This window comes from Mucilaginibacter sp. SMC90, assembly GCF_022811725.1.
GTDB lineage: Bacteria > Bacteroidota > Bacteroidia > Sphingobacteriales > Sphingobacteriaceae > Mucilaginibacter.
Genome location: NZ_CP094527.1, coordinates 4,379,058 through 4,840,430 on the forward strand (window position 1 = coordinate 4,379,058; position 461,373 = coordinate 4,840,430).

The following is a 461,373-nucleotide window of genomic DNA, read 5'->3' on the forward strand; positions in this document are numbered from 1 at the left end:
TGCAGCTGCCAGGGTCACTAAAACAGATTCGGTTAAAAACTGAGCTATCAGGTATTTACGTGGGGAGCCTAATACCTTACGTACTCCTACCTCACGGGCCCTGTTTGCCGAACGGGCTGTAGAAAGGTTCATGAAGTTGATGCCTGCTATAAGCAGTATAAATATGGCAATGGCCGAGAATATATAAACATACTGTACCGAACTATTGCTGCCTAACTCGCCGGTGCGGTTTGAGTGCAGGTGGATATCGGTTAAAGGACTAAGGTTAAGCCTGAAATAACTACCGCTTTTTTCAAAATCGGCAATATTAACGTGTAAGGCCATTTGCATTTGCCCTTCACTATACTTTTTCAAAAGAGCGGCCAATTTTTTCTCAAACACTTTGTAATCAGTACCGGGCTTCAATACTACATAAGTGTTATAATCGCTTCTTAACCATTCAGCAGAGCGGCTATCAGGCCAGCTAACCATCGACATAAAAAAATCAAAATGAAAGTGCGATTGCTTTGGTATATCCCTGATCACCCCCGTAACTTTCAATAATTGGTTATTATCAATAGCAAGGGTTTTCCCGACAACATTGGTGCTGTTGAAGTACTTTTTAGCCATGCTTTCGGTAATAACCACTGTATTAGGCTCCTTTAAAGCTGTAGCAGCATTACCATTGATCATGGGTAATGTAAACACGTTAAATACCGATGGATCTGCATAAACGGTACCGTACTCCAAAATACTTTCATTACCTTTTTTAGCATGAAAACCACCTGCGGCTTTAAGCCGGGTTGCTTCTTCAACTTCCGGTAAATCTGTTTTTAAAGCTTGTGCCAACGGAGGCATAGCTACGGCATATAATACGTTATTGTTGCCAAATTTCAGGTCTTCATTGACACGGTACGTGCGGTTAGCTTTTTCATTAAAGCGGTCATAGCTTAACTCATCGGCCACATAAAGTACAATCATCAGGCAGGTAGCCAGCCCAAGTGCCAGTCCTAATATATTTATAACCGTAAACCCTACGTTTTTACGCAGGGTACGAAATGCTGTTTTCAGGTAATTTCTAAACATAGTTCATTGGTTCAACTGTTCATTAGTTCATTGGTTCAATTGGTATCACACCGCACAACTGCTAACTGCAAATTGCCTACTCGCTTTTTAAGCTCTTTGCCGGATTAGCGTTTGCGGCCCTTACCGACTGGATACTTACGGTTACAAAAGCGATTATTACAGCAAGAATGCCAGCTACTGCAAAAACCCACCAGTTAATGTCAACCCTGTAAGCAAAGCTTTGTAACCATTTGCTCATACCATACCAGGCCAGCGGCGTAGCTACCAGTGTAGCTATCACCACCAGTTTCATCAAATCTTTTGACAACAGCGTAACTATAGAGGTTACACTTGCGCCCAAAACTTTTCTGATGCCAATTTCTTTTACTCGTTGTTCGGCGGTAAAGGTTACCAGGCCAAAAAGGCCGAGGCAGGCTATGCTGATAGCCAGCACAGTGAATATGAGTAGAATATTACCCTGCTTTTGTTCTGATTGATACTGATTGGCAAAATTCTGATCGAGGAAATGGAACTCTACTTTATTTTCGATATCAAACCGGCTGTAAACCTTGCTGATATAATCGAGGGTGGCCGGAATATTATTTTCGCCAATGCGGATATACATATTATCCTCGTCGTTAGGCGTAAACGGCAAATACATAATCATTGGCGCTACCTTATGCTGCAGCGAATAAGTATTAAAATCCTTAACTACACCTATGATTTTCCGGTTGATCACATTGCCATTATTATCTAAACCTACCCTTACCGAACGACCAACTGCATCCTTCCAGCCCATTTCGTTAACCAAAGTTTGGTTTACGATAACAGATTCCTGCCGGTCGGTACTCATTGATGACGAGAAATTGCGCCCTTTGGTAAGCTTAACCTGCAGTGTAGGAATAAAATCTTCATCAATAATAAGGTTCTCCACAATTTTCGATTCGGAGTTAGCCTTTCCATCTGTACCGATATTGAAATAATCTGAGCCTATATCATTATTACCTATCGGGTTACCGGCAATCCCCACAGCTTCAACAGCAGGATTTTGCAGCAACTGACTTTTAATGGCAGCTATTTTTGTCCGTGCCGATTTATCATTGATATGAAAAGTAAGTGTTTGCTTTTTGTTAAAGCCAAGGTCTTTGTTCATTACATAATGAAGCTGCCTGTAAATGATGCATGACCCGGCAATCATAACAATGGTAATTACAAACTGAAAAACCACCAAGGATTTTCTGAACATAACTGTAGCCGCCTGGCTCCCCATTTGCCCTTTCATAGCAGCAATAGTGCGGAAGCCTGATAAAAACAAGGCCGGGTACAAGCCATTCAAAATACCTGTAGCAAAAGCAAATAAGATAAACATGATAACAGTTTTACCAAGGCCAAACTGCATCAGCACCAGGCTTTTTCCGGATAGCTGATTAAAATAAGGCAATAAAAATTGCACCATAACCGCCGCAATGATAGCCGCTATCAGGGTAAACAAAACCGATTCGGCAAAAAACATGACGATCAGTTGCTTCTTGCTTGAACCTATCACTTTACGAACGCCAATTTCCTTTATCCTGATGGATGAACGCGCTGTGGTAAGGTTAACATAATTGATAACAGCTATGGCTAATATCAGCAATGCTACCATTCCGAATACATAAACATAAGTGATATTGCCATTACTGCCCAATTCATAATCAAGATTTGAGTTGAGGTGAATAGATGTAAGCGGCTGCAGTTCCATACTGTATTGCATAGCACCAAATGCACCTTTCAGATATTTATTAAAAAAAACATCAGAACCAGCCTGGATCTTTTTAAAATCGTCATGATTTTTCAGCAGTACATAGGTATAGATGTGCGAATTGGCCCAGGTATCCGTATAACCGTCAGGTAATGACCGCAACGCCCTGAAAGTAAATTGTGAATTTGCGGGCACATCATCAATAACCCCGGTAACTGTACTCGGACTATTTTCAATAAGTACCGTTTTATCCTGCGCATCTGCCGCATTGCCAAAAAGCTTTTCGGCGAGGGTTTTAGTCAAAACAATACTTTGCGGCCTGGTTAAAGCAGTATTTGGATCGCCAGATAAAAAGTGATGGGTAAACAGGTTAAAGAAACCTTTATCAGTAAATAACATGCCTCCCTCGTTGATCTGCTTTTCGCCGTAAGTGATCTTCCCGCCTCCTTCAGCATCAATGCGGATAGCGTCTTCCACTTCGGCATAATCATTTTTTAATGCAGGTGCATAAGGCGGCGAGGTAACTGCAAGGTTGAATTTTCCACCGTTCCAGGTACCGTGCTGCACAACGCGAAAAACACGGTTGGCTTTAATATTGTAACGATCGTAACTCCATTCATCAACCACATAAAGGCTTATAAGCCAGAACGCGGCAATACCTGTGGCTAAGCCAAAAATATTGATAAACGAAAAAACCTTGTGTTTGATAAGGTTTCTCCAGGCTATTTTGATGTAATTACGTAACATAGGTAAATGGTTTATAACTCTAAAATAGTAAAACCCATACCAATTATTTAAACAATTAAAAATCAAACACTTAAATAAAAACCATAAAATAAAAACCGTTCGGTTATGGAACACTTGTAGTGCGGATACGAACGTTTGTTTTAAGCAGAAAGTCTCAGGTAAAAGCACGAAAAACACGCTTTACCTGAGACTTGCCATCATTAGGTCGATATTGTTTAAGCTATTAACAGCCCACCAATTTAGGGTTTACTCATTTTTAAGGCTTTTAACCGGATTACTCAAAGCGGCTTTAATGGCTTGCCAACTTACGGTGAGCAAACAAACTACCATGCTTATACCAATGGTAGCTATAAACACCCATGCACTTATGCCTGTACGATACGTATAATGCTGCAGCCATTTATCCATATTATACCAACTCAATGCCGAACCGATAATAAATGAGATAACTACAAGAACTAAAAACTCTTTCGATAAATTGAACCACAAACTGCTGATACTTGCACCCAATACCTTGCGGATACTAATTTCCTTTTTGCGTTGCTCGGCCGAAAATGAAGCTAATCCAAACAGACCTAAGCAGGATATGATGATAGCCAGTACGGTAAATGAGCTTGACAGTGTGCCTAACAGTTTTTCATTTTCAAATTTGCCGCTAAAGTTTTCGTCAACAAACTTGTATTCAAACGGGTACTCGGGGTTGTATTTTTTATAAATATTACCAATTGTGGCAAGGCTTTTTGAAATAGGGGCTTTAGGGTTTAAACGAATACCTACCTGGCCTGCCCATCCTTTATCAAAACCTATGATAGCCGGTTTTACAGGTTCATAAGGTGAACCCCAAACAAAATCTTTAACAATGCCCACTACAGTACAGTTACGGCCCTGCCATTTCACTATTTGTCCAAGCGGATCTTTTAAGCGCATAAGCTTAACGGCCGATTCATTCATAATAAGTGATAGCGAGTCGGCCATGCGGCCTGGTATATAGTCGCGTCCTTTTATTAATTCAAGTTTATAAGTTGAAATGAAGTGAAACGAGGTAACAATCTGGTCGATAGGTATTTTATCTTCACCAGGCAATTGTCCGGGCCAGTTGATGCCCCAGCTGCTACTGCCGTTATTGGCTATGCTACCTGACGTTTCGGCGGCGTCAACAGCTGCGCCAGAATTGACGATATCTCGTCTGAAGTTTTCAAACTCCTTATATAAATTACCATCTAATGAAATTTCCATAAGCCCGTTTTGTGAATACCCCACCGGACGATCTTTAATGTAGTTTATCTGTTTATAGATCAGGATACTTGAAAGTATAAGGCAGGTGGCAAAAACAAATTGTACAATAACCAATACCTGTCTTGAATGAAGCGTTCTTTTACCGGCTTTATTTGCCCCCTTCAAAACCTTTACCGGCTTAAATGATGAAAGGAACAAAGCCGGGTAACTGCCCGCAAGCAAACCCGTTATCAGGGTTACCAATATGGCAGCGCCCCACGCCCACGCATTATCGTAAGGGATGGTAAGCTGCTTGTGTATGATCTCGTTAAAATAGCTAAGCGTAGCTACCATTAATATAAATGCAACAATTAATGAAATAATAGCAGTAAGGATTGATTCGCCTAAAAACTGCTGAATAATTGCCATTCGCCGTGCTCCTACAACTTTGCGAATCCCGACCTCACGCGAGCGGCGTTCGGAACGGGCGGTAGAAAGGTTCATGAAATTAATACAGGCAATGAGCAGGATCCCAATAGCCAGGAACAGGAACAAACGTACATATTCAATGGCCCCACCCGTGTTTATACCATTTTTAAATTCGCTGTGTAGGTGCCATTTGCTAAATGGAAAAAGGAACAGCTGATTTTCTTTATTATGATCGTCATAACGTCCAATAAGCTTTTTAATATCTGCGTTAAGTTTATTAACATCGGCCCCTGGCTTGAGCATTACATAAGTAAGGAAGGAATAATTACCCCAACCAGATGTTTTTACCCATTGATTATCTGCTTCATAAAGCTTCCATGACATCAACGCCTTAAACCTGAAAGTAGAATTTCTGGGGAGGTCCTTGTATACAGCGCTCACTTTCACGAGGCGCGAACCATTTAATTTTACCGTTTTACCGATAGGATCAGCATCTCCAAAAACAGCCTTAACTGCCGATTCAGACATGATGATTGACGAAAGGTCTTTAAAGGCGTCATTTTTGCTTCCTTTTACAAAATCGAGCGTAAACATATTCAGGAAAGTTTCGTCGGCGGCCATAGTATTTATTTTCAGCGGTTTGTTGTTGTAATTAAACAGCTGGTCATAAGGCCAATTTGCCCGGGCGGCATACTCAATTTCAGGGTAGTCTTTTTGGAGGGCCCCGGCTACCTGTACGGGAGTAGCATCGCCGGTTTTTATCTCTTCGTTTGACGGTTGGGTACGCATTACTTTGTAAAGCCGGTCTTTATTTTCATGAAACCCATCATAAGTAAACTCGTTGTAAACATACAACAGCAGCATGAAGCTCACTGCCATACCAACCCCTAAACCACCAATATTAATGGCCGAGTAAAGCTTGTTTTTTATTAAGCTCCGCCACGCTATTTTTAAATAATTCTTAAACATACTTTTTATATTAAGTTATTGGGGCATTAAGTCATTGCCTGTCGTGTTCATAATCAGTCATTCAAAATAACTTAATGACCTGCAGTTATTGACTTAATGGTAATTATTCAGACCTCAAACTTTTTACCGGGTTCATTAACGCCGCTTTAATAGCCTGGAAACTTACTGTTGTAAACGCTATAACAAGCGCCAGTACACCTGCAAAAACAAAGATCCACCAACTGATACTTATCCGGTAAGCAAAATCCTGGAGCCAGCTGTGCATGGTTAGCCACGCTACCGGGAAGGCGATAAGCGACGAAATGAGCACCAATATCAAAAACTCTTTAGATAGCATATTGACAATGCCCGATACCGATGCACCTAATACTTTCCGGATCCCGATTTCGCGCGTGCGTTGAATAGTACTATATGATGCAAGGCCGAGTAAACCAAGACATGAAATAAATATGGCCAATACCGCAAAATTCAGGAACAGGTTGCCGAAAGTTACTTCAGAGGCATATTGTTTATTAAATGTTTCATCCACAAAAACATAATTAAAGGGTCTTTCCGGAGCTAAAGCTTTCCATCTGCTTTGAATAGTTGAAATAGTAGCAGGTATATTAATAGCCGCTATTTTTAAGGTAAAAGCTCCTGTACCTCGGGTGTTGATACGCATATTCAATGGCTTAACCGTTTCCTGTAGCGATTGAAAGTGAAAATCTTTTAATACGCCGATGATCTTACCCGTGCGTCCCCATTGCGAATAGTTTCTGCCAACCGCATCGGCAGCGTTACGATAGCCGAGGCTTTTAGCGGTAGCTTCATTTATGACTATCGCCTGCGTAGTATCTGTGCCGAAAGCCTTAGAGAATATGCGCCCTGCAGCAAGTTTCATTTCAAACTGAGGGATAAAATCATAGTCTATATCATACATGTTCATATTCATTGGCTGCATAGCACCTGCCTGATTTTGAATTTCAGAATATGCTACACTATTACCAAAGCCGGGAATAGCGCCCGATGCCGTAGCACCTAAAACATTCGGAATTTTCTTTAATTCATTTTTAATGATCTCCTGCCTGCTCTGTATAGCCGAATCGCCGCTAAAATCAATAGTAAGCATCTGGTTTTTCTGAAACCCGAGCGATTGATTACGCATGAAGCTCAATTGGTTATAAACCACTATAGTACCAATAATAAGCACTATGGATATGGTAAATTGAGCAACCACCAAACCTTTGCGCAATAAAATCCCTTTAGTTGATTTGCTGAACCTACCCTTCAATATAGTAACAGGTTTAAAGTTTGATAACACCAGGGCGGGATATAAACCGGCACACAAACCAATAACACAGGCTATCAAAAACAGCTGAAATAGGTAACCATTATGAAAAATGCTATCACTAATCACTTTGCCGGCCAACTGGTTAAATAACGATAACAGCAAAAAGCTGAACAGGGCCGAAAACAGGAACGAAATCAGACAAAGGATGACCGACTCGCTCAGGAACTGGATAGTAAGCTGCTGCTTCATGGCACCTATCACCTTGCGAATCCCAACCTCTTTTGCCCTTTCGGTAGCCCGGGCAGTAGTCAGGTTTATGAAATTGATACAGGCAATCAGCAAAATAAATACAGCGATGATAGAGAAGATGCGAACGTTGTACAAGTTACCCGATTCCGGCGCTCCGCGTTTGGATACCATGTAAACATCTTTCAATGGCTCAACAAAAAACGAGTAGTCCATACCCTGCTTTTTATCGGCTTCGGTATAGTGCCTGTTTACAAACGCTTTCATGCGCGATTGCAATTTATTGGCATCATAACCTTTTGGCAGCAAGATATAGGTAAAATTGCCGAAGTTGCCCCACTGGTTTAGTCTGTCTTTGCTTTGCTTGGCTATAGTGGCTATAGACACCAGCATATCAAACTTAAAATGTGAATTTGAAGGAACATCTTTAACTACAGCTACAACATTTGCCGGGTTTTTACCATCAAGAATCAATGACTTGCCGATTGGATCATCGGTACCAAAATATTTTTTTGCTGCTTTTTCGGTAAGCACGATGGTATATGGAAGGGAAAACGCCTTATCTACATCACCTTTTATCACAGGGAACGTAAACATTTTAAAAAGCGATGGTTCGGCAAACAACGCGTTATTTTCCTGGAGTTTTAAATCGCCACGCTGAACAAGAAAACCAGCTCCAAAAATGCGGGTATTACCTTTAATCTCCGGATAATCCTGTTGCAAAGCCGGACCGATAGGCGCTATAGAGGATGACCAGTTTAAAGTTTCGGTAGGTGTTTTGATATCTGATACTACACGAAAGATCTGATCAGATTTTTTGTTAAAATTATCATAACTCAACTCAAACTTTACATACATAAAGATCAGGAATGCAGCCGTCATCCCTACAGCTAATCCAATAATGTTGATCAGCGAAAAACCCTTATGCCGCCAAAGGTTCCTGAATGCAATTTTGATGTAGTTCTTTATCATGATAGTAGTTCATTGGTTCAATTGTTCATTAGTTTATTAGTACTTACAGCTAATCTTTTTAAGATATTATTCGCTTCTTAAACTCTTTACCGGATTTGCCAATGCTGCCTTCATGGCTTGGAAGGCCACAGTAGCAAAGGCTATTACAATCGCCATGGCTCCAGCCAATGCAAAAATCCACCAGTTTATCGCTATGCGATACGCGAAATCCTGTAGCCATTTGTTCATAATGAACCACGCTAACGGAAAAGCTATCAGTGCTGATAGAACTACCAGTTTCAAAAACTCGGCAGACAGCATATTAACAATTCCTGTTACAGAAGCGCCGAATACTTTACGGATGCCAATTTCACGAGTACGCTGAATAGTGCTGTATGATGCCAAACCGAATAAGCCCATACATGAAATAAGTATAGCCAATACAGCAAAATACATGAACAGGTTACCGAAATTCACTTGTGCCGCATATTGCGCGTTAAAAGTTTCATCAACAAACGCGTAATTGAACGGACGTTCTGGCACGAGGGATTTCCATTTCTTTTGAATGGCAGCAATGGTAGCTGGAATGTTTTTGGTTCCTATTTTAACTGTTAGGACTTTCATGAAATCAGGATCAACGCTAATACTCAAAGGTCTTACGGGCTCCTGCAATGATTGAAAATGAAAATCTTTCAAAACTCCGATAATTTTTCCGGTTCGCCCCCATTGCAAAAGCTTACGTCCTACCGCTTCAGAAGGGCTGTTATAACCAAGGCTTTTCGCGGCCGCTTCATTAATCATAAAAGCCTTTGAGGTATCAGTACCAAATGACTTTGAAAATATGCGACCTGCGGCCAGTTTCATTTCAAACTGCGGGATAAAATCATAATCGACATAGTATGCATCAATAAGTATTTGCTGCATAACACCAGCTTTATTCTCGATCTCCGAATCGCTATTCCCATTACCAAAACCAGGTAAACTCCTTGAAGCCGTTACTGAAACTACATTGGGGATTTTTTTCAACTCGTTCTTTATAAACTCAACGCGGTGTTGCACAGCTGTATCTGAGGAAAAATTAATGGCAAGCATTTGATCTTTTTTGAAACCGAGCGGCTGGCTGCGCATATAATTTAATTGGGTATAAACAACGATGGTGCCAACGATAAGAACTATTGATATAGTGAACTGAGCCACTACCAGGGTTCTGCGCAATAATATACTACCTGATTTGCTAAACTTTCCTCTTAAAGTGGTTACAGGTTTAAAACCAGAAAGCACGAAAGCGGGATATAAACCTGCACCAATACCAATGCAACAAGATACTATAAACAGATGAAACACATAGTTATGCGTGAAAATAGTTGTGTTTGTAACTTTACCTGATATTTGATTGTAAATCGGTAATAACGAATTGCTGAATATAACGGCCAATAAAAAAGCTATTAAACACAAAACAACCGATTCACTTAAAAACTGGATAATCAATTGCTTTCTTGCGGCCCCTATGACTTTGCGAACCCCTACTTCTTTTGCACGCTCGGTAGCCCTTGCCGTTGTTAAGTTTATAAAATTAATACATGCTATCAATAATATAAATACCGCAATGGCTGAAAAAATATGGATGTTGTGCAGATCACCTACCTGCGGTCCGCCTCTTATGGTATCCATGTAAATATCTTTCAAAGGCACAAAGTGATAGCCATAATCTACGCCTTCTTTTTTATCAGCCTGGGTATAATGCCTGCTTGCAAATGCCGGCAGCTGACTTTCCAGTTTATGAAAATTATATCCTTTTGGCAATACGATATAGGTAAACCCATGAATACTGGCCCAGTTTTGCAATACATCTGGATTGAGTTTTTCAAAAGTTGCACAAGAAACTGCCATATCAAATTTAAAATGGGAGTTTGCGGGCACGTCCTTTATCACGGCAGTAACCAATGCCGGATACTTACTATCAAGCGTTATGGATTTTCCGATAGGATCGGCATTGCCAAAATATTTGCGGGCCATTGTCTGTGTCATTACAACCTTAAAGGGTGCTTCAAACCCTTTTTTAACATCGCCTTTTATAACGGGTAAAGTAAACACATTAAATAAAGAAGGATCAGTGTATATTATGTCATCCTCCTGGAACTTAGAGTTACCATATTGTACTAAAAACCTCGCGCCAAGCACCCTGACATTTGCCTCTACCTCCGGGTAGTCCTGTTGTAGGGATGGGCCCATTTGAACAAACGAAGCCGGTGTTGTAATAACAGGGGCATTGGGATGTCTTACATCAACTGCGACACGATAGATCTGATCAAACTTTTCATTAAAAGTATCGTAGCTCAGTTCAAATTTTATATTGATGTAGATAAGAAAGCAAGCCGTTAAACCTATGGCAAGGCCAATAATATTAATGAACGAAAAACCCTTGTGTCGCCAAAGGCTTCTAAATGCTATCTTAATGTAGTTCCTTATCATTTCTTTGTTTCATTAAGTCATTTTAGCTCGTGTCATTAAGTCATTGGTCAACTGTATATTCCTGGCACCATTAAATCATCTAAACACTTTGCAATTAATGACTTAATGACGCGAAGCCAATGAATTAATGACTATCCTATTCGTCCCTCAAACTCTTAATCGGGTTTATCGTAGCTGCTTTAATAGCCTGGTATGATATCGTAACCGCAGCTATAATAAATGATGATGCTATTGCAATTATGAATATGCCCGGACCTATGTTGATATGATAAGCAAAATTTTGCAGCCAGTTATGCATTACATAATAGCCCAGCGGGGCCGCTACTACAAAAGCTATCGCTATCAGGTAAATAAACTCCATTGTAAATAACGCTACTATACTTGATACCGGCGCTCCTAATACTTTACGGATGCCTACCTCTTTTGTGCGCTGCGATGCTGCAAAGGCTATTAAACCATACAGTCCTAAACAACCTATAAATATGGCTATGTACGAGAACAGCTGAAAGGCCACGTATACCTTTTGTTCCTGCTTATAAAAATTGGCAATGTGCTCATCAACAAACTGAAACTGGAAAACACTTTCGGGATAAAGAGCCGACCATTTTTTATTGATATAGCTGATGGTTTGACTCATATTGGCAGGCTGTATTTTTATACTCGCCATAAAAAACCTGTTCGGGTTATATTCCAGTACGCATGAGCGGCGCTTTTTATGTTTTGATTCGCTTTGAAAATCCTTTACTACACCTACTATTGTAGCGTTTTGATCACCATTTAAAGTTACATGCTTGTTTAAAGCCAACTGGGGGTTTTGGATACCCAGTTTTTGCATCATCGTTTCGTTGATAACTACTTTAGGTATGGTGTCCTTATCGTTCTTCTTCCAGATCTTTTGCCCGGCCAGCATTTGCAGTCCGAACATATCTGTAAATTTTTCATCGATAGCTTTATACTCGGTAACATCATCCTTAGGCACGCCCAGTTCCACTGAAGAGAAACTGGTAAAATTGCTATTAAAGCCAGGGGCACCTGATGAAAAACTGATTTCTTTAATGCCGGGATAGTTGGCTACTTGTTGGTTGAATACATCCCGTTTTTTCATATCGGGTAAGCCTACAGACACCACAGCTTCCTTATCAAATCCAAGGTCCTGATTTTTGAAAAAGTCCATTTGGCGGGCTACTATAAGTGTACCGACGATCATGATCTGCGATATGGCAAATTGCCCTATCACCAACCCTTTACGTAAAGTAAGTTTTCCGCTGCCGGCAGCATTTTTATTTTTAAAACTGTCAACCGGCTGAAATGCCGACTGTACAAATGAAGGGTATAAACCTGCAAGCAAGATCACTGCTAATGTGATCGCCCCTATCCAACCTATTACAGCAGGCTGCGTCAATTGTGAAGCATCAACGTTGATGGACATCCATGCTGCCGCTTTTGACAGGAATAACGCACACAAACCAACACCCAGCAAAACCGAAAATAAAACAAGTACGGTGGTCTCGCCCAAAAACTGCTTAATAAGCTGCGGGCGACTTGCACCCAGTACTTTACGCATGCCTACTTCCTTTGCACGCTTGATAGCCTGGGCTGTGGCAAGATTGATAAAATTGATACATGCTGTAATGATGATGAGCAAAGCCACACCAATTAATGCATAATATGTATCTTTTGAAGTTGGCGTAATGATGTTATTGATATAACGCTGATCAAAGTGGATATCCTTTAAAGGTTGAAAAGGTAACACAGCGGCTTTTTCAACATCAGCCCCCCAGTTCTTTTTAATAAAAGCTGGCATTTTTTTATCCAACTGTTGGATGGAATAGTTTTTTGGCAAAACGATGTAAGCATAACTTCCGCCCATTATGGCCCAAAAGTTGCCCATGGCCCCTTTTAAGTTTTTTTCGATACTGTTTAACGAGATCAGAAACGAGAACGGCAAGCTGGTATTCGCGGGCTGATCTTTAATGATGCCTGTTACTTTTACATCCAGCTGGTTTTCAAAATTCATCAGCTTACCTATAGCATTACCATTACCGAAATACTTTTTGGCAACACTTTCGGTAAGTACCACGCTGTTGGGTTCCTTGAGGGCTGTGTTAGGGTCGCCGGCAAGCCATTGGTAATCAAACACCTTGTTAATTTGACTATCACCAAAGGCAACGTTATGTTCGTTATACCGGTTTTCACCAATCCTGATCATGGCGTCGCCCTGGTAAAAAACCTGTGTAGTTTGTTCCAGTTCAGGAAAATCAAGCCGCATGGCGGGTATAACCGCCATTGATACGTTAGCATTAAAATCAAGTGCGTGCAAGGTTACGCGATAGGTGCGGTCGGCTTTAGTATTGTAACCATCATACCCAAGCTCATTCCTTACTACCAGAAAAATAATCAGGCAAGCAGCCACTCCCAGCGTAAGTCCGAAAATATTCAGGAATGCGTAACTCAAGTTACGACGGATATTTCTGAATGCAATAACTACATAACTTTTTAACATAACGATTTATTTAAATCCTGATTACTAACACAATCGATCTAATCTCTGATCTCCAACCTCCAATCACTCTGATCTTAAACTTTTAACCGGATTAGCAAGCGCCGCTTTAATCGATTGGAAACTAATTGTTATAAAAGCAATAAGAATGGCTGCTCCACCTGCCCCGGCAATAACCCACCACTGTATGTTTATCCTGTAGGCAAATCCCTGCAGCCACTTATCCATAAAATAATAAGCTACCGGTGATGCAATTACAAAGGCGATAAATACCAGTATTAAAAACTCTTTTGATAATAAAGCGGTAATATTGGAAACCGAAGCACCAAGCACTTTACGGATTCCGATCTCCTTTTTGCGCCTCAATACAACAAAAGCAGCGAGGCTCAACAAACCAAGGCACGAAATAAGCATAGCCAGCCCGCCAATGATGGCAATCATGCTCCCGGCCTGTCTTTCGGAATGATATACTTCATTAAAATGATCATCAATAAACTGGTAATCAAACTTGCCGTCACCACCTATAGCATTAATCACTTCCTGTATACCCTTTAATGTTTGGCTAACATTGGTACCAGAAACTTTGATGTATAAATTGGTTTGCCAATAAGGTATATAATCCATGTTACCAATAATAAGTGGCTCGATGGTTTTATGTAAACTACTGTAATTGAAATCTTTTACAACGCCAACGATCCTGCCGGGAGGTAATGATGTTATGTTGATAGGCTTACCAACAGGATCAGTGTAACCTATTTGTTTGGCCAGGGTTTGATTGATAATATACTCATTTTGCTGATCCTTACTAAAGGCACGGCCGGCTATCATTTTCATGTCGAAAAAACTGATATAATTTATACCAGCATTCTCCATGTTTACAGTGATCTTTTTGGCTTCGCCGTTTGGTGCAATAAAGTCGATGCCAAATATTGAACCATTGCCGCCCATTTCCATAAAACCATTGGTGATGTCTTTAACACCTTTTACTTTAGCAATCTCTGCTTTAAGTACCGGCATTTTTTTTGCCAGCTGCAAATCCATTGGCAATTTTAAAACCTGACTATAAGAATAGCCAAGATTACGTTGCTGCATATATCTTAGCTGCTTAAGTATCACCATTAAGCTAATCATGAATATAACGGCTATAGCAAACTGACCGGTAACCAGGATATTACGTAACGATGATTTTGAACCACCCAATAACACATTTGTTTTTAAAGCTTCACCGGTATTTGCTCTTGAGATAAACCAGGCCGGATAAATACCAGCCAGTAATGTAGTTCCTATCAGTATACCTGCAAAAACAACAACCATAGCGCCATGATAAATACTTGCTGAAGTAAGTTCTCTGTCAAGTAGTTTATTTAACAATGGCAAAAAGATGGTAATAAGCAACAGCGCTGATATCAGCGATAATAGTACCGAAAAAAAGGTTTCGATAAGTACCTGAAAAACTACATGAAAACGCCTTGCGCCTACAATTTTTTTAATGGCCACTTCTTTACCACGATAGCCTGCAATAGCTGTAGTAAGATTAACAAAATTTACACAGGCAATTAAAAAAACAGCAATAGCTATTACTATAAATATATTCAGGTATTTACCATCTATCTTTTTATAGTTGAGCTCATCGTAGCTGATATTAACAGAGCCCGTATGGATACGGTTTAAAGGTTGTAAGGTAAAATCAATAAATTTACTCTTGGCATGAATAGTTTTTGTCAACCTGCTTTCAAGTAAACTTATATTTTTATTATCGGATATCCTGAAGTACGTTGCCCCCATTAAAACATTATAGTTTGTACCTAAAAAGCTATTTAAAAACTCTTTCGGGAAGGGCACCATTGCCTCAATCTGCAAATGGGAGTTTTTAGGCATATCGGCAATTACGTTGCTTACAGTAAAACTCGTTACCGTGGTATCAGCGGTGCGTAATTGAATCATTTTATTCAATGCAGGGCTGTTACCAAAAAGCTTACGCGCGAGGCTTGCTGTAAGTACAATAGTATTTTGATCGCGGGTAAATTTATTTCTTTCGCCCTCAATTATAACCGGGTTAAACATACTGGCAAAGGAGGTATCAGTACAAGCCAGCTTTTCCGCTTTTATCTTTTTACCCAGGTACTCCATAGTCACCGATGGATAAACAAGCGGTACTGCGGGAAAAACACGGGTATAGCTATCTATTTCATTATTATTAGCCTTCAAAAAAGGCGCAACAGGCGGGCCAACAATTGCAGCTGTTGATGGTGCCGTACCATCGTAATGCATATATTCATTAAGACGATAAACCTTATCCGCATTCGGTACAAAGTTATCAAAGCTTCTTTCGTTGCTAACAAATAAACCAATGAGCACACAGGCAGCAATACCAACAGCAAGGCCCAAAATGTTTACAAAAGCGTAGACTTTGTTTTTGAGTAAAGTTCGATAAGCCGTTTTTAAATAAATTTTAAGCATCCTGGGTTACTGATTAACTGGTATAAACTTCTTCCTGCTGTTGCTACATCTCTATCAATAATTATTCTGATCTTAAACTCTTCACCGGATTAGCCAGCGCCGCTTTAATCGACTGGAAACTGATTGTTATAAACGCAATAAGAATGGCTGCCCCACCGGCCACGGCTATCAGCCACCAATGAAGCTCGGCGCGGTAAGCATAGTCCATCAGCCACTTATTCATGACGTACCAGGCTATGGGCGATGCTATAACGATAGCTATCAGCACAAGTATCAAAAAGTCACGCGATAGCACGGCAGTAATATTGGTTACACTGGCACCCAATACTTTACGGATCCCTATTTCTTTATTTTTAACCTGAGCAGTGTAAGTAGCAAGCCCAAATAAACCTAAGCATGAGATAAATACGGCTATACCTGCAAATATGTTGAACAATGTAGAAGTATGCTGCTCTGTTTTATACATATCGTTATAGGTATCCTCCAGAAAGTTATAATCATATGGGAAGGCCGAATTGTACTGTTTCCAGTATTTTTCAACCAGCTTAACAGCTGCAGGGGCATCCTTGCCGGTTGTCTTAATATACATTTGCCACGAACTTGGCCTGTAAGCAAATATGGCCGGCTCAATGGTTTGTTTTAATGAAGCGAAGTGAAAATCTTTAACAACGCCAATAATAGTACCGTTAAGATCATGCAGTTTAAAGCGCTTGCCGATAGGATCTTTAATCCCTGCCAATTTTACGGCTGTCTCGTTAAGGATAAAATGTGCTGTATCTGATTTTGAACCGGTGAATCCTGTTCCGGCTGCAAATTTCAGTTTAAACATACCTGCAAAATCCTTATCAATATCAAAAGGATGGATGATCATGCTTACATCTGGTGCTTTACCGTCCCAATCGGTATCACCTGTGCTGCTGCCGCTACTAACTACGCTATTATCACCACTGCTTACTTCTTTTATTTCGGTATGGCTTAGCAGATCGGCTTTAATGGCTTCATAATGATCCTGCATGGCTCGCATAGGCAAGCTAAAAACGTGCTCTTTATCGTACCCTAATTGTACCGAGTGAATGTATTGCAATTGACGGTTGATGATAAGCGTACCGATGATCAATCCGATAGAAAAAGCAAACTGGCATACTACCAGCACTTTCCTTAATGTTCCTTTACCGGCACCTGATATTTTACCTTTAAGCGCGTTGACAGGCTTAAATGATGAAAGCAGCATGGCCGGGTATATACTTGATGCAACAAGCGTTGCAATAATAGTTAAAACGATAACCTGCCATACGCTGGCGTTAAACAGGTCGAAGTGCATTTGCTTGCCGGCAACACTGTTGTATACAGGCATTACAGCGTAAATAAGCGCGAAGGCCAGCACCAGGGCAATCGCGAAGCATAAAACGGTTTCAACAATAAACTGTATAAAAAGCTGACTTCTTTCGGCACCAATAATTTTGCGTACGCTTACTTCTTTCGAGCGCAGCATAGCACGGGCAGTTGAAAGGTTGATATAGTTGATGCAGGCAATGAGCAAGATCAATATTGCGACAATTGAAAAAACTCTCACAATTTGGATCCCCGCTGATGAGCCATCGGGATTATACAAATGAATATCGCTCAAAGGTTGCAGTTGAAAAACACCATCGGAAGGTTTAATTCCTGCCTGGTTTTTCATATGGATCTGCGTAAGTTTATCGCCGATGGCTTTTATTGAAGCATCGGGCCTTACCTGTAAAAAGGTTGTTGTATAATAGTTGCCCCAATCCGCATCCATCGCTTTCCAGTAACCATTACCATCGTACTGGTTCCTTTTCACATTCATGGAAAATAAAATATCCGCGTTAATGCTGGAATTAGCCGGAAAATCGGCCAGTATACCTGATACGGTATATGGGACTTTGCTATCGCCCATAATGGTTTTACCAATAGGATCTTCATCACCAAAATATCTTTTGGCAGTACTTTCGGTTATAATAACCGATTGATCATTAGGGAAAGGAGTCTTGGCATTTCCCTTTAATAACTTATAATCAAACAGCGTAAAAAAAGCGTCATCAACAAATGATAGTTTGCCATACTCTTCCTTAAGTAATTTGTCTTTGTATTTAAAAACGGAATAATCATAAGCAGTTATCACCCTAACGGCGTTCACTACTCCCGGCACTTCCTTCAACGCAAATGCAGCAACCGGAGCCGGTACGCCCCCCCAAACCTGTTTAGTTGCACCTGTACCAATGGAGGCATTAACCTTGTAAATCTGGTCGGCTTTGGTATTGAAGCCGTCGTAACTTAATTCGTCCTGCACCCAAATTAAAATAAGCATACCAACAGCCAGGCCAATGGTGAGGCCCACAATGTTTAAAGCGCTGTAAAACTTGGTGTTAATTAAGTTTCTCCATGCGGTTTTCAGGTAGTTTTTAAACATAACAGTAGGAATTTAATAACAAAACACTCCAAATGCCCTTCTCCACATTTGCAGAGAAGGGCAGCAGAGGCACTTTATTAACTTATTTATAAACTGATCTCGGGGCGGTGGTCTAAGTCCGATGTCTTTAGTATTAAGTAAATAGCCAGATCATTAATATTAACGATGACTTTGAACTTAAGACTATTGACTTAATAAACTACACCATGATATTTTCCATAACGGTTTGTCCGTCAAGCAGGCGTATAATGCGATGACTGTAACGGGCGTCATGTTCAGAGTGAGTAACCATGATAATGGTAGTTCCCTGTTCGTTCAAATCGGTAAGCAGTTCCATAACATCGTTACCGTTGCTGCTGTCAAGGTTACCGGTGGGCTCATCCGCAAGGATCAGTTTAGGCTTGTTAACAACCGCACGGGCAATGGCCACACGCTGTTGCTGACCACCTGATAACTGTTGCGGATAGTGATTACGACGGTGCATGATCTGCATTTTGTCTAAAACCTCTTCTACCCTTTTTACGCGTTCTGAAGCAGCTACACCAGTGTAGATCAATGGTAACTCAACGTTTTCAAAAACAGTAAGTTCATCAATAAGGTTAAAGCTCTGGAACACAAAACCGATATTGTGCTTGCGCAGATCGGCACGTTTGCGCTCGTTAAAGTGAGCCACTTCAATTTCGTTAAAAACATAACTGCCCGCATCCGGATCATCAAGCATGCCTAAAATGTTAAGCAAGGTTGATTTGCCACAGCCTGATGGGCCCATGATGGCCACAAATTCGCCTGTAGCTACTTCCATCGACAGCTTGTTTAATGCAATGGTTTCTACCTCTTCGGTGCGGTAGAATTTCTCAAGATTGGAAATTTTTATCATTGGTGCCTCCGTTATTCATTCCGCCTTTATGGCGGGCTGATCTGATTTTTTGTTTATTTAAATTTATTAATTAGTTCGGTTTAATATTATAATGACGCTTAAACAGTGGCTGGCGTTGCAGCCGGATTAAGTTATTTTTTTAGCACAAGTTCCTGAATATCACCATAAGTTTCATAACTCGAGGTTATAACCTTATCACCAGGGTTTAAACCTTCGGTTACTACGAAATAATCAGGGCTCTGGCGTCCGAGCTGGATGTTCACTTTATAAGCTTTTGTACCGTCTTCACTTACTTTGAAGATCCAGTTACCGCCTGTTTGCTGAAAGAACCCACCTTTAGGAACCAATACCGCCTGCATCTGATCGCTCAATGCCAACCTTACCTGCAGCGTTTGCCCTTTACGGATCCCTGTTGGTACCTTCCCAACAAATTGCATATCAACCTGGAAACTTCCGGTTGCTTTAACCTGGGTGTATACCTTTTTGATAACCAGGTTATATGTTTGATCGGCAAACTGAAAATCACCTTTCAGGCCGGTATAAATGCGTGACAGGTAATGCTCGTCAATATCAACCCTAACTTTAAAACCCGACTGTACGTCTATCTGCCCCAGGTGCTCACCTTTATTCTTGCTCTGCCCTACTTCTGCATCCATTGATGTTAACTGACCATCGGTAGGTGCCACCAGCACTAAGCCGGCCACTTTTTTACGCATCAGTTCAAGTGTGGTTTTCATGTGGGCATATTGCTCCTGCGATTGTGAAGCCTGTTGCTTAACCAGCGAAGTATCCTGCGATAAGATCTGTTTGGCTAATTTGTAACGGTTTACCTGGTAATCATAAGTATTTTTTGCTGATTGATATTCCTGTAATCCTATAGCTTTTTGATCATAAAGATGTTTATCAAGTTTGTAGATCCTTTCGGCCTCCTTAAAAGCATTCTCCACATCAGCCATGGTGTTCAATTTGCTGATAGTGTTTTGCTGAGCGTTGTTACGAGAGATCTGCATTTGGGTTTGTTCGGCATAAACAGCGGTTTCCTGGTTGGCCAATGTAAGCTCCAGATCGGTGTTTGACATTCTCAGGATCGGGTCGCCTTTTTTAAGGTTGGCACCGTCTTCAACATATTTTTCTTCAATAACACCGCCTTCTGATGCATCAAGAAATATGGTGGTCAGTGGCATAACCACACCGTTAACCGGTATAAACTCCTGGAAAGGGCCTTTAGTAATAGTACTTATAGTTAAGCGTTCAGTATCAACATCGAGCTTGCTTTTACCTGATGTAAGATAAATACTGCCGCCAATTAGTAAAATAATGCCTGTAATACCTGCAATGATAAGTATCTTCTTGCTGTTCCAGGTCTTTTTCTCAATTTTTCTGTCCACTGTATTTTTATAATATTTTGAAATGTTATAACAAAAAGATATGCCACAAATTAAAATACTGTTTTTCAATCAATTAAACACAAAACACAGTATTTAAGCGTACGCTTCTGTTACATCAGGTGTACGGTATTGATACAGTGTTTTTTTAAGCATTAATAGCTTGTTGTATACAGATACAGGTTAGCGCTTCATTGTGAAGCTTTTATATAATACATGCTATAAAAAGTGCACATTTAGCATAAAAATTGTAACAGATGGTACCAACAGTGAGTCTTTTATTTATAGTTCATGTTAGATGGTTTATTAGCGTATAGTTCATGGTTTATGGCAATAATGCTAAAAGTTTATTTAGGCAGCTTCGATAAAGAGATACAATTTAATTTAAATTTATAACTTTTATTAAATTGACAACCTCAATAATCTATATGTTATTATTTTGAGGCACTGCAAACAAACATCTGCGAACTATTAACCGAAAATAAATGATACTTAAAAAAGCCACCGTTTTAATTGTTGACGACGATCCGGACGTACTTACCGCGGTTAAACTTTTGCTAAAGCCCGAAGCCCGGGAAATTATCACCGAAAAGAACCCCGAAAACCTTAACTGGCTGCTGCAACGCAACGAAGTTGATTTGATTTTGCTTGATATGAACTTTAACAGTGCCATTAACACTGGTAACGAGGGCTTGTATTGGCTGCGAAAAGTAAAGGAGTGGAAACCGGATGTATGTGTAATCATGATAACGGCTTACGGCGATATTGACCTGGCTGTACGTTCGCTTAAAGAAGGTGCTCAGGATTTCGTGGTAAAACCATGGCATAACGAAAAGCTGATAACTACGATAAAAGACCTGCTCGATAAAAAAGAAGGCGGAGGCACCAAAACAAAAGCTCCGGTTAAAAGCACAGCGGGCGATACCTCGATCCTCGGCGAATCGGACGTGATGCAGGACATTTTTTACAAGGTGAACAAAATAGCCCCTACCGATGCCAATATCCTGATATTGGGGGAAAACGGTACGGGTAAAGATTTAATGGCGAAAGCTATTCACGAACGTTCGCTCCGTGCTGATAAGCCTTTTATAAAGGTAGATGTTGGCGCATTGACAGATACCTTATTTGAAAGTGAGCTTTTCGGTCATAAAAAAGGGGCTTTTACTGATGCCCGTGAAGACCGCATGGGCCGCTTTGAAGAAGCACAGGGCGGTACTCTATTTTTAGATGAGATTGGTAATATCAGCCTGCAGCAACAGGCAAAGCTCCTTACCATTCTACAAAACCGCCAGGTAACCCGCCTGGGAACCAACAAACCGGTTGATGTAGACATCAGGCTGATCTGTGCTACGAACGTGGCTTTAAGCGAACTGGCTAACGAAAACAAGTTCCGTAAGGATTTGATCTATCGCATCAACACCGTTGAGATCAATATGCCGCCGCTGCGACGCAGAAATGAGGACATTGTGATCTTAGCCCGCCATTTCGCGAAGCTGTACGCAAGCAAATACCTTAAACCATCCATGGATTTTGATGCGGCGGCTGTTACTAAACTTAAATCATACAATTTCCCCGGCAACGTTCGGGAACTGCAATACACCATTGAACGTGCCGTAATTATGGCCGACGATAGTACGCTAAGGCCCGACGACCTGATTTTTTCGATACTGGAAACATCAACAGAAAGTGTGGCTGATGCCGATAATATACCGTTAAGTGCCCTGGAGAAAAACGCGATACTGCGGGTTATTGAAAAGCACAACGGCAACATTACCCGTGCAGCCAAAGAACTTGGCCTTACCCGTACCGCCTTATACCGAAGATTAAGCAAATATGATATTTAACCGTTACGAATGGCGGCTGTTGCTGCGTGTGTTTTTATTGCTGCTTGTACTTATCGTTACGGCCTTTGTTATCGTAAGCCTTGGTCAGCTTTTATACCTCGTGATCCTGCTGCCGCTGGTTGCTTATTCGGTGGTTGATATGATCCGTTTCCAGAAAAAAGCGCAGGATGAAGTAAACCAATTTGTTGAGTCGATCCATTACCGCGATTTTTCCCGTCATTTTGATGTACGTAAAGCACCTAACGAGCTTAAGCCACTACGTAAAGGTTTTAACGATATTAATACCACATTTAAGCTCATCAGCCGCGAACGCGAAACGCAATATCATTATCTGCAAAAGATCCTTGAACTGGTTGACACCGGCATTTTATCATATGAAGAAGAAACCGGCGAAACCGGCTGGATCAACGAGGCCTTTAAAAGTATCATCGGTGTACCTTACTTAAAAACAATCCATTCGCTTGAAAAACGCGAGCCGTTATTATATGCAGATCTTGTGAAACTTAAGCCAGGTGACAGCAAGATCATTACTGTTACACGTAATCAGCAACAGGTTAAGATCCTTGTAAATGCCAGCCTGATGCGCAGCGATGATAAATTATACAAACTCATCGCTTTTCAAAACGTGAATGAAGCGTTGGATGAAACAGAATCAAAGGCATGGTCAAAGCTGCTTAATGTAATGACGCACGAGATCATGAACTCCGTAGCGCCTATTTCGTCGCTGGCAGATACACTCAAAAATCGGTTGCAAAGCCCCGATATTGCCGAAAACCTGCCGCATAGCGACCTGGAAGATATCGAGCTTGGTATCGATACCATCAAACGCCGCAGTGAAGGTTTACTCAAGTTCACAGAAAGCTACCGCAGCCTCAATAAGATCACCAAGCTTGATCTGAACAAGATCATGGTGCGTAACATATTTGAGAACCTGAACAGTTTGATGACCCCTACGCTGGAGAAAAAGAAGATCGAACTGGAGATCATCCTTCGCGACCCGACGCTTGCTATTGAGGCCGATATCAACCTAATTGAGCAGGTAATGATCAACCTGCTGGTTAATGCTATTGAAGCGGTAAAAGACCGCGAAGAACCACGTATCACACTCACAGCTGAAATTCAGGGTGGCAAAACCTTTGTAAAAGTTATTGATAACGGATTAGGCATGCCACCTGAACTGCTGGATAAGATCTTTATACCTTTCTTTAGTACCCGTAAAACAGGTAGTGGCATTGGCTTAAGCCTGTGTAAACAGATCATGCTGCTGCACAAAGGCAATATCCAGGTGCAATCAACAGAGGGTAAAGGGTCGGCGTTTATCTTGTCTTTTGTATAGTTTGCGCCGGCTCCCTTGGCCTGCTTTATATGACATTCGGAAAACTTACGAAGTTTTAAAAACTTCGTAAGTTTGGTTCAGCAACATCTATTTCATGAATGATAAAAGCAGCATCCTTGCCATTTCCGGTAGCCTGAGATCAGGCTCGTCCAATCATCATATTTTGAAGTTTTTAGGCGGATTAACTCCCGCTGATATCAATTACTCTATCTATGATAGATTAGCTGATATCCCGCCCTTTGATCCGGGACTTGATCATGAATCCCCGCCGGAAGCTGTTTCAGAATTACGAAGTTTCATGAAGAATGCTGCAGGCATCGTGATCTGCACTCCCGAATATGCATTCGGGGTTCCCGGTCAGCTTAAAAACATGTTGGATTGGATGGTTTCGAGCAGTTCGCTGGTTGATAAGCCGGTGGCTTTGATTACTGCATCCTCGGTTGGGACTCATGCACATGCGGCTTTACTGTTAACGCTCGGCGCACTTTCTGCAAAAATAACTAATGAAGCTACTTTGCTTATTCCTTTCATCAGGAGTAAGATTGATGCTGATGGGAATATTGTAGATACGGAAACGGAAAGGGCCTTGCGCGGGGTAATGAAAGTGTTTTTAGGAGAGATATCTTAAAGATTCAACTACTTAACTCACCAAACAAAATCTTCTTCATAATCATCATCCCGCCTAAAATCCTTTACCTTCTTCTTTTGTAGGGTATACACATCAAGCAACCAAATAGCTCCATGCGCAGACCAGGGATCAATCAAAAGTTCCGCTTCCGTGTTAGATACCTGCCGTGCCTTTACTACCCAGGAAAGTTCGGGCTCATCTATTTCGCTTACACCGGCAAGCTTCTTCCATAAATATAACCAACTACCTCCTGCTAAGCACCAGTCATTATTCTTGCTTATTAAGCCAAAAGCAGGGTCACCATAAGTGCCCCCTAATGCCAATCTTTTATTACTTCTTTTATCTATCAGATAAACATATTCATACTCATGACCAAGCAACAGATTGTTAGTTTCATCAAGAACGCGCAGATTTAGTTTTGACCCGGTCATATAGACTACTCCACTCCTAATTCCCTCATCAACCTGCCTACTGTTTCTTTCAATTCAGCAATTTCCTGTTCTGCTTTGACCAAACGGGCTTCCAAGGCCGATGAAGACGAACGACCAACAGGTTCATCTGCAAAATCATCGTCGTTAATTTCGGGTGTTCCGCCTAATAAATGGGCGTATCTGACCTCTTTTTGGCCGGGCCGTTTGGGTAACTGTACTATATAAGGCGTTTCTCCTCCGGCCAGTTTATCTAATATTTCCTGTACCTCTTCTATCGAATCAAACTCATACATGCGACCGCTGTTGGTATTTAACTCACCGGGGGTTTGAGGTCCACGAAGGATCAGGAGGCAGATCAGAGCCACTTCCGACGGTATCACCGGGAATACAATAGCAAAATTGTGTTTGTATTTAATGTTACGGATAGAGCCTCCGGTAGCCGTTGACATCAACCCGCGCCTTTTCAACGAGTTAAGGGCGTTGATAACGGTATCGTCATCATAATTAACAACCGGCTTGCGCGATGTTTTCTGGTTACAGGCTGCCACCAGTCCGTTAAGGGTCATGGGATAATAATCGGGCGTGGTTTTGGCTTTTTCCATTAAAGTACCAAGTACGCGTAGTTCTTCTGCATCAAGTACGGGCAAAATTTGCGGTGAATCCATGGCTAAATATAAGCAGGTTTTTATAGCGTCAAAAAAAATTGCTAATTTTCTGAATGCTAAAATCATTAGGATTGAAATAATAGCATCAAAATAGTTTACTTTGCATTTCAATGTCTTTATTCATTACATCATTAAATTCGGGAAGTAACGGCAATTGCTATTACGTGGGGAACGATCAGGAGGCTATATTGGTTGATGTAGGTATTTCATGCCGCGAAACTGAAAAACGCATGGCCCGACTGGGTTTATCCATGCAAAAGGTAAAAGCTATTTTTGTATCGCATGAACATTCAGATCATATCCGCGGCATCCCCGTGTTAGCTAAAAAATACCAGCTGCCGGTTTATATCACTCCGGGAACATTGATGCACCTTAGTGGGGTTGATCATTCAAAAGTTCATCATCTCAGCGCATTTCAAACTGTACTTATCGGCGACCTGGAAATAACTTCTTTCCCAAAAGTACATGACGCATCCGAGCCGCATAGTTTTATAGTAAGCTGCCGTGATGTTAAGGTTGGGGTATTTACGGATCTGGGGATAGTATGCGATCAACTGATCCGCTACTTCAGCCAGTGCCATGCCGCTTTTTTGGAAGCCAATTATGATGATGATATGCTGGATAAAGGCGGCTATCCGTATTACTTAAAACAGCGCATCCGTGGCGGCAAAGGGCATTTATCAAACAAACAGGCGCTGAGTTTATTCATGACGCACCGCCCGCCGCACATGACCCACCTCCTGCTTTCACATCTGTCCAAAAACAACAATGACCCTAAACTGGTAGAAGACCTGTTTACCAATTGTGCCGATGGTATCAATATCATTGTGGCTTCAAGACACCAGGAAACCCCCGTTTATTATATCAGCAGTACGATTGTTCAACACGAACCATTGGGGCAGCTTGGTTTGAGCTTTTAATCAGGCAATATCGTTATCAGCCAGGTCCTGCGAAAACATATTACTAAGCATCTCATAAAGCTCGGGATGTTTATGCTTTAGTTCGGTAGGCTTTTGGAAAAAATATTCGGAAACAACGGCTAAAAATTCAGCCTCATTAGTTATAGCATATGGATTGATATCGGAACGTCCGGCTTCAATTTTATGAATCTCCTGGTGAATCATTTTTAGCCATGGCATCACATATTCATGAGCGAGCAGGTTTTCGGGCACACCATCCGTAGCTCCGTCAGATTTATCAAGCAAGTGCACAAATTCATGAATGGCCGTGTTTTCCTTCCCTGCCGATTTACTGAAACCTTTCGTTAAAGCCGCCCTCGACAGGATCATTTGTCCGTTCATATATCCCGAGCCTACCATTCCTAAAATGCTCCTGTTTTCGCCTTCAAACTGAAACTCATTGTCGAATGTATCCGGGTAAAGGATCACATTGGTTAGGTTGCGGTATTTCCAATCTGCAAAGCCAAATATCGGGATCACCGCGCTTGCCGCTATCATTACTTTATCGGCATCACTCACCTTCGTACCAACACCTTCAATAGTGATATCCGCTAAAAATGCAGCTACCCTTTGCTCAAATAGTAGTTTCCGGTCACTGTCGAGATGCTGATAATAAGGAATATTTTGCTCCAAAAGCAATTTATAATTCAATGAGGCCGCAGGAACTTCATTTACTACTTTCTTTTTATTGAGGAAAAAGAAGACCGCCAGTACGATAACTATCAAAACTATAACAGGAACCATTTTTTATTACAGATAAAATTATAAAACAAAGTAAAACAACAACATAAACAGTGAAGCTATCAGGGTATTCAAAAAATTCACGGTATTGTTACCGATTATCCCTTTACGCTCAAACACAGCACCTAAAATAGAATCTGTTAAATTGCCGAGCGTACCGGCAACTACAATCCAGATGATATTTATAGTCCAGCCTAAACCTATAGTATAAACAATAGCTATAATAACAGAGCCGGCAATTCCAATTAAAGTACCTTCCAAACTGATCACACCATCAAGTCCACGCGCATCCGGCTTTAGCGTAATAATGTTAAAGAAACGTTTACCATAAACCATTCCCAACTCCGACGAAAGCGTATCTGCCGTGGCAGAAGCAAAACTGGCCGCCATCATCAATTGTAAAACATGCGCATGCACCGGTAATAGCAGGATCAAAATTCCGCATAAAGCGGCGGTACCCGCGTTGGCTAAAACCTGCGCTGAAGTCCTCCCTCCTTTTTGATCAGCATTTAGATTCTTCTTGGTGTTGCTTTGCACCGAGGTAGCCGCTGATCCCAAAATGAAAAAAATGGTCATCATGGCTAAACCTGTAAAACCGGCACCTGCAAACACTAAAACAGCGACGGCTGCGCCGGTTAAAGCAGCTATAACAGTTAGTTTACGGGCCGCTGTGCTATACGCCACACCTGCGATCAGAATAAACACCAATAAACCATAACTTAACCACATAGCTAACCAAAGGGATTTATTGCCGCTAAATTAAACTTTCAATTCATACTTTTGGGCACATGAAAGATATACTGGGCCAGGCCATACATGATCATTACCATAAATCAGCTAACCATAAACTATGGATCAATAATCAATACGGGCCAAAAGAAGAAATGCCTGTTGATATTTATTTCAGGGATGAGGACGATATGCCCGATATTGAATGGCTGGCCATGAACGAATGCCGCGGGACGGTATTAGATATTGGCGCTGGCGCAGGCAGCCATGCGTTGGTATTACAGCAGCGCGGCTTTGATTGCACGGCACTGGATATCTCACCGTTGGCTTGTGATGTAATGAAAGAACGAGGTGTGAACAAAGTGCTTAAAGGCGATATCTTTGTTTATGCTGACCAAAAATATGACACCCTGCTCCTGCTCATGAACGGTATTGGCCTTGCCGGGACGCTTGAAAACCTCAAAGTATTTTTACAACATATTAAACTCCTGCTCAACCCCGGCGGACAGATCCTGTTTGATTCATCGGACATCGCTTACTTATATGAAGATGGCCTACCGGAGAGAGGCTATTACGGCGAGTTGCTTTATCAATACCAATACAGCCGTCAAAAAACCGACTGGTTTCATTGGCTCTATGTTGATGAAAAAACATTGGAGCCTATTGTAAACGAAGCAGGTTTTGATATGGAAGTTTTGTTGGAAGACGAGTTTAAGCAATATTTGGTAAGGTTAACATTAAAGTAAATAAGCCCCCCGAAAGGCACAGCAGTCAACTGAAGCAATTAATTGTGCAACAGATTTTAAAAATCCCCGCTTGAGAGGGGGTGCGGAGGAAAGAGCAGTAGCAGGGGTGTGTTTCTGCAATCGATAAGCAAAGCGTAGGAACACACCCCTCCGCCTCTCTCAAGAGGGGAATCGCACATCCCCGCTTTTTTCCTTAAGTTGACGGCTACCCACCGGAAGAGAGGGTTAAAAAAACAAGTAAAAGATGTCCCCGGAGAGATTTAGAGGCACAAAATCAGATCAATAAACTATTTTTACTTAAAGCAATTCAACCAATGAAAAAAGCCATCACCCATATCCTTGCCGGCCGTGAAAAGAAGATCACTGCCGAAGAAACTGTGCGGCAGCCTCTGCCTCACAAGGATTTTCGCTTTGCAAATCCATTTATTGTATTGCATCACATGGGGCCCGAAGTGATAGAACCCGGTCAAACTTTACGGATCCATCCGCACCCTCATCGCGGTTTTAGTCCTTATACCATTATGTTACAGGGCGAAGGTTATCACAAGGACAACGCCGGTAACGACGAGGTGATTAAAGCCGGGGATGTGCAATGGATGTTTGCGGGCAAAGGTATTATGCACAGCGAAGGCCCGACCGCCGAATTACTGCAGCAAGGTGGTGTTCAGGAACTTATTCAGCTTTGGATCAATGCACCTAAAAGTAAAAAGTGGGATGAGCCCTTTTATCAATCAGCCAAAGCAAATCAATTACCTAAAGTACTTATCGGCGAAGGCCTTGACTTTAGCCTGGCAAGCGGCGATTATAAGGGCAAAATCGGGCCTATCAAAAACTTCACCCCGGTTATTTCTATTGTGGGGAAAATAGCGGCAAACAAAGAAGCAAATTTCAAAGCCACACCAGGCTACTGGACATTACTTTATGTTATAAAAGGCAGCATTAATGTAAACGAACAATCCATCAGCCAATATAATCTCCTTGTGTTTGAAAAGGAGAATGAGGATATTTTGGTGTTAGCTGAGGAAGATTCGCAGGTATTATTCCTCTCTGCCGAACCTATTGACGAACCGGTAGCAGCTAAAGATAACTTTGTAATGAATACATCAGAAGAGATTGAACAGGCTCTTACTGATTATAAAAATGGAGTATTTGGAACATTAAACTATTAAATACATAATAACTTTTAGTTATCAAAGATTGCATTTTATGATAAAAAACCGGCGATAAATTCAAACACCTTTGTATCATTAAAACAAAGGAAAAATGAATACCCCACATCAATTAAACAATACAGGCGGCCTGTTACTAAACATCAATGAAAACGCCCGCAAGGTTATCTTCGCAATATGTATCGTACTATGCTTGATGCCTTTTATGAGCCCGGCAGTAGCTTTATTTTTAGGCTTAGTGGTAGCACAATGCTCCGGTCACCCCTATTTACATCTTAATCATAAAGCCACTCACATTTTACTACAGGTATCGGTGGTTGGTTTAGGCTTTGGGATGAATGTACACAGCGCCCTGCAAGCCGGCAAGGAAGGCATCTTATTTACCATCGCGTCCATAACCGGAACTTTATTATTCGGTACCTTAATGGGTAGATGGTTAAACATCGAAAAAAAGACCTCTTTTCTGATCTCATCAGGTACAGCTATTTGCGGCGGCAGCGCCATTGCGGCCATCTCACCGGTTATCAAAGCCGAAGAAAAACAGATCTCCGTAGTTTTGGGTTGTGTTTTTATCCTCAACTCCATAGCCTTGTTTACTTTCCCGCTGATTGGTCATTATCTTAATTTATCACAAACCCAGTTTGGTTTATGGTGCGCCATTGCCATTCACGATACCAGTTCGGTAGTTGGGGCAGCAAGTAAATATGGTACACATGCATTGGAAGTAGCAACTACGGTTAAACTGGCAAGGGCTTTATGGATCATCCCGGTAGCATTTTTATCTACCTTCCTGTTCAAGAACAAATCAAAAAAAGTAAGTATCCCTTATTTTATAGGCCTGTTCATATTGGCTATGATAGCTAACACTTATTTACCAATTGTAAGGTTGATGAGCCCATATGTGATCAATATAGCAAAGGCAGGGTTAACGCTTACCTTATTCCTGATAGGTGCAGGTCTTTCACGCAAAGTATTGGCATCGGTTGGCTTGAAACCGCTTTTGCAGGGAGTAGCACTTTGGGTTGCCATATCTGGTGCTGCGCTTTACGCGGTGATGCAATTGGCGAAATAAAATCAGGTTACAACTATTGTAATTGTGATTGGTAAATAAGTATTTTAGAGTACTATAAACCTTACACAATGAACAAACCAGGATCTATTTTCATCACCCTGTTATTAACGGTATTTAGTTTTACCGTTTTGGCACAAACTGATAAAGAAACAGCCCTGCAAAAAGGCAAACAAGCCGTATCTCTTGAAGATGAAGGAAAATTTGATGAAGCCCTTGCTTTACTTACAGATGCTCAAAAGCTCGACCCGTCAAATCTCACCTACCCTTATGAAATGACCTATTGCTATTACAGCAGGAAAGAGTATCAAAAAACGATTGATGTTTTAGAAAACATAAAGGATAAACCAGGATCATTTGACCGCATATATCAGTTATTAGGCAACAGCTATGATATGCTGGGGCAAAGCGACAAAGCAATAAATACATATGAATCGGGATTAAAAAAATTCCCAAAAGCGGGTTGCCTCTACCTTGAACGTGGGGTTATCCCACTCGCAGCGAAGGACTATAACAAAGCCATCATCTATTTTGAGAAAGGTATTGAGGCCGAGCCATCGTTTCCATCAAATTATTATTGGGCTGCTAAACTTTACCTTGGCTCTGAAGAAAAATTATGGGGTATGATTTATGGCGAACTTTTCATGAACCTTGAGCGCAACAGTAAACGCACAGAAGAAATCAGCAAACTGCTTTACAATGGCTACCAAAGCGGAATAAAATATACAGAACCGGGAAAGACAGCCATCAGCTTTAGTAAAACAAGCACTATTTCTACCAGTTCGATTGCGACTGGCGGGCAATTAAAGCTACCATTCAGCATGATATATGAACCTACTATGGGCATTGCAGCCGTTACCGAAAAAACTATCGACTTAAATTCGCTCGACAGGATCAGGCAAAATTTCCTGAAATCTTACTTACAAAGAGAGTTTGATAAAAAATACCCGAATGCCTTATTTGCTTACCAGGATTTAGTAAATAAATCCGGCAACATGGAGGCTTATAATCATTGGATATTAATGCAGGGAGATCCGGATGCATTCAACACATGGGAAAGCAGCAACAAAACAAAATGGGATAATTTTCTGAAATGGTTTAATGGCAACTCAATAGCGCTGGACGATAACAATCATTTTATACGCTGGCAATACGACTAACAGCAGTTAAAACTTTATTGAAGACAGGTCATCTTTCTTCATAATAAATGGTAAAGGTAGCTTAGCTGTTTATATTTGCATAGAGCATACTGCCATGAGACAAACCACCCTCGACGCCAAGACCATTGATACCCTGCGTGATCTGCCGGATATGATCCCGGTATTGCGTGAGTCTTTCGAGAACTGGACCATCAAGGTCTTCGATCGTAAGCATCACGAATGTCGCAACTACCTATCGCCCAACAGGCGGGATTTTTATAAGGTACTGATGATAACCGAAGGTGCGGGAGTGTTTACTATGGGACTTAATACTTATTATATTGAGGAGCCCACCATTCTTTTCATCCATCCCAATGATATCATATCATGGAAAAACCTTTCAGACAGATCGGGTGGTTATTATGTACTTTTTAAAAGGAGTTTCATTAATGATCATCCCCAGCTAAAAACCACTATTGACAAATATGGATTGTTTGCCGAAAAGGAGAAAAGTGTCATCCGGTTAAAAAACTCCGACCTGGTTATACTTAATGGCCTGTTTGAGCGCATGGCCCAAGAAGAATTATCTAACAACCATTTAAAAGAGGACGCACTACAGGCCTATCTTCAATTGTTGATGGTTGAAAGTATGAGGGTAGCCCAATTTCCCAAACCTGATAATGTATCTGATGAATACCATTACATCCACCAGTTTTTTCATTTGCTGGAGAGGGAAACATCGGGTATTAATTATAAATCGCCCATAAAAATAAAAACGGCCAAAGAGTTTGCGGCCAATCTTTCAGTTCATCCCAATCATTTAAACGCCGTTTTAAAAAAATACACCGGGCAAAATGTAAGTACCCATATCCGCAATCGCCTGCTCGAGGAAACCAAAGCTCTGTTGGTACAAACCGATTGGACATTACAGGACATCGGTTATAGTGTGGGTTTTGCCGAGCAACCTAATTTCAGCTTGTTTTTCAAGAAAAACACCGGTGTTACCCCGGCAGAATTCAGAAGATCATACCAGGCTACGACATAATTTACGCGCTTCTTTGATTTTCATAATAACAGCTTTGTTTTTGCTATAAGCCCCGCCTGCTTTTGTTGCCAACTTTGTAGTGTAAACAAAAACAAATAAAAGCAACATAAAATGAAAACTCAAAAAGTATGGTTTATAACCGGAGCCTCAAGAGGTTTTGGTTTAGAAATATCAAAAGCTGTATTAGCATCAGGCGATAAATTAGTAGCAACCGTTCGCAAAGATCCTGAAACATTGGCTGCGCAATTTGATAATGACCCTAATCTCTTTGTTGTACCACTGGATGTTACCAATGAAGATCAGGCAAAAGATGCTGCAGCAAAAGCTATTGAGCATTTCGGCCGCATTGATGTGCTGATAAACAACGCAGGCTTCGGTTTACTATCGGCAGTTGAAGAAGCTACTTCCCAGGAAGTAAAAAAACTACGAAACCAATGTATTTGGTTTATTAAACGTAACCCGCGCCGTTTTACCTTACATGCGTAAAGAACGTAAGGGTCACGTAATAAATATATCATCAGTTGGCGGTTTGGCAGCTTATTTTGGCTGGGGCGTTTACGGGTCGACTAAATTTGCAGTGGAGGGCCTTACCGAAGCTATGGCGCTTGAACTTGCCCCGCTTGGCATCTATGCAACCGTAGTTGCCCCTGGCTTTTTCCGCACTAACTTCCTCGACGAAAGTTCCCTTACCCGTACCTCAAATGAAATTGGCGATTACCATGAAACCGTAGGCAATATGCGCGCATTTGCAACCGAAGTTAACTACAAACAGCCCGGCGATCCTGAAAAACTGGCACAAGCCTTCATCAAACTTGCCGCCGCCGAAAAACCTCCGGTACATTTACCATTGGGCAGTGACACTTTACAACGCTTCCGCGAAAAAACCGCAGCATTTGAAAAAGAGATTGAAGAATGGTACGATGTAGTGGTTGGTACAGATCATGACGATGTGAAACATTCAAAATAATTGATAACAACAAAGTCGAAAAGAAGGATGGCCTGGCAGCCATCCTTCTTTTTTTTTGTCTGAGTATTCGAAATTTGTTTACTATATATCCTTATGATGTATAGTAATATTAGCAAATATTATCTATTTTTAGACCGTATTTAGTATAAATACAAAACATTGAACTTTTAACCTTATCATCAATTACCCCTCTGTTTCTATGAAGAAACTGTATCCCCTGTTAATTTTACTATTTGTAATTACTTCCGTTAATAATTTATTGGGCCAAACAGTTACAAAGCCTGCGGCACCTGTAATAAGTTACGGCAGCGGTCTTCATACCTATGAAATCGGCAAACCAATACAACCATTAAAGGTAACCAATACCGGCGGTGCAGTTCCTTTAACCAGCTTGTTTTCTCAAACAAGTACCATAGGTGGAAATCATTTATATGGCTATGTAGATGGAGATAAGAAAAATGCCCGGTTAGGCAATCCGCTTAGTTCGGCAAGAGATGCTGCCGGTAATATTTATATAGCCGATGCCAACAACAACGCTATCAGGAAATTGACACCAGACGGAGCAATAACTACATTTGCCGGCAGCGGCGTTCAGGGTACCAAAGATGGTAAAGGCCAGAATGCTACTTTTAACTATCCTACCGGTGTTGTAGTTGCTGCTTCCGGAAATATATATGTTGCCGATTACGGGAACCACCTGATCAGAAAAATAACCCCTGATGGAACAGTTACTACACTGGCAGGAACAGGTTCTCCCGGACACGATAACGGAATTGGGAAATTAGCCTCGTTTAACTTGCCCTATGGCTTAACTGTTGACAAAACAGAAAATGTTTACGTTGCTGATTCATACAACAATCTGATCAGAAAAATCACACCTGCCGGCGTAGTTTCAACCATAGCCGGTGTTCTTAACGGTGGTAATATAGATGGGCCGGGGACAATTGCTGCCTTCCGCGTTCCATACGGTATCGCGATCGATTCAAAAGGAAATTTATTTATTGCAGACAAGTTTAACGGCAGTGTTAGAAAAATAACACCAGATAACACGGTATCAACATTTGCAACCGGCTCATTATTTCTGCCTAACAGCGTTGCTGTGGATAGCCTCAACAATGTGTATGCTTGCGGACAGATATCGTTTGTAAGCAAATTTCTTCCATCAGGCGCACGAAGCAGCAATATCCCACTTTCAGGCTTTTTGCAGAAAGGATATGAAGAGGGTATAGATACACTTGCCAAATATTCAGATAATTTAGGCGTATCTTATGATGGTGCGGGAAACTTACTTGTATCCGACGGAAAAAATTTCGTATTACGAAAAGTGAACCTTTACGGCTACCAGGTTGAAGACCTACTGCCTCAAGGGCTTTCTTTAGACAGCACCGGGACAATAACAGGCACCCCAAAGACACTACAAGGCATAAAGCTTCATCGAATTGCGGCCTACAATGCAGGTGGAAAGGGCGAAAATGTTGCAACCATTCAAATAGTTAAAGGCAACCAGGTAATAACCTTTCCTTCTTTTCCCCGGGTAACTTATGGTGATAAAGCATTGGCATTAAAAGTTACAAGTACCAATACAACAATCCCTTTAACCTATACAATCAGTGATCCTGCGATAGCCAAAATAGATAAGGATAGTATCTACTTTATCAAACCAGGCAACGTTACAATCACTGTTACCCAGCCGGGCAATGATCTATACCTGGACGCGGCACCAGTTTCACAGACAGTCACCGTTCAAAAAGCACCATTAACCATTGCTGCTATTGATACAGTAAGGTTATATGACACTAACAACCCGCCGTTCAGAATTAGTTACAAAGGATTTGTAAACAAAGAGACTGAAAAAGACTTAATTACGCTTCCTTCCATAGTAACTGTAGCGTCTAAATCGTCGGCTGCAGGTGACTACCCCATTACATTAAGCGGCGCAAAGTCCGACAACTACGCCATCAGCTATGTGCCTGGCACGTTAAGTATCATTAATCTGCCAACCATTACAGCTAATGGGTCGACCACATTTTTTGATGGCGGTTCGGTAACACTTTCAACAAATACGGCTGCTGGTTATACTTATCAATGGTATAAAGATGGTGTGGCTATAAAAACTGCCACCGCCTCAACCTTAAAAGCAACAGACGGAGGCCAATACACTGTAGCTGTCACGTTAAAATCCTACACCGCAACTTCTGCTGTCACTACGGTATACACTCAGTTTAATTTGCCTGCTAATAACTTTAAACTAACGCTAAATAGTACCACCTGCAAAGGCAGTGCAAACGGTTCCGTTAATATCCAGGCTGTTCAAAAATTAAATTATACGGCTTCATTTACTTCTAACGGCACAACAACAACGTATCCCTTTACAAATCAGCTCACCATTGATAAGCTGGCCGCCGGTAATTACAGTTTATGTATAACTGTTGAGGGTAAAATTTACCAGCAATGCTTTAACGTTGTGATCACCGAGCCTGCAGACCTATCGGTTTACTCTGCAGTAAACAACACACTTAATACTGTAAATCTGCAATTAAATGGCGGAACGAGTTACAATGTTAACCTTAATGATGTTGTTTACACTACCACCGATAGTCAGATTACCCTGCCTTTGATAGCAGGTGCCAATAAACTATCTGTCACTACCGACAAATTGTGCCAGGGTATATTTGAAAAAATAATAAACCTGGATGAGCGGATGCTCCCCTATCCTAATCCGTTCCAAAGTGCTCTTAACATTAATACGGGTACCACGAATATCAATAAACTATCGGTTACAATATACAATGTGGTTGATGGTAAAACTGTTTATACCAATCAATATGTCAATCAGGCAGGTAAGCTGCAGATGGATCTTTCAGCCTTGCCAAGCGGTGTTTACTCAATTAACTTAATAATGGACGGAAAAGGCAAGTCTTTTAAAATTTTGAAAAAATGAGAACCTGGATCTATAGTTTATTAATAATATTAGCGTTTGCAGGCTGCGGTAAGAAATCTCCACCGCCGGATGTTACACCTGTTGCAACAAGCCTGCTATCGCCGTTGAAAGACCAGCCCTGCACTACAGGAACAATCATATCATCCGATAAAAGTACCATCACTTTTACCTGGCAGGCTGCCGATAAAGCGGACGGCTATATCCTTGCTATAAAAAACCTGCTTACCAAAGTTGAAACCAAACAAAATGTCACATCAACGCAGGCCACGGCCGATTTGCTTCGTAATACTCCATACTCCTGGTATGTGATATCTACCTCGTCAAAAACGAAAACTACTGCACAAAGCGACACCTGGAAATTCTACAATGCCGGAGCCGGCACTATAAGCTATCCACCCTATCCGGCTGAAATAACAGCGCCTCTTTTTGGCGATAATGTAACGGCTTCGGCTGGCAATGTTACGCTTAAATGGACAGGCAGTACGCTTGGAGCCGCAATAAAGGGATATGATATTTACTTTGGGGACAATAACTCCCCGGCCCTCGTCAAATCAAATGTTTCCGATACCCAATACCAGGTTGCGGTAAAGCCAGGCACAACCTATTTCTGGCGTGTAGTTACAATAGATATTGCGGGGAACTATACCGATTCTGGAATTTATCAATTTTCGGTTAAGTAAAGGTTTCGAAAGCATTTAAAGCACCTCCCTGATAGTCTCCGGGAGGTGTTTTTATTTCATGCCAATAAAATAAATCATTCCAGATCCGGGCCATATCTAAATTTCGCCCTACTTTACCACTACTTTTTATACCGCTGTACTTCAAATAAAAAGTTTGATCTATCATTGTCGCCAAATGCTGATAATCTAAATCTTAACACAAATATCGGTTTGGCGTCGCCCTGCCTGATCAACATCATAATAAACATGAATAAAGTAGTTTGTTTAGTTTCTATTTACGTATTGCTTATACTTAACGGCATTGCTAATGCCCAGCAAAATACAAAGCCTCGTTTCAAAGCTATTGCCCTTGCAGAAAAAGGAGGTGGTCACGCGTTGTTTGACGCTGCCGCCAAACCCTGGCTTGATAAGCTTGCTGCCGACAGCAATTTTACAATTGACTATATCAGCGATACCAAAAAGATCAATAAAGATTTCCTGAAACAATACCAGCTATTTATCCAGTTGGATTACCCGCCTTATCCATGGGAGAAAGAAGCCCAGGAAGCCTTTACCGACTATATCGAAAATGCACGCGGCGGTTGGATCGGCTTTCACCATCCTACCCTCTTAGGCGTTTTTGACGGCTATCCAATGTGGCAATGGTATTCGGCATTTATGGGTGGCATACAATTTAAACTACATATTCCCGGCGGCGCGGCGGCTATGCTTCATGTGGAAGATAACAAACATCCGATTATGAAAGGTGTTCCATCAGCTTTTATAACTGAAGATGAGTGGTATATCTACGACAAAAGCCCCCGCCCTAATGTACACGTACTGGCCAGTATTGATGAGGCAACTTATTTACCCGGTAAGGATGTAAAAATGGGAGACCACCCCGTAATCTGGACTAATGAGCACTTTAAAGCGCGAAACGTTTATATAGCTATGGGACATTTTCCGCAGCTTTTTGATGACACGGCTTTTACAAGCCTGTTCCGCAATGCCATATTTTGGTCTGCTGCCAAATAATTATTCTATTGGGTCCCTAATTTAGGCCCGATAACTGTAATTTTAACAATATTCAAAAAACCACTACAATACCACTACAGCTACCCATTTCCGGTTTAAAACATTCACGGTTTGAGCCGCTTTACCATATTTGAGTACATTTAGCTGTGTAGTATATTAAAATGTTGATTAAATTACGGCTCTTAATCAGCCGGCCTTAACCATGCCGGGCTGTATTATTAACTGAGTTTTACTCAATCTCCACATTAATCCGTTAATGAAGAAGTGCATCCTGATTACCATTGTTCTGCGTGTATTTATATGCACATCTTTTGCTCAAACCACACTTGGTACACCTGCTATTAAAAACTATGCCCATAGCGAGTATAACGCCGGAAACGAAATATGGGATGTTAAGCAGGATAAAAACGGCATCCTTTATTTCGCTAATGACGAGGGCTTGCTTACATTCGACGGAAGTTATTGGAAAACATATCCCCTGCCCAATAAAAGTGCCATAAAATCTGTAGCTATTGATCCTAAAGGCCGCATTTATGTAGGGGGACAGGATGAAGTTGGCTACTTTTTCCCAAACAATTCGGGTATTCTTAAGTATCATTCGCTTAAACAATTGCTTCCCCGTAAAGCCAGGCAATTTGCCGACATCTGGGATATTGTTATCCATCATGACGAAGTTTTCTTTCGCACCATAGAATGTATTTTTGAGCTGAATAATAACACCATGCGCACATTTGACGCCCCCGGTGGCTGGATGTTGTTAAGCCAGGCAGGCGGCAGGCTGTTTGCTCATGACAAAGATATAGGCCTGGTTGTTTTTAAAGATTCGCGCTGGCAATCCTGCGTACAGCAGCCTACTACAAATTTAAGGATCACTGGTATCACTGAATTTAATAACGATACTTTATTGGTAACCACCCGTAAAAATGGCCTTTTCATAATGTCAGGAACCTCGTTGATGAAAAAGGTTAGCTCTGTTGACGGGGCTTTACTAACTGATCTTGTAAACTTCGTTCAAAAAATTGGCGATGATAGATATGCCATTGGTACATCAGCAAAAGGCTTAATTATTATTGACGGCAAAGGCAAACTGGTAGAGCAATTTTCCAATAGTCAAGGGTTACAAAACAACAATGTTCATAGTGTATTGCTGGACAGGGACCACAATTTATGGCTTGGGCTTGAAAATGGGCTCGACTTCATCAACTATAATACCTCCGTTAAAAACATTTATCCCAACCGCGAAAATCAGATAAAAAGCAATTCGGTAAGCATTTTTGGCGATAAGCTGTATATCGGAACATCAAACGGGTTATACGCTGCGCCAATAGGCAACCGGCAAAAGGACATTAGTATGGTCGCCAGTACCTTTACGGAGGTAGCAAATACCAAGGGCCAGGTTTTAAGTCTTGTGCAGATCAACGGGCATTTATTGGCAGGTCACCAGGATGGTGTGTTGCAGATAGACAATAACCAGGCTAAATTGATAACTCCGGGCCCTGGTGCCTGGATGATGAAATCTTTTCCTGCTTCGCAAGATGTGATTGCGGGAACTTATACGGGCTTTCAGCTGTTAAAATACAATGGTACCGGATTTAGCTTTGACGGACGAATAGATGGCATTTATGAATCATTAGGGAATCTGGCGGTTGATAAAAGCAACTTTGTGTGGGCAACGCACCCCTACCGCGGAATTTTTAAAGCACAGCTATCTGCCGATAGGAAAAAGATAGTTGGTTATACACAATATACCGAAAAAAGCGGTTTACCATCGGCATTGAATAATCATGTTTATTTCATTAAAAACAAATTAATAGCAGCCACCGAAAAAGGCGTTTATGAGTATAATGTAGCCGAAGGAGACTTCGCAAGATCTGTTTTTTATAAGCCAATATTTGATAAAGCAAAAGTTGAGTTCCTTACCGAAGATGGCAAAGGCAATATCTGGTTTATCAGTAATCAGCGAGTTGGAGTAATTGATTTTAGTAAAAGATCTGCTAATTTGCCTTATAAAGTAATCTACTTTCCTGAACTGGCCGGGCAAACAGTAAAAGGTGCCGAATATATCTATCCTCACGATATGGAAAATATCTTTATCGGTTCAAATAATGGCGTGTTTCACTTAAATTATCGTCAGTACGTATCTTCCGACAATAAACTCAACGTATTACTAACCACAGTAAAAGCCATAGCCGAAAAAGACAGCGTTATTTTTGGAGGATATTTTATTAAAAACAACAGGATCGTACCGGCACAAAACAACCAACAAATTGCTTCACTATCTAATCATTGGAACTCTTTTCATTTTGAATACACCTCCACCCTGTTCGCTCAAAAAAGTAACGAAGAATTTAGCTATAAACTTATTGGTTTTGACAAGGATTGGTCGCAATGGTCAGTTAAAACGGAGAAGGATTACACCAATCTTCCTTATGGTAAATACACATTTTCGGTAAAGGCACGTAATAATTTAGGTGCTGCTTCGGCACCGGTAAACTATACATTTATTGTCGAGCCGGCCTGGTATCAAACCATTTGGGCTTACTTTGTTTATTTTCTGACGGTGGCCTACCTTATCTACCTGGGTATAAAAGCACAACAAAAACGCTTTGCATTACATCAGCAACGCCATGAAGAAGAACAAAAAAAGTTAAGCTATCTGCATAGCCTTGAGCTCGACCGAAATGATAAAGAAATTATGGCCCTTAAAAACGAAAAGCTCGAGGCCGAACTAACTTATAAAAACAAAGAGCTGGCAACGCTGACCATGCAAATGGTTGACCGCGGAAAACTTCTGCTTAACATTAAGGATGAACTTATGGTGCTGATCAAAAAGCTCAATATCCCCGATGCCTCGTACCAGTTCAGGAGCGTATTTAAGCTGCTAAGCGATACCGAAAAAAGCGACGATGACTGGGATAACTTCGCTATGTATTTTGACCAGGTGCATAATAATTTTTTAACCACCATGAAGGCCAAGTTCCCCAATTTAAGCTCAACTGATTTGAAACTGTGCGCCTACCTTCGCTTAAACCTGTCATCAAAGGAGATAGCGCAGTTACTAAATATCTCTTTGAAAGGCGTCGAGATCAGTCGTTACAGGGTACGTAAAAAACTACAGCTATCCACCGAAACAAACCTTTATGATTTCTTGATAGAGGTTACCAAATAATGGTAAAAGCCATGTTATTTTGCTAAAACATGGCTTTTTAGCATTGCAAACGATTGGCCGGTTTATTTCTTTTTACCTGCTACCTGCTAACCATAATAAAGCATCCTCAAACATCTGGTTTTGTTCGGGCGATGTAAATATCTGGTCGCCATGGCCCATGTTCATATACAACATTTTATATTTGGTATTCGTCCACACTACGGGGATATCTCCCTCGCGGATAATATCCTTTTTGCCCAGCGGATAGTTAGCCGGATCAAGCGTTACCAATACTTTGATATCTTTATTATCTCTGGGATTAGGTTTCCAGCCGTACCATTCATTTATTGGAGCAACATAGCTTTTACCAAGACTTTTGGTGGCGGGGTGCGTATTGTCATCAACAATCATTTTGGCCGGTAATGGCGGCCAGTTGTTGTTATAAAACGTAGCACCTAAAAAATCAACAAACCACGGCCATTTGGTGTATTTGTCATTATAGCCCGACACGTGGAAACCCAGCCAGGCACCACCGTTGATCATGAACTTTTCAAAAGCACTTCGCTGCACCTGGTTGTGCGGAAATTCATTAAGCCAAACAACCACCTGGTAATTCTTTAATTTATCGTCGTTCAGGTTTTCCCAGCTGCTTGTAGTGTCAAATACAAAGCCTTTTGCTTTGGCCATGTTACTATAAAATTTTATAGCGTCCATAGCAAAATCAACGTGATCACTTTCAACATTGGTTGAGTATAATGCCAATACTTTAAATTGAGGTTGCTGAGCAAGGGTGATCTTGCAGGCAAAAAACATCAGCAGAAAAAGAGTTGTAGTATATACCAGTTTCTTCATTTCAATCACTTTAACAAAATTAGTTATTCACTTTATTATCAATTGAATGAAGCACGCTATCTATAGCGTTACTTATCCCCCTGAACAACGGATCATCATCTGCCGACCAGGGCTTGCCCCGCCTAAAATCCCACCAGCGGTATTCGATTTTTGAATACTCATTTGAGATACCTTTTTCTATAGGCTTTTCATAAACATCAAAAACCTTAACCTCATAGGTGGCGTCATAAACTATCACATCAACCGCAAATCTTACAAAATAGTAGTTACCCGTATTGCCTATGTTGATACGGGTAATATAGGAGCCCATTACTTCACCTTTTTTTTCGTTGGCTACAGTTATGTTTGCTATTTTCTCGTCTCCTTTAAACCATTCTAAAGTTTTAGCAAACAGAACGTCTCTCTTAAAGCCAGGGTTAAGGGCATAAACATTATCAAAATACACTTTACCATTACGCATTTGCAATAAGATGGACGAAGTATTAATCTGCGCCCTGCAAATGAATGGAGATAGCAGCAGAGCCACCAACAATAGTTTTCTTATCATCATTGTAATCAGATTAGTTTTTAACTTATTTTCCGGCAGCCCAAAAAATAGCATTGCTAAAAAGCGTGGTATAATCCTTACTGTCAAAAAGCAATGGAGAGTGCCCCATAAAAATATAAACGTTGCGGGCTTTTTTTGCGGGGTTAGTCCACACTACGGGATGGTCGCCCATTGTAATGCCATCTTTAGGTTCATAAGTTGATTCGTCTACAGATGCCAGCACATGTACGTTAGGACGCGGATCTTTGTCATAAGTGTACCATTCTTCCTTCTGAACCAGGAAAGACGGCGACACGCCTTTCATTACCGGATGTTTTTTATCCTCCACATTAACCGTTCCTTTAGCAAAGGTTGCTATGTAACTTTTAAAACGAATCTCTCCCATATAATTCCAAAACCAATTCCACATGGGGTAACCATCAAACTCGCCCAACAGGGTTGCATGGTGAAAACCTATCCAGCCGCCTTTACCTTCATCAATATACTTTTCAAATGCTTTTACTGCTTTTTCTTTCCATGCATAAGGCGGGTAGTCCAACTGAATAAACAACTGATAATTAGATAAAAAAGCACTGTCAATTAAATCAGTAGTTTGAATATAATCTATAGAAAAATTATTATTCGCTGCCAGCTTATCCAGCCACACTTTAGCTGCTTTTGAATAATCAATATGATGACCGCCGTTTTCATACAGGGCTATCACCTTAAAACGCGGTACCTTTTGGGCCCATGCGCTTACAATTGTTAACAGGCAAAAACTTAAGATAAATGCTATTCTTTTCATATAAATTGTTTACAGGTTGATGATTTATTTTGATCCCGCCCAAAGAATCGCATCCCTGAGCAGCTTTATATAACTTGGGTTGGCAAATACCGAGGGATCATGTCCAACACCGATATAGATCATGCGGCGGTATTTTTCATTAGTCCAGATGATGGGATGATCGCCCATTGGCTTATTTTGCTTATAGCTTGATTCATCGGCGGTAGCAAGTACGCGAACATTGGGCCGTGGACTTTTATTGAATTCGTACCATTCGTCGGAGATTTCAAATTGAGCAGGTAAGTTTTTAGTGGCCGGATGTTTCCTATCTTCAACTACAACCGTTCCTTTTTGATAAGCAGGATGCGGTGAATATATCACTCCCCCCATAAAATCTTCAAACCATTGCCAGTATTTGGTGTCTTTAGCTAAGAACTCCCTCCCTGTTAACCCTGCGCCATGGATGCCAACCCAGCCCTTCCCCTGCTCTGCAAACTTCTGTAAAGCAGCCTGCTGACGGTATGAGATATCAAAGGGAGCTAATTGCAACATCACAAAAACCTCATATTTCTTAAGATTTTCATCATTGATCTTGCTTGAATCATCGGTGTAATCAACTTCAAAATGATTATCCCTTCCCAGTTTTTCGAAAAACGGCTTAGCGGCAGTCATCATTTTGATATGATCGTCTGACCGGGAAATCACAACTAATGCCCTGAATTTGTATTGCTGGGCAAAGGCGCTATTTACCAATAGCAAGGTAATCGAGGTAACAACAAGATATCTCAGCTTATTCACCAGCATTGCTTATTTATAGATCCTGCCCATCATTGGATTATTCCAGATCACCTTTTTAACTTCTTCAATGTCAATGGCCCCCTGATGGCTGTACACTACCTTCCCATCAGGATCAACCAGCATGGTATAAGGCAAAGCACCATCCCACTTAGGGTCAACGACCTCTATCATTTTGTATTTATCATCACCTGTGTAGATGTAGTTAGTACCTGATGATTGCTTTCGCTGAAGAAACTTCAGCGCTTTATCCTTATTAGCCGGATCATCGGCGCTGATACTTACAAATTCAAGCCCCCTGTCGCGATACAACCTGTTCAGTGTAACAAGGTCGTCAAATTCGGCAACACAAGGGCCACACCAGGTTGCCCAAAGATTGATCATCCTTAACCTGTCCGAATGATTTTTTACTACGGTTGCAATTCCGGCAGCACTGATGGTATCCAGCTTCACCGGCTCTTTAGCCCATTGAACTTGCGCTTTATCTATCCAATCTTTTTTCTCAGCCCATTTAACCGAGCAGCCAAAGGTTTTGGTAACAGGCACAGTTATTTCTTTGCCTGCCAGCACCGCGTCAATAGCATTACGCGCATCCTGCGATTTTGGAGTTTTGGCAGGATTTTCCATATCATCAATCCGGCCATTATACCGCAGTTTCCTGTCTTTATCAAAAACAAAAATATGAGGCGTAGCAACGGGACCATATTTAATAGAAGCTACTTCCGTTTCGCCGTCATACAGGTACGGAAAATTAAATCCTTTGTCTTTAGCACGTGTTTTCATTTCTTCAAATGAATCACCTAAATCACTGTATCCCAATTCATCATAACGTAAGGAAGCAGGATTATTGGGATTAATAGCAACAACGCCAACGCCCTTAGCTGCGTAATCGCTGGTCAGCTTGATCACCCTGTCCTCATAGGCCTGCGATGTGGGGCAATGGTTACACATAAAAACCACAACCAACACTTTGGCATTTTTAAAAGATTGCAGCGTATAAGTTTTACCATCGATGCCCGGCAGACTAAACTCGGGTGCCTGTGCCCCTGTTGCCAGCGTTTTATGCTCATCGGCAGCAAAGCAAAATACCGGGCCGCACAACAATAGCGCAAGAATTAAACTTATGTTGATCTTCAACTTATTCATAACAGGTATAATGGTTTATAATTAATCGCTTGTTGAAACCGCTAACAGGTACCAGGCTGTATGCGGCAGCCACTGTTCGGCCCAGCGCCAATCCGAATCTTTACCTGATACTGCGTAGGGAATATTAAAATCAATATCATCCTCGTTATCAAAACCGGATGTAATACCATTTACAATACCACCCGGCGCGTTGGTATATTCGAATGTGCCAAAAAAGCCATAAACCGGATTATTATGACCTGTACCCTGCAACATGCTTGCATCAAATGGGTTCAGCCCTAAAATCCAGTTTAACTGATCTATCGCGAAGCCGGAAAGCTGATCATGAAAAGCTTTATCGTCCTTAAACAAGTTTGCGGCCATCCGCGCGGCCGTAGCTACCGAACCAAGCCTCGCGTTCTCTCCCTGCCACCATGGCGAAGCATCGCTGCCGTGAGGGAAAAAGAAAGCACTGTGGCGATTACCCAATGTGTCCTGCACCAGCTCGCGGCTGTAACCAAAGGGATTGTTTACCTCATGTGTAATAGCCAACTCAAACTCCATTGATTTCCTTACAGCTGATTTGATCTTAGTTTGCAAATTGGCAGAAGCATAAGGATAATAATACAGCAGGCTAACAACCGGCAAACCTCCGTCCGAAGGATGAAAAAAAGGCCGGTCCTTATCATCGGCACGCCAAAAGTTTTGATATGTTTTCCAAGAGGTTAGGCGGTTTAACAGGTTATTAGCTCGTCTTTCGGCCGCCGTTTTATAAGCTTCTTTATGAGTAACCTTGTACAATTCGTTGGCAGCACTTAAGGCACAATAATCATCAAGGATATTTTCCTTTTTGTCATAATCCATTTGCGGGTTTTCCTTCTCTAAAAAAGCAAAAGCGTTTTCAGCGGCTTTGAGGTAATCAGCATTACTGAATTCGCCTGAAGTTTGAAAGGCCGAAGCCATGGCCAATGCAGCAATGGAAATGCCTGCGCCTGAACGATAGCTGGCCTGGTAGCTGCGCCAGTTTTTACCGGTGGTGGTTTTGGTAAAAGATTGGTCTTTGGTTTGCTTTATCCGGTAATTACCTTCATCGGCCTGGATCACCCTGTCTTTGGGTAATTTACCGGGCCCTGGTGACGAAACCGACCGATAAAAGGAGCCATTTTTTGCCTGCATCCTTACTAGGTAATCAGCACCGTACATAGCCTCGTCCAAAATCCGCCGGTTAAACTGCCTGAAATCAGTTCCTGAACGGGCACTTAACAGTTCATAAGTTTTAAACAGGCTGAAAGCTGTTAACGAGATCTGTTGCGGATTAAAATAATTGGAGAATGATAGGTGCGAAAGGTGCTTACCATAATCGCCGGTTGCATCGTACCAACCGCCGTGCGCGTCAACCGTATCTGTTGTACCCGATAATACCAAATGATGATCGGCTTTATCTAACAGACCAGAACTTCGTTGTCCTTTAAAGTAATAAACCACATCGGATATAGTTGCTTTTTCAAGCACATTTTTGCCTATGATAAAAGGATAAGATGAAATGATACCTTTTAAAGAGTTGAATTGAACCTTATAAGTGCCCGGCTTTGTAAACTCAGTAAAATCAAGTGTCCAGAACTCAAAATGTTTCCACTTATTTACCGGGCCGCTGTAGGTAATTTGCCCGGTAAATACCGTATTGCCATTATCAGCATCAATAAGGTTGAAAGAAGTTAAAGCAAGATGGTTATCTGCTATTACGACAGCGCGTTTAGCCTTGCTATCCTCATAACCAACATGGTTGGTCACTACTTTAATACTTTGTGCCTGTGCAATAAATGGCAGCCCGGCTAAAAGCAGGCAGCATTTTTTGCATGTAGCCAAAAGAATATCGATATACTTTTTCAGGTTCATATATAAAGTTAAGGAATTATAAAATGGCTGTAAGGAAAGCGCTTTGCATCCTGATCCAAATCTAAACGATAAAATCCCTGATGGTTATTTTTGTGCCACTACATTAACACTACCATTGGTAAAGCCCTCAATTTGTTACAGATAACCAAGTCAAAGGCGTTAAACCGGTAGCCGCAAATCATTTTTCTTCAGTTTCTAAACTTATGGCCCGGGGTTAAAGACTCAGCATCAATTTATCAATACTACAATAGTAGTGGTGTTGTAGTGCCTTCAAAATAGCAATTGAATAAAGTTTGACCGATAATTGCAAAAGATTAATTTTCATACATTATATAAACCAGTTATGAAATGCCGCGCCTCCAAACGCGGATAAAAAACCTTACTTACTGATGGAGAATACCGGAGGCACAAGAAAATTTTTGATAGCAACGCATGGCAAACTTGCCGGCGGTATAAAATCGTCGCTTGGTATAATTACCGGCGCAACAGATAGCATTTTTTTGATCGAAGCTTATGTTGACGATAACCGCTCTTTAGAACATGATATCAGGGGCATACTTGATCAAATTAGTGATAATGACGAATTGATTGTTTTTTCGGACATCATGGGAGGCAGCGTTACCAATCAAATATTGCAATACGCACTACAGCCCAATGTGCATGTGGTTTCGGGCTTTAATCTTCCCCTGGTAATAGAAATTATATTAGCAGATGCCGGCACCCCGGCAGAAGAGGTGATCGCCGAAGCTATTGAAAATGCTAAACAACAAATGGTATACGTAAATAAACTTCTGACCGCTCAAAACCAGGACGAGGAAAATGATTAAACTAACCCGCATAGATGACAGGCTTGTACACGGGCAAGTAGCCTTTACATGGACGCCTGCGCTTGGCGTTGATTGCCTCTTAATTGCCAACGACAAAGTAGCTAAGGACGAATTTATGAAGATGACCCTTAGCCTCGCGAAACCTGCCGGCACCAAACTCCTGATCAAAGCAGTAAAAGAAGCGGCAGCTTTTTTGAACGATGAAAAAAGTAAAAACGCCAGGGTTTTGGTGTTGATCAACAACGTAAAGGATGCGGCTGCGCTGGCGGCCGAAGTAGCGGAGATAAAAACTATAAACTTTGGCGGCTTACGCTCAAAGGAAGGTTCAAAGCTGATATCTAAGGCTGTCGCTGTTAACGATGACGACGTCGTCATCATTCGCGATATGCTGGCCAAAGGCATTGAGCTCGAGGTACGGCAGGTACCCACAGATAATAAACAACTTATTGAAAGCCTGATTTAAATAAACAGGGCTAATACACTTACAAACAACAACTTAATTAACTTGTCAGTATCATACTTACTCATCGCGCTGATAGCGATGTTTGGACATTCGGAAGATTTCTTGGGCACTACCCTGTTCAGCCGTCCTCTTGTGCTCGGGCCGCTGGTTGGGCTGGTGCTTGGCGACGTAACCCAGGGTGTAATTATCGGTGCTACGCTTGAGCTCATATTTATGGGCAATATCAAAGTTGGTGCAGCCATTCCTCCGGATGTCATCACGGGTGGTGTATTGGGTACCGCCTTCGCTATCATCTCGGGCAAAGGGCCTGCAATTGCGCTGGCCATTGCTGTGCCGGTTTCTATACTGGCCGAAATGGCCATCAGCGGTTTGTTTGTATTGCGGGCCATGCTTAATAAGAAGTTTAACCAATATGCCGAAGATGGTGATTTTAAAGGCATTCAGCGCCTGCATATTGTTTCTGGGTTATTAAGGCCTGTGCTGATGGGCATTATCATTATGCTGGCGCTACAATTAGGCGCAGGCACCATGAAATCATTTTTGGATATGATACCGGCATGGGTACAAACGGGCCTGCAGGTTGCAGGCAATATGCTCCCGGCATTAGGTTTTGCCCTGCTCATGAACCTGATGTTCAACAAAAACATGGCACCATATTTTTTCCTGGGCTTTATGCTGGCGGCTTACCTGAAATTACCGGTAATAGCTATTGGCGGCCTGGGTGTTATTATTGCATTATTGGTAACCCAGGTAGCCCCTAAACCAGTTACCGACGACGAAGACTTTGGCGCAGACGATGAACCCGCCGAGCCGGTAAAAGTCAATTCAGAGCTAAGTAAACGAGATATCCGTTTGCTATTTTTTCGTTCACTGGCGTTGGAGGCTAATTTCAATTTTGAAACCTGGCAAAATACCGGGTTCGCTTTTTCTATTATCCCTGTTTTGAAAAAACTTTACCATACCAAAGAGAAAATGGCTGCCGCGTTAAAAAGACATTTACAGTTTTTTAATACCAGCCCTTATGGCTCAACATTGGTAATGGGAATCACAGCTGCCATGGAAGAACAAAACAGCAATGACGAGGATTTCGACGAAGAATCTATCAACTCGGTAAAACTGGGACTGATGGGTCCGCTGGCCGGTGTATTTGATTCGCTTTTTTGGGGAACCTTTAAAGTGATCGCTGCCGGTGTTGGAACTTCTCTGGCTATAAAAGGCAATATCCTGGGGCCATTATTATTCCTGCTGATATTCAATGTACCGCACCTGCTGCTACGTTATAAACTAACTTTTGTTGGTTATAATGCCGGCACACGCTTTCTGCAAAATCTTGCAAAAAACAATGTGATGGACAGGCTAACAAAAGGTGCCTCTATTTTAGGGTTAATGGTTGTCGGCGCTATGCCTGCAACGCTTATGAGTATCACTACGCCTCTTCAAATTGGCACAGAAAAATCGGCGGTAAGCGTTCAAAGCGTTTTGGACCAGGTAGTTCCGGCTATGATACCGCTGGGTCTTACCTTTTTAGTGTATTATTTTGTTAAAAAGAATATTAAAACCACATACCTGTTATTAGGCCTGCTGTTGCTTGGTTTTGCAGGAAGTATTATCCATCTGTTTGCATAAAGAAAGATATAAATGAAGGGAATTGGAGTTTCACCGGGCATTGCTATAGGCAGGGCATTTGTTATAAAAAAGAATGCACCCGCCACTAACGGCATTGTTTTAAAAAACCAGGTGGAGATAGTAGCAGAAATAGAACGCTTTGACATTTCGGTTGTTAATGCGCTTGCCGAGATAGATGCCATCAAGAACAGCTCGCAACTGATGTTAAATGATGATGACATTGCCATACTGGAAACTCAGGTAGAGCTTATCAACGACCCGCAGATACGTGAGGACGTAATAGCAAAGATTGAAGCCGAGAGAAAAACAGCCAATGACGCCATGATAGAAGTTACGGCTAGCATTGTTACCCTGTTTGAAAGTATGGACGATGAGTACATGCGTGCGCGCTCAGCAGATTTTCAGGATATAGGTAACCGCATCCTCAAATATATTAATCGTACAGGCGATACCAGCAACCGCTCGTTTGAACCGGATACCATTGTTATTGCGGATGACCTCACCCCTTCTGATACGATCACATTAGATCTTAACCTTGTCACCGGATTTGCAACACAGGCGGGCAGCCGTACTTCGCATGCGGCTATTATAGCCAAATCAAAAGGGCTGCCTGCCGTTGTAGCCTGCGGCGATGAGTTAATGACTATCAATCATAACGATTTTATCATTTTAGACGGCCTCAGCGGCTCGGTTTATGTTAACCCCGGCGAGGATATTATCAGCCGTTACTCCGATAAATCTGCTTTCTTCAGGCAGCAAGCCGAGGTATTAAAAATGGTAAAGGATAAGCCAGCTATTACTGCCGATGGTAAACAGGTGAAACTGTTGGCCAATATTTCTGGTGCCGACGATCTGACCATGGTACATGACAACGGAGGCGAAGGTATTGGCCTTTTCCGCACCGAAATGTTGTTTATGGACCGCGATACTTTCCCGGATGAAGAGGAACAATTTGAGTTTTATAAAAAAGCAGTATTACAGGCAAAAGGAAAGCCGGTAATTATACGAACGATTGACATAGGAGGAGATAAACACCTGTCATACTTTAACTTACCAACCGAACTTAATCCTTTTCTTGGCTATCGTGCAATCCGCATCTCGCTCGACCAAGAAGGGTTATTTATGGTTCAGCTGAAAGCAATTTTAAGGGCATCCATCTTCGGAACGGTGAGCATCATGTTCCCTATGATCTCGAACGTAAAAGAGATCCGCGATGCAAAGCTTATACTCAATAAAGCAAAAAAAGCGTTGCTTGAAGCCGGTGTTGCTTTTAGCAATGATGTAAAGATCGGGATCATGGTCGAGATTCCATCAGCCGCCGTTACAGCAGATATCCTGGCTAAGGAAGTGGATTTTTTTAGTATCGGAACAAACGACCTTTGCCAGTATACCCTGGCTGTAGACAGAATGAATGAAAAAATCACCCACCTGTATGACCCATTTAATCCAGGTGTATTACGCCTCATCCTCAACGTTATTGAGCAAGGCCGGGCGCATAACGTTCACGTTGGCATGTGCGGCGAAATAGCGTCCGATCCATTAGCCACCTTATTGCTGTTAGGCATGGGACTGGAAGAGTTTTCCATGAGTGCAGCCTCTATCCCTGCAATAAAAAGCATTATCATTAATAACAGCGAAGCAAAAGCTAAAGAAATATGCCAGCAAGTAATGGCTATGGATAGCTCAGAAAATATTATTGCCTATTTAAAAACAATACCCCAATGATAACCAAAGATTATATCATCACATCAGCCCAAGGAATGCATGCCCGGCCGGCAACGCAGCTTGTAAAACTGGTAAAAGGCTTCAAATCGGCCACAAGCTTAAAAAAAGGCGACAAAACCGTTAAACTGAACAGCTTGTTAAACATCCTTTCGCTAAGTATCAAGGGCGGCGAAACCATTTCGGTAATTATGGATGGCGAGGATGAGGTAACTGCTGCAGTTGTTATCGATGATTTTTTCACCAAACAGCTTAAAGAATTATAAAACGCATACATGAAAGTAACTATAACCAAAAGCGAACAGGAATTCGATATAACAGCGGCATGGCGCATTATAGCGCAGATGCTTGAAAAAAAGACATCTGTAATTGGCCTTTCAACCGGGCAAACTACCATTGGCATGCACCGCATCGTTTCGGAAATTTATGCTAAATACCCGTTTGATGTATCCAATATAACTTTATTCAACGTAGATGAGCTTACCAATCTGGAACGTGAATATGCCGGCAGCTGTTATACCATGATCCTGAACCAGATTGCCGGTCCGCTTGGCATCCCCGAAGAAAACTTTATTATGCCGCCTACCCTGTCTGATGATTTTGTGGCAGAGAGCATCCTGTTTGAAAAACGCCTTGCCGAACGCGGCGGGGCCGACCTGCAAATGCTGGGTATAGGAAGCAACGGACATATTGGTATCAATCAGCCCGGGACCCCTTTTGAAAGTGAAACGTGGGTATCGCCAATGGACCCTGATTTTGAAGCTCGTGTACGAAGAGAAACTCAGGTTCCGCCCGAAGTTGAACTCGGTGGTTTAACTCGCGGCGTTAAAAACATCATGCATACCCGCAAACTGATCCTGATTGCAAAAGGTAGTCACAAAGCCGAAATTGTTAAACAAGCCATCCTTGGCCCTGTAACCACTGATATCCCGGCATCGGTAGTACAACTGCATCCCAACTGCGAAGTTTTGCTGGATGCTGATGCCGGAGCACTCATAGCAGATTACGCTAAACAACGCGGCTATACCTGGTAATTTATTATAACCTAAACTTACAGAAACAGGCCGTCTGATTACCAGGCGGCCTGTTCTGTTATTATTTTAATGCATGTTTAATTTAAATGACTGTTGGCGGCATCAAGCAGATATTCTTTTTTGTCATCAACGTATTCCCAGAACATTACCCCAGCCATGCCATTCTTTTTCACATACTGGCATTTCTTTTTAATTGACCATTCGTCGTCGAATGATAGAAATTGGCGGGTAGTGGAGTTATATAAATACGGTGCTTTAGCACTCCTGTCGCGGTAATACTTAAAAGCTTTATTGGTAAGCAGGCTGTCTTTTATAAATGTATACCCTCCGCCCTTCATCCTTTCCAGGTTGCGTGAACCCAATCCGGTTTTAGTACTGTCAGATACCCTTGTTGAGCGGCTGTAAAAGCCCATGCCTAAAACAAGCTTATTGCGGGGTACACCGGCTTCAATAAACACCCGTGTTCCATTATCTGAGTTGTTTTCCGTTTTCAGATATTTCGATGCATAAAGGCCGGTATGATGCACAGCCACTTCGGCACCATAATCATAGGTCATGAGGTTGATATAATCAAGACATGCGCCAACCTTATCCATTTCTGTATTCTGTACAAAATGCCTGAAAGCTCCCACTGCGGCGGTGAGCAGCAACTTTTTCCCGGTTTCTTTTTCAAGGCTATTTAACTGGCCTCTCAACTCTGTGAACAGGCGGGTATAGTTTTCCTTATCCTCCGGGCGATGGATATTACCTGCACCCGTTTCATTGGGATATTCCCAGTCTATGTCAATACCATCCATTTTGAATTTACGCACCAATTCGACAGCGCTGGCAGCAAAAGCTTTGCGCGAAGTATCGGTAAGCGCCATGTCCGAAAAGTTTTTGCTCCAAAGCCAGCCGCCTATCGAGATTAAAACTTTCAGGTCCGGTTTCTTCTTTTTTAACCCCACCAGGTACCTGAAGTTGATGGTATCTGTTCGGGGATGAGTTAAAAAAGCCCTGTTGCCAATTACATTCACGAATGCATAATTGATGTGCGTAAGCTTATCGGGATGAACCATATTGGTATCTATCAAACCGCGAAAACCGCTTACATACCCTATTATAACATGCTTTTTAGCCCTGTTTTTCTGAGCATGAACAGGAAAAGCAAAAAGTATCAGACAAAGAAGGGCCATCAGCCTGGCTTTGTATTGCCCTGGCTGCAATAAGGATAGTATTGTTGTCATTAGAATTTAGGTATGTATAATATTTAAATTTTCAGGCGTAATCTTTTCTTTTCAAGTACTCCAACAAATAAAATGATGATGATTGCTGTCAGGAATGAACGGAGCAGTCCGGGAAATCCATTATTGATGATCCTTGGGTAATTAATGTGAAGCAACTCCAGCAAAAATACCTGAAAGTATGGGATCAGGTAACAGGTCAGCGTACTGGTGCCTGCAGGTTTGATCCAGTTGAAGATGCTTATTTTGCCCTTTACGTCAACCACATATATCAGCAATAAAAACGCCAATGTAGTAATGCCCGAACAAATGAGCACCCACGCCGGTGTTGAACGAATTTTGGAAATACCTTCGGTATAAGGCCTTAAAGCAAAACCTGCTACCAGCAACAAAACACCAATGATGGCCAATGTGGCCCAAATGCGTTGCGTTTTACCCTGCTGTACCAACTTGGCGTAGATTCCCGATATCACTACCCCGCCCATGGTTAAAGTCATGGTTGATGCATCGTGAATTACCCATAACGGTTTCAGAAAGATAATTGCGTTACCCAACGAACTGCCGGTAACATCGTCTCCGGCAATGGATACCATCGCTTCATCGCGCATTATTTTTATCTTAAATACAGAATGAGCTATTATATTAATAACAACCAGTACTACCCAAGCAACAATAAGGCTGTTCAGCTTGCCTTTAACCACGAAAAATATCAGGGCGCAAACTAAGTAGGCCCAGCCTATCAATCCCAATATTCCCCACCATGATGGCTCCATTCCTCTTACTTCACCATCTTCGCCACCTTTATAAACTATAGCCATGGCTGCCAGCATAGCAATTCCCAATATCTGCAACAGATATTTTCTGGCCTTTGCCATTGTTTCGGGATAATCAAGCCAGATGAGAAAAAATGCCGTCGTAATTACGATGGCCCATACAGCCCTCGGAAGTATCGCTGCCGATGAATTATATTCTTCAAGGTTTACATGATAAAAGCCCATAATGAGCAATGCAACGCTCCGTATCAGAATGTAAAATAGAACCTGCTTTGCGCTATCGCCTTTTTTGATCCGATTATTGATGGCGAATGGCAACGACAGCCCAACAATGAATAAAAATGCCGGAAAAATAGTATCGGCAAAACCCATCCTGTCCTCAAAACCTTTTGCATGGTCTATCCATTCGGGAATGTGCTTTACACCGCTGGCATCATTCACAAATATCATCAGCAGCATGGTAATGGCACGCAATACATCAATAGATAACAGGCGCCTAGGCAATTGTTGCATATATTTTTGTTTAGGGGTATTTTATCTGACTTTTACGGAAAACAATGAGTTATGGCTTGTAATATATAAAGTATTATTATCAGCGCCACCAAAGGCTAATCCAGTTGGCCGTTCGGGCACTTTGATCATATTGATCTGCTTACCGGTACTGTCATAAACATAAATTTGTCCATCGGCTATAAAAACGTTTCCTTTATCATCTGTAGCGGAAGCAAATTCTCCCCTTTCGGCAAAATACTTTAAATCAGAAAGATAACCATCTTTACTTACAGTTGTGCTCACGGTACGCTTATCATATTCATCGCTGGTGTACAAAGGCTTGCCAGGGTATGCAGCCGCCAATGCAGTTGACCGTGCCAGATCATACACCACCGGAATAATGGTAACTCCATCCAGCGCCACAAAACATTCCGTAGGCTTATTTACGGTGACTGTATTGAAATCATGATAATCGCGCCAGCGATGCGCCGGATACAACGCTTTATAAACCGGGTTCACCTGCCCCATCGGTATACTTTTCAGTTTCTGTATAGTTTCATCCGGGTTTTTAGGGTCAACACTGTAGGCCCAGCTCGCAAAACCCGAATTACCCCATCCGCTAAAAGATGTGCCGGCAGCATCAGCTGGGTTGTCAAACTTTTCGGGCTTACCATTTACAAGATGTCCTGGCTTCGGTACATATTTAAAAACAACCAGCAAGTTATCGTTTTTATCGTAGGCCAGCGATAATGGCTCCCACGGGTAATCTGCCAGTAAACTGATCTGCTTGTCGGTAGCCGACCACTTATAAATCCGTTTCATCCGTTGCTCACTGAAATAAATATTGCCCTTGCTATCGGCACACACAGCCGATGCAAATTCAAAACCCGTAGCCAGTTTATTAATCGTACCTGCTTGTTGTTCAACCACGTTGGTTTTATCGTCAATAAAAAGTCGTGCAAATTCCCATGGCCTTATTTCAGTAGCAGTATTAATGTCATATAGCGGCAAATTTGTGGTATATTTTATCTGGCTGTAATTATGAACATTCAGCAACTCAATATTTTTACCGCCCCATTTCCTGATAGAATAGGGCGCCGGTTTATTAACCCTGATCACCCTGAACATATAAAGGTTTGCAAAAACCATATCGCTTGAATTTTCCAGCTCCATCGGCTGGCATTCAGTACTTTCACGGCTTTCTTCTTCTAATTGCAAAGCATATACCTTCCAATTGGCAACATTGTTAAAACGTACCTCGTTGCGCACATGGTGCTCTATCGACATAGCATAAATACGACCGGGAGTTGTTGTATTGGAAATATAAGTACCGGCCGTAGCATAAGTGTTGGCACTCCAGATATCCTTAAATGTACCGCCACCGCCATCTGTTATCCAAAGGCTCCAATACTGTGTATCCCATGATGGATCTATACCATTTTGCGCCCGGTTATAAGCACCACCCCCTGCCGTATTTTTGGGAGTTCCAACTCGTTGCATACCGCCGTGACCGCCAACAAATTTCACGTCATTCATATATGAACCGGTCCCGGCCATCCACTTACAGGCCACAGCCCGCGGATTATCGGCATTGGTACTAAGACCAATACCGCTTAAAATATTATTACCACCTTTTGATGATTCCAATAAAGGTACCGGGCTACCGAAACCACCAAAGGCAGGCGTATTATCAGCAATTAAAAATTGGGTAGCTATAGGGTTTAACCCGATCAACTTAGTGGATGGCTTCAGTTTAACTGTTTGACTAACCAGGTACCACCCCTGCGGCACGTATATGGTTTCGTACTTATCAATAGCAGCTTGTATTGCCTGGGTATCATCTGTAGTGCCATCACCTTTTGCGCCAAGAGCTTTAAGATTAGCCCAGGTATTGATAGCCGGAAAATCCGGAATATCTTTTTTGGCAGCCGCGGGCATTACAGCTAAAGGCTCCTGTACGTTAGTGGTTTTATATTGCGGATCGGCGTTAAGGCCATCCATTTGAAGACCATAAGTGAAGTTTTTTACACGGTATATATTTCCCGCTCCCGGTGTTGTTTTACCACTGCGGCGATAACTGGCCAACACAGGCACATTTCGGCAAACCACGTTGCGAAGATTGATCTGGTTAAAAGCATTATCCTCGTTGCTGATAATAATGGCCGGGCCGCTTATGCCGTCAAAACGGCAATCTTCCATAAATAATTTTTCGTGATAGTTGGGATTGATGCTGATTACGGTAGGCACGTTCTTAACGTTCATCCGCACAATGGTTAGTCCAGCCTCCTGGGTACGGATAGCGGCTTCACGTTGCCCTTCAAAATAGGTATCAACCATCATAAATTGCCAGCCAGGTGATGGCTTGGTTGTATAAATACCATATTGGCCCCCAAAAAAGCGCACATCTTCCATTTCATTCCCTACATCAAACATACCGGCCAAACCCTTGCCTATATTTACGTCAACATGGGCTATAAAACTATGCTGGGCAAAATGTGTGCGCATGGCTACGGCGTAAGGATTACCATCCTCTATTTTGAGATTAATATTTGATATCGAGCTGTAAAAAGTTGATGCTCCCGCATCGTGTACCTCATCGCCGGGTTTGGAAAGGTTACTTACAAACCAAAACATGTATTTGGCGTGTCCTTTATCATTTTCATCAGCAATTTGAAAACCGGGCGAGTTTTTAGCCAGGATAATTTGCGGTCTGTTTTTACCGTAACCTATTAATCTTACGGCAGTAGGTACAAATATGGTTTTTGAGATAAGATACTTTCCTTCGGGAATAAAAAGTACGCCGAAATTATGTTCAGTTTTTACTTTGGCAATAGCAGCTTGCAACTCGTCAGATACATCGGTTTTACCATCTGTCTTGATGTTAAAATTTTCGGGGGTAAAATAAACAGCATCCGAATCCTGCAAACGGGCCTGATATACAGACTTCCCTCCACCATCGTTCTTCACTGAAATACTACTGCCGAAACAGAAAGTTTGGATAAAAATAAATGTGGTAATTAAAAGAATTCCTTTTTTCACTTTAGGTATTAATAATAGTTTAAATATTGCCAGTATCAAATCCGGTGTATAATACATCACGATACACATAACAGATCATGTTGTATTGCAGACAGGAATACGCCGGACTGCCAATGCACAAATCTATTTGATAGTGCTGTTTGATACTATTATTACGGCACTACATCACCACTACCATGTGTAACATTGCAGTTAAATCATTCAACGAGATACTACACACTTATAATTTAAACTATATATAGCTATAATCCCAAACCGTTTTTTAAACTCGTGGCAGGCATTTGAGAATGGCCCTTTTCCAAATGCTTACTGCCTCCTGCATCTCTTTTTCGTTTAAAGAGGCAAAACCTATTCGCACAAAGCTGTGCTTAAAAGATTTGTCATGATAATAGTCAAGTCCGGCTCCGATGGATAAACCCAGTTCATTGGCTTTTTCTGAAACTATGGTTGTATCTAATCCATGAATATATTTAACCCATATGGCAAAACCACCGCTGGGTATTTTAAATGAAATATACTCTCCTAATTGCTCCTGCAATAACCGGCAAAGGATATCCCGCCTTTCGTGATACAACTTATTAGCTTTTTTTAAATGCCTGCCGATATCTCCGTTCTTCAGCAGGCTTGCCATGGCTTCTTCAAGCAAGTGCTCGCCCTGTCGGTCAATCAGTCGGCGTAAGCGGGTAGCCTGTACCAGGAAATTTTGAGGGGCAACCATAAAACCAATGCGGATACCCGGAGCAATGGTTTTGCAAAATGAACCCACATATATCACGTTGCCATAATAATCGGCACTGGCCAGCGGTAATATAGGGCCACTGGTATAGTGAAAGTCAAAGTCGTAGTCATCTTCAATTATGGCAAACTGGTATTTAGCCGCCAGTTCCAATAAATGCATGCGTCGTTCTGAACTTAGTGTTACTGTAGTTGGCTGGTGATGATGTGGCACAACGTACAACATCCTAACCTTTTTTTGTTTGCAAATGGCTTCAACGGCGCTAATATCAATACCGTGCTCATCTACAGGTACAAAAGCCAGCTGGGCCCCGGCTTGTTCAAATACCTCGTTGGCACCGGCATAACCCGGATCTCCTACAACTACAACATCATTTTTATTAATAAGCACCTGCGCGCACAGGTAAAGCGCCATTTGAACACCCTTGGTTATCAAAATATCGCCCGGACTTACATGCAAGCCGCGGGTTTCACCTAAAAAACGGGCGAGCTCGTTTCTTAAATTTTCGGAGCCCTGCTCCGGCCCGTACATCAGGTATTTATGGGTAAAATGATAACTTGCCATTCGCCTGTATTCACGCACCATCAAATCCACGGGGGCAATTCGGGTATCAGGGAAACCTTCCGTAAAAGTGATGTTACCACTGGGCATGGCTACAAACATACGTTGAGGGTTGATCCTGTCCTCATCAACTTTAAACAAAGTTTTGGCGGCGAGGCTATGTTTCAGAACAGCTTTTTCGATTGGCCGGGGTGCTACATCGGGCAGGTTTTTAGCTATATAGATGCCTTTACGCGGAATTACATCAACCCAGCTTTGAGCATAAAGTTCGTCATATGCCGCCACCACAGTTTTACGGTGAACGTTTAAAGATGCAGAAAGTGCGCGGCTGGCCGGAAGCGCTGATCCCGGCTTTAAAGTACCTTGCCTGATATAAGCTATAATACCATTACTAATTTGCAGGTAAACAGGTACCTGGCTGCTTTTATCTACAATTAACAAACTTTCTATGAGCATCATATTTGGACTATCTTTAATCTATTTTCTGGACTACAAGTATAGTCCAAAAGCAGGGTATTTTTGATCATCAAAAAATAAAACCTATGCATATCAATCAAAAACTTTCGTCCGTATATTTAAGATTAGCCATCGGCATAAGCTATCTTTGGGAAGTAGCCGACCGTCTTGGTTTGTTTGGGCCTAACGGCCACCCTCACGTTGGCTGGGGCGACTGGAAACATTTTGTAACCTATGCCAAACAGGTAATGAGCTTTCTTCCCGAAGGCATCGCAAATTTGCTGGCAATTATCGCGACAATTGGCGAAGGAGGGTTTGGACTGCTATTGATCCTTGGTTTGTTTACCCGGGTGGCTGCTATTGGCAGCGGCCTGCTCAGTTTATGTTTTGCTGTAGCAATGGCAATCTCTTTTGGTATTGAATCCCCCCTGGGCTATTCTGTATTTACGCTGAGTGCAGCAAGCTTTCTGCTGGCATCATTAACTCAATATTCTTGGAGTTTAGATAAATGGTTCAACGTACGTCTTGTTAACAAAAAGCTGGCAGTTTATCAATCATTGCAAAACAAGTCAGAAACCGAGCTATATGATTCACAAAACGCCACGTCTTATATAAAAGAAATTAAGGCTTTGGCCAAAATAGCGTATCGTATATAAAACCACTTCTTAAAATAAAGCCTTTATAACATCATGAACAAAACCATCGTGCACAGTATGCGCGGAAACCAGCTTTTGGCCGAACCGGAATAAGGATAGTTATGAGTTATACCGGAGGATGGTGATCTTTAATCTTAACTATGATCGTATCTACGGATATGTCTTTACTCCGGTAAATGATTTGAATCTTATTTTTGCCAGCCTTTTTAACCAGTCCGTTAAAATTTTTCAGTTCATTCAGTAGCCGTTGATTTGCAGTATCTGCATTTGTGATTTTGCCTTGATTGATATCCAAAAGGCCGTTTTGACTCCCGAACCGCGGCAATTCTGGCAGTTGCCATTCCCATATCGGAAACCAGTACAGCATATTCCATTTGCCATTCTTGTAGGTCATGATGGTACAGACATTAAGGTTCGACCAATCCGCTTTATTAGTTACGCAGGATATTTCATCGCCTCCATCACCATTCAAATCGCCTTCGTTTTTAAGGTAAAGTAGTCCCAAATTGCAATGTGGCGCAATATCCAACTGCCGGATTGATTTATCGTTACACGCTATAAATGAATACGTTTTGTTGGCATCTCAACGTCGTAATCATAATCGGCTTTATAAAATTGGTTAGTTTCTTTACCGGTACCCCTGCTAAAATAATGCTCTGTAAGGGAATCTTTTTTTCCATCCCCATTAAAATCGCCGGTAATAGCAAAGCGATAACCCCAAACAGGTGTAGGTTTCTTAGCGCCGCGTCCCCCCGACCTAATTTGCCGTTTTGTTTGACCAAGCACATTCCCGTTATCTACATCAACCGGTGTATAATTACAGGAGCAAAAAAGCAGAATTAGTATGTTGAAAAAATACAGGCTGCGAAACATGATTATTGAATTAATGATTTAAATTTAGGTGTTTCAAGGCTGATAAAACCGGCAAACGACATCATTTGATAGATTTTTATCAGCATTCAAATCCGAAGTAAAAAATCTGATATAAATTATTTTTACATAACCCATTGTGTTATATTTACACAATAGCATCAATAATTATCCATATCAGGAAACTATTGATTGTTATTCTTCTTTTTTCGTGATCTCTCGATTGTGCAGGGGTCAATTGATTTAAACCAATTTAACCAAATACAATTATGAAAAAAAACAGTACCCTCATGCTGCTTTTACTTGTTTGTTTTTTACCCGTAACGGCTTTTTGCCAAAACAATAACGAACCAGTTGTTGCCGGGAACGATGTAGCTGTAACATCAACCGAAAGCGGAAAAGTAAAAGGTTATTTGCACAATGGCATTTTTACGTTTAAAGGTATACCCTACGCCAAGGCCGACCGTTTTATGGCTCCGGAAAAACCAACCCCGTGGACGGATGTACGCAGTTCAAAAACTTACGGCCCGGTATGCCCTACCGATCCAACCACAACCGTTAATGATGAATTTGAATTTGCCTTTCAGCATGATCTCGGTTACTCCAATGAACATTGCCAATCGCTTAATGTATGGACACAGAAACTGAACGATGGCAAAAAACGCCCGGTAATGGTATGGCTGCATGGTGGCGGTTTCACCGCAGGCTCATCTATTGAGCTTCCGTCATATGATGGCGAAAACCTGGCTAAAAAGGGAGATGTAGTGTTGGTATCTGTAAATCATCGTTTAAATATTCTCGGCTTTCTTGACCTATCGGCCTATGGCGATAAATATAAAGGTTCGGCCAACGCAGGTCTGCTTGATTTGAAACTCGCCTTAGAGTGGGTTAAACAAAACATTGCTCAGTTTGGCGGTGATCCTGATAATGTGACCATCTTTGGCCAATCGGGCGGCGGCGGTAAGGTTACCTGTTTGATGAACGCGCCATCAGCAAAAGGTTTGTTTAAAAACGCCATTGTTGAAAGCGGCAGCTATATTACCAATTTCAACGAAAAAGCAGTTACCCAAAAAGTCGCCGCTGCTTTGCTCGAAGAACTTCACCTGCAAGCATCACAAGTTGATTCGCTTCAAAAACTGCCGTACGATGTGCTAAACGAGGCTGGAAAAAAAGCCATGCGCAAAGTGTCGGCCGAATTAAAGAAAGAAGGCAAAAACATGAATGGCTGGGGCCCCGCTTTAGACGGCGATTTCCTTCCATATCAACCTACAGATGCCGCCGCTAAAGAATTATCCAAAAATGTTCCGCTGTTGGTAGGCACAACCAAAAACGAATTTGCTCCCTTTGCTCCCGGCCCTAAAAACCAAACAATGGACGAGTTAAAGGCCAGCCTGCAAAAAAAATATGGCGATAAAACCGACGCATATATCGCTGCTGCTCAAAAAACATATCCAACTATTTCAAAACCATCTGATTATACCGATATCGAATTCAATTTCCGTTCGCTGGCCATTAAGCAGGCTGATGAAAAAGCTGTAAATGGGGCAGCCCCGGTTTATATGTACCTATTTACCTGGCAATCGCCTGTAAATGGCGGCATGTATAAGGCAATGCACTGCATGGATATCGCATTTCAGTTTAATAACATATCCCGTTGCCAGGAAATGACCGGGGGTGGCAAGGAAGCTTATGTGCTTGCTGATAAAATAAGCAGTGCCTGGATCAATTTTGCCAAAACCGGTAACCCAAATACATCATCGCTACCTAAATGGCCTGCTTATACTGCCAGCAATGGAGCAACAATGATATTGGATAACCAATGTGCAGTTAAAAACCACCCGGATGATGAATTATTGAAAATAGTAGCAGCTGCCCCTAAACCGTAAGTAAATGAAGAAAATAGCTTTAGTATTTACGCTGCTCATTTGCAGCGTATCGGTATTTGCCGCCAGGGTGGATACAGTGCTGATTCCTAGCGCTGCTATGAACAAAACTTATAAAGCGGCTATTGCCTTCCCAAAGGCTTATGCAAAAAGCAAAGCCAATTTCCCGGTACTGTACCTGCTGCACGGGGGGTATGGGCATTTTGACGACTGGCTGCTTAAAACACCTGATAAATCGCTGGTAAAAGATCTTGCCGATCAATACAATATAATTATTGTAATGCCCGAAGGTGAAACTTTCAGTTACTATGTTGACAGCCCTGTTGATCCTAACAGTAAGTTTGAAACCTATATCATAAAAGAGGTGATCCCCTTCATCGACGCTACGTACCGCACCGTCAGCGATAAAAAAGGCAGGCTTATTACAGGTCTGTCCATGGGAGGCTTTGGCTCTTTGTACCTCTCAACCAGGCACCCTGAACTGTTTGCAGGTGCCGGAAGCATGAGCGGCGCACTTGACCCCAACATGACTACCTGGAAATTACCTCCCGACAGATTTGAGATGCTTACCAAAATGCTTGATAAAATCTGGGGGCCAATGACACCGGATACTTACCTGCCATATTCTGTGGTGAATATGGCCGATCAGATCAGGAGAAACGGCTTGCCATTAGTGATTAATATTGGCGTTGATGACTTTTTGCTTGAACCAAACCGCGAGTTACACAGAAGATTGGTTTATAACCATACCCCGCATGACTACAGCGAACAACCGGGAGGCCACACCTGGGAGTTTTGGCAAAATGCACTACCCGGGCATCTGTTATTTTTCAGCAAAATTTTGAAAGCAAACGGCACATATGTTTTATAAAAGTTAATAAAAAAGGGAAGGCTGTAAACCTTCCCTTTTTTCATTTTACACCAACTTTAACAAGGGAAAATCAATGCAGGTAAGTGAGCATGCTCCTCCGCCTCCATATTTTCCCAGTCCCAAAGGCCGTTTAATTGCGAACTGCGGTTACTCAGTACAAAAAAATCTACCTGCATAATGTTAGCAAGTACATCTACGGTTTTCATGATATCCCGCTCCCTGATATTTACAAGATTAAGTCCTGAATTGGAAAACAGTTGTCTGAACACAGTTTCCGCATAGCTGTTATCCATATGCGGTAATCCCGATTCTGTTATATTAAACAGGGAAGCCTTTACATCTATTGCTTCACTCATCTTGCTTAAAAAGCTTACAATATCTTTTTTGGCGTAACGTAAGTCGGCAAGGTACCCCATATTAGTAATGTTAAACGAGGCGTTTTCAGGAACCGCAAGCAACGGACATCCCGAATGGTTTAAAACCGGCGTAAGCTGTTCGTTAATTTCTTTTGCAGTACCGCTAACCCCTTTAATTATTAAGCCTATATCGTATTTAGCTGTAATAGCATGAAGGGACATCCCCACAATATCAAGATAACTAAGGAAAACTATATTATCGTTGCCTTTATATTGTTCTTTGATATTTAAATCGTCGTTATCAAATAAATCAAACATTGAGGCATCAGATAATTGAATACTTCTGGCCTCGGGTACCGTATAGGCTACTATTACTTTAACTTTAAGTTTTTCGCCTAAATTATTGGCGTAATTGAGTGCATAGTTACTTTCTTTTTTTAGATTGTGGACAACTAAGATCGCTTTCATAGTTAATGATATAAGATGAGATGTATAAGGTAAACAAGCGGTACTGCAAGTGGTTTTTTAATTTCTAATTAAAAAAGTCATAAAAACGTCAGTTTGAGAAGGTCAGTTTGATACTGGTAAATCATAACCTTTAACCTTTAACTAAAATCTAATATTATTTACCACCTGTAGCAATAATCGGTTATGTTAATTAATCTTTTAAATAACTTTGTTTTAATTTACCTGGATGTTAAAAAACGCATGCTTTTGATGTACAGTTAAAGAAAGACAGACCGATTTAAACAAAGATGAGCGCTGATACAGAATATTTAATTACTGCCGACGATTCCATATTATGGGATTTGTTCAGGGCTGGTGATGAAGTAGCTTATACCCGCTTAATGAAAAAATACTCCAGGCCATTATTCAACTATGGCTTCCGGATCTGCCAGGATAAGGACTTTTTAAAAGATTGCATCCAGGACGTGTTTCTTGAACTTTGGAACCGCCGCCTGAAAATCAGCGCCACACCTGCTGTAAAATATTATCTGTTTAAGGCAGTGAGGTTAAGGATCTTCAGAGAGCAATCAAAATGGAACCGCGGCGAATCTCTCGACGAAAACTATGAATTTGTAGTGGAGTTCAATATCGAATCAAAAATGATCACCGATTTAGAAACCCTTGAGCTATCAACCCGGATAAAACAAGTATTAAACACCCTACCTACCCGTCAGCGCGAGATCATGTACCTGCGCTTTTACGAAAACCTTGATTTCGACAATATTTCGCAAATCATGGAGATTAGCAAACAATCTGTACATAACCTGCTGCAAAAGGCGTATAAAAGCTTCCGCTCGGAATGGCTTATCCTGATTACATTATTCTCAAATCACCTCATTTAAATTATCACACTGAATATCAGCAACTTGAAATATAATTAAAAAATATTTTCATTTAGAGGGGTAATTTTTTGCTGGTTTGGAATATATACTATTACAAACCAATTGAATCCGTTTCCGTGACTAACTATAGCAATTACGAAGTCGAAGACTTTTTACACGACGATTTTTTTATCAACTGGGTTTTAAATAACAGCAGCGAGCACCAGGCCTTTTGGGACAAGTGGCTTTTGGACAACCCGGGTAGAAAGAAAATTGTAGAAAGCGCACGTCAAATCATTTTATCCATCAATGTTAAAACACTTGATAATGGCTTGAATGATGCTGAAATAGATGCCATAGTAGCAACTGTGCAAAATCATTTTCATGATAACAGCCCGGAGCCGGCTGAGAAAGTATTTAAATTATATCAAACGCAATGGTTCAGGATAGCAGCTGTTTTATTGGTGTTCATTAGCGTGGGGCTTATATTCCTTAAAACGCGCACAAGTTCATCAACAAACCCACCTATAGCAGAGCAAGCTGACGGATATATCAACATTACCAATAATACAACCGAATCAAAACTTGTGAGAATGGATGATGGCAGTTTGGCGGTTTTGAAACCAGGTTCGGGCATAAAATATCCCAAATCATTTAAAGCAGCAAGGGAGGCATACTTAACCGGCGAGGCTTTTTTTGAGATCCACAAAAACCCGGCTATGCCTTTTATAGTCCATAGCCACGATATGGCCGTACGGGTAATGGGAACCAGTTTTACTGTACGGTCATTCAGTATAAACCAGGAGTTCAAGGTAACGGTAAACACCGGTAAAGTATTGGTTTACAACCAAAAAGAAGCACCCAAGAGTGAACTACCCAAAGCGATAGTTACGCTTTTACCCAATCAGCAGGTTACTTATACATCAAAATTGACCCTTGTTAAAAAGGAAACATTACCAGTACCCCTTACCCTGTCAACGCCTGTGGCACAAAAAGAATTTACGTTTGACGGTGCTCCATTGTCAGAGATCATTGATAAAATTGACAAATCATACGATGTAAATATTGAATATGATAAAGCTGCTCTTGGCCATATCAACCTTTCGGCATCTTTATCAGACCGCCCTCTCGACGAAAAAGTAAAACTTATATGCAAAGCGATAAACGCCTCCTGCCAGTTTATCGACGGCCGCATAATCATATCCAACCCTGGCCTTAACCATACCACAACCAATTAATTAATTGACCCATTAACCAAATTATGATGCAAATGAAAAAAATGATTACATAAACCTCCTCTAAAAAAGAAACCGGCAATATTTGCGGTACTGCCGGTCCAAAAGTTTAGCCCCAAAATGTTTGATACCCATTTTTACTGTAACCTATTGCAAAGGTTGAGCAGGGGCTTTTTTGTCAAGTTATTAACGAATTATTAACTCTAACCAAATTTATGAAATATAAACCTATACTCGTAAAAATAATGAAGATCACGTTTTTACAGTTAACATTAAGTCTCTCATTGTTAGGCAGCGCCATTGCTAAAAATTCAGAAGCACAGGCCATACTTGATACCAAAATATCAGTAAACGAAAGCAACACCGCCTTAAAATCAGTGATCAAAAAGCTTGAACAACAGTACCATATTAATTTTGTATATAGCCCCGAGCTCATAAACGGCAATCAAAAAGTTAACGCCAGCTATGACCAGAAATCGCTGGGTAGTGTACTTAACGATTTATTTGCTCCATTAAACCTTGCTTTTGAGGTTTCGGGCGATGTAATTGTGATCAGAAATACTAATCCCGGCCTCCCTTCCCTTAGCAAACGCAATGACTTGGACATGACCCTGGCCCCTGTTTCGGGCAAGATAGTTGATGAAAAAGGATTGCCGGTGCCGGGAGTATCTGTTACCATAAAAGGCACTAAAACGGGCACGGTAACCGACGCAAATGGTAGCTTTAGTTTAAATGTTGCACCTGGAACTATCCTTGTTATATCGGCCGTAGGTTTTGATACACAAGAAGTGCCGGCTAAAGACGGTGCCATGAATATTTCATTGGTACCAGCTAATAACAACCTTACCGAAGTTGTTGTTGTTGGTGCGGTTATTAAAAAGGGCGACCTTACAGGATCGGTAGGCAGCGTGAGCGAAAAAACGCTGAAGGAAATACCGGCTACCAACATAAACCAGGCAATTCAGGGCCGTGTTGCCGGTGTATTGATCCAGAACAATGATCCGCGCCCCGGTGGTACGGTGTCCATCAAAGTACGCGGTAACAACTCTATAAATTACGGTTCAAACCCTATTTATGTAGTTGATGGTTTGGTGATTGAAGATGGATTCAATTCCATCAACCCTGATGACGTTGCCAGCGTAGACATTTTGAAAGATGCTTCGGCTACCGCATTATATGGTGCGCGTGGTGCAAATGGCGTAGTTTTAATCACTACCAAAAAAGGCAAAAGCGGAGAAGGCCGAATAGATTATAACGCATGGGTTGGCTTTCAATCTTTCACTCACAACTTAAACTATCTTAATGCGCAGCAAATTGTTGATTTAAGGGTTGATGCCTATGCTAATAAATACATGGATGAAAATCCGAATGCCGACAGGGCTGCATATGTCAAAACTCTTTTATCGCCAGGTTCACCCGCTTTTGGTGCCGACGAGTTAAAAACCTATAACGCAGGTCAAAGTTACAATTGGCTTAATAGAATCAAGCAAAACGGTGTTCAGCAAAATCACACCATCAGCTTTTCGAAAAGTACAGCCGATGGATCATCCGTGTACGTAAGTTTTAACTATACCGACCAAAAAGGTTTGCTAAAAACCTCCGACTATAAGCGCTATGGTGGCAAGATCAACCTCGATCAAAAAATTAAGCCATGGTTAAAAATTGGTACCAATACCACGTTTGCCCGCACCGAAGAATCATATATTGATGGCGGTGTGTTTAATATAGCAGCTAATGCAAACCCATTGTTGCCTATAAATGATACTGCCGCTTACTTAAGCTGGAAGGGAATTACAAGTCCGGATCTGTATAATCCTATCCGGAGTTTAAGAATTGATGGTAAAGGCAACCAAAACCGCTTGTTAACCACCAACTATGTGGTTGTAAATCCTATTGAGGGTTTAAATATCCGAAGCGGCTTCTCTGTCGATGTACGGAATCAAAACTATTTCAACTACGTTCCGAGGGATTTAGGGCAGTCAATACGAAACTCAACGAGTGGCAGTGCTACCCAAAAGAAAGATAACTGGTTGAACTGGCAATGGGACAACTCGGTATCATATGATAAAAGCATCGGAAAAAATAATTTCTCGGCCTTGGTTAGCTTTGGCTTAACTAAAAACAACCATGATTACAATCAGGTTGATGCACAGGGATTTGCTACAGATGACTTCTCGTTCAAGTATCTTGGCGGTGCATATCTGAAAGATAAATTCCAGCTTCAATCTGATTTCACCACCAATTCATTGGTAAGCTACATTGGCAGGATAAACTATAACTACGATAATAAGTACTTTGCTACGTTAACCAGCCGCTATGATGGTTCATCAAGATTTGGCAATGGCAACAAATGGGGATTATTCCCGTCGCTTGCATTAGCATGGAATGTAGCCCGCGAGGATTTCATGAAGGACGCCAATATTGATAATCTTAAACTCCGTGCAGGCTACGGTATTGCCGGGAACCAAAACATACCGGATTTCGCTTATCGTTCACTGTACAGACCAGTATTTACAAGTGGTTCGGTTACCTATGTATCTGATGGTCGCTTAGGAAACCCCAGCCTTCGTTGGGAAAAGCAAAAACAATTGAATGTTGGTGTTGACCTTGGCATCCTGAAAAACAGGCTTAATATTACTGCGGATTACTTTATCATCCACAACAACGACCTGTTAATGCAGCGTACCCTTTCTACAACTACAGGATTCAACAATACAATTGACAACGTAGGTGCATTATTGAACAAAGGATTTGAGTTGAATGTAAATGCACATATCCTTAACAATAAGGACTTTCAGTGGGATTTTAGCGCCAACATTTCGTCATACCGTAATAAGATCACCAAACTTTATGGCAGTGTTGATGCTATTTACAACTATGGTGGTTTTACGGGCGTTGATATTCAGCGAGAAGGCAACCTGTTTCTGGGTAAATCATTGAACTCCATTTATACTTATAAGTTTGAAAAAATTGCCCAGCAGTCTGACATGGACCGCATAAAAGATGTCGACTATGGTGGCCGGACTATTCGCCCGGGTGATATCATACCTGTTGATGTTAACGGAGATAAGAAGATCGATGATGCTGACCGTATTGTTGTTGGTAATACCGATCCTAAATTTTATGGAGGGTTTTCAACTAATTTCACTTATAAAAACATATCCCTTAATGGTGTATTTACCTATAATGTAGGGGGTAAAAAGATAAGTGGTTTGTATGAAGGATTATTAAATGGATCAGGCGAATACGCAGGTATTGACGACGAGCTCAACCGCTGGACCCCAACCAATACCAATAGTAACATTCCAAGAGCTTACCAGGGCACTGGCCGCTACGGAGTAGGTGAAACCGACTACGCCGTCCAGAATTCATCGTACCTGAGGTTATCTGCATTAACACTGGCATACAGTTTTAATCAGCCTTTCATGAAAAAAGCAAGGTTGAGCAATTTCAGGGTGTATGTAACTGGCAGCAACCTGTTCACTATAACCAAATATAAAGGTTATGACCCTGAAGGAGGCGATGGTTATCCAATGCAAAAAATGATTGTAGCAGGTGTTAATGTTGGATTTTAATACGATTTAATCATACTGAAAATGAAAAGAAAATATATTTTGATATTGCTTGCCTTTATCGTGGTAATATCAGGCTCATGTAAGAAATTTGTGGTGCAGGAGCCGCAAACTGCTTTAACTGAGGAACAGGTTTTTTCAAAGCTTGACAATATCGAGCCTCTGGTATTAGGTTTATATACCAGCTGGCGAAACGTTAAAAAAGACCGCGGAGGCTTTATGTTCACCCTCGGCAGCGACGAAGCACAACAAGGAGCTTACCAGGTTAAAACAGATGACAGGCAAGCGGGTATTGACCGATACAATGGCTTTTTAGCACCAAGCAACACCGCACTGGCCGAGCAATGGAATAGCCGCTGGCCGGTAATTTCGGCAGCGGCAAAAGCTGTGTACGCGCTGGGCCTGAACAAAGAAGAGGGTACCAGGAAAAATACGCTTTTAGGCGAATCAAGCTTTATCCGCGCAGCTTTAACATTTGAGATCTCTCAATACTGGGGTGAGATCCCTATTATTGATCAGGCAAAATTTCAGGAATATGGCACTAAACGTCAGCCATTGCCTTTAGTGTACCAGTTTATTATTACCGACCTTGAAAATGCGGTAAAATACCTACCTGAAACACAAACAGATAAGAGACGCGCCACAAAAGGTGCAGCATTGGCATTATTAGGTAAGGTGTACCTATATGCACCTGCAGGGGCAAACGTACGCGATTATGCTAAAGCCAAATCATACTTTGAGCAGGTAGTAAACAGCGGTAAATACTCATTGGTGCCAAACTACGCCGATTTATGGAAACCAACCAACGCAAATAGCACCGAGTCGATTTACGAGTTTCAGTTCAATAACGTTTATCCAGACAACAACCAATGTCAGTGGCAAATGGGTTCAAGGTCATTAGCTGATATTGACCAGTACTGCTACTTTGGTGGATATGACCTTATGGTACCTACAACCTACTGTTACTCGGATGTGAGCAAAGGCGGCCTATGGGAAGATGGCGATATCCGTAAAGGCGAAAGCATCCGCTATGATTTCGTTTACAAAGGCAAAACACCGGTACTTAACCCAACCTTTGGAGGAGATGAGCTCGATCCGCATGTTAAAAAGTTCGAGGACACCCGCACCGATGGTACTTTAAGCTTTTGGTATTCAGGTAAAGATATCTTCTTTTTACGCTATGCTGATATCCTGCTGTGCTACGCTGAAACGCTTAATGAAACTGGCAATACTACTCAAGGAGTTGATATTGTAAATAACCAGATTCGTAAAAGGGCCTGGGGTGGTACTTTACCGGCCGATAAACGCTGGAACAATGGCATGTCGCCTGATGAGTTCCGTACCAAAATGCTTGACGAACGTATGCGCGAGTTATGCTTTGAAGGTTGGAGAAGAATGGACCTGATCCGTTCGGGCAAACTTGTTGATCTGGTTAAAGCCCGCAACAAATGGACTGCACAATCAGGAACCATACAGCAATATCACAACCGCTACCCTATCCCACTGCAGGAAATAAAGCAGAATGATGATATTAACGACAGTGATCAAAACCCTGGTTACACTAACAATTAATTAAAGTTAGCCCATCACACAATCAAAAGAGGCCGCCTTATTGGGCGGCCTCTTACTTTTATATCGTATTAAAGAAATCCTGTTAATATAACGTAAACTCAACCCTGCGGTTAGCCTGACGGCCTGCAGCTGTTTTGTTAGTAGCAATTGGCTGGGTTTGTCCATAACCTGTTGCCTCAATACGTGAAGGATTTGCGCCTTTGCTTGCCAGGTATGATTTTACCGACTCGGCACGCTCTTTTGATAAACGCATATTCAAATCAGCCGAACCTGTGTTATCAGTATGACCGGCAAGTTTCAAACTAAAGTTTTTATCAACCAGTAACTGCGCTACCTTATCTAAACTTGGGTATGAATGTGCACGAATAGTTGCTTTGCCTAAATCAAACTCAAGATTTTTGATAGCATCTTTAACTACTTTTTTATCTTCTTCGGTTACATATACTACCGGTTTAGCTAAAGGACAGCCTGAGCCATCTACTTTTTGTCCGGCAGGTGTGTTTGGACATTTATCATTTACATCCACAACACCGTCACCATCGCTATCTGTAGTTAACTTAGCCAAATTAGCATTGGTTGTAGCAAGGTCGCTGGCCAACTGAGCATTTTTAGCTTTTTCAGCATCAATTTGTTGCTGCAATTCGGTACGCGTACGTTGATTTTCCCATTGATACTCTGTACGCATTGATGATACCGGGTTATGAACAGCCATTTGTGGTTTTTTCCTGCTTCCTAACGCAAACTCTAAACCAACATGAGCGTATGAAAACCTGTCATCGCTGTTTCCAAAATTATAACCGTCAAAGTTATCTGATTGAACAAAGTTAACCTGGTAACCCAGATCAAGGTTAATACCCGGAGCCAGATTAAATTTCAAGCCTGCACCAATCGGGATAAATACTTCATTAATGTGGCCATTATCGGTTTTCTTGAAATTTTCCTGCTGCCCACCGGCTGGTGTTATCCTCGGCGTATAGTTCATATAGCCGGCACCTGCTGTTAAATAGGGCTGAATGAATGGCCTGTCATGTCGCCAGTTAATGTTTGCCAATGTAAAGTTGGCACTTAAGGCAGCCGACCAATTTAGTTTTGTAGAGTAAGAATCATAAGTAGATGTACCTGCTGTGGTTACGTGGCTATTTGATGATGACACCTGGCCACGAAGGAAATCGGCTTGTAAGCCAAATGATGGTAATATTTGTTTTTTGATGTAAGCACCATATCCGAATTGTTCGGTTGGGCTTGTAAAATCTTGCCTGTTGTTACGGCCAAAAACAGTAAAGGGGGTTAATAAACCACCATGTACACCAATAGACCATGTACGTAATTCGCCACCGCCTGAAAATGGTTTTACATAATCTTTTGCTGTAGCTGAGGTATCTGCCGACTGGGCGAATAATTTACTGCCTATCATAACTCCGGTGAGGAGTAGCGAGGCTTTTTTTAGATTTGTTTTCATATTTCTAAGTTTAATACTCCGTTTAACATTCAAGAAAAACGTACACCGGTTAATTCAACATTGATGCCATCAATATTTACGACCCCGAAAACCTACTGCAAAAAGCCCCGAAAAACAATCGAAAAATAATAACAGAAATTTAATATAAAGCGCTGATTAACTAAGTGAAACAGTTGTGTTTTTATAACACATTTCAGGTAAGCTTTAAAAGCTGATCAACAACTCATTTTCGACTTTTTGTACCAAATGGTTAATGAGTTAAAAAGAATACAGTTTTGTACAGATAAGGAGTAATTAAACAAAATAATTGTTAAGCCATTACAGCAACCATATTAAACAGATTTTCGCCCAGGTTAATATTTCCGCTGATTTTGGATGCATCCAATGCAGTTTGCGGATTAATGCCTTTGGTAAATACCTTCCAGGCAACATCAGGAGATAAAGTAACTATTGTATCTGGCGCGGCACCGCTATTTTTAGTTAGGGCCCAGCTGTCGGTTGTTTTTAGGAGATACCAGTTCCCCCCTGCCTCGCCGGTTATTGTTATTTGAATAAGGGCACCGGTATTGGCAATAACCGTGCGATATGCATGCGGCAGTCCCCGCATAAAAGTATCAATGCATGGATAAAATAATCCGGCAGTAAGTATCCCCTGCTTACCAACAGCGTCGCGGATCTGTTGCTGATGATGAAACTTTTCGGTGTATTCACGGGCTATATGAAACCAATTAACAGATTCGTCCTCTCCTGCCCAGGCTACTGAAAATGGTGCGGGAGCAAACAAATCAGCCCCGGCCATTATTCCGGAATATTGCTTACCTGTTGTTTCCAGCAGTTCAATAATCATTTGCGGACTCACACGCCTCATGGCTTTTACCCAGGCAGCATTTAATCCATTCAAATAATCCACTAAATCGTTGTAGCTATTGATGGGCATGGACGGAGCATCGCCTGCAAACTGATGTGCCATAGCAATCGCCCGCATATTACCGTCAAGCAAATGGGCGGCAATATCTTTAACCGTCCAAAGTTTTGCTAATGTCGGTCTGTCCCATTCTTCGGCCGACAGAGACTTAAGCAGCTCAATCAGCTTTTGATCTAAAAGGGGGAACAGGTGAACTGTTTTAATTGGTACTTCCTGTTCCGCCATTTGACATATTTTATGCTAATAACTTATTATTTGGCGGGGTGTAAAATCACCTTCCATTTAATTTCAGCACCGGCTTTTGAAAGTGTAGCTGCAACTGAGCAATATTTATTAATAGATAATTCGGCAGCGCGTACTGCTTTATCTTCATCAACATCACCATAAATATGAAACTCAATATCTACATCTTCCCATAGTGAAGGTTCTTTTCCGGCCTCACGTTCGCCATTAACTACCATTTTATAGTCGGTTACTTCCTGACGTTGCTTTTTTAGGATACTGATAACGTCAATTGCCGAGCAACCGGCAAGTCCCATTAAAAGCATTTGCATTGGGCGGATCCCAAAGTCCTGGCCGCCACTTTCCGGACTGCTGTCCATTTTTACGGTGTGCCCATTGGCGTCAACAGCTTCAAAGCCAAAATCGCCATGCACACGTTTTAATTCAATCTGAGCCATATTATCGGGTATTATTGTGCTAAGTTATGCAATTAAGCGCTTATGCTAAAACGCACTACCGTTGTTTAACCGCTTTTAATTAAAAATGACCTATACCATATATTTTCTGTCTTTAACAGGTATCACCAGCTTCAAACCCGACCAAATCTCATCAACCGCACAAACTTTGATATCAACCAGGCCAATTTGCAGTGCAAAATTCCGGATCAGGTCTTCAGTAATATCAGTAACTACTTTAGATGATTTTTTAGGCCACGAAACCCAGATCACACCATTCTGCTTTATTTGTTTCATTAGTTCAGGAAGTTTAAACCTATATTCATCAGCACTTTTGCTAAAGAAATGGATCACATCATTTTCAAGTGAAACATTGTCGGTAAAATAAACATCGGGTGGCAGATCGGTAAACAGGTCAAGATAATGATCCGGCGCATTGATCAGCATAACTTTAGCCCCTGCCTTTATGCCGAGCTTTTTTGCTAATGATGTATCTGAATAACCTGTCATTATAATATACCTTTCAGGTGATGTGACATATGGTCAACATAATCGGCTGCAAGCCATTCAACCGTTTGCAGGTTGGGTTCCTGTTTACTATTATCGCAACGCGCACCTAATCTATCTGGAGGATAGCTTGTTAAAACCCTTACAATTTGCAGGTTCAATAGCGCCCAAAGCTCAATCAGTTCATTGATATCAGCATCCTGATAATGCGCAGCTGCAACCCATTCAACCTGTTCATAAGTAAGCCTGAAGTTTTCTTCATAAGTACAGCGTACAAAACGCTGTAAGTTAATCTGTGCGCTGTCAATTAAATGTCCGATCACCTCTTTCTTTGACCATTTGGAGGGATGGGCTTTATAAGCCCAGTCAATATCAAGTCCTTTCAGTTCCCTTACATTATCTATAATTCCGGTGAGTTTGTTGGTTACCTCGTTCATTTATTAGTAGTATAAAAATATCAGCATTTCATATTAAACAGCAAAAGCACTAACTTCAAAGCCTTAAACATTACTATGGCGCTTAACTATATCTGGATAGCTTTTTTTGTAATTGCATTTGTAGTTTCACTCATAAAATTAGTTTTTTTAGGCGATACAGAAGCTTTCAAATTATTGGTTGAGGGATTATTTAATTCGTCAAAGTCATCGGTAATGGATATCGCTTTACCATTAGCTGGGAACATGGCTTTTTGGCTCGGTATTTTAAATATTGGTGAAAAAGCCGGAGCCATTAACTTTTTATCGCGGATAGTAGGGCCATTCTTCAGTCGCTTGTTTCCAGGTGTTCCTAAAGACCACCCAGCTACCGGGCAGATGATGATGAATTTTTCGGCCAATTTAATGGGGCTTGATAACGCAGCGACACCACTTGGCTTAAAAGCCATGGATAGTTTGCAGGAGCTTAATCCTGATAAAGAAACCGCATCAAATGCCCAGATCATGTTCCTGGTGCTGCATACATCCGGCTTACAATTATTACCGGTTACCATTATAGCGCAAAGGGCCATTCTCAACTCAAAAGATCCTGCCGAGGTATTTTTACCCTGCATTATCGCCACATATGTAGCTACTGTAGTGGGGCTTATAGCAGTTGCCATCAAGCAAAAGATCAACCTTTTTGACAGGGTTATTATTGGCTGGCTTGGCGGTGTTACAGCTTTCATTACATTGGTGGTATGGTACTTCACAACCCAATTAACCAAAGAACAGATCAGCACGGTATCATCCGTTATCAGCAATGTGATGCTGTTTACCATTCCGGTAATATTTATAGTTGGCGGACTTATAAAAAAGGTAAATGTATTTGAAGTTTTTGTAGAAGGTGCAAAAGGAGGCTTTGAAACCTCTGTAAAAATAATCCCTTACCTGGTGGCAATGCTGGTTGGGATCAGCGTGTTCAGGAGTTGCGGCGCGCTTGACTATATGAACGAAGGATTGCGCTGGATCTGCGCTCAATTTAGTTTAGATACCCGTTTTGTTGATGCAATGCCGGTAGCCTACCTTAAGCCCCTTAGTGGCTCAGGCTCTAAAGCTATGATGATAAGCGTGATGCAAACTTTTGGTGTTGATAAATTTGCCGGGCGGCTTGCAGGGATCTTTAACGGTTCGGCAGACACCACTTTTTATATTGTGGCTTTATATTTCGGCTCGGTTGGCATTAAAAAATCCCGCTATGCAATTCCGGCAGGGCTCATTGCCGATTTGGCCGGTGTTGTTGCCGCTATATTCATCGCATATTTGTTTTTTGGCCATCAACCGTAAAAACCTCAAAAAGGGAGCGGCTTTCATTCATCAATTTAATTAGTATTTTTATTGCACCCTTTTTAAACCAATGACACAAACTTATCTTAAGGAAAAGCAGCACAAAAAAAAGCGCGCCATGACAGGCGTGTACATAATTATTGCTATTGGTGTGATATTTGTTTTTATCATGACAAAATTTGCTACATCCGGTGGCGTTTCTGAGATATTGTCTTTCAGTAAAATGCCCAATGCCGATGATGCCTATAAAATTGCAACAGAATTTGTAACGCCAACTATCCGCACCGGCAATATCTCCTTCCCAGATGATAAATACCAATTTGGTAAAAAGGCAGATTCTGTTTTTATCATTAAATCGTACGCACTTTCAACAGGCAGCAAAGGAGAAACAAACCGTACCAATTTTGAGGTGATCCTGAAATACAATGGCGGCCCTAAATACCTGAAAAAAAACTGGGCACTGGTAGATATTAACGAAACTTCTGAATAACTAAGTCAGGAAGTATTGAGCCGGAAGCCAAAAGTCGGGTTTCTCGCCTTTCTGAGCTTAGCACTTATGACTTTAGACTAAAGACTGATAACACTACACTATAGGCCTTATGGAACAAACAAACATTGAGTTGATAGAAAGCGCTACTGCACTTATAGGGCGCACCCAATATCAAACGGTAGTTAACAGCGGCGGGCACGGTATCATAACAGACGAACCACTAAAAGCCGATGGCAGCAACACCGGTATGAACCCTTTCAGTTTGTTACTGGCAAGCCTTGCAAGCTGCACAGTTATCACCCTGCGCATGTACATCGATCGTAAAATGTGGCCCATTGAAGATGTTAAAGCCGACGTGGAGATGTTTAAGACCTTAAACGGCACGCGCATTGAAACCAGGCTTAGTTTTAAAGGAGAAGTAAATGATGAACAACGGGACAGGTTATTGAAAATAGCGAATGCTTGCCCGGTCCACAAAATATTAATAGGGAACATTGATATTAACACCAATATCAGTGCGTAAAAAAGCCCGCGCGGCAAAAAGCTGCGCAGGCTAAATCACTCTAAAACAATCACCTCTTAAAAAAGAAGTATTTATAAATAACTTAAACAGGGAAGATAATTACCTGGTTATTAAATTACTTACAAATACAAATGTACCCATAAATAACAGCCACAGTACTCAATAGTCCATTCATTTGACGGCTAACTGACAGTAACGCCTATTTATACCTTCAGATGACTTTAGGCCATTAATCCTTTGATAAAAATATCAAGCAGGAGTAGTTTTTTGGTGTGGATTTCTTCCAGGTGTTCCTTGCGCGGAAAATTGGTTTTCTTTTGTGATATAGCCCCCACCCTAATGCCGTGTAATGCATCCATTAACACATCAACTACTTCTTCGGGGTTTTGTACGGGCTTTATAGCACCTTTCTCGGCCTCTGTTTTAATAGCATTGCTAAGCAGGCTTAACTCGGCACTATGCACTTCACCAACTATTTGCCAAATAGTTTCAGGAAGGTTTTGCTCGTTAAGCCTGAAAAAATCAAAAAAATTATAGTTATTAACGATGAACTCGTGGTGGGTATTCACCTGAAATGTAAAAGCCTCTTTCAAGTTGGTAAAAGTGTTTAACCGGCTTTCAAGCGTTTTTAGATAATCGGTAGCAAGCTTACGCATCACAGCTATGTATAGCTGACTTTTATCAGGGAAGTAATAATATAGTAAGGCCTTTGACATAGAGAGGTCGCCGGCTATTTCGTTCATGGTAGTTTTAGAATAACCGTAATGTAAAAAGCGCTGGTGCGAGGCCTCTAAAATTTTCTCTCTTTTAATATCCTGCGGGTCATTCGCTGCTGCCATGTGAAAAATTTTACTTAAAACAGGTAAATAAATAAGTCAATACAATCGATTTCCTGACTTTTTTAACAAAACTATCAAAAATTCATTAAATAAGTGTAGCAACACCGTTCTACAGGGCATTTGCTAAAACAATTTTACATTCCAACTATTTTATAGGTGACACCATTTTTTTGATTATGGATATTGGAAACAGATTACCGCCCGATTTACTTGAGTTTTCGCAACAGATCCCATCCTTTGCGTGGAACCTGATCGTTATCGCCTCGGCAATACTCATAGGCCTCCTTACAAAATTTATTATTACCAAACTGTTCAGGATCTACGCCCAACGTAAAGACACAGCCTATTCTATACTAAGATCAATAATCGTAAACATGGGGCCTGCGGTGGCTTATTTTATACCGCTGTTCCTGTTCAACCTGTTATCGCCCTTAATGCGAATGAATAAGATCTATTATCAACCGCTTGATAAAACCATTGAGATTTTACTCACCATATCATTTGCAGGCCTTCTTGTGCGCTCGGTGCGCATTCTTGAGGATTATATTTATCATACCTATGATCTTAATAAGGTAGACAACCTGAAGGAGCGAAAGGTGCGAACGCAGATTCAGTTTATCCGTAAGATCATTGTGGTAACCATCATATTTTTAACTATTGCCATCATCCTGCTCAGTTTTGAGAGTATGCGTAAAATAGGCACAGGCTTACTTACAGGCGTTGGTATAGGCGGTATCATTGTAGGTTTCGCAGCTCAAAGTTCATTAGGTAATTTGTTAGCGGGTTTTCAAATAGCGTTTACGCAACCCATCCGTATCGACGATGTTTTGGTTGTAGAGGGCGAATGGGGCCGCGTGGAAGAAATTACTTTAACCTATGTGGTGCTAAAGATCTGGGACGAACGGCGCCTGATACTACCCATTAATTACTTTATTCAAAAACCCTTTCAAAACTGGACGCGTACTTCGGCAGATATATTAGGCACTGTATTTTTGTATATGGACCATACGGTGCCTGTTGATGCCATACGTGAAGAATTTGAGCGGTTGATAGTAAAATCCAATCTATGGGACAAACGGGTTAAAGTAGTACAGGTAACCGACGTACGGGAACATACAATTGAGATCAGGGTGCTGATGAGTGCCAGCACATCGTCAAACGCTTTCGACCTGCGTTGCTATATCCGCGAAAACCTGATCACCTTCATTCAAAAGAATTTCCCGGGCAGCCTTCCCCGTTCACGTAACGAGCTGAGCAATTTGGGCGAACTTGAAAAATACCTTCAACCGGCTGCCGGGGCTTAAACCAGCTTAGTTAATCCAAAACCTGCGCCAATTACCAACGCATCCTCAGCAGCACCTATTAGTGGGTCGGCTATGTGGTTTGCTTTAACTATGTTTTTGCGCAAATAATAGCTTCCGTATGTTGCAGCGATAGCCGTTGCCCCTCCTATCAGTGCCCCGGTTAAGGATTTACCTCCAACCGCCTTGTAAATACTGGCTCCGGCCAAAGCGCCCGACAAGCATCTGCCGGCCACACCTCCGGGTTCTATCCGGTTTGGGGTTGAGGGCAATTTATCTGCAATAAGCTCGGTAACAGATAAAACGTTCAAAACAGCAGCCACCGTTGTTGACTGCATGAATCGTAACGGTGATTTCTGCAATTTTTTTGAAGGATTATTACTTAACATGTGAGTTGCTATAACTGGGGCTGATAAAGTACGCATCCCGGCTAATGTACCGAGACCTATCACCTGCCAAACTGGATTTAATGGTTTAAGTTCCATGCTGTTTTAAAACTATTGATTTAACAACCCAAAATGCCCGGTTATGTTTCCTATAAAATCCGCAAATACAAAAAAGGCCGTACTTTACATAGCACGGCCTTTTTCATAAACATTGTCGCGTCCTGAAATAAGTTGACACTCAAGTTGACTTATATGGAAAAACGAACAAAGAATGTAAGTAGGCGCAGTCAGCGCGATTACAGCCTTGCCTTTAAGTTGCAGGTCGTGCAGCAGGTTGAAAAAGGCGAACTGACCTATAAAAAGGCTCAAAAACATTACGGGATCCAGGGAAGGAGTACGGTATTGGTTTGGTTAAGGAAACATGGTACCTTAGATTGGACATTACCCAAACAGTACACCTTGGAAAACGATCGGGAACTTAGTCCGGAACAGCGGATCAAACAATTAGAAGCAGCATTAAAAGATGAACAGGACAAGAACCTGATCTACAAGACCATGTTCGATATCCTGCAGCAAGAGCACGGTGTTGCATTGCCAAAAAAGTCTTTGCCCAAGCAATCCAAAGGCTCAAAGCCAAAGGAATAGTGAGCCTGTCAAAGGCTTGCAGGTTGTTTGGGATCAGCCGTCAGGGCTATTATCAAAAGCAGCAGCGCATAGAAAAGCGTTTAAAAGAACTTAGCCAGGTAAAAGCGGATGTGATTAAAGAACGAATCCATTTGCCCAGGTTGGGTACGCGTAAGCTTTATCATCGTTTAGGTAAACAGATCAGAAGCAAGGGAATAAAGATAGGCAGAGATGCTTTATTCGATTTTCTGCGTTCGGAACATATGCTGATCAAACCAAAGCACTCTTATCATAAAACGACGAACTCCAAGCACTGGTTACATAAGTATCCTAACTTACTTAAACACAGGAAAGCGGCAACGAGGCCTAACGAAGTATGGGTAAGCGATATTACTTATATCGACACTAAAGCAGAGACCGCATATCTTAGCTTGATCACTGATGCTTATTCAAGAAAGATCGTAGGATATCATCTGCATCATAGCTTGCACACAGATGGTGTGGCTGCTGCCATGCAAATGGCTGTCAGACATGAGCAGATCAAAGCGCCATTGATACATCATTCGGATAGAGGTTTGCAATATTGCTCAGCACAATATCAGCAGTTGTTGGCCAAACATCAGATTACCCCATCTATGACGGATGGATATGATTGCTATCAGAATGCTTTGGCAGAACGCATCAACGGCATTATTAAAAACGAGTTCCTGGTGGTTAAACCAGCAGATATACAGCAGGCAAGGGTAATGATTGCAGAAGCTATTAAACTTTATAACTGTCGAAGGCCTCATTTGGCTTTAAATTATCAAACACCACAATTTGTACATCAACAAAAAATCCTTGCTGGTATCGACCAACAAGGACTATCTTTAAATCATTAATTTCTGTCAACCTATTTTAGGACGACTCACATTGGCTTTATTTTAAACTGCTTCTGTTTCCAATAACTCAGTATGTTTAGCTTCAACCGTTTTTTTGCCGAACAGCTTTGCTTTAAGGTTATAGCGGATCAGGTATAAACATGGTACAAGGATCAGGGTAATAATGGTAGCGAACCCTAAACCGAAGATCATTGTCCAGGCCAAAGGACCCCAGAAGGCTACGTTATCACCACCAAAGTGAATATGCGGTTCAAAATGGGTAAACAAGCCTACGAAATCGATATTGAAACCAACGGCCAGTGGTATCAGCCCCAAAATAGCTGCTGTAGCAGTAAGCAATACAGGTGTCATACGGGTATGGCCGGCTTCAACTACCGCATCATGAATGCTCACGCCTTGTTCAAGCAGCATATCGGTAAACTCAACCAATAAAATTCCGTTACGAACAACAACACCGGCAAGCGCAATGATACCAATACCAGTCATTACTATAGACATGGTCATACCGAATATGGTAACGCCCAGCAGCACACCAATGATACTAAAGAGGATCTCGCTGATAATAATAAGCGTTTTGCCAATTGAGTTAAACTGGATCATCAAAATAATGAGAATAAGCCCGAATGACACACCAAGCGCAGAAAGCAGGAAGGTCATCGCTTCCATTTGGTCTTCCTGGCCACCGCCCTGCCTTATGATCACATTATCTGGTTTTTTAAAGTTGTTTATCGCTTTCAGTATATTAGCATTAACCTCATTGGGGTTATTGGGTTTAATAACGTTTGAGCCCAGTGTTAATACTCTCCGCTGTTGTTTACGCTTAATGTTGCTGTAAGTATTGGTATAGCGAACATCGGTAAAGGCCGAAATTGGCACCTGGCGTATAGCGCCACCAGTGGCAAGGTCACGATAAGTGATCTTCATGTTTTTGAGCTCATCAATATTACTGCGCTGATTTTCCTGTGCCCTCACCATGATCTTGTAGTCATCCTCACGGGTATTCCGGAAATCTGCAGCTTTCCAGCCAAATATTGCGGTGAACAGGTTTTGTGTTACCTGCCCCGACGAAATACCTTCGCGGTTGGCTCGTTCACGGTCAATATCGAAAACGATCTCAGGCTTATCACTTTGAACGTCGGCAATAAGGTTTTCGATACCTGCAATATTTTGCTTAGCAAGGTAACTCTTAAGCCGGTTACCCGTGGCTACAAGCGTATCAATATTATCACCGGCAATTTCAATACTAATATCCTTTTGTACCGGCGGACCGCTATTTTCCTGCGCCACAGCTATTTTTGCACCAGGAATTCCCTGTACTGCAGCGCGGATATTAGCCAATACCTTTTTGGTATCCTTACCATTACGTTTGCCAAATTCAACAAACGCCACAGTAACTTTACCTTTATTTTCATAGTCGCCCTGGTCTTCATCAGTCGGGTCGGTTACACCTTTGGTTACGTTTGAGATTACCGACGATACGATATCTTTATCCGGTTCAACAACCTGGGCAACACGTTTTTCTATCTGCCGGGTAACTTCATTAGTATACCCCTGATCGGTACCTATTGGCAGGGTAATATATACATAAGCAAAGTTAGGGTCGCCGGATGGGAAAAACTCCGGCGTTTTGCCGCGTACAGCCATAAAGAAGATAGCAAAAACGAACAAGCCAACGGTTCCCAGTAAAACTACAACCGGACGGTGTACCGCGCGCTCAAGCCATTTTGCATACCAGTTTTGAAATTTAGGCCATGCATTTTTCTGAAACCTGTCAATAACCCGCAACAGGAAGAAGTGATTGATCAGGTATAACACCATGATAAGCACAACCAGGTTACCCACACCAACGTTCATCAGGTAACCGATAACTGCAGCTATCGCCAAAAATATCATAGCCCTTTTTGTTGGCCTGTCAAACTTAGGGTTATCATGCTCACCGTCATGGTGAGGCCTCATAAAATCAACAGCAAATACCGGGTTAAAGATATAGGCCACCACCAATGATGCCAGTAAGGTAATGATCAGCGTTATAGGCAGGAAGAACATGAAATGGCCTATCAAACTATTCCAGAATGCCAAAGGTATAAAGGGGGCCAAAGTGGTCATCGTACCTGAAAACACAGGTAAAAACACTTCGCCGGCAGCCATTTTTGCTGCTTCCTTGATCGGAACCTTGCCGTTTGCAAAAATACGGTGGGTATTTTCAATAACCACAATTGCATCATCTACCACAATACCCAGTGCCAGCAGGAACGAGAACAATACGATCATATTTAAGGTGAAGCCGATTGCAGGCATCACCAAAAAGGCTATAAAACATGATAACGGTACCGACAAGGCCACGAAAATAGCGTTGGTTGTACCCATGAAAAACATCAGAATTACGGTAACCAATAAGAAACCGATAACGATGGTATTGATGAGGTCATTAAGCGTAGTGCGCGTTTTGTCTGATTGATCGCCGGTTACAACAATATCCAGGCCTTTAGGGAAAACTGTTTTCTGTTTCAGTTTGATCAACTCGTTGATCTTATCCGATGCCTCGATAAGATTCTCCCCTGCCCTTTTACTTACGTTAAGCGTAATTACATTTTTGAAGTTTGGATTATCATTGGTTTTTAACCTCGCGTAACTTTCCTGCTCCAGGAACGAATCTTTTACTTCGGCAATGTCCCTTAAATAAACAGCCTGGCCTTTAGGGTTACGGATAGCCATAGCAGCTACCTCGTCGGCATTTTTAAAGTCCTGCTTAATGTCTATTGCCCTGCGAACACCATCGGTTTTTACAGTACCTGCAGAAGAAAGAATGTTCTCATTACCAATGGCATTGGTGATATCAGTAAAACTGATCTGAGCAGCTGTCATCTTATTCAGGTCAACATTCACCTGGATCTCAGGAGTTAAGGCACCTACTTCATCTACCTTTGAAATTTCACGATATCCCTCAATTTCATCCTTCAAAATATCAGCGTATTCCTTCAGTTTTTTAAGGTCATAATTACCAGAAATATTGATATATAAAATAGGTAAATCGGCAACGTTAATATCTGATATAACAGGCTCTTTAAGGTTGTTATCATTTTGAGGCAAATCCTGTTTAGCTTTATCAACAGCATCCTTTACGTCAATTTTGGCATCCTTGATCTTCACATCAGCCTGAAATTCGGCAGTGATGATGGATACGTTTTGTACCGAATTTGAAGTAACCTTTTTAAGCCCCTTTAAGGATTTAAGCTGCTTTTCTATCTGACGCGTTACCAGGTTCTCAATATTTTGAGGCGACTGCCCGGCATAGGTTGTAGTTATAAAAACCTTCGATTGCGCTATATCCGGGAAGTTTTCTTTAGGCAGGTTATTATAGCTAACAAGGCCAAGCGCAGTGATCAAAAACATGAGCACATAAATGGCCGTTTTGTTATCAATGGCCCAGCTTGAAGGGCCAAATTCTTTTTTTACATCTTTCATAATGAACAGATCATTTGATTAATAACTAATTGGCCGACTGAACAACTTTGATCTTATCGCCATCCTCTATCTCTGTAGCACCTTCAACAACCAGCTGGTCGCCGGCCTTTAAGCCTGATAATATCTCTGTTTGGCCGCCATACGTAACACCTGATTTTACATTTACCTGTTTGGCTATACCGTTTTGGTTAACAAAAACATGGTCACCATTCTCTGATTTCTGTATAGCTTTAACTGGTACAGCTATCGTATGGCTTTTTGAGTAATCGGCTATTTTTAAAATAGCGGTCATATTAGGGCGAAGTGTGCTGCGTACCGGCAGTTTGATCTCTACACCAAAACTGCGCGATGTAGGGTCAATAGCTTTGGCTGCAAAAGTCACCTTGGTAACTAATGAATCTTTAGCATCCGGAATTAATATTTGAACGTTGTTACCGGTATTTACGCTGCTTGCATATGATTCAGGAACATCGGCCTTAACCTTTAAAATATCGGCATTAACTATACGGATGCCTGTTTGGCCCGGCGCGGCAACTTGCCCAAGCTTCAGGTCCATTTGATCGATAGTTCCGTTTATAGGCGAAACGATACGGAAAAAAGCTGATTGCTTTTTCAAAGCATCTAAAGCTTTTTTGCTGCTTTGCAATGCGGTTTGAGCCTGCAGATATTGTACTTCAGTACCAATTTTCTGATCCCACAGGTTTTTCTGGCGATCAAATAACTGTTGATTTAAACTTACCTGCGATTCGCTTTGCGCTATGTTTTGCTGCATAACGCTGTTATCAAGCTGTACCAATACCTGCCCTTTGCTTACATGCTGACCAGCCTTAACATAAATAGCAGTAATAGTGGCCTGCGTTTGCGGATAAGCGGTAACGTTGTCCTGCGCATCTATTTTACCCTGAATTTGTACATAGTTGGTAAAATTTCCGGTTTTTACTTCAGTGACACTTACATCAGTGCTTTTGGCCGAATCTGTAGTCCCCATTTCTGACTGCAGCTTATCAATTTTTGTATTCAGATCCGATTGCTGCTTTTTAAGGTCGGCCAGCTCTGTCTTTTTATCTTTAGGTTTACTTGAGCAGGCTGCCAGTAAAACCAGGAATGGTATGTATATAAATTTTTTCATTTTCATTGTTATATAGTGAGTTTAGCGTTGTTGTTATTATTTAATTCGTCCGTAAGCTTTATCAAGGTCAACTTTACTAACCAGGGCGTCATAAAGGCCTTGTATATATTTGTTATCTGCATCCTCAAGTGATGTTTGCGCCTGGGTAACTTCAATACTTGAGCCTACTCCCTGCTGATATTTTATTTTTGAAACACGTAATACTTCCTGTGCAAGTGTTTGGTTACGCTTTTGATTATTAAGCGATTGCAGGCCGTTTACAAATGTAATATGAGCCTGGTTGGCCTGCAGTTTTAATCCATTTTTTGCATTCGCCAAATCATTTTGTGATTTCAGTACAGCTATCTTGGATTGCCTGATCTGGTTTACACGCTGAAGGCCGCTAAATATTGGTACGTTTAAAGTTAGCCCAACGTAACTTGAAGGAAAATTCATTTTATACAGGCTGCTAAAATTATTGTTCTGGTATGACGAGGTATAAGCTGCATTGGCTTTAAGCGATGGCAGAGAAAGCGATTTTTGACGTTTTAAGTCCAGTTGCCTGAGATCTACAGCTGTTTCGGCTAAATTGTATTCGATGCGGTTATGGTAAAATGAGGTATCGGCAGCAAGATCGGCTGTATTATCATCCAGTTTAATGTCTTCAAGTTTATCTTTCAGACTAAGCGCATATTCAATTGGCATACCCATCTGAAATTTAAGTACCTGGTAATTTAAGGCCAGTAAACGAACTGTATTTTCACGGGTGGTAACTAAATTATTGTACTGAACAGTGATCCTGTCTACATCAATTTTTTCGACAAAGCCCTGCTTGTTTTGCTGAACTGTTTCATCCATCTGCTGCTTTAATTGGGCAATATTGGCATTCAACAATCTCAATTGCTCATTACTTACCAAAACCTGGTAATAAGCCTTAGTAACATTAACATTGGCCTCAATTTTTGAGCGGATATGACTGCGGATAGAAAGTTCTTTATACGTTTTTGATGCCTTTAAACCAACAAGGTAGCTGCCATCAAACAAAATCTGATCAGCATTTACACCAACGCTCGATTGATATTTAACACCAAACTGAACGGGAATAAAAGTACCAGCTGGCTGTCCGAAGATTTCTCCGGGCAATAACGTTGTCGGAATTTTCAGGTAATCCTGAAACGTTGCTGTTCCGTTTACCTGCGGTAAACCAATCCCGGTAGTTTCCTTAACTTTATATTCAGCACTCTTGATATCAAGTTTTGCGTTAATTACCGAATCCTGGTGTTCGTATGCATAATTGATACAGTCCTGAACCGTAAAACTGTAAGTTTGTGCGTTTGGCGCTGCCTCCTGCGCGTAGCTTTTAAAAGCTAAGGCGCAAAACACAGTTGCCGTAAAAAGTAAATATTTCATTATATATATTGTGGTTGAGTGATTTATTTAAACTGATACAAATTCATAACAGCTAATGACAACTATATGTCAGCAGCATGTTGTTCATTATTAATATTTTTATATTCGTTTAGCAACTTGTAACCCTCAATGGTACAAATGCCATAGTTAAAGTGATCTAAAAACTGAACCTGCACCTGCCAGGGGCTAAACTCCCTTACCGGGAATATAGATGTATTAAAGCCCAGTTCAACCTGGTTAACCCGCATCCGGGCTATAATACGTACATCAATATCTTTGCGGATGTACCCCTGCCCCATTCCCTTAATCAGTAGTTCTTCCATCTTCTGGATCAATATTTCGGCTTTAAACTTTTGAAAATCGTTCCAGGCTTCAGGATGATATTTTTGAAGATCGTGAATTACTATAGGGTTGATCCTTGAAAATATCTCTTCCGAACATTTGGTCATATTGATCATCTCTTCAATTACATTAGCTGATTTGCTGATGATATCATTCATCTGGTCCTCATCGTCCTTTAGCTTCTGTTTTGTAAGGGCTACAACCAGTTCATTTTTGTCCTTAAAAAATTGATAGATGGTTTTTTTTGACATACCAAGATGCCTGGCAATATCATCCATGGTGATACTCTTGATACCTGCAGTTAAAAACAGGTCTTCGGCTCCCTTTATAATTCTTTCAGTTTGACTCATTGACTTTCCGGGTCAAAACTAAGGAAACATTTTTTGAATAAAAAGTTTCCATTCATTTTTACTTTTTCATTACAAATACTTGTTCATTTTTAAAATCCGTTTAATTAATGCTTATTATTCAGGGGTTTATTTGCGAAGCTTTTAATCTGCCAACGGCACATCAAAAATGATTACCTTTGCAAAAATTTATTACCCACTCTCTTTTTAAAATATGACGCTTACTTCACTTTCAGCGATCTCGCCTATTGATGGCCGTTATAGAAACACCACAGCCGAACTTGCCGCATACTTTTCAGAATATGCACTTATCAAGTACCGTGTATTTGTTGAGATAGAATATTTCATTGCACTTGCCGAATACCCACTACCTCAGTTACAAGCATTTGATAAAAATCTATCAGAAAAGTTACGCGACATTTACAGAAATTTTTCGGAAGATGACGCTGAAGATGTTAAAGTGATTGAAAAAACGACAAACCACGACGTTAAAGCGGTTGAATATTTTATTAAAAAAGAGTTTGATAAATTAGGCCTGGAAGCATTCAAAGAATTTATCCATTTTGGCCTTACCTCGCAGGATATTAACAACACAGCCATTCCATATACTTTTAAACTGGCTTTAAATAACAGTTATTACCCCGCTATCAATAACCTGGTTAGTATACTTAAAACATTTGCTGCCGATTGGGAAAATATCCCATTGTTAGCGCACACCCATGGTCAGCCGGCTTCACCAACCCGTTTAGGTAAGGAGATCCTGGTTTTCGTGGAACGTTTGGAAGCACAACTGGAACTGCTGAAACCTATTCCAAACTCGGCTAAGTTTGGTGGTGCTACAGGTAATTTTAATGCCCATAATATTGCCTACCCAACTATCGACTGGAAAGCATTCGGCAATAATTTTGTGAATAATATTTTAGGTCTTAAACGCTCGCAATTCACTACCCAGATTGAGCACTACGACAACTTTGCGGCTCAATGCGATGCTTTAAAACGCATCAATAATATCCTGATCGATCTTGATCGTGATATGTGGACTTACATATCGATGAACTACTTCAAGCAAAAGATCAAAGCAGGCGAAGTTGGTTCATCGGCCATGCCGCACAAAGTTAACCCTATCGACTTTGAAAACTCTGAAGGTAACCTGGGCATCGCTAATGCTTTATTTGAGCACCTTGCGGCCAAATTACCGATATCAAGACTGCAGCGCGACCTTACCGACTCTACCGTTTTAAGGAATATCGGTGTGCCGTTTGCGCATACGCTTATCGCTATAAAATCAACTGTTAGAGGTTTAAACAAGCTTTTATTGAATACCGACGCCATCAATGCCGATCTGGAAGCTAACTGGCCGGTTGTTGCCGAAGCTATCCAAACCGTATTAAGGCGCGAAGCTTATCCTAACCCTTACGAGGCCCTGAAAGACCTTACCCGTACCAATCAGCAAATCAACGCCAACACAATAGCGGAGTTTGTTGATACTTTAAATGTAAGTGATGCTATTAAAGAGGAAATCAAAAAGATAACACCTTTAAACTATACAGGGATATAGATGTGCGGATGAGTAGATTTCAGATGTGCAAATTGATGAACAATTAAAGCATTAATAAATTTAAAATATCATTTGCATATCTGCACATTTGAAATCTGCACATCAAACCCGCACATCAAAGAAATGTCATAACAAAGTTTAGGGTCGTTTTTAATAAAAAAGGTAGCTAAATTTGTTAAATTAGATTGAATAAAAACACGAAACGATGAACATCAACGTATATACCGAATTAACGCCTAACCCGGCAACTATGAAATTCATAGTTAACAAACTGCTTATTAATGGCAGCGTTGACTTCCCTACTAAGGAAAGTGCCGAAAAATCACCCTTTGCAAAGGAGCTTTATAAGTTTTCATTTGTGAACGGCGTTTTCTTTGCCAGCAATTTTGTTACCATCACCAAAACCGAAGGCAGCGAGTGGGCAGATGTTGAGCCTATAATGAAAGAATTTGTTAAAGGCGCTATCGAATCAGAATTAAAGATCCAGTTAGAGGAAGAAGCTGAAGTTGGCAATTTTGAAGGTTCTGAAACTGAAGTTAAAATTCAACAGATCCTGCATGATTACGTTCGCCCGGCTGTTGAGCAGGATGGCGGCGCTATCTCTTATCGTTCATTTAACGAAGGTGTGGTAACTGTTGAGCTTCGCGGTTCATGCAGTGGCTGCCCTTCATCTACCGTAACCCTCAAAGCCGGTATCGAAAACCTCCTTAAACGTATGGTGCCTGAAGTTACCGAAGTGGTTTCTGAAGCGTTATAATATTATTGACAAGGTCGCCCCTATAGCTTCCTAAAAAGCCTCTCATGAAAATGGGGGGCTTTTGATTTAGTAGATAATTTTGATAAAAATTAAAAATAAATGATCCCTAATAGATATTTCCCTTATTTGTTTACGAAAACAGGATTACTCTAATTAAATCGATAAACAAAAGATTACAGAAAGAATTAAAGACATAATGCCTTATCAGGAAAAACGATACACATTTATAAATCTTAATAATTAAATCGAGCGACGAAATGGTGATGCGAAATAGATGTTGGTTTTCTTTCTTTGCGGTATTACGTTGAAAAATTCAAACTCAATATAAAAACATCATCTCCGTATTTTAATAAATAATCATTCCTTGATCCATTCTCAAATTTAAGCTCAAAAACGTCAAAAGATCGTACTCCCCAAATAGACCATATCGAAAATAAAATTCTGTTTCTCATAATCCCTAACCATTCTTTATCAACATCCGGCTTCACGCGTTCAAGAGGTGATCCTATTTGTTCCAGTAATCCTTTCAATATATCAAACCCCTCTTGTTCGGTGGAAAGTAATACCTTTTTATAGTACTGAGGGGCGCCATTAACAGATAAATAATATGGCAAAGTTCCACGACTCTTAAATGAACCAAATTCATATTCCCAACTTATATAATCCTCACACAAAGTATCATACTCAGAAGCAATTTTCAAGTAATTATTTATTTGATTAACCTTGTAGTTAACATCATAAGCCGCTTTAAACCGGTTGGGAATAAAAGATAAATTAAACTTTTCAAACCCCTTCATAAACTGGGTGGAAAACCATATTTCGTCCCATTCCAAATACGGTTCTCCATGCAAGCTAAAAAAATTTTTCCAAAGCCACTCTTCGGGAGCAAGTTGCCCATTCTCTTCTACCCAAAAATCCGGGATTGAGTAATCGCTGATCTCAAACATATCTTTTGAAAGTACTCCTACCTCATTTGATTCGTCGAGAAAACAATATTGATTATTGTCAATTCCTAATACCAAATATTCCTGATCGGGGCGAGAACTATAGGGAAATCCATACCCATCAGACATCGGAAAAGTTTTGAATTTAATCTTCATTTGGGAGCGGAATTTAGGATACGCCTAAAAATGATATAAGTGTCAGAAAGCTTAAAAACGAATCCAATCAACTTTAAGATGATTTTGAATAAATGCCTATTTAAAAATACTTCCCTATCACCTGCAGCATCTCCCCTGTTATCTTTCCATTAGTAGCCAATAATTCACGGGTATCCAACACTTCAGAGCCACCTTTAAAGTTCACTACCTCACCTCCGGCTTGTTTTACAATTACGATACCGGCGGCAACATCCCATGCATTAAGGTTATACTCATAAAAAGCATCAAAACGACCACAAGCGGTATAAGCGAGATCGACAGCGGCCGAGCCTAAACGACGCAGACCGTGGCTGCTACGCATCAGTTCGGTAAATAACTCGATATAAGCGGCTTGTTTGGTAAAATCATAATACGGGAAACCAGTTGCCAGTAAGCTGGTGCCTACTGTGTTATTTTTACTTACGCTGATCTCTTTGCCGTTCAGGTATGCGGGCGCATCCTTCCAGGCGTAAAAGCATTCATCAAGGTTTATTTCATATACCACGCCGGCAATCAGTTCATCATATTCTTTTAAAGCGATACTTACCGAAAAAGCGGGCACACCATGGATAAAATTGGTAGTACCATCAAGCGGGTCGATGATCCAGTTGTAACGCTCGCCTATTTTGGTGGTTGTTTTTTCTTCGGTGATGAAACCGGCTTCGGGTAAAATTTTGCTCAGGCCTTTTACAATAGTTTCTTCGGCGGTTTTATCAACGTACGATACCATATCGTTGAGGCCTTTATATTCTATCCTGTCAGGATCAAATGCTTTACGCTCCTGCCTGATGAAATCACCTGCCTGTTTTGAAACTTCAATTAACTGGTTTATGATGTTCGCTGTTTGCATGGTTCCGTTTTAATGATAGGCTGAATGAAAAAACTTTATGGATAAAAAAGCTCGCAAAAAACAGGCTCAACGCTGCTGAGATCCGTGCTACCGTAGGGTTAAAGCTGCAAGCCTGGATCAATATTTTTACTACAGATAGATTGGCAAAAAAACCGATAATGGCCACCGTTACAAAACGAAAAAACTGCTTGCGCGGTGCCGACTTAGATTCATTGAACACCATGTACCGGGTAATTAAAAAATTAACCAAAACCCCCATAAAAAACGACAACGCCAACGAAACGGTATAATTACGAACAGTAAGCCCGAAAATGTGGTAAGTGTGCTGGGTAAGCAGGTTGTGATAAAAGAGATAAAATGCCGAAACATCTACTAAAAAACCTGCACCGGCCGAAAGCACAAATCTGAATACCTGGTTATTGATTAATTTGCCTTTTGATTTGTTATCAGCCATTTGTAGTGCCCAGCGCTTTCTTTTCTTTGTTTAGTCCGGTTACGATCAATGCAGCGCCCCCCAAAACCATGATTATTGAAATCAGCTCGGCCTGGGTAAATGAAACACCTGCAACAACATACTTGGTATTAACCCTGATGAGCTCGATAAAGAAACGCTCAAAGCCTGCTAATATCATATACACACCAAACAAAACGCCCGGAGCTTTAAAATTGTGCCTTATTTTCCATAATACAAAGAACAGTAATAAACAAATTACACTCTCGTAAAATGAAGTCGGATAAACCGGGTACTGCAATTCATGGCAAAATTTGCCCATACAATTCACCATCTGTACCCCCTCATCATTCACATTATGCGGAAATTTAAAACTCCACATCCAATCAGGTGCCCAGCTTAACCAATGTGGCTTGGGTGCAAGATTAACAATACCCCAATCACCATCACCACTCATTTGACAGCCTATACGGCCTAAGGCATAAGCCAGCATCATACCGGGGCCGCCAATGTCAAGCATATTCAGCGGTTTAATGCCGTGTTTGTTGGCAATATAAAGTACAGCTGCGCCACCGCATATCAGGCCACCATAAAAGGTTAAGCCGCTAAACCCTATTAGCATTCCAACAGGGTCTTTCATAAAATCGCCCCAGTTTTCCAGCGCATTGAACAGCTTTGCACCGGCAAAGCCAAATACTGCAGCCCATAATAATATGCTTCCTAACAACTCGTCGGGGTGTGCATCAACATCTTTTATTTCGGGTTTATCACGACGTTGTTTTTGAGCTTCATGCCACGCCCAGTATGCAAAAGCACCTGCACCGAGTATACCGCCTATCCAATTACCTCGTAAGGATAATAAAAAATCCTGAGGACTATCTATAAGAGCCTGATAATTAAGGATACAATCAATTACCTTGTAGCCTAAAACAAAACCGAAAACACCGTTGCCTATAAGTTCGGTATTTGAGGCGGGTAACCCTATGGTAATTCGCTTTTTAAAAGTATGAATAACGCCCAACGCTTCCTTACGTTTAAATTCCTGGCCAAAAGCCCAGTAGCCGCCCACAAAAGCTATCGCCACAAAAAAGCCAAAAGTTTGGATAGGCAAAGGAAGATTAAAACCAAAAAGATATTTTAATAACGATGTGAGCGTTGGAAACATAGGTTATATTTTAGGGCGAATATAGAATTTAATGCACTAATATTTCTTCGCCTTCTGTTATTTCAACATCACCGTCAGGTGAAATATTTGTTAGATGTACCGTTTTTAATTCGTTAACCAGCACAGGATCATACTTGGTGCGTACCTTTACATAGTTACGCGTAAAGCCGTGCATAAAGCCGTCTTTTATATCCCCCTCAAATAAAACCTCTTCATTTTTACCAAGTTGACTTTCGTAAAAAGCACGGCGCTTTTTGTCGGACAGGATGTGCAGCATTTTGCTCCGCTCACCGCGTGCCGAGCCGGGAACAGCGCCCGTCATCTGAGCGGCCAGGGTATTTTCCCTTTCCGAATAGGTGAATACGTGCAGGTATGATATATTAAGTTCGTTCAGGAAATTATAAGTATCAATAAAATCTTCCCTTGTTTCGCCGGGGAACCCAACAATGACATCCACACCGATACAGCAATCGGGCATCAGTTCTTTTATTTTGGTAACGCGGTCAACATAAAGATCGCGTTTGTACCGGCGGCGCATCAACCCGAGGATCTTGTCCGAACCTGATTGCAGCGGGATATGAAAATGCGGTACAAAACGTTTTGAGGCAGCTACAAAAGCAATGATCTCGTCGGTGAGCAAGTTTGGCTCGATAGAAGAGATCCTGAAACGATCAATACCTTCCACCTCATCCAGCGCTTTAACCAAATCGAAAAACTTATCCTCGCGTTTGCCGTTACGGATCCCGAAATCGCCAAGGTTTACACCGGTAAGTACAATTTCTTTTACGCCTGATTCTGCAATTTGCTTAGCCTGCGCTACCACATTTTCGATGGTATCGCTCCTGCTTGCGCCGCGGGCCAGCGGAATTGTACAAAAGGTACATAAATAATCGCAGCCATCCTGTACTTTCAGGAAAGTACGGGTACGATCACCAAAGGAATATGCAGGGACAAACTCATTAGCTTCAGACACCGGCTGATTAAGTACCAGCGCCTTTGGCCTTTTGGTTAAGTCGGTAATATGATCAATGATCTGGAATTTCTCGGCAGCGCCAAGCACCATGTCAACACCGGGGATTTCGGCAATCTCCTGTGGTTTTAGCTGTGCATAGCAACCAACTATGGTTACGTAGGCATTGGGTGAAATTTTAAGCGCCTCTTTAACTATCTTCTTACACTTTTTATCGGCATTATCAGTTACCGAGCAGGTATTGATCACAAAAACATCCGGTGTTTCGGTAAAATTCACCGTATCATAACCGGCCTGGTTAAACAGCCGACCAATGGATGAGGTCTCTGAATAATTCAGCTTGCAGCCTAAAGTGTAAAAAGCGACTTTCTTGTTCATTTCAATCGGCAAAGATAGTGTTTTTTAAAGAAATGCCTATTTCTGTAATTTACTACCGCGGTAAAACAATTGTAAAATTGTGGGCGTTTCAAAATCTTGGATTTTTATAATATTGGTAATTTGCCTACTTTCATTGCGGATAAAACTTAAATCCTAAACCAGCAATATCATGATTGTATACGGTATCAAAGCCAAACTCCTAAAGGCTGAAATAACAAGCGACAACTGCCCAAACTGCAATGCGGCCAACAATATACAGATGAATGTATTTCAACGCTGGGCGCATATTTTCTGGATCCCGTTTTTCCCGATTGGCAAAACCGGCGTTTCGCAGTGCCTGAATTGTAAGCAGGTGTTAAAAGTTAAGGAAATGCCGGCGTCGCTTAAATTAAGCTATGATAACGTAAAAGCCCAAACCACCATCCCCATCTGGACATTTGCCGGCTGCTTTTTGATCGTTATTGGTTCGATATTTTTTTATATCAGCGAAAAGCAGAAGACTAAAAAAGTAAACCAATGGGTTTTATCACCACAGAAAAACGATATTTTTCACATCAAACTTAAAAACGATCACTATACCCTTTACAGGGTAAATAAGGTATCAGGCGATTCGGTTTACCTGGCCATGAATAAATACGAGGTTGACCGCGAAGACGGGCTTGACGATATTGCAGCCAAGGGAGATACAGCCTATGATAATGCACAGGAAGGCATAGCCAAACCATTCCTTGTAGAAATGGCGAAAGAGGGAACTATTCTGGATATTGAACGGAAGTAAAAAGCTATGACTGCCACACCCCGCTCCTATTGGTTTACCAAGTTTTTTGAATGTCTGTATCTGGTTGTGGCTATTTTTGATAGCTTAACGATGGTGTTGGGCCCATTATTTTACAAGCTGTTTAATTCCTTTGGTGATATTTCCTTCGCCATGTTTTTTACCTGGGGTATTATCGGGATGTGCATCCTGTCGGTGTCATATTCCACTTATTGGCATCAAAAAAGTAAAAATGAAGGCCTTAATTCCGGAATAAGGCACGCTTTTTTGCGGGGCGCTATGCGATATTTTCTTGCCTATGAAGTGTCAGCCTATGGTTTTGCCAAAATCCTTAAAACACAGTTTGCGCACGTTTACATGAGGGATAATACCCCTGTGGGCAAATTAAGCGGCTTCGACCTTACCTGGAACTATTTTGGCCACTCTTATACTTTCGCCGTTTTACTTGGTTTACTTCAGATTATTGGCGGCGTTATGTTTTTGTTCAGGCGTACCACTTTGCTGGGCACCTGCATATTATTACCCGTAATGTTAAACATTGTACTGATCAATGTATTTTATGATATAGACACGGGGGCATTTATAAACTCAATTATCATAACCACCGGTCTGTTGTACCTTTTACTACTACGATGGCCTGATATTAAACCTGTTTTATTAAAAAAGGTAGAAACACCACTTATAAGGTTAAGTTTTGTAAAACCGGTTTTAAAACTTCTGATGATCGGCCTTGCCTTTTATAGCATTTACGGCTATGTAGTTGCCATGCCACCATCAACCTATACAGGAAAATGGAAAATCCAGGAATTTATTCGAAACGGCAAAATCGTTGGCGAAAATGATTGGATGAACGGTGCGCAAAACTGGTGCTATATTTATATAGAAGACGGCGGACGAATTGCATTATGTGCCAACCCATATATTTTTGAGCCTAACCGAGCCTGGTTCGGTAAATACATGTATCTCCCAGACAAAAAAACATTCAACATAGTTTTTGATGGCGGCACAAACAACGATACCACAAGGGTGAAGGTAAGCAACTACAATGGCAAGCAAATGCAATGGGATACCAAAGTGTATGATGACACCTTAAAGTTGAAACTGATTAAGGAATAAATAATTATCAGATGATCAGTCGTGTTGCTGATCTCAATCAAAGTATAACCCAAAGCAACCGCTTGTTTATTAACTGCGTAATGCCAACATATGCCGATTATAACTGAAAACGGCCGCATGTATGTTTATAGCAAACCTTTTCCGCGTTAAAAATAATACTGAACGAATTTACGGATTAGATATACTTAGAGCCGTTGCTATACTTTTCGTTTTAAACGTACATAGCGCCCTGTTTTTCAATAAAAACTCATTGGCCTACAGGTTATTAACTTCATTCAACCTTGATGGGGTTACTTTGTTTTTTGTATTGAGCGGCTTCCTGATTGGAGGCTTATTAATCAGGCAGTTCAATATGCCCAATATTACATTTTATACACTTCTCAGTTTTTGGCTGCGCCGATGGTTTCGCACCTTACCTGCCTATTTTCTTGTATTGCTTATTTTGCTAATTTTAGGTTTCTGCACAAAACAACTACTTCCCGAAACCAGCGTTAAAGGATATTTCTTTTTCCTTGCAAATTTCAACAAGCCCATGCCCAATTACCTGTTTCCCGAATCATGGTCACTGGCGGTTGAAGAGTGGTTTTATATACTTGTGCCCGCTGCTGTTTTCATTTCGATAACTGTTTTTAAAATCAACGTACGCTATGTTGTTTTCATTTTGGCCTTCACACTAATATTGGGTATTACAGCTTTCAGATATTATCGCTTTACCTGCTGGCCGGCGCACCTGCTAAATGGAGAGGTAATTGATCTGTTTTTCAGAAAGCAGGTAAGTACGAGGTTGGATTGTATTATGTATGGTGTACTCGGATCTTATATCGCTTACTATCACACTAATGCCTGGAAACGTTATCCTAATACGTTATTTATTATAGGTGTTTGCTTACTGTACCTGCATTATGTCCAATACATTTTCGGCTACTTTGGCCTGCTATATTCGTGTGTATTTGCCTACAGCGTTCCGCCTTTAGGAGTATTATGCCTTTTACCCAGGCTTACACTTATCAAAACCGGAAAAGGCATGTTATATAAATCGATAACTTTAATAAGTATAATTTCCTATTCGCTTTACCTGCTTAATTATTCTCTTGTCAGAGAATACCTCATTGAGGATCTTCTTAATCCTCATCTTAGTACCTTACTTACTGTCAGGGCGCTCAAAATAACAGATTACACAATCTTTTGGATCTTTACCGTTGCCGGGGGAATACTGTTTTATAAATATTTTGAACAGCCAATGACGCTATTAAGAGAGCGGGGTACACCCTTGCATAAAACTTCAATCGTTAAAAAATAAATTATTTTATTGATCACACATTCCCCCAGCCCAAAGCCAATACATCGGCAATATGCATGGTTTGGATAGGAAGATTATTTTTGTCGATATACCCCTGCATGTGCATTAAACATGATGAATCGGTAGATATAATATATTCGGCACCTGCATCAAGGGCGTTGTTCACTTTTTGCTGGGCCATTGCAGTTGAGATGCCATCAAACTTAACAGCAAAAGTGCCGCCAAAACCACAGCAGGTTTCGCCGTCTTTCAGATCAAGCAATTCAAGACCGAGTACTTTGGAGAGCAATTGGCGAGGCTCTTCTTTTATTTTGCATTCGCGCAAACCGGCACAGCTATCGTGATAAACCGCTTTGCCATCAAGCTCGGCACCGAAATAGTCAAACTCCAGGATATTTACCAGAAAGTCTGATAGCTCATAAATATTTCCTTGTATAGCCCGGCATTTATTGTGCACTGCTGTGTTGGTAAACAGATCGTTGTAATAATTTTTCACCATTCCGGTACAAGATGCCGAGGGTGAAACAATAACGCTATCTTCCGAAAAATCGCTTAAAAATTTACTCCCAACTTCTTTGGCATCATCCCAAAAACCGGCATTAAAAGCCGGCTGGCCGCAACAGGTTTGCGCCGGGTTGTAACTAACCTTGCAGCCAGCTTTCTCCAGCAGCTTTACTGTATTAAAAGCTGTCGCAGGAAACAACTGATCTATAAAACAGGGTATGAACAACTCAACCTTCATCGGCACAAAATAGTTAACGGTTGCTAAAATCCGAATTTTTATTAATGTTTTGTTCAGTCTTCAGCAAAGAAAACAATAAAATCAAGCCGACAATAAAGAATACGCCCAATACTAAAACCGAATTTCGCGGGCTGCCGGTTATCTCTTCAAAAAAACCAAAGCTAAATACCCCACCTACTATGGCCAACTTTTCGGTAACATCATAAAAGCTGAAAAAAGATGCCGTATCAGGAATATTTTCGGGCAGATATTTAGAATAGGTTGAGCGCGACATAGATTGAATACCGCCCATAACTAACCCTACAACCACTGCTATAATATAAAATTGTGTTTGTGTATAGGTAAAATATGCAGCAACACAAACCGCTATCCAAAGGATCACCACTGCTATCAAAACCCGCACGTTACCATATTTTCCCGAAAGGCGCGACATCAAAGTTGCCCCCAAAATAGCCACCAATTGTATAATTAAAATAATAGTGATCAGCTGCGGGGTTTCCATTTTCAACTCCTTTGCTGCAAAACCTGTGGCCACCAACATAATGGTTTGTACACCCATTGAATAGAAAAAGAACGATGGCAAAAACCTTTTTAGCAACGGCATTTCCTTAACCTTTTTCCAAACGTGGCCCAACTCAACAAAACCACCTTTTATAATATTGTGGTTGTGGCTTTGTGCGTTGGGGCTGCCTTTAGGCAATACACTGAACGGAATTATAGCGAAACCTATCCACCATAAACCCACCAGCAAAAACGATAAGCGGGGTGCAAAAGTTTTATCAACAATGCCAAACCACTCCCCCTTCAGCACAAATAAAAAGCAAATAAGTTGTAACAGTACGCTGCCAATATAGCCATAGGTAAAGCCTTTGGCACTCACATTGTCCTGCATATCAACCGTGGCAATTTCGGGCAGGTATGAATTGTAAAAAACAAAGCCGCCGCTATAGCCAATAGCTGCCAGTGCAAAGCAGATGATCCCCATCTCCAGGTGGTCTTTATCAAAATTGAACAGTGCACAACATGCCGCAGACCCAAGCAGCGTAAAAAACATCATGAAGATCTTTTTATTGCCTTTGTAATCGGCTATAGACGATAATATGGGCAACAGCAGTACCATCACGAGGTAAGCTGCTGATAAAGCGTAATCTGAAAGTGCTGTATTTACAAAGCTTTTCCCGAAAAAGTTTACCCTGTCACCATTAGCATGATTGGTAGTTATGGCAACATAGTAGGCCGGAAAAATAGTTGAAGTGATAACCAGGTTATACGCAGAATTGGCCCAATCAAAGAAAGCCCAGGCCCTAATGGTTTTTTTGTTGTTTTTGTTTTCCATTTGCTCACTAAATGTATGCAAATTTTAGAAACTCCAAAAAATGTCTGTAAACAAGCAGATTGAAAAAACGAAGGATGAGATATTTTCACACAAACTTTTACGTATTAATGAAATGATATGCTTCTGGTGGAAAACAATCCAGCTTCCAGCATCATAAAAAAGGCTTCCCATTTCGGAAAGCCTTTGGTTGCTTTTATAGTAGATTTAACTTCTGTCATAAAATGCTGGCGGTTCAATTCCTAAAGAACGGAGATAAACATAAGCCTGGCCACGGTGATGAATTTCATTATCGATAATATATTGGATAATGCTATTGGCAACGCCTTCGTATTGCCCAAAGGCCAGCACTGTTTCCTGAAAACGTTTGGCCGGAATCTGTGCCCAATAGGTGGTGATGGCTTCAGTAGCATCGTCCCATAACCTTAAAAGATCATTTTTGGAGTGCGCCTCAATTTTCCCGGTATGATGGTCAAGTCCTGCTATTGGCGTCCAATCGTTACTTACAAGTCCTTTAACGCCCGGGCTGCTCATGCTGATGATCTCTTTCACCATTTCAGAAAATGGACGCATCCCGCCTATCGAATAGTTAAAAAGTGCTTCCTGCGGGAAAGCCTCAATGAGCCTGCGTGTTACACGGCGCTGACCAAGCCAGCTTTGTAAAAATTGATCGGGTGTATAAACAGACGCTGCTGTAGTTGCTGTTGGCTGTTGAATTGTGTTGGTTTCCATTGTATTGCAGTTTTGTTTTTGATTACAATACAAAGTAACCACCGGCTAATGACAGCCCTATGTCAGCAGGAAAAATAAAAAATTAACTATTCGTGTTTTGGATAAATTCAACTACCTGTTGCTGCTCATAATGTGAAAGTGAGCCTTCCGAATAGTGCCATTTCGAAGTAATTTCGCCCTCAAACCTGATCTGTCCTAAATAGTCGGGATTTTTCTTATCATCAAGTAATGGCTTGCTTTCGCCAATTTCAGGAGCTATTTCCTGGATCTCAAAAAGAACAGCTTCACCATCATTGCCACCCTTGTAAAGCTTGTACAAACCGGTAGCATTTAACTGATGATCTGTTGATTGATGAAGTACCGGCTCAATAATAATATTTCGTTGAGTGCCGTTGTCGCCGGTTACATTGTGGTTTACTGTGTGGATCATGGCTTATGCTTTTATTATTGATATTACAAGTATGCCGTGAAATTGTTTATACCGAAACAGTAGCAGTCTGTTTCACAACTTTATTTTCTGCAACCAATAAAACTATCAGCAAAATCAGGCCTACAGCAAAAAAACAATCTAACGCCAGGGCCGAATCACGCATTTCATGGGTCATAGATTCAACAAAGCCAAAACAGAATAAACCAACTACGATGGATAATTTTTCTGTAACATCATAAAAGCTAAAGTACGATGCAGTATCGGGAATATTTTCGGGCAGGTACTTGGAGTAAGTTGAACGGGATAACGATTGCACCCCTCCCATTACAACGCCAACAACAACGGCAGCTATTGCAAATTGCCATTCATTGGTTACAAAATACACGCTGCAACAAACCATTGTCCAAACGGCCACCAGGCCAACCAGCGCTTTAGTGTTACCATATTTTGCTGATGCCTTGGATGCTATTACTGCGCCTAATACAGCAACAACCTGTATTATCAGGATAATGGTGATCAGATCATCGTCAGGCATGTGAAGCTCCTTCGCAGCAAAGTTGGCGGCTACCAGCATAATGGTTTGCACCCCTACCGAATAGAAAAAGAAAGCTGAAAGAAAACGTTTTAACAAGGGCATCTTTTTGATTTTACCAAATACCTTTGCCAGTTCCTTAAAACCACCCGTTAACACATTATAATTATGAGAGCCCGCATTTGGCGTACCTTTGGGTAAAATGCGGAAAGCAATAAAGCTAAACCCTATCCACCAAAAAAACACGATCAGGAAAGAGATCCGCGCAGGCAGGTAATTAACTTCCTTAATGCCAAAGTATTCGGGTTTTAATACCACTAAAAAGCAAATTAACTGAACTACAATACTGCCTACATAGCCGTAAATAAATCCTTTGGCGCTTACGGCGTCCTGCTGATCAACGGTTGCTATCTGGGGCAGGTACGAATTGTAAAACACAAACCCTCCGCAATACCCTATAGAGGCCAAACCAAAACAGATCATCGGTATTTCGAGCGGGCTCTCCTGCCTGAAAAAATACAGGCCGGCACAAGCCAAACTTCCAAGCCATGTAAATAATTGCAGATAAAGGCGCTTGTTTCCCCGGTAATCGGCAATGGAAGTAAGTATGGGCAGCAGCACCGCTACAATCAGGTATGATAAACCAAGTATATAATTGGACAATACTGTATTAACATACTTATGGCCGAAAAAGCTGACGATATCTGTCTTTTGCGGATTGTTAGTAGTTACGTAAACAAAATAAGCAGGAAATATGGTTGAAGTAATTACCATATTATATGATTGATTGGCCCAGTCGAACATGCACCAGGCCCAAATGGTTTTCTTGTTATTTTTTGCTTCCATTGCGGGTTTAAAAGTATGGAAATTTAGGGGAAGCCTGATTTACAGCAAAAAAATAAATTACATCATGCTATCAGCGACCTGAATTTATCCTCGGGTGAGCCATGTCATACTTTAGCCTGTAGTAAATAAAAACAAAAGTCACTATCAACGTAAGAATTATAATAAAAACACTCTTGTTAAACTGTTTTTCTTTTTCCGGAGTATCTACCGAAATTTTGTATTCCCATTCAATCCCATATTTAACATTCAACCGGCTTGCAATATATTCAACCAGCTTATAACATTCCGTTTTACGTAAGTCGTTTATTTCTTCAAATGCACTAAAACTGCAAAATAAAGTGATTTCATTTTCATTTTTAATAAAGATTTCCGAGAATGTATTTAAACCGCGGGAGCTCCCCTGATCGACGGTAATTAACACCTTACTATTTTCATCAATTACAATAGTTCTGGAAATCTTTTTATCGGCGTACGAGATATCCCTGACATTAAATTGTAGTTTCTTTTCAAAATCAAGCGATGAATAATAAGGAGTGATAAATAAAATATCTGGCACTTCTTCTCTTAAATATATCCCCGCAAACCTTGTGATCATGCGGCTAAAGTAAAAAACATAGTTTAGCTTTATTTTGATTTATTGTAGTTTTATTGATCCGTTAATCACTTCACCATGTTCAACTACCTTCATTTTACAAACCAATTCGGCTCCTATATATATGATGATAATTTCCAGGCTTTTTTAGCAGATACATTTACCGATCTCAGTCCCTACGATATTTTGAAAAGCGATTATATGCGATCTGAATTATTGCATGTTGATTTGGGCTTCAGCAACGATGATGCGGTTATTGATGAAGATGAACTCATAGTTTTAGAGCCAGGTCAGCCGATATTCTCCCATATGAATATTTATCCTAACCCGGGTATGCAATATGTGCTGCCCTTTGAGATTGCATTTACTGATACCCGTAATGAAGTTTTTAAAAAAGCAGGTGAACCTACGCAAACTAAACATGGCGATTCGCCGGTATTGGATAAACCTTTCCTGATTGACCATTACAAAATAGATAATCTTGTATTAAGTATTGATTACGATCCGCAGGACGAACATATTAATTTTATACAGATCAGGGATAATAACCTTGTGGCACATTTGAAATTGTAAAGCTCCACACTAATTCTTCTAATTAATTCGAATTACACGAATTTGATTGGGAAATAAATTCGTGTAATTCGATTCAATTGTGTTGAATTTGCAAAGTATTCATGGAATAACTCAATCGAATATCTCCGGCAGATGCTTATAGTTGCCTTTCACAGTCGCCAAAACCTCATCAAACTTACCACCAAGCATCATTTTAGTCATGGAAACGGCCATACCTTTAACCATTTTAAGTTCGATATGCGGCGGCATGGCGAGGGCGGTTCCATCGGTGTAAACATTCACCAAAACGGGGCCAGCATGTGCAAAGGCTTCAGCGATGCCCTGTTCAAGGTCCTGCGGATCATTAATGGTGATCCCCTTTATCCCCATTGATTCGGCAACCATGGTAAAATCGGGATTGTGCATATCAACTTCAAAATCGGGCAACCCCATTACTTCCATTTCCAGCTTTACCATGCCAAGGGCCCTGTTGTTAAATACAATGATCTTTATTGGCAGGTTATATTGCTTGATGGTTGCCAGATCGCCCAGCAACATAGAGATTCCGCCATCGCCGCACATAGCCACTACCTGCCTTTCGGGGCAAGCCAACGCAGCGCCTATAGCATGCGGCATAGCATTGGCCATGGACCCGTGAACAAATGAGCCAATCATGGAACGCCGGCCATTGGCACTAATGTGCCGGGCACTCCAAACATTACACATCCCGGTATCACAGGTAAAAATAGCATCATCCGACGCATTTTCATTTACGATAGCAGCTAAAGCCTCTGGATGGATAGCATCATGCTTGCCATAATCTTTTATATAAGCTTGCTGCTGCTCTTTAACTTTGGCATGTACATGCAGTTGTGCGTCTAAAAAGCTCCTGTCGGTTTTTTCCTTTAGTAAAGGGATCAAAGCTTTTAAGGTAGATTTAATATCGCCATAAAGCCCCATTTTCAGTTTCGCCCGCCGACCAAGATTTTCAGGCTTGATATCAATCTGTACTATTTTTTTATCCTGCGGATAAAAAGGGGTATAAGGAAAATCAGTACCCAGAAGAATAACCAGGTCACTTTCGTGCATGCTATGATAAGCGGCAGGCAAACCGAGCAAGCCGGTCATGCCAACCTCATAAGGGTTATCATGCTCCAAAAACATTTTACCCCTAAACGAATAACCGACCGGAGCTTTGATCAATGCTGCCAGCTCAACTACCTCATCGTGGGCATCGGCACAACCAATGCCCCCAAAAATGCAAACCTTAGGGTAACGATTGATCAAATCGGCCAGCTTCACCAATTCTTCCCATACCGGGGTAATATTAGCCTTGCAAAAAAAGTTATTTACCGACGAATCGATTTCAATAGCATCCTCCCCTGCCACATCACCCGGCAAACCTAACACACCAACTCCCTTGCGCTGAATAGCGGTTTGTATTGCTGCCTGCGTCATCCGGGGCACTTGTTTGCTATTAGCTGCAACCTGGTTATAGTAACTACAGTCGTCAAAAAGCTTAATAACATTGGTTTCCTGGAAATAGTTACTGCCAAACTCCTTTGTAGCGCAAGTAGATGCTATTGCTAAAACCGGTGCGCCGGAACGATGAGCATCGTAAAGACCGTTCACCAGGTGCACGTGCCCCGGGCCACTGCTGCCAGCACAGCAAGCAAGTCCGCTTAATTGTGCATCGGCAGAGGCCGCAAAAGCACCGGCTTCTTCGTTACGCACATGGATCCATTTTAATTCGGGGGTTCTGCGCACCGCATCATTAAGTTCATTCAAACTATCGCCGGTAATGGCGTAAATGCGTTTTATGCCCGACTGTATCAGCATTTCTACAAGCTGCTCGGCTACTTTTTTTGACATGTTTATTTATTTAGGGTTAGTGATGTTGTGTTTTATAGTGATAACACCAAACACATGCCATTTGTTAAGAAATTAACAGTCAAATATTTGCAATAACAAAATTTTCAAAGCTTTTGATATTTCGTGATTTCCGCACTAAAAATTTGATATATCAAGAGTTTTGGGGCACGAACGCAACTGGTAACCTGGCTTAAACATTAAATCAGAAGCACAGGATTTAATAATAACCAATAAAAGTTCCGTCCTTTATTGCCTGCTTAAACTAATTACTGATAAACCAGCGGGCGGCAGCCTTTTGAAGTTCGTCAAAATCAGTATCAGTGTCAGAAGCCCATGCGACAATACCATCAGGGCGTATCAGTAAAGTGTTTAAACCAAATTGTTCGTTTGCTTTGCCCGAAACATATTTCAGTTGATCACGATATTGTGCTGTCAAAGTTTCAACGGCTGCATTCGTGCCAAAGTCAAGCAATATCCCACAGCCATCGCGCATTAATTCGTTCATCCTCGTGCCGTCTTCGAACTCAAAATCCGGAACGCTGCGGCCTGTTAAAGGATGGCCGCCGCCGATGTTGTAATGAGTATTAACACCCCATACCCTACCAGCAATATAAGTGGCTCCATCACGTGTATTTAAAAGGTCATGTACGATGGCATAAAGTGCCTGGGAATGCGGATCTGGTTTCATGATCAAAGCCTGCGCCCGCGACCAATTCAAAACCTGCTCGCCAATTGGATGTCGTTCGGCATAATAGCTTTCCAGCAATCCATGCGGAGCGTTGTTTTGGATGGTTGCCGCAAGTTTCCAACCCAGGTTCATGGCATCACCCAGCCCAAGATTAAGTCCCTGCCCGCCCAGCGGGGCATGAATATGCGCGGCATCGCCAGCTAAAAGCACCCGCCCCTTGCGATAGGTTGTGGCTTGCCGGGCCCTGTCTGTCCAGGTAGTTGCGATATGCAGGGCATTGATTGTAACGTCGGTATCCGAGATTCTGCGCAGTACCTCCTGCACATGTTCAAGTGTAACCGGCTTTCCCAAACTATGGAATGCCCCACCGTCAAAATCCTGTATTGCAAGGTAACCTGGCTGCGATTGCAGATACATGCCCCGTGGTGTCACATTGCGGCCGGGCTCAAGCTTCTCTGGGTCTGCTATCTCAACCTTGGCAGAGTAACCGGTAAATTCAGGTTCGGTACCGGCAAATTCAAAACCGCCAGCCTTACGCACCACACTGCGGCTACCATCGCAACCAACAAGCCATTTACACTGAAAAAAAAGATCGCCAGCCTCAACAGTCACTTCATTGTCTGTTTGATGAAAACCGGTAATTGCCAACCCGCGCCTGATCTCAACACCCAGTGATTCGGCGCGGCGGGTCAGAATTGTTTCAAGCTCGCCCATTTCAGAAATCAAACTGGTATCGGCTGAACCAGGCAATCGATATTTCCACTGTGAAGTATCAACATTACCTTCCAGAAATGGAATGCCAGCGAAATGCCCAACCTGGCGCTGCGGCCCTTGCTTAGCATTTTGATGAGGGTTTTTTATACGTTTATGGATTTCGAGTTCACTTAATAAGCCACGGCGATCAAGTGCTTCGATGCTTGGTGCCGATAATCCGCGTACTCCGAAAGGCATCTGTTTTAAGATAGAATGCGGATCTTCTGCCTTTTCCAATATCAGGACCTTGCATTTGGCCCGGGCCAGTTCTGTAGCAAGAAACAGACCGACTGGCCCTGCCCCGGAAATAATCACATCGTAAAAAGGATGATTTAATGCAGATTTATTGTTTTTGAATGTTGGTTTCATATAAATTATTTTGAAACACAAAATTCTGCAATGCCCGTACATCAGGCTTGTACAAATGCGACAAAATCGTTATTCAACGCCTGCTTACCTTTTTTAGCTTTTCGTGCAAATGCAGCCGGCGTGGTACCGCTGTATCGTTTAAATTCCCTGCTCAGGTGCGATTGATCTGTGTAGCCAAGTTCATGTGCTAAGCCGGCGAGACTTGTATCAGGGTAATGCCATAACCTGTTTCTTACCTGTTCAAAGCGCATCAGGCCCGACACATCTTTGACTGTATACCCGGAAGACTGCTTGAAATTTCTTTCCAGCGTGCGAACCGTGGCATGAGCCGCTGCTGCCACCTCGCTTACCTGAATGGCCCCATTTGCTTCCCGCATAGCGGTTCCGGCTTTAAATAACATGCTATTAACCGCAATACCCGATCTTGCATTAAGAAAATACTGTTTTACCTCGGCCAGTACTTCATCTATCTTGCCATTACTAATATATTTATTCAAAACTGACTGAAGCCGGGCAATCGGATGTTCAAATGTGTGCACTTCTGCTTTGCCAGACTGCAGCCCAAGCAAATCAAATACAGTCCAGGGAAAGCATCTTATGCCGATGATCTCCAAACAGCCCTGCGAATAAAAAACAACCGGCTTATTAAGCAGCCCCATCATAAAAGGCGACGGCAAAGGCTGCAAAACTCCATTGTGTAAAATATTGATGGCGCTCCCGAAATGGAAAATAATTTCAGCATAACCATCGGGCTGTACCACAAAACTTGATTGTAGCTCATCTGCATTCCTGATGTTATACCAAAAGCATTTTATAATGTCCCGTAACTCTGCGGGAGCTTCAAATTCCTGGTGCTGCATTTTGAAAGATAATATATTATAGGTTCATTATCAATAAAAGCGTTACGTTGAAGCCGTCCTTGCATCTCGTTACTACCAATTATACTTACTTATTGCCCGGTATTTGCCCGGTCGTCGACACATAATCACTCCTCGTCTACTCCATTTGTGGTTATGCCTGATAAACATTTGCTTTGGCATGTTTTGCATTCTGCTATCAGGTACACTACTAAGTAAAACATGAAAAAAATCATCTTAACATCCGCAATTTTCCTGGCAATTTTAGCCACCAGCCGCCCAGCAAGCGCACAGATCAGTATCAATGTTAATATCGGCTCGCAACCAGCATGGGGACCTACCGGCTACGACCACGTAGATTATTATTACATCCCGGCCATAGATGCTTATTATTACGTTCCCTCAGCCCAGTATGTTTACCTGGTTAACAGCAAATGGATCTGGAGCGTGTCACTACCGTCACGCTATTCGGGATTTGATTTATATGGCGCCTATAAAGTGGTGATGAACACCCCTAAACCATACCTGCAGCACCAATCGCATATCACTAAGTATAGCAAATACAAAACCTATACTGCTAAACAGCCAGTGATCAGGGATAGCCATGATACTAAATATACTCAGGCACGGAACAATGAAGGCCGTAACCAGCCGCAAAGACAACAAAGCACAAAACAACGTGCTAACAATAAACCCGAAAACAAAAAAGACGACCAGCATCGGGCCCCGTCACAGAAAAACGACGGCAGGGAAAATAAAGGCAGCGATAAAAACCGCCCCAATAGTCATTAATAATAAGCAGCCTAAGTTCAACAAGCTCATCTTTATAGATTTGTTGAACTTAGGCTATTTTAACTCCTCTATTTAATGGCGGCCAACAGGCCGGTTTAACCGGGACAACCTATTAGACAAACTTACGCCTTTAAACCAAGGCGCTGCTCAATGGCCATCATAAGCCCGCTGCAAGGTTGCAACATCAACTTTTGTCATGGTCATAAAGGCTTCGGTAATTCGCGCAATTTGCTCAGGGCTACCGTTTTTCAATGCATCAAACATCACTGTTGATGCTACCTGCCATGAAACGCCATATTTATCTTTAAGCCAACCGCATTGTCCCGGCTCGCCATCGGCAGAAAGTGCCGACCAGTAGTGATCAATTTCTTCCTGTGTTTCGCAGGGGATCAACAGTGATACCGCCTCGTTAAAACCAAAATTGTGAGCATGCGCGCTATCCATAGCGGCCAGCCAGGTTTGATCAATATAAAAATCTGCAAACATCAGGGTACCGGCTTTGTCAGGTCCCATATCTTCCGGGCGTGGTGCAGTAGTACCGCGTTTACTATCTTTAAATGCCGAACAATAAAAATCAATGGCTTCATTTGCTTTGCCCGCAACCTGGCCGGTATATAACAGTGACGGAACAATCACCGGCCTTTCTTCGCCAGCCGGGTTGGTGAGTATAAGCTGCCATGACACACCGTATTTATCGCTCACCCAGCCATAACGTTCGCTGAACGGATAACGGTCAAGCGGCATCATTACTTCTCCATTTTCGGATAGCTTGCTCCAAACCTCGTCAATGCGGGCGGCAGCATCAGGGTTGCGCGAGGGATCAAAATTAATCATAAATGAAATGGACGGGCTGATCTTCATGCTATGGCCTGCGCTGATGCCAAAGAAAGGCTGGCCGGCCAGCGTAAATTCTACTACTTTGCATTCGCCTCCCGACATCGGGAAATGATTATCATAACTTATCGACGAATCGGGCAGCAAGCTGGTATAAAACTCTGCAGCTTCCCGGGCTTTGTACTGGTCAAACCAGATGTGTGGTTTCATTGGTAACATAGGTAAATAAATTTGGTATTATGATTGAAATTCGTGAGCATTCATTATTTCACAAATGGCAGCCTGTTATAATCTATCTCAAAGTTAAATGCTTTCTGATTGCAGGTTCAGGGGGCGTTAATGCCATTTTAGGGGCTTATTGTGACAATACCCAAAAGGAGCAAACTGTGTGTTTATTACATCCCAGCGGGCTTCAACGGCTATTGCTGTGATTTGCTTTAAAAGCCGATTATCAGTAATACCGACAAGGCAATTACTCCGCAAATCATTAATCCTCCAAATGCAACTAACAGGCCTGTAACCAGCAAACGGGGATTGTGGCAGGAATACTTTTCTTCATTAATTTGTGACATGGCAACCTGTTAAAAAATGAACTAAACATTAATAAGGCAATTAACCGTTTCTTGCTATTTAACAAACATATGTCCAACTTGACCGGGCAATAAGCACAACAATAATTACCTGGCGATAAGTTATTATTAATACAGGAAAACTTATCAAAAGTTTCAACAAAAATAACGGTCCCAATTCAGCTATCAGCCTGGTATCAACCAAAGTAACCGCATGGCCAGGTACAGCATTAACAAAAACCAAATTGGCCCGACGAAGGCCCTGATCAATTTAGTATAAAAGCAGGTTAACATAACGCTGCCTCACAGGCACAATTTTGGTTTTGACCATCGCCTAACACTTGTAACATTGTTAATACATGTAATTTTATAACTAAACCTAACGTATAAATATAGTCAAAGTATCCGAGACAGTTAGCTTTTTAATTATAACCTTTACCATGAAAAAAACCTTAACCTTACTTTTCCTGATCGCCATGATCGCGGCTTGCAAAAAAGAAAAAACTTCAATTTCACCATCTGCAGATTTTACATTCGGCAGCCAAACTTCAGATGGTTACCGGCTTGTGGCCAACGACACCGTAACCCTTAACAACTCAGTAAAAAATGCCGCCAGTATAAGCTGGGACCTGGGCGATGGCCGTAAATCAACGGAGAACAAACCTGTATTATCCTATCCAAAAGCAGGCGTGTACACAGTTACTCTCACAGCTACCTCAAAAGACGGACAAAAAGTAACAGCTTCAAAAAAAGTGACCATACTCAACCTGGTATTAAAAAGCATTGTTATCAATAACGTTTTCTGGAATAATACTGACAATCAGTATGCAGATGCAGGGTGGCCATTAACAAATTCGGCCGATATTTATGTTAAGATACAAAAACTGCAGGGAAACGATGTGTTTTTAAACGGCTTTGTGCCTAATGCTCCGGTTATTTACAGCAGCCCACTTCAAAAAGACGTATCTAAAGTAACTAATGACCCTAAGACGATTAATGTCTCATCAAAAGTTATACTTGACAAAGCTGCGTTAGTTAAAGGCAATTATGTGATCAGCCTTATCGCAAAAAACACTACAGGAGAATATGTACTGTTTTCCAATTTGTACAGCGGTTCGGAGTTATTGGTTAAAAGTGATGACTTATCAAAAAACACATTTAGGCTTACCACATCTTTTTTTAGTTCTGTTGATCTCAACTGCGACTTTGAATAAGAAGATATTAACACTGCCGTAATAAATAAAATCAGCCGGATATCCCCAAAGACTCAGGAGTAGTAAACCCAAAATAGCTTTTTGACCATAGAAGCGGTTATGATAGCTTTAAATACAAAATGCACCGGCAAAAGCCGGTGCATTTTTATAGTTTAGCTTTAAAAGCTTTTCCTGATTGTAAGCATCGCATTTCGCGGATCGCCATACAAGCCGTAGTAGCTTGACGGGATCCTGGCATAATAAACCTTATCAAACAAATTGTTAACGGTGACGCTTGCCGACCACTGACGGGCGAAAGTATAACCAGCCTGCGCATTTACCAGGGCATATCCCTTCTGTTCCTGAGCACCGCGGTTGGCACTGCTTACCGCCCTGCCGCCTAAACCAAATCTCAGGTTTTTCAACAAGCCTTCCTGCAGGGTGTAGGTAGCCCAAAGTTTGAAAGTATTCTTAGGTATTTCTGCATTAAATATATCACCTTGATTGGTTGGGTCGGTTATATATTTTGTTTCGAGGTAAGTGTAACCAGTAACCACATTAAGCCCACGGGCAATGGTGCCCGAAACCTCGGCTTCAATACCACGGCTGCGTACCTTTCCGTTTGCTACATAAAAAGTAGGCGCTGCGGGGTCTTGTATAGCCCTGTTTTCATCGTGAATAAGGAAACCTGCGATTGAAGCGTTTAACTGCCCGTTAAAGAAAGCACCTTTTACGCCGCCTTCAAACTGGTTGCCTTTTTCGGGAGTCAGCGATGCACCGCTTTGTGTGGCTTGTGCCTGGGCCGCAAAAACGTTAGAATAGCTGGTATGTAATGATACCTGCTGCGTAACGGCATAAACCAAACCAGCGTAAGGTGTAAACTGTCCTTTTACTTTTGGATCAGCCTGCCAGTCGCCTGTTGTTGGAATTACAGTTTGGTTCTTGTTTTCGTAATTGCCAACACGGCCACCAAGCACTACGGTAAGGGGTTCAAGTACCTTGACGCGGGTTTGCGCGTATATACCATATTGTTTGCTGTTGTTTTTAGCACCATAATCAAATGTTAATTGCTCAAACGGTACATTAATATCGTAAACATTAACTCCGCTATAGCCCTTATATGAACTTTCGTTCAACTGTTCGCGGGCAGCATAATTAATGCCGGCCACCAATTGCTGTTTACGGCCAAATAAGTTATAGCTGCCGGTAACATTAGCGTCAATACCAGCCCATCGCACTGTAAAATGCTGCCCTTGTGCGGCATAATCCGCAGTATTGTCCAGGTTAACGAGGTAATCTACGTAGCCATAATTGCCGTCTGTTTTAACGTTACGATAATCAAAAGTGATTTTCGCCTGCCAATCGCCGCCCAATTGGCGTTTGGCTTCTGCATACAATTCTTTTGTAGTTGTATTACTGGTGCTCCAGTCTGTACCAAAAAAGGTATTACGCGGCGCATTCAGGAATTGTCCGTTGGTGTACACGCCAGCACCATAATCAAACGGGGCCATTTTTTCTCCTTGAAGGGTACCTGATATTGTGAAACTTGTTTTGCTATCTGGCTGATACTCCAATATGGCATACCCAAGGCCATGTTTTGAGTGCGTTTTATCAATAAAATAATCGCGGTCATCGCCCGACAAAACAAAGCGGCCTTTTAATTTTCCTGCTTTATCAAAAGGTGTGGAAAAATCCAGATTTGCCCTGAAATTGTTCCAGGAACCCGCTGATACCGAACCGGCAATACCTAAACTATCCAACGGGCGCTTACGCACCAGGTTAATTACCCCCGCAGCGCTGCTTGATCCCTGCAGCAAACCACTGGGGCCGCGCAATACTTCAACACGATCATACATATTCAGATCAAACTGCGGCAGGTATTGAACACCGTTATTGGTTGGTAAACCATCATATTGGATATCTGACGAATAACCTCTCGACTGAAAATAGGATGTTCCGTCGCCGTACGGGGTAGCCGTAATACCGGTAGTCTGATTCAAAGCATCAGTAAGGGTATTCATATTGGCATCGTCCATCAGTTGGCGGGTAATCACCGATACTGAGTTAGGAATATCTTTTAAGGCAACCGGAAATTTACTGCCAATAGCCGAAAGTGGTACCGTATAGCCGCGTTTTGATTTATTGCTTTTTATTACAACTTCCTGCAGTGTCTGCCTGTCTTCCTGCAAATTGAAGTTCAATGAGGTTTCGCCATCATTTTTAACTTCTACCTGTGCTGTTTGCGGTATCAGGCCAATAAAACTGGCAGTAACAGTTTGTGAACCGGCGGGAATATTTCTGAGTACGAAGTGCCCGTTTTTGTCTACCGCTGCGGCAGAGATGCCCTTTACAGTCACGGTTACATATTCGGCCGGCTGACCGTCGCTCGTTTTCACGGTACCTTTTACGGTTCCCCTTGCAGCGCCCGACTGGATAAACACCTGGTTGCCGCTTACCTGCAACCGGATATCATTGCCAAGCAGCCTGTGCAGTATCTCTTTTACAGTTAATTGTTTAAAATCGGCATTAAGTGGCTTACTTACATTCAGCTGGGTGTTGCTGTACGAAAAAGTACAACCAGCAGATTTGCCAAGCGTAGTTAGTGCCTCGTCAATACTGGCATTATTCACCCGCAGATCGATCTTTTTATCGAGTAAGGATGCTTGTTGGGCGAAGGAAAGACCGGGCAATATAAAAAACAGCAGCCCGATAAGAAATTTTGAAATAACAGACGAATTAAAATAAGGCAAGCTATGCCTGATAAAGGAGTGTTTCATACCTTTGAGATAGAGTTTATTTGTTCTTTGTAATGGAATGAATTAACTGCCCGGTGTGAAAGTTTGGCGACCCTATCACCGGGCTTTTTATTATATTGATTTGTTTAGTGATTGCACATAGCTATTTATTGGGTAAAATTTGAACGGTTTGTTGTTGAATAGTGTAATGAAATTTGAAAACGAAGCTCATCCTGTCAAGTAAAAAGGAGATAGAAGGATTGTTAAAATCCCCTGTAAATTTTTGTTTAAGCAAGGCCTTATCCCCCACCTTTATATTTACATTATACCAGCGCTGCAAAACAGGGATGATCAGGGCCAGGGGTTCGTCTTTGAATATCAGATGGCCATCTTTCCAGGGAGCCACGACTTTGGTTTGAGGTATCGTTTTTATCAACTGGCCATTTGGGCTGAAATCTCCATATTGTCCGCGGGTAAATAGCTGATGAAAGCGGGGAGAATTTACAGCACCGAAGCGCACCCGGCCCTCCTCTACAGCAAGCGATGTAACCTCTCCGGGATAGGCTTTTAAATCGAAAACGGTTCCCAAAACCTGGGTCTTTGTTTTAGCGGTAAGGATGGAGAAAGGCCGCTTATGATCTTTTGCCACCTGGAAATAAGCCTCGCCGGTTAGGTAAACTAACCGGGATGTATCGGTAAAATGTGCCGGATAACGCAGGGTGCTCTCGCTGTTAAGCATCACCCTCGTGCCATCTTCCAGTTGCACCAGCGTTTTTTCTGATCTATGTGTACTGATGATTTGATAAGCTATGGTCTTGTTGTTATTTACAGCAGGCTGTTTTTTTAATAGCAAGACACCTGCAATTGACACTAATAGGCCGATAGCGGCTGCGGTGCCGTATACCCGCTTCCAATTTACGCGGAGAGACTTTGTTTTGATTAAAGGTGGAGTATCTTCCTGCTCAAAATGAAGCGATTGCTGCAAATGCTGCCATATTTCGGTTTCCAACGAAGCACGCTCCGCATCGTCAAGCTGCCCCGGAATATCCTCTGCGCTAACCTGCCAGGCTTCTACAGCGGCCTGCTCTTCAGGCGTACAAAGGCCCTGGTAATATTTTTTCAGCAGTTCGGCGTCTATCTCCATATAGTATAGCAAGGTGTTTATCCCTCCTATTAATGAAGTAGCGGAACCCCGGATGAATCCCTAAACAAATTTTAACTTTTTTTATTTTTAGCTCCGGAACACAAAGAGCTTGCTTTTAAGCAACGATTTGGCTTTGTGCAAATGATATTCCACCGCCTTTTCTGAAATCAGCAATGCCGATGCAACCTCCTTATTTGATAAGCCCTGTTGCTGGCTTAGCTGGTATACCTTACGGCACTGGCATGAAAGTGTATCTACCAATATATTTACATGTTCATCCAGCTCGTGATAAGCTATTTCATTTTCGGTACAATGATCAGCATCGCAATATTCGGTTTTAATAATTTCCAGGTGCCGCTGCGCAGTTACACTGTTACGAATATATTCGCACACTTTAAGTTTAGCGGCGCGAATAAGGTAGTATTCAATAGATTGTTGTATGCGTATCCGATCGCGGCCTTCCCATAATGATTTGAAGATATCCTGAACCATCTCCTTTGACAGCTCACGATCTTTGGTGTTGTTAAAGCAAACCGCATACATTTTTTGCCAATACGCCAAATAAAGCTCCTTAAACGAAGCTTCATTAATTAAAAAGGAGACAGGCGCAAGTAAATTCTCTTCTTTGGGCACGGCGTAAATTAATGCGCCAAAGATACACTATTTAGACTAATTAAAAACAAGAACGTTCATTTGTGCAGGATTTAAATAAGACAGTAATTCGGGATATGTAGCCGTTTTAACAGCAGTGATTGTGCTGAACTAAGTATTTACCTAAACAACAGTTACCTATCCCCCAATCCTCAAAATATATTATTGTATCTTTAATGGCAAATCTATCCAGGCCAGTGCAATGTCTCTTCTCATATGGCTTATGCTGTTTCCGCCGGCTGCATCGTAAAGTAAGGCCAGTTTTTTACCTGTCTTTATAACTGTAGGCATTCCTATTGCACCTTTTGCCCAGCTGCAGTTTTTGTTATCGATAACAACTGCCTTATTTTTGTTATCCCACTTCTCCAGATCTTTTGACCAGTAAACCCAAATAGCATCAGTATACTCGGTGCCTTTAGCATCAATGCCAATATGGTTGGTAAATAAATACCAGGTTTTAGTTACCGTATCAAAAAACAATGATGAGTTTTCAACCTGTTCCGTTATCGGAAATAGCGGCGTATCAGATACAGCCCATGAAGCATTCAAATTTTTAGTTTTTGCCAGGCCCAACGTTCTTTTGGTTCCACCTTTGCTATCTTGTGTAGATGCACTGAAGAATTGCAGATAATAGCCTTTATATTTTACAATATAACCGGGGCTTGACGTTACAGTATAATAACTACCTTTTTTTTCGGGAAAGGGAACAACACCATACTGCTTTTCCCAGGGGCCTTCTATCGATTTTGATTTGGCTTTCATAGTAAGATATGGAAATGCAGGTATTCTGTCGGGAGCGGGTGTGGTATTTGGAGTGCCCAGATAAAACATGTGCCATTCCCCCCTATCTTTAATAACCCATGGCGATGAAGCACTTTTTGAATCGGCTTTTGTATTGTCGCCCAGGGTTAAAGCAGCACCTTTTTTTGTCCAGTTTTTTAAATCCTTGCTATCTGCCAGGCATGCCAGCCAACCGGTTTTACCAGCTCCATCATAAAAAAGATAATAAGTGTCCCCTACCTTATTTACGATAGCCTCCCTTGCACCATACGTGTCGCAGCTATCTGCACCATCGCCGTGCCTTAATACTACACCCTGGTCTGTACAGCCCTGTAGCCTGAATTTTGCGGCAGGCCGTCCGTCTAAATATTGGTTATCCTGAGCCTTTAAGGTGCTGTGCATAACCGTTAAAGCGGCCGCAACAGTTATCAGGGCATAACGTTTTGTTCTTATATTCATATCCAAACAGATAAAAAAATTAAGGCCGGCGTTTTAGCCGGCCTTAATTGATTAAAATAAAAAATATTAATAACCTGGGTTTTGAGTAAGCTTGCTGTTTATTTGCAACTCGCGGAACGGAATTGCATAGATCAGCCTGTCCTGGGTTACATTAAAAGTACTTGGAAGCAGCCAGCCATACAAAGCTTTCATGGTTACACCTTTTGCGTTAAGAACGTCAATAGCCATACCGTTACGTACAAGATCTGTCCAACGGTGATTTTCAAAAGCGAGTTCATGCCTCATTTCATTAGCTACATTTTGTTTTGTAGCAGTTGTTAAATTGGCAAGCCCTGCACGTTGCCTTACCTGGTTAATGTAAGGCAGCGCTTCGGCAGCTTTACCTTCGGCTACGAGGCATTCGGCAAGTAACAGCAACGCTCCGGAATAGCGAAATACAGGCCAGTTATCGTCTGTGTTGTATTCAACCTGGTATGGCGGATGCAAATATTTTTTAATAAAGTAGTTGTATCCCACGCCTGCGGTTGGCTTATAATCAACGGGGCTTTTAACCCCTGTTATGGTCATTACTTCATTGTTAATATTACCTTCGGCTACCGCGATAGAGGCTGGTAACCTGAGATCACCTTTTTCGTACGAGTCAACCATTTCCTGTGTAGGCACGTTCCAGCCGCCACTGGCCAAACCACCACGGGCGTTGGTACCCCTTAAACCAAGTATAAATTCAGAGTTTGTTGTTCTGGGTATAAAACGCCAGATAAAATCACTCTGCTGGCCATCATTACCCATTTTGTATTGTACCTCAAAAATAGATTCCTTACTGTTTTTATTAGTAAGATCATATACCGAGGCATAATCGCTCAGCAAGCCATAGTTCATTTTAGTTATATCAAGTAATGCTGCTTCAGCTTTGGCATACTCTTTTGTTGGCTTTGACATATAGCAATAAGCAAGCAGCATTTTCGCAGCGCCCTGGGTTGCCCTGCCTGTTTGCGGAAACGTTTTGGCAACAGGCAACACCGGAATAGCAGCATTTAAATCGGTGATGATCTGGCTGTAAACCTCATCTGCCGAACTGCGCGGCAAAAACGCACCGGCCACGTCAGTAACCTCCGTCAATTGTAATGGTACGCCGCCGTAGTGCTGAACAAGGTCATAATAGTAAAATGCCCTTAAAAACAAGGCCTCGCCAGAAATCTGATCTTTGTCGGCCTGGGCCAGCGTTGATTTTTCGAGCCTTGATATGATGGTGTTTACTTTAGAGATACCAGAATAATCATTACCGTACCTGTTACCTGGATTATTAGGCTCCTGGCTCGAAATGTTATTATCGATAAACTCGGCCATTGCCTCGGCGCTGGTTGATGTCCCTCTATCGGCCGAGTAAATGGTGAAGAACGTATTGTCTGACCGCATTTCATCCATGTAAATACCTATAAAAGCTACTGTACGAAGATTGGTATAAGCGCCAGTTAGCGCCTGGTTATACTGTGCCGCGTCTTTATAGAAAGATGCTGAGCTCAGGCTTGTTTGCGGAACAAGGTTAAGCATCTCCTTTTTACAGGATACAATGCTTAATGCCCCTAATATAATGATTGCTAATTTTTTCATTTTGTGTATTTGCTAAAATATTCGATACTAAAAACTTGCGTTTAAGCCTGCAGATATGGTTCGCGGAATTGGATAGCCCGTAAAATCGCGGCCCTGGTTCAGACCGTTCAACCCAGCTAAACCTGCTTCGGGGTTCATGCCCGGGTACTTGGTGAAAATAAATGCGTTTTGCGCACTCAGCGTTATCCGGAAGCTTTTAAAATACTTATTGTTTTTAACCGGTACTGTATAGCCTAAGGTTATATTTTTTGCAGCTATATAATCGGCTTTAAACACCTGTCTGCTTGTAAAATTCCTGAAATCAGCCGTGGTTCCTGCCCTGGTTCTTGGGTAAATACCATCACCGGGATCTTGTTCTGATCTCCAGCGATTGGCCACACCTTTTCGCACGTTAAATACGCCATCCAGATTTTCGGTAGACTGGAATGCATCATCAGCAATATCATTCCCTACCGAACCGGCCAGCACAACGCTCAGATCAAAGTTTTTGTACGAGAAGCTATTGGTTATACCATAAACAAAGGTTGGGTTGGGGTTACCGATAAAAGTCCTGTCGTAGCTGTCAATTTTACCATCGGGAGTACCGTTGGGGCCACTAACATCTTTAAAACGGGCGGTACCTACCATAGCAGTTGCATCATGCGGCTGGGTATCAAATTCCTGTTGGGTCATGTAAACACCGGTGTTGATGTAGCCATAAAATAAGCCTATTGGGTGCCCTACTGCCGTTCTGTTATCATCCCAGTACTCGCTGTAGCCGCCAATTGGCGCATTGTTAGTACCTAAGCTTTTTACGAGGTTACGATCAAAAGAAATGTTGAAATTGGTATTCCATTTAAATGCACCGGTGAGGTTTTTTGAACCAATGGTAAACTCATGGCCCCAAAAATCAAACCGGCCAACGTTTGATGTGATACTTGAATAACCGGATTGAACAGGAATGTCAATACCATACAGTAAACCATCTGTTTTTTTCCAATAATAATCGTAAGTAAACGATATGCGGCTGTTAAACAATTCAAGGTCTAAACCCAAATCATAACCTGTTGTGGTTTCCCATGTAAGGCTGTTGTTACCGATGCCACTTAATGCTTTACCCGGAACTACCTGGTTGCTGAACACATAGTTGCTGGTATTAACCGAAGCAAGGTAGCTGTAATCGCCAATGTTATTGTTACCTACCTTACCCCAGTTTGCCCTTATTTTAAGGAAACTGATAGGCTTAATATTTTTCACAAACGCCTCGTCAGAAGCAACCCAGCCTGCAGATACCGATGGGAAGTTTCCGTACTTATTGTTTGGACCGAATTTAGACGAACCATCGCGGCTTAAGGCAAATTCAACAAGATACTTTGAATCGTAGTTATATTTAAAACGGCCTATATAACGTATAAGAGACCATTGTGTAGCACCTACATCGCCTAATTTAGTAGTGGCAGCACTTATCCATTGTACATTATCATCCGGAAATTGAGTACCGTTGATATTGCTGTTCTCATATGAATATTTTTGCGCCGTATAACCGGCAAGCACATCAAAGTTATGCTTACCTCCCAACGTTTTTTGATAGTTTAATGTATTTTCACTCAGCCAGGTAACAAAACTGCTGGTGTTATAGCTGCCTGTAGCAGGCTGAGGCGGCGCGCTTCCTAATCCGCCCTGAGCCGTAGATGGCGTAAATTGACGGTTAATGCTGTTATCGGTATTTACGTTTATAGTTGTTTTGAACTTAAGCCCATCAATGATCTTAAATTCGGCAAAGCCATTTGCAAGTACCCTTGCGGCCTTGGTTTTATTCACCTGTTGTGTAACAACGAGATAATAATTGGGGTTAGGGAACATACCTGGCTGTGAAAATGATACCGGGTAAGAGCCATCCGCATTTTTATAATTCAGCGTAGGGTCCATCAAGTAGGCATTCTCTATAATATTACGCCCGTTATCCAAACCAGGAACAACCTGGTTGTTACCATAGCTAAGCTCAAGGTTAACACCAAGCGTTAGCCTGTCTGATGCGGTGTAAATATTATTGGTCCTGGCAGTAAACCTTTCATCCTGTGAATTCAATACCACACCCTGCTGTTTGTTGTAGTTTAAATTAACAGTGGTTTTGATATCCTTAGTGCCTGAACTATAAGCCAGGTTATAATTTTGCGTTACAGCATTGCGCAGCAAAATATCAAACCAGTTGGTACCCGTTTGCCCCGCATATTGACTTGGGTTTTGATACACTTGCGGCACACCGCCGGTATAGCCTTCATATTTTGCGGCATCTTCATACCATTCTTTTTTATATTGTGCAAATTCCTGGGCGTTCATCAAGTCGGGCTTGCCACGGTCAGGTACCGACTGTACACCTGTGTAAGAACTGAAATCCAAGCTCTTTTGGCCATTTTTTGCCTGCTTTGTGGTAACCAGGATAACACCATTAGCAGCGCGCGAACCGTAAAGCGAAGCAGACGAAGCGTCCTTTAATACAGAGATTGATTCAATTTCATCAGGGCTCAAGCTTTGCAGGCCGCTTACAGATGGAAAACCGTCAATAACAATAAGCGGATTATTACCGGCATTAATTGAGGCCGCTCCGCGGATCCTGAAAGTCATTTCGGAACCTGGTGTACCAGAATTTTGATTGATTTGAACACCGGCGAGCTTGCCCTGCAATTTTTGCCCTATATTGGCAACCGGCATGTCTTTTACCTCGCTGGCTTTTATCGAGCTAATGGCACCTGTAACTTCACGCCTGTTTTGCGTTCCGTAACTTACTACAACTACCTCTTTAAGGTTTTGCGACAGCGACGCCAGGCGAATATCAATTGCCCCGGCATTTTGAACGGTAACCGATTGCTCTTTGTAACCGATATACCTGAACACCAACACGCCCCCAACCGGTGCGTTGATCTTAAATTTTCCGTTAACATCTGTTTGGGTTCCAATCGTAGTACCTTTTAATGATACCGAAACACCAACTATCGATTCGGAATTTACTGAATCTTTTACTGACCCGGTTACAGCTATCTGCGCCCGGGAGAGCTGCGGGATACAAAACAGCCCTAAAACTATAAGGGCGATGCATCTCCATGGTTTAAAAAGTAAACATTTTTTTTTCATAATTTTCAATTTGATTTTTGTACTATATTGGTTAAAATAAAGGCATAGAAAAGCCGGGCCACATTATGATGGCTTTTAAAAACAAGTGATTTCAATAAAAAACAATGAGCTATCTCCTGACGAAATAATTAAAATGACATTGCAGGAGAATGGCTAATGTGATGCATCACGGACTATTTGACTTATCCTCTTTAGGAAAAGTCATCAACCCGAAACATACTTTTACCCAATGCAATTTCGCAGGTAAAACGTTTTTGTAAGCAGGCATAATGTTTATCATAGTAAAAAGGTTAACAGCCTGTTGGCTATTTAAAATTTAATCGAATTGCCTGAAGCAGGCAATGGTATATAATTGTTATTTCAAAACTATACCAACAAGGGAGGCTTTCAAATGCCCAATTTGCACTTTAGTTTGTACTTTTTGGCAATTCTGCTACGGTAACATGTATTAATGCGGGCATTAAATGATAAATAATGCCGGGATTTCATGAAAAAAACGGCTTTTCAGGCACTCAACTGTTATTTTGTATAACAATTGGGAGTAAAAGACCTTCCGGGGTAAAAATCAGATTTGCCAGAAAGTACAAAAAAAACCAAATTCTGTATTAAACCGACTATTTCAATTTGCGATAATTTTGAAATCGTAAACCAAAAGACACTAAATCCATATGAGAAATGAATTATCGCAGCAAGACATTGCACAATACCGCCGTGACGGCTTTTTAGTTATTGAGAATTTTTTATCGGCAGAGGAACTGGATTTCTGGAGGGGTGCCCTTGATGAAGCCGTTGCTAAAAGAAACGGAAATAAAATGCCCGACCGTAAGGAGGTATACGGCAAAGGCGACGATGCCGATAAATCATATTATGACAACGTTTTTGACCAGTTGATTAACTTATGGCAGGATAATGAGAAAATTAAACAGGTTATGCTTGATGAGCGCTTGGGCAAAATGGCAGCTCAGCTTTCGGGCTGCGACGGGATAAGAATCTGGCATGACCAGGCTTTGATCAAGAAACCATGGGCCAACCCAACCTCCTGGCATCTTGATACCCCATACTGGTCGTTCAGTGATCGCCGGGCATTATCTATCTGGGTTGCACTTGATGACGCTACTTACGAAAACGGCTGCTTGTTTTTTATCCCCGGCTCCTATCACCAAACAACTTTTGAAAACCCTGGTATAGGCAAAAATATGGGTGCTATATTTACTACCTACCCCGAATTTAAAGCAAGCAAATCTGTTGCGGCACCAATGAAAGCGGGTAGCTGCTCTTTTCACAACGGACTAACCATTCATGGAGCTCATGCTAATATGACACCTGGGTTTAGACGTGCAATGACCTGCGCTTACATGCCCGACGGGAATGTTTTTAACGGCACCCAAAACATCTTGTCAGATGAGGTGGCGGGCCAGCTTAAAATTGGCGATTTGCTGAATAATAACACAATCAACCCACTTATTTACAGCGAAATACAAAAATAAAATACCAAGTTTTATTTACCAAAACCATTCAACCATATGTCCCGATTAATTTCTATCGTTTTGATTTTGTTCCTGTTGCCGATCGTTTCGTTTGCAAATACCGGCACCGGCTTAACGCATAATCTTGCTGCTAAAACCATCACTATTACCGTGCCCGACAAGAAACTATCTATTACGATAGATTACTCGGCAGGATGCATGATTAAGCGATTAGACATAAATGGCCATAATACCCTATCTGCCAATGGTATTCAAACCGGCATTCAAACTAAAAACGGCGAGTATTTATCAGTACGCAGCAAAGCTGTTTTAACGGTTACTGAAGGCGCAGGCCACTTCATTATCAAAGGCATCACTTATGGCGATGATGTTGTTAAAATTGCAGAAACCTGGGATTTTGAGTTAAAGAATGGCAAAATACTTTGGAGTATTACCCGCGATTACAGCAATTCTGCCGTTTTAGAAGATATGGCATTCCCGAAATGGAATTTTGCCGATCTATCTGTATGGAAAGGCGGCATTTTGGATAATGGCGGTATGGTGTGGTGTAAATATCTCAAGCAAATAAACGACACTTATGGCGTACACACGGGCGGGGTAACGTTCTGGAATGCCCAATCAGGAGACGGTTTACGCATAACGCCAACGTCGAAAGCCGGAAATTCCGTTGCGTCCAAATATTCGCACAGTAATAAAAACGAATTTACCTGCGCACAAATAATAAGTGATAGCACATTGGGGCAACGTTATAATCTAAGCCGCTTCGTATCAAAAAAAGCAGATGTGTTTGCCCCGGTTGAAATTAAAAAAGGCAAAGTATCAGTACAGTATGAGCTGCAATATGTGGACTATTTTGCAAAGTACTCCAGGGGAACGCTCAATGGTATCGATGCCCTATCTGTAAGGGAACTGCTTAATACTACAGGGAGGTATGGCGTAGTGGATAATAACATTGTTGGCGGTAATGGATGGCTAACCAACTGGAAATGTATGCATGAGCCGTTTTTTGCCCAAATAGGAATGGCATTGAATGATAAAAACTATACCCGAAATTTTTCGGCAACGCTTGATCAGGAACGCGACCAGGCCATGCTGCCTGATGGGCGGGTTTTATCGCGCTGGCACAATGTACCGGGAGATGAAATACCTGGCACTTACAATACCCAAACAGGGTATTACGAAGCTATGTGGGGTTACACAGTTGATTCACAAACAGGCTATGTAATTAATGCCAGCGAACAATTTGACCTTAACGGAGATATAAAATGGCTAAAATCGCACCAGGAAAGCTGCGAACGGGCCCTGGCGTGGCTTATCAAACGAGACTCGAACAATAACGGCATTTTTGAGATGGTAAATAATAATGTTGCCGAGAAAAAAGCCAGCGATTGGCTCGATATTGTTTGGGCAAGCTATGAAAACGCATTTGTAAATGCTCAAATGTACGAAGCCTTAAAGCTTTGGGCCGATTGTGAAAAAACGCTGAACAATCCGGAAAAATCCGCCTATTATCATTCAGTTGCGGAGCGCCTTAAGGCAGCTTTTAATAAACCTGTTGAGCAGGGCGGCTTTTGGTCGGCAGATAAAAAGCAATACGTTTACTGGCGCGATAATGATGGATCAGTTCATGGCGACAACCTTGTAACGCCCGTTAATTTTGCTGCTATAGCTTTCGGGTTGTGTGACGACAAAACGCGAATTGCACAAATCCTCGGTCAGATTGAACAGCGTACAACAAATGAGCATTTGTTTCATTGGCCGCTTTGTTTTGATTCGTTCAAAAGAGAGGAAGTATCAGACGGAAACTGGCCTTTTCCCAAATATGAAAACGGCGATATATTTCCAACCTGGGGTTATCTTGGCGTACGTGCATACACGGCCTACAATAAAGACATCGCCCTCAAATACGTCCGCAATATCCTGGCCCAATATCAAAAAGACGGACTTTCGTCGCAGCGGTACAGCAGGGTAACCCAACATGGCCTCGGCGAAGATATCTTAGCGGGGATCTGCACAACAATTACAGGCCTATACCGCGACATTTACGGTATCCGCCCTAAGTGGAACAGAATGGGACTTGAACCCAACATGACCGAGGCGCTTAACGGCACGCAGTTTTCTTATACATTACGTGATATTGTGTATCAGCTTAAGTTAAATGTAAACGATTATACCATTCATACCAATACTTTTTCGGTAAACAGCAAAGAAAGCTTTGGCGTATCCGGCGGCAGGCACAAACTAACTTATTATCATAATAACCAGGATACTGCCAGCTTGCAAATACAGTCGGCATCGGCCAAACCTGTAAAAATTAATGTTAACTCATGGAATTATGATGCGATATCGTGGACAATGCTGTCAAAGGATACTTACAACTTTACCATCACTGGTTTGGATGCCGGTTCTGTTTACCAACTATTGATAAATAATACCATTCAGCATATAAAAGCAGATAGTGATGGACGCGTCACCTTGAAGAAAGCATGTAATGGTACACTGAATTTCCAGGTTAAAAAAAGTGTGTAGTCATTTCCAAATCAATGAAGATCAAAATACTTAGTCCTCAATGGGGGCATGAACACCTTCCTATCCACCAGTTTCTTGATAAGATCAGGACTAACGGTTACGATGGCGTAGATACATGGATCCCACAAAATCAGGATGATAAGCGGATATTGTTTGATTATCTGCAAAAGTACGAAATGCACATAGTAAGCCATCAGCATCGGGCAGCGGGCAACACTTTCAAAGAATTTAAAGCGTCATTTATCGAAAACCTCCAGGAATGTGCAGAGCCTGGGCCGCTGCTCATCAATTCGCATACCGGGCGCGACTATTTTTCATTTGCGCAAAACCTTGAACTGGTAGATGCAGCCCAGGAATTCTCGGCAAAAACAGGCATCAGGGTTGTTCATGAAACACACCGGGGGCGATTAGGCTATTCGCCTCAAATGACAAGTGAGTTTTTTGCTGCCCGGCCGGATTTCAGAATAACCGCTGATTTTTCGCATTGGGTATGTGTAACCGAAAGCATGCTTGAAAACTTTACGGCCATACTTAATGAGGCCATTACCCGCAGTAGTTATATCCACGCACGAGTGGGTTTTGAACAGGGACCGCAGGTGGCAGACCCTCGTGCACCGGAGTGGGCATATGCGCTTAACAAGTTCTTAAGCTGGTGGGATCAAATCGTTTCGGAAAATGCTCAAAAAGGTTTTGACATATTGCCGGTAACTACCGAATTTGGCCCTGAACCCTACATGCCTAAAGTACCTTTCAGCGATAGGCCAATGGTAAACCAATTTGAAATAAACTGTTATATGAAGGATTTACTCATCAATCGCTACCATCATTTTCGATGAAAGCCTCCTCATTATCCCTGTAATGCTTAGGAGATACACCATTCTTTTTTTTAAACAGTTTAGAAAAATAAAACACCGACTCAAACCCGGTTTGCTCGGCAACTTCATTGATATTTAAAATTGTGGTGGCAAGCAGGCTTTTGGCCCTTTCCAAACGAAGATTAAGGTGATATTGATTAGGAGATTCGCCCGTTATGCGTTTGAAAGATTTACGAAAGGATGAGTAGCCCATAGGCAGCTGTTTTGCCAGTTTCTCCATATCCAGGTTATCTTCAAATGATTCCTGGATAATAAATTTGGCTTTTGCTATCAGCTTGCCAATAGGATCGTTCACATATTCATGATGCTGAACTACATTGCTGATCAGGCCCAGGATTTGCATAGTTATACCGGCAATTTGCTGCGGGTAACCAGGTAACGATGCTTGTACAGTTTCAATCAACTGTCTGAAAAAAATCAGGATGTCTTTATTAAGGCCTAAAAAAACAAACGGGTTCTCCCTGTCAAAAATCCCCTGATCCATCAGCTTTTCTACAAAGCAGCCGTTGAACCCAACCCAGTATTCTTCCCATCCTATATTAGGATCGGGTTTGTAACGATGCAAAACGCCGGGGTATAGAAAAAAGCATGTCCCGGCTAAAACTTCCGACGGCTCTGTAAGATCGGAAGCGTAAACACCTTTACCTTTTGAAATAAAGATGATATAAAAATCATTGAGTATACGCCCTCTGTTCCAGGTTAACTCGTGGCTTTGAGGGTGTTGCTGATTGGGGTAATTATCATTGGGATCAACCTTAGAATACCCTACCGTTGTAACATACATCCCCCAGCGTTCTTCAAACGGGCCTGTGTTTAAATATTTAAAATAACTTTTCTGCAATTTAATTAAATTTTAAAACGAAGCTATTTGTATACGCCAGTCGCCTGCATTAAATTCATTAATGAGATTTCTTTAGGCGTACCGAAAGCTCCAGTTACCAACAGATAAATGACACCGGTAAAAAAGTTCATTATTGGTTACAAACAAGCATACTTAATAAAAGTGTTTCAGCTATCCCCATCTGTCTTTAAAATCAAATTTTAAAGATTCGGCAATGCTTTCTAAATAACGTAAAAGCCTGCAAAACAAAGATGCCTGCAGGCTTACTACAATTCATAAAGTCACCCAATTCACTTCGATAGGTCGAGGTTTCAACCTCGCCTCGCTGTTTTAGGCAAGAAGTGTACCGGTACATTTACTGCAAATGATAAGGCCTAATCCATCAGTTGGAATTTTTCAAGCGAGTCAGCAAAGCGGGGCGTGCGCATTTGAGCAACGGCGGTATTAAGCAGCGCTTTTGCATACATTAGCTGGCCCTCATATACCGCCAATGATATTTTACCGGAGCCCATTAAAGCACCGAAAGCTTTCATATCAACTCCGTCCATTTCCTGGCTATGCTTGTAACCGGTTGGTTTACAGTTAACAGCCAACTGAAACATAAGCATCGAATAAATGATACGGCAGATTTGACGCATTGTGTAAAAACAGGCCTTCTGATAATCATCAGCTTCATGACCAAAATACGCGCATAGAAAAACCGATTCCAGATCTTCGGTATGCACAAAAAAGTTAGCGGCATTTGCAAGGTCAATATATCTGTCGTTCAACGCGGCAGCATCCCAGTCAATGATCCACAACTTTTCATCAGCACACAAAATATTGCCTGGATTGAGATCGTTATGGCTAAATACCTTATCGGCAGTTGTTCGGGGATATACATCCTTCAGCATTTCATAGTTCAGAAAACATTCTTCAAATACCGGCCCGGATATCATATTACTTTTTTTGAACTGGTGGATCAGGCCGTCAACAGTTTCAAATAAATCAGTGCCTTTAGTATCAAATGGTATGGCGTGAATGCCTTTGATAGTTGCTGCAAGTTCTGTCACCAATTTATCAGGTGTAAAAAAGCTGTGTACAGGTTTGCTATCGATAAAATCACTTATCGCAACACCTTGTTGCCGGTCATTATAATACAGTTTCGGGGCAACGCCTGCAGCGGCCGCAAGTTCAAGAGGGACGGCGGATTTAGCTTCAGTGTTCTCCGGATTCAGCTTTAATGTATAAGCACGGTTGTTCACAACAATTTTGTAAACCGAAGAACCAGATAACCCACCGGATAATAACGAAACATCGGTAACGTTGGCAGAATTAAAGGCCCTTAATAATGCCGCTTCAACGGCCGGCCTTCTTTCAGCTGGAATAACAGAAAAATGATTCAATGGCATAGATGTAGATTTTAATGCGCGCTAAATTTAAGGGATAATTTGATGTTTTGTCTACCCGGTAGAAAACCAGTTTAATGGCTGACATTTCTGAAAGAGTCAACTATTACTAAAAACCAGGCATTGTCTTGAAGTTATTGCATCGCTGTTTCTATCTACAAATTTAACCTATGAGGTTTTCGAAGCCGGCCCTGCAATGGCTTGTCGGTCTAATCAATACCCAACCAGTTTAGATTGGTAAAACACAAAACTGGATCAGGGTGGCGTTAAGACTCCTGGCTATGTTTGTTCTGACAATAAGTTTATCAAATTAACTTTTCAAAAATGACAAAATCAATTTTCTATCATGCCGGATGCCCGGTATGTGTAAGTGCAGAACAAGACATCATCAGCCTTATCGGCGAATCAAATGTAGAAGTAGTAAACATTGGTGAAGACAGAGGCCGTATCGCCGAAGCAGAACAAGCCGGCATTAAGTCGGTGCCTGCCCTTGTAACACCTAACGGCAACGTATTACACATTAACTTCGGTGCTTCGTTAGCAGACGTTAAAGGATAAACTATCTATCCACAAAGGCTGTATCAAAATCAAATGATACAGCCTCTTTGTTATAATCATAATTGGGGCCACTGAAATTATTGACCTCTTCAATAGCTATTACGCCGTAACCTTTGTGCCCTGAAGAATCTTGCCCAGTTCTTCCGTTTCCGTAAGACTAAGCGCCCGAAGCGGACTTCTTAGCTCCCCTCCTTTTCCGCCAAGCAATTCCAGTCCGGCTTTAATCGCTCTCGGCAGGCCTTTCGCAACAATAAATTTCAGCAGGTCTATCTGCTCCAGAAATATTTGCTGCGCTCCGGTCAGATCATTCAATTTAATTTTTTCATATAAACCCAAATTGAGTTCGGGTATAAGGTTAGGTGCGGCTGTGCACCATCCTGTTGCACCGGCAGCAAATGCCGCCAATGCCAAAGGGTTTGAACCGTTGTAAAATGCTACATCTTCGCCCAACTCACGTTTCAGGTAATGCATACGCTGTACATCGCCGGTGCTTTCTTTGATCATAGTTACGTTGGGGATCTCTAATAAACGTTTCAATAAAGCCGGAGACATGTCTACGCCTCCTGTTGCCGGGTTGTTGTATGCCATGATAGGTACATTGATCTTTGATGCTACCGCATCATAGTGTTTCACTATCTCGTCATCAGTTAGTTTCCAATAACTCATTGGTATGATCATTACCGCTGTTGCGCCCGCCTTTTCGGCAAATTGCGCGTGATACACCGTTCTTTCAGTAGTTAGGTTTGATACACCAACCAATGTAGGTACACGGCCATTTACTTGCTGGATGGTCGCTTCAGTGATCGCCTCTTTTTCTGCGTCAGTAAGATAGGGAAGCACACCTGTACTGCCCAGGGGTGCAATACCATGTGAGCCTGAGATAACCAGGCGTTCTACCAGTGTTTTAAACAACTGGATATCAACTCGTTCATTTTGATCAAATGGAGTAATGGGATAAGCAATAATCCCTTTAAATGGAACATTTTTCATGTGCTATATATTTTTTGCCACTTAAAAAAAGGGCGCGTGAGTAAATTGATTAAAGGTCCCGGCCTTCTTCTTCGCGCAGCGCGACACCGAGATTTTGCAGTTGTGGTGCATTTTCGCAAGCAATGTATCTGGCCGGCTCGGTATCACTCAGGTTCTGGTGCCTGTGCCAGGCCCACGAAGGAATGTATACTGCATCCCCTTTTTGCCATTCTACCTTTTCATCTTCAATTTCGGTGTAACCTTTTCCCTCCAGCACGTAAAGTACAGTCTCGTAAGTATGACGGTGTCTGTTAGTAAGCTGCCCCGGCAGCAAACCGCCAATAGTCATACTCACGTTTTTACTCGGCAGGTCAACGAAAAACACGGGGTGTTTGCGTTCTGTAGAGAACTGGTTGTGCTCACCGGCATTCTCCACATTGCGGTGAACCAAATAAGGAGGTTTTACAAACAACGGCCTTGCGAAAGTTTTATGAAAATCTTTTGAACTAAATTGTTTTTGTTCGTCATGAACTGCCGTTCTGAATTCAGTCTCGGTGGCATTGAATTTTGTGTTTGACATCTTAAAAAAATTAAGTGTTGTTGCATTATTGCACTACAAAAATGCTGTACATTTGGACTGTGTTAATGATACAGATTTTATAATATATGGTAGTCCAGACATGTTAAGACCCTGGGATCTTCAGATCAACATCAATGTGAACTGCGAAAGAGCGGTATATATTCAGATAGCAGATTCGATTATCAGTGCAATTAAAACCGGGAAATTGCAAAGCGGCGCGCCCTTGCCCGGCAGTCGTCAGCTTGCAATTCAATTAAAACTGAACCGAAATACGGTGATCGATGCATTAAATGTGTTGCTGGCAGAAGGCTGGTTAATATCTGAAGAACGAAAGGGCACGTTTGTGGCAAAAAAACTACCGGCATTTAAGGAGACTAAACCGGAAAATCCCGCATCGGCGATACAAACAGTTACAAAAATACCCGAGATCATCTTTAATGATGGCGTGCCCGATAGCCGTATCGCACCCATTCCCGAACTGGCAGGCGCTTACCGCCAGATCTTCAACCGTAAAGGCAGGTGGCAAATGATGGGCTATACCGATAGTGCAGGTGACTTTGATTTTCGGAATGCCATCACGTTAATGCTTAATTATAAACGCGGTATGCGGCTCACCCCGGAAGAGATATTAGTGACCCGTGGCAGCCAAATGGCAATGTACCTGACAGCACATTGCATCCTAAAGCAAGGCGATGTAGTGGCCGTTGAGAACCCCGGCTATAAACCCGCCTGGCTTGCATTTGAGCATGCCGGCGCCACGCTGTTGCCAATTAATGTTGATGTTAATGGTATTATTGTAGATGAGCTTAAAGCCCATCTGCAAACAGGAAAACCTGTTAAAGCCATTTACATCACCCCGCATCATCAATTTCCTACCACGGTTACGCTAAGCCTGAACCGCCGTCTGGAACTCATCGAACTATCCAATCATTACGGGTTTACTATCATTGAAGATGACTATGATCATGAATTTCACTTCGGGCAACGCCCGATATTGCCTGTTAGCAGTATTGAAAATATTGAGCACTTCGTATATATCGGATCGATGAGCAAGATCGTGGCACCTGCATTGCGCATAGGTTATTTGGCATCATCAAAAGAACTGATCGGCAAGGTGGGGCAATTACGCAGGATAATTGACACCCAGGGAGACAATATGATGGAGCAAGCCGTTTTGCAGTTGATCAATGAAGGGCACATTAAACGGCATTTGCGCCGCGCAACACTTCTGTACAAGAATAAACGCGATATTTTTGAGAAGATCATCAAAGAACATTTAGGCGAAAAAGTCGATTTCCGAAAACCCGAAGGCGGCCTGGCCTTTTGGCTGGTACCCAAAAAGCAAACCGATATGATCAATTTACATAAAAGGCTTTTGGAAAAAGGAGTACAAATCATGCTGCCTGAAAGCTTCAGTTATGGAGAACCCGTAAACGGTTTGCGTTTGGGCTACGCTTCGTTAAGTATAAACCAATTGGAAGAGGGGGTAAAAAAAATTGCTAAACTTTTATAAAAGCTAAAGAGATTTTAGCGGAATATGCCCTGAATTGCCGAGCTGCAAAGAGCCATCGAAAACCGGCTGTCAAAAGCGGGTAAAATAGCTATCACGCTTCATTTCATAACAACTGAATATAGAGCCCCGATATTTAAGATTATCGGAGCTCTGTATTTTAAGATGGAGCATCGAATCCGTTATGCTGCTATACCACTTTAGTACTCATAAATGAGTTATATTTTTCGGTATATAAAGTATAAACCTCCTGTAGTTTATCCCAATCTTCGGTTTCCAGGATATTTTTAGGAAAGAGGTGGCTGCCTATTCCAACAGCCTTTGCCCCTGCAGCCAGATAGCTGGTAAAATTTTCAAGATTTATGCCTCCAGTTGGAACCAGACCAATATGATTTAGTGGCCCCAGCACTTCCCGGATATATCCCGGGCCCAATGTAGTTGCTGGGAAAACCTTTACCATTGTTGCACCCAGGCTCCACGCCTTATATACTTCTGTTGGCGTGTAGGCACCCGGAAAAACAGGTATTTTTTGAGTTGCACAAGCACTGATAACATCTTCATTTACAATTGGAGTAACAATAAATTGAGCACCGGCATTTAATGCCTTCTCCAGGTCGTTAATGGTGCAAACCGTTCCGGCTCCAATATTTAATTTATCGCCATGTGTATTAACTAACGAAGAAATGGTATCCTCGGCACCGGCAGAATTCATAGTAACTTCAAGGCAGGTTAACCCCGACTGATGGTAAACATGGGCGATGTTTTCTGTATATTCCGGCCTAATATTCCTCATAATCCCGATGATGGGCATCCGGTTAAAAAGCTCCCATGAAAATTTGTTGTTCATTGTATTACTGTTTTATAAATTTTATACTGCCCGCGTATAACCGCTTCATCAGTCCAGGTTACATTAATTTCGCGCATTCTTGATAACAGCCCCAGCTCTTTTAGCGCGCACTTATAATATTCACCTAAATGTGAACCGCCAACGAGGGTAATTTTTTTCACCAAAGAGGTTTTCAACTCCTTTAGTTCGGTTCCTATTAACAAACCGCTCAGGTAATTGTAGTTTTCTTCCTTTGATAGTTTATTAAGCAGGTTGTTTGTTCTTACTTTAAACGCAACATTTAATAAATTGGCAGCAATTGCATCATTTACACCCAACTTAAAGCTATTTGATGTTTGCGTATTATCTTCAGCGTAATTATTTTCGACACTTAACCTCAATACACTTTTTTGCGACAGCAATTCAAAAAATTCGCCGGTCATGTAGGTTTTGATGCCTGTTATCTGGTTATTAGAAACAGAAATATGTTTGGAATGCGTACCTGGAAAAATAAATAATTCATCATCAACTTGTCCATTTAACCAATCGATGCAGCCAATCAGCTGAGTTTCTTCGCCCCTGACAACATCATCATCAGACCGCATGCCAGAAATAACCATCACATCGTGTTCGAAATGCCTGTTTGCGGGAATAGAATGAGTACCGATATTTGTGCCGTTTATGCCAACAGGCAGTTCGCTGTAAGGAATATCAACAAAGCCCATTGTTGAGGATGCCATTCCCGAAATAATAACCTGCATACCGCTTAAGGACCTGCCTGTTTTACTTTCTATCTTTACGATGTATTTATTTATAATGTCCAGATAAAATGGAATACGTTCATCTTCTGGCCTATCACTTTGCTTCCACAAAGCAAAAGTAACAGCAATGCCATTACTGTCTGTTTCTTCGGCCAATATTTGAAACCCGCTTACATTAACCAAGCGCAGCCTGAAGCTGGAAGTGCCCCAATCGCAGCTAAGAAACTCCTTCATTATGTTGTAATTTATTTTTTTCATGATCGGGGCTGCCGACATCTCCCACTAAAAAAACATATGATAAAACTCCGGCAAAAGCCAATATTCCGATAAAAAGGATTGATGATGTAAAACTTCCGTTTTTAGCCAAATAACCTATAACAAGCGGAACTATGATTGACGATAAGCCCCCCATAAAATTAAACACACCGCCGGTAAGGCCAATCAGGTTCTTAGGCGAAAGTAAAGACACAAACACCCAGGCAATTGATGCTAACCCATTTCCAAAAAAAGCAATTGCCATAAATAAAATCACAAATGAGGTATTGTTAACAAAGTTGGCACCTATGATAAAGGTTGACAATAATAGCCCAACTATTACCGGTGTTTTACGGGCCTTATTGAGCGAGATGCCTTTTTTAATTAAACCATCAGAAATTAAACCCGATAACAGCACCCCGGCAAACGCTGCTAAGAATGGTATTGAAGATAAAAAACCTGATTTTAAAAAATCAAACCCACGATACTTAACCAGGTAAGTTGGAAACCAGGTTAAAAAAAACCATAAGGTTGATGTAACTGCAAACTGCCCCAAATAAATACCCCATAATTTACGATTGGTTAATACCTGCTTAAATTCTGCCGCTGTGATTTTTTTTGAAGGAATGTTAGTTGCTTTACTTTCTGCACCGCGCAATGCATCATCTGTTACTGGATTACGATAAAAGCAATACCAAACCACGCTCCAGGCTATGCCAACTAAGCCTGTGCTGATAAATAAACCACGCCATCCCCAGTAATTTTGGATTACAGCTAAAAGAGGTGTTAAAAAAGCGAGCCCGATAAATTGCCCCGAGGTATAGACAGCTATAGCCGATGCCCTTTCGTTTTCAGGAAACCATTGAGTTACAACCCGGTTATTTATGGGATATGAAGGTGCCTCAAACATGCCTGTGGCCATCCGCAAACCCAATAAAAAGTAAAACCCGCGCACAACACCTTGCAACAAGGTTACAACCGACCAACTGCATAAACTTATAGCGTATAATACACGCGGACTAAAACGATCAATAATAATGCCGCCTGGAATTTGGAAGGCAACGTATGTCCAGCCAAATGCCGAAAAGATCAGCCCTATCTCTACCGTACTTAATTTCAGGTCTGTACTAATTGCTGTTGCTGCTACCGAAATATTGCTACGGTCCATATAGTTGATAATGACATTTATAAACAAAAAAGCCAAAACCCGGAACCTGGCTTTGTTGCTTTTATTGCTATCATTTGTCATTACCATTCTGCCACACTCCCATCCTCATGCCTCCATAACGGATTAGTCCAGTTGTGCCCTATAGCCGCCATTTTGCGCACATGCTCTTCATTAATTTCAATACCCAAACCAGCGCCTTCCGGTATGTCAACAAACCCGTTTTCATACTTAAACACATCCTTATTTGTTATATAATCCAGGATATCGCTTCCTTTATTGTAATGTATACCCAGGCTTTGTTCCTGTATAAATGCATTATGGCAGGTGGCGTCTACCTGTAAACAAGCCGCCAGTGCAATAGGGCCAAGCGGGCAATGCGGTGCTGCGGTCACATCAAATGCCTCGGCCATTGATATGATCTTTTTGCATTCAGTTATCCCGCCGGCATGCGATAAATCGGGCTGAATAATATCTACATAGCCATCTTTTAAAAGGGTTTTAAATTGCCATTTAGAAAACATACGTTCACCGCAAGCTATCGGAATTGCAGTATGCAATGCAATTTCACGCATTACTTCATTATTTTCGGGCAGGGCCGGTTCTTCAATAAACATTGGGCGAAATGCTTCCAATTCTTTAGCCAGGATTTTAGCCATGGGTTTGTGCACGCGGCCATGAAAATCAATGCCTATACCCACATAGTTCCCAACAGCCTCACGTACAGCAGCTATCCGGCTAATGGCCTGATCAATTTTTTCATATGAATCCACATATTGCAACTCTTCGGTGGCGTTCATTTTCACAGCACCAAACCCGGCTTTAACCATTTCTTTTGCCGCGTTTCCCACGTCGGCAGGCCTGTCGCCGCCTATCCAGGAGTAAACTTTCATTTTATCCCTTGCCTTTCCGCCAAGCAATTGGTGTACAGGAGCGTTGTAATATTTTCCTTTAATATCCCAAAGGGCCTGGTCAATACCGGCAATAGCGCTCATCAAAATCGGGCCTCCCCTATAAAAACCGCCCCTGTACATTACATTCCAATGATCTTCTATATTCATTGGGTTTTTACCAATAATATAGCTCATCAGTTCTTCAACGGCGGTTTTAACCGTCGCTGCTTTACCCTCAATAACAGGTTCGCCCCACCCGGTTATACCTTCGTCGGTTTCTATTTTAAGAAATAACCACCGCGGTGGCACAGTAAATAATTCAAAGCTTTTTATTTTCACTATAAATGATGTTTATTTGGGTAAATCAGTTTAAAACAGGCAGCACTTTTGCAAAGATTGCGTAAGGGCAATATCGATATATTTTTTTTACAATTTTGAAATAAACCAACTGGAATCAACTTGTTCCAGGCAATCTATCGGTGATTTTACATTAACTTAGATAACACTTTAAACCAAAATGCACTAATGATAAAATGGAATAGATTTTTGCCGGCTACACTGGGTATTTTAATAAGCGGATTTACTGCGTGTTATGCCCAAACTGCAAAACCCCTGATGACAACCGAGCAGTTGGATCCGCAGTTTAGCTCTTTAGTAAGCAAAACAGCAAAAGCCGAGATTTTAGCCGATGGTTTTATTTGGTCAGAAGGCCCCCTATGGGTTGAGCAACATAAAATGTTCCTTTTCTCGGATGTTAAAAAGAACGTCATTTATAAGTGGACCAAAGAAAAAGGCAAGGAAATTTACCTGTCTCCTTCTGGTTATACAGGCAAAATACCGCGCGGGGGCGAATTGGGGTCAAATGGTTTGGGGTTAAATATAAAAGGACAATTGGTTATATGCCAGGACGGCGACAGGGTAGTATCTGTAATGGACGCTCCTTTAAACAAGCCTAAAGCCAAATTCATCAAACTGGCAGCCGGTTACCGGGGTAAAAAATTTGATAGCCCCAATGATCTCGCTTTTTTAAGCAACGGCGATATCTACTTTACCGACCCTCCTTACGGCCTTGAGAAAAACGTAGACGATCCGCTAAAAGAAGCCAAATACCAGGGCGTTTATAAAATTTCGGCAAAAGGCAAAATCACCCTGCTTACAGATACACTTACAAGACCAAATGGGATCGCCTTTTTTCCCGGGGGCAAAACTATATTGATCGCCAATTCAGACCAGGGAAAAGCCTACTGGTACGCTTATGATTTGGATAAAAATGGCTTATTTACAAACGGCCGGATATTTTACAGTGCAAACGCAGCCACCCAAAAAGCCGCAGGTATGCCCGACGGAATGAAAATTGATAAAAAAGGTAATGTATTTGCCTCAGGGCCCGGAGGCTTATGGATATTTAACAGAACGGGTAAATTGCTCGGGAAAATGATATTTAATGATGTGGTATCTAACTGCAGTTTCTCCAACGATGAAAAAACGGTTTATTTAACATCCAATCATCGCGTTTTAAAGGTTACTTTAAGGTAGATTAAAAACTCCTTTAAATCGTAAACTATAAGTTGTTGGATAAAAAAGCCGGAGTAAAAACAAATTTTCGTTATTACTCCGGCAAAGTGCCTTTTAACCTTTATAATTAAGATGACACAACTACATCATTGGTTATCCGCACAGCTTTCCTGTTTATGGTAAAAGCATAATCAGCTTATTCTTTTTGTCATTATCTACCGATTTTAACGAATTTATTTCTTGAGGAATAAGTTTATAGGAAGCATTAAACTGAGCTATGAATTTCAGGAACTGATCAGGATGATAACTCAGTAAGCGATTAGTTTCCTCGGCATTACCAAGATGTTCAGGAATGTACATGCCATCATTTCCATTATCGCCGCTTTTGAGTGCATCCGTTATCATAGATAACCGTTTAAATTTTTCAACAAGTCCGTTTGTTATCTCAGGTACACGCGCCGGGCTGTAGCTTACATTTATTTGCTGTTTAACACGGCAGTTTTGATCCGGAAGCGAAATATTTAAACACAGATTTGCTCCATCATAGCTCCAGCCGGTTTCTTTGCCATCTGCATTAAATAGTAATGGTTTTCCATTCAATAACACTTTTAACGGGGGCTGTGTCCCAAACAGTTTTACCGTGAGTTTTCTATGCTGCGGCATATCCTGATATTTACCTTCGGCAGGGGAAATGTTTACAAGTTGTTCGTTGCCGATAATTTGTGTTGTTATATTCGTGGTGGCAAATTCACTTTCGTAATTTTTATCATTCCCATTATCCTCGTAAAGCTTAAACTTACCCGTGCCGCCCGGAAAAATCCCCAATGTTATATCGTGTGGATTTTTGTCCAGGTTTTGTATCTGATCATTATACATCGGTATCACTGAGCCTGCTTTCACATAAATCGGGTACTCATTAATCGAAAATAAACGCTCAACTACCTGTCCCCCTTTTAATAAGGTTCCGGTAGACCATTCATACCAATCGTTTCCCAATGGAAGCCAAACCTTAACACTGGCAAAACCATCTTTAGCAGGCGCTGTTACAGGTTTGATCAGCATATCATCGCCAAACATGTATTCTTCTTTATAAACAAAAGATTGGGGTTGCCTGGCGTAATCGTAGTACAGCGGCCGGCAAAGCCCAATACCCGTTTCAAAAGTCTTTCTGGACATTGTGTAGATATACGGGACAAGTGCATATCGAAGCCTGATTGCATCATGCTGGGCTTTAGCATACTCAGGGCCAAAATTCCAGATCTCTTTTTTTATAGCCGCATTTTTTGTAGAATGAGTGCGCATGATAGGGCTAAAAGCACCATACTGAAGCCAGCGCGTGTATAGTTCCGGTTCTACAAACTTTTCATTTTGCTTAAGGATATGACCGCCAATATCATGGCTCCAATAAGTATACAATACATTTGAAGCGGTACTTGTAAAATAAGGTTCATAAGCCAGCGATTCCCATGACATAAAAGTATCTCCCGAGAAGCCGATCTGATAGCGGTGATTGCCCAAACCTCCCCAGCGGTGGTACAGCAACGGGCGTGTTTGACGGTGCATAGCCATATCGGTAAAGAAAGTGTAATTGAGCCACCAGGTGTTGCTCAACTGCGGAATTTTCTTGTCATTGGGCCATTGCTGCCAGTCCAACCACCAGAAGTCGACACCTGCTTTTTCAATCGGTCTTAACACGATATCAAATAAGCCACGCATATACGCCTTATCAGAAGCTTCAAACGGAACCGGCTTCTTTTGAGCAGTGTCTGCCTTCATGTAGGCGGCGAAGTTGCGATATTCATCTTCTGTTGATGGTACGCCATCTGCCGGGTGCAGGTTCAGGGTGGTTTTTAAATGGTTTTCCTTTGTCCATTTCAAAAACTTTGCGGGATCAGGGAAAAGGTTTTTATTCCAGGTGTAGCCTGTCCAACCCTTGGTGTGCCAATCCATATCAATTACCAAAACATCTGTAGGAACATCAAATCTTTTGAGGTTTTGAACCAACTCCCGAAGCTCATTGTCTGAATAACTCCAGTACCGCGACCACCAGTAGCCAAAAACATATCGGGGCAGCATAGGCACATGCCCTGCTATTTTGCTAAAATCAAATAAGGCAGATTTATAGTCGTCGCCATATCCGAGAAAGTACCAGTCCAGTTTCGGCGTACCGGCGGCAGTTACCCATGGCCAATCAGAATTATCTAACCGAAGAGACCTGGAATCATCAAGAAAAAACCATCCATCCCTTGAAAGTATCCCGTCTTCCAGTTGTATTTTTTGCCTGCTATACAAATTTAATTCACCGTCCTGCCCGTCGAGGGTGCGGTAAGTCCCCTTTAAATTGAACCGCTGTTTTTGTCCTGGTTTCCAGGAAATGGTATCGGTATTCAAAATCCGAATTTTTAAATTAGTACTATCAAAAACACCTGAATTGATTTTGTAGGCGAGTTCTATCTTATTTGTTTTCAGATAAAACCAATCACGATCTGTTCGTGTGGTGAATGAGGGCACAGGCAACTTACGGTTAACCACAACAAGCGAGGCCCTGTTATCATAATTTGCTGGCTCTCCCCATTGTAACCTAACCATTTTATCGGTCAATACAGTAAAACGGGCATTGCCCAGCTGAACTATGGCTTTAGCATCAGGCGTTAGCTGATTCCCGCTCTGGGCGTAAGCGCAGGTAGTAAATAAAGTGAGCAAGCAGGTTACTACCTTGAAAAGCATCATTATTTTTTGTTTGTAGGTAATGAACATATAAAATAGTATTAAATGGTAATTGAGAAATACATTGACCGGGGTAAAAGGCATGCGGAGCCCATACCGGCTAAATCAGTGATTTACCGGTAAAGGTCATCCGTGCCGAACTATAAAATCCGGGATTATTAATTACTCAAGCTATTTAGTGTACGGCGATTTAAGCCCCGCAAAGGAAACATCGGCAACACATAAAAATGGATTAAAAAGCGGCTGTTAAAAAAATCCAGGCAACTATAAAAATGACTCACTGGTAATCAACCACATAACAAGCCACACAGGCCAAAAAATCAGAGGCTAATACACCAGGGCAAATTCACATTGTGGTTTCAGTCAACAAATCAAGCGATGAAAAGCGGTTGCCCGGATCAGGGCAACCGTTTTCTTTATCGCGAAAGCAGTAATTTATACTAACGTTACCATCCGTAATTTTGCACTAATCCGGGATCGATATTGATCTCTGTTTGCGGAATAGGCATCAGGTAATGCCTGTCGGCGAAAACGCGCGTCTGGTCAACAACAGTTTTGTAAAACACTGCTACACCGGCTGCTTCGCTGTTAGGGTCAACCCCGGTAGAATTAAGTTCTTCGGGAGTAGGCCTGGCGTTCATACCATGCATATTTCCGTTATCAACAGTTTTAGCTATCAGCCAGCGGCGCACGTCCCAAAACCGCTGATTTTCAAAGGCAAATTCCACGCGTTTCTCGTTTTGTATTCTTTTCCGCATACCTTCTTTGGTATTGTCAGATGCGATGATAGGCAGGCCCGGCATCGATACACGGCTTCGTACACTATTTATTGCGCTATAAACATCACTATTAGGGGCCGGCAAATATTCATTCATCGCCTCAGCATAGATCAAATAAATTTCGGCAAGACGAATCAACGGGAAATTTCTGTTGGCGTTACCGTTCCCCTTTAAATTAACCGCCGGATCGGCCCACTTTCTCCAGTTGTAACCAGTTTCGCAATTAGTACCCGGCTTAGGCCAACCGTCGCAGCCGCCGCCGTTATTCCCAAACCAGGCAAATTTGAGCGGTCTTGCATTATTGGTATAGTTCCAAACATCATATTGAAAAAATATAGTAGCATAAAAACGGGGGTCCCTGTTTTTATACATGTTTGAAATATTGGAAACGGCCGTATTTTTCACCCCATCCCACATTTGGCCACTCCAAAAGCCTGTAGTTTGATAGCCCGATTGAGGATCTGTTATAGGCCGCCCGTTGTTCATTTCATAAGCATCAACCAGCTCCTGAAACACACTCATCTTTCCGTTTCCGTTAACAGCATTCGCATCCCTGCCGTTAGGCAAGTAATTACCCTCAAAATCACGGTTACCGGTATTGATCAGCGGCAGTATGATCTCGTTATAGTTTCTTGTAAAAAATAACTGGGCATAGTTATCAACCGGGTTTGAGGGGTTGGGGTTGGACAATGAATAGGCATTCAGATCCAATACCGCTTTAGCTGCGTTTGCAGCCAGCAGCCATTTATTGTTATCATAAGTTTGCGGAAATAACGGGGTACCATCTGCATTTTTGATGCCGGCATACATTGCATTGCCATTAAATAAAGGGCTGGCAGCATAAAGTAATGTCCTTGCTTTTAGTGCTAACGCAGCGCCTTTGGTGATACGTCCGTAATCACTTGAGCCGCTGGCATATGATACCGGTAAAATATCGGCAATGGCATCGCATTCCGTAGTAATAAACTTCACCACTTCATCAACAGAATTGCGTGCCGTTGTAGTAGCGGCCGGATCAGTTGTAGCTAAAACCTTATTAACTAAAGGCACAGCGCCATACCTTCTAAACAATTCAAAATACTGGTTTGCGCGCAGAAAACGGGCCTCAGCTTTATAAAGCGGTATCCGCGGAGTATAATAATCGCTCCTGGAGGCAGGGATAGGTGTTTGATCAATACTTGCCAGAAAAATATTGGCCGACCGGATATACTGGTAAGCACTACTCCAGATGTCAAGTGAATTATTTGTTGCATTCCAGGCACCCGAATTGAAAGGCAGTTCGGGTACGTTCTCCCAATGGTTTTTGCATTCATCCGTACACGCACCCAACGCAGTTCCGCCGCCATGTATGAACTGTACATCGTTATTGTTCAGGGATGAATATAAGTGTGCCCATGCACTTTCCGCATTTGTGATATTATCAAAAACCGCGTCCTGGGTAACGAGCTCCGTGGGTACTACATTAAGATATTTTTTACAGGAAACTATGCAAATGCTGGCAATGAATATCAGGTATATGAATTTGTTGCTTTTCATGTGGAATATTTTTAAAATGTAAATCTGAGGCCGGCGTTAATCACTTTTTGCTGTGGATAGGTACCGGTGCTGTTGTTACTAATCTCCGGGTCAAAATTGAAATCTTTGAGCTTACTCCATGTAAACAGATTAATGCCATTTACAAAAATGCGGGCATTATCTATACCTATGCGTTTCATCCATGTTGCAGGCAAGGTATAACCCAGCTCAACGGTTTTTAACCGTAAATAATTTGATGAATAGATCCAGAAAGTTGACGCCTGCTGATTGTTTACGTTATCGGCAGATGAAATACGCGGAAACATATAGTTGCCGTCGGGGTTTGAGGCTACCCAGTGGTTGTTAACCACTTGCGTTAATGCAGTGGCAAACCTTGAAAACGGGTACACACCCGATCCTGATAACAGGGTAGACCCTCCCAGGCCGCCCTGAAATAATACGCTTATGTCGAAATTAGCGTAATGGTAGCCCAATGCCACGCCAAATTGAGATGTTGGATTGGCAACTTTTCCGGGAAGATAACCGGCATCAAGGCTGTTGATAACACCGTCGCCATTTAAATCCTTATATTTGATATCACCCGGCTTGGTAACCCCCAGGCTTGACTGAGAAGGGCTGTTGTCTATATCCTCCTGATTTTTAAATAGTCCGACTGCCGTATAACCATATATTTCGTTAATACTTGTACCTTTTAGGGCCTGCCATTCACGTCCGGGATAATCAGGCTGGGCATAAAACAGGATCTTGTTGTGCGCATACGCATAATTGATGGTAATGCTATACCCCTGCTTTTTGCCAAATTCATTTCGGTGAGTAAGTGAAATTTCATAGCCCCTGTTATCTGTTATGCCAGCATTAACTGCCGGTATTTGCGGCAAACCAATAAACCCCGGAATAAGTTGCGATGTAGCAAGGATATTGTTACGGCGCTCTTTAAACACATCTGCCGACAACGCAAGCGCCCCCTTCCAAAAACTCAGGTCAAGCCCCAGGTTTAATTTCTTGGATCTCTCCCAAGTAAGCAACGTATTACCGGCCTGCCCTTCCAGGTAGCCCTTATTGTCAAATCTATTATTGTCACCATTAATACCAAATATGTAGCCGCTGCCCTGCACCCATGTACTTAAATAAAGAAACCTGCTTAAGCCAATCTTGTCATTACCTACAAGTCCGTACGAACCCCGCAACTTAATTTGATCAATAAAACTAAGGGAAGAGTTATCTTTAATAAAATGCTCATTTGACATTATCCAGCCTGCCGAAACAGCTGGAAAAAAACCGAAGCGATGGCCTGGTGCAAAATTCTCCGAGCCGTTATAACCAAAATTAAATTCGGCAAGATACCTGTCGTCATAAGCATAGGCAGCACGCCCTAAAATACCCTGATATTTATATGGCAAGCCGTTTATTGCATTTGTTACGCCGCCACCTATGGCATCAAAAAAGCTCGACTGGTTATAGATTGCCATGGCCTTAACCGAATGTTTACCAAAATCCCGGTCGTAATTCAGATAAGCTTCCAGTACGGTACGCCGGGACCCGTTAGCATTAACCTGGTAATCAAGTGTGTTGGTACCATTATTTACAATTACGTAGTGCCCGTTTGTTTCCAGATCTGTTTCCGTATCGGAAACGCCGGGATTAAGCAAATACTGATAGGTAACATTAGATAGCGGCCTGTTGACGTTCCGGTAATTATCATTATCAAAAGACAACCGCACACGGGTGCTCAGTCCTTTTGTTAGCCAGCCTAAATCCCACCTAAAACCGGCGGTAGACTGCAGCTCAGTTTCAAAATTCCGTTGATACCCTGATTGGGTAAGGTCAACATAAGGCGATTGATTGGTATTTGGCGCGCCGCCAGGTGAGCCATCCGGGTTGGTAATCGGGTAATACCAGGCAGGCGTTTGCTTAATATCGTTAAAAATTTGCGACGCGTTAACACCCGGATAATTCCTGTCATATACAATGGCACCCAGGTTAAGTTCCAGCGTTAGATTTTTGGTAAGGTTTAGGTCAATATTTGAACGGAAATTGTATTTATTGGTAATAGCCTGAATATCATACTGGCTTACCGATTCTTCATAATTATACAAACCATTTTGCTGAAGATAAGATAAAGAGATAAAGTACCTTGCTTTTTCTGTACCTCCTGAAACATTCAGGTTGCCCTGCCGTAAATAAGAAAACGGCTTCAGCATGGTTTTTGTCCAATCAACATTGGGGTATAAATACTGGTAGGCCGGAGATGACCTATCACGATACTTATTTAATAAAACATCTGAATAGGCGCTGGTATCTGCAAAGAGGCCATCATTAACAAGACCTTCTTTGTAAAGTTTCCGCCCGGTGTATGAATCCACATATTGTGGCAAAGAGGTTGGCGACTGCCATCCGTTTTGCGCCGTGGCGGATATGCGGGATGCTCCTATCTTACCTCTTTTGGTAGTAACCAATACCACACCGTTGGCACCTTGTATACCATATATCGCTGTCGAAGCGGCATCTTTCAGAATACTCACACTTTCCACCTCATTGGCATCCAGACCGCTAAAATCCCTTTGGATACCATCAACAAGTATCAGAGGTGCAGAATTATTGGTCGTACCAAAACCCCTGATATTCAGGTTAGCGCCATCTGCTCCCGGCTCACCGCTGTTTTGAACGGTTAATAGTCCGGGCAAACGGCCGGCCAGTGCATTGCTTAAATTGGCAACCGGGCTTTGCTGAAGTTCTTTTGTGCCCACCGATACTATTGCACCTGTAACACGTTCTTTGCGTTGTGTACCATACCCCACAACAACAATTTCCTGCAAGCCTGTACCCGGACTAAGTGCTATGATGCCAAGATCTTTGGTTACCGGAACTTCTTTGGTTACATAACCTATAAAAGAAATGACAAGCGTACTATTTTCCGAAATATTCTTAAAAGCAAATTCGCCTTTTTCATTCGTGGTCATCCCCTGCCCGGTTCCTTTTATTTTTACAGAAGCCCCGGGCAATGGCTTGCCTGTTTCGTCAACAACTATCCCCTTAACTTCAATGTTGGCCGCCAGTTGTTTGTTTTTGTCAGCATCAGGGCCATTAACTTCATCGCTGGCTTTGATCACAACTGTTTTTTCAGCAAAACTATATGACAGCGACTGCCCTTTCAACAGTTGGTCAAGCACTTCCCTGATATCAGCATCTTTTACGTTAATGGATATTGGGAGAGAATTTTGCAGCAACTTATTCTTATAAAAGAACGTGTACCCGCTTTGCTTATTAATATCCTTCAATATTTTCTCAAGTGATGCCCCGTTTTCTGACAAGGTGATCTTTTGAGCGAAGACATCTGCTTTAACTTGAAAAGTAAAAGCAATTGTTAACAGAATAATTAGCTTCATCAGTAAAAATATTCTTCGACATAAAAACAGAAATTCGCAGTTTTTTAAACTACGTTGATTAATTTTCATAGTTTCGTTAGGTTTTTGGTTTGGATAAAATTGAACTATCTCGGTTTTCTATAATCTCAAGTCCAGAAACTTCCGCGCAAGCGGACTCAGCCGGTTGTGTTGGCCCACTACCGGCATTTTTTTTGATTGAGATTTTTTGGGGATTTTTTTAAGTATCTTTTTTCTTCATCGTAAATTGGCTTTTTAGGTTAATAATTATTTATTGGTTTTATAATTAATTGGGGAAAGACACAAACTGTTATTGAGAAACGATCAGTTTTCGGCCGCTTACTTTTACGTTGATATCATCAAGCTTGAGGATTTTAAGCACTTCAGAGAAAGCTGCATTCCGAGATATTTCCCCGCTGTAGGTGTCTTTACTCATTTGACCCTGGTAAACTACCTCAACATCATACCACCTGGAAATTTTACGCATTACATCATGGATGTCGGCATCCCTGAACAGGATCACCCCTCTTTTCCAGGCAACAAACTCTTCTGCATCAACAGCAACTTTAAAAAATTGATCACCTTTAAAAACAGCCTGCTCATTAGGTTTTATAATAAGTGCAGAAGCAACGGCAGATGACGGCTGGTCTTTTCCATAAACTTTAACCCGGCCTTGCAGCAAAGTTGTTTTAACTACCCCGTTATCAGCATAAGCATTGATATTGAAATGCGTTCCCAATACCTGTACAACCTGGCCCGCACTGGTTACCTTAAAAGGCCTGCTTGCATCGTGGGCAACTTCAAAGTATGCTTCACCAGATAGCTCAACTACCCTATCACCATTCCTGAAATCAATCGGAAACCTGATGGTAGTGCCTGCATTTAGCCAAACCTTAGTCCCGTCTGCCAATATCAACTGATATTTTCCACCCTGAGGCGTTGATATGATATTATAAACCTGTGGCGAACGGGTAATTGCTGACGTATTTTTTTTGTAGATTATACTGCTATCTACATCATTATCGGCAGTAACATTGTTAAGTGTGAACAATCTGCCCTTTCTTGAACTATCCAGCTTTATTTGCTTTCCGTCGGCAAGTGTCAATACAGCTTTATTGCTGCCTGGTTTAATTTCATTTTGGTTTCCGGACAATTCATAAGGCGTAGTGCCCTTTACTTTGAAGTATTTATTGGCAACAAATAATCCTGCCAGTGCGAAAACAAGAATTGCAGCCGCCGCCGGCCAATATATTGAACGGAGCTTTTTGATTTTGTTTTTTGAAAGCCTGCTATGCAAATCATTCTTAAGAAGTTTCTCAATTTCTGCCTTATCTCCGAAAACAGGAAGCCACGGTGTATCAGATAAATCGAAATTATCCCGATATTCTTCAAATATTTTTTGTTCTTCCGGCGTGCAGTTACCCGACGTGCAACGCTCATGCAATTTCTTAAAATCTTCGTAAGACATGTTCATAACGGTTATTACTATAGACAACTTTGCCGGTAACAACTCACACACTTTTTATTTTTTTTTAGATTTTCTTTAAACAATCTATAATGGACGGGCAGCAAACCGCCAACAATAAAAGTTTGTTATTAAATTGCGCGGTTCAAGCTTAGATTTGAATTCAATTTTAAATGAACCAACCCCTACAATCAGACGAAGATTTATTTGGAGCAGTAAAACGCAATGATAAAAAAGCGTTTAACTTGCTTTATGATCGTTATTGGGAGCTGGTTTATAAAAAAACCTTTTCTTACCTGCATGATACAGAAACCTGCATGGGCATCGTTAACGACATATTCGTTAACATTTGGGAAAAGAGGGACGCTCTGAATATTATCACTTTCAAAAACTACGTTACTTCTGCCGCCCGTTACCGGGTATACAATGTTATTAAGGCAAATAACACATCTCCATTAACTTATATTGAAGATTATCAAAAGCTGGATGGCTTAAACGTAGTTTATAATAATGCAGAAAGCAATATCCAAACTAATGAATTAACTACCGATCTTGACCTTTTGTTAGATAAGCTGCCGGCAAGGTGCAAAGAAATATTTCTTTTGAGCCGGGTAAGCCATCTTACAAATGCAGAAATTGCCGAGAGATTGTCTATTTCAAAAAGAGCTGTTGAAAACCAGATTTCGTTAGCAGTTAAACACCTGAAACCACATTTTAAACACTACCCTACCGTATTACTTATAGCAAAGTTGATTTTATTACATAACAAGCTTGGGTTATAAGTATATCGTTTTTCTCGATATGCTAAAGCAATAAAGGCTGGCGTTAAAAATGCCGGCCTTTATCATTCATAACTAAAAGTATTTTCTTGTTATATGAAATTACATTTGCACCGAGACGCCATCTTTTAAATTACCGCTGCCGCTATAACTTTTGCCATTTTGCAGAATAACTACTTTCAAATGGGCTATCTCGTTATCAATCGGGTAACGTCCCTCACGCGCTACCACACGGATGATAGTTTTGTCGCCGTTTTTAGTGGCCTGGAATTTTAACTTGCTGTAGTTACCTTTATTAAACTCCCAGCCCTCACCGCGGTCCCAGTAAAGCTCACCATCTGCCCTCCCCCGGCTATCGGGATTGATAAAAAGTGTCAAAGTTTCCAACGAGCTTTCTCCTGTGTTTTGAATAACCTGCCCCGCAGGGATGATACCACCACTTTTGAGTAGTAATTTAGCCTGATATGGATCAGACTCGTCACCATCAACAAGCGATAGGTTCTCCCATTTCCCAGCAGGCAATTTAGGATCTTTCGCAAAAGACGGAACTACTAACAGGTTACTGCCTAATAAAAATACCTGCTCTTCGTTCCTTAAGCTTAAATCTTTTGGATTAGCAAAAAAAGCAGGTTGCATCACCGGTAAACCCGTTTTATGAGCATTGTAAAACAAAGTATAAAACAAAGGCAGCAAGCGATAACGGCGATCTATCGCGATCTTAGAAGTTTTCTCTACCAATTCACCAAATGCCCACGGTTCTTTGTTGTTTGTTCCGGCACAGGCATGCCCGCGGGCAAACGGTAAAAACACGCCAAAACCAAGCCATTTTGCCCACAGATCAGGGCTGGTATTGCCCAAAAAACCACCTATATCAGGCCCGCTGAATGGCTGGCCCGATAACCCAAGTGTAATAGACATAGGAACTGACACCTTCATAAATCGCTCATCAGCCAGGTTATCGCCGGTCCAGGTTGCGGCATAGCGCTGGCCGCCTAATAAATTAGCCCTCGTTAAAACAAATGGCCTCTTATCCGGATTTGCAGCCATTACGCCCTGCTTCGTTGCCTGCACCATCAATCGGCCGTAAGCGTTATGATACAGCAAATGCGGGCCGGCCGGTAATGATCCGCCGCCGCGGTGCTGGTTGGTGAAAGGCATTGTACCTAACCGCTGTTCCCGGGGCAATGCTTCATCATTTACTGCCGGCTCATTCATATCGTTCCATACGCCGTCAACGCCGGTGGCCATAAATTGCTGGTACAAACCGGCCCACCAATCGCGTGTAGCAGGCATGGTAAAATCAGGAAAAGCGCAATCACCCGGCCAAACCTTTCCGTGGTATTCGTGTCCGGCTATGTCCTTAACCCAAACATCTTTAGCCAAACCCGACTTGTAAACAGCATAGGTACTGTCGGCTTTAACACCCGGATCGATCATAAATACGGAATGAAACCCCTTAGCATGAAGATCGCTATTCAACTGTTTGGGATTAGGAAAATTGGCTTTATTAAATGTAAAAACGCGGAAACCCTCCATATAATCAATGTCCATCCAAATAGCATCGCATGGAATTTGCTTTTCCCTGAAGGTATCAGCAATTTCCCTTACACGCTGTTCGGAAGCATAAGAAAAACGGCATTGCTGGTACCCCAAGGCCCATCTTGGAGGCATTTCTATAGTGCCGGTAAGTTCGGCCAGGCCTTTAAGCACCTCCTGCGGCGATTTACGATCAATTATAAAAACACGGAATAAAGCCCCTTCTGTATTTAAGGTTATTTCTTTTGAATCAGTTTTTAATTCGGCCTTCCAGTAGCTATCGAAAAGGATCCCGAAAGCGGTACCATCTTTCCTTACACCCATTACCCAGGGATGCGTTTGGTAAAGCCGTTTTCCGCCATCGGTGCCGTAGGCTCCGTTGTCCGTATTCCAAAGCTTTATTGTTTGACCATTTCTTAATAATGGGCCGGTGACTTCCCCTCCGCCATACAGGCTAACCTCGTCCTGCAACCGAACAACAGCACTGGCCTTGCCGTCATTAAAAGCAAACTCGGGAAAAATGTGCCAACCGGCCGGAACTGCTTTTTGAATAGCCGGCTCCTTCTGGAGCATAAGTGAGGGTGCCTTAGCAGGATCAAAACCGACAGGAATAAATTCGGCGATGGAATTGCCTACTAAACCCGACCGGCTAATAGGTATATTATTCGCCCTCACCACTGAAAAAGCGGATAAAAACAGAACAAACAGAAAATATTTGAACGATGTTGTCATATAAAGTTGATAAATGAAATTTAGCTTATGAGGTATTAACTTGTTATTTAAGCTATCCGGCAAGCGGCCCACCAATTAACGCAGTGTTAAACCCCGCTCCCCCTTCCATGGTTCACTGCATGCCGATAGCTTATTCAAGTCAAAGTAAATCATGAATTAGGGCAGTTTGCCAGTATGTAATATAACAGGCAACTAAAATCCTGCAGTAAATAAAAACAAACCACTAACTATCAAATAATTAACACATACAAAACAAAAGAAAATCTAACAGCATCAGGCAGATTGCCGCCAGCTTAGTCAACAAAAACACCGAATTAAACCAGCAGGATAAAATTCAAAATTGCGGTTGTACGTTTTAGGCGTAATTTTATAACCGTTCCGGTTGGGCAAACCTGATTTTAAATTGCCGTATTGATTTCGCGAGCGAAGTGCAAGATATTATGCCTTGTTCCGGATAAAATATCATCGGAAATTATCTGAACTTAAAAGTGTATAGATGAAAAAAAATTTACTTTTTGTTATTTTCTTTTTATTACCCGCCCTGCATTGTTATTCTCAAAACCTGGCTTCTGATAACATTTTTAAAGTTTTAAAAGCTGAACTTGAAAAGGCAGACCGATATGATACTAACAAGGAAAAACGAATAGCTCAACTACAACAATCTCTGCGGCTTACTGATAGTAAAGATTTCGATGCCCAGTATACCCTTTATGGCCAAATCTTTGAAGAATATCGTTCCTTCAAGTTTGATTCGGCATTTATGTATGTCAGAAAAATGATAGCTCTTTCAGAGAAATTCAATAAACCTGCCAGCCTGATCAACAGCAAAATACTACTCGGCAGTACTTTACTCAACTCCGGGTTTTATAAAGAAGCTTTTGATATCGTTACAACAATTGATATAGCCAACCTATCTGATTCGCTCAAGGCTGATTACCTGAACCTGCGTGCAAGGCTCTACGCCGGCATTGGCGACTATGATAATGACGCTTACTTTTCTAAGGGCTATCACAAGCAAGCCGAAGAGGATTTTAAAAAAGCCGAAATAGCAACGCCGTCAAACAACTTTGAAAAAACCATTAACCTGGCTTTCCAACCCGATTCAGTGAGGGACAAAAAACTAACACCTCAGTTTTTCTATAATTTAATCATGGGCAAGCACCTGCCTGAGCATAAGATAGCAATGGTGGCCACCCGCATCAGCTTTGCATATACGGGCGAAAACCGGATCCTCTTCCTGGCGCTCGCAGCCATAAATGATATCCGTTCATCAACTAAAGAAACACTTGCAAGTTTTCTGCTGGGGCAGGAATTGTTTAAGCTAAACCGAACCGACGATGCGTATATTATTATGCAGCATGCAGTGAAAAACGCCAGGTTTTACGGAGCAAGAAGCCGTGAAGTGCAGATCGAATCGGTACTGCCACTTATAGCAGGAAAACTCATCAACGAAAAACAGCATGAAAAAGATAAACTGTTGATCGGCTTTTTGTTATTTCTCATCGTTGCAGTTGTACTCTTTTTTCTACTGGTCATTTACCGGAAGCAGCTCCGGCGTATCAAAACCAACGAACTTATTATCAGGGAAAAAAACGGAGAGCTAAAGGATATTAATAGCAAGCTTTGGGAATCATCAAGAATAAAAGAAGAATTTATAGGCCTGTTTTTTAAAACCTGCTCATCATACATTGAAACACTTGATAAAGTGAAACGCAGGGCCCAGCATAATATCAAACTGGGTAAATACAATGACGCAAACACCGTACTTAACAATGTTCAAATAGAAAAGGAGAAAGATCAACTATATGACACGCTCGACACGGTATTTTTGACGCTGTTTCCAAATTTCACATCTTCCTTTAACGCACTGTTAAAGCAGGAAGATCAAATTTGGCCTAAACCTGGCGAGATGTTAACCGCCACGCTTCGGATTTTTGCATTAATACGCCTTGGAGTAACCGAGTTGGAGACAATAGCAAAAATACTTGATTATAGCGTGAGCACCGTTTATACTTATAAAACCAGGGTTAAAGCCAAGGCATTGGTGCCGGCAGAAGATTTTGAAAGAAAAATAATGGAAATCAAATTTATTGACGAGCTATAAACGCCCAAGCTAACTATGCGTAGAAGCCATTTAAATTTAATTGTTTTTAAATGAGGCGCATGTGATACGTCTCTACAAAAACTTTCCATTCGTTTTAAAACAGCTTTTCAGCAAATAAACTAACCTGCCTACGCAAATTAGGCTATAGCCAGATCATAAACTAATGAATATAAATTAAGCGGGATATCCGTTTGACGCATAAAATATATGCGGGCGTCGGGAAGCTAATATTCGTTCCTCCCTGCACATTCGCCAACCCTGTAAATACTCTCCTATCTTCAGACACGATCCTGCGCTTTTAAGCTATATTCTTTTTTGGGACTACCCTGCCCACCATTGCCAGAATCTACAATTCGTTTGTGTTATTATTTGTATTTAATCTAAATAAAAATAACTTTGCACAAAAAAGTTACAAAGACGATGCAAAAAAAATAGTCGCAAAAAAACCCGGTGCTCCGTCGCCAAACATTACACCGGGACAATTAACAGATCCTTCAACCCATTAACCTTTCAACAAACTTATGAATTCTTTACTATGGAGTAAAAGATTTACCACTTCATTCCTCTCTCTTTTTTTAGCAACCATTGCATTTGCCCAAACCGGAACCATCAAAGGTATCATCAAAACAGCCGATGGGCAGCCAGCAGCTGCTATAACTGTAGGTTTATCAGGAACTACCAAAGGTGCAATAACCGACGAAAAAGGCTCATATCAGATTACCAGGATTAAACCGGGAAACTACACGCTGAAACTTAGCGCAGTAGGGTTAGCAGGCCAGGAAAAAAACATCACAGTTGAAGCCGCCAAAACGCTGATCATAGATTTTATGCTAAACCAGGACTCGCGCCAGTTAGCCGATGTAGTGGTAAGTTCAAACCGCCGTCTTAAATTTGGGGATAAACAGTCTGAATCAGTAGCCAGGATGCCATTAGCCAACCTGGAAAACTCGCAGGTTTACTCAGTTATCCCAAACGCCTTGATGCGCGAACAAAACATTGTTGATTATAAAACAGCACTCCGAAACGCTCCCGGAACCTCTACCATAGCGCAGGCCGGTAATGGGCGGGCTTATACCTTTATGCGCGGCTTTATTACCGGAAACTGGGTACGCAACGGTGTTGCCGCCTACCAGTTTTCTGCTGTCGACCCGGCAAACATAGATCGTATAGAGGTGATCAAGGGCCCTTCAGGTACTTTATTCAGCAGCTCAGTTATCTCATACGGTGGTTTAATAAATCGTGTAACTAAGAAGCCTGTGGATACTGCATTTGCCGAAATTGCGTACACTGGCGGTAGTTTTGGCCTAAACCGTATAACTACCGATGTAAATACACCTTTAAATAACAGCAAAAGCGTATTATTCCGCCTAAACGCAGCGTATGATCATAACGGTAGTTTCCAGGATGCCGGTTTTGAACGCAATATTTTTGTGGCACCAACACTTACCTATAAAGTAAATGATAAATTGAGCATCAACATTGAGGCCGAATTATATCGTCGCCATACCAGTACCGTTAACAATTATAACATTGCCGATCCGGAGTATTGGGCGGGCAAAAGTTTCAAAGATATTCCGGTAGATTATAACCGCAGCTACCAGGGTAATGATATCGACACCAAACTGACCAACTATAATATTTTTCTGCAGGCAAATTACCAGATCAGTAATCAATGGAAGTCACAAACGCTGTTTACGCTAAACGGCGTTTATGCGCCCCGGCAAACATTTTTGGATAAATATATCATCGATGATACTAAAATGGCCCGTAGTGTATTTCTGCTGTCTGATAAATATCATCAAACAGAAGTGCAACAAAATTTTAACGGTGATGTGCAGATAGCCGGCATGCGCCATCGCCTGTTAGTTGGTTTTGATTACATTGCTTATCGTCAGGACCCATATTACTATGCATCTGCTGATTATGATGTGATCAACTACCGTGATCCGGGCAATTTTTTTGTGAGCCGCAGCGACTTTGATAAAGCTATAGCCCCGCTTCCAACTTCGCCGGCAGATCAGAACAACTACAATACAGCTGCTTACGTAGCCGATGTGGTGAACCTTACCGACAGGTTGAACGTAATGGCATCACTACGGATCGATCATTATAAAGACCACGGCTTTCATGATATCAAGGCAGATACTTACGACGGTGCTTTCAGCCAAACCAAAGCTTCACCGAAATTTGGTGCCGTGTACCAGGTTATCAAAGGCCAGCTTTCGGCTTTTGCAAATTATCAAAACGGCTTTAGCTATACCAACGTTAAAGATCAAAGCGGCAAAGTGTTTAAACCAGAACAGGCATATCAGGCCGAAGCCGGCTTAAAACTGGAAACGGCCAGCAACAAACTTTCGGCTACCTTAAGTTACTATGACATATTGGTAAAGGACAAAATACGTGCAAATCCAACTAATAATAACCTGTACATACAGGATGCTACGCAGGCCAGCCGGGGTTTGGAGGCCGAGCTGATAGCAAACCCGGTTAGCGGACTTAACCTGATATTTGGTTATGCCTACAATTTTAGCAAGTATACCAAAGCGGATAGCGCTATAACCGGAAAACGGCCTTATGGAACGCCTAAGCATCTTATTAACGGCTGGGCCAGCTATACTTTCAGGCAGGGAACTATCAAAGGGTTCGGGCTGGGTTTTGGAGGTAACTATTCCAGCAGTTCTTTTGCAAGTGATGATAATCTGATAACTGTTCCGTCATATTTGGTACTAAGTTCAACAGCGTTTTATGACCGTGGCAAATACCGCATTGGTTTTAAAGTAGACAACCTGACCAATGAACATTACTGGGGGCCATTCTTTCAGCCGCAAGCAACGCGTTCTTATTCTGTTAATCTTAGTTACCGCTTTTCTGCGCATTAATGATCAAAAAAATTGCCTCATGGCTGCACCTCTGGCTCGGACTTGTGTCCGGGCTGGTGGTTTTTATCAGCCTGTTTGCCGCCGCTATTTTTGTATGGCAGGAGGAATGGACTAACGCCTGGCATCATGATAAAATTTATGTACCCGCAGTTGGCAAAAAGGAAATCTCTATTGATAGTTTGCTGGTGCAAGCTCAACGTGCAGAGCCAAACAAGGATATCACCTATGTTACCCGCCCACACGATCCTGAAAAGGCCATTGTATTTGATGTAGTTAAACCTAACCCTGATCCTGTATGGTATTACTACCATTCGGCATACCTGTTAAATGAGCAGATATATGTTGACCGCTATACCGGCAAAGTATTGGGCATAATTGATAACCGCAGCGAACTCATTTGGCAAATATATGCCCTGCATACCAGCTTATTGCTTAAATATGAAATCGGTCACTATATTGTTGGTGCCGCTACCATGATCATTTTTATCATGACCGTAACTGGAATTATATTATGGTGGCCAAAAAATAAAGCCGCGTTGAAACAGCGGCTTTGGTTTAGGTGGAAGAGCACAACACGCTGGCGCCGAAAAAATTATGACCTCCACAATATTGGTGGGATGTACACATGGATTTTCATCTTGTTTTTTGCCGCCACCGGATTAGTGTGGACGTTTGACTGGTGGGAAAAAGGGATTTACAGGTTATTAGGAGAAACGCCTGAAAAAATGTTTGCTGAGCCAAAAGTTAAGGAGGAAACTGTTCATGCTTATACTTATGAAAGCTTATTAAAAACAGCAACAGATCGCGTACCTGGATGGATAAGCGCAGGCTTGACACTACGGGAAGCAAAAACCGACAGTGCGCAATCACTTTTTTGTGTGGTTAGATATAATACTCATTCTGCATGGGATGAATGGGACGAACATCTCTACAATTCAAAAAGCGGCAGGCGCTATTATTCAATGACGCAATCCCAAAAACTGGTTGGAGAAAAGTGGCGTACAAGTAATTACGCCATGCATACCGGCAGTATCTATGGAATACCCACCAAGATTTTAGCTACTCTGGTTGCACTGTTTTGCGCGTTTTTGCCAGTTTCGGGCTTCCTGATTTGGTGGGGCCGCAAACGTAAAGCGAGGAAACCTGCTTATTGAATATAATTCCCCTGCAATTAGCAAACCAAAACGGATTGAATTTCAGCCACGTAACATACAAACAGTAAGTGATTGGCAATTGCCAATCACTTACTAATAAATATGAATATGTTATTGCTATAAATTTAGTAACCGGTATTTTGCTTAAGTTTTGGATTGGAATTAAGCGCCGGTTGCGGCAATGGGAAAACCAACCGGTAATCACCATTGGGTTTATGGGATAGCCAGCTTTTTGTAGTGAACACGCCAAACCGGATATCATCCCTTCGGCGGTGTGCTTCCCAAACAAATTCATAACCCAACTGATCAAGCATGCCGCCATATTTCACTGCGGCCTGATTACCCGGATCGGTAACTAAATAGTTTTGAACGTAACCATACTTATACCGGCTGTTACCTTCCAACTGCGCAGCGGTAACTGTTGCCTTACTTGCATCTGTAAAATCCCTCGCCCTTACCTGGGTTACAATTTGAGCAGCTTCAGCGCTGCCTCCTGTGCGTACCAGGCATTCTGCTTTCATCATAAGTACCTGTGCGTACCTAAAAAATGGAAAATCGTTACTCAGATCACTCAGGGCCCCGTTTTTCACTTCAAATTTATTCATACGGTACCCCTCTGTTTCGCTGGTGAATAAACCATCAGGAAGTTTATTTACAAAGTTTAACTGCTGTCCGTTTTTATCGTATGATCCCAGTATTGGGGTAACGCCGTCGGCTTTAAACTGAGGCCCCATAAGCCAGCTGTCGGCCAAACGCTTATCTCCGGCATCATAAGTATCTATAAACTGTGGCACGCCCTGTATTGATCCCGAGCCCCAGGGTGTAGCCTGCATGTTCACCTTATCTTTTAATGCGCCATGCCATGAAAACATCTCCACAAAAAAGCCCTTGCCCTGGTTTTCATCAAACGGAACCGAAAAAATGATCTCCGGCGAAGCTTCATTATCCGTTTTAAAGATATTTTTATAAGTTCCCTCCAAGGAGTATTTGCCAGAAGCAATTACATCATTACATTGAGTTATACATTCCTGCCATTTAGCTGTACCTGTATAAACCTCGGCATTAAGGTAAATATTGGCCAATAATGTTTTGGCACCCCATTTATTGAACCTGCCGTACATGAGCTTGTTATTGTCTTCGCTCAGGTTAGGGATGGCATCATTAAGGTCCTTAACCAGGAACTCATATATCTGCTGGCGTGTGGCAGTTTCGGGCAACTCGGTGCTGGTTGTGATAATTAGCGGGGCGTTACCAAAATTATCACAGATAAGCCAGTAGTAAAAAGCCCGCACGGCTTTCATTTCGGCAACAAGCGACTCTTTAGTTGTTCCTGCCGATACCGGAATAGTGCCTTTTTCTAATTGATCTATAATACGGTTGGCATTGATAACGCCCGAGTACAGCGTTTGCCACATATTAATCATCTGCGGATTTTCGGAGTTCCATGTATGCAGGTGAACGCGCTTGTAAATACCGGCATCGTCCCATCCTGATGGGTTGGCGGGCATTACCAATTCATCCGAACTGGTTTCCTGAAGGGCATAATACGTAGTATGTGAAAACAATCCCCTCAGATTGGCATAAGTGATAGCCATGGCCGAGTAGGCATCAGTATATTTATAGGTTTGTGCCGATAGATCTGAAAATGTTTTTTCGTTCAGATCATTTTTACAGCCCTGAAATATAGCCATGACTATTGCCGAAAGCAACAAGGTATATTTTAGCTTTTTCATGTTTAATAAAATTAAAATGTTAAGAATGCACCAAGTGTGTAAGTTGAAGTTGCCGGATAGCGGTTTCTATCGTCAACACCGGGGGCCAAACCAAGAATCGACACCTCGGGATCTATGCCCTTGTAACCTGTAAAGGTTTTAAGGTTTGAACCGGAAGCATAAAGCCGTACGCTTTTTATGTATTTAGTTTTGAGGCGCAGGTTATAGCCCAATGTAACGTTATCGATCTTCCAGTAATCACCGTTTTCGATATAATAACTTACATAACTTACCGACTGGTCATCGGCCAGCGGACGCTTGCCATAAACATTATCATAGGCGGTTTTTAAAAGGTTACCCCTCGTCATCATAACAGGCGCATCGTACCATATCCTCGGCGTGTTCAGGATCTGGAAGCCAAACGCACCGCGCATGGTAATATTAAGGTCAAAGCCCTTATATGAAAAGCTGTTGTTGAACGATACATAATGCTTAGGCAAACCGTTGCCGATAACCTGCTTGTCATCAGCCTGGGCATCATTGATAGGCTTTGGTTTACCATCTTTACCTAAAACTATCCAATGGCCGTCTTTATCAATGTCCACACTTTTAAAGCCCCAGAAATTGCCTACCGGCTGCCCTATTTGTACCCTGCTTGTTGGCGTTTGGATAGGCTCGGCCAGGAAGCCTGCGTCAAAATAGCCGCTGGCCAGCTGGAAGTTTTTATCAGAAAGGGAAAGTATCTTGTTTTTATTGGTTGAATAATTAACTTGTGTGTTCCATATAAAATTCTGGCCCTGTATTGCTGCAAAATTCAATCCAACCTCTATACCTTTATTTTGCATGGAAGCTGCGTTGGCAGTTACAGTACTGTAAAGGTAAGGCGGTGTAGCTACCGGATAATTAAAAAGCAGATCGCTGGTGGTACGTTTATAATAATCAACCGTTGCGGTTAACCTGTTATTAATTACGCCAATATCGGCACCAATGTTGAGCTCTTTCTTTCTTTCCCAGCGAAGATCGGGGTTGGCATTACTTGACGGGTTAATAGCCTGGATCCACTGGCCGTTAATGTAAGCATTGGTGTTGAAGTCAATCCTATCCAACGAAATATATGGAGTTGAGGGCTCGGTACCGGTTATACCATAACCCGCACGAAACTTTAACGAACTGATGGTTTTATTATCCTTCAGGAAGTTCTCTTTTTTCACATTCCAGCCCGCAGAAACTGCCGGGAAATTTCCCCATTTGTGGTTTACTCCAAATTTGGAAGAACCTTCCCGCCTCATACTTGCTGCCAGCAGATATTTGTCCTGGAAACTGTAATTTAAGCGAACAAAATAACCTATGAGTTTATTTTGGCTTCGATATGAATTTTCGACTGCCTGCCCCCTGCTTAATGCCCGGCCCGACTGCAGGCTGTTGTACGAATAATCATTTGTCGGGAAATCATAGTTCTGCGCATAAAAGCTTTGAAAATCATTCTGCCTCCAGCTATAACCAGCCAGCGCCGTTATCTGGTGCATGCCAAAGCTATGTTTGTAATTGGCGGTGAGCTCAACCAGGTCTTCTACAGATCGTTGTGAACCACGCGCTGCATAACCGTTTTTGCCATCGTGTAAGGCCGAATAATTCTGTTTGGTTTCTGAGTAGCCAGAAAAATTATTCAGCAGGTCGCGTGAACCCAGCAATTTGATGTCCAGATCATTAATTGGCGTAAAGGTAACGGTACCCGATGTTCTGAGATCGGTATTTTGCTGCATACCGTCTGAATTGTAAAGCAATGACACCGGATTGGCATAATCTGTTTTTTCAACATGTTCAGTATAAGTTCCGTCGGGATTTTTTACCGGTTGAGTTGGGTTCAGATAGATAGCATTACGATACACATCACCACGGAAGTCTCCACCATCAAACCCGAAAAAGGTTTGCTCATAGCCATTGATATTGGCATTCAACTTTAACTTGCCATCAAACATGGAGTGGTTAACTTCTAAGCGGGGATATAAGATTTTATTATCCGAGCGCTGCATAATGCCCTGCAAACTGCGGTAGTTGAGGTTCACCACATAACTTGTACGATCTGTTGAGTTGCGCAGATCAATGTTATAAACCTGAGACAATGGGTTTCTCAAAACCTGCGATAGCCAATCGGTACTGGCCCCGTAATCGGTAGCGCCTGGTTTACCTTCTTTAACATATTGACGATATTCGTCAGCAGTCATGAAATCTAAGCGCTTGGTAATACGCTGAGTACTGAAATAGGTATTTAACTCAAGCGAAGGTGCAGATAGCCCTTTGGCTTTACGTGTGGTGATAAGGATTACACCATTAGTACCGCGTGTGCCATAAATAGCCGCTGCCGAGCCGTCCTTAAGCACATCTATAGATTCGATATCTTCTGGTGCTACCGAGGTAAGTGTTCCCGGAATACCATCAATAATAACAAGCGGTGTAGTACTGGCATTAAGTGTTGCGATGCCCCTCAGGTTAACCTGGGCTGTAGCGGTGGGGTTACCATCAGTAGTAACTACCGATAAACCAGCTACTTTACCCCTGATCAACTGTGCTGCATCGTTATTAGCGCCTTTCACAAAATTTTCTGATTTTACGCTGGCAACGGCGCTGGTTATCTCGCCTTTACGTTGAGTTCCGTAACCTATTACTACTACCTCATTCAAGCCCTTTGATTCGTCCTGCAGGGTAATGTTTATAGTTGTTTTTCCGTCTGCCAGCGTTACTTCCTGCGTTGTAAAGCCGATATAGCTAAACACCAGTTTGCCCGTGTTTTGCTGAAGATTAAGCCTGAATGAACCGTTTGAGTTAGTAGTGGTTCCTGTAGATGTACCTTTCAGCGCTACGTTTACCCCAGACAAAGGATTACCCTTGCTATCTGTTACCCGGCCGGTAATGACAACCGGAGGTTTATTTGCTGTGGTAACATTTTTTAATAGTGATTTTGCAGCAGCCGCTATTGGCAGGCAAGAGGTTAAAATGGCAGGCACAAGCAGCACCGCTATGGCATGCGACAGCCCTGGAAACCGGATGGGGTATCCTGTTCCCTTGTTAAAGAATATTTTCATAATTTTGAAATTCCTGGTTTTATTGGTTGTTTGATTTTTGAATGATCATGAAAACTGCACAACTGACGTGTTGGGGCTGTCGCGAGCAACCCCGGCATATCAGTTCATCTGGTAAATTTTACTGCATAATATTGGCCTCCTTCCTCGGAAAAAACATCCGACTATATAGTTATTTGTGGTATTGGTAAAAAAATATGGGCAAAAAGATCCCGGCCGATGCTTTTGCATCGATTAAAAATACCCGGCAGCCTGTTTTTAAGGTTACCAGGTGCTTACCATCTTATATTTATTGATTATTTTCTTTCTTTATCCAAACCTCATAAGGCGAACCCGGCTGGTGGTTGCCCAAAGTATAAAATGGTACAGCGGTAATGCTCACCTGTTTACCCGCTTCATCATTTACCTGGCCGGTAACAACATTCACGCCGTTAAGCAGCTGTGGTTTATAGCTTACTTTCAAATCTGTTTTAGGGCTCAATGTATAGTTTTTGAGGTCAGGGTTGTCTACCGTTTCAAAAGCATAAATAATTGGCCCAGAGGCGATAGCCAGTTTATTTTTTATAGTTTGCACAGAATCATTAGCAGCAACTAAACGTGGTGTCATCGGTAATTGCAGTTCAACGATGTCGCCTTTTTTCCATGCACGGTTTATAGCTACGTAACCGTTTTGAGGCTCAATGGCCAAATCTTTACCATTTACTTTCAATACTGGTTTGCTATTTAAATTTGATGAATACAAATCATACGGATTTTCTTTCCCTTCGGCCCACCCCGGGATCCTTATTTTCATGGTGAATGCTTTTCCATTTTGTGGGTTAACCTCTAACCTTACATTTCCTTTCCATGGGTAACCGGTTGTTTGTTTGATCAATACATCCTCACCTTTTATTTTTAAAGAGGCCTCGCTGCCAATGAACAAGTTTACATACACATCATCGGCACTGTAACCATAGATGTATTGAGGCAATGCCCCCGCCATTTTTAAGATCATCGGCGGGCAGCAGGGACAATCATGCCATGACCAGCGCTTGTTGCCATTACCAACAAGCGGATTTTCATAAAAATACTGCTCGCCATTAAGCGATATGCCGGATAAAAAATTGTTGTAAATAATACGCTCAAACTCATCCATGTATTTGCCGTCGGCTTCCATTTCGTTCATTTGCTGGCTAAAGAAACCAGCACCAATTGATGCGCAGGTTTCAAGATAAGCCGACTCGGGCAGGAAATAATCTTTTCCAAAGCGCTCTCCGTCTGCAATAGCACCCTCTCCCCCGGTAATAAACATCCGCTTCCCGGTCATATTTTTCCAGTAGTTAACGGCAGTATTGGCGTAAGCGGCATCACCGGTTTCCATGGCAGTAGCGGTAACACCGGTTGCAAGCAGTGTTGCCCGTACAGCGTGGCCTTCAATAGTTTTTTGCTGTACTACCGGCATATGATCCTGGTTATATGAACTGTCGGATTTACGGGCATGGCTGCCATCAGGCTCACCGTAATTACCTCTGTCGTTAATCCAGAATTTCACCATAGCCAGGTACTCTTCTTCCTTAACAGGCGCGGTTATTTTGTTTTTTAATGATGGCTGTTCCTTAAAAAGCTGGTATAATTTCAATAAAGCTTCTTCAGGGCCACCATGACCTGGAATAACATTACTTTTTGGCGCAGGCCCTATTTGCGTATAGATATAGTTACTGAGTTTAACCGCTACATTAAGCAATTTAGTTTTGCCGGTAGCGCGATAATAGTGTACCGCAGCTTCCATCAGCATACCCGAATTGTAAATATCATGCTGCCACTTATCATCGCCTCCGTTGGTACCCCAGCGTTTATCAGGCCGCACAAGCGTAGTGTAGGTGTTGATATACCCATCAGGATCGGCATTTTGAGCAGCAGCAATCCTGTCAATATAAGCGTCTATCTTTTTTTCAAGCGCCGCATCAGGGTGCTCTTCCAACAGGTCGGCAGCACCGCGGATAGTTTCATAAACCAGGCCGTCATACCATGGTGGCCCATCATGCGCGCCCGTATTTTTTTTGCCTTGCGCAACGAGGTCAAAATTCAGAAAGGCATTACGCGTTCGGCCAAGCTTTGCCTTTTCGGCAATAATATCCGGACGGTCGGGTTCGTATTTTCCTTCCAGTTTGTCAAAAACATCATATACGGTTTTGGTTGTCCATACCTTTAGTTTAGGACTCCAAAAGCCATCATCAACTTTTACCTGCTGAAAAGCAAGCGGTTGAATAATTCGCTTTGGCTGCCCATTTGACTGTGCCGAAGCCACAGAAGATACAAAAGCAACACAACCAAAAACTACAGCAGCACGGTATTTTTTTAGTAAAAACATTAGATAAATATTAATTATTAAGGTTAACAAATTGGATGACAGAACACTGCCGGATACAATGCCTCTATTTATGTCGCAAGTTGAGATTTATGCGTGTGCTCTTTTTGCACAATCTTAACTTTTTCTTACACTCTGTTGATATTGTAAAAGCATGCCGAGTTTACTTTTTAACACCTGTCTTTTTAAAAACTATTGTTTTTCAGATATAAAGCCACATCTGTAAAGCAATATTGCTACCTCAAAAAGTCAATTGTGTGCAATATACGGCAAAGCGGGTGTTAAATGCTTTGAGTACAATTGGCCAACTTTAAACTCCGTTAAGCCACAGCGCAATATATTTTTGAACCGGGCAAACACAACAATTATAAACAACCGACAACATTTTTGAACTATGAGTAATGCCGGCGCTGTAACGCAGCACAACAATAATAAACACATACGGCAACGCGTCTTACTTTTTAAAGTAATAGCTGCATTATTACCGCTGTTGCTGTTTGTTGTGTTTGAACTCTTACTGCGCTTATTTAACTATGGCGAAGATCTGAGCGTTTTTATTCCTGATAAAAGCCTGCCGCAGTGCATGGTTTTAAATCCTCATCTATCCGGCAGGTATTTTAACAACAAGGCCAATGCTACAGTAGGCAACTCAGAGCCATTTGCCCGGACAAAACCAGCCAACACACTCCGCTTTTTTGTGCTTGGTGAATCCACTACAATTGGTTTTCCTTACATGCACAATGGCTCCTTTCACCGATGGCTTAAATACCGTTTGTTACGATCCTATCCTAACAAAAATTTTGAGATCATCAACCTTTCGCTTACGGCAGTTAACTCTTTTACTGTATACGATATAGCCAAAGCGCTGCCCGCATACCAACCCGATGCTATACTTGTCTATTGCGGGCACAATGAATATTACGGTGCAATGGGCGTAGCTTCAACAAGTTCGCTGGGCAGTAATCCAGCTATCGCCCCTATTATTATCAGCCTGAAACAGCTACGTGTTGTTCAGTTTGTGTTTAACTTATTTTCACCTTCAGACAAAACAGTTGATACCAGCAAAAACCTAATGGAGCGGATGGTTGCCGAAAGGCGCATTCCCTTCGGGTCGAAAACCTATAAAAAAGGCATCGAGAATTTTACGGCGAATATGGATGCCGTTTGCAAACTTTTTTCCGATCGGCATATTCCCGTATTCCTTAGCACCCTGGTAAGCAACGAACATGATATCAGGCCATTTATAGATAACCCTCAACAGGATGCCGGAAGACTTTTTAAAAAGGGACAGGCTGAAAGTAAAACGGGAAATATTGCAGCAGCAAAGATTGCTTTCAGGCAGGCAAAAGAGTACGATGAGCTGCGATTTAGGGCACCTGAAGACGTTAATAATGCAATTATAAGGCTTGCGGCCAAATATGCATCGGTAAAACTTGTTGATACCCGCAAACTTTTCGAGGCAAACTCCCCCCAGCAGATTATCGGCAACAACCTGATGCTGGAGCATGTACATCCTAATCTTGCCGGGTATGCCCTTATATCCGAAGCATTTTATAACAGCCTGTACTAAACAGGGATACTGCCGCCACCAGGAGCCGATAGCCTTAGCTTTCAAAAACTCCGCGAACAAATGCCCGTTACCGAGACCGATTCATGCTTTGGCGCTTATGCTATTGCTTTATTGAAACAACGCTGGCCATTTAACGAAAATACTAAAATCGCTAAGCCCCATCAAAATTTTGAGGACTCGCTGGCATATGCTATGGCTTTTAATGATCTGAAATGGAATAACGTCATGGACCAGCTGATGACGCATTATCAGCAGCAAAACAATTTGTCTAAAATGTTAAAGGTGGCAGAAGCTGTTATGCTTGAGTTTCCGTCAGATCCAACTTTCTATTTAGCAGCAGGTGATCTGTGTATACGCAAAAATGAAAAAGCAACAGCCGAAAACTACCTGGGCCGCGCATTTGCATTGCAACCCAATATGCAGCTTGCGCAAAAGCTATTTACTATAGAAATGGAGTTGCAACATTTGGATAGTGCCTTGCAATACATTGACTATGGTCTGAACGTATCGCCGGGAAACAATAAGTTGGCCAACGCGCAAAAATTACTGCAAAGAATGATAACCATTGCAAATACACCTAATGCAGCAAAGGCAGACTACCGTGAGCTTGCCAACGCTTACCAAACGTTCGGGCAACAGGAAATAGCCGGGCATTATCGTCAATTATCAATTCAATAAAACGTTATGGCCACCCAGCAAAAACAATTATCAAACCGCGCATTCTGTTTTCAAATGGCAGGAATTTCCTTATTCCTGGGGCTGTTGCAATATTTTACAGGAAAACATTTTTATCTGGAGCTGCTGATATTGTTTCTTATTTTTTCCCTGATTGCAATTATACGCCCATCTGTCGTTAACCGATTTCAACAAGCATGGATGGCTGCGGGCGATTTCATGGGCAAAATCAGTACTTTCTTACTATTGGGCATTATCTATTTTGCTGTAATAACACCTTTTGCCCTATTCTTACGGGTAATCAAACTAAACAAGTCTGTCGGTAAATTTAATACAGAAGCTTCCACCTACTGGGAAAATCCCCAACAAACGTCATCGTCAATGACAAACCAGTTTTAACAAACTTAATAATGGAAACAATTACAGAGTTTTTGAGCTTTATGGTACATCGTCGCAAGTATTGGCTGTGGCCGCTTTTCTTTATCCTGTTTTGCCTTGCTTTGCTTGTTGTTGTGGCCCACGGCACGGCGCTTGCACCCTTTATATACTCATTGTTTTAAAATGTATATATTGGGGATATCAGCTTTTTATCATGACAGTGCGGCCTGTATTGTATTTAATGATGAAATTGTAGTTGCCGCGCAGGAAGAACGGTTTACGAGAATTAAGAACGATGCCGATTTTCCTGAAAAAGCCATAGGCTACTGTCTGCAGGAAGCCGGCATTACCATGGATAATATCAGTTATGTTGTATTTTACGAAAAGCCATTCCTTAAGTTTGAGCGTATCATTGAAACTTATATCACCAGTGCCCCCTTTGGCTTTACTTCATTTATAAAGGCGATACCGCTATGGATAAAGCAAAAACTATTTCAGAAAAAAGCTATTCTGAGCAGCCTGGCAACTTTTGCAGAAAGTAAAGGATTTAACAAGCGCAAACTATTATTTTCAGAACACCACCAGGCACATGCTGCATCAGCCTTTTATCCTTCACCATTTAATGAAGCGCTGGTGCTCTGTGTTGATGGTGTTGGCGAATGGGCAACTACAACAATATGGATAGGCAAAAAGAATGAATTAACACTTAAAAAGGAGATCAAATTTCCGCACTCGGTTGGGTTGCTATATACCGCGTTCACTTATTACCTCGGTTTTAAAGTTAACTGCGACGAATACAAGGTAATGGGCCTTGCTCCCTACGGCGAGCCAAAATACGCAAACATCATTTTAAAGGAACTTGTAGATCTTAAACCCGACGGATCATTCAGGTTGAACATGCATTACTTTGATTATACGTCGGGTCTTAAAATGGTGAATAATAGGTTTTGCAAATTGTTCGGGCAACCGGTGCGTGCTAAAGAAGCAGAGATAACCCCGTTTCATATGGATTTAGCGGCTTCAATTCAAACGGTAACCGAAAAGATAATGCTGACTATGGTTACTTACTTCAGCAATTTATATATGCTTACCAATTTATGCCTTGCAGGCGGCGTAGCCCTGAATTGCGTAATAAATGGTAAAATATTAACCCAAACGCCAATTAAACAGTTATGGGTACAGCCTGCTGCGGGCGATGCAGGAGGCGCGCTCGGCGCAGCGTTAACAGCCACTTATCAATACATCGGATTTGAACGAAAAGAAAAAGAAGGCAGTGGGGACGATATGAAACTATCGCACCTTGGCCCGCAATTCAGTTCAGAGCAGGTGGCGTCGTTACTCAGCAAAGCATCGATACCATTTAAGCAATATCAAAGGGAGGATTTTATCGATAAAGTTGCCGAAGCTTTGGAAAACGGCAAGGTGATAGGATGGTTTAACGGTCGCATGGAATATGGGCCAAGAGCGTTGGGTTGCCGAAGTATCATTGCAGATTGCCGCCTTCCCGAAATGCAAAGCCACTTAAATAAAAAGATCAAGTTTCGGGAATCATTCAGGCCATTTGCACCCGCAATTTTACGCGACAAATTATCGTCATTTTATAACCTTGATCAGTGCAGCCCTTACATGCTGCTCGTAGCTGATGTAAACCACGATGAAAAAATAGTACCGAAAGCAGGTTTGCATTATTTTGAACAACAACAACATGCATATTCAAAGCTCCCGGCAGTAACACACGTTGATTACACATCGAGGATACAAACAGTCGGTGTTGAAAATGGACTCTTTTATGAATTGATCGACACGTTTTACGCGCGTACCGGATGCCCCGCCATCATCAATACATCGTTCAATCTCCGCGATGAACCTATTGTTTGTACTCCCGAAGATGCGTTGAACTGTTTCCTCCGGTCGGACATGGATATTTTGGCTATTGAAAATATCATTGTTTATAAGGAAGATATTATAGTAACCGATGTGCCTGGTTCATCAACATAGACAAACGTGTTCAAGTTTATGGTAATTGGGTTAAAAAAAACATCCCTCGGGCACGTGATCTTTGTAACAGTGAGTTTTAAGCAATTCTCTCTTCGCTCATTAATTGGTTAATGCCGGCGTACATCACCAAAAATGATATGCCGGCTTTTTTACAACCTGTTGAGGCCTGCTAATGCTATTTCTTGATTAACAAATGAATTATACAAAATGTCATATTTACAATTATTAAATTTAATGTTTATATTAGGACAGCCAAAGCCAATATAAACTATTGCATTATGAGAATTTTCAGGGAAAACATTTTAACTCCAGACAGTTTGCTGGTTGTTAAGGAAGAAAGTTTTAAATACAACGATTTCCCATTTCATGCCCACCCGGAGTATGAGATCATCTTGATACTTGAAAGCTGCGGTCGCCGTATTGTGGGCGATAGCATTACCGAATTTTCGGCCGTTGATCTTTGTATGTTCGGGAGCAACCTGCCGCATACTTTTTACACCAAGGGGCTAAGTAATTACGAAGCTGTAAAACAGGTTGTGATCCAGTTCAATGAAAGTTTTCTTGGCGCAGGCTTCTTTGACCGCAAGCCGTTTTCCCGGATCAAGGACCTGCTTAAACGATCTTCGCAGGGTATCGTTTTCTCTGGCGCTACACGCGATGCGATGACCAAACATATCCAGTCACTGGTCAACAAAAGCAATACCGAAACCATAATTGATGTATTGAGCATACTTCACCTGCTCTCCCTGTCAGATGAATACGTTTTACTATCAAGCCCGGGTTTTGCAAACCAAATGAATTCAGATGAATCGACGAGGATGAGCAAGGTGTATGATTATATCCTCGAAAATTTCAAACGCGACCTCACACTGGAAGAGGTTGCCTCTATTGCCTACCTCTCCCCATCTGCCTTTTGCCGTTACTTTAAAAAATTCACCCGCAAAACGCTTTCGGAATTTATGATCGACCTGCGGATTGGCTACGCCTGCAAGTTGCTGCAAAACAACAATATGGGCATATCTCATGTAAGCATGGAAGCCGGCTTTAACCATGTGTCATATTTTAATCGCAAATTCAAAGCTATAAAAGGCGAAACACCTATGGAGTACCAGCGTCATTTTCAGATCCGTAATGCGCGCTGATGCTCATGTAAATTTGTCAATCGGGTTCTATTTTTAGTCAAGATGGTTTGTATACCCTACAGGCCATTATTGCATTTTAGCATTCCTAACCCACCCTCAGTTTAACCTTTTAAACCAATAAACTGCATTGGGTTTGACTAAATACTACATGCTATGAAACAAGCCAAGGCGCTATTATTTGATTTGGACGGAACACTTATCGACTCTGAAATTTGGCATTATCACTGCTGGAACAATTTACTCGGATCATTTGGTAAACATCTTGACCACGACCTGTACATGCAGCAATACTCAGGTGTATCGTTAGAAAAAAATGCCACCCGGCTTGTCAATGAATTTTCACTTGATGTTAGTATCCCCCGGTTTATTGAAATGCGCGAAGCGCTGATGCTGCAAACCTTTAAAAATGATTCGATTGAGCACATGCCTTATGCCAGCCAGATCATTGAGCATTACAGGCGGTTAAACGTACCTATGGCCCTGATAACCTCAAGCTCGCAAGAAGAAGTTGAAGTTGTGCTCTGCAAAATGGGCATGCACAACGTTTTTGATAAAATTGTTTCCCGTACTGATGTAAAAAACTTCAAACCCCATCCTGAACCATATCAACGTGGTGTTGAATTACTTGGTTTTACCACCCATCAATGCATAGCCATCGAAGATGCTTTACCCGGCATTCAATCGGCCAAAGCTGCCGGTTTAATGTGTATTGCCGTGCAGGATAAACTTTACCACGAATTTCAGCAAGCGGCCCTTGCTGATGTGGTATGCCACGATCTTATGGAAGCACAGCAGTTTATTTCCCAGCATTATCAATTCGTTTAAACCGGTACTTTTAATACCTGTTAATCTCATCAATTCTGTTCAATTTCTGGTAAAGCGAGTATTAAATACAGCTAAGTTAAATTGGGACTTTTGAATTGTTAAGCAACGGAGAGCATTTTATTACAAAGCTTTCCTGCACGTAAACCTATTGTATTTTATCCTTAAAACACACAGCGCTCGCAGCCGTGTGCAGGCTTGAAATTATTTATTGCAACAATATATGTTAAACGAGAATTTAAACATCAAAATTCCCAAAGAGGCTTTATTTGCCCGTTTTTTAGGCAAACAAAAAATTGATTTTGAAACGCGCACCGTACCTGAACCTGGTCCCGGACAGCTGCTTTTGCAAAACAAATCAAACTCATTATGCGGTTCTGATTTCCCTTTCCTCTACAACGGTAATGCAGAAATTGCCCCCGGTCATGAAATAGCAGGGATAGTAGTAAAAGCAGGAGAAGGCGCAAATACCAAACCCGGTACACGCGGGGTAGTTTTCCTGATGGGCTACTGCGGTAAATGCCGCAATTGTAAGCAAGGAAACACCAACCAATGCCTTGATAAGCAAGCCGATTATGGCTTTACCCATGATGGAGGCTATGGCTCATACAGTGTCATTAACGAAAATGTATTTTTCCCGATACCCGACGATGTTACCTATACGCAAGGAACACTTTTACTGGATATCATGGGCACTGGCGGGCATGCCATAAAACGGGCACAACTGGTTCATCAATCGCCCAAGTCGATGCTTGTTTTAGCTGCAGGACCGATAGGTTTAGGGATACTTGCTATGGCTAAGATCATATACGGCAAGGATTTTCCGGTACTGATAACCGACATTGTAGACTATCGGCTTGAGCTGGCAGAAAAACTTGGCGGCCTGCCCATTAACCTTACCAAAGGTACCCTTGCAGAAGGTATGGCGCTGCATGGTTTTAAAGAGGCAGATATCGCTATTGATTCGAGCGGAAAGGAAACTGCCCGTCGTAGTGCCCTTGATGCACTGGCCCAACGCGGTGCATTAATCTGTGTTGGTCATGGCGAAGGTTTACAACTTAAAATATCGCCCGATCTGATAGCTACTGAACGGGCTATATTGGGCAGCGAATACTTTAGTTACAATGAACTGGCCAATAATCTTGAACTGTATCTGCAACACCGGGATTATCTCGACAAGATCATTACCCACACCTTCCCTATCGCCCAGCTGGAAGAAGCCTTTAACACTTTTGTTAACCGGAACACAGGGAAAGTAATTGTTGAATACTAAACTATCAGATTTAAAATAATGAAAACTAAAATAGCCTTATTGGGCACAGGCGAGTGGTGGGGCTGGCATCATGCCCGTGTATTAACCGAGCACCCTGATGTAGATTTTTGCGCAATAGTTGGCCGCGATCCTGAAAGAACAAAACAGCGTGCCGCAGAGTTTAACGTTACTCCGTATACTGATATAGCTCAAATGCTGGAAACAGAGCAACCGGATATGATTGCGGTTTGTCTGGGCAATAAACAGCATTATGAGCCTACGCTGCAACTCATTAAAGCAGGAGTACCCCTTTTTGTAGAAAAGCCTTTAGTATTTGATTTGACTGAAGCAGATCATCTGCTTGAAGAAGCTGATAAAAGAAACCTGTTTTTTGCACTCAATTTTAACCACCGCTGGGCTTTGCCGGTTCAAAAGGCGGCGGAGGCTATTGCTCAACAAAAATTGGGTAACCTGGTATTTGCCACCTGGCGCTTTGGAGGCGAAGGACCGGAATGCCATGAATGGGAAAATCTTATTGAAACGCAATGCCATGGCTTTGACATGCTGGAGCATTTATGCGGCCCGATAGATAGTATTGCCATGCAGGTTTCAGATGCTTCAAATAAAGGGTTCAGCACTTATGCTATAGCTTTACATTTTAAAAACCACGCAGTAGGCAGCATGACAGGCAGTTATGATACTTCATACGCTTATCCATCTACACATCACCTTGAGCTCAACGGAACAAAAGGAAGGATAGTAATTGAGGATACGGTTAAGCGCTATAGCTTCCAGGAAGCTGGCAATGAAACCGCCGAAGTATGGCAGGCGGGATATTTCAACGATAAAGACAGAATGTTTCATCACGCGTTCGACAAGCATTTTGCCGACATGTTAAGTGCATTTAGGGCCGGCGAACAACCGCCCGTACATGCACGCGACGGGCGACGGGCACTTGCCCTGGCCAAAGCGGCTATTGAATCATTTGAAAAAGGAGCTATTGTCAAAGTATAGCGGTAATACTTATTTGTTATTTTTAATGCATGAAACCGTTAACGTTTATCAAATTACGCGCAGTGCCGGTTGCTTTGTTAGCTGCCGCATCATTATTAGGAGGTTGTAACCGCAATCATAAACCTACAATAGCATTTGTGGCAGGTGCCGCAACCGATTTCTGGACTTTTGCCGAAGCGGGATGTAAAAAGGCCGATGCTGAATTGAAAGATTATGATGTGATTTTTAAATATACTACCGACGGTGCTACCGAAGAACAAAAACGAATAACAGACGACCTGATGGTTAACGGAGTAGCCGGAGTTGTAATTGCACCGCTTGACCCTTTAAATCAAGGCCCTTTTGTAGACCGAATGGCTTCTAATATCCCCGTTATCATTACCGACAGCGACATACCTAAAAGCAAAAGACTTTGTTACATCGGGACCAGCAACATTGAGGCTGGTCACGATGCCGGCAAACTGATCAAAGAAGCACTACCCGAAGGCGGCAAGATCATGTTGTTTGTTGGCAAAGCAGACGCTCAAAACGCGATTGACCGGATACAAGGTATTAAAGAAGAGCTTAATGGCAGTAAGATAGAAATTGCCGGGATAAAAACAGATAATATCGACCGGGTAAGGGCCAAAGCCAATGTAAACGACGTTTTAGTAAGCAACCCCGATGTAAAATGTTTAGTAGGCCTTTGGAGCTATAACGGACCGGCCATTTTAAACGCGGTTAAAGAATCGGGCAAAGCAGGCCAGGTTAAAATAGTTTGTTTTGACGAAGAAGAACAAACACTGCAGGGCGTAAAAAGCGGTGAAATTTTGGGTACTGTTGTACAGCAGCCCTTTGAATTTGGCTACCAGTCTATACATATGATGGCTAAATATTTATCAGGCGATAAGAAAAGCGTTCCGGCCAACGGGCAAGTGATCATCCCGGCAACCATAATTAAAAAGGATCAAATTGACCAGTTTATCGCAAAAACTAACAGCCTCAGACAAAAATAAATGAATATCCAGCCATCCGGTTCATTTACACAGCAAGAAGAAAATGCAGCTGCAATCCCCTCGCATGCCGGTATGATGTTGCACATGCAGGATATTTGTAAAGACTTTTCGTCCGTCAGCGTATTGAAAAACGTGCAGATCTCGCTCCAAAAGGGCGAGGTCCTTGCGTTGATGGGCGAAAACGGCGCGGGCAAATCTACCCTGATGAAAATACTTTGCGGTATTCATCAACCTACTGCCGGTACCATAAAGCTGGATGGCAATACCGTTGCACCAGGCAATGTAAGCGATGCCATGCAGTTAGGGTTCATCCTCATTCACCAGGAATTAAACCTGCTTGATAATTTAGATATAGCCGGCAATTTGTTTCTGGGGCGCGAATTCCGGACCCGTTTAGGGCTACTTGATAAAAAGAAACTTTATGCAGAGGCCGAAAAAGCCTTGCAGCAGGTTGGCCTTAATATTGATCCGCATATTTCAGTTGCGGAATTGTCCATAGCCCAACAACAACTGGTGGAAATTGCAAAGGCTCTGTCGCAAAATGCTAAAATTTTAGTAATGGATGAGCCGACATCAAGTTTAACGCTTAAAGAAACTGAGCAGCTTTTTCAAACTATATTGCAGTTAAAAGAGCAAGGGGTTTCCATCATTTACATTTCGCACAGGCTTAACGAAATCATCCGGATAGCCGATCGCGCAGTAGTACTTCGCGACGGGAAAAATTCAGGTGAGCTTTCAAAGAATGAGCTCAACCATGAAAACCTGATCCGGCTTATGGTGGGCCGGGACATTCAATTCAATGAGCGGTCTTTAACCAAATTTTATGGCGAGCCTAAGGTTTTCCGGCTGGAGGCCCTGCGTACCTCCCGGTTTCCTGACCGCGAGGTTACCATGCAAATACAATCGGGCGAGATAGTGGGAATATCAGGCCTTATTGGCTCAGGGCGTACCGAATTAGCCGAAACCATTTTTGGCATACGCCATGCCGTTGGCGGCACGCTGTCAATGAACGGACATGACATTAAGATCCTCCATCCGCGGCATGCCCTTGATAAAGGAATTTTCCTGGTACCAGAGGACAGAAAAAAGCAAGGTATTTTTACCGAAATGAGCATCACCGAAAATATATCGATGCCAAATCTCTCCAAATATGCCAGGGCATCTATTATCAACAGGCAACTGGAAGAAAGTGCAGCCACAGGGCAGGTTAAAGCTATGAACGTTAAATGCAATTCGCCTCATGACCTCCTGAAAAACCTGAGCGGCGGAAACCAGCAAAAAGTTGCAATTGCAAAATGGCTGGCTATGCAGCCCGCTATGATCATTTTTGATGAGCCAACCCGTGGTGTAGATATTGGTGCCAAAGATGAAATATATAAAATGATGCGGCAACTATCTAACGAGGGTATTATCGTGATGGTTATAAGCTCGGATATGGAGGAGATCATCCGCATCAGCGACCGTGTTATTGTAATGTGCGAGGGCCAAATAACCGGCGAACTATACCCTGCAGATTATACAGAAGAAAATATTATGGCGCTTGCCGTTGGCAATGCTTAAACACTCCGCAATGAAAAAAGAAAAAGGAATTCTTATAATTTTTGTTATTTTATGTATTTGTGTAGCCATTGGCAACCCCAATTTTTTAGGAGCGGCCAACCTTCAAAACACCACCCGGCTAATAGGTATTTTTGGCATTTTTAGTATCGGCAGCGGGATAGTAATTATTACCCGGGGTATTGATCTATCTACAGGTTCTGTTTTTGCCCTGATTGGGGTATTATTAAGCCTGTTACTTGTTAAAGCGCAAATAGCGTGGCCAGTTGCAGTGTTGTGTATTGTTATATTGAGCCTGTTGATAGGCACTTTTCATGGCACACTTATAGCCCGTTTCAAGATCCAGGCATTTGTGATTACTTTATGCGGGTTGCTGTTTTACCGGGGCCTTGCGCGTTTCATATCTAATGATATTACCATGGGCTTTGGTTACGCCGAAAATTTTGAAGGTTTGCAATACCTTGCAACAGGCAATTTGTTAGGAGTGCCTGTACCATTTATTTTACTCATCGTTATTGGGGTAATAGCCTGGCTATTCCTGCACCGCTCTGTGTACGGCCGTTATCTTTTTGCCATTGGCCGAAACGAGGATGCGGCTTATTATTCAGGCATAAATGTAAACAGGGTAACCATGCTGGCCTATATGATTTGCGGCTTTTTGACCGGTATTGCAGGAATATTGCTTGCTTTATATACCAATGCTATTGCCCCTTCTTCGCACGGCAGCTTTTACGAATTGTATGGCATAGCTGCGGCCGTGCTTGGCGGCTGCTCATTACGTGGCGGAGAGGGTTCAATTGTGGGGATAATTATAGGTGCGGCAATGCTGCAGGTGATCCAAAACCTTGTTAACCTTCTTGGTATACCAAGCTCTCTTAATTTTGCAGTTATGGGGGTAGTGATACTCATTGGTGTACTAGCCGATAAATTCATCATCAACAGGCCGTCGCTGGTAAAAAAAGCTGCTCAATAGGCAACCATTAAAAAAACATTCAGCTTCCCTTGTAAATTTGCGGATCTGGCGAAAGAGTGATACCTTAATGAATATTTACAGCGCCGATGACCGAAAAAAGCACATTCATAAACCCGGTTGTACCTACTGCCAGGATTGCTTCAGTGGATATATACCGAGGTTTCGTAATGCTGCTGATGATGGGAGAAGCGCTATCTTTTGGCAGCGTAGCTACTGCACTGCCAAACAGTGGCATTTGGCATTTTCTGGCCTTCAATCAATCACACGTACCCTGGACCTGGCTCAGTCTTCACGACATGATCCAACCATCGTTTACATTCCTGGTGGGCGTAGTGCTGCCTTTCTCACTGGCCTCCAGAAAAAACAAAGGAGCAACAACAGCCACACTTATTGCCCATGCCATGTTGCGGTCACTGATCCTGATTTTCCTGGGCATCTTTTTACGGTCAATAGGTAAACAGCAAACCTACTACACTTTTGAAGACACCCTCACCCAGATAGGTATGGGTTACACTTTTTTGTTCATGCTTGGCTTTTGTTCCCGAAAGGTACAAATCACTGTACTCTGCATCATTCTGATCGGATACTGGCTTGCATTTGCGCTGTACCCTTTGCCCGGCCCGGGGTTTGATTATGCGTCTGCCGGCGTAAGCCCAAATTGGGAACACAACTTACACGGGTTTGCTGCTCATTGGAACAAAAACACCAACCTGGCCTGGGCGGCCGATCGCTGGTTCCTTAATTTATTTCCGCGCAGCACTCCCTTTCTTTACAATGACGGCGGCTACTCCACATTGAGCTTTATTCCAACACTCGGCACCATGATACTCGGGCTTTTAGCAGGCGGCGTCTTAAAAGAGACTTCACAAAGCAGCATAAAGTTAAAATTTTTCATCACCACAGGGGTCTGTCTTATCGCATTAGGGGTATTGTTGCAATTGACAAACCTCAACCCTATCGTAAAGCGGATATGGACCCCTGCCTGGGTAATTTTTAGCGGAGGGATCTGCCTTTGCTCCCTTGCATTATTTTATTGGCTTGCTGATCTGAAACAATACAAAAAGCAGTTTTTCTTTCTCAGTGTAATAGGCACTAATTCTATTGCAGCTTATGTAATGTCAGACGGAGGACTGCGGCAATACATTTCTGATAATCTTTACACTCACCTTGGGTTCCATTATGACCAGATGTTCGGAGTACCCTACGCTACACTCATTAGCGGCGGTTTAACCCTTATGTTCCTGTGGCTGATACTTTATTGGATGCACAAACAAAAAATATACATTAAAATCTGAACACGTTGAGTATTCAATAATTAAAAATGCAATTTGGCCGCATTAATTGGATAGTATAAAAAAGAGTTATTTCCCAAATGCAAATAGCAGGCGTATAACAATTAACGCCCTGCATTCGCTTGGATTGCCTTTAAAAAACCGGCTTTAAAAAGCCTTCCCAAAGGCAGCGATTTATTGGTGAGCATTACCTGATCAGCATTAAAACTGGTGACTTTGTCTAAAGCTACAATGAATGACTTATGGATTCTCACAAACAAATTCACAGGAAGCTTTTCTTCCAGGTAACCGAGCTTTTCAGAAGCGATGTATGATTTATCATTTGTATGAACTTTAACATAATCGGCCAGTCCCTCAATGTAAAGGATCTCCTTAAGTAAAATTTTTACTTGTTCTCTCCCTACCTTAAAAAACATATATGCATCAATCATGCTTTCCGTAGTTTCCATAGCTTTGGCCTGGCTGCCCCAACTATGCATAAACCTTGCTATGGTCTTCATAAACCGTTCCTGAGTGATGGGCTTAACCAGGTAGTCAAAAACCTCCATTTCAAATGCATCCGCAGCATATTCGCGGTAAGCAGTTGTCAGGATAATTTGGGGGCTTAATTTTAATGACTTTAGCAATTCAAGGCCGGATACCTTCGGCATTTGAATGTCGAGAAAAAGCAGATCGACCTGATTTTTTTGCATAAAAACAAATGCATCCAGCGCATTATTTAATGAAGCGATAACCTCAAAATCTTCGAGCCCCGAAAGGTGCAGTTTAATGAGTTCTCTTGCCGGCTCTTCGTCATCAACTACTAAACAGCGAATCATTATTTTTCAATTTGGATTTTTAATACAACAAGGTAAGAATTTGGTCCTTCAATTACTTTTAATTCATGTTTATCAGGGTAAATCAACGCAAGTCGTTTCCTGACGTTCATTAAACCAATGCCGCCTTTGTTCTGGGTTAATTGTTTTACGTTCCCATCGCAGCTGTTTTCAATCATAATTAAAAATTGATCAGCGTTTCTGGATATATCAATCCTGACCCAGCTTTTTTCAATTGAATCGGCAACGCCGTGTTTAAAGCAATTTTCAATAACCGGCAGCAGCAGTAATGGGGCCAACTTAAGGTCGTCGATCTTGTCAAAAACATTTACAGCAACATCCACCCTGCTACCATACCTGTTTTTTTGGAGTTCAATATAGTGTTTAAGATAGTCAATCTCTTCTGTGAGTGCTATAGTATCCTTTGATGCATCATATAAATTGTAATTAAGAAAGCCGGACAGATGGGCAATTAAAGCAGCCGTTTCCGGACTGGATTTTAATGCCGTTCCGTAAATGTTATTAAGTGTATTGAAAACAAAATGAGGCTGCACCTGCGACTTGAGCACATCCAGCTCTGCAAGTGTACGTTGCTGCAATAATTCCTGTACCTGGTGCCTTTCCTGATACCAGTTTTGAATGGAATAATATAAGGCATACAAACCGGTTATGGCGTAAAGGTTCACAAAATCTACCAGGAATTTTCCCGGTGAAAACAGCGGCATATTTAATGCCATAGGGAAGTAACGCGGGTAAATAATATAATAATTAAAATAACGCCTGATCAACAGCAACAAAGCAGAGCTTAAGATCAGCAGGAGCCCGAACATAACCTTCCGTTTTTTTTGATAGTAGTGCCTAAAAAGAACATGTACAACCAGTATCGAAAAGATAAGTGACACCGGCAAAGCCATGCAGGCATTGATAAAATAACTATTGTAGTCGCCGTACAGAGATGCCAATCCAAGCCACTGGTATAAAAAATACAGCAGCCAGAATACGCCGTTGAAAGCGATATCATTATTGAGCTTCATGGTTAGGCATTTTTAAGCAAGATAAATATTTCCGGTCGTTCATTGTGAGGATTGAGGATACCCAACCATCATGTTTTCGACCAACGACCTGATTTTTCGGTCAACGCCAGATATCGACAATTTTGGTTGTGTGCAGAAGAAGAGCACTTAAGCGCGTCCACAACTCTATTTTTGATTCAGCAACTCAAATTTAAAATCCAATGAAAAATCTGATCATTATTGGCAGGGCTTTTTACGCATCGGCGCTGTTTGTATATGGCCTTCAACAACTTTATTTCGGAACCTTCAGGGATGTATTTTTCTCAGTTTACCAGCAGCACCTTCCATTCTTAAATATATTGTCTTATATATTCGGGATATACCTGATGACAACCGGCGTGCTCATTTTGATGCCCAATAGCGGCAAAAAGGCCTCACTGATACTTGGTGGCGTTTTCATGGCGTTATTTTTGGGCACTCATATAACTTATGAACTCATATCCGAACCCAACAAATTATACCATCTGGGGCTGTGGACTACCCCACTGAAGGAACTTGCCCTCGCGGGTGGCGCTTTTGTGGTTGCCCATTCGTTTGGCACACACCCAGGCGCGAAAAGCGTTTTTTTAGAAAAGCTTGCGCCGTACGGAAACTTATTCTTTTTATACACCATAACCAGTTACGGTATTTCCCACATCATTTATGCCCCCTACCTGGTTGGCAATGTTCCGAGTTGGATGGCCAACCATCTTTTTTGGGTCATGCTTACCGGCGTTACGCTGACCGCCGGCGGTATTGCTATAATTCTCGGCATCCGGATCAGGATCATCGCTTTATTTCTATCTCTTCAAATCTTTCTGTGGGTATGGCTGGTGCACGTTCCCGGAACATTATCTACCTCTCTTACAGCTAACAGGGGAAACTTGCTGGCCAGTGCTTTTGATGCCCTTGCTTTTAGCGGTATTGCTTTATTAATTGCTATAACAATGAAAAAGCAGCAATGGGTAGATGATATCGAAAAATGGGGCGAAAAGGAACAGCCTGCAAAATACCCAGCCGAAGAATAACCTCATAATGAATATTTGATACGATGCGTTCATCAACGGTGCGGACTATCACTGATTTAAAAGCTTTAATGATATCTGAATCTCCCTGGCCTGCTTTTGCATATAGAATTGAAAAAGATAAACGAACTGCTAATGCTAACTACTTTCTATTTTCTTTGTTTTTGAAATCAGTAACCGTGTTTCCATCATAACGATACACGCCATCAAAAGCACCAAACCAAATATTTCCTTTATTATCTTCAAAAATTCCAAAAGTCATTGGTTTATTTGTTATTTCGGTTACAGTTGGATTTTTATCAGACAATGACTTTTCATCGTAACGGGAAAGCGCCCAGGCTTTGGTATTGGCGCTATAACCAATAAGCACCTTGCTCAGATCATTTATGCCCTCTGAACTGATCCAGATATTGCCTTTTTTATCTTCATAAACATAGCCGACAAACTTTTGGGTAAAATTAGTAAATGTGCGGCCGTCATAACGCCAAAGGCCATTATAGCCGCCAAGCCAAACATTACCTTTTTTATCTTCAATTACAGAACGAACATTTGTAAAAGGCTTACCGTTATGGGTAAAAACAGCAAAAGTTTTTCCATCATATACAAAGGTATTGCCTCTCGTAGCAAACCAAAACTTTCCTGCTTTATCTTGAATGATAGAGGTAACTTCATAAGGAGGCCTATCCTGAAAAGTTTTCCCTGTCGGGTCTTCATTCATCGTATTTTTATTTATGATATAATTTCTAAATGATGTTCCATCATACCTGCTTGCGCCACCGCCGGTGCCAAACCAGATATTGCCAGCTTTGTCTTCATAAATACAAGTGATCTCATTATTAAGAAGGCCATCCTTAGTAGTAAAATTACGAAAGGACCTCCCATCGTAATAGTAAACACCTGAGCCAATAGAGCCGAACCACAAATTGCCTTTTCTGTCTTCTAAAACTGAAAAGAAGCGTGCTGAGCTTATTTTATTTGTGATATTAGTAAACGATTTTCCATCGTATTTATAAACGCCGCCCCATGAAGCAATCCAAACGTTGCCCCTCCTGTCTTGTATGATATTGCGGGTGATATTGTCAGGTGCGGCGGCTGTGATTACACTTTGGGTTTCGGAGTTATTATTATCTTTTTGCAAGTCTGTTTTGACTTGTCCTTTGCAGGAAGTGCAAAAAACAAGCGTCAGGAGCAATACGTAAATTTTTGAGTTTCTTTTCATTTTTCTTTTATTTACAGTTATTTCGCGATAAACACCAACTCCAGGTTCACCAAAATATCATCGTCAACAAGATGGTCTTTCAGGGCGTCAAACGGGTTCCAGAATTTCTGTTCCGGCTGATGATTTATATTCCACTTTTTTCGGTCGATAGTCATGCTTGCAGTTGCTGTGATCTTACTGCCATTCTGCTTCATAATAGTTTTAAATTCGATAGGGTTAGTCACACCTTTAATGGTCAGCTCCCCCGAAACCCTATAGGTAGAGAGAGGCTGCTCCGGAAGCATCTTTTTAACGAGCATAGTGGCTGCAGGATATTTTGAAACAGCAAAGAACTCTTCACTTCTCAGCTTATCATCCACTTTTTGTCGCCCGTCAACTGATGCTTCATCAGTACTCTTCATACTGTTCATGTTAATGCTGAAAGTTCCGCGCGTTGGCTTGCCGGCGGTAAAGCTGTTAAGCGTACCCGAATTGAATAGAATAAAACCATTATGCCGGTTTTTGGGCGCTTTCCAAAACAGTTTACTGTTTTGAACATCCAGCTGGTAAACTACGTCTTGAACATCATTCTTTTGCTGGGCCAGTACCGGAAAATAAATTACTCCTGCCAGCAGAATAGTCAGACAGGACAACACTGTTCTCTTATTTTTCATCAGTTATCAAAGTTGATTCACCGAAATTACTTTGATATCTTTCAGCCTGAGGAATCGGGATTGTAAATAAAAATGTAAACTTTGTAAATAAAATTTAAATAGTATGAGGAACGGCCGAGATCTCCTTTCCGGGAAACGCAAATACCTGTTTGGATTGATATTACTCTTTTTTGGCTGTGCTGTATGCGCGGCCTTCAGTAAGGACGGCAATGACGATTTTAATATCGCCAGAAGGGAAATTTTGCTCCGCAAAATCGGACATGAACTGCTCTTGCAGTCGGGCGATAGTACTTCAAGGGTACTTCCGGTAGAAAAGATCGCGGAAAATGAATACCAGATAAGGTTTGAGAACGAGATCACTTTTCAACCAGATTCTCTTATGCTCACTATCCGGCGTTTGCTGGCCAAAAATCCGCTTGCAAATGATTACATAGTCAACGTTCTGAACTGTGGAAACGCCAGTGTAGCCTATGGATACGCCATATCCCAAAATAAAAAAGATGATATTATAGCATGTATAGGAAGAAAGCAGCCCCGAGCATGTTACATGATCAACATTAAATTCAAATCAGCAGGAATTAGTACCGCAAAAAATAGATATCTTTTGGGCAGCCTGCCATTTTTGGCATTTGTTGGTTTCATTTTTTTCAAATCTGTTAGGCCTCGGCGAGCTTCCACTAAAGGAAGCGGCACCAATATATTCACTTTGGGCTCCGTTTTGTTTGATGCACAAGAACGGCAACTGACAATAAATAAGAAAAACATAGACCTAACCGGGACCGAAACGCGTTTGCTGCTCATTTTCGCATCGTCTCCTAATGAGACCATAGAGCGAAGCCGGCTGCAAAAAGAGATATGGGAAGATGAAGGCGTAATTGTGGGGCGTAGTTTGGATATGTTCATATCAAAACTTAGAAAGAAATTGGAAGGCGATCCCGATACCAAAATTGTTGTTATACGCGGAAAAGGATATAAGCTTGAGATTGACTCTTAAAACGGACCAACCACTCGAAACCGATCTTTTAAGCCTTATTTTGAATTACCCAAAGGGTATCATTAAATATTTGCAAAGCTTTGGCATTTCAGTTTCAATGATTGTCATCCTTATCAGAAAATCATATATCCGTACTTCCAGTATAGCGTTCCGTACAAACGGGGCCAGCATGCACTATCTAAGCTTAACTAATCCATCCAATAAGCTATCGCCAGGATCTCACCCGGCGGTTTAAAAATAGCTCGTAAAGAGGTTTATGGCAATAAAAAGGAGGCTTAGGGATTTAGTCCCCAAGCCTCCTTAAAAAAGTACTGGTTATCGTTATTTCATCTTAGCAAGCTGAATGATATTGATAGAATATGGATCGAAAGTTTGGGTAAAGCTTTTACCCAGTCCGGTGACTTTAGAAGTCACCGGTACTATCTTAGCAGGATCATCAATGGTATTGGTGTCAGTCGGATTATTTCCTTTCAAAACAATCCTGGTGCCGGTTGAAGATATGCTGCCGTTGATATTTACATTAATTTTCTGGGCTGTATTGACGGTATTAACCACTTTCAGATAAACGGATTTTTCGTCCTGCGTGGCAACGTAAAATATAGCCGGACGTTCCGCTTTTGGCCGGCGGGCGTTAGGTGGCCGGCGGCTTAAACCAATGGTATCCTGATCTGCCGGTTTTCTCATCGGTGCATTTTCTGCAGTGATCTCCACCACCTTTGTTCCGAGATAACTACCAAATAACTTCTGCACGTAATAAGATGGAGAGCCATAACTTGATAACGCATTGTATCCAATAAGGTCAGAATCCCATTGCCAGGCCTTAGGCTTTCCTTCTGCTGCCGGATTAACATTAACAAATAAAGGCGCATAGCATGACCGTTGTACAAGGTCGCTGTTACGTTCCATGCCAGTCATCCAGGCGGCATCTCCAAGCGCGGCGTTCAGGTTAGTTGTAGGCGCACCTTCGCGGGTAGCCCATTCACCAACAAAAATTTTAGGACTTGAAGCGCGGTCATAGGTATCATATTTGACGGCATCTTCCTCCATTTCCCAGGCCGACTGGTAATAGTGCTCATCAATCATCTCGGGCACTACGCTTTTCACCCGGTCTGCACGATAACCTTCAATGGTTGAAATACAGCGTAATTGAGGATACTTCGCCTTGATTGCTGCCTGAAATTGTTTAAAACGGCCATCGTAACTTCCTGATCTGTCAAACCAGTCTTCATTTCCAATTTCAATATCAGTTAATTTAAAAGGCGCGGGATGCCCATCGGCTGCGCGTTTGGCTCCCCAATAGGTATTCACATCTCCCATGCAATATTCAATTTCTTCTAAGGCGTCCTGCACATAGGGCTCCAGTAAAGGGCCGGCATCCACATGATCGCCGCGCAAAGAGTAGCCGGCATATACCGCAAGCAAAGGTTCCATCTTCAGGTCTTCGCACCATTCCAGGAATTCCAGCAAGCCCATTCCGTCACTTGCACGATATCCCCAACTGCCGGCATGTCCGGGCCGTTGCTCTAAGGGGCCCAGCGTTGTTTTCCAGGGAAAAGCATCACCCAGATAAGGGCCTTCCAGAAAATTACCACCGGGAAAACGCAAAAATTTAGGTTTCATATCAGCCATCATCTGCATAATGTCAATGCGGTTCCCATTTGGGCGGTTATTGTAGGTGGGAGGGAATAAAGATACCAGGTTAAAATAATAAGTGCCGGTACGTTTTGATGATATAACCAACCTTGCATTGGCAGTAGGTTTTATATCAGAAGATGTAGTCAGTGTTAACTGATGCTTTTTCCAATAAATACTTTTCTCAAGGTTAATTCTGCCTTTTGCGTACACCATTTGGCCGTCAATGCTTTCTATGCTAACCTCAATTATCCCGGGGCCATTCTCTTCAAACACAGGTCCTGCAGCCGCAGCAGCATCGCGGCGATTTCCGCGAGGGATTTGAACGGTACCTGTTTTGATGTAAAAAGAACATTGATAAGTAGTTGATGGCTTAACCGGGATGCCCCAATAACCTTCGTTGGCAATACCGGCGCGACCGCCGTCCGCTTTTTCGACGGTGAGTTTTAAGCAGGTGGTCAGCGCGCTATTAATCGCGTTTCGACCCTGATCAGCAGGAACATTGGCCGGATTAGCCCCGATTAATTTAATAGAAGATACAACACCTGCATCCTGAACGACACTCCAGCCGTCGGGATTTTCAGGATTGTCTTTAAATGACCGGTTGCGGATCAGCTCTGCATAAAGCCCCCCGTCATAAGAATGGTTGATTTCTTCGGTCATCAATCCATATAGCTTTGGGCTCACATTCACTCCCTTGGATAGATCAAGGTTAAGCTTTGTTTGCGCCTGAAGTGAGCAAAAAGCAGTTAAACAAAATAGCGGTACAATTAATCGTTTTCTCATCGAATTAGTTTTAGGTTATGGTAGTATAACGTGATAAGGTTAAGGTTAAATTGCATTAAATAAACAGCAAGTCAACAAATCATTTTTAAAGCTTATTACTGATGTGGAAGAAATCGAAATCAACGTAGCCGCCGAAACTCTTGGTTGAATAATTAAACAAGCCAAAACGGTAACCCATAAAATGAGGAATGGTATAGGCCATTTGTAAAGTAGTGCCTATTTTTTCCCATTTCTTACCGTCAAAACTATAAAAAAAGGTACCCTGGTCCAGCTTATTCCTAAAATCACAGCTCGCCTTGAGATAAACTTTTTGCTGAGACAACGGTATTTCTGCAGCCTCTACAGCTGCTCCCGTTTGCGCATTGACCATAACAATCAATTTGCTCCCGCCATTTGATTTAACACCAACCCAGCCATAACGCTGCTGCAACAAAAGCAGGCCTGCGCAGTCACCATCTTGCATATGAGTAACATCAATTGATGTGATCCCGTTACATTCCGGCCCGATTGTGCGCTGCGTCAATGTATTACGGGCCAAAAGCACAGAGGTATCTAACCGACCGGTGGTAAGCCTCAGAAAGCCCTTATGTGCTTTTAACGACCATAAAGAATTATCAGGGTTGTGATTCCACTGCCATGCTAACGGAAGTTCAGGATCATCTTTTTTACGATCGAACTCATCGGGCGATACGATTCCCGGAATTAAGCTTTTATTCGCCGGCAGGTCAAGTGTGTCTGGAACATGGTTATCATTGCCTATTACCGGCCAGTCTTTGTCCCAGGTTACCGGCACCAGGTATGGTATCCGGCCAACCGATCCAAAATCACGAAACAGATAAGCGTACCAAATGCCCTTTGGGGTATTAATAAGGCCTCCCTGGGCAACCCCTTTATCTTGCAAACCGATACGGCCTTCGTAAGGCCCGGATAATTTATCCGCACGGTGGATTAAGACAGTCCTCATTCCTCCCTTTGGCCAACTGATGTTGAAAAGATAGTATTTACCATTTACCTTAAACATCTGCGAGCCTTCTGCAGGTAAACCAATAGCGGGCCCTGCTGCAGCGCTGGCATTCTCAATAATTACCTGGGGTTTGGTACCAGGTTTTATGCCCGACAGATCATCACTCAATTCGGCCAACATAATTTTCCCACTGCCATATATAATGTAGGCTTTTCCGTCATCATCAAAAAAAAGTGAATGGTCATGTAATGATGGCCTGAACGAGATTGCTTTCCAGGGGCCTTTTTCAATATTTGCGGTACTGTAGATATAGGTTTTTCCGGTGGTACCGGAAAAGGTGGATACATAAAAAATGCCTTTATGATAGCGGAGGCTGCTTGCCCACGAACCTCTGCCATAGCTGCTTTTACCATTGTTGAGGTTTAGTTCATCAACATCATCAAGCGTGTTGTAGGCATAGCTTACAAGTTTCCAGTTCACCAGGTCTTTTGATTTCATGATAGGTAAACCCGGGCTCATGTGCATGGTGGTGCTGCTCATATAATAGTTATCCCCAACCCTGATCATAGAAAGATCCGGTACATCAGCATACACAGTTGGGTTGGTAGCCTGTTGTGAAAAGCAAGGCAAGACAACTACGAGCCATAGCAGATATAGTAGGGTTCGTTTTCCTGAATTTTTAATCATTATATTATTTCGATTTTACTGTTAGCGCTTCACCTAAGTTACACCGGCAATGGTTTCAATAACTTTATTTATTGAACCATCTTTGTTACAAATCATATAATTGATACAAACGATATGTTATTGCGCCGATAGGCAACTCCCAAAATCGACAAATAACCCAACCAGAGCGTGATCATGATAGCCGGGTAAAAGTCATTATAATATCTTCCAACGGCTATCACAAATGTTCATGAAGATTAATCAAATGTTTAAGGTTGAAAAAAAGTTAATAGGATTCCGCTCGGGCGCTGCTGATCAAACCGGTTGAAGCACATTTGTTATACACAATTAAACAAACGTTATACTCACAGTTTTTCTTTAGTAATACCTTAGTTCCTGCCAATTAGCAAGGGTTAATACAGCAATAAATAGCATCGTTGCTGGCTACATCTGTTTCAACAGTCATCGAAGAGGATTTGATAAGAGGCAATTTATTCTGGGCCGGCTATGATCAGCAGTATAACTGATTTTTCAGATCGGTCATTGCATACGGTTTGTGCATGCTTTAAACAAAACAGTTTAAAGCGCAGGTTTAATATCAGCAACAAAACAAAAACATGATAAATAAAACAAACAAGTATCTAAAGGTTAGGAGCATGATACTTTCAGCGGTTGTTGTTATTCCCTTTTTCGACCTGAAGTTAAAGGAAGGTTCAAAAAAGAGTTTCTTACCTCAGCAGCAAGCCCAATCCGATACAACGGGGAAAGGTTTAAAAGATTACTATAAAGGTTACTTTCCTATTGGCGTTGCAGTGAACATGGGGGCCATATCAGGCCAGCAAGCGGAGCTTATTGCCCATGAATTCAATAGCGTTACGCCAGAAAATGACATGAAAATGGGTCCGATCCATCCTGCTGAGCATGTTTATAACTGGAAAAACGCCGATGCTATTGTTGATTTTGCGCAAAAACATCATATTAAGATCAGGGGCCACAATTTACTTTGGCACAATCAGGCACCGGCGTGGATGTTTCGGGACAGCAGTGGCAACCTTGTAAGCAAAGAAGTGCTGCTTAAACGCCTTAAAGATCATATTACAACGGTGGTAAAACATTTTAAAGGTAAAATTTATGCATGGGATGTAGTAAATGAAGCCATAGATGACAATCCTGCAGTTTATCTTCGAAACTCGCTTTGGTACCAGATCTGCGGTGAAGATTTTATCCCGAAAGCGTTTGAATATGCACATCAGGCCGATCCATCCGCTGCTTTATATTACAATGATTACAACAGCGAAGTACCATCTAAACGTGATAAGATATGCCGCTTGCTCAAAAGCCTTATCGATGCCAACGTTCCGGTTTCGGGAGTGGGTATGCAGGGGCATTGGAAACTAAATGACCCAACGCCGGAGCAGATCAGGGAAGCTATTGACAAGTATGCAGCTTTGGGGCTGAAGATCCAGATTACAGAGCTGGACGTCACCATACGCTCGGGCCGGCCGCCAAGAGGGACAGATATCAATAAGTTACCTGCAGATTCTGGTTACACCCCAGAAATAGCGCGGCTGCAAAGTGAACGATATAAGACAATCTTTGGCATTTTTCGCGATTATAAAAAAGTGATCACCGGTGTTACCTTTTGGAACCTTTCTGACCGCTATAGCTGGCTTGATTACCATGGGGGCGGTATGGCCGGTGGCGCAGCTGCAGGTGAACAGGGGAATCATATTATTCTTAAAGCGTACCCGCTGCTATTTGACGAAAACCTGCATCCTAAAAGTGCGTACTGGTCGGTTGTAAAATTTTAGCATTGGACTGCTTAATTAAAAAAACAGTATCATCATGATAGCCGGCCCTACCTGTACCTGAATGCTATCCAATATTAAACTATCCTGGTGCCTAAAAAAGCTGCGTGATTAATCATAAATCACGCAGCTTTACTTTTTTAATCACTATTATTTTACAGAAAGGCTGTAATAATAAAAATGGGAACGCATCATTACTGGCTTATCGGGTAAGAAACTTATTTAAATATCAATGATTTAACCGATAAAGCATTCTTATCTCCTTTTATCCTGATATACAGATCGTGCTGACCGCTAATTGCAGGTATCTTTGCCGATAAAGTAGACCAGCTTGTTAATGAGCCTGTACTTTTAACCGGTATCGTGGCTATTTTTTTACCATTTTTGGATAAGCCATCAATCCACACTTCAATCCTGCCATTAGTAAGTGCAGCCGCAGTCAGGGCTATACGGGTTGCCTTGTTCGATGCCATTCCTATATTTACGCCTCCCAACATCACCCAGGCCCCGGCATCGTTATTTACCGTTGCCCCCTCTACAGGCGATAACGTTACGCCCCAATAATTATTGGCACCTGATAAAAGCTGCTCCGAAAAGCCGTCTTTATAAACAAAAAGATTAAAATTAGCTGGCTTACCTTCAGCAAAAAGGCCGAGGCTTGTACCAACCCATGAATTAAAATCAGGCTGTGCCTTATCTAATTCGGCAGCATTGATAGCCGCACCAATTTGATGCCAACTTAAGCCGTCAGCACTGTAATAACCTGTTAGCTCATGCGCTTTTCGCTCCAGTTTCAACCAAACGCTTGCTCCTGAATTGTTTTCGGCACTGAATGATTGCTTACCCATAGTGAAGATAATTTTCTTTCTTCCTTCATCAAATCCGCTGTATAGACGGACATTTACCGATTCGTTGCCAGAGGTCAGGTAAAGCCCTGCCCCATCTCCGGCAGCCGAAACATTATCCTTTACCCGTGTAATAAGCGAATAATAATGTCCCGCTTCTTTTTGCAATATATGCGTTCTGCCTCCTTTGGGCTTAAGTGTAAGCCAGCCTTTATTGTCGGTAACCGAATATTGCATTGCAGCGTTCCTGTTAAGAAAGTGCCAATACAAGGATAAATTTGGATTTTCAAATTCGTCTGATCGGGGTAAACGCCAGGACAGGCCGTTGTTTACAAGATTTGGACGAACAAGCGGCATATCTGAAGGATAAGGAACAAAAGGACGGCCATCTGCTGTCCATTGAACCTGTAAAATCAAGTCCTGCCTTCCCTGCCCACTCCAGTCATCGCCTTTTGGCGCGTCATAACTTTGTGCTATACACCACCATGTACCATCGTTTAACCGAAACGGGGATGACATGTGATTGGCTGACCTGAACCGGTTGTCCGGATCTTTTGAAAATGCAAATACTTTTCCAAGGTTTTCCCATTTTGTCGAATCGGCAACAAGTGATCTTGAACGAAGAACATATTGCCCGCCGGTAACATCACCTGCCATAAAGTAATAATACCAGCCATCTCTCTTACACATCACCGGGCCTTCGGCCCAGCTGTATTTCTTATCATGATTGATCCAGTCAAGGTTGATCAATTTTCCTGTCAGATGCCCGGAATGATCAATCTGCTGTATCCGGTTAGTTGTTTGACCGGGTTTAATAATCATATAAGGTGTACCATCATCATCTACAAAAATGGAATTATCATAGCCGATGGGGCCAGTATCCGGAGTTGTTTTCACTTTTTCAGGCGCAGACCACGGGCCAGCCGGGTTAGTTGCGCTGGCCATGTATTGCCCTCCTCCTGCACTGTTTGAAAAATAAATATGATAAACACCATAAAAGTAGGTTATTGCACCCTGCCAAATACCAGCCCCCGGAGCGCCTGATTTTAGTTCGTCCCAATCCGCAGGCACAACCCTCGAAATAAGTTCCCAATGCAATAGGTCTTTAGAATGCAGCACAGGCAAATTAGGGGCAAAATGAAAACTGGAACCGCACATGTAAAAATCATCACCTACTTTTAAGAGGGTCGGGTCCGGGTGGTCACCCGCAAGCACAGGGTTTACATAAGTTCTAACCTGATCTGCAGCATCCGGCGGATAAGGGGCCGGCTTAATATCTCCAACTCTATTGAGTTGAGCCAACGCGCCGCCATGCAAAACCGTACAGAAGAAAAAAGCCAAACTACAACGGGAAATAATGGATTTAAAAGTCATCAGCGTATAAATAATTATAAAACCTAAAAATATGATCGCTGTCAATGCTTTAGTACCCCGTTTGTAACTAATCGTACAACTAATGTACAACAGCGCCGTTTTTTAAACTATTTTTTTGGTTATAGCAATACTGACGCCTTCGCACCTATTTACCCTGGTATTTTAAGTTGATTATAGACATTTGTGCTACAAAAATCATCAAACAAAACAGTGCCTGAATTTCAAAGTGTTGATTTTTACAACAGTATTAATCCATACTACTTGTTTGGGTGTCTGTTTATTCTCAGACAGGAACATATTGGCAAAGTAATGACAGCGCAAGGCCGTCCTTACTTATTTTGATCAGGAATTTAAACAGCAGTAGAAAAATATAAAAAATTGGTTTCAGATTTAGAGCATGCGGGAGTGACAATAACCTGAGTTTCGAAAAGATCGATTCTCGTCATTAATCCCAGCTTTTTAGGGCCTGTTTGTATTAATTCCACATCAGGCAGGCAAAAGGTTATAAAAAATTAAGCCTCCCAAAACACTCGCTGCTTGAGAGGCTTACCTAAACTTATTTTCAGATTTTATCCGAACTTCAAAAATATCGACTTTTAGTGATAGCATAAATACCGCTTTATTGGTATTTATGACTTAGCTTTTTTTAAAACATGATGACTTTAATGCGTTTTCACCAAAAGCGCCTCCCATCGGATCTCATCAAAATTTGCGTTCAGGTGCAACAGGGGGTTGCGAACTTAAGCTATTTTTTGATAATCAATTTATCTCCGGCAAAACGACTGCTGCATCAACCGATTTTTGAGGGTATAGCTGCATAGGCTGGATATTTTTCGGGCACTGTTTAAATTGAATTTGCCATCGCCGCTCTTTTTTTATACTTTCGCCGCCCCGCAGATTTTTATCGCATTACCAGCCCTGCTATGAAGAATTTTTTATACGGCATTGATTTCGGAACAACCAATTCAGCCCTGGCCATTTATGACGAAGAAACGAACGAATTATACGGTACCGTCATCATTCCTTCTCTCATTTATTTCTATCAGCAAACCGGCCCCGGCAATAGCCCCAATTACGTAGTTGGTGAAGAAGCTATCTCAGCTTACCTGGATGATAACATGAAGGGGCGCTTTATTAAATCAGTTAAACAGATCCTATCCAGGAGTAGTTTCACGGAAACCCGCATCCAAAACAAAAAGTATAATGCATCAGAACTGGTTGCGATCATTTTAAAAGAGCTGAAAAACCGCGCAGATGAGCTAACCGGACAGGATTGCAGGAAGGCTGTTATTGGCAGGCCCGTTTTTTTTGACGACGATGACGTTAAAAAAGATACGCTGGCGCAAACCCGGCTTAACAAAGCAGCTGAACTGGCTGGCTTTAAAGAAATCCGTTTTCAGTTTGAGCCTGTTGGGGCGGCTTTTGCCTATGAAAAAAGCCTCGCAAAAAAAGAACATGTATTGGTAGCAGACCTTGGCGGTGGTACAACTGATTTTACTTACCTGGTACTTGACCCCGAAAAAGCAGGCAATAAAGACCGGACGGGCGATATTATTGCCAACGGAGGTATTTATATAGGAGGAGACAACTTTGACTCAGCTTTTATGTGGGATAAAGGCACACCGTATTTTGGCAAAAACACCCAATACCAGGCCACGCCTGGCAAAGTGCTTACCGTACCAAAGTCGCTTTTCGCCAATATTTGCTCCTGGGAACAAATGAATTTCTTTAACAGCCTGCGTATTCAGAAGGATATTGAGGATTACTATTATTTTTCGGGCCGCGACCCACAGTTTAAGAACCTCATCACCCTGATTGATAACAATTTGGGGTATTCCGTATTTCAATCCATCGAAAAAACAAAGATCACACTTACCACCGAGGATACCGCCACGTTCAGTTATCACAAAATGGATATCAGTATCAACGAAGAAATATCTTTGACCGATTATGAACAGATCATTGCGAAAGATGTAAACCGGATCTCCGATTACCTTGACCATTTTTTATCCCAAAATCACATCCAACCCGAAAACATCGACAGTCTTTTTTTAACAGGCGGAACTTCCATGGTAGGCAGTATTCAAAAACTTTTTAAAAACAAGTTTCCTCATACCAGGCTCATTTCTGCCGATAATTTCCAAAGCGTAGCTAAAGGACTGGCTTATAGCGGCTACCTGTTTGAAGGCTAAATGATTTATTAAATGACTAAAGCCATCCAACATCGCTAACAATAAATTGCTTCGGCCCGGTTAAGCAGATATTTATTATTTTGCCTGTATGGAACCTATTTCACTTTCCGGGCGGCAGGCGCGTAAAATTATTCTGCACACTGCCGGGCTTGCCCAAAAGGCGCAGTTTGGAACCGGCATCGAAGCCGTTTACCGGCTTGTAGATCACCTTGGTTTTATCCAGCTTGATACGAATTACGTAGTAGAGCGGGCACATCATCATGTCATAGCTACACGAGTACCCGATTATGAACCACGTTGGCTGGCGGAGCTCACTGAAGAGGGCCGTATTTTTGAATATTTCACCTCCGATGCAGGTTATCTCCCGATGCATGATTTTCGGTTTTCGCTGCCCGTTAAACAGGCCTTTGCCAATCGCCACGAACCATCTGCCAAACAGGAAATAAATTTAATGACACAGGTAATGGACCGGATAGAACGCGAAGGGCCGCTGATGGTAGGCGATTTTGAGAACGACCGGTTGGAAGCCAGCTCAGGCTGGTGGGATTGGCGCCCGGCCAAAGTAGCGTTAGAGCGGCTATACCTTGAAGGTAAGCTGATGATCACCCGGAATAAAAGTTTTCATAAAGTGTATGACCTGCCCATGAACCTCATTCCCGGGGACACAATCCTCACAGTACCAACGGCCGAAGAATACGCGCGTTTTGTTATCAGGCGCACACTGGGGGCCCTCGGCATTGCTTACGCCAAAGAAATAGCCTGGCGTGCCCGTTATGTAAAAGGGAACCTTGTAAAAAAGGAACTTGCCAGGATGGTTACTGAAGGTGAATTAACAGTGGTTCAGGTAGATGGCTTAAAGAGTGTCCCGCTTTATATGCTGCCCGATCATCCAACAAACATCGGGCTATCCGGTGATGCGTATATCCTCTCCCCCTTTGATATCCTGAATGTGTTTCGACACCGTTTACGGGATTTCTTTGATTTTGATTACCAGATAGAATGTTTTGTACCGGCAGCCAAGCGTAAATACGGATATTTTAGCCTGCCGGTACTGTTGGGCGATACATTTGTAGCCCGCATGGATGCCAAGGCCGAAAGGAAACAAAAATTGCTGATTGTTCATAACCTTCATTTCGAAGATGTAGCGTTGGATGAAGCCGCTATTGAGAAAATCGTAACAGAACTGAAGGCATTTGTGCAATTTAACCAGTGCCGGGATATTGAATTTAAAAAATCGAATAATCAGATGTATCTGCAACAAATGATGAAAGGCTTTGCATAGCTTCTCCTGCAAAATATCGGTTTTAAACCGTTTCAAACAGTACTTTCAGGCTATATTTCATTACTCCAATTATGATGTTTACGCCCTACAGCTTAAGGTTCCTTTTTTGATCAGTTTTACGCAGATGATACTTATATATAAAATGCCCTGTCAGCCAAGCCTGTACTCATCAATTTTTCGGTAAAGTGTTGCCTGGCTGATGTTCAGCAACTTTGCTGCCTGGGTTTTGTTTTGCCTGGTATAGTGCAGCACCCGTTGTATGTGTAACCGCTCAACACTTGCCAAATCAAAAGCCGATATAGCACCATCATGCACAACGCTGCGCTGCTGCATCTCTACCGGTAGGTTATCAACATTAAGTTCTGCAGTTTGGCATACGATGAGCGAACGCTCCATAACATTACGGAGTTCGCGAATATTACCGCGCCACTCATTGCTTTTTAACTTTTCGATGTAAGCAGCTGTCATTCCTTTTACATGCTGATAAGCATCTTTAGTCAGCTTTTTCAGGAAGAAGTCGGCCAGTTGAGGAATATCTTCCTGCCTGTCCCTTAAGGGCGGCAGGTTAATGGTTACCAGGTTAAGGCGATAATACAGGTCTTCCCTGAATTTTCCGTGGCTTATCTCCTGCTGAATATTCCGGTTGGTGGCTGCGATAACACGGATGTTTACCCTGATCTGCCGGGTATCTCCAACCTTGATAAATTCGCTGGTTTCCAGTACGCGCAACAGTTTAGCCTGCAAATCCATAGGCATTTCGCCTATTTCATCTAAAAAAAGGGTCCCCCCGTCAGCTTCCTCAATCAAACCCTTTTTATCTTTGGCTGCTCCGGTAAAAGCCCCCGCCCGGTGGCCAAATAGTTCGCTTTCCAAAAGTTCTTTACTAAAAGCACTGCAGTTTAAACCCAGAAAAGTTTGTGTTTTACGTTTGCTGGCTGTATGTATGGATTGTGCAAAAACCTCTTTTCCGGTACCTGTTTCACCTAACAACAATATAGGTGCATCGGTAGGTGCGGCTTGCCGCGCAAGTGTTTTAGCTTGTGTAACAGCAAAAGAGCTACCTATGATAGCATCAAAGCTGGCATAACGTTCTGCAGCCTCATTTTCTAATTGTGCTATGCGCTTTTCAAGTTTCACCTTTTCCAGTGCACGGTAAAGCAAAGGCAATATCCGCTGGTTATCATTTGCCTTGGTCAGGTAATCAAATGCGCCGTTCTTGATGGATTGAACGCTATCGGGTATGTTACCGTAAGCGGTGAGCATGATCACTTCAACATAAGGATGAACAGCCTTGATCTTTGGGATAAATTCTACGCCATTACCGTCTGGTAGTTTTACGTCACACAGAACAACGTCTATATTCTCTCTTTCAAGTACCTTGATCGCGGCCTTTAAATTCTCTGATTCAAATACCGAAAAACCTTCAAGCGACAATACTCTTTTAAGTAACTTACGCACGTCGGTTTCGTCTTCAATAATGAGTACCTGAGCAATGATATTATTTGTAACTGTCATGTGTTAAGCGTTGACTAAAATATTAAAACCAAAAGTGCTGCCCTCACCAAAGGTACTGTTTACCCATATCTTGCCGCCTTGCGCCTCTATAAATTCTTTCGAAATAGATAGCCCAAGGCCTGTTCCTGATTTTTCATTACTGCCAGGTACCTGGAAATATTTCTCAAACACTCGTGATACATACTGTTCTTCAATGCCCCGGCCCTGGTCGGCTACGCTGAACTGTACTATATCTCTTTCCTGTGTTGCCATGATTGCCACCGTGCTTTGTTCCGCAGAAAACTTGATGGCGTTGTTGAGGAAATTAATGAGCACCCAAATGGTCTTTTCATCATCAAGATTAACCGGTGGCAGTTTTTTGGCAACACACTCATGTATCGTGATGTTTTTTTGCCCTGCCTGTTGTTTAACGGCCTGTACCGCCTTCATAATAAGGGTTTCAGGTAGTACAGGTTCTTTTTTTAGTTGAATTTGGCCGGTTTCAATTTGCGAAAGGTTAAGCAGTTCGCCAGTGATCTTTAGCAGGCGTTCAGTATTTTTCGCGATAGTTCCCAGTATCTCTGCCTGGTCATTATTCAGTTCGCCAATGCGCTTATCTTCAAGCAGCTGTGTGCTCATGGCAATGGCAAATAGTGGTATCTTCAACTCATGCGATATAGTGGCAATGAAATTGGTTTTGGCAGCGTCCAGCTCTTTATAAGGTGTAATATTCCGGAGGATAATAACACGCCCCCAGGTAATGCCATCAGTTTGGATCGAGATGGATTCCTGCACAAAGAAACTTTCTTTATTGTCCAGATAGATCTTGAGCTGCTTGCTCGTTTCGTTCTGTAAAACCGTTCTGAGCAAATCGTTTTGGATGGCTATATCAGCAGCGTATTTACCGGTGATGTCTTTTTCCCTTAAACCGAACAAACCTTCGGCAGCTGAGTTTAGGAATAGTATCTCGTTTCGGTTATTAAAGCCAATAATACCATCGTTCATTTTGTTGATAATAGCCTCTATCCGGCCTTTCTCTGCCTTTATCTCAGCCAGATTACTATGCTCGTACTCGTCAAGTTTCCCGGCCATCGTGTTAAATGTTTCGGCGAGGCTGCCAAATTCGTCCTGCTGTTTCAAATGGACCCGGGCGCTGTAATTCTTACCGGCGATCTCCAGGATACCGGCATTTAATTCTTTTATGGGTTTTGATATAATTCCCGGAAAATTGATAATGAAAGAGAACGCAGCCAGGCTTAAGATGGTAACAATAATGGTAAGCCAGGCAGTAGCCTGCCGTGCGGTAGCTACGGCTTTTGCATTTTTATGGATAATGGCAATCTCGTTAACGTCGTCTATTTTAAAGATGGCTTTATGCATCTCTCTGAACTGTGTAAATGCCGCCGGATTTTTCTTAAGCTGTTCAAACAATGCACGAACTTGTGCTGTGGCCTGAAATTCTCCGGGCTCGGTGATGTTATTCTCTTCCAGGCGGAGGTTCTTTTCAAATACGGCTATTTGGCTTGGGTCCTCCTGTATCTGGTCGAGCGCCTTTAACATCTGCCCGCAATATTCCACACTGATCTGATTATCCTTTAATATTTTACCAGCATCGCTACTGAGGCGGTTAACGAAATAAATGCCCAGACCGCCAAAACTGATGATTACAATAAACAAAAACAGCAAGCCAAGCATCAGCTTGGTTTTTATAGTAGTGATCTTCATGACAGAATAACTAAATCGACATCCATTTTTCCGAGTGTTATTAATAACTGGTTAAAGGTAGCAGTCTTGAGGATGATACTCAATAAGGAGAGATGGGGTTTTCCCATACAGAGGGTTGTGATCTGTTTATCGGCGGCAGCTTTAATGATACCACCAGCCACAGCCTTGCTTGTTACACGCACTACCTCGGCACCCATTTGCGTTGCCAGTTTAAAGTTGTTGATGAGGTGCCGCTGGTCTGCCAGCCCTATCCTGTCGGCAGCTTCTTTAGGGGTTTGAATATAAAGTACAAACCATTTAGCGTTATAATAAGTAGCCAGCCGCGCCGTTTTGCGGATAATAAGCTTAGCCGTTTCATTATTGGCGCTGATACAACACATTAGCCGCTCGCGCCGGGCCTGCATCAGCCCCGGCACTTCGCTCTGTATCTTTCGCTCAACCTGTGTAGCCACCTCCTTTAGGGCCAGTTCACGCAACTGCAGGATCTTTTCGCCCTGAAAAAAATTCTGTAATGCATATGTGATCTTATCGCTGGTATATATTTTACCTTCTTTTAGCCGCGCAATAAGCTCATCTGATGTCAGGTCGATATTAACCACCTCATCGGCTTGCCCAAGTATACTATCGGGTATGCGTTCTGCTACCTCAATGCCCGTTATCTCCTTAACTTCCTGGTTGAGGCTTTCAATATGCTGAATATTGACAGCTGAGATCACATTGATGCCCGCATCAAGTAATTCCACCACATCCTGCCATCGCTTTTCGTTTTTACTCCCTTCAATATTGGTGTGCGCTAATTCATCAACGATAACAATTTCCGGCCGCAGGGTTAATACAGCCTGCAGGTCCATCTCTTCCAGCTGCTTGCCCCGGTAAAACACCTGCCTGCGCGGTACAAGAGGTAATCCGGTTATCAGATCGTGTGTTTCCTTACGATTATGGGTTTCAATATACCCTATTTTGATATCGATGCCACTCCGCAGCAATGCATGTGCCTCCTGCAGCATACGAAAGGTTTTCCCCACGCCTGCGCTCATACCTATGTAGATTTTGAATTTACCCCGCCGTGATCGCTGTATCAGATCAAGAAAGTGCTGAACGTTGTTATCCTGGTTATTTTCCATGGTGGTAAAAAAGGAAATTGTACCCCTGGCTTCAGGAGTACAATTCGGTTTAAAAAGCCTTTAAAGGGGCTGATAGTTAAAAATTAAATGCCAGGGCTGTAGTTACAAAAAGATTATTATTGGTGCTGTCGCCATTGCGCTTAATAAAAATATCATCACGATTGCTCAGGTCGCGTAACTCGATACGCCACAATAAATTGTCGAGTATGTGGTAGTCCAGGTTTGCAGAGTATCCCCAGCTACGCAAACCGCCTGCATTTGTACTAACAATTACGCCGTTTGGATCATGATAATATTCGGCCCGGGCAGCAATTGCTACTGTTTTAGACATCGCGTACCTTACAATCAGATCGGGCGTATACCAGGTGTAAAAACGCGAGGAACCTTTATCCTTTTGTTCAGCACCAATATCAAACCCTGCAATCACCAACCATTTATCGCTCAGCTGGAACGTTCCATACAAATCATGGAAATAACGCATACGGCGCAGGCTATCGGGCTTATCATTACCTGCAAAAGAGCTGCTGTTAAGTGTTATATATGCTGAAGGCTTAAAAGTGACCTGCGTGCCAAATGCAGGAGTGGTATTCCCATCCGGCCTTTGGATACGCTGCCACCCGTTCAACACCATGGCACTTAAATACCATTTTCCGCTCGGCGAAGTATAACCAAGTTTGGCCCCTGATTCAAAATACGGCGAATTTTCGGCTGCAAGGCTGCGGCTCAGCGTTAAATTATCTTTGCCTATTGCGCTTTCCCAGCCAATATGTGAGGGCATAATACCGGCATCCAGCCATAAATTGCTTTTTGCAGATAGCCTGAACCCGATATTGGCCTGGTATAGATTTTTCATCACACCACTTTCAGCAGCATAATTAGCATTCATATAAGTGCCTGCAGCCAGGGCTACATTTGCACGCACCCTATCCGTGTTGTATGACGCCTGTATCAGCCCGAGGTTCAGGTTAACCTCATTGGTCCTGTTAAAGTTATAGAGGAAAGGCGGAATGGTATTGTTTCCTACCCGGTTAAAATCATAGTTATAATACGTTTCAATGTAGCCGCTTACTGTAAGCGGCGGTGTTTTAGTATCCTGAGCCATTGCCGGCAGGGCGGTGCTTATCAATAATCCTGCAAATAGTTTTTTCATCATTTTCTTATTCATTATTTATTCTTCATCTCATCCAGTGCTACGTTAAGTTCAAGCACATTCACTTTTGCAGGTCCGAATAAGCCCAATAATGGTGCTTGTATATGTTGGTTTACCAATTTATTTACTGCGGCAACAGAAAGGCCGCGTACTTTGGACACCCGCGCTATCTGTATCCTTACACCTGCAGGTGACAGATCAGGATCCAGGCCACTTCCAGATGCTGTAACAAGCTCGGCAGGTACCTGAGCGCGGTTTACACCTGGATTATGTTTCAAGAAAGTATCGATGCGTACCTGCACTTGTTTAAGGTAGTCTGGGTTGGACGGGCCTTTATTCGAACCTCCCGAACCAGCGGCATTATAATCTACAGCTGAAGGGCGTGACCAGAAATATTTGTCGTTAGTGAATTTTTGGCCAATACTGGCATAGCCAACTACACGGCCATGGTATGTTACTGTTACACCATCGCCATGGCCTGGCGACAATTTGCCAATACCGGCTATGGCTAAAGGATATATGCCGGCTAACAATACAATGAGTATTAACGTGAGCTTAATGGATGGCAATAAATATGTTTTCATTTTTTTAATTTTTAAAAGATGAGTTTGGGGAACGCAGGGCTTGTTACGGATGGTAATTAAAGCTTATCTGTCGCCCTAAATCCATACCCTACGTGCCCGGCTCATTTTGCTTTATATAAATAAGGCTACAACTATGTCAATCAGTTTAATGCCTATAAATGGTATAATGATACCGCCCAAACCATAAATAAGCAGATTACGACGTAGCAGTGCACTTGCGCCTATAGGTTTGTACTCTACACCGCGTAAAGCCAATGGAATCAGAAGCGGAATGATTATCGCATTGAATATCACAGCCGAAAGAATAGCAGACTGCGGGCTATGCAGATCCATGATATTCAGCGCTTTCAGCGCCGGTATCGAAACCATAAACAAGGCCGGAACAATAGCAAAATACTTGGCCACATCATTAGCGATGGAGAACGTTGTCAATGTACCACGGGTCATCAATAACTGTTTACCGATCTCCACAATCTCGATGAGCTTGGTAGGATCATTGTCAAGGTCTACCATATTACCGGCTTCCTTAGCAGCTTGTGTACCGCTGTTCATAGCTACCCCAACATCGGCCTGAGCCAGTGCCGGTGCATCATTTGTACCATCGCCCATCATGGCAACCAGTTTGCCGCCCTGCTGCTCCAGTTTAATATAGTTCATCTTATCCTCAGGTTTTGCCTCAGCAATAAAATCATCCACACCTGCCTTTGTAGCAATAAATTTGGCGGTAAGCGGGTTATCTCCCGTCACCATCACGGTTTTTACGCCCATTTTACGCAGTCGCTCAAAGCGTTCAGTAATACCGGGTTTAATGATATCCTGTAACTCTATCACTCCTATGATCTGCTCATTTTGCGATACCACCAGCGGCGTACCCCCATTAGATGCAATCTGCTTTACGCGCTCTTCTACCTCGGGCACAACATTGTTGCCTGCTTTCAGTGCCATGTTCCGGATCGAATCAAAGGCACCCTTACGGATACGTTGTCCATCCGCAGTATCCAAACCACTGGATCGCGTTTCGGCAGTAAATTTGATAAACGTGGCTCCTTTAAGTGTAGTTACCGCCGGGGCAGCCGTACCTTGCGCGGCCAGTTCGACAATAGATTTTCCTTCCGGGGTTTCATCTGCCAAAGAACTAAGCACACAAGCCTTTACAAAATCGGCCTCTGCCACTCCGGCTATTGGCCAAAAATTGGTTGCCTTGCGGTTACCTATAGTAATTGTTCCGGTTTTGTCTAACAACAGGGTGTCCAGATCACCTGCCGTCTCTACGGCCTTGCCCGATTTGGTGATCACATTAGCTCGCAGTGCCCTGTCCATACCGGCAATACCAATGGCCGATAATAAACCACCGATTGTTGTAGGTATAAGGCAAACAAACAGCGAGATAAATGAAGCTATAGTAATGGGAGTATTGGCATAATCTCCAAAAGGCTTTAAGGTTACGCATACAATTACGAAGATGAGCGTAAAACTGGCCAGTAAAATTGTTAGCGCTATCTCGTTAGGCGTTTTCTGGCGGGAAGCACCTTCTACCAGGGCTATCATTTTGTCTAAAAAACTTTCGCCAGGCTGGGTGGTTACCTGTACAATAATACGGTCTGATAACACTTTTGTGCCGCCGGTTACCGATGATTTATCGCCGCCAGATTCGCGGATCACAGGAGCAGATTCGCCGGTGATAGCCGATTCATCAATGGTTGCAATACCTTCAATGATCTCACCGTCTGATGGGATGTGATCACCCGCTTCGCAGATAAATATGTCGCCTTTTTTTAATTGCGACGACATGATTTGCTGTTCTTTTCCATTTACCAGCATCCGGGCAGGTGTTTCTTCGCGCGTTTTTCGCAGGCTTTCGGCCTGGGCCTTGCCGCGTGCTTCGGCAATGGCTTCGGCAAAGTTGGCAAACAGCACAGTGAGGAAAAGAATGATAAATACGGTGAAATTATAGCCAAAACTGCCCTGATCACGATGTGTAGCCGAATAAATGCTGACCACCAGCATAATAGCAGTACCTATCTCAACCGTAAACATTACCGGGTTACGAAAAAGAATACGCGGATTTAGTTTCACAAACGACTGACCAAGTGCGTATTTTACCTGGTTGGCCTGAAATAATGTATTTTGAGTTTTCATTTTATTTTAGAGAAAAATGTTCTGCTATCGGGCCTAATGCAAGTGATGGGAAGAAAGACAGGGCAGCAATGATTACAATTACAGCAAATACCATCACGCCGAAAGTTGCGGTATCGCTTTTAAGTGTGCCGGCCGATTCGGGGATATACTTTTTCCTGGCAAGTAAACCTGCAATAGCCACAGGGCCAATGATAGGCAGGAACCTGCCAAGCATCAATACGAAACCGGCACTCACATTCCAGAAAATGTTGTTATCGCCCAGCCCCTCAAAACCGGAGCCATTGTTGGCTGCGCAGGAAGTATACTGATAAAGCATTTCCGAAAAGCCGTGATACCCCGGGTTATTAAGCCAGGATGACGGTTTTACAGCCCAGTCGGCGTTAGGCATATGCACAAGTACATAAGATGATATAGCAGTGCCAACCAGGATAATAAAAGGATGAAGTAACGCAATGACCGATGCAATTTTCATTTCGCGTGCTTCTATTTTCCGCCCAAAAAATTCTGGAGTACGGCCTACCATCAGGCCCGAGATAAAGACGGCAATGACTATGAAAATATAAAAGTTGAGTATCCCCACGCCGCAGCCACCGTAAAAGCAGTTGATCATCATGCCCATCATCATCATAAAGCCAGATACCGGCATTGCGCTGTCATGCATAGAATTGATAGAACCTGTAGAAATAATGGTAGTCATGATGCTCCAATAGCCGGTTGCAGCGGGGCCAAAGCGCACCTCCTTGCCTTCCATAGCGCCGGTTGGCTGGCTGATGCCCATATGCGTTATAGCCGGATTGCCTCCCATTTCGGCTTGCATTGTAGGAATGAGCAACAGCAACATACCTATGGTCATGACGCCAAACATCACATAGGCAAATTTCTTTTTGTTGAGATAAAAGCCAAGAGCGAATATCAAGGCAACAGGTATAATTACCTGTGCGGCAATTTCCACTACGTTGGTTAGGTAGTTGGGGTTTTCCAACGGGTGGGCCGAGTTAGCACCAAACCAGCCGCCGCCGTTGGTTCCCAAATGTTTAATGGCTATCATTGCGGCTGCAGGTCCGCGTGAAACATGAACGGTATCACCCTGCAAACTGATAAAGGTATCTTTTCCTTTATAGCTTGTAGGCGTCCCGTTAAAGGCCAGGATAACAGCCATTATTACCGACAGCGGTAATAGGATACGGGTGATGGATTTGACAAAGAAATCCCAAAAGTTTCCCAGCTTATCGGTTACTTTATCCCGGAATGCTTTAAACAAAATGAAAAGTGCCGCAATACCAGTGGCCGCCGATACAAACTGCAGGAACATTATCACAAAATGCTGTGTAAAATAAGTAGCGCCGGTTTCGCCCGAATAATCCTGCAGGTTACAGTTCACCAGGAAACTGATGGCCGAGTTAAAAGCAAGATCAGGTGTTTGACTGGGGTTGCCATCGGGGTTAAGCGGCAAATGCCCCTGAAATAAAAAGGCAAAAAACGCATAAAATAGCCAAAGCGCATTGATAGTAAGCAGCGCAAACAAATGTTGTTTCCAGTTCATCTCCCTTTTGGGATCAACGCGGCAAAAGCGGTAAATAAATCGCTCCAGTGGAGCCATAAAGTCCAGCCAGGTTTTATCGCCCCTAAACATACGGGCGATGTAAATACCAAGCGGAATAGCAATAACGAGTGTAAGAAGGTAACTAAATATTACCCCTAAAATTTCGGTGTTCATATTAAGTTAGAATTTTTCGGGTTTAAGCAACACATAAACCATGTAAATGAACACGGCTATCGAAATGATAAATAAAGCGTACATGATTTTCAGATATTTTCGAAGTAATCAACAGATTTAAAAAAGAGCCAAAAGCATATAAGCCCGGCTGCAACAAGTATCAGGGTAAGCATAAGGATCTGTTTTTAATGATACAGTGTTTTAAACTTCAGATAGGTCAGGTAGACCAATGCCGCAGCCACAAGCCAGGCAAATACGATAATGAAGATATCTTTGAAGGAATGCTTATGCTTAACCTTAGAGATAGCTTCAGGAGGTGAAATGAATTGTTTTGACATGATTTAATTCTTATTTGACACGGGCATGCCAAAATAAAAGCCAAAACTGCAGCAGCTCCTTGAACAGGAGGCCAATACTTTAATAATTAAACACTTACATCATTTATTAAAGTTATACAAACAGCAACATACACAGTCAAACTTCACTAAAAATGAGAGAGTCTCTCATTTTTAGTGAAGTGCTTTTACAATAAAATCAGTATAATTTTGCCCCCGGATTGGGGTAAATAGAACCAGCTCTTTGATCACGTGCGGATTCTGAGCACATTTAAAAAGTTCTTAACGTGCATTTTGGAAACCCTGATTTAAAAGCCGACCTGTTTAGCAAATTGAAAACAGCAAGCCTGATCACAATATCAAGGAGCTTTGAGTTAAAATTGATGTGCGTTGATCAGGTTTTTTAAGATAGAACTGCCCAACCTGACGTCTTTACTTAAACTGATCAACAAAAAAGAGTTACCGTAAAACCAGTAACTCTTTTGGGGGCTTTAGGAAAACTGCAAAGCTTTTATTTTAATTTGATGTTAACCAACTCTCCGTCGGCTTTAACTTCAACAAAGGTTTCAATACGATCTTCATGGGCTACAGAATATTGCTTTTTTTGATAATAATCTGTGGTATAGCCGTCGTTACTATAACCTGAACCCGTATACTCGTTATATGAGCCTGTCGTAGTGTATCCTAAAATACCCTGCAGAAAATATTTTCCAGGCTTCATTTCGGGAAAAGTGAATTTGCCTTTACTATTGGTAATAGCTTCAAGCCTGTACCTGTAGGCCTCGTCAGAGAGATACACGTATCTTTTTTTCTTTAAGTTTTCTTTCTTGTCCCTTAACTTGTGCCATTCCTCAAAATAAGGCGTAACGGGTAGCAGCACTACTTTAATTTGATTGGCGTAAATCCGTTCGGCCATCAGCGGACTGAAGCCAAGGCTGTTTTTTATCTTTGTAAACGCCACACCTTTTATAGTAGCCGTACCCCTGGCCAGCATTTTTTTTGCCTGCAGCGAATCAAAAGCTGCTTCGGGGTAAATAATGTCAACTTTCTCTTTCTCTTCAGGCTCCTTGTATTGTGCAATTGCCGATGTGCATGTTGTCAAAAATATCGCTAACAACAAAACATACCTGTAAAATGATGTCAAACGTTTTAGTTGAAAGTTCATGGTTAATTTTTGATGTTAATATGATAAGGTTCAGGGATATTTATTAGTAGGTGTAATCGTGAGTAAAATCGGCGGTTTTGGTTACTGCTACATTTTGATTGTCTGCCTTCACCTCTCCGTTTATCTCAGCCTTGTAGCTGATTGTGTATGACACATTTGCCGGACTAAGGCATTGTATACCAACACTTATGACTTGTAATGGAGCTACAGATTCTACAACATAGGTTTGCGTGTTGCCGCTAAATTGGTTCAAGCCTAAGCTAACCCCTTGTTCGTTATTTTGTGTAACCCCGTTTACCTTCCATACAGTTGAGTTTGATACGTCCGTAGCCGCACCCACCATAACAAATGATATATAGGCAGATGAAGGAGCCCCTTTAACAGTTATTGTGAATTTAGCGGTCTTGCCTTTAGTTACAGGCGTAACAGGATCATTACTCTTTTTACTGCATGATAAGAAGCCAGCAAAAACGATAATACTCAAAAATGCAAAAGTGATTTTTTTTAAAATGGATGTTTTCATAAATGTTTGGTGATATAATATATTAGAATAGATAAATGCGCTTATGAAGCAAAAATTGAACGGCTGAACAAGCCTTACTACCTGTGTTTCGCCCGGTTAATTACTTATTATCATTTAAAACGGCTTCAGATACCACTTGCAAAGCAGACCTTTGACGACACCATTAGTAGATTGAAAATAGATGTTTTCATAGATTATTTATTTAACGATAGATTAATTACAAAGCTATTTCATCTGCCATCGAACTGAAATACCCTTATTTGTCGTTTTTATTCTCCTGATTTTTAGGTATTTTTTAGTTAACTAAAAGGAAACCTACTGGCGTTTAAATTTAAAAGCAGATATTTAGAATTGATTTGCCGTTACCTGCAGTTCTCTATCACGACAGGCGACAATCATTCTATCACATGAAAAATTTATACCTGCTATTATTTTTGCTGCTTTGTACATTACAAGGGGTATCCCAACAGCAAATTCCGCTTAACGAAAAAAAATATGTTGATAGCCTGGAAAGTGTCCTGAAACAAAATAAAGCCGACAGCTCCAAGGCTAACGCCAGTTTTCTGCTGGTTGATTATTGGAAATTTAAAGACACTGTAAAAAGCAAAGGCTACTTGCTCGGTGGCAAAAAGCTGGCACAAAAGTATCCTTACTACAATGCACTGTCGCTTTTTTATGAAGGGCAATATTATTTTAACTGGAGCCCGGTTAAGGCATCAGCAGCATTCAGGAAAGCAGCCGACGCACTGGCTGCATTCAGCAATAAAAGAGCTTATGGCAACTGTGCTGCAGCCTGGTTCAATTACGCGTTAATGAACAAAGATCAGAAAGGATATGACTTTGTAACAACCATTACCCTCGAAAAAGCCATCCCCAATGCCGAAAAGGCGGATAATCCGATCATGCTGGCACATTATTATACACAACTCTCCACCATTTTCATGAACACTTATCAATTTGCAAAGGCCGGTCAATATGACCAGAAAGCTATTGATATATTAGAAAAAGCAGGACCGGAATCCTCCACCCTCTTATTTGCTTATTTAAGCGGGGTAAGTATTTATTGCTATGATAATAAAACTGCTTTGGCATTGCCACTCCTAAAAAAAGCCGAATTGCTGCTCACCGCTTTTCCAACATCCGTAAATTACACCTTATACTATTATAACGAAGCCTTATATTATACTACTACCCAGCAACTTGAAAAGGCGCTCGCAAGTACAGAAAAGGGCTTGGTTTTAGCGAAAAAATATAACCAGAAACAGTTGTATCAGCAATTCTTTTTCAGAAAGTATGAGATCTACAGCAAGCAAAAGGAGTATTCAAAAGCAAGGCAAATACTACTTGACATCATCCGCGACGGTACTTTAACAGCCGAAATTAACGACCGGGCCGAAATTTATGCCGAACTGGCCAAAACAACAGGTCTTATGGGTAGTTATAAAGAGGCTTACAACTGGTTAAGCAAACAAAAAACGTTGACAGATAGCATCCATAAAAGCCAAACACAGGTAAAGATCAGCGAACTTGAAACAAAATACCGAACAGTAAAAAACCAGGAAAAGATTGCGGCCTTACAAGCACAAAACAAACATGCAGCTTTAAACACTAAAAATCAACGTCTTTATAATTGGATGCTCGGGTTGAGTTGCGGTTTTTTGCTGGTGACACTTGCCTTTGTATTTACAAATGCGAGGGCTAAACATAAATTTGCAGCCCAAAAAGAAATTAACTATCAACAACAACTCAAAGAGCTTGAGCAGAAACAACAGCTCAAGGTAGCAAAGGCTATGCTTGACGGCGAAGAACATGAACGTGAACGTGTAGCGCGCGACCTGCATGACGGATTAGGAGGAATGCTTTCAGGAGTAAAGATAGGCCTTTCGGGATGGACCAGCAGTAATGTCGGCGTATCCGACGATAAGGACCTGCACAGGATCATTAACCAGCTGGATACTTCAGTAAGCGAACTGCGGCGGATTGCGCGTAATATGGTTCCGGAAACTTTGTTAAAATTCGGCCTCGAAACAGCTCTGAAAGACCTCAGCGAATTTCACATGCGCGATGGCCTGCATATTGAATACCAGGCTTTCGATATTGACAGAAACATTCCCCTGGCTGTACAACTACATATATATCGCATTGTACAGGAGCTTATTTCAAATGCCATAAAACACGCCAGTCCGAAAAATGTTATGTTGCAGTGCAGCCAAAATGGGGACATATTTTTTATCACCCTGGAAGATGACGGCTGTGGATTTGATACCACAGTATTAAATAACAAAAAAGGAATGGGGCTCGACAATCTTCAAAACAGGATCGCATTTTTGAAAGGAAAATTTGAGATCCAGTCGGCTATTAATGAAGGAACTACAATAAATATTGAACTGAACACCAATGCAGACGGATAAGCTGGCGGTTGCCATAGTAGATGATCATCCCATCGTTATAGAGGGCTTAAAAATGCTTTTACAAAACGAAGAGAACCTGCAGGTGATAGGAGGCTTCTGTGACGGCGAAAGTATATTGGCTTATCTCCGGTTAAATAAAGCAGATTTGATTTTGCTGGATATAACCCTTCCTGATATCAATGGTATGGATCTTTGCAGAATGATTAAGGACGAATTCCGGTCGACTATGATACTAATTCTGAGTAACCATACTGAGCGGAGCATTATCATGCAAACTATCCAAAACGGTGCCAGTGGCTATTTACTTAAAAACAGTTCGATAGATGAACTTCGCAATTGTATTACGGAGGCCGTAAATGGAAATATTTGCTTTAGCAAAGAAGTGGTGGAGATAATCAGCAGGCCTACCAAAAACCAATTACAGGGCAGGCCACAACTTACCCGCCGCGAAAAGCAAATCCTGGCATTGATAGCCGAAGGAAAAACCAGCCAAGCAATAGCCGGCGAACTATTTCTAAGCCCGTTAACCATTGATACCCACCGCAAAAACCTGATCCAAAAATTTGAAGTAAAAAACGTGGCCGAATTGATAAGAGCAGCCCATCAGCAATACCTCCTTTAAACTGCGTTCCGAATCATTGGCAAGCCATTAGCTGCAGGATAATTTGCATTTTAAGAAGGGCCCTGTCGACTATAGTAGCCAATTGAGAATTATAGTACCCGATAGCGTTAACGTAAACAGGACCCTTAACTCAAAAAGTAATCTCCCTATTGCCTATTCAGTCGCTTTTAACACTTCTGTTTAACGCTAAAGGATAATGCTTTTCAACTTTTTCAAGTACAACATATAAAGAATCGTGTTGATTGTTTAACCCTTTAATAATGAATTTCCCGGCCAACGGAATATTGTATTGAAGCAAGATTCTGTCTGTTGTATCCGCCCGGTTCTTTAAAGTAAAAATATGTTTAGCAGTATCTGCCTCATATGCATAATACAACCTGCTGATATTACCATAGTATTCTGTCGTTCTGACTTTATTATCCGTTTTTAGTTTAATTGAACTGGCGCTACCGATGCTGATGGTATTAAATTTCTCAAATACAACATTTTGCCAGCGTATGGTATCATTGGGGTTATAGGGTAACACCTTATTGTTTATCCTGAACTCACTCACGTTGTAAAAACCTGCAAAGCTTTTAATTCCATTATCTAATGGCAATTTAAAAGTTTTACCCGTAGCGTAAAGGCGTTCGTAATGATATCCGCGATAAAAAAGAAACAGGAAGATAAATCCGGCTTTTAATACTATTCGCCCTGTCGTTTTCCATTTTTTGGTAAAGTCAGGGGGCGGGATATAGTTGATCGCCGCCTGTTGGTGCCTGATCAAAATATTGTAAAAGCTATCAGCATCTTTAGCTAAAAGTGCTACAGATAGAAAAAGCAAGTGCAGGCTCGCCAATTCAACTCCGGCGTCATACCCGATATTCACAAACCAGATAGGCAGCAAAATAGCTATCATCATCAGCGCGCCCAATGTTGCTGTACGCCTGAACAGGATGAGCACAGTTGCAGCAAGCTCAAAGACGCCCGCAAACACCTCAAAAAATGGCGACACACCGGTGGTAAGCCAGTAAAGCTTCCCGGGAGTAAAATCGCCAAGGTTGGTGTTTAACTGGCTCAATGTTGGGAAGGGCATCTGCACCGGGAACACTTTAGCAATGGCAAACCATGACATTCTTAAAGCCACCTGGTAACGCACCAGAATAAAAAACAAATTATAAAGCTTGTTTTCACCTCCCTGGGTTCCCAGTGCATTTTGTTCTTTGTGCCTCAGTTTATCAACGAATGCCCAGGCAATTCCAATCGCAAAACAGATCAACAGGGTTATGAACCAACCTTCATAATTTTTACCGCCCTGGCTGCTGAAAAACCATGGATTGTTCTGGCTGATCACATCGAGCCAGCGATAAGGATATCCTTTAACCGAAAAGCCCGCATCAAAATCCTGCTGGTAAAAAGCAGGCGCAAGCGGTATCACTGTTATAACCGCATATATAATAAATGTCCTTAATAGAATTTTTTGCAGTGGCCCTGATTTAGTCGCCTTATAACCTGTAATGCTCGTCATAGATCAGGCCAATCTTTTATTTACAGCATCCCAGTTCACTACATTCCACCAGCCTGCAACATATTCGTTTCGCCTGTTTTGGTATTTCAGGTAGTAGGCATGTTCCCATACATCCAAAGCCAATAACGGTGCACCTTTTACAGCAGCATTATCAAATAAGGGGTTATCCTGGTTAGCTGTGGAGGTAATAGTAAGCTTTCCATTCACGTTAACCAGCCACACCCAGCCCGATCCGAAACGGCCAAGCGCTGCCTGTGAAAACTGTTCCTTAAACTGTTCAACCGAACCAAAGGCGGCAACAATAGCATCTTTGATCTTTCCATCCGGTCCGGCCGAATTTGGCGTTAAGCTTTCCCAAAAAAAGTTATGGTTCCAGGCACCGCCGCCGTTGTTACGTGCCTTTGGCGAAAGCTGCGAGGCGTGGTCAAAAAACTCTTTCTCAGTACTGAAAGTCAGTTTCTCGGCCACAATAGCATCGTTTACATTTTTGATGTAGGCAGTATGGTGTTTGGTATAATGGATCTCGTTGGTAAGGCCATCTATATGCGGTTCCAAAGCTTTATAATCAAAGCCAAGCGGCACCTGGCTAAATTTCAAAACCTCGCCCGTTGGCAAATGGCCTTCGTTTTGGTTATAAGCGGCCAATGCCTTATCGGCGCTCAGAATCAGCGGACCGGTTACTGCAACCGCCACGGTTGCTTTAAGGGTATTTTCAATAAATTGTCTTCTGCTGTTTGTTTTCATAATGTGTTATTGTTAATTACCTAAAATGAAGCTGCCCGGTTCATTAAACCGGGACAGCCTCTTTTTGCACAACTCATTCCACCATGCTGTGCTTTATCATTAAAATTTAGTTATGAGTAAGTATGGTTGCCCCTATGGCTGATGAACCCGGTGTGCCATTGATGTAAATGGTATAGATCTTCCCGGCGGTAAGCGTTACATTTTTCAGCTTATCATCCGTGATGTTAACTGCCGAATGATCTGCTGTTTGCGTAACTGAAAAATTAACGGTGCCTGCGTCAACTGCAACAAAAGGCCCTAACGACCAGGTATTCAAACCCGAACCCGATAATACAGAGCCGCCTGCCCTGCCATAAGCTGTATTGGTGAAAAGAGCGGTCTGCCCTGCTACTCCAAAATCAACATTGGCGCTACCTGGTGCAAGGTTTACAAACCTGACTTTAGCTTTCCCGCTTGCCGGCGCGCTCAGATCGTCATAAAAAAGAATGAGCGAATCGGCGGTTGCTTTCGTGTTTTTAACGGCGAAAACGGTATGATAATAATTAGCGATAGGACCGTTAGGGCCACCAGTTGAAGTAAAAGTAGCACTATTACCAAACTGCCTTGAGGCTTTGTATGATGTGTTTGTACCTTCCGTAAAATTGATCTGCACATCGCCGAATTGGGTATCCAAATAATCGCTTTTGGTGTTAATGGCTACCGCTGTTTTAGTTACCTGCGTTGTATAGGCCCAAAACTGGATCCCGACATTTACCGGCCGCGCGTTCACAAAGCTGATGTGGGCCGCAAGCGCAGGCCTGTCGGCTGCATTGATATTTAAGTAATCTGTTTTTTTGCAGGATGATACAAAGATCCCTACTACACTTAGCAGCAGCCATACTTTGTTCATTTTTAATATAGATGCCCTTTTTATTGTTGGCTTATATTTTACTTGATATATACTTTTCATGATTAAGCTAATTATAAATGAGCTGATAATTTGATAAATGGCTGAATGCCCGCACTGCCGTTCTGAATGCCGACAACCGTAGGGTTGCGCAAACCGGCAATGGATGGGTCGGTGTAATCGCCTAAAACGTTGAATACGTTGTTGACGCCCACAGTACCCTGGATCCTGTCGGTAAACTTGTAACCAACCGAAAGGTCAGTTACCCAAATAGGTTTAAGGTTTTGATAAAAGTAAACCGGGTTAAGTGGATCGGCTGCACTCAGCTGCGAGGCCGTGGTTACTTTACCAAAGTAAACCGTACGCGCCAGGAAGGTAAATTTATCCACACTATAAATACCCTGCAGGTTTACCTTCTGAGCCGGAATATTGGTGGTTACCCTTGCCCTTTCGCCGGGGCTCAGGATCACGTTCTTGTATTTTTCCAGGCCTTTAGGGGTGTTTACCTTGGTTACCTCGTTCTTTTCAAAGTTGCCGCCAAACAGGAAGTTTATACTTCCCTTGTCCAGCAACAATTTATAGCTTCCGGTAAACTCAATGCCTTTGGTACGGGTACTAAACTCATTGTAAAAAAAGTTGGCCTGTGCAGCACCTGTTTGCTGAAACAGGGTTTTAACATCCTGCGGCAGGTTGGTATCTGTCGATGTAAAATTACCTGTATTACCTACCCTGTTATCAATATTGATCAGGTAAGCATCAACCGTTAACTCCACATTACTGCCCGGTGCCGAGGTTAAGCCCAAAGCATATCCCTTTGATTTTTCGGGCGATAACTTGGGAATGCCCAGCGCACGCGCCGCAGCACTTTGGTTTGATGCCGTAAGGATATCAACTCCCCTGCCCTGTTGAAATGAGGTAGATATGGAAGTATAATAAGATTGTGCCAGATCCGGCGCCCTGAAACCAGTATTAGCTGATCCGCGAATGCTAAGCCACCTTGCAAAACTGTAACGCGTAGCGGCCTTCCAGGTAAATACATTGCCAAAATCCGAAAAATACTCGGCACGGCCCGCACCGGATACCAGCCAGGCCTTGGTTACGTTGAGCTCTAAATCGGCATAGCCTGCGGTAACTGAGCGGCTTACATTAACCGCGTTTTCGGGCCTGAAACCCAAGTGGATCTGTGAACCTGCAGAAAGACCGTTCAGCGAAGTTACACCTGCGTTTGAAAGATAAGGGATTCCGCCGGTTGTAGTATCGATATCAACAATATTGCGCTGATCTGCCTTTGAATAAGAAGCCTCCTCACCGGCAATGATCTGGAAACCTTCAACCCGGTGCTGCGCACCAAATGCAACGTTTAAGCCTTTTAATATTTTATCAAAGTACCGGGTAAAATCAAGCGCTGTTGTGTTTTGGCTGGCATTATAACTGCCTGCATCAAAACTGGTAGGGCTTTTTAAACCAAGACTTGCGTTAAGCGAGTTATCAACCCGGTTACCGAATATATTTTTGCCATAAACGTTTGAGAAATCAACATTCCAATCGCCAACTTTACCTTTTATTCCCACGGCTATCGATTCATCAACTATATTGTTTTCCATAGCAGGTAAAAAGCCATCGGGGTAAATAAAGTTGTTGTTTCTTGATGTCCAGCCAGGTAAACGATAAGTAGCCGTAAACTGCGAGTTACGACTGCTGATACCACCAAAGGCATACAACTCTGCCGAGTTTTTTAAAGGTAAACCTGCATTGAAAAATAGCAACGCATCCTGCCCGGCATTTGATCCGCCGGCGCGCTGGTCAAAAAAGTGGCGGTCAATACCACGGCTTGCCAAAATAGCATCATCAATCGCTTTGGTATATATAGCATCATACGCGCGTGTGTTTGCCCCTCCTCCGTAAATAGGACCGTTATACAAGCCCGCATCTTTTCGGCCAGATGGCAATGAAATAGCCTGCGTAGCATATTCGGTAGTTACATTAATATAGCCGCCATTGTTGCCCAAGCCAACACCATAGTTAGCACTGGTACGGGTAACTGCGCCATCGCCACGCCTGCGTACACTTCCCGAAGTATTAACCGCGAAATCGTCCGTCTTCTTTTTTAGTACGATATTGATAACACCCGCAATAGCGTCCGACCCGTATTGGGCCGCAGCACCGTCCCTCAATATCTCAATCCTGTCAATAGATCCGGTCGGGATGGCATTGAGGTCGTAACCTGTTGAACCGTTACCCAGGCCGCCGTAGTTTACGTTAGCGCTTTTATGCCTGCGTTTGCCGTTGACCAATACCAGAACCTGGTCGGGACCCAAGCCGCGAAGCTGGGCAAGGCTTAATGCCGAACCGGCATCACCCGCGTTGCTTCCGTTAACCGAATGGAAAGAGGGCGAAATATATTGCAGTATCTGCGTTACGCTTACCTGCGGAGCAGACTCCAGCAGTGGTTTAACATCTATCACATCCACAGCCACCGGCGAGTTCAACTTGGTACGGTTGGCATTACGTGAACCAACTATCTGCACCTCGTTAAGGGCATTACTTTTTGAGGGCTTGAGGCTGATCTGGAATTGCTTTATTCCGTCAATTTCCACTTCCTGTGTTTCAAAGCCTACAAATGAAAACACAAGGTATTTACCATTACGGATCACAATGCTAAAACTACCATCAGCTTTGGTGACAGCACCTTCGTTCAATCCTTTAACAGTTACAGATACGCCCGGCAGCAGGGCTTTGTCATCGGCAGAGGTTACCACCCCTGTTACCGTTCGTTTTTGTGCATATATGTTTTGCCCGAAAATGAGGGCGAAGAACACGAGCAGGAGTACAATTTTCTTCATTTTACAATAGTTCAAGAGCAAAGCAGTGGCTACGGCAGGGCACTTCGTGTCCCGCCGGCAAATGCTTGCCAGGTTGTGATCACTTAATTATTTGTTGGGGAATATTTTAATTTGAGGCAAGTTTTTGCTTGAAACGGTCGTCGGTAAGGGTCTTTAAAAACTCAACTATATCATCAATTTCGGCATTGGTGAGGTTAAGTGGCTTTTCAAGCGCCAGGTCGCGATTTATACCATCTTTCACCACCAGCGATGGGTTGTTGTAATACTCAACCACGCTTTTCAATGTTTTGAATTTGCCGTTGTGCATATAAGGAGCAGTTACTGCAACATTACGTAAGCCCGGAATTTTAAATTCGCCCTCCTCGGTTTTATTTTTTGTGATGACCGAGCGGCCCGGATCATTCAGATCCTTCCCATTATACAGGCCAATACTTTTAAACCTGTCGGCAGTAAAATCTTCGCCCGAGTGGCAGTTGTTACAAGCGGCTTTACCGATGAATAAAAGCCTGCCACGCGCGGCAGATTCAGATATGGCATGGTCATCACCATTCACATACCGGTCGTAAGGGCTGTTTGACGTTTCAAGCGTGCGCTCAAATGAGGCAATGGCTTTCAACAAATTATCTTTGGTGGGTGCTGATTTAAATATTTTTTGAAATGCATCGGCATAGTATTTATTGTCGGTTAATTTTTTTACGGCATCTTCAATTGGCAGCCCCATTTCTGTTGCCGATGTTATAGGGCCCAAAGCCTGCTCTTCGAGCGAAGCAGCGCGGCCATCCCAAAAAAGGTGCGGTCTGCCGGAGAGGTTGGTCAACCCCGGCGAATTACGGGCAGTGAGGTTTCCTTTTATACCTTTGCTAAAAACAGCACTATCGGCGAAAGCAAATTCCGGTTTATGGCATGATGAGCAGCTGATGGTATTATCACCCGATAGTATCGGATCAAAAAACAATTTTTCGCCCAATTGCTCTTTGGTTTGCACATCATCTTTAGTGCCTACAAAACTCATAGTGCTGATCAATGTGACAATTGCTGCCAAACCCAGAAGTATTTTTCCTTTTTTCATATCAGTATGCATTTAAGCTGCAGGTTAAAATTTCAGGCCTTTGCCGGGGTAGGCAACCACCCCGGCTCCAGACCGTTTCCAACGTTACATGAGTTTTTAAATGCTTTTATTAGTCAAAACAATAGCCCTCCACCCAGTTTGGGTGGCTTTCATTAAATAAAAATTATTAACTCTCTTTAGAAGATTTTAAATCCCCTCTCGAGAGGGGGCGCGCAGGAATGAGCGGTAGCAGGGGTGTGTTATTCGATAGACCTCCTAAGGTGCAGAACACACCCCTCCCCCCTCTCAAGAGGGGAATCGCACATACCCTCGCTTTTGTATATCTTCTGAAAAACCGTTAATACGTTGCTTTACTGCGCGTTAGCAGTAAGGTTAACATTCAGATCAAAATCATCATAGATCACTTTATCGCCCAGGTTTTCAAAAAAGTTTTTCGAGCGGAATTTGATATCATACTTAGTACGGTCGACAGTTATTTTGGCGTTGGCGGTCAGCTTTTTACCGTTAACAGCAACTGTAGCCGGGAAGCTTACATCATTGGTGATTCCTTTTATGGTAAGCTTGCCTTTAACATCGTACTGGTTACCGCTGGTTTTGGTAGCAGAGCTGATTACTAAATTTGCTTTAGGGAATTTTTCGGTATTAAAAAAGGTTTCGCTTTTAAGCGTGCTTACCAATTTCTCGTTCTGTGCCTGATCGGTTAAATCTGCATCGGTGATTGTATTCAGATCAATATCAAAGCTTCCGCCCTTAAGGGCATTATTTTCAACAGCAAAGTTGCCGTTGCTGATCTTTACTTCGCCATTGTGATCGCCTGTTGCTTTTTTTGCTGCCCAGGTAAGTTTGCTGCCTTCGTTATCTACCTTAAAAGATGCAACCTTAAACCGCTTCTTGGTTTCAACGGTTTTAATTATGCCTGTTTTACCTTTAGTAAGCTTAACGGTTTTTATGGTTGATGAAGTGAATGCGGTTAGCGATATAAAAGCTGTAAATAATACAGCGCCTGAAAATTTTGTCATGGTGGTTATTGTGTTTATTTGTGTTTTTAATAAACCCGGCAAAGCTGTTACCCTTCGCCGGGCTACGTGATTCAGTTTATTGTTTATTTTCCTTTTAATGTTTCGTTATTGCTTTCAACAGCATTAGCTTCCGTTGCCGGGGCAGGTTCGGCTATCAGTTCGTCGAGCAGTTTGTTAAACTTCTTTTCGTAATCCTGGTAATATTTACCGGTAACCGTGCCTGTATAACCAGTGTAGATCTCCCTTACGTCACCTTTTCTATCAATAATGATGGTAGTTGGGAAAGCCACAAACTTGTTTAACGCGGGCAGCTTTTGCGATACCAGCTTTTTATCGGCAAGGCCACCAAATAAAATATCATATTTGATATCATATTTATCTTTCAGCTTGCCCAGCGTGTACTGCGCATACTTCAGGCTGTCCTTTTGCTCAAAACCGATAGCTATCGCCTCAACCCCGCGGTTATGGTTTTTGTTGAACCACGGCGAAAGGAATACCGTTTGATCAGTACAGTTAGGGCACCAGGTACCAACAATTTCAATGATGGTAACTTTGCCTTTGTACTTGGCATCGCTTAAGGAAACAGGTTTACCGGTAAGGTCAGGGAACGTGAAATCAAGCTTTTTATAACCTTCTTTCAGGTAGGTTAGCTTGTACGGATCAGGCAGTTCGGCTTTGTCATCTTTTACGGCGTCAAACTTGGTATTGTCATAAATACCCTGACCTATTTCACCGCTCAGTGTACCATCCGGGTTGATCTTGCCTTTGTAAATCTTTGGACTTGGGCCAGTAAAACCACTCAGCTCAAATTCATCGCCTTGTACGGTACCTTCCAGTTCGCGGCTATCGCCGGTTACCTGCATAATAACACCTGTAAGTTTATTGCCGGTTTGCTTCAGTACAGCTATCTTGTTAGGTACCTGGTCTTTTGAATAAACCTTCAATTCCCATTTACCGGTTAAATTAGCTACCGGGGCAACATCCTTACCGGGTTCAACAAAGCGGTAGCTTTTGCCATACTCAGCTGTGAATGGTAATGAATTTCCCCTGAAACCCGGCACCAGGCTGCGGTACTCACCGCTTAAAGTACCATCTTCTTCCACTTTGGCAACCAGAGCGGCATCATAGGTATTCATTTTAATAAATACTGAATCTTTACCTACCTGCTTTACATGGAAATTGTCGCGACGAGTACCGTTCAGCAGTGTAAATACTGCATGTTCCGCGTCCTTGCCTTTCAGTTCAAAATTAAAGGGCACCTTGGTTTCGGCCACGGTAAATACTCCGCGCCACACACCTTCCTTGATAAATTTTACCGGTGGATTTTTGTCAGCCGCATGCACGGTACCGGCCAGCAGCAACCCTGCTGTCAGGCATTTGAATGAAGTAATTAAATTGAGTGTTTTCATTTGATAAATTATAAGATAGTTAATAGTTACTTACCCTGGTGAGCTGGCTGATCAACAACTGCGGCTGTTTCTGGCGCAGGCTCGGCAATAAGTTCGTCTAAAAGCTTGTTGAATTTCTTTTCATAATCTTCATGGTATTTGCCGGTAACCGTACCGGTATAGCCTGTGTAGATCTCCCTTACGTCACCTTTTCTGTCGATGATAATAGTTGTAGGGAAAGCGATGAACTTGTTAAGCGCAGGTAGTTTTTGCGATACCAGTTTTTTATCGGCCAAGCCGCCAAACGCTATATCGTAATTGATAGCATATTTATCCTTTAACTTGCCCAAAGTGTATTTGGCGTATTCAAGGCTATCTTTTTGTTCGAAGCCTAAAGCGATAGCTTCTACACCACGCTGATGGTTTTTATTGAACCATGGCGAAAGGAATACCGTTTGATCGGTACAGTTAGGGCACCAGGTACCAATGATCTCAACGATCACAACTTTGCCTTTGTATTTGCTATCACTCAACGATACCTGTTTGCCATCAATCCCGGGGAACGAAAAATCAAGCTTTTTGTAACCCTCTTTCAGGAAAGTTAATTTATATGGATCGGGAAGCTCAACTTCGGCTTTTTTGGATGCATCGAACTTGAGGTTTTTATAGATGCCAAAACCTTCTTCACCACTGATAGTTCCATCAGCATTGATCTTTCCTTTAATGATGAACGGGCTTGGGCCGGTAAAACCGCTCAGCGCAAATTCATCGCCTTGTACGGTGCCTTCCAATTCGCGGGTGTCACCAACAACGGTCATTACCACGCCGGTAAGCTTATTTCCCTTTTGTTTTAATAAGGCGATAGATGCAGGGACGGCCTCTTTACTGTAGGTTTTGATCTCCCATTTACCGCTCAGATCAGCAGTTGGGGCCACATCTTTGCCCGGTTCAACAAAGCGGTAGGTTTTTCCATATTCGGCTTTAAAAGGCAACGAATTTCCCCTAAAACCAGGTACCAAACTCCGGTACTCTCCGCTAAGGGTCCCATCATCTTCAACTTTAGCTACCAAAGCTGCATCGTAGGTATTCATTTTGATGTACACAGAGTCCTGGCCTATTGATTTGACATGAAAATCATCGCGGCGGGAGCCGTTAATGAGGGTAAATATAGCGTGCTCGGCATCCTTACCTTTCAATTCGAAATTGAACGGCACTTTTGATTCGCTCACTGTAAATTCGCCGCGCCATTTTCCTTCTTTTATAAACCTGGGCTTAGGGCCATCATGGGCAGAGGCTACAGCAACGCCACCAAGTAAAAGACTAACCGATAGCAGTTTAGCTTTGGATAAGTAGTTTGTAATTTTCATTTGTATAAGTTTTAATTGTTGTTAATTGATACATAGCGTGCTAAAAATTTGGCACAAAGAATCCTGTCTGGCCCGGTTAAGGCCAATAATAAAAGGCAATAAAATTTCAGGGAACCGGCCTTTTAAAACCAGAAGGTGTACTGAACCCAACAACATCGTTTAATGGCTGCCGGTTGCACGTAGAAATACGAATACTTTAATGTGTTCATGGTATTTAGTTAATTTATATTTGCAAAGCCACATCGCCCTGCAAAAAAGTTTAGCACTTATTTCAAGTAATGAAAAGTTGCTATAAGATCATCGAGACTTCCTCTCCCTTATTCTTTATAAATCAACTAATTAATGGTGGGGTTAATTAGAATGCTGTAAAGATAGTAACAAATATTACAAATACAATAAAATCTATAGATTTAGTAGAATATTTTTTTTATTATGTCCAATGGATATCATCAAAGCCCTAAAAAGGTGTTTCAATGCCATTGTTTTTGTAGAGACGCATAATTGCGTCTCCCGCAGGACAAGCAAACTGCCAGGTAGCAACCATACAGGCAAATCACTTTTAATACTATTAAACAGGAGGCACCTACGGAGCCAAAAAATCTTATTGCAAAAAGCTATAAACATGTTACTCCTCCGGAGTTTAAAGTGTCTGTAAATACATAACAGGATTATCTCAAAATCTGTAAACTTCTTTTAGGACGAGACAGAAAAAAGAGATAAAACTCCGGAGGAGTAACATGTTTATAGAAAGTATTGAAAGAGTTTCCCGGCTCCGTAGGTGCCTCCTACTTTAGGTATTTCCGTGAATAATAATAGTGATTTGCCAACGAAGACGCATGTAATGCGTCCCTACATAAAAATGTTTTTAATCCAATTCAAACTTCTTCTTATCTTGTAAACGATCAACATCCTGGTCTGTACAGCACACGCCTGTTTTACCACCATAGCAAAGCAACGCACTTAGTACAGCCAGGATGCCGATCTTATTTAAGGATCAATTTCCGGGATAAATTGCGCGAATTAACAACAATGGTAATTACAGAAAAGGATGCCACCATTCTGTACGCGGGCTTTAGTAATAAAATTCAATTTCGGTTTCATGGTAATTGTTTGTGTAAACCAGGTTTAAGCAAGCAGAGTTATCTTCTGCGCTTTACTCCGTTTAATAGCTCAATTTGGTGGCTAATGAGCTGTTAAACTATATTGCTGTTTTGTCATTGATAAATTCCGCTTAGTCTTTAGTCTGAAGTCGTAAGTTCTAAGTTAAAAATAGAAACCAGACTTTTGACCTGTGACTTTCGGCTTAGTACTATTTTATAGGAATCCTGAAATCAACAGCCTCTGGTGGCAAACATTCGTGATCATTGCATGCCATATAACTCAGGGTACCCTTAACTAAGGCCTGCCCATTTTTAAGTTTTATTTTTTGCTGAAACAGAACCGACCTCACAAAGTACTGCACATTCATACCAAAAACTCCTTCATACTTGCTAATTGCTTTAGGTTCGGTTGTACTGCCGTTTAAGGTATAGTTGTCACTTTTATCAAACCTGAACGAAGTTTTTGCAGGGCCGCCATCAGCAACATGCTGCGAGTAAATATGCCAGCCGTTATCAATAGTTGCGGTTATAAAAACAACGGCCTGCTTATTGTTGATCTTTTTTGTTCCGTACGCCCATTTTACGGGCGTTATGATCTGCGCATAAGACGCTGTACTGATGAAGAAAGTTAAAGCTGCAAGTATTAGTTTTTTCATTTGGTGTAATATACTGATAATGTGATTTTGTTTGATCGCGTAACTTGTAATAATCAGCGGCAACAACACAGATCTGTATAGCAGGTGTTGATTAAGGTTTTATATATTTTCATGAATAAACAGGCTTTCATCTCTTTTTCTTTGTTTTTCTATTCAATAAAACTTACCAGAAAAAGAGCCTTGGAGATATTTATATAAACCTGTAGCATCTTATCTTTCTCCTTTACAGGAGCAGGAATTAGCACCTTTTACATATGGTATTGTACAGGTTGCCAAGACTTCATGGGGCCTTTCCCTCCGTCTTTTCTGGATAAGTGTTAAAGAACTGATGATGCAAACATACAATAAAATCTATAATTCCTATAGATTTTATATATTTTTATTTCTTATCATTGCAATGCAGGTGTCAACAGTTGAAAAACACCACTAAATCAATTTTCAAAACACTTATTAATTATCTAATGCCCGATCAAAAACCAAAACAAACCGCCCTTGGCGATGTAGCCGCCAGGCAGTTGGCTGTAGCCACCCGTACCGTTCCACAGTTGTCAACCATTACCCCTCGCTGGTTAACACATTTATTAAACTGGATCCCTGTTGAATCGGGCGTTTACCGTTTAAACAAGGTTGTTGACGCCAATAATGTAGAAGTGGATTGCTCCAACCGCGATGAGCGTGAATTGCCGTCAACTTATGTTGATTATGAGGAAAACCCAAGAGAGTACAACCTGAGCGCTGTAAATACTGTACTGGATGTACACACCCGCGTATCTGACCTTTATAGTAAACCTTACAACCAGATCAGCGAGCAGTTACGCCTTACTATTGAGATTGTTAAGGAACGCCAGGAGAGTGAGCTGATCAATAACACTGAATATGGTTTGCTGAGCAGCGTAGCCCCATCGCAAAAAATTAAGACAAGGCTTGGCCCTCCTACCCCGGATGATCTGGATGAACTAATTACTAAAGTTTGGAAAGAGCCTGGATTTTTCCTGCTGCATCCCTTAGCTATAGCCGCTTTTGGTCGTGAATGTACCCGCCGGGGCGTACCGCCGCCAACTGTTTCTTTATTTGGTTCGCAGTTTATTACCTGGAGAGGTATCCCACTTATCCCATCTGATAAATTACCTATCGTCAATAACAAATCTAAAATTATCCTTTTACGCACAGGCGAAAGCAGGCAGGGCGTAGTAGGCTTATTCCAGCCAGGCTTACCTGGCGAACAATCACCGGGCTTATCTGTGCGGTTTATGGGCATCAATAATAAAGCTATTGCCTCATACCTGGTATCGCTTTATTGCTCATTAGCTGTATTGGTTGATGATGCTATAGCTGTTTTAGAGGATGTTGATTTAGGTAACTATTATGAGTACAAATATTAATCCGGATAACCTGCCCAACCTCCAGGAACTGGAACAACTGGCCAACCAGTTTTTCAAAGCCGGGCCGGGCGGTATTGTAAATCAATTACCGGTTCAAAAGGCTCCTGAGGTATTTCCGTTGCCAGGCAGTATAGCTGATGCAGGTTCATTTAATCCGCATCAGCATGCAGATGCGCCTGCTACTTCTATTCCTTCAAGTACAATTGGCGGCGGCGGCGTTTCGCCATCGGCCATTAACCAGCATAATGCTATCAACCTTAAGGATCCGCAAACCAGCTTCGCCGATCCTAATTTAAGTGCACATGCTAACGCTTCGGAGCCTGTTCAGCATAGCCCAATTAATGCTTTCGGCGCGCAATTGCCCTCGAAACCCGGCTTTGGTTATGATTCATACCTGGTAAAAACTGATCTTATACCCGAAGTTGCTCTAAAGCAAAACTTCCCTGTTGAGCAGCTTTCACCCGCGCCAGAAAACCTGCTTCATTTGCCTTATCAGCAGGATCAGGGTTTTGAAGCTGACTTGAAGAAGATATTGAGTAATATTAATACATCGGGCCCTTCAAATGCTTTACCATTTACCGGCGCACCCGTAGCAACCGAGATTCCTTTTTATTTTTTATCAGATAACCATGGTTTGCCATCGGTAAAATCCGACAGGGAAAAGGTTAAGCAGGCTGGTATCAGCGGTATCGTTAGTCCGCCGTTTGATGTAAATATTGTAAGGCGGGATTTCCCAATATTACAGGAGCAGGTGAATGGTAAACAGCTTGTATGGTTGGACAATGCAGCTACTACTCAAAAGCCCAAACAGGTAATTGACCGCATCACTTATTTTTACGAGCACGAAAATTCAAACATCCACCGCGCTGCCCATGAACTTGCGGCAAGGGCTACAGATGCATATGAAGGCGCTCGCAAAAAAGTGCAAACCTTTCTGAATGCGGGTTCCATAAATGAGATCATTTTTGTACGCGGTGCCACTGAAGCTATCAACCTGGTAGCCAAAAGCTGGGGCGAGCAAAACCTGGTTGCAGGCGACGAGATTGTTGTAAGTCAGCTGGAACACCATGCCAACATCGTTCCGTGGCAGCAGCTGGCGGCCAAAAAAGGTTTAAAAATAAAGGTGATCCCGGTTGATGATGACGGGCAGATCATACTTGATGAGTATGTAAAACTGCTTGGGCCTAAAACCAAACTTGTTTCTTTCACCCAGGTATCAAATGCATTAGGTACGGTTACACCGGCGGCGCAAATTGTTCACCTGGCACATTTGGCGGGAGCTAAAGTATTGGTTGACGGGGCTCAGTCCGTATCGCACATGCCGGTTGATGTACAGGCTTTAAATGCCGATTGGTTTGTGTTTTCAGGCCATAAGGTATTCGGGCCTACTGGCATCGGTGTGCTTTATGGTAAAGAAGACTTGTTAAACCAAACCCAGCCATGGCAGGGCGGCGGCAACATGATCAAGGATGTAACATTTGAGTATACCCAATATCATGATGCGCCCGGCAGGTTTGAGGCAGGAACAGGCAATATTGCTGATGCTGTTGGCCTTGGCGCGGCTATTGACTATGTAACCCGCCTGGGTATGCCTGCTATTGCTCAATATGAGCATTACCTGCTTGTTTACGCAACCCAATTGCTAAAAGAAGTAAAAGGGATCCGACTGATTGGCACCGCACCCGAAAAGGCCAGCGTTCTATCATTTGTGCTGGATGGTTATAAAACCGAAGAGGTTGGCGCAGCATTAAATCAACAAGGTATCGCGGTACGTTCGGGGCACCATTGTGCCCAGCCTATTCTGCGCCGCTTTGGTGTTGAAGCTACGGTGAGGCCTTCATTAGCATTCTATAATACCTGTGCCGAAATTGATTTACTGGTAAATACGCTTCACAGTCTTAAACGATAAACCACCACAATGAAAGACGATAAGCTTGATAGTTTTATACAGTTGCTTTATGAAACCCATAAAGCCGAATGGGAAGCTACTCCAAAGATCAGACAGTGCGTTGGCTGGCTGTCTGATCTGTTTGAATTTCTGTTCCCGAACAACCATGCAAACAAACTATCGATATACGGCGGTCACCTTAAAAAGAACCAGATAGACCTGGAGAACATCCTGTTAAGCTATCTTGATCCCAAAGATATCGACATTGAAAATGCGGTGGCTGCATTTTATGATTCGTTGAACGAAATTTACGACCGCCTGCGTAAGGATGCATCCATGATTTATGAAAAGGATCCGGCGGCCACCAGCGTACACGAGGTTATTGTTTCATACCCCGGTTTTTATGCCATTGCCGTTTACCGCATAGCGCATCAGCTTACCCGGTTGTCTATACCTATTTTGCCCCGGATACTATCCGAACACGCACATGGCCAAACAGGTGTGGATATCCATCCCAAAGCCGAGATCGGTGTGCCTTTCTGCATTGATCATGGTACTGGTATCGTGATTGGTGCAACCAGCATCATTGGCAAATATGTCACCATATATCAGGGGGTTACCTTGGGCGCAGCCCAGGTGAGCAAAGAATTATCCGAAACCAAACGGCACCCAACGGTTGAGGACAACGTAGTAATTTATGCACGCAGCACCATTTTAGGCGGTCGCACGGTTATAGGTCACCATAGTGTAATTGGTGGCAGTGTGTTTTTAACAAAAAGTGTTCAGCCATTTTCGCACGTTTTTAATACTCATCAATTAAGAATTGAGGTAAAGGAAAACCTGCAGTAATTTTTTCAACATGGTTTCTAAACTAAGCTCATCAGAGATAATACATTTCCTGCTTATCCTGCTCATCATCCTGATACCTGCAAGATTATTGGGCGAACTATGCCGCAGGTACAAATTGCCTGCTATTATCGGTGAGATCTTCGCAGGCATCATTGTTGGGCCTACCGTAGTAGGTACATTGACCCCCGGTATTTTTAATGATGTATTTATCTCAACACCTCATGCGTTTCAGGCCTTTGACGGTATAGCCAACATAGGCATCATTTTACTGATGTTCATTGCTGGCTTTGAGGTAGATCTGAAGCAGATCAGGCAAAACGGCAAGCAAGCTATCAGTATCAGTCTTACCGGTATCCTGTTCCCATTCGCTATCGGTTTTGGTGCGGTGTGGTTCCTGTATCAAAGTCACTTCGCCAACGGATTTAACAACCAACTGGTTACCTCTTTATTTTTCGGCACAGCGCTTTCCATTACTGCCCTGTCGGTAATCACCAAGATATTACTCGACCTTGATATACTGAATACCCGCATAGGCAATATCGTATTAACATCGGCCATGGTTGATGATTTTCTGGGCTGGATCCTGTTCTCCGTTATTATCCAGCTGATGAACGTTGGGAAAGGCGACGCATCTTTTTGGGCCGTAAGTGTAGTTGTACTTTATGCTATTTTCATGTTAACAGGCGGGCGCTGGCTGATTCACAAACTACTGGCTTTAGCCGGAAAGGGCGAAAAACCAGGCAGGGTACTCACCATGGCTGTCTGTCTTTGCCTTATCAGCGCGTGCATTACCGAAGGTCTTGGCGTACGCGGCATATTCGGTGCTTTCCTCGTGGGTATTGGCATCAATGATTCTCCATATTTTAGTGAAAAGCACAAACACGTTTTACACCAGTTTACGATTAACGTTTTAGCCCCGCTGTTTTTTGCTTCAGTGGGTTTAAGGCTGAATTTTATTGCCAATTTCAATCTCGAAGTTGTAGTGATCATCCTGATTATTGCCTGCCTTGCCAAATTGATAGGAGCCGGAATTGGAAGCGCAATGAGCGGCATGAGCAAAAATGAATCAATAGCAGTAGCTTTCGGGATGAATGCGAGGGGATCTCAGGAAATAGTTTTAGGATTGCTCGCTTTACAGGCCAAGATCATCAGCGGGCCGGTATTTGAAGGATTAGTAGTAATGACAGTTGCAACCATGATCATATCCGGTCCTATTATGAAACACTATTTTTTGAAAGAACAAAAGCTGCAGACAGAAAGCAAACCTGTTGCAGTGAGCGACTTTTCTTAACGGCAAAACATATCCGGGGCGATTTGCAACAGCCCCGGATATGCTTATATATTTTTGTTTAAACCAATAGTATTGAATGCCTGAGCTCAATCGCCAGGTTTGAATTTTGGAGCCCCCATTCATATATATATGCGACTGACTATACTATTTTAACAGTCTTATTGAAACAGGCTGTTAGCTTGGCTTGCGCCGATATAATATCATTTCCTTCCGGCGGACCTATATCAAGGTCGTAAAGTTCCCAGCGGGGTACTGTTGCTGCTCCTGCTTGTTCTGCTTTTCTTCAAATTTGAATTTATTCCCTAACAAAACCCCTAACCTGCTTAGCAAGCCGCCCCTTTAAACAAAGCATATTCGGACCTTTAAACAAACCGCACGATTGTCATTACATTGATCTTTGTTATATAAAATTATTAATCAGATGACAACAAATTCAAATAGCAACAAAACAGTGCTTGTAACCGGAGGTTCGGGATTTATAGCAACACATTGTATACTACAGTTACTCAACAATGGTTACCAGGTAAAGGCCACTGTAAGGTCGCTTACCCGCGAACCCGAAGTTCGTGATATGTTAAAAGAAGGCGGAGTTGAGGCGGGAGATCGCTTATCATTTATAAATGCGGATTTAGGGTCGGACTCAAACTGGAACGAAGCTGTTAGCGGTTGTACTTATGTTATACACGTAGCATCACCAACCCCTATAAATGATTATAAACACGAAGATGAAATGATCATACCGGCCCGCGAAGGCGTACTACGTGTTCTGCGCGCCGCCCGTGACGCCGGTGTAAAACGTGTGGTACTTACATCCGCCGTTGGTGCGATAGTTTACGGACATAAGCCTCAAACTAAACCTTTTACAGAAAACGACTGGACTATTACCACCGGCGACGTGCCCGCTTATCAAAAATCAAAAACTTTGGCCGAACGCGCTGCATGGGAGTTCATTGAAAAAGAAGGCGGCGACTTAGAACTTTCGGTGATAAACCCTGTGGGTGTTTTGGGCCCTGTACTAAGCGCAGATTATTCGCATTCAATCCATTTTCTTCAAAATATAATGGAAGGAAAAATGCCCGGCTGCCCAAAAGTCAATTCATCCTATGTAGATGTGCGGGATGTGACCGATCTTCATTTACGAGCTATGACCGATCCGGCTGCTAAAGGGCAGCGCTTTATCGCCACCGCAGGCGAAAGTATCTGGATGGTTGAAGTAGCCAGGATACTGAAACGAAATATGGGAGTATTGGCAGAAAAAGTAAATGTCAAAGAACTGCCGAATACCCTGGTACGGATTGCCGCATTAACTAACCCTACTGCCAAAGCTGTTGTTCCGTTTTTAGGCAAAGTAATGAATACCACTAATGAAAAGGCCGTGAACATGTTGGGATGGTCGCCGCGCTCAACCGAAGAAGCCATAGTAGCTACAGCCGAAAGCCTGATCCGGTTAAAGATCATCAAGTAAATATTACCACAAACTGTTACAGCACCCGTGTTAATTAAGGCACAGCGGTGTAACAGAAACTAACAAATCAATCATTATATAAACTCATTAAACGCTATTATGGCTTTAACATCATATAGAACTATCGGAAAATCAGGGTTACGGGTGAGTCCGCTTTGTTTGGGCGGAATGACCCTGGGTGATGATTGGAAATGGGGTGCTACTGTCCGGGAGTCTGAAAATATCATAAAACGCTTTATAGAACTTGGCGGCAATTTCATCGACACTGCTAACATTTATACCAACGGGCATTCGGAAAAGATCATTGGCGATGTTGCAGGCAAACACTCGTCTGTACGTACAGGTATGGTTATCGGCACTAAGTTTGGAGGCAATACCTTTACGGGAAACCCCAATGGCGGAGGTAGCGGTGCCAAAGCGATACTGGACAGCGTAAACCAATCGTTACGGCGCTTGCAAACCGATTATATTGACCTTTTATGGATTCATCAATGGGACTGGAACACGCCAATGGAAGAAACCATGCGCACGTTAAACAATTTAGTTAACAGCGGAAAAGTAAGATATATTGGTATTAGCTATGCCCCCGCATGGAAAATTGCGCAGGCGCAAACCATGGCTATACTTAAAGACTGGGCTCCGTTTGTAGGATTACAGGTTGAATACTCGCTGTTAGAGAGAACCATTGAGGATGAGCTGGTTGCCATGGGATCAGAACTTGGATTAGGCATAGCGGCATGGTCGCCGTTAAAAGGTGGCATTTTATCCGGAAAATACAGCAAGGAAAATAAAGGCAAGGTTGCAGGTAGCAGAATGGACACTAATGGCAGGGCAGCTAATTTGGGAGACAAGGAACTGACTATATTACATCAGTTAGCACAAATTGCCGAAACACACAATACCAATGAGGCCAATATTGCGTTGGCCTGGGTAATGAGCCGTCCCGGCGTTGCATCAACCATTATCGGGGCACGTAATAATGATCAGTTAGAGGCCAACTGTTTAGCTGCCGGTATTACCCTGAGCGAAACAGAAATTACGGCTTTAAACGGGTTATCTACGCCACCACCAACTTTTGTTACTGCTTATAGGCCCTACTCGCAAATGTTTCATCACGGAGGCATTGAAATTAATGGTTTTAAACCGCCTATACTACCACTCACTGTTGATATGGTACAAGGAAAATATTAAAAAAGACCGTCATGAAAATTATCCTTACAGGCGCAACCGGCTTTTTAGGCCAGGAAGTGTTAAAGCAATTATTAGTTGATACACAGGTTAGCGAAGTTATTTTGCTGGTTCGCAAATCAACAGGTATCATCAATCCTAAATTACAGGAGTTTGTGCTGAAAGACTTTTTGGATTATGCTGAAATAGCACAACATACCAAAGCTGATGCTTGTATCTGGTGCCTGGGTGTTCCGCAAGGGGCGGTAACTAAAGAGGAATATATCAAAATCACTTATGAATATGCGCTGTACGCAGCTAAAACCATGCTGAAGTTAAACCCGCAATTGCGTTTCTGTTTCGTAAGCGGGGCTTCGGCCAGCCAGGAAGAAAAAGGCATTTCTTTACAGGGGCGGATCAAAGGGCGAACAGAAAAAGCTTTAGCTTTATTGGGCAGTAATATTTTTCTATTCAGGCCCGCATTCATCAAGCCCGCGGATAGTAAATACAAAAGGCCGCTCATACCAACTATTGCCAGGTATGTCACAAATATTTTAGATCTGTTTTCAGATGCCTTCAGCATTGACGTAGCCACACTGGCGGCCTGCCTCATCAGTGTGGCGAAAAATGGCTCGGATAACAAACTAATGAACAATATCGCAATCCGTCATTATCAGGATAACTTTCATTAATTTTATCAATATGGAAACATTAACCGCTACCAGTGTACCGGAAATATTTATATCCTGTAAAAAAGAAGCGCATTATAGCCGTGAGCTGGTATTGCCCCAACCAGCGCTTGTAAGAGTAATATCGGGAGAAGTAAGAGTTGCAGGTGCCGACAAACGCTATAATTTTTACGCCGGGGATACCATACTTTTCCCCCGTAACCAACTGGGCAGGATGAGTAAATTACCGCTTGACGGAAAGCCTTGCATAGCAATATCCATTGTTTTCAGGCCGGAGATATTACGCCAATATTATACTGCTAACCCAATCTCCCTGCAGGCCGATAAAAACCCGGGGTTGATAACGTTTGATGATCATCCTTTACTGGAAAGTCTTTTTAATTCGCTCACTCCATATTTTAAGCTGGCGGATGCTTTACCGGCTGATCTGGCAGCATTTAAAATAGAAGAAGCCATCAGGATAGTACGTGCCATTGATAAAAATGCTGATCATTTACTTGGGCAGCTTGATGAACCCGGAAAAATAGACCTGGTAGATTTTATGGAAAGGAATTATATGTTTAACCTTAGCGCTGCCAAATTTGGATACCTCACAGGCAGAAGCCTTACTACCTTTAAACGGGATTTTAAAAAAGCTTTTAATAACACCCCCGAAAAGTGGCTTACCAAAAAACGTTTGGAATTGGCCCATTACCTGATTTTTGAACAAAAAAGAAAACCATCTGAAGTTTATTTTGATATAGGGTTTGAGAACTTATCGCACTTTTCCTTTGCATTTAAAAAGCAGTTTGGATATAATCCAACAGCTAACCCTGCATCTTAATATACCTTCAAAACTATAAGAAGCCCCGTTAGCAACTTAGTTTATATAAAACGATTGAAAATTAAAAATGGCCTTTAATTGTTTAAAAAAACTAAAAAACACAACAAATAAACTCCCGCCCTTCCTGGCAGAACTTAAACAACCACCTGCAAATCAAGTAATTTTGCAGGTGGTTGTTTAAAATGCGATGCTTTGTCCTTATGACAATTATGCTGCTTTGATTCTTTAACCCTCAGTTTCAGCATTAGGATAAGCCGTTCGTTTCTATAATAACAGGCCTAAAGGCTAATTCACTTTTTCTGTGAGCAGAGTTACCGGCCCTAACAAGCCACTTACTCTCAATGCATTATCTTTGGATGGGCCCTCTATCGTCCATGTTTTCCGCTTGTCTTCAGGTTGTCCGGCATCATAAACAAGGCGATTGAACCACGTGCTGGTTACTTCCACCTTAAGCGTGTTCTTCCCCGGCACCAAAACCTTAGTGATATCCAGTTGGTACGGTGCGGCCCATACTGTTCCTGCGTCTTTTCCGTTTACAATAACTTTTGCGATCATGGCAACATTCCCCAGGTTAAGAATGTAATTATTTGAGGTATCTGCTTTACCTGCTTCAAACGTTGTTGTATAAGCAACGGTGCCCGAAAATGATTTTCCTTCTGCAGGCATATCAATATCCTTCCATGGCTTCAATTCGCTCAGCTGCACTGATTGAGGTGCTCCCCAGCCATCAGGAAACTCCAGTGTCCAGTTATTGCCGATAGCCTGGGTTGAAGCTAATGTAGTAGCTGGTACTTTTTCGATGTTGTTATCATGCCGAAACACTACAAAGCATGAACCAGCTTGCGGCAAATCTAAGTTGACGGATGTCCGGTGGCCATTTTTCTGAGCAGCTATCGCCTTGATCGAACCATTAACCGGATCCCATATTTCAGCGTTTCCGGTAGTTCTGAAGCTTACTGTACCTTTGAATGCTTTGCCTTTTGGGGCCGCAACAAAATACCAGTCGGCACCTTCAATTTTACGATGTACCCACATCGTAGTGTCTCCGCTTACATCCGGTGCCATTTTAAGCTCATTTAATGCTGATGATAAGGATGTGCCCGAGATCACAATCCCTTTACCAACATGGCGCAGGCCTTTTACTGTACCATCGCCCCAGATATTTTTCACCATTGTGTTAAATTGAAGCTGCGCATCTTTACCGCCAACCAATGTTCCCGGTTGCTTGGGTGCATTGCCTATTACAATAGCTCCGGCACGGATCAGCGAATTTAACTTTTTCAACGTCTGCGGGAGCATGTGGGTGGTTTGCGGTAGCCAGAGTACCTTATGAGTGATCCCCTCGGGCGTTGTGATCATACCGTTGGTAACACTAAGACGATTTAACAGAATATCCGGATTGCAGTAATCATATTTAAAACCCGCTGGAAAAGGTGCATTTTGATCGGGCTTATGATCTATTTCATCGCCCAAATACCATAATACATCCGATATAGGCTTACCACGTTCAAGCAAATAGCTGCACCTTGCAAAATAAGCATTCAGGTAGGGCATGTGTTTCCACCAGGTTTCACCGCGGAGAAATGGTGTACCGATATGTGCCCCGAACGATGTGCCCGGTGGCAGGAAATCAGTTCGCGGATTATGTGTGTATGTATGATACACGAGGTGTGTCACCCCTTCGGCCATGTTTACATTGGCAATTTCTTTAAGCATTTGCCATTGCTCATCGTAAGTTAAATCAAACGATGTAAATGCCTCGGCAGCAACACGCAACTTACCATAAAGCCGGGCTGCGGATGCACAGGGTTTTATAGGCTTAAAGTTTAATGAGCCAACAAAACCCGGGGTCATGGGCTGCCAGAATTCGCACATCGGCACATCGGCAAATTTGTAGTACTCTAACAAATCACCCGGAAATACATCGCCGGCTGATGTTTCGTAGGAGATAGAGAGATTGTTTTGCTTTGCCAATGTAGCCATGCGGCCATAAAAATTATTGGTGAACAAATCATTGATTACGCCTTTCCAATCGCGCAAAAAGCTAAAAGTGGTTTCTTGATCTGTTAAAACATAGCCCATTAAAGCAGGCAGCCATTTACGAAGCGGATACTTGGTTCTTTGCTCAAACTCCGCCTCCATGTTACTGGTCCAGGTTTGCGAACCACATTCCCAGCTATCCATTAACATGCCGGTTAGTAAACCATTTTTCAAAGGGCCATCACCGCCAGAAAGATGCCCGATATAACCGGCGAACTGTGCATCAGCACCATTGGCCGATAGTTTATCGCATTCCCAGCCTGTACCTTCGGGTGGGGCCGGGCCATTCTTCTTTCCCGAGTTAACGTGTCCTATGCGCATGATTGTCCAGTTACCCGGCGGGGCGGTCCAATTTAATTCGCCTTTAGTGTTTACAAAATTGCTGATGTCGCGTACCTGTGCCGGATCAATGTAGGCTTTCTTATTTTGACTGTATTTCCCATCCGTTGAGCCAACTGATCGTAAAACCCAGGCTGCCTTCGTTTCCCAGTTATCTTCTTTGGCAGCCGATAAAAATTTAACGAAAGCCATCCTCATTGTGTATTTATTAATGATGGTGACATTAAACTTCGTCGCTTTTACATCTTTTGAACAAGCCAAAGAAAGAGGCATATCATCCTGAAAATTGCTCTGAGGCAGTTTCTTATTAAGTATTTCTATTGCTTTCCCATCCGGCAATATAGCTTGCATTTTTATACCGATATTGGGCTCGTATGCCCAGGTAGTATTTAAGCTGTTAACGCTTGGCAATTGTATTGTGCGGATAATTACATCCTTAGCAAAAGTTATTTCAAATGAGTTTGGTTTATCGGTTGTCGCCGGTTCAAGATTAACTGCTTTTTGAGATCTGTTTAACAACATATCTTCCAGGGCGCTATTTCCATTACTTTTTACAGCAATCAATTTTAATGAATCTCCTTCATCGCCCAATGGCCTGGGAAAAGCCAGCACGGCAACATCCTTATAATCACGCCAGGGCTCTGCAGATGGTTGCGGCATTGCAAGCTGCACCTTGATCCTACCACCCTTAACATCTTTACGCGACCAAACCAATTCACGCATGGCATTTTCCGGCTTGATCCATGGGCCACCAGACATTGCCCAGCCCGGGCAATTCTCCATCATAAATTTTAACCCTAAACGCCTGGCTTCTGTAGCAGTATGTTTTACAGCATCTTCCCAAAGCGGGCTAAGGCAGGTGATCTGCGGATCGACACCCGGCCATTTTCCGCCAAACTGGCCATGAAAAAGCGTCACACCGGAAGTGCCTGCGCCTGCAATTGCTTCCAGATCGGCAGTAATTCCATTTTTTGCAACATTGCCCCCGATAAAATGGAACCAGGTTTCAGGATAATAAACTTTTGCCGGTGTCATAAAAGCTGTTTTGTCCTGAGCGCCAAAAGCCTCGTTAAGCTGCTTACCCGATGGCGCAAAAGGTGTTACTTGTGCTGTCAGCGGTAAAACGTTAACCAAAAGTGCTAAGGATACAGCCAGGAAAAATTTGCAGGATTGTTTTTTGTGGTACATACTTGTCATTCTTTTTATCAATGAATGAATCGGTTATAAATGTTGTTACTAAAATATAAGTAAAGAAGGTATATTTCTTTTTTATTATGAAACAGTTACATCACTGCCAATTTCAGGATTCGGTAACCTTGCGGTCAACTGATCTTTAACAATTCAAAAAAACAACTATATTTTTGATACCTACATAAGCGCTTCTATATAACAATATTGCGCTTAACATTCATTAAGTTTACCTCAACCCTATCATACAACACCAAAGAAAAAATCATCAATCTCACATATGAAAATAAAAACGCTGCTCACGGCAATTGCACTGATAATAATACCTTGTTTAATACAGGCGCAGGAAACGGTTCCGCTCTATCCCGAAGGCCATGTTCCGTTTGCAAAAGCTAATGCTGAGTTACCGAAACTAACGGTATACTTACCTGAAAAGCCTTTACCCGGAGGCAAGGCAGTGATAGTTTGTTCCGGCGGTTCATATGTAGGCAGGGCCAACAATGTAGAAGGTATCCCTGCCTGTAAAAAGCTGACAGAGGCCGGTATTACCGCCTTCCTGCTGGACTATCGTGTACCACGTACAGATATGATGGAATCAAAAGAATGGGTGCCCTTAACGGATGCCCAACGGGCGATTCAATATGTACGCGAGAACGCCGGCAAATACAAAATAGATCCGAAACAGTTGGGTATAATGGGATTTTCGGCCGGCGGGCACCTGGTTTCAACAGTAGGTACACATTTTAATGTAACTAAACTGGAAAACCCGCATAAAACTAATCTTCGCCCGGATTTTCTTGTCCTGATCTACCCAGTGATCAGCTTTGCCGATTCGCTAACTCATCAAACTTCGCGCGAGCGCCTGATAGGCCCGGATATTACGCCTGAAAAAATCGCCTATTTTTCTAATGAGTTACAGGTTACGGATGATACGCCGCCTACTTACATTACACATGGAATTGATGATGCAGGTGTAAAAGTGGCCAACAGCCTGTATTTTGCCGCAGCCCTTAAACAACACCATATACCCGTTCAGCTTTTTCTTTATGCCAAAGGAGCTCATGGGTATGGAGTATTTGACAAGGAAGCTCAAACGCAGTGGATAGACGACTGTATTAACTGGATCATTAAAGACCGGTGGAAACAACGCTAATTTTCAGCCAGGCATAATTTAAGCGCATAAACTGCCTGCCAATAGTAACTTATCTGCGGCAACGTTTTCAAAAACATGGTTGCCATAATGGTTGGCAAGCCACTGTTTTGCGGTAAACCTCGCGTTCAATTATCTCAAAAGCTATTGCCAAAAGCAGGCTTAAGAGATTTTAAATTACGATTATCAGCTTATCTGCTTTTATCCATTACCTAACTATACCTGCAGAAGTTAAATTTGCCACATGAAACCAATTGTAAACCTGCTTTTTATATTGATATTGGGTATTGCGCCTGCATTAGCTCAACAACCTAAAATGAAATTTGGCGATACCACAGCTCTTGGCCGGCCATTTTCTAAAGACCCAATGGTTATTAAGTTTAAAGGCCGTTACCTGATGTATTACTCCGTTCACAGGCCTGTTAAAAATGATGGCGATGGAATGCAGGGATGGCAAATAGGCATTGCTGCAAGCGACGATCTTTTTAACTGGAAACGCATTGGCGAAATAGCTCCGGAAGCCGTTTATGAAAAACAAGGCTTGTGTGCCCCGGGAGCAATCATCAGGAACGATACTGTACATCTTTTTTACCAAACCTATGGTAATGGCCCTAAAGACGCTATCTGCCATGCTATCTCTACCGATGGAGTGAATTTTACCCGCGACGCGTCAAACCCGATATTTCATCCAACCGGCCGGTGGACCAACGGCCGCGCCATAGATGCCGAAGTACATCTGTTTGATAACCGATACTTTCTGTACTTTGCTACCCGCGATTCAAGCGGACGGATACAGCAGCAAGGTGTGGCTACAACCAGTACTAACAGCAGTTTTGATCGAGACAGCTGGACGCAAGCAACCGATAAATCAATCCTTTACCCGCAATTGCCCTGGGAAGGTATGTGTGTTGAAGGCGCAAGCATCATTACCCGAAACAAGAAATTGTACATGTTTTATGCCGGCAGCTACAACAATGCACCGCAGCAAATAGGCGTTGCCGTAAGCACCGACGGTATTAGCTGGAAACGATTATCTGACCAGCCTTTCCTTAAAAACGGCAAGCCTGGCGAATGGAACAGCAGCGAATCAGGTCATCCCTGCATTTTTGAGGATTCAGATGGCAAAACCTGGCTATTTTACCAGGGAAATAATGACAATGGACGAACCTGGTACCTGTCAAACCTCCCCATAGGCTGGAATAACAAAGGCCCGTATTTGATTAAGTAGCTAATTTATGCCATGTGCAAAGGGCAGCTAAAAAAGGATAGCATTGAAAAAGTAACGCAATATTGATGGGTGCTAAAAGCGACCAGGCAAAAATGAATTTTACATGGTCGCCCTTTTTATAAACTTCATTTTTAGGAGTAGAGTAATTTGTTGATTGAGGATACAGGCGCAATTCAGGTCAGCCCAAAATTCATCTCCCCAATACGCGCCACCTCATTCTACATATCATCCCAAACTTAAATATTTAAAAATAAGCTGTCTTTAATTATCCAGGCCGCCATTTTTATTAATTACATCAAAGCGGCTAAAGCTGGCATTCTCCGTGGTATCGCCTTTAAAAAACAGTCCTCCACGTGGCGGGGCATCCCATTGCGGTAAAAAATCAAGTAAAATAGCTTCCTTGCCATTTATCGCTTTCCACTCACCTTTAGCCTGTTTATAAAATGCTTTACCTGTTTTATCTTTTACATTAAGTTTAAGCTGAACAACGGCCTTTGGATCTACCTTCACGGAGTCGATCATCCTGAATACACCATTTTTAATTGTATAAAGGCACACCTTATTGGCCGAAACGCCTAAAACCAATGTGTTTTTAGCACTGCCATATAAACACAAACCTTTAACAGCATTATTATTGTTGACTACTGTTGTTGACATTTCAAAATCAGCTGAAAGCGTCCTCACTCCGTATGCAATACCAGTACTTGTATTGTTTATCAATTTCCCCGACAAATACAGCATCCCCTTACCCTGCTTCACATTTGGCAAAGCACTATGAAAATCATACTGCCAGTTGATATCAGGAGTTTTGGATATAAAAGAGTCATGTATATTATTCAGCTTACGGGGTACATTAACTGCCTGCATAAGGGGCCACTGATCGCCGCCTAGCCACTTAAGTTCGGCCAACATCCCCTGCCTGCCTGTAAATACATTACTTTCATCATTATATGCATGACATACAAAAAAGCACTTACCATCAGAAGTTTCAACAAATGTACCATGCCCGCTGCATTTCCAGCCAGGTGCTGTCTTTAATACTTCTTCATTATCATATTTTTCGTAAGGGCCGGCAAAATTGGTGGCACGTGCTATTTTTATATGATAAGAACAGCCAATCCCGCAACAACCTCCCGCCGAGTAAAAAAGATAAAAATACTTACCATGCTTCAAGAAGCTTTGCCCTTCCATACCGGCCTTTTTATCGTCCTTTAATAAGGATATCGATTCGCCGGAAATCTTTAAGCCATCACCGGACAATTTCTGAGCAACTAATTCAATAGGGCGATTATCAAGGCCATATGCTTTGAAAGTGATATACAACTGTCCATTATCGTTATAAATAAAAGGATCGATAGCCTCCCTTCCGTATGCAAGGATTACGCCATGGTCTTTAAATCCATGATCCGGATATTTTGAAGTGGCTACGCCGATGCAGGAAATATTATCCGATTTGCGACGGGCAACATAGTACAAATAGTAAGTATTCCCGATTTTATAATACTCGGGTGCCCAAAAAGAGCCAGATGCCCATTCGGGGGTTTTGTCAAACACATAGCCAACCTGTTTCCAGTTGAGAAGATCTGTTGAGTGATAAACTGGAAAATGAGGTGCCCATTCTGACGAGGTTCCTGCGGCATAATACCCTTGTGGAGTGCGAATAACTGTAGGGTCGGGAAAATCGCCTGGGATAATTGCACTGGTTGTTTGAGCAACCAGGGTAATCGAAAACAGGTTAAATAGCAGGCAAAATACCGCTGTGATCTTGTTGTTCTTTTTCATTAAAGCTTTATTCGGAGTTTCAAATGTTAAAATTTAAAAAGCGCATTAAAAGGTTGTTAATTAAAACATTATAGCAGGGACTTAAAGACTATCTGGTAACAATAGTTATCTTACCACCGGTTTTAAACAGGTCATGCGAAACAAAATAGCCGCTGTTTACCTTGCCGTTCACTTGTATAGCTGTAACAGCCCTCCCCTTTCCGGGTTTGCTGATAGTTAAGGTTTTACCATTGCTCGTTGTCCATTTCACTTCATCAAACAATGGAGCAGTGACAATGTATTTAGGATCGGTTGCTGAAAACGGGTACAGTCCCAACGCGCTGAATACATACCACGACGACATTTCGCCGGCATCGTCCATACCACTAAGTTCCAAACCTTCATCGCCAATACCGTAAAGGTTATTCAGGATATAGTCAATTATCTTTTGTGATTTTGCCGGTTTATTGATAAAAATATAGGCAAATGGAGCTTCATGATCGGGCTGGTTACCCTGGCAGTACTGTCCTATCATGGTTTCCACGTTGCGGGCTATATAATTAGGGTTCCATGGCAGCGTAAACAACGAATCGAGTTTTGATTCAAAGCCCTTTGGCCCACCGTAAAGCTTGATCAGGCCCGGCATATCATGCGGCGCAAAAAAGGATACCTGCCATGCATTGGCCTCGCGGTACATGTATTCATAATACGGGTGCTGTGGGTCAAAATTTTTGATCCATTCGCCGTTTTCCAGCCTGCCGCGCATAAACCGGGTTGACGGATCAAACATATTCTTATAGTTTTTTGATCGCGCCATCAGAATCCGGTAATTAGCGGTATCACCCAATTTTTTTGCTATCTGTGCTACCGAATAATCATCGTATGAATATTCAAGTGTTTTTGAAACGCCCGCCTTTGCTTTGGTTTCTACCTCAGGTTTAGCAACATCCGGATCAGAGATATATCCTTTTTTTATGTATTCGGTGATAAACGGACGCGGCCCGCCTTCAACATTGGCATTCCTTAACAACAGTTTGTAAGTGCCCTCAACATCAAAATTGTCAATCCCCCTCAGATAAGCTCCGGCAATAGATGAAGCCCCGTGATCACCATGAAAAAAAGTAGGTATAAAGCCTGTTTTATCACCTACATCCTTCAATGATTTAATAACATCAAGCGTTACATCAGGCGTAATCAGGCCCAATAACACGTCTTTGTTGCGGTAAGTATCCCATAATGAAGGCTCTGTATAATACCTGTTACCGGTTTTCACCACGTTTCTTTTGGCATCGGTAAACTCGCCGTTTACATCACTGCGCAGGGCAGGCCACAGGAACGAGCGGTACAGGCATGAATAAAACATGCGTTTTTGTTTTTCGGTGCCGCCTTTTACCTGTATTGCAGATAACAGTTTTTCCCAGGTTTGTGATGCCTCGGTGCGGATAGCATTAAAGCTTTTATTGCCGATCTCTTTCTCCAGGTTTTCTTTAGCATTTTTTTCGCTTACAAATGATAAGCCTATCTTCAATTCAACGGGGCCTGTACCGTCATCAGCCAGATACAGCATAGCGTACCCGCTGCGCTGGCCTTCCTCTGTTTTTTCCAGTTTATTGATTTTGGTGTTTATCGTGGCGTAGAAATAAACATTTTCGCCGCCTTGGAATCCTTGTACAGCATTAGGCCCGGCCTGCTCTATACGCCAGGTTGATACCCTGCTGTTGGCCTTACCCAAATCAAAAAGGATTTGCCGGTTGCTGTTGTTTTTAAACTGATATTGATGATAGCCGCACCTTAAGGTTGATGTAAGGTTCACGTTAACATTATAATCATCAAGATATACCTGGTAAAACCCCGGTGCCGAACTTTCTTTTTTATGCGAAAACCTGGAGCCGAATTTGCCGCCCTGCGGGTTTGATACCGGCAGAATAGGAATATTACAAAGGTTCCAGTGACCTTTATTAGTATGCGTGAAACCATAAATAACAGAGTCTTCGTATTGATATCCTGCGCCCGATCCATAAGCCGTAATAGGGCTTAACTGCACCATGGCGTTGGGCAATGAACTACCCGGAAAGGTAAGCCCAGCCCATGAACGCCACCCATCGGGCAATTTATATCCAAGAATTTTGGGGTCGTTGAGCGGCGCGGTACCTATAAAGGTATTTACATATTTGGTGTATACCGGCTTGGTTTGCGCGTTTGCCGCGTTCACCGTAAAAAAAGTCAATAATGTTAAACTGATCAGGGTTTTAATTGGATTGTTCATTGATAGGTTTTAATTAGCGTCACAAATTAATGCTAAATTGATTTAGGGACATAGCAAATTATGCATTTTTGTTGACGTTCCGTTCATTTTTTTAATATTAGGATACCGCTTTATTCAGGCTTTCTTTAACGATTGCATAAACTGCAGGGGCGATTTGCCATACTCCTTTTTAAATGCCCTCGAAAAATTGGAGCTGCTTTGAAGGCCTATCCTATCGGCCACCTCATTCATGGACACATCCTCATGGGTCATGATCTGGATAGCGCGCTTAAGCCTTATGGTTCGGATAAACTCACCGACAGACTGGTCTGAGATCCCTTTTATTTTTTGATACAGCTTGGTACGGCTGATGAATAAATGCCTGCACAAAAAATCAACGTCAAGGTTCAAGTCTTGTATATTATCTTCAATAACGTTGATCAGCTTTTGAAAAAATTCCTTATCCTTTTCAGAGTGTACAAGCTCTGTAGCTTCCGACAGGTAGTTTTTGGTGTATCGTAGTTTCAGCTTTTCGGCCTGTTCAAATATATTGCTAACAGTAAGCAGCAACAGATCGATGCTTAAAGGCTTGGCAAAATAAAAATCAGCTCCTGATTCCATCCCTTCAATTTTTGTATCCAAAGCATCCTTTGCCGATAATATAACGAAAGGAATATGGCTGGTTTCAAATTGTTCCTTAAGCCGTTTACAAAGTTCAATTCCGTTCATGCTCGGCATCATAACATCGCTGATGATCAAGTCGGGCACTTTTTCAGTGGCAATCTCAAACCCTTCTTTTCCATCTTCGGCCTCATGAACTATATAATATTTTCCAAGCGCTTGCTTTAAAAATGCGCGTAATTCTTCGTTGTCTTCAACCAATAGCAGATGCTTGCTACCTTTGGCCTGGAGTTGATTTTCTGCGGGTTCATTATCTGGCAGTTGTATCAGCATGGCATTATCAATAACCTCCAACTGGGCTTCTACAACGCTGCCGGCCGCTTTTTCCGTCGCAACGTAATTTTCATCACCCCATGGTATACCTATAATAATTTCTGTCCCCTTGTATCGCTCGCTGTAAACATAAATATCGCCTTTGTGCAATTGGGTAAGACTTTTAACCAACGCCAAACCAACCCCCGAACCCAGGTGATTTTTACTGATCCGGTAGTACCTGTCGAAGATGCGGGTGATAGAGTCGCCGGAGATACCTATACCAGTATCGGCTACTCTGAAATAGACATATTTTTTTGCGCGGTGATCCTTATTCAAAAGTTCAAACCCGGTATTAAAAGACGGCTTAAACTGACTGATATCAAAAAAGACTTCAAAAACTACGCTCCCACCCGCGTTGGTATATTTAAATGAGTTGTTAAGCAAATTAAAAAGTATTTTTTCAAGAACCTGAACATCAAACGGGGCACCATCCGCCGCTGTAATTTCTGCTTCTGTATAATCGTTAAGCGCAAAACTGATACTTTTACTTATGGCAAGATTTTGAAACTCCCATGTTAAGTTTTTACAAAACTGACTGATCATCAATGGCTGAACCTGCAACTTAACAATACTATCGGCTACTTTTTTAAAGTTCATCAGCTCACTTATCAGGTTCATAAGCCTCTTGGCATTCCGGTACATTAACTGATACGAGTAATCAAGCGCCGGATTTTTGTTTTGCCCGATCAGGCTTTCGAGCGGGCCAAGTATTAATGTTAAAGGGGTACGGAACTCGTGCGATACGTTGGTAAAAAACATTAGCTGCTGTTGATAAAGTTCTTCACGTTGCTGGTGCATTTCTTCGCGTTTATTTTCGTTTACAGCGCGTACTTCCATTTCGCGTTTAAGGCGGTACCACCTTGCCTGGTAAATATAAATACCCACCAAACCCGACAGAAACAGGAGGATATAAATCAATTTGGCAAAAAACGATCTCCACCATGGCGGTGTTATAACAATGGTCATCCCGGCATTTTTTTCACTCCAGATACCATCGTTATTTGTGGCTTCCACCACAAACTTATAGCTGGCATAATCAAGATTACTATAAGCAGCCGTAGGGTTTTTGCCATCAGTATATTTCCAATCTTTATCAAAACCGTTAAGTTTATACCTGTATCTGCATTTTAAAGGATTGGCAAAATGCATGGATGAAAATGCGATGACGAAATTATTTTGCAGATAACTGAGCGCTAACTGATTGCAGTAACCAATAGCCTGCGGAATTGCATTTTTTCCGGAATCCTGGTCGTTATAAACCGGTCGTTGGTTATTGATCAGGATATCAGTAAATACAGGCCGCGCTGCTATACCATTAGCTTTAATCTGTGAGGGGTCAAAATAATTAAGTCCTTTTATTCCGCCGAAATATAAGCGGCCATCGGCTCCTTTACAGGATGCGCCTACTTTAAAACTGTTGCCCTGCAGTCCATCATTTTTATCATAGCGGATCAGCCTGCCGGTTGCAGGGTTAAAACACTCCAGGCCGTTACCTCCCATCCATATGTTTCCGGCATCATCTACCTCCAGGCTTTCTACATCATTAAAAATCCCATAGTTGCCTGCATAGGTTGTTATAGTATATGAATCCGCTTTTTCCCGTAATACCAATTTATTTAAACCACCGCCGATAGTGCCTATCCAGTAGGTGCTGTCATTTTGCTTACCTATGGGATAAGTATAATCTGAACTTAATGAGTTTGGTTTTGAAAATGATGCGTTATAGGAAAAACTATTAATGACATTTCCTTCCCGGTCAATAATCATCCGTTTCAAACCATGTATGGTTGAAACAAGCAATTGCGGCCGGTTTTTATCGGCAAAAATAAAATAACCCTCACCATAATACTTTACCTGGTAGTGGTTTTGTGCGTCTTTCCAAATCACCCCCAAATGATCCTGGTGGTTGCCGAACCAAATATTGCCATAATAGTCCTTTGCAAAACAATCAATAACGTGATTGGGAAACTTCTCAGAGCCTGCGGGCTTCCATATTGTTCCGTCAGGTTTTAAAATATCGATCCCGATCGAGCTGCCTATCCACAGGTTACGCTCATTATCAAGCATTAAAGCGGTCACAGCGTCACTCTTCAGCTTTATCGCAGAATTGTATGTATTATAATAGCTGAATTTTTGCGTCTTTAAATTGTACCGGTTAAGCCCGTTGGCGGTTGTGCCTATCCAAATATCATCGCCATTAGCCAGTACCGACCGGATATGGTTACCAGCCAATGAATTTGCTTCCTCGGGATTATGTTGAATGGTGTAAAACAGCTTTTCATTTAAATCGCAATAATTAACGCCGCCCCCAAAAGTGCAGATCCATAGGCAATCTGTACGGTCAATAAAGATCTTGCCCAGCGAGTTTGAGTTTAAACCATGAGGGGAGCTTTTGTCATTTACAGTTTGAATAAAATTGAGGTTGCCATCAAGCCGCAATACTGCGCTTGGCACATTTATCCAATAATCTCCGTGGCTACTACGTACAACTCCCCTAATATCTGAATAACCGGTACAAACAAACTGCCTGCCTGTTGCAAATTTGCCGCCCTTCTTATCAACCAGAAATAACTTGTTCTTTGCCGAAACAATCAGGTTATTCCTATTATCAACAAACACATGCGAAAGCTCTTCTGTGCCGAGACCATTGATATCCAATTTTTGCGGTACGTGATCTTTATCAAGCTGCCAGATCCCCATATTGCCAGATAAATAGAGTATCCCGTTTTTATCCATTACAATATCAGTAACGTGGATACCAGCAGGCACATTTAGTTTTTGAGCTTCAATGATATTTCCCTTAACCCTGAATAACTTTAATTGGCTGCCTGTATAAACATAAAGGAAATCGCCGGCTGGCTTAATTACCTTTTGAAAGCTGGTATTCTGTGGCGCGGTTTCGGAAAAATCAATATACTTTTCCTGCCGGGTGTTAAAGCATTGCAAACCTCCTTCGGTACAAAGCCAAATATTGCCCTGGTCATCGGGATAAAGGGAAATCAGCCTGTTTTTAAAAGCATTATTGAGTGGTACATTACTGTTGTAAAACTTTTTAACCGAGTAACCATCATACCTGTCGAGGCCAAAAAAAGTAGCTACCCATATATAGCCCTGCTTGTCTTGCGCAATGTAATTGGCATCGGTGTGCGACAGGGCTTCATCTACAGTAAGATAATTGAATTTATAAGGATAGGGCTGGGCGCGGGCAACGGTAATAAAACAAGGTAAGAGTATAAAAACAAATAACACCTTTATGAAAATGTGCCTGGTTAACCAATAGAGGTTTTTGATAGTCATTGATGCTTATGTTCGGTTTTAGCTTATAAAAATACTAAAGGCACATTTACCTGTTTTAATTTAATTGCTGTTACTGCAAAAGGGCAGTGTCGGTTTTAATAACTGGTGTATAATACCGGGCTAAATCATAGCCTGTTAAAGCCCCGTATGCCCTATACTATATTGCCGGCAAAAATGAATCTTATATACCGGATAATTTAATGCCGGGAGACCAAAATGTACAACATGCCAATAAATATGTACAGTATGACAATTTGCAGCTACAAATTTTATAGTTCTTTGTATTTGAAATATACATTTAAACCTATCCCAATTTTTCAAAAATTATAAATACTTATGAGTAAAACCCTATTCAAGAAAAAGATTATTTTATTGATCGTTATTTTTATTTCCAGTTATAACATAAGCTCCGGTTTTCAGGCACCTGCCGGAAGCAGGTTATCCCCAACCGATACAGCCTCCGTTCCGAAAGAAATTGAAGACCCTGAAAACATCGGCATAAACAAAGAAGCCAGCCATGCCACCCTGATGCCTTATGGCTCATTGAAAGAGGCGTTGACAGCAAATCGCCACGCCTCATCATTTAGCCGGAGCCTGAATGGCCTTTGGAAATTTAACTGGGTAGACTGGCCGCAAAAACGCCCTGTTAACTTTTATAAACCCGATTACGATGTATCTAAATGGAAGGACATCAAAGTACCGTCTAACTGGCAGGTTGAAGGCTATGGCACCCCCTACTACAGCAACTTCACTTATATCTTTCAAAAAGATTTTCCAAGGGTGATGAGCACCCCTCCTGAAAAATATACAGCTTTCAAAGAACGCAATCCGGTGGGCAGCTATCGCCGCGATTTTACGGTACCTGCGCAGTGGAGCGGTCGCCGTATTTTTATCACTTTTGATGGTGTTGATGCCGGTTTCTTTATCTGGGTAAATGGAAAAAAGGTGGGCTATAGCGTAAACAGCCGTAATGCTGCTGAGTTTGACCTTACCAAATACATAAAACCGGGCAAAAACACATTGGCTGTCGAGGTATATCGTTTTACTACAGGCAGTTATCTGGAAGACCAGGATATGTGGCGCTTAAGCGGCATTTTCAGAAATGTAACCCTTTGGAGCAGTCCGCAGGAACATATAAGGGATTATTTTGTAAAAACCAATCTTGACAAACAGTATAAAAATGCCGATGTTCAGGTATCAACTAAAATAAAAAATTACGGCACCGCTGCGGTTAAAGCACGCGTACTGGATGTGGTTTTATACAACGGCAGTGTACCTGTACCGGGAGCAACTGCAAAAAAGGCTATCCCAGCACTTAAACCAGGCGAAGAAGTAACAGTTGAAACCAGTTTCCATGTAAATAACCCTCAAAAATGGACGGCAGAAACACCAAAGCTTTACACAACTGTAGTTAAAATCAATGATGGCGCTAACGCCGTTGAAACCCTGTCATCCCGTACAGGTTTCAGAAGCATTGAAATCAAAGGCCGCCTGTTCCTCGTTAATGGTGTGCCTATTAAGCTGAAAGGCGTAAACCGCCACGAAAACTGGCCAAATGATGGCCACGCGGTTACTGAAGAACAAATGATCAGGGATATCGTATTGATCAAGCAGGCTAACTGTAATCACGTGCGTACCTGTCACTACTCAGATGATCCGCTCTGGTACGAGCTCTGCGACCAGTATGGTATTTACCTTGTTGCCGAAGCCAATTTGGAAAGCCACGGTGCCTGGGACGAGTTTAATGAAGAGCCAAGGATCAAAGCTGCACTAATTGACAGGAACGTAGCCAATGTAGAGAACTTCAAAAACCATCCTTCGGTTATTATCTGGAGCTTGGGTAACGAGTGCGGCAGCGGCGGCTCAAACTTCAGGGCTATCCTGAAAGTGATCAAAGATATCGACTCTACCCGCCCTACACACTACCAGGGTTTCGGTATCGGTAAAAACAACCCTGCCGATATGGACAGCGAAATGTATACCGACGTTGAAAACCTTGAAAAACATGCTAACGATAATACGTTAACCAAGCCATTTTATCTGTGCGAATATGCGCACGCCATGTTCAACTCCATGGGTTCGGTGGATATTTACAACGATTTGTTCGATAAATATCCGCAGCTTTTAGGCGGCGCTATCTGGGAGTGGCAAGATCAGGGGATTTACAACAACCGCGACCCGAAACACCCGATAACGGCTTTTGGCGGCGGCTTTGGGGAGTATCCAAATGATCAGTACTTTATCCATAAAGGCGTTGTGTTCTCTGATCGTTCATTGAAACCTCACTACCCTGAGTTGAAACATGCCTACCAGTGGATCAGCATACATGCTAAAGATCTGAAAAACGGCATCGTTACCATTAAAAACCGCTACCAATTCATTACCCTTAATAGCTTTACCGCCAAATGGGAAGTGAGCGAAAACGGCACCCCTGTATCATCAGGCAACCTGGCCCTGCCAGAAATAAAACCGGGTAATGAACAAGATGTAAAAATCCCATACAATGTTACTCCTAAACCCGGAGCCGAATATTTCCTGAAGGTTTCGTTTGATCAGGCTGCCGATAATATGTGGGCAAAAAAAGGCTTTGAAGTTGCTACACAACAATTGGAATTACCAATAGCCACCCCTGCTGCTAAAGAACAACCAGCAACGGGTAAATTAACTTTTGCCGATGGCGGCAATGACATTAAAGTGAAAGGCCCGGGCTTCAGTCTTGAGTTTGACAAGGCTAAAGGCACTTTCTCGAAAATGGAAAAGGACGGAGAAAACGTATTACAGGATAATGGCGGCCCAATGCTGCATTTATGGCGCGCGCCGCACCGTAAAGATGATATGTGGGCTTATGACGATTATTGGGTTAAATACGGCTTAAAGGAATTGGCCTGGAAAACAGACGACGTAAAAGCTACCCAACTTGCTACCGGCCAAATAGAAATAAAAGTGAACCTTACAGGCACCGGAAAGCGCGAATTTGTGGTTCATCACCAGGCTGTTTATACCATAGATGGCAATGGTAATATTAAAGTAAACAACAATGTGAGCTTCAATGGTAGTGACAAAATAGTGCTTGGCCGCTTAGGAGTACGTTTGTTCCTCAAATCAGATCTTAACCAATTTGAATACTTTGGTCGCGGCCCGATGGAAAACTACGCCGATAGGAAAAGTGGTTTTGATGTTGGCCACTACGCAAGTAATATTGTTCAACAAATGACTCCATATGAAAAACCAATGGACTGCGGTAACCACGAGGATGTGCGCTGGGCTAAAGTGTTTACGGCTAAAGGCTCTGGCATAGCCGTAAAGCAGGAAAATGAGCTTTTCCAGGTAACAGCATTGCCCTATAGTGATGAGGAAATGACCGACGTAGAGTACAAAATCGATCTGCCGAAAAGCAAAGGCACAGTGTTATGCATCAGCCATAAAACTTTGGGTGTAGGTTCAAATGGCTGCGGCCCTAAACCACTGGAACAATACCGGGTTTATGCAAAACCTACATCATTCAGCTACCAGATTCAGTTGTTTGATAAAAAGTAAAGAGCTTTGTTGTGAAGTCAATTGTCTTAAGTTCTGAGTCCGAAGTTAATTCTTTGAGCTCAGAACTTAAGGTTTTGGGCTTAAATCCCCTTCCGGAAACGATTGCATAGTTTTAATTGGGCATATTCTTCTTTTGCATTTTAAGGTTGAGTAATCTTGTTAACAGATTTAAAATACCGCTGTAAAACAACCAATTAAAATTTTATCATCAGCCTCAATAACGGGCACAAATAACCAGTAATGAAAAAAGTATTTCTGCAATTATTGTTCATAACAACGTGCTTCAACTCGTTTGGACAGCAAACCATTGTTAAATACCTATCCGGCACCGATAAGGATCATACCATACAATGGGATTTTTTTTGCACCGAAGGGCGAAAAAGCGGGCAGTGGACAAAAATCGCGGTGCCATCCAACTGGGAATTACAGGGTTTCGGCACCTACAACTACGGGCACGATAAAGTTAAAGCCAACGAGCAGGGTTTATACAAACATGAATTTACCGCCGGCAACTGGCAAAACAAAAAGGTGTTCATCGTTTTTGAAGGCTCAATGACCGATACCAAAGTAACGGTGAACGGTAAACAAGCCGGCCCGGTACACCAGGGCAGCTTTTACCGCTTCAAATATGATATAACCGGCTTAATAAAACCAAACGCCCAAAACCTGCTCGAAGTTACTGTTGATAAAACATCGGCAAATGCATCGGTAAACGATGCTGAACGCCGCAACAGCGATTTTTGGGTTTTCGGGGGGATTTACCGCCCGGTGTACCTGGAAATTGTACCCGAAACTTTTATTGAAAGGCTTGCCATAAATGCCAAAGCCGATGGCTCCTTTCAGGCCGACATATACTCGCAAAATTTAAAAGGCGATGAAACCATTGAAGCACAGGTTCAAAAACTAAACGGCGAAAAAGTAGGCCAGCCCTTCAGTATAAAAGCAAACACTACAGCCGAGCATCTCGAACTAAAATCGAATTTTAATAAGCCCTTATTATGGAGCGCCGAGTTTCCTAACCTGTACCAGGTTATCGTAGCGATCAAAAACAAACAAAGTGTTATACACAGCATTAAGCAAAAATTTGGTTTCCGCACGGTTGAGTTGAGGGTTAACGATGGATTGTATGTAAACGGTGCCAAGATTGTGATGAAAGGCAGCGATCGTCATAGTTTTTGGCCTGAAACCGGTCGTACGCTAAGTCATGAGATCCAATTAATGGATGTTAAGCTGATGAAGCAGATGAACATGAACGCGGTACGTATGTCGCACTACCCACCCGATGCTGATTTTTTAGATGTATGTGATTCGCTGGGTATTTATGTACTTGATGAACTTACCGGCTGGCAGGCCAACTATGATACAGAAACCGGCCATAAACTGGTTAAAGAACTGGTGCTGCGTGATGTAAACCACCCGGCTATCCTGTTTTGGGACAATGGTAATGAAGGCGGCTTTAACCGGGCGCTGGATAATGACTATGGCCTGTATGATCCGCAAAAACGTACGGTGATCCATCCCTGGGAAAAGTTTAACGGCACAGATACCAAGCATTATCCTGATTATAATTATATGGTTAACGCGGCTGCAAAGGGGCAGGAAGTATTTTTCCCTACTGAGTTTATGCACGGTTTGTATGATGGTGGTGCAGGTGCCGCACTTGATGATTTTTGGGCACAAATGGTGAAACACCCCCATGGCGCAGGCGGTTTCATCTGGGCATTTTTAGATGAGGCAGTTATCCGTACCGATAAAAACAACACTTATGATGCCGATGGCAACCACGCTCCAGACGGTATAGTTGGCCCGCACCGCGAAAAAGAAGGTAGTTTCTATGCCATTAAAGAGATCTGGTCGCCGGTGTATATTGATCCGCAGCCCGTTGATAAAACTTTTAACGGAAAGATCCCGGTTGAAAACAGGTATAGCTTTACTAATCTTAACCAATGTACTTTTAAATGGCAGCTGGTTAAATTTCCATCGGCCAGTGCCAAAACCACGGCTGCAATTGTAAGCGCAGCCGGCTCAATGGCAAAATTTGATCTTAAGCCCGGTGAAAAAGGTGTGCTCAATTTGAATCTGCCAACATCGTGGGCCAAAAGTGATGCGCTGTATCTTACCGCTTACGGGCCGGATAAAAAGGAGATCTTTACCTGGAGCTGGGCATTAAAAACACCTGCGGCTATTAACAAAATAGTCTCATCCCCTGCTAAATCTGCAATAAAAATCAATGAAGTTGGTCAGCAGCTTCAGGTTGTATGTGATGGTATCACTTATTATTTCGATAAAGCTACCGGCTATATTCAAAAAGTGGTTAAACCTTCAGGTACCGTTTCATTATCAGGCGGTCCTGTTTTGGCGGGTGTAAATACATCATTAAAACAGTTTACCAATAAGGCCATTAAAGGCGGGCATATTGTTGAAGCCGATTATGATGGTGCGGCAACCCTGCATGTAAAATGGACCTTCACCCCGGGCCAGCCTGCAAAACTGGAATATCAATATACTCAAAAGGGCGACGCAGATTTTATGGGTATCACTTTTAATTATCCTGAGGAAAAGATCACCGGGATGAAATGGCTTGGCCGCGGCCCTTACCGTGTTTGGAAAAACAGGCTTAAAGGACAACAATTTGGTGTATGGCACAAGGCATATAATAATACCATTACCGGCCAAACCTGGGACTATCCCGAATTTAAGGGTTATCATTCTGAACTTAACTGGGCGGTTATCGAAAATAAAGAATCACCTTTTACAGTTTATACGACCGATAAAAACATCTACCTGCAAATGCTGCACCCGGCAAGGGAACAGGCTGCCCTCGAAAACAATAATGTTGAACCGGCTTTTCCTGAAGGCAGTATCGGTTTTTTAAACGCTATAAGCCCAATCGGCACCAAGTTTCAGGCTGCTAAAGTGATGGGGCCACAAAGCCAAACCAATCATGCCAGCGGCGAACCGGTAAACGGTACGCTATGGTTTGATTTTAAACATTGATCATCAAACACTAAACCAATCAATAAAATAAACCTTTATGAAACCATCATTCCGCGATAAATACAGTACAAAACGCCATGCCCTTTTCATGTTGACAGGCATGGGGGTTGTCATGTTTATGTGCTCATCGTATGTTTTTCATACGCCCAAATCCAACAGCGCAGCCGAACCGCCCTTGATCACAGTAAATGTGCAGCAAATCAGCGCCAATTTGCAATCACCAACTGCTTTAACCTTCCCGGGTGATGGCGAGATCTGGGTAACCGAGCAGCCCGGAAAAATCCGCGTGGTGAAAGATGGTAGATTGCTCACTGAGCCGCTGCTTGATCTGCGAAGCAAAATGCTCAAAGTAAATAAAGGTTATGAAGAACGTGGTTTATTAGGGATTTGTCTGCACCCGCAGTTTAAAACGAACAAAAAATTTTACGTTTTTTATAGCACCACTACCACCGGCAAGTTTAACCACAAGGATGTAATAGCCGAGTATAAGCTATCGGCAAATTCAGATGCTATTGACCCAAACAGCGGCCGGGTGATCCTTGCGCAGGATAAACCCGATGGCAATCACGATGGCGGCTGCATCCAATTTGGCCGCGATGGTTATTTATACATCTCGTTTGGTGATGGCGGCGGGCAGGGCGATAAGCACGGCGAAATTGGTAATGGGCAAAATTTAAGTAACCTGCTTGGCAAAATCCTCCGTGTTGATGTTAACGGCAACACGCCTTACAGTATCCCCAAAAACAACCCTTTTGCAGGTAAAAAAGATGCAGCTCCCGAGATCTGGGCTTATGGTTTTCGTAACCCGTACCGTTTTTCGTTCGATAAAGCATCGGGACAGTTGTTTGCAGGCGATGTAGGTCAGGATCTTTGGGAAGAAGTGGATATTGTAACCAAAGGTGCCAACTACGGCTGGCGCTTAACCGAAGGAACGCACTGCTATAACCCTGCTACAGGCTGTGACATTAAAGGAATTACCATGCCCATTGCCGAGTACAGCCATACCGAAGGCGTTTCCGTTATTGGAGGTTACGTTTACAACGGCAAACAAGTACCTGTTTTAAGAAGTAAATATGTATTTGCCGATTGGGTAGGTAAAGTATTTTACCTGCAGAAAAGCGGTAGCCAATGGCAACGTGGCAAAATTACCTTTCAAAATATCCCGGCTAATTTAAAGATCATCGGTTTTGGCGAGGATCCGGCTGGCGAAGTTTATGTTTTGACCAATTCAGATACGGGGCCGGAAAATGCCAACGGGAGTATTTATAAAATTGTGAAGAATTAAAAAATCTGCTGCGGGTTTAGCGTAGCGTAACCCGTGGTGAAACATAGCTAAAGTTTTCAACCTTAGTTCAATTGTGTTTATAAACTTACTTTCCGTCACCCGGCGGTATCGCTATTCGCCGTCCGAAGTCACAAGCTTCGGACGGTTTTTTTTAGAGCCACCGCTCGGCTCCAGCCCACAAGTGCAGGGAAAAGATTAGGGATTGTTGATGTAAAATGCCATGTCGAGGAGGAACAACAAAACAATCTCGTAGCTATGCAAATCGAACATGCATTGGCTACGAGATTGCCACGCTACGCTCGCAATGACATGTTTTTATTTGTTTTTTCAGGTAATTTTCATTTTCCCGACACCTGAGCGTTTTAAGTGAGCAGTAGAACGATAGCGCCTGTAATCACATAAAATAAATAAACACCAAAAGGTAAATATGCTTAAAGCAAACTTTGAGGTGTTTTACAGCCAAAGCCAATTGGTTTTCAACGGTTCGTTTTGAGATGTTCAACCGTTCGGCTATTTCTGAGTTAGAAAGGTTATCGAACCGGCTTAATTCAAAAATTTCCTGGCACCGTTTGGGTAACTGATCCAAGTGACCGTTAAGCAGGTTATCTATTTCTGTTTGCCTGATGCGCGTTTCGCCATCATTGGTTTCATGCCGTCCTTCAACCACCAGCTCATCTTTAAAAACGATTTCCAGCTTAACTGCTTTGCGGCGTTTATAGATCTGAAAGCGCACGGATGTTTGCATAAAATTAGGGAAAGAAGTAATCTCCAATTCTTTTCGGCGGTTCCAGATGCTCACAAACACATCGTTCACAGCCTCGGCACAAACCTCGTCGTCATCAAGATAGTAATGAGCGGTTTTATAAAGACTTACCCAGTAGCGATCAAACAGCAAATTGAATGCAGTCGCATCGTCCCCGCGTACGGCATGCCATAGCTGAATATCTGTTTTTGAGTGCTTTAACATTATAACTGGTATTATAAAAATACTCAAAAAAATGTTTAAAACACACAATAAAATAAAAATATAAAAAAAGTGTGTGAGTTTTTTTAAGCACCGGGTACTATACTTATATAAACCACAAAATGTCAAAACAGGATTTTATTTCACTTTACGAAAAGTTTCTTTCCGGGCAATGTACCGAAGAAGAAAAGCAGCTTTTGGAAAGCCACTATTCTGAAATAAAGCTCATGGACAATGAATGGGACACTGCACTTGGCGATGAGGATATCATTAAGGCGAAAATAATTGCCAAAATACACGCAGAAACAGATTTTCAGAATGTGACGGATACCCGTAGAAAAGTTTCTTTTACCTGGATGAAGTATGCGGCCAGCATAGCTTTTTTATCAATGGTAGGCTTTTTTTCATGGCACTATTGGTGGCAAAAACCAGGAAATACGCAATCGGCCAACAACATTTTACCTGGCAAAAACCAGGCTTACCTTACCCTGGCCAATGGCCAATCAATTATTTTACATAACGCAAAAAACGGGCAGATAGGCACAAACTCCGGTATTATTATAAACAAAATAAACGACAGTATTTTAACATACTCAAAAAATAATAATATTAATAATAAACCAAGGGCAACATCTGCTCCCGATAGTAACCTGCTTACTATACCACGCGGAGGTGTTTTTCAAACTGTACTTTCTGATGGTACAAAAGTATGGCTTAACTCGGCTTCATCAATAAAATATCCAGTGGTGTTTGCGGGTAAGGAACGCAAAGTTGTGCTTAGCGGCGAAGCTTATTTTGAGGTTGCCAAAAATAAAAAAATGCCTTTCAGGGTAGCAGTTAATGGGATGGATGTGCAAGTTTTGGGTACTCATTTTAATGTAATGGGCTACCCCGAAGATAAGCAGGTTCAAACCACTTTGCTGGAAGGTTCGGTTAAGCTGCATTCAGCAACCGGCACAGCGCAGTTAACGCCGGGGCAGCAAGGCGTGTTTAATGATGCTCATTTTACAGTTGAGCCGGTAAATACCGACGACGTAGTAGCCTGGAAGGATGGTTTTTTTGTATTTGATAACGAAAGCGTTGAAAGCATCATGCAAAAAATTGGCCGCTGGTATGATGTCGACGTAGTTTTTCAGAATAAAAAAAGCTTGCCCGGCCAGCACAGTTTTGGCGGTACAATTTCCAGGCATAAAAACATTGATATCGTGCTTAAAGCACTTGAAGCAACAGGATCAGTTCACTTTAAACTTACAGGAAGGAGGGTTATAGTGATGGATTAACGCTTACTTAACCTCTTCATTGTAAACCCTTAAGCAAAAAAGAGACCAGGAGCAGGTCAGAGCGCCCCCGGTCAAATACCTTTCGGCATAAGGGTCAATAACCGATTATTTTCTTACAACCAATTAATTACTAACCCTAACCAAATGTATAAATTTTTCATTGCATTCCCATGCAACTGGGACCGGCGTGTCCTGTTCAAAATTTTGCTGATAATGAAACTCACGTTTGTTTTATTGCTGGCCGCATTGCTTCATGTAAGTGCCGCCTCCTATTCGCAAAACATTAATTTAAAGGTAAAAGATGTTTCACTTTTAGATTTGTTTAAACAGCTGCACCGGCAAAGCGGTGTTGAATTTGTGTATGATAACAAAATGCTGCAGGATGCAAAGCATGTGAGTATCAACGCTGTAAATGAGCCTCTATCTGCAGTGCTTGACAGGTGTTTTTCTCAACAGTCCCTAACTTATGAGATCATCCAGAACATGATCGTTATTAAACGAAAGCCTGCCGATAATATAACAGATATAACATCCGGCAATAAGCCGCAGGCCATAGTAGTAACCGGAAAAGTCACCGACGATAAAGGCCTTCCCCTACCCGGCGTAACCGTAAAATTAAAAGAGGGACCGGCAAGTACATCAACCCGTAAAGATGGTTCATACTCCATAAAACTACCTGATGGCAACGGCACCCTGATGTTCACCTTTATTGGATTTGCTACGCAGGAGGTACCGGTAAATAACAACCGGGAGATTAATGTTGTGCTTAAAGAAATAGCCACAGGATTAAATGATGTAGTTGTGGTTGGTTACGGACAGCAAAAAAAGGTGAGCTTAATTGGTGCCATAAGCACCGTAAAAGCTGAAGACCTGAAACAACCGGTGGCCAACCTGTCTGATCTGATAGCTGGTCGCGTTGCGGGAGTTATTGGTGTACAACGCAGCGGACAGCCAGGATATGATAATGCCGAGATCTACGTCAGGGGCATATCTACGTTTACGAGCAGCAGTCCGCTTGTGCTGGTTGATGGTGTGGAGAGAGACCTTGCCAACGTAGACCCGGAAGATATAGCCAGTTTCAGTATCCTTAAAGATGCTTCGGCCACAGCAGTTTACGGTGTAAGAGGCGCAAATGGTGTTATCCTGATCCAAACCAAAAAAGGCAAAGTAGGCAAAGCCATGATTAACGCGCAATATGACCAGGGCATTACGCAATTTACACGCATCCCCAAATTTGCAGATGGAGTTACCTACCTGCAAATGGCTAATGAGGCCTATAAAAATAGCAACCCCAATGACCCATTACCTAAGTATAGCGATGAGCGCATCCAGAAAACAGCGAGCGGTGCCGACCCCGATTTGTATCCCAACGTTGACTGGTTTAAAGTTTTGTTCAATAAGTTTGGTCAAAACCGCCGGGCAAGGGTCAACGCCAATGGAGGTTCAGAGAGCGCACAATATTATCTTTCTGTAGGGTATTATAACGAAAACGGTTTGTATAAAACAGATCAACTGGCCAATTACAACTCAGCAATTAAGTTTGACAGGTACAATTTCACATCCAACTTAACACTCAATGTTACCAAAACAACCAAGGTTGATTTCGGTGCTTCGGGCTGGATAAGCAATGGCAACTACCCTGGCAGTTCGGTTGATGCCATCTGGAGCTCGGCCTACATCATGCCGCCAATTGTGATCCCTCCTGTTTACTCCAATGGCCTGCACTCTCAAATTCGTACTGCCGATGTATCAAACCCATACAACCTGCTTACCCAAAGCGGTTATGTAAACGAGTTCAGGAGTCAGTTATGGAGTAATATTCGTGTAACGCAGGATCTAAGCAAAATAGTAAAAGGTCTTTCGGCCACGGCCATGTACTCTTTTGACAACTACAATACCCATACCATAAGCCGCACAAAAACGGTTGATGGTTACCTGGCCACCGGCCGCGACGATCAAGGGAACCTATTGCTCGATAAAACATCTATCGGCACCAGTTTTCTGGGTTATAGCCGTTCAAATGGCGGTACACGGCAGTTTTATACCGAGGCAGCCATTAACTACAACAATACTTTTGGCAAACACGCTGTTACGGGCTTGATCCTGTATAACCAATCGGACAGGGAAGACGCTTTTGCCAATGATTTTATTAGCTCTATCCCCTACCGTTATATGGGCCTTGCGGGCCGTGCTACTTATGCATATAACAATAAATACCTGGCCGAAGCCAACTTTGGGTATAACGGTTCCGAAACCTTCGCACCCGACCATCGCTTTGGATTTTTCCCATCATTTGGCTTAGGATGGGTACTATCCGAAGAATCCTTTTTCAAGCCGCTGGCAAACACATTTCAATTTTTAAAACTCCGGTACTCATATGGAGTGGTTGGTAACAGCAACATTGGCGGCCGCAGGTTTGCGTACATTTCAACTGTTGGCGGTGGTAATGGCAACTATTCGTACGGACAAAACGGTACCGATCAAAGCCTGAACGGGCTTGATATAGGTGATTATGCCGTAAGTGTTACCTGGGAAAAGGCTAAAAAGCAAAACCTTGGTATTGAATTAAAAATGCTGGACAACGCCCTTTCGTTAACTGCCGATGTTTTCCAGGAAAACAGAACAGGTATTTTCAGGCAACGCGGCGATGTGCCAAACTATACAGGTATCCGCACCCTTCCTTACGCCAACCTTGGCGAAGTGCATAACCGAGGTATTGATGCCACCCTTGATATTAGCAAACGGGTTAACACCAACTGGACAGTAGCATTCAGAGGTAACTTTACCTGGAACCGGGCCAAAGTGATCAATGATGCCAACGCACCATGGCCATATCCATGGCAACAGCGCATAGGGCGTAAACTTGGGCAACGTTTTGGCTATACAGACCTTGGCTTGTTTCAAAGCGACGCAGATGTGGCAAACAGCCCTTACCAAACTGGTACCAACAAAGCGGGCGATATCAAATATAAAGACCTGAACGGCGATGGCAAGATCGACAATTTTGACCAGGGGCCTATCGGCTATGGCAGTATTCCGGAAATTGTTTACGGCTTTGGCCCAACAGTTAGCTATAAAGGCTTCTCGGTAGCCGGATGGTTTAAAGGCATCAGCAATGTTGATGTTTCCTTAAACGGCGATGGACTACAGCCCTTTAGTCAAGGTGGGGAACGCGGCAACCTGCTTGCCCAAATCACCGACCGGTGGACACCAAACAGCACTAACCCGCGTCCGTTTTATCCGCGCCTTACTTACGGCAACGATAACATGAACTACGCCAACAGCACCTGGTGGGTAAAAAACGGTGCATTTATGCGCCTGCAAACGCTGCAGTTCAGCTATGATTTTGCAGGAGCCAAGTGGCTTCGTTCGGCAGGTATGTCAAACTTCAGCATCTACTTTATCGGTTACAACTTGTGGACAGTAAGCGGATTTAAGCTTTGGGACGTGGAACTTGGCGACGGGCGCGGAGCGCAATACCCTTTGCTTAAAACTTATAATATGGGCATCAAATGCACCTTTAAATAATTTGATCATACAGCATATATATTAAATATGAAAAATACTATCATAAAGTGCAGCACTGTAATATTAACAGTAGTACTGCTGTTTAGCAGCAGTTGCAAAAAATACCTTGACCAGGTTCCTAATGACAGGATCACCATTGAGCAGGTATTTCAAAAGAAAGGCCCCTCTGAACAATACCTGGCCAATATATACAGCTACGTTGATGACCTATCAGAGCAGTGGACACAAAATCCCTGGCTTGGCAACGCAGATGAGGTGGATGTAACCTGGTCAAAGTACACCATATATGATCTTAATATCGGCAACATAGGTGCAAGCAATGCCATATTTGACAGGTGGGGTTATTATTATAACGGCATCCGCGCGGCTACCTATTTTTTAAACCATATTGACGGTAATGCAGAAATCCTGGCTTTAAACGGCCAGCAGCTCATTGATCAATACAAGGCAGAAGCCCGTTTTTTACGTGCTTACTTTTATTTTTTACTAATGCGCCAATATGGCCCCGTAGTTTTGGTGGGCGAAAAAGAAATACCAGCAGATGCAAGTGCTGATGCCATGCAGTTGCCCCGCAGTACTTATGATGAATGCGTTAATTACGTAAGCAGCGAGCTGGATAAGGCTGCTGCTGTATTACCTCGGGTTGCTTCAAACAACGGACAAGCCAGCGATGTGCAGGCAGGCCGCGCTACAGTTGGGATGGCACTGGCTGTAAAAGCAAGGCTATTACTTTATGCCGCAAGTCCATTATACAACGGTAATGCCGAATACGCCTCGTTTAAAGGGCAAGATGGCAAACAGCTTATCAACCAGGCTTATGACGTACAGAAATGGAAGAAGGCCGCCGATGCTGCTAAAGCAGTTATCGACCTTGGTTTATATCAATTATATAAAGATGGCAGCGGAGATCCGGTGAAGTCATATCAGGGTGTGTTTTTACAGCAATGGAATTCGGAGCAGATCTTCGACCGAAAATCAAATAACTTACCCACCTGGGATACTCACTGCATGCCGCGCCAGGCTGGCGGCTGGGATGGCATAGGCGTAACGCAGGAACAGGTTGATTCCTATTTCATGAAGGATGGCAAACCAATACAGGAATCATCTATTTATTCTGAAACTGGTTATACCAACGTAAATGGCGTACAGATTTATAACATGTACATTAACCGCGAGCCAAGATTTTATGCTTCGGTTACCTATAATAATGCCGTTTTTCAGGGTGGCAATATGCAATCTGCAGCCCCGATCAGCTTTTTTATAAGCGGCCCCAATGGCAAAAACGGCCACCCTACTGATTTTACCAAAACAGGCTACCTTGTACGCAAAAATGTAGGTACGCAAACCAATTCTGGCTCGGGAGGTAACGGTGCACAGCAGGCCCGTCCGTTGGTGTTATTCAGATTGGGCGAAGTTTACCTGAATTATGCTGAGGCTTTGAACGAGTACAGCCCCGGTGATGCTGATATTGTAAAATACATCAACCTGATCAGGGACCGGGCCGGCGTACCGTTATATGGCAGTGCCGATTTGCCGATCCCCCCAAGTCAGGCAGATATGCGTACGCGTATAAGACAGGAACGCCGCGTTGAACTGGCTTTTGAATCATTAAGATGGTTTGATATTCGCCGGTGGAAAATTGCAGCCCAGGTTATGGGCGATGTGCATGGCATGAACATGAATAAAGATGGCGACGACTTTTATAAAAGAACGGTTGTAAGCAGTCACCTGTTCCGGTCGCCGGCCTCCTATTGGTTCCCGATAAGCCAGTACGATATGGACCGCTCAAAGCTGGTGGTTCAAAATCCCGGATGGTAAGCAATTCAATTATTTTTCAGTAAAGCATTTATGAAAACTCAACATATAATAAAGCTCACAGGCATTATCGCCTTTGCTCAAAGTGTTTTTTTATTTGGCTGCAAAGACAACGTAGTATTGCCTTACCAGCCGATAGACAGCTATACCCAGATATACATGCCCGAAGCAGTGAACGGGCCTGTGGTTAAAACCCTTAAGATAACCGATAGCGTACAAACTCTTATCTACGGGGCCAATTACGGAGGCCAGGGCTATCCCGGCAACGATATATCTGTTAATTTTGCCGTAAACGAAGCCAAGGCCGATAGTTTTAACGTTGCTAACAAAACTGATTATCCGCTTTTGCCCGTTGGCAGTTATACCCTATCGTCAAACGCAGCAATTATACCTAAAGGTAAGGTGAGTACAGCACCCTTAACTATCAGTATAAAAACTAATGGCACCGGTGCAATGGATGCCTTAAAAACCTACATTTTACCGGTTAGCATCTCAGGCAGCCCCGTAAAAGTGCGCGAAGCTTTGCGCACAACTTTTTATATACTAAAAGCCCAGCCCGACTTTAACGATTATTCCAACTATGATCGCGCCAAATGGGAGATCATAGGGTTTTCATCGCAGGAAGCCAATGGCGAAGGGCCCAATAACGGCAGGGCTGTATTTGCACTTGACGGCAGCATCGATACATTTTGGCATACACAATGGTCGGGGGCATCGCCGGTCCCGCCGCATTATATCATTATAGATATGAAAGAGGTAAAAAACTTACATGGTGTGTCATTTGTAGGACGCCAGTCTGATGGTGGTGGTAAGCCTAACGAGGTTAATATCCAGGTTAGCCTTGATAATACTACGTGGACAGATGCCGGCACGTTTAACCTTTTAAACAATAAGGACCTCCAAAAGCAGTTTTTACCTAATGGCTTTAAAAGCGCGAGGTACATTAAAGTAATCATCAATTCGGCTTATAACGGCTCCTATACGCAGATAGCTGAGTTTAATGCCTTCTAAAAATCAAAAACAACGGGCGGCAACCTAACCGCCTGTTGTTTTAAAACCCTGCACTACACGAAAAACATATTTTTAGCCGAAAACACCCGGCCCGGGAATTCTTTGGCCATACCAATCCATTTTATACATACACACCTATTTATAACAAAAAAATCATGAAGAAGTACAACCTAAAAAAAGGCTCAGCCAAACAATTTTTAATACCGCTCGCGGCGGGTATTGCGTTGATATTTTCGGCCTGCAAAAAGAACAGCTTTGTAAAGGCTAATGCTAATCAGCCAACTTCGGGCGGAAAGCTGAGTACCCACAACGTCGTTAATCCGGGGAATGCCGATGTAGCGTTCAACGCTTACAACAGTGCCTTTTTAGTAAATTCGGGAGGGCAAACGTTTTACAAAAAATCCATCAGTGACGGTACGGCTGATGGTACCTGGGTTGCATCGCTGGATATCCTTGTGGCCGAAGATGCATATGAACGTACAGGCAGCGCGGCGCATAAAACACTGGTTAATAACCTTTGTACCACCTGGCTCCAAAACACTCCAGTACCGTGGACCTGGGACGGCTGGAACGATGACATCGGCTGGTTTTCGCTGGCGCTGGTCCGTGGTTACCAGATCACTGGCAACTCCAACTTTTTAACCCAGGCCAAATACGGCTTTGACATGGCTTTCGCCCGTGGCTGGGATACCCAATACAACGGAGGCGGCATATGGGAGCAGCAACCTGATATGACCCCGGCCGGCGACCCCATCAATAAACAATCGCTATCCAATAACAGCCTCGGAAAAGTGGCCTGCTACATTTACCAAAGCACACATGATCAAAACTATCTGAATAAAGCCATACAGATTTACGATTGGGTTTGGCACCATATTTATAACTCTACAACCGGCCAAATCTATGCAGGAATAGATCGAAACAACGTGGTTGATACAGGTTCGGCAGTGTATAACCAAGGCACATTTGTTGATTTTGCCAATTTACTTTATCAAATAACGGGCAACGTGAATTACTATAATGATGCCAAACGATCAATTGATTATGTAAAAAACAACATGACCACCAACGGCATAATCACTAACAACGCTGGCTATTTAAATACATGGGGGGATGAATTTGCACGCGGTTTGGGCCATTTTGTAAGAGATAACCGCATGTGGAGCACCTACTACTCATGGATGGTACAAAACGCTAACGCCATCTGGGCCAACCGCTGTACCGATTACAACATAACCTGGAATGGCTGGAACCAGGCAACCCCTAGCGATAATACTTTAACAACAAGTAAATTTGCCAGTGCGGTTGCATGGTTACAATACACTCCCGGTGCACAGCCAGACGATATTGCCGGTACGCATTACATAGTAAGCAATCAAAATGGCGTAGCTGTTGATAACAACAATACCACTACCAACGGCGCAGGCGTAGTGCAATGGGGATTAAATCATGGACAAAACCAAAAATGGAATTTCACGCAGAATGAGGATAGTTCATGGAATATCGTAAGCCAGGCAAGCTGGCTGGCATTGGATGTTCCGGGCGGCGCTACGACAAATGGATTACAGCTTGATCAATGGACACCAACGCGTGCCAATAACCAGCGCTGGTGGGTTGATAAACAAGCCGACGGCACGTACAAAATATGGAGCCAGGCAACAAGTGGCGCTTTGGATAATTCAAGCTCATCAGTAAATGGTTATAAACTTGTACAATGGGGCTGGAATGGCGGCGATCCTCAACGCTGGCTATTGCAGTAGAATACCCTAACATAAAAAAATGGCACGTACAGATTGTTGTACGTACCATTCTTTTGGAGGCTATTTTCTTGTAAAGACCCATCTGATGCGCCGTTATACATAAAGTCAAACGTTTCAGCGGCTACTCAGGCCAACTAATCAATAACCTGCCATCTTTTAACAATATACCTGTAGCTTTTAAATTTGCCATTACGTTTAACCTCGCCTTTATTTTTATTCCATAACAGGTTTATGGTATTATAAGCGCCATTTTCATAGTTAAAGGTAACGCCGTCATCCTCAAATAAAGTAGTTTTAGTTGCATTGCCGTACACGTAGCAGGTTATTTCAAATTTGGTATCAGGTGCAACAAACTCAACAGGCTTTGCAAGTGGTAAAATAGTGCCGGCCTTAATAAATATAGGCAGTTGGGTAAAGCTTGGTTTTATGGTATAATATTTACCGCCATCGTATTTTTGGTTAGTATTGTAATCATACCAGGTACCTTCAGGTAAATATACTTTACGCTCATCCATTTTTTCGGTTAAGGGCGCTGCCAGGATATCATTACCTATCATATACTCGTCTGACAAATTAAAAGTGTTTTTATCCTGCGGATAATCCATTACCAAAGCCCTGAATGGCGGGATGCCTTTAAAATGATAATCAGCAAAGGCATTGTATAAGTATGGGATAAGGCTCATTCTAAAATTCAGCAACTTGCGGATATCGGCTTCTACTTCTTTCGCATTATCCATCAGTTCCCCTTTATTATTTTTTTCTTTGTTGATCTGCAACCATGGTGGATTTTGCAGGTACCATGAATTATATAATGTTTGGGCCGATAGTACCGCCGTTTGGCTGCGGCGCATAAAATCTTTAACTGAGTTTGATTCCCGTACCTCCGGCGACCAGATCATGCCCGCAAAACCCGAATTAAGGATCATGCGAATATATTCGTCATGCAGGTAAGTGTCACTGTACAACGCAGCAGGATATGATGAGGCAAAAGCATTTGAAGCCCTTACGTCGAGATATGTTCGCCGGTTCAGCTTTTTATAAATACCGTATATTGTTTTCTGATAAAGCAAGCCAAAAAGTTGGTGCATCTGTTCGCCATCAATTCCTGAAGGAAATTGACTAAGCTCAGGAAAGCTCCAAGCACCACTGCCAAAAGCAATGTTTGAATTATCGCACTCATCCATTTTAAAGCCCGATATACCCTCATTTACAAACGTTTGTTGATGATAATTAGCAAATATGTTACTTGCCGCTGTATCCGCAAAATCAGGTACAAGACCGTTCCATACCAGGTAATTGCCGGCCTTACTTTGCAAAGGTTGATACAAAGGTGATTTAGGCGATACAAAAGCGTGTTCCCACAAATTGAGATGAAACCCTTTGTTCTTCATCGAATCGATAAACTTATCGGGTGTTGGAAAAAAGCTCTTGTTCCACACATAAGAACATGAATAGGAAGCAGTTTGCCAGCGTGGCTCCAACCCCAAAACATCGCATGGAATATGGTTATCACGAAAATAAGCCGCCATTTTATCTACCTGGTATTGATTAAAATCGGCCTTAACGCGATATTTTACACCAAGCCCCCAAATAGCGGGGAGTGCTCCGCCGCCTGAGAAAAGGTTATAACGCTGCATAGCTGTTTTAAGGTCTGCCCCTTCAAAAACAAATACCTCTATCCCTTTAGCTCCTGGGATATCTGCTATTACATGACCAGAGGCCCTGGTGTTGTTACTATACAACTCCTCAACCGAATTACCACCGTTGGTATCTTTAGCTTCGCTAATGTTTTTATTGTTTTTTTCGGTGTTTCCACAATAAAACGTGGTATAACGTGATGTATTGATCAAAATACCATAACCTTTGTTTGATACATAAAAGGTTGTTGGTCCGTGAGTATAACCAAGGTCATTTAGCGGATTATCATTAACTACGGGCCTCTTTTTTAAACCACGCTGATTAAATGAACCTATCTGCATGCCAAACCCATACAATTGCTCGGTATCATCTAACGGAATTTCGACTATAACGCCTCTGTTATTTACGTTAACTTTAATATCATTAATATCAAAAGGCAGCTTTCCGGCAGGCAGTTCACTCAAGGCCCCGTTAACAGGTAATTCGCTGCAAAAACTGTAGGGCGTAAACTTATCAGCAATCCCAACCGAAATCTTTTTTACGCCCGGTGCCGATTGTGTTATTTGGCTATGGGCATTTAAAACAACAAACTGACAAAAAACAAATAGGGCAATGATACAGGTAAGGGATCTTTTCATGTTTGGTTAGCGATGTAATGTTCAAAGTTAACATCGTCAACTTTAGCTGCACACTTTAATTGAACATAATTTGTGCATTTCAAAATAAATAACCAATATTTACCTTTAGTATTAAACTTTATCATGCTTTTTATACTTCTTTTAGCGCCAGGTGCAGCATACCGTCCGTATATTTTTAAAAATCAATTTAGCTGGTATCTGAACAATGGGCAATAATTTATCAAACCAGTGCCCCAATTGTGGTGCTGGATTACAGGCGGCAAGCAATACATTTAAGTGCCCCTACTGCGGCAGCACCTTTAATCCAAATTCAACTACTCCAAAAAACAATCAGTCTTCAACGGGGCTCCCGTATTATGATGATGCCGACACCCCAAAAAGGTCCTATGATCCATTAAGCAATACAGAAGGGCTGACCACATCTGCAGCGCAAAAAAAAACATCCGGTGTCGCGCCCGCATTGTTTTTATTGGCAGTTTTGGTGATATTGATAAGTATAGTGGTTGCAATTCAACACGAGGGTACCGGCTATTCATCCGCTACCGATTCGGTAACTATGGATACCACTTCCCAACCTGCCAAAACTGATAGTATAAAGCAAGATAGCAGCTCACCTAACGCTGATATCATCAAACAGCTATCATTAATAAAGGTAGACAGCTTAACCTTCAGGAAACTATATAAGGCGGCACGCAAAAAGCACGATCAGTTTTCTGGCAGCACGTTCATTTATGATAAATCTTCGCCGCAATATGTAAACTACAATGCAACTTATGCCTATATCGATAAAATTAGCCAGGGGAGTACGCTTCGTTTCTGTATTCAATACACTGCAAGCGAATGGTTATTTATAAAAAAAATAACCTTTAATGCCGACGGCGAAAACTATGATTACGAGCCTGAATTTAAAACAGATAGTGGCAATGGCGAAATCTGGGAATGGAGCGACGAATCTGTTAGCGATGATTATCTCTCCATGCTGGCTAAAGTAGCCACGTCAAAAAAAGTCCAGGCGAGGTACGATGGCACTAAATATTACAAAGTGGTTAGTATTACTCCAGTGCAAAAAGCGGCGCTTAAAAAACAACTTCAAATTTATAAAGGCTTGCTTTTAGGTTACAACAAGTAATTTTATTGTGTCCTTTTTGTTCTATAAAAAAAGAGATGCCACAATCAACGGCATCTCTTTTTTATCCCTTTAGGTATAATTACCTCACCAATTTATCAAAAAGTTCATTGATTTTAGCGTTACGAAGGGCCTTTTCATCAGCCAGTTCACCTGCTTGAATAAAACCGCCATTAAGCCGGTCAAATTTTTCATCGAGTTTAGCCGATTGTTGTTTTAATGAAATTGCCGTAGCGCGATATTTTCCTTTAGTACCTTCGTTAAATTGATCGCCATTCATCACAGCCTCTAACTGTAATGTATTGAGATATAATAGCCTTATTTCGGCCATTAAACGGTAATGTTCAAACTCCTGCAGGTTTTTCTGTGGTTTGAGCTTATTCAATATTGATAGTGCGCTACGCGTACTATCAACAAGATTATCAAGCGATAAATTGGTTTTTCCTTTTACTTTGCCGAACATAACAGGATATGGCGCTGTAAACAGAGCCTTTTTAAACAGATCGGCATCTGCCGGGTTAAAACCATAATTAGTTTTACAATAGCTGCGGATAAATACAGAAATATCCAGCGGCTGATTACTCTTTACAGCCTCGGTATAGGCCGTTATGAGCAGGTTAAATGCGGATAAAGGATATACACGGCGAACCGGGTATAAGGCAACCGCATCATCATTTGAGTCAAAAACAGTTGAATACGCTCCGGATGTTGACCAAGACGTCATCACCACTCCCTGATAATGAAGAGACTTGATCTGCGGCACAAAATTCCGGATGTTCTCGAAATGGTTCGACCATTTTTCGATATAAAAGTTATCCGGTTCACTGCGGATAGCGGGAGCGCCCCATACTTCATAACCACTGGCCAGTAATTTGCTGCGGTCGCCGAAAAGATTGGGGTCCCAGCCGTAGTTCCAGTCAACAAAAACGGTTCCTTTAGGCAACAGGTGAATGTAATCAGGGTATTTAAGTGCTATATCGGCCCATACTACCGGCTTTTTGCCTAAGCTATTTACAATATCACAGATAAGTTTGATATGATCAAAGTACAAACGTGAAAGCCCAACTTCGGCAGCTTTTTTCTTACATTTTTCGCAATGACCAAGTAAAAAAGTTTCATCGCCGCCAATGTGTACATAAGGCGAATCATGCAGGCTGATCATGTCTTTAATGAGCTTTGTAAACAGTTCACGGTTAAGTTCGGGCTCACTTGGGCATACCTGCGAAAAATCTTTATCATCTTCCCTTAAAGCCGCATATTTATAATGTCTTAGTATATACTCAACATGACCGAAAGTTTGCTGCAGCGGGATAACATCGATATGCAAGCCATCGCAATATTTTATAAAATCCTTTACTTCGGCTCGTGAATAAGCGTATTTGTTAGATATAACGGTTTCACCGTTGTACGGAAACGAACCCTCCCACTCCATGATCAGCGTATTGATACCCTGGTTATGCAGTTTTAGCGCCAGCTGTTTTAACGCCGGCATGGTCATTACTTGTATCCGCAGATCAACATGAAAGGCTTTTACTTTCAGGTTGTCCTGCCCGTAAACATTTATGATTACGGCACAAAATAAAACTACTAATAGTAAACAACGTTTTGCAAAATTCAGATAGTTGGCGTGAGGCTTTTTCATTTTTAAAATTTAAACGTGTACGTACACGAAAACGAATTTATTTTGTTATTTTGTATTTTCCAAATATTTAGGCCAATAAAATTATGATTACTCACTTCACGCTGGTTCATCCCCCCTCTCATGACCTATCTCAATTCACAAATTATATAACCTGCGCCCACAAAATGGCCAAATTTTATAATATAAGCCAGCATAACTGTTGCCAGGCATAAACAGCAGCAATGAGCCAACATTATACAATTAATAAAAAAATATTTTTTTGATATTTAAAAATTACTATAATTGCACCGTGTACGTACACGATATAAACCATGACAAAACCAAAAACATTAATCCCAATGCTCCTGCTTTGCGCAATGTTCTTTGCTTTTGGTTTTGTTACCTGGGTAAATGCCATCCTTATCCCTTTTTTTAAAACCGCATTTGAACTGGATCATTTTACATCTTATCTTGTTGCATTCGCCTTTTATATCTCATACCTGGTCATTTCGCTGCCTGCTGCATATTTGCTCAAAAGGCGCGGCTTTAAAACCGGTATGAGCCTTGGTTTCCTGATAATGGCAACAGGCACCATGCTGTTTGTCCCGGCAGCTTATTTCAAACAATACGCAGTTTTCTTGCTTGCATTGCTGGTAATAGGAACAGGGCTTGCTATTGTGCAAACTGCAGTGAATCCATACGTCACACTTTTAGGAAAACAGGAACACGCCGCACGTCGTATCAGCATTATGGGTATCTGCAACAAGGTTGCCGGTATCATTGCCCCGGTTTTCTTAGGATCATTTATCTTCCTGAATAAAGATCAGCAGTTTATTAATGCGCTGCACCACATGCAGCCAGTTGCAAAAGAAATATTCCTTACCGGCTTCATTCGTCGGGTTATACCTCCGTATATCGTGGTTTCATTAGTGCTTGCTGCATTGGGAGCCCTTGTGAGGCTTCCTATTTTGCCTGAAATTGAGGTACAACAGCAGGACGACCAGCCTTCGGCACCTCAAAAAATAATTCATTACCCGCATTTAATATTGGGGGCACTTGCTATATTTTTTCATGTAGGCTCGCAGGTTGTAGCTATCGATACTGTGATCAGTTATACCCGCGATATGGGTTTACCGATGGAAAAAGCCCGTTACTTCCCCTCTGCTGTTTTATTCATGACTATTTGCGGATACTTTTTAGGTATTGTATTTGTGCCCTGGAAATTTTCGCAGCTAACGGCTTTGCGCATTTGCAGTTCGTTAGGGCTATCGCTATCTGTACTTGTTTTATTTTGCCGTATGCAGTTCTCACTTTGGGGGCACACATTAAGCGTATCGGTTATATTTTTAACCATGCTGGGACTGGCAAATTCCATGATATGGGCTTGTATATGGCCACTATCGCTTGATAGACTGGGTAACAAAGTACGGGTTGGTAGCTCGCTGCTGATCATGGGGTTATGCGGCAACGCGATAATGCCATTAATTTACGGTTACCTGGCCGATCATATTGGCCTGCAGAACGCTTACGTTATATTACTGCCCTGTTATGCATACCTGGTATTTTTTGCTATAAGGGGTTATAAACTGAATACATGGAAACTGAGGAACAACTAATGTCACCTTTTTTAAAAATAAGCAACGCGCAAATCGTAACGCCCAATGGTATTTATCCCAATGGCACTTTGATAGCCGAAAACGGCAAGATCAAAGCCATTGAAAACGGCCCGGCCGACTTTGCCTGTGATAATGAAATTGATGCCGGCGGCAACATTTTATGCCCTGGTTTTATTGATATCCATGTGCATGGCGGGGGCGGCTTTGATTTTATGGATAACAGCGTGGATGCTTATTTAAAGATAGCCCAGATGCATGCCCGCTTTGGCACTACCGCCATGGCACCTACCAGTCTTAGCTCAAGCTTTTCCGATTTAGAAAAAACTTTGCAGTGTTATGAATCTGCGTCAAAACTAAACCGTAAAGGGGCAGAATTTATCGGGTTTCATATCGAAGGGCCATACGTATCTATGGAGCAAAAAGGAGCTCAAAACCCACTTTACATCAAAGATCCCGATCCGGCAGAGTACAGGGATATTATTGAAAGATTTCCTTTTGTAAAACGCTGGAGTGCAGCGCCGGAGTTGTCGGGAGCAATGGATTTTGGCAAATACCTGAAAAGCAAAAATGTACTGCCGGCCATAGCACATACAGATGCAACATTTGAGGATGTTATTGAAGCTTTTGATAATGGCTTTACACACGTAACGCATTTTTACAGCTGCATGTCAACTGTATTCAGGAAAGATGCTTACCGCTATGCGGGCTCTGTTGAGGCTACTTATTTTTTGGATAACATGACCGTAGAGATCATTGCCGACGGGATCCACCTTCCTCCTGCCCTGCTTAAATTGGTTTGCAAGCTTAAGGGATACGATAACATAGCATTGATCACAGACGCTATGCGCGCAGCAGGTTTGCCCCCGGGCGAAAGCTACCTCGGCACCCTTGATGATAATTTTAAAGTTATTGTAGAAGATGATGTAGCCAAGCTACCCGACCGCTCTGCATTTGCCGGCAGCGTGGTCACCTGCGATAAGCTGGTTAAAAATATGGTAAAACTTGCTGAAGTACCGTTGGTTGAGGCAATTAAAATGATGACTATAAATCCTGCCAAAATAATGGGTGCTGATGAGCAAAAAGGCTCGTTGACGGTTGGAAAAGATGCCGACCTGGTGTTGATGACCGACGATTTTAATGTACTGCAAACCATTGTTAAAGGACAAACTATTTACAAAGCCTAACACATCAATACTAAAATGACAACTAAATATCAAAACCTAAATGTTATCACTTTAGCCGACAGGCAAGCGCTTGGCACCAAAGCAGCTGCCGATGCAGCTGTAACCATAAAAAAGCTATTGAGCGAAAAAGAGCACATCAACATCATTTTTGCAGCGGCACCTTCACAATCGGCTTTTTTGGAGAGCCTTAAAAAAGATGTTACCATTCAATGGGAAAGGATTAATGCATTTCACATGGACGAATATCTTGATTTACCTGCCAGCGCCCCACAAAGCTTTGGAAACTTTTTAAAGGAGGCCATATTAGGCCATGTTAATTTCAGAAGCGTGAATTATATTAATGGTAATGCTGCAGATGTGGATGGGGAACGCAGGCGTTATGCGCAACTAATAAATGATAATCAACCTGATATAGTTTTTATGGGTATAGGCGAAAACACGCACCTTGCCTTCAATGAGCCGTTTCAGGCCGACTTTAATGATCCTGAAATCATAAAGATCGTTACGCTCGACCCGGTTTGCCGCCAGCAACAGGTTAACGACGGTTGTTTTCAGCAACTAAACGATGTGCCGGTAAAAGCGTTAACGCTCACCATCCCGGTTTTAACAGGTGCAGCACACTTATTTTGCATGGTTCCGGGTACCAATAAAGCCTGGGCTGTAGTAAAAACATTAAATGAGCCGGTATCTGTCGAATATCCGTCGACCATTTTGCGCGGCCATAATAATGCAGCTTTATATCTTGATACACAAAGCGCATCATTATTGTAGATTCAAAGCCCCCTTCGGTTACAACATAATTAATGATCTCCACAGAAACAGCGATACCCTTTTCTGAAACGGGCAGCAATGCGGCTACGTTAAGTATTCAGCATGCTTTATGGGGGTCTGTTCCGTTACAGGAATCCATGGTTAGCATAGCGTATGACGGGCATGGGATATGGCTGACATTTGATGTTTTTGATAAATTTCTGCAATCAAAAAAAAGGCATTTTAATGATGATGTTCACCATGATAACTGCGTTGAATTTTTTTTGCGTTTTCCGGGCGATATCAATTATTACAATTTTGAATTTAATTGTTTAGGCTCAATAAAAGCCGCTTGCGGGCCGGATAGGTATCGGCGGGAGTTTTTACCGGTAGAAGTATTAAAACGGGTGGATCAAAGCCTCCAGGTTTCTATCAGCAACCAAAATAACCAGGGATTGATCAATTGGAAAATAAAAGTACATATTCCCTTAAAAGCGTTTCATTTTAACAAACTTGCCTCGTTAAAAAACCTCACCTGCGAAGCCAATTTTACCAAATGCGGCGATATGCTTACACAACCCCATTATTTCTCCTGGGTTCATATCGATACACCCACGCCTGATTTTCATCGTCCTGAATTTTTTGGGCAGATACATTTTTCTTAACCAGCCGTTAGCTGCTTCCCTGTTTTTTAATCCTTCGGTATCGTCATTTTATGGTTTTTATTGGCTTAAAAACCTTGCACACGCTCTCTTCAAATCTTTTTTAGCCTTAATCGATAAATAAAACCCCAAAACATTTGGAAAATTATTAAAAACAAATAAATTTGTTTACGTGTACGTACACGTTTATTTTGTTACCGTTAACGTAACAATAATTCTGCTACCAGTTTCTGCCATTTTTAATCACAAATGAGTTAACATTTTTTAAAAACCCAAACAATTAGAGCTATGATGAAACTACGACCACCAATCAACATTTACTCTTCTGCCTTATCCGGGGATACCCGTTCCTGCTGTTGGGGCAAGATGACATTAAAGCTTATGATGCTTTTCCTGCTCATAGCAGGAGGGTTTCGGGCAAACGCGCAAAGCCACCTTGTTAACGGCAGGGTGATTGACAGCCTGACGCTTCAGGGCGTTAGCGGCGCAACTGTTAAAATCAAAAACACAACCAAAGGAACGGTTGCAAATCCCGATGGGTCATTTAAAATTGAAGTGGCCACAGGTGCTATACTGGAGATCTCGGCTGTAAACTATTATCCGGTGGAGATAAAAGCAAACCAGTCGGCAACGATGCAGATCATGATGACATCCATTAACAAAACACTGGCCGATGTTGTTGTTATTGGCTACGGCACAGCCAAACGATCTGACGTTACCGGTTCTGTATCTTCGGTACCTAAAGCACGTTTAGCAGAAATACCTGCCCCTAACGTATTGCAGGCCATGGAAGGCACGGTTGCCGGCGTTAATATAACCACAGGTACAAACGCCCCCGGAGAAAGCCCCAGCGTTGTTGTGCGCGGCGTAAATACCATTACGGGTAGTACCGATCCGCTGATAGTTATTGATGGCACTCCATTTCAGAGCCTATCATTGAATGATATCAATACCAATGACATAGCCTCCATAGATATATTAAAGGATGTATCGGCTACCGCCATTTATGGTACGCGCGGGGCCAATGGTGTATTATTGATCACAACCAAGCATGGTAAAACCGGCAAAGCCTCCATCTCACTCAGCAACTATGCCGGTCCGGAATATTTTGCACACAAAGTGAACCCCATGGGCCCAGCGGAGTACGTTCAGAAATATGCTGATTATAAACTGGAAGCCGGTATTACCAATAATTTACCTGTTCCCAACCAATACGAGCAGGAAAACTATGCTGCCGGTAAAACTACCAACTGGATAAAAGAGATATCGCAGCAAGGTTTTATTGAAGATCATAACCTGAGCATTACCGGCGGCGGCAAGGATGTGAAATACTTTGTATCGGGCGACTTTTTCCGTGAAAAGGGTTTACTAAAAGGCTTCCAGAATAAACGCGGAAGCATCCGTTCAAATATTGATGCAACCCTGGCAAGTTTTTTAACTGTTGGTGCTAACCTGTACATGACGCTCAATAACTTTGATGGTGGCCGCGTTAACCTGCAGCAGGCCATGCAAATGAGCCCTTATGGAAGGTTTAAAGATCCGGATGGTAATTACACGATCTTCCCGATGTCGGGCGATCTGGCTTTTCAAAGCCCCATGCTTGGGCTTACCACCACCAGGAACGACAGGCGCGAAAATTTCATAACCAATGTATACGCTGAAGTTAAACCGCTGGCAGGCTTAAAATATCGCATTAACGCAAGTTATAACTACCTCCCTACCCTTTACCAATACTATCAGGGCAGGTTGGCAGGTGATATCACCAACGGCTCCGCATCGGTAACTAATGGCGAGCGTAATAACTGGGTGGTTGAAAATATCCTCACATACGAGAAAAACTGGAATAAGCACCACATTGACTTTACCGGCCTTTACAGCGCCCAGCAAAACCGGGAATATTCATCAACCATCAATGCATCGGGTTTTATTAATGACGCTTTGCAGTTTGATGCATTGCAGGGTGCTTCTACCTTTTCTGCATCATCGTCATATATCAAAACTACCCTGGTATCGCAAATGGCAAGGATCAACTACAGCTACGATAGCCGTTATCTCATAACGGCCACAGCCCGCCGGGATGGTTACTCGGCCTTTGGCAGTAATACCAATAAATACGGTACATTTCCATCTGTAGCTGTAGCCTGGAACGTGAGTAACGAATCGTTCATGAAAAAGGCCGAATTTGTTGAAAGCCTTAAATTGCGCGGCTCGTATGGTTTATCAGGTAACCAATCGGCAGTTATACCTAACTCAACGGTAACCACATTTTCCACAACCAGTATTCCATCTAACGGTAAACCAACAACCGGCATTGTTGCTGATATCCTGGGCAACAGCGACCTTAAATGGGAAAGTACTTATGGCGCAAACCTGGGTATTGATTTCAGTCTTTTTAAAGGACGTGTTAGCGGTACAATTGAAGGATATAAAACCACCACTAAAAATCTGGTGCTTTACCGCCAGCTACCGGCCGCCACGGGCTACCTCAACATTGTATCAAACGTAGGAAAGGTTGGTAATAAAGGCATCGAGGTTACCCTTCGTACCCAAAACATCATCAGCGGTGCTTTTAGATGGGAAACCAATTTTAACTTCGCTGCCAACTCCAATAAGATCCTTGACCTGTATGGCGATAAAAAAGATGACCTCGGCAACCGATTATTTATAGGTAAACCTATTTACGTTATTTATGATTATAAGCAGGTTGGTGTATGGAAGGTTGGCGAAGACCCTTCAAAGCAAGACCCTACCGCCATCCCCGGCGATCTGAAATTTGCCGATCTGGATCATAATGGCTCTATTACATCAGATGGTAAAGATCAAACTATCCTTGGTCAGTCAACGCCAAAATGGACAGGGGGCGTTACCAGTGCCTGGCATTACAAAAACTTTCACCTGAGCATGTTTATACAAACGGTGCAGGGCGTTACCAAATACAACCAGCTAACCAATTTTGTAGATTATGGTGGCAGGCAAAATGTTGTAAGTGGTCTTGGCTACTGGACGCCGACAAACCAAAGCGATGTCAGGCCATCCATTAACTATGTAAACTACCTTAATTACGGGTACCCTCAAAAGGCAAGCTTTACGCGTATTAAAGATGCAACTTTCAGTTATACCATGCCTAATTCGCTGGCCGATAAGTTGAAACTAAGCTCACTTACCCTGTATGTAACCGGCCGCAACCTGGCAACCTTTACCAACTGGTTTGGCTGGGACCCCGAATCTAACTACGCTGCAACCGGCGATACCGGCGGCAATTATCCTTTGGTACGAACATTTATTATTGGCGCAAACATCACATTGAAATAAGCATATGAAAAAATATATCAAACTGCTAACGGTGCTGCTCGCCATTGCTGCGATGCTTAATTCCTGTAAAAAAGATTTTTTAAAGGAAACCGTTTATTCCAAATTTACCCCTGCCGCACTTAAAGATTCACTTGCATTTGAGGCCGGAATAGTGGGTTTACAATACACTTACAACCTATGGAACAACCAAAACGAAAACCAAAACGGCAACCAGGGCTTTTTATGTGTATGGCAAATGGGTACCGATGTAGCCTACAACAAAGCTATCGACGATCTGGACCCCATGTCAATCCCCTATACTAACTATGAAAAGCTAACCTCAAGGGATGTATCAATTGATTTTGTTTGGAGATGGTGCTACCTGCTCATTAATAATGCTAATAACATAACAACAAACCTTGATCAGCCCGGATTAACGCTATCGGCCGGTTTTAAAAACAGGGTTAAAGGGCAAGCATTGTTTTACCGCGGATTAGCTTATAATTACCTGGCCACTTTGTTTGGTGGGGTGCCTATTATCACCGCGCCCCTTACCGCGCCCAAAACTGATTTTAAGCGGGCAACGCTTGATGATGTAAACAAGCTTATTGTAGATGACCTTACTTTTGCAAGAGACAATGCGCCAACGGTTGACCAATTGGCTGTGCCATCAACTCCTCATAAAGCTATGGCCTCACAATTGCTGGCCGAAGTTTACCTGCGAATGGGCAAAAACGCCGAAGCTGAAACCGAATGTAACGCCGTTATCAACAGCGGTTATTTCAGCCTGGTCAGGAACCGTTATGGCGTACATGCCAACCAGCCGGGTGATGCTTTTGCCGATATGTTCATTTTTGGCAATCAGCGCCGCAACCAGGGCAATACTGAAGCTATCTGGGTTCAGGAAACAGAAAACCCAGCCTCGGTACCCAATGGTGCCGGGCCTGATATAGACAGTAAGTTTCCGGGATATCACTTTACCGGCTCGCAGCACCGCAGAGCCTGGGGCAGCCGTTACTATAATGAGCCCGGCATGATCATTGGCGATAGTTTAGGCGGCCGCGGTATCAGCCGTATGGCTTTAACTTATTTTGTGCTCAATTTGTACGACAAGAATGACATGCGCAATTCGCAGTACAATTTACGCCGCAAATATTATTATAATGATCCGTCAAGCCCGTTATATGGCAAATTGGCCGCGGGGCCCGGCATTGATACCAACCGTAATATTGTACCCAAAACCAACAAGTGGGACCAATTTGACCCCAACGATGACTTTGGCAGCAGCATGATCAAGGATATGATCATTATGCGTTTGGGCGAAACTTATTTACTTAAGGCAGAGGCTCAATTTAAACAAGGTAACACGGCAGGCGCTGCCACAAGTATCAACATACTGCGCGACAGGGCCCACGCCCCAATAGTAAATGCAGGGCAAATTACCATGGACTTTATTTTGGATGAGCGCGTACGCGAGCTGGTGGCCGAAGAGAACCGCCGCATGACACTGATGCGTACCAAAACATTGGTTGAGCGGGTTAAAAACCGTGGCCAGAAAATCACCGGCGTATCTGATAAATATTTGTTGCTGCCTATACCTCAATCAGAAATAGACCTGAATAAGGATGCACAACTAACACAAAACCCAGGCTATTGATCCGGGTGATATCAATACCCCTAAAAGGCCGGTAACAACAGTTCCCGGCCTTTTAATTTTTATAGTAATGGAAGTTTTCTTTGGTAATGATATCTATTGGCATGTAGTTGGTGCGCTCTGCATCGCCTAAGCCAAAAAGATGTTTATAAAGCGCCATAATACCCAGGTAGCCCTGCTCTTTGGGACGCTGGCTGATAATAAATGAAATGGATTCATTTTCGAGACAGCGGATATTTTCCTCAATAAAGTCGTAACCGATCAGTATCAATTTTTGCGGATGATCTGCCAGTACGCGCGCTACCACATTTACCCGGGAGTTAGTGACAAATAATACCCGTGCCCTTGGAGCCGAAACCAGCGCTTTACTGAGCTGCTTTTTAACCGATTGGATATCGGTATGGTTGATATTAAGTGTGAGTATGGTATTAGCAATGCTATGTTCTTCAAAGTATCTGCGAAAACCCTGCTCTTTGCGCAACAAATGGTGATCGAGCTCAAGCTCAGTTGAAATGTTGACTATAAATATATCATCAGCTTCGCGGGCCATCATACTGATGATCTGCGCTGCAAGGCGGCCGCTTTGGAACAGATCGGGACCTATATAACTTAAGCTCTCCTGCCTCGGCAGATCTGAGTTGATAAAAACAAAGGGAATGTTGCCCTCGCTTAGCTTCTTGGTAAGCATAAGCGATTCTTCGATAAACGACGGAGCCAGCAATACGCCCTGAACATCTGCAGCCAGAACTTGTTCACCGGCATCGGCAAAACTATTTTTTGAATCCGAATCGTAAAAAAAATGGATGACGCTTATGCCAAACTGTTTTAACTCATCCACCGCCTGCGTAATACCGGCCAGCGGGTATGACCAGTAATTGGTTTCGCTGGATGTTTTGGGAATGAGCACGCCAATATTTACCTGGTTGCGACGCGCCAAAAGACTGGCCATTTTATTGGGCCTGAAATTTAGTTCTTCGATGATGGCATTGACCTTTTTGCGGGTTTCATCTGATACGCCCTTGCGGTTATGGATTACCCTGTCAACCGTACCAATTGAAACGTTAGCGAGCCGGGCAATTTCCTTAACACCCGTTGGGTTTGAGTTACTTTCTTTCATGTTCAGGCACCAAATATACAGACGAATTTATTTATTCGATCTTCTTTTCAAAATGCTTGTGTTGTTTTTACACAAAGCTTCACAAAAGTAAATAAATCTTAACGTGTACGTACACGTTAAGATTTATTTTAGTTAAATTGCAGAGTAATTATTTCCAAAACATAAAACACCTATTATCCAAGCACATTAATGAACCCAGTAAAAGACCGTCTGCAATCGTTAGATGTTTTTCGTGGCCTCACCATTGCGGCAATGATCATTGTTAATACTCCCGGCGACCATGACCACGTTTTTGGCCCATTAAAGCATTCCGAATGGAACGGCTGTACCCCTACCGACCTGGTATTTCCCTGCTTTATTTTCATGATGGGTATTTCAATTGTTTTTGCGCTTCAATCAAAAAGAAGCGATCCTGAAAAACGCAGGAGTATTGTTCTTAAATCGTTAAAAAGAATGGTTTTATTGATCCTTATTGGATGGGGAATCCAGTTGGTATATCATTTTGACTTTAACACATTGCGTTTTCCCGGGGTATTACCACGATTAGGTGTTGTATATTTTTTATCGGCAATAATCTATCTATATGTCCCGCAAAAAGGCTGGAAATACATTTTTGGAGCAATTTTAATTGGATATTATGTCACGATATGTCTTATCCCCTTGCAAGGTTCTAATGCAGTGACGCCAACACACAACATCGCAGCAGTTATCGACCGGTTCTTTTTTTCTGAAAACCACCTTGCCAAATTTGCTTATACTGATCCTTGCGGCATATTGGGCACCCTGCCTGCTGTTTGTTCAGCTATGATCGGGTTATATGCCGGTACAATATTAAAAGAGGCAAAATTATCAGCAAACAATAAATTCGGCAGCATTGCCGTACTGGGATCCTTATTCATTGTAGCCGGGCTATTGTTCAACCTTATATTCCCTCTAAACAAACCGCTTTGGTCAAGCTCCTACGTATTATTTGCAGGCGGGATCTGTATGGTGGTCTTTGCCCTTTGTTATCTGCTCATTGATATCAAAAAGGTTAAAATGCCATATTGGTTATTTTCGGTATTTGGCGTTAATGCTATTGCCTCCTACGTTTTATCCGAAGTGTTATCTAAGCCTTTAAGTTTGATACATGTCACAACCGCTCAGGGTAAAAGCTCGGGCATGCATATTATTAACGATCTGTTTTTTAAAAATATCATAAGCCCGCAATGGGCATCGTTAGCTACGGCTTTAGTATTTACGCTGTTGGTTTGGCTTCCGATGTTTGCATTTTATAAGAAGAAGGTAATCGTGAAAATTTAGTCATTATGTTAAGTATAAACTTTACGAGCATACCTTTTTGATCGGAATTATGATATTTCACCATTTCTGCTCCACCATCCACTATGGCGTGTCATAGAGAAGATTTTGTTAATATCGTACCTTTGTACTGCTAAATTTTCGTGTACAGATCATGTTTCACGTTAATTGTTATAAATAAATAGTCAATGAAAACTTTAACAGAATTTAAAGCATCATTAAATTCAGCACAGCCTGTTAGCGGGTTATCCGCTCAGTTAAAAAGCCTTTGGTATGACGGTAAAGGTGATTGGCACCAGGCACATGCTCAGGTTGATCATCTGAACGACCTTGCTTCGGCATGGGTACACGCGTATCTGCACCGTAAGGAAGGAGATATTTGGAATGCCGATTATTGGTATGGCAAGGCAAAACAAATTCGCCCGAACATATCTTTAGAGCAGGAATGGGAACAATTGGTGTTACAGTTTCTTTAACCTAATAATTCGATTATAAAGGCAATTACTCATCAATAAGGATCAACAAATTTTATATTTCAAAGCATTTACCGATAAACCTGCATTTATCTTAAATCATATAGCTAATTATTTTCGGCTATCAGATAAAAGCTGTTTATTGCTAACTTATTAATATCATTAATATCAAAAAATGAACAGGCTTTTAAATCCTGTTCATTTTTTGATATTAGGAGAGGTAAAAGCTAAACTTTGGCTTTTACTATTGCGTGCGTTTTACTTCTGCAATTAGTGACGGAGATCAACCAATACAGCTTTACCTTCCTGCACCTTGTAGCTTTTCTTCATATTCATATAACTCACTATTACCTTCAAGTTATTTTTTGCCCCACGGATAACTTTCAGATCAAAGACCGTCCCGAATGCATGAATATTGTTCAGGCTCACTTCCGGCCAATCCTTTGGTAACCTCGGTGTACATTGAAAACTGTTAAACCCCGACGGACGAATACCAAAAAGACCTTCGATGAAAATACGGCAGTATAAACCGCTTTCGGCCGAAAGATGCCGCTGGTTCCCTTCCGGATAAGCTTCAACCGGGTATGGAACATGCTCGCCTAAAAGGCGGCGGCGCGAATAATACTTTAAAAACCTGATGGCCTTTTCTGTTGCGCCTGCCTGCAGCACCCCACGAAGTGCGTACAAGGTAGACCGGTCCCAAAAAGTTTCTGTACCGGCCTGGGTAGCCAGCCCATCGGCAGTCCAGAGCTGCGGAGAGAATAGTGCATTTATGGTACCACTGCTACGATCATAAATACCCATGGTTAACGGTACACAGATCCAGGAACGCAACACAGTATTGGTTTCATAATACCGATAGGTATGAAATCCTGCTATATCCGCACCAAAGTATTTTTCGATGGCTGCTTTAAGCAGCGCTGCCCGCTTTATGTATTGATCGGACTCACTTTTGGGCAAATGCAGCTGCCCGCTCAGAAACGATGCCGAAATCAAGGCATCATAATATAAGGAATTGGTAGACAGGTTGGCTTTACCTGCCGGAAACCGCCCTTCAAGCTCGTCACTTTGCGATTCCACAACACCCTGCTTGTTGATATGCCTGCGGTTATACTCCAGGCACCATGAAATCAGCGGCCAAAGTACCTTTGCCGAGTCTGCATTTCCCAATGTAAGCGCATACCGCGAAGCACCGTAAGCAATCATAGCCTGGTCGCCCCTATCGCCCGCGCCTTTCCAAACGGTATCGCCTTCGGCCACTATCGAACTTGGAAGCGGTTTATAGTCGGGGTTCATATAACTTGCAAACAACCTGTAAGCATTCATGGCAGATAGTTTACCGAGCCTATCGCCCGAAAAAGCAAAATAAGGATTAACATATTCTGCCTGGTCATTGGCCCAGATGGCTGCGTAATAAGATAATCCGCCCGGGCCATGCATATACCCTCCTTTTGTCTTAAAAATGCTTTCCGTAGCCCTGATCTTGGCAAAAGCAAACATCGCATTCAAAACACTGTCGGGAGTTTTGAGCTGCAATGGGGCTTCAATTTCATCAATACGATGCTGCCGGGCCTGCTCTTCCAAAGCGGGTATGATAGGTTGCACCGATTGTGGATGATCAGTTGCCAGGTAACCAATGGCAAAGGTATACGATTGGCTGGGCTGCAATATTTTGCGGCCATCATTTACAGATTGTGCAATGACGGTATGTGGTGCGCCTTTACTTTGAAGTGTATCTGTTGTTACTTCGCGCTTCAAGTGTTCCATAACTACCGTTACCGGTTTACCGCTTACATTGGTAAACTTATAAGTTTCAATAGCCATAGGTTTTTCTGTTGATGGGAATAAACTATGTTCTATCTTAACCTGCTTTAACCTATCTGTACGATAGGTGATGCGCATAATGCCATGCTGATTGATGCTGGCGGCCGGTAAATCTGTACCGCCCTTTGCAGGGTCGGGCCACAGCAACTCACCCTCAACATACATTCGCGGCAAGGCATTATCATCAAACGTGTAGGCAATATGGCTCCGTGTGTCATCGGGCAGCATCCGGAATGTTGGGAAAACAACAGTGCGTGACAAATGGCACAAACCTGCTGTATCAACGTTGTAGGATACCCATAAAGACACCTTTTCGCCCGACATTTCGATATGATCTGCATGAGGCAGACGGCCATTAATATTCCAGGTAATACTACCGTCTGGCTGCAAAGCCCATCTGTCCTGTTGTTGTGGCAGAGCTAATTGCTGGGCTGAGACTAAGCCCTGCTGTGCAAAAAATATAATTAAAGCGGAGTAAAATTGGCGCAAGTAAGAATTCATTAAATATGATTAGATAAGGATGTTATTGATTGTTGTTATTTAACGCTGATTTTTACCTGTTGCCCCGGTTTAACTATAACCTCCGCAAAAGAAACCTGCTTTCCCCAATTGTCCGTTAAATGCCCAAGGGACACTTGCTTATCATTTACAAAAGCATGCTTATAAATACCGTAAAACATCGCTTTCCATTTAAGCTGCTGTTTCCCGCCGTTATTCAGAGAAGATTGCCGGGTATTTTGATGACTAACATTGATCACGGTACCCAGCAGTGGTAAATTACTGATTGCCGCATTACCGTTATCCGTTGCCTTATAAATAGTACTGATGCTTTGCGAACGGGCATCAGGCGTTATCCCCATCAAACCCTGTACAATGCCTTCAATAACACCAAAGGAAACTTCCGGGTATTCCCTTCTGGCAGTGCTTTTATCAGACAAATAGAGTATATAATCGCGGGCCTTTCCCCATGAATTGTTGTTATAAAATATCAAAGGCAGGTAGGATGTATTTTCCACATTCCAGGTTTTGGAGCTTAGGTGCCCTAACGTTTGCCTGATACGTTTACTGTCTTTCAGGGCATCAAACCAAAGCAAAAAGGTTTCGCCCTCGTCCCTGCCAAAGTGATGATCATTGCTGTAATAGGTAAAATATAAGTTCTCTTTCGCATCCCACCAGTCGGCCTCTAAACGATGCCTGTATTTTTCGGCTTTTAGTGCATATATTGATGCTTCGGGCTTATCACCTTTACTGGCCAGTATAGCCGAATAAGTTAACAATCCCCGGTAAAGTGCAGCTACCAGGTCGGCGCCGGTTTTAAGATTGGGCACCCCTTCCGAATAGGATGGTAAACCACGGCAGCGATGAAAAGAGTCGCTTTCGTTAAAAGGCACAGGTGCATTGGGGTGAGCCGGCCTGTTTAACATAGAGTCGGCAGCAAGCACCCAGGTATCTATATAATCCTTGACGGTTTTTTCCTGAAACTGAACAAACACCGGGTCATTGATATAATATTTATTGCCTGTCCACAAATAAAGCCGCCAACTGGCATACAGCACATCAAAATTTGCCGGAAGATTGTACCAAAATTCCTGGTCATTCCTGTAATCCTCAGGAGCAGGCTTACCTGCTTTGTTCATCTCCCAATAAGAACACCAGTTTTTTGACGCTGATATATTACGCGCAAATAAAGTGAGCATATTGTGATTTTCACGTTGTAATCCTAATATCTCCGCACCTATGCTTTGGTGTGATACATCGCGCATACAAAAAGCATCACGCGGCGGCAATGCCGATTCATACCAGGGACCTACCGGATCTGCAGGGTGCCCTTTATAATGAAGGGCCATGCTCTTGGCCCATGCAAAAGCCTGCTCAATTTTCTTATCTGATGAGGTAAATTTCACGTCCTGGGCAAAAGCCGCAGTAGTAATAAACATACAAAGCATCACCATAATGGTAAACAGCCTGTATGTTGACGAAACCATAGTATTCATGTAGTTGATTTAAATTGGTCTATTCTGGTCTATTTTATAAAAATAGGTAATTTTATTTATTGTCCAAACTTTATTTTGCAAGTCCGAGCGGAGAAAATAGTATAAACATCAGTATCATGAGCAGCAAGAGTATGCAGCTGTAGATATGCCTGTTTTTCCATGGTTTTATATCCACCAGGGTATTAAGCTGTTGCTTATATGGTACCGGCATAGGGTTAAGCTTACCTATAAGCAGCATGAGCCCGCAGGTTAACACAAATAATATTGCCAGGATGTGCAGGAAATGAATATGCAAATCAAAAACCAGTTGGGTAAGTGCGTAGGTAACAATGAAAAATACCAGGCCAATTCCGGCAGCAACGGCTGGTACCCTTTTGGTTACAAAGCCAATAAACATAATGGTAAAAATGGGCACATTGAAAAAGCCGTTTACCATTTGCACATAGGTGTAGAAACCGTTTTTAACAAAAATAATAAAGGGCGCTATGAACATTGCCAGCAAACAGATCAGGATCTCAAACATTTTGGCTGTTCTGATCATATGTTTTTCGTCGGCGGCTCTCCCCCGCTTTTCAGTCCAGGGTTTGTAAATGTTCAATACAAATAACGTGCTTGAGCTGTTTAGTCCTGCGTTAAACGTGGTTAAAGCGGCACCAAAAATAATTGCGGCTATATACCCTGCTATAAAAGGCGGCGATACCAAACTATCCAGCTTGGGAAAAACTTCGGCAGGGTTATCCAGGTGCGTAAAAATGTGTACCGCTATAAGGCCGGGTACATTTAACAGCAATGGCGATATCAATTTACCAACACAGGCAACAGCTATACCTTTCTGGCAGCTTTTAAGATCTTTTGAAGCCAAAACCTGCTGAACAATATACTGTTCTGTTCCCCAGTAATACAGGTTAACCAATAGCATACCGGTAAACAGCGTACCAAAAGGTATCGGATCGGTAGCAGCACCGATACTGTTTAAATGCTCCCGGCGGTTATGTAATAAAATACTTAACCCGTGCATGATATCGCCTTGCCCCAGGTACCTTAAACCAAAAAACGGCAGTAAAATTCCTCCTGCAAATATGCCAAAGCCGAGTAAGGTATCAGAAACAGATATCGCTTTTAAACCACCCAATAATGAATAAAGACAGCCAACTATACCCATCACCCAAATAAGGATCCAGATGGTTGTCCAATAGTCGGTTTTCCAAAGGTCAGAAAAATGGAACAAGCCATTAAAGGCAATTGCACCGCTATATAAAACCGACGGCAGCAGGTTTATAATGTAACTAAGTAAAAATATACAGGAAACCAGTTTCCCTATTCCCGGTCCGTAACGCACAGTCAGGTAATCGGGCGTTGTGGCAATGCCCAGCTTAAGGTAAAGCGGCATTAAAAATTCGGAAACCAATAACATAGCCAATACCGACGTAATACCCCAGGCCATAACCGACATATTATGGGTATAGGCAAGCTCATTTTCGCCAATAATGGTGGCGGTATTGATATTAGTAAACAATAATCCACCACCTACTAATAAAAAACTCAGGCTCCTATCGGCTAAAAAAAAACCGTTAAGCGTATTGAGCTTACTTTTTCGTAATTTAAACCAGGACACTAAACCTACTATGCCTGTAAAAAAAAGAAAGCTGATTAACATGAGCCCGTTCACCTTAGCGTGATTTAGGATAAATTATTAAAGTGTGTTCCGTTCAAATAAGATAGTCGGTACTGTTAAGCTGATTTTTTCCTTATTCACTATAGCTTGCCCGGCAAGTTTCCCCATGCTGGAAAAATCAGCAGAAAACGTGGTAACACCAATGATCTCTTTAGCAGGTTCATCATTGCTTGAAAGCACACCAACATCTTTACCAGGCACCAGTTGCCTGCTTTTACAATCGCGCATGATCTGCCATAACGCAAAGTTGTCAAGTGTAAAGTAAACCTTCCCTTTTTCAACCGAACCATGCGTGTATTCGTTGATGATGCGCCCTTTGATATCAAAGTCTTTCAGGAATTTTTTAAATGATGGCACAATCTCCTTCGGATCAAGCGAGGTTGGCGAATGGTAAAAAATGATCTCGTCAAACTTTTTGATCTTAGCAGCCAGCTCCGATAAGATCTGATATGATGATTGTCCAAACTCCTGGGTAATATGATTAAAATCACCTTCAAGCGGTTCGTAGCGGTCAAACATCAGGAATTTATTCCGCGGAATGGCTTCCAGTAATTCCTTTGTTTTAGGATGCGGGATCGGCGCAATCACATACATGCCATATTTCCCTTTTATCTGGTTAAGGATAGTTTCAAATATCTCAATATCACCATGATGAAAGTAAGGGTTTAAACTAATGTTGGGGCCAAGCTCACCACGAAAATTACGGTAAAACTGCTCCTCAAAACTGTCCAGGTTGTACATCAGCAAGGCAACGTTCAGCGTTTGTTCGGCATTACTGTTGGCTACAAAATAACCATGCCTGTTTTTTGACTCCACAATACCCCTGCTAATCAGGTCCCGGTACCCCTTGATGATCGTTTCCCTCGAAAAGCCCAGTTCCTTAATCAGTTTATTTACAGAAGGCAGCATTTCATCCTGCCCTATAACTTTTTCGTTAATGGCATTGATGATGCCCTGCACAAACCTGTCATGCTTTGAATACGAGGGAATCTCTGTCAGTTTTTTAATCTCTTGAAAAATTCTATCCATTTTACCGGTACATTTTAGCCAAAGTAAGAAAAAAGGCGACAAGCCCGCTGTTCTTTTTCTTCATTGTCAGTCTCTATCATCCTTTGCTTTTTTTGATCATTATTTACCAACAAGGTGCCGGTTATTAAAATCAACAGGTAATTATCCGGTTTGCCAAGCCTCCCGGCGCAGTATAATTAAAAAGAAGTGTTTAGCAGCAGGGCTGCTAAACACTTCTTTAATCAAATTAATACCCGGGGTTTTGCTTCAGGGTTTTGTTTAAATCTATTTCAGTTTGTGGTATTGGCCATAAGTAATTTTTTGCCGCATCAAATACACGCGGTGTTCCTACCTTAATGGTTGTTCCCGGTGTAAGTGCAATTGCACCGTTGGTTTGATTTACAGTGCCCAGCAAGCTGCCAGTAACCTGTCCGTTCATCACTTGTGCCCCAATTTGCCAGCGCTGAATATCAAACCAGCGAAGCCCTTCAACTGCAAGCTCAACCCTGCGCTCCCGGCGCAACAAAGTACGCAGGCTTGCCTGATCGTTATATTTAGACTGATCAACAGCCGGCATATTTACATCCGGACGCCTTCTGACGGCGTTAATATCGTCATACACGGTAGCATCAATTTTATTGCTTTCAATCTTAGCTTCAGCATCCATCAGTTTTATCTCCGCATAACGTATCAGGATAACATCCATACCCACCTGGTCCATATTAGGAAAGTCGGCAATTACAGGCGTATATTTCCTTAATCCATATGCCGAAGGGCTACAGTTATTATCGCCCCAATGATCTAAAGTTTTTGGGCTGCTTGATATCGGATCATAATATAAACCGTAAGGTAACCTGCTGCTATATTGCGTACCAGGGTAAAAAACAGTTGCTGTAAGCCTTGGGTCCCTGTTTTTATAAGGTTGTGACGCATCATATCCCGACGCCGCGTCGTCGATAGTTTTACCGTTGATTGTTTCGTAGGTGTCTACCAGGCTTTGGGTTGGGGCTATCGAGTTATAACCACCTAAAGAATTGATAGTCATATTTCTTGCCCATCCAAAATTATTGTCGCTTGCTTTAAACTGAACATCGAGGATCACCTCCTGGTTATCAGCAAAAGGCTGGCGGAACAGATCAACGTAGCTTGGATATATTGCATAGCTATATGGCGGAGCCATCAGTTTCTGGCAATCAGCAATACACTCCGGATACATTTTATTGAACAACTCTATCCTTGCCTTTAAAGCTATCGCCGCCCCGCTTGTAACACGCCCAATGTCTGAGCCGGAATACTTTACAGGAAGATCAGGTGCAATTGCTGCAAGTTCCTTTAATATGTATGCAACAACATCGGCCTTTGGTGTTTGCGTTGCTTTATTAGCTTCATCCGGTGTAACGTTATGTTCAACCAGCGGAACAGCGCCATATAACTGACTGAGCGTGAAATACTCGTATGCCCTTAAAAAACGGGCCTCGGCAATTAATCTCGCTTTTAACGTGGCGTCCATATTAGTAGCGCCAACGTTGTCTAAAAACCAGTTGCAGGTTTGAATACAGCTGTAGTTCCATTTGGAATAGCCTGTATTGGTTGGCGTTGCTATCCCGGCAGAAAGGGCCAGCCAGTTCTCCCACGGAAACTGATCGAACGTGTTATCAGAGTTATTATCAGCAAAAACACCGTAATAGCCATTGTTGCTACCGCCCCATTTGGAATAACAGCCATTTAAGGCCGCAATTGCATCATTGGAAGATTTCCAAAGTACATTATTGGTATAGGAATCTAAAGGAGCCCTATCCAGGAAGCTCTTTCGACATCCGGATGCTGCCAGTGAGCCTAAAATAATTGTGGTTATGATTAATTTTTTCATCGACGATTTCTTTATTAATTAAAATGTTACCTCTAAACCAAGTGTATTTGTTTTCAACTGCGGATACGAACCGTACGCATTGTTGCCGGCACTGGTTTCAGGATCAACCCATTTATAGAAGCTGCTGAACGTAAGGATATTTTGCCCGCTGTAATAGATCCTTACACCTTTTACACCTAACCTTTCAAGCGGTTTTCCTGGTAAATTGTAGCTCACCAATAAATTTTTCAATCTCAGGTATGATGCGTTCCTAACCCAAAATGAGGATACAAAGCTTTGCGGGTTATTTTGCGAATAGGTTGACCATAACCTTGGGAAAGTGGCCGATGTATTAGATGGTGTCCAGGCATCGAGCAAAGCGCTGGTTGGGTTACCAATATTTGCCTGTTGCAATGAGCCAAGTTCAAATCCCTGAACATAGTTTTTAACGCCCAGTGCCCCCTGGAAAAAGCCGCTTATACTGATACCTTTCCATCCTGCGCCAAGCGTAAAGCCAAATGTTGTTTTTGGAAAAGGCGATCCGAGGTACACCCGGTCATTTCCGTCAATAACACCGTCGGGCTTGCCGTTAGGGCCGCTGATATCTTTATACATCAGGTCGCCGGGGCCTATTACGCCACCACTTTGTTTGGCGTGCTGATCCACCTGTTGCTGTGTTTGGAAAATACCTTCAGCCTGGTACCCGTAAAATGCTTTGATCGGTTCGCCTACAACCAACCCGCTTGAGATAGAACCTGTACCGGCCAGATCAGTGATTTTGTTGGTAATGAATGACGCGTTTACAGCGATGTTGTAAGACACTGCGCCGATCCTGTCGCGGTATGCGGCAGAAAACTCCCAACCTTTATTACGTACCGATCCTGCATTTTGATAAGGTGTGGTAAAGCCATAAACGTTACTGGCAGGTAACTGCAAAAGGATATCGTTTGTGTTTTTCACAAAGTAATCGGCAGTGAAGCTCAATTTGCTGTTCAGCAATTCCATATCAAAGCCCACATCTGTAGTGGTTGATTTTTCCCAGGTAATGAGCGGGTTGGCACCATTATTAAGTGCTATACCCGGTGCAAGCGTTTGGTTAAAGGAATAATTTTGCCCACCCGAGATAACCGAAATGGCAGGATAAGGACTAATAATATTTAAACCACCTAAACTTGCCAGCGTTTGATTACCTGTGTTAGTATTTATAAGAGTTTGGTTACCCAGTTTACCCCATGAAGCCCTTAATTTAAGCAGAGGTATTGTGTTATATAATGATTCGAAAAACGACTCTTTGGATATATTCCAACCTGCAGAAAAAGACGGGAACACACCCCATTGCTGGCCTTGCGAAAAGCGAGAAGAGCCATCGTCACGAATATTGGCCTCCAGTAAATATCTATCATCATACGAATACCTTACACGGCCGAAATATGAAAGCAGGGCCAACTGGCTGGCTGTACCGGCATTTTGCTGACCCAATGAGGGCGCTGCATTGATTTGAGACAGTGAGCTGTTCAGGAAATTTTGCCTGTAAGCATACAGATACTGATAATTGGTAAGCTCTTGCGAAGCACCGGCCAAAACATTGACACTATGTTTTCCAAAACGCCTGTCATACTCCAATAATCCCTGCAAGTTATAGTAACTATTAACAACATTGGCATTGGCCAATGAACTTTGGCTGATGGTTGTCAAAACTGATGTAGGGTTCTTCGGGTCATAATAGGTATCTGCCGGTTTAAATTCCTGCGCAGGATTTGCGTTATACCGGTATGAAAATGATGGCTTAAAATGTAAGCCTTTTACCAACTCCCAATCTGCACCTACATTACCCGTAAAAAGCGTACTTTGGTTATTGTTATAACCCGGAGAGTTAAGCCATGAAATGGGGTTACCGAATGACAGGTAATTATAAACACCGTTTTTGTACTGGTTTACAACCGTGCTGTTCATGGCAGCCGTTGTACCTATGATGCCGCCAATATCACCGCCGCCTAAGCCATCAGGAGCCTCGGTTGGCGCATATAAAAATGAGAGGTTGGCATTAACACTAAAATTTTTCGTTATTGCCGAATTGATATTCATGCGGGTAGAATATCTTTTGAAATTTGATTTTTGGATAATACCATCCTGTTGAAAGTAGCCCAGCGAAAAAGCATACTGAGTTTTCTCGTCGCCACCGCTGATATTCACAGCATGATTTTGCTGAAACCCGCTTCCTTTATAAAGAAAGCCTTGCCAGTCGGTATTGGGATGCGTATCAGGATCGGATTGATTTTTAAAAAGGGTGATATCTTCGGCTGTCCAGTAAGGTGCCTGTCCTTCATTTGCCAATGCCTGATTGTAAAGTGTAGCAGCCTGCCATGATGGTAAAAAATCAGGAAGATTTGATGCCTTTTGCTTGCCTACATAACCTGTGTAATTCACCTGCATCTTACCGCTCTTACCTCGTTTGGTAGTGATCAAAATAACACCGTTGGCCGCCCTTGAGCCATAAATAGAAGCCGAAGCAGCATCCTTTAATACTGAAACAGACTGCACGTCATTCGGGTTAACATCCGAGAGACTGCCGATGATCCCGTCAACCACAACCATTGGGTTGCTGTTATTTAATGTACCTATACCACGAACATTAATGTTGCCGGTTGTACCAGGCTGTCCGCCTGTTGTTGTAACCGTAACACCTGCCATAGTGCCCTGTAAGGCATCATTAAGATTGGTAACGGGCCTGTCCTGAAGTTCCTTTGCTCCTATTGCAGCCACAGAGCCGGTTAGGTTGGCCTTTTTTTGCGTGCCGTAAGCAACTACCACCACTTCGTTCAGGTCTTTTGCCTTTTTATCAGGCACCATAGTTATGTTCCCATTCCAATTGGCCGTAACCTTCACGGTTTGCTTTTCATAGCCGATAAAGGAAAATAACAGCGTGGCATTATCAGGTACGCTGACCTTGTAAACCCCATCGATATTGGTGGTTGTGCCCTGTGAGGTGCCCACCAAACTAACGCTTACAGCTGGCAGAGGCGAACCCTGCTCATCTTTTACCCGGCCTGAAATTGATTTAAGTTGCTGGGAAAAGGCTTGTTGGATACTGCATAACATGACACAGCAAAACATAACAAGCCCCAGTTTTTTAGGTACTTTTCTTTTCATAATTGTTTTTGATTTATTGGTCTATTCTGGTCTATTATTTTATAAAAGTAGAAACTTTTTAAATACAAACAAACTTTTTTAAATAATTGTCCGAATGAGGGGTTCAGCTTCACACTATAGAATTCGGGAAACCCAATGCCGCACCTGAAGTAGAAAGAAATATCATAAGGCCCGCTATGCCATATGCAATCAGGGATGTTTATCAGCCTCCGCATTATTGAATCGATACAGCCTGATAACACGAAAAAGTTCCGTGCCCGAAACAGATCAGTATTTATAAAGATTTCACCGTCTGTTTTATGCTATTTTGTTGACCATCCCATGACCGGTATAACTAATAACCTCTCCCATCCCAAAACAAGAAGTCACGGCAATTGAAGAGGGTTTTAGCGTATTGGTTACTACCTCTTCCGGGCAAATGCTGATAGGAAAAAGATTGGACTGGTGCTCAGCTACACCATAAAGTATTCTCTATCGGGTAGCACGATGACCATTATTTGCCAAGACAACCGGACCAGGCTTAGCGTAACAAGATAAGGGTTGGCATTAATGGAGAAGATCTGACCTGGATTTTTCAAGGTTATTGCCGTGTAAAAGGAGCCGAAACCTGGTATAGCGCCAGCTTACGCATTAGGCTATACCTTTGCTGAGGAATTATTGAAAAGTATAACGGCAAGATCCGGGCAAAAAGCCTACCGGAGCATGAATGCACCTTTATGTTTAGCCAGCTGCTGACCAATTAACACCGGGTAAGCAAAAAAGTTATTGTGTGCTATTTAGATGATCCGGTCAATATTTCTCTTTTAGAACCAGCTTCGTTTCTGGTCAAAAAGCCCATAAATACCAGGGCTATTACCACGGCAATAATGCCCTGCGCTAATACAGTAGCCGGGGCACCTATATGTTCAGAAACGGCCCCGGTTAGCAAACTACCCAGCGGCATCATGCCAAAAATAGCCATTAACAAAACACCCATTGTGCGCCCCCGCATGTCTGCAGCCGCGTCTGATTGTACTACAATATTACTGATAGTAAACTGAGCAATAGAACCGTATCCGGCAATGGCGGCAAAAAACATAGCAGCAGGAAAGTTTTTGAACTGCGAAAAGCAGATAAGTCCTGCCCCCATCAGTATAGTGCTAACAAACAAGATCTTTTTTAAATGCGCGCCCGGTTTTCGCGATGCAAGGAAAATGGTACCAGCAACCGCCCCTATCCCAACAAAACTATTGATATAACCAAAGGTTGAAGCATCTCCCCTGAAAACTACTTTGGCAAATACCGGCAATACAGTATTGAAAGGCAATACCAGCAAACTAACAACCGCAAGCATTACCACCATAGTTGCTATACCAGGCGTATTTTTGATATAGGTAAAACCTTCAGAAAAATCAGCCCATACCCGTTTATTTGCTTTTTTGGGCAGATAGGGCGGCAATTTCATCAATAGCAGCGATAAAATCACCGCGCCAAAACTTGCAGCGTTAAGCAAAAAACATACGCCCGCGCCAAATGCACTTAATACAATACCCGATAATGCCGGCCCCAATAATTGCGCAAGGCTCGCCGTGGCCGTTGAAAGCGAAAGCGCATTAGGCAAATCGGCAGGAGTAGCAACAACGTCATTTATTAACGCTTGCCGGGCAGGCACATCAAAAGCATTAATAACGCCAAGTATCACGCTTAACAGCAGTATTGCCCATACTACCATATGCCCTGATAACACAAGTATTGCCAGCAGCACAGCCTGCAGCATGGAAGTTACCTGGGTAATTTTAATAACAGTATAACGGTTATAACGATCGGCAGCTACACCGCCGGGTATTGAGCATATAAATGACGGAAATTGCTCCGCGAAAATAGTGACGCCGAGCAGAAATGCTGAATGTGTCATAGAATAAACTACCCATACAACAGCCGTACGTTGCATCCAGGTGCCAAATTGCGACACAGCCCGGCCAATAAAATAGAGCGTAAAATTCCGGCTTGACAACGCCCGGAACAAATTAAACTGACTTATCTTCTTCATTAAAAATTGACAATTTTATAAATAATGTCAAAAAACAACCCCAGATTAAGAGAGCAGCCATTTGGCAACCATATCACTTAAAAGCTGCGCTGCAATGTTTACATCATGCGGATCATTGTAATCGTAAATCTCGCGCCTGATACCGCGCACCCCGCTGCAGATGATAAATGCCAGCATATCCTTTTCGGCATAGTTTAGTTTACTTGAAAAAAACTGTTCTTCTGCCGAGAAAGCGTCCATTATTATTCCCCTTTCCAAATGGATGAGCTTTTGATGCAAACCGTCGAGGGATTGAGCATGTTTAAACTTTTCATCGGCACTTATGAAACCTTCAATGGCATTAAATATGCGTTTCCACTCTTGTGATGTCTTGATTTTTGCGGTGCAAAAGGCAATTATCTTTTCATTCAGATCTTTTGCTTTAGTAACCGCAAGCCGAATTTCGGCGGCTACATCATGCGCGATCCGGTCAAGCACTGCCTGAAAAATCTCATCTTTGTCTTTGAAGTAATAATAAAGCGAGCTCCTGCTCCGGCCTGTGGCTTTAGCCACATTTTCCATAGTAATTTTTGCAGGCCCGGAGCCCCGGTACAGGCGCAACCCGGCTTGCAAAATTTCTTCTCGAATAATATCGTCCTGGCTGTTCATTCTTTACAAAGTTAAAGAAAATTTGACAAAATATTTTTTTTTGTCAAATTCATTAAGTAACAAATTCACTGCTCATTAAATCACCAATGTTTTACGTGCCCGAACGATATTGGCTGGCCCCGGAATAGATGCAACAGATAACACTTTTAAGAATGGGTTAAGCAAGCGGAGACCATTCCAACGGGCAGCCTTTAGTTGCTGGCTTTACCTGTATTAATTGCCAGGCTTCCTGATCAGTTAAATGATTGTTTAAACTCCAGCGGCGACAGGTCTGTTTTTTTCCGGAAGAGCTTATTGAATGACTGCGGGCGCTCAAACCCAAGCAAATAGGCAATTTCGCTTACCGATAAACCTGTTGTAGTTAAATATTCTTTTGCTTTATCAATTAGTTTTTGATGGATATGCTGCTGCGCACTTTGCCCCGTCAGCGAGCGTAGCATATCGCTCAGATAACGTGGCGACAGGTTTAGCTGACCGGCCAGGTATTCTACGGTTGGTAATCCTGCTTGCAATCCCTGCCTTTGCTCAAAATAAGCGGCAAGCAGCTCTTCCAGCCTGGCAAGCAAGTCGTGATTGGCTGCTTTCCGGGTAATAAACTGGCGTTTATAAAACCGGTTACTGTAGTTAAGGAGCACTTCGAGGTAAGATATAATGACGTCCTGGCTAAAATCATCGATATTGGTTTCCAACTCCGCACCTATCTGCTCCATGATGTTCAGCATAATGGTTTTTTCCTTCTCCGACAGATGAAGCGCCTCCCGTGTATCATAAGAGAAGAAACCGTACTTATTCATATTTTTCCCCAACGGATAATTGCGCAGGAAATCGGGATGAAACAAGATTGAGAAACCATAATATTCAACATCGCTATCAAAATAAATGACCTGATGAGGGGCAGTAAATATCAAACCGCCCTCATCAAAATCATAATAGCCCTGGCCATAACCTATACGGCCGTTCATCGTTTTCTTATAGGATATCTTATAAAAATCAAGCACAAAGCTATCCGGCATGGTATCCATGTTGATCTCCACCCGCGTATTATCTACAAGGCTGATCATGGGGTGCGCCGGCCCGCGAAGGCCCATTAATTTGTGCAGCTCACTAATACTGTGGATACTGACGGGCGCCTGGCTTGTTTTTTTCATAATGCTAAATTAAATATTCCCCTGTTCAAAGATCATATGACCTAACTCTTTGCGAAAGGCTTCCGTACCAATTTCCAACCGGCGGTTGTATAAGCGGTTTGCATCTTCACCCGCTACGTAACGTACCTTGTCTTTGCCATCGGTAGCGGCTTCATATACCACTTCTGCAATCTGTTCGGCGGTCGAGAAATTATCTTCGTTAAACAGGGCAAACAATTTCTGCAGGGCGGCATCGTAGGCCGGATGGTTAACCGGCTCAAGCGAACGGCCGGCAAAATCGGTGATAATGCCACCAGGGGCTACGGTTTTAATCCCGATATTGAACAGTCCCAACTCAAACGACATACTTTCGCTCCAACCTTCAAGAGCCCATTTGGTTGCATGATAAATTGAAGATAACGGAAAAGAAAGCAATCCGCCCATAGATGTGGTTGTTATAAACAGCCCCTTTTTACGTTCGCGAAAGTATGGGATAAAAGCCTGTGTAACACGCATTACGCCAAGCAGGTTGGTATTGAGCTGTTTGGTGATCTGTTCGTCGGTATAAGCTTCCATCGGGCCTATGAGGCCGTAACCGGCATTATTAAAAACTATGTCAACATCTGTAAAGTCAAGCGCTGCCTGCACTGTTTTGTTGATCTGGTTAATATCAGTTACATCAAGCGGCAGCAGGGTAATATTTTTAAGTTGTTGCAATTCGTTATCCTTTTCGGGGTTGCGCATGGTTGCAATCACATTCCAGCCTTTTGCCTGAAAAAGTTTTGCAGTGGCATTACCTAAACCAGTAGATGCACCGGTAATAAAAATGGTTTTCATGTTGTTGTAAATTTTATAATGCAAAGTTGGTGCCCTGCAGTACGGCAAAAGTTTCCAAAATGAGTATGGTTGTTTCCAAAATGACACAACCGCAAAACTTTGTCTATTATGATTGGGATAGTTGGAGATCCGCTCCGCTTTAGCAGGCCTTACATTTAAACAAGGCGATTGACTATCTTCAAATAAAAGGGGCTTTACATATGATGGTTTCTGCAGGCGAAAAATACGTCTTAATGGTACTGAATCTGACCCGGATGGCAATGCAGTAACACTCAAGTAGCGGCAATTTCGGGTTGGGACGCATCAAAAGAAAATTAAAATAACAAATGCTAATACTGCACAAGCTATGGCAGATATCCCGCGGATGCAACATCAGGTCAAAGAATCCACATTATTCTGGAAGCCACAGACAATGATTTACCTGCGCTTACAAGATACCACCGGGCAATCATCACTGTAAAGTAGCCAGTAAAAAACATGAACTGGTTAATCGGGTACCGGGCGTCATAAACTCTTATTCACAGACAGATAGATGTCTGGCACATTGATTCAATCTCCACTAAAGGGAGATTGAATCAGGAAGATCACTTTAGCTTTTTCACCAGCACATTAAAATCAGCGCCAACCACCGGTATCTTTTTCCATGGTTCCGTTTCACCATCTTTATGAAATGTGCCGCCGTTAAATAAACCACAGGCGAAACCAATATTTGAACCGTTCCTGGTTGTGAGAAACTCAATAGAAACTACAATGTCTCCGGCTACTTTAACATTATAAGGTGATAGATCGACAGTGGTTAGCTGATGACTTTCCTGGCTGTCATATTTCTTTATGTATCCTTTTATTTCGTCTTTAACCAAATTAGCTTCGTTTGGAAACTTTCCGGCCATTTGATAAACATTAACCTTAAAAGGAATGCTATCACTTGAACGGTTTTGCGTATGGAAATTGAGCGTAAGCAGCTGTACTTGTTTTTTACCGGCATTCATTTCAATACCAACCTGTGCGCCTTTAACAGCATTAAATGTATTGTTGGATGACCCGCTTCTTGGTTTGTTGCCTATTGTTTTAGTTTTATCCTGGGCAGATACATTAATTACAGCCATAAATAAAAAACATACTGTAAGTAATTTTGCAAAATTTCGTGATGGTACCAGATTTAGCATAATAATAAGTTTTAGATGAACAATTTACAAGGTAGACGACAATCATAAACAAATGGTTGCAACATCAATCTGAAATTTTTAGCCGGCTATCTCCAGATGCCTCAAATGCATTTGTCCCTCCTTTACAGCCGACTATACAAGGGAAACGCGCGATGATCTGTGCAAGATATCATTCCTTTTTTACCGCGCTATTCCTGATAAAAATAACCGACATTAAAGCTCCTAAAAAACCCAAACCTGCGCATATTCGCATGATATTGCTATAAGCCGCAATAAAGCCATTATGAAAAGCTATTTCAACAGCCTCTTTATTGGCTCCCTCAATACCCGCAGGTACTTTGGCGTTGCCCAAATTGGCCGATTGCTCCATAGCTGCCTTTTTCTCCTTTTCATTTAAAGAAAGTTTCTTTAACTCCCCCTGCATCGCCCCCGAAAAAAACAAAACTGCAAGCGCGCCAAAAATGGCATTTGCAAAAACATTGGAAATACGGGTCATGGCATTATTAATACCCGATGCCGTGCCTGAAAAATGATCGCTGACGGAACCCATTACAGTAGCTGTAAGCGGTGCCACTGTTAATGACATGCCTAAACCAAATACAAGCACGCCCGGAAAAAAGCTTGTCCAATAATCAGATGGGCCTGCTGTTTGCTTTATAAATGACAACATCAGCAATCCTGCTCCAGCAAGGGCAGGCCCGATAATAAGCAATAAACGCGGCCCCTTTTTATCGGCAACAGCACCGGCATAACGCGCAATAGAAATCATGAGTACAGTAAAAGGTAAAAATGTTAACCCTGATTGCAGCTGACTATACCCCTGAACCTGCACCATATTTAACGACATAAATAACATGCCGCCCCCTAAGCCTGCGTACAGAAAAAACGTAAGCAAATTTATCCCGCTAAATGTTTTATTATTAAACAGGCTTAACGGCATCATAGCATGTTTACTTGTACTTTCTATATAAATAAAAACAATGAGCAACAAAAGCCCAAGGGATAACGATCCATAAACCTGCCAGTTATTAAAACCAGTTGCAGGCATCCGCAAAAAACCAAACGTTAGCAAGGCAAGGCCGAAAGCTATCGAAACGGCACCGGGTAAATCAAGTGTTTGATCTGTTCTGTCATCCTTACTTTCGGCAACGCCGCGCCAAAGAATGACTAACGCTATCACCCCAATTGGCACATTAATAAAAAAAATATAACGCCACAAGCCGGCATCGGCTAAAGCCCCGCCAAGCACAGGGCCTCCCATAGTTACAACCGTAGTAATGGCCGACCATGTACCAATTGCCTTGCCCCGTTCTTTTGCATCAATAGATGAAGAAATGAGCGAAAGGCTCCCCGGTATCATCAACGCTCCGCCTATTCCTTGTACTATCCTGAAAATAATAAGATAAAGTACTCCCGGCGAGAGCCCGCAAAGTGCCGATCCGGTTATAAAAATGAAGATACCAATCATGAAGATCTTTTTTCGGCCAAGTTTATCGCCGAGGGAGCCACCTACCAAAATGAGCGAAGCCAGCATCAACAAATAGGCATTCAGGATCCAGAACAGATCGGCACCTTTGGCACCCAGGCTTTGCTGCAGTGCTGGCAGCACCACATTAAGTGCAGTACCGTCAATAAACGCCATAGCCGAAGCCAGTATAGCCGAACCCATGATCCATTTGCCGGCCGGGCTGCCCAATGAAACTGTAGCCATATAAGGTTGTAATTGGAGGTTTTATTACAAAGTTGCAGTAAATCATCGGATTAAGAGAAGCAAAGGCAATAAATTAAAAAGCGCTTTTAAACATGCCTATCGTCTGAAAACCCCGATATTCTCCGGGTAAAGCAGTATAAGCATGAATATAGCTGAAAGATTAAGCTGCAAAACTTCCGATTCGCTTACCTCAGTAAACAGTACCATCAAAATAGCTAAAACTACCAACGCTATGATATGGGTGCGATGCGGAATAGGGATACCGATTTTATCAATAAACCGCTTAGCCTTAAAATTGCTCCGGTACACAAACGGAAGTATCAAAAAATAAAAAGCGCCTGCAGCGATAAACAACCAATAAAAGGCAACCTTACCAATAGCATTAATTTTAACAATACTGCCGGCATTTGCACGCAGAATCGTACTGTTCACTTTCAAAAGCTTATGAGTTGATACGTGGAATAGGTTAGGTAAGTCGCTCATTATTTGAGCAGCAAAAAACAAGCTGAATATGCCGGTCAAAATTAAAACAATGCAAAATTGGATGCTGCGGTAGCGGGAAAGCCTGATGATATATACCGCCGATATTCCAAAAATAATAAGCAGCAATAGTACCGTAAGGTACCCTATAAACCCGCCGTCCCTGTTAAAGATCATTTCAAAATATGCGCTGTTTACAAAAGATGTTACAATAGCAGTCAGCGTCAAAACAGCGGCCATCCCGAATACAAGGGTTTCAAACTTTGTTAAGCTATTTTTTTTACGGGCGGTATTGTAAGTATTCAGCACAGCAATTATTTAAAGATGATCTACAACTAACACAAACTTGCCAAAACATGTTTCAGCATCTTTTAAAACGGTAATAAGCTCCGGATTATTTCCATCACATCAACTGCTACATTCATCACATTTAATTTCGCCGCGCATATCGTTGCTGTATCATTGGTCCATAAATCAACAACCACATGAAAAAGCTAATCCTGATACTTGTTCATCTCACAATTGCATACCTGTTAAAAGCACAGCCACCACAGCAACCCATAGTTTTGGTGCGCATAGATACCGTTTATTCCAACATCCTGAAAGAAAACCGACCGCTTTGGGTTTATACGCCAGGATACGATACCAACTACTTTTCAAAACCGGAATTCCCGGTTTTGTACGTTTTAGATGCCGATGATCATTTTATGTCGCTGGTTACCATGATCAAAGAACTCAGCGCTACCGCCGGCAATACTGTGTTTCCGCAAATGATTATAGTTGGTATACTGAATACGCCGGGACACCGCACGCGCGACCTTACGCCCACCAATAGTGCAATGGATAAAACATCAGGAGGCGGCGAAAACTTCGCTGCATTTATGGAAAAGGAATTGATGCCCTATATAGATAAGAAATATCCCACAGCGCCCTACCGTACCATGATCGGCCATTCATTGGGTGCATTAACCGTGATCAACATGTTATTGAAGCATACACAGGTTTTTAATGCCTATGTAGCTATTGACCCCAGCATGTTTTATGATAATGATAATTTGCTTAAACAGGCAACAATTATCCTTAAGCAAAAGAAGTTTGATGGCAAAAAGCTTTTCCTTGGTTTTGCCAATACGATGAACGCAGGTATGGATACAATACAAGTTAAACACGATACTTCTGAAATCACGCACCATATCCGGTCTATCATGAAACTGGCTGATCATCTTTCTTTAAATAAAGCAAATAGTCTACAGTGGGCTAAAAAGTATTATCCAAACGATGATCATAATTCCGTTCCCTTCAATGCAGAATATGACGGTCTTCGCTTTATTTTCAAAAACAACCGCTTTCCGCGAAATCAGCCCTACAATCAGTACTTCAACAAGCAATATAGCGCCGCACAATTGAGGGAGATGATTAATTCACATTACAAAGCTATATCGGCAGAAATGGGCTATACCGTACGACCATCTGAGCCCGAGATGAATGGCGTAGGCTATGCATTTCTGCAACAAAAAGACTACGAAAAAGCGGCTATGTTTTTCCAGGTAAACATTGACAACTACCCCAAAAACTTTAACGTTTATGACAGTATGGGTGATTGCTTTTTAGTCCGCGGCGATAAACAAAATGCCGAGCAATATTTCAAAAAAGCTTTATCAATTAAATATACCAAAGAGATTATGGATAAGTTAGATAAAGTACAAGCAGGGAGATAATCCCAAAGAAAGACTTACGCAGTTTTTGAAACTGCGTAAGTATGAAGTCACGCCATTTGGAGGAAGAAGCAATCGCCGATTAGCAGATTCCGGCCTGTTCGGTTCGGGATCGCTTCATTCCTCTTAATGACTATTCATTTAAACCGTCCCGGTGATCAATCTTCAATAAAACTCACTGGCTCCAGATCTTTCAACTCATCTTCGGCAAACAATCTTGAGTGGATCATAAACCGAAAACCGGTGGGGATCTCTATTGAAAAACTTGAACCGCGGCCTTTGGTAATATCAAGCTGCAATTGCGTATGCTGCCAGTATTCAAACTGGTCTTTACTCATCCAAAACTCGCAGCCATCAACCTCTCCTATTTTTACATCGCTGCCGCCCAATTTAAACTCGCCTTTTTCAAAGCACATGGGCGATGAACCATCGCAGCAACCGCCACTTTGATGGAACATCAATTCGCCGAAGCGGGATTTGAGTTCGGCGATCAACCCGGAAGCTTCAGGGGTTATGGTTACTCTTTTGATCATGTTGTATCGGTTTGATAATAAGAGTTATCTACAAATAATTAAAAATATGTCATTGCGAGGAGCCTGTCGGGCCTTGTGAGTGAGGCGCGACGTGGCAATCTCATAGCTATGCATCTTAGCCCTGTATAGCTACGAGGTTGCCGCGCTTCGCTCGCAATGACATCACGGGGATTTTGTAAAGCCGGGATTAAAAAAATCCCAGCTTGTTCTTATTATATGAGATCAGCATGTTTTTAGTTTGACGATAGTGACCAAGCATCATTTTATGATTTTCGCGGCCAAAACCTGATTTTTTATACCCGCCAAATGGTGCATGTGCCGGGTAAGCATGATAATTATTTACCCATACCCTGCCGGCCAGTATAGCGCGCGGTACCTGATAAAGTTCATGTGCGTCTCGTGTCCATACACCGGCACCTAAGCCGTAAAGCGTGTCATTGGCAATTGCAATAGCTTCCTCTGTTGTTTTGAACGTAGTTACACAAGCTACCGGGCCAAAGATCTCTTCCTGGAAAATACGCATTTTGTTGTTGCCCTTAAACAAAGTTGGCTGAATATAATAGCCACCTTCCAGCTCGCCATCCTGTTTTTTGATATCGCCGCCGCAAAGTACTTCTGCCCCTTCCTCTTTACCTATTTTAAGGTACGACTGAATTTTTTCGTACTGATCGTTAGATGCCTGCGCGCCCATCATGGTACTGCCGTCAAGCGGATTACCCATAATGATGGCGTTGGTGCGCTCAATCACTTTCGACATAAATTTATCGTAGATGTTTTCATGTACGAGGATACGCGACGGGCAGGTACAAACCTCGCCCTGGTTAAGCGCAAACAATACGGCACCTTCAACAGCTTTATCAAAAAATTCATCATCGGCATCAGCAACCGATTCAAAGAAAATATTGGGCGATTTACCACCAAGCTCCATGGTAACCGGGATAAGATTTTCGGATGCGTATTGCATAATGAGGCGGCCGGTTGTAGTTTCGCCCGTGAATGAAACTTTGGCTACCCTTGGCGATGAAGCCAGCGGCTTGCCGGCCTCCGGACCAAAACCAGTGATTATATTCAAAACTCCCGGAGGCAAAATATCCCCAATCAATTCCATCAGCACCATTATTGAGGTTGGTGTTTGCTCAGCAGGTTTTACTACGCAGCAATTACCGGCAGCAAGTGCGGGAGCAATTTTCCAGGTAGCCATCAGCAACGGGAAATTCCAGGGGATGATTTGCCCTACTACACCCAACGGTTCATTTAAACAAATACTCACGGTGTATTCATCATGCTCGGAAATCCCGCCCTCTTCGGCGCGGATCACGCCTGCAAAATAACGGAAGTGGTCAATCACTAAGGGTAAATCGGCAGCGCGACACTCACGAATAGCTTTACCATTATCAATACATTCTACAACAGCTAAAAACTCCAGGTTGGCCTCAATTACATCAGCTATTTTGTTTAATAACGAAGCCCTATGCGCGGCTGATGTTTTGCCCCATGTTGGGAATGCGGCATGAGCGGCATCCAAAGCCAGTTCAACATCTTCCTTTCCTGATCGTGCAGCTTTGGTGAACACCTTGCCATCAATGGGCGAAATGTTGTCAAAATATTCGCCTTTAACAGGCGGAACAAATTTGCCGCCGATAAAATTGTCGTACTTATCCTTGAAGGATGGTTTAGAAACAGCGCTCATAATTTTCATGTTTTTTGGTAACACTAATGTAGAGTTACCTCGCTGTAAGGCATTTGCATTATGCTCTCAAATGGTAGCACAATGGTCGCATTTTTTGCACCCGCTTGTTAATCAGGATAAGTATGCCTAATTTGGCTTAAATTATAAACGGCTATGAATAACAAAACCCTGTTATCTCCCTTAAGCCTCTCACACGGAAAAGAACTGAATACCCTGGTTGAAAACCGCAAGGCTTACACCATGAACCATTGCGAGCTCAATGTTTTTGAAACGTTTCAGCGCAGCGAACTGGTACCGCTAACTTTCAGCGACCTGGTCATTACCAGTATGCTGCGCGGTAAAAAAGTAATGCACCTGTTTGATAAACCCGGCTTCGATTATCTACCCGGCGAAACAGTCATTGTTCCGCCCAATATTACGATGAAGATAGATTTCCCGGAGGCTACCATCAACCAGCCCTCACAGTGCACAGCTTTGGCCATTAATCACCAGGAAATTGCTAATACGCTTGACTTTTTAAATGAAAATTACCCGAGGGAAGATAAACGGATCTGGCAGCTAAATTATAATCAGTTCCACTTTTTTAATAATTATGAATTAGCCCAGCTCATCAACAAGCTTATCCGTATCAGTACAGGCGACGCGCTTACTAAAGACGTACTGGCAAACCTCACTTTAAAGGAATTACTGATCCGGATTATGCAAATGCAAAACCTCAACGAGATCAGCGATAATCTGCACGAATTGTCAAGCGGCAGCCGCTTTGCTTACGTACTGGAATATATCAGGATACATTTGAGTGACAAACTCAATATTGATGCATTAAGCCAAATGGCCTTTATGAGCAAAGCCAGCTTTTTCAGGGCATTCAGGCATGAATTGGGGATTTCTCCTGTTGATTATATTATTAAAGAGCGGCTGCAATTAGCCAAGCAACTGTTAAACAATCCGCATAACAGCATATCCGAAGCTTGTTTTAAGGCTGGTTTCAATAACCTTAACTATTTTAGCAGGGCATTTAAAAAAATAGAAGGCATTACACCGAGTTACTACAAGGCCAAGCTGAGGGGCGGCCACTTGAATTAGATAGCCAAATTATAGTGTCGTTTCGGATCACAATAAAAATCCTATACGTGCATAGCTTTGTTTACACGTATAAGATCTTCATTTATAGAAACAACAAAAATTGCTTACGCAGATCTGCGGCTATTGCTGATCAATGCAGATTCATAAACTGCACTGATAACCTCTTCGGCCGAAAAAGTGCCCAGGAAATCCCAGTCGATATGGCTATAAATAACCTGCTTTGAAGGCTCAATGATATAAGTTGCCAATAAAGGCGCATTTTCGTCAATACCCGAAAACCTGTCCCATACCGGGTAATCATCAGAATATACCCTGAATTGCTGCGCAATTTCTTTATTGGCATCATGATAAAAATTAAGGGTAAGGCTTTGCTCCCATGCCCATTTCTCGAGCTCTTCGGTACGCTCATCGCTAATAATAAGCAAATTGCCGCCGCTTGCTTTAACTTCGTGCTGAAGGTTATTCAATTGTTTAAGCTGAGCCAGGCCCTGCTGCCCCCAATGGCGCGAATAAAAAGAAATAACCAATGGCTTACTCAATAAATTCCTGGCCGAAATTGGGCCATGAGTTTCGGCTCCATTATAAAACTGCTGCCAGCGGCTGTAATCATTACTTAGCTTAAATTCAGGAATCAAATTACCTGCCTTTACAGGGTGCAATGATTTCAACTTACGAAAACTAAGATCGCGTTCGGCAACAACTTCAAGCAGGTCAAAAAAAGGATATTTATTATTATTTGTGGTTTGCATTTTAAAAATAGATTATGACAATATGGATGATGTTTTAAAGATTGTATGTTGATTTTTAGCCTATCAACAACAACGGTACAATCCATAAATTACCCTGTAATGCATCAGCAAGGCCGGCGAAGCACTATTGCTTATTTGTTTATTGGGAAATGAGTTCATAAATTCTATTAATATTATATATAATGGGGTCAGTAATTAAATGCGGCAGGTAGCGCCCTTTGGTGGGTATCTCAACAACAACGGCACATGAGCGTATAACTCCAGCTCTCGTATTGAGCTGTTGTATACTTATTAGCGATGGTTAAGTGGTTGCCCGTCATGTGATTTTGAATGTTACGAAACAAATATACTATAATATCTATAAACTTAGTAGAATTTATTGAAAAATTATATTTATTTTTTTTCGGAGCCATCCCGTAAGTATCTCATACCGGTGCCCACAACCTTTTTAAAAACAAAACTTTGTAATTTGCGTTCCGTATAACCAGTAAATTAACTATGCATACCAGGCTAAAACCACAATATATCATCGCACTTATTTTAAGCGTTTTAGCCTTATCCAACTGTAAAAACGCCAGCAAAAAAAACCATATTTCAAAAGCCGATTCGCTCAAAAAGAAAATGGTTAAAGAGTGGACCAAAACCATCCCTGGTAACTTTAGCAACCAAACTGAACTCGTGTTTGACAGTATTCAAATAGCTTCTTTTATGCAAAAGCATCCTGCTTTAGTGCCTTACGAACAGGATCTCCGCAATTTTTACCGTAAGCGTAAATTTGCTTATGCATGGTATGAAAAAGGCACATTGATTGAGCAGGCGGGCAACCTGAACGACAGGTTAATGAACCTGCAAAACGAGGGTATATATAAAGGTATCCCCTATCAAAAAGATTTAGACTCGCTGATATTTGATAGCCATTCAAAAACGAAAGTTAAAAAGCCCGATGTTGGTACCGAATTGATGCTCACTGCCCAGTATTTTGCTTTTTCAAAAGTAGCTTTCAGGGGCATGAGCGATTCAGTTAGCCGGGCTGTTAATTGGTTTCTGCCCCGGAAAAAGATAGCTTATGATGATTATCTTGATACGCTTTTGAAAAAGCCATCACAACAGTCATCTGCCATAAATGAACCTGTATATCGTCAGTATGATCTGCTGAAAAATTTCCTGGCCAAATACCGTGCACTTGAGGCAAATGAAAGTTGGGAACCAATCAAAGTCAGCAAAAAACTTAAGCCGGGAGATTCGTCGGCGGTAGTTTCCCAAATAAAAACCCGGCTGTATAAAGTGGAAGATTTTAAGGGTGATACGCTCAGTAACAACTTTGATGATGAGCTAAAATCCGCTATTACTCAGTTTCAGCAAAGGCATGGCCTTGCAGCCGATGGTTTGCCGGGCCCTGGCACCATAGCCGAAATGAACGTTCCGCTTAAATCCAGGATCAAACAAATTATTGTAAACATGGAGCGTTGCCGCTGGCTGCCTGTTAGTTTAAACAGCGAATATCTTGCAGTTAATATTCCGGAATTTAAGCTGCACGTTTACCGTGGCGACAGTTTATTGTGGAGCTGCAATGTAGTAGTCGGTCAAAAAGTGCATCAAACGGTTATATTTTATGGCGAAATGCAATACGTGGTTTTTAGCCCTTACTGGAATGTACCTGAAAGCATTGTGCGCAATGAAGTACTTCCGGCCATAAGAGGCAACCGCAATTACCTTAGCGAACACAATATGATCATTACCGGCAAGGAAAACGGGCTTCCGGTAATTCAACAAAAACCCGGGCCGGCCAACTCATTAGGGCTGGTCAAATTTCTGTTTCCTAACAGCTACAGCATTTATTTGCATGATACACCTTCACGCTCGTTATTTGGCGAATCGTCACGGGCTTTCAGCCATGGTTGCATCCGTGTAGGCGAACCGGCTAAGCTCGCTTCCTTTCTTTTAAAATATGACAGTACCTGGACTGCCCCGCGCATCAATAAGGCTATGCACCTGGGTAAAGAACAACAGGTTAGGCTTAAACAAAAAATGCCTGTGTTTATAGCATATTTTACCGCGTTTACCGACAGGAATAACCTGCTCAACTTTCGCAAAGATATATATGACCGTGACGATCAGCTTGCATCTATGATTATGTCAGGCACCGGACAGTATTAATTCCATTTCCTCTCTTATTTTTTCTTGCAGCAGTTTAAAATACTGGTAATTAATAATTGTAAAATATTTTTTACGGGTTTGTAGGCAATCGCTAAAATTTAATTGTCCTCACTTTAAATCACCCTTGTGCGCCCTACAACGGAAGCTTTTTTCCTTTGGCACAGTGATCATTAACCAAACTATATGACATTATTAATAAACCCAGGAAAACTGATGCCTATGTAAAAAAAACTTACTCTCCCCACTACAGGCATAATTACCCGGAGGGAATTACTGCCCCGAAAAAGATTTTTGAATGTTTATAACTGCGCAGTGCTTTCCAGGGCGCTTCGCTATTAACTCCCTTTAAATTCAATAAAATATGAAATTTTTCAAACACCCGGTGGGTGTACACAGGCCATGGGTATCAAATTCCCTCAACCTGTGTAAATTTGCCCTTGCAGGTATGGTGCTTTTGAACATGCAGGCTTCGGCTGCTGAAGCACCAAAAGCAAATGCCAAATCAAATTACAACTTTAACTTAAACTTCGCCAAGCTTACCGGTAAGGTAGTTGATGAAAAAGGCGAACCCCTTGTTGGCGTAAGTGTCAGAATTAAAGGAACTACTACAGGTACTCAAACTGATGCCAATGGTAATTTCACACTTGATGTACAGCCAAATACTGTTTTAACTGTAAGCTACATTGGCTATGGCACTAAAGACGTAGCGGTGGGAGGTAAATCAACAATAACAATTACCTTAAGCTCAAACACCAACCTTAACGAGGTTGTGGTAACGGCTTTGGGTATTAAAAAAGAAGAGAAAAAATTAGGTTACGCCGTAACAACTGTAAAAGGCGACCTGCTTGATAAAGCTAAAGAAACTAACGTTGCTTACTCATTAGAAGGCCGTGTAGCCGGTGTGAGCATTTCAGGCGTTAGCGGCGGTCCGGGTTCATCGGCCCGTATCTTGTTACGTGGTGTTACCAGCGGCAGCGCAGGTTCCCCATTATTTGTAATAAACGGTGTACCTATGGACAATACTCAACGTGGTTCATCGGGCGAATGGGGCGGTGCCGACTATGGTGACGGTATCAGCAATATCAACCCTGACGACGTTGAAACTATTACCGTATTGAAAGGCCAGTCAGCTTCTGCGCTTTACGGTAGCCGTGCATCAAACGGTGTAATTTTGATCACTACTAAAGGTGGCAAAAAGAATTCGGGTTTTGGTGTTGAATTTAATACCAACTACCAGGCTGATAAGGTTAATAACACTACTGATTTCCAAACCACTTACGGCCAGGGGCAACATGGTGTAAAACCCGCTTCTGTTGACGGAGCTCAGCAATCAAGCCGTTTGGCATGGGGTTCAAAATTGGATGGTTCTAATACCATACAGTTTGATGGTAAATCGTATCCTTACTCTGCTGCGGGTACCAATAACCTTCAAAACTTTTATCGTACCGGTAATACTTATACCAATACAGTATCATTTGATGGCGGCGGCGAAAACGGAGCCTTCCGTTTATCGGTTTCTGACCTGAATGCCGGTTCAATTGTACGCAACAGCAGTTTAGACAGAAAAACATTCAACTTAAACGTAAACCAAAATGTTACGCCAAAATTGAACATCGCTGTAGTTGCCAACTACTTAATTGAAAATTCAAAAAACAGACCAAGCTTGAGCGATGGCCCGGGTAACCCTAATAACATCTGGTTCCTGGCACCAAACATCAATCAATCTATATTAAATCCGGGCACAGCGGCTAATGGTTACGAGCAAGTTTGGACTGACGACCCTTATGTAACCAACCCTTACTTCGCGGCTAACAAATTTATTAACAATACAGGCCGTAAGCGTTTAATTTCGGCGTTGACTGCACGTTACAACTTTACCGACTGGATTTATGCCCAGGCACGTTTAGGTTATGACAACATTAACGATAGCCGCTTTAAGGTAACCCCTACCGGTACAGCTTATTATACAGGCTTAATGGGTGGTTTGGATGAGCAATCAACAGCACAAACCTATGAGTTAAATGCCGACGGTTTGATTGGTGTAAAACATGATATCGTTAAAGACCTGTTAGCCTTCGATTTCTCGGCCGGTGCCAACATTCGTAAAAATCAATACGAATATACCAGCCTTAGCGGTGGGCCGTTTACCCTGCCTTTCTTCTACAGCTTCTCTAACGTTAGCGTTAAAAGCACTCCAAATTATCAGTTCAATAAATCGGAAGTTCATTCGGCATACTATACCGCTGATTTTAACATCAAAAACTTCCTTACTTTAAGTACAACAGGCAGGTACGATGCTTATTCAAAACTACCGGCAAGTAACAGAGGTATCTTTACCCCATCTGTTTCTGCAAGTTTCCTTTTTGCAGATATGTTAAAAATGCCATCGCTTGATTTTGGTAAACTACGCGTATCATACGCTAAAACCAGCGGTGAGCCAGACAAAGCCTATAGTACTTCAGCTTACTATAACTTAGGCAACCAGATAAACGGTATTACAATTGGTAATTACTCAAGCGACCTTTACAACTTAAACTTAAAACCATACACGCTTGACGAGTTGGAAATTGGTACAGAGTTGAAGTTTTTTAACGGCCGTTTAAGTGCCGATGTTGATTATTTCACCCGCAAAACGCACAACGAGTTACTTCGCAGTGCACTTGATCCGGCTACAGGTTTCGGCACCCGGTTAATTGGAACACAATCATTCCAGAACCGTGGTGTGGAAGTTGAGATCAAAGGTACACCAGTACAAACCTCAACTTTCCAATGGACCCCGTCAATTAACTTTACCTATGTTAAAAACAAGGTGTTAAAAACCGACGATTTTGGTACTACACAAACTTTAGGTACTTACAGGCCATTAAATGCTAACCTTGCTTATGTTGTAGGCTTACCTGGCCCGCAAATTATGGCTAACGATTACAAACGTGATGGCTCAGGCAATATTGTTTTTGATGCCAATGGTTTGCCTGAAACTACAGCGCGTATCCCAATGGGTTCAACTGTACCTAAAATTTATGGTGGTTTAAACAACGATTTCAGCTACAAACGCTTCAACCTGTCATTCCTTGTTGATTACCGTTTCGGCAACAAGATCCTGTCTGCAACTAATGCTTACAGTATCTTCCGTGGTTTAAATAAATTAACGCTTGAAGGTCGTGAAGGCGGTGTTGTAGGTAAAGGTGTTACTGAAGCAGGTACTCCAAATACTACAAATGTTGATGCACAGGATTACTACCAAAAAGGTGTATATAACGTTTCGGCACTTAACGTGTTAAACGGCGACTTTATCAAATTACGCCAGGTAACTTTTGGCTATACCTTTACCAGCAGCATACTTAAAGGTTCGCCATTTAATGCTATCAACGTATCATTGGTTGGTCGTAACCTTTGGACTATCATGAAACATTCTGATAACATCGATCCTGAGTCAGGTTTCTCAAACAATATCAATTATGCAGGCATTGAAGGTACCAGCTTACCTGCCACCCGCACATTCGGTATTAATGTTAACTTTAAATTTAGAAAATAAGAGCAATGAAAAAGAGACTTATATATAGTGGCTTTTGCCTGGCAGCAACGTTGTTTACAACAGGTTGTACCAAGGACTTCACTAAAATAAATACCGACCCCAATGCTACTACCGCCGATCAGTTTAATCCAAACTTTTTGCTGGCACAGGCACAATTAAATTATTCGCAAACAGGCTATTCGCAACTGTTGTTTCAAAGCATGTGGACACAATCACTGGCTTCAACATTCAGCTACTATGGCAACGGCGATAAGTATCAGCAAAGCGGCTCGTTTAACGATTACATAGGCCGTGTTTATAGCGAAGGCTACGGTGCTGAAACCTACGCCCAGGAAATGAAAAACCTTACCGATGGTAAAGCCGGGTATGAAAACCTGAATAAAATAGCTACCATTATGAAAGTATTGATCATACAGCGTGTAACTGATACTTATGGCGATGTGCCTTACTCAGAAGCAGGTATGGCCAAACAAGGCATTTTCTTCCCTAAGTTTGATAAACAGCAGGCTATTTATACCTCAATGCTGAATGATCTGGACGCAGCCTTAACTGGCTTGGATGCAGCAAAAGATAAACCAACGTCTGATTTATTTTACGGCGGCGATATTGCGCAGTGGAAAAGATTTGGTTATTCACTGATGGTACGCTTGGCCATGAGGTTAACAAAAGTTGATGCTGCAACCGCTCAAAAATATGTTGAGAAAGCTTATGCAGCTGGCACAATGACCAGCACAGACGATAATGCCAAGGTAAAAACCAACAACGCTAACGGCTATTCAAATGCTATTGTTAATGCATTATTAACTGTTGACGATTTCCGTGAAGTACGTTGGTCAAATACCCTGATCAGTTTCATGAAATCAACAACCGATCCACGCGTAAGCGCTATTGCGGAAATTGCAAGCGGTAACGGTAAGGCTGCAAATGAAACCGAAACAGTTGCCGGCGACAATACCTACTCAAAGCAAATAGGTTTACCTAACGGCTATGACTTAAACGGCGGTTCTACCGATGTGTCAAAAGCTCCAGGCTATCCGGGCGCAACACCGGCTAATCCGGCTGTTGATAAAGATGCTGCGGCACCGCTTGGTAAATATTCACGTCCGCGCTTACAGGTTTATTATACTGCAACAGCTACTATTAACCCTGTTGATAAAAGCACTATCAACATGCTTTTAACTTATGGCGAAACTGAATTATTATTAGCCGAAGCAGCTACAAGAGGCTGGAATACAGGTACAGCTGCTTCACATTATGCAAAAGCATTAGCGGCAGACATGAAGTCGATAGCGCAAATCAATGCTGCTGCCGCAATTAGTGATGCGGACATTACTACTTATGTTGCAGCCCACCCGCTTGGTGCATCGCCTTTAGAGCAGATCAATAACGAATATTGGGTTGAAACTTCAACATTGTTCATGTTCAACGAAAACTGGACTAACTGGAGAAGATCAGGCTTCCCTGCTTTAACTGCAATTAAATATCCTTCTCAGTTTGACACAGAGATTCCGCGTCGTGTAATTTACCCTATTACACTGCAATCAACCAATCCACAAGGTTTGGCAAGCGGCGTTGCTTCATTATCAGGTGGCGATAAATTTTCGTCACGCGTATGGTGGGATAAATAATACCCCTATATAAATTCAATAAAAACAAGGCTATGGCTTCATAGCCTTGTTTTTTAGTTTCTACAACAAAAAGGATTAGTAATCCGGTAGTAATTATCAATGCAAATAATTAATTTTAAATCCCCTGCAACTCCGGAAAAAATAAAATCTGTTGATAATGTGTTGTTCTTCTTCCCTTTTTAATTTAACTGTTAAAAGCTCAAAAACTTTAAGTGTTATTGCCGCATTGAGCCTTTGGGGCTTTAAGGCAAACGCTCAGCAACCATTGTTCAAACTGCTTTCACCCGAAGAAACCAACATTAAATTTCGCAATGATTTGGTTGAAGACGAAAAGCTCAATGTACTTTCATACGAGTACCTGTACAATGGCGGCGGTGTTGCTGTTGGCGATATCAACAATGATGGCCTCGAAGACCTATTTTTTACAAGTAACCTGGGCCAAAACAAGCTATACCTTAATTTAGGTAACCTAAAATTTAAAGACATTACCCAACAAGCCGGCAACGGCCTTGCAGGCAGGCCTGGCGACTGGAAAACCGGCGTTACCATGGCCGATGTTAATGGCGACGGGCTTTTAGATATCTACGTATGCTACTCCGGCCTTGGCGATAACGTCAAACGCCGCAACCAGCTTTTCATTAATAAGGGCAACAGCAAATTTGTTGAAATGGCCAAACAATACGGCCTCGACGATCCGGGCTACAGTACGCAGGCAGTATTTTTTGATTATAATAACGATGGCAAGCTGGATATGTTTCTGCTTAACCACAACGTAAAAAAGATCAGCAACCTTGAACTTGCGCAGGCCAAAGCCGAAACAGATCAATTGGCCAGCAATAAACTATTTGAAAACCAGGGTGGCCATTTTGTTGATGTATCCCAAAAGGCGGGCATCATTCAAAACCCGCTCACCTTTGGCCTTGGCGTTGCCATTGCCGATATCAACAAAGATGGGTTACAGGATATTTATGTAACCAACGACTATAATGAACCCGACTACCTGTACATAAATAACGGAAACGGAACTTTTACCGAGGATAGCAAGAAGTGCTTTAAACACCTGTCGCAATTTTCGATGGGGGTTGATATTGCCGATATCAATAACGATGGTCTTCCTGACATGATGACCCTCGATATGCTGCCGCCAGATAACCGCCGGCAAAAATTACTGCAGCTACAGGAAAACTACGAATCGTTTGAGCTGATGCTGAACCAAAACCTGTACAAACAATACATGCGCAACATGCTGCAGGTTAATAACGGCGACGGCACCTTTAGCGAAATTGGTCAGCTGGCAGGCATTTCCAGTACTGATTGGAGCTGGTGCCCGCTTATTGCCGATTTTGACAACGATGGTTATAAAGACATCTTTATATCTAACGGCTACTTCCGCGATTATACGAATAAAGATTTTTTACGCTACTGGGGTGATTATAAGCTCAAAAAAGCAATGAACCGCGAGCCGTTTCTGCTCATGGATCTGGTAAAAGCCATGCCATCTACCACCCTGTCAAACTATATTTTTCAAAACAACCATAACCTTACTTTTACTGATAAAAAGCAGGATTGGGGGATCAACAAAGGCGGTATTTCAAGCGGATCAGTTTATGCCGATCTTGATAATGACGGCGACCTGGACCTGATCACCAACAATATAAATAACGAGGCTTCCATTTTACAGAATACAGCTATGGAAACCGGCAAAAAAAACTACCTGGCAGTAAACCTTAAACAGCCCGAGGGCAATACAAACGCCATAGGATCAAAAGTATTTGTATACAACGGCAAGCAGGTACAATACCAGGAAGTTAACCCAAACAGGGGCTATCTTTCATGCGTATCGACAGTTTTAAATTTCGGATTGGGTGATCAACAGCAGGTAGATTCTGTACGCATCATCTGGCCAGATCAAACATCACAATTGCTAACCGGCGTTAAGGCTAATCAACGCTTAAACATCACTTACAAAACGGGGAACCCGGTATTTAAAACCGATGGCAAAAGTACTGTTAAACCAGTATTCAGCTTAACCAAACCGGTTATAGATTATACCAATACAGAAAATACCATTAATGACTTTAAGCGCCAGCCCCTGATGCTGTTCATGAGCTCTAAAACAGGCCCCGTGATAGCCAAAGCTGATGTAAACAAAGATGGTCTTGAGGACTTATTTATAGCCGGCGATCAAAATACTCAAAGCAAAATCTTTATTCAAAAAGCAGGCGGAACTTATGTAGTTCAGGAAATATCCGATCTAAATAAAGAGAACACCTCGGCGGCCGCTTTTTTTGACGCCAATGGTGATGGCTTTCCGGATCTTTATATAGCTAAAGGCGGCTATTCATTGTTAGAGCCCGGTGCTAATGAACTGCAGGATAAACTATATCTGAATGATGGCAAAGGCAATTTCAGCTTTTCAAGTACCTCCCTCCCGGTGTTAACAGGCAGCAGTAAATCTTGCGTACGCCCTTGTGATTATAACGGGGACGGTAGAACAGACTTGTTTATAGGGTCGAATGTTACCCCGGGGTACTATCCATCGGCCCCCAAAAGCTATCTGCTCACCAATACCGGCGACGGGCACTTTGAAATTACAGAAGCTCCCTTTACCGGCATAGGCATGATCAAGGACGCTCAATGGGCTGACCTAAACGGCGACGGTCGTAAAGATTTGATAATATGCGGCGAGTTTATGTCCCTTATGGTGTTCACTAATACAAAAGCGGGCTTTGTTGATGAAACTTCCAAATACTTTGACCATCCTGTCAGTGGCTTTTGGAATACAATATCCATTACCGATGTGGACAACGACGGAAAACTTGATATTATAGCCGGCAATCTTGGCCAAAACACACAAATTCACGCCAGCCAATCGGAGCCGGCTGAAATGTATTTTGCCGACTTTGACAGCAATGGCTCTATTGATCCGTTCTTTAATTTTTATATACAAGGTGTAAGTTATCCCTTTGTAAGCCGCGATGAACTCAACGACCAGATCTACCCTATGCGTAAAAGGTTTGCTTCATACAAAGCTTATTGCGATGCTACCATGAAGGATATTTTTACCCCCGAAGAACTCAGCAAAGCTACCAAACTTACAGCCAATGAGGTTGAAACATGCCTTTTCCTGAACCGGGGCGGTAAGTTTGTGAAATCACCTTTGCCTTTACAAGCTCAATATTCTTCTGTTTCGGAGATCCTTACAGGAGACTTTAATCACGACGGCAAAACAGATCTCCTATTGCTGGGCAACCATTCTGATAACCGCCTTAAGCTGGGCAGCTTTGATGCAAACTATGGATGCCTGCTTACCGGCGACGGTAAAGGTAACTTCGCATATCAAAGTCAACCTCAGGCAGGGCTATCTGTAAGCGGAGATGTAAAATCGGCCAGCGAAATAAAAATTAACAATGTAAACTACGTACTGATCGGTGCGTCGGGCGAGGCATTAAAGTTTTATAAGTACTAACTCAGTACCTCAAGTATTTAGGAAGGTTTATAGTACTGAGTCAAATATTTATCGCATCAGGAAATAACTACTGACTTCAAACTTGAGATTAAGATAAAAACAATGATCAAACGAATATCCATATTATTTTTAGCGCTGATAAGTACAGTGTCCTACGCGCAAAAAAGCAAAAAAAACATCCTCCCTTATCTCCATATTGATAAGGCCATAAACGCCATCTCGGCGGTTATGATCCACGATGTTGTAAACCCGCCTGCCGCTTCCCGTTACTATGCTTATGTAACCATGGGAGCCTATAATTTAGTTAGTCTTAACAATAAGCAGGTGGTACCGGTGGGCAACTTCATCAAAAGCTATACACAAGATAACCAGATCAGTATCCCGGCCGATAAATACGATTATCGCATAGCCGCCATGTATTGTATATTGGAAACCGGCAAGCAGATGCTTCCATCGGGTTTTATGCTGCAGGATGATGAGGATAATTATGTAGCCCTGCTTAAAGAAAACGGCATTGGCGATGATGTGATCAAACAATCTGTTGCGGCAGCTACAGAAATGACTGCCAAAGTCATAAAATATTCCAAATCAGACAACTACAATAAATTGAGCGGCAGGCTCAGATACTCCCCCATAAAAGGCGGCAAAAACTGGTTCCCTACCCCACCAATGTATATGGAGGCTGTTGAGCCAAACTGGAAAACCATCCGCCCTATGTTTATTGACTCATCTGATCAGTTTGTGCCTGTCAGGCCGGCTGCTTTCAGCACTGACAGCACCAGCCAATTCTATAAGGAAGCCTATGCCGTATACAAAGTATCCAAAAACATGTCGGCCGAGCAGATCATGATCGCGAATTTTTGGGATTGTAATCCCTTTGCAGTTACCACATCAGGCCACATGATGATAGGCTTTAAAAAAATAAGCCCTGGCGGCCACTGGATGAATATTGTAGGTATCGCGGTAAAAAAAGCAGGACTAAGTTTCGACAAGTCGATACAAGTAGCAATGTTAGTTGGTATGACGGAAATGGATGCCTTTATCAGCTGCTGGGACGAGAAATACCGCAGCAACGGTATCAGGCCCGAAACTTATATCAACAAATACATTGATATAAAATGGGTACCTATGCTGCAAACCCCGCCATTCCCCGAATACCCCAGCGGCCATGCTGTGTTGTCAAATTCATCGGCAGGGGTGCTGAGTTATCTGTTAGGTGACAAATTCAGCTTCACCGATGATTCGGAGATACCATACGGCGTTGGTCCCCGCGATTTTAAATCATTCAGACAGGCAGCCGAAGAAGCTTCATTATCAAGATTTTATGGAGGAATTCATTTTGACGACGCCATTGTTAACGGCAATCAGCAAGGCCGTGATGTTGCAGCAGCGGTTGTAAAAAAATTAAAAGCAGCCGGAGTAAACTATTTAGGTGATTAGAACGTAGTTAAAAGCAAACGGCTTTTAATTATGCGGATCAGGGGAACGGTTTTTCTATCACTTTTTATTGTTACCGGGCTCATAGGCCTTAACTCGTTCACCGTAAAAACAAAGTTTGCTTCCACAGCAGCAGCAGACCTGGAAGGCCGCGCATTGTTTTTACGGCATTGTACTGTTTGTCATTTAGCACCTGATCCGGCAGGGCTTACCAAAGAGATCTGGACACGACACGTATTACCTGTTATGGCAGCCCGCATGGGTATTATTTATCCTAATTATGATCCTTTAAGAGGATTAACTGATGAGGAGCGCATAATTGTTAAAAAGCACAATATTATCCCCGAAGAACCGGTTTGTACCGACGCTGACTGGGCCAAAATCACAGATTATATTATCAGCAATGCACCAGACAGTTTATCTGTTGAAGAAAATCGACTTACCCGTAACAGCCCCCTTACGCAATTTGCAAGGCGGGATGTACAAGTTGATGATAAAACGCCTTCACTTATCACCGGACTTAAGTATAACAATACAACCAAAACCCTTTGGATAGGCAATTATTATAACCAGGTATTCAACTGGCAATATGGCAAAGGAGTTGTCAAAAAAGCAAATACTGCCAGCCCTGTTGTTGATTTTAACTTTTATCAAAACAATGTTTATTTAACCGAAATTGGAAAGTTATATCCAACTGAGTTAAGCACCGGCCTGTACGCACAACTTAATGATACCACGAGCACACCACTCATCAATTCATTACACAGGCCTGTAAATACCCGTATAACAGACTTGAACAATGATGGTGTGCCAGAAATCATAGTATGTAATTTTGGTAATAAAACAGGCGGTTTATCGCTGTTTAAAAAGAACAAGGCAGGCAAGTATACCGAGGATGTGTTACTGCCCCTGGCAGGTGCTATCAAATGCTACGTAAAAGACATGAACGGTGACGGCAAAAAAGATATTGTGGCTATGTTTTCGCAAGGCGATGAAAGTGTTTATATTTTTTACCAGAAAGACAACCTTAATTTTAAAGCCAAACGGGTATTACGTTTCCCGCCTGATTACGGCACTACCGATATGGTCTTAGTTGATTACAATAACGATGGGCTCACAGATATCGTGACAGTACATGGCGACAATGCCGACTACTCCAATATCCTGAAGGCCTATCATGGCATCAGGTTGCACATAAATCAGGGCGCTGATGTTTTTAAAGAAAAGTTTTTTTATCCGATTTATGGTGTCACCCGGGTTTTGGCAGAGGATTTTGACAAGGACGGCGATATTGACTTTGTGGCAACCTCCTTTTTCCCCGAGTTTGGCAAACTGGTTGATGAATCGTTCGTCTATCTCGAAAACACTAACAAAGATCAGTTTACTTTCAAATCATACATTCAAAAAAGCGAGATTCCGATCAAAACCCTCACCCTTGAAAAAGCCGATGTTGATGGCGACGGGGATATGGATATCATTACCGGCAACTTTGCCCAAAGTCCAGGCCCCGCACCCACAGCACTTGATGAAAAATGGAAATCGGCAAAGTATGGATTAAGCATATTTTATAACCAACTATATCAACCGAAGAAGTAATAAAAATATTATTGGAAGCTATATAAAATGATGAATATCGTTTACAGGTAGCTAAGACTTAATTGCCGTTGGTTTTAGTGGCTGTTGCACAACACCAAATCCAAGGGCAATATTTTATGATTGAACTCCCATTCTATAGGTTGTTATAGCAATTTGAGCCGTATTCATAAACAATACAAAACACCTCAATAATAAGCTCAGAAAACGCCCAGACAAACCATTTTCCCCTTTTGGTTTCTGATTAGTTTGCAAATGCTTCTGTTTAACTATTCTTGCCTTATGATTAAGTAGCTTTTTGAGATTATAAGCAACAGCAGCCATATTCAAGCATTTATTTACCTGTTCAATCCCTTTTGAATTCACCTTCTTTAGACCCAGATATTCCACAAGGGTTCCGATAACCGGCTCTACTGTACTTTGCCTTATTTTCATTAGTATTCTACCCTTCCTGGATTGCATGCGAATATGCATCTGGTCATAATAGGGTTTGTCGATCGTGCTTTTTATACGCACCTCTTTTTTATCACCTATGCAATCAGGCTGAAAAGGGCAACCTATACAGTGTTTTCTTGTAATGGTATAACATTTATCATTCTCGCTTGTTCCTTTGAATTTTAAGGCTTTGCCATTTTTACAGATATAATGGTCTTCTTCCGAATTGTAGGTAAAACCCTCTCTCTGATAAATAAATCTACCGGTATTGGGAATATATCCTGTAATACCCATTGCCTGCAATGCTTTTAACGCAGTGCCGCTACTGTAATTCGTATCTGCAACTACCTCAAACAAGCCGGTGTCATTATCTTAGATTTTGCTTCAAATCGATTAGCATCGTGGGCAGACACTCACTATCCCGCATGTCTGCTAAATAGGCTTTTGTGCAGGTAATTACGTGAGAAGCGGTATCTACCGCTACCTGACCCAGGTAGTTCAGATTTGTGGGTTTACCTGGTTTTGTTGATAAGCGGGCATCCGGGTCGGTTGGACTATAATGAGTGGCATTCGTTATTTTTACACCTTTATTATCATCTTTGCCCTCATCTTCCGGTACTGCCTTCATTACGGGTTTTGCTTCTTTCTCTTCATTAACTGTTAACTCTTGCTCATAATCCTTTATATCTTCCAGTACCTCTTTTGGTAACATGCTATCAATCGATGCGTTCGCTTTTATAAATACGCTATCAATCGCCTGCCTGCGGCCCGAAACCATTCCTTTATCAACACATAGTTTCAGTACACGCTTAAATAATTCTGTGAAAACATGCTCGCCGTATAATTGCCTGGTTCTGCTGAGCGTACTATGCCAGGGTAATTCTTCATCAAGATCGTATCCAATAAAATAACGAATATCAAGCCTTAAGCGTAACGTGTTAATGATCCGCCTGTCGCTATTCAGATTCTCCAGATAACCTGCAAGCATGAGCTTCATAAACACTACCGGATCTATGCTTTTCTGGCCTTCTGTTCCATAATATCGCGCTGTCTCTTTATAAAGAAACTTAAAATCAATTAGTTCATTTAAGCGACGGTAAAGGTTATCCCCAGGTATCTGATCTGATAATTGAAAACTTACAAATAGTTTCTCTTGGTACTTCTTTTTGCCTTGCATAATTCAATATACTAATAATCAACAACTTAATCAATAGCGGTGTGTTAGTTGTGCAACAGTCACTTTAACCAACGGCAATTAAGTCTTAGCTATATGAGGGCTTCAGCCCAAATCCGCTTGCACAATTGGGCTAAAGCCAATACTTTTTCTGCCTTTTCCAACGTTGGTTAAAACCAACGGCAATGAACATTTTGTATTTTCAAACAGCTTCTAAAACATTTCAAAATTAATTATAAAGCGGTATACCATTAAGTTCGATACAATAATCGGTAATCCAGGTGCCGGCCACATCAACATATAATATATTGGGCTTATTATTTTTATTGATGATACCACTTGTTACCCATGAATTAATTTTAGATGGCAAGTATTTATTTCCAAATTGAGCAAGGTCAATAATACTTTGATTGTTCTTAACCACATTGGTTAACAGCATTATGCCATTTAAAACCGGGTTTACCTTTTCATCCTCAAAATCATTACAGATCAAAGCCGCTTCATCGCTGCTTTGGGTTAACTGCCAGTCAAGCCGTACCAGATCATTTTTGTTAGTTCCGTCTTTCAGCGATGTAAAAAACAAGTCTTCTCTTGCCAGCAGCTTATCTATTTGGTTTGTAGCTGCGTAAGCACGGCGAAAGTTTAGAAAAGTTTTACCCTCATCGGCCATGGAATTGGAGTCGATCAACTTTTCGCGGTTGGCATACCCCTCAAAAGTGACAATCACTTTACCTGCCAGTTCGTTGAGCTTAATATCACCTATATTTTCTTTTGACTGATTGTTAAAGATCTTATCTTTTCCAAGAACGCTGAAAATGGTATCAGCTACATGATCTGCCGAGGCTTCTTTGGGACAAAAATGGCTAAATGTTATTATGATAAATTCCTTTTTATGCCTGTTAAGGAATGTTTTGACAGAATCAAGAATATCCTTAAACTGTTCACCGTATCCGCCTCCCATGGCTTCGGCCATACAATCTGACGAGCTGTGTTTGGTATAAATGGCATTATTGAATGCTCCTACCCGCAAATCAAACATCCTGATACCGGCATTTAATTGTTTCCCTATGTTTAGTTTTTGGGTTAGTGTATTACAGGGGTTGATGGAACTACTATGAATGCCACCAGTACCATTTAAGGCCGACATGCCGGCATCATGCGCGCCCGGAATAACAATATCCTTTAACGTAAGGTTACCCTTAGCCGGAAACAAGGTATCTTCCATCCAGCTCGCCGGGTTATAGTTGGTGAAATAGCTCAGGTAAAGTTTTTGATCCTCGCCCACAAAAGCCATGATAAACTTTTTGGCATCTACGTTACATATAGATACCGGGTAAGGGGTTTTAAAATAATCGGGAAGCTTATAGCCATTTACCGGCTTATTCTGCTCATGTTCTGAAGCATAATAAATAAAATTATCTTTTTTATACCCTTTCCACATATAAAACAAACGGGTAGTGTTAAAGGCATGATAAACCGCCGGGGCTACTTTGGTTTTTGATTTTTCTACAGCAATTCTTTTAGTCCAGGTTTTATCAGCGGCATTATAATCGGCATAAAATATGCCGTCATCGTTGGTATAACAGATGCGGGGCCGGTTATCAGATAAGGTAACTATAAAGGGGTAGTCTGAGCTTCGTTTATCAGCTATTGTTTCCAACACGGCAGGTTTAAACACGCCGTTTTCGTCTGCCTCAAGCAGTGCAACCATCATATCATTTTTATTATCAGCATGCGATGCGATCATTACCTTGCCACCAACCACTGTAGCTGTGATTCCAAGCTTTAACTTAGGCATGCCGCCAAAACTCACTGTATTGACTGTTTGCGTATTGAAAGTGGTATCACTGTTATTAATGAGATACTTTAACGAGCCATCGGTACCCAGCCAAAAGGCATAAATATGTTTATCGGTTACCCTGAGTACGGGAGCAAAAGCACTAACTTCAGTCCCTGCTGTAGCATCATGCTGCGAAAATTGAGTAGCGTATTGTTTACCAAGATAACATACATGGATAAGGCCCGTAGCCCCCGCCTCCTTCCAGGTGACAAAATATCGCCCTTTAAAATTGGTGATATCAATAGCCTTATCTGTACTGGCCGCAGGCAAAAAGTTTACAGGGGGGCTAAGACTTAAATTCTGCGCCCTTAATGCGCCTAAATTTAAGAAGATCAACATACAGGCAGATAGAGAAACGATCCTGAAAAATTCCATAATGCATAGGTTGAAGTTAAGAAAGGCAGAATAAAGTTTTTTTTTAAATAAAAAACCTACTGATTATTAACTATTTAAGTGAATTTATGATATTTTTATATAAAAACGAACCTATGACAAAAATCCTTACCACTTTTTTGTGCATTATCTTGTTTACGCAAGCTATTAAGGCCCAGGATGCCAACTATTGGTCATCAAGCTACAATCCTGCCGGTTTTTTAACTCCCGGCGCTGTAATAGCGTTTAACCGCGACAGCGGGGTAATGTTTTTGAACCCGGCATTACTGGCATACAGCACAAAAAGCACAGCTTCTATCAACGCATCTATTTACCAATACGGACGTATTAATATAAAAAACGGTGCAGGTACCGGGCTCGATCTTAAATCAACATCGACAAGCATTATCCCCCAAATGATCTCGGCAACGATATCATTAAAAGGCAAACACCCTTTTACTATCGGGTATGCGCTAACCCACAACCCGGTGATAAGCTACCGGGTTAACCAGCAGCGCGATGCCACATTTAATGTGCTTGATAATTCCTACAGCCCCGGCAACGAATATTTTCTGGGCCAGTACAAAAATGTAAACAGTATCAATGAAACCGCGGGCATTATCAGCGGGGGCTTTAAGGCGTCAGACCATTTCGCCATTGGAATAAGTGCCGAAGGCCAGATCCGGAAACAGGATTATGATTACGACGTAAGTTCAAGAGCATTGTATAATACCAGTGGTTTCGAACTTCCGCCTTTTGCAAATGTACAGGAGTCTTACACTGCAGGCTACTACAACGTAGGGATCAGGTTTAAAGGCGGATTTGCCTATGATAACGAAAAACACCATTTAGGCTTAACTTTATCGTCTCCCCTGCTGCATGTGACAGGCAGCGGGAGTATATTAAGCGACTACCAAAACAGTGATTTAATTATGCCCCAGGAAAAAGACACTGTAAATTTACTGGCCAATTCAAGACAGCGCAGCCTCAAAGTTAATTACAAAATGCCCTTTAGCGTTGCATTTGGCTATGCCTATGATTACAAAGGCGGCCAATTTTATATTGCGGCAGAGTATTTTGCCAGGGTTGGCGAATACAATATCATAACACCCAAAAATCAAAATTTTATAAAAGGAGTTGATAGCGGTGCCGATCTCCTGACTCCCGAGTTTTTGAAATTTAAAGATGCCCGTAAGTCGGTAACTAACTTTGGCATTGGTGCAAGCTATTTGCTTAAACCCGATTTAATGGGATACTTATCGTTTCACACCGATTTTAATAATATCAGCAAGGCCCTGTATAGTATAGATGATTCGGGCTACAGGTCAAACACCGGCAACTATAATATTTACCATTGCCAGGTAGGCACTAATGTAAAAAAGCGCAAGTTTAACCTGCGCACAGGCCTCCTGATTGCGTATGGCACAACCAACAAGTATTTGCAAACTGTAAATTTTGATAATCCTAACGAAGCTAATTATTTAAATGGCGATCCCGGATATACCAAAGCCTCACAATTTTCGGTTGGGCTAATGCTGTCATACATTCACAATCTGTAGTTAATTATTCAGCGTCGAGGAGGCGTTCAAAGCGCTTATCGGGTATAAACCAGGTTGTTGCCACTATTACATAAATCACAACACTGATAGTTGGGTTTAGCCAGGTGCATGCAATAGCAACAGCGTACAGTATTACAGAAACCTTTCCTTTAAAATCGCTGCCGAAAGCCTGTGCTAATAAGGAGTCTTCACCATGATGGCTGATAAGGGTTAGCGCTAAAATACGATAGGCTATCCCATTCATGATCAATACCACTCCGTAAAAAAACACAGGCCATTGGGTCAAATGGTTTTCACCCATCCAGGTGGTTACAAAAGGGATGAGTGACAACCAAAACAACAAGTGCAAATTGGCCCACAATATTTTTCCATTTACAGAGCGTACCGCCTGCATGGTATGGTGATGATTATTCCAGTAAATACCTACATATACAAAACTGAGCAGGTAACTTAAAAAAACAGGGATAAGCGGTTTTAAAGCCTCTAAATTTTCCTCATGCGGAACCTTCAATTCTAAAACCATAATAGTGATAATGATGGCTATTACGCCATCACTAAACGCTTCCAATCTGCCTTTACCTAATGCCATGTGCTAAATATAACATTATTTGGCAAAAGCCTTATAACGCTGCATAGCTTCAACAAAGTAATAATCGGCATAGGTTAATGGCACATCAACTTCGGTACCTGCCGGGAAATGGCCAACGCTATGTTTCAAAATAAACCCACCATTGGTATTCAAATCAGCTTTATATTGGGGTGCAGATAAATTTTTAATAATGGTTTGAGCTGTATTGAAATATTCCTGTCCGGTCTTTTTATCAACGTACCGGCAAAGCTCGAACAGGGCCGAAGCCATAACCGAAGCAGCCGAAGCATCGCGCAAAGCATTTGGGATATTTGACGCATTATAATCCCAATAAGGTATTTTATCGGCAGGCAGGTTTGGATTGGTCAATATAAAATGAGCTATGTTTTTTGCTTCTTCAAGATATTTTGGATCTTTTGTTTCGCGGTACATTACCGTGTAGCCATATAAACCCCATGATTGTCCCCTTGCCCATGCAGACTCATTTGCAAAGCCCTGTGCGGTTTTCTTTTCTTTCACTGCACCGGTTTGCTCATCGTAATTAATTACGTGATATGAGCTAAAATCGGGGCGAAAGTGATTTTTCATAGTGGTATTTGCATGCGTAACCGCTATTTTGTAAAAGCTGGAATCGCCGGTTACTTTTGTTGCATAAAACAGTAGTTCCAGGTTCATCATATTATCAATGATAACGATGTAGTCATTTGCTTTTGAATTCCATGAACGGATGCAACCAACAGTTGGGTTAAACCTGGTTGACAATGATTTGGCGCTGTTAACCAGAATCTCTTTATACCCGGCTTTTGGCTCAATACTGTTTGCTGTGCCGAAGCTACAGTACATCATAAAACCAAGGTCATGCGTTCCTTTATTGTACTGCTCTTTTTCAAGCCCTTTCAAATTTTTATTAGCCTCGTCAAGCAAAACAGCATCTTTAGTTTGCCGATATATATTTAACAACGTACCTGAATAAAAGCCGCTGCACCACCAGCTGCTATTACTTGTTTCAAACTTATCAGTGGTAGGGTGATATGTTTTCGGAAACTGGTCCGGGCCAAACTGTTTAGCCATGTATTTATATTGGACATCGGCGTCAGCAAAGTTTTTGTTGATGGCTACCAATATATCCTTTTGGGGCTTGAAGCTATTCTGCGAAAATGAATTGAGGCCAAGCGCTAATAAACATGCCGTAACTGTCGATTTGTAAAGGTATTTAAGTTTCATAGACTATATAACTGGTTGAAGTGCTTATGCAGGGCACAATTTTATTTATAAAAGTGCAGATTTTGCACGCACAAAAACAAGCGCCAACCAGGCATTTAGCTATATTTTTCTACTACATCGATGTAGTGAGGCTCAAATTTAGCGCCACCTACCCCATCCAAAGCAGGAGACTGCTTTGGAAAGCTTCAGTGGTTTTGTATTTACGTCCTTTACTTCATCAAAAACCCCATCACCATAGTTTCCATTAATGCCGGCTGCCTGTAAAAAATAATATGGTCAGAATTTGGAATGATAGCCAATTGTGCCAATGGCAGTAGTTTGTAAATACTTACAAAGCTTTCAACAGAATTATAACGGTCACGATCACCAGCGGCAACGAGAACCGGGCATTTAATGTTTTTTAGCTGTTCGGGAGTTACGGTAGTTTGGCTGATCCAGGCATGTTTCAGCAGCTCTACAAATTCGCCCCACCGTTCAGGCTCGGGCATAAGTTTTTTGCGCTCCCGTACAAAATCAGGAATATCACGTTCAAGTGAAGCGCCCGATAGTTGTTTTAGTTCATCCATTTCGCCTGGCCGGTAGCTTGCAGCTGAAGTGCTGCCGCCTGCAAATACCAATTTCTTCACCATATCGGGGTGTCGAATGGTAAGATCAAGGGCTGTCACCGCGCCATCACTGAAACCAATGAGTGCAACACTATCTTTAGTAACCTGCCGGATCACGGCGTAAGCATCATCCGACATCAGCTCATACGTATATGGCTTATGCCCTATTTCTGATTTTGTATGCCCGCGCGTTGCAATAGCTATCACCATAAAGTTTTTGCTCAGCACCGGGATCAGGTTTTCATATTCCGAAATTTCACCATAAAGCCCGCCGTGTAATAATACCAATGGTTTTCCTGTTCCGTAGGTTTCATAGTAAATGCGCGTTCCATCTTTCACTTTCACATAATTACCGGCAGCAGGATTGTTACCATAAGGAACATTTTGCGCCCTGACTGTAGCGGATGCAAAAAGCACCAGCATCATTAAAATCTTTTTCATAAAAGCATCAGTTAAAAGCTTTAACAACAAGGTTTTTGTAGGCTGCCCCGGGGCAGTTACCAAGCCAATACCCCACCGCTCCACTTTTTAATGAAGGATCAAGCCCGGCATAAACCATTGACGGTTTGGCTGCATTATCTACATAAACTTCCATTTTACTGCCTTGTACCACAACTTTGATATGGAACCATTTACTTTGCGGAAGTATAGCTTTGGCCTGATATTTTGTCGACTCATAATCCCACCAGTTAAATTCGGCCTTTTTTTCGGGCATGTATTGAATGGCATTAATAGTGCCGGATGATCCAGGCCTGAAATACACTGTTTCATAATGATGGGCATCACGGATACGAAAAGCCAGGCCCACAAACCCTCCTTTAGGTGTCATATCGGCTACATCCATTTCGATAATGCCATCCTTAAAATTTATGCCGGGCTTGTATGCCAGGCTTGCTGACTTGTAATTTTGAATTTTCCGCTTGATAAGTAACGCTTTTGTTCCTCCAAAACTTCCCAGTTCATAATCGAGGGTATCATTTTTAGGGATGATCCATTGTTTAGGGTTTACAACTGAAAGATTGTACAACCTGTATTGTTGCTGCGCATAAGTTTTTATAGCCGCAACCAGCAATAACATTAAGATGAAATTTTTCATGATAACGGGTTTATAATTATTGGGAGATGACAAGGTTTGCAAAATCGCCAGGCAAGCCTGATGACCAAAGGCCAATGAGCCCGCTACGGCGGTTATTCAATTTCTTAACCGTAAGCGATGGCTTAACCGAATGATCCACATATACAACTATATTGTTGGCATTTATGACAATACGGGCGTGAAACCAGGCAGTTGCCTCAGGAAATGGGTTCACCGCGTTTTCATAAACCAGAGGGTGTTCCTTGCGGAGCTTATCCCAGGGAAAATCAGGTTCGCTGATGTATTGCACCGTATGCTTGCGCCGCAAAGTATCATCTGATTGAAAATTAAAAGGACGAAAATAGATAACATCATTAGTTGTAGTATCTATACCATGAAAGGCTATGCCTAAAAAACTCTGTTGAAAAACATCTCTTCCGCGCAGGTCGATATCAACCGTACCTGTTTTAAAATCCACATTTTTAAGCCACAGAATACCATCTGAGGTAAGTCCCTTTTTACTGCCATCGGTAACTTCGGTAACAGTTTGGCGGGGATATGCTTTTATCAGTTTATTTCCCTTAAGCAGGCTGTTAATATCGTATGTAACTTTTTTCTGTTGGCTGTAACAAAAATTACTCCCAAGCGTCATGCTTAACAGGGCAATCAATAAAATCTTGTTGTTCATGGGTTTTAATTTAACTTTAATCAAAACTTGCAAATTGCCTTTATAATAAAGCACAAGGGGCATTTCAAGTTAAGTTCAAGTTTGTTCAAAGTATTTTAAGGATCTTTTAAAACCACATTATTACCTGTATACCAATGGAAAAGGAAAAACAATTGCTTTTGCTATGCCGGCAGCTTATTGAGCAAATGTTAAACTGGGGCGATAGTAGTGTTTGGGGCAACGATGATTTTGAGCAGCTAAGCCAGCAAATTTTTGATAAAACACGGGTTCAGCTCAGTGTATCAACTTTGAAAAGAATTTGGGGCAAGGTGCGCTATGAAAGCTTTCCCAATGCAGCCACCTTAAACGCCCTTGCTTGTTTCCTTGATTACACCAGCTGGCGCGATTTCAGGCAGCACCACCAGGTTAACGGAGTAGTTGAACATGCTGTTGAAATAATTGGCCCTGAAGCTCCGCAAACTACTACATCTCCCCAACCCCGTTTACGTTATGTATGGTTTGGAAGCGCACTATTACTGGTGCTTGGGGCGCTGTTTTTCATGAGCAGCAAACGCAATAAACCCGTTGACCCGGCTTCAATTAAATTCAGCAGTAAGAAAGTTTCTGACGATTTGCCTAACTCGGTGATATTTAATTACGATGTTTCGGCATTTCACTCCGATAGTGTTTTTATCCAACAGTCATGGGACCCTAACCGCCGCGAACAAGTTCCGGGTGATGGTAAACAGTTTACCTCAATTTACTACGAGCCAGGTTATTTTATAGCGAAGCTGATTGTAGATAAGCATGTAAAAAAGGAAACATCGGTATTTATTAAAACCAAGGGATGGAAAGGTATCCTTGATCATGAGCCGGTACCTGTTTATCTTTCGGCAGAGGAAATTAAAGGAAAAGGCTTTATGGGAGTTGACGCCAAATTGATTCAGCAAAAATCAGGTACACCCGTTTTTAATAATACCTGGGTAAAATTCGCCAACATCCGCGAATTTCCGGGCATCAATGCCGATAACTTTACAATGGATTGCACTTTGCGCAATACTTCAACACCAGGCCAATCCGCCTGCGCCAGGGCCGATCTTACTATCTTAGGCAACGGGACCGCAATCGTTATCCCCATAGTTAACACGGGCTGTATCTCCGATATAGGTATTTTGACCGGCACAGACTGGGTTAGTGGCAAAGATCATGACTTAAGCGCTTTTGGTACCGATATGTCTCAGTTTCAAAATCTGCGTTGTAGTGTAAAAGACCATTTTCTGAGGATCTACCTTAATAACAAGCAAATCTTTGAATACAAGCAAGCCCAAACCATGGGTCGAATAGTAGGAATCCGGTTTGAGTTTGAAGGCCCCGGAGAGGTTAAGCAATATAAACTGGAAACCCCGGGAGGCTCTGTTTATGAGGAGCAGTTTTAGGAAATAGGATGTAAAAACATCCGCACTACTCATTGGCTTCAACAAGAAGTTTATCAACAAGTATTTGTGATATCCGAAAATTAGTTTTTTGAATAAGGTCAAGATAGGGCCGAATTAACGGCACCACATTTTGTTGTTTGGCATAAAGCAGCACCCCAACTGAACCTTTAACAGAAATACCTCTTTGTTCGGCAAGCTTTCGGGCAGCCCGATCGTCCGTCAATAAATAATCACATTTAACTTCAGTAGCCAAAGCAATTGCACTTGCTTCACCCGGATCAACAAGTTCTTTTATTTGATTTTGCAAATCTTGATTTTGAACCTGCTGAATATACACCCAATCAGGCAACGTTTTACCATATTCATTTGCTATCTCTGGTGTGGTAATTACCTTTGCAAACAAAATTGAAAGCAAATGCAGGGCATTGATTTTATCCAAGATAATAAAGCAGCTTGCATCGGTAATTACAACGACACCTTCAATCACAATCTAAATCTGCTTTTATACTTGGATCGAGATAACTAACCCCAAAGTTGATGAGGATTTCTGCGAAATCCCATTTTTTCATACTGCACATCTCAGCAGCTTGCGCTAAAGACAACTTACCCGCTTCATAAAGTTTAGCAGCAATAAGACGAACTGTTTCGTCGTGTTCTTTTTCCAACGCTTCAGGAACTTGTAATATCATCGTTGTCATGATATAAAGATAAGCATTATTGAAATCTCATTAAACAAATACACTCCAGAAACTACAGCAACTTTTAATTTACCGAATTATCCTGTACCTTAATATCATATCCCTGTACAAGCAAATCACTTGCGCTTGCTATAAAAGGCCTGATAAATTGCTCTATCTTAGCATAAGCATCCTGTATTGCTCCATCATCCTGCGGGTCAAAAACAAGTTCGTTCAGGCTGCTGACCGGCTTATTATCGCCATGGTGTACATCGGCAATTAAAAATATGCCTTTAGCATCGCTCCCCAGGCCAGGATGATTAGGTTCGGTTTGTGCGTTAATGGCAAATATCAACCCGTAATCGTCGTCAGAAATATTTTTCAAAACAGTGATTTCCAACACAAGGCAAAACGCGCCATTATCGCTGTAACATTGCTGCGTGTACTGGCATTTGATCAGGTCCTGAAAATCGTTTTCGGCCTTTAGTCTTATTTGCTCGTATAAATCAAAAACTGCTTCAAATAAATCCATAATGAGGTGTTAGTCGGATAATCCAAAACAAACATAACTATCTCCCGACTTACTTCCAATTTTTCCTCCACCGCAGGCTATAACTACGTATTGTTTACCATCAATTGAATACGTTGCAGGCGTAGCATAGCCCGCTGCCGGTAACTGAGCTTCCCAAACTACTTTGCCGGTACGTTTATCAAATGCGCGAATCTTTTCATCCTTGGTTGCTGCAATAAATATGAGGCCTCCCTTTGTAACAACCGGACCACCATAGTTTTCTGTGCCGGTTACCGGGATTCCCTTTTTAGTTAACTCGCTAAACTCGCCCAGTGGTACCTTCCAAAGCAATTTACCGGATGTTAGGTCAACGGCGTTAAGTGTACCCCAGGGCGGTTTTATACCAGGATATCCATCCTTATCTAAGAAGCGGTTATAACCGTTCATGGTATAGGGTGCTTCATCAATCATTTTCTTTTCCGTTGCCGAGCTTACAGCACGATTACCGGTTGGCTCTTTGGCTATTTCTTTAGCTCCTTTTGCTTCAGGAATTTTGAGCAGAAAGGCCATCAGGTTTTCCTTATCTGCAGGCGAAATTTGTTTAAACGATGGCATCATGTTGCGGCCGCTTGCAATAATGCCACTTAGCTGGCTGGCAGAGTATTTTTTGCCGATGTTTACCAGCGATGGATATGAGGTTCCGTTGCCTTTAAGTTCGGTCCCATGACAGCCAATGCAATTGGTGTTATATACCACGTGGCCCAGTGCCTGCGGCGATTGGTCGTCATTATTTGTTTTCGGCACTTCTATCATCACTTGTGCCCAAGGCAGTTCAGAGCAGTTTACATACAGGATATTGCTTTCCGGGTCAACAGCGGCACCACCCCACTCGCCCCCTCCGTCAAAACCGGGGAAGATCCAGCCACCTTCTTTACTTGGCGGTGTAAACATAATACGGTTTTTAACCTGGTTATATTTGGCCAGCATTTCCTGGTGCACTTCAGGCGTACGATCAGTAACATCCTCCGGATTAAAATTTTGCCGGGCAAACGGCTGGGGTAAAGTTGGGATTGGCTGGGTTGGCCATACCTCTTCGCCGGGCAGGGCCTTAGTTGGTACAGGAGTTTCAACTATAGGAAAAATTGGCTTGCCGGTAGTCCTGTCAAACATAAATACGTACCCGTGCTTGGTGATCTGCGTTACGGCATCTATTTTTTTGCCATCTTTAATAATAGTTACCAGGTTAGGGTTGGCCGGCAAATCGCGGTCCCAAAGATCATGATGCACAAATTGGTAATACCACTTCAGCTTACCTGTAGATGCATCAAGCGCCAGCAATGAATTGGCGAACAAATTTTGCCCTTTCCTGAACCCGCCATAAAAATCACCGCCAACGGAACCTGTAGGAATATATACTATTCCCCGCTTTTCATCCAACGCCATGCCCGACCAGTTATTGGCCCCGCCAAATTTTTTGTAGGCAGCAGTATCCTTCCATGTATCATAGCCAACTTCGCCAGGATGAGGGATGGTATGGAAGATCCAACGCAACTTCCCAGTACGGGCATCATATGCACGCACATGCCCCGGGGCAGCATCTGCCGACTCAGAAACGCGGTCGCCCACAATTAGTACATCTTTATAAACTACGCCAGGCGTAGTACCTGCCACAAACGATTTGGTGTCCCTATCCAGATTTTTGGTAAGATCGATATACCCTCCCTTACCAAATGAGCGTACCGGAGTACCATTTTCCGCATCTATGGCCCATGTTTTGGCACCTACGCTATAGAAGATTCTTTTTTCACCGCCATCATCATTTTGCCAGTAAATTACGCCCCGGCTCACTTTATAATAAGCCATTGGGTCGCCGTTATTGGTGGTATCATCTTTTGCAGGATCGAACAGCCACTTTTGTTGTCCTGTTGCAGCATTTAAGGCAAACAACTTTAGTTTTGGGCTGGTACCATACAAAATGCCGTTAACCATAATGGGGTTACACTGATTTTGACTGCGGTTGGCCGTATCCTTATCAGCCGTGCTAAAAGTCCATAATTGCTTTAGCTTATTTACATTGCTTAGCGTGATCTCCTCATTTGATGAATATCGCAATCCCTCCTTTGAGCCGGCATAAGCCGGCCAGCCGCTGTAAGGATCATTGTTATGCTGATTTTTACAGGACGTATAAATACCTGCCACAAAACACAGGGCTATAAAATACCGGGGATTAATCATTTATTAGGTAATATTGGTTTTAAGGTTGTTTATCAGGATTCGATACTTTCTAAATGTATGAATAAAATTTATTTTATACTTATCCCGATTACTTACGCATACACGTATAAATAGAAAATGCCATGGTTATAACCATGGCATTTTCTATTTATACTTTAAGACCTTAAGATAAGGTTATCGCTATTTCTTCACCAAACTAACGGGTTCAACTTCCTGGCTTAATAATTTGCCAAATAGTTCCCAGCGTTTAGCCGGAGCTTTAGCAGTACCTCCATTTGATTCGATATAGTTTTTCACGAGGTCCTGGCCGTAATTGTAATTGATAACATAGCTACGGTATTTTTTGATAAAGCTGAGGGATTTCTGTGCCGTTTCATCATTCATGAGACAATATTTTTTAAGATAGGACAATGCTTTATCCTGGCTCATGGTATTATTGATCAGTCCTCTTGCAGCTTCGTTGCGGGCATAGTTTAAAGTACCTTTTATGGCAAGGGCCCTGAAGTACAAATCGGCACCCGCCGTATCTAAACCAGCCAGCGGCAACAATACATTTTTAGCAAATTTGATTTTATCGTCACCAGGAAAGGCTACTTCAATACCATAATTGGCACTGCCTTCGGCAATCAACGACTGCGGACTAAACAGCGGGTATAACGAAATTTCTACCCATCCTTTATCGTGATAAAGGTTTTTCTCCAGCAACATATTGTAAACGTGGTGCCCCGGGTAACTTTCATGGCTTCCTACATCGATAGCACGATCAATAAAAACTTTCAGATCGGTATTAATCTGCACGGTGCTTTTATAGCCCCCCTTATACCAGTTGTAACCCGACCATGGTTTATTTGTAACATACTCTAAGGTAAACGTTTCGCCAGCCGGCAATTGATAATGGGCAATGGTACGCTTGCGCGCCTCGGCAATGGCGGCTTTGATAACCGGGTCCAATTTATCTTTAGGTATAATGAATTTATTGGCCAGTTTTTGAAATCTGTCGTTAACATTGCCTTTGCCCGGTAAAATACTATCCAGCAAGGCTATTTGTCCTTTAAAAAAATCGTCGGTATAAACGGGTGCGGCTACACCAAATAACTCCCGCGATTCTTCATCAAAAGGCCTCTCCTCTCCCGAAAAAATCCGGATCCGGCGACTAAATGCAACCAACTGATCGGCCATCCAGTTAGCCCGAATTTTATTAGTATCAATTTTTGTAGTATTGGCTACCGTACGCAGGTCATTCATCAAGCTGTTTGCCGAAGCCAGCAGACTATCCTTAGGGAAAGTTTTAAGTGGCTCCTGTTTAGGCTTCAATGAATCGGGCCCGTAATATGCATCTACAAAATCGCCGTCGTATTGCCCTATGGTTAGGCCAAGTTTCACATATTCAACGGCAAGGCTATTAAGTTTTTTATTTTCGAGCTTTTGCGCCGGATCGTGTCCGCATGAAAACAATAATAACAAAGGAGCAAAAAACAGTAGTTTTTTCATGACGAATAATCTTGTGCGGGTAAATGTGGCGCAAGATAACAATTCCATTTGTTATACGCGGAATGAGCGCCTTAACAGACCGTTGGGTAAAACTATTATGGTTTCCTAAACGAGTTAATATTATAGGTTACCCCTACTGCCACACCTGTTGATTGTAATTTGATATCAGAATATCCAACCCCCGAAATGGGTACTTTCATATATGGCTGCACGCTTATCCCAAAGTTTGAGTTTATTTTATGCTCATACGTAGCGTTAATATTGACAATGCTTAAAAGGTATCCTTTGCTGTTAGGCACAGTATAGGTTTGCGGCCATGCAGCGCTGTTAGTACCATCGGCATAGTTGTAAGTATACTTTTCATGCAGCATAAGGTATGATGACAAACCTGTGCCTACCGACAATTTATTACGGAAATTACCATAAACCTGGTAACCTATATTAATAGGGATATCAAGCATTTTACAATCGGCAGTTACGTCGGTTGGATCATGTTTAAAGGTATACGCTGTACGATAATTGGCAAAACTTGTATTGTAAGGCTTTGACGAATAAACAACGCCACTTGTGATAGTGAGTTTTTTAGTAGCACCGAATGAAAGCAACAAACCATAGTTGCTGCCAACTTTACCCTGAAAAGAGTTTGTACCATTAACATCAGATGAGGCCAGCGCGGTAATAGCCCATTGCGGCCGGTAGCCAAAACCCTGTTTGGTTATTTTTTTATCCGGTTTGGATGCCGTTGCGGCAACAGGTTGTATTTCAATATTGGTTTTAAAATCGGGCACTGCTAAAGGAGTTGACTGAATATTAAGCGCTAACGATCTGTTTGCCAATAAATTTAAAACAGGAGCATCGTTATCTGAAAGATTAGCGTTTGCTATCAGATCTGTGTGCCTTGCCATGATCGTATCATGACCAGTAAGGGCCTTTTTATTTATACCTGTAACTGCATGGTTAGTATTTCCGTTAGGCGTTAAAACATTTTGACCAGCGCCAGCACGATTGCCGGGATTACCGCTCGCTGCTATGTTGTTGCTTGCCGGCGGTATAGCTTTGATACTATCTACCGCTTGAGGCTGCTGTACAACAGGATTGTTAGTATCTGGATTTGTTTTAGGGGTAACAGGTTTAACTTTAACTTGTTGCTGACTGGCCGAATTGTTATCCTGTACGTTGGGCTTTAAAAATAACCATCCCAAGAACAACAGTAACATAGCCGCTATCCCGCTGGCAATAGGCAACCAGTAAACGATTCCACGGCGTTTTTTGCCCTTGTCAAGCATTTGCTCAAGCGCATCCCAGTCATCCTCGTTAAACGCGCGATGATTTGCCGGATCCTCCAGTCGCTTCTTAAAAATGTTATCTAAATCCTCTTCGCTTTTCATCCTCTGATACCATTATTAAAAAAAGTGCTTCTTACATCTATTCGTATGCCGTTGTAGGCCACAATCGGGTTAATATCCATACCCCTGTTGTAATTGGTTTTATTAGCAGTTTCCTCTGCTTTTAATATCATTTGTTTTAGTTTGTGCCGTGCTTTATGCAGGTTTGACTTAGAAGTTCCCGGGCTGATATTTAACATTTCGCCTATCTCCTCGTGCGAGTATCCATCAATTGCAAAAAGGTTAAACACAGTACGATATGCCTGCGGTAACTGCTGAACCATGGCAAGCAAATCTTCATAGTTTAAGTTTTTATCGGTGAGGTCGCCCTCGCTTACGTTTTCTGCCTTTTCCAGATCTTCGGTATAGGCCATTTTTAAATTGGCCCTATAATAATCGATAGACACATTCATCATGATCCTGCCGATCCATGCTTTAAACGGCCTTGACGTGTCAAACCTGTTAATATGGGTAAATACTTTCATAAAACCCTGGTTCATAACCTCTGCAGCCTCGTCGCGGTTACCTGCATAACGGAGACAAATGCCCATAGAGAAGCCATAAAACGCCTTATAAAGCATTTTCTGACTTTTTCTATCTTGCTTTACGCAACCATTGATCAGTTGATGTAACTCTTCTTCGCCCATATGGGGTTTTATAAACTCAGAATCAAACGCATAAATTTAACCTAATCTACGCACATCACGGCAACTAATATTAAAAGGTTGCCTGCTGCATAAAATATTTTTATTTTTTCTCAAACCCGGGCAAAGCCATCGTCAATTTCACATCTATCGGGAGTATGTATACAAAATATGTACAAGTTGATACCCGCTAACTAAATCATTATTCAATAATGATATTTTTGATGCCGAAGGCAACTGATACGTACGTTTATAACGTAATGTTTCTATATAAAATCCCTGGCTATTTTAAAAGCCTTTTATGAGAATCGATATAAACCCAAACTTCCCGATTAACAATTGTAAAATTTGCGGGATACGCCCGGTAGTTGAACAAACTAAAGATCGCTGGACCATCCTATGCCCTAACCCAACCTGCCGAAATTCTGTTTCTGATAAAATTGTTAATGTACCGGCATGGAATAAACAAAATCCATAATATTTTTTCCGTTTACTTATTTCAAGGCAACCATACCCAATGCATGTACGATATGTATTATAAAGGGAAGTGACAGATCCCTCATACTATATACTACTAATACTACTGCTGCATGGTACCAGTGTCTGTTGTGATCATTACTAAAAACGAGGCCGCCCTAATTGAGCATTGCATAAAAATGTGCCGTTTAATTACCGATGATATTGTTGTGATTGATAATGACAGTACCGACGGTACCCCGGCTGTTGCCTCCCATTATGGCTGCAGGGTATTTCAAAAAAGCTGGAGCGGGTATGGTGCAAACAAAAACAAAGGAATAGCGCAGGCAAGCTATAATTGGATTTTAAGTATTGATGCCGATGAAGTACCAGACACGGAGCTCGTAAATTCGCTTCATAATTTAAACTTTGATAAGGCCAATGTTGTTTACGACATTAAATTCAAATCATATTTTGGTAAAAAACTGATCCGCTTTGGAAATTGGGGAAACGACCATCACCTGCGTTTGTTTAACCGTGCATTAGTAAAATGGGGCGAAACTGAGGTTCACGAAACATTGCTTTTACCTCCCCATATAGAAATCAAAAGTTTGTCAGGCTATATTCACCATCATTCAGTAACCGACATTGACGACTTTAAATATAAAGCAATTCACTACGCCCAGCTAAGTGCTGCTAAGTATTTCAAAGCCGGAAAAAAAGCTACATTTATCAAGCTGCATTTATCCCCTGTTTTTGGCTTTTTACGTAACTATATTATCAGGCTTGGCTTTTTGGACGGAGCCGAGGGATTGGCCATAGCGCGCGTCATTTATAAAAACACACGCCTTAAGTACACCTATCTTAAACAATATAAAGAGCTCGCTCAAAAACAAGATACCTATCGTAATGAGCTGGTTATAGAACAGGCTTAGTTAAAACCTGCCTGTAAAATTGCAGTGTTTGCCGCGCCACAATATCTATATCAAAATATTGTTTCACTTTTTCATTACCTGCTAAGGCAAGCTTCATTCGTTTTTCGAGATTATTAAGCAGCATAATAATTGAAGATGCCAACATCTCAATATTGTCGGGATCTATCAAAATTCCGTTAATACCATCATCAATCAATTCAGGGCCAGAGGTGCGGTTTGAATTAACCACCGCCGTGCCGCAAGCCATTGCCTCTAATGGTGCCAATGCAAAGGCTTCGGCATACGAAGGGAATACGGCTACAGCCGATTTAGCTAAACAATCATACAATTCTTGCTTATCAACATGACCGTTAAATACAACATTACTTTTTGAGTGTCCCTGCAAAAAAGCTGATACTTTACCCGCGGGCCCTTTACCAAGTATCAATAACCGTGCATCCGGGATTTCATTTACAACAATATTCCAAGCTTTTGCCAGCTGAAAAATACCTTTTTTAGGTACAAGGCTACCGGTAAATACCACCTGTTTGTTATCGCGCATGGCCTCATTTTTAACAATAGTACTTGTATCAATACCATTATATAATACCTTGATTGATTTGTTGTATGACAGGTAAGCAGCGCTTTTTACGGCGGTATAGGTACTTGCGCTGCTTACAGCTGCTGCCCGGTTCAAAATATCCTGTTCCATTTTCAAAACATGGCGACCAACCGGTTTCCCGGCTTCGGTATTAAAGTAGGTGATAGAACCATTCAATTTAACAACCACAGGAACGGGCAATGCCGGAAAACGCACATATGAGTGGCAAAACCTGATGTAATCATTATAGTCCGGCATTTCAACAATATCAATCTGCTCTGAAGCAATAATCTGTTCCAGTTTTTTTTGATAGCCAGCCAAACTCCTTCTGATATCCCGTTGGGTCATGCCGGTATCCAGCAGTATTCTGTTAACTATTCGCGTGCCTATACCCTGCTGATTTTCGAACAATTTGCCATCAATTCCCCATCGGTACCTGAAAACTTTTACACCGTTATCCTCAAATTGATCTTGGCCCCCATAGCCGCGGCTATACAACCCTGCAACTATTACTTTGTTGCCCAGCTTTACCATTTGCTGTGCCATCAGCCGCACATAGGTACCAATACCGCCATGCGGCCCGGGAGGATATTCATCGCACAGGTATAAAATGTTCATTGCGCTAAAAATTGTTTACTATTTTGAATAGTATGCCTGCTTAGCTGTTTTGTAACCACGGCTATTATAAGATAAAGGATCATCGCTAATAAAAGCTTCAGCAAAAAATGTACGTTCATAGAAGCTGTTATAAACCAACCAGCCAATGCCGCAGGGAGCAAGATTAAAAATGGACGTAAACTGATATCCATTACATGTTTATTTACAAGCCGGTAATAAAGCACAGCTTGTAATGCATTGGTAATTAAAAATGCCACAGCCGAGCCAACGCCTTTAAACAGCGGGATCAATATCAGGTTAAGGCCAATATTTGTAATAGCACAGGTTACAGTAACAGATGATACCGCCTTATACTTTTTAACGCTGAAACTTAGCGACCAAAGCAGGTTTATAAAAAACTGCAGGGGTATACACAGCGATAATATTGAAAACTCGGCAGCATTGGCAGCCCCGTATTTGCCGCCGGTTATAGTACCAACCACCGGTGTCCAGAGTATGTTAAAAACAAGCGGCAGCAGCATGGCCAATAACAGTTCGGCAGTATTGAAAGCGTTTACCTGCTGCTGCAGTTGGTTAGATGGTTTTGAAGCCATGAGCCGGGATAACCGCGGTAAAATAACCGGCGCTATAATAAGCATGGGCAGCCGGGTAAGCTCATAAGCCCGGTAGGCAAAACTATAATCGGCCAAAATTGCTTTGCTTGCCATAAAACCCAGCAACAGCCAATCCATCCGCGAAAGGCTCATATCAAATATCACAGATATATATTGCGCTGTAGCCTCTTTAATGAGTTTTTTATAAGCCTGAAAACGAAATTTAAAACTAAAACTGGTTTGGGTAACAACATAAATAAGCAATGCCAGCAACTCGGCACCGGCGGTACATATCATTATAATAATAATGGAATGAACCTGAATTTGATGGACCGCAACAAGATAAAATGCACCGCAAACCCGTAAACTGTTACTGATAATGGCAATAACTCCATAAGGTGTAAATTTTTCTTTTGCATTTAAAAACTGCTTTAACGGAATGCCCAGAAAAAGCAAGCCTTGTGCCATGAAAAACCAGGGTAATAAGCGATAAACATCACCTTTTAATACTATGCTTAGCAGCGATAACACGGTTAGGGTTAAAAAAAAAGCGGCAAGTGAGTGAAACAAAAATGCCGCTGCTGCCCAATCCGATCTGCGGGAGGCTGCTATGCGGCGAATCACCACCTGCTCCAATCCAAATCCAAGGATGGTAGTAATAAATATTGATAAGGCATTCATCCAGCTTATGGTGCCAAAGCTGTCTTTACTCAGGTAAACAGAAATCACATAAAAAAAAATACTGCCAAGCACCTGCAGGGCCAAGGCCTGCAAACCCGATGAAAAAAACCTGATGAACGCTTTACTCCTGAGCAACGCTGTATGTTATTTATACCCTTATACTATTGTTTTTACAGACCGGTTGCCTGCAACTTTTTATACCCTGGCTAAATATCTGCATATATCGGCATAATAACGAGGCAACCATTCCATTTTTTGACACGTAACCCCTTTAAACAAAACATTTGAAATCAGGCCCGCAAAACCGGGAACAGAGATCGATAAATACTGTGAAATAATGACTATCAGCTTGCCGGGGTTTGATATTAAGAAATGGAAAAATTATGCCGATTGGCGGCTACTGCTATTCTTGCTGCTGTTTATTAACGTGCACATTCCACTTAAGATAGCGGCACTGCTTTTTGTTTACTTAACGCAGTTTAATTTCAAGTTTGGCTTTAAACTGTTTAATTCAAGAATACCGCTGTTTTACATTCTCGTTTTCCCGATAGCTGTTATTGCGGCTATCATTAACCGAAATTTCTTTAATGTTTATTATATCCCCGTTTTTGGCTGGGCATTGATATGCTGGGCATTGGCCTTATTGGCAGTTCACCAGGTTAAACTGATGGTTGATAAAACAGATGCCGAAACCATTTACCGCACATTGGTGATCTTCTTTATCATAAACGCAGTGTTTTCGGCAGCTAACCTGCTGCACATTATGTGGATCATCAAAAGCATTAACCCTTACGCATACATGGGGATGCACCAGCGTTACTTTATTAATACAGGCGATGACGTAATGGGGCTTAGCTTCGATATTTCATCAACCAATGCCGTTCTCTGCGCATTTGGCGTATTTTATTTTATTTACAAGGGCAACCTGGCCATGATGATCGTATGCATGAGCACACTGGTACTCACCTATAGTAACCTCATCAGTATTTTGTTTCTGCTAATCCTGACATTCATATTTATTTTCAAAACCACGCGCAGTCAAAAAAGCATGATCGTGGTGGCATTGATGATCTACATCGTTTCCATGGCTAAAATATCGCCACAAAACGGTAAGTACCTTAACGAGGTAACGGCAAGTGCATTGCGTGAAAACCGTCCCGAAAAACAAATTAAAACGGTAAACAATACGGCATCTGATGTAAACAGTTTACTAATAAGCAAAGAGGAAAATCGCCGTAAATTTGCACAACACTACCTGGACAGCCTGAGCGTGTTAAAGGCAAGGCAGGAAAAACTGACTGAGCTTGACAAAAAGATAAAAGGGCTGCCGCTTACTGATTACGGCAGGCTGTACATTCCCGAACCCAATACCCACTTTGCCGAATTTTACAACATTGGACAAGTAACTCCCGACAGGCAACAATTAATTGATTGCATTGCCATTCATTGGGCTCAATTACCGCTTTGCCACGTTGAACCTTTTATGCCCGCCCTACCGGGCAAGATCACAGCTGCTGCACAAACATTCAACTATTTCGTTACTAATCCATTGCAAAGTATAGCCGGCCTGGGAGCAGGAAACTTCTCATCTAAAATAGCCTTCAGGGCGGCCGGTGCCGGCATTAGGGGCGATTACCCCAAAAACTACGTTTATATCAACCCTGCGTTTATGGGCAACCATTTTGACCTGTACCTAAGTTTTTTCAGTAAAAATGCGGAGTTCCGTTCGGTACGGAATAATCCTTACTCAACCTACGATCAGATGCTAAGCGAATATGGGATCATGGGTTTACTGGCCCTTATCATTTTTTACATCGGTTTTTTTGCACGGCATTATAAACAAATCAGCTATGGCTTGCCTATAATCATGATGGTTGCAGGTATATTTTTTCTTGATTACTGGTTTGAGCAGCTCTCGGTACTGATAATTTTTGAACTGATGTTATTCCTCAACATAAAAGAAACAACTGCCTCTAATTTGAAAACAAAAACTACAGTGCCGGAGGAACTTACTTATGCATGATCCTCAAATTACTGTTTTAATGCCTGCCTATAATGCCGGCAAATATATCCGCGAAGCAATTGCCTCTGTGCTTGAACAATCGTTTACTGATTTTGAACTGCTCATTGTAAATGACGGCTCAACTGATGATACACTTGACATCATCAAATCATTTAACGACGAGCGCATAGTTATTTTAAACCAGGAAAATAAGGGCGTTGCAGCAGCGCTTAACAACGGTTTACGTTATGCCCGGGCTCCGTACATTGCTCGTTTTGATGCTGATGACGTATGCTATCATTACCGCCTGCAGGTTCAGTATGATTTCATTAAGTCGCACCCATATTATACCATAATAGGGTCGGGAGTTGATTATAACGATGTTCACGGCGACCTGATTTTCACTTGGCAGCCTGATGCTTTGAGCCATAACGAGATCCGTCAGCTTAGTTATAAAATTTGCCCCTTTATTCATTCAAGTGTATTTTATAAACGCGATGCTGTTTTAAATGCCGGTGGCTATAATGAACTGGCCTATACTTTTGAAGATCATTTTTTATGGGCTGATATCCTTAGGCACGAAAAGGCTTTTAACCTTAACCAACCACTTATTAAAGTGAGGCTCAATGCCGAATCAATTACAATTGATGAAAAATGGCGAACTGGCAAATTCAGGAAGATCAAGTACCGCACCTTACGTAAGCTAAGCATTACCGAAACTGAAGGAAAACAGCTATCCGAGATCGGGATCAAACAATTATCGCCGCGTATTAAGGAAGGCGCTTATTACGCCTTGCTGGGTAAAAAATACTTATGGAATAATTATCAGCCTGAAAAGGCAAGGAAAAACCTCATCAAAACCCTATACATCAGCCCGCTTCATGTAAAAAATTATCTTTTACTGGTGATGTCGTTTTTGCCCGAACGCACGCTGAACAGGTTATACCAATTAGGTAAAGGTAATTTCCACTTAGCCGGAGCCGAACTGCCAACCGCTGTACTAAATCAAAAGGAGTTGAACTATGGCAGCTAAAAAGATAAAACTGTTTGTTGATGCCCACTCCTTCGACAAGGAATTTCAAGGGGCGCAGACTTTTATACGTGAGTTATATAATCACTTGCTGGCCGAACGACCAGACCTGGATATTTATATCGGGGCCCGCGATACTGCTAATATCCGCAAACAGTTTCCACTGCTTCCGGTACAAAACATATTGCCTTATAAGAACAGGGGAGTTAATATTCTGCGTTTCATTTTTGACATCCCTGCTTATATCAAAAAATACGGTTTTGATTTTGCGCACTTCCAGTATATCAGCCCTAAAAAAATAGCAGGCTGCCAGTACATCGTCACCATGCACGATATGCTTTTTAACGATTTCAGGAAGGATTTCCCTATTCTGTTCAGCGTACCGCGCAATTATCTTTTTGGCCGCAGCATCAAAAATGCGGATATCAAAACCACCGTATCCAACTATTCAAAAGATCGTATTTGCAACTATTACCAGATCCCGGCAAACGATGTACACATTATTCAAAACGGGGTGAGCAAATCTTTGCTGCAATACCAGTCCTCAAAACGTGAGGCCGAAGATTGGGTGGCGGAGAAATTCGGCATCCGCAATTTCATCCTGTATACCAGCCGTATTGAACCTCGAAAAAACCATCTTTTATTGCTGCAAAAGTATCTGGACTTAAAGCTTTATGAGAAAGGCGTTAGCCTGGTGTTCATCGGCAAGGCATCTATAAAAACACCCGGATTAACCAAACTCATCAGGAGCCTTAGGCCTGAGCAAAAACAATTTTTCCGGTGGATCCCGCAAGCCGAGCAGGCCGATCTTGCCGCGTTTTATCGAGCCTGCAGGCTTTTCGTGTATCCGTCAAAAGCAGAAGGTTTTGGTATTCCGCCGCTTGAAGCCGCAATTTGCGGTGCCCCGGTACTGTGTTCGTCAGAAACAGCCATGAAAAATTTCGGCTTTTTTGCACCGTACACTTTCAACCCTGCCAACCAAACAGATTTTGAGCAGAAACTGGCTTTTGCCGTGCAGCAACCTCCCGGTTATGCCTTTACCGGCCGGGTGGCACAACACGTTGAGCAGCAGTATCACTGGCAAAAAAGCAGTGTGATATTTTACAACTTACTACAAGCAAACTTTCATTGTCATGAAACTAAAAATAGCGATCTTAGGCACGCGGGGCATCCCGAACTACTATGGCGGGTTTGAGCATATTTCCGAGTATGTATCGGCCGGTTTAGTAAAAAAAGGGCACTCGGTTACTGTTTATAATTCGCATAACCACCCTTACAAAGCCGATACCTGGAATGGTGTTAACATTGTACATTGCTATGATCCGGAATACCTTGTAGGTACTGCCGGGCAATTTGCCTATGACTTTAACTGCCTGATGGATGCGCGCAAACGCAAATTTGATGTAGTACTGCTTATGGGTTATACCAGCAGTTCGGTTTGGGGACATTTGTACCCGCCAAACAGCGTGATCATTACCAATATGGACGGACTGGAGTGGAAACGCTCTAAATACTCAAAACCTGTACAAAAATTCCTGAAGTATGCCGAAAAACTGGCTGTAAAACATAGTCAGTATTATATTTCTGACTCAAGGGTGATCAGATCATACCTGAAAGATAAGTACGAAGTTGAGAGCCGGTATATCCCCTACGGTGCTGACCTTTTTTCGGAACAGGAACGCGAGCAGTTTGACAAAAGCGAAGTGCTTAAGGAAGACTACTTTTTACTAATGGCCCGCATGGAGCCGGAAAATAACATCGAAACCATTTTAGAAGGCTTTAACAGCAGCTCGTCAAAAAAAAGCTTTATGGTTTTGGGCGATACCAGCAACCGCTTTGGCAAATTCATAACCCACAGGTTTAAAAACGACGACCGGATTCAATTTAAAGGTGCCAATTTTGATAACTCGGTTGTGCGTGCACTCCAAAACAACAGTTACCTGTATTTTCACGGGCATAGCGTTGGCGGTACTAATCCGTCGTTACTTGAAGCCATGGCCAGCGAAGCACTGATTGCCGCCCATAACAACCCTTTCAATAAATCGGTATTAAATTCGGATGCATTCTATTTTGATAATGCCAATGAGGTTCGCCACCTGGTTGAGAATGTGCAGCGTAAGGATACAGAACTCGAGATGGTAAAGAACAACCTTTACAAAATACAATACCTGTTTAATTGGGATGTAGTGATCAGCGATTATGAAGATTTTATAGTGGAATGTTACCGCAAACAACATGGAGAAACTATTAATGCCCGATGATACGCTGAACAACAGGATAAGCTATTACCTGCTTATGCTACTGCTGCTGAGCCTGCCGTTTGATATGTTTTACAGCCACTTGTTGTTAATAGGTTTAGCATTGCACACTATTGTTCAAATTCAAAAAAGCACCATTAAACCATTATTAACCAGCACTAACTTTGCTTTGGCAGCTGTTTTTTTGGTGACCCTGTTAAGCACTATTTACAGCACAAATAAACCGCGGGCTTTTACAGAGTTAGGCAGGCAGGTCACTATTTTGCTTATTCCGCTGATTTTTTGCTTTAACCCGCTCGATATAAAAAAATACAGGCACAATCTGTTGCTGGTATTTTCCCTGGGATGTGTTGCTACTATCGGGTATCTTTTTTTACAGGCGTTAATTACTATCAGATATTATCATTTACCGTTAAAGGTTTTAGTGTCACCGGCATTTACCAATCACAACTTTTCGGAGCCGCTGGATATTCACGCCACATTTTTTTCTATGCAAATAGTTTTAGCCTTAGTTTATCTTATATATGTGTTTATAAAAGAGAAATCAGCAAAGCGTCGGATATTTTATTTGTTATGTTGTTGTTTACTGGCGGCAGGTATTATTCAGCTTAGTTCAAAGTCAATATTCGTAGCGATAGTGATTATTCTGAATGTGGTTATTCCGTGGTTTATGTTAAGGGGACGGATACGTTTAAAATATATAACCATAGTTACGTCGTTATTTATTGCAGTAATAGCAGGTATTTTCACAATGCGCGCCTTCCGCGACAGGTACGTTACCGAATTAAGAAAAGACCTTAGCAAATCAACCGGACCCGAACTTACGGATCCAAGGCTCGCGCGCTGGGGCGTAGCTATAGCTATAGGTTCAGAATCACCGGTTATAGGACATGGTGCAGGCACGGAGGTGGGTTTACTAAAAGATCCTTTTTTTGATCACCAGTTTTACCGATCATATTTGGCCGGATTAAACGCCCACAATCAGTTTATTAGCTTCTTTATTAAATCGGGGATCACCGGCTTACTCGTTTACCTTTTTGCGTTAATGTTTGGCATCAGGGCAGCTATCACCAGGCGCGACTTGATGCTGATGGCTTTTATGGTTGTTGTAATTGCTGTTTCCTTATCCGAAAACTTTTTAGACGTAGATAAGGGCATCTTTTTTTACAGTGTGTTTTTTTCATTATTAATATTTTCCACAAGCGCCCAACAAACTGAAAACCAAGCTAAAAATATTGTGTAACTACTTTGTTGGCAGGCAACCAAAGCCATAAGCGATACGTCATCATTATATATACAAAGACGTGAAAAGTATAGCCACCTTAATTGAACAAAATAATAAACGCTTGTTGAATACCCGGAACAATATTTTAGCCACCCTTGCCTATTTTGACATGTGGGACTATCCGTTAACCTACGGCGAAATATTCCTGTTTTTGGAAAACAAGTATGGCCAGCATGATTTCACTGAAGCACTTGATCATCTTATAGCCAACAAGCTGGTGTTTCATTTCGACAGGTTTTATTCGCTCAAAAACGATTACATGATTGCGGTAAAACGCAACAAGGGAAATAAAAAAGCTGCCGAACTGATCAATAAGGCAAAAGAAGTAGGCGCTTTCCTCATCAGGTTTCCATATGTACGAGGCATAGGCATTTCGGGGTCATTATCAAAAAACTGTGCCGACGACAATTCGGACATTGATTTTTTTATCATTACCGAGCGCAACCGGCTATGGATTGCGCGTACGTTTATGCATATGTTTAAAAAGCTTACGTTTTTGGTTGGTAAACAACACAACCACTGCATGAATTATTATATTGACGAGGCCCGGCTGCAGATAGTTGAAAAAAACATTTATACCGCCATTGAAGTAGCTACGATTATCCCGCTTGAAGGAGATATCACCTTTGAAAGCTTTTATGGTGCCAACACATGGATGCACGATTTCCTTCCTAACAAATGTATGCGCCTTGCTACTGCCAGGCCATTAAAAAAGGCATGGTTTAAATCCCTTATAGAACGCTTGTTTAACAACCGGCTTGGCAATTGGCTGGATAATACCTTGATGCAGATCACATCAGGCAGGTGGAACAAGAAAACCGAAATGAAAAAACTCAATATGCGGGGCGCTGTAATGAGCATGGCAGCAAGCAAACACTTTGCCAAGCCCGCTCCCGAAAACTTTCAGCTTAAGTTGATTGAAAGGTACCGGATCAAAGTTTCCAACTTGTTACAACAATTTGAAGAACAGGTTGCTCAATAACTGCTTTAGCATTAAAAGCAGGCCTGAAGTCAAATAAAATCAGCTCCATGCCTGCTTCCTGTTTTAATTGTTTTGTAGATTTTGGTTATCTGATAATTATAACGCTTTAATCGTATTCCAATCAACAACACCAACCTTTTTAGCCCATGCAAGGTACTCTGCTTCAAGCGCTTTAACTTTATCTGGATACTTTGCAGCAAGGTTGTTTATTTCAGAGCGATCTGCTTTCAGGTCATATAACTCCCAGGGCTCGCCAATTTCTGCAACCAATTTCCATTGGCCTTTTCTTATGGCCCGGCTGCCTTCGTGCTCCCAGAATAATGTTTTATTACCGATATATGATTTCCCTTTAAAGGCATCAAGCAAACTGATGCCCGCCAATGGCGTTAACTGCCTGTTTTTAAATTGAGTGGGATAACTAATACCTGCGATATCAAGACAAGTAGGCATCAGATCAATCAAATGTCCGGGGCTACTATTGCTACTTCCGGCTTTGATATGTCCCGGATACCAGGCAATAAGCGGCGTTGCTATACCGCCTTCGTGTGTATTGCGTTTAAACAACTTGAACGGGGTATTGCTTACGTTTGCCCAGGGGATCTCATAACTGTCAATTGAATTTACAGAACCGGGAGTTCCGTCCTTTTGTATCACAGTCGACAGGCTCTTCACCTCATCTGCACTGCCTCCATTGTCGGATGCAAACAGGATGATGGTATTTTTATCTTTTCCTAACTGCTTCAGTTTAGCCAGAATCTCACCTATGCATGCATCCATCCGGTAAACCATAGCCGCATAAATGGCCTTGCGGGTATCCCATTTGTCTTTTTCTTCGGGAGATAATGAATCCCATGCAGGGGCACGTTTATCCCTTGCTGGTAGTTGCCATTGCTTTTTAATAATACCGGCGGCTAACTGTTTTTCATAACGCTTCTTTCGTAACACATCCCAGCCTTTAAGATATTGACCTTTAAACTTCGCAATATCCTGTGGCAACGCCTGAATAGGCCAATGCGGGGCATTGTAAGCCACGTACATAAAAAACGGCTTCTGCTGATTTTTGATCTCATTCAATGATTTGATCGCAAAGTCGGTAATGGCTTGTGTAAGATATTTTGAAGTATCGCTACGGGTGATCTCCTTATCATTCAGCATAAAGGTGATCTTGCTGCCATCATTATACAACGGTGCCGAGTTAAAATAACTGCTGCCATTGTTCAGCATGGTAAATGATTGATCAAACCCTCGGTTATAGGCCAGTGCAGATTGCTGCAACCCAACATGCCATTTACCTGATACGATGGTGTTATAACCTGCCTCATCTTTCAGCAGCTCGGCAATGGTAGCGCTGTGGTCATTCAGGTAACCCTGGTATGCCGGCGAACCTTTGTATTTTACCATGTCGCCAACACCTGCCTGGTGCGGGTACAGCCCGGTTAATAATGCAGCCCGCGATGGACAGCATCTGCCCGCGTTATAAAATTGTGTCATCTTCAATCCCTCACGCGCAAGCCTGTCAATATTAGGTGTGCTGATTTCCGAACCAAAGCAGCCAATATCAGAAAAGCCCATATCGTCGGCTAAAATGACAACGATATTGGGCTTTTGCTTAGGGGCCTGCCCAAATACAGGCCCCGTGCAAAATATAGCTACCAATAGGTAGCCAATGTGTTTAATCATATTCCGGGTTATTTATTATTGGCAGCCAATCCGCTTTTGGCCAGTTCGGTAGTTGCTATAACCTGAGCAGTTGATGAAAAGCCCTGCTTTTTCCAAACTTCCTTACCGTTTTTATACAGTACCAACGTTGGCAATACATTTACCTTTAGCTCTTTTGCTAAGTTGGTATTGTCATAAACTTCAATACTGATCACCTTCGGAGTAAAAGCTGAATTTGCTTTGAGCGAATCCAATACAGGCACCAACTTTTTGCAGGCCCCGCAATACCTCGACCCAAAATCAACCAACACCAAAGGCGATGAAGCTGTCAGTTCATTAAATTGGGCTTTTGATAGTGAAACCCCTTTTTTTGTGGTAGAAATAATTGGATAACCCGAACCTATCCAGTTGGCTAAACCGCCTGGTAACTCTTCAACATCCTTAAATCCTTTGGCCCGCAACTCGCGCGAAAGCACCGTGCTCCGGCCATTAGCTATTGAGTAAACAAAGGTTGGCTTTTCCTTATCCAAGCCATCCAGTTTTTGCTGATAGTCTGCTGCTTTTGCGTCAACATTTACGGCATCTTTGATATGATTTTGTACAAACTCTTCCGCCGAACGGGCGTCCAGGATCTGCGGTTCTTTTGCCTGTTTTAGTTTAGCCGCGAAAGCTTCGAGCGATAATAAAGCAGGCGATTGCGCTTTTACTTCGCCTTTGAAAACTACCAGCAGGGCCAGTAATACAATTTTTAAGTTTTTCATGGTTAATTGTTGTTTTCGAGTTTGTGGATCCTTTTGTTGTTGATATCGTCCCTGTCAATAAACGGATAGATATGGTTCTTTTTAGCTTCGGCATCAAACAGATCTTTAAGCTCTTTTAACTTTTCAGGATATTTTTTGGCGAGATCAATACGCTCGTTAAAATCCTCGTTCAGGTTATAAAGCTTCCAAACATCGTTATCGTAATTACGCTCGGGAATGGTTTTCTCTTTCGGAAAGTTTAGCAGGTCCACATTGTCCGGGCGATGCGCAGCCTCGGCTTTCCAGCCATCTTTATATATCGACCTTGACGTAAAAATGTAATAGTATTGCTGGGCATGCAATGTTTTTGCCTGCGCGTTGTTGAACGAGCCGAAAAATGATTTGCCCTGCAACGTATCCTGCTTAATGCCTTTAACGTATTCGGGCAGTTTTAACCCGGCAGCCTCAATAGTAGTTGGGAATACATCAGATACATGGCTGTACTGCGTGCGGATGCCGCCTTTTTCGGTGATGAGTTTTGGATAATAAACTATCAGCGGGTTATGGGTACCGCCCTCGGCATCAGCGTCCGATTTCCAATATTTAAACGGCGTATTGGCTGCCTGTGCCCAACCTAAAGGATAATTGGTTGAAGCTTCGGGCGTACCGATGGTTTCGTAATCGCTTTCATTCCTTTTGATATAGTCGGCTTCGAGTGTGGTTGCTGCCGAGTTTTTTGGATTGATCACACCGTGTACGGTTCCTTCTTTGCTGGCGCCGTTATCGCCTATCATCACGAAAACCAATGTATTATCAAACTGGCCAGAAGCTTTCAGGTAACTGATCACGCGGCCCACCTGGTGATCGATATAGGTCAAATAACCTGCATAAACTTCCATGAACCGGGCATACAATTTCTTCTGATCGGCAGGCAGACTGTTCCAGGCCTTGATACGCTCGTTACGCTCGGGCAGTTTGGCATAAGCAGGGATATAACCGGCTTTTTTCTGGTTTTCAAATACTTTTTCACGGTATACATCCCATCCTTCATCAAATTTGCCTTTATACAGGTCGCTCCATTCATGGCTTACCTGGTGAGGTGCGTGGGTAGCTCCCGGTGCGTAGTATAAAAAGAAAGGCTGATCGGGTGCCGCCTTGTGTGCTGCATCAATATAAGCAATAGCCTTATCGGTAATCTGCTCGTTCAGGTTGCGGCCATCCGGTTTGATGTGGAAATTATCCTCAACCAAATGCGGCGGATTATACTGATCGGTAGCTGATTCAAGGAACCCGAAGTGGTGATCAAAACCTTTGCCGGTTGGCCAACGATCAAACGGACCAACGGCTGTAGTATCCTCATCAGGAGTAACGCCCCATTTACCTACGGCAAAAGTGCTGTAGCCATTGGCACGAAGAGCTTCGGCAATGGTGCCTTTATCTGGCGGAATCCGGCCATCATAGCCTGGAAAACCGGCAGCCGTTGAAGCGTGTGCAAAGTTACCCATGTGTACATAATGGTGATTACGTCCGGTTAGTAGTGACGATCTCGTTGGCGCGCAGATGCCTGCGGTATGGAAATTGGTATAGCGCAAACCATTATTGGCCAGCGTATCAAAGTTTGGCGTATTGATCAATCCGCCGAAAGTTCCTGACGCACCGAAACCCACATCATCCAGCAAAATCCAGACAATGTTTGGCGCGCCTTTGGGCGCTTTGAGTGGTTTGTTCCACCACTCTTTTGATTCGGCAAGCGTTTTACCTTCCACCCCCTTGTAATTGGCGGGATCGATGGGCGCTATATTAGCGGGCGTCACCTTAACCTGCGGCAATTGCGCAAAGGCAGGTAAGCTGAACGCTACGGCCATTGCCGATAAGGCGACAATTCGTTGATAATCGTATTTCATAATTGTAAATGGTTATATATAGTTTATTAATCAGCTCACAAATAGCAATCAAGCTTTGGGCTTTTTGCCTTCTGCTTTTAGCTTTTATATAATTGGTTACTTTTTATAATTTTTGTGGATACGCTGGTGATACACATCATACCAGTCGATGAACGGATACAGGTTGTTCTTTTGGGCCTGTGCTTCAAATACAGCTTTCAGCTCTTTTAACTTTTCGGGATATTTTTTAGCGAGATCAATGCGCTCGTTAAAATCTTCGTTCAGGTTATACAATTCCCAGGTATCCTCATCAAAGCTTTTATCGGGTACGTTTTGTCCAACTTTAAAATCCCCCAATTCCACGTTATCCGGGTGGTGTGCGGCTTCGGCCTTCCAACCATCGCTGTAAATAGATCTCGAACCAAAAATGTAATAGTGCTGCAAAACATGTTTTGATTTCGCTTCGGGATGATCAAATGAATACACCAATGAAGTACCCTGTAAAGTATCCTGCTTAATGCCACGGATATATTCGGGCAGTTTAATGCCTGTATATTCAAGCGTAGTAGGCAATACGTCAATCACATGCCCGTATTGGGTGCGGATGGTGCCTTTACCCTTAATGCCTTTAGGGTGATAAACTATCAGCGGGTTACGTGTGCCGCCTTCAGAATTGGCATCCTGTTTCCAGTATTTGAATGGTGTATTAGCAGCTTGTGCCCAACCCAGTGGGTAGTTAGTGCTGGCTTGTGGCGTACCGATATCGTCAATATCCTCGATATTGGTTTTCAGAAAAGCTTCTTCGGTAGCCAGTTTGGGCGAGTTCTTTTTAGGGTTGATAACTCCGTGAACCGTACCTTCTTTACTTGCACCGTTATCACCAATGATCACAAACACCAAGGTGTTATCCAACTGACCGCTTTGTTTCAGATGATTGATCAATCGGCCAACTTCATGATCGGTATAGGTCAAATATCCTGCATAAACTTCCATGAAACGGGCGTACAGTTTCTTCTCGGCATCAGGCAATGATTTCCATGCCGGGATCCGTGTATTACGCTCAGGCAATTTGGCGTAGGCCGGGATGATACCCAATTGTTTTTGCCTTGCAATAACCTTCTCCCTGAAATCGTCCCAGCCGCTATCAAACTGACCTTTGTACAGGTCGCTCCACTCTTTTGCCACCTGGTGAGGTGAATGCGTAGCGCCCGGAGCATAGTATAAAAAGAATGGTTTATCAGGCGCAACTTTATGCTGGCGCGTTAAATAAAATATTGCTTTGTCTGTGATCTGATCGGTAAGGTGACGGCCATCCGGGGTTACATGGGCATTGTCCTCAACCAGGTCGGGTTTATACTGATCGGTAGCCGATCCTAAAAATCCGAAGAAATGATCAAAACCTTTGCCTGTAGGCCAGCGATCAAATGGGCCGGCATCGGTGGCGTCTTCGTCAGGTGTTAAACCGTATTTACCTACCGCGAAGGTATTATAGCCATTCTCACGCAGAACTTCAGCAATAGTGCCTTTATCTGAAGGGATGCGTCCGTCATAACCCGGAAAACCGGCCGACATGGCAACATGCGAAAACCCACCTTCATGAACGTAGTGATGGTTACGCCCTGTTAATAAGGCCGAGCGGGTTGGCGCGCAAATCCCAGCTGTATGAAAATTGGTATAGCGCAGGCCGTTATTGGCCAGCGTATCAAAATTGGGAGTTTTGATGATGCCGCCAAAGGTACTTGTAGCACCAAAGCCAACATCATCTAAAATGATCCATAATACGTTTGGCGCGCCGGCGGGCGCTTTATGAGGCTCGGGCCACCACTCCTTCGAATCATCAAGCGTTTTACCCACCGTACCGCCAAATGCCGGTGCTTGTCCGTTTTGTGCTTTGGCTGTAAACGCTGCAAGCAAGCCAAGCGACAGGACTAATGTTATTTTCTTTGCTTTCATTGGTAATAAGTTTATTCGGCATAGCTGGAGCGGAACTTTACACCCCAGCGGCCGTTTTCTTTGGTTAATATGTATAGTGATTCATAGTGCCCTATCAAACTGCCATCGGCACGGAATCGTGAAAAGCGGGTATCCACGTGTACCTTATCGGCCGATGCCTGCACAATATTGCGATGGTCCCATTGGCTGTGGTCCCAGCCTGCTTTTTGCAGTTCGCCAAATACTTTAGCTGAATCGCGTAAACCGGCTTTTTCCAGTACCGACATTTTGCCGCCAGCCAACCGGTAATGCGGAAACTGGTAGGTATCCTCCCACCCTTTAAGGTCTTTGGCATTAAAAGTGGTCATGTATTCGTCAAGTACCTGGAAAACGGCAGCACTTACCCGTGGGTCTACGCCGTGCGAGCCACTTTCGATAGGGACGCTTTGTGCTGATACCCGGCCGGTTAGGGCGGCCAGTATGAGCAGGAACATTGTTATCTTTTTCATAGGTTATCGCTTTTAAATCGCTTGTATATTTACTCACCCCGACTTCGCTTCGCTTGTCACCCTTCTCTACGCTGCGCGTAAAGAGGGGATTTTTTGGTTTTTATTTTATTTCCCCCACCCTCTTTGCGGCTTGCCGGAGAGAGGGTGGTCCAGCGTAGCGTAGACCGGGTGAGTAAACTATGCGCCTTGCTTATTGCCAGCCCGGGTTTTGGGTTAGCTTCCCATTGCTATTGTCAATTTCCTGCTGTGGTATCGGGAACAGGTAAAATTTACCCGCCGCGCCTTTGCTTACATTGGTTTTGCCAACTTTGAGCAAGCTTGCCTCAAGAATCCCCTTACCTGATGCATCCCGCTCACGGATCAGATCAAACCAGCGCTGGTATTCAAACACAAACTCCAGCCTCCGTTCTAAATAAACCGCATCCCTGAATGACGCCTGGTCAAGCCCTGAAAGATCATCAAGCCCGGCACGTTTCCTCACCCTGTTAATAGAAGCGTAAGCTTTTGCTGTTGGCCCGTTTAGTTCGTTCTCGGCTTCTGCATGAATCAGCAGCACTTCCGAAAAGCGAATGATAGGCACATTAGCGCCTGACTCGGCTTCATTAGCTACCACGCTTGGATCGTAGTATTTGTTAAAGAAAGGGATTGAATCATTAGCGATGGTTGCATCGTTCAGCTTGCCGTACCATAGATTGGTAGTAGGACTTTGAAAGCGGGTTACAAAACTTACCCGTTTACGTTTATCGTTGGCAGGATACAGTTTGTAGATACTGAAAAACTTATCTACACCATTAGGTTTAGTAGCATCGGGTACAGAGTAAAATACCACCTGATCGGCATAGCTGCCTACCATCCCAGGGATACCGTTCAATATTGATCGAGGAGCCTGGTTATTACCTTGCCCCTGCGAATTTGATTTAAACTGTGCTGAAAAAATATGCTCCTTTCCATTTTCGGTTGCAGGTAAAAACACATCGGCATAATTGGCAAACAGATCGTAGCCGTATGGGCCATTGATCACTGCTTCGGCCTGAGTAACGGCTTTATCCCATTTGCGTTCGGTAAGGTAAACTTTAGCTAATAACGAATATGCTGCGCCAGCGGTGGCCCTGCCAACGTCAGCACCTGTATAGCTATTCGGCAAGTCAACAGCCGCGTTGGTCAAATCAGTTTCTATCTGGGCGTAAACCGTGGCCGCGGCTGTTCTGGGAACCTGCAGATCAGACAGGTTAATGGATGTTTGATCATGCAGCACCAAAGGTACATCGCCGTAAAGTCTCACCAGGTTGAAGTAATAAAGTGCCCTCAAAAACTTAGCCTCGGCCACCAGTCTTTTATTCAGTGTAGCATCAAACTTTATGTCGGGGATAGTATCAATGGCGATATTAGCCTTTTTGATAGCCGCATAATGCTGCTGCCAGATCTGGAGAACTCGCAAACCTGATGCCGAATGCCCCAGTACAGCTTGCGAGCGTACATCGGCATTGGTAGCGCCCGGGCCAGGCCCCTCATCATCGGCCATGAAATTCATACCGGTATTAAAAAGGGTGTTATAAGGTGTTTGCACTGTATTTGCACCACCATTCAGCAGTGAATAAGCCGCAGTAACGGACGCTACGGCATCGGCCTGTGTTTTGTAAAACTGGCTTGCCGGGATAAATGACCGCGGATCTTCATTGAGCTTGGCGCAAGATGCGGCACCAAAAGCAGTCAATAAAACCAGGTATATAATATTTTTCGTTTTCATGTTAAAAAAATCAAAGGTTATCGGCTACAGGGTAATACCTATACCCACAATAAATGATTTGTTGTTTGGATAAGCACCGTTGTCAACTCCCGATGTAATGGCCGATTGCTCGTTGCTGCTCACCTCCGGATCGTAACCGGTATACTTTGTCCAGGTAGCCAGATTTTGCGCGTTGGCGTAAATCCTGATCTTTTTGATAGGCGACCTTGAAAGTACCGATTGCGGGAAAGTATAACCTAAGCTGAGGCTTTTAAGGCGCAGGTATGAACCGTTTTCAACAAACCTATCGGATATAGTTGCAGCCGGATCCTGGTAAGCACTATGAACATCGGTATTGGTGTTGGTAGGTGTATAGCGGTTAAGTAAAGTGGTTGTGGCATTGGTATAACCGGTACCCAGTTCCAACACAGCTCTTTGCTGATTGTAAATTTTATTACCGTATGACCCCTGTAAGAACACACTTAAATCGACACCCTTGAACGAAAACGTATTGGTGATACCACCGGTAAATTTAGGCTGCGAATTGCCAAGGATTACCCTATCGGCTACCTGTGTTATTTTGCCATCACCATTGATATCCTGGTAGTTTTGGGCACCGGGTTGTGTATTAGCTGCCGGTGTAAGTACCGGGCCACCCGGCTGGATCAATCCATTGGTTTTATACCCGATGAATGAACCAATAGGCTCGCCAACTTTAATGATGGATGGCAGCGATGAGTCAGGAATGAACTGGTTAACCCCGTTACCGCCAAGGCTAAGTACTTTGTTTCTGTTAACTGCAAACACGAGGTTGGTATTCCAAACAAAGCCACCGGTCAGGTTGCGTGAACTTATGCCAAGCTCGAAACCTTTGTTCTGCACCGAACCCACGTTTTCATACTGCTGAGGGTTGGTAATGGCGGTATTGGTAATGATAGTTAAACCGCTTGTAGCAGGCAATGGAAGGTAAAGCAGCAGGTTGGTTGTCTTTTTGTAATAGACATCGGCTGTTACGCTGATCCTGTCTTTAAACAAGCTAAGGTCAAAACCGAAATCATACTGGCTGGTTTTTTCCCAGGTTAAGTTTGGATTGTACAAACTGTTTGGTGCAAAACCTGCAACAGTCGAGTTGCCAAAATTGTAGCGATAATACCCTAATTGTGAATACGACTGGTAAGCCGGGATATCGCTGTTACCTGTTTGGCCTGCACTAAAGCGCAGCTTTAACTGGCTGATAGCGGTAACATTTTTCAGGAAGTCCTCACTTGAAGCATTCCATGCTACAGCTGCAGAAGGGAACGATGCCCACTGGTGACCGGGAGCAAATTTTGACGAACCATCGGCGCGAAGAGTTAAGGTTAACAGATATTTGCTGTTGAAACCATAGTTAATACGCCCGAGGTACGATTTTAACGCCCAGGTATTTGACGATGTAGACGGCGCTATGGCAAAACCACTTCCCGAAACAGATGTAACACTGCCTGAGCCAAGATTGTTGAAAGTATCATAATCGCTCACAAAACCTGATGAACCATTGATAGAACCCTCGGCTTTAAATTGCTGCTGGGTGAAACCGGCCAGTACATTCAGTGAATGCTTGCCAAACTTTTTGTTATAAGTCAACGTGTTTTCGTTAAGCCAGTTAAAGGAATTAAGCGTACCAACCTCGCCCAAGCCAGAATAGCCAGAACCTTCGTAAACTGAAGCAGGTAAATACCGGTTTTGTTTATTGTCGATAATGTCGATACCTGCTAATACCCTTGCAGTAAGGTTATCTGTAATCTTGTAATCGCCTGCGATATTGCCAAGCACGCGGCTTGTAGTAGTTGTGTTGGTTTGGTTGTACAGCGTATTGATTGGGTTTCCGTAAGTGCCCTCAAATACGTTTTTACTAAAGAATGACCCGTCGCTATTATAAACCGGTGTGGTTGGCGTCATCAGCAAAATAGCAGGTACTACCCCCTGGGGTGCTATTTGCGCGGTGGTGCGGCTGCCTGTGATGTATGACGAGATCTTAAACTTGTCATTATAATCGTGCTCCACGTTCACCCGGCCTGCATAACGCTCAAAGTTGGTATTCTGCAGGATCCCGTCCTGTTTAAAGTAATTACCTGAAAAGGCAAGCCTGGTACGTTCGGTACCTGAAAATATTGAAAGACTGTGGTTTTGTGAGTTTGCTTTGCGAAAAGCGGCATCCTGCCAGTCGGTATTGGCATTGTAAGGGTTAAGCTGAGCTTCGGTTTGGGCGGTTTTACCCGTATTAACTAAAGCATCATTACGTAAAGCTTCCCATTGCGGGGTATTGAGCAGGGATAAGGTTTTTATCACTTCCTGCCTGCCGAAGCTGCCATCGTAATTAATAGAAGACACACCGGCTTTTCCTTTTTTAGTGGTGATGATGATAACACCATTTGCACCGCGTGTACCATAAATAGCAGTGGCCGAAGCGTCTTTTAAAACCTCGATACTTTCAATATCCGAGGTATTGATAGATGCCAGCGGATTGATCTTAGGGCCGTTAGCTACGCCTGCATCAGTCAATGAATTGCTGTTTGAAGTAGGGAAACCATCTATTACATACAATGGTTCGGCAACGGCGTTGATAGAGTTTACACCGCGTACTTGTACCGTTACACCCGCACCCGGCTGTCCGGTGGCCTGCGTTACCTGGATACCCGAAACCGAGCCCTGCAAAGCCCTGTCGAGCGAGGGAACAGGTTGTTTTAAAGCCAGTGCAGGAACAGAAGCTACCGAACCGGTGATATCCTTACGTTTTTGCGTACCATACCCCACCACAACCACCTGGTTTAACTGGGTTTGGGCATCTTTAAGTTTAATTTCAACGGGGCTGCCATCGGCAATAAACTCCTTCTTTTCGTAACCTGTAAAGGTTATAATAAGCTTATAGGGAAACTTTTGACCGGTTACAAAACTGAATTTACCTTCAATATCTGTTGAAACAACGTGTGTAGTACCCTGGATTTTAACTACAGCGCCAGGCAACGGCTCGCGGGTTGCGCTATCTATTACACGACCAACCAGGTGTGAATTGATAAGGGGCTGAGTTTGCTGCGCGATGGTTAACAACGGAAAACTGATAAGCAGCAGGAATGGGATTAATAAAAGTTTTTTCATGTCGACAGGTTTTTAAATGATGAAAAACCAGACAACGGATCAGCATACCCATAAAACAGCGGATATAATTGCTGCGGATGAAAAGCATCCTCAATTATTTGCAGCGTAAAGAGCGCTGCGGGCAAGGTGAAGGGCAAAACATGGCCCTTCGCCTCGTTTGCAATATTTTGCATAGATTTGAATAGTTAAAATGACACCATTGAAACAGGCTCAACGCCAATCGATCCCTGTTTCGTTGTTTTAATGACCGGGGAAAAGCTTTGCTTTTCCCTTATTTGTTTATGTACTTATTTTGATTATTTCATAGTCCTTTCTTTATTACGCCCGCACCTGCAGGCAGATCAATTACTTAATTCGGGGTATTATTTTAGTTGCTAACACATCGAAAGCCAAGGTGCTCCATACCGCTGTCTTCGGTAGTTTTCATACGGCGGGATACGCGGTAGCCCGAACAATAGCTATCGTTGCATAAAAATGACCCTCCGCGTACCACCCGCTTTATAGCATAAGGCTCGTCCGGATCATATGATTTTGAAGCTCCTTTAGGATTTTTAATGCCTGCCGGGATGCTTACCGTTTTATAGTAATTGTTATTGTACAAATCTGAACACCATTCCCATACGTTGCCGGCCATGTCATACAAGCCATAACCATTTGGTGCAAATGAACTCACAGGCGCTAAGTAATAATAATGGTCGCGCTGAGTGTTTTTATAGGGGAAACTTCCATCCCAGGTATTTGCCTTGGGCAAACCCTCATTTACCTTTTCATTACCCCAGGGGTAAATCTTATCCTCAAGGCCACCTCTTGCCGCACGTTCCCATTCGGCTTCGGTTGGTAAACGTTTACCGGCCCACTTACTGTAAGCCACAGCATCAAACCATGAAACCTGTACTACCGGATAATTTTCTTTACCCTTAATATCGCTGCCTGGCCCGTGCGGATGTTTCCAGTTTGCACCAGTTTTCCATTCCCACCACTGGCTGTAATCGTTCAGATTAACCTGGTGACTGGCAGGCACAAACACCAGCGATGCAGGAACCAGTAAGCTATCAGCAGGTTTTTCGGTACCCGGCGGCATTTGTTTTTTTAGCTCGTTCCAGTCGGGTTTACGTTCGGCGGTTGTGATGTAACCTGTAGCCTTTATAAACTTTTCAAACTGCGCATTAGTAACTTCGGTTTTATCTATCCAAAAACCGTCAACAGTTACATCATGCTTAGGGTATTCATCAGGTTCGGCCTGTTGGTTATCGGCCCCCATTCTGAAATTTCCGGCTGATACCCATACCATCCCCGCATGGTTGGCATGGGTACTACCGGCATCAGGTAAACTAAGCGCCGCACCGCTTAGTCCTGCCGCTTTAAACCTGTTAGGGATATTTGATTCGCAGCATAGCTTCTTTTTAGCACCGGGAACAGAGGCTACCGCAATACCCGCCATTGGTTTCGCCGGTTGTTTGCATGAAAATAAGCATGCCATACTAAAAAAGATAAGTACAATCTTTTTCATTACGCTTTTACCGGTTGTAACTGAAAATCTGCATCGGCCTGTTCATTTTCAGGCTGCACGGCAACATCCGGCCGGTAAAATTGATGGGGCTGAAGAGGCACGTCATCCTTAATCATTGGGCCATCGGCAGCAAGCTCACTTCCCGGAACCTTTGATTTAAATATTGGCCAGGCCAGTTGCGCATACCATTGATCACCTTCGTAATGGGAAATGCCATAAGCTTTAGGATATTGGCGGGAGATATGGGCTGTACCAAAAATGATATCCCACCAAAAAAACATATTACCAAAGTTGCCTTTGTAATACCCTACACCGTCGTCGGTAGTAGCTGCGTGGTGCGCATGGTGCGTCGCCGGGGTTGATATGGTACGTTCCAATACCCAGGCCAGCGGGTGTAATATTTTGTACTGGTAAAAAGGCTTATCCCACGGGATACTTGAATGTGCCAGCGTGGTAATAGTACTTTTAATACCTTTTACCACCAATGTAGGAACACCCAAACCAAGATACACCAAAGCAGCAGTTAAATAGGTTTGTGAAAAGAACAGCGTATAAATGATATTTTGCCTGCTGGCCATTGCCATACCCATGTACGAAGCCGAGTGATGCGTACGGTGAAAACGCCATAACCACGGTACCTGGTGGTGCAGGCGATGGTACCAGTATTGGGTAAGATCGTCGGCCACGGCTATGATGGCGCATCCCCATAAAAAGGGCACCCAATCGAAAGTATTTTTTAAGGTTGGTAATATGGCTGGTAAAACCAACAGACTGTAATAGGCAACCAGTGGTTTCACCACCAGTTTAGGGATGGTAAAGCAGGCGATATCCACCCATTTTTCGTTCTTGTTCCAACGTTTTTTGTACAGGCCGAATGAAAATTCGAGTACACCTAATACCAGTACCAAAACGGAAAACCCGTAGCCGTTAAGGTTATCTATTACTTGTTTTATCTGCTCAATCATTGTCTTGCGAGTTTGAATTTTTAGTCTTTACTGTGTTTTCTTGTTTATGCTGATGTTTCTTTTCCCAAGGGCGTTGGCCGGTAATGGCAAACGTGCCAAACATAAGGGCTATCGGCAGGATGTACAGCAACAGGCTCAGCGACGCGTTCCTGATGATCTGTGTTTTAGTTGATTGCTCTAATTTCATGATGGGCTATTTTTTTGAGGTTGAACAATTTGTGCCGTTTTAGTTGCAGCCTTTTTTTCCAAAAGCTTACGGCCAAGCCACAGCCCGCCGAAAATGATAATGAAAGGTATGAGGGTTACTATAACACCTACCAACACCTTCTTCCCTATTAGGGAAACGTCGTTAATGGTCATAATGAAACTATTAAGTGATTAAATATGCAGGGGCAGCGCATAACAATCCGCACAAAGCCAGCAATGCCCTTTAAAAATGATTAAATAAAAAGTTGGGGATATCGTGTATTGAGCACACGATTATAAGAAAGGGACTAACCCTTGTAATGCCTTAACAGCAGCAACAAGAATAACAACAAGGAGTAAAAGCAGCAGTGGTTAACTGATAATTAGCAAGGCCGTATTTAGGTAAAAGTTCGGGTTGCATGGTGGGGTGCTTTTTAGTGATTTAATTATTGTGATTATTTTCTGAAGCAAATGTAAACAAAGATTTAATAAATACTACTAATTCTATAGAATTTATATAAATAAATCATTCTTTTTTTTAAATCTGTTCTAATCAGCAACAAAATGGAGGCAAAAATGGAGATATTAATGCTTTATTGCGGTGTTTTACGGTCTGGAACCGTTTAAATAGAGTTTGTGATTTTTTACGCAGAGATCAATACTATTGGTTTTTACCCCAATTACTGCTCTATCCGAAAAAACACAATGCGTACATTTTCACTAACTGCCCGATAAATTTCATAACAATAGCCATACAAAATCTTACATTCATATCATTATGGATCTAACTACGCTCATCGTCATTACCACTATCGTTTTCATTATAGCGTTTGCGGCTTTCAGGCTGTTTGATGTTAAAAAGGGAAAGAAGAAATTGGAGTTGGAACGATCGGCCAGGATTTTACCACTTTATAAAAAAGCCGAAACCACTGTCGGTTTAACCGCCGAGGATGTATTGCCCTTTGCCCAAAACCTGCTTACCCGCCATGACACCTTCTTATATTTAAAAGAACTTGGTGAGCTCCACCTGTTTCCAGAAGAATATCATACACTCATTAAAGGAGCCGAAAGCTCACTGGCCCAATGGCTGGAATTCCCTACCGAACTGGATGCTTGCCCCGATGAAATAGAATACATTAAACGGGTTACCATTGATCTTAACGGGCGGGGCAACGTTATACATTACGAGGTATTTAAGTACCGGGTTAACCCGCCCCACTGGGCTACCGAATACGTATGGATCTTAGGCGTTGTGGGGCCGTTTTTTGACGATAGTAATCCTTACGATTTCCCGACGGCTACTTTTAGCCGGGTAAGCAGTACCGTGGATAAAGTTACACCTGAAGAAGAGGTTAAATGGGTACATGAAAATATTGCTATGAAGAGGTAACGCAACAAGTTTTAAACCCAGACTTACGAAGTTTTTAAAACTTCGTAAATCTTCATATCTAAATTATTCAGCATCCTTCAGCTCAATCCAAACCGGCGCGTGATCACTTGTTTTTTCCCAGCCACGCACATCTCTGTTCACCCCGGCGGCAACAAGCCTTTTTTCCAGATGCGGGCTCAGTAAAAAGTGATCTATACGCAGGCCGGCATTCCTTCCGTACGCATCCCGGAAATAATCAAAAAAAGTGTAAATCACTTCGGTAGGGTAAAGTTTACGGATAGCGTCAGTCCATCCCTGCTCAACCAATGTTTTAAAAGCCTCACGGGTTTCAGGGCGAAAGAGGGCGTCATTTACCCACCGCTCTGGTTTATAAGCGTCAAGTTCGGTAGGCATTACGTTGTAGTCGCCGGTTAATACAACGGGCTTATCAGCAGCAAGCAAACCGGCAGCATGACTTTTTAGCCGTTCAAACCAACCCAATTTATAATCAAACTTAGGGCCGGGCGCAGGATTACCATTAGGCAGATAAAGGCAGCCTATAGTAATACCATCAACAATAACTTCAATATAACGGCTGTGCTCATCGGTAGGATCGCCCGGGAGCGCCCTGCATACTTCGGTAATTTGTTTATCTTTTTTTGCCAGTATGGCTACACCATTCCAGCTTTTTTGCCCGTGCCAGATGGCTTTATAACCAGCATCAAGTACAGCCTGTTCGGGGAAGTTTTCCTGCGGAGCTTTAAGTTCCTGCAGGCATGCAACATCGGGAGCTGTTTCTTGTAACCAGCGAAGCAAAACAGGAAGACGACCGTTTACTCCATTTACGTTATAGGTAGCTATTTTCATGATGCAATTTAAGCAGTTTAGGTATTATCACATACATTATAAAATGCAAAAGCGTTGCCATGCATGGCAAACACTTGATTGCAATGACAATAAACAATATAAAGTCCCTCTACTTTTCAAACTCGTCCGGATCTGTTTCAGGCCGGCCGGGTTCAGTATCAGGAATTTCGTTCGGGATATTTTCGGGCGCTTCTTCAGGCATTTCCGGTTCTCCCGGATCCGTAGGCTGCCTGATCTCCGGACGCTCCGGGTTTACCGGCATTTCATCTGGTTCGTTTGGCATGGTTCTCTTCTTTGACATATTTAAACAACCATCAAACCGCGGATAGGTTTGGCAAAATCACTATTTAAGTGCCATTACATGCCTTGTTTCCCGCAAAAACTGGTCTATTTTCTTTGTGCTGGAAAAGCTTTTGATAACAAGTGCTTTTTGTTTGTTTGATCCCGGTACCTGGAAATACATATTAATATCTGTACCCGAATAAATAAAGTTATAGCTGCGCCTGGTGATTTGAAAATTAATAAAATCGGCAAAGGCAAAAGTTTGATTACCGATGCCAAGGGGATTGTATCTGTTTACTGTTTTGTTGGCTGTATCAAAAACTATTTTGCTGAAGGTTGAAAACACAAACGCGGTACCTCCCAGTAAGCATCCCCCAATAACCAAAACCTTATGAATCATATCTGAATCATGTGTGATTGTTTTATTGATAATTTCGTTCAAAGCCAGCGCAATCAAACACAAGCCAATTAATAAACCACCAACCCACTTACGCTTAATAGCAAAATACGGCGGGTGGGTATCATAAAATTGATAATCGGTAATTACAGTATCGGCATAAGCCGGCTCGGTATAACCTGTAGACAGGAATTGCATAATCACAGGAAAAGCTTCCTGCGTTAAAGCAATAGCGTTAGCATCGTCGTTCTTTGCGTAATTTGCCGACACCACAACTCCTTTTCCATATTTGTTTCTTTTTGGAAAAGCACGGTAATTATAGCCCCCCATAGTGTTACGCACCACGCCGATATTATCGATATCATCAAATCTTTCGGAACGAATGCTAAGCAAACCAAAAAGTTTTTTACGCATAACCTGCGAGTCGTTATCAAAGACCACCGATGTACGACCTATTCCCCACAACATCCCAACGATAACTGCCAAACCCAAAAACATGGGGATCGATGTTGATAATGCCTGCGAAGGATCGGGAAACAAAGTAACATTGAAGAATACAATAAAGGCTGCAAATACCACTGCGAAACCAATACTGAGTACATTAAAGATACGATAAGGATAGAGTGTTACCCGCCTGCTTTCGATATCCCAGCGGGTTTGTGCAAATTTTTTTAGTGCCATAAAGGTTTAAATTTAATACCCTTTAAACAAGGTTTTAATTACAAGGTTTTAACCAACAGGTAATATTTATAATCTAAATAATATTTAAAGCAATATTCGGCTGTTAAAAATAACCCTTGCTTTTTAAAAATGTTTATTTACATTTGTAGTGTACTATCACACTAATACACTAAACCATGATTCAAATAAACGATTTGAATTTCAGTTATGACGGCAAAACGTTGCTGTTCAAAAACCTAAACCTTTCATTAAAAGCCGGGCATATCTATGGCTTATTAGGTAAAAATGGTGCCGGAAAATCAACCCTGTTAAAAAATATTGCTGGTTTAGCCTTTCCGCAATCGGGCAAATGTTTTATTAACGGCACAGAAAGCTCAAAGCGCCTGGTATCTACACTTCAAAACCTTTACTTTATTGCCGAAGAGGTTTATGTACCAGCCTTAACTCCCGGGCAGTTTTTAGACAGGACGGCCAGCTTCTACCCTGCTTTTAGCATTACCGACTTTTACAGCCACCTGAAAATATTAGATATTGACCCCAACCTGCTAATGACCAAAATGTCATACGGGCAGCAAAAAAAGATGATCATCGCTTTTGGCCTGGCTACCAATACCGGTGTGCTGATACTTGACGAACCTACCAATGGGCTTGACATCCCTTCAAAAGTGCAATTCAGGAAACTAATTGCATCGGTTTTAAATGAGCAACGCTGTATTATTATTTCAACCCACCAGGTAAGGGATTTGGACAGCCTCATTGATACGGTTTTGATTTTGGATGATCACCGCATTGTAGTTGAGAACTCGGTAGATGAGCTTACCGAGAAACTATTCTTCGGTGTTTTTAAAGATCTTACGGGCATGAATGTGCTGTACGAAGAAGATACATTGATGGGAAAATACGCTATCGTACAAAATACCGCCGGCAAGTATGGTAAAATGGACCTCGAATTATTATTTAACGCCGTTACAACTAATAGCCACAAATTATTAAACGCACTAAAACCAACTGCACTCCATGAATAATTACTTCAGTTTAAAGCGTTTTTTTCAGCTGTTTATAAAACATACTGTTGAACATTACCGCACTTACTTAATGTCGGCATCGGTTTTAGCAGGTGTATTTTTGCTTGGGGGCTCGTTTATATTTTATATGATCCCCGGCCCTATGGATGCCGGCTTTCAGGGCGCCATATTTGCTGTGCTTATAGTGATTGCCGGCCCGATATTTACAAGTACCATCTTTACCAACCTCGGAGATAAACGCAAAGCCATTCCCGCTTTAACACTGCCGGCGTCACAGTTTGAAAAATTCATGGTTAGCTGGGTTTATTCATACGTTATATTCTTCCTGGTTTATACCGGCATCTTCTACCTTGTATTATCTATACTGCTTAACCTGAAACATTGGCCGGGGCATCAGCCGGAAATGCTGACCCTGTTCCAGGATAAATTCACCATATTGCTGATCTTATTCTCATTTCTGCATGCTGTTACCCTGTATGGTGCCATCAGGTTTGAGAAGTTGCATTTTATTAAAACAGGTTTCAGCTTTTTTATTTTTTACGCACTCCTGATTCTGTCAAATACGCTGTTCCTACGGGTGATAGTGGGCAGGCAAATTTACCCGGCAACGCCTTTTGCATTCCTCAACTTTCCGGAAGGCACAAACTTTTACACTATTGGCTTAAATGTGCAGCAATCGGCCTGGGTTTTTATTATGCTCCCTGTTGTTACCCTGCTGTTTTGGATAGCAGCGTATTTTAAACTAAAAGAGAAACAGGCTTAAAAAGACGATAATGGAATTTAAAGATAACGAAGCGATATACCTCCAGATAGCGGCTTTTGTGAACGATCAGATACTGATGGGAAAATGGCCCGCCGGGCAAAAGATCCCCTCGGTACGTGATATGGCTGTTGAGCTGGAAGTAAACCCGAATACAGTTATGCGATCGTACGAGTTTTTGCAGGGCCTTGAAATTATTTATAACAAACGCGGTCTTGGTTTATTTGTAGCCGACGACGGCTTTGACAAGGTAAAAGCTTACCGCAAAGAAAATTTTGTACGTCAAAACCTACCCGAGCTCTTTAAAAACATGTACCTGTTAGGTATTTCAATACACGAGATCAGCCTGCAGTATCAAACCTTCCAGGCGCAACAAAACAATGAATTAAACCAGGCAAACAACGATGAAAACAAGCAATAAATTTTTACTTACCGCCGTATTACTACTGGTCATATCGGTGGGAATATATGATTTTCAGCTCAAAGCCGAATACCTGAAAGGCAATTATAAAAACCCATACAACGGCTTTGTAAATTTAAATTTCAGCAACTTCAAAGTAATCAATCTTAGCTCGGCAACAGCAGTAAATATCATGCTGGTAAAAGGCCCCTTCAAAGTACTTGCCGATCCTGATGCCATTTGGTTTTTGAAAACTGAACAACGGCGGGATACGCTTTTTATAAGCGCCTTCTTTAAAGACAACTTTCATAATGTGCGCGCTCCAAACGTTCTTTACATATCAATGCCGCAGTTGGATGCTTTTCATGCTGATGCCAAATATAAGGCCGGCGAGGGTCAAATTACGGATACGACAGCTGCAGCAGACTTTAAGTGGCGTCCTACTATTATCTGCGGTTTCAGTGGGGATAAGCTCAACATTGTCCAGGATCATGCATCTACCATCTTATTAAAAAACAACAAGTTCAATATTTTAAACGCCACCACCGGAATTAGTAATGGCAGTGCTTCAAATTTATCTATTGAAACAGGCAACCAATTTGAAAAAACGAACCTCGATATCCGAAATAAAAGTCGCTTGTGGATCAAGGACGACAGCCTTAATAACATAAGCTATAAACTTGCCGATAGCGCAAAACTTATTCTGAACGGCAATACAAGGATGATCAGCAATAAAAAATAACCTCAAACTCAGCAAATCATGAAATTAGAAATCAACTCCTTATCAAAAACGTATGCCAATGGCGTACATGCATTAAAAGATGTTTCGCTCACGCTAAATAATGGCATGTTTGGTTTGCTCGGCCCAAACGGTGCAGGCAAATCATCACTGATGCGTACTATAGCAACACTGCAGGAAGCTGATAAAGGCAGCATCTTTTTGGATGAACTGGATGTATTGAAAAACAAGACCCAGGTACGCCAGCTTCTTGGGTACCTGCCACAGGAGTTTGGTGTTTACCCCAAAATATCAGCCGAAAGGATGCTTGACCATATAGCCCAGCTTAAAGGCGTTGGCAACAATGCCGAACGTAAAGACCTGGTGCTGCAATTACTGGAGAGCGTGAACCTTTATAAAGACAGAAAGAAACACCTGGGTACTTATTCCGGCGGTATGAAACAGCGCTTTGGCATAGCGCAGGCCCTAATTGGTAACCCCAAACTTATTATTGTTGACGAACCGACAGCAGGCCTTGACCCGGCCGAGCGAAACAGGTTTTACAATCTGCTAAGCCGTTTGGGTGAAAATACGATCGTGATCCTATCAACCCATATTGTTGAGGATGTAAGTACGCTTTGTGCTAATTTTGCCATCATTTGCCAGGGCGAGGTTTTATACGCCGGGGATCCGGAAAGTGCAGTAAATGAACTGAGTGGAAAGATCTATAGCAAAGTGATCACCCAATCAGAACTGGGCTTTTATAAAGATGACTATCAGGTAATATCAACGCAGCTAAAAACCGGCAAACTTCATATCCGCATTATTAATGAAGCCGAACCCGGCAACAGCTTTATCAGCAGCACCCCCAACCTGGAAGATGTGTACTTCAGCAACATCGCTACACGAATAGATGTAGACACCATTTAAAACCACTATAAACCAATAGTTTATGTTTCTTAAAATATTTCTGTTCGAGATCCAGAATAGGGTCCGCAGGCCAGCCGTTTACCTGTACTTTTTAGCTGCGTTGCTATTTACAGTGTTTACTTTCTCTACCGGTTCATTGCCATTAGGCGAAAAAGAGCACATTAACGCGCCCTATGTACTTGCACTATGGTGCTCGGGCATCACCATGATGATCACGTTGGTGAGTTCGTCCATTATGGGCACCGCCTTATACCGGGACATTGAGTACAATACAAAAGATTATTACCTAACCTATCCTATCACAAAAGCAGGTTATTTCTGGGGCCGTTACCTTGGCTCGTTCGTTTTTATGATCGTTATAGCATCGGCGGTTATTGTTGGTGCGTTTATGGGCACCAAACTCGGGCCGGCTATGGGATGGACTGATGTTAAACAATACGGCCCCAATAACCTCATCTACTACTTGCACCCGTTTTTTACTATCGGGCTGCCTAATGTTTTGTTTACATCTTCGCTGTTTTTCGGCCTGGTGGCACTCACCCGGAATGTAAAAGTGATTTACTTTGGCGGGATCCTGTTATTCCTGTTTTACTTCATCGCGTTATTTTTCCTTAATCACATTAACAATCAAACAATAATAAACCTCAGCGATCCCTTTGGCCTCAACGGCATAAGGATGCAAACTAACAACTCAAGCGTTGCTGAGCAAAATACCACCCTATTTCCTGTAACCGGTACCTTTATGCTCAATCGTATAGTGTGGGGAGGTATTGGGATAGTTATTGTGATCTTTACTTATTTGAGGTTCAGCTTTGAACGTTTTTTTGGTGGGCGACGCGACAAAGCAGCCATTGATGAGGCAGGCATAAAAACAAAGAACATCATCACTATCAAACCGGCAGTTAGCTTTAGCGGCAGCTACAACAGGAACACCTTAAGAAACCTGGTGAAAGTTGAACTGCTCAATATTATCCGCGATAATTATTTCTGGATCATATTACTTAGCGGCACCTTGTTTCTCGGCTTTGTATTTTGGCTTGGCGAAAGCCGGAATGGCGTACCTGATTTTCCACGAACTGTTACGCTCCTGGCTATTTTTAATGATGCCTTTCCCTTCTTCATTTTCTTCATCATCATGTTTTATACCGGCGAAACCCTGCACCGCGACAGGGCTACCCGTTATGCTTTTATCAATGATTCGCTCCCGCCGCCAAATTGGATCCTGAATGGATCAAAGCTCATCACCTTATTGCTTATCGGTACAGGCTTATCTTTCATCCCCATCATAACAGGGGTTATTGTTCAATTATTAAAGGGATATCACGCCCTAAACATAGCTGCATACCTAACCTACATAGGCTACATCCTGCTGCCATCTTTACTGGAGATGGTTGTGTTTTGCTATGTGGTACATGTTGTAGTGAATAATAAATTCGCGGCTCACGGTATCGGTGTTTTTTTCTGGGTGATGGTATTCTTTTTGCGCAAGTCGGGCATCTTTGATTATAACCTGCTGCTATATTCTTATACACCATCCTCGGGCATCTCTGACATGACCGGAATAGGCCATATGGCAACACCTATAAACTGGTTTAACTTGTATTGGCTGTTGTTTGCAGGGCTGCTCATCATTGTTTCGGCACTGTTTTATTACCGTGGAGTAACATCATCTTTTAAAGAAAGGCTGCGCCTGCTACCTCAGCGCTTTAACAGAAGCACGGTTTTGATCACCGCTACAGTGGCAATTGCTTTTTTAGCTGTAGGTGCGTGGAATTATTATAATGTAAGCTATTTAAATGCTTATCTCATAAAATATGAAAATACAGCGAGAGCAGTGCTGTATGAAAAAACGCTGAAAAAGTATGAGCGCCTTCCCCTGCCCAAAGTAACCAATATAAAAATGCAGGTAGAGCTTTATCCGGATAAGCAACAGGTAACTACACATGCCTGGGTAACCATCACTAATAAAAACAAGGTTGCCATATCACAAATGCTGCTTGATGGGGATCAACTGACCGCCTATTCACTTAAAACAGATGGGGTACCGGTTCCGTTCACTACGCCCCTGCTTTATCGCCGCGGGCTTTTGAATTTTTTGGGTCCGAAAGCTGATACCGCCGATTTCCGTTTATACCAGTTTATAAAACCTTTACTACCCGGCGATTCGCTGATATTGGAGATCAATTCAGAAATAGTGCATAAAGGATTTACAAATGGCATGTACGCGGCTACCCTTAGTAACAACGGTATATTCTTTAACGGTGGGCTCCCCGGTTTGGGCTACGATGAAGACGACGAACTGGGCAGTCCCTACGAACGCAAAAAAGCGGGTCTGCCCGAAAAAAAAGAGGAAGAAATTCAACAGGATAACCCGCAAGGCATCAGCACGCTTAAAGCAGGGAGAGCCGCCGATCTCCTGAAACTTGATGTAACAGTTGGTACGCTTGCCGATCAAACCGCTATTGCCCCCGGTCGGCTCGTAAAAAACTGGCAGCAGGACGGCCGCAATTATTTCCATTACGTGCAGGACAAACCGGGCATGTATATGCCAATGGGTATAATATCCGAAAAATTGGCCGTAAAAAAGGCGACCGTTCAGTTAGATCACCAGGTAAACATTGAGGTTTATTATCATCCGGAACATAGCATTAATATCGACAGGTACATTGCTGCTTACAAAGATGGCTTGGCTTATTACAGCAAAGTTTATGGCAACTATCCATTTAATGATATCCGCCTGGTAGAAACTTCTGTTTATGGCCCGCAGGATGCATCAATGATTACGCTGGATACCTACGCCGAATATTTTGGATGGAATGCTGATTTCCGGGATCCCAACAGCTTTGATTATTGCTATGCCAATACCACAAGGCTACTGTCACAGCAATGGTGGCGTTTCCAGACAGCGCCAAACAGCACGATAGGCAGTTTGGTGATCCCCGAAGGTTTATCTAATTATGATCAGCTGGTTATGTCTGAGCATAAATACGGCAAGGATAATATGCGGTATATCGTGCTGGACCAGTTATGGTATTACCTGTTTATCAGGCGGCACCTTAATGAAAATGAACATCCTTTAATAAAAGCTAACAATTGGTTTTTATGGGGAGGCAAAGCAAGCGTGGCACTATATGGGCTTCGCGACCTGATTGGCGAAGACAGCCTGAATGTGGCCCTGCGCGAATTTAAAAAGGCCTATGCTTTTAAAACGAATGCCCCATTTCCGGGAGCCAACAATCTGTATCAGTGCCTCCAAAAGCATGTACCCGATTCGTTGCAATATTACCTTACCGATACCTGGCAAAAGATCACCTTATATGATAACCGGGTAATTGAAGCAAGCAATAAGCCCACAGGTAATAAAAATGAATATAAAGTTACCTTTAAGCTTAATATTGATAAAGCTTGGAAGGACGCAAAGAACAACGACATCCCGGCCGTTAACATGAACGATTACATCGATATAGGGATTTTTGGCAGGCAGGTTAAAGGTGCCGGTAATCGCATGGTGAATAATACCTTATACCTTAAAAAATATAAGCTTAAACGCGGGCAGCAGCAATTAAGTATTGTTGTTAAAGGCGAACCTGCTTCTGTAGGTATTGATCCGTTCAGCAAGCTGATTGACAGAAACCCTAACGATAACATCAAAGACCTTTAAAACTAAAAACGGGATTACGCAAAACGCAATCCCGTTTTTTCATAATGTTAAGGAGCTGTTTAAATTTGATTATTTTTAAATGTAGAGGCGCATCACATGCGTCTCCCGCGTGCAATTTCCGACGGAATTAGAAGCCTTTTAAATCGGCCTGTCCACCGGGAGACGCATGTGATGCGTCTCTACAAAAATATTTTCTTCCATTCGTTTTTAAACAGCTTCTTACGAAATGTTACGGCTTAAATAATTTATTCTCCCCTTCAATTTCAACATTGGCCTGTTCAACTACGGCTTTATATTCATAATCGCCCTTTAACGGTAGTGCTCCTTCAAAAGTGCCATCGGTTTTGATATTTACCCAGGTGCCGGCTGTCCACTTGCCTGCGTATAACGTTTCAACCTGCCCATGATAAGGGCGGTAATCAAACCGGGCCCGTTTTGCCGAAATATTTTTATAATTCAGGATTTTCCCTTTTAAAACTGCACCCGTCTTTACTTTTGAGCTCGCGCCGGTTTCAACTATCGCAGCTTCTTTAAAAACAGGATCGACATTCTCCAATTTGATGACCACCGGGTTAGGCCAGCGGTGATCATCATAAATGCGCTGCGCCTTTACAACAGATACTTCAAGCCCCTTATCGGTTTGTTTGTACCTGCAGCTTATATCATCGGTTTTATATTCAATTACTTTACTATTTTGCCCCAATACACTCACCTGAGTTTTATCAGTGGCGATGGCCGAACGGATCAGAAAGGTTTTCCGGGTACCCTCCTTCCAATCGGCGGCATTGGTAACTATAGCATAAAGTGTATGCCCATTTTTTGCGGTAAACCAGGTATCGCCTTCTTTACTTATAACCCAGCTTCGCACGCTATCAATACATTCACGGTTAACAAAATACCATGCCGACATTTCCCGCAGCCGCTCCTCCTGTTCGATGGGTAATGCGCCATCTGGCTTCGGGCCAACGTTCAGCAGCAGTGACCCACCTTTGGCCCTGGCCTCTATTAATAAACCTATTAACTGGCTGCCCGATTTATAACGTTCGTTGGTTGGCTGATATCCCCAGGCCGTACCCATGGTGATACAGGAGAGCCATGGCTCATTGATCATGGCACCCGGCATGATCTGCTCGGGCGTTTTGATAGCACCGCGGGTTATCAGCAAATCGGGTTGTAATTTCCAGCAGGTTTGCTTTACTACTTCTTTAGGATCGCCATCTATAAAAAGTACATCAATTTTACCATAATTAGTCATCAGCTCTTCGCATTGTTTCCGGGTGTATTCGTCGTAATCGTGCCGGGTTTGGGCATCCATCTTAACATCGGTACGGCTGATAGTAACGTGATGATCACGAAGAAAATTAAAATCTTCGGGCGAAAAATAAAAACCAACCTGCAAACCAGCTTCACGTGTGGCATCAACAAATTCCTTTAACAAGTCCTTTTTATAAGGAGTATGGGTTATGTTAAAATCGGTAGTTTTTGTATCCCACATACAAAAACCCGAATGATGCTTAGTGGTAAATACAATGTATTTCATCCCCGCCAACTTAGCCAGCGTTGCTATTTGATGCGGATCAAATTTGGAGGGATCAAAGGTTTTAGGCAACTCATTAAAGTACCTGTTCACATAATCGTCACTCGCCCCAACCAATGAGTGGCTGATCACCACACCCAGTTGGCTATCCATACTGAAATGAATAAACAAACCTAAACCGGTGTTTTTAAGCCATAGTTCGCGTTCGGGCTTATTCAGGTTATAATTACTGGCGTTATCATCCTTAACCAAATCATTTTGTGCCGATACATTTTGAATCCAACAAAACAGCAGCAGAAAAAAAAGATACTTCTTATACATCAAAACAAAAGTAAAAAAATCAGGGAGGGCCCCACGCCCTCCCTGAAACAATATCAACTAATCAAACTTTAACATTATTGTTTATCCCACCAAATCCGGGTTAAAAAATCATCAGGCCCCTGCCTTGCAATAGCAGCAGCGTATGATGCGGCATTGAGGTTTTGCTCAGCAACAGGGTACAACATCCGCCTGAATATTTTACCACCTGTAGCGTTGCCAACATAATTATTAGGTACAAGTGCAGGGTAACCGGTACGCCTGTAGCTTGCAAAAACTTCCTGCGCATCAGGAAATACGCCAACCCAAAACTGCGTATAGATCTGCTCCATTTTTTGATCTAACGTACCAGATGTATTAAAAGGGTGCGCATTGATGTATGAAGTGATTTGAGCTGTACTAATTGTGCCCGCACTGCCAGCAATGATGCTCCACTGGCGCATTGACGCGGCTATGCCGTTTTGATACAATGATTCGGCCGTGGCGGCGGTATACCAGCCCCTTGCAGCAGCTTCAGATAACAGAAAATAGCTTTCGGCAGCTGTAAAAACCAATCGCGGTGAGTTTAACTGCAATATGGTTTTAGGATTTGGCTCCGAATAGGTCACAAAATCGGCAGGTTTGGCATTCAGTCCAGCTGACATGCCTTTTTGGATAGCCGAGGTAGTATCAGCCACGCCGCTGTTCCATACAACAGATAGGACTGCCAAACGTGGATCTTTATTGGTTTTCAGGTAATTGATAAATACATCCTGGTACTTGCCGCCTTCGGTATTGGTACTACCGTTGCCTGCAATATAATCGTTGTTATAAAGATCGAGCGCTAAAGGGTTTTTGTTGATATCCTGGCCAGCCCCCACGTAAGCTACCTTAGCAACATCGGCATCATCCAAAATAACACCACCCGCTATAGCTTTTGCAGCCCATGTTTGCGCCTGGGCGATATCAACTTTGGTCATGCGCATAGCACACCTAAGCATGAGCGAGTAGGCAAACTTTTTCCATTTTACGGTATTACCGCCGTAAATTAAATCCGCCGATCCAAAAGTTGTTTTGGCAGCATCAAGGCTTTGGGCTGCCTGGTCAAGCTCCTTCAATAAATCGGCATAGATATCTTTCTGCGCGTCATAAACAGGTTTATACACCGCCTGGTTATAACCTTGCGCCGCCTGCGAATATGGGATATCGCCATAAAGATCGGTAAGCCTGCTAAAGCAATACACCTTCCAGATCCGCGCTTCGGCCTGCAGGTTTACCTGCGATGCATCGGTACCAACTGCTTTTAAAACCTCACCCAATTCGTTGATCTCATTTGGATAAGCATTAGTGAAAGCTCCTGCCGACTGCGGGCTCTGGCTCAACACATATTTTGATCCGAAACCTGCCACATCATTAAAGCTGGTAGTGTACTGCATGGTACCCAGTAACAGATCAAGCATACGGGCAGTGCCATCATACTGGGCTTTGGTAAAAATATACTGCGGTACCGCTTTTGATGATGCATCAGGGTTCACGTTTAGTGTATCAAAGTTTTTGGTACACGATTGTGTGGCGATAATGCCGAGCATTACCAGGGAACAATAAATATATTTTGCTAAATGTCTTTTCATCGTATTCAATTTAAAAGTGTTAAAACTTAACAGCCAGGTTTACACCAAGTGAACGGGTACGCGGCAAGCCGATAGATTCAAAACCCTGCGCATTACTATTGGTAAAGCTTTGCTCCGGATCAAAATTGTCTGTCTGTTTGTAAATAGTCCAAAGGTTTCGTGCCACAAAGGATATGCTGGCCGACTGGATCTTAACTTTGTTTAGAAGACTTGTTGGGAGCGCGTACGACAGGATAACCTGGCGAAGTTTAACAAAGCTGCCATCGTGCAAAAACAGGTCGGAATACGTTTTGTAGTTATCGTAGTATGACCTTAAGTCACTTACAGGCACCGTACGCGTGTAAGGAGCACCCGTTTGATCAACACCTTTCAGCAACAATCCATTTTCGCGGCCCGGTAGTGTTGACTTCATCAAGCCTAAACGGGTGGCATACACCTCCATAACCGAAAACACCTTGTTGCCAAACTTGCCATCAACCAGGAAGTTTAACGAGAACCTTTTATATCTGAATTCGTTGGTTAAACCCATAGTAAGCGGGGCAACACTTTTACCCAGTTCTTGCAATGGGGTTTGTACCGGTAAGCCGGTGGTGGCATTGAATACAACATTACCCTGAGCATCCTTTTGCATACGGGTACCAACCAGCATACCAAAAGGCTTACCTTCGATATTATCTAAAATACCCCAGTTACCAACCGAAGTAGCCAGCTGAATGGTATTAAGACCTGGAGCCAGTTTAACTACCTTATTATCGTTGTAGGCTACGTTATAGCTTGTAGTCCAGGTAAAACTGGCTGTTTTTACAGGTGTGCCATTCAACAATACCTCGATACCCCTGTTGCTTACCTCACCAACGTTCAGGATCACATTATTGTAACCCGATGTAGAAGAGATAGCCGTATTTACGATATCGTTGGTTGTTTTACGGTCATACAGCGTAACATCCAAACCTAAACGGTTTTTGAGCATCTGCAATTCAAAACCGCCTTCAAAGGTGGTTGAAGTATATGGTTTAAGGTTGCTATTGGTAATGTTATTGCTGGTTACGTTTTGCAGGGGCTGCCCGGCACTTGGTACGTTACTGTAGGTAAGGTTAATAACGTAAGGATCCGGTGCGCCGCCACCTACCTGTGCCCATGAGCCGCGCAGTTTGGCAAGGTTAAAAAACTCGGGGAGTTTAACCGCATCCGACAGGATAAAGCTGCCGCCTATGCTTGGGTAAAATATACTGTTACTTTTAGGACTGAGCGTTGAAAACCAATCCTTCCTGCCGGTAAATGACAGGAACACCAGGCTCTTGTAATCAAAATCGGCCGAACCAAAAACCGAATTGGTAACTACCTTGGCGTTATATGGTGTAGTTGATGAAACCGCAAGGTTGGTAAAGCTGTAAAAATAAGGAATGGTAAACTGCGAACCACTAAACGTTAACTGGTTTGTTGCGTTTTTACGACTATTTACACCACCCAAAACATTCACACTTAAATCGCGGATGATATTTGTTTTGTAACTAACAGTCGCCAGTTCGTTGGTTTCTGACACATCCGACTTGATACCCGCATACTGACCGTTGGGAGTATACAATGTACCCGTTGGCAATATGTTTGAATAATTGTAGTTGAAAAAGTCGCGGCTGATGGTGGCTTTGAAAATAAGATCTTTTATTGGCGAATAAATAACCGATCCCTGGCCAATAAAACGGTTCTTCACGTCGTCTTCCTTGTATTTATTGATCACAAAATACCCATTTGATGCAATGGATGCATCATTCCATACCTGCTCGTTCCCCATCGCATCATAACCTGGTTTCAACCAGCGAACATCAACAGTGTTGGCTACTTCAAGCGGGGTCCAGTTGGGGTTTCCCAGCGCATCTCCTGCACCGGTACGGTTATGGCCAGTTTCAACATTATATTGCGCTAATGCTTCAATTGAGATCTTATTGCTCAGTTTGCCATTTAGGGCAAGGTTAAAAGTTTTACGATCATAAGTAGTACCAGGCAAAATACCCTTACTGTTCAGGTCAGCAGCCGAAAACCTGTAGGTAAAAGCCTCATTGCCGCCTAAAAATGCAAGACTGTTGGTATAGGTACTCCCTGTTTGATAAAAATTCTTGAGGTTGTTTTTTTGTGCCGTATACGGGTGCGTATTCCCGTCAACTGCAACATAATCAGTTGAGCCATCAATTTTTGAACCCCATGAGCGCCTTCCGCTTGCCTGTGCGGCCGCCAGCGTGGTTGGTTTTACACCGCCATCGCCCTGTCCGTACTCATACTGGTAATCGGGGAACACGGCCACATTATCATAGGTAGCTGTCGAGTTAAATTCAACCCCTACACCTTTCTGGATTCGGCCTTTTTTGGTGGTGATCAAAATAACACCATTTGCCGCCCGCGAACCATAAAGTGCCGCCGCTGTACCGCCCTTAAGTACGCTTATTGATTCTATATCATCGGGGTTTATAGCAGCTATACCATCACCACGGTCAACGTTATTGGTAATACCGTTAACTGTAGCAGCCCCACCGGGCACGCTGTTATCTATCGGCATACCATTTACCACGTACAAAGGTTGGTTATCGCCAGCAAGGCCACCATTACCCCTGATCACCACGCGGCTTGAACCGCCCGGCCCGGTTGATAAACCAGCCGCGTTAACACCGGCAACTTTACCGGTAAGCGCGTTGGCCACGTTATTTTCACGGGCCTGGGTAAACTCTGTACCCTTAACTTCGGTAACCGAATAGCCTAATGATTTTTTTTGCTTGCTGATACCGAGGGCGGTAACCACAACTTCGTTAAGGGCTTTGTTATTCTGCGCCAGTTTAATTTGTAAAGGCGATGCAACATCGTTTACTGTAACTTCTTCCTGGTTATACCCTATATAGGCTACCACCAGGGTTAATGGCCTGCCCGAATACTTATCAGGTACTACCAGTTTAAAGCTGCCTGTGATATCGGTAATTGAGCCTACCTTGTTGTCAATTTTCAAGTAAATGGATGCGCCCACAACCGGCTGTCCGTCACCGGCATCTACAACTTTACCTGTTAACGTAACTGCTGCAACAGTTGCATCGGTTGAGGTAAGGTCCTTTACCGTAAAAATCGAGATCTGGTTATCATTTATCTTACGGTAAGTTAACTGAAATGCAGATAATAACTGCTTCAAATTATCATCAAGCGTTAACTGGCTTATATTGCTGGTTAAATTTGCAGGCACAAATTTGTTATCAAGCAAGCCTTCCTGGTAGGCTATCTGAACATTAAATTGTTTTTTCAGGTTATCCAGCGCATCTTTTAGCAGTACTTTGTTTTCAACAGCCTGCGGAGTTGTATAACCGAAACTTTTTGCGTGGATCCTGTTGTTACTGGTTAATGCCATTTGGGCATTGCCGTATGCCGACCGGCCAAGTAATACCATCAGGAAACAGCAACATCTTAAAAAATTGGATGAGTCGAGTTTTCTCATAAGTTATTCATTTAGGGGTTTAATTTTGTTATGGTAATATTTTTGTCTGTTCGGGTTATTTTCACGGGGAGTGTGGTAGAAATAGTTTCAATCAGCTCGTCAACGTTAGGCACATTTATTTCCCCTTCTATTTTGAGGGAAGTTAAATCCGGGCTCGAAAAATCTACATGATAGCCGTAATCATCGGCCATGATCTCGCTGATCTGCGCCAGTGTGGCATCATTAAATAAAAGCTGATGTTTTGTCCATTTGGTGATCTTTTCTGGCGCAGAAAGGATAATTCGGGTAAGGGCCTTTTTATAAGTATGTTGTACATAATCGCCCGGTTTCATGATAAGCGATTGTTTCCCTGATGCGGCATCAACATAGTCAAGCCTGATCTTACCCTGCACTAAACCCACATTGGTTTTGTTATGCCTGCTTCTGACATTAAAAGTTGTACCTAACACTTCTATATTCATGTCTGAGCAATGCACTATGAATCTTTCAGAAGGTTTAATATTGCCGGGATCTTTATTGATATGCTTTACGTTGAACAATCCCTCCCCGCTTATCCAAACCTCTCTTGAATTTTTTTCCCAGTTATCGGAGTAAGTTAATTTCGAGTTTCCGTTGAGTACCACGGTTGAGCCATCGGGCAAAGTGACAGTGCTCAGTTCTCCATAATTAGTAATAATTTCGTTTTGCCTGCCCCTTATCAGCCATAAAGCAATACCTATAGATGATACCAGCAATAACATCGCAGCAACACGAAGGAACCTGTTTAAGGTAAATACTTTTGGTTTTATCTTAACCTGGTCTTTTTGCAGTGTCGATTCAATCCGCAGCCAAACTTTTGATAGATTATCTTCATTGGTAAAAAAATCCTGCTTACGGTACGCAATAATAATATTTGAAGCTTCGGCTATTATTTCTTTCTGTTGCGGGTATGCGGCTACAACCTGCTGCCAAAAAAAGGTATCGTTGTGCGATGGATTGATCACAAAACGGAGAAAATCATCATCTTCTAAAAAGTCAGGCAGGGTATAATTACTGTATTTGGCAATCTGCATTGGTTATAAGGTGTTATTTAATCCTTATAGACAGCACCCTACCCTAATTATCCCTACAAATCGAAAAAAAATTTATTTAGTGATGATTATTTATGCAGAAACAAGAATAAAGGGCTAAAACAATAGCCAATTTGGAAGTTTTGAGTACATCCTGGAGGTTATCAAACGCCTTATAGATCAATTTATAGGCCGAGCTGACGTTTATTTCCATGATATCAGCAATTTCATCATAGCCCAAACCTTCATAAAAGCGCAGATAGATGATCTCCTGCTGCCGCGCCGGTAAAGCTTTTACATGAAACTTAATTTTTTTCTGCAACTCCTGTTCTTCCTCATCGGCCATGATCTGCTGATCAAAAGATATTTCGAAAGGGAAATTATGCTCTGCTTCATTCTCCAGGTCAACAAAGCGTGATTTCGATTGCAGCTTGCGGAAAATAATGCTGCGTAAAGATTTGAAAAGATAATTTTTTACCGAAACCGGATTGCCAAGCCCTGCCCTGTTTGTCCAAAGCCTGATAAAAAGATCGTGGATGGCGTCCTCTATTACATTGATATCCCTTGTAAATTTGTGTCCGTAATTATTAAGGATCTTAAAATATTGGTTATACAATTGGGTGTATGCCTCCCAATTGCCTTCTTTAAAAGCAAGCCAAATAACAGTATTATGATCGTCATGAACAATTTGTTCGTGAGACATAGCTTAACCAGGGGATAAAACGTTTTACAATTGAAATCAGGTACAATGTAATAATTATAACAATAATTTTACTTCAACTTTAAAAATCAATGCAATAATAAATTACCACAGCATCATCCGGGGTAAAATCACACAAACCTGCACAAATAAGTTACACGGTTTGAAAATCGAAAAACAGCTAAATATTTCATTTTTTAAAAATAACTTAGCCCGCATCAAATGCTTCCTTAATAATTAGAAACCTGCCACCGGATTAAATTATGTTTGAATCAGTTACTATCAAGGATATTGCCAAAGCTTTAGGTGTGTCAACCTCAACGGTATCAAGGGCACTTAACGGAAGCTATGAAATAGGTACCGAAACCAAAAAGCTTGTCCTGGAGTATGCCGAAAAAATAAACTATCGCCCTAATCCTATTGCCTTAAGCCTTAAAGAGCAAAAAAGCCACTCAATAGGTGTAGTAGTATGCGAGGTAGCTAACGATTATTTTTCACAAGCCATTAACGGTATCGAATCCATAGCTTATAACCGCGGATATCACGTTATCATTACCCAAACACACGAGTCGTTTGACAGGGAAAGCGCCAATGTAAAACACCTGCTATCAAGGCATGTGGACGGCCTTCTTGTTTCATTATCGGCTCAAACAACCGATACATCTCAATATAAATACTTGTTGGATAAAGGTTTTCCTATCGTGTTTTTTGACAGGGCGGCCCCTGATCTTAATACCCACAAAGTGATAGCCGATAATTTTCAGGGGGCATTTAAGGGTACCGAAATATTGATTAACTCGGGCTTTACAAAAATAGCGCATCTCACCAACTCAAATAATTTGCTTATCAGTCACGAACGTTTTGATGGTTATAAAGCAGCGCTTGATCAATACGGTATCGAGTTCAGGCCCGAATACCTGAAACATTGCAATCATGGCGGTATGATACATGACGAAGTTGAGATCGTGCTGAAAGAATTGCTGGCTTTGGATGATAAACCGGAAGCCATTTTTATCGGCAGCGACAGGCTTACCATAACCAGTATGTCGATATTAAAGAAATGGGGATTAAAAGTTCCCGGAGATATTGCAATAGCAGGCTTCACTAACTCAGATGTTGTTGATTTATTTGACCCGCCTTTAACGGTTATCCGTCAACCAGCCTTCCAGATAGGCCAGATGGCTACAGAAATACTTATCAAAACCATTGAAAGCAAATGGCCGGTTGAAGAGTTTACAACGGAAAAGGTGGATACACAGTTGATAGTGAGGTCGTCGTCCGAGAAAGGTATTTGAAAGACGAAGAAGAACTTAGAATGTTAATGTTAAAGCGTTATTAAAACCCATGTCATTGCGAGGAGCAGCACGGGTAAAAGCATCTGGGGCGACGTGGCAATCTCGTAGCTATACAGATCGGACATGCATTGGCGACGAGATTGCCACGCTTCGCTCGCAATGACATTTTTTATTTATCCTTTCAACATCAGTACCTGCCATCACCCGTGAAAAACACACCTACCTAAACAACTGTTACCTTTACTCCTTTTTCTTCCAGCATATTGAGCATTGCCGGACTAATACCATTATCCGTTATAATTTCATTGATCTGATCTAATGAACAGATCTTCGCTAATCCCCGCTTACCAAATTTAGTGCTATCGGCCAATACAATAGTAGTTTGGGCGGCATTGATCATTTTTTGGTTAAGGCGAGCTTCGGATAAATTAGTTGTGGTGAGCCCTATTTCGGGGTCAATGCCATCTACCCCTAAAAACAACACGCCGCACAGCATATCATCCAGCATTAATTCGGCGTAATTGCCGGTTACCGACGACGAGGTGTTTCGCATTTGCCCGCCTAATTGAACTATATCAACCTGCGGGTGCTGCAAAAGTTCAAGGGCTACGGGCAGGGCTGCGGTAACTACCGTAAGGTGCCTGTTAGGCTGCATGGCACGGGCAAGGGCAAGCATGGTAGTACCTGATGCTATAATAACCGAATCATTAGTATCTATCCTAACGGCGGCTTCAGCAGCGATCTTTCCTTTTTCCGGCCCGTTCAGCTTCTCCTTTTCGGCTACCGGCCGGTCATTAGCATAAGGATTGGTTTTGCTTGCACCACCGTGCGTTCTGAAAAGCAGATTTTTATCCTCTAAAAGTTTCAGATCCTTTCGAATAGTGACCTCCGAAACGTTTAACTCGCCACTCAGGTCCTGCACATTAACAAAACCATCTGTTTCAACTTTTTGCAGGATAAATTTATGCCGGTCGGTATTTTTACTCATAACTGCTAAATTAAACAGAAAAACTGATTGATATATTTTGAACAGCCCACTACCCTTCTCATTCATCAAAAGTAATCAAATAAAATTATTTAAACTTTCATTTAGTTTTATTTTATTTCGATTTTATATATTTGAATAAATATCGAAATAAAATGAATCATTTTACAAGAGAAGCCAATGTCGCTCACCTTAGCAATGCCGAAAAGATCTGGGACCTTGTTATCATAGGCGGAGGTGCCACAGGCCTTGGTGCTGCTGTCGACTCAGCTTCACGCGGCTTCTCTACATTATTACTGGAGCAAGCCGATTTTGCCAAAGGCACCTCGAGTCGTGCTACCAAATTAGTGCATGGCGGCGTTCGATATTTAGCGCAGGGTGATATAGGACTTGTGCGGGAGGCCCTACGTGAGCGGGGATTACTATTAAAAAACGCCTCTCATCTTGTAAAAAACGAAAGTTTTATCATCCCCAATTACACCTGGTGGGATGGCGTTTTTTATACTATAGGCTTAAGTATTTATGATATCCTTGCAGGCAAGCTAAGCTTTGGCCGGGCAAAACATATTTCCAAAAAAGAAATCACAAAACGCTTACCCGGCATACAGCAAAAAGGGCTGCATGGCGGCGTTGTTTACCATGACGGGCAATTTGATGATTCCCGCTTAGCCATCAATCTTGCCCAAACGGCTATTGAGCAAGGCGCAACCCTGCTCAATTACTTTAAAGTAACCGGATTAACCAAAGATGCTACCAATAAAATCACAGGCGTAAAAGCCGTTGATACAGAAACCGGTACCTATTATCAATTAAAAGCAAAAACAGTAATTAATGCTACCGGTGTTTTTGTTGATGATGTGCTTAAGATGGACATGCCCGAAAAGAAACCAATGGTGAGGCCAAGCCAGGGCGTACATCTTGTGCTCGATCTTTCATTTTTACCGGCAGAAGATGCGCTGATGATCCCAAAAACGGAAGACGGACGCGTACTTTTTGCCGTTCCGTGGCATGAGAAATTATTAATAGGCACCACCGACACCCCCATCGATTCGCATAGTCTTGAACCGGTAGCGTTAGATGAGGAGATAGACTTTATACTAAGAACTGCAGGCAAATACCTAACTAAAGCGCCTGCCCGTGCCGATGTTTTAAGCGTTTTTGCAGGCTTACGCCCACTCGCCGCTCCGCAAGATGGGTCATCAAAAACCAAGGAGATTTCCCGGAGCCATAAATTGATTGTTTCCGACTCCGGCTTAATTACCATAACCGGGGGCAAGTGGACCACCTATCGCAAAATGGCCGAGGATATTGTTAACCAGGCTATCAAAACCGGCCAACTCAAAAACAGTTCCTGCAAAACTGAATCTTTGTCCATTCACGGCAACAGGCCAAATCCCGACCGTACAAATCCTATGTTTGTTTATGGAACCGACATCGGGAAAATTCGGGATCTATATAATGAAAATCCCGATTGGAAAAACACTGTTCATCCCGATAGCAGCTATACCAAAGGCGAGGTGATCTGGTCGGTACGGAATGAGATGGCGCGTACTGTTGAGGACATCCTGGCCCGGCGTACCCGGGTATTATTTTTAAACGCGCGCCTGGCTACAGAAATGGCACCGGAAGCGGCCCGCCTCATGGCGGGCGAACTTGGAAAAGATGCAGCCTGGGAACAAGAACAAATTAAAGCCTTTAACGAAACAGCAAAAAATTATATACTAACACCTCATTAAAATCAGCAAATTTAATGTGATATTCAATTAATAAACCAAGGTAAACCAAACCAAATTATGCAGGAATATATTTTAGCGCTCGACCAGGGCACTACCAGTTCGCGGGCAATAATTTTTGATCACGCGGGCAAGATCATTACTTCGGCGCAAAAAGAATTTAAACAATACTTCCCTAAACCCGGCTGGGTTGAGCACGACCCTAATGAGATTTGGGCAGGCCAGATCTCGGTAGCCGTGGAAGCTATCGCCAAAGCAGGATTAGGCGGCGGCAATATTAAAGCCATTGGTATAACAAACCAACGCGAAACTACCATAGTATGGAACCGAAAAACCGGAGAACCTATTCATAATGCCATTGTTTGGCAGGACAGGCGTACCGCTACTTTTTGCGATGAGCTAAAGCAAGGCGGACACAGTGATATGATCAGGGATAAAACCGGCCTTGTGATTGATGCCTACTTTTCAGGCTCTAAAATAAAATGGATCCTGGATAACGTTGAAGGTGCAAGGGCGCAGGCCGAAGCAGGTGAGCTTGCCTTTGGCACGGTTGATACCTGGCTGATCTGGCAGTTAACCCGCAGTGAAGTACACGCCACAGATGTAACCAATGCCGGCCGTACCATGCTGTTCAACATCCGTACACAACAATGGGACGATGAACTGCTGCAGCTATTCAATATTCCTAAAAGCATACTACCCGATGTAAAGCAATCAAGTGAATTATATGGCCATACCGCCAACAACATATTTGCGCAAAGGATCCCGATTGCGGGCATAGCCGGCGATCAGCATGCAGCTTTGTTTGGGCAGATGTGCATTGATAAGGCAATGGTTAAAAACACTTATGGCACAGGTTGTTTTATGCTGATGAACATTGGCCACGAGTTTATTAAATCAAAAAACAACCTGCTTACCACCATTGCCTGGAAAATAAACGGCGAGATCAGCTATGCCTTTGAAGGCAGTATTTTTATAGGCGGCGCAGTGGTTCAATGGCTGCGCGACGGGCTGGGCATTATTAAAACATCAGCAGATATTGAAAAGCTGGCTACATCGGTAAAAGATACAGCAGGCGTTTACTTTGTGCCTGCATTTGCAGGTTTAGGGGCCCCCTACTGGGACCCTGAAGTACGCGGGGCTATAGTTGGCTTAACCAGAGGCGCTACTGCTGCTCACATTTCAAGGGCGGCGCTGGCCTCAATTGCTTACCAAACAATGGATGTACTAAAAGCCATGGAGGCCGATGCAGGCATGGAAATAAAAGAATTGCGCGTTGATGGCGGTGCAACAGCAAATAACCTGCTGATGCAATTTCAATCAGATGTATTAAACTGCAAAGTGATCCGGCCTGAAGTTACCGAAACTACTGCGCTTGGTGTGGCTTATATGGCCGGGCTGGCCGTAGGCTATTGGAAAGATATAACGGAAATTCAACAACTATGGGCAGCCGAGTCCGAATTTAAACCCAGCGATGAGCTGGAAGAGGTAAAAACCGGAATTGCAGGCTGGAAACGTGCTGTAGGTACAGCGCAGTGCTGGTCAAACTCCGGTCATCCTATATCTTCTATTTAATATAACCATTAAAACCATTTAAATATGTCTCCATTTGTAGCCGAACTGATAGGTACTATGCTTATGATATTATTAGGCGATGGCGTAGTGGCTAACGTAGTTTTAAAAGACACCAAAGGAAACAACGGTGGATGGATAGTGATCACCACCGCCTGGGGCCTGGCTGTTTTTGTAGGTGTAGTTGTTGCAGGGCCATATAGCGGGGCGCACCTTAACCCTGCAGTAACCATAGCACTTGCTATTGCAGGTAAGTTTGCATGGGCAAATGTAATACCCTACATTATTGCCCAGTTTACAGGTGCCTGTATTGGCGCGTTTTTAGTTTGGATAATGTACTACGATCATTTTAAGCGCACTAATGATCCGGCCTCTATATTGGCTGTATTTTGTACCGGCCCCGCTGTACGTAATTATATTTCCAATATCGCCAGTGAAGTGATAGGTGCTTTCGTGTTGCTGTTTACTATTTTCTATATAGCAGGGGCCGAAATTACGCCGGCAAAAACCCCAATAGGTCTCGGTTCTATCGGTGCAATACCTGTGGCCTTATTGGTTTGGGTGATCGGCTTGTCGCTGGGTGGTACTACCGGTTATGCCATCAACCCCGCCCGCGATCTTGGGCCGCGCTTAATGCATATGCTCTTACCGATAAAAGGCAAAGGAACAAGCGATTGGGCCTATGCCTGGATCCCCGTTATCGCTCCTTTGATCGGAGCCTCTATTGCTGCGATAGTATATCTATCGGTTAAGTAATTAGTAACCAAACTCCATAATTATTTTCCCGCAAAGGCGCTAAGCCGCAAAGGTTTCTTCTTTGATCCTTTGCGTGCTTATTATAACCCAGACTTACGAAGTTTTAAAAACCTCGTAAGTCTTCACCCGCTTTAAATTTCCTCCTTCCACCCTTAAAATCCCCCTCTGTTCATTTCGTTCCTTTTGTGCTTTTAATATATAGCGTGTTCAAGTTGTTCATTTAATTAAAACTTAAGTAAAGAGCTAACAGGAATACAATTATCGCGATCAAAAACAACCAGAATATGTAGATTTATTTTCCCATAATGGGATTTTTAGTAGAAAACAATCAACAATAGTATCAAAAATAAACCTGGCCGGCTTAACAAAAATTGAGCCATTGAATTTTATCTTTTTGTAAACTATGTTTTACAATCTGTATCCTGGTTTTAGATACCGGCTTTCAACAAAAGTGCGACACAGCTACTTAGTGTATTTTTTACAACCTACGTTTTTACCATCTGTAAAGTTTTCATTTTCCCGATTACACACTTTACTCCCCATTGTTTTAAACTCCCTTCAGCGCAAAGAGAGCCCCTCCGGCATGGCTTTCCTTTTGCAACCTATACTTCAAAAAACACAACATTAACCCGGTTTCAATCAATAACGGCTGTCCCCCGGCCGCATTGATTAAACTTTTAAGCAAGACAGGCTGGCACACATTGCAAGTCTTGCCAACATGCGTAAAAACACATGAAATTTATTACTTTACTGGTGATAGGATGCCTGTTGCCGTACTTTGCCCTGCGCTTAAAAGCACAGGAGGGGGAGCCTGTATTAATTGAGGATTTTGGATCTGGAACAGCCCAGATAGGTCCTGAAATTGGCGACGGCGATTTTTCAACTACCTATAACTACATCCCATCGCAACCGGGCGAAGGCAGTTATACTATTGCCAGCTCAACCGCCGGCATGTACCCTGAATCGTGGTTGCAAACAGGCAATCATACGCCAGGGCAAACCAATGGCTATATGATGATAGTTGATGCTACCAATAGCATCGATGAGTTTTATAAAAGAACAGTTAAAACACTATGTCCGGGTACTACGTATCGTTTCAGTGTATATGTACTGAATTTAATGAGGCAAGGCGGCATCAAACCAGATATTACTTTCTCTGTAACTACTTCACTCGAAACTAAAATAAATCACACCGGCCCTATCGATAACGGCCAGGGCTGGCTGGAGTATAATATCACCTTCAGTACACCACCAACGGGTGGCGATGTAACCATAAAAATGACCAATAACGCAAATGGCGGTTATGGCAATGATGTGGCTTTGGATGATATTTCGCTACGTCCTTATGGCCCTGCACTTACTACCTATTTCGGAAACGATAAAACAGCAATTACAGCACAGGGATGTGCCGATGCTAATAAGGTTTATACATTAAATGTTATTAGTGCATCAGATTTGCCATATGCAAACCCTATTTATCAGTGGCAGGTAAATACATTAAACGGATGGATAAATATTCCCGGGGCGGTATTAGCATCCTATCCGCTTCATCAGCCTGCCATTGCAGGTAATTATCAATATAGGGCACTGGTTGCTCAACAAGGTAACATTAATTCGCCGCAGTGCAGGCTAATCTCGTCGCCTGTAACCTTAAGTATTGTTAACCCTGAGCCTGTTACTGCAACAGCGAGCTCGCCTGTTTGCCCCGGCGAAAACATTTATCTTACAGCATCTGCAGGCGACAGCTATAGCTGGACAGGCCCAAACAGCTTCACATCTACCCAACAAAGCCCCGTAATAAGTAGCGCATCCGCGGCTATGGCCGGTCAATATCGCGTTACGGTGTTCAAAAACGGATGCCCGGGCGTATCGCCCGCCGTTACTGTAAATGTTAATGCTCCTGTAATTGCAAATGCGGGTGACAATCAAATGATTTGCAAAGGCGATAAAACACAGCTTCATGCCACTGGCGGAATGTCATATAAATGGTATCCTACAGCCGGTTTATCCAATCCCAATATTGCTAATCCGCTGGCCTCGCCCGACGTTACTACTACTTACACAGTTGAAGTAACCTCTAACGATTGTAAAGCCAAAAGTTCGGTAACCTTAACGGTAAATCAAGGCCCCGGAGCTTATGCCACCGCCACACGCGAAGTTATTAAAGGTGAAAAGATCCAGCTTCACGCCCAGGTAAGCGGAGAAAATGTATCCTATTACTGGACACCTAATGAAAACATCAGCAATGCTTCCTCCTTAGAGCCCTTTGTATTTCCAAGCAGTAACATTACTTATATTTTGCATGTACTGCAACCCGGCTCATGCAACCTGGAATCAAAAGCCGCTGTTGAGGTAAAAGTAATTGACAAGTTTATCATCCCTAATACCTTTACCCCCAATAATGACGGCATAAATGACACTTGGCAAATAGACGCACTCGGAGCTTACGATAATGCCATAACACAGGTTTTTAATCGCTACGGAACTATAGTTTACAATGCCAAGGGCTACACAAAGGCATGGGACGGAACATATAACGGCCGCAGGCTACCTCCGGGGACTTATTATTACAAAATCGACCTTAAAAACGGTACCATTTATTCGGGTTGGGTGCAAATCATTGGCTGATTACTTTTGATCAAAGATATTTTTGTCCCATTTCCTGAACTCGTAATATTTGCTTTTAGGTTCGCCGGTAAAGCCATTAATACCTTTTTTGCGCGGAAGATAGTAAGCATGAATGTAGATGAACGGAACAACAAACAGGGATAAAGAAGCCATAGCAATGGTTCGTCCGAAATATATAGAAATAGCGATAACTATTACCAGCGTGAGAATATATTTACCAACCCGGCGTACAACAGGCGTACGCTCTTCAAAATGGCCAAAAATGATATTGCCCAGCGCGTAAATGATGCTTACTACGGCTACCTCAAACCAAAGAGACGCTGTTGCCCACATATTTCAGGAGATTGGTTTGTATAAAAATACAAACAGGAGCTTTCATTTCCTATTTGTCCATTTCATTTTGCAGCGAAATAAGCACTGGTTGGAAAGCAAGTTTACGATTACGAAACTCCGCTGGAGTCCAATATCTCTTAAAATTTTGTCTATAAACACGTAGCCTCTCTGAGGCCGCCTGGCAGACCAGCAATTTTTATTATGCTATAAACACGAGGCCCCGATGGGAGCCTCGTGTTTATAACAATAAGAGCATGTTTTCCGGCTCCGTAGGTGCCTCGTGTTGAAATTTCAGGTCGATAAATTTTGTGGGGTAACTTAAACTCGCAAAGAGCCCTGAGGTTCACCTTATTCTAACCATCTACAAGGATACTCACGGCAGCGAATTTGCATGGCGTATACATCAGGGCCCTCTGCGAGAGACCCTGATGGGAGTTTAAAGGAAAAACTTAGCGTCTTTGCGCCTTTGCGCGAAATCATTATTCTGCCTATTGCAGCAAAGCCTTAATCTTATTAAAGATCTCTGTATTACTATAAACCCCTCTAAAATCTAAAGAATGAGGCCCGTAGCTAAATACAGGAACCGGGGTGCCTGTATGATCGTTGGTGCTGAAATCGCCCCATACATAGCCATTGTTAATGCTGCCATCCAACAGTGTTAAACCTCCTGTTTCGTGATCAGCAGTAACAATTACCAGGGTTTCACCATCTTCGTCGGCAAACTTCAGGGCGTCGCCAACCACACGGTCAAAATCGCTATTTTCTGTGATCACTTGTTTCAGGTTATTGGCATGCCCCCCGTGATCAATCTGCGATCCTTCAATCATCATAAAAAAACCTTTGGGCGCATTCTTAAATACCTGCGTTACTTTGTTAAATGCCAACGGCAAATAGTTTCCCCTACCCGCCATTTTCGGACGGGTTACACTGTCATCCATCAGGCCCAGGATCTTGGGAGCAGAACTATTCAAAAACTCGTCGAAATTACGCACAACAGTGTACCCTCTCTTTTTCATTTTATCAACGGCAGTTTCCCCGTTAACAGGTTGCGTAAAATCTTTATAAGCTGAACCTAAAAAGATATCTACGGGCGAAGATGTAATTTGACTGGCGATGGCCACCGAGTGGCTACGCTCCAGATCATGCGCATAAAAAGCTGCCGGAGTTGCATCTGTTAATTCGCAAACAGCAATATCCGCCACTTTTTTACCGGCTTCGGCGCTGTAATCGGCTAATGATTTCAACGGTTTGCCTGTCGGATCAACACCGATAGCCCTGTCGTTAGTTTTTTGGCCCGATGCAAATGCAGTAGCACCCGCCGCCGAATCGGTGATGTAAGCATCGGCAGAGTTGGTTATTGAAAACCCAATGTTAAGCATTTGAAAGATATTCAGCTGCCCGCGGTTGGCGGTATAGGTTGAGTAGATCTGCGACAAGCCCATTCCATCGCCAATACAAAGTATAATATTCTTCACTTTTTTAACCGTACCATCCGCTTTATAAGTTGGCTTATAAATAACATAAGGTTGCGGCGCAGTGTATTCGCTCGTGGGCTTTTTGTTCAGAAAATCGCCAAGCTCTTCTATTTTATCTGTCCCAATTACATCTACACCTAAACGGATAAGAGCCAGCCAGCTGCTTTTAGTATCAGGTGTTTCCCAAAAACGGATCTTTTTACCGGCATTATGTACGCTGTCTATACCCGCTTTTACCCTGGCAATTTCTTCATTATTTAGTACACCTTTACCATTCCAGTGCATGTATTTGCCAAAAGGAAAACTAACCAGGCCAATTTTTTTCCATTGCTCAGGTGTAAAGCCATCCATGTGATCAACATCAAATGAGATCCATGCAGGGTAATTAGTCATTTCGGCACCGGGCGGCACTGCACCGGTCATCACTATCGATAACCTACCCGGGTGACCATCATAAGCGAAGTACTGCTCCAATGGTTTCAGTTCTTTAATTACTAATGGCAACACCGCTTTATAGTCTTCCTTGATCTCGATGAGCAGCCTTAAGTGACGTTGTGGGTCGCGTTTTAACTTTTCAACCAGTGGATCAATATATAAAGCCTTCAATGACCGTTTGGCATCGATTTCCTTTTTATCATGAGCTACCATAAGTTGCCCGTTAACGGCATAACAATCTGCCTCTATAGAGCCAAAACCTTTTTCATAGGCACGAAAAAAAGGAATATTGTTCTTGTAATCATTGTGGGAATGCGCATCGGCCACAGTGTAGTTTTTAACCTGTGCATTAGCCGTCAAACCGGCGTTTGCAAGCAGTGCCGCAAGCGTAATAATGGTAGTACTTTTCTTCATTTGATATAGATATAGCAAAACCGGGCAAAACCCGCTTTATAGTTTTTAACTGCCTGCAGACCTGCATTTGCTTAAGCCTCCGGGGTTACCTGAATGTACTCGGCAGGATTGGCCAAACACCATCTTTTGCAGTGTCAAAGTTACAAGCTTTCTGCACAACTGAGCCACACGAGCCCTGTACAGGTCTTTATATAAAACCTCATGCATCTCAACCCAGCCAACGGGGTTAAAATTACAACCAATTCACCGGCTTGAAAATCCAATGCGGCGGCAGTGACCCTGGTTTAGCAAAGGCATATAACTGATCGGTTTAAAACCTGCCTGTATGCAAGCCTGATAAAAAGACGATTTCATTACTTCACCTGCACAACCTCAAAAACTCCGCCCCCCGCCGAATGATGCCCACATGGGATACTTTTATGGCGCCAAAGTAAAAACACAGATGTTAAGCTAAATTTAAGCCTATATTAATGCTTCAAAAAACACAAGCGGCAAGTTACTTTGGTGAAGAAATGATTTTGATCTTTTAAATAAAACCCTACCTTTGCAATTCATCTGATGATTTACAGATATGAGTAAAATTATTAAAAGATCACTGGCCGAAGAAATTGCCGAGAAATTAAAAGAGCAAATAGGAAGCGGCCATTATCAAATAAATGATAAGTTACCTACCGAGCCTGAATTAATGGCCGAGTTTGGGGTTGGTCGCTCAAGTATCCGCGAAGCAACCAAAAGCCTGGTACAATCAGGCCTGCTCAGGATCCAGCAGGGCGCAGGAACTTTTGTGGAGCGCGCAACTATCAATCCGGAGCCGATGGATGCCCGCATAAGACGTGCACGATCACAGGATGTTGACGAAGTAAGACAGCTACTGGAGATGAAAATAGCTGAAAAAGCCGCTATAAATCGCTCACAAAAGGATATACTTACAATGAAAGGCTACTTAGAAGACCGAAAAACAACCGCCGAAGCCGGGCTATTAGAGGCATGTATCGACGCCGATGTTAAATTTCATATCGCCATTGCCAATGCTTCAAAAAATGAAATCCTGAGCGATCTTTACAAAACAGCAGCCGTTCATTTAAAAAATTGGTTTACCGAAATACATCCGGATACACGGAGCTTTATCGAAACCCAGCACCTTCATGAAAGACTGCTGAAAAATATCCTCGACTGTGATTCAAAACAGGCGTGGAATACTGTTATCGAAATTCATCAGCATTAAATTTTTTCACAAAATTCATCTGATGTTATAATGTTTTAATTTAATCTACAACCAATGGAATCTACTTCACCCACAATTACTACCTCCGAGCCTAAAAAATTGGTTCAGCAAACTGTGTATTCAATTTTGTTTACGATAAGCCTGGCCCATTTTATTAATGATATGCTGCAATCGGTTATACCGTCCATATATCCGCTTATCAAACAACGCTTCAGCCTTAATTTCACTCAAATTGGGCTAATTACTTTTACTTATCAAATTACCGCCTCTATTTTACAGCCTTTTGTGGGGCTTTACACCGATAAAAAACCTAAACCATACTCACTTGCAGCTGGCATGGGCTTTACCTTATCGGGATTATTGCTGGCTTCTTTTGCCGGTAGTTTTTATATTATGCTGATAGCTGTAAGCCTTATCGGAATAGGTTCGTCAATATTTCATCCGGAGTCGTCACGAGTGGCGCATTTGGCCTCGGGCGGCAAAAAGGGATTGGCCCAATCTATTTTTCAACTGGGCGGAAATGCGGGTAGTGCTGTAGGCCCACTGCTGGCAGCCCTTATCGTAATCCCTTATGGCCAATCAAATGTAATATGGTTTTGCCTGATTGCCCTTGCCGGAATAGTGGTATTACTCCGCATAGCTAAATGGTATGCCGAACATTTAAGCCTTAAAGCAAAAAATAAAAATATTAAAGAAGGAGTACACCTCAACCTCTCAAAAAGAAGAGTAATATTCTCATTAATTGTATTACTGGTTCTTATCTTCTCCAAATATTTTTACCTGGCCAGCATCACCAGTTATTATACATTTTTCCTGATCAGTAAATTTCATTTAAGCATTCAGCAATCGCAAATTTACTTGTTTATGTTTTTAGGCTCAGTAGCAGCGGGAACGCTTTTTGGCGGGCCGCTGGGCGATCGCTTTGGCCGCAAATACATCATCTGGATCTCGATATTAGGGGTAGCCCCATTCACCATGCTCCTCCCTTATGTATCGCTGTTTTGGACAGGCGTTCTATCAGTATTTATCGGTCTGATCCTTTCGTCGGCATTTTCAGCTATTTTAGTTTATGCCACTGAGCTGGTTCCGGGAAAAGTTGGATTGATAGCCGGTTTATTCTTCGGCCTGGCATTTGGAATGGGCGGCTTGGGATCAGCCGTTTTAGGAAAGGTGGCCGATATGACCAGTATCAACTATGTATTTAAAATCTGTGCTTATTTGCCGTTGATTGGCATTTTCACTGGCTTATTGCCCAATATTGAAGCGAAGAGGGCGGTTAGTTAAAGCTGTTATTTTCGCGCTCGTTTGAAACGAGCGCAAGAGGAAAAATTAAAATGGGTCATGTTGAGCTTGTCGAAGGATAATGGGCAGGGCCTCTGCGCACGAGTCTTAGACAGACTCAAACTGACCAACCCTTTTTTGTCATTTCACCTTCAGGGGGCGCTGGATTTAAACACTCATCATAACACGCATCTGCACCTAAAGACTTACGAAGTTTTAAAAACTTCGTAAGTCTGGTTTTTCAAATAAGCTATTGCCCTAACTCCCTTACCCAAATATTGCGATAACTGATAGGCTCGCTTTTATCACCGTGGGCCTGCAGTTTTATAGGCGAAGCACCATGCTTACGATATTCGGGCTTGCCGATGTACGGGGTATCTCCTATCAATGAAGTATTGTTTTGCACCAGCACACCATTATGCAGCACTGTAGCCCGTGCAGCCGACTTTAGCGAACCATCCTCGTTGAACCTCGGCGCGGTCCAGATCACATCATAGGTTTGCCATTCGCCTGGCTTACGGCAGGCATTTGCCAGTGGAATAGCCTGTTTATACAAACTGCCCACCTGGCCATTAACATAAGTCTTGTTATTATAATTGTCAAGTACTTGCAGCTCATAACCACCGGCCCCCCAGGGCAATGCTGCCAAAAAAATACCGCTATTACCACGCGCTTGCCCGCTGCCGGTTATGTTTGAAGGGATCCGGTATTCGATATGCAACTGGAAATCCATGAACTTACGCCTGGTTTGAATATCGCCGGCTGTTTTATCAACGGTGATTATTTTACCCGCCACGTTCCATTTATGGTTTGAGGTAGAATCATTGGTAGCAACCCATTCATCAAGGTTTTTACCATCAAACAAAATAATAGCATCTGATGGAGCATCGCCCGGGATTTTACCGGGCGTAACCACAGCTGGCACCGGCGACCAGATCTCGGTATCTTCCGGCTTAGCATTTTGCTGCGCGAATGTTACCAATGAACTCCCCGCTAACATGGCGGTGAAAATAAGTTTGCGTTTCATTGAACTTTATATAAAAACATTAACATCTTAAACAATAATTAACCTATAGCTTTTAGCTTTCTGCCTTCAGCTTTAAGCCTTACTTAGCCAGCGATTTGATCCATAAAGCAATCTTACGGGCATCTTCTTTTGGCACCTGCGGCATAGGCGGCATCGGTGTTGAATAATCGGGCCAGTGTTCAGGCTTAGGGCTATGGATAAGTTGAATCAATTCGGCTACGCTATACTTACGTTTAGCCACATCCACGTAAGCCGGGCCAACCTGCCTCTTTGTAGCATTATGGCATGACAGGCACGTGTTTTTCAATAAGATCGGCTGTATCTCGGCATAAGTAGGTATCGCATTTGCGGGTGCAGCGGGTTTAACTGCCGGGCCTTTCTTACCAGCAACACCTTTCCTGACGTTTACAGAAGCCGTTGCTTTAGCCGAGTTAACTGTACTCACTTCATTCATCGAAAGTTTTTGCCCTTCGGGAATGTTATTTAATGTGTAGTAGGCTGTTGGATGCACCAGGTTAAAATAGTTCTCTTTATCACGCATGGCGGCCAGTGTAATAGTGTGGATATAATACCTGCGCAGGTTATTCACTATCAGGCGCGCCTTCAACCCATCTTCTGATACCTTAACACCTGCTATCGGGCATTTTTCGGTATTTACAGGTGGACTGCCATATACGCCATGATATTTATAGATATAACTTTCTACAGAATATGAAGCAATATCTTCGGCCACTTTTTTATCAACCGGCCTGGTAAATTCTATCTCGAAACCATCGGGCATAGCGCGGATAGCACGCATCTCAAACGGAACTTTATTATTCCATACCAAACGCTGCAAACCCATGGTAGCCTCGCCTGCCGATCCCCAGCCACGATTGGTTTCGCCGGTAGCCAATGAACCGTCAGGCAACCAGGCCAGCCTTACTATACCCGACTGAAACCCACTCCTGAAAGCCCATGCAGCTCCCTGGTATTCGCCGTTAACTTTTTCTAAAAAGATCCTGTCTATCATACTTTGCCCCTGGTCGCACACCAATAATTGTCCGGCAAATGGTCCAAATGCACCTTCCGGGATCTTAACAATTTCTGAGTTGGAAATTCCCAGGATACCATGAGGTAACCAAACGGCTGGCAACTGCAATTCCGGAATTTCTTTTTTTGCTTCAAATTCGGTTTTGAACTTTTCATTAACCACATCCTGCGGTTTTACAGGTTGACCGTCTTTGTCAAACTCTATCCGCGGATTATTTTTAGCAAAAAACTGTTCGGAAGTGAGCTTAAGCGGTGAATTAGGCAAACGTGTCCAAACCAGACTTGAAGGATGCCCCATGAACGCACCTTTTTTAATAGGCATAATACTGCCCGATCCAACCCAGTCGCCCTGGTTATCTGAATACCACAGTTCGCCGTCAATCATACTGATACCACAAGGGGAACGAAAACCGGCCGCCCATGGTGTAACCGTACCATCTTCTTTAATATTTAAAGCCCAGCCGCGGTAAGGCACAAAGCTTTTCGGATGCCACCAATCGGGCGGGAAGCCAAGGTTCAGGGTTACAAAAAATGAACCATCAGGCGCTATTTTAGGCCCGAAACTGTATTCATGATAATTGCCGGATAGCGGCCAAGCGTAAATAGTTTCAAAAACGTCGGCCTTGCCATCCATGTTGGTATCAACCAGCTTGGTAAGCTCACCCCGCTGAACCACATATAAAGCACCATCCTTCCATGCAGCTCCTAATACCTCATGTAGTCCGGAAGCAAACTTGCGGAAAAAAGGATGTTGCCCCGTTGGATTTTCGACCATAAATATATCGCCGCGCCGGGTGGTTACCGCCAAAGTGCCATTGGGCAGCGTACATAAGCCCCCAACTTCCAATATGGTACCTTCGGGCGCAGGCACTTTCATGATCTTAAAAAAATCATCCTCTTTAGGCGATTCGGCCTGGGCAAAGGTATTTTTGATATCGCTTAACAGCGCGATAATGACAAGCGTAAATAAAAACGTGCCCCTGTTTATCATTTGTTTTAAAGTATTGTTCATGATCAAGGCAGCTTAAAAAATGATGGAATAGGTTAATTTCTTTTGGATCGGAATGATAAGCTCCTGCTTCCCTCCCGCTTCACGAACAACTGGTTTTGCTCCCGCTGCATCATCAATACGGATATAGTAGGATTTATCATCAACTGCATATAACCCGTTGCCCAGTGTTTCGATGTTACCCGAAGCCAGATGATAAAACAGGCCGTTTACATCGTTGGAAAGAGTTATTTCCCGGCGGATGCCTTGCCCCTTTTCTATTACACTACTGGCATCATTTACCGAGGTTCCATAAATATTGTACTTAAACGCCGGAACATCATCTGCATTTAAAACATAGCCTTTAGGTTTGTACCCGGTACCCGCAGTATCCAACGCCCAGGCTGCATTTGCATCGCCGAGTTTTTCAATTGCAGGTACAGGTTTGCCGAGGTATTGAACAGAGCCGGCCGGGCGGGATGAACCATCACCCCTGTCATGCCACATGGGGGTTGCATCCAAAAATCCACCCCGCCAGATTTGTACTATCATTCCTTTATCAAGATCATAGGTATAGTGCAGCAATTCAGGACTTCCCACATTTACACCGTGAGTAACCCGGATACCGCCCGGTAAATCGGAAAAGCTTCGTAAAACGGTATTTGAAGCAGCGTTGATCAAAATAGGATCAACAGGATCATTGTTACTAACATTACCATCGCTCAATAGATACTCGCGAATACCGGGCCCTGCTACCGTAAGCCCTAAAGCCGGTTTAGCCCAATCAACAGTTTTTGAGTAGAGGAGTTCAAACGGATGATCTCCGGGTTGGAGTTGAATTTGACCGCCTCCCTTGTTCTCAGCCAATGCAACAGCATCAGCGCCGTTAATACGGAATAAACCTTTACCCCCGGGTACACTCAGTTTAAAAGAATATTCGCCAGCTTCTTTAATCTGGATACTACCGGCATAGCGGATTAAAAAATCATTATTTAGCTTGCTTTGATTCGATGATAACACAGGCGAGGTCCCCTCAGATTCCGGTTTTAACTTTTTATAAGCATCGCCTTTAATATCTCCGCCTTTATAAACCCAATATTTCAAGCCCGTAAGCGTTGGATGTGGCTTATCATAACTGGTTATCCTGATATTACGAAAAGCAACCGGCCCATGATCGCCCTGCAAACGCAGCGGACCGGTCACCGCTTCTTTATTATCAAAAGCCCCGCGTGTTGGCCCGGCAAGCTCTACATTATCCTGGATCAAAACGCCATTAAGCCATATATAAAGTACTTTGGCGTTACTGATCTTTTGGCCGTTGTTGTCAAAGCGTGGTGCCTGAAACGAAATTTTAATATGCTGCCATAGTCCCGGCGCGCGGCTGGCGTTTTGCCTTGGCGCATGGCCATCATACCCTTGTAGCCCTTCTGGCTTACTATCGTCCCAGCGCTCATAAATACCGCCGTTATCGCCCGATTTGGGATTTATTGTGCCCCAGCTATCCAGCAGCTGAATTTCATATCGCCCTTGCAGATAAATACCCGAATTTGAACCTTTTGCCATCATATAATCAAGCTCAAGATCGGCATCGCCATAAACTGTTTTGGTATACAAATCTTTTGCCCCTTTTTTACCGGGCAGGTTTACGAGGATCCCGTTGCCATCTTTAACGGTCAAAACCTCATCCTGTACAATATCAGCCTGTGCATTAGCTGCTAATTTCCAGTTTGAAGATGGATTATCGAAAAAAGTCAGATCGTTAAGAGGGATAGTGTTTTGCGCTTTAAGTTGCTGGCAACCCAGCAGGCAAACACATGCTATCCAAAACTTTTTCCGGCCGAAGAGTTTAGGAGATTGATTGAAGCAATGCATTGATTTTTAATTATAATATGGTTTATTGGTTAAGGCGCATAATAATGTCGGCCTTACATTTGTAATGCAAGATAAATAATTTACGCAATCGATTACGAATAATATTTTATCAATACCTGATTTTATTTTCACATGCGTTAACCTGTCTAATTTGCTGACATCTGGCTCCCGTTGTTATCGATAATAATATACTTTGAACATTGGTAAGCCCCGCTGATAAATACTGTAAGCCAAATTTCGTCATCCACAAAACTCACAACATTAAAAAAGGGCTTCTTCCGGCGGAAGAAACCCTTTTTCTTAAATCAAAACTGTTAATACCCCGGGTTTTGAGTTAAATTAGGGTTAAGCCCAATTTCAAACTGCGGAATAGGATATAATTCACGACCGGCAGGTATAGTTATACCATACACGTTTTTCACAAAATCAGTTGCAACCCCAGCCCTTCTTAAATCATAAAAAGTTGAGTATTCGCCTGAAAGTTCATGCCTGTATTCGCTGTAAATCATTTGCAACGGATCGGTTATTACTTTGCCATCGCTGATGAAAGTTAACGGGGCCGAGCCACCAAACGCACGGTCACGAACTTGTTTCAGCGTAGCTAAGGCTCCTGCAGCATCGCCTGTACGGGCCTGGCATTCAGCTTTGCTTAATAAAACTTCGCCAAAACGTAGCAGCACCTGGTTTTGAGCGCCAAATATGGTTTGATCACCTGAGTTACCTACCAACGTAGGGTCTCTCCAGAATTTTTCGTTGTAGTAACCAGTTCTCAACTGAGAGTTATCAGAACCTACCCATGGCCGTGTTTTGGTACCGCAGGTATTGATGATCTTACCGTCATCACCGGTGTATTTTGCCTTCACAGCAGGATCGGTACTTGCAAAGCCGGCAACTACCAAAGGATATGATTTTATGCCGCCTCTTGCTTTAATACCAGGGCTTGGGTTTTCATCACCAGGGCCAATTACGGTTGCTATCCTGCGCAAATCTCCGGTTTGAAAAGATGAAGCCAAACTTTCGTTAGCGTAATCATAACCAAAATTGGTAACCTCTTCGGGCATACCAAAAGTACTGATCCATGCAACTTCATTACTGGCACCCCAGCTTTGGGTTCCCGCAACATCAAACTGTACTTCAAAAAGCGATTCGGCATTGTTTTGCTTGTCATATTCATTCACATCAATGAAATTAGGCAGCAGAGTGTACTTACCCGTTAACTGGTTATAAGATGTTAAAGCATCGGCATATTTTTTAAGCCACATTTGTGCGGCGCCTAAATAGCCAAAGGCTGCCCCCTTAGTAGCACGGCCAGTTTCTGAACTTGGCAAATCTTCTTTCCATGGTAACAATCCGGTTGCTGTTTTAAGGTCAGAAACAACTTGTGTAAACACCTCGTCTTGCGTGCTTCTTGCTGTTAAACCAAGATTGGTACCATCTTTTAACTCTAATGGAACCCCGCCAAAACTCGCTGCAAGGTAATAGTAAGTCATACCACGTAAAAAGTAAACTTCGCCGGTAAGACGATCAGCGAGGGCCGCAGTTAATATACCTTTGTCTTTCATTTTTGCAATGATTGGCAAAGCAGAGTTTGCACGGGCTATACCAACATACGCACGTGTCCAAAACACTTCGATAGCACCAAAGGTTGAGGGAATCGCATATGTGTTGTAAAAGCGATCTGCTCCCCAGTTAAAAAAGTCATGCGACTGAAAGTTGGCATAATACCAGATCGATTTTTTCAATAAATCGGCATTTTGATAAGTGTCATAAATGGCATTAACAAGAGCGATGCCATCTTCCGGCTTATCAAACAAAACCTGTGCTGTTGGATTCTGTGAATCTGTTTGATCCAGAAATCCTTTTTTACAACTTAACGGAAATAACACGGCCAGCCCTACTGACAGTATGTATATATATTTTTTATTAATTTTCATGTTTTTACTGTTATGTTAAATGTTATTTAAAAAGTGACATTTAAACCTAAAGTGTAAAATTTAGATGAAGGATAAGTTCCAAGGTCTATGCCTGAGGCCGTTGGATTAACGGTGGATGCGTTATTGTTGTTCGGGTCGGTTCCGGTTGCCTGTCCAATCTCCGGATCAAGGCCTGTGTATTTAGTTATAGTGAACAGGTTTTGAGCAGACACATAAAAACGAACCTTTGTAACAGAAAACTTTTTAGTTAAAACAGCCGGCAATGTGTACCCTAAAGTAACATTCCGTAAACGCAAGTAACTGCCATTTTCTACATACACGCTTGATGCAACGTTATTAGCGCTGATATCATCATTGTAAGTAACCCTTGCATAACGGTTTGATGGGTTAGTTGGTGTCCAGCGGTTCTGGTAATATTGCAAACTAACGTTTTCAACCCCCACAAAGCCCGGTGCCTGGAAACTTTCAAGATTACGTTCCTGGTAATTGAAGATCTTGTTACCGTAACTGCCGTAAAAGAATGCGTTGAAATCAAATGCTTTGTAAGAAAGATCGATGTTCATGCCGCCATAAAACTTAGGGATCGGGCTTCCTAAACTCACACGGTCATCAGCAGTGATCTGACCATCGCCATTTACGTCTTTAAATTTACGATCTCCCGGCTGGGTTTTCTGAGAATTAGTGCCCTGGTAATTACCTGTAGGCGATTTCGCGTTTAAGGCGTCAATTTCTGCCTGGGTTTGAAATATACCTACTGCCTGGTAACCATAAAACTCACCTACCGGCTGTCCTATATTGGTTTGGCTAAATGTTGACCAGCCCATTGCATTTAATGGCAGGTTAACAAGATTTGTTATAGCAGTGGTGCTTTTATTGATACTCAACAGCTTATTATTTACTGTGGTAATGTTAACACCAATACCATAATTAAAATCCCTTATTGAATTTCTGTAGTTAACAGCAAATTCAAACCCTTTATTACTTATACTACCTACGTTTTGGGCGGCACTTGTAAAACCTGTTTGTGCAGGGGTAAGGATGTTTAATAAGAAATCTTTAGAATCCTTTTTGTAATAATCAACAGTTAGCGTAAGCTTGTTGTTTAAAAACGCGGCATCCATACCAACATCTGTTTGCTTGGATGTTTCCCATTTCAAATTAGTATTATCAAGGTTTAATAAAGCCAGGCCATTTTGATAAGTTTTATCAAACGGATACCCTACGTTAGTGCCTGAAGCAGGAGGACCGCCAGATGTATAACGTGCTAAATACCTGAACAAAGGAATACCCGACTGATTACCTACTTTACCATATCCACCTCTGAACTTCAGATCTGATAGCCAGCTAACATCTTTTAAAAATGATTCTTCTTTAGCTTTCCATGCTATTGAACCCGATGGAAATACGCCGTACTGGTTTCCCTGATAAAACCTGGAAGAGCCGTCCCGGCGCACCGTAGCAGTTAACAGATATCTGTCTGCGAACTTATAACTTAACCTGCCAAACTGTGATGCAAGCGTATAGGTCTGTTTTCCTCCGTAGGCAACAAGATTTTTAACCTGCGATAAGTCCCTGATAGCATTACTTGGTAAATCATTACCGCTACCACCAATGTTTGTAACTGTATTACTTTGCTGAGAAACACCACCAACAAAATCAATGCTGTGTTTGCCAAAAGTTTTGGTGTATGATATGGTATTTTCCCATAACCACTCATAAGTTGTGCTTGCATTTTGAGAGTAAAAGCTAATGCTGCTTTGGTTACCTACACCATATTGCTGAATTGCACGGGTATCAGATGGTGTAAAGTAATGGCTCGAAAAATCTGTAGTATTGATACCAAAGCTTGTTTTAACCTTTAAACCCTCAATCAAAGTAGCTTCTAACGAACTGTGTCCCAGAAAATAGTTTGTCGTGTTTTTTGAATCCTGTGTTTCAATGGTATAAACAGGATTGTTCCAGCTTTTTGTGTAGATATTTACCGGGTTGTAGTAACCGTAATTGCCATTAGCATCTTTAATTTGATCGGTAAGTTTATTACCTGTTATAGTAGGGATCAGTTCACTCAGTTGTGATAAAGAACCTGTTCCAAATGGATTGTTACTATTCTGCCTCGAAAACACAGCGCTTGTTGACGATTTTAACCATTTGTTAACACTATAGTCAATGTTGGTACCCAGGTTAATACGTTTGAAGTATGAACCTAATACAATACCTTTTTGATCATAATATCCGGCCGAAAATGCTGACTGTACTTTGTCATTGCCCCCGCGAATAGCTAAATTGTAGTTTTGCTTTAAACCCTTGCGATAAACTGCGTCCTGCCAGTCTACACTGCGTAAAGATGATGGATTGCTCCATTCAGGTAATTCTGTAAAACCTTCGTTAGCGTGAACTTCGTTAGCCAGGGTTGCCCATTGCTGTGCGTTTAGTACTTTATAAGTTTTAGGTTTTGACTGCAGGGAGGCATATGCGTCAAGCGATACCTGTGCACCGCCATCTTTTTTCCCTTTTTTGGTAGTAACAATTACAACACCGTTTGATGCCCTAACGCCGTAAATAGCAGTAGCTGATGCATCTTTAAGAATGTCAATTGACGCTATATCATTTGGATTGATGTTATTAAGCCCACCTGTAATAGGATAACCATCAACTACATATAAGGGGTCATTATTGGCCAAACTACCTATGCCCCTGATCAGTACGCTAACGCCGCCGCCTGGTGCACCATCATTATTGGTAACCTGTACGCCTGATGAACGGCCCTGTAAAGCCTGGTCTAAAGCAGTAACAGGTACTTTAGCAATTTGCTCGGCTGTAACCGAACTAACCGAACCTGTTAAATCTTTACGTTTAGTGGTACCGTAACCAACAACAACAACCTCGGTAAGGGTTTTATTGTCGGGTACTAATGATACGTTGATAACAGATCTGCCGTTTATGGCTACCTCCTGGTTTAAGAAACCAACAAAACTAAAAACAAGCGTTTCGTTGCTGCCTGCAGTTATTGAATAAATACCATCGGCCTTAGAACCAGCGGCTTGTGTACCTCCTTTTACCCTTACAGTAACCCCTGGTAAAGGGAGCCCATTATCTGAGCCTGTAATTTTACCGGTTACCTGTTTACTTTGAGCATAACCTGAAAAACTTATCAGCGCAAGCGATAAATTTAAGCAGATGAAGGCCACAACTTTTTTGATGTGTAGTTTTCCTCTCATACATTTTACTTTAAATTGTTAGAATTGGTTTGAAGCACAAAATCACTTTTTGACAATTATTGAGATCATGATTTTATGCTAAGTAAATGTAGCTGCGGTCAGCAATCGATTGTAATACGATATGAGTGGTTTTTTGTATTAATTTAACACAGTTAAAAAAAACACATATATAAAAATAAAACACTAACAATCAACATATTAAAATAAAAAATAAGAACTACAGACCAATATTCTATCGCTTTCAGGGTAAAATAATACATATCAATGTTAAAATCAAACCATGTAATAAATGTTATTTTAACAATAAAATCATTTTTAATCACTAAGGATTGTCTGTGCAATGGGCCGGACTGTAAATAACGAAGCCTCCCGGCAACACCGGGAGGCTTCATTATTTTTTCAACTTTTACTTAACCCTTATTTAAGCTTTACAAAATAAATCCGGTTACGGTCTACCGAATTGGTAGCCGGCAAAATTTTAGCGGCAAAACCATTCTTACCATCATCAATAACGCCAAAGTCATCATCATTAGATATAGCAAGGACATTACCTGGCAGCAACGCCAAACCTTCGGCCTTGTCATGAGGATAAATAGTTGGCAGGTCCTTCAGGAGATCAAGCACCTGTGTTTTGGACACCGGAGTGATACCGGCAGTCTGCAAACCGGCTGCATCATTAAGCTCTTCAACCGTTTTACCACCATACAATTTCCCGTTATCGCTGTTAGCAGCGTCTGAAATATCGGTTGCATTGCTGATATCAATTTTAAACACCTTTTTAAAGGTTGCCGGGTTTGTTGGCGCGCCGCCAAAATTACCGTCGCGCTCAATGGTTAAAAATGTAGTTGCATTTACAGCAGTTATATCACTAACACCCGTCAATGTAATATTGTCCATAACATAAGCATACTGTTTTGTAGCTCCGGAAGCTATATCAAAAGTGAGGATACGCAATATAGTTGAGTTGGCAACCTTTGCTTTAGATGGGTTGTACATTGGCGACTGCATCATGCCAACCAGTGTTTTACCGTCGGGCGTAATGGCTAAGCCTTCCATACCACGGTTAGCCCTGCGGGTAGCAAATACAGCCGGAATTTTACGTCCGCCAGTTCCGGTACCGTAAGGATTGATACGCTCAATAGTTTTACCGTTAGCATCAAAATGAACAATATGCGGTCCATATTCGTCACTTATCCAAAAACTACCATCTGCTGCCAATACCAGGCCTTCTGAATCGATACCATCGGCACTGGCTGATAATTTGTTGCCGTTAAGGTCAAAAGGCACCTCTCCGGATGCCCCCATCCCAGCCGGGTTCGGCAGACCATTTAACTTTGCGCCGCTGGCATTTTTAAGCTCTATAGTTTGTTCCAATATCAGTTTGCCATCTATTAACCTGAATTTGCCAATTTGCGGATCAAAATCCGGTTTACCGATGATAATTGAATTTGCTGTTTGCCCGGCAACATTTGAGCCGCGATCTGTAAGCAGATAAAATATGTCTTTATGGTTTGGATCTGCCGCAACGGCCGAACCGAAGCCACCATTGTATACCTTTACACCGCCCGCAGTAGTAAAAAGCACTGCAGGGTTTTGTGCTTCGGCCATATCAGGATAACTGAAAGGAGAAATCTTGTTATCGTCATGGCAGGAAGAAAGGACCACCGCAGATGCCGCGATAAGGCCGAGTAATTGTTTTTTCATTTGATCTGTGATTGATTAACTTTTACAAAAGAACCGGCCACGTGTAAACCTATTGTTAATTCTATAACAATAATTTAACACAAGAGAACTACTACGACATTTTGCTAAAAAAATCGAAAAAGGTTAAATCAATGTTTCCATTCCTTCAAACTTTCATCAGTGACCTGGTACTCATAAAGTTTCCTATTCAGAGTATCTATGTACACCCAACCGTCAGAAGCGTAGATAACACCATCGCCATTATTATAGTCATGGCCAATATTATAAACAAAATAGGTATTTACACCTCTTTTTTGAAGTCGGTCAAACATCCACCCATCATGTATTGATGTATCTTTACGTGACAATTTAATCAATTCATTGTCCGAGTGCTCAATGTAATCTACTATAAGCGTATCAACCCAGTTGCTATTTCTTAAACTATCCTGCTGCTCCAAAACAGGTTCAGTTGTTTTTGGCAACCCGTTTATAGTATCGGTTGCTTTTGGGACGCTGCTCATCGCATCAGTTTTAACAATTTCGGCAGATTTCTTTTCTACATGCCTGCAGCTAATAAATATTAGTAAAAAAACAATAAGAGAAGCGGGTACCTTCATTGCAATAAGATTTAGGCCTACAAAGTAAATATTTAATTACACTTTGCAATAATTATGTTACTTAACAATGTCATTCCGGATAAAACGTATTACCGCGACTGCTTTTTTCATAATTTAGGCACTATGAAACATATTTACCATCATACCTGCAACAACCTTTTGAACAGGGCAAAGCCTCTTGTTCTTGGCATGCTGCTTTGCAGTGGCATAGCTTCGGCCCAATCAAATAACCCTGTTATTAACAGTATCATGACCGAGGAAACCAATAACTCGCAACTTGAAAAGCTGGCGCACGAATTGTTTGACGGCATCGGTCCGCGTTTGGTTGGTACGCCGCAAATGAAACAGGCTAACGACTGGGCGGTGGCTAAATATAAAAGCTGGGACATTCAGGCTAAAAACGAAAAGTGGGGCGAATGGCGCGGATGGGAACGCGGAATCTCGCATATTGATATGGTATCGCCGAGGGTAAAATCATTAGAAGGCACTCAATTGGCATGGAGCCCTGGCATGGGTAAAAAAACCAGCACTGCCGAGGTAATTATCTTACCAGATGTGGCTGATTCTGTAGCTTTTCAGCAATGGCTACCTAATGTAAAAGGCAAATTTGTCATGATCTCGATGTTGCAACCAACCGGCAGGCCTGATTATAACTGGCAGGAGTTTGCCATGAAAGAATCATTTGATAAAATGAAGGCCGACCGCACCGCCCAAACCGATGCCTGGAAAAAACGTATCAGCAAAACAGGCCTCACCAATAAAACATTACCTGTGGCATTGGAAAACGCCGGAGCAGCTGGCATCCTGACCAATAACTGGTCGGCAGGGTTTGGGGTTGATAAGATCTTTGGTGCTTATACCAAAATCGTCCCTACGGTTGATATTTCGCTGGAAGATTATGGTATGTTGTACCGCCTGAGCGAATCGGGCAACAAACCTGTGATCAGTATCCATTGCGAATCGAAAGAGTTAGGCGTAGTGCCAACGTTCAATACCATCGCCGAGATCAAGGGCAGCGAAAAGCCAAATGAATATGTAATGCTAAGCGCTCACTTTGATTCATGGGACGGCGGCACCGGAGCTACCGATAACGGTACTGGCACCCTGACTATGATGGAGGCTATGCGCCTGTTGAAAAAATTCTATCCTCACCCAAAACGTACCATACTGGTAGGCCACTGGGGCAGCGAAGAGGAAGGATTGAACGGCTCACGTGCTTTTGTTGAGGACCATCCCGAAATTGTAAGTAACCTGCAAGCCCTGTTTAACCAGGATAATGGCACAGGCCGTGTCGTAAACCTAACCGGCCAGGGCTTTGTTGAAGCTAAGGATTATTTGAGCAGATGGCTTGCTGCCGTGCCAGACACCATCAAGAACCGGATCAAAACAAATTTCCCCGGCCAGCCGGGCGGTGGTGGATCTGACTTCGCATCATTTGTAGCAGTTGGCGCACCGGGCTTTTCTTTAAGCTCGCTTAACTGGTCGTACGGGTCATATACCTGGCACACCAACCGCGACACGTATGATAAAGTTGTATTTGATGATTTGAAAAACAATGCCATTTTAGCTGCCATCATGGCTTACATGGCCAGCGAAGACCCGCAGAAAACTGTTAATACCAAAACCGAAGGCATTAAATGGCCTGCGCAGGTTAAAGCAACGCGACGCGGTGGATTGGATAAGTAGGCTAAAGATGAGATATTGTAAAATAACCTTGCTCGCATCCCTGCTGATGCTCTTTAACTTCAGCCTGAAAGCGCAGGAAAATTATAAAACCAAATTTGTGCACCCGGGTATTTTAAATACCCGGGCCAGTTTAGACCTCATCAGCGCCCAGCTTAAAGCAGGTGATACCATGCGGACTGCGGCATATCAAAAAGTTCTGGATTTTATTAGGGAGCACGAGTACCCCGCTTCGTTCCCGTCAACCATTGTAGTAGGCTCAAATGGAGCTACTTCGCCTTCAAAAACGCAGATCAGGAAGGATTGCGAACTGGTTTACGCCTTTGCGCTTGCCTGGGCTGCTACCGGCGATACCGGCTATGCTAAGAAGGCAATCGGCTTACTGAACGGATGGGCTTACGCTTTTAAGGATTATGGCCTGCTGGCAGGGAAAACAAATCCCAACCAGCCCGACCTGGAAGCATCATGGACAACCCCAAGTTTCGTAGCTGCCGCCGAGATCATCAGGCATTATAAAGTAAAAGGTAAATCTGCCGGATGGGCTGCTCCCGACATTGAGCAGTTCGGCAAGTACCTTGTTAACGTAAAGGATAACTACATCAACAAGATCCCCGACTATAAAAACAACTGGGATGCATCGGCAGGATATGCTAAAATGACTATCGGTGTGTTTTTAAATAACGATACCGCTTATCGTGCAGGCTATGAACTTTTAGTAAAAGAATTGCCAAATGTCATTCAACCGGATGGAACGCTGCCTGAACTTTGTGTGCGTAAAGATTGTGTTCATTATCAATACTCATTAACGGCCTATGCTTATGCCGCTGCCATTGCCAAAATACAGGGAGATAATAGTTTATGGGAGATCAGCAATAAAAACATCAGCCTCGGCTATGATTTTATGCGGAATGCTTACGAGCAAAAAACGGGCTGTGATTACTGCGATTTAAACAGCCGTATTTTTCCCGGAGTCGAAATTGCCTATGGACACTACAATACTGATAACCTAAAATATTTAAGGGGATTACAGGCACCGCTTGGCGTCCCTATCGATAATACTTTTTTAGGCTTTACTACTTATACCCATTATAAAGTTAAGGGTTTATAAATCGAGTAAACAAAAACGCCGCCTTTCCGGGCGGCGTTTTTGTTTTAGGCTACCGGGTGCTTTTCCAGCTCCGGTGTATATTTGCCATCGCGGGCTATGGTATTGATATGGGCGCGCTCGTATAATAACCTTTGCGCCTCTTCAATATTTTCATCCTTACCAGCCCATTTTTCCAATGCCGGTTGCTGTACAGCTCTTGAATACGAAAATGTTAAAGCCCAGGGCATTTTATCTTTGAAACGTACGTGCATAGCGTTTAAACGCTCAGATGCCAATTCGGGAGACTGTCCGCCCGAAAGAAACGCGATGCCAGGTACAGAGGCAGGCACACAGCGTAAAAAACAATTGATAGTTGCATCCGCCACCACATCGGCACTATCCTGCTGTGCGGCTTTAATACCGGGCACAATCATATTGGGCTTCAGTATCATTCCTTCAAAATTCACCCGTTGCTGGTACAACTGGTTAAACACCGTATGCAAAACCTCATTGGTTACATCGGCACAGGTTTGCAGGGAATGATCGCCATCCATCAAAACTTCGGGCTCCACAATGGGGACAATCCCGGCTTCTTGGCACATAATCGCGTAACGAGCCAGCAGAAATGCATTGGCCTTGATACTGCCGCTTGTAGGTGTGTTTTCACCTATTGTTATTACAGCCCTCCATTTAGCAAAGCGGGCACCCAATTTATAGTATTCGGCCAACCGCTCCGGTAAACCATCAAGACCTTCGGTTATTTTTTCGCCGGGGAAGCCATCCATATCCCGTGCGCTTTCATCTACCTTAATACCCGGAATAATTCCTTTTTCCTTCAGGATATCAACAAACAGCTTACCATCTGCGGTACTTTGTCTTATCGTTTCATCAAACAAAATGGCTCCGCTTATAGCTTCCTCCAGCTTCGGCGTGTTCACGATCAAGTCGCGGTATTTGCGGCGATATTCTTCCGTTTGCGGGATATTGAGTGCTTTAAAACGTTTGTTGCAGGTGGCGGTACTTTCGTCCATGGCTAAAAGGCCTTTGTTCCCGGCCATCAGCTGTTTTGCGATATCTTTCAGGCTTTGCAGTTGCATAAGTAAAATTGCTTGGTTGTTGGTGGATAAACACAAGTTAATTCATACTTGTTTTAAGCAGCGCAGGGAATATTGCAGGTTTACTTATGGATGACTTTAACTGGTGAATTGATGTGCAAAGAAGGAGTTGTGTACCTCTGGCACACTAAAAATGGCTATTTTATTTCTACAAACCTTTTGCACCTCTGGTGCAACCTGCCAATTTCTATAGATAATCTTCAAAAAACAAAGGGCTTTAGCCAAAATGCCTGCAGCATTCAGGCTAAAGCCCACTATTTGTTTTCAGTTGCCCTTTAAAGTACTCTTACAACCCAAATCCTTCCGGCACAAAATCAAGCGAAACAGAGTTCATACAAAACCTTTTATGTGTTGGCGGCGGACCGTCGTCAAATATATGCCCCAGGTGCGAATCACAGCGAGCGCAAATTACTTCCGTGCGCTGCATGCCGTATGAATTATCTTCTTTGTAGATCACACTGTTTTTGCGTACCGGCTCATAAAAACTTGGCCAGCCGCAATCACTTGCAAACTTAGCATCCGAGCGGAAAAGCTTGTTACCGCATACCGCGCAATAATAAGTGCCCTTGGTATCCTTGTTCCAGTATTTACCGGTAAATGCACGTTCTGTTTCCTGCTCCCTTGCAGTAGCATATAATGCGGCTGGGAGGATCTTTTTCCATTCGGCATTTGACACGTTTAAATGTTTGGTGTCGGTATTGGAATAATACGGATTGTTCTCATGCCCTTTTATTGTTTTGGGCTGCTGTGCAAATGCTCCTGTAGCGAAACAGAACAAGGCTGCTATGATATATACCGCTTTCATTATTGCTTCAATTTATCTTTAAATACCTTTTTAAATTTTTCCAACTCGGGCTGGATCACATATTTACAGTAAGGCTGGCTGCCGTTTTGGTTAAAGTAATTCTGGTGATAGTCTTCGGCCTTATAAAAATTTTTGTATGGCACCAATTGCGTTACTATCGGATCTTTATATGCTTTTTCGGCATTCAGTTTAGTGATGTAATATTGGGCCTTTTGCTTTTGCTGGGCATTATGATAAAATATAGCCGAGCGGTATTGTGTACCCACATCATTACCCTGCCTGTTTAATTGGGTTGGATCATGCGCTACAAAAAATGCAGCAATCAGTTCATCGTACGTGATCTTGGTAGGGTCATAGATAATATTACAAGCTTCGGCATGACCGGTTGTACCGGTGCAAACCAACTCATAAGATGGGTTGGCTACGTGCCCGCCGGAAAATCCGGAGATCACTTTTTCAACTCCTTTCAATTGCTGGAATTTGGCTTCGGTGCACCAAAAACAGCCTGTGGCAAAGGTGGCGGTATCCAAACCCTTTTTAGGGCCGGAAGCAAAAACAGAGAAACAAGCCGTTAACAGCACGGCTATTGAACAAATTACTTTTTTCATGTATATCAAATAGGTTTTAATACGATGCGTATTTATAGCAACTAACGTAAAAAACATAGCTAACGTTGAACAAAGTTACCATTTTAACACTTTGTGATAGTTGTTTGACAAAACGCCTATTTTCGCTTTACTGCTTATACTAACTTTAGCCTATGGAAAACCTTAAACTGTTTATGCTGATGCTGGGCTGCAAACCGCCGGGAAGGCACGTAGAACAACATGACGTGTTCTTTGGGATAGCGCCATCGCTTCGCGACCTGGTACCCGAGATCCAGGCCTTTTGGCCCGAACCCGAAAAAATTCATATCGATGCATGGCGGGAAGTAAGTACGGTTGATGGATATGCTGTTAAGATCGCTCAGCGAGGTAATAACATCCCGCAGGATAATAAATTATTTTTCATTAACCTTGGCGGCTATCAGCCTGATAAATTTGAAGAGCAGCACTACGTTGTACTTACTGTTCAGAATGATTTTGCTTCGGCCTCTAAAAATGCTAAGGAAACGTTTTTCTTTAAGCATAACCATTTTGCCGGGGCTAACTCCCACATCGATGATAAATACGGCGTTGATGTTGATGATATTTATAATGTAGAAGATATTTTAAATCCTGCTCAAACAGAAAAATACCAGATCGAACTTATCCCGAATGCCGATCTTCCGGAAGATAAGATCACGCTTGGTTATTTTAAGTTGAGCAATTTATAATAGTACCCTCATGAAAAAGCCTGAACATCTGAATATCATTGCCGACCGGGACATCAAAGATTCTTTCTCTGTCGAAAATTGGGAGGAACAGCATTTTGATGATCAACGAGTGCACAGGGTTACTTATAATCGGATTTTTCTAATTACTACGGGTTCGGGCCAGGTAGTTATCGATACTGCCCCCTATCCTGTTGTTGGCGATCAATTGTTGCTGATATCAAAAGGCCAGCTTTTTACCTTTTCTGCCGGTACCGTTTTAACCGGTTATACAATAAGCTTTGGCGATTGCTTTTGGGAAAGAGCCCCGGATAGCGCCAATAATTGCAAGGCGGTATTATTCAATAATGCATCTGATAACCAGCAGATCCCGTTAACACCCGACGATGTACAGGAACTAAGTCCGCTTTTTAAAACGCTGCATACAGAATTTATTAAACCCGGCTACATCAACAAGCTGGATGCCATGGCTGCTTACTTGAAGATCATCATGATCAAAACAGCCAATATCAATGCCTCGCTGAGTAAAGGATTTGATAGCTATGATAACCAGCTATACCGCCAGTTCCTGGAGCTGGTTAGCCGCCAATATCAAAACACCCATGAGGTTGCTGAATTTGCAAAGCAGATGGGCATCTCCACCCGTAAATTAACTGAACTTTGCAACCGTTGTGGCGGCAAAGGTGCTAAAGAGATCATTAACGGGCAACTTATATCCGAAGCGAAGCGATCTCTGCAATTTTCGGCGAAGCCTGTAAAGGAGATAGCCTACCATCTTAACTTTTCAACGCCCGAGCAATTCAGCCATTTCTTTAAAAAGAATACGTTGGTATCGCCCCATCAATACCGCTCACACTTTGTACATATTGGCATGTGATTAGCCGGTTTTAACATTTTTAACCGGCGGTACCGGCATAATTTTGAGGCATATTAATTCCATTAAAATTATGTCAGTAACTAAAGTAAAAACCATAGCAGGGATCACCATTCCTGATAGTACCATTGCCAACCATGCCACCGAACTTTTGTTGGAACATGGCACTGAGTTTATTTATAACCACTCGCTCAGGGTGTTCATTTTCTCTTCCCTCAACGGCGGGCGTAAACAATTAAAATACGATCCCGAATTGCTGTACGTAAGCTCCATATTTCATGACCTGGGCTTAACACCGCATTACAGCAGCGCTGATAAGCGTTTCGAGGTAGATGGCGCCAACGCAGCGCGCGATTTCTTAACAAGCTACGGTTTACCGAAAGATCAACTGCAACTGGTTTGGGATACCATTGCCCTCCATACCACCATCGGCATAGCCGAGTATAAAGAACCGGAGGTTGCCCTGATGTATTCGGGCGTTGGCCTTGATGTAATGGGCGAAGGCTATGAAAATTTAAGCGATGCCAACAGGGAAGAGATCATTACAGCATTCCCGCGCAATGATTTTAAAAAGAAGATCATCCCTACATTTTTTGGTGGCTTTGAGCATAAAACCGAAACTACTTTTGGTAATATCAAAGCCGATGTTTGTGCGTATATGATCCCCAATTTTCATAGGAAAAACTTTTGTGATTGTATCCTGCATTCACCATGGAAAGAATAATGGAATTTTAAAACATTTTGTGGTTTTGATAATTGTATCATTATTAATCAACCAATTAAATATTTCCGTTATGAAACATGCATTCATTTTTGGGACTACCATTTTTTTAAGCGAGCAGAACACACTAACTTACAGCGATGGGCTTAGTAATATTGAGTTTTTGAAGATCCTTTCGTTTTATGATGATCAAAAAGGCAAAGTGCTTACTATTGATGCCAGTATCAACACACAAAACGGCGAGGCTATCAGGATAAGTGCAAACGCTAATGAAAACAGTGCTAATGTACAGCTTGATGTAACCAGCGGCCGCATTAAGGTATTTCAACCCGGCCATGCCGAACCAGTGCTGGATGTTTACCAGTTCGATCCGCATGAGTATCCTGGTTTATCAAGCCACGTGCTTAACGAAATTCACGCGCAGCACCCTGATCATGTGGTAACCATTAAAGGAAATTTCTTTGTTGGCGGGGCACATTTCCTCATCGAAAATGAAAAGATGTTTATCGACAGTAATGGTTATGCCAATGGCGTGGAAAATGCGCACAATGGTATTATCCTGTCGGCGGCTGTGGCTTGAAACGATACAGGGTTTGTCATTTTGAACAGTTATACTCCGCGTCATTGCGAGGTACGAAGCAACCCCCGATTAGCAGCGCCGCTCTGTATAGTTTGGGATTGCTTCGTACCTCGCAATGACGCTTTTTGTTAATTTTCACTCAAAAACACTCTTCGCCTTTTTAATCGTTTTCTCCAGGTCGATGCCTTTTGCCAGTACCCCTTTAAAAAGATCACCGGTTTCCTTGAGCCGATCTATAGAATTGAAAATGGTAAAATCTTTCATGGTAAGCCCAGGCTTAACCTCGTCCCAATGCAAGGGCATAGAAACAGTAGCTCCGGGTTTGGGCCGCAATGAATACGGACCGGCAATGGTAGCACCCGGGCGGTTCTGTAGAAAATCGAGGTACATTTTGCCTTTCCGGTTGGCTACCATGCGTTCCAGACTGGTGTAATCTGGAATTTGCTTGTGCACAATATCCACAACAAGCCGTGCGAATAGCTGCGATTGATCATAATCATACTTAGCACCCAGCGGAATATAAATATGCATCCCTGTTGAACCCGACGTTTTGCAGCATGACGGTACATCCACTGCGTCCAATACTTTTTTCACCTCCAAAGCGGCTTCAATAACCTGGTCAAAGGTATTTTTATCAGGATCGAGGTCTATCACGCAATAATCCGGGTTATCCGGCGATTTTACCCGGCTAAACCAAGGGTTCATTTCAATGCATCCTAATGAGGCCATCCAAAGTAAATATGATTCATCAGAGCCTACCAGATATTCCTTATGCTCCCCTTCCCCATTGGTATACGGAAAAGTTTTGGTGATCCAGTCGGGCGCTTTGCCTTTCACATCCTTTTGATAAAAACTTGGCCCGTGTATACCATTGGGAAACCTGTTGAGCGACATTGGCCTGTCCTTTAAATAAGGTAGAATGTAATCGGCAACCTGGTAATAGTAATTAAACATATCACGCTTGGTTACGCCATCTTCGGGCCAGTAAACTTTGCTCAGGTGGGTAAATTTAAGCTCGTGTCCGCAAATTTTGCGTACCTGGGTTTCATCCTTCGGGTTAAGCAGGGTTTTACGATCTGTATCTTTCAAGGGTTTAATAGCTTTAGCATGAGTATCGTTATCAGTGCTTTCAACTTCTTCTACCGTTTCAGTAGTATCTTTTGGGGTTTCCAGCACTACATCTTTTGCTTTTTTATCGGTACGCATTCCCTTAAAGGAGGCTTGCCGGAACACGCCATCGCCGGTTACTTCGGCAAATGCAACTTCGCAAACCAGCTCGGGTTTGAGCCAGGTAGGCTTTGCACCTAAACGCTGTGGCCTGAACCGCGATGGCTTATCTACATCAGGTTCAACCTCAAACGGACTTTTATCGGTAATAAGGGGCTTAAACTGCTCCATCATTTCCTTTTGCAGTTTATCAGAAAAACCGGTACCCACTTTGCCAGCATATTGCAGCTTGCCTTTATCATCATACAAAGCAAGGATCAATGCGCTGAATGATTTAGAGGTGCCGGCGTTTTTAGTAAAGCCTGCAATGATCACTTCCTGCCTGCGGTGCACCTTTATTTTAAGCCACTCTTTTGAGCGAAGATCAGAAGTGTAAACACTGCTTGCTTTTTTGGCGATGATCCCCTCTAAGCCTATGCGTTCAGCAGCATTAAAAAACTCGATGCCACCGGTATCAAAAACCTTACTTTGCCGAATGCGGTCGTCATTTGTGGGGAGGATGGATGTCAATATTGCCTGGCGTTGTTTAAGGGGCAAATCCATCAGGTTTTTGCCCTCATACCAAAGGATATCGAACACATAATAAACCAGGTTGCCATCAGCCTCGCTCCTCCAGTTTTGCAGGGCTCCAAAGTCGGAGATTCCTTTATCGTTCAACACCAGGATCTCGCCATCAATTACAGCGTTTATCTGCCAGTCTTTTAATAATTTATTGATAGGGTAATACTTATCGAAAGGAAGATTATTACGGGAGATGAGTTCCGCTCCTTTTTTATCGATCACCGCAATAGCCCGATAGCCATCCCACTTAACCTCGTAAAGCCAGTCGGGATCGTCAAAAGGCTCATCAACCATGGTGGCCTTCATGGGCTTGATGTTGGTGGGGGCTTTCGATTTGGGCGCTTTTTTCAATAACTGCTCAACATCAAAATGTTCAATATCGTTGGTATCAACTTTATCTTCCAGCTCCTGAACCGGTTCGTTCAGGGCTTTTTTTTTAATTGCCTTCTTCGGCTTTTCTAAATCCTCCTCATGCCCGCGCTGCCAAACCTTTTCGCTTGTTTTTTCCATACTTTCTATGGATTTGCCGGAAAGGATTGATTTATCTTTTTTGGTGATGTCCCTGGCAGAAGCAAATTCGTCATTATGCTTAATGAGCAGCCAGCCGTTTTCACCCATACCATGTGTTTTAACAAGGGCGAACTCGCCCTCCAGCTTTTCGCCATGGAGTTTGATCTTTACGGAACCGGCTTTAAGCTGTTTAAGCAAGTGCTTTTCCTGCGCTTTTTTTCCTTTGATCTCATCTATCGGCTCATAGGTACCTTCGTCCCAAACAATGACGGTACCGCCGCCATATTCACCTTTGGGGATGATACCTTCAAAGTTCCGGTAATCAAAAGGATGATCCTCAACCATCATAGCAAGGCGCTTTACCTTAGGATCAGTTGAGGGGCCTTTTGGGATAGCCCAGCTTTTTAGCACGCCGTCCATCTCAAGCCTGAAATCATAGTGCAAGCGCGAAGCGTCATGTTTCTGAATCACGAACATCAGGTGATCCTTATCCTTGCTCCGGCCCGCTTTGGGTTCTTTAGTTTTGCTGAAATCGCGTTTTTCGGCATACTTTTCCAGGCTCATATTGATGCTATTTGTTATTCAAAAACTTGGCTACTGCGGCCGCTGAATTCCCTACAGCACGTACTGCCGTTTTTAATCTTTCGGGCCGAACACCAAATTTGTTTGCCCAATATTCAACCTCATAATTCTCACTGGTATTGATGAGGTTGCTGTCAGGCCATCCGGTTTTGTTTTTACTGTCCATAATTAGTTTTATAATTGATACTATATTGAACAGATAGTCCCTTGCAAAGGTTTGAGTATTAATTAATAAATTATTGTAATAAAATTAACGATCATTATAACTTATTCCCACCCATCGTTTTGTTCGGCGTAGTTTGGTATCATTATGTAAATAAGTACAGCAAGGCAGGCAAGCAGCACCAGCCGGGTTATCCAGAATATGAACATTTCCATAGTTAATTTCTTTAGATGTTTTTAGTTCAGTTTGTTACAAAGCTGTATGCATACCGCATGCCATCACATCATCTATCTAATTATCAATAAATTAAATAAAATATCCCGATCGAAAGGTTCACCATATTTCGGGCATTGACGATTATTAGTTGCAAACCACCCTGGCACAATTAACTAAGCTTAATATCTAAAACTGTATGGAAACGGTATTAAACAAAAAATCCGGCGAATTGGCCTATCAACTCTCCGGATTTTTGATACTCTCGGGTAAAAACTATCTCTCACGCATGAGATTTTATGAACCGAATGAAAGGCTAAATAAACAACTTACACAGAATCAATTAACCAGCTGCGGGATGCACAACGCTTCATTGACAAGCAGCCCCTTATCGCCATCCATGGTTTCGATCGTGTGAATGTATTTGTAAGTTCGGGTTAGCTGATCAAACCCCTGGTCGATAACATTGATATTAAGATCGGATATCGGAAAATCCTCACTGTTTTGAAGGCAACGTAACCTTTGATTATTTAATTGCAAAAAATCATTGATATAACCTTTTCCGTGCAGATCGATAACCCATTTGGTTAAAGTACGATTGAGCTTTTTGCAGGTTTTTACGTTTTTCATGATGTTGATTTAATTTAATACCCTGTTTATTAGCATAGTTCATCAAAAGTTATGGACTAATTTTCCGGCAAATGTTGTTCATTTTATCCGTTTTAAGCCAACAATTGAACCAAATTCACAATTCACTAATAATCAATAAATTAAATAAAATCAATTTGAATTTCATAACTATATATCGCAAAAAACTCAATTCATCGACGAAATACAGCGCGACATAAAACACTATACATCAAACACATAACCATCAACAAAATAAAACCGGGTTTCAGCATGATGAATAGTGCTAAAACCCGGTAAATATTAAAAAAAGAAATATTGAGATTATGCTTTTACGTTATGCCTGCCGGCTTTATGTCCTGCTGTTGAGTAATAAAGGATGAACAGGTAAATAGGGATAAGCATGATATAGGCCGACTGAGCCGAAAACCTTTCAGAAAAATAGCCGTACAGCGGTGGCAAAACCGCTCCGCCGGCAATTCCCATAACCAGCAATGAAGATGCAATTTTGGTAAAGCGGCCTAAACCTGCCAGCGCCAGCGGCCATATAGCAGGCCACATCAACGAATTGGCTAAACCAAGCAGTGCTATGCAAAATACCGATGCATAACCATGCGTAAGCAATGCTGCAGCTGTTAAAACGATACCCAAAATTGCTGAGGCCACTAACGCTTTTTGCTGCGTTATCAGTTTCGGAATACAAAAAACACCAACCAGGTAACCAACTATCATAGATACCAGAGTACACGATGTAAAAAACTTAGCTGTTGACAAAGGAATGTGCTGAGAAGTGCCATAAAGCGAGATAGAATCGCCTGCAATAACCTCGGCTCCTACGTAAACAAACAGCGTTGCTACGCCAAGCATCAGATGTGGAAACTGCGTAATACTTGTTTTGTTGGTATTTGCCGCAGCTACAGTTTCATCTTCATGCTCTGTATTTATTTCGGGCAGTGATGAAAAATAAATAAGTACCGCAAGTAAAATTAAAACTACTACCATAATGCCATAAGGCATGATCACTCTTGATGCCAGATCATTAAGTTCCAGTGCTTTTTCTGTTGCACTCAAAGTTTTAAGCTTTTCAGTTATTGCGTCAATGTTAGCAAGTACCACAGTTCCTAAAATAACGGGGGCCAAAGCACCGGCTATTTTATTACAAATGCCCATGATACTTATCCTTCTTGCAGCTGTTTCGGCAGGTCCTAAAATTGTAATGTACGGGTTTGAGGCGGTTTGCAATACTGTTAATCCGGTGCCCTGAACAAACAAGCCAATTAAAAATACGCCATATGTACGGGTGATTGCGGCGGGGACAAATATTAATGCGCCTACCGCCATTACAAATAAGCCTATGGCCATACCATTTTTAAAACCAAATTTCTTTATGGTTTTTCCGGCGGGGATACCCATTACAACGTAGGCAATATAAAAAGCCGTGGTTACAAAATAGGCTTCCTTAGTGCTTAACTCGCATGCTATTTTTAAATACGGAATTAGTGTACCGTTCATCCAGGTTACAAAACCAAAAATGAAAAACAAAGCACCGATAATTACAATGGGGTTTATCGCCGATTTTTTTACCGGCGATTCGATTACAGAGGTTGTTGCCTGGGCCATAGTATGTTATTTTAATTAGAGGTATTTTTAAACGAACTTTATTGTACCAAAAAACTGCGACAAATGAAAATCGGGCACGGGGCTATCAATATTACTCCAGCTTATAAAATGCGGCTCGGGCAATTCGTCGCCGCATTTAAAAAAGTTTGCCTTGCTCATTGTTCCTTTCAATGATTTTATATCATGGTAAATAAAAACATCAAAAGGGATCAGTAATGTCAACTCCCATGAATTAAAACCGGTTGAATCCGGAGTGCTGTTAATATTACCTGACGATTTTATGTTTCCCACTTTGTCATCGGGTATAGCTTTCCTCTCATTACGATCTTTACCGAAGCCAACCAATGCGGTTCCGAGCGCATTAAATTCCAGATTGTAATAATTGCTATCATCGTCAAACCCTATAAAAAGCTCTACACAGCTATCTTTATAAACAGGGTCGTTTGCACTCGTATATATCGCCCTGCTATGCAGCTCCTTTACATAATATTTTAGTACAATGGCATCTTCTGTATAAGCTATTGAAAAGCTAACTGATGGAAAATACCCTGTATCGCTCCATAAAAGATTATCAATAGCATACTTTTTCTCCTTGTTAACTAAGGCAGATAGCTCATCAAGATCATTTTCGTTGTAAGTACCCAGAATAAATTGGGCATAAACTTCTTTCACCGTTGTTTTATAAATTATTTCAGTTTCAATGTACCAAAAACTCACCTTTAACCCAAAGCAAATACCTAATTAACGAGTAAACACTAATTATTTCACCAAAATAGGTAAAAAGTTTATAAATTATTTACAAATCTATTTTTTACTTTTTAAAAAAATATAAAAACTTAGTCACTTAGACAAATGCTTTACCTTTCGGCAATTTCACTTTCTTTTCTGCGCAATAATTAACTATCTTGTACTAACCAATTTGTTATGAAAAGAAAAACTTTCATTCAATTAAGTACTACCTTAATGGCATCTCCCCTATTATCATCGCTTCCCTCATGGGCGCAACAATCACGCTTACAAAACTGGTCGGGCAATTTAACTTATAGTACGGATAATGTATTTTATCCTAAATCAGTTGAAGAAGTTCAGCAACTCATTAAAAAACACGATAAAATAAAGGCATTAGGCACTCGACATTGCTTTAATAATATTGCCGATAGCAAAGATAACCTGCTATCAACCCGCGATCTTAATAAGGTGGTATCACTTGACAAGCAAAACCATACAGTTACCGTTGAGGGAGGCATAAAATATGGCGAGCTTGCACCATACCTTCATAAAGAAGGTTTTGCCTTGCACAATCTTGCATCATTGCCGCACATATCGGTAGCTGGTTCAATAACAACAGCTACGCATGGTTCAGGCGTAAAAAATGGGAACCTGTCAAGCGCGGTAACTGGTTTGGAAATTGTTAAAGCTGATGGCAGCATCGTACATCTTTCAAAAGCAAAAGATGCCGCGAAGCTTAACGCCGCCATTGTTGGTCTTGGCGCTTTGGGTGTTATTACTAAGGTTACGCTGCAAATACAGCCAACTTACATGATGAAACAACATGTATTTACCGGTCTGCCTATGAGCGAGCTAAAGCAGCACTTTGAAAAAATTGTTTTGGCCGGGTATAGTGTAAGCCTGTTTACCGACTGGCAAAGTGATCACATCAATGAAGTTTGGATAAAGAGCCGTATAGGCACAGATAAAGATGAAAACCTAAAAGAGTTTTACGGAGCAAAGGCTGCTACAAAAAACCTGCATCCCATCATAGCCCTCTCTGCCGAAAACTGTACCGAGCAAATGGGCGTACCCGGCCCATGGTATGAGCGTTTACCTCATTTTAAAATGGGCTTTACCCCCAGCAGTGGCAAAGAGTTGCAGTCAGAATTTTTTGTGCCTTTTGATCATGCCGTTGAAGCCATTGAGGCTGTAGCAAAATTGGGTAAGCAGATCAGCCCACACCTGTTTATTACCGAGATCCGTACTATTGCCGCTGATAATTTGTGGATGAGCCCTGCCCATAACCAAAAGTCGGTAGCAATCCATTTTACCTGGAAACAGGAAACCGAAGCGGTATTGAAACTACTTCCCCAAATTGAACGGGAACTTTCGCCATTTAAAGCACGGCCGCATTGGGGTAAAATTTTCACCATGCCAGCTAAAACACTGGCGGCACGCTACGAAAAAATGGACGCGTTTAAAGCAATGGTAGCCGAATATGATCCGCATGGAAAATTCAGGAACCAGTTTTTAGCAAACGAACTTTACAATTCCTGAAACTAAAGCTTATGGCTGCTGCCTGCGGGGGCGTTTTGCCCTTGCCGGGGTGGCAGCTTCCTGCTGCTCAAACCTGTTGTTATTTTCCCTCGGGAAACGGGGCTTATTATAACCCTGTGGTTTTACTTTATTGAAACCAGGTTTGGGCCTTGCAAACTGCTGATGCTGTTTTTGTTGTGGCTGGTGTTTTTGCTCTGCTACCCTGACACTTATTTCGCGCTCGTCAATCGTAGCACCGTTCATGGCATCAATTGCGCGTTGAGCGCCTGCCTCGTCGGTCATTTCTAAAAAACCATAACCTTTACTAATGCCGCTGTCTTTATCAGTGATTATCCGCACAGTACTCACCGTACCATAAGCGCTGAACAGTTCAACAAGTTCAATTTCTTCCATGTCTCGCGGAAAACCCACGATAAAAAGTTTAACCATACTATTCTATGTGATTGCAATAGGTAACCAGTTAGCAAATATAGTGCACAAAAATGGTTTAGCCTATTGCACAACGGTCAGTTGAAAGCTAATTTATAAAAAAAGGCGTTCCAAATGATGTTCAAAACGCCTTTTTCACACAAATTGTATCATCAACGTTGCCAAGTCATTAGTAATGGAGAGATATTTCGTCAATTTATCGGTTTACCTCACAATCAACTAATTGTTAGTGAGCAAACAGCGCAAATTTGATTCTATAAACACATTCACCATCTATTTTTCTGTTATTTTCCCTCGCGGGCCCGTATTATTTAGATGATCAATCATGACACAGCACGCAAACTAACCAGTTAAAACTTTAATGTTTAGTTTATGACACTAATATTCTTAAAACCAATTTTGGCAGTACTAAATAAAGGAGACTTATTGCGGACAAAATTCCCCCGGTTTCCCCATGGCAAACCAATCATCTTATAAATTAACACTTAAAACACTATCGATTACTTTGCTTTACGGATATAAATACTTCCGAAAGTAGTTTTCATCAATAATTCGGGACCACCTCCGGCTATTTTTCCGTAAACCCAGTCTTCCATTTTCAAACTGTACATTCCTTTCTCGGAGGTATTTTTTGTAACTACCGGTTTTCTCTGCTCGGTAACCACATCAAAATCGGTAAATATATCGCCCTGGTCAGATTTTAATTTGACGTTGGCTTTAAGACCCGCCGGGAAAGTAACATCCACCTTACCGTTTAGTGTAGAAAATGCCATAGCGGCTTTTGCATCAATACTTTTAAAGGAAACCTCCACATTGCCATTAACTGTATTGGCCACGACAGATCCCGAAATATTGCCCAGTTTAATATAACCGTTTACATTCCTGATCTCCAGGTCGCCGCTAAGGTTGCTTGCGTTAATATTACCATTATTTACTGTCGACAATTTAACGCTTGTACTGTTCATGGGAACCTTAATAGTTAAATTGGTGGTTTTGTTAGGGCTACCGTGAATATTTACGGTGTTATTATTTTCCTCTGCCTGTACATCCAGATTATTCCCGGCAAACAGACGCTTCATACCTGTAGGAGCAGCCTCCTTTTCACGGTGTTTTTTTTCTTCGCCCTGGGCATCGACAATGATATCCTTCCCTTCATATCCCGTTACTGTGATGGAGCCATTAACCAGCCCCACTTCCAGCTTATACGGTTTTCCCGGATCGCTTAACGGTACAACTAATTGCCCCTTTTCTACGCCCTGCGCCCAAAGCCTCGCGCTCAGCAGCACAGTTAATATTAATACGCCTGTAAATTTTATCGTTTTCATGTTGTTATTTTTTATTGTTGCTTTTTGATATAAATATTACCGTTAAGTGTTTCAAACTTAAATAGTTTTCCGCCTGCACCTATCCGCACGCCATTATTTTTGCTGAGTTTGTACGTAGTACCCGATCCGCTTTTTGATTCGCTTTTACTTACCCTTGTAGGCAATACCTCCACATCCAGAAAATCGGTATAAAACTGACCGTTCATGCTTTTAAATTCCAAATCGGCCGCCAGGTTAGCAGGATAAGTTACTTCAAGTTTTCCATTAAGCGTATAATAACTTGAAGCATCGGGAGGTATTGATAAATAAGTTACTTTGAGAGGTCCGTTAATGGTGTGTGCACTGGTTGTACCTTTAGCATCGGCAATGGTTATGCCGCCGTTTACGTTGTTTACCTTTAATGCACCGTAAACATCTTTAACTTCAACATCGCCCTCATTTACTGTCGATACACATAGGTTCATGCCATAAGGCACTTTTACGGTATATTCCAATTTCACAGTGTAGTCAATATGTCTGTGCTCTTCATCGCGGTTCCAGTTACGGCGCGGGCGGGTATCATAGGGCGCTGCCGTGTAAGCGATAATACTATCAGCTTTTTGATCGAATCCCAATTTAACTTCCTTTTTACCAGTTTCTACATCTCCTGAGTTTTTCCCCCTGATGGTTTCATCAATTTCAATGGATACCTGGTTGCCCGAATATCCCTGCACGGTTATCGATCCAAAAATATTGTAAATGGCCAGCGTGGTACCCGAAGCTGCCCCCTGCAAAGTAAATTGCTTGCTTACATGCTCTTTATAATCCTGGGCTTGGGTCGAAATTTGGGCAAAACAAAGCCCCAGACCTGCTAAAACAGGCATTAATGATCTTTTCATGATTTGGTTTATTTTTTAAATAAGTTGGGTTATGGTTTGTTTGATCTTGTCGCGTACGCCATGATCAAGGTCTTTTTGTTTCAATAGCTCCCTGAATGAGCCTACTGATCTTTTTTCCTGCAGTTTAAGCATCACATCAGCAATGGCCAGTTGCATCAGCGGCGAATCCTGCTCAACTATTGATTTAATGAGGCCTTCCCTCACCTCCGCGTGACCGGCAAGATGAGTCAATGCATCAAGTGTGCTCAGGCGTACATTTACATTAGGGTCGTTATTCAGCGTAGCTAACAAAGCATCTATTACCTGTTTATCGGCATGTTTGATCTCGCTGGTATAGCTCACCCCCCTGATCCGTTCAGATGCCGATGGATTTTCAAGCAGGGCCAGCATCATGGTTTGTTTAAGCTCATGCACCTGCGAGCTTAAAGCTTTCAGTTGTTTGTCTTGATCGTCGCTTTTGCTTTTGCCCAAAAACAGGTAGCCTGCGCCAACTAATATCACCACCATTACCAGGTTATAAGCCATAGGCCATCTTGGCTGCCATTGCCAGAAACTGCTAAAATGAAACTTAATATCGGCCCATAAACTGCTTTGTTCCTTTACCGATTCTTTGTAAGTATCGAGCATGGCATAAAACTTCACACTCATATTGGCCGATGGTTCGGGTGTTTCAATTTGTTCCATATGGCCCCATAGTTGCTGTAAAGCCTGCAACTCATTGCGGCAATGGTCGCAGCCGGATATATGCTGTTCCAGCGCCCCCTTTTCTTCCGGGCTTAATTCTTTGTTTATCCAACCGGTAAACAGTTCCTCGTATAGCTCACATTTCATCTTAATACTGTTTTATCGTTCCATTTTTACATAAATACTTTTAAGCTCCTGCATTGCCCGGTGAATGCGCACCTTCACCGTACCTTCGGTCATGCCCAGTATCTGGGCAATCTCCTGGCATTTCAGCTCCTGAAACCGGCTCAGAGCTAAAATCTCCCGCTGGCTTTCGCTTAGCTTTTCCATGGCACGGTGCAGCTCGGCTTTGGCCTGCTTTTTTTCAAATTGCTCGTCGGGTACAAGGCCACCGGCTATGGTTTCTGCAGCTTCCACACCCTCGTGCTGTACATGCTGCTTGTTTTTGCGCCAATGATCTTTTAAAACGTTGCGTGCGATGGAGTACATCCAGTGGATATATTCGCCGGTACCGGTAAAGGTGTGCCGGTATTTAAGCATCTTATAAAACACCTGCTGCACCATATCTTCGCTCAGCTCGCGTTGATAGGTCATGTGGAACAAAAAGCCATACAACTGCCGATTATAGCGTTCAAAGAGCATACCCATCCTGTCAAGGTCGCCGGCTTTCACCTTTAGCATAATGGCGTTGTCTGTAAGCGTGTTCAATCAGTTTGTAATTATGTATATACCCTAAGTACTTCGGCAGTAGAAAATGGTTACAGAAAATTTTTATTTTTTTTTCAGGGGATACAATTGCAGATCAAACTTAACAGAAATTTAAACGAAATATGCAATTGGTTTGAGTTGTTATTAACTAACTTTATAACAACAATTAAAACCATAAGATCATGACCACCACCCAGGTAGCAGAAAAATTAGTACAGTATTGCCGCGAAGGCAAACATACCCAAGCTATTGATGAACTTTATGCAGATAATATTGTGAGCCGTGAAGTAAAAGGTTCGCCGATGGAGCTTACCGAGGGTAAAGAAGCTGTTAAGGGTAAAACCGAATATTGGTATGCCTCGGTACAGGAAATACACAGCGGCGAGGTGTCGGACCCGATTGTTACCGGTAACTTTTTTGCTGTAACCATGGATATGGATGTTACCTACAAAGAAGGCGGCCGTATGCCGATGAACGAAATAGCCGTTTACGAAGTAAAAGACGGCAAAATTATAGCAGAGCAGTTTTTTTATAATATGGGCTAACAGCACCTAACCAATAATAAGCAATTAAGGCCTTCGCTATATGCAAAGGCCTTTTCTTTTTAACAAGGGCACAAATTAAAAAGTTGTCATATTGTACATTTCAATTTGCTGACCGGTATTGCTTGAACCGCCATACCAGTGATTGGTGCCTACAAAGTAAAACCAGTTATTGTAGTAAGTGCCACTGTTATTGGTAAGGGTGAATTTATATGTACCATCTACATAAAAATCAACCTGGTGTACGTTGCCCGAACGGGCCTGGCATTTAAAGGTATGATAGCCGTTATCACCCACCGAAATAACCTGTGTAATGTACTGGCCCCCACCTTGCAGATAGCCCTTTAAGGCATTATCATTCAAGGTTTTCACAAAACCCATCTCATTACCGTTCCATTGTGAAACATTGTCGCAAAGAAAAACCGCCTGTTCACTTGCCGAACTGGAGGCGCTTGTACCACCTTTAAAGCAACCATTAAACTGAAGCCCTGTAGCGTTTTGACCAGTGCTTTGCTGCGCAGCGTCAATATCGGTACTACAATTACCTACCGGAACACAAATACCGTTGGTACCCGAAATGTTATACGGAGCGCCATTACACGTTCCCCATAAACTAAAGCCGCTTTGGGGCACAGCGGCACGCGGGGCGGTTGTGTTACCTGTTTTAGCAGCGGGCTTGCTTGCATCTTTACTACAGGCCGATACGAGGGTTAAAAGCAGCAGCGTGCCGCCAAACATCAGTTTGTTTAATTGTTTTTTCATAATTTGATTTAACTAATTGGTTTAATAATCAGTTAAAGCTATGCACATCAATTAACTTACAATTACACTGATATTTCATTTGAGTACACCATTATTTCAAACCTCTTAAACAAAAACGGGAGGCCCTTTTTAGGCCCCCCGTATCCGGATATATTTTAAAAACAGTTTATTCCATTGAGCGGATAATGCCTAATTCAAGCCCCCTCAGCTCGGCCAGACCGCGAAGCCTGCCAATGGCTGAATAGCCAGGGTTAGTTTTCTTTTTAAGATCATCCAACATTTGGTGACCATGATCGGGGCGCATAGGGATACTTAGCCGGCGCTGTTTCATTACTTGTGCCAGTTCTTTCACCACTGCGTACATGTCCACATCGCCTTCCAGGTGGTTATCTTCATAAAAATCACCAAACTCGTTGCGGCGTGTGCTGCGCAGGTGGATGAAATTGATCCTGTCGCCGAATTGTTTAACCATGGCAGGCAAGTCATTATCAGGCCTTACGCCATATGATCCGGTACAGAAACATAGGCCATTATTTAATGATGGAACCGCTTCAATCAGCGCATTGATATGTTCGGCGGTGCTTACCACCCTTGGCAGGCCTAAAATAGCATATGGAGGATCGTCGGGGTGAATCACCATTTTAATGTTATTAGCATCGGCAACCGGGATGATCTGCTGCAGGAAAAAGATCAGGTTTTGCCTTAATCTTTCGGCATCTATACCGTCATAAGCAGCAAGCGCAGCCCTGAATTTATCCAGCGTAAAGCTTTCTTCGCTGCCGGGTAAACCGGCTATGATATTGCGCTGCAGCAGTTGTTTATCATCGTCACTCATACTCTCAAAACGAGCCCTGGCGCGGCCAAGTTCATCTGTGGTGTATTCCTGCTCTGCCCCTTCCCTTTGCAGCATAAATACATCAAAGGCAATAAAGGCAGCTTTTTCAAAACGAAGGGCTTTTGAGCCATCTTCCACAGTAAAACCCAGATCGGTACGGGTCCAATCCAATACCGGCATAAAGTTATAGGTAACGATATGGATACCGCTCTGCGCCAGGTTTTGCAGGCTTTGCTTGTAGTTTTCGATATATTGCAGATAGTCGCCGGTTTGTGTTTTGATGGCTTCATGTACGGGTACACTTTCAACTACATCCCAGGTAAGGCCGGCAGCTTCGATAATAGCCTTGCGTTCGTTAATAGCCTCAACTGTCCATACCTGGCCATTAGGGATTTGATGCAGGGCGCTTACTACGCCGGTACAGCCCGCCTGGCGGATATCTGACAAACTCACCGGATCATTAGGGCCATACCAGCGCATGGTATTGATCATGCTGAAAGTATTGCTTGTATTGGTAGTACTCATTACTTTATTATAGATAGGTTTAATATTCAAAAACAGAAGTGTTCAATTTTAAAAGGGTGAACACTTCAAAAAACACTCAATATTGACAGTCAACAACTTAAGTGTTCAGTCAATCACAAGAAAACAATTAAATAACTGATAAACAACAGTTTAATATTTGCCAATATATTTAATTGAACACTTGTTTTTAAAAGCTGAACACTGACAAAATAATGTCAGTAAAAACAGGTCAGGCCACAATTTACCACGCGCCAATAATCGTTATATTTTTTTAATCGCCTAATAGTTAATTGCAAATTATTTTGTGCGTTACACATTCAGATGAGAATTTCTTCGCTCCTATCCATAACAAGTTAAAAAGTGATTGTCATGAATTTGAAAACTCAGCGCGCTTTGAAGAGTGAGTAACAAAACGGCTAAAGACTTCCGAAGTTTTTAAAACTTCGGAAGTCTGGGATCTATTAAGTGAAGAGGGACTGTCATGCTGAGCCCGTCAAAGGGTTGTGCGCCCTTCGACAGGCTCAGCGTGACACTTATTTTTATTATGTCAAGGGTAGAAACGAAGCCTCTTCTCCGCCCCTGCATAACAGTTCTGCATATCGAAGAAGATCCTTCGCTATCGCTCAGGATGACAAAAAACTTTAGACTATCTTAAAAATAGCCTCCTTACGCCCAATCAAAATCAATCACCCTGCCGTTCAGTTTCCATTTGGCGGGCGTTAATGTTTCCATCCAATCCAATGGCTGGCCAAGCGGCTGTACTTTGGCGGCTTGCGCAAATGCTGTTTTTACAGCTTTCTTTTGCTCTTCGCCCATCGCCTCGGGCTGACCGGAGATGAATAGCGGTGCGCCGCTTTCAGCTAATAATTGCAACCACTGTTTGTTCCTTTTCCATTCAATATCTTTAGTGAGGCCTACGCAATCGCCATCTACCGCATAAAACGCGTTGTGCTGGGGCAGGCGGAAAGCCAGGGTATTAACACCCATTTTGCGGGTACGTGCCCATTCGTGGCCGCTTGTATCATCGCCTATGCGGCAAAGCTCAAATATTCCTGCCGAAAGGTGGCTCATGGTATTGCAACCGATCACGTAGATGCCATCACCTGCGGCCTCGCGGATAGAGCGGTATAGGTGCAGGATGATCTCGGCATTGGTTTTTGTCCTGTCGTTAAAGTGCCAGCCCGGCGAAGTAAAGCTATCCTTCATATCAAATCCCCAGCGACCGGCAATGTCATATGTTGAAAAATCGTGCTTTACCATTTCATAGCCCCATTGCTTGTACACATCAAAATTATGTTTGATACGCGCTATATTTTCGGGGATGGTTGGGTCGAGCGTTGGATTTTTTGGATTGTCCCTGCCGGGGATCTTTGGTGCAAGTAAACTGGCCTTTTCATCATGTTTAGCACAAAGCGGTCGCATCCACAAACCCGGGCGCATACCCAGTTTTTTGATCTCATCACCAAGGGCATGCATATCCTTAAATTTATCATTCGGCTTCGAAAAATCATCGTTCCAGCCACCATCGCCCGGTAATAGTGGCGAATAGGTTGCCCAACCGGCATCTATAACAGAAAAAGGCTTATTGCTGTGATCGGTAACCAGTTCGGCCATCATGGCGGTTGTTTTTTTGATCAAATCGGCCGAGTTATTGCCGTACGCAAAATACCAATCGTTGATACCATATACCGGTTGCTTCGGTATGCGCGGTTTTTCGCACATCATTTTACAAAAACGATGCGTTGCGGCAAAGGTATCTTCGTTGGTTTTAGCATTAGTAGTTATGATATCGGCGGCGTGTAATTGTCTGTCGCCCAGTAATACGCCTACCCCGCCCGAAGTTGTATCTAAAGTAAGTTCGATATTATCGGCATTAACACCCCACCAGCAAATACTGTTAGCGCCAGTTTTTACGCCGAAGCAGGCGGTTTGTTTATCATCATGTATAATTACATACCACGGATTTTTAATACCGGCAGCTATGGTTTTCCATTGCAGGTCGCCGTAGGAACGCTCCCAATGATCGCCCAGGAATTTGGCTGAAGCAGCAGTGTTGTGTTTCCATTTTAACCGTACGCTGTTTAACTCCTGCTTTGGCGATGATACATAAACGCCAAGTGCATTGCCATTAGCTTTAAGGGTTACGCTGAGATCTTTATAGGTGTAATGAGAGCCGCCGGAAGCTGTAAGCTTAACCCAATCAGCACCCGATTGAGCCCAAACCTCATCAGGGCTATTTATGATAGCGGCCCCGTTTGACGCCGAATAAGTAAGCTTGCTGAAAAGCATTGCAGCCGCGGTAGTTGCAGAAATTTTGATAAAATGCCGTCTTTGCATAGTAAAGGTAATTGCGATGTGATTATCTGTTAAAGTAACATTTAAATTGGTTTACAACATTACTAAAAGGATTAAGCAAAAACTAATACAATTATGGATTTTTATTGGCGTTACACCGCCATATAAAATCCCCTCTCGAGAGGGGGCGCGGAGGAACGAGTGGTAGCAGGGGTGTGTTTCTGCAAGCGATAAGCAAGCGCAGGAACACACCCCTCCACCCCTCTCAAGAGGGGAATCGCACAATCCCCTTCTTTCTAATCTCCCAATTTCAACCCCAATAAACCACAAACTCCGTCTGCCGTTCGGCAACGGTTTTCAATGAAAACTCAAAGCCGTGGTTTAGCATGATCTCGCGCACCAGGGTGAGGCCTATACCCTGCCCGTCTTTTTTGGTGCTGAAGAACGGGGTAAATAGATTAGCCTGCTGCTCAGGGCTAATGCCTTTGCCGGTATCGGTGATCACCAGTTTTTTTTCTTTTGGGTTGATGGCAAACGTTACCGACCCTTTATCATCAATGGCCTCGATAGCGTTTTTTACTATATTGATGAATGCCTGTTCCAGTTGCTGCTCATCGGCCATGATTTTAATTGGCTCTTCGGGCAAATCGAGACTAAGTGCAACGCCTTTTTCTTCGGCGCGGATAGTCATCAGTTTGGTTACTGAGGTGATCAGTTTTTGCAATATCACAGGTTGCTTGTTGGCTTGAGGCAGCTTCACCAAATCGGCAAAGTTGCGCATGAACAGGTTGAGGTTCTGGTTCCTGTCCATGGCAATTTGCAGCGCATCTTTTATCGGGTCGAAATCGTGGCCGGCCCAAAGCTGATCAGTTTTCATGGCCGATTGCATGATGGAGTTAACCGGGCCAATAGTATTGTTAACCTCGTGCGCCATCATCCTGATCACTTTGCCATAAACTTTCTTTTCGGCTGCAAGTATCTCGGCGGTCAGATCCTCAAGCATAATGAAGTGGCGCGAAAATCCGCGATCGATAAAATGTGATTTCTGCAATTTGAACGAGTTGATGCCGTCCAGCTTTATTACAACTGTTTCGCCCGATTTAAGGGCCTTGATCTGTGCCAGCAGCGGATGATCCAATTCGCCAATTAATTCGCCAATCAGCGCTTTTTCATCAATACCGAGCACCTGCAAAGCTTTGGGGTTGGCCTGTTGCACGCGGTCATCAAAATCAAGGATGATGATGCCTGTTGGCGAGGTGTGGATCAGCTTTTCTAAAAAGAAATGCTGCTGCTCCTGTCTTGTCCGTTCGGTTCTTAACTCGTCCATCATTTGATTATAAACATCAATCAGCGCATCAACCTCGTGTTTACCGGTTGAAAGAAATTTCACATTAAAATCTTTGTCTTTGATAGCTTCAACGCCCTGCATCAGCATTTTTAGTGGCTGAATGAGCTGCCGGTAAAGCTGTATGGCAATTACCGAAGAGATGATCACAACAACCTCCGATATGATAAAATAGATCTTGTTATCGTTGAAAATAAAATAAGTAAGCACCAGGGTAAGCAGGTGCAGGACCACCACAAATAAAATGTATTTAGTCTTCAGCTTCATCGTACGGGATCTGGTATTTTTCGAGCCGCCGGTACAGGGCGCTGCGCGTGAGGCCCAGCGCCGCCGCTGCTTTACTTATTTTGTTTTTATGATGGTCTAAAGCCCGCCTTATCATCTCCACTTCTACCTCCTCCAAAGTTAAAGTACCTACACCCGGCAACTGGATATTCCCTTTTTTTACCGGCGATAATTCCAACTGTGACCGGAAATCATCGATGCTCAGCTCATCCCTCCTGCTCACCAAAATGGAACGCTCCACCAGGTTTTTTAACTGCCTGATATTGCCAGGTAAAGGTAACTGCTGTAACCACTTCATGGCTGATGCCGCTACCGACAAATTGGGCCGGTTATAGATCTGCTTTAAGTTATTAATAAAAAAATCAACCAGCAAAGGAATATCTTTCGGCCGCTCGCGCAGGGCAGGCAGGTAAACAGTGATCAGGTTAATACGATACAGCAGATCCTCGCGAAAAGTACCGCGATTTACCATTTCATTCAGGTTTTTATTGGTAGCGCATACTACACGGGTATCAACCGTTTTGGTGCGACTGCTGCCCAATACTTCATAGGTACGATCCTGCAACACACGGAGCAGCTTTACCTGGCTGCTGGCATCCAGATCGCCTATCTCATCCAAAAAAATGGTGCCTTTGTTGGCCATTTCAAAGCGGCCTATCCTGTCAAACCGCGCATCGGTAAACGCCCCGCGGATATGGCCAAACATTTCACTCTCAAACAACGAAGTAGAGATCCCGCCCAGGTTCACTTTAATAAATGGCTTATTACGGCGAAGACTGTTCTGGTGAATAGCTTCCGCTATTAGCTCCTTACCAGTACCGCTTTCGCCCATGATCAGTACCGATGCATCAGTAGATGCAACGCGGCCTATGGTTTCTAAAATATCGAGCATCCGGGCATCTTCACCCACAATATTTTCAAAATTATAGGTTTTGTCAAGCTGCTTACGGGTACGGTGTTCGGTTTTTTTATCCTGCAGATCCAAAAGGGTTTTCACCGACTGGATGAGATGCTCGTTAACCCATGGCTTGTTGATGAAATCATTGGCACCCAGCTTCATGCCTTTAACAGCCAATTCGATACTCCCCCAGCCGGTGATAAGGATAACCGGAATAGCACTATTGACAGCCTTGATTTTTCCAAGTAAATCCATTCCCTCCTGCCCCGACGTATCTATCGAAAAGTTGAGATCAAGAATGATCAGCTCGGGAGCATTTTTCTTGATAACCTTTATAGCTTCGGCTGGCTCGCCAGTGCTTACGGCATCATAGCCCTCGCTTTTTAAAAGCAGGATCAGCGAGGTGCGTACAGCAATATCATCATCAATAACCAATATCATAATATGCGGTTAATATCGTAATTATTCCTCGTGTAAAGCAACAGCGGGATAAATGGCCGCAGCCTGTTTGCCGGGGTAAAGAGAGCAAATAAGCACCAGCAGATAAACAAATAAAACAGATAACAATATACCTTCGATGTAAACAATTGCAGGTAAGTCAAATACATTTAATAGCGGGAACTGGGCGGCAAAAAAAGTACCGATAATAAGTGCCAGCGTTGCCAGGATCATGGATTCGGCCACTAACTGACCTGATATCGACTTCCCTGTGGCACCAATGGCCCTGCGTAAGCCTATCTCGCCCCTGCGCTTATTGATATTGTACCACAATACACCAAACAGGCCAAGCGCCACATTGATCACCAAAAATGCACTTACAATGGCCAATATGATCATGGGCACCAGTGCAAAGTAATTGGCATTTGTCCGCTTATTAGCAAGGTGTTCAATTTCAACATTAGCATTTTTCATGTAGTTGGCCATCGTTTTGTAAAGCTTCCCTTCAAAGGCGGCATCGGCCCCATGGTCAACTTTTACCAGTATTTTATCAAGCCAGCGAAATGAACCTGTATCTGTTCTGAAATACATCCCCGGGCCGGCTTTCAGATAGTCGCCGTTTCTCTTTATGGTTTGGATTACACCAACTACCTTAAACTTGTTTTTATCATCATCATTGCCTAAAAGCTTACCTACGGCAGGCTCGTTGCCAAATATCGCCTCCTTTAAGTCGGCATCAATAATGATGTGCTGATTTTTACTAACCACATCTTCCTTATTAAACCAGCGCCCCTCTAACAACGTAACATTCATTACTTTTTCGTAATAATCTTCAACCGTAAAATTATTCAGATGGTCAATGTGTTTGCCCTTGTATGTTAGCCCGCTTTGGTTAGTTCGCGACGAAAACGGGATATTACCACTCACAAAAGTGATGTCATTTACATGAGGTAATGATTTTATTGTTTTGCGCAGCGTTTCGTAATAACGGTTAAGCGAGTCGACATTTTTTGTTTGGTATGAATTATTATAATTGATAACCCACACGTCCTGATAATCAAAGCCCATTGGCTTTTTATAATTGTTATAGTAAAACATCAGTAGTGTAAATACCGCAAACAATACCAGGAAGGATACCAGCATCTCGGTAATGAGCAGAAAATTCTGCTTCTTTTTATTCCAGATGAGTTTAAATAAATGCTTAAACATAATATTTTGATTTAAAGATAAATGATCATTAAGCTTTGAGCGCTGTAACCACGTTCAGTTTTGACATACGCCATGCAGGGTAAACACCCGATAACAAACCAAAAGCAAGGCAAACCAGCAAACCAATAAATAAAACCGTGAAATTGATACTTAGCTCAAGGTTATCAATCAGGTTAGCGTTATTGATAGCATAAAGCGCTATTAACGAAAGAATTACCCCGATTAAACCACCAAGTAGTGTAAGTATCAGGTTTTCGACAATGAACTGGTAAACCAGCGTTTTTGATGATGCCCCAAAGGCTTTACGTACACCAATTTCTGACGACCGCTCCATGATACGGGTGATATTGATGTTAACCAGGTTAAGTGTTGGCAGCAGGGTAAAAATGAATACAAAAATACTGATGGCCGTAACCACAATGAATACGCCCGATTGTTTTTCATTGCCGGTATCAACATAGCTCCTGAAAAATGTATTGGCATGGCTGTAAACATGTTTAAATTCTTTACGTTCTACCGGCACGCGTTTTATAATATTTTCATATTCGGCCCGCATTTTAGGCACATCGCTTGGCGAATTGGCAAGCAGGATTGCCATGTACCCACCTAAATAGCCTTTGCTTTTATAATCTTCTTTTGATACGGTGTATGGCAAATAAATATCACTGTAAAGCATATAATTTGTTACAGGTACATTTTTCACTACGCCAATTACGCGGTAACTCACATTATCTGCTTCGATGTATTTACCTGTTACCGGCGTAACATCGCCAAAATAGTCCCTTCTCATATCTTCAGATATAATTGCAACACGATCTGCGTTAGTTACCTGCTGCTTATTAAATGGTTTACCTTCGGTAAAATCATAGTCGAGCACGTCCCAGTATTCGGCATTGGTGTATTTAAAATTAACGGCTATTTTTTTGTTGTTTACATAGGTATTAGTACCCTTAAACATTGATGATATGGCAACCTTGGCAGGGGTTTTCATCATACCGGTGTAATGACTTAAAAAGTAATAAGACAATGTGCTCGATTGCATGGATTGGTCTCCTACTTCTGCCAGCCTGTTGATGTATAATGATCTGTCCCGCTTTTTATCCGGGTAGTTATCTCCAATTACCTTGTTGATAAAAGCAGTTAAAACCATCAATATAGTTAAGGTAAAACTGATGCCGAACAAACTAATAAAAGTAAAAAACTTACGGCGTTTGAGTACCGCTATGGCTATTTTAAAATAATTTTTAAGCATAACTTTAATTTTAAAACCGGTTAATTATTGAACCTGGGCGCCATCAAACAAGCGTACCAACCTGTGGGTTTTGTGAGCCATATTTTCATCGTGCGTTACCATTACTATCGTAGTGCCGTCGTTGCGGTTAAGATTTAGGAGGATCTCCATAATTTCGTTCCCCATGGCGCTATCCAGGTTACCGGTAGGCTCATCGGCCAAAATAATTTCGGGCCTGCCAACAATAGCCCTGGCTATTGCCACACGCTGCCGCTGACCGCCTGATAGTTGTGTAGGAAAGTGCTTTAACCGATTAGCCAGGCCAACTTTTTCCAGCGCTTCGGCAGCCAGTTCGCGGCGTTGTTTGGCGGTGGTATCGCGATAAAGCAAGGGCAGTTCCACGTTATCAAGCACCTGCAAGTCATTAATGAGGTGATAGCTCTGAAAAATAAAGCCCAGCTTTTTATTGCGGAACTGTGCCAGCTGCTTATCATTCATGCCCTCTGTTTTTTGATCGTCAATCCTGATCTGTCCTTTTGAGGGTGCATCAAGCAGGCCCATAATGTTAAGCAGGGTACTTTTACCACAGCCCGACGGGCCCATGATGGATAAAAACTCGCCTTTGGCAATATCAAGGCTTACGCTGTTAAGGGCCAGGGTTTCAATAGTATCGGTGCGGTACACCTTTTCAATGTTTTGTAAACGTATCATGAGAGGTTAGTTATTGATTTAATGAATTAGTGATTTAGTGATTTTTTATTGGTTATAGATTGAAATCGGGTTATTGAATTATAGAATCAGTTATAGGTTATTTTTTTGTTTGTTTCAAAATCGTAAAGCGAAAGGTAGCGCAATTGGTAATAAGCTCCCCAAAAATCGCGAAGGGCTGTTACATAATCTCGCTGGGCCTGGTCATTTTCACGGAAGGCTATGCCAAGATCGGTGATGCTCAAGTCGCTCAGCACATAGCGTTCGCGGGCAATCTTGTATTTTTCACCGGCAATGCTATCGGCGCTCGCCGTGTATACTAATTGTTCTTTCATCAGATTGAAAAGCGATACCTGCGTTACTATCTCCTGCTTAAAAGTTTGCTTATCCTGCTCAACAGCGTACTCTGTAAGCTTCTGATTGGCCAGGGCAGTTTTTGTTTTTGATTTCGATCGGCCCCAATCCAATATCGGTATGGCTAACTGCACCTCCAATGCCTGCTGGTTTTGCGGGTTCTTGTATACATCCGGAATATTGGTGGCCGTATTTGAAAAACCCAAACTGGCGGTAAGTGTAGCAGTCAAGCCATTTTGACCTTTGGCTATGGCCACATCACGTTTGGCTTCGGCAAGGCGGCGTGCAAACGCTATAGCTGCAGATCTGTTAGCATAGGCTTCGGCCAACACCTTCTCCGACGAAACGATCATGTTACTGATCTGTTTAGGTGCAATTAAAACTATTTTATCGTCACCTTCCTGCCCTATAAAACTCCGTAAGTTAAGTGTGGCAATTTCCATATCGCGTTTAGCTGTACCCACCGCTTTTTGTGCGTTGATCTTTTCCAGTTGTAATTGCAGGATGTCATTTTTTGATACTTTTCCTAACTCATACTTTAGGTTTGCTACCTTTATAATTCTCTCTGTATTGACAAAATTGGTTTCGGCAATTTTAAGATTTACCTGGGCCAGCAGCAGGTCAAAAAAATAACTTTCCACGTCGACAGCTATTTTTTCCTGGGCTTCAATGTAAACCTGCTTACTTTCATTGAATTTCAAAGGCTCGATCTTTTTATCCCACTTCAGTTTATTGAACTGAAACAGTGGCTGTGAATAATTTATACCATAGGGAATGCCATTATATAACACATTATGCCTGTCAAAATCATCAAACCGCTGTAATAGCGTAGTGCCATAAACAGTACCACCAGTTGCGGTAATACTTTGACTAAAATCAAGCCTTAACTGTGAGTTGTCATTATGAATGGGCTGCACAAGAAAAGTACCATCGGGTTGCTGCACCTGTGAAAATGTTTTGGTATAGCCAGGTAAAGTACCGCTTAAGGCCAGCTGCGGTTGATAGGCCGATTTATAGGTACGATACTCCCAATACTTGGTTTCGCGCGTGGTGGCGGCCTGTTTGGCGGCTATGGAATTGGCTTTGGCAAGCTCTACCACCTGCTGCAGGGTTAGCCGCAGGGTGTCATTGCCGCTCTGGCCAAATGCCGCTGTGCTTATGGTTAGTAATAATATAATGTATAGTATTTTCATTGTATCTAATTCCTTTTTTGAACCGTCATTTCGAAGAAAGACGGTCTGTATTTAGCTTATTACTATCATTCTCTTTTCTCCGTTGCCGGTATTGCTACTCCAACAGCAGTGCCGGCTATTTCATTGCTTAACTTCATTTACAAATCGTCATTGCGAGAACGGCCTCTCCCGAACTTGGAAAAACAAGCCCAAACCTTGTAAATCCATGCTATAAACCGGGGTTGCTTTGTTCCCCGCAATGACGCTTCTTACAATTATTTCACTGTTACTTCCTTCGAATTTTTGTATTCGCTCATATCCGATGTAATGACTTCATCACCGGGTTTTACACCACTTTGTATCTCCACATAGTCAAAATTTGTAAGGCCGATGTGTACGGTGCGACGCTCGGCTTTGCCATTGTTCAGCACAAAAATATCCTGCACAGAAGGGCCTTTAAATGCAGGGCCATTGGCTACCCTCATGATTTTGTTATGTGTAGCTGTCACCAAAAAAACGTCTACCTTCAGGTTTGGCCTAAGCAGTTTATTTGCACGGTCATCTAACTGTACATCAAAAGAAATTATGCTGTTTTGTACCGATGGAGATACATTGCTTACATGCCCGCGTAATTGATCATCATTGATGCGCACAATTACCGGCAAACCGCTGCGTATCTGATCGGCCACGTTATCAGAAACACTGCCCTGGATCCTGAAGCTTCCTAAATCGGCAATGCGGGTAAGGGTTTCACCTTCGTGAATGTTGGCTCCAATATTTCTGTTAACATAGGTGATAACACCTGCACGGGTGGCTACCACATTGGCCAGATCAAGCTTGCGCTGCAACTCTTTTAAATCATTTTGCTGGATATCGGCAGCTATTTCGGCCTCTTTGATTTCCAACTGCATGGTTTGCTGCTTGCTTTTGATCTCATTTTCCAGTTGCTTTTTTTCGAGCTGGGCAACTTTAAGATTTAACTCGGCCTGTTCTATGTTCTCGCGGGTGCCGCCACCTGCTTTATACAAGCGCTTTGCATTTTCAACCGCATCTGCAAGGTTACTGATGTGGAGTTGCTTGATGTCATTGTTGGATTGGATATCGTAGAAGCTTTTGTTAAGATCAAGCTTGAGTTTGCTGATCTCGGTACGCTTGGTCTCAAATTGAAACTTTTGTTTTTCATAATCGGTTTGGGTGGCCGATTTATCAAGCGTTAATATCGATTGACCTGCTTTGATCTTATTACCGGCATCCATCAGCGCACTTTTGATAGAACCGTTGATAGAACTGGTAATGATCTCTTCAAATTCCGGCAAGACCTCGCCGGTAGCGTTTATTGTATTTTCGATGTCGCCTATCTCAACCTTGGCAGTTGTTATTTCGGCCCGTGTGATGGTTGACTTTATATATCCACGCAAAACCATTACGGCAAGCACCAAAACAGCCAGACCTATTGTGATGACAAGCGCTGTTTTTTTGCGTTTGGCAGTTGTAACTTCAAGTGCAATTTCCTTATCCATTGTGATAACCTTTGGACAAGGTTTTGCAAGAGCTATACCAATATTAAACAGCTAAAAATAAATGAGTTACAGATTTTTAATTTTCAAAAAGTGATCGATATCGGACAAAACTCCTGTTATCGACCATTGATTTGTTTTTTGATTGCGTTGATTTCGCTGATTAATTTAAAGGGGGAGAATGATTCTTTGAGGTAGAAGTTGTGTACCTCCGGCACGCTAAAAATTAAATCCATTTTATTACTACAAACCTTTTGCACCTGTGGTGCAGGTACGCCAGATTCATCCCTCATGCATTGAGGTGCTTTCTGATCTTACCTAACAGGTCATCGATCTCAAACGGTTTTGCTAAAAAATCATCAGCACCGGCGTCATAGGCTGATTTTTCGATATCGCGACTGGCCGAGATCATGATGATCGGGATCCCTTTGGTTGAATCGCGCTTTTTAAGTTCCCGGCAAATGTCCCTCCCATCGGAGCCAGACATCCAGATATCAAGTAACAGCAGATCAGGAAACTCTGTCTGCATATCTAAAAGCGTCGAACCATTTACTGTCGACGAAACCTGGTATCCCTCAAAATCAAGCATTATCTCCACCGCATCCACAATCCCCGGATCATCGTCCGCTATCATGATCTTCTTCGTATTTTCCACTTCACCCTAACTCCACAAAAATCAAGCCCCGATAACAATCGATAACATTTTTTTTTACAAAAGAGACATTATCCTACTCTTTATTGTTTTTAACAGGAAGCGCAAAATAAAATGTCGACCCTTTTCCCTCTTCGCTATCCACCCAAATCCGGCCGCCTTCGCGCTTAATTATTTCAGATGATATGTATAAACCAAGGCCCAAACCCGGGAATGTATGCTGTTTAGCGCCGCTAACCCTGTAAAACTGTTCAAAAACACGATTTTGCTTTTCTTTTGAAATGCCTATGCCAAAATCCTGTATACACACTACTACCTCATCATTTTCGAGCCAGCTCTTTAAAATTATATTTTCGGTGTGCGGCGAATATTTAATGGAGTTTGTGATCAGGTTAACCAAAACCTGGCTTACTCGCTCTCTATCGGCATACACCTGTCCTGTTTCCTGTAATTGTTCAATAAGTGTATGTTTTTTTGTAGTGCGCTGCAAATCCTCCGCCACCTCTTTAATAAGGGCATTAAAATCAAATACGGTATAATTAAACTGCAGCCTGCCAGAGTTTATTTTGGTAACATCCAGTAAATCTGCAATTAAACTGGTAAGGCGGTTTAACTGGGCATCCATCTTGCCAATCATTGTCGCTTCCAGGGTATCGCCTTTTTTGGTCAGCATACGTTCAAGTACCTGGGTATAGGCTTTAATGCTGGTAACCGGGGTTTTTAGCTCATGACTTGCAATGCCAATAAATTCATCTTTTTGCTGCTGCAAAAGCTTTTGCTCGGTGATATCAAAAGTTACACCTACCATTTGCGTAGCCTTATCCATATCGTCATAACGGGCCTTCCCTGAAGCATTGATCCAGTGTATTGAACCATCGGGCCAGGCAACACGATATTCGGCATTGTAAACCGTTTTATTTTTAATAGCTGCATTTACCTTTTTTTGCACCTGTTCGGGATATTCGGGCAGCATAACAGATAAAAGATCAGAGAAATTAAAAACAGCATCTTTATCCAGCCCATAATTGGCTTTACATTGCGGTGTACAGAACATGATACCCGTTTCCAGGTCGAGTTCATAAGAGCCAAGGCGCCCTGCCTCAAGGGCTATTTCCAAACGTTGATTAATCTGAATTAGCTCTTCCCTCGCCTTACGGCGCTCGGTGATATCGCGGGCAACTGCAAAGAGATACGGCTTATCCGATAACATCAAACTAACCATATTGATCTCAACCGGGTAAACCGAACCATTTTTACGGCGATAAAGCGTTTCATACTGCGGGATGTTTTGCTGCTGGGCCTTTTTAAAGGCCCGGTTAAAGGTAACATCGTCGTGGTAAACGTCCACATCGCTTACATTTAAAGTCAGGGATTCACCCTCACTGTAACACCAATCATCAAGAGCTACACTGTTTACATAAGCAATTGAACCATCGGCACGTAACAGCATAAATATGTCCGAAGCGTTATCGGCCATAAACTTAAAGCGCTTTAACTCGTCTTCGGCATCCTTTTGTTTGGTTACATCTATTACTATACCCAGCATCCTGACAGGAATATGCTCTTCGTCGTAATAAACCTGTCCTTCAACTTCAACAACGTGCATGCTGCCATCGCGCCATAAAACCCTGCCTGTATAAAACATATACCCGGTTTTTAAGGCCATGTCAAATGCGTTGTCCCTTATGTTTCTGTCATCCGGAAAGATCCTGTCGATATAGCTATCATGTACTAACGATTCGTCAATATCCATAATTGCGTTGAAACGCGGCGAAGTGATCATCTCATCTGTAACCAGGTTCAAATCAAACGTGCCCATTTCGGCTACATCAATGGCAAGCCTTGCGCGTTCTTCGGCATCTTCAATTTTACGCTTGGCAATTACCTGGTTGGTAACTTCTGATGCTACGGCAATGATTCCGGTAACCCCATTGCTATCTCTCAAAGCTTCGTAAACAAAGTCTACATAGGTTTTCTCAATCTTACCGTTTCGGGGCAGATAAACCGGGCGCTCAACTGCAATAAACCTTTCGCCTGTATTATATACATTATCAAGCAAAGCTTCCAGGCCCTGTCCTTTGGCTTCGGGCAGCCCCTCAAAAATTGGTTTTCCAACGGTTTCTTCGGGAGTTTTACCCCAAAGCTCAAATACCGGGGCATTGGCTATTTCAACAACATATTGCGGCCCTTTAAAAACAGCTATGGCTACGGGTGCCTGTAATATCAGCGAGCGAAAATTTTGCTCACTTTCTACAAGTGCAAGGCGCGTAACTGTTTCTTCAGTAATATCCTGCAGCGTACCATTTAACCTTATGGCAACGCCATTTTCGTCATATAATGCTTTCCCCTTTGCCCGTACAACGCGCTCGTACTTTGTTCGGGGATTTATAATCGTATATTCTACATCATATTTACCGCCAGATGCAGGCAGCAATGCTGAACGGATAGCATCGGCAACACGTTGCCTGTCTTTTTCGGCAATTGCAGCTATTGCCGAATCAAGCTCTATTTCATCCTCCGGGGCGAGGCCGAACCAGTCTTTCAGCCTGTCGTTACCAATAAATTTATTAGTTTGGGGATTAAGGTCCCAGGTGCCCAGTTCGGCAGCATCAATGGCAAATTCAAGCTCGGTTTTGCTATCCCTCATTTTATTGAATGCCAAAACCTTTTCGGTGGTTTCAGTACAGGCTACCAGGATGCCTCCCGGCTTACCCGACTCATCTATGACCGGACTATAGCTGAATGTCCAGTAAATATCTTCTATGGAGCCATTACGAAAAAACGGGATCAACTGATCTTCATGCCAGGTTGCGCCCCTGCCGGATAGTACCTGATCTATCAATGGCTCAAGAATATACCATATCTCGGCCCAGAATATCCTGGCCGGCTTTCCTAAAAGCGCGGGGTGTTTACCACCCACCCCAAGACTGGGGCGATAAGCATCATTATAAAAGCAAATAAGATCGGGCCCCCAGTACATAAACATAGGGAAACGGGAATTTAAGACGATACCAATAGTAGTGCGCAGGCTTACCGGCCACTGATTCGGCGCACCAACAGATGTTCCGGACCAGTCATGTGCCCTGATCAGCGCGCCCATTTCGCCGCCCCCTTCTAAAAATTTCAAGCTATCCTGTTGCATTATTCCGATTGTACGGTGAAGTAAACACCGACACCGAAGTTAAGTTTTACAATCGTATTAATTACCTATGAATTAATTTTTTTTCACAAGATAGCGATAGCATTAAAAATCAGAGTAATCTGCCGGGCGAAGAAAGATAATATCTGCGTGCGATACGTTGTGCTGGTATTCTGCTTTTGCCGAGAGGGTTTTCCAGTAAGCATCCTTGTTAAAGGCATCCCAATGCTTGTCCCTGTCTTCTTTACTGTTAAAAGTAGTCATATACATCAGGTTTGGCATGTGGCTTCCGGCAATAACTTCCGAATAAAAAACAGCATTAAAACCAAGGCGCTTAAAAAGCCCTATTTCATCACCAACATTAAACATGGTTACCTTATTAACGTTGAATTTTTCGGTAGGACTTTCATAGCTGCGCAATTCATAAACCCTATCCGCTTTATTGGCGCTAAGATCAGGCACGGCTGTTGAAGGCATACCAGGAAATGCTTGCAGAATAATAGTTTCCAGGCGGGTATAAGGCTGTTGGTTATAGGCAGCATCAATGTAGTCTTTCCCGTCGGTAAGATAGGTAGCATCAGACGCCAACCTTTGATCGAGCCCCATCAACTTATCCCATGATTGAAACGGCGTAAACACATATAACAGCTTTGCAGTATCAACCTGTGTAACGGGTTTAAATACACCAACGCTTTTAATACCGGCCCTGTGCAACGCAGGTATATAGGCTTGTTGTAAATACTTTTCAATTGTATTTTCCTGAGCCTGGGTTTTGTAATGATATATTTTAAGCTGATAATAGTTGCGTGCAGGCGCGCTTGCAAATACGGCTGCAACTGTAAAAAAACAAGCTAAAAAGGTTACGGAAATTTTATTAAAGAAGTTCATAATTACAGATGGTTTCGGGAGTAAATATAACCTCATTTTAATAAAGTAGTATTAAGCCCATTTATATATTTTCCCCATTTTTCCAGCATCTCCATTAAATCAGAAAGCTTCATAGGCTTGCTCAGGTAATCGTTCATACCGGCATCCATGCAGGCCTGCCTATCTTCTGGCATAGCGTTGGCTGTCATGGCTATAATTACAGGCTGTTCCTGCATATTACTGCGGATAAAACGGGTTGTTTCCAGGCCATCCATATCAGGCATCTGTACATCCATCAAAATCAGGTTATAATGTTTTGTTACCATGGCATTTAGCGCGGCATGACCGTTTTCTGCAATATCTGCGCTGTATCCCATTTTGCCCAGCATATGTATAGCAAGCTTTTGGTTTATCAAATTATCCTCGGCTATCAGGATGCTCATGGGGTAATTTTTAGCAAACTCTTTTGAAAACGCTGTTTGCACCGGCTGGTATTCCGTTTTCACCCCGCTGCCAGCCTTTAGTTGTTCAACAATGTGTTTATGTAAGAGATTATGTTTTGTAGGCTTTGTTAATACTGCATTAAACACGCTATCCTCTCTTTTACCCTGTTCGCTACCTATGGAGCTCAGCAATATAATAGGAATTTCAGGAAATTTCCCTTTTACTTCTTTAGCCAGCTGCAAGCCATCCATCTCGGGCATGCTCATGTCTGTTATCAAAAGATCAACCTTTTCGTCATGCCGGTTAAGTACTTTCAACGCTTCGGCTGCCGAAGCAACAACTACCGGGTTATATTTCCATTGCCTAAACTGAGCATCAATAATATCGCGGTTTGTGGCGTTATCATCAACAAATAAAATACGTTTATTTTCAAGCTCGGCAAGATTAAGGTAAACGTAATTCCGTTTTACCTGCTGCCCTACTTTTGATTTTATGGTAAACGAAAAAGTGGTCCCCCTTCCCATTTCGCTTTGTACACTGATATCACCTCCCATTAGCTTAACCAGTTTTTCGCTAATGGCCAAACCTAAACCAGTACCTCCGTATTTACGTGTTGTACTTGAATCAACCTGCGAAAATGGTTTAAATAACCGCTCCAGTTTATCTTCGGCAATGCCGATACCTGTATCCCTTATTTTAAAGCGTAATTCAAGGTCGTCCCCTTTTTGTTCTTTTACTTCTACCCGTATAAAAACCTCTCCCTGGGTTGTAAACTTCACAGCATTGCCTACCAGGTTAATCAAAATCTGACGAAGACGTATTGAATCGGAAATAATTTGTACCGGTACATTGTGCTCAACCTGGTAAACCAGATCAAGATTTAAACGCGATGCTTTTTCAGCAAAAACATCTAAAACACCTTCTATACAATCGCGCAGGTCAAAATCCTCTTCATCAAGTTCCATATTACCCGATTCAATTTTAGAGAAATCGAGTATATCATTAATAACAGTTAACAGGGCATCACCACAGTTTTTTATGGTTTCGGTATATTCCTCCTGCTCGGTACTAAGTTTTGTACTTGCGAGCAGGGTAGCCATACCAATAACGCCATTCATAGGAGTACGGATCTCGTGGCTCATGGTAGCCAGGAAAATACTTTTAGCTTTATTGGCATTTTCGGCTTCTTCACGTGCTGTTTCTGATGCCTCCCTGGCTAGGCGCTCATTTGCTGTCATTTCTACCAGGCTCTCGGTACGCTCCTTTACCTGACGCTCCAACACGGCTTTTTGTGCCCTCAGAAACTTAACCCGGTACGCATAAATAAAGTATATTAAGGCAACTACAGTTATTGCTGTAATTAATTTAAACCACCAGGTTAACCAAAACGGCGGAACTATAGTAATTTTCAACCCTGCCGAAGCCGGCGACCATAATCCCGATGCATTCTGATATCTTAATTTAAAAGTATACTCGCCCGGCGGCAGATTGGTATATGATGCTGTATTACGGCTGCCAACGTTATTCCAGTCGGCGTCAAAGTTTTCGAGGATATAACTATAATTCTTTTTATCTGCCGATGAGTAATCAAGGGCTGCATACTGTAGTGTTATTACCGATTGCTTGTACGATAATTTAATTTCCCGGGTATCACTTATATCCTGTTTCAGCGGTGATGGATCATGCTTATCACGGGCAATTTTTACAGTTTTATTGAACAATTGAAAATTAGTGACCACCAGCGGCATAAAGACCGATGGTTTTAGGATCTGTTCGGGCGTAAAGGAATTGAAACCGTTAACACCACCGAAAAATATCCTGCCCTCTTTTGTTTGCAGGGCCGAATGTGATTTAAACTCTTCATCCTGCAAACCATCTTCAATTGTATAATTTTTAAAGGTTTGTTTAATGGGATCATAATTGGATAAACCATTGTTGGTACTTACCCAAATAGTGCCCCGCTTATCCTGCCGAACGGCGTAGATCACATCACTGGGCAGGCCATCTTTGGTTGTAAATACGGTAAAATGTTTGGTAACCGGGTTAAGTAAATTAAGGCCGGATAGTGTGCTGATCCAGATCCTGCCCTGATCATCTTCAAACAAATCGGGCACGCTGTTATTGCTGATGCTGTTTCGCTTTTCATCGTGCTGAAACCGGGTAAAAGTCCCCGTTTTCCTATCCATCAAATTGAGTCCGGCATCAAATGTACCCACCCAGAAGTTATTGTCATGATCTTCAAGCAGTGCGTATACCCTATCGCTGCTGATACTTTTGGGATCGTCGGGATCATACCTGAACGCCGAAAATGTACCCGACTTTTCATCAAATAAGTTTAGCCCCCCGTTGTAAGTACCAACCCAGGTACGGTGATCGCGCGTATGAGTATGGGCATAGATATTATTATTGCTTAAACTACCCGGTTTTGTGTCATCGTGTTTAAAGTAGGTAAATTTGCCGGTGACGGGATTATACCTGCACAAACCATAGGCCCAGGTACCCATCCAAAAATCACCTCTAAAATCCTGGCTGATATTCAATACATAATTTCCTATCAGGCTGTTTGGATTGGCCGGATCATTCAGATAGTGTTTAACGGTACCGTCTTTGTTAAACACATTAACCCCGCCCCCATCGGTACCAACCCAAATGTTACCAGCCTGATCTTCATGCAAACAAAGCACAAAATTATTAGCCAAACTATTTGGTGATGAGTTGTGCCTGAAATGCAAAAAACTTTCGGTACTGCGTTTATACAGGTTAATGCCGCCACTAAAGGCTCCAAGCCACATGTTGCCCATTCTATCGCGGCAAATACTGTATATGGAATTGCCGTTGATGCTCCCCCGGTCGATATCATCGTGCTTATAGCTGGCTATTGTACCGGTTACGGGATCAAGAATGTTAACGCCATTGTTTTCCGAACCTATCCAAAGTTTACCATTCAGATCCATACTCAACGATAAAATGGTATTGCCCGAAATGCTGTTGCCATCTTTATCGCTGTGGAGATAACGCTTGAATGTGCCCTTTTCGGGGGTAAATAAATTAAGGCCGCCGTCTTCTGTACCAATCCACAACCGGTTGGAGTTATCTTCATAAATGCTGCTTACATAACTTCCGGAAATGCTTGTATTTATCCCGGGCTGATTTTGGTACCGTATAAAAGCACCGGTTTTCCTATCTAACAAGTTAAGGCCGCCGCTTAGGGTACCAATCCATAAGCGATGTTTTGAATCTTCCTTCAATGCGGTCACATCGTCATCGCTTAACGAAGACAGGTTTGTGTCGCTATGCTTATAATGGGTGATCTTATTTTTACGGATATCAAACCTATCAAGACCACCCTTTTGGCTGGCTATCCATAAAACTCCCTCATGATCAAACACCAGTTTATTTACAAAATTGCTTGATATGGTATTGGGATTAGCGCCGTCATGAAAATAACGTACAAATTTGCCTGTTTTGCGATCAAGCTTATTTAGCCCAAAAAGCGTAGCCAGCCAAATATTGCCATCCTTGTCTTCCGCAATATCCGACACCAGGTTACTGCTTAACGAATTAGTATCAAGGATGCTGTTTTTGTATATTACAAAGCCATAACCATCATACCTGTTGAGACCATCGCGGGTACCGATCCACATAAAGCCCCGGCTATCCTGAATTATGGAACTCACATTAATTTGCGATAAACCCTCGCGGGTTCCTATATGCTCAAACTTAAGGTTCCTATCCTGCGCAAACCCGTTTTGAGCCCCTAATAAGGTAACTGCAATAAACAAATATCTATACAAGTTCACGGTAACGGGTTTTATTAAGTTCAATGATAATCTATTTCCTAAAACAAGAAAACGGATGGTTTATAGTATAGCTTTTACGGCTATTATATTTATAAGTTTAATATAGATAAAAAAAGCAATAACAGCTATACTATTAAGCAACGGCATAGCTGCCTGTAAAAGCTAAACAGCACAAAAAAAGCCTCCCGGCAACTATACCGGAAGGCTTATCATATTTTCAAAATACTGCTTTGTTTACAGCTCTCTCACCCAAATATTGCGGAAGCTAAGCGGCTCGCTTTTATCGCCGTGAGCTTGCAATTTAATTGGCGAAGGGCCATGTTTTTTACCTTCGTACGATGGCTTACCAATGTATTGTGTAGGGCCAAGCAACTCAAAGTTGTTTTCAACCAATACGCCATTGAAAAACACAGTAGCTTTTGCTGGCGACTTTAACGAACCATCTTCGTTAAATACCGGTGCAGTCCAAATCACGTCATAAACATTCCACTCACCTGGTTTACGACCCGGGTTTGCCAATGGGATAGCTTGTTTGTATAAGCTGCCTGCCATACCGTTAACATAAGTTTTGTTTTCATGTGAATCAAGCACTTGCAACTCATAACCATCATCACCTTTGCCTATCGAAGCCAAAAATACGCCGCTGTTACCGCGGGCCTGCCCGCTGCCGGTAATGCTTGCAGGCACTTTCCACTCAATATGCAGTTGGTAATTGGTAAAGGTGCGTTTGGTTTCGATATTACCTGTAGATTTATTTACAGTAAGTACATCGCCCTTAACAAGCCACTGTGCAGGGGTTTTGTCCTGTACAGAAACCCATTCATCAAGCCCTTTTCCGTTAAATAAAACAATAGCATCAGATGGGGCATCGCCTAAGCTTTTGCCGGGGGTAACCACTTTCGGGATTGGTTCCCAAACCTCAGTGTCTTCTGGTTTCGCATTTTGTGCGTTTGCCATAAAGCAGCTACCTGCTAAAAGGGCGGTTAATATTAAAGGATATTTCATCTCTGTTAGGTTTTGATTGGTTTAAACGTGAAGCGTATTTTTCAGATATGAAGCACTTTTAGTGATGCTTACATATGGATCGATATTGGTATAGTTTTCCTGCTCAACAATAAAGTGCTTAATGCCCGCAAGTTTAGCTTTACCTAATATAGTTTTGAAGTCGATATTACCGTTACCTATTTCAGTATTCAGTTCGGCATTGGTTTTATCCCTGTCTTTAACATGCACAAAGGCGAAACGGCCCGGATGTTTTTCAAAAATCTCAACCGGATTTTTACCGGCACGCACTACCCAGTAAATGTCCATTTCCATGGCCACCAATTTAGGGTCGGTGTTGTTTAATACCACATCATAAAATGTAGTATCGCCAACAGGGGCCCATTCAAAGTTGTGGTTATGATAACCCAGTTTTAAGCCAGATTTTTTAAGGATCTCAGCAATTTTATTCATCTTCTCGGCAACGCCCTTGCAGTCATCAACCGTTTTAATGAAGTTGTGGTTTAAAGCAGGAATAATGATATGTGATTGACCAATAGTATTGGCAACTTCAATATAAGCGTTCAGATCGTCGGTTTTGCCCGATCCTAAATACTCGTCCAAACCGTAGTGACCGCTTGGTGTTGTTAACCCGTTATCTTTTAACAGCTGGCCAAATTCCTTTCCTTTTAATCCCCAATAACCTGTTTCCCTGTTAAAGCCAAAGGTTTCAACTTCGTTATAACCGGCTTTTGCAACCTGTGCAATAACGCCTTTTACATCTTTGGGTAATTGATCGCGCAGGCTATACAATTGCAGGCCCACTTTATTTGAAGCTTTCGCCGATACCAACTTAGGTGCTATCAATGCACCTGCTGCCATTAATCCGGCTTGTGCTAAAAATGTTCTTCTGGTTGTCATGTATTTGTTTTTTTAGTTTAGCTTTTTAGAGTGATAAGGTGATGTAAGGTTTAAACATCACAAATATGCACCGCTTTTTTAAGTGAAGCTATTTTGTCTTTTTGCTTTGGAATAAACTCCTGGGCTACAAAACCCTTATGCCCAACTTCAACAATGGCACGCATAATAGCCGGGTAGTATAGCTCCTGCGTTTCATCAATTTCGTTACGGCCAGGAACACCGCCCGTGTGATAATGAGCAATGTACTGGTGATTAGCACGGATGTTACGGATCACATCACCCTCGTCAATCTGCATGTGATAAATATCATAAAGCAGTTTAAAGTTTTCAGAACCAAGCCTGCGGCAAAGTTCGGCACCCCACTCTACCCTGTCGCACTGGTAATCTTTATGGTCAATTTTGCTGTTCAGCAATTCCATAACCAATACAACATTATGTTTTTCGGCAAGGGCAACCATAGGTTTAAGCCCCTCAACGCAATTGTTCCAGCCTTCCTCATCAGTTTTACCACGACGGCTGCCGCTAAAACAGATCAGGTTTTTATAACCGGCTTCGGCAACCAGTGGAATCATTTTGGTATAATTTTCATGCAGTTTGGCATGAAATTGTTTATCGCCAAAACCATCGGTAAGGTTAATCTCGGCACCATTGCACATGGATGAGAACAGGCCGTATTTTTTAAGTGTAGGCCAATCTGAAGGGCCAACAAGGTCGATACCTTTTATGCCGATATCTTTTGCGGCAGCGCAAAGCTGATCTACCGTAAAATCGCCGTAGCACCAGCGGCATACAGCATGGTTAATATTGCCTTTGAGTTTATCATCAGCCTGCATATTTTTCTCAGTTTCGGTGGTAAATGAAGATAATACGCCCGACGCTCCTATAGCGGCCGTGCCTGCGATCATGCTTTTAATAGCCGAGCGCCTGTTTTGATTTGATGCCATTGGTTATATTTGGGTTTGTGCAGATAATTATACAGTCTTTTCCCTTTTTTCTTTAAACGTCAGGAAGAACAACAGGAATACAGCCGCCGCAATTGAAGCAGGTATCAGCCAAATCATTTTCCAATCGTGACCTGCCGGGCCGTTATAGCTATCAGATATTTTACCGGCTACGTAAAAGCCAATCAGCATACCAACACCATAAGTAGCAAGGGTGATCATACCCTGTGCCGCGCTTTTGTATTGTACACCAGCTTTCGAATCGGTATAGATTTGACCAGATACAAAGAAAAAGTCATAACAAACGCCGTGAAGCGCCAAACCAATGATAAGCATAAAGCTCAGATCACCCGCGTTACCGTAAGCGAACAAAACGTAACGTAAAGCCCAGGCCAGCATACCAACAAGTATTGTCCACTTAAAGCCTGCCTTTTTAAAGAAAATAGGCAAACAAAGCAGGAACAATAATTCTGATACCTGCCCGATGGTCATTTTACCGGTTGGGTCGTCAATTTTTATGGCAGTAAGAAAACTATTGGCATTCTGGTAATAAAATGCCAAAGGAATACAGATCAATATTGAAGCCACAAAGAAGATTGCGAAGTTTGGATCCTTAAGCAATTTTAACGCATCTAAACCAAGTACCTGGCTAATGCTTACCTTTTCACCTTTAGCAACTTTTGGTGGCGTTGCAGGCAGAGTAAAGCTGAACAATCCCAAAACCGCTGATGCTATACCGGCCATCAGGAAGGTATTTTTCAACATACCTCTGCTTATTCCACCAGGTGAATCCCAGTGAAAAATGAAACTGATAAGCAAACCGGCCACGATCCAACCAGCTGTACCAAAAACCCGTATAGATGAAAACTCCTTTTCAGGATCTTTCATTTGGTTAAAGGAAACCGAGTTTACCAATGCCAGCGTTGGCATATAAAGCACCATATAACCTAACACATAAGGATAAAATACAGAAACATCGGCAGCCGAGTACATTTGATACATCAACGCAGCGCCTACGAGGTGCAATACACCTAATATTTTTTCGGCATTAAAATATTTATCGGCAATCAGGCCAATAATGAAAGGAGCGATAATAGCGCCCCATGATTGTGTAGAAAACACTTGGCCAGATTGTGCGCCTGTAGCATGCAGTGTATGCTCTAAAAAAGTACCTAAAGTTACGAACCATGCGCCCCAGATAAAGAATTCCAGGAACATCATGAACGATAGTTTTGATCTTATCCCTATGGTCATGAAAATTTTATTTGATTATTTTTTTAATGATAAAATGTATTTTACAATTTCTTTGGCATCGCTTTCAGGCAATGAAGGGTGCGGGGTCATGGCAATATTACCCCAGTTACCGCTGCCACCGCTGATGATCTTTTTAGCAAGCATTTCGATGTTGGCATCTGAAGCATCATATTTTTTAGCTACCTCTTCAAATGCAGGACCGATAACTTTGGTATCAACTTTGTGACACGTGCTGCAATCTAATGTTGCCATTAATTTTTCGCCTGTTGATGAACCTGCAGAACCACCTGCCGATTCGGTACCTGTTTTTGCTACAACTGTATCAGCATTAGCATCGGCAGCTTTTGCGCTTTGGTTTACTCCGTTGGTGCTATCACTGCCACCAGTGTTTTTTGATGAATTTCCGCCGCAAGCAGCAAACGACGCACTGATACAAAGAATAA

The 461,373-nt window shown here is 42.5% G+C and carries 344 protein-coding genes, 1 pseudogene and 2 riboswitches (2 of these 347 running past the window's edge); of the genes and pseudogenes, 138 read left to right on the forward strand and 207 right to left on the reverse strand.

Annotated features, from left to right (window positions below; translation table 11 throughout):
- The 10 genes from MTO98_RS18605 to MTO98_RS18650 all read right to left on the reverse strand — a co-directional run.
- Nucleotides 1–1,065, reverse strand: partial view of an ABC transporter permease gene (locus MTO98_RS18605; protein WP_243480386.1) — the beginning only. 1,356 nt of this gene lie to the left of the window's left edge; the window shows 1,065 of its 2,421 coding nt (coding positions 1–1,065); its start codon is at nucleotides 1,063–1,065; its stop codon lies beyond the left edge, outside the window.
- Nucleotides 1,066–1,141: 76 nt separating this feature from the next.
- Nucleotides 1,142–3,532, reverse strand: a complete 2,391-nt coding sequence (locus MTO98_RS18610; RefSeq protein WP_243480387.1) for an ABC transporter permease — start codon at nucleotides 3,530–3,532, stop codon at nucleotides 1,142–1,144.
- 246 nt (nucleotides 3,533–3,778) lie between these two features.
- Entirely contained in the window at nucleotides 3,779–6,145 is a 2,367-nt protein-coding gene (locus MTO98_RS18615) for an ABC transporter permease (RefSeq protein WP_243480388.1), read from the reverse strand.
- A 103-nt stretch (nucleotides 6,146–6,248) separates the two neighbouring features.
- On the reverse strand, nucleotides 6,249–8,633 hold the full coding sequence (locus MTO98_RS18620; protein ID WP_243480389.1) for an ABC transporter permease: 2,385 nt from the start codon (nucleotides 8,631–8,633) through the stop codon (nucleotides 6,249–6,251).
- A gap of 66 nt (nucleotides 8,634–8,699) precedes the next feature.
- Nucleotides 8,700–11,084: an ABC transporter permease gene (locus MTO98_RS18625; protein WP_243480390.1), complete on the reverse strand. Its 2,385-nt coding sequence runs from the start codon at nucleotides 11,082–11,084 to the stop codon at nucleotides 8,700–8,702.
- A 136-nt stretch (nucleotides 11,085–11,220) separates the two neighbouring features.
- Nucleotides 11,221–13,587 (reverse strand): ABC transporter permease, encoded by a 2,367-nt coding sequence (locus tag MTO98_RS18630; RefSeq protein WP_243480391.1) that lies wholly within the window; start codon nucleotides 13,585–13,587, stop codon nucleotides 11,221–11,223.
- 63 nt (nucleotides 13,588–13,650) lie between these two features.
- Nucleotides 13,651–16,044 (reverse strand): ABC transporter permease, encoded by a 2,394-nt coding sequence (locus MTO98_RS18635; protein WP_243480392.1) that lies wholly within the window; start codon nucleotides 16,042–16,044, stop codon nucleotides 13,651–13,653.
- Between the two features lie 61 nt (nucleotides 16,045–16,105).
- On the reverse strand, nucleotides 16,106–18,475 hold the full coding sequence (locus MTO98_RS18640; protein WP_243480393.1) for an ABC transporter permease: 2,370 nt from the start codon (nucleotides 18,473–18,475) through the stop codon (nucleotides 16,106–16,108).
- A 199-nt stretch (nucleotides 18,476–18,674) separates the two neighbouring features.
- Complete coding sequence (locus MTO98_RS18645; protein ID WP_090525339.1) at nucleotides 18,675–19,352, reverse strand: ABC transporter ATP-binding protein; 678 nt, start codon at nucleotides 19,350–19,352, stop codon at nucleotides 18,675–18,677.
- Between the two features lie 131 nt (nucleotides 19,353–19,483).
- Entirely contained in the window at nucleotides 19,484–20,740 is a 1,257-nt protein-coding gene (locus MTO98_RS18650) for an efflux RND transporter periplasmic adaptor subunit (RefSeq protein WP_243480394.1), read from the reverse strand.
- A 482-nt stretch (nucleotides 20,741–21,222) separates the two neighbouring features.
- Here MTO98_RS18650 and MTO98_RS18655 point away from each other — a divergent pair, with 482 nt between their 5' ends.
- The 3 genes from MTO98_RS18655 (at nucleotide 21,223) to MTO98_RS18665 (ending at nucleotide 24,545) form a co-directional block, all read left to right on the forward strand.
- Nucleotides 21,223–22,581, forward strand: coding sequence for a sigma-54 dependent transcriptional regulator (locus MTO98_RS18655; RefSeq protein ID WP_243480395.1), 1,359 nt, complete (start codon nucleotides 21,223–21,225; stop codon nucleotides 22,579–22,581).
- A complete protein-coding gene (locus tag MTO98_RS18660; protein ID WP_243480396.1) occupies nucleotides 22,571–23,917 on the forward strand; it encodes a PAS domain-containing sensor histidine kinase in 1,347 nt (448 codons plus the stop codon). Before MTO98_RS18655 ends, MTO98_RS18660 begins: the two co-directional genes overlap by 11 nt.
- 94 nt (nucleotides 23,918–24,011) lie before the next feature.
- Nucleotides 24,012–24,545, forward strand: coding sequence for an NADPH-dependent FMN reductase (locus tag MTO98_RS18665; RefSeq protein WP_243480397.1), 534 nt, complete (start codon nucleotides 24,012–24,014; stop codon nucleotides 24,543–24,545).
- Between the two features lie 17 nt (nucleotides 24,546–24,562).
- On the opposite strand, the gene MTO98_RS18670 is transcribed toward MTO98_RS18665, so the two are convergent.
- Both MTO98_RS18670 and MTO98_RS18675 read right to left on the reverse strand, forming a co-directional pair.
- Nucleotides 24,563–24,976, reverse strand: coding sequence for a hypothetical protein (locus tag MTO98_RS18670; RefSeq protein ID WP_243480398.1), 414 nt, complete (start codon nucleotides 24,974–24,976; stop codon nucleotides 24,563–24,565).
- Nucleotides 24,977–24,981: 5 nt separating this feature from the next.
- A complete protein-coding gene (locus MTO98_RS18675; RefSeq protein WP_243480399.1) occupies nucleotides 24,982–25,641 on the reverse strand; it encodes a YceH family protein in 660 nt (219 codons plus the stop codon).
- Between the two features lie 110 nt (nucleotides 25,642–25,751).
- On the opposite strand from MTO98_RS18675, the gene MTO98_RS18680 reads away from it, so the two are divergent.
- Entirely contained in the window at nucleotides 25,752–26,561 is an 810-nt protein-coding gene (locus MTO98_RS18680; protein WP_243480400.1) for an MBL fold metallo-hydrolase, read from the forward strand.
- Here MTO98_RS18680 and MTO98_RS18685 read toward each other — a convergent pair whose 3' ends face one another.
- On the reverse strand, nucleotides 26,562–27,344 hold the full coding sequence (locus MTO98_RS18685; protein ID WP_243480401.1) for a zinc-dependent peptidase: 783 nt from the start codon (nucleotides 27,342–27,344) through the stop codon (nucleotides 26,562–26,564).
- Between the two features lie 18 nt (nucleotides 27,345–27,362).
- On the reverse strand, nucleotides 27,363–28,070 hold the full coding sequence (locus MTO98_RS18690; RefSeq protein ID WP_243480402.1) for a DUF92 domain-containing protein: 708 nt from the start codon (nucleotides 28,068–28,070) through the stop codon (nucleotides 27,363–27,365).
- Between the two features lie 59 nt (nucleotides 28,071–28,129).
- On the opposite strand from MTO98_RS18690, the gene MTO98_RS18695 reads away from it, so the two are divergent.
- The 8 genes and pseudogenes from MTO98_RS18695 (at nucleotide 28,130) to MTO98_RS18730 (ending at nucleotide 37,826) form a co-directional block, all read left to right on the forward strand.
- A complete protein-coding gene (locus tag MTO98_RS18695; RefSeq protein WP_243480403.1) occupies nucleotides 28,130–28,816 on the forward strand; it encodes a bifunctional 2-polyprenyl-6-hydroxyphenol methylase/3-demethylubiquinol 3-O-methyltransferase UbiG in 687 nt (228 codons plus the stop codon).
- Between the two features lie 314 nt (nucleotides 28,817–29,130).
- Entirely contained in the window at nucleotides 29,131–29,985 is an 855-nt protein-coding gene (locus MTO98_RS18700; protein WP_243480404.1) for a pirin family protein, read from the forward strand.
- A 94-nt stretch (nucleotides 29,986–30,079) separates the two neighbouring features.
- Nucleotides 30,080–31,057 carry a YeiH family protein gene (locus MTO98_RS18705; RefSeq protein WP_243480405.1) on the forward strand — a complete coding sequence of 326 codons (978 nt, stop codon included), beginning with the start codon at nucleotides 30,080–30,082 and terminating at the stop codon, nucleotides 31,055–31,057.
- Nucleotides 31,058–31,125: 68 nt separating this feature from the next.
- Complete coding sequence (locus MTO98_RS18710; RefSeq protein ID WP_243480406.1) at nucleotides 31,126–32,214, forward strand: lipopolysaccharide assembly protein LapB; 1,089 nt, start codon at nucleotides 31,126–31,128, stop codon at nucleotides 32,212–32,214.
- Nucleotides 32,215–32,308: 94 nt separating this feature from the next.
- Nucleotides 32,309–33,238 (forward strand): AraC family transcriptional regulator, encoded by a 930-nt coding sequence (locus MTO98_RS18715; RefSeq protein ID WP_243480407.1) that lies wholly within the window; start codon nucleotides 32,309–32,311, stop codon nucleotides 33,236–33,238.
- Nucleotides 33,239–33,349: 111 nt separating this feature from the next.
- Nucleotides 33,350–34,205 (forward strand): annotated as a pseudogene (locus tag MTO98_RS18720) (oxidoreductase).
- A gap of 199 nt (nucleotides 34,206–34,404) precedes the next feature.
- Nucleotides 34,405–37,146, forward strand: coding sequence for an MBG domain-containing protein (locus MTO98_RS18725; protein ID WP_243480408.1), 2,742 nt, complete (start codon nucleotides 34,405–34,407; stop codon nucleotides 37,144–37,146).
- Complete coding sequence (locus MTO98_RS18730) at nucleotides 37,143–37,826, forward strand: hypothetical protein (RefSeq protein WP_243480409.1); 684 nt, start codon at nucleotides 37,143–37,145, stop codon at nucleotides 37,824–37,826. The genes MTO98_RS18725 and MTO98_RS18730 overlap by 4 nt, the downstream gene beginning before the upstream one ends.
- Here the strand turns inward: MTO98_RS18730 and MTO98_RS18735 are convergent.
- Entirely contained in the window at nucleotides 37,819–37,992 is a 174-nt protein-coding gene (locus tag MTO98_RS18735) for a hypothetical protein (RefSeq protein ID WP_243480410.1), read from the reverse strand. The genes MTO98_RS18730 and MTO98_RS18735 overlap by 8 nt on opposite strands.
- An 80-nt stretch (nucleotides 37,993–38,072) precedes the next feature.
- Between MTO98_RS18735 and MTO98_RS18740 the strand changes: the two genes are divergently transcribed.
- Together MTO98_RS18740 and MTO98_RS18745 are read left to right on the forward strand one after the other, a co-directional pair.
- Nucleotides 38,073–38,840 (forward strand): ThuA domain-containing protein, encoded by a 768-nt coding sequence (locus tag MTO98_RS18740; protein WP_243480411.1) that lies wholly within the window; start codon nucleotides 38,073–38,075, stop codon nucleotides 38,838–38,840.
- Between the two features lie 256 nt (nucleotides 38,841–39,096).
- Entirely contained in the window at nucleotides 39,097–42,009 is a 2,913-nt protein-coding gene (locus MTO98_RS18745; RefSeq protein ID WP_243480412.1) for a triple tyrosine motif-containing protein, read from the forward strand.
- A gap of 72 nt (nucleotides 42,010–42,081) precedes the next feature.
- On the opposite strand, the gene MTO98_RS18750 is transcribed toward MTO98_RS18745, so the two are convergent.
- Genes MTO98_RS18750 through MTO98_RS18775 form a run of 6 tightly spaced genes read right to left on the reverse strand, consistent with a single transcriptional unit; the run spans nucleotide 42,082 to nucleotide 47,966 of the window.
- Nucleotides 42,082–42,840, reverse strand: coding sequence for a ThuA domain-containing protein (locus tag MTO98_RS18750; protein ID WP_243480413.1), 759 nt, complete (start codon nucleotides 42,838–42,840; stop codon nucleotides 42,082–42,084).
- A 19-nt stretch (nucleotides 42,841–42,859) separates the two neighbouring features.
- Nucleotides 42,860–43,390, reverse strand: coding sequence for a hypothetical protein (locus tag MTO98_RS18755; protein WP_243480414.1), 531 nt, complete (start codon nucleotides 43,388–43,390; stop codon nucleotides 42,860–42,862).
- Nucleotides 43,391–43,412: 22 nt separating this feature from the next.
- Nucleotides 43,413–44,171 carry a ThuA domain-containing protein gene (locus MTO98_RS18760; protein ID WP_243480415.1) on the reverse strand — a complete coding sequence of 253 codons (759 nt, stop codon included), beginning with the start codon at nucleotides 44,169–44,171 and terminating at the stop codon, nucleotides 43,413–43,415.
- A gap of 24 nt (nucleotides 44,172–44,195) precedes the next feature.
- Nucleotides 44,196–44,954 (reverse strand): ThuA domain-containing protein, encoded by a 759-nt coding sequence (locus tag MTO98_RS18765; protein WP_243480416.1) that lies wholly within the window; start codon nucleotides 44,952–44,954, stop codon nucleotides 44,196–44,198.
- A 3-nt stretch (nucleotides 44,955–44,957) separates the two neighbouring features.
- Entirely contained in the window at nucleotides 44,958–46,091 is a 1,134-nt protein-coding gene (locus tag MTO98_RS18770) for a redoxin family protein (RefSeq protein ID WP_243480417.1), read from the reverse strand.
- Between the two features lie 21 nt (nucleotides 46,092–46,112).
- On the reverse strand, nucleotides 46,113–47,966 hold the full coding sequence (locus tag MTO98_RS18775) for a glycoside hydrolase family 9 protein (RefSeq protein ID WP_243480418.1): 1,854 nt from the start codon (nucleotides 47,964–47,966) through the stop codon (nucleotides 46,113–46,115).
- A gap of 389 nt (nucleotides 47,967–48,355) precedes the next feature.
- On the opposite strand from MTO98_RS18775, the gene MTO98_RS18780 reads away from it, so the two are divergent.
- From MTO98_RS18780 to MTO98_RS18805, 6 genes are read left to right on the forward strand one after another with little or no spacing between them, the layout of a single operon-like run.
- Entirely contained in the window at nucleotides 48,356–48,793 is a 438-nt protein-coding gene (locus tag MTO98_RS18780; protein ID WP_243480419.1) for a PTS sugar transporter subunit IIA, read from the forward strand.
- Nucleotides 48,786–49,256: a PTS sugar transporter subunit IIB gene (locus tag MTO98_RS18785; protein WP_243480420.1), complete on the forward strand. Its 471-nt coding sequence runs from the start codon at nucleotides 48,786–48,788 to the stop codon at nucleotides 49,254–49,256. Before MTO98_RS18780 ends, MTO98_RS18785 begins: the two co-directional genes overlap by 8 nt.
- Nucleotides 49,257–49,298: 42 nt before the next feature.
- Nucleotides 49,299–50,882, forward strand: coding sequence for a PTS system mannose/fructose/sorbose family transporter subunit IID (locus tag MTO98_RS18790; protein ID WP_243480421.1), 1,584 nt, complete (start codon nucleotides 49,299–49,301; stop codon nucleotides 50,880–50,882).
- 12 nt (nucleotides 50,883–50,894) lie between these two features.
- Entirely contained in the window at nucleotides 50,895–52,607 is a 1,713-nt protein-coding gene (gene ptsP / locus MTO98_RS18795; RefSeq protein WP_243480422.1) for a phosphoenolpyruvate--protein phosphotransferase, read from the forward strand.
- Nucleotides 52,604–52,870 (forward strand): HPr family phosphocarrier protein, encoded by a 267-nt coding sequence (locus MTO98_RS18800; RefSeq protein WP_243480423.1) that lies wholly within the window; start codon nucleotides 52,604–52,606, stop codon nucleotides 52,868–52,870. The genes ptsP and MTO98_RS18800 overlap by 4 nt, the downstream gene beginning before the upstream one ends.
- A 9-nt stretch (nucleotides 52,871–52,879) precedes the next feature.
- Nucleotides 52,880–53,638 (forward strand): 6-phosphogluconolactonase, encoded by a 759-nt coding sequence (locus MTO98_RS18805; RefSeq protein WP_243480424.1) that lies wholly within the window; start codon nucleotides 52,880–52,882, stop codon nucleotides 53,636–53,638.
- A 77-nt stretch (nucleotides 53,639–53,715) separates the two neighbouring features.
- On the opposite strand, the gene MTO98_RS18810 is transcribed toward MTO98_RS18805, so the two are convergent.
- The 4 genes from MTO98_RS18810 to MTO98_RS18825 form a co-directional block, all read right to left on the reverse strand.
- Nucleotides 53,716–54,864 (reverse strand): glycoside hydrolase family 18 protein, encoded by a 1,149-nt coding sequence (locus MTO98_RS18810; protein ID WP_243480425.1) that lies wholly within the window; start codon nucleotides 54,862–54,864, stop codon nucleotides 53,716–53,718.
- A gap of 23 nt (nucleotides 54,865–54,887) precedes the next feature.
- Nucleotides 54,888–56,147, reverse strand: a complete 1,260-nt coding sequence (locus MTO98_RS18815) for a DUF5009 domain-containing protein (protein WP_243480426.1) — start codon at nucleotides 56,145–56,147, stop codon at nucleotides 54,888–54,890.
- A 21-nt stretch (nucleotides 56,148–56,168) separates the two neighbouring features.
- Nucleotides 56,169–59,165, reverse strand: a complete 2,997-nt coding sequence (locus MTO98_RS18820; protein ID WP_243480427.1) for a glycosyl hydrolase family 28-related protein — start codon at nucleotides 59,163–59,165, stop codon at nucleotides 56,169–56,171.
- Nucleotides 59,166–59,427: 262 nt separating this feature from the next.
- A complete protein-coding gene (locus MTO98_RS18825) occupies nucleotides 59,428–60,921 on the reverse strand; it encodes a PLP-dependent aminotransferase family protein (protein WP_243480428.1) in 1,494 nt (497 codons plus the stop codon).
- 83 nt (nucleotides 60,922–61,004) lie between these two features.
- On the opposite strand from MTO98_RS18825, the gene MTO98_RS18830 reads away from it, so the two are divergent.
- The gene (locus MTO98_RS18830; RefSeq protein ID WP_243480429.1) at nucleotides 61,005–61,574 is read left to right on the forward strand and encodes a DoxX family membrane protein; all 570 of its coding nucleotides are present in this window, start codon (nucleotides 61,005–61,007) and stop codon (nucleotides 61,572–61,574) included.
- Between the two features lie 106 nt (nucleotides 61,575–61,680).
- On the opposite strand, the gene MTO98_RS18835 is transcribed toward MTO98_RS18830, so the two are convergent.
- Complete coding sequence (locus MTO98_RS18835; protein ID WP_243480430.1) at nucleotides 61,681–62,079, reverse strand: hypothetical protein; 399 nt, start codon at nucleotides 62,077–62,079, stop codon at nucleotides 61,681–61,683.
- Between the two features lie 50 nt (nucleotides 62,080–62,129).
- Complete coding sequence (locus MTO98_RS18840) at nucleotides 62,130–62,447, reverse strand: hypothetical protein (protein WP_243480431.1); 318 nt, start codon at nucleotides 62,445–62,447, stop codon at nucleotides 62,130–62,132.
- 266 nt (nucleotides 62,448–62,713) lie between these two features.
- On the opposite strand from MTO98_RS18840, the gene MTO98_RS18845 reads away from it, so the two are divergent.
- The gene (locus MTO98_RS18845) at nucleotides 62,714–64,330 is read left to right on the forward strand and encodes a carboxylesterase/lipase family protein (RefSeq protein WP_243480432.1); all 1,617 of its coding nucleotides are present in this window, start codon (nucleotides 62,714–62,716) and stop codon (nucleotides 64,328–64,330) included.
- A 4-nt stretch (nucleotides 64,331–64,334) separates the two neighbouring features.
- Nucleotides 64,335–65,198 (forward strand): alpha/beta hydrolase family protein, encoded by an 864-nt coding sequence (locus MTO98_RS18850; protein WP_243480433.1) that lies wholly within the window; start codon nucleotides 64,335–64,337, stop codon nucleotides 65,196–65,198.
- Nucleotides 65,199–65,254: 56 nt separating this feature from the next.
- Here the strand turns inward: MTO98_RS18850 and MTO98_RS18855 are convergent, their stop codons facing one another.
- Nucleotides 65,255–66,022 (reverse strand): hypothetical protein, encoded by a 768-nt coding sequence (locus tag MTO98_RS18855; protein WP_243480434.1) that lies wholly within the window; start codon nucleotides 66,020–66,022, stop codon nucleotides 65,255–65,257.
- A gap of 287 nt (nucleotides 66,023–66,309) precedes the next feature.
- Between MTO98_RS18855 and MTO98_RS18860 the strand changes: the two genes are divergently transcribed.
- The 4 genes from MTO98_RS18860 to MTO98_RS18875 all read left to right on the forward strand — a co-directional run bounded on the left by MTO98_RS18860 (nucleotide 66,310) and on the right by MTO98_RS18875 (nucleotide 73,261).
- The gene (locus tag MTO98_RS18860) at nucleotides 66,310–66,903 is read left to right on the forward strand and encodes an RNA polymerase sigma factor (protein WP_243480435.1); all 594 of its coding nucleotides are present in this window, start codon (nucleotides 66,310–66,312) and stop codon (nucleotides 66,901–66,903) included.
- Between the two features lie 116 nt (nucleotides 66,904–67,019).
- Nucleotides 67,020–68,120, forward strand: a complete 1,101-nt coding sequence (locus MTO98_RS18865; protein ID WP_243480436.1) for a FecR family protein — start codon at nucleotides 67,020–67,022, stop codon at nucleotides 68,118–68,120.
- Nucleotides 68,121–68,362: 242 nt separating this feature from the next.
- Nucleotides 68,363–71,692 (forward strand): TonB-dependent receptor, encoded by a 3,330-nt coding sequence (locus tag MTO98_RS18870; RefSeq protein WP_243480437.1) that lies wholly within the window; start codon nucleotides 68,363–68,365, stop codon nucleotides 71,690–71,692.
- Nucleotides 71,693–71,713: 21 nt separating this feature from the next.
- Nucleotides 71,714–73,261: a RagB/SusD family nutrient uptake outer membrane protein gene (locus MTO98_RS18875; protein ID WP_243480438.1), complete on the forward strand. Its 1,548-nt coding sequence runs from the start codon at nucleotides 71,714–71,716 to the stop codon at nucleotides 73,259–73,261.
- Nucleotides 73,262–73,343: 82 nt separating this feature from the next.
- On the opposite strand, the gene MTO98_RS18880 is transcribed toward MTO98_RS18875, so the two are convergent.
- From MTO98_RS18880 to MTO98_RS18900, 5 genes are all read right to left on the reverse strand, one after another.
- Nucleotides 73,344–74,720 (reverse strand): DUF6089 family protein, encoded by a 1,377-nt coding sequence (locus MTO98_RS18880; RefSeq protein WP_243480439.1) that lies wholly within the window; start codon nucleotides 74,718–74,720, stop codon nucleotides 73,344–73,346.
- 310 nt (nucleotides 74,721–75,030) lie between these two features.
- Entirely contained in the window at nucleotides 75,031–75,870 is an 840-nt protein-coding gene (locus tag MTO98_RS18885) for a maleylpyruvate isomerase N-terminal domain-containing protein (RefSeq protein ID WP_243480440.1), read from the reverse strand.
- A gap of 26 nt (nucleotides 75,871–75,896) precedes the next feature.
- Complete coding sequence (locus MTO98_RS18890) at nucleotides 75,897–76,325, reverse strand: OsmC family protein (RefSeq protein WP_243480441.1); 429 nt, start codon at nucleotides 76,323–76,325, stop codon at nucleotides 75,897–75,899.
- 90 nt (nucleotides 76,326–76,415) lie between these two features.
- Nucleotides 76,416–76,832, reverse strand: coding sequence for a DUF3052 domain-containing protein (locus tag MTO98_RS18895; protein ID WP_243480442.1), 417 nt, complete (start codon nucleotides 76,830–76,832; stop codon nucleotides 76,416–76,418).
- A complete protein-coding gene (locus MTO98_RS18900) occupies nucleotides 76,832–77,266 on the reverse strand; it encodes a DinB family protein (protein WP_243480443.1) in 435 nt (144 codons plus the stop codon). Before MTO98_RS18900 ends, MTO98_RS18895 begins: the two co-directional genes overlap by 1 nt.
- Nucleotides 77,267–77,341: 75 nt before the next feature.
- Between MTO98_RS18900 and MTO98_RS18905 the strand changes: the two genes are divergently transcribed.
- The 3 genes from MTO98_RS18905 (at nucleotide 77,342) to MTO98_RS18915 (ending at nucleotide 79,602) form a co-directional block, all read left to right on the forward strand.
- Nucleotides 77,342–78,589 (forward strand): nucleoside recognition domain-containing protein, encoded by a 1,248-nt coding sequence (locus tag MTO98_RS18905; protein ID WP_243480444.1) that lies wholly within the window; start codon nucleotides 77,342–77,344, stop codon nucleotides 78,587–78,589.
- A gap of 70 nt (nucleotides 78,590–78,659) precedes the next feature.
- Complete coding sequence (locus tag MTO98_RS18910) at nucleotides 78,660–79,079, forward strand: hypothetical protein (protein WP_243480445.1); 420 nt, start codon at nucleotides 78,660–78,662, stop codon at nucleotides 79,077–79,079.
- Between the two features lie 109 nt (nucleotides 79,080–79,188).
- Nucleotides 79,189–79,602, forward strand: coding sequence for an OsmC family protein (locus MTO98_RS18915; protein ID WP_243480446.1), 414 nt, complete (start codon nucleotides 79,189–79,191; stop codon nucleotides 79,600–79,602).
- 221 nt (nucleotides 79,603–79,823) lie between these two features.
- Here MTO98_RS18915 and MTO98_RS18920 read toward each other — a convergent pair whose 3' ends face one another.
- Nucleotides 79,824–80,441: a TetR/AcrR family transcriptional regulator gene (locus tag MTO98_RS18920; RefSeq protein WP_243480447.1), complete on the reverse strand. Its 618-nt coding sequence runs from the start codon at nucleotides 80,439–80,441 to the stop codon at nucleotides 79,824–79,826.
- A 176-nt stretch (nucleotides 80,442–80,617) separates the two neighbouring features.
- Between MTO98_RS18920 and MTO98_RS18925 the strand changes: the two genes are divergently transcribed.
- On the forward strand, nucleotides 80,618–81,745 hold the full coding sequence (locus MTO98_RS18925; protein WP_243480448.1) for a mechanosensitive ion channel family protein: 1,128 nt from the start codon (nucleotides 80,618–80,620) through the stop codon (nucleotides 81,743–81,745).
- Here the strand turns inward: MTO98_RS18925 and MTO98_RS18930 are convergent.
- Nucleotides 81,742–82,227 (reverse strand): DUF4126 family protein, encoded by a 486-nt coding sequence (locus MTO98_RS18930; protein WP_243480449.1) that lies wholly within the window; start codon nucleotides 82,225–82,227, stop codon nucleotides 81,742–81,744. The two genes, MTO98_RS18925 and MTO98_RS18930, sit on opposite strands and share 4 nt — an antisense overlap.
- A gap of 153 nt (nucleotides 82,228–82,380) precedes the next feature.
- Here MTO98_RS18930 and MTO98_RS18935 point away from each other — a divergent pair.
- Nucleotides 82,381–83,633, forward strand: a protein-coding gene (locus MTO98_RS18935) for an IS3 family transposase (protein ID WP_371825378.1) whose coding sequence is annotated in 2 segments (ribosomal slippage) — nucleotides 82,381–82,723 and nucleotides 82,723–83,633 — 1,254 coding nt in all. Because the reading frame shifts where the segments join, the coding sequence is not laid out codon by codon here.
- Nucleotides 83,634–83,675: 42 nt separating this feature from the next.
- Here the strand turns inward: MTO98_RS18935 and MTO98_RS18940 are convergent.
- The 4 genes from MTO98_RS18940 to MTO98_RS18955 form a co-directional block, all read right to left on the reverse strand.
- Nucleotides 83,676–87,098 (reverse strand): efflux RND transporter permease subunit, encoded by a 3,423-nt coding sequence (locus tag MTO98_RS18940; RefSeq protein WP_243480450.1) that lies wholly within the window; start codon nucleotides 87,096–87,098, stop codon nucleotides 83,676–83,678.
- Between the two features lie 25 nt (nucleotides 87,099–87,123).
- A complete protein-coding gene (locus tag MTO98_RS18945) occupies nucleotides 87,124–88,227 on the reverse strand; it encodes an efflux RND transporter periplasmic adaptor subunit (protein WP_243480451.1) in 1,104 nt (367 codons plus the stop codon).
- A gap of 36 nt (nucleotides 88,228–88,263) precedes the next feature.
- The gene (locus tag MTO98_RS18950) at nucleotides 88,264–89,616 is read right to left on the reverse strand and encodes a TolC family protein (protein WP_243480452.1); all 1,353 of its coding nucleotides are present in this window, start codon (nucleotides 89,614–89,616) and stop codon (nucleotides 88,264–88,266) included.
- A gap of 62 nt (nucleotides 89,617–89,678) precedes the next feature.
- Complete coding sequence (locus MTO98_RS18955) at nucleotides 89,679–90,308, reverse strand: TetR/AcrR family transcriptional regulator (RefSeq protein WP_243480453.1); 630 nt, start codon at nucleotides 90,306–90,308, stop codon at nucleotides 89,679–89,681.
- 211 nt (nucleotides 90,309–90,519) lie between these two features.
- Between MTO98_RS18955 and purB the strand changes: the two genes are divergently transcribed.
- Both purB and MTO98_RS18965 read left to right on the forward strand, forming a co-directional pair.
- Complete coding sequence (purB, locus tag MTO98_RS18960) at nucleotides 90,520–91,863, forward strand: adenylosuccinate lyase (RefSeq protein WP_243480454.1); 1,344 nt, start codon at nucleotides 90,520–90,522, stop codon at nucleotides 91,861–91,863.
- Between the two features lie 205 nt (nucleotides 91,864–92,068).
- Nucleotides 92,069–92,620, forward strand: a complete 552-nt coding sequence (locus tag MTO98_RS18965) for a NifU family protein (RefSeq protein WP_243480455.1) — start codon at nucleotides 92,069–92,071, stop codon at nucleotides 92,618–92,620.
- Between the two features lie 299 nt (nucleotides 92,621–92,919).
- Here MTO98_RS18965 and MTO98_RS18970 read toward each other — a convergent pair whose 3' ends face one another.
- From MTO98_RS18970 to mtaB, 5 genes are all read right to left on the reverse strand, one after another.
- Nucleotides 92,920–93,720 (reverse strand): hypothetical protein, encoded by an 801-nt coding sequence (locus tag MTO98_RS18970; protein WP_243480456.1) that lies wholly within the window; start codon nucleotides 93,718–93,720, stop codon nucleotides 92,920–92,922.
- 100 nt (nucleotides 93,721–93,820) lie between these two features.
- Nucleotides 93,821–94,609: an inositol monophosphatase family protein gene (locus MTO98_RS18975; protein WP_243480457.1), complete on the reverse strand. Its 789-nt coding sequence runs from the start codon at nucleotides 94,607–94,609 to the stop codon at nucleotides 93,821–93,823.
- Nucleotides 94,575–95,063 (reverse strand): GtrA family protein, encoded by a 489-nt coding sequence (locus tag MTO98_RS18980; RefSeq protein WP_243480458.1) that lies wholly within the window; start codon nucleotides 95,061–95,063, stop codon nucleotides 94,575–94,577. Before MTO98_RS18980 ends, MTO98_RS18975 begins: the two co-directional genes overlap by 35 nt.
- Nucleotides 95,056–96,225, reverse strand: a complete 1,170-nt coding sequence (locus MTO98_RS18985; protein WP_243480459.1) for a prolipoprotein diacylglyceryl transferase — start codon at nucleotides 96,223–96,225, stop codon at nucleotides 95,056–95,058. The genes MTO98_RS18980 and MTO98_RS18985 overlap by 8 nt, the downstream gene beginning before the upstream one ends.
- 28 nt (nucleotides 96,226–96,253) lie before the next feature.
- The gene (gene mtaB / locus MTO98_RS18990) at nucleotides 96,254–97,573 is read right to left on the reverse strand and encodes a tRNA (N(6)-L-threonylcarbamoyladenosine(37)-C(2))-methylthiotransferase MtaB (RefSeq protein WP_243480460.1); all 1,320 of its coding nucleotides are present in this window, start codon (nucleotides 97,571–97,573) and stop codon (nucleotides 96,254–96,256) included.
- A 169-nt stretch (nucleotides 97,574–97,742) separates the two neighbouring features.
- On the opposite strand from mtaB, the gene MTO98_RS18995 reads away from it, so the two are divergent.
- The 3 genes from MTO98_RS18995 to MTO98_RS19005 all read left to right on the forward strand — a co-directional run bounded on the left by MTO98_RS18995 (nucleotide 97,743) and on the right by MTO98_RS19005 (nucleotide 100,764).
- On the forward strand, nucleotides 97,743–98,351 hold the full coding sequence (locus MTO98_RS18995) for a hypothetical protein (RefSeq protein ID WP_243480461.1): 609 nt from the start codon (nucleotides 97,743–97,745) through the stop codon (nucleotides 98,349–98,351).
- A gap of 6 nt (nucleotides 98,352–98,357) precedes the next feature.
- Nucleotides 98,358–99,464, forward strand: a complete 1,107-nt coding sequence (locus tag MTO98_RS19000) for a hypothetical protein (protein ID WP_243480462.1) — start codon at nucleotides 98,358–98,360, stop codon at nucleotides 99,462–99,464.
- A gap of 121 nt (nucleotides 99,465–99,585) precedes the next feature.
- Nucleotides 99,586–100,764, forward strand: coding sequence for an acyltransferase (locus MTO98_RS19005; RefSeq protein WP_243480463.1), 1,179 nt, complete (start codon nucleotides 99,586–99,588; stop codon nucleotides 100,762–100,764).
- Nucleotides 100,765–100,777: 13 nt separating this feature from the next.
- Here the strand turns inward: MTO98_RS19005 and MTO98_RS19010 are convergent, their stop codons facing one another.
- From MTO98_RS19010 to MTO98_RS19035, 6 genes are all read right to left on the reverse strand, one after another.
- Nucleotides 100,778–101,506, reverse strand: a complete 729-nt coding sequence (locus MTO98_RS19010) for a (Fe-S)-binding protein (RefSeq protein ID WP_243480464.1) — start codon at nucleotides 101,504–101,506, stop codon at nucleotides 100,778–100,780.
- A gap of 13 nt (nucleotides 101,507–101,519) precedes the next feature.
- A complete protein-coding gene (locus MTO98_RS19015; protein WP_243480465.1) occupies nucleotides 101,520–102,842 on the reverse strand; it encodes an MFS transporter in 1,323 nt (440 codons plus the stop codon).
- Nucleotides 102,843–103,046: 204 nt separating this feature from the next.
- Nucleotides 103,047–103,571 (reverse strand): DinB family protein, encoded by a 525-nt coding sequence (locus MTO98_RS19020; protein WP_243480466.1) that lies wholly within the window; start codon nucleotides 103,569–103,571, stop codon nucleotides 103,047–103,049.
- Between the two features lie 82 nt (nucleotides 103,572–103,653).
- Nucleotides 103,654–104,001 carry a hypothetical protein gene (locus tag MTO98_RS19025; protein ID WP_243480467.1) on the reverse strand — a complete coding sequence of 116 codons (348 nt, stop codon included), beginning with the start codon at nucleotides 103,999–104,001 and terminating at the stop codon, nucleotides 103,654–103,656.
- Nucleotides 104,002–104,047: 46 nt separating this feature from the next.
- Complete coding sequence (locus tag MTO98_RS19030) at nucleotides 104,048–105,379, reverse strand: MFS transporter (protein ID WP_243480468.1); 1,332 nt, start codon at nucleotides 105,377–105,379, stop codon at nucleotides 104,048–104,050.
- A 70-nt stretch (nucleotides 105,380–105,449) separates the two neighbouring features.
- The gene (locus MTO98_RS19035; protein WP_243480469.1) at nucleotides 105,450–105,974 is read right to left on the reverse strand and encodes a hypothetical protein; all 525 of its coding nucleotides are present in this window, start codon (nucleotides 105,972–105,974) and stop codon (nucleotides 105,450–105,452) included.
- A 75-nt stretch (nucleotides 105,975–106,049) separates the two neighbouring features.
- Here MTO98_RS19035 and MTO98_RS19040 point away from each other — a divergent pair, with 75 nt between their 5' ends.
- Nucleotides 106,050–106,544, forward strand: coding sequence for a hypothetical protein (locus tag MTO98_RS19040; protein ID WP_243480470.1), 495 nt, complete (start codon nucleotides 106,050–106,052; stop codon nucleotides 106,542–106,544).
- A gap of 111 nt (nucleotides 106,545–106,655) precedes the next feature.
- On the opposite strand, the gene MTO98_RS19045 is transcribed toward MTO98_RS19040, so the two are convergent.
- From MTO98_RS19045 to MTO98_RS19055, 3 genes are all read right to left on the reverse strand, one after another.
- Complete coding sequence (locus MTO98_RS19045; protein WP_243480471.1) at nucleotides 106,656–108,395, reverse strand: thiamine pyrophosphate-dependent enzyme; 1,740 nt, start codon at nucleotides 108,393–108,395, stop codon at nucleotides 106,656–106,658.
- A gap of 262 nt (nucleotides 108,396–108,657) precedes the next feature.
- Nucleotides 108,658–110,205 (reverse strand): FAD-dependent monooxygenase, encoded by a 1,548-nt coding sequence (locus tag MTO98_RS19050; RefSeq protein ID WP_243480472.1) that lies wholly within the window; start codon nucleotides 110,203–110,205, stop codon nucleotides 108,658–108,660.
- Nucleotides 110,206–110,246: 41 nt separating this feature from the next.
- On the reverse strand, nucleotides 110,247–111,065 hold the full coding sequence (locus MTO98_RS19055; protein ID WP_243480473.1) for a helix-turn-helix domain-containing protein: 819 nt from the start codon (nucleotides 111,063–111,065) through the stop codon (nucleotides 110,247–110,249).
- Between the two features lie 219 nt (nucleotides 111,066–111,284).
- Between MTO98_RS19055 and MTO98_RS19060 the strand changes: the two genes are divergently transcribed.
- Nucleotides 111,285–111,854, forward strand: coding sequence for a hypothetical protein (locus tag MTO98_RS19060; protein ID WP_243480474.1), 570 nt, complete (start codon nucleotides 111,285–111,287; stop codon nucleotides 111,852–111,854).
- Between the two features lie 147 nt (nucleotides 111,855–112,001).
- Here the strand turns inward: MTO98_RS19060 and MTO98_RS19065 are convergent, their stop codons facing one another.
- A complete protein-coding gene (locus MTO98_RS19065; RefSeq protein WP_243480475.1) occupies nucleotides 112,002–112,898 on the reverse strand; it encodes a VOC family protein in 897 nt (298 codons plus the stop codon).
- 227 nt (nucleotides 112,899–113,125) lie between these two features.
- Nucleotides 113,126–113,260 (reverse strand): hypothetical protein, encoded by a 135-nt coding sequence (locus MTO98_RS34305; protein ID WP_256464301.1) that lies wholly within the window; start codon nucleotides 113,258–113,260, stop codon nucleotides 113,126–113,128.
- Between the two features lie 437 nt (nucleotides 113,261–113,697).
- On the opposite strand from MTO98_RS34305, the gene MTO98_RS19070 reads away from it, so the two are divergent.
- Nucleotides 113,698–114,471 (forward strand): PKD domain-containing protein, encoded by a 774-nt coding sequence (locus MTO98_RS19070; protein ID WP_243480476.1) that lies wholly within the window; start codon nucleotides 113,698–113,700, stop codon nucleotides 114,469–114,471.
- A 158-nt stretch (nucleotides 114,472–114,629) separates the two neighbouring features.
- Here the strand turns inward: MTO98_RS19070 and MTO98_RS19075 are convergent, their stop codons facing one another.
- The 6 genes from MTO98_RS19075 to MTO98_RS19100 form a co-directional block, all read right to left on the reverse strand.
- Nucleotides 114,630–117,227, reverse strand: a complete 2,598-nt coding sequence (locus MTO98_RS19075) for a TonB-dependent siderophore receptor (RefSeq protein ID WP_243480477.1) — start codon at nucleotides 117,225–117,227, stop codon at nucleotides 114,630–114,632.
- 121 nt (nucleotides 117,228–117,348) lie between these two features.
- Nucleotides 117,349–118,329 (reverse strand): FecR family protein, encoded by a 981-nt coding sequence (locus MTO98_RS19080; protein WP_243480478.1) that lies wholly within the window; start codon nucleotides 118,327–118,329, stop codon nucleotides 117,349–117,351.
- An 87-nt stretch (nucleotides 118,330–118,416) separates the two neighbouring features.
- On the reverse strand, nucleotides 118,417–118,962 hold the full coding sequence (locus MTO98_RS19085) for a sigma-70 family RNA polymerase sigma factor (protein WP_243480479.1): 546 nt from the start codon (nucleotides 118,960–118,962) through the stop codon (nucleotides 118,417–118,419).
- Between the two features lie 180 nt (nucleotides 118,963–119,142).
- On the reverse strand, nucleotides 119,143–120,219 hold the full coding sequence (locus MTO98_RS19090) for a hypothetical protein (protein ID WP_243480480.1): 1,077 nt from the start codon (nucleotides 120,217–120,219) through the stop codon (nucleotides 119,143–119,145).
- A gap of 66 nt (nucleotides 120,220–120,285) precedes the next feature.
- The gene (locus tag MTO98_RS19095; RefSeq protein WP_243480481.1) at nucleotides 120,286–121,830 is read right to left on the reverse strand and encodes a RagB/SusD family nutrient uptake outer membrane protein; all 1,545 of its coding nucleotides are present in this window, start codon (nucleotides 121,828–121,830) and stop codon (nucleotides 120,286–120,288) included.
- A gap of 27 nt (nucleotides 121,831–121,857) precedes the next feature.
- On the reverse strand, nucleotides 121,858–124,941 hold the full coding sequence (locus tag MTO98_RS19100) for a TonB-dependent receptor (protein ID WP_243480482.1): 3,084 nt from the start codon (nucleotides 124,939–124,941) through the stop codon (nucleotides 121,858–121,860).
- 668 nt (nucleotides 124,942–125,609) lie between these two features.
- Between MTO98_RS19100 and MTO98_RS19105 the strand changes: the two genes are divergently transcribed.
- The 3 genes from MTO98_RS19105 to MTO98_RS19115 are packed head-to-tail and all read left to right on the forward strand — an operon-like array spanning nucleotide 125,610 to nucleotide 129,793.
- Nucleotides 125,610–126,428 (forward strand): phytanoyl-CoA dioxygenase family protein, encoded by an 819-nt coding sequence (locus MTO98_RS19105; protein ID WP_243480483.1) that lies wholly within the window; start codon nucleotides 125,610–125,612, stop codon nucleotides 126,426–126,428.
- A 36-nt stretch (nucleotides 126,429–126,464) separates the two neighbouring features.
- Entirely contained in the window at nucleotides 126,465–128,957 is a 2,493-nt protein-coding gene (locus tag MTO98_RS19110) for a hypothetical protein (RefSeq protein ID WP_243480484.1), read from the forward strand.
- A 14-nt stretch (nucleotides 128,958–128,971) separates the two neighbouring features.
- Nucleotides 128,972–129,793 carry a sugar phosphate isomerase/epimerase gene (locus MTO98_RS19115; RefSeq protein ID WP_243480485.1) on the forward strand — a complete coding sequence of 274 codons (822 nt, stop codon included), beginning with the start codon at nucleotides 128,972–128,974 and terminating at the stop codon, nucleotides 129,791–129,793.
- Here MTO98_RS19115 and MTO98_RS19120 read toward each other — a convergent pair.
- Both MTO98_RS19120 and MTO98_RS19125 read right to left on the reverse strand, forming a co-directional pair.
- Complete coding sequence (locus MTO98_RS19120) at nucleotides 129,768–130,673, reverse strand: AraC family transcriptional regulator (RefSeq protein ID WP_243480486.1); 906 nt, start codon at nucleotides 130,671–130,673, stop codon at nucleotides 129,768–129,770. The two genes, MTO98_RS19115 and MTO98_RS19120, sit on opposite strands and share 26 nt — an antisense overlap.
- 374 nt (nucleotides 130,674–131,047) lie before the next feature.
- On the reverse strand, nucleotides 131,048–132,064 hold the full coding sequence (locus MTO98_RS19125; RefSeq protein ID WP_243480487.1) for a phosphotransferase: 1,017 nt from the start codon (nucleotides 132,062–132,064) through the stop codon (nucleotides 131,048–131,050).
- A 321-nt stretch (nucleotides 132,065–132,385) separates the two neighbouring features.
- On the opposite strand from MTO98_RS19125, the gene MTO98_RS19130 reads away from it, so the two are divergent.
- Complete coding sequence (locus tag MTO98_RS19130; protein ID WP_243480488.1) at nucleotides 132,386–132,619, forward strand: thioredoxin family protein; 234 nt, start codon at nucleotides 132,386–132,388, stop codon at nucleotides 132,617–132,619.
- Nucleotides 132,620–132,718: 99 nt separating this feature from the next.
- Here MTO98_RS19130 and MTO98_RS19135 read toward each other — a convergent pair whose 3' ends face one another.
- Together MTO98_RS19135 and MTO98_RS19140 are read right to left on the reverse strand one after the other, a co-directional pair.
- Complete coding sequence (locus tag MTO98_RS19135) at nucleotides 132,719–133,609, reverse strand: dihydrodipicolinate synthase family protein (RefSeq protein ID WP_243480489.1); 891 nt, start codon at nucleotides 133,607–133,609, stop codon at nucleotides 132,719–132,721.
- A 49-nt stretch (nucleotides 133,610–133,658) separates the two neighbouring features.
- A complete protein-coding gene (locus tag MTO98_RS19140; protein WP_243480490.1) occupies nucleotides 133,659–134,168 on the reverse strand; it encodes a cupin domain-containing protein in 510 nt (169 codons plus the stop codon).
- A 136-nt stretch (nucleotides 134,169–134,304) separates the two neighbouring features.
- Here MTO98_RS19140 and MTO98_RS19145 point away from each other — a divergent pair, with 136 nt between their 5' ends.
- Nucleotides 134,305–135,681, forward strand: a complete 1,377-nt coding sequence (locus MTO98_RS19145; RefSeq protein ID WP_243480491.1) for a PLP-dependent aminotransferase family protein — start codon at nucleotides 134,305–134,307, stop codon at nucleotides 135,679–135,681.
- A 187-nt stretch (nucleotides 135,682–135,868) separates the two neighbouring features.
- Here MTO98_RS19145 and MTO98_RS19150 read toward each other — a convergent pair whose 3' ends face one another.
- The 4 genes from MTO98_RS19150 to dgoD all read right to left on the reverse strand — a co-directional run bounded on the left by MTO98_RS19150 (nucleotide 135,869) and on the right by dgoD (nucleotide 139,917).
- Nucleotides 135,869–136,525 (reverse strand): bifunctional 4-hydroxy-2-oxoglutarate aldolase/2-dehydro-3-deoxy-phosphogluconate aldolase, encoded by a 657-nt coding sequence (locus MTO98_RS19150; protein WP_243480492.1) that lies wholly within the window; start codon nucleotides 136,523–136,525, stop codon nucleotides 135,869–135,871.
- Nucleotides 136,522–137,499: a 2-dehydro-3-deoxygalactonokinase gene (locus tag MTO98_RS19155; RefSeq protein WP_243480493.1), complete on the reverse strand. Its 978-nt coding sequence runs from the start codon at nucleotides 137,497–137,499 to the stop codon at nucleotides 136,522–136,524. Before MTO98_RS19155 ends, MTO98_RS19150 begins: the two co-directional genes overlap by 4 nt.
- Nucleotides 137,483–138,688 (reverse strand): MFS transporter, encoded by a 1,206-nt coding sequence (locus MTO98_RS19160; protein WP_243480494.1) that lies wholly within the window; start codon nucleotides 138,686–138,688, stop codon nucleotides 137,483–137,485. Before MTO98_RS19160 ends, MTO98_RS19155 begins: the two co-directional genes overlap by 17 nt.
- An 80-nt stretch (nucleotides 138,689–138,768) precedes the next feature.
- Nucleotides 138,769–139,917: a galactonate dehydratase gene (gene dgoD, locus MTO98_RS19165; protein ID WP_243480495.1), complete on the reverse strand. Its 1,149-nt coding sequence runs from the start codon at nucleotides 139,915–139,917 to the stop codon at nucleotides 138,769–138,771.
- Between the two features lie 186 nt (nucleotides 139,918–140,103).
- Here dgoD and MTO98_RS19170 point away from each other — a divergent pair, with 186 nt between their 5' ends.
- Nucleotides 140,104–141,114: an SMP-30/gluconolactonase/LRE family protein gene (locus MTO98_RS19170; protein ID WP_243480496.1), complete on the forward strand. Its 1,011-nt coding sequence runs from the start codon at nucleotides 140,104–140,106 to the stop codon at nucleotides 141,112–141,114.
- A gap of 153 nt (nucleotides 141,115–141,267) precedes the next feature.
- On the opposite strand, the gene MTO98_RS19175 is transcribed toward MTO98_RS19170, so the two are convergent.
- From MTO98_RS19175 to MTO98_RS19190, 4 genes are all read right to left on the reverse strand, one after another.
- A complete protein-coding gene (locus MTO98_RS19175) occupies nucleotides 141,268–143,823 on the reverse strand; it encodes a TIM-barrel domain-containing protein (RefSeq protein ID WP_243480497.1) in 2,556 nt (851 codons plus the stop codon).
- A 443-nt stretch (nucleotides 143,824–144,266) separates the two neighbouring features.
- The gene (locus MTO98_RS19180) at nucleotides 144,267–146,135 is read right to left on the reverse strand and encodes a RagB/SusD family nutrient uptake outer membrane protein (protein WP_243480498.1); all 1,869 of its coding nucleotides are present in this window, start codon (nucleotides 146,133–146,135) and stop codon (nucleotides 144,267–144,269) included.
- A gap of 11 nt (nucleotides 146,136–146,146) precedes the next feature.
- The gene (locus tag MTO98_RS19185) at nucleotides 146,147–149,521 is read right to left on the reverse strand and encodes a TonB-dependent receptor (protein WP_243480499.1); all 3,375 of its coding nucleotides are present in this window, start codon (nucleotides 149,519–149,521) and stop codon (nucleotides 146,147–146,149) included.
- A gap of 307 nt (nucleotides 149,522–149,828) precedes the next feature.
- The gene (locus MTO98_RS19190) at nucleotides 149,829–150,992 is read right to left on the reverse strand and encodes a FecR family protein (RefSeq protein WP_243480500.1); all 1,164 of its coding nucleotides are present in this window, start codon (nucleotides 150,990–150,992) and stop codon (nucleotides 149,829–149,831) included.
- A gap of 164 nt (nucleotides 150,993–151,156) precedes the next feature.
- Here MTO98_RS19190 and MTO98_RS19195 point away from each other — a divergent pair, with 164 nt between their 5' ends.
- Complete coding sequence (locus MTO98_RS19195) at nucleotides 151,157–151,765, forward strand: RNA polymerase sigma factor (protein WP_243480501.1); 609 nt, start codon at nucleotides 151,157–151,159, stop codon at nucleotides 151,763–151,765.
- 99 nt (nucleotides 151,766–151,864) lie between these two features.
- Here MTO98_RS19195 and MTO98_RS19200 read toward each other — a convergent pair whose 3' ends face one another.
- Nucleotides 151,865–154,030, reverse strand: coding sequence for a TIM-barrel domain-containing protein (locus MTO98_RS19200; RefSeq protein WP_243480502.1), 2,166 nt, complete (start codon nucleotides 154,028–154,030; stop codon nucleotides 151,865–151,867).
- 496 nt (nucleotides 154,031–154,526) lie between these two features.
- Here MTO98_RS19200 and MTO98_RS19205 point away from each other — a divergent pair, with 496 nt between their 5' ends.
- The 3 genes from MTO98_RS19205 to MTO98_RS19215 all read left to right on the forward strand — a co-directional run bounded on the left by MTO98_RS19205 (nucleotide 154,527) and on the right by MTO98_RS19215 (nucleotide 160,167).
- Entirely contained in the window at nucleotides 154,527–156,134 is a 1,608-nt protein-coding gene (locus MTO98_RS19205) for a DUF6377 domain-containing protein (RefSeq protein WP_243480503.1), read from the forward strand.
- 521 nt (nucleotides 156,135–156,655) lie between these two features.
- Complete coding sequence (locus tag MTO98_RS19210; protein ID WP_243480504.1) at nucleotides 156,656–159,013, forward strand: TonB-dependent receptor; 2,358 nt, start codon at nucleotides 156,656–156,658, stop codon at nucleotides 159,011–159,013.
- Nucleotides 159,013–160,167, forward strand: a complete 1,155-nt coding sequence (locus MTO98_RS19215) for a PepSY domain-containing protein (RefSeq protein ID WP_243480505.1) — start codon at nucleotides 159,013–159,015, stop codon at nucleotides 160,165–160,167. The genes MTO98_RS19210 and MTO98_RS19215 overlap by 1 nt, the downstream gene beginning before the upstream one ends.
- Before the next feature lie 125 nt (nucleotides 160,168–160,292).
- On the opposite strand, the gene MTO98_RS19220 is transcribed toward MTO98_RS19215, so the two are convergent.
- The 3 genes from MTO98_RS19220 to MTO98_RS19230 all read right to left on the reverse strand — a co-directional run bounded on the left by MTO98_RS19220 (nucleotide 160,293) and on the right by MTO98_RS19230 (nucleotide 167,309).
- Nucleotides 160,293–161,900 carry a RagB/SusD family nutrient uptake outer membrane protein gene (locus tag MTO98_RS19220; RefSeq protein ID WP_243480514.1) on the reverse strand — a complete coding sequence of 536 codons (1,608 nt, stop codon included), beginning with the start codon at nucleotides 161,898–161,900 and terminating at the stop codon, nucleotides 160,293–160,295.
- Between the two features lie 11 nt (nucleotides 161,901–161,911).
- The gene (locus MTO98_RS19225; protein WP_243480517.1) at nucleotides 161,912–164,962 is read right to left on the reverse strand and encodes a SusC/RagA family TonB-linked outer membrane protein; all 3,051 of its coding nucleotides are present in this window, start codon (nucleotides 164,960–164,962) and stop codon (nucleotides 161,912–161,914) included.
- 286 nt (nucleotides 164,963–165,248) lie between these two features.
- The gene (locus tag MTO98_RS19230; protein WP_243480519.1) at nucleotides 165,249–167,309 is read right to left on the reverse strand and encodes a glycoside hydrolase family 127 protein; all 2,061 of its coding nucleotides are present in this window, start codon (nucleotides 167,307–167,309) and stop codon (nucleotides 165,249–165,251) included.
- A gap of 391 nt (nucleotides 167,310–167,700) precedes the next feature.
- Here MTO98_RS19230 and MTO98_RS19235 point away from each other — a divergent pair, with 391 nt between their 5' ends.
- The 13 genes from MTO98_RS19235 (at nucleotide 167,701) to MTO98_RS19295 (ending at nucleotide 180,977) form a co-directional block, all read left to right on the forward strand.
- Nucleotides 167,701–168,876, forward strand: a complete 1,176-nt coding sequence (locus MTO98_RS19235) for a GDSL-type esterase/lipase family protein (protein WP_243480521.1) — start codon at nucleotides 167,701–167,703, stop codon at nucleotides 168,874–168,876.
- Nucleotides 168,877–168,936: 60 nt separating this feature from the next.
- Nucleotides 168,937–169,554, forward strand: a complete 618-nt coding sequence (locus MTO98_RS19240; protein WP_243480524.1) for a hypothetical protein — start codon at nucleotides 168,937–168,939, stop codon at nucleotides 169,552–169,554.
- A 6-nt stretch (nucleotides 169,555–169,560) separates the two neighbouring features.
- Nucleotides 169,561–169,950, forward strand: a complete 390-nt coding sequence (locus MTO98_RS19245; protein ID WP_243480526.1) for an SxtJ family membrane protein — start codon at nucleotides 169,561–169,563, stop codon at nucleotides 169,948–169,950.
- Nucleotides 169,951–169,961: 11 nt separating this feature from the next.
- Complete coding sequence (locus MTO98_RS19250; protein ID WP_243480528.1) at nucleotides 169,962–170,111, forward strand: DUF5989 family protein; 150 nt, start codon at nucleotides 169,962–169,964, stop codon at nucleotides 170,109–170,111.
- A 1-nt stretch (nucleotide 170,112) separates the two neighbouring features.
- A complete protein-coding gene (locus MTO98_RS19255) occupies nucleotides 170,113–171,927 on the forward strand; it encodes a carbamoyltransferase (RefSeq protein WP_243480530.1) in 1,815 nt (604 codons plus the stop codon).
- A 278-nt stretch (nucleotides 171,928–172,205) separates the two neighbouring features.
- The gene (locus tag MTO98_RS19260) at nucleotides 172,206–173,069 is read left to right on the forward strand and encodes an AraC family transcriptional regulator (protein WP_243480538.1); all 864 of its coding nucleotides are present in this window, start codon (nucleotides 172,206–172,208) and stop codon (nucleotides 173,067–173,069) included.
- 153 nt (nucleotides 173,070–173,222) lie between these two features.
- Nucleotides 173,223–173,894 carry an HAD family phosphatase gene (locus MTO98_RS19265; RefSeq protein ID WP_243480540.1) on the forward strand — a complete coding sequence of 224 codons (672 nt, stop codon included), beginning with the start codon at nucleotides 173,223–173,225 and terminating at the stop codon, nucleotides 173,892–173,894.
- A gap of 220 nt (nucleotides 173,895–174,114) precedes the next feature.
- Nucleotides 174,115–175,164 (forward strand): alcohol dehydrogenase catalytic domain-containing protein, encoded by a 1,050-nt coding sequence (locus MTO98_RS19270; RefSeq protein WP_243480542.1) that lies wholly within the window; start codon nucleotides 174,115–174,117, stop codon nucleotides 175,162–175,164.
- Between the two features lie 18 nt (nucleotides 175,165–175,182).
- The gene (locus tag MTO98_RS19275; RefSeq protein ID WP_243480550.1) at nucleotides 175,183–176,157 is read left to right on the forward strand and encodes a Gfo/Idh/MocA family protein; all 975 of its coding nucleotides are present in this window, start codon (nucleotides 175,183–175,185) and stop codon (nucleotides 176,155–176,157) included.
- Between the two features lie 29 nt (nucleotides 176,158–176,186).
- Nucleotides 176,187–177,152 (forward strand): sugar-binding protein, encoded by a 966-nt coding sequence (locus MTO98_RS19280; RefSeq protein WP_243480551.1) that lies wholly within the window; start codon nucleotides 176,187–176,189, stop codon nucleotides 177,150–177,152.
- Nucleotides 177,153–178,712 (forward strand): sugar ABC transporter ATP-binding protein, encoded by a 1,560-nt coding sequence (locus MTO98_RS19285; RefSeq protein ID WP_243480552.1) that lies wholly within the window; start codon nucleotides 177,153–177,155, stop codon nucleotides 178,710–178,712. It begins immediately after the preceding gene.
- Nucleotides 178,713–178,722: 10 nt separating this feature from the next.
- Nucleotides 178,723–179,682: an ABC transporter permease gene (locus tag MTO98_RS19290; RefSeq protein ID WP_243480553.1), complete on the forward strand. Its 960-nt coding sequence runs from the start codon at nucleotides 178,723–178,725 to the stop codon at nucleotides 179,680–179,682.
- Between the two features lie 86 nt (nucleotides 179,683–179,768).
- Nucleotides 179,769–180,977: an acyltransferase family protein gene (locus MTO98_RS19295; RefSeq protein ID WP_243480554.1), complete on the forward strand. Its 1,209-nt coding sequence runs from the start codon at nucleotides 179,769–179,771 to the stop codon at nucleotides 180,975–180,977.
- Nucleotides 180,978–181,078: 101 nt separating this feature from the next.
- Here MTO98_RS19295 and MTO98_RS19300 read toward each other — a convergent pair whose 3' ends face one another.
- Both MTO98_RS19300 and MTO98_RS19305 read right to left on the reverse strand, forming a co-directional pair.
- Entirely contained in the window at nucleotides 181,079–181,792 is a 714-nt protein-coding gene (locus MTO98_RS19300; protein ID WP_243480555.1) for a LytTR family DNA-binding domain-containing protein, read from the reverse strand.
- A complete protein-coding gene (locus MTO98_RS19305) occupies nucleotides 181,792–182,823 on the reverse strand; it encodes a sensor histidine kinase (protein ID WP_243480556.1) in 1,032 nt (343 codons plus the stop codon). The genes MTO98_RS19300 and MTO98_RS19305 overlap by 1 nt, the downstream gene beginning before the upstream one ends.
- A 200-nt stretch (nucleotides 182,824–183,023) precedes the next feature.
- Here MTO98_RS19305 and MTO98_RS19310 point away from each other — a divergent pair, with 200 nt between their 5' ends.
- Nucleotides 183,024–183,869, forward strand: a complete 846-nt coding sequence (locus tag MTO98_RS19310; protein WP_243480557.1) for a hypothetical protein — start codon at nucleotides 183,024–183,026, stop codon at nucleotides 183,867–183,869.
- A gap of 139 nt (nucleotides 183,870–184,008) precedes the next feature.
- Here the strand turns inward: MTO98_RS19310 and MTO98_RS19315 are convergent, their stop codons facing one another.
- Together MTO98_RS19315 and MTO98_RS19320 are read right to left on the reverse strand one after the other, a co-directional pair.
- Nucleotides 184,009–185,085, reverse strand: coding sequence for a two-component regulator propeller domain-containing protein (locus MTO98_RS19315; protein ID WP_243480558.1), 1,077 nt, complete (start codon nucleotides 185,083–185,085; stop codon nucleotides 184,009–184,011).
- A gap of 17 nt (nucleotides 185,086–185,102) precedes the next feature.
- Complete coding sequence (locus MTO98_RS19320; RefSeq protein ID WP_243480560.1) at nucleotides 185,103–185,738, reverse strand: YceI family protein; 636 nt, start codon at nucleotides 185,736–185,738, stop codon at nucleotides 185,103–185,105.
- A gap of 103 nt (nucleotides 185,739–185,841) precedes the next feature.
- Here MTO98_RS19320 and MTO98_RS19325 point away from each other — a divergent pair, with 103 nt between their 5' ends.
- Complete coding sequence (locus MTO98_RS19325; RefSeq protein ID WP_243480562.1) at nucleotides 185,842–186,732, forward strand: winged helix-turn-helix domain-containing protein; 891 nt, start codon at nucleotides 185,842–185,844, stop codon at nucleotides 186,730–186,732.
- 321 nt (nucleotides 186,733–187,053) lie between these two features.
- On the opposite strand, the gene MTO98_RS19330 is transcribed toward MTO98_RS19325, so the two are convergent.
- Nucleotides 187,054–189,150 carry an alpha-L-arabinofuranosidase C-terminal domain-containing protein gene (locus MTO98_RS19330; RefSeq protein WP_243480563.1) on the reverse strand — a complete coding sequence of 699 codons (2,097 nt, stop codon included), beginning with the start codon at nucleotides 189,148–189,150 and terminating at the stop codon, nucleotides 187,054–187,056.
- A gap of 85 nt (nucleotides 189,151–189,235) precedes the next feature.
- Complete coding sequence (locus tag MTO98_RS19335; protein WP_243480565.1) at nucleotides 189,236–190,801, reverse strand: glycoside hydrolase 43 family protein; 1,566 nt, start codon at nucleotides 190,799–190,801, stop codon at nucleotides 189,236–189,238.
- 596 nt (nucleotides 190,802–191,397) lie between these two features.
- Here MTO98_RS19335 and MTO98_RS19340 point away from each other — a divergent pair.
- Nucleotides 191,398–192,591 (forward strand): endo-1,4-beta-xylanase, encoded by a 1,194-nt coding sequence (locus tag MTO98_RS19340; protein WP_243480570.1) that lies wholly within the window; start codon nucleotides 191,398–191,400, stop codon nucleotides 192,589–192,591.
- A 215-nt stretch (nucleotides 192,592–192,806) separates the two neighbouring features.
- Here the strand turns inward: MTO98_RS19340 and MTO98_RS19345 are convergent, their stop codons facing one another.
- Nucleotides 192,807–194,807, reverse strand: coding sequence for a family 43 glycosylhydrolase (locus tag MTO98_RS19345; RefSeq protein ID WP_243480571.1), 2,001 nt, complete (start codon nucleotides 194,805–194,807; stop codon nucleotides 192,807–192,809).
- Between the two features lie 923 nt (nucleotides 194,808–195,730).
- Here MTO98_RS19345 and MTO98_RS19350 point away from each other — a divergent pair.
- Together MTO98_RS19350 and MTO98_RS19355 are read left to right on the forward strand one after the other, a co-directional pair.
- Nucleotides 195,731–196,999: an Hsp70 family protein gene (locus MTO98_RS19350; protein ID WP_243480573.1), complete on the forward strand. Its 1,269-nt coding sequence runs from the start codon at nucleotides 195,731–195,733 to the stop codon at nucleotides 196,997–196,999.
- Between the two features lie 88 nt (nucleotides 197,000–197,087).
- On the forward strand, nucleotides 197,088–198,281 hold the full coding sequence (locus MTO98_RS19355) for a winged helix-turn-helix domain-containing protein (RefSeq protein ID WP_243480579.1): 1,194 nt from the start codon (nucleotides 197,088–197,090) through the stop codon (nucleotides 198,279–198,281).
- A gap of 150 nt (nucleotides 198,282–198,431) precedes the next feature.
- Here MTO98_RS19355 and MTO98_RS19360 read toward each other — a convergent pair whose 3' ends face one another.
- The 11 genes from MTO98_RS19360 to MTO98_RS19405 form a co-directional block, all read right to left on the reverse strand.
- The gene (locus MTO98_RS19360; protein ID WP_243480580.1) at nucleotides 198,432–199,796 is read right to left on the reverse strand and encodes a sigma-54 dependent transcriptional regulator; all 1,365 of its coding nucleotides are present in this window, start codon (nucleotides 199,794–199,796) and stop codon (nucleotides 198,432–198,434) included.
- 3 nt (nucleotides 199,797–199,799) lie between these two features.
- Entirely contained in the window at nucleotides 199,800–201,500 is a 1,701-nt protein-coding gene (locus tag MTO98_RS19365) for an ATP-binding protein (protein ID WP_243480581.1), read from the reverse strand.
- The gene (locus MTO98_RS19370) at nucleotides 201,497–202,624 is read right to left on the reverse strand and encodes a sensor protein KdpD (RefSeq protein ID WP_243480583.1); all 1,128 of its coding nucleotides are present in this window, start codon (nucleotides 202,622–202,624) and stop codon (nucleotides 201,497–201,499) included. The genes MTO98_RS19365 and MTO98_RS19370 overlap by 4 nt, the downstream gene beginning before the upstream one ends.
- A gap of 76 nt (nucleotides 202,625–202,700) precedes the next feature.
- Nucleotides 202,701–203,777, reverse strand: a complete 1,077-nt coding sequence (locus MTO98_RS19375; RefSeq protein ID WP_243480584.1) for a porin — start codon at nucleotides 203,775–203,777, stop codon at nucleotides 202,701–202,703.
- Nucleotides 203,778–203,788: 11 nt separating this feature from the next.
- Nucleotides 203,789–204,358 carry a K(+)-transporting ATPase subunit C gene (locus MTO98_RS19380; RefSeq protein ID WP_243480586.1) on the reverse strand — a complete coding sequence of 190 codons (570 nt, stop codon included), beginning with the start codon at nucleotides 204,356–204,358 and terminating at the stop codon, nucleotides 203,789–203,791.
- Between the two features lie 111 nt (nucleotides 204,359–204,469).
- Complete coding sequence (gene kdpB / locus MTO98_RS19385; protein WP_243480588.1) at nucleotides 204,470–206,497, reverse strand: potassium-transporting ATPase subunit KdpB; 2,028 nt, start codon at nucleotides 206,495–206,497, stop codon at nucleotides 204,470–204,472.
- Between the two features lies 1 nt (nucleotide 206,498).
- Complete coding sequence (kdpA, locus tag MTO98_RS19390; RefSeq protein WP_243480590.1) at nucleotides 206,499–208,214, reverse strand: potassium-transporting ATPase subunit KdpA; 1,716 nt, start codon at nucleotides 208,212–208,214, stop codon at nucleotides 206,499–206,501.
- A gap of 6 nt (nucleotides 208,215–208,220) precedes the next feature.
- Nucleotides 208,221–208,298: a K(+)-transporting ATPase subunit F gene (kdpF, locus tag MTO98_RS34475; protein ID WP_371825430.1), complete on the reverse strand. Its 78-nt coding sequence runs from the start codon at nucleotides 208,296–208,298 to the stop codon at nucleotides 208,221–208,223.
- Nucleotides 208,299–208,399: 101 nt separating this feature from the next.
- Nucleotides 208,400–208,552: a hypothetical protein gene (locus tag MTO98_RS19395; protein ID WP_243480592.1), complete on the reverse strand. Its 153-nt coding sequence runs from the start codon at nucleotides 208,550–208,552 to the stop codon at nucleotides 208,400–208,402.
- A gap of 508 nt (nucleotides 208,553–209,060) precedes the next feature.
- Nucleotides 209,061–209,714, reverse strand: coding sequence for a hypothetical protein (locus tag MTO98_RS19400; protein WP_243480594.1), 654 nt, complete (start codon nucleotides 209,712–209,714; stop codon nucleotides 209,061–209,063).
- A 43-nt stretch (nucleotides 209,715–209,757) separates the two neighbouring features.
- Nucleotides 209,758–210,237, reverse strand: a complete 480-nt coding sequence (locus tag MTO98_RS19405) for a hypothetical protein (RefSeq protein ID WP_243480595.1) — start codon at nucleotides 210,235–210,237, stop codon at nucleotides 209,758–209,760.
- Nucleotides 210,238–210,644: 407 nt separating this feature from the next.
- Here MTO98_RS19405 and MTO98_RS19410 point away from each other — a divergent pair, with 407 nt between their 5' ends.
- On the forward strand, nucleotides 210,645–212,648 hold the full coding sequence (locus MTO98_RS19410; RefSeq protein WP_243480596.1) for a sensor histidine kinase: 2,004 nt from the start codon (nucleotides 210,645–210,647) through the stop codon (nucleotides 212,646–212,648).
- Nucleotides 212,635–213,270 carry a response regulator transcription factor gene (locus MTO98_RS19415; RefSeq protein ID WP_243480597.1) on the forward strand — a complete coding sequence of 212 codons (636 nt, stop codon included), beginning with the start codon at nucleotides 212,635–212,637 and terminating at the stop codon, nucleotides 213,268–213,270. The genes MTO98_RS19410 and MTO98_RS19415 overlap by 14 nt, the downstream gene beginning before the upstream one ends.
- A 157-nt stretch (nucleotides 213,271–213,427) precedes the next feature.
- Here the strand turns inward: MTO98_RS19415 and MTO98_RS19420 are convergent, their stop codons facing one another.
- The 9 genes from MTO98_RS19420 to MTO98_RS19460 form a co-directional block, all read right to left on the reverse strand.
- Nucleotides 213,428–214,777, reverse strand: a complete 1,350-nt coding sequence (locus tag MTO98_RS19420) for a hypothetical protein (protein ID WP_243480598.1) — start codon at nucleotides 214,775–214,777, stop codon at nucleotides 213,428–213,430.
- A 3-nt stretch (nucleotides 214,778–214,780) separates the two neighbouring features.
- Complete coding sequence (locus tag MTO98_RS19425; RefSeq protein WP_243480599.1) at nucleotides 214,781–215,521, reverse strand: superoxide dismutase; 741 nt, start codon at nucleotides 215,519–215,521, stop codon at nucleotides 214,781–214,783.
- A 106-nt stretch (nucleotides 215,522–215,627) separates the two neighbouring features.
- Nucleotides 215,628–216,470: a DUF4397 domain-containing protein gene (locus MTO98_RS19430; protein ID WP_243480600.1), complete on the reverse strand. Its 843-nt coding sequence runs from the start codon at nucleotides 216,468–216,470 to the stop codon at nucleotides 215,628–215,630.
- Nucleotides 216,471–216,481: 11 nt separating this feature from the next.
- Nucleotides 216,482–219,250 carry a TonB-dependent receptor gene (locus MTO98_RS19435; protein ID WP_243480603.1) on the reverse strand — a complete coding sequence of 923 codons (2,769 nt, stop codon included), beginning with the start codon at nucleotides 219,248–219,250 and terminating at the stop codon, nucleotides 216,482–216,484.
- A 106-nt stretch (nucleotides 219,251–219,356) separates the two neighbouring features.
- Nucleotides 219,357–220,319 (reverse strand): cytochrome-c peroxidase, encoded by a 963-nt coding sequence (locus MTO98_RS19440; protein ID WP_243480605.1) that lies wholly within the window; start codon nucleotides 220,317–220,319, stop codon nucleotides 219,357–219,359.
- 350 nt (nucleotides 220,320–220,669) lie between these two features.
- The gene (locus MTO98_RS19445) at nucleotides 220,670–221,338 is read right to left on the reverse strand and encodes a YceI family protein (RefSeq protein ID WP_243480606.1); all 669 of its coding nucleotides are present in this window, start codon (nucleotides 221,336–221,338) and stop codon (nucleotides 220,670–220,672) included.
- A gap of 83 nt (nucleotides 221,339–221,421) precedes the next feature.
- Complete coding sequence (locus tag MTO98_RS19450) at nucleotides 221,422–222,747, reverse strand: peroxiredoxin (RefSeq protein WP_243480607.1); 1,326 nt, start codon at nucleotides 222,745–222,747, stop codon at nucleotides 221,422–221,424.
- 26 nt (nucleotides 222,748–222,773) lie between these two features.
- The gene (locus MTO98_RS19455) at nucleotides 222,774–224,093 is read right to left on the reverse strand and encodes a peroxiredoxin (protein ID WP_243480609.1); all 1,320 of its coding nucleotides are present in this window, start codon (nucleotides 224,091–224,093) and stop codon (nucleotides 222,774–222,776) included.
- A gap of 220 nt (nucleotides 224,094–224,313) precedes the next feature.
- Nucleotides 224,314–224,426, reverse strand: a riboswitch (SAM riboswitch).
- 976 nt (nucleotides 224,427–225,402) lie between these two features.
- Nucleotides 225,403–225,849, reverse strand: coding sequence for a protein-disulfide reductase DsbD domain-containing protein (locus MTO98_RS19460; protein ID WP_243480610.1), 447 nt, complete (start codon nucleotides 225,847–225,849; stop codon nucleotides 225,403–225,405).
- Between the two features lie 207 nt (nucleotides 225,850–226,056).
- A riboswitch (SAM riboswitch) is annotated at nucleotides 226,057–226,166 on the reverse strand.
- Nucleotides 226,167–226,310: 144 nt separating this feature from the next.
- Here MTO98_RS19460 and MTO98_RS19465 point away from each other — a divergent pair.
- The 8 genes from MTO98_RS19465 to MTO98_RS19500 all read left to right on the forward strand — a co-directional run bounded on the left by MTO98_RS19465 (nucleotide 226,311) and on the right by MTO98_RS19500 (nucleotide 235,403).
- Nucleotides 226,311–227,231, forward strand: coding sequence for a family 2A encapsulin nanocompartment shell protein (locus MTO98_RS19465; RefSeq protein ID WP_121228816.1), 921 nt, complete (start codon nucleotides 226,311–226,313; stop codon nucleotides 227,229–227,231).
- The gene (locus tag MTO98_RS19470) at nucleotides 227,215–229,140 is read left to right on the forward strand and encodes a family 2A encapsulin nanocompartment cargo protein cysteine desulfurase (RefSeq protein ID WP_243480612.1); all 1,926 of its coding nucleotides are present in this window, start codon (nucleotides 227,215–227,217) and stop codon (nucleotides 229,138–229,140) included. Before MTO98_RS19465 ends, MTO98_RS19470 begins: the two co-directional genes overlap by 17 nt.
- Nucleotides 229,141–229,149: 9 nt before the next feature.
- Nucleotides 229,150–229,968, forward strand: coding sequence for a serine O-acetyltransferase (locus MTO98_RS19475; protein ID WP_243480613.1), 819 nt, complete (start codon nucleotides 229,150–229,152; stop codon nucleotides 229,966–229,968).
- A 10-nt stretch (nucleotides 229,969–229,978) separates the two neighbouring features.
- A complete protein-coding gene (locus MTO98_RS19480) occupies nucleotides 229,979–231,259 on the forward strand; it encodes a cation:proton antiporter (RefSeq protein WP_243480614.1) in 1,281 nt (426 codons plus the stop codon).
- Between the two features lie 421 nt (nucleotides 231,260–231,680).
- Nucleotides 231,681–232,724: an aldehyde reductase gene (locus tag MTO98_RS19485; protein WP_243480615.1), complete on the forward strand. Its 1,044-nt coding sequence runs from the start codon at nucleotides 231,681–231,683 to the stop codon at nucleotides 232,722–232,724.
- 99 nt (nucleotides 232,725–232,823) lie between these two features.
- On the forward strand, nucleotides 232,824–233,915 hold the full coding sequence (locus MTO98_RS19490; RefSeq protein WP_243480616.1) for an aldo/keto reductase: 1,092 nt from the start codon (nucleotides 232,824–232,826) through the stop codon (nucleotides 233,913–233,915).
- An 11-nt stretch (nucleotides 233,916–233,926) separates the two neighbouring features.
- Nucleotides 233,927–234,583 carry an SDR family oxidoreductase gene (locus MTO98_RS19495; protein WP_243480617.1) on the forward strand — a complete coding sequence of 219 codons (657 nt, stop codon included), beginning with the start codon at nucleotides 233,927–233,929 and terminating at the stop codon, nucleotides 234,581–234,583.
- A gap of 10 nt (nucleotides 234,584–234,593) precedes the next feature.
- Nucleotides 234,594–235,403, forward strand: a complete 810-nt coding sequence (locus MTO98_RS19500) for an AraC family transcriptional regulator (RefSeq protein WP_243480622.1) — start codon at nucleotides 234,594–234,596, stop codon at nucleotides 235,401–235,403.
- A gap of 285 nt (nucleotides 235,404–235,688) precedes the next feature.
- Here the strand turns inward: MTO98_RS19500 and MTO98_RS19505 are convergent, their stop codons facing one another.
- Nucleotides 235,689–238,970, reverse strand: a complete 3,282-nt coding sequence (locus MTO98_RS19505; RefSeq protein WP_243480623.1) for a glycosyl hydrolase — start codon at nucleotides 238,968–238,970, stop codon at nucleotides 235,689–235,691.
- Between the two features lie 280 nt (nucleotides 238,971–239,250).
- Here MTO98_RS19505 and MTO98_RS19510 point away from each other — a divergent pair, with 280 nt between their 5' ends.
- On the forward strand, nucleotides 239,251–240,123 hold the full coding sequence (locus tag MTO98_RS19510; RefSeq protein WP_243480625.1) for an alpha/beta hydrolase: 873 nt from the start codon (nucleotides 239,251–239,253) through the stop codon (nucleotides 240,121–240,123).
- A gap of 241 nt (nucleotides 240,124–240,364) precedes the next feature.
- The gene (locus tag MTO98_RS19515; RefSeq protein WP_243480626.1) at nucleotides 240,365–241,348 is read left to right on the forward strand and encodes a family 43 glycosylhydrolase; all 984 of its coding nucleotides are present in this window, start codon (nucleotides 240,365–240,367) and stop codon (nucleotides 241,346–241,348) included.
- A gap of 261 nt (nucleotides 241,349–241,609) precedes the next feature.
- Here MTO98_RS19515 and MTO98_RS19520 read toward each other — a convergent pair whose 3' ends face one another.
- The 3 genes from MTO98_RS19520 to MTO98_RS19530 form a co-directional block, all read right to left on the reverse strand.
- A complete protein-coding gene (locus tag MTO98_RS19520) occupies nucleotides 241,610–243,130 on the reverse strand; it encodes a glycoside hydrolase family 43 protein (RefSeq protein ID WP_243480628.1) in 1,521 nt (506 codons plus the stop codon).
- An 88-nt stretch (nucleotides 243,131–243,218) separates the two neighbouring features.
- Complete coding sequence (locus MTO98_RS19525; protein WP_243480629.1) at nucleotides 243,219–245,375, reverse strand: GH92 family glycosyl hydrolase; 2,157 nt, start codon at nucleotides 245,373–245,375, stop codon at nucleotides 243,219–243,221.
- A gap of 114 nt (nucleotides 245,376–245,489) precedes the next feature.
- On the reverse strand, nucleotides 245,490–249,647 hold the full coding sequence (locus MTO98_RS19530) for a response regulator (RefSeq protein ID WP_243480631.1): 4,158 nt from the start codon (nucleotides 249,645–249,647) through the stop codon (nucleotides 245,490–245,492).
- Between the two features lie 336 nt (nucleotides 249,648–249,983).
- On the opposite strand from MTO98_RS19530, the gene MTO98_RS19535 reads away from it, so the two are divergent.
- From MTO98_RS19535 to MTO98_RS19545, 3 genes are all read left to right on the forward strand, one after another.
- Nucleotides 249,984–253,184 (forward strand): glycoside hydrolase family 2 TIM barrel-domain containing protein, encoded by a 3,201-nt coding sequence (locus MTO98_RS19535; protein WP_243480633.1) that lies wholly within the window; start codon nucleotides 249,984–249,986, stop codon nucleotides 253,182–253,184.
- A gap of 240 nt (nucleotides 253,185–253,424) precedes the next feature.
- On the forward strand, nucleotides 253,425–256,181 hold the full coding sequence (locus MTO98_RS19540; protein WP_243480635.1) for a glycoside hydrolase family 2 TIM barrel-domain containing protein: 2,757 nt from the start codon (nucleotides 253,425–253,427) through the stop codon (nucleotides 256,179–256,181).
- 37 nt (nucleotides 256,182–256,218) lie between these two features.
- Nucleotides 256,219–257,466: a sorbosone dehydrogenase family protein gene (locus tag MTO98_RS19545; protein ID WP_243480636.1), complete on the forward strand. Its 1,248-nt coding sequence runs from the start codon at nucleotides 256,219–256,221 to the stop codon at nucleotides 257,464–257,466.
- 394 nt (nucleotides 257,467–257,860) lie between these two features.
- Here MTO98_RS19545 and MTO98_RS19550 read toward each other — a convergent pair whose 3' ends face one another.
- Nucleotides 257,861–258,433 carry an RNA polymerase sigma factor gene (locus MTO98_RS19550; protein WP_243480638.1) on the reverse strand — a complete coding sequence of 191 codons (573 nt, stop codon included), beginning with the start codon at nucleotides 258,431–258,433 and terminating at the stop codon, nucleotides 257,861–257,863.
- 119 nt (nucleotides 258,434–258,552) lie between these two features.
- Here MTO98_RS19550 and MTO98_RS19555 point away from each other — a divergent pair, with 119 nt between their 5' ends.
- The 5 genes from MTO98_RS19555 to MTO98_RS19575 all read left to right on the forward strand — a co-directional run bounded on the left by MTO98_RS19555 (nucleotide 258,553) and on the right by MTO98_RS19575 (nucleotide 267,824).
- Entirely contained in the window at nucleotides 258,553–259,710 is a 1,158-nt protein-coding gene (locus tag MTO98_RS19555) for a FecR family protein (RefSeq protein ID WP_243480639.1), read from the forward strand.
- Between the two features lie 213 nt (nucleotides 259,711–259,923).
- Nucleotides 259,924–263,238, forward strand: a complete 3,315-nt coding sequence (locus MTO98_RS19560) for a TonB-dependent receptor (RefSeq protein WP_243480640.1) — start codon at nucleotides 259,924–259,926, stop codon at nucleotides 263,236–263,238.
- 27 nt (nucleotides 263,239–263,265) lie between these two features.
- Nucleotides 263,266–265,056, forward strand: a complete 1,791-nt coding sequence (locus tag MTO98_RS19565; RefSeq protein ID WP_243480642.1) for a RagB/SusD family nutrient uptake outer membrane protein — start codon at nucleotides 263,266–263,268, stop codon at nucleotides 265,054–265,056.
- A 30-nt stretch (nucleotides 265,057–265,086) separates the two neighbouring features.
- On the forward strand, nucleotides 265,087–266,064 hold the full coding sequence (locus MTO98_RS19570; protein ID WP_243480643.1) for a discoidin domain-containing protein: 978 nt from the start codon (nucleotides 265,087–265,089) through the stop codon (nucleotides 266,062–266,064).
- Nucleotides 266,065–266,219: 155 nt separating this feature from the next.
- A complete protein-coding gene (locus tag MTO98_RS19575; protein WP_243480644.1) occupies nucleotides 266,220–267,824 on the forward strand; it encodes a glycoside hydrolase family 76 protein in 1,605 nt (534 codons plus the stop codon).
- Between the two features lie 134 nt (nucleotides 267,825–267,958).
- On the opposite strand, the gene MTO98_RS19580 is transcribed toward MTO98_RS19575, so the two are convergent.
- Entirely contained in the window at nucleotides 267,959–270,100 is a 2,142-nt protein-coding gene (locus MTO98_RS19580; RefSeq protein ID WP_243480645.1) for a TIM-barrel domain-containing protein, read from the reverse strand.
- A gap of 205 nt (nucleotides 270,101–270,305) precedes the next feature.
- Here MTO98_RS19580 and MTO98_RS19585 point away from each other — a divergent pair, with 205 nt between their 5' ends.
- Complete coding sequence (locus MTO98_RS19585; protein ID WP_243480646.1) at nucleotides 270,306–271,229, forward strand: hypothetical protein; 924 nt, start codon at nucleotides 270,306–270,308, stop codon at nucleotides 271,227–271,229.
- A gap of 79 nt (nucleotides 271,230–271,308) precedes the next feature.
- Here MTO98_RS19585 and MTO98_RS19590 read toward each other — a convergent pair whose 3' ends face one another.
- Nucleotides 271,309–272,868 (reverse strand): beta-N-acetylhexosaminidase, encoded by a 1,560-nt coding sequence (locus tag MTO98_RS19590; protein ID WP_243480648.1) that lies wholly within the window; start codon nucleotides 272,866–272,868, stop codon nucleotides 271,309–271,311.
- Nucleotides 272,869–273,179: 311 nt separating this feature from the next.
- On the opposite strand from MTO98_RS19590, the gene MTO98_RS19595 reads away from it, so the two are divergent.
- The 6 genes from MTO98_RS19595 to MTO98_RS19620 all read left to right on the forward strand — a co-directional run bounded on the left by MTO98_RS19595 (nucleotide 273,180) and on the right by MTO98_RS19620 (nucleotide 282,007).
- Entirely contained in the window at nucleotides 273,180–274,463 is a 1,284-nt protein-coding gene (locus MTO98_RS19595; RefSeq protein WP_243480649.1) for a sugar MFS transporter, read from the forward strand.
- Nucleotides 274,442–275,647, forward strand: coding sequence for an N-acetylglucosamine-6-phosphate deacetylase (gene nagA, locus MTO98_RS19600; RefSeq protein ID WP_243480651.1), 1,206 nt, complete (start codon nucleotides 274,442–274,444; stop codon nucleotides 275,645–275,647). Before MTO98_RS19595 ends, nagA begins: the two co-directional genes overlap by 22 nt.
- A 15-nt stretch (nucleotides 275,648–275,662) precedes the next feature.
- On the forward strand, nucleotides 275,663–276,418 hold the full coding sequence (locus MTO98_RS19605; protein WP_243480652.1) for a 6-phosphogluconolactonase: 756 nt from the start codon (nucleotides 275,663–275,665) through the stop codon (nucleotides 276,416–276,418).
- 32 nt (nucleotides 276,419–276,450) lie between these two features.
- A complete protein-coding gene (locus MTO98_RS19610; RefSeq protein ID WP_243480653.1) occupies nucleotides 276,451–277,062 on the forward strand; it encodes a carbohydrate-binding family 9-like protein in 612 nt (203 codons plus the stop codon).
- A gap of 285 nt (nucleotides 277,063–277,347) precedes the next feature.
- Nucleotides 277,348–280,371 (forward strand): TonB-dependent receptor, encoded by a 3,024-nt coding sequence (locus MTO98_RS19615; RefSeq protein ID WP_243480654.1) that lies wholly within the window; start codon nucleotides 277,348–277,350, stop codon nucleotides 280,369–280,371.
- A 4-nt stretch (nucleotides 280,372–280,375) separates the two neighbouring features.
- Nucleotides 280,376–282,007 (forward strand): RagB/SusD family nutrient uptake outer membrane protein, encoded by a 1,632-nt coding sequence (locus MTO98_RS19620; protein WP_243480657.1) that lies wholly within the window; start codon nucleotides 280,376–280,378, stop codon nucleotides 282,005–282,007.
- A gap of 52 nt (nucleotides 282,008–282,059) precedes the next feature.
- Here MTO98_RS19620 and MTO98_RS19625 read toward each other — a convergent pair whose 3' ends face one another.
- On the reverse strand, nucleotides 282,060–283,121 hold the full coding sequence (locus tag MTO98_RS19625; RefSeq protein ID WP_243480659.1) for a substrate-binding domain-containing protein: 1,062 nt from the start codon (nucleotides 283,119–283,121) through the stop codon (nucleotides 282,060–282,062).
- Between the two features lie 189 nt (nucleotides 283,122–283,310).
- Between MTO98_RS19625 and MTO98_RS19630 the strand changes: the two genes are divergently transcribed.
- Together MTO98_RS19630 and MTO98_RS19635 are read left to right on the forward strand one after the other, a co-directional pair.
- A complete protein-coding gene (locus MTO98_RS19630) occupies nucleotides 283,311–284,423 on the forward strand; it encodes an acyltransferase family protein (protein WP_243480661.1) in 1,113 nt (370 codons plus the stop codon).
- Nucleotides 284,424–284,608: 185 nt separating this feature from the next.
- Nucleotides 284,609–284,896: a hypothetical protein gene (locus MTO98_RS19635; protein WP_243480662.1), complete on the forward strand. Its 288-nt coding sequence runs from the start codon at nucleotides 284,609–284,611 to the stop codon at nucleotides 284,894–284,896.
- 267 nt (nucleotides 284,897–285,163) lie between these two features.
- On the opposite strand, the gene MTO98_RS19640 is transcribed toward MTO98_RS19635, so the two are convergent.
- The 10 genes from MTO98_RS19640 to MTO98_RS19685 form a co-directional block, all read right to left on the reverse strand.
- Nucleotides 285,164–287,218, reverse strand: a complete 2,055-nt coding sequence (locus MTO98_RS19640) for a hypothetical protein (RefSeq protein ID WP_243480664.1) — start codon at nucleotides 287,216–287,218, stop codon at nucleotides 285,164–285,166.
- 35 nt (nucleotides 287,219–287,253) lie between these two features.
- Entirely contained in the window at nucleotides 287,254–288,711 is a 1,458-nt protein-coding gene (locus MTO98_RS19645; protein WP_243480666.1) for a hypothetical protein, read from the reverse strand.
- Between the two features lie 70 nt (nucleotides 288,712–288,781).
- Entirely contained in the window at nucleotides 288,782–290,368 is a 1,587-nt protein-coding gene (locus MTO98_RS19650; protein ID WP_243480677.1) for a solute:sodium symporter family transporter, read from the reverse strand.
- A gap of 36 nt (nucleotides 290,369–290,404) precedes the next feature.
- Entirely contained in the window at nucleotides 290,405–291,415 is a 1,011-nt protein-coding gene (locus tag MTO98_RS19655) for a winged helix-turn-helix domain-containing protein (protein ID WP_243480679.1), read from the reverse strand.
- Between the two features lie 226 nt (nucleotides 291,416–291,641).
- Nucleotides 291,642–293,264: a RagB/SusD family nutrient uptake outer membrane protein gene (locus MTO98_RS19660; protein WP_243480680.1), complete on the reverse strand. Its 1,623-nt coding sequence runs from the start codon at nucleotides 293,262–293,264 to the stop codon at nucleotides 291,642–291,644.
- Nucleotides 293,265–293,282: 18 nt separating this feature from the next.
- Complete coding sequence (locus tag MTO98_RS19665; protein WP_243480682.1) at nucleotides 293,283–296,393, reverse strand: TonB-dependent receptor; 3,111 nt, start codon at nucleotides 296,391–296,393, stop codon at nucleotides 293,283–293,285.
- A 772-nt stretch (nucleotides 296,394–297,165) separates the two neighbouring features.
- Nucleotides 297,166–298,422: an MFS transporter gene (locus MTO98_RS19670; protein WP_243480684.1), complete on the reverse strand. Its 1,257-nt coding sequence runs from the start codon at nucleotides 298,420–298,422 to the stop codon at nucleotides 297,166–297,168.
- A 45-nt stretch (nucleotides 298,423–298,467) separates the two neighbouring features.
- Nucleotides 298,468–299,070, reverse strand: a complete 603-nt coding sequence (locus MTO98_RS19675; RefSeq protein WP_243480686.1) for a TetR/AcrR family transcriptional regulator — start codon at nucleotides 299,068–299,070, stop codon at nucleotides 298,468–298,470.
- 233 nt (nucleotides 299,071–299,303) lie between these two features.
- Entirely contained in the window at nucleotides 299,304–300,218 is a 915-nt protein-coding gene (locus tag MTO98_RS19680) for an AraC family transcriptional regulator (RefSeq protein WP_243480688.1), read from the reverse strand.
- 9 nt (nucleotides 300,219–300,227) lie between these two features.
- Entirely contained in the window at nucleotides 300,228–301,034 is an 807-nt protein-coding gene (locus MTO98_RS19685; RefSeq protein ID WP_243480689.1) for an SDR family oxidoreductase, read from the reverse strand.
- Between the two features lie 396 nt (nucleotides 301,035–301,430).
- On the opposite strand from MTO98_RS19685, the gene MTO98_RS34480 reads away from it, so the two are divergent.
- Nucleotides 301,431–301,499: a hypothetical protein gene (locus MTO98_RS34480; RefSeq protein WP_371825431.1), complete on the forward strand. Its 69-nt coding sequence runs from the start codon at nucleotides 301,431–301,433 to the stop codon at nucleotides 301,497–301,499.
- Between the two features lie 119 nt (nucleotides 301,500–301,618).
- On the opposite strand, the gene MTO98_RS19690 is transcribed toward MTO98_RS34480, so the two are convergent.
- The 3 genes from MTO98_RS19690 to MTO98_RS19700 all read right to left on the reverse strand — a co-directional run bounded on the left by MTO98_RS19690 (nucleotide 301,619) and on the right by MTO98_RS19700 (nucleotide 304,700).
- Complete coding sequence (locus MTO98_RS19690) at nucleotides 301,619–302,140, reverse strand: hypothetical protein (RefSeq protein ID WP_243480690.1); 522 nt, start codon at nucleotides 302,138–302,140, stop codon at nucleotides 301,619–301,621.
- A 229-nt stretch (nucleotides 302,141–302,369) separates the two neighbouring features.
- Nucleotides 302,370–303,911: an MFS transporter gene (locus MTO98_RS19695; protein WP_243480691.1), complete on the reverse strand. Its 1,542-nt coding sequence runs from the start codon at nucleotides 303,909–303,911 to the stop codon at nucleotides 302,370–302,372.
- 96 nt (nucleotides 303,912–304,007) lie between these two features.
- The gene (locus MTO98_RS19700) at nucleotides 304,008–304,700 is read right to left on the reverse strand and encodes a hypothetical protein (protein WP_243480692.1); all 693 of its coding nucleotides are present in this window, start codon (nucleotides 304,698–304,700) and stop codon (nucleotides 304,008–304,010) included.
- 176 nt (nucleotides 304,701–304,876) lie between these two features.
- On the opposite strand from MTO98_RS19700, the gene MTO98_RS19705 reads away from it, so the two are divergent.
- Complete coding sequence (locus MTO98_RS19705) at nucleotides 304,877–306,109, forward strand: alpha/beta hydrolase-fold protein (RefSeq protein ID WP_243480693.1); 1,233 nt, start codon at nucleotides 304,877–304,879, stop codon at nucleotides 306,107–306,109.
- 155 nt (nucleotides 306,110–306,264) lie between these two features.
- Here MTO98_RS19705 and MTO98_RS19710 read toward each other — a convergent pair whose 3' ends face one another.
- Nucleotides 306,265–306,639, reverse strand: coding sequence for a DUF779 domain-containing protein (locus MTO98_RS19710; protein WP_243480694.1), 375 nt, complete (start codon nucleotides 306,637–306,639; stop codon nucleotides 306,265–306,267).
- A 187-nt stretch (nucleotides 306,640–306,826) separates the two neighbouring features.
- Entirely contained in the window at nucleotides 306,827–308,329 is a 1,503-nt protein-coding gene (locus tag MTO98_RS19715) for an aldehyde dehydrogenase family protein (RefSeq protein WP_305852731.1), read from the reverse strand.
- A 153-nt stretch (nucleotides 308,330–308,482) separates the two neighbouring features.
- Between MTO98_RS19715 and MTO98_RS19720 the strand changes: the two genes are divergently transcribed.
- On the forward strand, nucleotides 308,483–309,415 hold the full coding sequence (locus tag MTO98_RS19720) for an AraC family transcriptional regulator (protein ID WP_243480698.1): 933 nt from the start codon (nucleotides 308,483–308,485) through the stop codon (nucleotides 309,413–309,415).
- A 104-nt stretch (nucleotides 309,416–309,519) separates the two neighbouring features.
- Here the strand turns inward: MTO98_RS19720 and MTO98_RS19725 are convergent, their stop codons facing one another.
- Nucleotides 309,520–310,164 carry a redoxin domain-containing protein gene (locus MTO98_RS19725; RefSeq protein ID WP_243480699.1) on the reverse strand — a complete coding sequence of 215 codons (645 nt, stop codon included), beginning with the start codon at nucleotides 310,162–310,164 and terminating at the stop codon, nucleotides 309,520–309,522.
- Between the two features lie 498 nt (nucleotides 310,165–310,662).
- Here MTO98_RS19725 and MTO98_RS19730 point away from each other — a divergent pair, with 498 nt between their 5' ends.
- From MTO98_RS19730 to MTO98_RS19755, 6 genes are all read left to right on the forward strand, one after another.
- Nucleotides 310,663–312,321: a murein L,D-transpeptidase gene (locus MTO98_RS19730; RefSeq protein WP_243480701.1), complete on the forward strand. Its 1,659-nt coding sequence runs from the start codon at nucleotides 310,663–310,665 to the stop codon at nucleotides 312,319–312,321.
- Nucleotides 312,322–312,682: 361 nt separating this feature from the next.
- On the forward strand, nucleotides 312,683–315,856 hold the full coding sequence (locus tag MTO98_RS19735) for a SusC/RagA family TonB-linked outer membrane protein (protein ID WP_243480702.1): 3,174 nt from the start codon (nucleotides 312,683–312,685) through the stop codon (nucleotides 315,854–315,856).
- A gap of 5 nt (nucleotides 315,857–315,861) precedes the next feature.
- The gene (locus tag MTO98_RS19740; RefSeq protein ID WP_243480703.1) at nucleotides 315,862–317,484 is read left to right on the forward strand and encodes a SusD/RagB family nutrient-binding outer membrane lipoprotein; all 1,623 of its coding nucleotides are present in this window, start codon (nucleotides 315,862–315,864) and stop codon (nucleotides 317,482–317,484) included.
- A 157-nt stretch (nucleotides 317,485–317,641) separates the two neighbouring features.
- The gene (locus MTO98_RS19745) at nucleotides 317,642–320,953 is read left to right on the forward strand and encodes a VCBS repeat-containing protein (protein ID WP_243480704.1); all 3,312 of its coding nucleotides are present in this window, start codon (nucleotides 317,642–317,644) and stop codon (nucleotides 320,951–320,953) included.
- 102 nt (nucleotides 320,954–321,055) lie between these two features.
- Complete coding sequence (locus MTO98_RS19750) at nucleotides 321,056–322,393, forward strand: vanadium-dependent haloperoxidase (protein ID WP_243480705.1); 1,338 nt, start codon at nucleotides 321,056–321,058, stop codon at nucleotides 322,391–322,393.
- A 30-nt stretch (nucleotides 322,394–322,423) separates the two neighbouring features.
- Nucleotides 322,424–323,986, forward strand: coding sequence for a VCBS repeat-containing protein (locus MTO98_RS19755; protein WP_243480706.1), 1,563 nt, complete (start codon nucleotides 322,424–322,426; stop codon nucleotides 323,984–323,986).
- Between the two features lie 114 nt (nucleotides 323,987–324,100).
- Here the strand turns inward: MTO98_RS19755 and MTO98_RS19760 are convergent, their stop codons facing one another.
- From MTO98_RS19760 to MTO98_RS19770, 3 genes are all read right to left on the reverse strand, one after another.
- Nucleotides 324,101–324,775 (reverse strand): transposase, encoded by a 675-nt coding sequence (locus MTO98_RS19760; protein WP_243480708.1) that lies wholly within the window; start codon nucleotides 324,773–324,775, stop codon nucleotides 324,101–324,103.
- Nucleotides 324,776–324,785: 10 nt separating this feature from the next.
- Complete coding sequence (locus MTO98_RS19765; protein ID WP_243480709.1) at nucleotides 324,786–325,595, reverse strand: transposase; 810 nt, start codon at nucleotides 325,593–325,595, stop codon at nucleotides 324,786–324,788.
- A gap of 226 nt (nucleotides 325,596–325,821) precedes the next feature.
- Nucleotides 325,822–327,807: a phosphatidylinositol-specific phospholipase C domain-containing protein gene (locus MTO98_RS19770; RefSeq protein ID WP_243480711.1), complete on the reverse strand. Its 1,986-nt coding sequence runs from the start codon at nucleotides 327,805–327,807 to the stop codon at nucleotides 325,822–325,824.
- Nucleotides 327,808–327,920: 113 nt separating this feature from the next.
- Here MTO98_RS19770 and MTO98_RS19775 point away from each other — a divergent pair, with 113 nt between their 5' ends.
- Nucleotides 327,921–329,363 carry a hypothetical protein gene (locus tag MTO98_RS19775; protein ID WP_243480713.1) on the forward strand — a complete coding sequence of 481 codons (1,443 nt, stop codon included), beginning with the start codon at nucleotides 327,921–327,923 and terminating at the stop codon, nucleotides 329,361–329,363.
- A gap of 4 nt (nucleotides 329,364–329,367) precedes the next feature.
- On the opposite strand, the gene MTO98_RS19780 is transcribed toward MTO98_RS19775, so the two are convergent.
- The 5 genes from MTO98_RS19780 to MTO98_RS19800 form a co-directional block, all read right to left on the reverse strand.
- Nucleotides 329,368–329,952 (reverse strand): TMEM175 family protein, encoded by a 585-nt coding sequence (locus tag MTO98_RS19780; RefSeq protein WP_243480714.1) that lies wholly within the window; start codon nucleotides 329,950–329,952, stop codon nucleotides 329,368–329,370.
- Nucleotides 329,953–329,967: 15 nt separating this feature from the next.
- Nucleotides 329,968–331,176: a glycoside hydrolase family 88 protein gene (locus MTO98_RS19785; protein WP_243480715.1), complete on the reverse strand. Its 1,209-nt coding sequence runs from the start codon at nucleotides 331,174–331,176 to the stop codon at nucleotides 329,968–329,970.
- Between the two features lie 209 nt (nucleotides 331,177–331,385).
- On the reverse strand, nucleotides 331,386–332,222 hold the full coding sequence (locus tag MTO98_RS19790; RefSeq protein WP_243480716.1) for an alpha/beta fold hydrolase: 837 nt from the start codon (nucleotides 332,220–332,222) through the stop codon (nucleotides 331,386–331,388).
- A 7-nt stretch (nucleotides 332,223–332,229) separates the two neighbouring features.
- The gene (locus tag MTO98_RS19795) at nucleotides 332,230–332,877 is read right to left on the reverse strand and encodes a LamG domain-containing protein (RefSeq protein WP_243480717.1); all 648 of its coding nucleotides are present in this window, start codon (nucleotides 332,875–332,877) and stop codon (nucleotides 332,230–332,232) included.
- 16 nt (nucleotides 332,878–332,893) lie between these two features.
- Nucleotides 332,894–333,544 (reverse strand): hypothetical protein, encoded by a 651-nt coding sequence (locus MTO98_RS19800; protein ID WP_243480718.1) that lies wholly within the window; start codon nucleotides 333,542–333,544, stop codon nucleotides 332,894–332,896.
- A gap of 134 nt (nucleotides 333,545–333,678) precedes the next feature.
- Between MTO98_RS19800 and MTO98_RS19805 the strand changes: the two genes are divergently transcribed.
- Nucleotides 333,679–334,959 (forward strand): hypothetical protein, encoded by a 1,281-nt coding sequence (locus MTO98_RS19805; RefSeq protein ID WP_243480719.1) that lies wholly within the window; start codon nucleotides 333,679–333,681, stop codon nucleotides 334,957–334,959.
- A gap of 25 nt (nucleotides 334,960–334,984) precedes the next feature.
- Here the strand turns inward: MTO98_RS19805 and MTO98_RS19810 are convergent, their stop codons facing one another.
- From MTO98_RS19810 to MTO98_RS19840, 7 genes are all read right to left on the reverse strand, one after another.
- A complete protein-coding gene (locus MTO98_RS19810; protein WP_243480720.1) occupies nucleotides 334,985–335,446 on the reverse strand; it encodes a DUF3368 domain-containing protein in 462 nt (153 codons plus the stop codon).
- Entirely contained in the window at nucleotides 335,439–335,657 is a 219-nt protein-coding gene (locus tag MTO98_RS19815) for a UPF0175 family protein (RefSeq protein WP_243480721.1), read from the reverse strand. Before MTO98_RS19815 ends, MTO98_RS19810 begins: the two co-directional genes overlap by 8 nt.
- Before the next feature lie 64 nt (nucleotides 335,658–335,721).
- On the reverse strand, nucleotides 335,722–336,168 hold the full coding sequence (locus MTO98_RS19820) for a hypothetical protein (protein ID WP_243480722.1): 447 nt from the start codon (nucleotides 336,166–336,168) through the stop codon (nucleotides 335,722–335,724).
- A gap of 9 nt (nucleotides 336,169–336,177) precedes the next feature.
- Nucleotides 336,178–338,382 carry a PQQ-binding-like beta-propeller repeat protein gene (locus tag MTO98_RS19825; RefSeq protein WP_243480723.1) on the reverse strand — a complete coding sequence of 735 codons (2,205 nt, stop codon included), beginning with the start codon at nucleotides 338,380–338,382 and terminating at the stop codon, nucleotides 336,178–336,180.
- Nucleotides 338,383–338,562: 180 nt separating this feature from the next.
- The gene (locus MTO98_RS19830) at nucleotides 338,563–339,873 is read right to left on the reverse strand and encodes a hypothetical protein (protein WP_243480724.1); all 1,311 of its coding nucleotides are present in this window, start codon (nucleotides 339,871–339,873) and stop codon (nucleotides 338,563–338,565) included.
- A gap of 95 nt (nucleotides 339,874–339,968) precedes the next feature.
- The gene (locus MTO98_RS19835; RefSeq protein WP_243480725.1) at nucleotides 339,969–341,261 is read right to left on the reverse strand and encodes a hypothetical protein; all 1,293 of its coding nucleotides are present in this window, start codon (nucleotides 341,259–341,261) and stop codon (nucleotides 339,969–339,971) included.
- Nucleotides 341,258–341,905, reverse strand: a complete 648-nt coding sequence (locus tag MTO98_RS19840; RefSeq protein ID WP_243480726.1) for an RNA polymerase sigma factor — start codon at nucleotides 341,903–341,905, stop codon at nucleotides 341,258–341,260. The genes MTO98_RS19835 and MTO98_RS19840 overlap by 4 nt, the downstream gene beginning before the upstream one ends.
- Before the next feature lie 298 nt (nucleotides 341,906–342,203).
- Here MTO98_RS19840 and MTO98_RS19845 point away from each other — a divergent pair, with 298 nt between their 5' ends.
- A complete protein-coding gene (locus tag MTO98_RS19845) occupies nucleotides 342,204–342,380 on the forward strand; it encodes a hypothetical protein (protein WP_243480727.1) in 177 nt (58 codons plus the stop codon).
- 112 nt (nucleotides 342,381–342,492) lie between these two features.
- The gene (locus tag MTO98_RS19850; protein ID WP_243480728.1) at nucleotides 342,493–343,293 is read left to right on the forward strand and encodes a glycosyltransferase family 2 protein; all 801 of its coding nucleotides are present in this window, start codon (nucleotides 342,493–342,495) and stop codon (nucleotides 343,291–343,293) included.
- Here MTO98_RS19850 and MTO98_RS19855 read toward each other — a convergent pair.
- Both MTO98_RS19855 and MTO98_RS19860 read right to left on the reverse strand, forming a co-directional pair.
- Complete coding sequence (locus MTO98_RS19855) at nucleotides 343,277–344,491, reverse strand: glycosyltransferase family 4 protein (RefSeq protein WP_243480729.1); 1,215 nt, start codon at nucleotides 344,489–344,491, stop codon at nucleotides 343,277–343,279. The two genes, MTO98_RS19850 and MTO98_RS19855, sit on opposite strands and share 17 nt — an antisense overlap.
- Complete coding sequence (locus tag MTO98_RS19860; protein WP_243480730.1) at nucleotides 344,488–345,900, reverse strand: polysaccharide biosynthesis C-terminal domain-containing protein; 1,413 nt, start codon at nucleotides 345,898–345,900, stop codon at nucleotides 344,488–344,490. Before MTO98_RS19860 ends, MTO98_RS19855 begins: the two co-directional genes overlap by 4 nt.
- A gap of 202 nt (nucleotides 345,901–346,102) precedes the next feature.
- On the opposite strand from MTO98_RS19860, the gene MTO98_RS19865 reads away from it, so the two are divergent.
- The 6 genes from MTO98_RS19865 (at nucleotide 346,103) to MTO98_RS19890 (ending at nucleotide 353,322) form a co-directional block, all read left to right on the forward strand.
- A complete protein-coding gene (locus MTO98_RS19865) occupies nucleotides 346,103–347,788 on the forward strand; it encodes a hypothetical protein (RefSeq protein ID WP_243480731.1) in 1,686 nt (561 codons plus the stop codon).
- Nucleotides 347,781–348,800 carry a glycosyltransferase gene (locus tag MTO98_RS19870; protein ID WP_243480732.1) on the forward strand — a complete coding sequence of 340 codons (1,020 nt, stop codon included), beginning with the start codon at nucleotides 347,781–347,783 and terminating at the stop codon, nucleotides 348,798–348,800. Before MTO98_RS19865 ends, MTO98_RS19870 begins: the two co-directional genes overlap by 8 nt.
- On the forward strand, nucleotides 348,790–349,992 hold the full coding sequence (locus MTO98_RS19875) for a glycosyltransferase family 1 protein (RefSeq protein WP_243480733.1): 1,203 nt from the start codon (nucleotides 348,790–348,792) through the stop codon (nucleotides 349,990–349,992). The genes MTO98_RS19870 and MTO98_RS19875 overlap by 11 nt, the downstream gene beginning before the upstream one ends.
- Nucleotides 349,931–351,058, forward strand: a complete 1,128-nt coding sequence (locus MTO98_RS19880) for a DUF1972 domain-containing protein (RefSeq protein WP_243480734.1) — start codon at nucleotides 349,931–349,933, stop codon at nucleotides 351,056–351,058. Before MTO98_RS19875 ends, MTO98_RS19880 begins: the two co-directional genes overlap by 62 nt.
- On the forward strand, nucleotides 351,033–352,298 hold the full coding sequence (locus MTO98_RS19885; protein ID WP_243480735.1) for an O-antigen ligase: 1,266 nt from the start codon (nucleotides 351,033–351,035) through the stop codon (nucleotides 352,296–352,298). Before MTO98_RS19880 ends, MTO98_RS19885 begins: the two co-directional genes overlap by 26 nt.
- A 61-nt stretch (nucleotides 352,299–352,359) precedes the next feature.
- On the forward strand, nucleotides 352,360–353,322 hold the full coding sequence (locus MTO98_RS19890) for a hypothetical protein (RefSeq protein ID WP_243480736.1): 963 nt from the start codon (nucleotides 352,360–352,362) through the stop codon (nucleotides 353,320–353,322).
- A 96-nt stretch (nucleotides 353,323–353,418) separates the two neighbouring features.
- Here MTO98_RS19890 and MTO98_RS19895 read toward each other — a convergent pair whose 3' ends face one another.
- From MTO98_RS19895 to MTO98_RS19950, 12 genes are all read right to left on the reverse strand, one after another.
- Complete coding sequence (locus MTO98_RS19895; RefSeq protein WP_243480737.1) at nucleotides 353,419–355,002, reverse strand: arylsulfatase; 1,584 nt, start codon at nucleotides 355,000–355,002, stop codon at nucleotides 353,419–353,421.
- Nucleotides 355,003–355,010: 8 nt separating this feature from the next.
- Nucleotides 355,011–355,742: a thioredoxin domain-containing protein gene (locus MTO98_RS19900; RefSeq protein ID WP_243480738.1), complete on the reverse strand. Its 732-nt coding sequence runs from the start codon at nucleotides 355,740–355,742 to the stop codon at nucleotides 355,011–355,013.
- A 2-nt stretch (nucleotides 355,743–355,744) separates the two neighbouring features.
- Nucleotides 355,745–357,625 carry an arylsulfatase gene (locus tag MTO98_RS19905; protein WP_243480739.1) on the reverse strand — a complete coding sequence of 627 codons (1,881 nt, stop codon included), beginning with the start codon at nucleotides 357,623–357,625 and terminating at the stop codon, nucleotides 355,745–355,747.
- Nucleotides 357,626–357,721: 96 nt separating this feature from the next.
- A complete protein-coding gene (locus tag MTO98_RS19910) occupies nucleotides 357,722–359,557 on the reverse strand; it encodes an arylsulfatase (protein WP_243480740.1) in 1,836 nt (611 codons plus the stop codon).
- 11 nt (nucleotides 359,558–359,568) lie between these two features.
- Nucleotides 359,569–360,045 (reverse strand): hypothetical protein, encoded by a 477-nt coding sequence (locus MTO98_RS19915; protein ID WP_243480741.1) that lies wholly within the window; start codon nucleotides 360,043–360,045, stop codon nucleotides 359,569–359,571.
- Nucleotides 360,046–360,235: 190 nt separating this feature from the next.
- On the reverse strand, nucleotides 360,236–361,792 hold the full coding sequence (locus MTO98_RS19920) for a RagB/SusD family nutrient uptake outer membrane protein (RefSeq protein WP_243480742.1): 1,557 nt from the start codon (nucleotides 361,790–361,792) through the stop codon (nucleotides 360,236–360,238).
- A gap of 24 nt (nucleotides 361,793–361,816) precedes the next feature.
- On the reverse strand, nucleotides 361,817–364,906 hold the full coding sequence (locus tag MTO98_RS19925; protein ID WP_243480743.1) for a TonB-dependent receptor: 3,090 nt from the start codon (nucleotides 364,904–364,906) through the stop codon (nucleotides 361,817–361,819).
- Nucleotides 364,903–365,079 (reverse strand): hypothetical protein, encoded by a 177-nt coding sequence (locus MTO98_RS19930; RefSeq protein ID WP_243480744.1) that lies wholly within the window; start codon nucleotides 365,077–365,079, stop codon nucleotides 364,903–364,905. The genes MTO98_RS19925 and MTO98_RS19930 overlap by 4 nt, the downstream gene beginning before the upstream one ends.
- A 194-nt stretch (nucleotides 365,080–365,273) precedes the next feature.
- Complete coding sequence (locus MTO98_RS19935) at nucleotides 365,274–366,416, reverse strand: formylglycine-generating enzyme family protein (protein ID WP_243480745.1); 1,143 nt, start codon at nucleotides 366,414–366,416, stop codon at nucleotides 365,274–365,276.
- Nucleotides 366,416–367,381 (reverse strand): sterol desaturase family protein, encoded by a 966-nt coding sequence (locus MTO98_RS19940; protein WP_243480746.1) that lies wholly within the window; start codon nucleotides 367,379–367,381, stop codon nucleotides 366,416–366,418. The genes MTO98_RS19935 and MTO98_RS19940 overlap by 1 nt, the downstream gene beginning before the upstream one ends.
- Nucleotides 367,374–367,568, reverse strand: coding sequence for a hypothetical protein (locus MTO98_RS19945; protein ID WP_243480747.1), 195 nt, complete (start codon nucleotides 367,566–367,568; stop codon nucleotides 367,374–367,376). The genes MTO98_RS19940 and MTO98_RS19945 overlap by 8 nt, the downstream gene beginning before the upstream one ends.
- A complete protein-coding gene (locus MTO98_RS19950; RefSeq protein WP_243480748.1) occupies nucleotides 367,565–367,741 on the reverse strand; it encodes a hypothetical protein in 177 nt (58 codons plus the stop codon). The genes MTO98_RS19945 and MTO98_RS19950 overlap by 4 nt, the downstream gene beginning before the upstream one ends.
- Nucleotides 367,742–368,345: 604 nt before the next feature.
- On the opposite strand from MTO98_RS19950, the gene MTO98_RS19955 reads away from it, so the two are divergent.
- On the forward strand, nucleotides 368,346–368,957 hold the full coding sequence (locus tag MTO98_RS19955) for a hypothetical protein (RefSeq protein WP_243480749.1): 612 nt from the start codon (nucleotides 368,346–368,348) through the stop codon (nucleotides 368,955–368,957).
- Between the two features lie 63 nt (nucleotides 368,958–369,020).
- On the opposite strand, the gene xth is transcribed toward MTO98_RS19955, so the two are convergent.
- From xth to MTO98_RS19970, 3 genes are all read right to left on the reverse strand, one after another.
- A complete protein-coding gene (gene xth, locus MTO98_RS19960; RefSeq protein WP_243480750.1) occupies nucleotides 369,021–369,803 on the reverse strand; it encodes an exodeoxyribonuclease III in 783 nt (260 codons plus the stop codon).
- A gap of 109 nt (nucleotides 369,804–369,912) precedes the next feature.
- Nucleotides 369,913–370,104: a hypothetical protein gene (locus MTO98_RS19965; RefSeq protein ID WP_243480751.1), complete on the reverse strand. Its 192-nt coding sequence runs from the start codon at nucleotides 370,102–370,104 to the stop codon at nucleotides 369,913–369,915.
- A gap of 42 nt (nucleotides 370,105–370,146) precedes the next feature.
- Nucleotides 370,147–371,163 carry a hypothetical protein gene (locus MTO98_RS19970; RefSeq protein WP_243480752.1) on the reverse strand — a complete coding sequence of 339 codons (1,017 nt, stop codon included), beginning with the start codon at nucleotides 371,161–371,163 and terminating at the stop codon, nucleotides 370,147–370,149.
- Nucleotides 371,164–371,339: 176 nt separating this feature from the next.
- On the opposite strand from MTO98_RS19970, the gene MTO98_RS19975 reads away from it, so the two are divergent.
- From MTO98_RS19975 to MTO98_RS20000, 6 genes are read left to right on the forward strand one after another with little or no spacing between them, the layout of a single operon-like run.
- Complete coding sequence (locus MTO98_RS19975) at nucleotides 371,340–372,188, forward strand: ATP-binding cassette domain-containing protein (RefSeq protein ID WP_243480753.1); 849 nt, start codon at nucleotides 371,340–371,342, stop codon at nucleotides 372,186–372,188.
- Nucleotides 372,181–372,951, forward strand: a complete 771-nt coding sequence (locus tag MTO98_RS19980) for a hypothetical protein (RefSeq protein ID WP_243480754.1) — start codon at nucleotides 372,181–372,183, stop codon at nucleotides 372,949–372,951. The genes MTO98_RS19975 and MTO98_RS19980 overlap by 8 nt, the downstream gene beginning before the upstream one ends.
- A gap of 10 nt (nucleotides 372,952–372,961) precedes the next feature.
- The gene (locus tag MTO98_RS19985) at nucleotides 372,962–373,369 is read left to right on the forward strand and encodes a GntR family transcriptional regulator (protein ID WP_243480755.1); all 408 of its coding nucleotides are present in this window, start codon (nucleotides 372,962–372,964) and stop codon (nucleotides 373,367–373,369) included.
- Nucleotides 373,353–374,090, forward strand: a complete 738-nt coding sequence (locus MTO98_RS19990; protein WP_243480756.1) for a hypothetical protein — start codon at nucleotides 373,353–373,355, stop codon at nucleotides 374,088–374,090. The genes MTO98_RS19985 and MTO98_RS19990 overlap by 17 nt, the downstream gene beginning before the upstream one ends.
- 18 nt (nucleotides 374,091–374,108) lie before the next feature.
- Nucleotides 374,109–374,996: an ABC transporter ATP-binding protein gene (locus tag MTO98_RS19995; RefSeq protein WP_243480757.1), complete on the forward strand. Its 888-nt coding sequence runs from the start codon at nucleotides 374,109–374,111 to the stop codon at nucleotides 374,994–374,996.
- A gap of 22 nt (nucleotides 374,997–375,018) precedes the next feature.
- Complete coding sequence (locus tag MTO98_RS20000) at nucleotides 375,019–378,657, forward strand: hypothetical protein (protein WP_243480758.1); 3,639 nt, start codon at nucleotides 375,019–375,021, stop codon at nucleotides 378,655–378,657.
- A gap of 229 nt (nucleotides 378,658–378,886) precedes the next feature.
- Here the strand turns inward: MTO98_RS20000 and MTO98_RS20005 are convergent, their stop codons facing one another.
- The 5 genes from MTO98_RS20005 to MTO98_RS20025 all read right to left on the reverse strand — a co-directional run bounded on the left by MTO98_RS20005 (nucleotide 378,887) and on the right by MTO98_RS20025 (nucleotide 387,343).
- Nucleotides 378,887–380,515, reverse strand: a complete 1,629-nt coding sequence (locus tag MTO98_RS20005) for an alpha-L-fucosidase (protein WP_243480759.1) — start codon at nucleotides 380,513–380,515, stop codon at nucleotides 378,887–378,889.
- Between the two features lie 74 nt (nucleotides 380,516–380,589).
- The gene (locus MTO98_RS20010) at nucleotides 380,590–382,122 is read right to left on the reverse strand and encodes a SusD/RagB family nutrient-binding outer membrane lipoprotein (protein ID WP_243480760.1); all 1,533 of its coding nucleotides are present in this window, start codon (nucleotides 382,120–382,122) and stop codon (nucleotides 380,590–380,592) included.
- Nucleotides 382,123–382,141: 19 nt separating this feature from the next.
- The gene (locus tag MTO98_RS20015; protein ID WP_243480761.1) at nucleotides 382,142–385,591 is read right to left on the reverse strand and encodes a SusC/RagA family TonB-linked outer membrane protein; all 3,450 of its coding nucleotides are present in this window, start codon (nucleotides 385,589–385,591) and stop codon (nucleotides 382,142–382,144) included.
- An 11-nt stretch (nucleotides 385,592–385,602) separates the two neighbouring features.
- Nucleotides 385,603–386,643, reverse strand: coding sequence for a FecR family protein (locus MTO98_RS20020; RefSeq protein ID WP_243480762.1), 1,041 nt, complete (start codon nucleotides 386,641–386,643; stop codon nucleotides 385,603–385,605).
- 76 nt (nucleotides 386,644–386,719) lie between these two features.
- Nucleotides 386,720–387,343: an RNA polymerase sigma factor gene (locus MTO98_RS20025; protein WP_243480763.1), complete on the reverse strand. Its 624-nt coding sequence runs from the start codon at nucleotides 387,341–387,343 to the stop codon at nucleotides 386,720–386,722.
- Between the two features lie 260 nt (nucleotides 387,344–387,603).
- Here MTO98_RS20025 and MTO98_RS20030 point away from each other — a divergent pair, with 260 nt between their 5' ends.
- On the forward strand, nucleotides 387,604–388,635 hold the full coding sequence (locus MTO98_RS20030; RefSeq protein ID WP_243480764.1) for a LacI family DNA-binding transcriptional regulator: 1,032 nt from the start codon (nucleotides 387,604–387,606) through the stop codon (nucleotides 388,633–388,635).
- A gap of 223 nt (nucleotides 388,636–388,858) precedes the next feature.
- On the opposite strand, the gene MTO98_RS20035 is transcribed toward MTO98_RS20030, so the two are convergent.
- The gene (locus tag MTO98_RS20035) at nucleotides 388,859–389,623 is read right to left on the reverse strand and encodes a DeoR/GlpR family DNA-binding transcription regulator (RefSeq protein ID WP_243480765.1); all 765 of its coding nucleotides are present in this window, start codon (nucleotides 389,621–389,623) and stop codon (nucleotides 388,859–388,861) included.
- A gap of 152 nt (nucleotides 389,624–389,775) precedes the next feature.
- Here MTO98_RS20035 and MTO98_RS20040 point away from each other — a divergent pair, with 152 nt between their 5' ends.
- From MTO98_RS20040 to MTO98_RS20055, 4 genes are all read left to right on the forward strand, one after another.
- A complete protein-coding gene (locus MTO98_RS20040; RefSeq protein WP_243480766.1) occupies nucleotides 389,776–391,356 on the forward strand; it encodes a glycerol-3-phosphate dehydrogenase/oxidase in 1,581 nt (526 codons plus the stop codon).
- A gap of 57 nt (nucleotides 391,357–391,413) precedes the next feature.
- Nucleotides 391,414–392,928 carry a glycerol kinase GlpK gene (gene glpK / locus MTO98_RS20045; RefSeq protein WP_243480767.1) on the forward strand — a complete coding sequence of 505 codons (1,515 nt, stop codon included), beginning with the start codon at nucleotides 391,414–391,416 and terminating at the stop codon, nucleotides 392,926–392,928.
- A 24-nt stretch (nucleotides 392,929–392,952) separates the two neighbouring features.
- Nucleotides 392,953–393,681: an MIP/aquaporin family protein gene (locus MTO98_RS20050; protein WP_243480768.1), complete on the forward strand. Its 729-nt coding sequence runs from the start codon at nucleotides 392,953–392,955 to the stop codon at nucleotides 393,679–393,681.
- A gap of 732 nt (nucleotides 393,682–394,413) precedes the next feature.
- Nucleotides 394,414–396,309, forward strand: a complete 1,896-nt coding sequence (locus tag MTO98_RS20055) for a gliding motility-associated C-terminal domain-containing protein (RefSeq protein WP_243480769.1) — start codon at nucleotides 394,414–394,416, stop codon at nucleotides 396,307–396,309.
- Here the strand turns inward: MTO98_RS20055 and MTO98_RS20060 are convergent, their stop codons facing one another.
- Together MTO98_RS20060 and MTO98_RS20065 are read right to left on the reverse strand one after the other, a co-directional pair.
- Nucleotides 396,310–396,642: a hypothetical protein gene (locus MTO98_RS20060; protein WP_243480770.1), complete on the reverse strand. Its 333-nt coding sequence runs from the start codon at nucleotides 396,640–396,642 to the stop codon at nucleotides 396,310–396,312. It lies immediately after the preceding gene.
- 488 nt (nucleotides 396,643–397,130) lie between these two features.
- Nucleotides 397,131–398,966 (reverse strand): alkaline phosphatase, encoded by a 1,836-nt coding sequence (locus tag MTO98_RS20065; protein ID WP_243480771.1) that lies wholly within the window; start codon nucleotides 398,964–398,966, stop codon nucleotides 397,131–397,133.
- Nucleotides 398,967–399,537: 571 nt separating this feature from the next.
- Between MTO98_RS20065 and MTO98_RS20070 the strand changes: the two genes are divergently transcribed.
- Both MTO98_RS20070 and MTO98_RS20075 read left to right on the forward strand, forming a co-directional pair.
- Entirely contained in the window at nucleotides 399,538–400,191 is a 654-nt protein-coding gene (locus MTO98_RS20070; RefSeq protein WP_243480772.1) for a FadR/GntR family transcriptional regulator, read from the forward strand.
- Nucleotides 400,192–400,245: 54 nt separating this feature from the next.
- Nucleotides 400,246–401,475, forward strand: coding sequence for an MFS transporter (locus MTO98_RS20075; protein ID WP_243480773.1), 1,230 nt, complete (start codon nucleotides 400,246–400,248; stop codon nucleotides 401,473–401,475).
- A 247-nt stretch (nucleotides 401,476–401,722) separates the two neighbouring features.
- Here MTO98_RS20075 and MTO98_RS20080 read toward each other — a convergent pair whose 3' ends face one another.
- From MTO98_RS20080 to MTO98_RS20110, 7 genes are all read right to left on the reverse strand, one after another.
- Nucleotides 401,723–402,499: a DUF1080 domain-containing protein gene (locus MTO98_RS20080; protein ID WP_243480774.1), complete on the reverse strand. Its 777-nt coding sequence runs from the start codon at nucleotides 402,497–402,499 to the stop codon at nucleotides 401,723–401,725.
- Nucleotides 402,500–402,578: 79 nt separating this feature from the next.
- On the reverse strand, nucleotides 402,579–404,543 hold the full coding sequence (locus MTO98_RS20085; RefSeq protein ID WP_243480775.1) for a c-type cytochrome: 1,965 nt from the start codon (nucleotides 404,541–404,543) through the stop codon (nucleotides 402,579–402,581).
- 12 nt (nucleotides 404,544–404,555) lie between these two features.
- On the reverse strand, nucleotides 404,556–406,391 hold the full coding sequence (locus MTO98_RS20090; protein ID WP_243480776.1) for a DUF1080 domain-containing protein: 1,836 nt from the start codon (nucleotides 406,389–406,391) through the stop codon (nucleotides 404,556–404,558).
- A gap of 314 nt (nucleotides 406,392–406,705) precedes the next feature.
- Nucleotides 406,706–408,325, reverse strand: coding sequence for a RagB/SusD family nutrient uptake outer membrane protein (locus MTO98_RS20095; protein ID WP_243480777.1), 1,620 nt, complete (start codon nucleotides 408,323–408,325; stop codon nucleotides 406,706–406,708).
- A gap of 26 nt (nucleotides 408,326–408,351) precedes the next feature.
- A complete protein-coding gene (locus tag MTO98_RS20100; RefSeq protein ID WP_243480778.1) occupies nucleotides 408,352–411,543 on the reverse strand; it encodes a TonB-dependent receptor in 3,192 nt (1,063 codons plus the stop codon).
- Nucleotides 411,544–411,960: 417 nt separating this feature from the next.
- Nucleotides 411,961–413,247, reverse strand: coding sequence for an esterase-like activity of phytase family protein (locus MTO98_RS20105; protein WP_243480779.1), 1,287 nt, complete (start codon nucleotides 413,245–413,247; stop codon nucleotides 411,961–411,963).
- A 128-nt stretch (nucleotides 413,248–413,375) separates the two neighbouring features.
- Nucleotides 413,376–413,843, reverse strand: a complete 468-nt coding sequence (locus MTO98_RS20110; RefSeq protein ID WP_243480780.1) for a hypothetical protein — start codon at nucleotides 413,841–413,843, stop codon at nucleotides 413,376–413,378.
- 123 nt (nucleotides 413,844–413,966) lie between these two features.
- Between MTO98_RS20110 and MTO98_RS20115 the strand changes: the two genes are divergently transcribed.
- Together MTO98_RS20115 and MTO98_RS20120 are read left to right on the forward strand one after the other, a co-directional pair.
- Nucleotides 413,967–415,529 carry a M20/M25/M40 family metallo-hydrolase gene (locus MTO98_RS20115; RefSeq protein ID WP_243480781.1) on the forward strand — a complete coding sequence of 521 codons (1,563 nt, stop codon included), beginning with the start codon at nucleotides 413,967–413,969 and terminating at the stop codon, nucleotides 415,527–415,529.
- 7 nt (nucleotides 415,530–415,536) lie between these two features.
- On the forward strand, nucleotides 415,537–416,634 hold the full coding sequence (locus tag MTO98_RS20120; RefSeq protein WP_243480782.1) for an alginate lyase family protein: 1,098 nt from the start codon (nucleotides 415,537–415,539) through the stop codon (nucleotides 416,632–416,634).
- Between the two features lie 44 nt (nucleotides 416,635–416,678).
- Here MTO98_RS20120 and MTO98_RS20125 read toward each other — a convergent pair whose 3' ends face one another.
- The 3 genes from MTO98_RS20125 to msrA all read right to left on the reverse strand — a co-directional run bounded on the left by MTO98_RS20125 (nucleotide 416,679) and on the right by msrA (nucleotide 419,141).
- Nucleotides 416,679–417,710: a class I fructose-bisphosphate aldolase gene (locus MTO98_RS20125; protein WP_243480783.1), complete on the reverse strand. Its 1,032-nt coding sequence runs from the start codon at nucleotides 417,708–417,710 to the stop codon at nucleotides 416,679–416,681.
- 304 nt (nucleotides 417,711–418,014) lie between these two features.
- Nucleotides 418,015–418,533 carry a peptide-methionine (R)-S-oxide reductase MsrB gene (msrB, locus tag MTO98_RS20130; RefSeq protein WP_110585279.1) on the reverse strand — a complete coding sequence of 173 codons (519 nt, stop codon included), beginning with the start codon at nucleotides 418,531–418,533 and terminating at the stop codon, nucleotides 418,015–418,017.
- Nucleotides 418,533–419,141, reverse strand: a complete 609-nt coding sequence (gene msrA / locus MTO98_RS20135) for a peptide-methionine (S)-S-oxide reductase MsrA (protein ID WP_243480784.1) — start codon at nucleotides 419,139–419,141, stop codon at nucleotides 418,533–418,535. The genes msrB and msrA overlap by 1 nt, the downstream gene beginning before the upstream one ends.
- Nucleotides 419,142–419,293: 152 nt before the next feature.
- On the opposite strand from msrA, the gene MTO98_RS20140 reads away from it, so the two are divergent.
- The 4 genes from MTO98_RS20140 to MTO98_RS20155 all read left to right on the forward strand — a co-directional run bounded on the left by MTO98_RS20140 (nucleotide 419,294) and on the right by MTO98_RS20155 (nucleotide 422,020).
- Nucleotides 419,294–419,848, forward strand: coding sequence for a DUF1543 domain-containing protein (locus MTO98_RS20140; RefSeq protein WP_243480785.1), 555 nt, complete (start codon nucleotides 419,294–419,296; stop codon nucleotides 419,846–419,848).
- A gap of 10 nt (nucleotides 419,849–419,858) precedes the next feature.
- A complete protein-coding gene (locus MTO98_RS20145; RefSeq protein ID WP_243480786.1) occupies nucleotides 419,859–420,722 on the forward strand; it encodes an AraC family transcriptional regulator in 864 nt (287 codons plus the stop codon).
- A gap of 70 nt (nucleotides 420,723–420,792) precedes the next feature.
- On the forward strand, nucleotides 420,793–421,443 hold the full coding sequence (locus MTO98_RS20150; protein ID WP_243480787.1) for an HD domain-containing protein: 651 nt from the start codon (nucleotides 420,793–420,795) through the stop codon (nucleotides 421,441–421,443).
- A gap of 70 nt (nucleotides 421,444–421,513) precedes the next feature.
- Nucleotides 421,514–422,020, forward strand: coding sequence for a hypothetical protein (locus MTO98_RS20155; protein WP_243480788.1), 507 nt, complete (start codon nucleotides 421,514–421,516; stop codon nucleotides 422,018–422,020).
- Between the two features lie 135 nt (nucleotides 422,021–422,155).
- Here MTO98_RS20155 and ligD read toward each other — a convergent pair whose 3' ends face one another.
- The 5 genes from ligD to MTO98_RS20180 all read right to left on the reverse strand — a co-directional run bounded on the left by ligD (nucleotide 422,156) and on the right by MTO98_RS20180 (nucleotide 428,195).
- The gene (gene ligD, locus MTO98_RS20160) at nucleotides 422,156–424,882 is read right to left on the reverse strand and encodes a DNA ligase D (protein WP_243480789.1); all 2,727 of its coding nucleotides are present in this window, start codon (nucleotides 424,880–424,882) and stop codon (nucleotides 422,156–422,158) included.
- 7 nt (nucleotides 424,883–424,889) lie between these two features.
- Nucleotides 424,890–425,066 carry a DUF3606 domain-containing protein gene (locus MTO98_RS20165; RefSeq protein ID WP_243480790.1) on the reverse strand — a complete coding sequence of 59 codons (177 nt, stop codon included), beginning with the start codon at nucleotides 425,064–425,066 and terminating at the stop codon, nucleotides 424,890–424,892.
- A 549-nt stretch (nucleotides 425,067–425,615) separates the two neighbouring features.
- Nucleotides 425,616–425,906 (reverse strand): hypothetical protein, encoded by a 291-nt coding sequence (locus MTO98_RS20170; RefSeq protein WP_243480791.1) that lies wholly within the window; start codon nucleotides 425,904–425,906, stop codon nucleotides 425,616–425,618.
- A gap of 321 nt (nucleotides 425,907–426,227) precedes the next feature.
- Complete coding sequence (locus tag MTO98_RS20175; RefSeq protein WP_243480792.1) at nucleotides 426,228–427,523, reverse strand: sugar MFS transporter; 1,296 nt, start codon at nucleotides 427,521–427,523, stop codon at nucleotides 426,228–426,230.
- Nucleotides 427,524–427,550: 27 nt separating this feature from the next.
- The gene (locus MTO98_RS20180) at nucleotides 427,551–428,195 is read right to left on the reverse strand and encodes a carbohydrate-binding family 9-like protein (protein WP_243480793.1); all 645 of its coding nucleotides are present in this window, start codon (nucleotides 428,193–428,195) and stop codon (nucleotides 427,551–427,553) included.
- Nucleotides 428,196–428,447: 252 nt separating this feature from the next.
- Between MTO98_RS20180 and MTO98_RS20185 the strand changes: the two genes are divergently transcribed.
- Nucleotides 428,448–429,791, forward strand: a complete 1,344-nt coding sequence (locus MTO98_RS20185) for an FAD-binding protein (RefSeq protein ID WP_243480794.1) — start codon at nucleotides 428,448–428,450, stop codon at nucleotides 429,789–429,791.
- 9 nt (nucleotides 429,792–429,800) lie between these two features.
- Here the strand turns inward: MTO98_RS20185 and MTO98_RS20190 are convergent, their stop codons facing one another.
- The 5 genes from MTO98_RS20190 to MTO98_RS20210 all read right to left on the reverse strand — a co-directional run bounded on the left by MTO98_RS20190 (nucleotide 429,801) and on the right by MTO98_RS20210 (nucleotide 433,815).
- Nucleotides 429,801–430,220 carry an RNA-binding protein gene (locus MTO98_RS20190; RefSeq protein ID WP_243480795.1) on the reverse strand — a complete coding sequence of 140 codons (420 nt, stop codon included), beginning with the start codon at nucleotides 430,218–430,220 and terminating at the stop codon, nucleotides 429,801–429,803.
- Between the two features lie 500 nt (nucleotides 430,221–430,720).
- Entirely contained in the window at nucleotides 430,721–431,545 is an 825-nt protein-coding gene (locus tag MTO98_RS20195; protein WP_243480796.1) for a DUF4097 family beta strand repeat-containing protein, read from the reverse strand.
- Between the two features lie 11 nt (nucleotides 431,546–431,556).
- Nucleotides 431,557–432,423, reverse strand: a complete 867-nt coding sequence (locus tag MTO98_RS20200; RefSeq protein ID WP_243480797.1) for a hypothetical protein — start codon at nucleotides 432,421–432,423, stop codon at nucleotides 431,557–431,559.
- A gap of 15 nt (nucleotides 432,424–432,438) precedes the next feature.
- A complete protein-coding gene (locus tag MTO98_RS20205) occupies nucleotides 432,439–433,254 on the reverse strand; it encodes a zf-HC2 domain-containing protein (protein ID WP_243480798.1) in 816 nt (271 codons plus the stop codon).
- A 12-nt stretch (nucleotides 433,255–433,266) separates the two neighbouring features.
- Complete coding sequence (locus tag MTO98_RS20210; RefSeq protein WP_243480799.1) at nucleotides 433,267–433,815, reverse strand: RNA polymerase sigma factor; 549 nt, start codon at nucleotides 433,813–433,815, stop codon at nucleotides 433,267–433,269.
- A gap of 182 nt (nucleotides 433,816–433,997) precedes the next feature.
- Between MTO98_RS20210 and MTO98_RS20215 the strand changes: the two genes are divergently transcribed.
- Complete coding sequence (locus MTO98_RS20215) at nucleotides 433,998–434,360, forward strand: nuclear transport factor 2 family protein (protein ID WP_243480800.1); 363 nt, start codon at nucleotides 433,998–434,000, stop codon at nucleotides 434,358–434,360.
- Nucleotides 434,361–434,435: 75 nt separating this feature from the next.
- Here the strand turns inward: MTO98_RS20215 and MTO98_RS20220 are convergent, their stop codons facing one another.
- The 19 genes from MTO98_RS20220 to MTO98_RS20310 all read right to left on the reverse strand — a co-directional run.
- The gene (locus tag MTO98_RS20220; protein WP_243480801.1) at nucleotides 434,436–435,119 is read right to left on the reverse strand and encodes a hypothetical protein; all 684 of its coding nucleotides are present in this window, start codon (nucleotides 435,117–435,119) and stop codon (nucleotides 434,436–434,438) included.
- Nucleotides 435,120–435,285: 166 nt separating this feature from the next.
- Complete coding sequence (uxuA, locus tag MTO98_RS20225; RefSeq protein ID WP_243480802.1) at nucleotides 435,286–436,479, reverse strand: mannonate dehydratase; 1,194 nt, start codon at nucleotides 436,477–436,479, stop codon at nucleotides 435,286–435,288.
- Nucleotides 436,480–437,145: 666 nt separating this feature from the next.
- Nucleotides 437,146–438,816, reverse strand: coding sequence for a hypothetical protein (locus MTO98_RS20230; protein WP_243480803.1), 1,671 nt, complete (start codon nucleotides 438,814–438,816; stop codon nucleotides 437,146–437,148).
- 268 nt (nucleotides 438,817–439,084) lie between these two features.
- A complete protein-coding gene (locus MTO98_RS20235) occupies nucleotides 439,085–440,386 on the reverse strand; it encodes a PAS domain-containing sensor histidine kinase (protein ID WP_243480804.1) in 1,302 nt (433 codons plus the stop codon).
- Nucleotides 440,370–441,743, reverse strand: a complete 1,374-nt coding sequence (locus MTO98_RS20240; protein WP_243480805.1) for a sigma-54 dependent transcriptional regulator — start codon at nucleotides 441,741–441,743, stop codon at nucleotides 440,370–440,372. Before MTO98_RS20240 ends, MTO98_RS20235 begins: the two co-directional genes overlap by 17 nt.
- A gap of 21 nt (nucleotides 441,744–441,764) precedes the next feature.
- Nucleotides 441,765–442,949, reverse strand: a complete 1,185-nt coding sequence (locus MTO98_RS20245; protein ID WP_243480806.1) for an ABC transporter permease — start codon at nucleotides 442,947–442,949, stop codon at nucleotides 441,765–441,767.
- A gap of 28 nt (nucleotides 442,950–442,977) precedes the next feature.
- Entirely contained in the window at nucleotides 442,978–444,201 is a 1,224-nt protein-coding gene (locus MTO98_RS20250; protein WP_243480807.1) for an ABC transporter permease, read from the reverse strand.
- Nucleotides 444,202–444,225: 24 nt separating this feature from the next.
- The gene (locus tag MTO98_RS20255) at nucleotides 444,226–444,891 is read right to left on the reverse strand and encodes an ABC transporter ATP-binding protein (protein WP_243480808.1); all 666 of its coding nucleotides are present in this window, start codon (nucleotides 444,889–444,891) and stop codon (nucleotides 444,226–444,228) included.
- 86 nt (nucleotides 444,892–444,977) lie between these two features.
- Entirely contained in the window at nucleotides 444,978–446,435 is a 1,458-nt protein-coding gene (locus MTO98_RS20260; protein ID WP_243480809.1) for a TolC family protein, read from the reverse strand.
- Between the two features lie 254 nt (nucleotides 446,436–446,689).
- Entirely contained in the window at nucleotides 446,690–447,934 is a 1,245-nt protein-coding gene (locus tag MTO98_RS20265) for an efflux RND transporter periplasmic adaptor subunit (protein WP_243480810.1), read from the reverse strand.
- Between the two features lie 286 nt (nucleotides 447,935–448,220).
- Nucleotides 448,221–448,565, reverse strand: a complete 345-nt coding sequence (locus MTO98_RS20270) for a PleD family two-component system response regulator (RefSeq protein ID WP_243480811.1) — start codon at nucleotides 448,563–448,565, stop codon at nucleotides 448,221–448,223.
- A 94-nt stretch (nucleotides 448,566–448,659) separates the two neighbouring features.
- Nucleotides 448,660–451,725, reverse strand: coding sequence for a PAS domain-containing protein (locus MTO98_RS20275; protein ID WP_243480812.1), 3,066 nt, complete (start codon nucleotides 451,723–451,725; stop codon nucleotides 448,660–448,662).
- 102 nt (nucleotides 451,726–451,827) lie between these two features.
- The gene (locus MTO98_RS20280; RefSeq protein ID WP_243480813.1) at nucleotides 451,828–452,646 is read right to left on the reverse strand and encodes an NIPSNAP family protein; all 819 of its coding nucleotides are present in this window, start codon (nucleotides 452,644–452,646) and stop codon (nucleotides 451,828–451,830) included.
- Nucleotides 452,643–456,833, reverse strand: a complete 4,191-nt coding sequence (locus MTO98_RS20285; protein WP_243480814.1) for a hybrid sensor histidine kinase/response regulator — start codon at nucleotides 456,831–456,833, stop codon at nucleotides 452,643–452,645. The genes MTO98_RS20280 and MTO98_RS20285 overlap by 4 nt, the downstream gene beginning before the upstream one ends.
- A gap of 234 nt (nucleotides 456,834–457,067) precedes the next feature.
- On the reverse strand, nucleotides 457,068–457,838 hold the full coding sequence (locus MTO98_RS20290; protein ID WP_243480815.1) for a DUF1080 domain-containing protein: 771 nt from the start codon (nucleotides 457,836–457,838) through the stop codon (nucleotides 457,068–457,070).
- A 21-nt stretch (nucleotides 457,839–457,859) separates the two neighbouring features.
- Nucleotides 457,860–458,735 (reverse strand): sugar phosphate isomerase/epimerase, encoded by an 876-nt coding sequence (locus tag MTO98_RS20295; RefSeq protein WP_243480816.1) that lies wholly within the window; start codon nucleotides 458,733–458,735, stop codon nucleotides 457,860–457,862.
- 50 nt (nucleotides 458,736–458,785) lie between these two features.
- Complete coding sequence (locus tag MTO98_RS20300; protein WP_243480817.1) at nucleotides 458,786–459,679, reverse strand: hydroxypyruvate isomerase family protein; 894 nt, start codon at nucleotides 459,677–459,679, stop codon at nucleotides 458,786–458,788.
- A 27-nt stretch (nucleotides 459,680–459,706) separates the two neighbouring features.
- Nucleotides 459,707–460,930 (reverse strand): nucleoside permease, encoded by a 1,224-nt coding sequence (locus tag MTO98_RS20305; protein WP_243480818.1) that lies wholly within the window; start codon nucleotides 460,928–460,930, stop codon nucleotides 459,707–459,709.
- 15 nt (nucleotides 460,931–460,945) lie between these two features.
- Nucleotides 460,946–461,373, reverse strand: partial view of a c-type cytochrome gene (locus tag MTO98_RS20310; protein ID WP_243480819.1) — the 3' portion only. 91 nt of this gene lie beyond the right edge of the window; 428 of the gene's 519 nt are visible here — the last part of the coding sequence; its start codon lies off the right edge, out of view — the gene reads right to left on this strand; it ends in the stop codon at nucleotides 460,946–460,948.

What these genes read in the sequence shown, in the direction of transcription:
- MTO98_RS19055 (WP_243480473.1), bottom strand. Translation starts at nt 111,065, where the DNA reads ATGCAGCACCAGGAATTTGAAGCTCCCGCAGAGTTACGGGACATTATA.
- MTO98_RS19585 (WP_243480646.1), top strand. Translation starts at nt 270,306, where the DNA reads ATGGGCAATAATTTATCAAACCAGTGCCCCAATTGTGGTGCTGGATTA.
- MTO98_RS19100 (WP_243480482.1), bottom strand. Translation starts at nt 124,941, where the DNA reads ATGAAAAAAAAATGTTTACTTTTTAAACCATGGAGATGCATCGCCCTT.
- MTO98_RS18830 (WP_243480429.1), top strand. Translation starts at nt 61,005, where the DNA reads ATGCATATCAATCAAAAACTTTCGTCCGTATATTTAAGATTAGCCATC.
- MTO98_RS18760 (WP_243480415.1), bottom strand. Translation starts at nt 44,171, where the DNA reads ATGAAAAGAATAGCATTTATCTTAAGTTTTTGCCTGTTAACAATTGTA.
- MTO98_RS19130 (WP_243480488.1), top strand. Translation starts at nt 132,386, where the DNA reads ATGACAAAATCAATTTTCTATCATGCCGGATGCCCGGTATGTGTAAGT.
- MTO98_RS19495 (WP_243480617.1), top strand. Translation starts at nt 233,927, where the DNA reads ATGAAAATTATCCTTACAGGCGCAACCGGCTTTTTAGGCCAGGAAGTG.
- MTO98_RS19775 (WP_243480713.1), top strand. Translation starts at nt 327,921, where the DNA reads ATGACAAAAATCCTTACCACTTTTTTGTGCATTATCTTGTTTACGCAA.
- MTO98_RS18985 (WP_243480459.1), bottom strand. Translation starts at nt 96,225, where the DNA reads ATGTTTCCAACGCTCACATCGTTATTAAAATATCTTTTTGGTTTTAAT.
- MTO98_RS19375 (WP_243480584.1), bottom strand. Translation starts at nt 203,777, where the DNA reads ATGATGAAAAAACTATTTGCAGGATTATTGATAAGCACCGCCCTGCCG.
- MTO98_RS20085 (WP_243480775.1), bottom strand. Translation starts at nt 404,543, where the DNA reads ATGAACAATACTTTAAAACAAATGATAAACAGGGGCACGTTTTTATTT.
- MTO98_RS19450 (WP_243480607.1), bottom strand. Translation starts at nt 222,747, where the DNA reads ATGAAAACACTCAATTTAATTACTTCATTCAAATGCCTGACAGCAGGG.
- MTO98_RS19505 (WP_243480623.1), bottom strand. Translation starts at nt 238,970, where the DNA reads ATGTACCACAAAAAACAATCCTGCAAATTTTTCCTGGCTGTATCCTTA.
- MTO98_RS18845 (WP_243480432.1), top strand. Translation starts at nt 62,714, where the DNA reads ATGAAAAAAAACAGTACCCTCATGCTGCTTTTACTTGTTTGTTTTTTA.
- MTO98_RS19050 (WP_243480472.1), bottom strand. Translation starts at nt 110,205, where the DNA reads ATGAAACCAACATTCAAAAACAATAAATCTGCATTAAATCATCCTTTT.
- MTO98_RS18970 (WP_243480456.1), bottom strand. Translation starts at nt 93,720, where the DNA reads ATGAAGATTAAATTCAAAACTTTTCCGATGTCTGATGGGTATGGATTT.
- MTO98_RS20290 (WP_243480815.1), bottom strand. Translation starts at nt 457,838, where the DNA reads ATGAAATATCCTTTAATATTAACCGCCCTTTTAGCAGGTAGCTGCTTT.
- MTO98_RS19825 (WP_243480723.1), bottom strand. Translation starts at nt 338,382, where the DNA reads ATGATTAATCCCCGGTATTTTATAGCCCTGTGTTTTGTGGCAGGTATT.
- MTO98_RS20050 (WP_243480768.1), top strand. Translation starts at nt 392,953, where the DNA reads ATGTCTCCATTTGTAGCCGAACTGATAGGTACTATGCTTATGATATTA.
- MTO98_RS19675 (WP_243480686.1), bottom strand. Translation starts at nt 299,070, where the DNA reads ATGAACAGCCAGGACGATATTATTCGAGAAGAAATTTTGCAAGCCGGG.
- MTO98_RS18875 (WP_243480438.1), top strand. Translation starts at nt 71,714, where the DNA reads ATGAAAAGAAAATATATTTTGATATTGCTTGCCTTTATCGTGGTAATA.
- MTO98_RS19900 (WP_243480738.1), bottom strand. Translation starts at nt 355,742, where the DNA reads ATGAAAAACTTAAAAATTGTATTACTGGCCCTGCTGGTAGTTTTCAAA.
- nagA (WP_243480651.1), top strand. Translation starts at nt 274,442, where the DNA reads ATGGAAACTGAGGAACAACTAATGTCACCTTTTTTAAAAATAAGCAAC.
- MTO98_RS19040 (WP_243480470.1), top strand. Translation starts at nt 106,050, where the DNA reads ATGTTCAACTACCTTCATTTTACAAACCAATTCGGCTCCTATATATAT.
- MTO98_RS18715 (WP_243480407.1), top strand. Translation starts at nt 32,309, where the DNA reads ATGAGACAAACCACCCTCGACGCCAAGACCATTGATACCCTGCGTGAT.
- MTO98_RS18630 (WP_243480391.1), bottom strand. Translation starts at nt 13,587, where the DNA reads ATGTTAAAAAGTTATGTAGTTATTGCATTCAGAAATATCCGTCGTAAC.
- MTO98_RS19245 (WP_243480526.1), top strand. Translation starts at nt 169,561, where the DNA reads ATGGCCACCCAGCAAAAACAATTATCAAACCGCGCATTCTGTTTTCAA.
- MTO98_RS19915 (WP_243480741.1), bottom strand. Translation starts at nt 360,045, where the DNA reads ATGAAAAAGATAACAATGTTCCTGCTCATACTGGCCGCCCTAACCGGC.
- MTO98_RS18625 (WP_243480390.1), bottom strand. Translation starts at nt 11,084, where the DNA reads ATGATAAGGAACTACATTAAGATAGCATTTAGAAGCCTTTGGCGACAC.
- MTO98_RS19820 (WP_243480722.1), bottom strand. Translation starts at nt 336,168, where the DNA reads ATGGATTTATTTGAAGCAGTTTTTGATTTATACGAGCAAATAAGACTA.
- MTO98_RS18725 (WP_243480408.1), top strand. Translation starts at nt 34,405, where the DNA reads ATGAAGAAACTGTATCCCCTGTTAATTTTACTATTTGTAATTACTTCC.
- MTO98_RS18695 (WP_243480403.1), top strand. Translation starts at nt 28,130, where the DNA reads ATGAAAGATATACTGGGCCAGGCCATACATGATCATTACCATAAATCA.
- MTO98_RS19010 (WP_243480464.1), bottom strand. Translation starts at nt 101,506, where the DNA reads ATGAAGGTTGAGTTGTTCATACCCTGTTTTATAGATCAGTTGTTTCCT.
- MTO98_RS20150 (WP_243480787.1), top strand. Translation starts at nt 420,793, where the DNA reads ATGTCAGTAACTAAAGTAAAAACCATAGCAGGGATCACCATTCCTGAT.
- MTO98_RS20260 (WP_243480809.1), bottom strand. Translation starts at nt 446,435, where the DNA reads ATGAAAATACTATACATTATATTATTACTAACCATAAGCACAGCGGCA.
- MTO98_RS20300 (WP_243480817.1), bottom strand. Translation starts at nt 459,679, where the DNA reads ATGGCATCAAATCAAAACAGGCGCTCGGCTATTAAAAGCATGATCGCA.
- MTO98_RS19795 (WP_243480717.1), bottom strand. Translation starts at nt 332,877, where the DNA reads ATGAAAAATTTCATCTTAATGTTATTGCTGGTTGCGGCTATAAAAACT.
- MTO98_RS18885 (WP_243480440.1), bottom strand. Translation starts at nt 75,870, where the DNA reads ATGGCGGAACAGGAAGTACCAATTAAAACAGTTCACCTGTTCCCCCTT.
- MTO98_RS20275 (WP_243480812.1), bottom strand. Translation starts at nt 451,725, where the DNA reads ATGCAACAGGATAGCTTGAAATTTTTAGAAGGGGGCGGCGAAATGGGC.
- MTO98_RS19465 (WP_121228816.1), top strand. Translation starts at nt 226,311, where the DNA reads ATGCCCGATCAAAAACCAAAACAAACCGCCCTTGGCGATGTAGCCGCC.
- MTO98_RS19955 (WP_243480749.1), top strand. Translation starts at nt 368,346, where the DNA reads ATGGATCTAACTACGCTCATCGTCATTACCACTATCGTTTTCATTATA.
- MTO98_RS20115 (WP_243480781.1), top strand. Translation starts at nt 413,967, where the DNA reads ATGAAACATATTTACCATCATACCTGCAACAACCTTTTGAACAGGGCA.
- MTO98_RS19030 (WP_243480468.1), bottom strand. Translation starts at nt 105,379, where the DNA reads ATGGAAGCAAAAAATAACAAGAAAACCATTTGGGCCTGGTGCATGTTC.
- MTO98_RS18850 (WP_243480433.1), top strand. Translation starts at nt 64,335, where the DNA reads ATGAAGAAAATAGCTTTAGTATTTACGCTGCTCATTTGCAGCGTATCG.
- MTO98_RS19225 (WP_243480517.1), bottom strand. Translation starts at nt 164,962, where the DNA reads ATGAAAATATTCTTTAACAAGGGAACAGGATACCCCATCCGGTTTCCA.
- MTO98_RS19720 (WP_243480698.1), top strand. Translation starts at nt 308,483, where the DNA reads ATGAATAACAAAACCCTGTTATCTCCCTTAAGCCTCTCACACGGAAAA.
- MTO98_RS19945 (WP_243480747.1), bottom strand. Translation starts at nt 367,568, where the DNA reads ATGAAATTAGAGCAATCAACTAAAACACAGATCATCAGGAACGCGTCG.
- MTO98_RS20105 (WP_243480779.1), bottom strand. Translation starts at nt 413,247, where the DNA reads ATGAAAAAACAATTACTCGGCCTTATCGCGGCATCTGCGGTGGTCCTT.
- MTO98_RS19215 (WP_243480505.1), top strand. Translation starts at nt 159,013, where the DNA reads ATGATCAAAAAAATTGCCTCATGGCTGCACCTCTGGCTCGGACTTGTG.
- MTO98_RS20000 (WP_243480758.1), top strand. Translation starts at nt 375,019, where the DNA reads ATGTTTCTTAAAATATTTCTGTTCGAGATCCAGAATAGGGTCCGCAGG.
- MTO98_RS19125 (WP_243480487.1), bottom strand. Translation starts at nt 132,064, where the DNA reads ATGCCATTGAATCATTTTTCTGTTATTCCAGCTGAAAGAAGGCCGGCC.
- MTO98_RS19665 (WP_243480682.1), bottom strand. Translation starts at nt 296,393, where the DNA reads ATGAAAAGAAAAGTACCTAAAAAACTGGGGCTTGTTATGTTTTGCTGT.
- ligD (WP_243480789.1), bottom strand. Translation starts at nt 424,882, where the DNA reads ATGAGCCTGGAAAAGTATGCCGAAAAACGCGATTTCAGCAAAACTAAA.
- MTO98_RS19230 (WP_243480519.1), bottom strand. Translation starts at nt 167,309, where the DNA reads ATGTTTTTACTAAAAAAATACCGTGCTGCTGTAGTTTTTGGTTGTGTT.
- MTO98_RS19935 (WP_243480745.1), bottom strand. Translation starts at nt 366,416, where the DNA reads ATGAAAAAGATTGTACTTATCTTTTTTAGTATGGCATGCTTATTTTCA.
- MTO98_RS19115 (WP_243480485.1), top strand. Translation starts at nt 128,972, where the DNA reads ATGAAGATCAAAATACTTAGTCCTCAATGGGGGCATGAACACCTTCCT.
- MTO98_RS19015 (WP_243480465.1), bottom strand. Translation starts at nt 102,842, where the DNA reads ATGGAAAACAAAAACAACAAAAAAACCATTAGGGCCTGGGCTTTCTTT.
- MTO98_RS19525 (WP_243480629.1), bottom strand. Translation starts at nt 245,375, where the DNA reads ATGAACAATCCAATTAAAACCCTGATCAGTTTAACATTATTGACTTTT.
- MTO98_RS18955 (WP_243480453.1), bottom strand. Translation starts at nt 90,308, where the DNA reads ATGAGTCAAACTGAAAGAATTATAAAGGGAGCCGAAGACCTGTTTTTA.
- MTO98_RS19940 (WP_243480746.1), bottom strand. Translation starts at nt 367,381, where the DNA reads ATGATTGAGCAGATAAAACAAGTAATAGATAACCTTAACGGCTACGGG.
- MTO98_RS18915 (WP_243480446.1), top strand. Translation starts at nt 79,189, where the DNA reads ATGGAACAAACAAACATTGAGTTGATAGAAAGCGCTACTGCACTTATA.
- MTO98_RS19455 (WP_243480609.1), bottom strand. Translation starts at nt 224,093, where the DNA reads ATGAAAATTACAAACTACTTATCCAAAGCTAAACTGCTATCGGTTAGT.
- kdpA (WP_243480590.1), bottom strand. Translation starts at nt 208,214, where the DNA reads ATGAACACCGAAATTTTAGGGGTAATATTTAGTTACCTTCTTACACTC.
- MTO98_RS18655 (WP_243480395.1), top strand. Translation starts at nt 21,223, where the DNA reads ATGATACTTAAAAAAGCCACCGTTTTAATTGTTGACGACGATCCGGAC.
- MTO98_RS19780 (WP_243480714.1), bottom strand. Translation starts at nt 329,952, where the DNA reads ATGGCATTAGGTAAAGGCAGATTGGAAGCGTTTAGTGATGGCGTAATA.
- MTO98_RS19870 (WP_243480732.1), top strand. Translation starts at nt 347,781, where the DNA reads ATGCATGATCCTCAAATTACTGTTTTAATGCCTGCCTATAATGCCGGC.
- MTO98_RS19765 (WP_243480709.1), bottom strand. Translation starts at nt 325,595, where the DNA reads ATGCAAGGCAAAAAGAAGTACCAAGAGAAACTATTTGTAAGTTTTCAA.
- MTO98_RS20040 (WP_243480766.1), top strand. Translation starts at nt 389,776, where the DNA reads ATGAATCATTTTACAAGAGAAGCCAATGTCGCTCACCTTAGCAATGCC.
- MTO98_RS19380 (WP_243480586.1), bottom strand. Translation starts at nt 204,358, where the DNA reads ATGAAAACATATTTATTGCCATCCATTAAGCTCACGTTAATACTCATT.
- MTO98_RS18710 (WP_243480406.1), top strand. Translation starts at nt 31,126, where the DNA reads ATGAACAAACCAGGATCTATTTTCATCACCCTGTTATTAACGGTATTT.
- uxuA (WP_243480802.1), bottom strand. Translation starts at nt 436,479, where the DNA reads ATGAGTACTACCAATACAAGCAATACTTTCAGCATGATCAATACCATG.
- MTO98_RS19740 (WP_243480703.1), top strand. Translation starts at nt 315,862, where the DNA reads ATGAAAAAGAGACTTATATATAGTGGCTTTTGCCTGGCAGCAACGTTG.
- kdpF (WP_371825430.1), bottom strand. Translation starts at nt 208,298, where the DNA reads ATGTACGCTTTATTTATCATTTCGATAGCCGTGTTCATTTACATGGTT.
- MTO98_RS18785 (WP_243480420.1), top strand. Translation starts at nt 48,786, where the DNA reads ATGATTAAACTAACCCGCATAGATGACAGGCTTGTACACGGGCAAGTA.
- MTO98_RS19185 (WP_243480499.1), bottom strand. Translation starts at nt 149,521, where the DNA reads ATGAAGCTAATTATTCTGTTAACAATTGCTTTTACTTTTCAAGTTAAA.
- MTO98_RS19830 (WP_243480724.1), bottom strand. Translation starts at nt 339,873, where the DNA reads ATGAAAAAACTACTGTTTTTTGCTCCTTTGTTATTATTGTTTTCATGC.
- MTO98_RS19325 (WP_243480562.1), top strand. Translation starts at nt 185,842, where the DNA reads ATGAGGAACGGCCGAGATCTCCTTTCCGGGAAACGCAAATACCTGTTT.
- MTO98_RS19180 (WP_243480498.1), bottom strand. Translation starts at nt 146,135, where the DNA reads ATGAAAAGCAACAAATTCATATACCTGATATTCATTGCCAGCATTTGC.
- MTO98_RS19350 (WP_243480573.1), top strand. Translation starts at nt 195,731, where the DNA reads ATGAAGAATTTTTTATACGGCATTGATTTCGGAACAACCAATTCAGCC.
- MTO98_RS19705 (WP_243480693.1), top strand. Translation starts at nt 304,877, where the DNA reads ATGAAAAAGCTAATCCTGATACTTGTTCATCTCACAATTGCATACCTG.
- MTO98_RS19020 (WP_243480466.1), bottom strand. Translation starts at nt 103,571, where the DNA reads ATGGAAACCAACACAATTCAACAGCCAACAGCAACTACAGCAGCGTCT.
- MTO98_RS19845 (WP_243480727.1), top strand. Translation starts at nt 342,204, where the DNA reads ATGAGAATCGATATAAACCCAAACTTCCCGATTAACAATTGTAAAATT.
- MTO98_RS20070 (WP_243480772.1), top strand. Translation starts at nt 399,538, where the DNA reads ATGAGTAAAATTATTAAAAGATCACTGGCCGAAGAAATTGCCGAGAAA.
- MTO98_RS19605 (WP_243480652.1), top strand. Translation starts at nt 275,663, where the DNA reads ATGACAACTAAATATCAAAACCTAAATGTTATCACTTTAGCCGACAGG.
- MTO98_RS19425 (WP_243480599.1), bottom strand. Translation starts at nt 215,521, where the DNA reads ATGAAAACAAACAGCAGAAGACAATTTATTGAAAATACCCTTAAAGCA.
- MTO98_RS18995 (WP_243480461.1), top strand. Translation starts at nt 97,743, where the DNA reads ATGATTGTATACGGTATCAAAGCCAAACTCCTAAAGGCTGAAATAACA.
- MTO98_RS18895 (WP_243480442.1), bottom strand. Translation starts at nt 76,832, where the DNA reads ATGACAGGTTATTCAGATACATCATTAGCAAAAAAGCTCGGCATAAAG.
- MTO98_RS18975 (WP_243480457.1), bottom strand. Translation starts at nt 94,609, where the DNA reads ATGCAAACAGCGAACATCATAAACCAGTTAATTGAAGTTTCAAAACAG.
- MTO98_RS18755 (WP_243480414.1), bottom strand. Translation starts at nt 43,390, where the DNA reads ATGATGATAAGAAAACTATTGTTGGTGGCTCTGCTGCTATCTCCATTC.
- MTO98_RS19105 (WP_243480483.1), top strand. Translation starts at nt 125,610, where the DNA reads ATGAGAAATGAATTATCGCAGCAAGACATTGCACAATACCGCCGTGAC.
- MTO98_RS19580 (WP_243480645.1), bottom strand. Translation starts at nt 270,100, where the DNA reads ATGAAAAGATCCCTTACCTGTATCATTGCCCTATTTGTTTTTTGTCAG.
- MTO98_RS19645 (WP_243480666.1), bottom strand. Translation starts at nt 288,711, where the DNA reads ATGAATACTATGGTTTCGTCAACATACAGGCTGTTTACCATTATGGTG.
- MTO98_RS20065 (WP_243480771.1), bottom strand. Translation starts at nt 398,966, where the DNA reads ATGAAGAAAAGTACTACCATTATTACGCTTGCGGCACTGCTTGCAAAC.
- MTO98_RS19540 (WP_243480635.1), top strand. Translation starts at nt 253,425, where the DNA reads ATGAAAAAAGTATTTCTGCAATTATTGTTCATAACAACGTGCTTCAAC.
- MTO98_RS18900 (WP_243480443.1), bottom strand. Translation starts at nt 77,266, where the DNA reads ATGAACGAGGTAACCAACAAACTCACCGGAATTATAGATAATGTAAGG.
- MTO98_RS19300 (WP_243480555.1), bottom strand. Translation starts at nt 181,792, where the DNA reads ATGATTCGCTGTTTAGTAGTTGATGACGAAGAGCCGGCAAGAGAACTC.
- MTO98_RS19615 (WP_243480654.1), top strand. Translation starts at nt 277,348, where the DNA reads ATGATGAAACTACGACCACCAATCAACATTTACTCTTCTGCCTTATCC.
- MTO98_RS19205 (WP_243480503.1), top strand. Translation starts at nt 154,527, where the DNA reads ATGAAAAAAAATTTACTTTTTGTTATTTTCTTTTTATTACCCGCCCTG.
- MTO98_RS19355 (WP_243480579.1), top strand. Translation starts at nt 197,088, where the DNA reads ATGGAACCTATTTCACTTTCCGGGCGGCAGGCGCGTAAAATTATTCTG.
- kdpB (WP_243480588.1), bottom strand. Translation starts at nt 206,497, where the DNA reads ATGAAAACTCAAAATACATTATTTCAGGCCAACCAGGTAAAATACGCA.
- MTO98_RS19865 (WP_243480731.1), top strand. Translation starts at nt 346,103, where the DNA reads ATGACTATCAGCTTGCCGGGGTTTGATATTAAGAAATGGAAAAATTAT.
- MTO98_RS19090 (WP_243480480.1), bottom strand. Translation starts at nt 120,219, where the DNA reads ATGAATATAAGAACAAAACGTTATGCCCTGATAACTGTTGCGGCCGCT.
- MTO98_RS19340 (WP_243480570.1), top strand. Translation starts at nt 191,398, where the DNA reads ATGATAAATAAAACAAACAAGTATCTAAAGGTTAGGAGCATGATACTT.
- MTO98_RS20095 (WP_243480777.1), bottom strand. Translation starts at nt 408,325, where the DNA reads ATGAAAATTAATAAAAAATATATATACATACTGTCAGTAGGGCTGGCC.
- MTO98_RS19005 (WP_243480463.1), top strand. Translation starts at nt 99,586, where the DNA reads ATGTTTATAGCAAACCTTTTCCGCGTTAAAAATAATACTGAACGAATT.
- MTO98_RS19370 (WP_243480583.1), bottom strand. Translation starts at nt 202,624, where the DNA reads ATGGAAAATAACCAGGATAACAACGTTCAGCACTTTCTTGATCTGATA.
- msrA (WP_243480784.1), bottom strand. Translation starts at nt 419,141, where the DNA reads ATGAAAAAAGTAATTTGTTCAATAGCCGTGCTGTTAACGGCTTGTTTC.
- MTO98_RS18665 (WP_243480397.1), top strand. Translation starts at nt 24,012, where the DNA reads ATGAATGATAAAAGCAGCATCCTTGCCATTTCCGGTAGCCTGAGATCA.
- MTO98_RS19950 (WP_243480748.1), bottom strand. Translation starts at nt 367,741, where the DNA reads ATGACCATTAACGACGTTTCCCTAATAGGGAAGAAGGTGTTGGTAGGT.
- MTO98_RS19565 (WP_243480642.1), top strand. Translation starts at nt 263,266, where the DNA reads ATGAAAAATACTATCATAAAGTGCAGCACTGTAATATTAACAGTAGTA.
- MTO98_RS19530 (WP_243480631.1), bottom strand. Translation starts at nt 249,647, where the DNA reads ATGACTATCAAAAACCTCTATTGGTTAACCAGGCACATTTTCATAAAG.
- MTO98_RS19295 (WP_243480554.1), top strand. Translation starts at nt 179,769, where the DNA reads ATGACCGAAAAAAGCACATTCATAAACCCGGTTGTACCTACTGCCAGG.
- MTO98_RS19730 (WP_243480701.1), top strand. Translation starts at nt 310,663, where the DNA reads ATGCATACCAGGCTAAAACCACAATATATCATCGCACTTATTTTAAGC.
- MTO98_RS20185 (WP_243480794.1), top strand. Translation starts at nt 428,448, where the DNA reads ATGAAAAGAAAAACTTTCATTCAATTAAGTACTACCTTAATGGCATCT.
- MTO98_RS20270 (WP_243480811.1), bottom strand. Translation starts at nt 448,565, where the DNA reads ATGATAGCGGACGATGATCCGGGGATTGTGGATGCGGTGGAGATAATG.
- MTO98_RS19065 (WP_243480475.1), bottom strand. Translation starts at nt 112,898, where the DNA reads ATGAAACCACACATCTGGTTTGACCAGTACAAAGCCCGGGAAGCTGCA.
- MTO98_RS20265 (WP_243480810.1), bottom strand. Translation starts at nt 447,934, where the DNA reads ATGGATAAGGAAATTGCACTTGAAGTTACAACTGCCAAACGCAAAAAA.
- MTO98_RS19160 (WP_243480494.1), bottom strand. Translation starts at nt 138,688, where the DNA reads ATGGACCGTAGCAATATTTCGGTAGCAGCAACAGCAATTAGTACAGAC.
- MTO98_RS19895 (WP_243480737.1), bottom strand. Translation starts at nt 355,002, where the DNA reads ATGATTAAACACATTGGCTACCTATTGGTAGCTATATTTTGCACGGGG.
- MTO98_RS20170 (WP_243480791.1), bottom strand. Translation starts at nt 425,906, where the DNA reads ATGAAAAACGTAAAAACCTGCAAAAAGCTCAATCGTACTTTAACCAAA.
- MTO98_RS19460 (WP_243480610.1), bottom strand. Translation starts at nt 225,849, where the DNA reads ATGAAAAAACTAATACTTGCAGCTTTAACTTTCTTCATCAGTACAGCG.
- MTO98_RS20075 (WP_243480773.1), top strand. Translation starts at nt 400,246, where the DNA reads ATGGAATCTACTTCACCCACAATTACTACCTCCGAGCCTAAAAAATTG.
- MTO98_RS19490 (WP_243480616.1), top strand. Translation starts at nt 232,824, where the DNA reads ATGGCTTTAACATCATATAGAACTATCGGAAAATCAGGGTTACGGGTG.
- MTO98_RS19365 (WP_243480581.1), bottom strand. Translation starts at nt 201,500, where the DNA reads ATGAAGATCACTACTATAAAAACCAAGCTGATGCTTGGCTTGCTGTTT.
- MTO98_RS18930 (WP_243480449.1), bottom strand. Translation starts at nt 82,227, where the DNA reads ATGGAACTTAAACCATTAAATCCAGTTTGGCAGGTGATAGGTCTCGGT.
- MTO98_RS18860 (WP_243480435.1), top strand. Translation starts at nt 66,310, where the DNA reads ATGAGCGCTGATACAGAATATTTAATTACTGCCGACGATTCCATATTA.
- MTO98_RS18680 (WP_243480400.1), top strand. Translation starts at nt 25,752, where the DNA reads ATGTCTTTATTCATTACATCATTAAATTCGGGAAGTAACGGCAATTGC.
- MTO98_RS18925 (WP_243480448.1), top strand. Translation starts at nt 80,618, where the DNA reads ATGGATATTGGAAACAGATTACCGCCCGATTTACTTGAGTTTTCGCAA.
- MTO98_RS18670 (WP_243480398.1), bottom strand. Translation starts at nt 24,976, where the DNA reads ATGACCGGGTCAAAACTAAATCTGCGCGTTCTTGATGAAACTAACAAT.
- MTO98_RS18945 (WP_243480451.1), bottom strand. Translation starts at nt 88,227, where the DNA reads ATGAAAAAATTTATATACATACCATTCCTGGTTTTACTGGCAGCCTGC.
- MTO98_RS19360 (WP_243480580.1), bottom strand. Translation starts at nt 199,796, where the DNA reads ATGACAGTTACAAATAATATCATTGCTCAGGTACTCATTATTGAAGAC.
- MTO98_RS19415 (WP_243480597.1), top strand. Translation starts at nt 212,635, where the DNA reads ATGCAGACGGATAAGCTGGCGGTTGCCATAGTAGATGATCATCCCATC.
- MTO98_RS18705 (WP_243480405.1), top strand. Translation starts at nt 30,080, where the DNA reads ATGAATACCCCACATCAATTAAACAATACAGGCGGCCTGTTACTAAAC.
- MTO98_RS19235 (WP_243480521.1), top strand. Translation starts at nt 167,701, where the DNA reads ATGAGTAATGCCGGCGCTGTAACGCAGCACAACAATAATAAACACATA.
- MTO98_RS19545 (WP_243480636.1), top strand. Translation starts at nt 256,219, where the DNA reads ATGAAACCATCATTCCGCGATAAATACAGTACAAAACGCCATGCCCTT.
- MTO98_RS20100 (WP_243480778.1), bottom strand. Translation starts at nt 411,543, where the DNA reads ATGAGAGGAAAACTACACATCAAAAAAGTTGTGGCCTTCATCTGCTTA.
- MTO98_RS19310 (WP_243480557.1), top strand. Translation starts at nt 183,024, where the DNA reads ATGAAAAATCTGATCATTATTGGCAGGGCTTTTTACGCATCGGCGCTG.
- MTO98_RS18685 (WP_243480401.1), bottom strand. Translation starts at nt 27,344, where the DNA reads ATGGTTCCTGTTATAGTTTTGATAGTTATCGTACTGGCGGTCTTCTTT.
- MTO98_RS19785 (WP_243480715.1), bottom strand. Translation starts at nt 331,176, where the DNA reads ATGAAACTTAAATACCTTTACAAATCGACAGTTACGGCATGTTTATTA.
- MTO98_RS19745 (WP_243480704.1), top strand. Translation starts at nt 317,642, where the DNA reads ATGTGTTGTTCTTCTTCCCTTTTTAATTTAACTGTTAAAAGCTCAAAA.
- MTO98_RS19990 (WP_243480756.1), top strand. Translation starts at nt 373,353, where the DNA reads ATGAAAACAAGCAATAAATTTTTACTTACCGCCGTATTACTACTGGTC.
- MTO98_RS20155 (WP_243480788.1), top strand. Translation starts at nt 421,514, where the DNA reads ATGAAACATGCATTCATTTTTGGGACTACCATTTTTTTAAGCGAGCAG.
- MTO98_RS19395 (WP_243480592.1), bottom strand. Translation starts at nt 208,552, where the DNA reads ATGTCAAAACAATTCATTTCACCTCCTGAAGCTATCTCTAAGGTTAAG.
- MTO98_RS19575 (WP_243480644.1), top strand. Translation starts at nt 266,220, where the DNA reads ATGAAGAAGTACAACCTAAAAAAAGGCTCAGCCAAACAATTTTTAATA.
- MTO98_RS20005 (WP_243480759.1), bottom strand. Translation starts at nt 380,515, where the DNA reads ATGTATAAGAAGTATCTTTTTTTTCTGCTGCTGTTTTGTTGGATTCAA.
- MTO98_RS19885 (WP_243480735.1), top strand. Translation starts at nt 351,033, where the DNA reads ATGGAGAAACTATTAATGCCCGATGATACGCTGAACAACAGGATAAGC.
- MTO98_RS19045 (WP_243480471.1), bottom strand. Translation starts at nt 108,395, where the DNA reads ATGTCAAAAAAAGTAGCCGAGCAGCTTGTAGAAATGCTGATACAGTCG.
- MTO98_RS19195 (WP_243480501.1), top strand. Translation starts at nt 151,157, where the DNA reads ATGAACCAACCCCTACAATCAGACGAAGATTTATTTGGAGCAGTAAAA.
- MTO98_RS19620 (WP_243480657.1), top strand. Translation starts at nt 280,376, where the DNA reads ATGAAAAAATATATCAAACTGCTAACGGTGCTGCTCGCCATTGCTGCG.
- MTO98_RS19260 (WP_243480538.1), top strand. Translation starts at nt 172,206, where the DNA reads ATGAGAATTTTCAGGGAAAACATTTTAACTCCAGACAGTTTGCTGGTT.
- MTO98_RS19240 (WP_243480524.1), top strand. Translation starts at nt 168,937, where the DNA reads ATGCCCGTTACCGAGACCGATTCATGCTTTGGCGCTTATGCTATTGCT.
- glpK (WP_243480767.1), top strand. Translation starts at nt 391,414, where the DNA reads ATGCAGGAATATATTTTAGCGCTCGACCAGGGCACTACCAGTTCGCGG.
- MTO98_RS19875 (WP_243480733.1), top strand. Translation starts at nt 348,790, where the DNA reads ATGGCAGCTAAAAAGATAAAACTGTTTGTTGATGCCCACTCCTTCGAC.
- MTO98_RS19275 (WP_243480550.1), top strand. Translation starts at nt 175,183, where the DNA reads ATGAAAACTAAAATAGCCTTATTGGGCACAGGCGAGTGGTGGGGCTGG.
- MTO98_RS19570 (WP_243480643.1), top strand. Translation starts at nt 265,087, where the DNA reads ATGAAAACTCAACATATAATAAAGCTCACAGGCATTATCGCCTTTGCT.
- MTO98_RS19800 (WP_243480718.1), bottom strand. Translation starts at nt 333,544, where the DNA reads ATGAACAACAAGATTTTATTGATTGCCCTGTTAAGCATGACGCTTGGG.
- MTO98_RS19980 (WP_243480754.1), top strand. Translation starts at nt 372,181, where the DNA reads ATGAATAATTACTTCAGTTTAAAGCGTTTTTTTCAGCTGTTTATAAAA.
- MTO98_RS19650 (WP_243480677.1), bottom strand. Translation starts at nt 290,368, where the DNA reads ATGTTAATCAGCTTTCTTTTTTTTACAGGCATAGTAGGTTTAGTGTCC.
- MTO98_RS19690 (WP_243480690.1), bottom strand. Translation starts at nt 302,140, where the DNA reads ATGGCTGTAATTAATGTATCTGCCCAGGATAAAACTAAAACAATAGGC.
- MTO98_RS19630 (WP_243480661.1), top strand. Translation starts at nt 283,311, where the DNA reads ATGAACCCAGTAAAAGACCGTCTGCAATCGTTAGATGTTTTTCGTGGC.
- MTO98_RS19815 (WP_243480721.1), bottom strand. Translation starts at nt 335,657, where the DNA reads ATGACAACGATGATATTACAAGTTCCTGAAGCGTTGGAAAAAGAACAC.
- MTO98_RS18690 (WP_243480402.1), bottom strand. Translation starts at nt 28,070, where the DNA reads ATGTGGTTAAGTTATGGTTTATTGGTGTTTATTCTGATCGCAGGTGTG.
- MTO98_RS19835 (WP_243480725.1), bottom strand. Translation starts at nt 341,261, where the DNA reads ATGAAAAGCGAAGAGGATTTAGATAACATTTTTAAGAAGCGACTGGAG.
- MTO98_RS18745 (WP_243480412.1), top strand. Translation starts at nt 39,097, where the DNA reads ATGAAGAAGTGCATCCTGATTACCATTGTTCTGCGTGTATTTATATGC.
- MTO98_RS19965 (WP_243480751.1), bottom strand. Translation starts at nt 370,104, where the DNA reads ATGTCAAAGAAGAGAACCATGCCAAACGAACCAGATGAAATGCCGGTA.
- MTO98_RS18825 (WP_243480428.1), bottom strand. Translation starts at nt 60,921, where the DNA reads ATGATGCTCATAGAAAGTTTGTTAATTGTAGATAAAAGCAGCCAGGTA.
- MTO98_RS18870 (WP_243480437.1), top strand. Translation starts at nt 68,363, where the DNA reads ATGAAGATCACGTTTTTACAGTTAACATTAAGTCTCTCATTGTTAGGC.
- MTO98_RS19150 (WP_243480492.1), bottom strand. Translation starts at nt 136,525, where the DNA reads ATGAACAACAAATTTTCATGGGAGCTTTTTAACCGGATGCCCATCATC.
- MTO98_RS18880 (WP_243480439.1), bottom strand. Translation starts at nt 74,720, where the DNA reads ATGAAAACAAATCTAAAAAAAGCCTCGCTACTCCTCACCGGAGTTATG.
- MTO98_RS20145 (WP_243480786.1), top strand. Translation starts at nt 419,859, where the DNA reads ATGAAAAAGCCTGAACATCTGAATATCATTGCCGACCGGGACATCAAA.
- MTO98_RS20250 (WP_243480807.1), bottom strand. Translation starts at nt 444,201, where the DNA reads ATGCTTAAAAATTATTTTAAAATAGCCATAGCGGTACTCAAACGCCGT.
- MTO98_RS19725 (WP_243480699.1), bottom strand. Translation starts at nt 310,164, where the DNA reads ATGCAAACCACAAATAATAATAAATATCCTTTTTTTGACCTGCTTGAA.
- MTO98_RS19305 (WP_243480556.1), bottom strand. Translation starts at nt 182,823, where the DNA reads ATGAAGCTCAATAATGATATCGCTTTCAACGGCGTATTCTGGCTGCTG.
- MTO98_RS20220 (WP_243480801.1), bottom strand. Translation starts at nt 435,119, where the DNA reads ATGAAAAAACAATTAAACAAACTGATGTTTGGCGGCACGCTGCTGCTT.
- MTO98_RS19170 (WP_243480496.1), top strand. Translation starts at nt 140,104, where the DNA reads ATGATAAAATGGAATAGATTTTTGCCGGCTACACTGGGTATTTTAATA.
- MTO98_RS20215 (WP_243480800.1), top strand. Translation starts at nt 433,998, where the DNA reads ATGACCACCACCCAGGTAGCAGAAAAATTAGTACAGTATTGCCGCGAA.
- MTO98_RS19210 (WP_243480504.1), top strand. Translation starts at nt 156,656, where the DNA reads ATGAATTCTTTACTATGGAGTAAAAGATTTACCACTTCATTCCTCTCT.
- MTO98_RS20020 (WP_243480762.1), bottom strand. Translation starts at nt 386,643, where the DNA reads ATGCAGATTGCCAAATACAGTAATTATACCCTGCCTGACTTTTTAGAA.
- MTO98_RS19480 (WP_243480614.1), top strand. Translation starts at nt 229,979, where the DNA reads ATGGTTTCTAAACTAAGCTCATCAGAGATAATACATTTCCTGCTTATC.
- MTO98_RS19840 (WP_243480726.1), bottom strand. Translation starts at nt 341,905, where the DNA reads ATGGGCGAAGAAGAGTTACATCAACTGATCAATGGTTGCGTAAAGCAA.
- MTO98_RS18920 (WP_243480447.1), bottom strand. Translation starts at nt 80,441, where the DNA reads ATGGCAGCAGCGAATGACCCGCAGGATATTAAAAGAGAGAAAATTTTA.
- MTO98_RS19135 (WP_243480489.1), bottom strand. Translation starts at nt 133,609, where the DNA reads ATGAAAAATGTTCCATTTAAAGGGATTATTGCTTATCCCATTACTCCA.
- MTO98_RS18635 (WP_243480392.1), bottom strand. Translation starts at nt 16,044, where the DNA reads ATGCTTAAAATTTATTTAAAAACGGCTTATCGAACTTTACTCAAAAAC.
- MTO98_RS18610 (WP_243480387.1), bottom strand. Translation starts at nt 3,532, where the DNA reads ATGTTACGTAATTACATCAAAATAGCCTGGAGAAACCTTATCAAACAC.
- MTO98_RS19695 (WP_243480691.1), bottom strand. Translation starts at nt 303,911, where the DNA reads ATGGCTACAGTTTCATTGGGCAGCCCGGCCGGCAAATGGATCATGGGT.
- MTO98_RS19430 (WP_243480600.1), bottom strand. Translation starts at nt 216,470, where the DNA reads ATGAAAAGTATATATCAAGTAAAATATAAGCCAACAATAAAAAGGGCA.
- MTO98_RS18965 (WP_243480455.1), top strand. Translation starts at nt 92,069, where the DNA reads ATGAACATCAACGTATATACCGAATTAACGCCTAACCCGGCAACTATG.
- MTO98_RS19735 (WP_243480702.1), top strand. Translation starts at nt 312,683, where the DNA reads ATGAAATTTTTCAAACACCCGGTGGGTGTACACAGGCCATGGGTATCA.
- MTO98_RS19770 (WP_243480711.1), bottom strand. Translation starts at nt 327,807, where the DNA reads ATGGAATTTTTCAGGATCGTTTCTCTATCTGCCTGTATGTTGATCTTC.
- MTO98_RS19025 (WP_243480467.1), bottom strand. Translation starts at nt 104,001, where the DNA reads ATGATCCACACAGTAAACCACAATGTAACCGGCGACAACGGCACTCAA.
- MTO98_RS20025 (WP_243480763.1), bottom strand. Translation starts at nt 387,343, where the DNA reads ATGTCTCACGAACAAATTGTTCATGACGATCATAATACTGTTATTTGG.
- MTO98_RS19410 (WP_243480596.1), top strand. Translation starts at nt 210,645, where the DNA reads ATGAAAAATTTATACCTGCTATTATTTTTGCTGCTTTGTACATTACAA.
- MTO98_RS20205 (WP_243480798.1), bottom strand. Translation starts at nt 433,254, where the DNA reads ATGAAATGTGAGCTATACGAGGAACTGTTTACCGGTTGGATAAACAAA.
- MTO98_RS18910 (WP_243480445.1), top strand. Translation starts at nt 78,660, where the DNA reads ATGACACAAACTTATCTTAAGGAAAAGCAGCACAAAAAAAAGCGCGCC.
- MTO98_RS19790 (WP_243480716.1), bottom strand. Translation starts at nt 332,222, where the DNA reads ATGAAAAAGATTTTAATGATGCTGGTGCTTTTTGCATCCGCTACAGTC.
- MTO98_RS18645 (WP_090525339.1), bottom strand. Translation starts at nt 19,352, where the DNA reads ATGATAAAAATTTCCAATCTTGAGAAATTCTACCGCACCGAAGAGGTA.
- MTO98_RS19555 (WP_243480639.1), top strand. Translation starts at nt 258,553, where the DNA reads ATGTCAAAACAGGATTTTATTTCACTTTACGAAAAGTTTCTTTCCGGG.
- MTO98_RS18615 (WP_243480388.1), bottom strand. Translation starts at nt 6,145, where the DNA reads ATGTTTAAGAATTATTTAAAAATAGCGTGGCGGAGCTTAATAAAAAAC.
- MTO98_RS20165 (WP_243480790.1), bottom strand. Translation starts at nt 425,066, where the DNA reads ATGGACAGTAAAAACAAAACCGGATGGCCTGACAGCAACCTCATCAAT.
- MTO98_RS19905 (WP_243480739.1), bottom strand. Translation starts at nt 357,625, where the DNA reads ATGAAATACGATTATCAACGAATTGTCGCCTTATCGGCAATGGCCGTA.
- MTO98_RS20255 (WP_243480808.1), bottom strand. Translation starts at nt 444,891, where the DNA reads ATGATACGTTTACAAAACATTGAAAAGGTGTACCGCACCGATACTATT.
- MTO98_RS19595 (WP_243480649.1), top strand. Translation starts at nt 273,180, where the DNA reads ATGACAAAACCAAAAACATTAATCCCAATGCTCCTGCTTTGCGCAATG.
- MTO98_RS19110 (WP_243480484.1), top strand. Translation starts at nt 126,465, where the DNA reads ATGTCCCGATTAATTTCTATCGTTTTGATTTTGTTCCTGTTGCCGATC.
- MTO98_RS19920 (WP_243480742.1), bottom strand. Translation starts at nt 361,792, where the DNA reads ATGAAAACGAAAAATATTATATACCTGGTTTTATTGACTGCTTTTGGT.
- MTO98_RS19560 (WP_243480640.1), top strand. Translation starts at nt 259,924, where the DNA reads ATGAAACTCACGTTTGTTTTATTGCTGGCCGCATTGCTTCATGTAAGT.
- MTO98_RS19400 (WP_243480594.1), bottom strand. Translation starts at nt 209,714, where the DNA reads ATGAACTTTCAACTAAAACGTTTGACATCATTTTACAGGTATGTTTTG.
- MTO98_RS20090 (WP_243480776.1), bottom strand. Translation starts at nt 406,391, where the DNA reads ATGCATTGCTTCAATCAATCTCCTAAACTCTTCGGCCGGAAAAAGTTT.
- MTO98_RS19405 (WP_243480595.1), bottom strand. Translation starts at nt 210,237, where the DNA reads ATGAAAACATCCATTTTAAAAAAAATCACTTTTGCATTTTTGAGTATT.
- MTO98_RS20235 (WP_243480804.1), bottom strand. Translation starts at nt 440,386, where the DNA reads ATGAAGCTGAAGACTAAATACATTTTATTTGTGGTGGTCCTGCACCTG.
- mtaB (WP_243480460.1), bottom strand. Translation starts at nt 97,573, where the DNA reads ATGAACAAGAAAGTCGCTTTTTACACTTTAGGCTGCAAGCTGAATTAT.
- MTO98_RS19520 (WP_243480628.1), bottom strand. Translation starts at nt 243,130, where the DNA reads ATGAAAAAGAACAACAAGATCACAGCGGTATTTTGCCTGCTATTTAAC.
- purB (WP_243480454.1), top strand. Translation starts at nt 90,520, where the DNA reads ATGACGCTTACTTCACTTTCAGCGATCTCGCCTATTGATGGCCGTTAT.
- MTO98_RS19265 (WP_243480540.1), top strand. Translation starts at nt 173,223, where the DNA reads ATGAAACAAGCCAAGGCGCTATTATTTGATTTGGACGGAACACTTATC.
- MTO98_RS19155 (WP_243480493.1), bottom strand. Translation starts at nt 137,499, where the DNA reads ATGAAGGAGTTTCTTAGCTGCGATTGGGGCACTTCCAGCTTCAGGCTG.
- MTO98_RS20010 (WP_243480760.1), bottom strand. Translation starts at nt 382,122, where the DNA reads ATGAAAAGACATTTAGCAAAATATATTTATTGTTCCCTGGTAATGCTC.
- MTO98_RS19710 (WP_243480694.1), bottom strand. Translation starts at nt 306,639, where the DNA reads ATGATCAAAAGAGTAACCATAACCCCTGAAGCTTCCGGGTTGATCGCC.
- MTO98_RS18890 (WP_243480441.1), bottom strand. Translation starts at nt 76,325, where the DNA reads ATGGCTCAGATTGAATTAAAACGTGTGCATGGCGATTTTGGCTTTGAA.
- MTO98_RS20110 (WP_243480780.1), bottom strand. Translation starts at nt 413,843, where the DNA reads ATGAAGGTACCCGCTTCTCTTATTGTTTTTTTACTAATATTTATTAGC.
- MTO98_RS18800 (WP_243480423.1), top strand. Translation starts at nt 52,604, where the DNA reads ATGATAACCAAAGATTATATCATCACATCAGCCCAAGGAATGCATGCC.
- MTO98_RS20080 (WP_243480774.1), bottom strand. Translation starts at nt 402,499, where the DNA reads ATGAAACGCAAACTTATTTTCACCGCCATGTTAGCGGGGAGTTCATTG.
- MTO98_RS20035 (WP_243480765.1), bottom strand. Translation starts at nt 389,623, where the DNA reads ATGAGTAAAAATACCGACCGGCATAAATTTATCCTGCAAAAAGTTGAA.
- MTO98_RS20305 (WP_243480818.1), bottom strand. Translation starts at nt 460,930, where the DNA reads ATGACCATAGGGATAAGATCAAAACTATCGTTCATGATGTTCCTGGAA.
- MTO98_RS19880 (WP_243480734.1), top strand. Translation starts at nt 349,931, where the DNA reads ATGAAACTAAAAATAGCGATCTTAGGCACGCGGGGCATCCCGAACTAC.
- MTO98_RS20055 (WP_243480769.1), top strand. Translation starts at nt 394,414, where the DNA reads ATGAAATTTATTACTTTACTGGTGATAGGATGCCTGTTGCCGTACTTT.
- MTO98_RS19755 (WP_243480706.1), top strand. Translation starts at nt 322,424, where the DNA reads ATGCGGATCAGGGGAACGGTTTTTCTATCACTTTTTATTGTTACCGGG.
- MTO98_RS19500 (WP_243480622.1), top strand. Translation starts at nt 234,594, where the DNA reads ATGGAAACATTAACCGCTACCAGTGTACCGGAAATATTTATATCCTGT.
- MTO98_RS18730 (WP_243480409.1), top strand. Translation starts at nt 37,143, where the DNA reads ATGAGAACCTGGATCTATAGTTTATTAATAATATTAGCGTTTGCAGGC.
- MTO98_RS19270 (WP_243480542.1), top strand. Translation starts at nt 174,115, where the DNA reads ATGTTAAACGAGAATTTAAACATCAAAATTCCCAAAGAGGCTTTATTT.
- MTO98_RS20120 (WP_243480782.1), top strand. Translation starts at nt 415,537, where the DNA reads ATGAGATATTGTAAAATAACCTTGCTCGCATCCCTGCTGATGCTCTTT.
- ptsP (WP_243480422.1), top strand. Translation starts at nt 50,895, where the DNA reads ATGAAGGGAATTGGAGTTTCACCGGGCATTGCTATAGGCAGGGCATTT.
- MTO98_RS18855 (WP_243480434.1), bottom strand. Translation starts at nt 66,022, where the DNA reads ATGAAAGCGATCTTAGTTGTCCACAATCTAAAAAAAGAAAGTAACTAT.
- MTO98_RS19640 (WP_243480664.1), bottom strand. Translation starts at nt 287,218, where the DNA reads ATGAATTCTTACTTGCGCCAATTTTACTCCGCTTTAATTATATTTTTT.
- MTO98_RS19805 (WP_243480719.1), top strand. Translation starts at nt 333,679, where the DNA reads ATGGAAAAGGAAAAACAATTGCTTTTGCTATGCCGGCAGCTTATTGAG.
- MTO98_RS19910 (WP_243480740.1), bottom strand. Translation starts at nt 359,557, where the DNA reads ATGAAAGCAAAGAAAATAACATTAGTCCTGTCGCTTGGCTTGCTTGCA.
- MTO98_RS18700 (WP_243480404.1), top strand. Translation starts at nt 29,131, where the DNA reads ATGAAAAAAGCCATCACCCATATCCTTGCCGGCCGTGAAAAGAAGATC.
- MTO98_RS19285 (WP_243480552.1), top strand. Translation starts at nt 177,153, where the DNA reads ATGAATATCCAGCCATCCGGTTCATTTACACAGCAAGAAGAAAATGCA.
- MTO98_RS18740 (WP_243480411.1), top strand. Translation starts at nt 38,073, where the DNA reads ATGAATAAAGTAGTTTGTTTAGTTTCTATTTACGTATTGCTTATACTT.
- MTO98_RS19930 (WP_243480744.1), bottom strand. Translation starts at nt 365,079, where the DNA reads ATGCAAAATATTGCAAACGAGGCGAAGGGCCATGTTTTGCCCTTCACC.
- MTO98_RS19985 (WP_243480755.1), top strand. Translation starts at nt 372,962, where the DNA reads ATGGAATTTAAAGATAACGAAGCGATATACCTCCAGATAGCGGCTTTT.
- MTO98_RS19075 (WP_243480477.1), bottom strand. Translation starts at nt 117,227, where the DNA reads ATGAAACACTCCTTTATCAGGCATAGCTTGCCTTATTTTAATTCGTCT.
- MTO98_RS18765 (WP_243480416.1), bottom strand. Translation starts at nt 44,954, where the DNA reads ATGCTGGTGAATAAGCTGAGATATCTTGTTGTTACCTCGATTACCTTG.
- MTO98_RS19220 (WP_243480514.1), bottom strand. Translation starts at nt 161,900, where the DNA reads ATGAAAAAGCTAAAATATACCTTGTTGCTTTCGGCAATAGTCATGGCT.
- MTO98_RS19510 (WP_243480625.1), top strand. Translation starts at nt 239,251, where the DNA reads ATGAAAATAAAAACGCTGCTCACGGCAATTGCACTGATAATAATACCT.
- MTO98_RS19750 (WP_243480705.1), top strand. Translation starts at nt 321,056, where the DNA reads ATGATCAAACGAATATCCATATTATTTTTAGCGCTGATAAGTACAGTG.
- MTO98_RS20190 (WP_243480795.1), bottom strand. Translation starts at nt 430,220, where the DNA reads ATGGTTAAACTTTTTATCGTGGGTTTTCCGCGAGACATGGAAGAAATT.
- MTO98_RS19855 (WP_243480729.1), bottom strand. Translation starts at nt 344,491, where the DNA reads ATGAACATTTTATACCTGTGCGATGAATATCCTCCCGGGCCGCATGGC.
- MTO98_RS19330 (WP_243480563.1), bottom strand. Translation starts at nt 189,150, where the DNA reads ATGAGAAAACGATTAATTGTACCGCTATTTTGTTTAACTGCTTTTTGC.
- MTO98_RS18640 (WP_243480393.1), bottom strand. Translation starts at nt 18,475, where the DNA reads ATGTTTAAAAACTACCTGAAAACCGCATGGAGAAACTTAATTAACACC.
- MTO98_RS20295 (WP_243480816.1), bottom strand. Translation starts at nt 458,735, where the DNA reads ATGACAACCAGAAGAACATTTTTAGCACAAGCCGGATTAATGGCAGCA.
- xth (WP_243480750.1), bottom strand. Translation starts at nt 369,803, where the DNA reads ATGAAAATAGCTACCTATAACGTAAATGGAGTAAACGGTCGTCTTCCT.
- MTO98_RS18950 (WP_243480452.1), bottom strand. Translation starts at nt 89,616, where the DNA reads ATGAAATATTTACTTTTTACGGCAACTGTGTTTTGCGCCTTAGCTTTT.
- MTO98_RS19590 (WP_243480648.1), bottom strand. Translation starts at nt 272,868, where the DNA reads ATGAAAAAGCCTCACGCCAACTATCTGAATTTTGCAAAACGTTGTTTA.
- MTO98_RS19335 (WP_243480565.1), bottom strand. Translation starts at nt 190,801, where the DNA reads ATGATTAAAAATTCAGGAAAACGAACCCTACTATATCTGCTATGGCTC.
- MTO98_RS20015 (WP_243480761.1), bottom strand. Translation starts at nt 385,591, where the DNA reads ATGAGAAAACTCGACTCATCCAATTTTTTAAGATGTTGCTGTTTCCTG.
- MTO98_RS20245 (WP_243480806.1), bottom strand. Translation starts at nt 442,949, where the DNA reads ATGTTTAAGCATTTATTTAAACTCATCTGGAATAAAAAGAAGCAGAAT.
- MTO98_RS19660 (WP_243480680.1), bottom strand. Translation starts at nt 293,264, where the DNA reads ATGAAAAAATTAATCATAACCACAATTATTTTAGGCTCACTGGCAGCA.
- MTO98_RS19680 (WP_243480688.1), bottom strand. Translation starts at nt 300,218, where the DNA reads ATGAAAAAAACAAGCCAGGCGCCCGTCAGTATCCACAGTATTAGTGAG.
- MTO98_RS19850 (WP_243480728.1), top strand. Translation starts at nt 342,493, where the DNA reads ATGGTACCAGTGTCTGTTGTGATCATTACTAAAAACGAGGCCGCCCTA.
- MTO98_RS20195 (WP_243480796.1), bottom strand. Translation starts at nt 431,545, where the DNA reads ATGAAAACGATAAAATTTACAGGCGTATTAATATTAACTGTGCTGCTG.
- MTO98_RS19420 (WP_243480598.1), bottom strand. Translation starts at nt 214,777, where the DNA reads ATGACGAGCATTACAGGTTATAAGGCGACTAAATCAGGGCCACTGCAA.
- MTO98_RS19485 (WP_243480615.1), top strand. Translation starts at nt 231,681, where the DNA reads ATGACAACAAATTCAAATAGCAACAAAACAGTGCTTGTAACCGGAGGT.
- MTO98_RS19515 (WP_243480626.1), top strand. Translation starts at nt 240,365, where the DNA reads ATGAAACCAATTGTAAACCTGCTTTTTATATTGATATTGGGTATTGCG.
- MTO98_RS18815 (WP_243480426.1), bottom strand. Translation starts at nt 56,147, where the DNA reads ATGCAACAATTGCCTAGGCGCCTGTTATCTATTGATGTATTGCGTGCC.
- MTO98_RS19470 (WP_243480612.1), top strand. Translation starts at nt 227,215, where the DNA reads ATGAGTACAAATATTAATCCGGATAACCTGCCCAACCTCCAGGAACTG.
- MTO98_RS19970 (WP_243480752.1), bottom strand. Translation starts at nt 371,163, where the DNA reads ATGGCACTAAAAAAATTTGCACAAACCCGCTGGGATATCGAAAGCAGG.
- MTO98_RS18940 (WP_243480450.1), bottom strand. Translation starts at nt 87,098, where the DNA reads ATGAAAGATGTAAAAAAAGAATTTGGCCCTTCAAGCTGGGCCATTGAT.
- MTO98_RS19550 (WP_243480638.1), bottom strand. Translation starts at nt 258,433, where the DNA reads ATGTTAAAGCACTCAAAAACAGATATTCAGCTATGGCATGCCGTACGC.
- MTO98_RS19435 (WP_243480603.1), bottom strand. Translation starts at nt 219,250, where the DNA reads ATGAAGAAAATTGTACTCCTGCTCGTGTTCTTCGCCCTCATTTTCGGG.
- MTO98_RS19290 (WP_243480553.1), top strand. Translation starts at nt 178,723, where the DNA reads ATGAAAAAAGAAAAAGGAATTCTTATAATTTTTGTTATTTTATGTATT.
- MTO98_RS18780 (WP_243480419.1), top strand. Translation starts at nt 48,356, where the DNA reads ATGGAGAATACCGGAGGCACAAGAAAATTTTTGATAGCAACGCATGGC.
- MTO98_RS18905 (WP_243480444.1), top strand. Translation starts at nt 77,342, where the DNA reads ATGGCGCTTAACTATATCTGGATAGCTTTTTTTGTAATTGCATTTGTA.
- MTO98_RS19635 (WP_243480662.1), top strand. Translation starts at nt 284,609, where the DNA reads ATGAAAACTTTAACAGAATTTAAAGCATCATTAAATTCAGCACAGCCT.
- MTO98_RS18660 (WP_243480396.1), top strand. Translation starts at nt 22,571, where the DNA reads ATGATATTTAACCGTTACGAATGGCGGCTGTTGCTGCGTGTGTTTTTA.
- MTO98_RS19625 (WP_243480659.1), bottom strand. Translation starts at nt 283,121, where the DNA reads ATGAAAGAAAGTAACTCAAACCCAACGGGTGTTAAGGAAATTGCCCGG.
- MTO98_RS20280 (WP_243480813.1), bottom strand. Translation starts at nt 452,646, where the DNA reads ATGAGGTTATATTTACTCCCGAAACCATCTGTAATTATGAACTTCTTT.
- MTO98_RS19670 (WP_243480684.1), bottom strand. Translation starts at nt 298,422, where the DNA reads ATGAAGAAGATAAGTCAGTTTAATTTGTTCCGGGCGTTGTCAAGCCGG.
- MTO98_RS19140 (WP_243480490.1), bottom strand. Translation starts at nt 134,168, where the DNA reads ATGTCAAACACAAAATTCAATGCCACCGAGACTGAATTCAGAACGGCA.
- MTO98_RS18840 (WP_243480431.1), bottom strand. Translation starts at nt 62,447, where the DNA reads ATGTTTCGCAGCCTGTATTTTTTCAACATACTAATTCTGCTTTTTTGC.
- MTO98_RS18770 (WP_243480417.1), bottom strand. Translation starts at nt 46,091, where the DNA reads ATGAATAAGTTGAAGATCAACATAAGTTTAATTCTTGCGCTATTGTTG.
- msrB (WP_110585279.1), bottom strand. Translation starts at nt 418,533, where the DNA reads ATGAAAGCGGTATATATCATAGCAGCCTTGTTCTGTTTCGCTACAGGA.
- MTO98_RS18750 (WP_243480413.1), bottom strand. Translation starts at nt 42,840, where the DNA reads ATGAAGAAACTGGTATATACTACAACTCTTTTTCTGCTGATGTTTTTT.
- MTO98_RS19095 (WP_243480481.1), bottom strand. Translation starts at nt 121,830, where the DNA reads ATGAAAAAATTAGCAATCATTATATTAGGGGCATTAAGCATTGTATCC.
- MTO98_RS34305 (WP_256464301.1), bottom strand. Translation starts at nt 113,260, where the DNA reads ATGTCACAAATTAATGAAGAAAAGTATTCCTGCCACAATCCCCGTTTG.
- MTO98_RS18980 (WP_243480458.1), bottom strand. Translation starts at nt 95,063, where the DNA reads ATGGCTGATAACAAATCAAAAGGCAAATTAATCAATAACCAGGTATTC.
- MTO98_RS19175 (WP_243480497.1), bottom strand. Translation starts at nt 143,823, where the DNA reads ATGATGCTTTTCAAGGTAGTAACCTGCTTGCTCACTTTATTTACTACC.
- MTO98_RS20125 (WP_243480783.1), bottom strand. Translation starts at nt 417,710, where the DNA reads ATGCAACTGCAAAGCCTGAAAGATATCGCAAAACAGCTGATGGCCGGG.
- MTO98_RS18775 (WP_243480418.1), bottom strand. Translation starts at nt 47,966, where the DNA reads ATGAACCTGAAAAAGTATATCGATATTCTTTTGGCTACATGCAAAAAA.
- MTO98_RS19715 (WP_305852731.1), bottom strand. Translation starts at nt 308,329, where the DNA reads ATGAGCGCTGTTTCTAAACCATCCTTCAAGGATAAGTACGACAATTTT.
- MTO98_RS18675 (WP_243480399.1), bottom strand. Translation starts at nt 25,641, where the DNA reads ATGGATTCACCGCAAATTTTGCCCGTACTTGATGCAGAAGAACTACGC.
- MTO98_RS19280 (WP_243480551.1), top strand. Translation starts at nt 176,187, where the DNA reads ATGAAACCGTTAACGTTTATCAAATTACGCGCAGTGCCGGTTGCTTTG.
- MTO98_RS18735 (WP_243480410.1), bottom strand. Translation starts at nt 37,992, where the DNA reads ATGATAGATCAAACTTTTTATTTGAAGTACAGCGGTATAAAAAGTAGT.
- MTO98_RS20140 (WP_243480785.1), top strand. Translation starts at nt 419,294, where the DNA reads ATGGAAAACCTTAAACTGTTTATGCTGATGCTGGGCTGCAAACCGCCG.
- MTO98_RS20030 (WP_243480764.1), top strand. Translation starts at nt 387,604, where the DNA reads ATGTTTGAATCAGTTACTATCAAGGATATTGCCAAAGCTTTAGGTGTG.
- MTO98_RS18620 (WP_243480389.1), bottom strand. Translation starts at nt 8,633, where the DNA reads ATGATAAAGAACTACATCAAAATTGCATTCAGGAACCTTTGGCGGCAT.
- MTO98_RS19320 (WP_243480560.1), bottom strand. Translation starts at nt 185,738, where the DNA reads ATGAAAAATAAGAGAACAGTGTTGTCCTGTCTGACTATTCTGCTGGCA.
- MTO98_RS19685 (WP_243480689.1), bottom strand. Translation starts at nt 301,034, where the DNA reads ATGAAAACCATTTTTATTACCGGTGCATCTACTGGTTTAGGTAATGCC.
- MTO98_RS19070 (WP_243480476.1), top strand. Translation starts at nt 113,698, where the DNA reads ATGAAAAAAACCTTAACCTTACTTTTCCTGATCGCCATGATCGCGGCT.
- MTO98_RS20200 (WP_243480797.1), bottom strand. Translation starts at nt 432,423, where the DNA reads ATGAAAAGATCATTAATGCCTGTTTTAGCAGGTCTGGGGCTTTGTTTT.
- MTO98_RS19610 (WP_243480653.1), top strand. Translation starts at nt 276,451, where the DNA reads ATGATCTCCACAGAAACAGCGATACCCTTTTCTGAAACGGGCAGCAAT.
- MTO98_RS19190 (WP_243480500.1), bottom strand. Translation starts at nt 150,992, where the DNA reads ATGAACATGTCTTACGAAGATTTTAAGAAATTGCATGAGCGTTGCACG.
- MTO98_RS19445 (WP_243480606.1), bottom strand. Translation starts at nt 221,338, where the DNA reads ATGACAAAATTTTCAGGCGCTGTATTATTTACAGCTTTTATATCGCTA.
- MTO98_RS19080 (WP_243480478.1), bottom strand. Translation starts at nt 118,329, where the DNA reads ATGGAGATAGACGCCGAACTGCTGAAAAAATATTACCAGGGCCTTTGT.
- MTO98_RS19200 (WP_243480502.1), bottom strand. Translation starts at nt 154,030, where the DNA reads ATGACAACATCGTTCAAATATTTTCTGTTTGTTCTGTTTTTATCCGCT.
- MTO98_RS20240 (WP_243480805.1), bottom strand. Translation starts at nt 441,743, where the DNA reads ATGATATTGGTTATTGATGATGATATTGCTGTACGCACCTCGCTGATC.
- MTO98_RS20230 (WP_243480803.1), bottom strand. Translation starts at nt 438,816, where the DNA reads ATGCAAAGACGGCATTTTATCAAAATTTCTGCAACTACCGCGGCTGCA.
- MTO98_RS19255 (WP_243480530.1), top strand. Translation starts at nt 170,113, where the DNA reads ATGTATATATTGGGGATATCAGCTTTTTATCATGACAGTGCGGCCTGT.
- MTO98_RS19655 (WP_243480679.1), bottom strand. Translation starts at nt 291,415, where the DNA reads ATGGATAGAATTTTTCAAGAGATTAAAAAACTGACAGAGATTCCCTCG.
- MTO98_RS19925 (WP_243480743.1), bottom strand. Translation starts at nt 364,906, where the DNA reads ATGAAAAAACTTTTATTAATCCCATTCCTGCTGCTTATCAGTTTTCCG.
- MTO98_RS19060 (WP_243480474.1), top strand. Translation starts at nt 111,285, where the DNA reads ATGAAAAAAATCATCTTAACATCCGCAATTTTCCTGGCAATTTTAGCC.
- MTO98_RS20175 (WP_243480792.1), bottom strand. Translation starts at nt 427,523, where the DNA reads ATGGCCCAGGCAACAACCTCTGTAATCGAATCGCCGGTAAAAAAATCG.
- MTO98_RS19535 (WP_243480633.1), top strand. Translation starts at nt 249,984, where the DNA reads ATGAGTAAAACCCTATTCAAGAAAAAGATTATTTTATTGATCGTTATT.
- MTO98_RS19440 (WP_243480605.1), bottom strand. Translation starts at nt 220,319, where the DNA reads ATGAAAAAAGGAAAAATACTTCTGGGTTTGGCAGCAATTGTCACATTG.
- MTO98_RS18805 (WP_243480424.1), top strand. Translation starts at nt 52,880, where the DNA reads ATGAAAGTAACTATAACCAAAAGCGAACAGGAATTCGATATAACAGCG.
- MTO98_RS19035 (WP_243480469.1), bottom strand. Translation starts at nt 105,974, where the DNA reads ATGATCACAAGGTTTGCGGGGATATATTTAAGAGAAGAAGTGCCAGAT.
- MTO98_RS19475 (WP_243480613.1), top strand. Translation starts at nt 229,150, where the DNA reads ATGAAAGACGATAAGCTTGATAGTTTTATACAGTTGCTTTATGAAACC.
- MTO98_RS19345 (WP_243480571.1), bottom strand. Translation starts at nt 194,807, where the DNA reads ATGACTTTTAAATCCATTATTTCCCGTTGTAGTTTGGCTTTTTTCTTC.
- MTO98_RS20060 (WP_243480770.1), bottom strand. Translation starts at nt 396,642, where the DNA reads ATGTGGGCAACAGCGTCTCTTTGGTTTGAGGTAGCCGTAGTAAGCATC.
- MTO98_RS19250 (WP_243480528.1), top strand. Translation starts at nt 169,962, where the DNA reads ATGGAAACAATTACAGAGTTTTTGAGCTTTATGGTACATCGTCGCAAG.
- MTO98_RS18810 (WP_243480425.1), bottom strand. Translation starts at nt 54,864, where the DNA reads ATGACAACAATACTATCCTTATTGCAGCCAGGGCAATACAAAGCCAGG.
- MTO98_RS19315 (WP_243480558.1), bottom strand. Translation starts at nt 185,085, where the DNA reads ATGAAAAGAAACTCAAAAATTTACGTATTGCTCCTGACGCTTGTTTTT.
- MTO98_RS19995 (WP_243480757.1), top strand. Translation starts at nt 374,109, where the DNA reads ATGAAATTAGAAATCAACTCCTTATCAAAAACGTATGCCAATGGCGTA.
- MTO98_RS19000 (WP_243480462.1), top strand. Translation starts at nt 98,358, where the DNA reads ATGACTGCCACACCCCGCTCCTATTGGTTTACCAAGTTTTTTGAATGT.
- MTO98_RS19975 (WP_243480753.1), top strand. Translation starts at nt 371,340, where the DNA reads ATGATTCAAATAAACGATTTGAATTTCAGTTATGACGGCAAAACGTTG.